Raw genomic sequence first — 455,310 nt, 5'->3', positions numbered from 1 at the left:
ACACCGAAATGAGCGGAGTAGTTGTACGTCTCGCCGGTGCGCGCCTGGTTGTTGACCACCGCTTGGAGCACCCGGTGGACGCCCAGTGTCTTGGTGCCGTCGATGGTGGGCGCCTCGACCGACTCCACCAACCCGCGCAGCGCGCTGCCCGTGAAGGTGACCTTGCGGCAGTCCGGTCCGGGTTCGGTCACCGGCACCGCCGAGTCGGTCTCGACGGCGATCACGATGAAGCGGTTGCCCTGGCCCTCGGCCGAGACGGCCGCCATGTTGCCCTGGGTGCCCTGCGGCACGAGCTGTCCGGTGGCGTACTTCGCACAGGACGGCGGATCGAAGGTCAGGCCGTCGGGCAGTTTCTGGCCGGCCAGCACCTGCGGGTCGATCCCGGTCTTGGCGACCTCGGAGACCGTGAAGTCCGGACCGAAGCTCGACTTCAGCGTCGTCACCTTGGCGATATCGGCCTTCGGCTCGGCGGGTGCGCCTGATGAACACGCCACCGCCAGTCCGGCGCACAGCACTGCGACGACCGCGCCGGGTTTCACCATCGTGGTCAATGTACCTGCCTCAGCCGCGCAGGGCAGCGACCGTCGCGACCAGCAGATCGCCGACGAAACGGGAATCCAGTGCCGGATGCGGTGATCCGGGGTCGGTGACCAGGGTGACGTAGACGACGTGGCCGTCGGCGTAGGCCTGCGCGGTCATGGCCTGGCCGTCGACCTGGGTGCCGGACTCGACGACTGTGCGGGTGGTGACCGTCATCGCGATGGTCAGCACACCGTCGATGCTGGGCGCTTCGGGCGGGGGCGCCAAGCTCACATCGCCGGTGGTGTGCGCGAATGTCATCGTCCACCGGGCGCAGTCGCCGACCACCGCGTCATTCGGCGGCGGTTGGGCGGGCACCGCGACGACGACATAGACGGTTCCGCCCGCGCCGGACGCCGAGTAGCCGCGGGCACCGGCATCGGCGGGCGCCGGGTCCGCCAGCGCCGCGCACTGTGGCGGGGACGCCGTCCACCCGGATCCGAAGCCCCACAAGCCCGCAGCGCTCACCGGCCCGGCCACGTCGGCGATTTCGTAGCCGGCCGGCAGCGACGGCCGGATGCGTTTGATGTTGGCCGGGTTGATCACACCGCCGCCGGGTGTCGATGCCGATGGGGACGACGATGGTGGCGGCGCCGAAGTGGGTTTCGCGCACGCCGGCAGACCGAGTCCCGTCGCCAGGCACAGTGTCGTCGTCAGGCAGACGATCAGCCGCCGCACGGGGCTTTGATACCACTTATCGTTCGGCCGATGCGCGCGCCTCGCGGGCTAACCTGTCAGCCATGTGCACTCGAGTGCTGTGGAACACCAACGACCTAGCGGTCCTCACCGGACGCTCGATGGACTGGCCGGAGTCGACGCAGCCGCTGATCGTCGGGTTTGCCCGCGGGCGGGACCGCGACGGCAGCAGGCCGACCGGAATCGTCGCCGACCCGAATCCGCTGCGCTGGACCAGCCGTTACGCCAGCCTGGTGACGACCGTCTACGGACTGGGCACCGTGGACGGCCTCAACGAGGCGGGCCTGGCGGGCCACGGGCTGTACCTGAACGAAACCGACTTCGGCCCGCGCGACCCGGCGAAACCCGGGGTGCAGGCCGGATTGTGGTTGCAGTATGTGCTGGACCAGGCGGACACGGTGGCCGAGGCGCTGCGGCTGATGGACGAGGTCCAGTTGGTGAAGGTGTCGGCGCATGGACGTGACGCCAACCTGCACCTCGCTCTCGAGGACGCCGGGGGCGACTCGGCGATCATCGAATTCGCCCAGGGCCGGGCGGTGGTCCACCACGGCCGCCAATTCACGTTGATGACCAACGACCCCACCTACGATGAGCAGCTGAATCTGCTTTCCCTGCAAGACTTTTCCCATCCGAGCCGGGAGATGCCGTTGCCCGGGAACGTCAACCCGGTCGATCGGTTCCAGCGCGCCGCCTACTACAGCGCCCTGCTGCCCACCCCGAATTCACAGCGCGAGGCGATCGCGAGCGTGATGGCGATCATGCGCAACGTGTCGGTTCCGTTCGGCGCACCCTACGGCGACTTCGGCGTGTACAACACCGAATACCGAACGGTGACCGACCTGACCAACCGGATGTACTTCTTCGAGTTGACCACCAGCCCCAACGTTGTGTGGGTCGACATGGACCGGTTGACGCTCGGCGACACGCCGGTCGCCGTCGACCCGTACGACGAATCGCTGATCGGCGACATCACCGACCGATTCGCACCGCGCGAGATGGCGTTCTAACGGTTGAGGCGCCAGATGTCGGTCGACATCAGCGTCGCGAACGAGCACCACAACGGGTAGGGCGCCAGCGCCGCTCCGAGCTTCGGGTCCACCGCTGCGGATCTGCGCGCCAAATCGGCACTGCTGATTGCGAGCGCGCCGGCCGCCACCGCTGACGGCCCGAGCTTGTGCGACTTGAAGAACAGCCAGCTCCACCCGGCATTGAGCACCAGGTTGGCGCCCAGCGCACCGATGTAGGCACGGGCCTTGGCGTCTTCGCCGTTGTCACGCAGCTTGTCGATCGTCGCCGCCGACGTCACGGCGATATCGGCGTACAACGTCGTCCACGCCACCGGGAACACGGCGTTCGGCGGGACATAGCGGGGTTTGCGGATCCGTGGGTACCAGGTCTCGACGCCAGCCTTGCTGGCGATGCTGCCGGTCACGGCGGCCGCGGCGGTGGCCAATGAGGTTGCGACGATGGACTTTCCCATGGCGCCAACTTACCCATGCGCAAGATCGGCAAACGCGTGCCCTCAACGGCCGTCACACAGTGGTCAGAACCGGGCTCGGTGGCGACCGACACCGGCGTGCGCCGCCGTGGCCTTCCCGGCCTTCGGTCGCTCCGATCGGGCCGGTGGCGTGCGGGGCTTGGGCCTTGCGGCACCGGGTGGCCGCGCCGTGGCGCGCCGCGTGCCGGGCACCGGATCGCTCGGCGCCGGCCCGCCGGGAAGCGTCGTTGGAAGCGTCATGGGAAGCGTTGTGCCGCCGACGCCGAACGGTCCCGCACGGGTCGTTCCGAGTGGGCGTCCCAACCCCGCCTCGTGCAGACCGTCGTCCAGTCCGACGGGGATCGCCGCGAGAAGATCGCGGACCATGGTCGCCGGGTTGTTCGGATTGCGCAGCGTCGCCGGTGTCGGCTCGCCCGGGCTGATGGCGCGGTCGTAGGCCCATTCGACGATCACCCGCAGTGGGGCGTCGAGGACATCGAGGATCGGTCCCGGTACGCCGAGTTGGGCGAGCGGCATGAGCAGCGGCAGGCGCCGAGTCGGAAGCAGGTAGTACGTGGTGTCGCCGACGGTGCCCTGATCGATCGCGCCGGCCGCGGACACGGTGTAGTGCTCGTGCAGGTAGGCGATGCCGGCCAATGCGTTGAGGTCGGCCAACAGGTTCAGCGGACGCCGCGGGAAATCGGCCCAGCCGTCGTACTGCTGTGCGATGTCGGCGGTGAGGAACCGGCAGTTGGTGCCGTCGGCAGCGCAGCTGTCAACGGGAGTCGCACCGTCGAAGGTGACTCCGAGGACGGGGATGTGGAGGCCCGCGAAGCGTTCGAGGAAGCCTCCGTTGGGCCGGTTCGGATTGCTGACGACCACGAACGAGACGGCCGGCGTCGCGCCAATGGAGGTGCGGTACTGCGCGATGAGGTCACGCTTGACGATCGACGCGATCCGCGCGCTCTGCGAATACCCGAATATCACGTAGTCCGATGCTGGGCCGTCAGCGCCGAGATGTGTTGCCTTACAGGAGTTCCGGCCGTGCAGGCAGTTGACCAGATTGTCGGCACCTGCCGCCACAGACGCGTCGAAATGGTCCGCACCGACCACCGGCCAGAACTGTTCGGGGGTGCCGACGGCGACCCGGTGGTAGGTGGCGGGATCCGATGAATCGGCCCGCACCGCGCCGGTGGGGGCGATGAAGAGATCGAGCGCGCCCTGCGTGTACTGCTCGGCGAAACCCGGGGACTCGCCCACCAGAGGGTGTCCGGTACCGCCCATTATCAGGGCGGTGGTAGCCGCCAGCTGAACGGTGACGGTCAGCGTCGCCGCCGCGACGACGCCCGACACGGCCAGGCACAGCAAGCGCACAACGGTGCCCACGGCGCCCCCCACACGCCAGACGCACCGCCCATGATGGCTTCACCCGACCCACCACCGCGACCACGCTGCGCCATTGCAATTTCGCGGCCTCAGTCCATGGTGCGCCTGTTTCTCCAGTGCCGTGGCAAAAGCGGTTTCACAAAGATTCATGTGGTTTCGCTGTGAAGGGCACTAAGCTGCTCAATCGAATTTGGTTGGTCGCTGGCGACGGCGCGCCACAACAAAAGGAGAACTCGTTCGATGAACAAGATGACGGCGGTAGCCACGGCGGGCCTGGCCGCCGTTTCCTTGAGTTTCGCGCTCGTCGGCTGCGGTTCTGACAGCAAGGACGACGCCAAGACGTCCACCTCCACGTCGACCTCGACATCCACCGAGACGTCGACGTCGAAATCGACTGAGACGTCGGCAAGCCCGGCACCGGCGGCCGGCACGAACAAGACCATCCAGGATTACCTGAAGGAGAACCAGATCACCGAGACGCCGGTCAAGCGTGGCGATCCCGGTTCTCCCAACATCGATCTGGCGATGCCGCCGGGGTGGTCCGACGCCGGCCAGCAGACGCCCGACTGGGCGTACGGGGCGATCGTCTTCGACAGCCCGCAGGACAAGAACGATCCGCCGAGCATCATCGCGATCGTCTCCAAGTTGACCGGCAACGTGGACCCCAAGAAGGTTCTCGAGTTCGCGCCGGGTGAGCTGCAGAACCTGCCCGGGTGGACGCCGCTCGGCGACGGCGCCAACAAGAGCACGCTGAGCGGTTTCGACGCCGTTCAGCTCGGTGGCAACTACACCAAAGACGGCAAGAAGCGGATCATCGCCCAGAAGACGGTGGTGATTCCCGGCCAGGACGGTCTGTACGTCCTGCAGATGAACGCCGACGCGCTGGACGGCCAGGAGGGCCCGCTGATGGACGCCACCAACATCATCGACGAGAAGACGACGATCACTCCCTGATCGGTGTCGTGAGGCGGCTGTCGGTGCGTGCGTAGTCGCGCGCCGGCAGCCGCTTTTTTCAGTTGGGGATTCGTATGACATCTGACCAACCGCAGGAAGCCGAAGAACCCGCGGCGTCTACGGGCCGGCGCATGGTCGCCTCGATGAGTCCGCGCACCGTCTGGTCGATGGCCGACGGACAGCCGGTGGTGCTCAAACAATTCGTCCAGTTCTGTCTCATCGTCGTGTATCCCGCGTGGATTGTCGGGGTGCTCTTTGCGGTGGCCTTCTATTACGCGGGCTACGCGGTGCTGTGGGTATTGTTTGCGCCAATTCGATTGTGGATGAAGAAGAATCGGCCGGACGAGTATGCGGCGGGCCAGCTGAAATAACCGGCGTTATCCACAGTTCTGCGTTCATTAACAGGTCGGCCTGAAGCATCCGGTTTTGTCAGTACTTCGAACTAGTGTTCGATGTGTGAGTTTGATCGACGGCGTGTTGGAGGCGCTCGACGATGTCGTCGAGGCGTTGGCCGCAGTCGATCTCGAGGGGTTGTCACCGCCGGATCGGTTCAGGGTTCTGCAGCGGTTGGAGACCGCGCGACGCCGGCAGGTCGCGGTGTCGCACGCGGTGGTGGGGCGGTTGGAGCAGGTCGAGGGCTGCCCGCCGGTACCGATCACCCTGGCCGATGTGTTGCGGATCAGTCCGCGGGAGGCCAAACGCCGCATGCGGGATGCCGAGCAGGTGGCGCCGCGGCGGGCGTTGACCGGTGAGCCTCTGCCGCCGCTGCTGCCCGAGACCTCTAAGGCCTGGCATGACGGGCAGTTGGATGGCGAGCATCTGCGGGTGATCCAGCGGTTCTTTCGTGACTTGCCCGATCATGTCCCGACGGTGGAGGTCGAGAGGGCCGAACGCACACTGGCCGAGCACGCCCAGACGATGCGGCCCGATCAGTTGGACAAGATCGCCCATCGGTTGGCGCTGCACCTCAACCCCGACGGGACGTTCTCCGATGACGACCGCGCCCGCAAACGCGGCTTCGTCTGGTGCGGTGGGCAACAAGTTGACGGCATGAGTGTGGGCCGGCTGATCGCCGATCCGCAGTTGCGGGCGCTGCTCGATGGGTGGTTCACCAAGTTCGCCGCACCCGGGGTGTGCAACCCCGCCGACCAGACCCCCACCCTCACACCATCCGAGGACGTGGCCGACCGCGACCTGCGCAGCCACGGCCAACGCCAACATGATGCGTTGACCGCACTGGTGCGCGGGCAGCTCGGGGACCCGAAACTCGGTCAGCACAACGGGTTACCCGTCACGGTGATCGTCTCGGCCACCCTGCAGGACCTGCAGGCCAAGACCGGGCATGCGGTCACCGCCACCGGAACCCTGCTACCCATCCCCGACGTCATCCGGATGGCCAGCCACGCCTACCACTACCTCGCCCTGTTCGACGGGGTGCGCGGGCAGGCCTTGTGGCTGGGCCGCACCAAACGGGTGGCCTCGGCTGATCAGCGGATCATGTTGCACAGCAAGGAACGTGGCTGCACCCGCCCTGGATGTGACGCACCCGGCTATCTCACCGAGGTCCACCACGTCGACGAATGGGCCCAGGGCGGGCTGACCAACATCGACACCCTCACCCTGGCCTGCCCGGCCGATCACCGACTCCTCGACCACGGCTGGAAAACCCGAAAACTCGCCAACGGCAACACCGAATGGATCCCCCCACCACAACTACCACTCGCCGCAGGCACCAACACCTACCACCACCCAGAACGGTTCCTCCCCAAAAGCGACGAGGGCGGCTAAGCCCGGGAGAATGCGGACGCCTCGGCGACCTGCTGCGGGGTGGGCCGAACTCCGGTGTACCGCTCGAACTGTTCGGCCGCCTGCAGCGCGATCACCTCGGCACCGGTGATGACCTGCTTGCCCGCTGCCCGCGCCGCGGCGATCAGTGGCGTCTCCGACGGCACAGCGACGACGTCGAAAACGGTACGCGCAGCGGCGATCACCGCGTCGGCGTAGGCGGGCTCGTTTTCCTCGGGGCCGTTGGCCATGCCGATCGGCGTCACGTTCACGATCACCGGAGCGCGCAGGTCACCAACCTCGCTGCGCCAGTCGTAGCCCAGCCGTTGCGCCAAGTCCGGACCGCTGTCGGAGTTCCTGGCCACAATGGTTCCGTCGCCGAACCCGCTGTCCCGGAACGCCGTTGCCACCGCACTCGCCATCCCGCCGCTGCCGCGGATCAACACCGCCGAGTCGGGGTCCAGGCCGTGTTCGGCGATCAACCGTTGCACAGCGGTGTAGTCAGTGTTCGCCGCGGTCAGCACGCCGTCGTCGTTGACGATCGTGTTCACCGCGTTGATCGCCCGGGCGGAGTCCTCTACATGATCGACCAGCGTCAGCACATCCTGCTTGAAGGGCATCGACACCGAACAGCCGCGAATTCCCAGCGCCCGCACGCCACCGATGGCGGCCGCGATATCGGTTGTGGTGAAAGCCTTGTAGATGAAATCCAGGCTCAGCTGCTGGTAAAGGTAGTTGTGGAACCGGGTACCGATGTTGCTGGGCCGCGCGGCCAGCGAGATGCACAACAGGGTGTCTTTGTTCAGCTCAGGCTTGGCCATATCACCCGATCGCCCGCAACACCTGGCGCGCCATGCTCTGGATCTCAGCGGCGAGCTCCGGATCAATCTGTGTCGCATTGTCTTTCGGGACGTCGAACTCCGTGGTCACCACTCCGGGCTCCTCGCGCTCCCAATGCGCGCCGAAACGGTCGAGGATCGTGCGCATCGGGAGGTTGTCGCCCAGCACCCGCGCCGTGAATCTCTTCACTCCCCCGACCCGCGCCGCGATGATCAACGCGTCCATCAAAAAGTTGCCGATACCACGGCCCTGATAGGCGTCGCCGACGATGAACGCGATCTCAGCCACCGACGGGTCGGCCTCATCGCGGACGAACCGTACGTCGGCGACCACCGGGCCATCCGCACCGTCGACGAGGACCCACACGAAGTGATCGACGTAGTCGACCTGGAACAGGTAGTTCATCAGCGCCATACTCGGTGCCCGCATCGACATGAACCGGCGATAGAGCGTCTCGGAGGAGAACTCCACAGGGCCGTTCGACGTCCGCGCGCTGTCACCGGGCAGCACCGGACGCAGCCACAGCTCGGTCCCGTCCTTGAGCATCACCGGGATCGGGGTGACGAAAGCGGCCAGCCGCTGCCGGGCCGTGCGAACCAGCCGCTCGCTGATCCCCGGCAACTCGGCCATGGTCTCGAACGCCGCGTGGTCGCCGATGTAACCGGTGAGTGGCTCGGTGGTGGTGACGGTCGCGGTGCGGGGCTTGTCACGCAGCAGTGCGATCTCGCCGACGATCACACCGGCGGAGACCGAGTCCAGGACGACCTCACCGTCCTCGCCGACGTGGCGCACCTCGGCTCGGCCTGTGTCGATGAGCAGGAACGACACCGCCTGCTCGCCTTGGCGCATCAGCACCCGCCCCGGCGGCGCCTGCAACGGCCGCAGCCGCTCTGCCAGCGGGCGCAGCAACTCGGGCCGGCACCCCGCGAACACCTCCATCTGCGCCAATCCCTCGGCGCGCACGGTGATCAACTCCGGTGCCGCCCCCAATGCCGACGCCAGGCCGCTCTCGCCGCCCTCCGCCGTCATGCGACCTCCCTAGCCATCGGCTTCGAGGCTACCGATGGCCCGCAACCCGGCGGACCGATTCGGCACACCGGTCGTGTCGGGTTGCTCAACTACACCCCGACGGCGCGGCCCCGCGCTAGTGTTTGCTGACACAGGGCGCAAACGTCGGGGGTGCTGCGTATGCCTGATCAATCCTGCCGCTTCACGGCGGCCAAGCGAGCCGCGACGATGGTGACGGCGGCGGCGCTCCTCGCGGCCACGCTCACCCCGGCTCCCACCGCGACGGGGCGGTCGCTCTCGCACGGGCCGATCCATCTGCCGGTGGTCCTGATGGCTGCGATCGACGAGTCGCCGACCACGCTGGGCATCGCCGATTCCAATCTGTACACCTTGTCCGAGGCGGATCTGAACAAGACCCTCGACGAACTTCAATCCCTCGGCGTCACCGATGTCCGGATCGCGGTGCCGTGGATTTTCGTGCAGCCCAACAGCTCTCAGAACTACGACTGGTCGAAGCTCGACATGGTGGTCAACGCAATCGCCGACCGCGACATGGGTGTGCTTGGTGTCATCAGCGCGACGCCGGCCTGGGCGGGCTTCCCGCTCAACGGCCACCCCAACCCCGCCACCTACGCCGCGTTCGCCTCGGCCGTCGCCACCCGCTACCAGGGCAAGATCTCGGCGTACGAAGTCTGGAACGAGCCGAACGGTGTGACCTTCTGGTCACCGGTCAGCGCGAAGGCCTACACCGACCTGCTCAAGGCCGCGTACCCCGCGATCAAGGCCGCCGACCCGAATGCCACCGTCATCGGCGGCGTGTTGGGGGCGGTGGGCAACATTCCGGGTGTGTCGACCAGCGCGGTCAAGTTCGTCACCCAGATGTATGCCGATGGGGCACATGGCTTTTTCGACGCGCTGTCCTTTCATCCGTACCATTATGTGACCCCGTTCTCCAAGGGGACCATGCCCGGTGAACCCATCGAACAGGTCGCGGCCATCCGCGCATTGATGGCCGCCAACGGCGACGCCGAGCTCAAACTGTGGGCCACCGAATACGGTCTGCCGACCAGCGTGGTGTCACAGGCCCAGCAAGCCGCCTACATCCACGATTTCGTGGTGGCATGGCAGCAGGTGACCGGCGCCGGGCCGATGTTCATCTACACCACGCGTGACACCGCGACCGGCGCCTTCGACGACGAGGCCAATTTCGGCATCTTCACGACCAAATGGACCCCCAAGCTGGCAGCCCAGACCATCAAGGCGTTGATCGCCGATCTGGCCGACGGCACCGCCGAACCCTTCGACGTGACGCCATACATGCCGGCCAACCCATTCCTCCAGGGCGTTCAGGTTTTCATCCGCCAGCTGATCAACCAGGCGCTCGTGGTGCCGAAATTCATTGTGCAGCTGGTCAGTAGCGCCATCAACGCGGTGGTGAAGTCCATCGCCGGGGCCTTGGGCATTCCGACCGCCGGGCGTGCCGCCGCGGCCAGGTCTTCGAGCTCGTCGGCGCAGACCGCCGCCATACCGAACCCGCGCAGAGCGGTGGCGACCAGCAAGCGGCAACCGGCCACCGCCACTCCCAGCCCCACCGGCGCGTCCGCACCGAGTGCGCAACGCCGCACCAAGCCCGCTCAGCAGCGCGCCGAGCGGGCAGCATCGGCCGGGGCCACCGGGCACGGCTCCACGGGGCACTCCGCGCGCTGAGAGCTACAGGTACTTGGAGCGGTTGACGAAACGGCCGGCGCGCGGCGAAAATAGCCACCCACCACCGGCTTTCGTCCCGCCGTCGACCGGAATGTTGTGGCCGGTGACGAAACCTGACAGCTCCGAGGCCAGAAACAACGCCACCCGGGCCTGATCCTCCGGCCACCCGACGCGACCGACCGGCGCCCACGACTGCCACAGGTGCTCGACGTCCTCATACCCGGTGAGATAGTCCACTTGCGGCGTCTGGGTGAGATCGGTACCGATGCCGTTCACGCGAATTCCGTGGCGGCCCAGATCGACCGCCAGGCACGTCGTGAAATGCGCGACAGCGGCTTTCATCGCGCCATAGACCGGATCACGCGGAAAGCCCCGCATGCCCTCCACCGAATGTACGTTGACGATGTTGCCGCTGCCCGCGTCGATCATCGCCCCGACGAACGCACGGGTCACCGCAAAGACATGGCGCAGGTTGACGTCGTACATCCGTTGCCAGGTCTGCGGTGTCGACTCCTCGAAGCCCACCAGCGGCCGGTAGTCGCCGACGTTGTTGACCACGACGTCGACCCGCCCGTGTGTCACAAGCACCGCATCGGCGAGGCGGGCGACATCGTCGTCGACGGTCACGTCCACGACGTGGCTGCGGATCACCCCACCGGCCGCCGTGACCTGGCGGCTGACCCGATCGGCGCGGACGGGGTCGATCTCGGCGACCTCGACGACGGCACCGTGCGCGGCGAACAGCGCCGAAATCGCCCCGCCGATACCGTCACCGCCACCGGTCACCACCGCAACGCGGCCCTCCAGCAGGCGATTCCAGTCTGGTATCTCCGGGATGTGGACGACACCGTGCGGGCCGTTGCTCATAGCGGCGCAGCCTACGCCGTCAGTAGGCGAGCAGATTCACGATCTTGCCGAATGCGCTCGGCAGCGCGGCCGCCGCAGGCACCACCGCCGAGCGGGTGGGACCGAACTCGACGGCCTGCAGCAGGCCCGCTGTCAGCAGCCGGTAGCGCCGCGACATCCGCCGCCACTGCCGGTCGTAGTCGCCCGGGCGTTGCGCCAGAACGCAATTCACCAACAGCTCCGCGCCGCCGAAGGCGATGCCCAGGCCCTCACCGGTCAAGGCGTCGACGTAGCCTGCGGCATCACCCACCAGTAGGACGCGGCCTGCTCGGCGCCCGGCCACCCGCTGCCGCAGCGGACCGGCGGCCCGCTCGGGCCCACGCGGGCATCCGTCCACGCGCTCGCGTAGGGCACCGAATTCGGCCAGCCTGCTCTCGAACGAGCCCTGCCGCGCGGTCAGGATCGCGATGCCGACGCAGTCGTCGTCCACCGGGGTGACATAGGCCTCGGCGCCGTCACCCCAGTACACCTCGACCCGGTCGCTCCACGGTGCGATGCGCACGTGCCGCCGCAAGCCCCACCGCCGCGGCCCGCCGCTGGGGCGGGACAGGCCCAGCGCCCGCCGGATCGGCGAGTGCAAGCCGTCGGCGGCGGCCAGGTAGCGGGCCTGAAAAGGCCCGCACTGCACCGAGTCCGCATCCTGGGTGATCGAGCCGATGTGAGCGTCCACCACGTCGACACCTGCGGCCTGCACCGCATCTGTCAACGCGGTGTGCAACGCGGTTCTGCGCACGCCCATACCCGGACCGGAGCGAAACGGGGCATCCACCCGTCGCGCCCCATCGAAATAGGTGATGCCCCGGAACGGCTTGCCGGGCAGAACTATTCCGAGTTTGTCGAGCTGCGCCACGGTGTAGGGCATCATTCCCTCGCCGCAGGCCTTGTCGATCGGTGCGCGGCGGCGTTCCACGACTGTGACGCGCAGCCCGGCACGGGCGGCATGCAATGCGGTGACCAGACCGGCCGGTCCACCGCCTGCCACCAGGAGATCGATCACGACAGGCTTGCCAGCGCGGCGTTCTCGGTACGGATGCGCGTGCGCAGCAGCGCCGCGTTGAGCACGGTGAAGACCAGCGCGGTGATCCACCCGGTGTGCACCAACGGCAGCGCGATACCTTCGGCGACGACGGCGACATAGTTGGGGTGGGAGAAGAACCGGTACGGACCGCCGTCGACGCGCGTAGCACCGGGGATGACGACGACCCGGGTGTTCCACTGCCGACCCAGCGTGGTGATGCACCACCACCGCAAGGCTTGCGCCCCAACCACTATCGCCAGCATCGGCCAGCCGAGGGCGGGCAGGAACGGCCGGTGCAGGCCGATCACCTCGACCAGCGCACCGGCGAGGAACCCGGTGTGCAGCACCACCATCAGCGGGTAGTGACTCGCCCCGAACTCGACACCGCCCTGCGCGCGGCTCCAGGCCAGATTGCGCTTCGCGACCACCAATTCGGCCAGGCGTTCGGCCGCCACCGCTGCGACCAGCAGCACATACCAGGTCATCAGTGCCAGCGCAGCAGCACCAGTTCCGAGCAGAAGCCCGGACCCATGGCCATCATCACACTCGGACCTGCTGACGGACGCTTGGCGATGGTGTCGCGCAGCACGTGCAACACCGACGACGACGAGATGTTGCCGATGTCGGCCAGTGAGCGCCAGGTGAGCTCGAGCGCCTCGTCGGGCAGTTTCAGGCTGTTGACGATCGCCTCGATGATCTTGGGGCCGCCGGGATGACAGACCCAGGTGCCGATGTCGTCGAGCTCGAGGTCATGTGCGCCAAGGAATTCGGTGACATCGTCGGGCAGGTAGCGCTCGATCACATCGGGCAGATCGGCGGACAGCACCAACTCCAGACCGTCCGGTCCGACGTCCCAGCCCATGGTGCGCAACGAATCCGGATACAGATGGCTGCGCGAGTCGATCACGTCGGGTCCGCTGGCGTTGATCTTCGCCGCACGGCGTTCACCGACAGCCACGACGGCCGCGGCCCCATCGGCGAACAGCGCGCTGCCGACCAGTCCGGGCAACGTCGGCTTGTTCGCCGTGTAGGTCATCGAGCACAACTCGACGGACACCAGCACCGCGACACCGTCGGGATCACCGCGCAGATAGTCGTGCAGCCTGGCGACGCCCGCCGCACCGGCCACGCACCCCAGACCGAACATCGGTACCCGACGGACGTCGGGGCGCATCCCGAGCCGGCCGGCGATCCGGGCCTCGATCGATGGGGCCGCGACTCCGGTCACGGTCGTCGACACGATCAGATCGACGTCCTCCGGTCGCAACCCGGCTTCCTCGAGGGCACCCGCGACCGCGGCCGAGCCGAGTTCGACGGCATTGGAGATGAACAGGTCGTTGGCTTCGCCGAAATCCTTCAGCGCGGGATACTGATCCAGCGGCAGGACGAAGTGTCGATTGTCGACTTTGGCACTGCGATGCAGCTTGCGAAGGATCTCTTCATACTCGCCGTAGCCGCCGATGGTGAGAAATGCCTCGGTGACTTCGGCTTGGGTGTACCGGTGCGGCGGCAACTCTCCGCGCACTCCGGCGATGACACTGATCGGACGCATGTCATTGACACGAACGTCGCCCGACGCCGGTTCACCGATATTTGCCCGCGGCCCCGTGTTCGACACGTCACCCAGTATGCCTCGCCGGGCCCCCCTCGCGAATGCCCACCCGTTGGTGCATCCAGGCCAGCGGCTTGGGTGCCCACCAGTTCCACCTGCCCATGACGTGCATGAACGCCGGAACCAGGACCAGGCGCACCAGGGTCGCGTCCGCCAGTACAGCCAGCGCCAGACCCAGACCGAACATCCGCATGAACGACACATGGGCCGCGGTCAGTGCCGCGAACGAGATTGCCATGATCAGCGCCGCGGCGGTGATGACGCGGCCGGTGTGGGCCACCCCGAGAGCGACGCTCTCGTCGTTGTCCGCGGCGCCGCCCTGCGGTGATGCCATCCAGAACTCCCGGATCCGCGACACCAGGAACACCTCGTAGTCCATCGAGAGGCCGAACGCGATGCAGAACAGCAGCACCGGGATGTTTGCCACCAGGGTGCCGGTCGAGGTGGTGCCCAGCGCGCCGAGATGACCGTCCTGAAAGATCCACACCATCGCGCCGAAGGCGGCCGTCAGCGACAGCACATTGAGCACCAGGGCCTTCAGCGGCAGCACGACACTGCCGGTCAGCAGGAACAGCAGCACCAGCATGATCACCGCGATCAGACCGAGCACGGCGGGCAGCCGCGAGGTGATCGCATCCACGCTGTCCCGATTGGTCTGTGCGGTGCCCGCGAACTCGACCGTCGTGTTCCCCGGCGTCGGAACGTCGTGCAGCCGGGCGAGTTGATCCTCCGAACGATCCGAGAACAACGGCGCGGCGCTCTCCACCGTGAGAAGTGCGCTGCCCGACGCTGATCCGGTCGCCGCTGTCGGCGGGCCGACGAGGTTCCCGCCGACGAACGCCCCCATGGGCGCTGACACCGACGGCACGTCCGCGACCCGCGACAGATCTGCCGCGTAGCGGGCGATCTGCGGCTCGGACAGACCGGACGCATCCGGGATGACCACCGGGATCGCGGTCTCGGAGTTGTTGGTGAACTCGCTGCGCAGCAGGTCGCCCACCTGATGCGCCGACGCCGAGGTGGGCAGCACCCGGTCGTCGGGGAATCCCGGTCGCACACCCAGGAACGGCGCGCCGAGGATCACCAGCACCACGACGCCGGCCAACCCGATGGGAACCGCGCGCTTCATCACGAACTTCGTTGAGCGATACCAGAACTGCTCTTCGACCGGCCGCTGGACAGGTTCGTCCCGGCCCAGTCCGCGCCGGACCAGGCGGCGCACATCGAGCGAGTCGAGCCGATCGCCCAGCAGGCTGATCGCGGCGGGAGTGATCACGATCGCGGCGACCGCGGCGAGCGCGACGGTGGCCACCCCGGCGTAGGCGAACGACTTCAGGAAATGCATCGGGAACAGCACCATGGCGCCCATGGACAGTGCGACGGTGGTTCCGGAGAACAGCACGGTGCGGCCCGCCGACTCCATGGTCCGCATCAACGCGGTCTCCCGATCCGCGCCCTCGGCCAGTTCGTCGCGGTATCGGCTGATCATCAGCAGCGTGTAGTCGATCGCCAGGGCGAGACCCATGGCGGTGGTCAGGTTCAGCGCGAAGATCGAGACGTCGGTGAAGAACGTCGTCACCCGGAGCACGGCCAGCGCACCCAGGATCGCCACCAGCCCCACGGCCACCGGCAGCGCGGCGGCGAACACGCCGCCGAAGACCCAGACCAGCACCACGAAGCTCAGCGGAATCGCGATGGACTCCATCAGCAGCAGATCGTGCTGCGACTGCTCGGTCACCTGCAGATTGACCATCGCCGCCCCACCGGTGCGGACCACGATGCCGTCGCGGTCCCGGCTGACCTGGGCGGACAGGTCTTTGGCATAGGTCTGCTGGTTGGCTTCACTTCCCGTGATGCCCGCGGTGATCAGGCCCGACTTCTGATCGCGGCTGACGAGCGCGGCCGCGGCCTGCGGAGGCGACGTCCAGGCCGACGAGATGCCGGTGACGTGGCCGGAGCGCTTCAGCTGGTCGATGACGTCGAGCGCGGCCGCCCGCACCGCCGGACTGTCGAAGCGGTCATTCGCGGTCACGACGACCAGGAACTGGACGTCGCCCTGGTCGAATTTGTCGGTGAGCAGCTGCGTGGCGCGCGACGACTGCGAGTTGGGGTCGGCGAAGCCGCTGGGCGAGAGGCTCTTGGCAACCGGTACGCCGAAGATGCCGATCGCCACCATGACGAGGATCGCTACGGCGACCACCTGACGCGGCGCTGCAATAGCTAGCCGGGCAATCGCTCGCAGCAATGGTCCGTCCTTAGGTTCAGCCCTGCCTTCTGCTGATACGTATACGACCAGCAGGAGGTTCACAACGCCTCCCCGAACGGCCTCGCAACCTACCTGGCCACGGTAACCAATAGGGCACTCCCCGCGCATAGTTGTCGAACTCGGCACCGAACACGCGACGGAAGCGAGCCTCCTTGAACAGCGGCCCTACCAGGCAATATGTGGTGAATACCAGGGCCAGAACCAGCTGATCGGGAGTCCAGGTCGGCACCGTCCAGACCGTCAGCGCGAACGCGACGTAGATCGGCTGTCTGGTGAGCCGGAAAAGACCGGTCGTGGGCATTTTCGGGAAGACCAGCTTGCGGTCCCGCAGTAGGGCGACCCAGCCCAGGCTGCCGGTTTGCAGTGACAGGCCGGCGTCGACCATCGACTTCCCCAGCAGGATCCAGGCGAACGCGTACAGCGCGACGACCATGGTCAACGCCGATCCGTGCGCCTGCCACCAGATCGTTCCGCTCGGCGTCCACAGCGCGAAGAGGGCGATCAGCTGGAGCGAGCCCGCGATGACATAGGTCGTCGGCGCCAGCGTGGCACCGGTGCCCCGCGGCGCCAGCTTGGCGAGGACTGTCCGGCCGCGGCCGGTGAGCAGCAGTGAGTGGATGACCGGGAATTGAAGAAGAAGGGCGGCGTTGGCGACCCAGCTCCATGGGGCCGGCACCCTGCCGAGCGAGCGGCTCATGCCGAAGTACATCGCGACGACCATCGAACCGACGGCCACGACAAACAGCGCATGACAAACGACGCCGTAGCTCACGGCCAGGACTGTCCGGCCGCCGCCTTTGCGGGCGACGGGCGACGATATTGCCCGCACACACACCTCTCGCAAGCGCGTCACTGGCACCCGCGAGCACAACGTAGCGTGAGTCCATGAATCTTCGCCAGCGTTTGCCACTGCTGCGATGGTCGGTGCTGCGCACCGGCATCGGAATCCGGAACTTCAACAGGACGGGCCAGATCGGCGACGGCCGGGAGGCCGCGGCGGCCGACTATGTCGAGGCCAACGCCCGTCGCGGCGACATCGACAGCGTGCTGGCCACCATCGACGAGTACGCCTACGCGAAGTCGTTTCTGGTCAACATCGGCGACGAGAAGGGCGCGCTGCTCGATGCCGCGGTGCGCCGTGCCGATCCCCGACTGGCGCTGGAATTGGGCACCTACTGCGGGTACGGCGCGTTGCGGATCGCGCGAGCAGCCCCGTCGGCGCGGGTGTACTCCGTCGAACTCGCAGCGGCGAATGCCGCAGTGGCCCGGCGAATCTGGGCGCACGCAGGTGTGGCAGACCGCGTCACCTGCGTGGTCGGAACGGTCGGCGATGGCGGTCGCACGCTCGACACGCTGCATGACGAGCACGGATTCGACTCAGGCACAGTCGATTTCCTGTTCATCGACCATGACAAGAACGCTTACCTGGCGGACTTGCTCAGCATCGTCGAGCGGGGCTGGCTACGCAGCGGGGCCGTCGTCGTCGCCGACAACGTGGGCTTCCCCGGCTCCCCGAAGTACCGGGCCTTCATGCACGACCACGAGGGCGACGGCTGGACCACGGTGGAACACCGCACGCACATGGAGTACCAGAAACTCGTGCCCGATCTGGTGCTCGAGTCGCAGTATCGCCGCTGAGCGCGAAACCGTCTGTCAGGCAGCCGCTTTGTGTGCGGACCGCCGGCTGGAGCCGGTGCCCTTCTTGGCTCCCCCGTCTGCCTTGCCACTGCCCGCGCCCTGGCCGGACGCAGTGGCCTTCGACGCGGCCTTGCGACTGGAACCGGCGTTGACCTTGCCCGGTTCCGCCTTGCCCGATTCCGCCGTGACAGCCGCCGCGGCGGGCGACTTCACCTTGGCGGCAAGAGGACTGACGACCGGGCTCGCCGAGGCGGGCAACGCCCCGCGGATCGCCTGCGCGATATCGGTGACGGAGTTCTTGACGAAGTCGACGCCTGCCTTGGCGACGAGGGCGACGCCGTCGCGCACGGCCGCCACCACCTTGCTGATATCGCCGGTCTTGACGGCCTGGACGACGTCGTAGACCGCCGTCTGCGGCGCCACGATCAGGCTGCGCGTATTGACGAACAGCTTGCCTGCGAGCGACGGATTCTGGCTGACGACAACACCATCCCAGCTCTGCAGCGTCCAGCCGTCCTCCGGGTTGCCGGTCACGACCACGACAGCGGTGTTGCCCAGCGGATGCGTGAGCATCAGCATGACGTCGGGATTGTCGACGTTCATCATCGTCCAGACCATGATCGTGGCACCGTGCGAGAAGATCACCGGCTTGGTGTCACCATTGGCGATCACCGAGGCGATCGCACCGTTGACCCGGGACTCGAAGCCGTTGCCGTTCTCGCCGAGCGGGATGGGCAGGCTCCGCAGGCCCAGGGTCCACGCCACCGGGATCAGGAAGTAGCCGATGCGGCCGAGCCCGCTGTCGATCGGCGATCCCTCGAAGATGCCGGCGCTGATCTCCCGGAAGCCACCCTCCTGGATCGGGGTGAGCCCGGTCTCCGTCGCGAGCGGGGCTGCCGTCTCGTGGGTCCGGATCATGTCGGAGACGTAGATGCTGTCGTAGCCGCCGTCTTTGAGCTGCTGGGCGATGGCTTCGGCCTGCTGTTCGCCGAGCTCGGTGAGATGCGGGCCGGGCACCTTGGTGTCGATACCGGCTCCGGCGACGTTGCCGTACGACTCGCCGTGCCGCACCCAGGTCAGGGTGATCGAGTCGGCGGCCCAGGCGGGCAGCGCCGACATCACGAAGAACGCGACCGCCGAGACGATCGTCGCCAGTGCTTTCAGTACCCGATGCCCAACGCCTGCCTGATTTCGCATCCCGAACTCCATCTGATCCCCGACAGTGATATGCGCTCGCACCCTACCGACTGTGCGCCCGGTCACAGTACACAATCGCGAATCTGTCTACAAGCAACCGTGCGGGTCTCGGCAAACTAACGATCGCGTGCCGAGTCGGCATCGGCGGTCGCCCGCCCCGCATCGGCATGGTGTCGTGGAAGTCGATGTCTTCTTCTGCGATCCGCGCCGCAGGCGCTGCGGCCGCTGCGGCATGCGCCGCTGCGCTGATGACCGCCCTGCCGCACGCCGCCGCCACCCCGGGCTTCGACACGTACGGCTACCTCGACTCGACGGCTCGCTGTCCAGGCGCCGCGGTGCTGTTCGGCAGTACGGACAGCTCCCGGGTGGCGATCTGCAAGACGACCGGCGGATACGAGTACCGCGGCGTGCGGGTCCGCGACGGCGCCAAGCTGGTCCTGTCCGCTTCCAGTTCCGGCGACGGCTCCTACAGCGCGGTGAACGACGGCATCACCTACACCGTGAATTCGAGTGCGCTGGTGGTCAGCTCAGGAACGACAGTGGTGCGCAAGGAATCGTGGGTGGACTTTCACGGCCCCCAGACATCGACTTCGACATCGACATCGGCCGCGCCGTCCACATCGTCGTCACCGACGACGTCGTCGACCCCCACCAGCAGCACACCCACGTCGACGACGCCGTTGCCGCCACCACTGCCCGCCGAGGTCGGCGGCAGCGGTCACCACTGACCCCGTAGCGCCGACGCCACACTCCGCACGCCCCGGTCCGCCGCTGTGACCACGCCGACCGCGTCCGCGGGCGCACGTACTACGGTTCGGGCGAGCAGACCTACGTCGAACAGTATGCGGCTGTGCAGCTTTGAGCTACCTGAAGGACAATTGGAGCTTCTCGAGACGCCGCACCAGAAGGCTCGGCAGCCACCGTCCGACCTCGGCGGCATCGACGGTCGCGGTGCGCTCCAGTAGCTCGCCGATGACGATCTGAGCCTCCAACCGAGCCAGGGCCGCGCCGACACAGAAGTGCGCGCCCTTGCCAAAGGTGATGTGCCCCTTGCCTGCCGGCCGATCGAGCCGGAACTCGGCGGGATCGTCGAAATGCGACGGGTCCCGGTTGGCGGCGCCCCACAACAGCAACAGTCGTGATCCCGCTTCGAGTTCGACGCCGAACAATTCTGTGTCGTGGACGACGTGGCGGTAGTGCCCGCGGAACGGCGGCTCGAAGCGGAGCACTTCCTCCAGGAACGCCCCGAGCTGGTCGGGACTATTGCGGAGCCGGCGCTGCACGTCCGGCCGGGTGGCGAGAAGGTAAGCGGCAGAGCCGATCAGCGACGCGGTGGATTCACCTCCGGCGCTGAACAGCGTGATCATCATCGCCAGCGCGGCAATGTCACCGAGGTCGCCGGCCGCACATTCGGCGGCCAGATCACCCAACAAGTTGCCACGGGGCTCGGCCGCAGCCTGGCCGAATTGGTCGGCGATATACGTACTGAGCTCCATCACGGCGACGCCGGCGGACTCCATCTGAGCGGGAGTGACCAGGCCTTCGACCACCTGGGTGGCCGAGTATCCCCACTGGATGATCCTGTCGATGTCCGCGTCGGGCACCCCGATGATCCGGCCGACGATCATCATCGGCAACCGATTGGCCATCGCGCTCATCCACTCGATGCCGTCGTCGTCGGCATTCGTCTCCCACAGCGTCCCTGCGGTGTCGACGATGAACGCTTCGGACGCGCGGATGCGTTTCGCGGCCAGTTGAGGTAGCAACAACTTTCGGTGCAGGGAATGCACTGGCTCGTCCGCGGTCGCCAATGCCTGCATGTCGCCGCCGAGTTCGCCGATCGGGAACGCGGTGACGGTGTGGGGAGGCTCGTACATCATCGTGGCGGTCAGGTTCGAGGAGAAGTCATCGGGACGAGTAACCGCCTCGTTGACGGCAGCCCAGCTGCTCACGGCGTAGAAGCCCGAGTCCCCGATCGGGTGGACGTCACCGGTCTGATGCATGCGTGCGTACAGCGGGTGCGGGTCCTGGATGTACTGATCCTCGAAGAGCGCCAGCCCGAGACCCGTGTCCGCCGATGTCATGCCTTCACGCTGAGCGGTGGGCAGCCGCCACGTCAATCGCGAGAGGACAAGTCGATACCGACCCTGCGCTCTGCGCGATACCAGCGTCTCAACACAACGGCTTGAACAGCGCTCATACCCGATTCGGGCAAGCATGTCGTCTCATAGCTGAGAAGATGTCTGCCATGTCTCGCAACGACTGGGTCCTGGGCGGCGACCGCGCCACGGCGGCGGCAGAGCGCATCTACACCGCCGCGACCGAGCTCGTCATCCGCGACGGGCTGGACGCGTTGGACATCGACACCGTGGCCGCGAGAGTGCACTGTTCGCGGGCCACGGTGTACCGCCACGCCGGCGGCAAGGCCCAGATCCGCGACGCGGTGTTGATGCGCCTGGCGGCGGGCATCATCGACACCGTTCGGAATTCCGTGGCGGAGCTCACCGGTGCGGAACGGGTGATCACCGCAATCACCGTGGCGCTCCAGCAGATTCGATCAGACCCGCTGCGGCGACTGATGTTCAGCGCCGGCAGTCCACCGGACCTGAGGGAGTTGCATTCCTCGCCCATGCTCGCCCATCTCGCCGCCGAACTCACCGGTATCACCGACGACGACCCGCAGGCCGCGCAGTGGATTGTGCGGGTTGTCGTGTCGTTGGCCTACTCGCCGATCGCGAGTGTGCGGCAGGAGCGTGCGGTGTTGGAGCGCTTCGTGGCACCGGCATTCGCGACGCGGTGATCGGTTCCACGCAACAAGCCGGGAGCCATCACTGTGTGGTGGTGAGAACCGAGACAACCTCGTACAGCGGGTCCGGCGATGTGGAGATGCCACCGATGAACGGATGGGAAAGCTCGAGGATGAGGAAGAGATTGGTCGCCACGATGAGGCCGACGATCGCCACCATCGGATAGTGCATCCCGGCCTTCTCCACCCCGTAGATGATCACAGTGCCGAGAACCATCGCGCTGGTGAGGAAGATGACCGCCCACAACGGCCACGGCGGACCGGTGTCTTCGCGTGCGGTGAGCAGGCGGACGGTGCGGGCCTGACTTACCTTGTCCAAGTTGGCGTATGAACTCGACAGGAGAGCCTTCTGACTGTCGGTCGTCGCGGTCACCTGATGGTAGGCCGCGGACACCTTCGCCAGAGCGGCGTCGGCCTCCGGCGACCGGGCGCTGCGGTCGCTGTTCCACTCCGCGATGGCGGCGTTCTCGTAGTCGAGCAGGCTCTGCCGGATCCGATCGGCGTCGGCTTTGTCGAAAACCCCTAGATCCCTGGCCATTTCGATAGCTGCAGAACCCTCGGCCCGGGCGTTGGCGTCGGCGGTGGAGATCTGTCCCCACATCGACGAGACGATGAAACCGATGAAGAACGCATAGATGAAGCCGATGAAGCTATAGGTGAACTTGGTGACGTCATTGTGCTCGTCACGGGTCAGGGCCGGGAACAGGCGTCGCACGCCCGCGGCGAGCAGCATCCCTCCCCCGCCGATCACGACGATCAGGAGGACAAGAAGCGGGCCCGGCGGGATGTGACTGACGATCCACCCACTCATCGGCAACTCCCCCACCGGTTGTGCAAGACAGGATCCTTCGACTCTAGGGCCTCGGTGCCACGGGTCAGCCGATCGGTGGACAGTCGCATCAGCCCGAATACAGCCCGATCAGCGGACTGCCGGAGTCGAGCCGGCACGGGATAGTGAGTTCACCCCGGATGGCGAAGGGCCGCCCGGACGAGACAGGGAGACATCCGATGAGCACCGTGAAAGCCACCACCGAGACCGTGTACGTCGGCCGGCTCACCGTCACCAGCGACCGCGGACGCGGCGCCGACAAGGCGGGCATCCGGGGCCGCGACGGCATGCTCTGCTTCGCCCGCGCCCGCTAGCCCCGTGACGCTCGACGCCCGGCTGCACCAGGCGTTGGCCTATCCCGCGCCTTTCGTGATCGAGCGACTGGTCAAGGATCGGGTCGCCGATACCGCCGAGGCGGCCGAACTGCTTTTCACCGAGGCCAAGAAGTACCTGGTGCTCTGTGAGGCAACTCCGGAGATGTCGTTCGGCATGCCGTCGGCGATGGTCGACCAGGCGTGGCACGCCTTCATCCTGTTCACGACCGAGTACACCGACTTCGGGCACCGGTTCTTCGGTCGCTATGTGCACCACTCGCCGGTGGTCGACTATGACCCGGCGGCGCAACCACAGTCGAACATCGGCTCCTTCAACGACTTCCAGGGCCGCTATCAGGAGTTGTTCGGTGAGCCGCTGCCGGCCATCTGGTACGACGACACCAGCGTCACCCCATCGCGACGCGTCCTGCGCGAGGACTTCCTGCACATCGACGCCGATGACGAGACGGTCGCCGTGATCGACGACAGCGGGGAGACGGTTCTGCAGGTCAACTCCCTGGCGAGGGAAGCTCTCGACTTCATCGCGGGCACCGGGGATTTCTATGTACGCGAACTGCCGGGCGGTCTGACCGACGAGGAGAAGGTGGGCCTGATCGAGGCGCTCGTACGGTCTCGCGTGCTACGGCTGGCTCCCTGAATTCTCGAGCAGGGTGCCGTAACTCGACTTGCGCACAGGCGTGTCGCCGAAGACGTCGAATCGCTCGCGTCCATCGGCGGTCCAGCCGGCCCGTTCGTAGAAGCGCCGCGCGTCGTCGTTCGCCGAAAGTACCCACAGGAACGCGCGTCGGTGCCCGGCGGTCCGCAAGCGGTCGCAGCCCGCGGCCAGCAGCGCACGGCCGATCCCGGCACCCCAGCTCTGCGGGTCGACGTAGAGCGCCCACACCTCACCGCTGTCGGGCATGTCGTCGTCGCGCGATCGTCCGATTGTGACGTGGCCGCATATCGCGCCGTGATCGACCGCCACCAGGGTGTAGGGACCGCGGAGCTCCATGGCATCCAGAGCGAACCGCTTCACCCGCTCCTCGGGGTCCAACGCGTCCAGGTAACTCTGCGCGACGAGACCCCGATAACCCGCACGCCAGGACCTCACATGGACCTGCGCGAGCTCCATCGCGTCATCGGGGACGGCTTCTCGGATTTCAGCCACCCCGGCAGTATCACTCAGCCTCCTCGCGGAGCGGGCTGGTCGCGCGAAAGACGTTACGCGCCAGGCCAACTCAGGCCGACACGTCGTCGTCGGCAGGTTCCACTTCGACCAGCAGCGCCATCCCGTGATGCGGAATCATCTCGACCGCGAAGCTGTGCAGATCGTCGACGACCGCAATCTGCGCCCCGGTGAACATGTCGCGCACGGTCGCGCCCGGCGGCAGAGTCTTGGATCGGACAGTGCCTGCGATGTCCTCGTTGGCGAAGTTCAACACGGTCAGCTGATACTGCTCGGGTGCGTCGAGCTGGTGCACCATCACCAGCATGCCGCGATGCGACACCTCGGGAATGTCGACCTGGCGGCTGGTCGCGATGCCATAGTGCGCCCGCACCCGCAGTATCGCCTGCAATTGGCGAAGGAAGCTGGTGTCGTCGGCGAGCTGGTCCGGAATCGATCCGTACAGGCTTCGGCCACGCGGCATTCCGGCGTTCGACTTCGTCGCTGCCGGGTTGACGCCCATCAGGTCGTGCGCCGCACGGTGGATCCAGCGGGTGTCACCACCGTGCATCAGGTCGGCGACCTGGGCTGACGGCAACGTGAGCATGCCGCAAAGGTCCCAGCCGGACAGCGCGAACACCCCGGGCTGAAGGGCGTTGAACATGGCCAGCAGCAGGTGCGCCCGGCGGATGCGGTCGATGTCGCCGTCGATGTCGTCGAGGTCGCGGTATCCCAGCGTCGCGGCGATCACTGTCGCTGTGGTGCAAGCGATTCCGTTCGTCGTGAATACGCGGTTGTACGGTGCGGCCGGTCCGGTGAGCGCCTCGGTGAGGTCGGCGCGCACCCGTTCGCCGAGCGCCTCGCCGGTGATCTCATGGCCTTTGTAGGTATAGATATCGTCCTTGTGGCCGTTGGACCAGTGCACCAGCTCGTAGGTCAGCTCGTCGTGGTTCTGCAGCGCGTGCACCAGCGATGCCGGGTCCACGCCGAGTTCGATGGCTGTCCGCAGCGTCAGGCGCAGAAACTCGGTGTCGGCGGTCGCCAGCGCGTGGTGGTACGCGGGCCGGTTGACGAAGTCGTAGGACAGATCGGCGCCGGTGCCGCTGGTCTCCTTGATGTCGTCGATGGTCAGGTTCAGTTCCTGGAAGGTGAAACCGCCCAGCTTGCGCACCATGCTTCCGATGAACTGATTGGCCGCCTGCGAAAGCGGGTGGCCTTCCGACCATCCCACGCCGTCGTCGCCGGAGGTCTTCTCGGCGCCGAGGAAGCCGTTGGCGTCGAGACGCAACCCACCGGAACCGAGATCGGTCAGTGAGTGCAGCGCGTCGCCGATGACGAGGCGCATCCCGGCGAACGACGGGTCGAGCCAGTTGATCGAGGGCTGACCCTCCTTGAAGTAGTGCAGATACACCCATCGCCGCTCGACGCCGTCGATGCCGACCACGGGGCGGGTGACGCTCCAGTTGGTCTCCTTGATGCCCTCGGCATAGAAGATCACGCGCTGCAGCCGCCCGATGATGTAGCCGGCCTTGTCGAGCCATTCCTCCGTCGCGGCGTCGACGTTGACCGAGTCCCGGCCGTGCGGAACGTCGGGCAGGTGCTCCCAGTCCAGCGGATCGATGTCGATCATGTGGTAGATGCCGGGATAGTCGGCGTACTTCATCTCGGCGAGCCGGAAATCCGCGCCCTTGCCGGTGTGTCCGGGCACGATGTCGTCGAGAATCGTGCCGCCGTACCAGTTCGCGGTGCCGCACATCTGGCGGAACTCGTCCTCGGTGCCGAACGCCGGGTCGATCTGGGTGCTGATCCGGTCGAAGTGGCCGTCGACGCTGGGTGTCAGCTGCCAGCCGGCGATGCCACCGGCGCGTTTGACGGGCCCGGTGTGGATTCCCTCGATGCCGATCTCGGCGAATGCCTTCCACATCGCTTCATCGGCCATGGCCTTGAGGAACGACTCCTCGGGCCGGGTGATGAGCGACAGCGGGTACGCGGTGAACCAGACCGACGCGGCGTCGACGGCACTGCGTGGGCTCGGCGTGGCATACGGGTTCTGCCACATCGAACCCTGGCCGGAGAATTGCTGGCTGATCTCATTGGCGTCGGCGAGCATCGACTGTGACAGCAGCCACGACACGTAGGCCTGATTGTCCGCGGTCGGCGAGCCGTCCTGGGCAATCGACCTGCGTACGAATGGGTTTCGCACCCGCGGACGGAACCGCAACGTTCGAGGTCGGGCGGGGTGCAGATGCTCGTCGTAGGTGATCTCGGCAGGCGCATTGCCGGTTTCACCCTCGTCGGGCGGTCCATCGTCGGGCATGGACTCCACCGTCTGCGACATGAGACTCCTGACTTTGTCTTGCTTCAACCTTGCCTGCCAAACCCGACGACGCGCCACTCGAGTATTGCCACCGGCGGTAGGGGTCGAAACGCTTCGCGGGTCATGCGCCTAGCCTCGACGGTATGGACGAACTCTCCGACGACGTGGCCGCGTTCCTGTCCGCGGGCACCCGAACGGCGAAACTGGCTTATGTCGCGGCAGACGGCAGGCCGCTCGTTGCCCCGGTGTGGTTCATCATCGACGGTGGCCAGCTCGTGTTCAACACCGGAAAGGCGACCGCCAAAGGCCGTGCGCTGAGCCGCGACCCGCGGGTCGCGATCTGCGTCGACGACCAGGGTCCGCCGTTCTCCTTCGTTCAGGTTCAAGGCACCGCGTCGCTCAGCGAGGATCCCGACGAACTGCTCGATCTCGCGACCCGTATCGCGGCCCGCTACATGGGCCCCGAGCGCGCCGAAGAATTCGGCAGGCGCAACGGCGTGCCCGGTGAATTGGTCGTCCGGGTGAACCCGACGAAGGTGATCAAGGCCTTCGACGTCGCCGACTGATCAGAAGAACGGATTGCTGTTCTTCTGGTGCTCGGCGTCCTGCGGGCGCGGACCGAATCGTGCGATGTAATCCTCTTCGATGCGCGCGTTCTTCTGCCGCTTGATCACGTCGACCAGGTTCGGGTCCAGGCCGTGCACGGCCAGCCGATGACGCCGCCAAACCTTGTTCAGCGCAAGCGAAATCGCCAGCGTCCACAGATAGAGCGGCACCGTCATCTCGGCGTGCACGTAGACAGAGTTGTTCTCCACCGGCAGCAGCCAGAACGGCGCCAGGAGGAAGAACGGCGGGATCGCCGCTTTGAGCATGAACCGCTTGACGGCGCCGGGGCCTGCGAGATCGTTCGCGACCCATTCCCGCATGGAATCGGGCAGGCGTCGGAACCCGTACGAGTACATGATGAGTTGGCCCAAATTGGGCCGATCGGCGGACGTGGCATCCTCCTCGGGTAGCGGTTTCCTACCCGCAGCCTACTCGCCGTCGCGCGCGACAATTTCGGTTGAGCTGAGGCGTTGATCACCCTGTCGGTGCCGTGCTTTGTGCCGGTACATGTCGACATCCGCGTCGCGGATGAGCTCGGCGGCGTCCGCGGTCCGGCTGCTTGCCCACCCCACCGATGCCGCGAGCGTCACCTCCCCGTCCTCGACCGGATACGTGCCGCTGACCGCAGCCCCCACGTCCTGCGCCAATTGCTCGACGACAGGCGCGCTGACGTCGTCGACGACCACGACGACGAACTCGTCGCCGCCGAGACGATAGACCGCATTGGGCGACACGACCGCCTCGGCAAGCCGTCGAGCGGCGGCTTCCAGGACGGCATCGCCCGCGGCGTGGCCGTGCGAATCGTTGACCGTCTTGAACCCGTCGAGGTCGATGAACAACACCGCCACCCAGTCGCCGGGATGAGCGGTGCGATGCTCGGCGATCCGAGCGACCAGCGAGTGCCGGTTCTGCAGACCGGTGAGCGGATCCGTCACGGCGCGGTGGGCCAGTTCGACTTCTATGCCCTTGCGGGCGGTGACGTCCTGAAGCTGGGCGATCACGACGTCGGCACCGCCGTGAGCGCCGGGGGCCAGCACCGCGGCGCGATGCACCCAGATGATGGCGCCGTCGCTGCGGACATAACGAACCTCGGTGGCGATCTGATCTGCCGCGCCGGATAGCAGCTCGCGCCAATCCTGTTCCGCCACAGCGAAATCGTCGGGGTGGACGCCGTCGTAGTAGTGCAGAGCTGCCGCATCGTGGGGCTGGATGCCGAGCAACTCGCGCAGGGCGGAGTTGATGTAGAGCGCCCGCCCGTCGGTGGTGAACACCGCTTTCCCGAACGGCGCGTTGTCCATGCTGATCTCGAACAACCGCTGAGCGTCGTCGCGGGACCGCTCGGCCTCGACCCGCGCGGTCACATCGGCCACCTGCACATACAACCCGCGCACCTGCCCGTCCACCAGATCCGGCAGGTAGGAGGCCTGGACATGGCGGGTGATGCCGTTGTGGTCGGTCAGCGTCTTCTCGAATATCTGGTCCTCGCCCGCCATCGCGGCGTAGACGTACGGCAGGCTCGCTTCGCCGAGATCCCCGACGAGCAAATCGGTGATGTGCATGCCCCGGATCTCGGCGGGAGTCAGACCGAAGAACTGCCGGTGGGCGTCGTTGGCGACCACATTGCGCAGATCGCCGTCCCAGTACCCCACCATGGCCGGAAGTTTGTCGATGAGCCGCCGCAGTCGATGCTCGTCACCGAGCGCACCGGCGTCCGACATGACCTATCCCTCCGGCAATCAACGCGCAATCCCAGCAAAGGATTCTTCGTCAGCGGTCCCCGACCTCAAACAGGCTACGGCCAACATCGGCGGAGGCGCGAGATTTCGGGGACTTCGGCATCGGAACCGTCTGTCGCCGGGCCGATCCCGCGCGTACCGACGTCGCAATTCGCGCCACTGCGGGCGGCCTCGGAAGGCCAGCCAGAGACTACGCCCTGAACTGGTCAAACTCTGTGGAGCTAAGGGGAATCGAACCCCTGACCTTCTCGATGCGAACGAGACGCGCTACCAACTGCGCTATAGCCCCTTGGTCGCTAGCAGGCTACCAGTCGCAGCCCGCCTAGTTGAAACCGGAGACCTACTGGCCTGCCGCCCGCGGCAGGTCGAAGTGCCGCGCGAACGCGACCTCGTCGAGGTGCTCGAAGATCGGATCCTCGTCGTCGATGTCCAGCACCGCGGCGCCGGGACGGCGCAACCGGGACGGCACGACGTCGAATTCGCGGTCCTGGGTGTTCTCGACTCCGAGCCGTGAGCGTGCCATCCGCTGCTGGCGACGCCGACGCACCTGCTCCTCGATCCTGGTCTGACGGCGCAGATAGCCGAGGTACAGCACCGTCACGGCAGCGGCCGCGCCGGTGACCCACCACAGATCCGAGCTGACGGTGAAGGACAGCACGGCTGTGACGACCATGACCGCAGCCATCGCCATCAGCATCCGCTTGCGGAAGCGGTACTTGCGGGCGCTGACCGCCGCGGCCGTCGTGGACTCCGACCGACGCGGCCGGCCCGCCCTCGGCGTCACGGTCGTCGCCGGCTCGTCCTCGGCTTCCAGACCGGACGTGTCCTCGACGTATTCGTATTCGTCCTCGGTGCCGTCCTGCGGCTGATCCTCGGTGACCGCCTGGAACTGATCGGTGTCGTCGCCGGCGGGCTCGGCGTCGGCCTGCTCATCCTGGGCTTCGTCGCTGGTCTCGTCGCTGGTCTCGTCGCTGGTCTCGTCGACCTCTGCCACGGGCTCGGCCACCACCGGCGCCGGGGCTTCGTCGAACAGGCTCGGCTGGACCTGGGCGCTGCGCGCGGTGCCTCCGACCGGCAGCGCGCCGGAATCCTCGTCGACCACGTCCACGTCGAGGTAATCCGACTCGGCCTCCTCGGCGACGGCGGCCACCACGACAACCGTGCGGGTCCGCGACGGCGTCACCTCGTCGTCGGAGTCCAGCTCGTCGAGCTGGTCCTCTTCGGGCTGCCAGTCCGGGTCGTGCCGATGACCGGCCGAGGGGCCGCTGCGCTTGAATCGGCGGGACTTCTCGGCACCGTTGAGCACCCGGGTGGCAAGCGCGACGTCGCTGGTCCGACGGACGTTGTCGCGCTTGCTGATGAGCATCGGGACCAACACGAACAACCACAGCACCACAAGCGAAATCCAGAGCAATGATTGGGGGATGCTTGGCATGTTGGCCTGCTCCTTTCGCGTCCAGGCTAGGTCCGTGACCCTGGCAACCCGGGACGGCGCGCCGGAGTCAATTACACACTTGTAATTTGCCCTTGACAAGCACCAACAGCCACAAATGTCACATTAGTAACAAGTCGCCTCAGCAATCACGCCCACTTCGCCAGCCCGCGGTGCACCAGCCGGCCCACCACCGAGCCCTCGACCTCTTCCACCGTCATCCCCACCAGCAGATGGTCGCGCCACGCGCCGTCGACATCGAGGTACCGCTCCAGCAGGCCCTCCTCACGGAAGCCGACCTTGGCCAACACCGCCCGGCTCGCCGCATTCTCCGGGCGCACGGTCGCCTCCACCCGATGCAGACCGACCGGCCCGAAACAGTGGTCGAGCCCCAGCGCAAGCGCACCCGTGGCCACCCCCGCGCCGGTGACGGCACTGGACACCCAGTAGCCGATCCAGGCTGAGCGCAACGCCCCGTGGGTCACGTTGCCGATCGTGAGCTGACCGCTGAACTGGCCGTCGAGTTCGATCACATACGGCAGCATCCGACCCTTGCGCGCCTCCGCCCGGAGGCCCGAACACACCGGCGGCCAGGACGAAACTGCATGTCGCACAGTCCAATCCACCTCGGCAGTCGGCTCCCACGGCTCGAGATAGCGTCGGTCCGCCAGGCGTATGCGGCTCCACATCGCGGCGTCGCGCATTCGCACCGGACGCAACCGGATGACCCCTGCGGTGACCCGCAACGGACCGACGGAAGCGGGCCAGCCCGGGTGCAGGGAACTGTTACGCCACAAATTCACTCATGCTCCGCGGTTCAGCCTCGTTGAGCAAGGAAGGCGACATCGACGACCTCGCCGGTTCTGACCTGATCCAGCTCGGTGGGCACCACGACCAAGCAGTTGGCCTCGGCCAGCGTCGCCAAGAGATGCGACGACGCACCCGGGGCGCCGCCGAGCGCCTGCACCAGATACTCACCGGTGTCCTGATCGCGCATCAGCTGTCCCCGAAGGAAGCCCTTCCGTCCGGGCACCGACGAAATCGGCGACAACGCCCGGGCCTGCACGACACGCCGGAGCGACTGCCGCTTGCCCAGCGAGAGCCGAATCAGCGGGCGGACCATGACCTCGAAAACCACCAGCGCGCTGACCGGGTTCGCCGGCAACAGGAACGTCGGGACCCGTTCGCGCCCCAGCTGACCGAAGCCCTGCACCGACCCGGGATGCATGGCGATTCGGGTGACCTCCATCTCGCCGAGCTTGGACAGCACCGCGCGCACACCTTCGGCCGCAGCCCCGCCGACCGCACCCGCGATCACGACCACCTCGGCTCGGTTGAGCTGACCCTCGACGGCCTCGCGCAGCGACTTCGGATCGGTGCTGACGATGCCGACCCGGTTCACCTCGGCGCCGGCATCGCGCGCCGCGGCGGCGATCGCATAGGAGTTGACGTCGTAGACCTGACCATTACCGGGCGTCCGGGAGATGTCGACCAACTCGCCGCCCACGCTCATCACGGTCACCCGGGGACGCGGATGCACCAGCACCCGTTCGCGGCCGACCGCGGCAAGCAATCCCACCTGCGCGGCGCCGATCGTCGCGCCGGCGCGCACCGCGACGTCACCGGGCTGCACGTCGTCACCCGCCCGCCGGACATAGGCGCCCGACCGGACCCCGCGCAGCACCCGCACTCGCGCCTGACCGCCGTCGGTCCAGCGCAACGGCAACACGGCATCGGCCAGCGTCGGCATCGGCGCACCGGTCTGCACCCGGGCGGCTTGTTTGGGCTGCAGCCGGCTCGGAGTGCGCGCACCCGCCTCGATCACGCCCATCACCGGCAGGCTGACCTCGGCGCCCTGCTCGTCATCGGAATCGGCGCCCAGACCCTGAACGTCCACACTGCGGACCGCATACCCGTCGATGGCGGCCTGGTCGAAGCCCGGCAAAGGATGTTCGGTGATCACTTCCTCGGCGCACATCAGGCCCTGCGCCTCGGCGATCGGCACGCGCACCGGGCGCGGGGCCACCGCAGCGGCCGCCACTCTGGCCTGCTGTTCCTCTACCGAACGCACCGCGCGCCTTTCTGCCTCGAGCTTGTCCTCGCGCGGGCCCGCCGGGGCTTCTACTGTTCGGTCTTGTCAGCCAGGCCCAGGCGTGCCGTCAACCATCGCCGCAAATCCGGGCCATAGTCGTCACGATCCAAGGCAAAGTCAACCGCAGCCTTCAGGTAGCCGCCGGGATTTCCCAAGTCGTGTCGAGAGCCGCGGTGCACCACGACATGCACCGGGTGCCCCTCCTTGATCAGCAACTCGATGGCGTCGGTCAGCTGGATCTCGCCGCCGACACCGCGGTCGACACGGCGCAGCGCGTCGAAGATGGCCCGGTCCAACAGATAGCGGCCGGCCGCGGCATACAGCGACGGCGCGTCCTCGGCCTTCGGCTTCTCCACCATGCCCTTGACCCGCATCACGTTCGGGTTTGCCGCATCGGGGACCGGCTCGACGTCGAACACGCCGTAGGCGCTGACCTCGTCCTCGGACACCTCGATGGCGCACAGGACCGTGCCGCCGCGCTTGGCCCGCACCTTCGCCATGGTCTCGAGCACACCCGTCGGCAGCACCAGGTCGTCGGGCAGCAGCACCGAGACCGCGTCCTCGTCCGGGGACAGCACCGCCTCCACACAGCCGACCGCGTGGCCAAGACCCAGCGGCTCGTGCTGCACCACCGACTCGACCTTGATCAGTGCCGGGGCGCGTCGCACCTTCTCCAGCATCGCCTTCTTGCCGCGAGCCTCCAGCGTGCCTTCCAGCACCAGATCCTCGACGAAGTGGGCGACCACGCTGTCTTTGCCTTCAGAGGTGACGATCACCAGCCGCTCGGCGCCCGCCTCCGCGGCCTCCTCGGCGACGAGTTCGATACCGGGCGTGTCGACGACAGGCAACAATTCCTTGGGCACAGTCTTGGTGGCGGGCAGGAATCGCGTTCCCAATCCGGCCGCGGGGACGATCGCTGTGCGTGGAATCGGGACCTCTGGCGGCCTCATCGTTCACACCCTAACGGCAACATGTTGGTCCTTCACTCTGGCGCAATGCAGTTGCGCGCTGACATGGTGGACGGCGTGCTCGCCGGTACTAAAGCCCAACACCGGGCTGCCCTGTTGGCGGCGCGCCGGGAAGTGCCCTACGAGGTGCGGGCGGCAGAGGCACTGGCGCTGTGTGCGCACCTCGAAGAGTTCGTCGGCCGGGACGACACGGTGTGCGCTTACCTCCCGGTGGGCACCGAGCCGGGTTCGCCGCAGCTGGTGGACCGGCTGCGCGAACTGTGCGCCCGAGTGCTGTTGCCGGTGACGCGCACCGGCGCCGGCGGCGAACCCTTGGCCCTGCTCTGGGGCGTCTACGTGCCCGGCGAGCTGGTCGCCGCGCGATACGGGCTGCGCGAGCCCGCCGGGCCGGTGCTGCCGAGCTCGGCCCTGGGCGAGGCGGACCTCGTTCTGGTGCCGGCTCTGGCGGTGGACCGCCGAGGGGTGCGGCTGGGTCGCGGCGGTGGCTTCTACGACCGCTCGCTGCCGTTGTGCCAACCCACCGCCAAGCTGGTCGCGGTGGTCCGCGACCTGGAGCTGGTGGACGAACTGCCCAGCGAACCTCATGACATTCGGATGACCCATGTCCTCACCCCCAAACACGGTCTTTCTGCGCTGGCCAACCCAGCGTGAGGCCACTCGGCATACCATGCACCCGGACGCTCCCCCTCGAAGGGTTTTTTCCCCATTTCGTCGCGGCGCACCCCCGGCGCGGCTTGGGGGAATGATACGTGCCACGTGGCGGTTCTAGCACTTGGCACGGTAGAGTGCTAACAGACCAAGTCTCGTTCCGGAGGTTCAAGTGCCGACCTACAGCTACGCGTGTACCGAGTGCGACAACCGCTTCGACGCGGTGCAGGCGTTCACTGATGACGCGCTGACCACCTGCCCCGAGTGCTCCGGTCGGCTGCGCAAGCTGTTCAACTCGGTGGGCGTGGTCTTCAAGGGCAGCGGCTTCTACCGCACGGACAGTCGCGAAGCAGGCAAGAGCAGCAAGTCGGAGTCGTCCTCATCCTCGTCGTCGTCTTCGGAGAAGTCGACGAGCTCCAGCGATTCCTCGAGTTCGTCCAGCTCGTCCAGTTCGTCGGCGTCCTCCGCGCCGGCCGCCGCGGCATCGAGCTGACACCGAGTTTCATTGCAGCGCGTCGGTTTTCGCGCGCTCAGGACGCCATCCCCGCCGAATTGGGGTTGTCCCCGAATTCGACTGTGAACCCGACCAATTCACTGCTCTCGTCCTTGACGGGCCGGATGTGAACCTGCCCCACCGACCCGTCGGCCGCCTTCTCGTCGAACGCCGGGAAGGGCTCGTCGAGCAGGTCCGAAGCGCGGAGTTCGGCCATGGTGTCCGGAGTGACCCCGATCAGATCCCAGATGTGACGTCCGGCGACGTCTCCCCCGTCGGAGTCCAACGTCTTGTCGAACGCCGTGCTGGATGCGACGACAGTGCCTGCCGGATCCATGAACGCGACGGCGACGTCCGGGGCGTAGCTCTCGGACAGCCGGTGGGCGCGCAATTCCAGGGACATCGGCACCGACAGATTCTTGGCGGCCTGCGCGGAAGCCATCTGCGCCAACGCATCTGGCACCTGCCTGGCCGGCATCGGTCGTCCGAACAGATAGCCCTGTGCCAGCTTGCAGCCCATGGTCCGCAACAGCTCGGCCTGCCCGGGCGTCTCGACCCCCTCCGCCACGACAGCCAGGCCCAAACTGTGACCCAGGCTCACCACCGCGTGCACGATCTTGCGGCTCTGGCGGTGTTCCTCCATCGCCGTCACGAAACTGGCGTCGATCTTCAACTTTGAGAACGGCAACGTGCTCAGCCACGTCAGACTCGAGTAGCCGGTGCCGAAGTCGTCCATCGCGATCATGCAGCCGAGGTTGATCAGGCGGTCGAGCGTGCGTCGGGGCTGGGTCAGATCGTCGATGAACCCCGACTCGGTCACTTCAATGTGCACGCGGCTCAACGGAAATGACGAATCCATCGCCGCTTTGGCGATTCTGGTCGCCAGCTCGGGGTTGCGCAGCTGGGTCGGCGAGACGTTGAAGCCGAGGAACAGATGGTGCGGCCAGTCCGCAGCGGCCGAAAATGCTGTGCGCATCTGCTGATCCAGCATGCGATCGAGCAGGCCGAACCGGTCCGCGATCGGAATGAACCGGTCGGGGGCGATGTAGCCCTCCTCCGGATCGTTCCATCGGGCGAGAACCTCGAATCCCAGGACATGGCCGTCGTCCAGGGCCACGATCGGTTGGAAGAACGGTTCCACTCCGCCGGCAGCAAGCGCCGCCAGGAGTCTGCGCGCGAGAAGCTGATCGCCGTTCACCACTGCGCCTCCTCTCCCCAGCACAGGCGCCGAACTCCAGCTGGATACGGTACAAGCAAACAACACTCAGGGCGTCCAGAAAGCACAAACACGTCCGCCTGCAAACAATGCTCCCCCCGCAGCGGAAGTTGTCAACAGGCCGGCGCGCGACGCGTAACCCTCATCGCTGCCCGCCCTTTACGGTTGCGCCATGGGCGAGTCGCTCAACCCCACACTGCCGAGCCGGATCCGGCACATGCTCCGCCCCGACTTCACCCGCACGGTCGTGGCGCGCCGGGCCGTGGCCGGTGCGCTGGTCGTTCTCGCCGGCCTTGCCGCGCTGCGGCCCGACCCCGACCATGATCGAACCGACGTGGTGGTCGCAGCGCATGACCTCAGCCCGGGGCTGACTTTGGACGCCGACGCTGTAAAGGTGGAGAAGCATTCTGCCGCAACGGTTCCCGATGGTTCCCTGACGAAAGTCGACGACGTGATCGGGGCAACCCTGGCCGGACCGGCGCGACGGGGCGAGGTGCTCACCGACGTCAGGGTGCTCGGCTCACGATTGACCGGTCTCAGCGCCGGGCCCGACGCCCGGGTGGTCCCGCTGCATCTTGCCGACGCGGCGGTGCTCGACGTGATCCGTCCTGGCGACGTTGTCGACGTCATGGGCGCCGCGGACGGGGGCGGCGACCCGAAGCCGACGCTTGCGGCCACCAACGCCGTCGTCGTGCTCGTGTCACCCAAGCAGAAGGCGGCCGGCGCCGGCGATGACCGGGTCGTGTTGGTGGCGTTGCCCGCGGCGGGCGCGCACGCCCTGGCGGCGGCAACGCTGGTTCAGACGGTCACGCTGACGATCCACTGAGCTACCCGACCGGCGGTGCGGGCACCGGGGTGGTCGGCGGCGGCTGCTGCTGGATCGCGTCCATCACCATGTCGGCGATTTCATCAGACGACGAGCCGCTCACCGGGCCGGGCGCCGGGGTGGGACTGGGCGCCGGGGTGGGACTGGGCGCCCCAGCAGCGATACCGCCGCCGAGCGCGAGCGCAGCGAACGACACCGCGACCGCCAGTGCGCGCATCCCCATGGCCTTCCCCTCCGAGTACGTCTGAAGCCAAGCTAACAGGACTCCATTTCCCCTGCCTGGCAGTACTACCCTTCGAGATCTCGGGGCAGAGAGTGAAAGGGGCAATACCGTGTTGAAGGGATTCAAGGAGTTTCTCTCCCGCGGCAACATCGTCGACCTGTCGATCGCGGTGGTGATCGGCACCGCGTTCACCGCGCTGGTCACCAAGTTCACCGAAAGCATCATCACGCCGCTGATCAGCCGGATCGGTGCCGACAAGGACACGAGCTACGGCCTCCTGCGCATCTCGATCGGCGGTGGGCAGGCCATCGACCTGAACATCCTGCTGTCGGCGTCGATCAACTTCGTCCTCGTGGCGGCCGTTGTGTATTTCTTCGTCGTCGTGCCCTACAACCGGCTCCGGAAGAAGGGCGAGGTCGAGCAGGCCGGCGATACCGAGTTGAGCCTGTTGACCGAGATTCGCGACCTGCTGGCCGACGCGAGCGGAACACCGAAGAAGACCACCGGCCCGGGCACCGGCCCGAGCCCCGACACCGCAGAGATGACGAGCGCCGACAAAGACTGACGGCGCGCGAACAAAATGGCCCCCGGCATGAGCCGGGGGCCATTTTGTTGACGTGCCAAGGAGTTAGTTCATGTTCCAGGGTTCGCCGTAGGTGGTGACGCTGTCACCGGCCTTGGAGATCAGGCGGGCGAAGGGGCGCAGCAGCACACCGCCGGCCGCGCCGGTGACGGTGCCGTGGGCGTTGGCCACCGCGACCGAGCCGTTGGGGCCCGAGACGTCGACGGAGAACGTGGCGACTTCCTGGATACCGGGGCCGTTGCCCAGGTCAGCCGAGATCGACACACCCGGGAACAGGTTCGGGGTGATCACCGAACCGAGCGGGTTGAAGCCCGTCGGGGAGATGTTGGCGTCGTCGAGCAGGATGTTGGGGGTGGTGTAGCTGAAGTTGATGCCCACGCCCAGCGACCAGGGGAAGCCCACCTGGTAGCCCAGCTCCAAGGTGCCCGCGAACTCATCGGCACCCGGGCCGACCACGCTGTAGACAGCCTTGCCGGAGTGGAACCACTCCCGAGTCAGCCGGTTGCGGTCCAACGGGAACACACCATTGAGGAAGGTGTCCCACTGCTGCACCGTCATCGTCCGGCCACCGCCGTCGACCAGACTCAGCTCATTATCCAAACCTGCGTGCGAGGTACCTGTCCCGACGAACAACGCCGCGACGGCAGCGATCATCGCCACCAGTACCCGACCGATTACCTTCATGTTCTCCCTAGCTATGTCGACGGCTGACCCGAGGGCTAACCGAGTGTATTTTCGTGCTCGGGTCACAGCATGCTGACACCGCCCACGGCGTACAGCAGTTCAATGAGAGTCCCTCACACACCGCTCTTACGCTCTGCTCATCGTTGACACGAGGAACATAACGGGATGACATCGGGGCGGCAACGCATAGCGTCGCCGTGCGCCGAACCGGTGTTTGCGCGGGGAAGTTTGCTGGAAAGAAAGCCGCGATTAACCGGGAACTGATTCCGTTGCGCGGAAACGGGCGCGAACCGGGCGCACCGGCCACCCCATCGGAACCGCCGGCCAACTTCGCGGCAGCCCCCGACCTGCCGATCACCACCTGCTGATCATCCGCCGTGGTGCGGCGGGACGTTATCCCGCAACCACTCGTCCCGGTCGTCGCGGTCGCGATCTGAGTCCGGGTCGCGCTCGTCAGAGGACTCCTGAGGCAACTCGGAACCGAAAATCTTGTTAACTGCGATTCGGTTCTCGCGCGGACTGCCCATCACAGGAACCGAAGATTGTGATAAAGATCACAATCTTGATATTTGTGCAGTTCACAGGGTGTTAACACAACGCCTCCGACCCGGGTGGCGATGCCGATAATTGACGTTACGCCGCGGTAATAGTTGTCCGCCGGCGCGCCGGGTGGAGCTTGCTTAGATCTCGAGGCTGGACAGCTCGCCGATGACATGGGTCGCCAGCGGGTTCAGCGTCGCCATACCGTCGCGGACCGCATACCGCGACCCGGCGATGTTGACGACCAGTGTGCTGCCGGAAATCCCGGCCAGACCGCGCGACAAGCCCGCGTCGGTGATTCCCGCGGACAGTCCGGAGGCGCGCAACGCCTCGGAGATGCCGAGCAGTTCACGGTCGAGGATCGTCCTGGTGGCCTCCGGCGTCACATCGCGCGGAGTCACGCCCGTACCGCCCACCGACACCACGAGGTCGACACCACCGATCACCGCGGTGTTGAGCGCGTTCCGGATCTCGACCTCGTCGGCGGACACCGCCACCACGCCGTCGACCACGAAGCCCGCCTCGGCGAGCAGCTCGGTGACCAACGGTCCGCTGTGGTCCTCCTCATCGCCGTGGGCCGTGCGGTCGTCGACGACGACGACGAGCGCGCGCCCCACCAGCTCCCCTGGCTGTTCCATGGATGTCACCGTATATCTGCCCTGCGACAGCGCGGCAGCCGCACCACCGGCTGTCATGGGATGTTCACCCACCACCCGGATCATTGGGCCGCCTTTCCGAGCGTGACCTGCACGGTGCGATCCGCGCCCGACGGGTCCTCATAGGTCAGAGTCACCTGATCGCCGGGCGCTCGTGACCGGACCGCGGCGACCAGAGCATCGGCGCTGCCGATCACCCGGTCGTCGACCTTGGTCACCACCACGCCGTTGGGCAGCCCGGCGGCCGCGGCGGCGCCGCCCTTGGTGACATCGACGATCTTCGCTCCGTGTGTCGTGGTGTCATTGCTGACCTGGACACCCAGCGACGCGTGGGTGGCCGTGCCGGTGCTGATCAGCTCGTCGGCGATCCGTTTGGCCTGGTCGACCGGGATCGCGAAGCCCAGTCCGATCGAACCGCTCTGGGCGTCGGGGGAATCGCCGCCCATCGTCGCGATCGCCGAGTTCACTCCCACGAGCTCGCCACTCATGTTCACCAGCGCACCACCGGAGTTACCCGGGTTGATCGCGGCATCGGTCTGAATGGCGTCGAGCACCGTGTTCTGGTTATTGGTGTCACCACCGGTGGCCACCGGGCGGTTCAGTGCGCTGACGATGCCGGTGGTGACCGTTCCCTCCAGGCCGAGCGGTGAACCGACCGCCACCACGTCCTGGCCGACGCGCAGGTTGGCCGACGAGCCCAGGCTGATCGGCGTCAGACCTGATATGCCTTGCGCCCGGACGACGGCGATGTCACTGGCCGGGTCGGTACCCACGACGGTGAAGGGCGCGGTGCGGCCGTCGGCGAACGTCACCGTGGTCGTCGGTGCCCCACCCGGACCCGCACTGGGGCCGCCGGACGGCGGAGCGCTCGGGCCACCGGGCGAGAGCGGGATCCCCGGCAGGCCGGGGATGGACGGCGCGCCCGGGACGGGCGCCGGCCCACCGCCCTTGGCTGCGGCGACGACGTGATTGTTGGTCAGGATGAGTCCGTCGGCGGACAGGATGATGCCCGACCCCTCCTCGGACTGACGGCCGAACTCGGTCTCCAGCTTGACGACGCTGGGAACCACCTTGGCCGCCACCTGCTCGACCGATCCCACCGGCAGGTTGGCCGCGGGCACATTGGTTCCCCCGATGGGCGAACCTCCGAGCCCGGAGCCCACCGCCTGATGGTCCGGATGTGCGAGCAGTACCACACCGCCGCCGATCCCGGCCGAGACGATCGCGATCGCGAGCGCGCCTGCCACCAATGCCCCTGCGCGCGAGCGAGGGCGCGGCGGAATCGGGGCGTAGCCCACCGCGGTCGGCGGGTTCCCTTGGCGCGCAGCCTGATACGGGTCATACGGTTGCCGGTATTGCTGCTGGTGCTGCTGGGTGGCGTAGCGCCAATCGTACGGCTGCTGATAACCGGCTGTCCTCGGCTGGGGTGAATACCCCGGCGCCGCAGGCTGATTCGACCCGGGGGGCCCGGGCTGCTGCGGCGAGGAGTACCTCGAGTGGTCGGTCATGTCGTCAGGTCGCTCTTCCTGTTCGCAAAATGCCTGAAACTGCTGACCACAGCTTGCCTTGCACTACTGAGAATCGACTGAGATAACACTCGGTGCACCGTTGGGTTTTTTCTCATGAAACCGGCGATCACCAGTGGTCCTGGCGATTGTGGTCGCGTTTTCGCTTTCGGCTGAATCGTCGGGGTAGGCGTCCGCGGAGATCGGCAGGCCCGGCAGCAGGACGAAGAACGACGTGCCCGGCGGCTGTCCGCCCGGGACGGTCTCTCCGATGCGGATCATGCCGCCATGCTTGACCACGACCTGTTTGACGATCGCCAGACCCAGCCCGGACCCCGGCATCGCCCGCGCGGACGCCGATCGGTAGAACCGCTCGAACACCAGCCCGCGTTCCTGCGGGGGGATTCCGGGCCCGTAATCGGACACCACGAGTTCGGCGTGCGCGGCGTCCACCTGGCGGAGCCGGACGCCGACGTGTGCGCCCGACGGGCTCCACTTCGCCGCATTGTCAAGCAGATTGACCACTGCCCGCGACAGTCCGGCCGGATCGCCGTAGACCTGCCATCCGACGACGTCGACGTCGAACTGAACATCGTTGCGGCGCCTGCGCGCCCGCTCCAGACTGCGGTCGACGATCTCGCTGAGGTCTACTGCCTCGTGGACGAGTCCGCCGGCGTCCTCGCGGGTCAGGTCGACGAGATCGCCTACCAGAGTGGACAATTCCTCGATCTGACCGATCACATCGGTGCGCAGGTCGGCCATCTCGCTCTCCGGCAACCGCGGGGCACCCGGCTTCATCGACGCCATCAGCAGCTCGACGTTGGTGCGCAGTGATGTCAGCGGTGTGCGCAACTCGTGCCCGGCGTCAGCGACCAGCCGGGCCTGCCGCTCCCGCGATTCGGTCAGCGCGCGCAGCATCGTGTTGAACGTCTCGGTGAGCCTGGCGAGTTCGTCACTACCGAAGACCGGGATGGGACGCAGGTCGTCGGTGCGCGCCACCCGCTCGGCAGCCTCGGTGAGCCGGGCCACCGGCCGCAGACCGGTCCGCGCGACCATCCCGCCGGCGATCGCCGCGACCACGACGCCGATTCCGCCCACCGCCAGCAGGACCCATTTCAGCTTGGTCATCACGGCGTTGGTGGGCGCCAGGCTCTTGGAGATCAGCAGTGATCGATTGTCGGGCAGGTGCACCGCCAGCACCCGCTGGTTGCCGACGGTGCGGCGGGACATCAGCAACTCGCCGCTGATGACGGATTTCTCCGGCTCGCCGACCGGTAGCTTCTGGCCTTGCTGATTCGCGGTGTAGGTCGAGCGGCCCGGGTTGACCAACATCGCGTTGACGTCGGAGTACGCGGTGCCCTCGATGGCCTTACCGGGGTCGGCGGCCAGCGAACCGCTGGCGATGAGCAGGCTCGCGCGGCTCTGGAGTTGGTTGTCGATGTCGGTGTAGAGCGCGGCGGACACCACCGCATACACCGCGACCGCCATCAGCACGACGACCATGGCCACCATGGACATGGCCAGCAGCATCACCCGCCATCGCAATGACAACGATGACGTCGGTTCTTCCGGCGCCCGCTCAGCCCGCGCGCGCCGCCTCAGTGGTGACATCAGGGCGGTGTCTCACGCAGCACATAGCCCACACCCCGCACGGTGTGGATCAGCCGCGGCTCTCCTTCCGCTTCAGTCTTTCGGCGTAGGTACCCGACGTATACCTCCAGCGCATTGCCCGAGGTCGGGAAGTCGAAACCCCACACCTCCTCGAGGATGCGGCTGCGGGTGAGCACCCGTCGCGGATTGGCGATCAGCATCTCCAGCAACGCGAACTCGGTCCGGGTCAGGCTGATGGCGCGTTTGCCGCGATGCACCTCGCGGGTCACCGGATCCAGCGTCAGATCGCCGAACGTCATCACAGCGGAATCGGACTGCTCCTCGGGGCCGGTCCTGCGCAGCAGCGCGCGCATCCGGGCCAGCAACTCTTCGAGGGCGAACGGCTTGGGCAGATAGTCATCGGCACCGGCGTCCAGGCCGGCCACCCGCTCGGACACCGAGTCGCGAGCGGTCAGAACCAGGATCGGGAGATCGTCACCCGTGCTGCGCAGCTGACGACACACTTCGAGGCCGTCCAACCGCGGCATCATCACATCGAGCACGAGCGCATCGGGCCGGTCATTGGCGATCGCGTCGAGAGCTTCGACCCCGTCCTGCGCCAGGTCTACCGAATATCCATTGAAGGAAAGTGACCGGCGCAACGACTCGCGCACAGCGCGATCATCATCAACGACAAGTATTCGCACAGCCACAGTCTCAACCCAACGCCTGAGATTGGCCTGAGAGGCACGCCGCGCGAGCAGGCAATTCGCGGCCGGCGAACGGCGTCAGCGCTTGTCTAGATCGATCAGTCCGAGGCGCGCAGCCTTGAGCAACCGACGGGGAACCTTGTGCTGGCGACCGCCGACGGAAACGTTGACCAGACCGGTGGCCTCGGCCTTCCACTGCGCGCGCCGACTGCGGGTGTTCGCGCGCGACATTCTGCGCTTGGGCACAGCCATGACGTGCTTCTCCTTGATCAGGGGTGTCGCCGCGCAGAGACTCTGACATGCCGGCGGCCAACAATTGCATCTCAGGATAGCCGCTCACCTGCGTCGGCTCCAAAACACCCGGGCCGAGTGACCGCAACCCTTGACGGGGAACCGGCGGTCCCAAGTAACCTACCGGTTGGTTGGCCAATGAAGGGAAGACAGCGCGCGTGGCAGATGCGGTGCGGATCGGTAACTGTTCGGGCTTCTATGGTGACCGCCTCGGCGCGATGCGCGAGATGCTCGCCGGCGGCGACCTCGACTACCTGACGGGCGACTATCTCGCCGAGCTCACGATGCTCATCCTGGGCCGGGACAAGATGAAAAACCCCGACCGTGGCTACGCCAAGACGTTCCTGACCCAGCTCGAGGAATGCCTCGGACTCGCCCACGAGCGCGGGGTCCGCATCGTCGCCAACGCCGGCGGGCTCAACCCGGCCGGGTTGGCCGATGCAGTTCGCGGGCTGGCCGAGCGGCTGGGCATTCCGGCAAAGGTCGCCCACGTCGAAGGCGACGACCTTCTCCCCCGCGCCTCGGACCTTGGACTGGGCTCACCGCTGACCGCCAACGCCTACCTGGGTGCGTGGGGCATCGCCGACTGCCTGACCGCCGGCGCCGACATCGTCGTCACCGGCCGGGTCACCGACGCGTCGGTGGTGGTCGGTCCGGCCGCTGCGCATTTCGGCTGGGAACGCTGCGACTACGACCGATTGGCAGGAGCGGTGGTGGCCGGCCACGTCATCGAGTGCGGAGCGCAGGCCACCGGCGGCAACTACTCCTTCTTCACCGAGATCGCCGACCTGGGCCATGCCGGCTTCCCGCTGGCCGAAGTCCACGCCGACGGCTCCTCGGTGATCACCAAACACTCCGGAACCGGCGGGCAGGTGAGCATCGGCACCGTCACCGCGCAACTGCTCTACGAGATCGGCGGCGCCCGCTACGCCAACCCCGACGTCACCGCCCGGTTCGACACGATCGCACTGTCCGACGACGGCCCCGACCGGGTGCGCATCAGCGGCGTACGCGGTGAGCCACCACCCCCCACACTGAAGGTCTCGCTGAACAGCATCGGCGGGTTCCGCAACGCGGTGACGTTCGTGCTCACCGGGCTGGACATCGAGGCCAAGGCCGCCTTGGTGCGTGGCCAACTGGAGTCGGCCCTGCGCGTGAAGCCCGCCGAGATGGGCTGGACGCTGGCCCGCACCGACCACGCCGACGCCGATACCGAAGAGGCGGCCAGCGCACTGCTGAGCTGTGTCGTGCGCGACCCGGATCCCAAGACCGTGGGTCGCCAATTCTCTTCGGCTGCAGTCGAACTCGCGCTCGCCTCCTACCCGGGTTTCACCTCGACCGCGCCGCCGGGCGACGGGCAGGTCTACGGCGTGTTCACCCCGGGCTACGTGCCCGCGAGCGAGGTCGAGCAGGTCGCGGTGCGACCGGACGGCAGCCGCGCCGAGATCGCACCCGCGGCAACGACCGTGGAACTCGCCGATGTCGAGCCGCCCGCGTTGCCCGAACCACTCGCGGGCGGCCCGGTGCGTCGCGCGCCGCTGGGCACGATCGCCGGGGCACGCAGCGGCGACAAGGGCGGCGCAGCCAATGTCGGTGTCTGGGTACGCACCGACGACCAGTGGCGCTGGCTGGCGCATGCGCTGACCGTGGACAAGTTGCGTGAATTACTTCCCGAGACAGCCGATCTCGCAATCACCCGGCATCTGCTGCCGAACCTGCGTGCGGTCAACTTCGTCATCGACGGCATCCTCGGACAGGGTGTCGCGTATCAAGCGCGGTTCGACCCGCAGGCCAAAGGTCTTGGCGAGTGGCTGCGAAGCCGGCACATCGACATCCCGGAAGAGCTTCTGTGAACATCTGGAACACCCCCGAACGCCAGCAGCTGCGCAAGACGGTGCGCAGCTTCGCCGAACGCGAGATCCTGCCGCACGTCGAGGAGTGGGAGCGCGCCGGCGAACTCCCCCGCGACCTGCACCGCCACGCCGCGTCCGCCGGCCTACTGGGCGCCGACCTCCCCGAGTCGGTCGGCGGCGGCGGTGGTGACGCCGCGGACTCGCTGATCATCTGCGAGGAATTGCACGAATCCGGCACGCCCGGCGGCGTTTTCGCCTCGCTGTTCACCTGCGGTATCGCGGTGCCACACATGGCCGCCAGCGGTGACGAACGGCTGATCGAGAAGTTCGTCCGGCCCACGCTGGCCGGCGAACTGATCGGCTCGCTGGCGATCACCGAGCCCGGCGGCGGCTCCGACGTCGGCCACTTGCGGACCACGGCCGTTCGGGACGGGGATGACTACGTCGTCAACGGGGCGAAGACCTACATCACCTCTGGGGTACGGGCTGACTACGTCGTCACCGCTGTACGCACCGGCGGCGCCGAATTACCCGGGGCGGCCGGGGTTTCGTTGCTCGTCGTCGAGAAGGGCACACCGGGCTTCGAGGTCACCCGGCGGCTGGACAAGATGGGCTGGCGCTCCTCCGACACCGCCGAGCTGTCCTATACCGACGCCCGAGTTCCCGCGGCCAACCTCGTCGGCGCCGAGAACACCGGCTTCGCTCAGATCGCGCAGGCCTTCGTCTCCGAACGCATCGGCCTTGCGGCTCAGGCGTATTCGTCGGCCCAGCGCTGCCTGGACCTGACTCTGCAATGGTGCCGGGACCGTGAGACGTTCGGACGGCCGCTGATCTCCCGGCAAGCTGTACAGAACACACTGGCCGAGATGGCTCGCCGCATCGACGTGGCGCGGGTGTATTCGCGCCATGTCGTAGAACGGCAACTATCGGGCGAGACCAATCTGATCGCCGAAGTGTGCTTCGCGAAGAACACCGCGGTGGAAGCCGGCGAATGGGTGGCGCACCAAGCCGTTCAGCTCTTCGGAGGGATGGGATACATGACCGAGTGCGAGGTCGAACGCCAATACCGGGACATGCGGATCCTGGGTATCGGCGGCGGAACCACCGAAATCCTCACCGGCCTGGCGGCCAAGGCACTTGGATACCAGGCATGACCGCGCTGAAGAGCACCCTCGACCCGAAGGCGCCGACCTATGTCGAGGCAGCCGAGGCGATGAGCGCCAAACTCGCCGAGATCGACGGCGAGCTGGCCAAGGCGCTGGCCGGCGGCGGCGCCAAGTACGTCGACCGGCATCACGCGCGCGGCAAGCTGACCGCCCGCGAACGCATCGAACTACTCGTCGACCCCGATTCGCCGTTCCTGGAACTGTGTCCGCTGGCCGCATACGGCAGCGACTTTCAGGTCGGCGCCAGCCTGGTGACGGGCATCGGCGTGGTGGAAGGTGTCGAGTGTCTGCTGGTCGCCAACGACCCCACCGTCAAAGGCGGCACCAGTAATCCCTGGACGCTGAAGAAGATTCTGCGGGCCAATCAGGTCGCATTCGAAAACCGGCTGCCGGTGATCTCACTGGTGGAGTCCGGCGGTGCCGATCTGCCGACGCAGAAAGAGATCTTCATCCCGGGCGGTCAGATGTTCCGCGACCTGACCCGGCTGTCCGCGGCGGGTATCCCGACGATCGCGCTGGTGTTCGGCAACTCCACCGCAGGTGGCGCCTACATCCCCGGCATGTCCGATCACGTGGTGATGATCAAGGAACGCTCGAAGGTGTTCCTGGCCGGGCCGCCGCTGGTCAAGATGGCGACCGGCGAGGAGTCCGACGACGAGTCGCTCGGCGGGGCTGAAATGCACGCGCGGGTATCGGGTTTGGGCGACTATCTGGCCGTCGACGAGGTCGATGCCATCCGGATCGGCCGGCGCATCGTGGCCCGGCTGAACTGGACCAAACAGGGTCCGGCGCCGCGCCCGGTCGTCCCGCCGCTTGCCGATCCCGACGAACTGCTGGGCATCGTGTCGGCCGATCTGCGCATCCCGTTCGATCCCCGAGAGGTGATCGCGCGCATCGTCGACGGCTCAGATTTCGACGAGTTCAAAGCCATGTACGGACCGTCCCTGGTGACCGGCTGGGCGAGCCTGCACGGCTACCCGGTGGGCATCCTGGCCAACGCCCGCGGGGTGCTGTTCAGCGAGGAGTCACAGAAAGCCACCCAGTTCATCCAGCTGGCCAATCGATCCAACACGCCACTGCTGTTCCTGCACAACACGACTGGCTATATGGTCGGTAAGGCGTACGAGGAAGGCGGGATGATCAAGCACGGCTCGATGATGATCAATGCCGTGTCCAATTCGCGCGTCCCGCACATCTCGCTGCTGATCGGCGCCTCCTACGGGGCAGGCCACTACGGCATGTGTGGGCGCGCCTACGATCCCCGCTTCCTGTTCGCCTGGCCGAGCGCCAAATCCGCGGTGATGGGCGGCGCGCAGCTGGCCGGCGTGCTGTCCATCGTCAATCGGGCGGCCACCGAAGCCCGCGGCGGGGTCGTGGACGAGCAGGCCGACGCAGCACTGCGCGCGGCAGTCGAGGCGCAGATCGAGGCCGAGTCGCTGCCGATGTTCCTGTCCGGCCGCATCTACGACGACGGGGTGATCGATCCCCGTGACACCCGCACCGTTTTGGGAATGTGTTTGTCCGCCATAGCCAATGCACCGATCGAGGGGACGTCGAACTTCGGCGTCTTCCGGATGTGAGTTCCTCGTGATCACTAAGGTTCTCGTCGCCAACCGTGGCGAAATCGCCCGCCGCGTGTTCGCCACGTGCCGCCGGCTCGGCATCGGCGCGGTGGCTGTCTACACCGACCCGGACGTCGACGCGCCCCACGTCGCCGAGGCCGACGCGCGGGTCCGACTCGAGGGCACCAACGCCTACCTCGATGCCGCCCAGATCATCGCCGCCGCGCAGGCCTCGGGTGCCGACGCGGTCCATCCCGGATACGGATTCCTCTCCGAGAATGCCGATTTCGCGAAGGCGGTGATCGACGCCGGGCTGACCTGGATCGGGCCGCCGGTAGCCGCCGTCGCGTCGATGGGCTCGAAGATCGAGGCGAAGAAGATGATGGCCGCCGCCGGGGTACCGGTCCTCGACGAGCTCGACCCCACCACGGTCACAGACGCTCAGCTGCCGGTTCTGGTGAAGGCGTCAGCAGGCGGCGGCGGCCGCGGTATGCGGGTGGTGTCCGACCTGGCCGAGCTGTCTGGCCAGGTCGATGCCGCACAGCGCGAAGCCCAGTCGGCGTTCGGCGATCCGACGGTGTTCTGCGAGCGGTATCTGCCCACCGGTCACCATGTCGAGGTCCAGGTCCTTGCCGATCAGCACGGCACGGTCTGGGCAGTCGGCGAGCGGGAATGCTCGATCCAACGCCGGCATCAAAAGATCATCGAAGAAGCGCCCTCTCCGCTCGTCGAGCGCGTTGCGGGCATGCGGGAGAGGCTGTTTGACGCCGCCCGGCTGGCGGCGGCCGCGATCGGCTACACCGGCGCCGGCACTGTCGAGTTCCTGGCCGACGACGAGGGCGAGTTCTACTTCCTGGAGATGAACACTCGGCTGCAGGTCGAGCATCCCGTCACCGAACTCACCACCGGCCTGGACCTCGTCGAGCTGCAGCTGGCGGTGGCCGACGGCGAGCGGCTCGGCCCACAGCCCCCGCTCGCCCGCGGCCACTCGATCGAGGCCCGCATCTATGCCGAGGACCCCGCCAAGAACTGGCAACCGCAGGCGGGGCGCCTTCATCAGTTCGAGGTACCAGGTGTGACAACCACTTTCGGCCTCATCTCCGACACCGGCATCCGGCTGGACTCCGGTATCGATGGCCAGGCGACAGTGTCGATCCACTACGACCCCATGTTGGCCAAGGTGATCTCCTACGCCCCCACCCGACGGCGTGCCGCCCAGGTGCTCGCCGCCGCATTGGCCGGTGCCCGGCTGCACGGCATCCGCACCAACCGCGATCTGCTCGTCAATGTCCTTCGCCACCAGGGCTTCCTGGACGGCGCCACCGACACCGCATTCTTCGATACCCACGGCTTGCCCGACTTGGCCCGCCCGCTGGCCGGTGACCGTGCGACGCGGCTCTCGGTTGTCGCCGCCGCTCTGGCCGACAGTGCCCACAATCGCGCCGGCGCACGGGTACTGGGCGAGATTCCCAGCGGCTGGCGCAACGTCGTGTCGGGGAATCAGGTCAAGAGCTACTCGGCCGGCGAGCAGGAACACCAGGTCAGCTACCGAGTCACCCGCGATGGGGTGGTCCTGCCCGACGATCCCGGTGTGACGGTGTTGTCGGCGCGGCCCGACCAGGTCGTACTGGCTGACACGGGGGTCGCCACCGCGTTCAGTGTGAGCCGTTACGGCACAGAGGTATTCGTCGACTCGCCGCTGGGCCCGGTTGCGTTGACCGTCGTGCCCAGATTCCCCGAACCGGGCTCGGCCGTCGAGAAGGGCTCGTTGCTGGCACCCATGCCGGGGGCGGTGATCCGGCTCGGTGCGGCCCTGGGTGACACTGTGACGCTCGGCCAGCCGCTGGTCTGGCTCGAGGCGATGAAGATGGAACACACGATCACCGCGCCCGCCGATGGCGTGGTGACCCAACTGGAGGTCAGCGTCGGCCAGCAGGTCGATGTGGGGACCGTCCTCGCCCGGGTGGAGAACCCGGACACCGGAGAGGGAGACACATGACGGACACCGGCTTCATCGAGAGCGCCGAACGCCAGGAACTGCGCAAGGCCGTCGGCGCGATGGCGGCGAGCTACGGCTCGGACTACTACCTGGCCAAGGCGCGTGCCGGTGAGCACACCGACGAATTATGGGCCGAGGCAGCCAAACTCGGATTCGTCGGGGTCAACCTTCCCGAGGAGTACGGCGGTGGTGGCGCAGGCATGTACGAGCTGTCCCTGGTGATGGAGGAGATGGCCGCCCACGGCTGCGCGTTGTTGATGCTGGTGGTCTCACCGGCGATCAACGGCACCATCATCAGCAAGTTCGGCACCGACGACCAGAAGAAGCGCTGGCTGCCCGGAATCGCCGACGGTTCGATCACCATGGCTTTCGCCATCACCGAACCCGACGCCGGCTCGAACTCGCACAAGATCACCACCACCGCGCGCCGCGACGGCAGTGACTGGGTTCTGTCCGGTCAGAAGGTGTACATCTCCGGCGTCGACCAGGCCCAGGCCGTACTGGTCGTCGGCAGAACCGAAGAAGCCAAGACCGGCAACCTCAAACCGGCGTTGTTCATCGTGCCGACCGACACCCCGGGCTTCAGCTTCACCAAGATCGATATGGAGATCGTCAGCCCGGAAAGCCAATTCCAGGTCTTCATCGACGATGTCCGGCTGCCCTCAGACGCGCTGGTCGGCTCGGAGGACGCCGCGATCGCGCAGTTGTTCGCCGGCCTGAACCCGGAACGAATCATGGGTGCGGCCAACGCGATCGGCGCGGGACGCCACGTGCTCGGCAAGGCGGCCGAGTACGTCAAGACGCGCCAGGTGTGGAGGACGCCGATCGGCGCGCACCAGGGCATCGCGCACCCGTTGGCACAGAACTACATCGAGATCGAACTCGCGAAGCTGATGATGCAGAAAGCTGCCGCGCTCTACGACGCCGGCGACGACTTCGGTGCAGCCGAGGCGGCCAACATGGCCAAGTACGCCGCCGGCGAGGCGTCGACCAAGGCGGTCGACCAGGCCGTGCAGTCCCTTGGCGGCAACGGGCTCACCAAGGAGTACGGCGTCGCGTCGATGCTCACCGCGTCCCGGCTGGCGCGCATCGCTCCGGTCAGCCGGGAGATGATCCTCAACTTCGTCGCTCAGACGTCGCTCGGCCTGCCCCGGTCGTACTGATGACAGCCGGCGGGCAGGAGCGAAGCGACATGGGGAATGGAAGCAGCCTCGTCACCTACGCCGTCGACGGCCACGTCGCCCGGCTGACACTCGACTCGCCGCACAACCGTAATGCGCTGTCCACCCGGCTGGTGGAGCAGTTGCACGCCGGATTGCGGGAGGCGGCCGCCGACCCGGCGGTGCGGACCGTGGTGCTGGGTCACACCGGCGGCACGTTCTGTGCCGGTGCCGACCTGAGCGAAGCGTCGGGCGGCGACCCCTTCGAGACCACCGCCGCGCGGGGCCGCGAGATGGCGGCGGTCCTGCGGGCGATCGTCGAAGCACCGATGCCGGTGGTGGCGGCCATCGACGGCCACGTCCGAGCCGGCGGACTGGGTCTGGTGGGTGCCTGTGACATCGCGGTCGCGGGCCCACGCAGCACGTTCGCGCTGACCGAGGCGCGCATCGGGGTGGCTCCTGCTGTCATTTCGCTGACCTTGCTGCCGAAGATGACGCCTCGCGCGGCCGCCCGCTACTACCTCACGGGTGAGACGTTCGCCGCACCAACCGCCGCCGAGATCGGTCTGATCACCCTGGCCGCCGACGACCTCGACACGGCGATCGCAGGCATCGTCGCCGACTTGGGCCGCGGCTCCCCGCAGGGGCTGGCGGCATCGAAAGCCTTGACCACCGCCGACGTTCTGGCCCGCTTCGACCGCGACGCCGAGAATCTGGCAACCGAATCGGCCCGGTTGTTCGTGTCCGAGGAAGCGCACGAAGGGATGCTCGCGTTTCTGCAGAAACGCGAGCCGCGCTGGCTGCGATAACACAGGCGTGAGAGAACAGCGAACACTCTTGCGGTTGCCGATCAGAGTCGTACCCTCGTAAGCGATGAGCAACTTGACACCGCGGGACGCATCGACGCGGGCTGCTGACACAGACCGTATTCAGGTTGCGCAATTGCTCACCGAGGCTGCCTCTCGGGGCCGTCTGGCGCTCAGTGAATACGAGCAACGGCTGGCGAAGGCGTACGCCGCGCAGACCTATGAGGAGCTCGATCGGCTCACCGAGGACTTGCCGGAGGCCGCCGACGCCTCGAATCGGCGCGGTGCGTCGAATCCAGCTCCCAAGACGCTTCTGCTGGCGATCCTCAGCGGGTTCGAGCGCCGCGGCCGCTGGAACGTTCCGGGCCGGATCACCACCTTCACCCTGTTCGGCGGTGGCGTTGTCGACCTGCGCTATGCCGACTTCACGTCGGCGAACGTCGAGATCCACGCGTATTCGATCATGGGTGGCCAGACCATCCTGCTGCCGCCGGAGATCAATGTGGAGGTCCACGGGGTCGGCGTGATGGGTGGCTTCGACCACGACGTCGACGGCCCGGGTACGCCCGGTGCGCCGAAGGTCACCATTCGGGGCTTCTCGTTGTGGGGCGGCGTCGGCGTCAAACGCAAGAACCGCAAGCCCAACGCTCCCGAGTCCCGCTGACCGGTCCGCACACAACGTCGACCAAACAACTTCGGCCCCTTCCTGATCGGAAGGGGCCGAAGTGTTGGTGCAGGTGGGTTACTTCGAGCTGTCGCCCGAGCCCGAGCTGCCCGAGCCCGAGCTGCTCGACGACGAGGACGAGGACGAGCTGGAATCGCTCGACGAGCTGGACGGCGACTTGGTCTTCTTGCCACCGCTGAGCGCGTCCGAGATCCGCTTGCCGATCTTGGCGAGCGGGTTCTGCGGCTTGGCCGGCTTGGTGGTGGGCTTGGTCGACGACGTCGGGGCCTTGGGGGACGCGGCGCCGGTCGACTTCGCGGGGGTGGTGGCACTGTCGTCGGTCGACGACGTGGTGCCGGTCGACGAGGTGTCGGTAGAGGTGTCGGTCGACGTGGTGTCGGTAGAGGTGCCGGTCGACGTGGTGTCGGTAGAAGTGTCGGTCGACGTGGTGTCGGTCGACGTGGTCTCCGACTCGGTCTTGACCTCGGCGGCAACCTTCTTCGACGCCGCGGACGATGCCGTGGTGGTGAGGCCGGCCGCGGACTTCACCGCGGTCTCGAGACCCTTGATGTCGTTCTGGATGGTCGTCGCGGCCGCACTGACCGCCCCGGCCAGTGCCGCGCCCGAGGGTGCGCCGGGCAGGTTGTCCGAGATGGACGTCGACACGTAGGCCAGGATCGCCGACAGGCCGTTGGTGCTGTAGCTGAAGCCGGTACCGGTGTCGGGGTCGTAGTCCGGGGTCTGTCCGTAGAAGAACAGGCTGGCCAGGATGCCGCCACCGAGCTTGACCGGGCCGATATCGAAGGTGGGGACCAACTGCGCGGCCGACGAGACGATCGAGTTGATGACGTTCGGGATGCCGTAGTAGAACGTCGCCTGCGCGGCCTGGAAGATCGGCGAGCTGGTGCCGAAGAGTTCACCGGCGCCCACGTAGGGAATCGAGGGAGCGCCGATCTCGAAGTAGTAGTTGTCGAGGTCGAAGCCCGGGAGGAACGTCTCGGCGGCATTGTCGACCAGGTAGTAGAGGACACCCGGCGCGCCACTGATGTAGACGTCGCTCACGCCCGGGTAGTAGGTGTTGTCGGACTGGATGTAGCCGCCCCAGCCGAACCAGTAGGCGTCGTTGATGCCCTGGATCGTGATGTCGGTGATCGCCGTCAGTTCGTACTTGGCCGTCGACAGCGGCAGCGGGGTGGAGGTACCCAGCGCGATGTCGTGAGTCGGAAGGTACGCCGGTGAGGCGGCGACGATGGCAGCAGCACTGGCCAGTGCCGCGCCGGTCATCAGGAAAGGCCGAGTCCTTGACGCCATTGCTAATTCCCCTTGTTGGTGCGGTTCGCCAGGGTCGTGACGAACTCGGTGCTTTGCTGATACGAATCTTAGAAGATCCTGATAGATACTAAGGGGCTGTTTGCCCCTCGGCAAGCGGTACCACGGAATTCGGGGACTTAAGTACTTCGCTTTTTTCACACCAATCACGCAGGACGAGCGGGCGTCCGGTAGCCAATTGACGGTGGAGAAACATTCGGGTTACCGACGTGTTGCACGTGTTCGCTAGCGTGCTGCCCCCGGGAACCTTGACGTCAATAACAAACTGGTTTGCCGAGGCCTTTGCTAACCACACCACCGACGCGGCTTCCACGCAGGGGTGCCCCAGATTTGCTGAATACCTGAGAGCTTCTCAGTTCAGCGCCGGCGCCGGCGCGACCGCAGGTAGTCGCCCACGACCGCCGCGCCCAGACCGTCCAGGTCGGGAACCACGACCCGACCCTCGACGCGACGAGCGACCTGATCGATGAATCTGGCCAGACCGGGATCGTTTCCGAGTCGGAAGATCGTCACCTGCGCACCCAGTCGGGCGACCTCGTCGAACCCGCGCACAGTGTGCGCGATGGTCCGCGGATGCGGCGGGTAGTCGAAAAACACCGACGACCCCTGGCCGTCGAAATCCTCCAGGTGGGCGGTGGGCTCACCATCGGTGACCACCAGCACCACCGGTTGGGCATTGGGATGGCGGCGCAGATGCCGGACCGCCAGCGCCAGCGCATGGTGCAGATTGGTGCCCTGTTCGTAGACGCCCTCGAGCCCGGTCAGCTCGGCCGCGGTGACGGTGCGGGCGTAGCGGCCGAACGCGATGATCTGCAGCGCATCCGAGCGGAACCTCGTGCTCACCAAGTGGTTGAGCGCCAGCGCGGTCTGCTTCATCGGCAGCCACCGGTTCTCCATCACCATCGAAAACGACGTGTCGACCAGCAGCGCCACCGCCGACTGCGTGCGAGTCTCCGTCTCCGACACCTCGACATCGTCGACGCTGATCCGCAGCGGCCCTTCGGTCGGTCCGCCGGCCCGCCGTAGGACCGCGTTGGTCAAGGTGCGGGTGACGTTCCAGGGCTCGGTGTCGCCGAACGCCCACGGCCGGGTGGCGCCGGTGAGTTCACCGGCGGCACCGGCACGACGGGTGTCCCGCTCACCGTGGCGACCCGAAAGCTGTTGGGCGACATCACGAAGCGCGGTCTGCCCGAGTTGGCGCATGGCCTTCGGCGACAGCCGCCACTGTCCGTCGGAGCCGCGGTCGAGGAAGCCCTGGTTCATCAGGGCACGCTCCAGTTCGGCCAGCGTCCGCGCATCGATGGCGGCCTGATCGCCGAGCTGGCGCGCCAAGGCGTCGAGGTCGACGTCGTCCATCGTGGCACCGGCATAGCTCTGCGACAGCTGCTCGGCGAGCTGTTCGAGTTCGGCGATATCGGCCATCGCCTGAGCGCCCTCCCCCATGCCGAGCGGGTTGTCGCCGGAGAATTCCGAGGATCCGGTCCAGTCCTCGCCCGGGCGCGCTGCCTGCAGGTGGGAGTCGAGCCGGTTCAGCGCGTTCATCAGTTGCGGCGAACCGAAAGCCTGCTGCGCCAACGCATCCAGCTCGGCACGCTGGTCCGGGGTGAGGCTGTTGCGGAAGCGCTGCGCGGCGGCAGCCCGCTGAGCCAGCGAATCGAGCAGTTCCTCGACGTTCTTCGGATTCTCCGGAAAGTACTGGCCGTGTTTGCGCATGAAATCGTCGAAGTCTTGCGCGCTGTCCTCGCCGCGAGAGTGCTTGTCCAGCAAGTCGTTCAGGTCGTCGAGCATCTCGTTGACCGCTTGCCGGTCCTCGTCGGTCGCGTTCTCCAGCGCCTGCTTCATGCCGGCGAACCGCTGATCGAGCATCTCCCGGCCGAGCAGATCCTTGATCTGCTCGTACTTCTGCCGCGCCTCGGGGCTGCGCCAGTTGTAATCCGACAACTCCTGCACCGCCTTGGCCGGCGACGGTGACAGCGACTCGATCTGCAGTTCTTGGAATCGGGCGTCATCGTCCAGCGCGCGCGCCAATTCCTTGCGCTCGGAGAGCACAGCGTCGTCGAGCAGCTTCTTGATCTCCTGCAGAGTGCCGTCAAGGTTGTTGCGATTCAACAATTCTCGACGCCGCCGGTTCACCTCCGCGGCGAGCCGGTCGGCACCCTTGGTGTTCTTGGTTCCGCGTCGCAACAGCTCGGACAAGGCGCGCCGTGGCGAGGTGCCCTCCATGACGTCCTGCCCGATCTGTTCGAGCGCGTCGCGCAGATCCACCGGCGGGGCGAGCGGATCAGGGCCCCCGGTATAGGCCGAATACCGGGAGTCATGTGAGTGTCCCCGATCCGCTTTAGCCATAGACGGTTTCGCCTTCTCCTGTCACCTTGTCGATCCGCTTGGCGAGATACAGCGCCTCCAGGGCCAATTCGAGCGCGGCGGCACGCTCACCTTCGGTCTCGGCTTCCAGCCGCTTGGCGATCTCGTCGATCACCGGCAGGTCCGGCAGCGCCGCGAGCACGTCCTTGGCCGCGACCTGCTCACCGGTGGTCACCGCCGAGCCGCCCTCGACGGCCGCAACCAGCGTGCCGACGTCGATGCCGCCCAGCACCCGCTGTGCGGTGTCGGCGGTGGCGCGCCGCAGCAGGTGCTCCAGCACCGCCTGCTCGCGCCCTTCCTCGCCGGACTCGAACTCGAGCTTGCCGCGCAGTACGTCGATGATCGTGCCGAGGTCGACCACGCGGGCCACCGGTTCTTCCTCGCCGAGTATCGCGCCGCGGTGGCGGGCCGATGCGGCGACGGTCTCGGCGGCGGCGATCGCGAAGCGCGCCGACACACCGGACCGCTGGTCGACCGAGCTGGACTCGCGCAGATAGCGCGCGAACCGGGCGATGATCTGCATCAGGTAGGTCGGAACCTGCGCCGACAGGTGCGCCTCCTGGGTGATCACGCCGACCTCGGCGTCCAGCTCCCGCGGGTAGTGGGTGCGGATCTCGGCGCCGAAACGGTCCTTCAGCGGGGTGATGATGCGACCGCGGTTGGTGTAGTCCTCGGGGTTCGCGCTGGCGACCACCAGCACGTCCAGCGGCAGTCGCAGCGTGTAGCCGCGCACCTGGATGTCGCGCTCCTCCATCACGTTGAGCATCGAGACCTGGATGCGCTCGGCCAGATCGGGCAGCTCGTTGACCGCGACGATGCCGCGATGCGCGCGCGGGATCAGGCCGTAGGCGATGGTTTCCGGGTCACCGAGACTGCGGCCCTCGGCGACCTTGATCGGGTCGATGTCACCGACCAGGTCCGCCACGCTGGTGTCCGGGGTGGCCAGCTTCTCGGTGTAGCGCTCGCTGCGGTGGCGCCACTGGATGGGCAGATCGTCACCCGATTCCCCTGCCCGCCGGATCGACTCGGGCGTGATCGGCGTGTAGGGATGCTCGCCGAGTTCAGATCCGGCGATCACCGGCGTCCACTCGTCGAGCAGATTCTGCAACGAGCGCAGCAGCCGGGTTTTGCCCTGCCCGCGCTCGCCGAGCAGGACGAAGTCGTGCCCGGCGATCAGCGCCCGTTCCAGCTGCGGCAAGACGGTGTCCTCGAAGCCGAAAATGCCAGGCCAGACCTCATCTCCTTCGGCCAGCGCGGTCAGCAGGTTCTCCCGGATCTCCTGCTTGACACTGCGTTCCCGGTGCCCGGAAGCGCGCAGTTCGCCAAGAGTGCGGGGGAGGTTGTCAGGTGAAGTCACCTCTCCACGCTACGACTGCCACGCCACCGGGGCATTACGCGGTCAGCGCAAAGTCATATTTGGCACCGCCGGAATACCCGCGGTCAGTGTGCGAAGTGCCTGGCCCCGGTGAGGTACAGCGTGATCCCGGCCTTCGCCGCGGCCTCGGTGACCAACTCGTCGCGCATCGATCCGCCCGGGTGTACGACGGCCTTGACCCCGGCCGCCGTCAGCGTCTCCAGGCCATCCGGGAACGGGAAGAACGCGTCGCTGGCCGCCACCGCACCGCGGACCCGCTCGCCGCCGCGCTCCACCGCCAGCCGCGCCGCGTCGACCCGGTTGACCTGGCCCATGCCCACCCCGACGGTGGCGCCGTCGGCGGCCACCACGATCGCGTTGGACTTCACCGCGCGGCAGGTGCGCCAGGCGAACCGCAGGTCGGCCAGCGTCGCCGCGTCCGCCGGGGTGCCGGTCGCCAGGGTCCAGTTCGCCGGGTCGTCGCCGGGTGCGTCGAGCGCGTCGCGCTCCTGGATCAGCAGACCTCCGCTGATCTGGCGCAACTCCGCTCCGCCGACCGGCGGCTGGGCGGCGACGAGTACGCGAATGTTCTTCTTACGGGCCAAGATCTCCACCGCACCGGGCTGATATGCCGGCGCGATGATGACCTCGGTGAAGATCTCCGAGACGAACTCGGCCATCTCCACCGTGACCTCCGTGTTGGCCGCGATCACCCCGCCGAATGCACTGAGCGGATCGCATTCGTGGGCCTTGCGGTGCGCATCGGCCACCGACACCGACGAGATCGCGATACCGCACGGGTTGGCGTGTTTGATGATGGCGACGCAGATCTCCTCGTGATCGAACGCTGCCCGCCACGCCGCATCGGCATCGGTGAAGTTGTTGTAGGACATCTCTTTTCCGTGCAGCTGCTCGGCCTGGGCCAGACCCGGCCAGCCGGACTCGTCGCTGTAGAGCGCAGCCTGCTGATGCGGGTTCTCCCCGTAGCGCAGCTGCGACGTCCGTTTCCAGGTGCGGCCGAACCACGGCGGCAGGAGTGTGCCCGCCTCTCCTTCTCGGCCCTCCTCGGGGGCCAGCACCGAGCCCATCCAGCCGGCCACCGCGACGTCGTATTCGGCGGTGTGCCGAAAAGCCAGTGCCGCCAACTTCTGTCGCTCGGCGAGCGTGAAACCACCGGACCGCACCGCGGCCAGAACGCCGTCGTATCCGAGCGGGTCGACGACGACGGCCACGCTGGCATGATTCTTGGCCGAGGCGCGCACCATCGACGGGCCGCCGATGTCGATCTGCTCGACGCACTCTTCTACCTCGGCGCCGGAATCGACCGTCTCGGTGAACGGGTAGAGGTTGACCACGACGAGGTCGAACGGCTCGATCTTCAGCTCACCGAGAGCCGCGAGGTGTTCCGGCTTGCGGGTGTCGGCGAGCAGGCCGGCGTGGATGTGCGGGTGCAGTGTCTTGACCCGGCCGTCGAGCACCTCGGGAAAGCCGGTGACGAACTCGACCGGGGTGACCGGAATGCCTTTGTCGGCAATGGTTTTGGCGGTCGAGCCGGTGGAGACGATGGCCACCCCCGCCTCGTGCAGACCCTGCGCGAGCGGGATCAGCCCGCTCTTGTCGTACACGCTGATCAGCGCGCGCCGGATCGGCCTCTTGCCTATAGTCCCCGCGGTCATCCTATGGTCGCCTTTCTGCCACTCCAGGTCACGCCGCGCTGAGCCAGCGCGGCCAGCACATCCACCAACAGCCGCCGTTCGGTGACCTTGATGCGTTCGTGCAACGTGTCTTCGTTGTCGTCGTCGAGAATCTCGATGGGTTCCTGAGCCAGGATCGGGCCGGTGTCCACGCCGGCGTCCACCAGATGCACGGTGCACCCGGTGACCTTGACCCCGTAGGCCAACGCGTCGGGCACCGCGTGAGCGCCCGGAAACGCCGGGAGCAGCGCCGGATGGGTGTTGACGACGCGACCCAGGAATCGTGAAAGAAATTCCGGCCCAAGTATTTTCATGAACCCGGCCGACACGATCAGGTCGGGGCGGTGTGCTTCGGTGGCGTCGGCGATCGCGGTGTCCCAGTCGGCCCGGCTCGGGTGGTCCTTCAGCCGCACGCAGAACGTGGGGATCGACGCGGCCTGCGCTATCTCGACGGCGCGGCAGTCCCGGTCCACCCCGACCGCGGCGACCCGCGCGGGATAGTCGCCGACGGCCGCGCTCAGCAGCGACTGCAGCAACGATCCGGTTCCCGAGGCCAGGACGACGAGCCGCGCCGGCGCACTCGGCGGGATGTGGATCGGATGCTGCACGGCGATGAGCCTAGTGGCACGTGCGATGGTTCAACGCTCGGGCGGCCCGGTCTCGATGTCGTCGTCGACGACCATCAGGTCCTCGACGTCCTCCAGGTCGGGCGCCGGCCGTACCGGCTGCGGCGGCGGAACCGGCTCGGGCTCGGGTTCCGGTTCATCCTCGGTGTCCGGGTCCGGCTCGGCCGCCATGTCCGGAATGGGCGTGGTGAGCGCCTCGTCGTCGGCGGCGAGCTCGCCGTCGAGGTCGTCGTCGACGAGCGGTTCCTCGACCGGTGCCGCCGGAGCCGGCGGCTTCACCCGCTTCGGGCGGCGCCGCACGCCGCCGGTCAGCACCACGGTGAGCGCTCCGATGGCGAAGAACCAGAAGAACACCGCCGGTCCGAAGGTGCCCTGGTCCACCCCGACATCGCCGAAATTGCCGAGCTGCCCACCGCCGGCGTAACCCAGGACGGCCATCGTGACGGCCGCCAGCAGTGATGCGACCGCCACTTTCGCCAGCGCCGTCGGCCAGGGCAGCGGTCTGCGGGCGCACTGCTGCCCGACCGCGACGCCGGATGCGGCACCGACGATCAGCAGCGCAACCCAGACCGGCCCGAGCGGTGGGGTCGGCACCGCGGCCAGGATCGGCACCGCGGGGATGTCACCGCCGAAGACGGTGAACGAGCTGAATGTGGCGAACCCGATGTGGGCGCTCGACCCGACCGCCATCGCCGACGTGCCGACGACCACGTTGGGCACATACAGCGCGGACAGCGCGGTGAGGCTGAGCTGGCCGAACAGCGAATCGGTGACCGCGTACAGCTCGTGCATGGTGCCCCAGTGCACGACCAGCGACACCGCGGTGACCGCGCCGGACAATCCCAGCAGCGCGAGCAGGCCCGCCGTGGCGGCCCGCACGGTGTCGCCGAGCCACAGCGGTAACCGCAGTGCGGTCAGCGCCCGCCAGCCCACCTGCGAACCGACCCCGATCAGCGCTCCGAGGCCGTGCACGGCCAGCACTCCGGAGAATGCGCGCAGCGCGCTGGGGGTCTGCAGTTCGGTGATCACCGACGAGGCGTCGTGGATGACGGCCAGCGCGATCGCAGCGAACAACAGCGGGCCGCCGATGGCCGACGCGACGATCCAGCGGGTCACGAACCAGGAGGCGCGCGGGGAGGTGGCGTGGGCGCAGGTGCGTGCGGTGCCCGCCACCATCAACAGCACCGGCAGCAGCGGCAACACCGCAAGCTGGTGTCCGGCGATCGAGATGGGCACCTGGTGCACGGCCAGCCACATGCTGGCGATCGCGCCCAGGGTGCCCGTCATGTCGCTGTTGGCGATGACGAGTTGCAGCAGGGTCACCGCAGCGATCACCACAAGTGCGACCACCGACGGGCCGAACGCAACCCGGACCAGGTCGCGCGCTTGGCGCGCGCCGACTGGCCGCTTCTCCTCCATCCGTGTCACTCGACGCGCCGGTCAGGCGTGGTGCGCGAAGAGCGCGCGGTTAGGACGGGCTCTGACCCGACGGCGACGATGACGGCGCCTGGGGCTGCTGCTGTTCCGGCTGTCCGGCGGGCTGCTGCTGGCCCGAACCACTCGACGGCGGCGGGCTGAAGCTCGGGAAACCGGTCGGCGGGGTGGGCGGACCGCTCTGGGCACCGCCGAAGTTCGACGGACCGGACGAGTAGCCGCCGCCGTACTGGGACGGGTAATTGGGCCGCGGCGGGATTCCCTGCGGCGGGCCCTGCGGCCCGGGCTGACCGTAGTAGCCACCGGGAGGCGGGCCGTACTGACCGAACTGTTCGTAGCGGGGCCGGGGCGCAGGCGCGGTGATGATGCCGGCCTCCAGCAGCAGGGCCGCCACCGCGGCGATGGCCTGCAGCAGGGTGAACGCGAGTAGCAGCCACAGTCCCCAGCCGACGGAGAAGCCGGTCGGCTTGCTGATCACCTGAGCGATCGCCATCAGCACCGAGATCACCGATGCGGTGGCGATGACGCCGCCGTAGTCCCGGGCCTTGGGCAGCAGGGCGGCCGCCGCGAGCAGCGCGGCAACCAAGGTCGCCACCACCGGGTAGCCGCCGCCACCGCCGGTGAGCTCGGCGCCACCGAAGGGGCCGAGGTCGGCCTTTACGGTGAGGATCGGGCCGAAGCTGGCCAGGTACGCGGCCAGGCCGAGCACGATGACGGCGACGTTCAGGTAATGCGGCAGCTTGCTCGGTCCGGCCTCGGCCGGCGCGAACGACGACGTGGGCGCGCCGTACGGGCCGGTCGGCTGCGACGGTTGGTAGCCCGGATTCGTGGGCGGGTAAGTCATGGCCTCTCCTTCAGCCTTGTCACGCCTCGCGTCCCCCGCGGCGCTGCGTCGGTTGTGGCTCGCAAACGGACCCGCAGGTCGCGTCCGCACACCACGCTATCGCACAGCGCCGTGGCCGCCACGACCATCGGCGTGTCACACGCCGCCGTTGGCAACCGGCAGTCACCGGTCAGGCGGAGGCCTGAAGTGGCGCGGCGATCGAATCGCTTTCGGCTGCCTCGATTTCTCGCACCAGCGGGAGCACCCGCGCGCCGAAGTACTCGATCTCCTCCTGAAAGTGCAGGAAGCCACCGAGGATGAGGTCTACACCGCGCTTGCGGTAGGCCGCAATCCGCTCGGCGATCTGCTCGGGGGTTCCGATCAACTGGGTGCGGAAGCCGTCGTTGTACTGGACGAGGTCCTCGTAGGTCGAGTCGGCCCACATCCCGCGGCTATCGGCGGTCGAGGCACCGGCTTGCTGCACGGCGGCGTGGAACCCTTCGACCGCCGGGCGGTTGGCCTTGGCGATGATCTCTCTCAGGGTTTCTTTCGCCTCCCGCTCTGTGTCCCTGGCGATGATGAAGCCGTTGAGTCCGAACTTGACCTCCCGGTTGGCGTCGCGGGCGTGGTCGCGAACCTCGACGAGTTGCTCGGTGACTCCGTCGAAATCCTTGCCGTTGGAGAAGTACCAGTCGGCGTAGTGGCCGCCGTTGCGCCGCGCGGCGGTGGAGTTACCGCCCTGGAAGATCTCCGGGTTGGGCCGTTGCGGGCTGTTGAGCGGCTTGGGTTTCAGGGTGAAGTCGTGGATGCGGTAGAAGTCACCGCGGAAATCCACCTCGTCTTCGGTCCATATCTTGCGCAACACCTGCAGGAACTCGGCGGTCCTGCGGTAACGCTCGTCGTGCTCGAGCCAGGGCTCACCGAGGTGGGTGAATTCGTCCTTGAACCAGCCGGACACCACGTTGACGGCGAAGCGGCCGCCCGACAGCTGGTCGGCGGTGGCGCCGAGCTTGGCCAGCACTCCCGGTTGCCACAGGCCGGGGTGGACGGCGGCGATGAGCTTGAGCCGCTGGGTGGCCAGCAACAGCGCCAGCGAGAAGCTGGTGGATTCGTGCTGGAATTCGGCGCCGTAGCTGGCCTCGTAGCGGACCTGCGACAACGCATATTCGAAGCCGTTGTTCTCTGCGGTCTGTGCGAGCTTGACGTTGTATTCGTAGCCCCAGTCGGTGCGTTGCTCGATGGTGCTGGTGACCAGGCCACCACTGACGTTGGGCACCCAGTAGGCGAATTTCACGTGCTCGGCGATACGTTCGGTCGTCATGGTTGCATGGTTGCGACGACCGCCGGCGGGGTCACCCCTTTTACTCGCCGAGAGTGCAGATGTCGCCCACTGAGACGCCGCCTTGCCCGGGGTTGGGCAACTCGTTCTAATGCAGCCCATGGATTACGGGCTCGTTCTGTTCACCAGTGACCGCGGCATCGCCCCGGCGGCGGCAGCCAAACTCGCCGATGACCACGGCTTCACGACGTTCTACGTGCCCGAGCACACGCACATCCCGGTCAAGCGCGAGGCCGCCCACCCCACCACCGGTGACGAGTCGCTGCCCGACGACCGCTACATGCGCACTCTGGATCCGTGGGTCAGCCTGGGCACCGCGGCCGCGGTGACCTCGAAGGTGCGGTTGTCCACCGCGGTGGCGCTGCCGGTCGAGCATGATCCGATCACGCTCGCGAAATCGATTGCCACCCTTGACCATCTGTCCGGTGGCCGGGTCAGCCTCGGCGTCGGCTTCGGCTGGAACACCGACGAGCTGGCCGACCACGGCGTGCCGGCCGGCCGCCGCCGCACATGTCTGCGCGAGTATCTGGAGGCGATGCGGGCGCTGTGGACGCAGGAAGAAGCCGAATATGACGGCGAATTCGTCAAGTTCGGCCCGAGCTGGGCGTGGCCCAAGCCGGTTCAGTCGCACATCCCGGTGCTCGTCGGCGCCGCAGGCACTGAGAAGAACTTCAAGTGGATCGCCCGCTCCGCTGACGGCTGGATCACCACGCCGCGCGACTTCGACATCGATGAGCCGGTGAAGCTTCTGCACGACACCTGGGCGGCCGCTGGTCGCGACGGTGCCCCGCAGATCGTGGCGCTCGACTTCAAGCCGGTGCCCGAGAAGTTGGCGCACTGGAAGGACATTGGCGTCACCGAGGTGCTGTTCGGGCTCCCCGACAAGCCGGCCGACGAGGTCGCCGCCTACGTGGAGCGATTGGCGGGCAAGCTCAGCGCACTGGAGCTCTAAGCCAGCGTCGCGCGGTTCTTGCCGTCCTCGCCCGCGGTGACGTTGATCGCGGCGCCCAGCGGATCGCCGTCGCTCATCAGCGCCACCAGGGCCGGATCAGTGGTGATGGCCATGAAGCGGCTGAGGTCGGCGTCGAGGCGACCGATGATGACCCCGGTGCGCTCGGGCCAGTCGTAGCGCACCGAGTACGTCTCGATCACGCCGCTGCCGTTGGCGTTGCGGGTGACCGGCACCTTCGGCAAGGCGGCGATGCCCTCCTGCAATTCCTTGCCGCGGTCAGGCGCCCACTCCACCGGGGTGGTGGAGTAGACCCCCACCGAGTACTTGCTCATCACACCGCCATTGGCGCCGACCAGCCCGAAAGCGCCTGGCCTGTCGCGCATCGCGGCGACGGTCTCGGCAATGCCGTGCAGTGAATAGCTGTTGCCCGGTCCGCCGAAGTACGGCAGGCCGCCGGTGAGGGTGAGCCCGCGCGGATCGTCGGCGGCCAGCCCGAAGTCGTCGCACACCGCGAAGACCGGAAACGGGAAGCAGCTGTAGAGATCGAAGGTGGCTACGTCGTCGATGCCGATGCCGGCCACCCGAAGCGCCTCTGTCACAGCCTGTTTCGACGAGTAACTGACGCCGACATCGGCCCGGTCAAGCAGGTCCTGCTCGCGTTGATCCGCGTGCCCGTGCAGGTACACCCACTTCTCCTCGGGAACACCGAGTTGGCGAGCGGCGGCCACCGACATCAGCAGCGCGGCGGCGCCCTGATTCACCGTGTCGCGGGCCACCATCAGCCGGGGATACGGGTCGCAGATCATCCGGTTCTCGGCGGTGACCGTAGCGATCTCGTCGACCGAGCGCTCGACCGGTGACGACGAAAACGGGTTCTTGGCAGCGACTTTCGAGAACGGCGAGAACAATTCGGCCATCTTGCGCCGGTAGGAGTCGACGTCGAGACCCAGCCGTGCGCGCCGCGCGTTGTCCAGCAGCCCGTACTGCACCGGGGCACCGGTCAATCCGTGGTTGGCGGTGTATTCGCTCATGTACTGCTCGAAGCCGTACCCGCGGTCCTCGAGCTGGCCGCCCACCGTTTCGCTGTGATCGGGTGCATCGGCCTTGCCCGCGAACGTCTTCAGCGTCGAGCCGTTCTCCGACCCGAGGATCAACGCCACCTCGATCTCGCCGGCCACAATGGCGCCGGCGAACTCGGTGACCAGCTTCTGCGGGCCGTTGCCGCCGATCGATTCCAGCACGGCGCGCTTCGGGTCGGCGCCGACGCGGCGGGCGACCGAGCGGATGTAGTTGTCCGAGCACCCCAGCGGCGCAGTCGCGTACGGCGTGCAGATCTCGAACTGCCGCAGGCCCGCGAACACCTCGATGGACTTGGCAACGGCAGCGACGTCCGCCCCGGTGTCGGCCAGCGCCGCGCGAACCGCTTCGGTGGCGAGTTCGACCGCCGACATACCGCGGTAGTCCGGGTCGTCGATGCGCTCGGTGAACTGCCCGACGCCGACGATGACGGGGGTACGCGGATCGACCATAGTTCGACAGGCTAACCGAAAACTAGAACGTGTTCCAAACACAAACGAGAGTGCGGCCAGATCGCGAAGCCCAGCGGATTCGCGATCTGACCGCACACTCGATGCAGAACTACAGCCCCGCCAGGATCTCCCGGGCCAGGTTGGCGGTCTCCGACGGCGTCTTGCCGACCTTGACCCCGGCGGCCTCGAGGGCCTCCTTCTTGCCCTGAGCGGTGCCTGCGCCGTCCGAGACGATCGCGCCGGCGTGGCCCATGGTCTTGCCCTCGGGCGCGGTGAACCCGGCGACGTACCCGACGACCGGCTTGGAGACGTTGGCCTTGATGTACGCGCCGGCCTTCTCCTCGGCGTCGCCGCCGATCTCGCCGATCATCACGATGAGCTTGGTCTCGGGATCGGACTCGAACGCCTCGATGGCGTCGATGTGAGTGGTACCGATGACCGGGTCGCCGCCGATGCCGATGGCGGTCGAGAAGCCGAGATCGCGCAGCTCGTACATCATCTGGTAGGTCAGCGTGCCGGACTTGGACACCAGGCCGATCGGGCCCTTGCCGGTGATGTTGTTCGGCGTGATGCCGACCAGCGCCTCACCGGGGGTGATGATGCCGGGGCAGTTCGGGCCGATGATGCGGGTCTTCTCGCCCTTTTCGACGTTATAGGCCCACGCATAGGCGCTGTCCTGCACCGGGATTCCCTCGGTGATGACCACCAGCAGCGGAATCTCGGCGTCGATCGCCTCGATGATGGCGTCCTTGGAGAACGCCGGCGGCACGAAGGCGATCGACACGTCGGCGCCGGTCTCCTTCATGGCCTCGGCCACCGAACCGAACACCGGCAGCTCGATGTCGTTGCCGTCTTTGTCCTTATGGGACACCGTGGTACCGGCCTTGCGCGCGTTGACACCACCGACCACCTGGGTGCCTGCCTTGAGCATCAGCGCGGTGTGCTTGGTGCCTTCGCCGCCGGTGATGCCCTGGACGATGACCTTGTTGTCTTTGTTCAGGAAAATAGACATTGGTTCTGAGTCCCTTACTTGTTGGCCAGCTCGGCGGCTTTGTCGGCGCCGGAGTCCATGGTCTCGGCCTGGATCACCAGCGGGTGGTTGGCCTCGGCCAGGATGCGGCGGCCCTCTTCGACGTTGTTGCCGTCAAGGCGAACGACGAGCGGCTTGTTGGCCTCGTCGCCCAGGATCTGCAGCGCCTTGACGATGCCGTTGGCCACCGCGTCGCACGAGGTGATGCCGCCGAACACGTTGACGAACACGCTCTTGACCTGGCTGTCGCCCAGGATGACGTCGAGACCGTTGGCCATCACCTCGGCCGAGGCGCCGCCGCCGATGTCGAGGAAGTTGGCGGGCTTGACGCCGCCGTGCTTCTCACCGGCGTATGCGACGACGTCGAGGGTCGACATGACCAGACCCGCGCCGTTGCCGATGATGCCGACCTCGCCGTCGAGCTTGACGTAGTTGAGGTCGTTCTCCTTCGCCTTCAGCTCGAGGGGATCGGTGGCGTCCTTGTCCTCGAACTCGGCGTGGCCAGGCTGGCGGAAGTCGGCGTTCGCGTCGAGGGTGACCTTGCCGTCCAGCGCCAGGATCTGATCATCGGGGGTGCGCACCAGCGGGTTGACCTCGACCAGGGTGGCGTCCTCGCCGGTGAAGACCTCCCACAGCTTCTGGATGGTCACCGCTGCGGCGTCGAGCACCTCGGCGGGCAGATGGCCCTTCTCGGCGATCTCGCGGGCGAAGGCCAGATCGACACCCTTGACGGCGTCGACGGGCACCTTGGCCAGCCGGTCCGGCTTGGTGGCGGCGACCTCTTCGATCTCCATGCCGCCCTCGACCGAGCACATGGCCAGGTAAGTGCGGTTGGACCGATCGAGCAGGAAGGAGATGTAGTACTCCTCGGCGATGTCACTGGCCTCGGCGACCAGCAGCTTCTTCACGACGTGGCCCTTGATGTCGAGGCCGAGGATGTTCTTGGCGTGGGTGTAGGCGTCGTCGGGGGTCGCGGCGTACTTGACGCCACCGGCCTTTCCGCGGCCGCCTACCTTCACCTGGGCCTTGACCATGACGGGCTTGCCGATTTCCTCGGCGATGGCCTTGGCGTCCTCCGGCGAGTCGGTGACCCGGCCCGGAGTGGTGGGAACGTTGTGCTTGGCGAACAGTTCTTTCGCCTGATATTCGAAAAGATCCATGAGCTCACTGTCTGGTCGGCGCTGACTGTTTTGTTGACGAAGTGGTGTTAAGGAAGTCGCTCCGGGGGGAACTGTATCTAGACCCTCCGAGGACTCCGTCCTCGCGTACCGCTCATGTGGTACATCTCACCGCGGAGTTGAAGTGATTCAACTCACAATCCTCCGCGGAATAACTCCTTGGGTTGCGACCCGTGTTGGATCTTCGTTAACGTCGTCGGGGTCTGAGATAACGCTTTGGTCACGACTAAGGGACATCGAGTTTTGACGCAGCATCGGCCGGCACCGACCCTCATCGGAGCTTCTTCGGCCTCGCAGCCTTTGACCAGGACTTTCGATCGCCAAGCGCCAGCCAAGCGAGCCCTGGATCCGGAGCGGCTCGACGTCACCGACATCATCCCGTTCAACGAATTCGGCGATCTCTGCGATATCGATTTCCGCGAGAGCACCGCTTTCGCCAGTCTTCAGGTGGCCCGCTGCCCCGAACTGGACGATCTGCACGACGCCGACGACGCCCAGCCGCTGCGGCTGGCGGTACCCACCCAGTTCGCCGCGCCGCGCGATGACCGCGCTGAGGTACCGCGCTTCATCAACACCGACAACACCGACGTGCTGCCGCGCACGCCGCAGCACCGCAGGCAGCCGACCGGCGCCGTCAAAGGCCGCGTGATGATCGCCGCGATGGCCGCGGGCGCCGCCGCCGCGGCCGCCTACACCGCGGTCAAGCCCGCCACGGATACCACCACCCAGACCGTGCTGGCCGCCGACAAGACCCCGATGGACGGCTCGGTCACCACCCCGCGCGGCGTGCAGTTGATCGCGGTGAAGCCGGTCGCCGACGCTGCGGTGCACGGCGAGGAACTGGCCAACGGACAGGCCTTCGCCCAGGAACGCGCAGAGCGCGAAGCCCGGTTGCAGCGGCCGCTGTTCGTCATGCCGACAAAGGGCGTCTTCACTTCCGGCTTCGGGTACCGCTGGGGTGCGCTGCACGGCGGCGTCGACCTGGCGGCACCGATCGGGACGCCCATCGTCGCCGCCTCCGACGGTGTCGTCGTCGACGCCGGGCCGACGGCCGGGTACGGCGCCTGGGTGAAGATCCGCCATTCCGACGGCACGGTCACCCTCTACGGCCACGTGAACACCTGGACGGTCCAGATCGGCCAGCGGGTATTCGCCGGCGATCAGATCGCGACCGTGGGCAACCGGGGCAACTCGACCGGCCCGCATCTGCATTTCGAAGTTCTGCTGGGCGGCACCAACCGGACCGATCCGGTGCCGTGGCTGGCGAAGCGGGGCCTCTCGGTCGGCCCCTACGTCGGCTGACCTGGTGTCTGAGCCGAACGACCCGCACACCCGCATCATCCGGCGCCAGCCGTCCGGACCGATTCCCCAATCCGAAGAGCCGCGCACCGGCATCATCCGACGCGCCCCCACCGGGCCGATCCCCGCGGTGCCCGATGATCGCACCGTCAACATTCCCCGCCCGCCTGCCGACGACGCGCCTACCGGACTGATCCGCCGCGCCGCCCCGGTAGCGGTTCCGGCCCGGCCGGGCGCGGTCGACGTCTCCACCGGGCGAACCGCGATCGCGGCCAGCGCCGTCAGCATCGTCAGCGGATGGGCCACCGGCGTCGTCGCCACCGACCTGATCACCGGATGGTGGGGCACCGATCGGCTGTTCTGCGTGGCCGTCGGATTCCTGACCCTGCTCTTCGCGGTCACCAGCATCACCGGGGTGATCGCGTTACTGCTGCGCCGCTCCGTCGGCCGCTACCTGATCGCGTTCGGCGCCGTCATCGCGCTGCTGACATTCGGCAGTGTCTTCGTCGCCGGAGCGCGAATCCCGTTGGCGGTGTACCTGATTCCGCTGTTGCCGCTGGCGAGTCTGATCCTGGCGCTGCACCCGTCAACCCGGCGCTGGTGCCGCGTCCGAAGCTAGAGCTTCTGGATGGGTGCGTGGTTGTGCATCAGCTTCACCCGGCCTGCGCTGCCGAAGTCGATCAGCGACATCGCCGACTCCCCCATCCCGGATACTTCCTCGACGCGTCCGAGACCGTACTTGTCGTGGTTCACCCGGTCACCGGGCGCGAGAACCACCAGCGCACGCTTACCGCCACCGGCGGGGCGCGCCGGTGACGGTCGCGGGGTGCCGAATCGGCCCGCACCGCTGACCGGCGCACTGTAGGACGGAGCGGGATCGGTACGGCGCCAGTCGAGCAGATGCTCCGGAATCTCCCGCAGGAACCGGGATTCGGGGTTCAGCATCGGCTGCCCCCACGACGAGCGCACCTTCGCACGACTGAGGTAAAGCCGTTGGCGCGCACGGGTTATGCCGACATAGGCCAGCCGGCGTTCTTCGGAGAGCTCGGCCGGATCCCCCAGCGCCCGCATGTGCGGGAACATGCCGTCCTCCCAGCCGGTGACGAAGACGACCGGGAACTCCAGGCCCTTGGCGGTGTGCAGCGTCATCATCGTGACCACCCCGGAGCCATGCTCGGGCAACTCGTCGGAATCGGCGACCAGCGACACCCGCTCCAGGAACTCGGCGAGTATGCCGGTCTGCGGCACGTCCTCATCGACGTCGGTGCCGGCGTCCCCCTGCTCCGCCGCCAGCGCGGCGGCATTGGCCCGATCGATGCTGAATTCGTGTGCGACGCTGACCAATTCGTTGAGGTTGTCCAGCCGGGCCAGATCCTGCGGATCGCTGGAGGATTCCAGCTCGTTGCGGTAGCCGGTGCGATCCAGCACCGCCTCGACCAAGTCCCCGAGCTCGTCGTCGAGCTTGCCGCGCAGATCGTCGAGCAGGTTGACGAAACTCGCGATCGCCTTCTCCGCGCGGGTGTTCAGCATCGGTACCTTGCCTGCGGCCGCGGCGGCCAGCGCGTCGGCGAAGGTGCTGCCGGTGTTCTCGGCGTACACCGCGACGCAGGCCTCGGCACGGTCGCCGATACCGCGGCGCGGAGTGTTGAGGATGCGCCGCAGGCTCACGGCGTCACCGGGGTTGTCCAGCACCCGCAGGTAGGCGACGATGTCGCGAATCTCCTTGCGCTCGTAGAATCGAACGCCGCCGACGACCTTGTACGGGATGCCGGCCCGGATGAACACCTCTTCCAGCGAGCGCGACGAGTTGTTGGTCCGGTAGAACACCGCGAAATCGTTGTAGGAGAACCCGCCGCGATCGGCGAGTGCATCGATCTCACTCGCGACGAACCTGGCCTCGTCGTGCTCGTTGTCGGCGACGTAACCGACGATCAGCTCGCCGTCACCCTCGTCGGTCCACAGTCGCTTCTCGCGGCGGTTTGCGTTGCGGGAGATGACGGAGTTGGCCGCCGTCAGGATGTTCTGGGTCGACCGGTAGTTCTGCTCGAGCAGGATCGTCGTGGCGTTGGGGAAGTCGCGCTCGAAGTCCTCGATGTTGCGGATCGTCGCGCCGCGGAACGCGTAGATCGACTGGTCGGCGTCGCCGACCACGCACAGCTCACTGGGCGGCACGGTGTCGGTATCGGGCGCGGTGACGCCGACGAGTTCGCGCACCAGCACGTACTGGGCGTGGTTGGTGTCCTGGTACTCGTCGACCAGGACGTGCCGGAACCGCCTGCGGTAGTACTGGGCGATCTGCGGGAAGTTCTGCAGGACGGCGACGGTCTCACCGATCAGGTCGTCGAAGTCCAGCGCGTTGGCCGCGCGCAGCCGTCGCTGGTATTCGCCGTAGACGCTGGCCACGGTGCGGGCCAGGTCGTCGGACCCGGGCTCGAGCGCGGCGACCGCATCCTCGGGCACGATCAGTTCGTTCTTCAGGTTCGAGATCGCGTTGGACAGCAGTCGCGGCGTGTACCGCTTGGTGTCCAGGCCCATGTCCTTGGCGATCATCAGCAGCAGGCGCCGCGAATCGTCGGCGTCGTAGATCGAGAAGTTCGAGTTCAGCCCCGGCAGCAGCGAGGCCTGGTTGCGCAGGATCCGCACACAGGTCGAGTGGAACGTCGACACCCACATGTTCCGCGCCCGCGGGCCCACCAGCGTGACCACCCGCTCACGCATCTCGGCGGCGGCCTTGTTGGTGAACGTGATGGCCAGGACCTGACCCGGCCCGACGTCGCGGGCGGCCAGCAGGTAGGCGATCCGCCGGGTGAGGACGGCAGTCTTGCCCGACCCGGCGCCGGCCACGATCAACAGCGGAGGCCCCTCATGCAGCACCGCCTGGCGCTGCTGGGGGTTGAGGCCCTCGAGGAGTTCGGCCGCGTCGGCCGGGGGTTTGAAATCTGTCACGTGCACAGTCATGTCTGACCCAACTTACCGCTGTATGGCGACAGTTTTTTTGCGAAGCCGGGCTTCGGAGTGGCACACTCGACAACGTGCTTTCTCCGCAGCGTCGATTTTTCTACGGGTACCGGTCCGCGGTGCCCGTGGGTATCTAGCTGCTCAACCCGAGAGCCCCGCGGTCCGCAACCGGATCCGGGGCTCGTCTCTTGTGTGAGGCCCGGGACCGGTTGAGACCAGACCCACACATGAGGAGAACGAAGCGATGACTCTGGAAATGGTTCCTGAAGCCGACAACGACATCGACAGCCTGCGCGGCGAGATCGACCAGCTCGATGCCACGATCCTGGCTGCGGTCAAACGCCGCACCGAGGTATCCCAGGCGATCGGCAAGGCCAGGATGGCCTCCGGCGGGACGCGCCTGGTGCACAGCCGCGAGATGAAGGTGATCGAGCGCTACAGCGAACTCGGCCAGGACGGCAAGGATCTGGCGATGCTGCTGCTGCGCATGGGCCGCGGCCGGCTCGGGCACTCCTAGGCGCAGCTAGCGCACGGCGTCCAGCAGCCACGGGGTCATCCACTTGACCGCGTTGGGTGTGGGGTGCACGCCGTCGATGCGGACCTGAACGCCGTTGATCTTGTTGGTGTAGGTGCCGTTCGGCGCGAGCTTCTTGTTCAGGTCGAGCACGGTCACGTTCTTGCGATCGGCTACCACCCTGCGCAGCAAGGCATTCCACTGGTCGACCCGGCTGGGCTGATCCTCGGGGTACAGGTTGCCGTTCGTCTGCTCGCCGTGCCGGCTGTAGGGCTCGGTCGCCACCACAACCAGCGCCCCGGTGGAGCCGAGGATGTCCAGCGCGTGCCGTAGTTCGCTCTCCAGGTACTTGTCGAATTCGGGCTGGCCGATGTGGGCCCAGTTGCCGTTCCACTTGCGGTCCACCACCTCCCAGCGCCCGATCATCATCAGCACCACATCGGGCCGGTCGTGGCCGATCCGCTGAGCCCAGCGTTCCGGCCAGGCGTCGCATTCGGGCTTTTGTTCCAGGCTCTGCCCGGAGTAGCGGTACGGCCCGCCTCGGACCAGGCCGCAGCCGATCGTGGTGCGGTCCAGGAAGCTGACGCCGGGGGTGGGCGGCAGATAGCGCATCATCGTCCACCCGATGGAGTCACCGAAGACCGACACGGTGTGCGGGCGCGGCCCGGCCTGCACCGGCGCGGCCAGGCGCACGGTCTCCACCGGCGAGACCAGCGCTGCCTGGGTGATATCGGGGCTCGCCGGATCGATGCGGGTTCCCACCGGCACGACGACGACTGCGACGGCGACGGCGGTGGCCATCGTCGCGGCCGCCAGCCGAAGCTGGGGAACGTGCACGGGTCGCCAGCGCCGGATGGGACGCTCGATCAGCCACCACGATCCGACCGCCGCGAGCAGCGTGATCGCGCAGCGGGCGGCGAACAGGGGGTAACCGGTCCACCCGGTCCGCTCCCCGGTGAGCACCAGGAACACCGGCCAGTGCCAGAGGTACACGCCGTAGGAGACGACGCCGAGCGCCACCAGCGGCGGGGTGGCCAGCACCCACGCCACCGGACCGTTCTGTTCGAGCGCGACGCCCGCGATCACCGCGACGGCGGCGACAGCGACGACGATCAGCAGGCCGTTGCGGAATTCGGCGGCGCTGCCGGTCGCAACGTGGGTGATCGCAGCCAAGACGGCCACCCCGGCCACCGGGACTCCCCCGGCCAGCCATCGGCCCCACCGCGACCGGATCAGCGGCCAGCCGGCCATCATCGCCGGCCAGTCCCGCACCAGCAGTGCGGCGGCCGCGGCGCCGATCAGCAGCGCCTGCGCGCGGGTGTCGGTGCCGAAGTAGACGCGGTTGAGCGAGTCGTCGTCGGCCATCAGGATCGCCTCGGTGGCCGACGCCGCCGTGCCGACGACGGCGAGGACCAACACGGCCCAGCGGACCGCGGTGATGGTCGGGGTCTTCGTGCGCCGGCGGGCGATCACGGCCAGTAGCACCGCCACAGCGGCGATGAGCACCGGCCAGATCAGGTAGTACTGCTCCTCGACGCCCAGCGACCAGGTGTGTTGCAGCGGCGAGGGCGGAGCGCCCTGGCTGAAGTAGTCGGTCTGGTGCGATACGAACGCCCAGTTCGCCATCCACAGGAACGCGGCGACCGCGTCATTGCGCAAACCGCTGACGGCGTCGGGCGGGAACAGCAGGCGTGCGGCGATCACCGCCAGCACCATCAGCAGCAGGGCAGGCAGCAGCCGGCGGGCACGTCGCACCCAGAACGCGCCGAGGTCGAGTCGTCCGGTGCGACCGATCTCGTCGAGCAGCAGCGAGGTGATCAAGAAGCCACTGAGCACGAAGAAGACATCGACACCGATGAATCCGCCTGCGACACCGGGGATTCCGCTGTGTCCGATCAGAACCAGGGCGACGGCGACGCCGCGGATCCCGTTCAGCGCAGGGATTCCCTCACCGCGTGGCCGTGGCCTGCGCAGTTGGCTCGGTTGCGAGACGGGATCAACCCAAGGACTTTGCGCAAAGAAGCGCGCCGTCACACCATGCCCTCCTAGTTCTTCAGTGCTGTGAAATCTAGTTCGCCACCACGGCTGATCAGCGCAGGCGCGCGGTCGTTTACGTCAATTCCTTGCCACGCCCGGCATACACTTCGGCCGGGGTGACCATGACCACCGGCATGTATCTGACCCAGGGTTTGCATCGGGCCCTGCGCGCCACGCCACACGACACGATGACTATCTGCGCCGGGCGCGTCCGCAGTGTCGCCGATGTGGCCGACCGGGTGGCCCGGCTGGCCGGCGCCTTTCAGTCGCTGGGGGTCGGCGAAGGTGATCGCGTGGCGATGCTGTCGCTGAATTCCGATCACTACTCGGAGTATCTGCTCGCGACGCCGTGGGCCGGTGCCGTGCTCAACCCGATCAACATCCGCTGGAGCGCGGCGGAGATCGCGTACAGCCTGCGCGATTCCGATACCCGCACACTGCTGATCGACGACACCTTCCTGCCGCTGCTTGCCGACTTACGTTCGCAGTCAACTGATGTGGTGAACGTCATCCACTGCGGCGACGGCGCCGCACCGGATGGACTGCTCAGCTATGAGGAGCTGGTGGCGGCCAATGACCCGGTGCCCGACGCGCATCGCTGTGGCTCGGATCTGGCGGGCCTGTTCTACACCGGCGGCACCAGCGGTCACCCGAAGGGCGTCATGCTGACCCACGACAACCTGATGACCTCGGCGCTCGGGTGTTTGGCGTCCGGGTTGTTCCTGACCTCGGGCGGCCCGCTGCTGCATGCCGCGCCGATGTTCCACCTCGCTGATCTGGCGATCTGGCTGGCCCAGGTCTGCCGGGGTGGCACCCACGTCTTCATCCCGGCATTCCGGCCGGACTGGGTGCTCGAGGCCGTACAGGCGCACCGGATCACCGACCTGCTGCTGGTGCCGACGATGGTGCAGATGCTGGTCGACGACCCCGCGGTGGCCGACCACGACACCAGCAGCCTGCAGGCGGTGCTCTACGGCGGATCGCCGATCTCGGCCGCGCTGCTCGAACGTGCCGCGGTGCGACTGCCCACCGCGTCGTTCGTGCAGGCCTACGGCATGACCGAGGTCTCGCCCGTCGCCACCCTGCTGGCGCCGCAGGACCACCACGACCCGACCCTGCGCCGGTCCGGTGGGCGTGCCGCACCGCACTCGGAGGTCCGCATCGTCGGCGAGGACGACACCGAGCTGCCCCCGGGCGAAGTCGGCGAGATCACGGTGCGCGGGGGCCACGTGATGGCCGGGTACTGGGGCAGGCCCGAGGAGACTGCTGCCGCCCTGAAGGGCGGTTGGATGCACACCGGCGACGCCGGCTACCTGGACGAACACGGCTACCTGTTCGTCGTCGACCGCATCAAGGACATGATCGTGTCCGGCGGGGAGAACGTGTACTCCGTCGAGGTGGAGAACGCGCTGGCGCGTCACCCCGCTGTCGCGACGTGCGCGGTCATCGGCGTCCCCGACGAACGGTGGGGTGAGCGGGTGCACGCCGTGGTGGTGCTGGTCGCCGGGGCGCAGGCCGAGCCGAGCGAACTGCGGGAGTTCTGCAAGACGCTCATCGGCGGCTACAAGGTCCCCCGCAGCATCGAGGTCGTCGACGCACTGCCGGTGTCGGCGGCGGGCAAAGTCCTCAAACGAGAACTGCGAGCCAAGTATTGGAACGCATCGGAACGCTCGGTCAGCTGAGCCTCAACAGCGCGTCAAGTCCCGGTCGACGATCTTGGGGCGATGCGGCGCCTCGGGCAGTAGCTGATCGACGGCCAGCATCAAGCCGGCGACCGCGCCGGACAGCTGCGCGGTGACGAGCTGAGACACCCCTTTGCGCACCGGAACCTGGGAACTGCTGATCTTCATGGCGCTTACATACCCCGTGCTTGCAATTGCAAGCGTGAAGCGCGCCACAGTTAGCACTACTTGGTCAGCGCGATGTACTTGGTGTCCAAGTATTCGTCGATGCCCTCGATGCCACCCTCACGACCGAAGCCGGATTCCTTGACGCCGCCGAACGGCGCGGCCGGATCGGAGATCACGCCCCGATTCACCCCGACCATGCCGGATTCGATCGCCTCGGCGACCCGTAGTGCCCGGTCCAGCGACTCGGTGTAGATATAGGCCGCCAGCCCGTATTCGGTGTTGTTGGCCGCGGCGACGCCATCCTCCTCGGAGTCGAAGCCGATGATCGGCGCGACGGGCCCGAACACCTCCTCGGTGAGGATGCGCGCGGTCGGCGGGATGTCGGTGAGGACGGTGGCCGGGTAGAAGTTGCCTGGGCCGCCGGGAGCCTCGCCGCCGAGGGCAACCTTGGCGCCCTTGTCCACGGCGTCGTTGACGAGTTCCTGAACCTTGTTCAGCTGCTTGGTGTTGATCAGCGGACCCAGCTTGCTCGACGGGTCCAGCCCGTTGCCCAGGGTGACCTCGGCCATCCGCTTGACGAACTTGTCGGTGAATTCGTCGATCACCGCGTTGGCGACGTGGATGCGATTGGCCGCCGTGCACGCCTCGCCGCCGTTGCGCATCTTGGCCAGCATCGCGCCCTCGACCGCGGCATCGACGTCGGCGTCGTCGAAGACGACGAACGGCGCGTTGCCGCCCAGCTCCATCGACGTGCGCAGCAGCTTGTCCGCCGACTGCGCGACCAGCGCCTTGCCGACGCCGGTGGAGCCGGTGAAGGTCAGCTTGCGCAGCCGACCGTCGTCGATAAGCGCCTTGGTGACCTCACCAGGCCGGCTCGTGGGCAGGATTGACAGCACACCCTTGGGCAGACCGGCTTCAGCCATCAGCTTGGCCAGCAGCAGCATGGTCAGCGGGGTCTCCTGGGCAGGCTTGATGATCATGGTGCAGCCGGCCGCGAACGCGGGCCCGATCTTGCGGGTTCCCATGGCCAGCGGGAAGTTCCACGGCGTGATCGCGTAGCACGGGCCGACGGGCTGCTTGGTGACGATGATCCGGCCGGTGCCGGCCGGCGACGGGGTGTAGCGGCCGCCGATGCGCACCGCCTCCTCGGCGAACCAGCGGAAGAACTCGGCGCCGTACTTGACCTCACCCATGCTCTCGGCGACGACCTTGCCCATCTCCAGGGTCATCAGCGCGGCGAGGTCGTCGGCGCGGTCGATGATCGTCTCGAACACCGAACGCAGGATCTCGCCACGATCCCGCGCCGGGGTGGCTGCCCACTGCGCCTGCACCGCGCAGGCGGCGTCGAGCGCGGCGACAGCGTCCTCGGCGGTGGCATCGGCCACCGTCGCGATGACTTCGTCGTTCGACGGGTCGAAGACCTCGAAGGTGGACGACCCCGGCCGCTCTTCTCCGCCGATCCACAAACCCGTGGGAACCGACGACAACAGCCGTTCAATGTCTGGGGTGCTCATACCACCATCATGTACACCTTTGGTCACCTCGTCACACTAGGGTCGAACGAATGACTGGAGACATTTCCGCTACACCGGAATGGAACGCGCTGAGTCGCCACCACGACCAGATCGCCGGGAAACACCTCCGCGAGTTTTTCGACGAAGATCCGGCCCGCGGCCGCGAGCTCACGCTGACCGTCGGCGACCTGTACATCGACTACAGCAAGCACCGCGTCACCCGGGAGACACTGTCGCTGCTGGTCGATCTGGCCCGCGCCGCGAACCTCGAAGAGCGCCGCGACGCCATGCTGGCCGGGCAGCACATCAACACCTCCGAGAACCGCGCGGTGCTGCACACCGCGCTTCGTCTGCCGCGTGACGCCACCCTGGAGGTCGACGGTCAGAACGTGGTCGCCGACGTGCACCAGGTGCTCGACGCGATGGGCGACTTCACCGACCGGCTGCGTAGCGGCGAATGGACCGGCGCCACCGGCGAGCGGATCAAGACCGTGGTCAACATCGGCATCGGCGGCTCGGATCTGGGCCCGGTGATGGTGTATCAGGCGTTGCGGCACTACGCCGACGCCGGCATCTCGGCCCGGTTCGTCTCCAACGTCGACCCGGCCGACCTGGTCGCCAAGCTCGACGGGCTCGACCCTGCCACAACGCTTTTCATCGTCGCATCCAAGACGTTCTCGACGCTGGAGACGTTGACCAATGCCACCGCCGCCCGGCGCTGGCTGACCGACGCCCTCGGCGACGCCGCGGTGTCGAAGCACTTCGTGGCTGTCTCCACGAACAAGAAGCTGGTGGACAACTTCGGCATCAACACCGCCAACATGTTCGGCTTCTGGGACTGGGTGGGCGGCCGCTACTCGGTCGATTCGGCGATCGGCCTGTCGGTGATGGCGGTGATCGGCCGGGAGGCGTTCGCCGACTTCCTGTCCGGTTTCCACATCGTCGACCGCCACTTCGCCACTGCGCCTTTGGAATCCAATGCGCCGGCACTGCTCGGGCTGATCGGCCTGTGGTATTCGGACTTCTTCGGCGCCGAGACCCGTGCGGTGCTGCCGTACTCGAATGACCTGTCCCGCTTCGCGGCGTACCTGCAGCAGCTGACGATGGAGTCCAACGGTAAGTCGGTGAAGGCCGACGGTTCCCCGGTGACGACGCCGACGGGTGAGATCTTCTGGGGCGAGCCGGGAACCAACGGCCAGCATGCGTTCTACCAACTGCTGCACCAGGGCACCCGGCTGGTTCCCGCGGACTTCATCGGGTTCTCCCAGCCCACGGACGACCTTCCGACCGCCGACGGGTCGGGCAGCATGCACGACCTGTTGATGAGCAACTTCTTCGCCCAGACCCAGGTGCTGGCGTTCGGCAAGACGGCCGAGGAGATCGCGGCCGAAGGAACCCCGGCCGATGTCGTTCCACACAAGGTGATGCCGGGCAACCGGCCCAGCACGTCGATCCTGGCGGACCGGTTGACCCCGTCGGTGGTGGGCCAGCTGATCGCGCTCTACGAACACCAGGTGTTCACCGAGGGCGTGATCTGGGGTATCGACTCGTTCGACCAGTGGGGCGTCGAGCTGGGCAAGACTCAGGCGAAGGCGCTGCTCGGAGTGATCACCAGCGACGGCTCGCCGCCCAAGCAGACCGACAGCTCGACCGACGAGCTGGTGCGGCGTTATCGCGAGGAGCGCGGCCGAGCTCGCTAGGCGAACAGCTTGGCGAACCGGGTCGGTACCACCTTCATCAGCGCCACCAGCGGAATCCACGGCCACCCGGGCACGACCGCGCGCCCGGGTTCCCGCTCGATGGCCGCGACGATCTGGCGCACGCCGGTGTCGGTGTCGACCATCAGCATGGTGGTCTTCGATTTCGCGGTCATCTCCGACTCGATGTAGCCGGGTTCGATGACGGTGACTCTGATTGGGCCAGAGGCATATTCGGCGCGCAAGGACTCACCCAGCGAGCTCAGCCCGGCCTTGCTCGCCGCGTAGGCGGCCTTGACGCCGGGAACGCCGCGGTTGCCCATCACACTCGACATCAGCACCAGATGCCCCGAGCCCGCCGCCCGCAACATCGCCAGCGCCGCCTCGATCTGCACCAGCGCCGAGACCAGGTTGGTCTCGATGGTGGCCTTGTTGGCCCACAACTTGCCGGAGCCGAGCGGGGCGCCCTTGCCGATCCCGGCGTTGACGATGACCCGGTCGATGCCGCCGAGTTGATCGGAGAGTTCGGCGAACACCTCGGGCACCCGGTCGTGGTCGTCGACGTCCAAAGCGGCGATGGCAACCGTGATGTTGGGGTGCCGCCTGGTCAGTTCGGCCTTCAACTCGTCGAGGCGGTCCAGACGGCGCGCGCACAACGCCAGATCGCGACCCTTCGCCGCGAACGCGCGGGCCATCCCGGCCCCGAGTCCGGAACTCGCCCCGGTGATGAGGATCTTCTTCCGGGTCACGGGGCGCAGTGTATCTACTTCAGCAGCTTCGACATCCGCCGGTCGGCCAGCACCTTGCCGCCGGTCTGACACGTCGGGCAGTACTGAAACGACTTGTCGACGAAGGAGACCTCGCGCACGGTGTCACCGCACACCGGGCAGGGCAAGCCGGTACGGGCATGGACCCGTAGTCCAGATCGCTTCTCCCCCTTCAGCGTTGCGGCCTGCTGCCCCACCGAACGCTGCACAGCGTCGGTCAGCACAGTGATCATCGCGTCGTGCAGGGCGCCGAGTTGCGCGGCGGTGAGCTTGTTGGCCGTCGCGAACGGCGACAGTTTCGCCACGTGCAGTATCTCGTCGCTGTAGGCGTTGCCGATTCCGGCGATCACCTTCTGATCGGTGATCACCGTCTTGATCCGTCCGCCATGCGGCTTGAGAATGTCGGCCAGCTGTTCGGGTCCGATCTCCAGAGCGTCGGGGCCCAGCGTTGCGATGCCGGGAACCTTGGCCGGGTCGTCGACGATCCACACCGCGAGCCGCTTCTGGGTGCCTGCCTCGGTCAGGTCGAAACCGGGTGCGTCGCCGGGCGTTCCGAGGTGCACCCGCAGTCCGATCGGGCCCTTACCCGGCTTGAGCGGCGCGGCCGCGAGCTTGTCGCTCCATTTCAGCCAGCCCGCCCTCGACAGGTGGGTGATCAGCCACAACCCCCCGGCCTGCATCCCGAGGTACTTGCCCCAGCGGGCCGCGCCCGTCACGGGTTGTCCGTGCAGCGCAGTCGGTGGCGGGTCGAACGTCTTCAGCACCGACAGCGCGGCGACATCGATGCGCCCGACCGTCTGGCCGACGGCATGCCGGCGCAGATGGTCGGCCAGGGCCTCGACTTCGGGCAGTTCGGGCATAGGTTCAGGTTAGCGGCGGTCGGCGTCACGCAGCGGTAGCGAGAACAGCCACCCCACGATCGACAGCGCGATCGCCGCCCAGATGGCGGTCCACCAGAACTGGTCGATCTGCAGTCCCCAGTGGGTGGTGTGGTCGGTGATCCAGGCCGTGATCCACAACATCAGCGCATTGATCACGACGTGAAACAGCCCGAGCGTGAGGATGTAGAGCGGTATCGACAAGATCTGCACGACGGGCTTGATGATCGCGTTCACCACGCCGAAGACGATGGCGACCACCAGAATGATGCCGGCTCGCTGCAGCGTGGTGTCACCACCCACGAAGCTGATGCCGGGCACGATCAACGTCACAACCCACAGCGCCAGCCCGGTCACCGCGGCGCGGAGGAGGAACTGTCCCATGCGGGAATTCTCCCAGAATGCGCCCGCCTAGGCCCGCAAGAGATAGATGTCCATGATCCAGCCGTGTTTCGCGCGAGCCTCGGCGCGCAGCGCGGCGATGCGCTCGCCCACCTCGCCGACGGTGCCCGACATCAACAGTTCGTCTCCGGTGCCGAGGTAGGCGCCCCACCAGATCCGGGTCTGCGGCGGGCAGCCGAGGAAGGCGCAGTCGCCGTCGAGCATCACCACGGCCGAGCCGGTCAGGCCGGTCTTGCGCAGTTTCCGCCCGGTGGTGATGAGCACGGGTTCGCCCACGTCATTGAGCGGGATCCGGTGCCGCGCGGTCAGCGCCTGGATTGCGGTGATGCCGGGGATGACGTCGTAGTCGAATTCGACGTGCCGGGCAACCTCGTCGAGGATCCGCAGGGTGCTGTCGTAGAGCGACGGGTCGCCCCACGCGAGGAAGGCGCCGACGCCATCGGGCCCGAGCTCGGTGTCGATGGCCTGGGCCCACAGCTCGGCGCGGGCGGAATGCCAGTCGGCGACGGCCTCGGTGTAGTCGCCGTCGGACGCGCGTTTCGGGTCGGGCAGTTCCACGAACCGGTAGCCGGGCTCGTCGATGAACCTCGCGCAGATCTCGCGGCGCAGGGCGACAAGGTCGCTTTTCGTCTCGCCCTTGTCCATCGCGAAGAACACGTCGGTGTCGCCCAGCGCGCGGATCGCCTGCGATGTCACGTAGTCGGGATCGCCGGCCCCGATACCGATGACGTGGATGGTGCGCACCGGGGCAGCCTAACGAAGGCGCCGCACTGCCGGCGGCACCAGCAACACAGTCGCAAAGCAGGCGCCGGCCGCGCCGGAGATCAGCAGGGGCAATCGGCCGTCGCCGCCCCACAGCAACCCGGCCCACAGCCCGGCGACCAGTACCGCGAATCCCGTTGCGCCCTGGAACACTCCCTGCGCACTGGCCTGCCGGTCACCGCCGACGAGCGAGGAGATCCAAGCCTTGCCGACGCCGTCGGTGCATGCGGTGAACATCCCGTACGACGCGATCAGCAGCCATGCGGCCGTGGAATCTGTGGTCAACCCGAGCCCGATGTAGCCGACGGCGAAGAAGACCAGCCCGAAGCCGAACACCGCCGAACGTGGCAACCGGTCGGCGAGCACGCCCGCGGGAAAGCTGCCCAGCGCATACACCAGGTTGTAGCCGACATAGGCAAGGATTACCTGCACAACTCCGAAGCCGATCTCGTTGAGCCGCAACAGCAGTAACGCGTCGGGAAAGTTGACCACGCCGAAGCCGACCAGCAGCGTGGTCACGCGCCAGTATCTGCGCGGCAGTTCCCGCAGCCCTGTGAAGATCGGCGCCCGCGCGACTCGGGGCTCGGCACGCCGGGGTTCGCGGACCAGCACGACCAACAGCACGGACAGCACCGCGGGCACGATCGCGATGTACAGCAGCGGCGCAATGTGGTGATCGAGCAACTCGTAGCCCGCCAGGCCAAGTAATGGCCCGACCACCGCACCGAGAGTGTCCATCGCACGGTGGAAGCCAAAAACCCTGCCGCGCAACGGTTTGTCGATCCCTTCGACCAGCAGTGCATCGCGCGGTGCGCCCCGGATCCCCTTACCGAGGCGGTCGACGACCCGGCCTGCGAGCACACCGGGCCAGGCGCCGGCCACGGCGATGATCACCTTCCCCAGCGCGGCCATGCCGTATCCCGTTGCGATCAAAGGCCGTTTGGCGAACCGGTCACCGAGCGGTCCCACTGCGAGCTTGGTCATCGAGGCCGCCCCCTCCGCGGCACCTTCGATTGCACCCACGACCGACGGCGGCGCACCCAGCACCGCGGTCAGGTAGATCGGAAGCAGCGGATAGAGCAGCTCGCTCGCGGCGTCCTGCAGAAACGACACCGCCGAGAGCACCCGCACATTGCGGGTCAGCCACGCAGTCATTACGGCCGATTATGTACCACCCGCGAAGTAGTATTCGCCCGTGTCGACGTTCAACGGCCTGCCTGCTCACGTCCTGTTCGTCCATTTCATCGTGGTTCTCGCGCCGCTGACCGCGGTCCTGGCCATCCTCTGTGCGGTATGGCCTGCGGCCCGACAGCGCCTGGTGTGGCTGGTGCTCGCGTTGTCGCTGGTGGTCACGGTGTTGACCCCGCTGACCACCGAGGCCGGCGAGTGGCTCGAGCACCAGGTCGGCCGGTCGCCGGTGGTGCACACTCACACCGAGCTGGGCGACACGATGATCTTCTTCTCGCTGGCGCTGCTGGTTGCGGCGGTGCTGTTGGCGGTTGTGCATGTCAGCGCCGCCCGTGGACGCTCGCTGTCGACGGTCTTCGCGGCCGTCATCACGGTGTTCGTGGTGGTGGTCGGTATCGCGACGATCGTTCAGGTCTACCGCATCGGCGACTCGGGCGCGCAGGCCACCTGGGGCCAAAAAGCCTGACTCGCAACCACTTCAGCGGCGCCGAGCGCCGGTCAGCCGTGCAGGGTGACGCTGGGCGACTCCCCGTACTCGGCGCGGTAGACCTGGCTGAACCGCCCGGTATGGGCGAAGCCCCAGCGGGTGGCGATAGCCGAGACGGTGTCGTGGGCCGGGTCCGCAGCCAGGAGATCCCGGTGCGCGCGGTCCAGGCGGACGCGGCGCAGATATGCCATCGGGGTGGTGTCGAGATGCCGCCGGAACATGTACTGCACGGCTCGGGGCGTGACGTTGATGGCGGCCGCGATATCGGCCATCGAGATATCCCGCGCGCAGTTGGCCTGGATGAAGTCGATCGCCTGGCGCACCAGCGGTGCGCAGACGTGTGGGTGCTCGACGTGTTTGGCGTCGGCGAAGGTGTTCGGAAAGACATGCAGCAGCGTCGATGCGAGCAATGAGACGGCACCACCGACCACCAGCGTGGCGTCCTCCGGGCACAGGACACTCGTCAGCGTCGACGTCACATAGTCGACGGTCGTTTCCCATTGCGCGGCCGCCACATCCGACCGCGGCCGGTTGGAGGTGAAGCGGACACCGGGTGAGTCGTCGGTCGCCTGGTCACCGGTGATCCGCTGCAGTGCCTCCGGCGACAGCGCTGTCAATGACACCTCGGCGTCTTCGGTGTTCGCCGAGCATGGTCGACCGGGGCGCACCGCGAGCACCACGTCACCGGAGGCGCATCGCTCGGCGCGGGCGGAGGCGCCGATCTGGACTGTGCCCGCCTTCACCTCGGTCACGAGATAGCAGGGCCATCCGTCGGTTTCGAAGTGCAGAGCCCCCGGAAACTCCGCCTCGGTGACGCTGGCGTGGCCGATCTCCAACCGGGCTATCCGGATCGGGTGACGGGGATCGAGGCCGTCGACGCGGCCCTGCGCGCGCCACGCGGTCGAGATGAACGCGGCGACCGCATCCGGACCGCCGGTGGTGCAGGTGGTGTGCTGCGGGAGCACAGCGATACGAGCGGTGATCGTTCTTCCTGACTTCCCATGAACGCATAGCCCCCGAGAACCGCAGTTCGCGTGGTGCGCGTTTTAGATGATCATGAATGAGCGTGGGCTCAGCTCGTGTGGTCGAGAGTACTCCGAGCAGGCGCGAAATCAGCGGCGTTCACTTCCCGACCATCAGGATCTCCGACCACAACAGGTAGAACACGTTCTACTATCGCCGCATGCGATTCACCTACGCCGAGGCGATGATCGATCCGTCCTTCTACATCCCGCTCGCCAAGGCCGTCGAGGCTGCCGGGTACGACGGGATGACGATTCCGGACAGCATCGCCTATCCGTACGAGTCGGACTCCACCTATCCGTACACCCCGGACGGCAACCGGGAGTTCCTGGACGGCAAGCCGTTCATCGAGACGTTCCTGCTCACCGCGGCACTGGGCGCCGTCACCGAACGACTCAAGTTCAACTTCTTCGTGCTCAAACTGCCGATCCGCCCGCCGGCCCTGGTGGCCAAGCAGGCCGGCTCACTGGCCGCGTTGATCGGAAACCGCGTCGGACTCGGGGTGGGGACGAGTCCATGGCCGGAGGACTACGAACTGATGGGGGTGCCGTTCGCCAAGCGCGGCAAACGGATGGACGAATGCATCGAGATCATTCGCGGGCTCACCAGCGGTGACTACTTCGAATTCCATGGCGAGTTCTACGACATCCCCAAGACCAAGATGACGCCGGCACCGTCCGAACCGCTGCCCATCCTGATCGGCGGCCATGCCGACGCTGCACTACGCCGGGCGGCACGCAACGACGGCTGGATGCACGGCGGCGGCACCGATGATCTCGACGACCTGCTGGTCAAGCTCAACCGGTATCGGGAAGAAGAAGGCACGACCGACCGGCCCTTCGAAATCCACGTGATCTCACTCGACGCGTTCACCGTCGACGGCGTGAAACGCTTGGAGGACAAGGGAATCACCGACGTGATGGTCGGGTTCCGGCTTCCCTACATCAAGGGACCCGATCTCGAGCCGCTGGACGACAAGATCCGCAATCTCGAGATGTTCGCCGAGCGAGTGATCGCAAAAGTCAACGGCTAGAGCGCATCCCAGTTCGGCGCCCGCTTCTCACGGTGTGCCATCGCGGCCTCGCGCGGGTTGTTGGTGAACCCGGTCAGGATTTGCGTCCGGTTCTCGATCTCCTTGGCGTGCCGCAGACTCGGCGCATCCAGGGCCGCGTTCAGACCGGTCTTGGTCTGCCAGACGCCGAAGGCGTTGTTGGCGGCGATGCTGCGCGCCATCGCCAGGGCCGCGTCGGCGAGCGCCTCCTCGGCGACCACCTCGTGCGCCAGACCGATCCGGTAGGCCTCGTCCGCGTCGATGATCCGTCCGGTCAGCATCATCTCCCGGGCGGCCCCCGCGCCGACGATCTTCGGCAACAGGTAACTGGTGCCCATGTCCAGCGACGAAAACCCGGCCTTGATGAACACCGAGCCGAAGCGAGCGGTCTGCGACGCGATCCGGATGTCGCAGTGCAGCGCGTAGGCCAGTCCCCCGCCCACGGCCACCCCGTTGACCGCCGCGACCACGGGGATGGGCAGCTCATAGAGCCGGGTCAGCTGGTCGGCGAGGCGCACCTGGGCGTCGTAAGTCGTCTTGAACTCCGCGGCGGCCGGCTCGGTCCACGGCTTCCCGGTGCCGCTGAGGTCGGCGCCCGCGCAGAAACCCCGGCCCGCCCCGGTCAGGATCGCAACCCGGTACTTCCACGAACTCAGCCGGTCCAGCGCGTCGTCCACCCCGTCCATCAGCGCACCGTCGATCGCGTTGAGCAGATTCGGCCGGTTCAGCGTGACCTGAGCAATTCCGTCGTCGAGCTCGTCGAATTCCACCGCAGACATGTGCAGCACGTTAGCGGTGCCGCAGGAGCGGGTACAGGCGGCCCATGGCGACTGTTGACGTATCCGTGCCCTCTGACGTGGCGCCGCAGCAGGCCTGGAAGCTGGCCTCGGATCTGAACCGCTTCGACGAGTGGATGACGATCTTCGCGGGCTGGCGCGGGTCGGTCCCGGAACAGATCGGCGAGGGCACCGAAGTCTCGTCACTGATCAAGGTGAAGGGGTTCCGCAACACCATCCACTGGCGGGTGACCAAGTACGACGAGCCGCACACGATCGAACTGCGCGGTACCGGCTGGCCCGCCGTCCGGATCTGCATCACCATGAACGTGGCCGAAGTCGATCAGCGCACCTGCTTTCACCTGATCGCCGACATCTCCGGCGGGGTGCTCAACGGGGCGGTCGGGCGTCTGGTGGCGCGCGTGCTGGAGTCCGACGTGCGCAAATCGGTGTCCAATCTGGCCGCGCTGGCCTGACGGTGTGCCGCTCGGCGCAGATGCCGGTGCGTTCGGCGACAAACCACTGATAGGTGACGGCTGCGTCACATGATCGCGCTACCGTGCTTACACCCAACGACGGGAGGAAGCCGGGATGGGCGGGTATCGCCAGTTGTTCGACGCCAGCGTGGCTGACGCGGGAGAGTTCTGGGCGCAGGCCGCGGGCGCGGTTACGTGGACTCGCGCGCCGCAGCGCATCCTCGACGACAGCAACCCGCCGTTCTACCGGTGGTTCCCGGACGCCGAGCTGAACACCTGCGCCAACGCGCTCGACCGGCACATCGAGGAGCGCGGCGACCAGGCCGCACTGATCTACGATTCGCCGGTCACCGGCAACCAGCGTGTCTACACCTACCGCGAATTGCTCGATGAGACAGCACGGTTCGCCGGAGTACTGCGCGAGCAGGGCGTGGGCAAGGGTGACCGCGTGGTGCTGTACATGCCGATGATCCCCGAAGCGGTGATCGCAATGCTGGCCTGCGCTCGTCTGGGTGCGGTGCACTCGGTGGTGTTCGGCGGGTTCGCCGCACACGAGCTGGCCACCCGCATCGACGACGCGCGGCCGACGGTCGTCGTCTCAGCGTCGTGCGGCATCGAACCGACCCGGGTGGTGCAGTACAAGCCGATGCTCGACCACGCGCTGGAGTTGGCGTCGCACAGGCCTGATGCCTGCGTGATCGTGCAGCGCGACAAGCACGCCTGCGATCTGGTCGATGGCCGCGACATCGACTGGTCTGACGCGATGGCGGCGGCTGTCCCCGCCGATCCCGTGCCGGTGGCGGCCACCGATCCGCTGTACGTGCTCTACACCTCCGGCACCACGGGCAAGCCCAAGGGCATCGTCCGCGACAACGGCGGTCACGCCGTCGCTCTGCTGTGGAGCATGCGGCACATCTACGACATCGACCCCGGCGACGTGTTCTGGGCGGCCTCCGATGTCGGGTGGGTGGTGGGCCACTCCTACATCGTGTACGGGCCCCTGCTGGCCGGCGCCACCACGGTGCTCTACGAGGGAAAGCCCATCGGCACACCGGATCCCGGCGCGTTCTGGCGGGTGGTGTCCGAGCACGGAGTCAAAGCGTTGTTCACCGCGCCGACCGCGATCCGCGCGATCCGCAAGGAGGATCCGCAGGCCTCGCATGCCGAGCGCTACGACCTGTCGTGCCTGAAGTATCTGTTCCAGGCCGGTGAGCGGCTGGACCCGGACACCTACGCCTGGGCGTCGGCGAAGCTCGGTGTGCCCGTTGTCGATCACTGGTGGCAGACCGAGACCGGCTGGGCGATCGCCGCCAATCCCATGGGGGTGGAACACCTTCCGCTCAAGCCGGGCTCACCCACGGTACCGATGCCGGGGTACGACGTGCAGATCCTGCGGGTGGACGGCAGCCGGTGCGAGCCGAACGAAGAGGGCGCGATCTGCATCAGCCTGCCGCTTCCGCCGGGAACACTGCCGACGTTGTGGGGTGACGACGCGCGGTACGAGGCGTCGTATCTGTGCGAACACCCGGGCTATTACCTGACCGGCGACGGCGGGTACCTCGACTCCGACGGCTACCTGTTCGTGATGGGCCGCATCGACGACGTGATAAACGTTGCGGGACATCGATTGTCAACAGGGTCGATCGAGGCGGTGTTGGCCGGGCATCCCGCGGTCGCCGAATGCGCGGTGATCGGGGTGGCCGACGAGATCAAGGGCCAGGTGCCGCGCGGCTTCGTGGTGTTGAAGGCGGGCGCGTCGGACGAGGGGCTGGCCGAGGAGTTGGTGGCCGCCGTCCGCGAGGAGATCGGTGCGGTGGCGTGCTTCCGGTTGGTCGATGTGGTCCCGGCGCTGCCGAAGACGCGTTCGGGCAAGATCCTGCGCAAGACGATGCGTGGCATCGCGCACGGCAAGGACGAGCCGGTGCCGTCGACCATCGAAGACCCGGCCGTGCTGGACACCTTGCGCCCGATCCTGCAGGGGTAGGGCGGTGGCCGTCACCATCGGCGAGATTCACGTCGGCGACTCCGCCTCCGCGTGGCGGGATGCCGGATTCAGTGTGGATTCGGATGCGGTTGCCCGAATCGGTGACGTGCGGGTACGCCTGGCCGGGCAGGGATCCGGCATCGTCGGCTGGACTTTGCGGGGCCTGCCGGTCGACGGTCACATCGACGGGATCCCGACGGCGTCATCCGTAACCGACGCCCCCGAGCCGGCCGCGCACCCGAATGGCGTGACCGAGATCGATCACGTCGTGCTGTTGTCTCCCAACCTTTCCCGGACCATCTCGTCGCTGTCTGCCATCGGGCTGCACCCACGTCGGGAACGCGACGCCGAACTCGGTGGTCAGCCGATGCGGCAGATCTTCTTCCGGCTGGGGCCCGTGATCCTCGAGGTCGTCGGCTCGCCCAGTGCGACCGCCGGCGGACCGTCGTCGCTGTGGGGCATCACGTACGTCGTCGAAGACATCGACGCGACGGCGGCGTTCTTCGGAGATCACGCGCTGCGGGTGAAAGATGCCGTGCAGCCGGGCCGCCGGATCACCACAGTGAAGCATCGCGATCTGGGCATGTCGGTGCGCACGGCGATGATCTCGCCGCCTATTCTCGGCGCATGAGCTCGGAGGAGACGGTTGTCATCCACACCGACGGGGGTTGCCGGCCCAACCCGGGCCCCGGCGGCTGGGGAGCGGTGCTGCGCATGCGCGAACACGTCCGCGAGATGTGCGGCGGCGAGCCCGGTGCGACGAGCAACAACCGGATGGAGCTGACCGCGCCGATCATGGCGCTGGAGGCGCTGACCCGGCCGGTGTCGGTGCACCTCTACACCGACAGCACGTACGTCCGGAACGGGATCACCAAGTGGGTCCTCGGCTGGGAGCGCAACGGCTGGATGACATCGGCGAAGCAGCCGGTGAAGAACGTCGACCTGTGGCAGCGGCTGCAGCTCGCCTGTGCGCAGCACCGTGTCGAGTGGTTCTGGGTGAAGGGCCATTCGGGCGTCGCCGACAACGAGCTGGCGGATCAGTTGGCGACGCGAGGTTTGGAAGAGGCGGTCGCCGCGGCGGCGATCTCGTTGCGTTGAGTGAGCGTTCACGTCTCAAGTTCGGCGCCTAATTGGCACGCCAGCGCTCAATGAAGGGTTAAATCGGCGACTCGAGCTCGACGTCGCCCGGCGCCTTGTCGGGCCGTAGGCCGCGCCAACTCGGGTGGCGCAATCGGCCGTCGGAGGTCCACTCGCCGAAGCGCACCTCACCGACCAGCTCGGGCCGCACATACGTGACCCCCTTGGCATCGAGTCTGGGAAGTGGTGTGGCGAAGGGTGATTCGTCGGTGTGCAGCGGCTCCAGGATCTTCTTGAGCCGCGACAGCTCCTTGTCGGAGAACCCGGTGCCCACCCGGCCGATGAACCGCAGGCCACCGTCATCGGGGATGCCCAGCAGCAGCGCGCCGATGCCGCTGGAACGCCCGCCATTGCCCTCGCGCCACCCGCCGATGACGGCCTCCTGCGTGTTCCAGTTCTTGTCCTTGATCCACGCCGCCGACCGCCGGCCCGGCTGATACGTCGAGTCCCACTTCTTGGCGACGACTCCCTCCCACTTCTTCGTGCGGGAGAACTCCAGCGCTTCCGGACCGTCACCGTCGAGCAATGGCGGCACGATGAGATCCGTTCCCTCGGCGAAGGTTTCGAGTATCTTGCGTCGATCGCGATACTTGGCCTTCAGCAGTGAACGTCCGTCGAGACGCAGAATGTCGAACGCCCAGAACTCGATCTGGCTGGCGCGCACCCGGTTCTGCATCTCACCGAAGTTCGGCACCCCGTCGGCGTCGAGTGCCACCACCTCGCCGTCGAGGATGACGTCATGATCGGCAAGATCGGCTGCCAGCGCACGCAACTGCGGGTAGTCGGCGGTCAGGTCCCGTCCACTGCGCGACTGCGCTCGCAGCTGTCCGTCGGAGACCTCGACCAGCAACCGGTACCCGTCGAACTTGCCCTCGAATGCGTACTGCGTCGCGGTCAGCTTCTCCACCGACCCCAGCGTGGCCAGCATCGGCGAATAGTCCTGCAACCGCGGAGCCGGCTGTTCCTTCATCCGGTGCGCCAGCCATTGGTCACCCTTGGTCTGAATCAGGGCGTACCGTCCCGAGATTCGCTGGCCGTGCAGGTCGACGATCACCTCGCCGCCCTTCTCCGCGCCGGAGTCTCGGAACTTCTCGGCCTCATACGTCCCGGAATCCCAGATGATCACCTTGCCGCCGCCGTACTCCCCCTTCGGGATCTCGCCCTCGAATGTCCCGTACTCCAGCGGGTGATCCTCGGTGTGGACGGCGAGGTGATTGACGGCCGGGGTGTCGGGCAGATTCTTCGGCACCGCCCACGACACCAGCACCCCGTCGTGCTCCAGCCGGAAGTCGTAGTGCAGCCGCCGCGCATGGTGTTCTTGGATGACGAACGTGTTGTTGTTGCCGACGGCAGGCGTCGCCTCGGGCACCGGCTCGGGTGTCTTGGTCGCGTCGCGCATGCTGCGATACGTGGTCAGGCGGTCATGCTTGGGCAGGTCATCGTCCAGCCCGGCCAGCAGATCGCCCTGCTCGGCGACCCGCGCCAGCACCTCGTGATACTGCAGGTGTCGCAGCTCGGGGTCGCCGATCTCCTCCCACGTCCGCGGGGCGGCCACCGTCGGAGTCTCGCGGCCGCGAAGCGAATACGGCGCGATCGTGGTCTTGGAGCCGTTGTTCTGACTCCAGTCCAGGAAGATCTTGCCGGCCCGCAGGCTCTTGGTCATCGTCGCGGTGACGAGCTTGGGCATGCTCTTCTCGAGCTGTTCGGCCACCCTGCGGGCCACCACCACCGCTCCACTGCTGCTGACCGGATCGGCCAGCGGTGCATACAGATGCAGCCCCTTGCTACCGCTGGTGAGCGGGTAGACCGTCAACCCGATGTCGTCCATCAGCTCGCGTACGGCGTTGGCCACCTCGCACAGCTGCGGCATGCTCACGCCTTCGCCCGGGTCGAGGTCGAACACCAAACGTGTTGCCGGACCTATCTTTCCGTCCGCGGTGAATCGCCATTGCGGCACATGGACTTCCAGCGACGCCTGCTGCGCAATCCACGCCAATCCCGTCGGGGTCTCGATGATCGGGTAGGTGGTGCTGCCCGACCGGTGATCCACCGTCGCGCGTTCGAGCCAGCCCGGCGCCGAACTGGCCAGCTGCTTTTCGAAGAACGCGGGTTCGTCGACGCCGTTGGGCCACCGTTTGCGGGTAACGGGCCGCCCGGCGATGTGCGGCAGCATCACGTCGGCGATCGTCGTGTAGTAGGAGAACACGTCGGCCTTGGTGGTCCCGGTGGCCGGGTACAGCACCTTGTCGGCGTTGGTGAGCACCACGCGCGGTCCTCGCGTCGCCCCCGGCGGCCACACGTCATTCACCATCTCACGGTATTACCCGCTGTTACCGTGGACTAGTGATCAAAAAGCTGGCGGCCGCGCTTCTGGTCTTGCCCGCGTTGATCGGTGTCCCGCAGGCGGCCGCCGATCCGGAGGATCACGTGCCGTATTGCTCGGGTGATCAGACCCCCACGAACAACAACTGCCAGTACGCGCCCGAGCAGGGCTACATGAGCGGCGCGCCGGGCGCCAACCCGGATACCCCGCTCGGGCTCAATCCGGGCGTCGAGGCTGCCATCTAGCCTCGGTAACTCCGATCGGCCCTGCATACTGGACAGATGCGTTCCATCTGGAAAGGCTCGATCGCATTCGGTCTGGTGAACGTCCCTGTCAAGGTGTACAGCGCCACCGAAGATCACGATCTGAAGTTCCATCAGGTGCACGCCAAGGACAACGGCCGCATCCGCTACAAGCGCGTCTGCGAAGTGTGCGGTGAGGTCGTCGAATACCGCGACATCGCCAAGGCCTTCGAATCCGACGACGGCCAGACCGTGGTGATCACCGACGAGGACATCGCCACACTGCCCGAAGAGCGCAGCCACGAGATCGAGGTGGTGGAGTTCGTGCCCGCCAGTGAGATCGACCCGTTGATGTACGACCGCAGTTATTTCCTGGAGCCGGACGGGAAATCGTCGAAGTCCTATGTGCTGCTGGCCAAAACGCTGGCCGACACCGACCGGGTCGCCATCGTGCATTTCGCCTTGCGCAGCAAGACACGGCTGGCGGCGCTGCGGGTCAAGGACTTCTCCAAACGCGACGTGATGGTCATCCACACGCTGCTGTGGCCCGACGAGATCCGCGACCCCGACTTCCCGGTGCTCGACAAGGAGGTTGAGATCAAACCGGCCGAGCTGAAGATGGCCGGCCAGGTCGTCGAGTCGATGGCCGACGACTTCCGCCCCGACGAATTCCGCGACACCTACCAGGAGCAGTTGCGGGAACTCGTCACCGCCAAGCTCGAAGGCGGAGAGGCGTTCACCACCGAAGACCAACCCGCCGAGCTCGACGAGACCGAGGACGTCTCCGATCTGCTCGCCAAGCTGGAGGCCAGCGTCAAACGTCGCCGTGGCGAGGCGGGAGACTCCGAGGACAAAGCGCCCGCGAAGAAGGCACCTGCCAAGAAGGCCGCCAAGAAAGCGCCGGCCAAAAAGGCCGCGAAGAAGGCACCGGCCAAGAAGTCCTGACCCGTTCGGGATGTGAATTTTCTGCCGATTCTTCGAACTCGGCACCAAAGTAGAACGTGTTTCAGTTACGTTCCGAAAGGAGCGTCATCAACCGCAGCGGTCTTGTTACGGTGTTCGCCGACAAGGGAAGAGAGACACGTGATACTCGACAAGTTCAGACTTGACGGTCAAGTTGCAGTGGTCACCGGCGCGGGCCGCGGCCTGGGAGCCGCGATCGCCGTCGCATTCGCCGAAGTCGGCGCCGATGTCGTCATCGGCTCGCGCACCCAGTCTGAGTTGGAGTCGGTGGCCAAGCAGATCGAGGCGGTGGGACGCCGCGCCCACATCGTCGTCGGCGACCTCTCGCACCCCGAGACCACCGCCGAGTTGGCGGGCAAGGCCGTCGAGGCGTTCGGCAAGCTCGACATCGTCGTCAACAACGTCGGCGGCACCATGCCCAACGCGCTGCTCAACACCAGCGTCAAAGACATGAAGGACGCGTTCACGTTCAACGTGCTCACCGCGCACGCGCTCACGCTGGCCGCCGTACCGCTGATGATCGAGCACTCCGGCGGCGGCAACATCATCAACATCACCTCGACGATGGGCCGGCTGGCCGGGCGCGGATTCGCGGCCTACAGCACGGCCAAAGCCGCCCTCGCGCACTACACCCGGCTCACGTCGCTGGACCTGTCGCCGAAGATCCGGGTCAACGCGATCGCACCGGGCTCCATCCTGACTTCGGCTCTGGAGATCGTCGCCTCCAACGAGGCATTGCGCGACCCGATGGAGAAGGCGACGCCGATGAAACGACTCGGCGATCCGCTCGACATCGCCGCGGCCGCGGTCTATCTCGCCTCGCCGGCCGCCAGTTACCTGACCGGCAAGATGATCGAGGTCGACGGCGGCCTCATCGTCCCGAACCTCGACCTCCCCATCCCAGACCTGTAAGTCCGTACCTCTGAGGAGCACCATGCCCATTCGCGTCGCACAAGTCGGCACCGGCAATGTCGGTGTCCACGCGCTCAAGGGATTGATCACCAATCCGGAGTTCGAACTCACCGGGGTCTGGGTGTCCTCGGACTCCAAGGCCGGCAAGGACGCCGCCGAGCTGGCCGGGCTGTCCGAAACCACCGGGATCACAGCCACCACCGATCTCGGCGAGATCCTGGCCGCGAAGCCGCAGTGCGTGGTCTACAACGCGCTGGCCGACAACCGGTTGCCCGAGGCGCTCGAGGACTACCGCCGCATCCTGGCGGCCGGTGTCAACGTCGTCGGCAGCGGCCCGGTGTTTCTGCAGTGGCCGTGGGAGGTGATTCCCGAGGAGATGATCAGCCCTCTGGAAGATGCTGCCCAGCAAGGCAATTCGAGCCTGTTCGTCAACGGAATCGACCCGGGCTTCGCCAACGACCTCCTTCCCCTGGCTCTGGCAGGGACCTGCCAGAGCATCGAGCAGATCCGGTGCATGGAGATCCTCGACTACGCCACCTACGACAGCGCCACCGTGATGTTCGACGTGATGGGCTTCGGCAAGCCACTCGACGACATCCCGATGCTGCTGCAGCCCGGTGTGCTGAGCCTGGCCTGGGGTTCGGTGATCCGCCAGATCGCTGCCGGGCTCGGACTCGAACTCGACGGCATCGAGGACATGTACGTGCGTGAGCCCGCACCGGAGGACATCGAGATCGCCGCGGGCACCATCGCGAAAGGCACCGCGGCGGGACTGCGTTTCGAAGTCATCGGCTTGGTCGGTGGCGCTCCGGTGATCGTCCTCGAACACGTCACCCGACTGCGCGAGGACCTCTACCCGGAGTGGCCGCAGCCGGCCCAGCCCGGCGGCAACTACCGCATCGAGATCACCGGCGAACCGTCGTACGCGGTGGACGTGTGCCTGGGATCGCCGAATGGCGACCACAACCACGCCGGACTGGTTGCCACCGCGATGCGACTCGTCAACGCCATTCCCGCGGTGGTGGCGGCACCGGCAGGCATCCGCACCACGATCGACTTGCCGCTCGTCACTGGCAAAGGGCTGTACGCTCCTAGTTAGGGAACTGCCAGGAAGGGAATGTCCATGCGGCAAAGGCTCCGCTATGTGTTTCCGATCATCATCGCGGCCGGTGCGGCCGCCGGCGTGCTCGCGCCGGTGGCGGGTGCCGACACGACGCTGATCAACCCGACGATTCCCAGCTGTGTCGACACCGGCGGCAGCACCGTCATCGGCGGCCAGACCACCGAATGCGCCACCCCCGGCAACGTCGAGCTCAACTCGACCCCGGAAGTCCCGGAGGATTTCGCCTACCCATGGGGTGACGAGTTCTACGGTCCTGCACTGATCTTCGGCGGCCCCGGCCCCGTCAACAACGGCGGCGGCGGAGGCCACGGCGGCGGAGGCCGCTGACAGATCGCCCGGCCACGAAGGAGGCCACCATGCGAACCAAGATCATTCTTGGCGCTCCCCTACTGATTGCAGTCGCGAGCGTGGTGCTGGCCGTCCCGGCGGCTGCCCGCCCGGCGCAGTGCACTGACACCGGCCCGAGCACGACGGTCTGTGAGACACCCGGGCATGCCGCGATCGTCACATCCCCCAACCCGGCTCTGCAGAATCCGCTGGCCGGCTGGGGTTACGGCGGCTTCGGCATCGGGCTGGGCGGGATCTTCATCGGTCTCTGAGCTTTCGGTTACCCTAACTTTTCAGTTTGAGTGACCGGATAGAAAGCTCGGCGGTTGGCACAGGTGACGCGGGCCCGCACTGCGGGCTGGTATCTGCTCGGCCCCGCCTTTGTCGCGGCGATCGCCTACGTCGATCCGGGCAATGTCGCGGCCAACATCAGCGCCGGAGCCCAGTTCGGATACCTGCTGGTGTGGGTGATCGTCATGGCCAACGTGATGGCCGGCCTGGTCCAGTACCTGTCGGCCAAACTCGGTCTGGTCACCGGGCGCACCCTGCCCGAGGCCGTTCGCGACCACACCCGCACACCGACCCGCATCGGGTACTGGCTGCAAGCCGAGCTGGTGGCGATCGCCACCGATGTCGCCGAGGTGGTCGGCGGCGCGATCGCGTTGCGACTGCTGTTCGGCTTGCCGTTACTGGTCGGCGGGGTGATCACCGGCGTCGTGTCGCTGGTTCTGCTGGCCGTGCAGGACCGCCGGGGCCAGCGGATGTTCGAGCGGGTGATCACCGGCCTGCTTCTGGTCATCGCGATCGGCTTCCTGTCCAGCCTCGTCGTCCGGACGCCGCCGGCCGCCGAGGTGGTGGGCGGCCTGCTGCCCCGCTTCGACGGTCCCGAGAGCGTGTTGCTGGCCACCGCGATGCTCGGCGCCACCGTGATGCCGCACGCGGTCTACCTGCATTCCGGCCTCGCCCGCGACCGCCACGGTCACCCCGATGCGGGTGCCCCGCGCACGCGGCTGCTGCGGATCACGCGGTGGGACGTCAGCATCGCCATGCTGGTCGCGGGTGCGGTCAACATGTCGATGCTGCTGATCGCGGCGACGAACCTGCAGGGCCGCGATGACACCGACTCGATCGAAGGGGCACACGCGGCCGTCCGAGACGCACTGGGGCCAGGAGTCGCATTGCTCTTCGCGATCGGGCTGCTGGCCTCGGGTCTGGCGTCGACGTCTGTCGGTGCCTACGCCGGGGCGATGATCATGCAGGGGTTGCTGCGCAAGACGTTCCCGTTGCTGGTGCGCAGGCTCGTCACACTGATCCCGGCGCTGGTGGTGCTGGGCACGGGCATCGATCCCAGCCGCGCGCTGGTCATCTCCCAGGTGGTGCTGTCGTTCGGGATCCCGTTCGCGCTGGTGCCGTTGATCCGGCTGACCAGCAAGTCCACGCTGATGGGGGCTGACGTGAACAGCCGGGTGACCACGGCATTCGGCTGGGCGGTCGCGGCGGTGATTACCCTGCTGAACGTGGTACTGATCTATCTGACCCTCGCGCACTGAAACTCAGCTCGATGTCGCCGACCCCCCGGCTCCGCCGACACCCGTACTTCGCCTACGGGTCCAATCTCTGCGTGCAGCAGATGGCCCGGCGCTGTCCCGACGCCACCGATCCCCGGCCTGCGACGTTGGCCGACCACGACTGGCTGATCAACGAGCGCGGCGTCGCGACCGTCGAACCTTTCGCGGGCAGCGAAGTCCACGGGGTGTTGTGGTGGCTGACCGACCACGACCTCGCCACCCTGGACAGCGCCGAGGGGGTGCCGGTGCGCTACCGCCGCGACCGGCTGACCGTGCACACCGCCGACGGGCCCGCACCGGCGTGGGTGTACATCGATCACCGCACCGAACCCGGCCCGCCCCGGCCGGGCTATCTGGAACGCATCATCGACGGCGCGCAGCATCACGGCCTGCCGCAGCGCTGGGTCGACTTCCTGCGCCGCTGGGACCCCGCCCACTGGCCGCGGCCGCTGGCATCGAACAAGACTGGACCACAATCGCTTTCGGAGCTGTTGGCCGATCCTTCGGTCGTCGAGGTGAGCCGGCTGCGGTCAAGGTTCGGGTTTCTGGCCATCCACGGCGGCGGGCTGGAGCAGATGACCGACGTCATCGCCGAACGAGCCGCCGACGCCGCCGGGGCTTCGCTGTATCTGCTGCGTCACCCGAAGGACTACCCGCATCACCTGCCCTCGGCGCGCTATCTCGGCGCCGAATCAACCCGTCTTGCTGCGTTTCTCGACCATGTCGAGGTCGCGGTCTCCCTGCACGGGTACGGGCGTATAGGCCGTAGCACCGAACTGCTGGCCGGTGGCGGCAATCGGGAACTGGCCAATCACCTGGCCGCCCACATCGAGCTGCCCGGCTACCGCATCGTCACCGACCTCGACGCGATCCCCGCCGAGCTGCGCGGCCTGCACCCGAACAACCCGGTCAACCGGGTCAGCGGCGGCGGCACACAGTTGGAACTGCCGACGCGGGTACGCGGCATCAGCCCGCGCAGCCAGCCGCCGAATGCCGACGGCCTGTCCCCCGCCACCTCGGCACTGGTGCAGGGACTGGCCACCGCAGCGCACGCCTGGACGCTCTAACCGTCCGGAATACGAACTCCAGCAGTCGAATCGGTGAACGACGAACCTGTCGGCCGCTTATCGACCCGGTGTTGCGACAGGATCCACCGTGTGGCCGACGTCGACTTCTCGCTGCTGCACCTGCCCCGCGAGGCCCCACCGCCTGATCCGGACGCATATCTGCGCGCGGCGATGGCCTGGCACTTCGGCGCCGACACCGGCTCGCCCTACTGGCTGCGCACCGCACGACGCCTGGACTTCGACCCGCTCACCGATGTCCGGACCTTCGCCGACCTGCGCCGGTTCCCGAACCTGGTCAACGAATTACGTGCTGTCCCGGCGCACGACCTGATCCCGCGCGGCTATGGCACGCCGGCGCCGGTCCCGCTGATCTTCGAATCCGGCGGCACGACAGGTGCGCCCAAACGGACTGCGCAGCTTCCCGACTGGGTGGCGCAGGTGGTCGACTGGCAGACCGATGATTTCTCCTCCGCCGGCTTCGTGCCCGGCGGCGACTTCCTGTGCCTCATGCCCAGCGGCCCGCACGGGGTGGGTCACTTCTCCAGGGCGGTGTCCGCCCGGCTCGGTTCGATCTGTCACACGGTCGATCTCGACCCGCGCTGGGTCAAGAAACTCGTCGCCCGCGCCGCCGCGACTGAAATGTCGGCCTACCTGCAACACCTGCTCGAACAAGCCGAGTACATTCTGCGAAGCCAGCGCGTCGTCAACCTGCACACCACTCCCCCACTGCTTGATGCGATCGCGCGTGACGACACTCTCACCCAGTTGGTCGGCGACACGGTTCGCTTCATCATGCTCAGCGGCGCGCATGTGGACCCCGACACCCTCGACGTGCTGCGCGATGTCTTCCCCGACGCCGTCATCGCGATGGTGTTCGGCAGCACGATGATCCTGTCGCAGGCCCAAACCCGCTCCAGTGGTGAGCAACTCGTGTTCGACCCGCGCAGCCCCTACGTCGTGTTCTGGGTGGTCGACCCACATACCGGCAAGCAGGTGGGCTACGGCGAACGCGGCCAGGTGGTGATGAACCACATCAGCAAGGGCATGTTCATTCCCAATAACCTCGAGCGAGACACGGCAGTCAGGCTCCCCGGCCCCGACGAGCACATCGGCGACTCGGTCGCCGAGGTCGCACCCGTCGCCACCCTGGACGGCGAGGCCGTGATCGAGGGCGTGTATTGACGTGATCGACCTGCCCGCCCTGGTACCCAACGGCGAATACCGTTCCCGCAGGCGCGAAGTCATCACCGACACCGCAGGCGTACCGGTGGCCGAGCTGAGCCTGGCGCCGCCGCTGTACATCGCGCGGACCATCGCCGCGCAGCGCAGGATCACGGCGCTGCCCGCCGATGAACGACATGCGGCACTGGCCAAAGCGGGCGCGGCATTCGTCGACTCGACGGCCGCCGGGCTGAACTTCGAATCGTATGTGCAACTGGCAAGCCGGGTTTCGGGGCTACCGATCGCTGTTGCGCGCGCCCAGGCCCTCGACGTCAGCGAGGCCGTCGTTGCCGCGTTCGACTCGGTGCAGCCCGCCCGGCCGGTCGGCGCAGTTCCGGATTGGGCTGCGATGCCACCCGGGCAGGCCGGGGCGATCTGGTCGCGGCGCGGCGCGGTGTTCGGGGTGCACGCGTCGGGCAATGCACCCGGCGTCCACGGGCTGTGGCCGCAGGCGCTCGCACTGGGGTACCGGGCGGCGATCCGGCCGTCGCGGCGTGAGCCGCTGACCGCGCACCGGCTCGTCATGGCGTTGCGGGAGGCCGGATTCCGCGACGACGACGTCACCTACCTACCCACCGATCACGCCGGGGCCGACGAGATCATCAGCTCGGCCGACCTCGCCCTGGTGTACGGGGGCGACGACGTGGTCGCCAAGTACGGCAGCGACCCGACAGTCTTCGTCAACGGTCCCGGGCGCACCAAGATCGTGCTGACTGCCGAGCAGGACTGGCGCGAGCACCTGGCCGTCATCGTGGACTCGATCGCCGGGCTGGGCGGCATGGCCTGTGTCAACACCACCGCCGTGCTGGTCGAGGGTGATGCGGCGGGGCTGGCCGAAGCGATCGCGCAGCGGCTGCACACCATCGAGGCGCTGCCCGCCGACGACGAGCGCGCAGTCCTGCCCACTCAGCCGCTGGCCAACGCCGAGGCCATCGCCAGACGCGTCGCCGCACGGGCGGCGGGCACTGTCCCCCTGCTCGGCGCCGACCAGATCGTGGCTGACCTCGGTGACGGCCGAGCCGCGCTGCGCCCGGCCGTGCACCTGCTCGCCGGCCCGGATCCCGAGAAGCTCGGCACCGAACTGCCGTTCCCCTGCGTCTGGGTCGCCCCATGGGAACGTACGGCCGGGATCGCGGCACTGCGCAATTCACTGGTGATCGGCGCATTCACCGAAGACGACGGCCTGATGACCGCACTGCTCGACGAGCCCACGATCGCCAACGTGTACCGCGGCCCGGTGCCGACCTACTACACGGCGAGCGGGCTGCCCCACGACGGCTTCCTTGCCGATTTCCTGATGCGGACGAAGGGGTTCGTCAGCCGCGGATGATCACCGGGGGTCGCACCCATCCAAGCGTTCGGGTGCTCCGAATACCGGATGTGGAACCGACAAGCACCCTCACAGGCCGCCCGACGACCGCGCTGTACCGGACCCGCATCACGCAATTGCACAGGTCACCGGTGCACCACCACACCGAGCGGTGCAGCTACAGCTGGTACGTCGACATCGACGACCTGCCGCGGCTGCCACGGTGGCTGCAGCCCTTCGCCCGCTTCGAGGGCGCCGACCACTTCCACGGGGCGCCCGACGACACCCTGCGTCAGCGGGTCGACGCTGTTCTGGCCGACCACGGCGTCCACCTGCCGGGCGGCCGGGTCACCGCGCTGCTCCTGCCGCGCGTGCTGGGCCGGACCTGCAACCCGCTGAGCCTGTTCTGGTGCCACGACGACCAGGGCGTGCTGCGCTGCGTGCTCGCCGAGATGCAGCACGGCGGGCGTCGGCATGCCTACCTGCTGCCACCGGGTGAGTACGCCTCCCCTTTCGGCGGGTCGGGCGGTCAGTACGTGATCCGCGCACCGTTGCCCGACGAGGAAGTGGACCTGCGGATGTCGCTGTTCCGCGACCACGATGCCGCCGTGATCGCCACCGTCCGTGGCACTCGTCGGCCCGCCACCGTCGCGCAGATCCTGCGAATGCAGGTGACGGTTCCGCTGGCTCCGCAGATGACCGCGCTGAGCATGCGGGTCCACGACTTCGTGCTGCGGCTGCGCGGCGTCCCGGCGCTGCCACGGCCGGCCGAGCAGCTGGAACGCTCGCCGCACACCGTGGCCATCCGGCCGGGTTGGGCCGCACAGAAATGTTCGTGGATGCCATCGTGACATATGCGGCCGGAGGGGCCGTTAGGCTACGCGACGATGCCAGCAACATGTGGATGGCGGCGTTGACGACCGCGGCTGCTGAACTCGACGCACTTCTGCGCCGAGTCGCTCAGCGCGACGCCGATGCCTTTGCCTCTTTTTACGACGCCACCCGCTCGCGGGTGTACGGACTGGTCACCCGCGTATTGCGGGACCAGGGATACAGCGAAGAGACGACCCAGGACGTCTACCTACAGGTATGGCGGACCGCGGAAAGCTACGACCCTGCCTCGGGCAGCGCGGTCGCATGGCTGTTGACACTGGCGCACCGCCGCGCCGTAGACCGGGTCCGTTCCGAGCAGGCCGCCACGCAGCGCGAGTCACGGTATGGCGCCGCCAGTGTCGAGCCGCCGCTGGACCACGTGGCCGACGCGGTGATCAGCGAGGACGAACGGCGACAGGTGACCGCCTGCCTGGACGGGCTCACCGAGGTACAGCGCGAGTGCATCGAGCTGGCCTATTACCAAGGAATGACTTACGTGCAGGTGTCGGAGCGGTTGGCCGCCAACCTGGCTACGGTGAAGTCCCGAATGCGCGATGCGCTTCGTGGCCTGCGTAATTGTTTGGGTGTGCGATGACTGAACCACACGAAACCGACTTGCTGGAGCTGGCGGTGCCGTATGCGCTGCATGCGGTGTCCGACGCTGAGCGTGATGAGATCGAGGACCGCCTGGCACAGCTGGCGCGGCCTGAAGCCGACGCCTTCTACGACGAGGTGCGGGCCGTCCGCGAGACGATGGCCGTCGTCTCGGCGGTCAGCGCCAGTGAACCGCCCGCCGATCTGCGGCGCCGGCTGCTGTCCGCGGTGGCCGATGACAACGTGCGCAGTCTGCCTGTGGCTCAACCTGATTCGACGGGCAATCGCTGGCGGGGCCCGGTGTTGGCGGTGGCGGCGGCGCTGGTGGTCGGCCTGGGCGCCGTCGGCGTCGGCATCGCTCTGCGCCCGGAGCCGGCGAAAGTGTCGACCGCTCAGCAGGTCTTCGGCGCGCCCGACGTGCACACCGTCTCCGGTGCGATCCCGGGTGGTGGCACCGCGACGGTGGTGTTCTCCCGCGAGAAGAACGCCGGCGTGCTGGTGATGAACGACGTGCCGAAACCGGCGCCGGGCACGGTGTATCAGATGTGGTTGGTCGGCAACAGCGGCGCCACGTCCGCCGGGACGATGGACGACAACGCGGTGACGCCGTCGACGACGGCGGTGCTGCCGGATCTCGGCAATTCGACAGCGCTGAAATTCACCGTCGAACCGGGAACCGGCTCCACCCAGCCCACCGGTGCCGTAGTCGCCGAACTGCCGCTGGCCTAATTTTCCATAGTGGCCGCCGCGGCGACGGCGATGACGTCGGCGACGTCGTGCCGTTGCCGCCACGCGGCGCGCTGCCGCATCGCCCCGTTGCCGTCCCGCAGCAGGCGGCCCATCTCGGCGTGCACCCACTCGCTGTCGCCGAGTTCGTCCAGTGCGGGCTGCAGCACGCCCAGCCACTCGCCCAGCACCCGTGACGTCGGGGCCGTCGCCCACCCCTCGATCACGTCGATGGTCTGACCGTCCAATCCGTCGTGCGCTGCCTTCCAGTAGGCGGCCCGCAGGACGTGGTCGTCGACCTTGGGGGCGTGCTCGCCCCCGCGGTCGGCCGCGAGCGCGGTCATCACCGCGGCCCGGCTGAGTGTCGCCAGCAGCACGGTCTCGGCCGCGGTGGCCGGGACATCGGCCACTCGGATCTCGACCGTCGGGAACTTCTCGGACGGCCGCACATCCCAATAGACCATCCCCTGGTCGAGCATGGCGCCCGAGTCGTTCATCAGCGCCACGATCGCGTCGTAGTGCTCGGCGGAATCGAAGTGCGGCGGCGGCCCTGCGCTGGGCCAGCGGCCCCACAGCACGCTGCGCCAACTCGCGTGGCCACTGTCGGCATTGCGGTAGATCGCCGAGTTGGCGGTCAGGGCCAGCAGCATCGGCAGCCACGGACGCAACCAGTTGCTGACGACGATTGCCGCGTCGCGGTCGGGCACCTCGACATGGACATGGCACCCGGAGATGCCTTGCTCGTGGGCGATCATGCCGAACCGCTCGGCGATCTCCCGGTAACGCGGTTTGTCGGTGATGGGAAAACTGTGCGGCACCGTGGGCGGCAGGCCGACCGCCAGCAGTCGCGCGCCCGCCTTCTCTGCGGACTCGGCCGCGACCGCTCGGAGCTCGTTGATCTGTTGGCGCAGTTGCGAACTCGTCTGCGCCACCTCGGTGGCTGTCTCGACCTGACACGACGTCAGCTCCAGTTGAAGGTCGACCCCGCGCTCGGCCGCGTACTCGGCGACCTCGGTGTTGCGGGCGACCGGTTCACCGGTGCTGGGATCGACGAGGAGGAATTCCTCCTCCACGCCGACGCTGGGTGGATTCACGAAGCACAGACATGCCCACGCCATGGGGTGGTCAAACCCCAATCGCAGGTCAGCCGTGCCACATACCGAGACCGACGCTGTCGATCGCTGTGAGCCCGGCCATAGCATGCCGGGATGGTCAAAGACTTTCGCTTCGGCATCGGTGTGCGGTCGGTCAAGTCTGCGCAGCGGCTGCGCGAGACCGTGCGCAGATTCGAAGATCTGGGCTTCGACGTCCTTCATGTCCCGGACCATCTGGGCCGGTTCGGGGTGCCCGCGCCGTTCCCCACGATGGTGGCCGCGGCCGAGGCCGCCAAGACCATGCGGGTGGGGACGTTCGTGATCAACGCGGCGTTCTACAAACCGGCGATACTGGCCCGTGACGCCGTCGCCGTCGACGTCCTCAGCGAGGGCCGGCTCGACCTCGGCTTGGGCACCGGCTACGTGCGGGAAGAGTTCGAGGCCGCCGAGATGCCGTATCCGAGCGCCGGTGAGCGGGTCGACCATCTGCGCCACACCACGAAATACCTCAAGCAGACCGCGCCGACGATCCCGATCCTGATCGCGGGTAACGGCGACCGGGTGCTGCGCATCGCCGCCCAGTACGCCGACATCATCGGCCTGACCGGGGGCGGGGTGCCGGAGTACCCGGGCCACGACCCGCTGGCCGAGCGCATCGAATTCGTGCGGGCCGCGGCCGGCGGCCGGTTCGGCGACCTCGAACTGAACATCGCGATCACCGGGGTGCCGACCGATTCGTCGGGTATCCCCGATTTGGCACTCACCCGCGGATACGCCCCGGACGCCACCGAGGAGCAACTGCTTGCCCTGCCGACGGTGCTGACGGGAACACCGCGCGACATCGCCGACACCTTGCGGGCGCGGCGCGACGACTACGGCATCACCTACTTCACCGTGCAGGACTACCACGCGGAGTACTTCGCGAAAGTCATAGCGGAACTGCGCTGAAGGGTTTGCGGGACCGTCAGACTGGCAATGGCTCCACGATTGGAGGCGTACAGCATGGCGGTTTTGCAGGGCGATTCGATGGAACACGACAGTTATGACGACGGCAGAATTCAGCAGTGCGCCGAGGGCGTGCTCGTGGGGTTGAGGCGCTGCTCGGTGGACGCGGCCTCCGGGGAGCTCGATCAGGTGTCGCAGCGACACCGGCTGGACGGTAGACGGGTGGCCCAGGCTCTGGTCCGGTTGGCCCAAGACGTGGAGCCCGAGGCGGACAGCAATGCGACGGCCGTTGCCCGCTTCGAGTGGGGTGCACTGCTGGCAGGAGGTCGACGATCATGATGCGCCGCTTCGTCGCATGGGTCCGTAAGGGCTACCCCAAGGCCGCGCCGGCGCACGGCCACAGCTACCTGCTTGCCCTGTATTCGCCGCGCGGTGCGGTGCGCTGACCCGCTGGAATGACGGGCGCGCTGCCGGCAGGCGGTAAGCTGCCAGCCGTTGCGCCCCCGTAGCTCAGGGGATAGAGCACGGCTCTCCTAAAGCCGGTGTCGCAGGTTCGAATCCTGCCGGGGGCACTTTCCAACTGTGTGACCTCGGTTGATTGTTGACGTTTTGTCTTCGGGTGATGGGCGACAGTGTTTCGGCTGATGCTTTACACCTACTTCGGTTGATCCTTGACACTCCCTAGATGAGGGAGTTGAGCGTGGCTGAGCAGCGGTATCAGGCTGTGTTGGCGGTGATCAGCGATGGGTTGTCGATTTCGCAGGTGGCATCGAAGGTTGGGGTGTCGCGCCAGACTTTTTTCTTGCACTAGGCGATCGACTGGTTGGCGTCCCCGTCGACATCCGGCCGACGCCGGTCGACCGGGTCGGTGTCCTGATGCCGGCACCCGTTGCCGCCGGCGCGCTTGGCGCGGTACATCGCCCAGTCGGCGTTGCTCACCAACCGGTCGAGCAGAACTTTGTGGTCTCCGTAGGTGTCGGACAACCGGACCGCGGTGGTGCCGATGCTCGCGGTGACACCGGCTGGTGACTCCGCGATGGCGGTGCAGATCCGTTGCGCCAGCTCGTTGCAGTCCGCACTGGGCAACGCGGCCGCGACCACGAACTCCTCACCTCCGCTGCGGGCGACCACCGCCTCGGCACCGGCGGCCTGCTCGATCGCGCGCGCAACATGCACCAGTGCCTCGTCACCGGCGGCGTGCCCGTAGCGGTCGTTGACCGACTTGAACTTGTCCAGGTCGACCAGGGCCACAGCGAGGTGAGCGCCGGCATGACGTCCCGACTCGATCAGTCCGAACGTCTGGCTGTGAAAGAGCCGTCGGTTGAGCAGACCGGTCAGTGGATCACGTTCGGCGCGAAGAAGATCGACGCCGAGAGCGTTCACCAGGATCTGGATGGCCAGGGGCAGCGCGATGTTGACCTGGATGATCAACCACCAGTCCACACCGGCGATGATCAACTGCCCGTCGGCGGCCATCCGCACCGCACCCCAGGTGGCCACGGTGGCGGCGACGGAGAAGTTGTACAGCACCAGAGCGGTGGTGTGGAAGAACGCGATGTAGGCGCCGATCGTCGCGAAGGAGATGCAGCCGACCAGGGTGTGCAGTGGACTCGGATTGGCCACGCAGGCCAATGTCATCGACGCGTTGGTGATGAACACGAACAGCACCGACTCACGCCGGGTCGGCCACTTGACGGTGAACAACGCGGCCCCGGCCACCCCGCCGACTATGGCCAGCCACGTCATCGCTCGGGGGACGGTCCCGATCGGCCCGTCCGGCGAATGCAGCATGCCCAGCAGACACGCGATCATGGAGACAGCGAGAAAAGCCATCAGCGCACGTGCCGGACCGCGCATACCGCGGTCAGCGAGATAGCCGCTCAACCACTCATAATGAGTGGACTGCTGCCACCAACGCCTGAGCGCATCCCTCACCATCGAGCGACCCCCACCAGCACCAGAAACTTCGGACCAACGATACCGCCGGTACGGGGACGCTCGTGCCGACTACGAGCCCCTGGTCGCGATTACCCGGTTCGCGATGTCGACCAACCTGGTGTTGGAGGTCTGCGACAACTCGCGCAACATCTCGAACGCGCGCATGGCATCGACGTTGAACCGTTCCATGATCACGCCCTTGGCCTGCCCGATGACATCGCGGGTATTCAGCGCGGACTCGAGTTGCTCACCGTGCCTGCTGGCCAGGATGGCCGACGCGGCGTGGGCGGCAAGCACCGAGCCGATCGCCTCCGACTGTCCATCGAAGGCATGCGGCCGCATACCGAACAGGTTCAGTGCGCCTGCGGTCGTTTTGCCGGTGTAGAGCTTGAACGACAAGCCGCTGCGCACTCCGAGTTCGGTGACCGCTGCGCTGTACTTCGGCCAGCGCCGCTCGGTGGTGAAGTCGTCGGTACGCACGATCAGCTCGTCGACGGCAGCCTGGATGCACGGACCTTCCCCGCAGGCCTCCTGCAGTGCGTCGAGTTGGTAGATCAATTCCGAGGTCCCGAACAGTGACTCGAACTTGCCGCCCTTGCCGATCAGCAGCACACCGCAAGTGTCGGTGCCGGGAATCATCTCCGTTGCCGCAGCGGTCACCCCGGCCAGTACCTCGTCGACATTGCGGGGTGGCGCCGTCGCTCGGGCCAACTCCGCCATCCGCAGCGCCAGATCGTGGTTGGGCACAGACATAGGGCAAGTCTTACTCACGATTGCCGGATTGACGAACGCGGCTCCTCGATCGTGACGTTTGCGGATTCTGTACGGGGGCATGCTGCGCTGCAAGCGAGCGTGGTGGTCGACACCCACGCCCGCGAGGTCCTGTCGGTTCAGACCGTGAGCCGACGGGGCCGCCCCTAAGTTGTCGTTGGCTCTGCGCAATCCGGCCCGGCACTCTCTTAGCTGTAGTAACTTCGGCGCTGTGGCGAGCAATGTCTGGATCCTCGGCGGCTATCAGACCGATTTCGCCCGCAACCTCACCCGCGAGAGCCGTGATTTCGCCGATCTCACCACCGAGGTCGTCGACCAGACGCTGCGCGAGGCGATGATCGACGCCGCCGACATCGACGTCGTGCATGTTGCCAACGCGTTCGGGGAGATGTTCGCCCGCCAGGGTCATCTGGGCGCGATGCCCGCCACGGTTCACGACGGTCTGTGGGACACCCCCGCGACCAGGCACGAGGCGGCGTGCGCTTCCGGCAGCGTGGCCGCGCTGGCGGCGATGGCCGACCTGCGGGCAGGCAACTACCGCACCGCACTGGTGGTCGGCGTCGAGTTGGAGAAGACGGTGTCCGGCGACACCGCGGCCGCCCATCTGGGCGCCGCGGCATGGACCGGCCACGAGGGCGCCGAGGCCACCTACCTGTGGCCGTCGATGTTCTCCCGGGTCGCCGACGAATACGACCGTCGCTTCGGTCTCGACGACGCCCACTTGCACGCGATCGCTGCACTGAATTTCGCCAACGCCAAACGCAACCCCAACGCCCAGACTCGCGACTGGGCCGTCCCCGATCTGGCCACCCATGGCAGCGACGACGCGGTCAACCCACCCACCGAGGGCCGGATCCGCCGCTATGACTGCAGCCAGATGACCGACGGCGGTGCGGGCGTCGTCCTGGTCAGCGACGACTTCCTGCGCGATCACCCGGGCGTGCGCCCGATCGGGCTGATCGAGGGCTGGGGACACCGCACCGTCGGTTTGGGGCTGCAGCAGAAGCTCGACCGCGACGCGGCCAATCCCTATGTGCTGCCCCATGTCCGGGCTGCCGTGTACGACGCGTTCGGCCGGGCCGGCGTGGGCCTCGACGATCTCGACGGCATCGAGGTGCACGACTGCTTCACCCCGAGTGAGTATCTCGCGATCGACCACATCGGGCTGACCGGGCCGGGCGAGTCATGGAAGGCGATCGAGAACGGGGAGATCGAGATCGGCGGCCGGCTTCCGATCAACCCAAGCGGCGGCCTGATCGGTGGCGGCCACCCGGTCGGCGCGTCCGGCATCCGGATGATGCTCGACGCCGCCAAACAGGTCAGCGATCTCGCCGGTGGCTATCAGGTCGACGGCGCGCACCGGTTCGGCACCCTCAATTTCGGCGGAAGTACCGCAACCACGGTAAGTTTCGTGATCAGATCGGCAGACGATGGACACTGAGATCGTCGGCAAGTTCCTGTCGACGCTACCCGAGGACGACGACCACCCCTACCGCACCGGCCCATGGCGGCCGCAGACCACGGAGTGGCGCGACGACGACCTCACCGTCGTCGACGGTGAGCTCCCCACCGATCTGGACGGGGTGTACCTGCGCAACACCGAGAACCCGCTGCACCCGGCACTGAAGGCGTATCACCCCTTCGACGGTGACGGGATGCTGCACATCGTCGGCTTCCGGGATGGAAAAGCGTTCTACCGCAACCGTTTCGTTCGCACCGACGGTTTCGAGGCGGAGAACGCCGCAGGCGGACCGCTGTGGCCCGGCCTGGCCGAACCGTTGTCGCTGGCGAAGGTGGACTACGGCTGGGGCGCACGCACTCTGATGAAGGACGCCTCCAGCACCGACGTCGTGGTGCATCGCGGCACCGCGCTGACGAGCTTCTATCAGTGCGGAGACCTGTACCGCGTCGACCCGTACTCCGCCGAGACACTCGGCAAGGAAACGTGGGGCGGGAGGTTCCCGGGCGACTGGGGCGTCTCGGCCCACCCGAAGGTCGACGACCGCACCGACGAAATGTTGTTCTTCAACTACTCCAAGAACGCGCCGTACATGCACTATGGCGTGGTGGACGCGAACAACGACCTGGTGCACTACACCGACGTGCCGCTGCCGGGTCCCCGGCTGCCGCACGACATGGCGTTCACCCGAAACTATGTGATTCTCAACGACTTCCCGCTGTTCTGGGATCCGGAGTTGTTGCAGCGCGACGTGCACATGGCGCGGTTCCACCGGGACATCCCGTCGCGGTTCGCGGTGCTGCCCCGACGCGGAACAAACAGTGACATCCAGTGGTTCGAGGCCGACCCGACGTTCGTACTGCACTTCGTCAATGCCTACGAGGACGGCGACGAGATCGTGCTGGACGGATTTTTCCAGGGCGATCCCGAGCCCACCGACAACGGCACCGGCACCAAGTGGCAGCGGGCGTTCCGGTTCCTCGCCCTGGATCGCATGCAAGCCCGGCTGCACCGCTGGCGGCTCAACCTCGTCACCGGCGGGCTCACCGAGGAACCGTTGTCGGACAGCATCACCGAGTTCGGCATGATCAACAGCGGCCATCTCGGCGAGCCGTATCGCTACACCTGGGCGGCCAGCGGCAAGCCGGGCTGGTTCCTGTTCGACGGCCTGGTCCGTCACGACGTGCGCACCGGCGCCGAGGAGCGCTACTCATTCGGCGACGGGGTCTACGGCAGCGAGACGGCGATGGCACCCCGGGTCGGCAGCCGGGCCGAAGACGACGGCTACCTGGTCACCCTGACCACCGACATGGCCGAAGACGCCTCGTTCTGCCTGGTGTTTGACGCGGCTCGGCTGTCCGACGGTCCGGTGTGCACACTCAAACTGCCCGAACGGATCTCGAGCGGCACCCACTCCACCTGGGTGGCCGGCTCCGCGTTGCGCCGCTGGCATACCGCCGACTCGGCGGCTGACGCGATCGGTCTGTAGTGACAGGAGTGCACTCCGCCGAGACGCCCACCGTCTTGGCGCCCGACAGTCCCAATGCCATCGGGCGGATGCTCGGGCTACTCGGCGACGAGTGGAACTTGTTGATCATCCAACAGGCGTTGCTCGGCGCCAGCCGCTACAGCCAGTTCATGTCGCGGCTGCCGATCTCGAATTCGGTGCTGACCAACCGGCTCCGCACACTGGTCGGCGACGGCCTGCTGACCCGCAAGGTGCATGCATCCACCCGCGCGCGCACCGAGTATCTGATCACCAGTCGCGGCCGCTCACTGTGGCCGACGATGCTCGCGATCTGGGAGTGGGAACGCAACTGGGTCACCGAGCATCGGGAGACGTTGCCTGCCATGCGTCACGTCGCATGCGGCTCGCATTTCGCACCGTTGTTGCGCTGCAACACCTGTCATGCCGCCGTCACCGGATCCGAGGTGGAGCTAGCCCTCGGACCGAGCGGCGACTGGGCCCGGTCGGCGCCGGCCGCCGCGACCCGGCGTCGCTCGGAGTCCGACACCAGCGCGCGGCAGGCCGGACTGTTCCCCGAGACGATGAGCGTGTTCGGCAATCGTTGGGCGGCGGCCCTTTTGGTGGCAGCATTCCTCGGCTCCACCCGTTTCACCGATTTCCAGTCCCAGCTCGGGGCGCCGCCGAGTCTGCTCGCCGAACGGCTGCAGACGTTTTGCACTCTTGGTGTGTTCACCACGTCGCCCGCGGAGCGGTCCGGTCCGGAGCGCGCCGCCTACCTGCTGACCGACAAGGGCCGGGCATTCTTCCCGGTGTTGACCGCAGCACTGCAGTGGGCGCAGTGGTGGTTTCAGGCGCCCGAGGGTCCTGCCGTGGTGATGACCCACCACGATTGCGGGACCGGCTTCACCGGTGAGCTGGCCTGCGATCAGTGCACCGAACGGCTGACCGGCGCCGAGGTCAGCACCGTCGCTATTTAGCCGGGACTATCTGGAATCCCTTGAGGATCGTCGCCGAATCGGCTGCGTACGTGGGGTTGTCGGGCTTGATGGTCTGCACCGTGAGTGTGCTGACCCAGTTCACGTCACCGTCGGTGAAGACCACCGCCAGGGAAGTCGCGCTGCGGGCCGGAATCTTGCCCATGGCCGGGGCGGTGTAGGACGTGGACTGGGCCGTCGACCCGCAGACCGTCGCCGAACTGGTCTTGAGGTCCGTCACCTTCAACCGCGCCACCAGCTGCTTGTTTTGGATGTCCAGGATCTGCTGGGCGTTGCCCTCCTTGGCGGCCACCTTCTGCAGGGTGACGACCGCATTGGGCGTGAAGCCCTCCTCGGCCAGCGCCGGGTTGCGAATGGCGTAGCGGATGGACTCGGAGTCCAGCTTGTCGGTGCGCTCCCAGCCCGGTGGCTGCGGCAGCCGAAGCCTCGGTTCCTGGTCGGTTCGGCTGGGGACGTCGACGAGCGGCGCCGACACCTCGTCGCACTTGGCCGCGACCGGCTTGTTGTCGTCGGAACAACCCGTGATCGTCACTGCCAGTGCGGCCGCCAACACGGCCGCCACGATTCCCGTCGCCTTGCGCACAGACATCCCTTCGAAAAGCCCGGCCCAGCCTACCCGGGGCGAAATAAAGCCGGTCAAAAAGTATTAGCACTCGCCACCATCGAGTGCTAATCTGGCCGTGCACAGTAAAGCTGCCCGCCAGGGTGGTGGGCTTGCGTTCAGCGATGCAGGAGGTGAGTACTGTGCTCCGCTTCGATCCGTTCAATGACATTGAAGCCATGACCCGGGGACTGCTGACCAGCCAAACCGGAACCGATCGCAGCCCCCGATTCATGCCGATGGACCTCTACAAGGTCGAGGACCACTACGTGCTGACCGCCGACCTTCCCGGCGTGGATCCCGGTTCGATCGACGTCAACGTCGACAACGGCACACTCACGCTGACAGCGCACCGCTCGGCCCGCTCCGAGGACTCGGTGCAATGGCTGACCAGCGAGCGGTTCTTCGGCACCTACCGTCGCCAGCTGGCACTCGGCGAAGGTATCGACACCGCCAAGATCTCGGCCACCTACGAGAACGGTGTCCTGACCGTGACGATCCCGCTCGCCGAGCGGGCCAAGCCGCGCCGCATCGAGGTCACCCGCTCCGGTGAGAGCAAGCCGATCGAGCCGACGACCGTCGAAGCGGGCTGAGGCCCAACCGATTCCGTGACGTTCCGTGCTCAGCCGCCATCTTCGGCGGCTGAGCACGGACACGTCGGCGGGCGCGGATCGCCTGCCCCACATCATGGTTCAGCCGACGAGGTCGACGACATCTGACGGCCTGCCGAGGTGGAACCCCTGGCCGTATTCGATGCCGAGACCGATCAGCGTCTTCAGTTGGCTGGGTGTCTCGATGGCCTCGGCCACCGTCTTCGCCCGCAGCTCGGCGGCAAGAGACTTCAGCGCCGTCGCCATTGCCCGCTTGACCGGGTCGTCGTCGATACCGGCGATCAACTCCCCGTCGATCTTGATGATGTCGGGGCGCAGCCGCAGCAGCTGGGTGAAGTTGGCATAGCCGGCGCCGGCGTCGTCGACCGCGATCGACACACCGCGATCCCGCAACGGCTGCAGACAGGAGCCGAGGTCGGCGGGAAATGGCTCGTGCTCGGTGATTTCGACGATCAGCGCTCGGTCCTGGGCGGCGAGCGCGTCGTGAATCGCGGGCTCCAGCGCCGCGCTCGGACTCAGGTTGACGGACACGGGGCGGTCACCGGGGATTGGCTGCGCCGCCCGCAAGATGGTGCGCAACGCGGCATATTCCAGATCGACGCCGCGGCCCAGTCGCCGGGCAGCAGTGAACCAATGCATCGGCGTCACGTCCGCTGATTCGGGGAACCTCATCAGGCCCTCGTAGGCGGCGGTGGTGCCGTCTTCCAGACGGACGATGGGCTGGAAGACCGCCCGGAGCGCGTCCGGCTGCGCGAGCAACACATCAAGTCGTTCTTGCAGACTCTCGGTCTCCATCGCTTCGGGGACCATCACCGAAGCGACGAATCGCGCCGTGAGTGCGCGTTGCCCCCGCTCGTCTCCATCGGTCATCACCTGGGTCAACAGCGCCGAGAGTTGCAACTGGGCGCCGACCAGCGCCGAGACGAACTCGCTGATCGCCAGTAGCGCGTCGACATCGGAGTCGGAGAACGCGCCGACGTTGGTGGCCGCCAGCAGCAGCGAACCGATCGGGTCGCCGTTGTATGTCAGCGGAATCACCGCCCACGACCGGGTGCCCCACTGCTTGTTGATCGCGCGAACACGTTCCGACAGCCGTTCGTCGCTCAGTGCATCGTGGATCAGCATCGGGCGCTTCTCCCGTGCCGCGAGGCCCTGGAAACTGGTGTCCCTCGGCACCACGAAGCCCGTCGTCGTCGCGATCACTCCGTGCGCGGACACCGTCACGTACGCGTTGTCGGGGCCTCGAAGCAACGTGACGGCCGCCCCGTCGGCGGCATGCATGAACGCACACACCTGTTCGGCTACGCGCGCGACCAACGATGCCGGGTCCATCGAGGCGGTCAATGCCCGAACCAGTCGCTCCACCGCACCCCCATCTCCGCGCCACTGCGGGTCGTGGCGCCGTGAGGCGTATTCCTCAATCCGTGCAAGACAGTACTGGGTGAATCCGTCGCACCGGTCAAGAATGGCGGCTGAGCCGAAACGCCAGGTTGTTGCGCACCGCAGGCCATTCGATGTCCAGGATGGAGTAGACCACGGTGTCCCGCCGGGACCCGTCGGGCAGCAGTTGGTGGCTTCGCAAAACGCCGTCGAGTTTGGCGCCGAGACGTTCGATCGCGGCCCTGCTGACCTGATTGAAGAAGTGGGTGCGGAATTCGACAGCTACGCAGCCCAGTTCGTCGAAGGCGTGGCTGAGCAGCACCAATTTCGCCTCGGTGTTGACCCCGGTTCGCCGCGCCGCGGCGGAGTGCCAGGTGTGGCCGATCTCGAGCCTGCGGTTGGCGGCGTCGACGTGGAACAGGCTCGATGAACCGACGACCACGCCGTCGGTGCGCCGGCGGATCACATAGGTCACGCCCTCGTCGGCGGCCTGCATCGCCTGCATCCGGCTCACCCACGCCGCGGCGGTGTCCGGCGTGGGTGCGCTGGTGAACCACAGCTCGCCCACGTCAGCCGCCGCGGCGGCGATCTCGGGAACGTGGGATTCTTCCAGCGGCTCGAGGGAAACCCATTGCGCGCCGGTCAAAGTGACCGGTTCGACAAATCGGCTCATCTACGGCGCACCATTGCGGAGATCAACGACCACACGGAGCAGACCACTGCGCCGGCCGCGCACACCGCCCCGATGTAGAACCCGTACGCCACCGACACCGATCCGCCGACGTTGAGGTGGTAGTACCAATAGGTGAGCACGCCGAGCAGCCCCGAGATCACCAGCGCCGTCGCGGCAGCCAGGCGCGGGGACAGATCGCGCGCCACCATCGCACCGGTGACGATCAGCGCCGAGGCCAGCAGCACGATCAACTGACCGACGCCGAACCGGGGCGGAAGCACGATGCTGCCGACGGTACCGCCGATGGCGCTGGCCCGGCCGCCGCCCGCGACCGACGTCGTCAACCACGGCAACCAGGCGCTGACGGCCAGGACCGCCGCGCAGAGCGCAACGAACCAGCCCGCGCGCAGGTGTGCCATGGTCCGACCCTAACCCGCCGCATCCAACACACCGGGGTGCCGCATCGACAACGTCCGGTCCAGATCCAGCCGGGACAGGAACTCGTCGTCGTGACTGACCACGATCACCGCGCCACGGTAGGCGCGCAGCGCGTCGACCAGCTGGTCCACGCTGGCCAGGTCGAGATTGTTGGTCGGTTCGTCGAGCACGACCAGCTGCGGCGGCGGATCCGCCAGCAGTAACCGCGCCAGCGCCACCCGGAAGCGCTCTCCGCCGGACAGGCCGGCCACCGGCCGGTACACCGCGTCACCGCGTAGCAGGAACCGGGCCAGCCGGGTGCGCACCACGGCGGTGTCGGCATCGGGTGCCGCGGCGCGCACGTTGTCCAGGACGGTTCCCTGCTCGTCCAGGCCGTCTACGCGTTGCGGCAGGTAGCCGACCCGGTCGGTCAGCAGGCGACCCGCCGTTCCGGCAATCAGATCGTCCAGAAGCCGGGTCTTGCCGACGCCGTTGCGCCCGACGATCGCAACGTGTTCAGGGCCCATCACCACCAATGGTCCACGCGCACCCGGCAATTCGGCGATCCTGCGGCTGGCAGGCACATCGGGGTCGGGCAGGTCGACGCGAATGTGCTCGTCGCTGCGCACCCTCGCTTCGGCGGCCTGCAGCGCGTCCGCGGCCTCGGCGGCCTGGGCATCGAGCCCAGTGCGCAGTTTGCCCGCCGCCACCTCGGCGGACGAGGCCCAGTTGTTCATCACGATCTTCGGCGCGCGTTTATTGGCGTAGTCCTTGCGCGCCTTGCGGTTACGGCGAGCCAGCTTGGTCTCGGCGGCAGCGCGCTGACGCTTCTGCGTCCGCACGCTCTGTTCGGCGGCGGACACCGCCTGCGCCGCCGCGGCCTGTTCACTGTCCAGGTGGGCGCGGAATTCGCGGTAGGGACCGCCGAACGAGGTGAGCCGGTGGTTGTGCAGCTCGGCGGTGTGGTCCATCCGGTTCAGCAGTGCGACATCGTGACTGACGATCACCAGCGTGCCCGGCCAGTCCGCAACAAGATCGAACAACCTGGCCTTGGCGTCGCGGTCGAGGTTGTTAGTCGGCTCGTCGAGCAGGGTGATCGCCGCGGACCGAAGCCGAAGGGCGGTGACCGCCAACAACATCGCCTCCCCGCCGGAGACCTGCCCGATCGTCCGGTCCAGGTCGTCGGGTCCCATGCCGATGACGCGCAGCGCCTCAGCGGCGCGGTCCGCGACGTCCCAGTCCTCGCCGATCACCTCGAAGTCGTGTTCGGTCGCCGAGCCGGCTTCGATCGCACGCAGCGCGGCCAGTTCGGCTCCGAGACCGAGCACGTCGGCGATCGACACACCGACGTCGAGTGTCAGGGTTTGCGGCAGGTAGGCGACGTCACCGCCGGTGCGGATCTGCCCCTGCGTCGGAGTCAGGTCCCCCGCGATCAGCCGTAGCAGGGTGGACTTGCCGCTGCCGTTGGCGCCGACCAGGCCGGTGCGGCCGGCAGGCAGAGTCGCGTTCAGTCCGTCAAGCGCGACGGTTCCGTCCGGCCAGGCGAAGTCGAGGTCGATCAGTGTGATGGCGAAGTCGGTAGGCATGGGTCTCCCAGTGGTGGTCGGCGAGCAGATGAGCTGCGCTGTGATCCACGACGGGGACCCTCCTCACCGGACTGGACGACTTCAACGGGCGCCACGCTAATGGCGCAACCCCGACCCGGGCAACTGATTTATCCCTACGCTGAGGCCATGACGGATCTCCCCGACTGGGTTCGCGAGCTGGCGATGGGACCCCATCCCGAAGGTGGCTTTTTCCGCGAGACCTGGCGCAGTGACCTGATTGTCGGCGAATCCGCCCTGCCGCCGGACTACAACGGCCCGCGCAACGCCGGCACCGCCATCTATTTCGTGCTACTGCCCGGCCAGCAGTCCGCCTGGCACACGGTGCGCAGCGCTGAATTGTGGCTCTATCACCGCGGCAGCCCGCTGCTGCTTGACATCGGCCCGGAAAAGGACAGCGCCACAACGGTTCTGCTGGGCCCCGATATCGTCGCAGGCGAACGACCGCAGGTGCTGGTGCCGCCCGGTCACTGGCAGCGCGCTCGTCCCCGCGACGACGAGCCGACGCTGGTCAGCTGCGTGGTGGTGCCGGGCTTCGACTTCGCCGACTTCGCCTTGGCCCCACCTACCGAGTGACGCTCCGGAGCACCTCGTACGCGGCGGCGACGAGTTCGGCGTTGCCCGGGGCAGGTGACCCGTCGGGCAGCAGCAGCGTGTCCTCCAGCCCGATGCGGGTTTGCACTCCGCGCAGCCCGGCGTGGGCCAGCAGTGGCCAGCAGCTGTCGTCCAGGCCGTGCAGCAGCACCGGCGCCGGTGACTCGGCCCTGCGGATCCGCGCCAGCAGGTCATCAGCGGTCGCGGTGTCTCCGTCGGGCTGCAGTTCGATCATCACCCGAAGGCAGTGCGGGGCCAGCGGTGAACTCGCCCAGGATTCGGCGGCTTCGGCGTGAAAGATGCCTGCCTCCACGCCGATGCCCCGGCTCAGCAGCAACTGAGCCAGATCCTGCGCGCCGGGCTCGTGCCAGTTGACGGAGGCGAAGTCGGGCAGCACGGTCCAGGACTCGACGGCGTGTAACCGCCGCTGTTCGTCGGGCAGCGCCCAGAATCCCGTGGTCACCCCCAGCGGCAGGCCCGGCACCGCGTGCCGGACGGCGCTGACCGCCGCCGCCACCGTGTCCGGTTCGAGGGAATCGACGCCGTCGGGGGTCTTGGGGTGCAGATGAACCGCCATGGCCCCGGCCGAGTGCGCCGCGACGGCGGCGCCGGCCAGCTGCTCCGGCGACACCGGGAGTCCGGCGTGCTGGTCGGGGGTGCGGGCGCCGTTGATGCAGGCTTTGACGTAGGGGGCGGTAGGCATAACTCATTCTGACCCGTCACGACGGGACTTTCCGAAGTAGCGTTCCCCCATGCGGGGCCACACCATCGTCTGCGGCGACGACGCGCTCGGGTTGCGGATCATCGAGGAACTCAACAACGCGGGGGTCAGTGTCGCGATCTCGCAGGCCCCGGAAGATCTCGAGGACGCCGGGATAGCCACCGCCGATGCGGTGATCTGTGCCGACGACGACGATGCGCTCAATCTGGAGATCGCACTGCTCGCCCGACAGGCCAACCCGAGGGCGCGCATCGTGGCTCGGCTGTCCAATGCGGTGTTGCGCGAGGCCATGGCCGACGGCAACGGGCCTGGCGCCATCCTCGACGTGGCGGACCTGGCGGCGCCATCTGTGGTGGAAGCACTGCTGAAACGGACCACCCACACCATCTCGGTGGCCGGAGTGGACTTCGTCGTGACCGGCGCCACCGCCCGGCGGGACGGCAGTCTGCGGGAGATCTTCGGCGACCTCGCCCCGGTCGCGGTGATCCGCGGCGAGAGCTCGGACAATCCCGGCGAGGTGATCGCGTGTCCTGGCCGCGACGTGCAGGTACACGCGGGTGACTGGACGGCGATGATCGGGACCGCCGACGAACTCGCCGAGCGGGGTATCGAAGTCGCCAAGCCGATACCGGCATCCCCGCGGGCGCGGCCGCTGTTCGTCCGGATCTCGGATGCGGTGCGCGCATTCGCCGACGACCTGAACCCGATGTTCTACCGTGCGCTGGCGGTGTCGGCCACGTTGCTGATCGGTTCGACGATCATGCTGCGATTCGCCTACCAGCAGCCGGGAATGGATTGGATCGACGCGCTCTACTTCTCCGCGGAGACCATCGCGACCGTCGGGTACGGCGACTTCAATTTCCTGGATCAGCCGGACTGGCTGCGGTTGTGGGGCGTCGTCATGATGTTCGCCGGGGTCGCCACCACCGCCATCGTGGTGGCGTTCGTAGCCGATGTGCTTCTCTCGCATCGGATTTCACAGGCCGCCAGCAAGCAGAAGGTTCGCCACCTCCAGCGCCACGTCGTGGTGGTGGGTCTCGGCTCGTTCGGGATCGGGGTGGCGGCTGTGCTCAAGGCAGCCGGGCACGACGTCGCCGTGATCGAACGCGACGAGGACAACCGCTACCTGTCGGCGGCGGCCGAACTGGGTGTCCCGGTGATCTTCGGTGACGCCACTCTGCGCCAGACGCTGGAGGCTGCCCGTATCGGCGATGCCCGTGCGGTCGCGGTGCTCACCCAGGACGATGTGGTCAACATCGAGACCGGCATCGTGGTGCGCGAGATGCTCGGTCCGCGAGCACTTCCCGAGATCCAACGCCCCGACGTTCCGATCGTGCTGCGCATCTACGACCGGGCGCTCGGATCGGCGGTCGGCACTCGATTCAAGTTCGAGTTCGTCCGCTCGACGGTCGACCTGGCCACGCCGTGGTTCATCGGCGAGGCGATGGGCCTCGATGTGCTGGGGACCTTCTCGGTCGGTCAGCGGTCGTTCATGGTCGGTGCGGTGCAGGTGCAGCCCGGCAGCGAACTGGACGGTATCCGGATGTTCCAGCTGTCGACCCAGACCCGGGTCATCTCCATCGCCCGGGCGGGGTCACCGCTGCGGCTGCATCCGCGCCGCGACACCCCGCTGATCGCCGGCGACACCGCTTACCTCGTCGGCCCGTACCGCGAACTGATCGCCACCCTGCGCAAGGGGCAACACCGACAGGTTGATCGCCTACCCTCTGCTCATGACGGAGTCGGGTGAACCGGTCGGCACCAGGCGGCGCCTCGAGGAGCGCTACCGCCGTCTGCAGGAGTCGCGGCGGCTGAAGCCGCTGACGGCGTGGGTCACGCGGTACAACGACATCGACGGCGGCACACAGGGAGCGCTGGTGTCCACCCAGCTGTTCACCACGGTCATCCCGCTGATGGTCATCGGCTTCAGCTACATGCAGGGCTTCGCCGACAACGCGAGCCCCGGCACGATCTTCACCCGTCAGTTCGGCCTCGAACACCCGCTGTCCGACCGGTTACGGGAAGCGTTCGGCAATTCGGCAGGACTGCGGGCGGACTGGACGCTGATCGGCGTCGCGAGCTTCCTGGTCTGGGGTATCCCCATGGCGTCCTCGGTCGCGACGATCTTCGCCAAGGCGTGGCGCCGAGAGCAGTACAGCCTGGTGACCCGATTGTTGCGCGGCACAGCATGGTTCGCGTTGTACCTCGTCAGCATCGCCGTGCGGGAGCGGATCATGTTCGGCCATCACCACCACGGTCTCCCCCGGGCGCTGCTGTTCGTCGTCGGCCTGCTGCCGGTGTGGCTGTTCTGGTCACTGACCCCGGTCCTGCTGGTCCGTGACGGCGGCCGAGGTGTCAGTCCGCTGGCCCTCGCGGGGCTGGCCGGCGTGGTGATCGACGGCATCGTGATCCCGCTGGGCTCCCGCCTGGTATTCCCCTCGCTGCTGCACGACTGGGACGGGTTCGGCCCGATCGGCGTGGCGATGGCGCTGCTGATCTGGTGCGGCGCGGTGGGCACCGGCTGGGTGCTGACGGCCTGCGCGGGCGCGGTGCTGTGGGAACGCAACGCACCGTCGGAGATGGTGGTCGACTCCCAGATCGCCTAGGCCAGTCGCAGCACACCCAGGGCGTTCTCCTTGAGGATCTTGCGCGCCACCACGGGATCGATGCCGAGCGCATCGAAGTCCTGCCGCCAGCGATCCAGCGCGATGTAGGGGTGATCGGTGCCGAACAGGGCCTTGGTGGCGAGCTGCCGCCTCAGGGCCGAAACGAGTTGTGGTGGGAAGTATTTGGGCGACCACCCGGACAGGTCGATGTAGACGTTGGCTTTGTGCGACGCGATCGCGATCTGCGAGTCGACCCAGGGCACCGCCGGGTGAGCCATCACGACGGTGAGATCCGGGAAGTCGGCGGCGACGTCGTCGAGCAACATCGGGTCGGAGTAGCGCAGCTTGATGCCATGCCCGCCGGGCAACGCCGACCCCAGTCCGGTCTGGCCGGTGTGGAACAGTGCGGGCACTCCGGCGGCGGCGATGGCCTCGTAGATCGGATAGAACCGGCGATCGTTGGGTTCGAAGCCCTGCAGGCTCGGGTGGAACTTGAAGCCCTTGACCCCGTAGTCGCCGCTCAGCTCGGCCACCCGTTGCACCGCGCCGGGATCCCACGGGTCGACGGACCCGAAGGGGATCAGCACGTCGTTGTTGCGCACCGTCCCGGCGATCAGCTCCTCGACCGAGTTGGGCCGGCGCCCGGACACCGTGTGGGCGTCGATGGTGAACACCACCGCGGCGGTGTTGTGCTGCCGGTAATGCGCGGCGAGGTCGTCGACGCGGGTGAAGTAGTCGGTACCGAGCTTGAAGTACCGTCCGGTGGCCTCGGCCAGCTCGTCGTCGTAGGCACAGTGGCCGCTCGCGTCGACCTCGACGTGGGTGTGGAAGTCGATGGCGTCGACCGCCGAGAGGTCGATCGCGGGTACGTACCTGACGGTCACCGACGCAGTCTAGGAGAGCTCGGAAGCGTCCTCCGCTGATTTCATGACCAAAGTCCCTACCGGCCGGTAATCGTCCCGGGCTTCACTGCTGTGTGCTCAAGGTGTTCCTGGTCGACGACCACGAAGTCGTGCGCCGCGGTCTGGCAGATCTTCTCAGCGCCGATCCCGAACTGACGGTGGTCGGCGAGGCGGCGACGGTGGCCGAAGCGCTGGCCCGGATCCCGGCCGCCGCACCCGACGTCGCGGTGCTCGACGTCCGGTTGCCCGACGGCAGCGGGATCGACCTGTGCCGGGATCTGCTGGCTGCCAACGACGACCTGCGGTGCCTCATCCTGACGGCGTTCACCGACGAACAGTCCATGCTCGACGCGATCCTTGCCGGTGCCAGCGGCTACGTGGTCAAGGATATCCGCGGGATGGCGCTGGCCGAGGCGATCAAGACCGTGGGAAGCGGAAAGTCGTTGTTGGACAACCGCGCCGCGGCCGCCCTGATGTCACGGCTGCGCAGGGACACCGAGCAGGACGAGCGGTTACGGGACTTGTCGTCCACCGAACGCACACTGCTGCAACTGTTGGGCGAGGGCCTGACCAATCGGGAGATCGGCCAGCGGATGTTCCTGGCCGAGAAGACCGTGAAGAACTACGTGTCGCGGCTGCTGCTCAAGCTCGGCTTCGCCGGGCGCACCCAGGCCGCGTTGTTCGCCGCCGAGAACCTGCGCCGCCATGAGAGCGGCCCGGTGGTGACGCCGTAGGTCAGACCGAGATCTCGACGGCGGGTTGCAGGACGAACGTCGCGCGGCAGGACCGTTCGACGAACAGCGGCACGAACTCCCGGATCCTGGCGTCGTCGAACCGGCGATAGGTGCTGTCCACCGTCTCGGTGATGATGTGGTCCGGCACGTACGGGAACGATTCGGTCAGGCGGCTGACCACCTGATCGATCTGGCGCTGCTCTTCAGCACGTTCCACGCCGGACATCATCGGACGAAATACGCGGTTTGCGCAACTATCGGCACGACGGCGGGTGACGGCCGGGTAGCGGGTTGATGAACAGCGAGCCATGAAAGCCGTGTCATTCCACCCGGTGCGCGCACAGTCATCGGGTCGGATACAGTTCGGCCGTGACCTCACCGAGCAATGTGGACGCAGGCGACCAGACGCCCGAATCCGCGAATCGCCTTCAGGCCGAACATCTCCGGGAGATGCTGCTGGCCCAGTGCGAGCAACTCGACGCCGACCTGGCCACCTACGGCGCGGCGCTCGAGCGCTACCAGCGGCGCGGTGAGCAAACTCAGGCCCGGCGCATTCGCGGCATGATCCGCGCCGCCGAACGCGAGCGTCGCTCGGTGCAGGATCTGATCGCCGGGCTGGAATGCCGGTTCCTGGTCACGGAGACCGCACGCAGCGAACAGGCCCGGCGCCTTCCCGGCCTGGCCGCCGCCCGCCAGAGCGCGCCTCGCGTGCACCCGTACCCGACCCCGCACCGGGTCATCAGGAATTAGCGCTCAGACGGACGCGAACGCTAGGACGGACTAAAGACCGCGACGAAGCGGTCCAGCGACTCCTTGATGTCGCCCTTCAGCGCGCCGGCCACGACCATGCCGATCGGGCCGAACAGTGCCGCGCCGCCCAGGTGGACATCCATGGTCACCACCGAGGTGTTGGCGTCCTTATCATTCGGCCGCACCTTGCCGATCAGCTTGACCTTGACCCCACCCACACCGGCGCCGTTGAGTGTCATGGCTTCCGGCGCCTTGAAGTGGACGATCTCCCACTTCACCCGGTTGGGCATGCCCTTGACCTCGACGATGGACTCCACGACGGTGCCCTTTTCGAGGGTCTCGGGCAGCTTGGAGCGCCACACCCGGTGGATGGTCAGCCAGTCCTTGTAGCGCGACAGGTCCGAGGCGTGCTGCCACGCCTGCTCGGGCGGTAATGGAACATCTACGGATACAGAGAGTTTCGCCATGGGTCAGCTTGGTTCGTCGCCTTTGTCGGTGCGGTTGGACTCGACGTAGTTGTTGGCGGCATCCTGCACCTTGTCTACGGTGCTGGAGTACTTGCCCTGCGTCTTTTGGTCGATGATGTCGCCGGCCTTGTCGATGGCCTGGCCCACTTTGTCGGCATTCTCACCCAAGACTTCCTTGGTCTTGCCGAGGGCTTTGTCGAGGAATCCCATCGGTCAATCTTGCACCGCGGGCTCGGTCCGCCACAACATCCGCGGTTCGCCGAGCACTCGGCCCTGCACCCACCAGGCCACCTCGACCAGACCGGCGGCGAGCAACCCCATCGCCAGACCGGTCGAGGTGATCTCCAGGTTCGAGGGATCGAGCATGAAGGCCTTACGCGCTGCCGGTATGGCGAAGATCACCACATAAGCCAGTCCCGACGCGGCCACCAGCGCCACCCGCCACCACTGGTAGGGCCGAGCGACCACCGCGAGCACCCAGACCGCCCCCATCAGCAGCGTGATCAGCGCCGCGGTCGAGGCCTGGGTTTGCTCGGTCACAGTCGCGTCGGTCTTGTGATTGGCGATCAGGTACGACGTGTAGGTCATCACGCCGATCACCACCCCGGACGGTAGTGCCGAGGTCATCACGCGCCGCACGAACCCGGTGTGGGCCCGCTCGTTGTTGGGCGCCAGCGACAGGATGAAGGCCGGGATGCCGATGGTGAACCACGCCGCGATCGTCACGTGGATCGGCTGAAACGGGTACAGCAGCGAGGGTGTACCGAACAGCTTGTGCGACAGCCCGGCCAGCCCCACCAGAAGGGCCAGCAGCACCGAGTAGACGGTCTTGGTGAGGAACAGGTTGGAGACCCGTTCGATGTTGCCGATCACGCGCCTGCCCTCGCCGACCACATAGGGCAGGGTGGCGAACTTGTTGTCCAGCAGCACGATTTGCGCGACCGCGCGCGACGCCGGGGAGCCTGAGCCCATCGCCACGCCGATGTCGGCGTCCTTGAGCGCCAGCACGTCGTTGACACCGTCACCGGTCATCGCGACGGTGTGGTCGCGCGACTGCAGGGCGTGCACCATGGCCCGTTTCTGGTCAGGACGCACCCGGCCGAACGTGGTGTAGGTGGCCATCGCATCGGCCAAGGCGTCGGCGTCCGTCGGCAGCTGGCGAGCGTCCAGGGTCTCGCCGTGCAAGCCCAGCGTCTCGGCCACCGCCCCGACCGACACCGCGTTGTCACCCGAGATCACCTTGACCGAGACATTCTGCGAGGCAAAGTATTCCAGCGTGTCTCGGGCGTCGGGCCGGACCCGCTGCTCGAGCACCACCAGCGCCACCGGGGTGACACGGCCCGGCGCATCCGGACTGTCTACGGGCAGATCACTGGCACCGAGCAGCAGCACCCGCATGCCGCGGGAACCGATCTCCTCGGCCTGCGCTGCGGTCGGCGAGTCGGGGTCCAGCAGGACGTCGGGGGCACCGATCAGCCAGTTCCCCTGCTCGCCGTAGGACACCCCGCTCCATTTCGTGGCGGACTTGAACGGTGCTGCGGCCGTTGCGGTCCAGCCCGGCGCGTGCGGATAGGCCTCGGCGATCGCCTGCATGCTGGCGTTGGGCTTGGGGTCGTCGGCGGCCAGTGAGGCCAGCACGTCGGCCACCCGATGGTCGTCCTCGCTCACCGAAGTGACGTCGGCCAGTCGCATGCCGTTCTCGGTGAGGGTGCCGGTCTTGTCGGCGCAGACCACATCGACGCGGGCCAACCCTTCGATGGCAGGCAGTTCCTGCACCAGACATTGCCTGCGCCCCAACCGGATCACTCCGACCGCGAACGCGATCGACGTCATCAGCACCAGGCCCTCGGGAACCATCGGCACCAGGGCCCCGACCATCCGCAGCACCGACTCGCGCCAGCCCACATCCGTCGTGAACAACTGGGTGTAGATGACCAGCAGCCCGGTGGGCCACAGCAAGTAGGTGATGAACTGCAGGATCTTGTTGATGCCGCTGCGGAGTTCGGATTTGACCAGGGTGAACTTGCTGGCCTCCTCGGCGAGCTTGGCGGCGTAGGCTTCCCGGCCCACTTTGGTGGCGCGATACGCCCCGGTGCCGGCAACCACGAAGCTGCCGGACATGACGGTGTCCCCGGTGTGCTTGGCGATCGGGTCGGCCTCGCCGGTGAGCAGCGACTCGTCGACCTCGAGATTGGCGGCCTCGAGCAGTTCGCCATCGACGACGATCTGGTCTCCCGGGCCGAGTTCGATGATGTCGTCGAGCACTACTTCGTTGGGCGGCAACGGTTTTGTGCCCGTCCGCCGGCGCACGGTGGGTCTGGCCTGCCCGACGATGGCGAGGTTGTCCAGCGTCTTCTTAGCACGCAGTTCCTGGATGATGCCGATACCGCTGTTGGCGATGATGAGCAGTCCGAACATGCCGTTGATCAGTGATCCGGTGGAGAGCACGATCAGCAGCAGCACCCCCAGGATGGCGTTGATGCGGGTGAAAACGTTGGCCCGCACCACCTCCGCGACACTGCGCGACGCGCGGGTGGGCACGTCGTTGGTCTGACCTGCGGCGATCCGGGCAGCGACGTCGTCGGTGGACAGGCCCGCCGCTACATCGAGACTCATCGGATGAAGGTCCCCATTCTGTCGTCGTCGTAGTACTCGAGCGTCAGCTTGTCGCCATCGAAGGTCGCGGTGGAAATGCTGCCGGGCGGGAAGTTCTCGGATGCGAACGTGAACGTGAAGACGTTGCCGTCCCAGTGGCTGAGTTCAAGGGTGTCCGGCCGCGGCCCCAACGACAGCGTGAGCGTGCCGTTCTTCTCGGCGACCACTGCCGCACCCCAGTAGTCGTTGCGGTAGGTGCCGGCATAGCTCGCGGCCGGTTGGGCCGGGGCCGGGTTGGCCGGCGGCGTCTTGCCCGCGAGCGTGCCGAACGGCTTGTCCATGTCGGCGAACGCGTGGGCGTAGAGCGCTCGCCAGTCCTGGCGCACCTCGCCGAACTGAACCAGGTCGGCGAATTCCGCGGTCAGCGTCTCCGGGATGCCGGTCGGGGTGGCGTTGGTCAGCGCGACGATCGCGACGTCGGCCGACGGGATGATCACGAAGTTGGTTGCGGCGCCGAGGTCGAAGGCCCCGGAATGGCTCAGCTGCACCCGGGCCGCGGATGTCGTGCCGACGTTGAACCCGTACCCGTAGAAGCCCGAGCGCATCGCCGGCTCCGTCGGCGGGTTCGACACGATCTGCGGGGACACCGCGGGCAGCAGCGCGGCGGGGTCGACGATCTGCCTGCCGTTGTACTGTCCGTCGGCCAGCATCATCGCCAGCCAATGGGTGAGGTCGTTCACCGAGGAACTCACCCCGCCCGCGGGCGCTTCGGGATCCGCGTCGCGCTTGTACAGCGGCTTATAGGCCCCGTCGATGCGGATGTGCCCGACCGCCTTGTCCGCCCTGGCCTCGTAGTCGGCGAACACCGAGCTGGTCGACGCCATGCCAAGCGGCCGGTACAGCACCTCGTCGCTGAGGTCCTCCCAGGACTTGCCTGCCGCCGCCGCCACCGCCTCGGCGGCTGCGGTCAGCCCGAAGTTTGTGTACGCGTAGGAGATTCGGAACGGCGCCAGCGGAAGCTGGCGCAGCCGTTCCAGGATGTACCGCCGGTCGTAGCCGAGGTCCTCGAGCTTATCCCCGGCGTGGTCGGGCAGTCCGGAGCGGTGCGAATAGAGGTCACCGACGGTGACCATCCTGGTGGCGGCCGGGTCCGACAGCGCGAACCAGGGCAACCTGTCGGTCACCGGGGTGTTCCAGCCGATGGCATTCTGGCTTACCTGATGGGCGACGACGGTGGCGCCGATCGGCTTGGATACCGACGCCAGCTGGAACACCGTGTCAGGATCGACCTTGTTGGTGGGGTCGTCGGCGGAGCGGGTGCCGTCCTTGACGCCAAAGCCCTTGGCGTACACCGTCTTACCGCCGTGCACCACCGCAACCGCCATCCCGGGGATGCCCGCGGACTTCATCAGGTCGGCAGCGATCCCATCGAGCTTGGCGACGGCGTTCTCAACGGCGTTGTCCGGCAGCGCCATGGCGGGCACCAGCGGCGGTGGCTGGTCGGACAGCGGCGGGCTTGCCCCGGGCTTGGATGCTGTGCCGCTACACGCGGTGAGCGCGGCGACCAGGGCGACGATCGCGGCACGTGCTGCCAGAGCGGTCATGGCTTGCACCGTAGTGGCTCACAGTTGCCACCACTTGTCTATTGCTCCGGCCGCGCCCGCCACGACCCGGCCACCCGGCCTGGGCACCGCCGCCTGCACGCCGGCCTCGTCGGCGGCCGCCAGCATCCGCTCGACCGGCTCGGCCCACGGATGGGGAGCCAGCCGGAACGTGCACCAGTGGATCGGTACCAGCAGCCCGGCATCGGTGACATCGCGGTGGGCGCGCACCGCCTCCTCCGGGTTCATGTGGATATCCGGCCAGGATTTGTTGTAGGCCCCGATCGGCATCAACGTCAGGTCGAAGGGGCCGTGCTCGGCGCCGATGTCAGCGAAGCTGCGGGTATACCCGGTGTCGCCGCCGAAGTAGGCGCGGTGCTGCGGGCCGACGATCGCCCACGACGCCCACAGCGTGGTGTTGCGGGACAGGAACCGGCCGGAGAAGTGCCGCGCGGGCGTGCACACCAGGGTGAGGTCCCCGATGCGGGCTTCGGCGTTCCAGTCGAGTTCGATGATGCGTTCCCGCGGGACACGCCACTGCCGCAGGTGAGCGCCGACGCCGAGCGGCACGACGAACGGCGCCCGCTGGGTGCGGACCAGCCCCAGCACGGTGTCCATGTCGAGATGGTCGTAGTGGTCGTGGCTGATCACGACCGCGTCCAGCGCGGGCAGCGCCTCCAGCGGGGCGGGCACCGGGTGCAACCGCTGCGGCCCGACGCTGCGCGACGGCGAGCAGCGCTCACTCCACACCGGGTCGGTGAGCACCCGGTAGCCGTCGATCTCCAGCAGCGCCGTCGAGTGGCCCAGCCAGCTGACCGCCAGCGGCTCGGACTTGGTGGCCGCCGGCGCGACCAGCGGCACGGTGCCCGCGGGGCGGCTGGCCGAGCGGGTGGAGAACATGTCGAACAGGACCAGGCGGCTTTCCTCGGAGTCCAGCCGCAAGGCACTGGCGGGCTCGAGGTTGTGGAACACCCCGTCGCGGTAGTTGGGCGAGGTGTCGGCCACCGGGCGGATGTCTCCGGGCCCGGCCCCGAGCGATGCTGGGGTGTCGTTGAGGGCGCGTAGCAGCCATCCGCCGCCGGCCAGCGACGCGGTCCCGGCGGCCAGCCGCACCGCGGCCCTCCCGGAGGGCAGGAGCGCAGCGACCCGGGAAAGGCCCGGCATGTCAGGCGCCCGTGAACTTGGCGGGGCGCTTCTCGATGCGCGCCACCTGGGCTTCGATGACATCCTGGCTGCCCCACGCCTTGTCGAACAGTTCCTTGTGGGTGGGCCCCTGCTCCTCGTACGCGCCGTCGTCGTTCAGCACCCGCTTGGACGCCTGCAGCGACAGCGGCGCCAGCCCGGCGATCTCCTGCGCCCACGCCTGCGCGTCGGCCAGGTCGCCGAGCCGGTTGGCCATCCCGGTCATCAACGCCGTGTCGGCGTCCAGGCGCTCGGCGCCCAGCAGCATGCCGCGGGCCCGCCCGTAACCGGCCAGCGAGGACAGCCGCCGGACACTCCAGTTGTCCAGCGCCAGACCGTATTTCGCGATCGGGAACTGGAAGTAGGCGCCGGGAGCAACCACTCGAAGGTCGCAGATCATCGCGAGCTGCACCCCGGCACCGATCGCGGGGCCGTTGATGGCGGCGATCACCGGCATCGGCGCGGCGTCGATCGACTTGTTCAGCGCGATGGCCTTGTCGGGGAAATCGGCGGCGAACACGTCTCCGGACAGATCCGCGCCCGCGCAGAACACGGTGCCCTGCCCGGTCAGCACGATTGCGCGGACATCGTCGGCTGCGGCCTTCTCCACGGCGTCGCGCAGCGTGTCGACAAGTTCGGAGTTGAGCGCGTTGCGTCGTTCCGGACGCTGCAGCTCGATGGTGGTCACATCCCCCACGCGGTTGATACCGATCATGGTTCGAGGGTACTGGCCGGATAATCTCGTCGCGTGAGCCGCATCGGGGCTGCCGAGCTACGCGACGCCGCGCTGGACCCTGGTTCCTTCCGGAGCTGGGACAGCGAACCGCTGGATGTCGGCGCCGACGCCGCCTACGCCGGTGAGCTCGAACGGGCCCGCGCCAAGACCGGCTTCGACGAGGCGGTGCTGACCGGCGAGGGCACCGTCCACGGCCGCCGGGTCGCCGTCGTCGCCTGCGAATTCGACTTCCTCGCCGGGTCCATCGGGGTGGCCGCCGCCGAACGTGTCACCGCGGCGATCGAACGTGCGACCGCCGAGAAGCTGCCACTGCTGGCGTCGCCGAGCTCGGGTGGCACCCGCATGCAGGAGGGCACCGTCGCGTTCCTGCAGATGGTGAAGATCGCCGCGGCCGTCACGCAGCACAAGCGGGCGCACCTGCCGTATCTGGTGTACCTGCGGCATCCGACGACCGGTGGGGTGTTCGCGTCCTGGGGCTCGTTGGGCCACATCACCGCCGCGCAGCCCGGTGCGCTGATCGGGTTCCTCGGGCCTCGGGTGTACGAGCAGCTCTACGGCGAACCGTTCCCGCCGGGCGTGCAGACCGCGGAGAACCTGTTGCGGCACGGTGTAATTGACGCGGTCGTTGGCATCGACTCATTGCGCGTGACGTTGGACCGGGCGCTGAGGGTCATCACCGACGCCCCGGGCCGTCCGCCGGCCGCACTGCCCGACGAGCCGATCCCGGACATCCCGGCGTGGGAGTCGGTCGTGGCATCGCGGCGTCCGGACCGGCCGGGGGTGAGCTGGCTACTGCGCGAAGGCGCAACGGACCGGGTGCCACTGTCCGGCACACACGGCGATGCGGCCACCACGGCGCTGGCCCTGGCCCGGTTCGGCGACCAGCCGGCCGTCGTCGTCGGTCAACAGCGTGTAGTGGGCGGGGTGGTAGGCCCCGCCGCCCTGCGGGAAGCCCGCCGCGGCATGGCCTTGGCCGCCGGGCTGAAGCTGCCGCTGGTGCTGGTGATCGACACCGCCGGGCCTGCACTGTCGGCGGAGGCCGAACAGGACGGCCTGGCCGGTGAGATCGCCCGCTGCCTGGCGGATCTGGTCATGCTGGACACCCCGACGGTGTCGGTGCTGCTCGGCCAGGGCAGCGGCGGCCCGGCGCTGGCGATGGTTCCGGCCGACCGGGTGCTGGCCGCCCAGCACGGCTGGCTGGCGCCGCTGCCACCAGAAGGCGCCAGCGCCATCGTGTTCCGCGACACCGACCACGCCCCGGAACTGGCTGCGGCACAGGGTGTCCGGTCACTCGACTTGTTGCACAACGGCATCGTCGACGCGATCGTGCCCGAGCATCCCGACGCCGCCGACGAGCCGGTGGAGTTCGCACGCCGGTTGTCTGTGGCGATCGCCCGCGAGATCCATGATCTGCGCGAGACCCCGTCCGAACAGAGGTACGCCGCCCGGCTGGCGCGTTACCGGCGAATCGGATTGCCCCACTAGGGGTTCGACACGCGCCGGAACAATTCCGCGGGCCTGCCGCCGGTCCGGGTGACCAGATGGCCGGTCGGGCATAGCAGGGGCTTCATCAGGCGCCGGAACCCGTCTCGCTGAAGGGGTCGGCCCGCCACCGCCTGGTGCACCCGGTGCAGCTCACCAAGGGTGAACTGGCGCCCCAGCAGGTGGTCGGGGTCGGGCCGATCGGCGTAGCGGTCCCGGACTTCCTGTGCCGCGCGGGCAATGATCTCGGCGTGCCCGAATCCCAGCCGGCCGGGGCGGGCCACTGGGACCAGCCGGGTGTCGCGCGGCCTGCGGGAGTCTAGCCGGCGGATCGGCACGACTTCGACATGGGCCACCGACAACACCCAGCCCCGACTGTCCCGGGCCGGGTCGTCGTACACCCGCAGTTGGCGCGGTCGCAGCCCGCGCACGTCGGCTTTGGTCCGCAGCGACCGTTCGACCGCGTCGGCCAGCCGCTCACCGGGGTGCAGGAAGGTGCCGGGCAGCGCCCAGCCCGGTCCATCGGTACGGCGCACCTGCAGAACCGACAACTCCGGGTCGGCCGGATCGAGGGTCAGCAGCGCGGTGTCGACCGCCACGTGCGGGCACGGATAGTCACTGAGCGGGTGTTGGGTTGAGTCGCTGATTAACTCATCATTGCGTAAAGCCCCGGGCCGCGCAGTCCAGCAGGGCGGTCACCTGCTCGTCGGAGGTCTGCCGGAAGTCGTCGTAGCCCTGCCCGACCGCACTGAAATACCGTGGCGCGCCGAGACATACCACCTCGTCGGCGTAGCAGCGCAGCTCGGCGATGGTGTCCGGGGCTCCGATCGGGGCGGCCAACACCACCTTCGCCGCGCCCCGCGCACGAGCCACCAGGCAGGCTGCGCGCGCGGTGGAACCGGTGGCGAAACCGTCGTCGACAATCAGCACTACCCGGCCGGTCAGCGGCTGCGGGGTGCGGTCGCCGCGGTAGCGCGCGACGCGGCGCGCAAGCTCGGTGCGCTGCTCGGCGTCCACCTCGGCGATCTCGGCGTCGCTGACCACCACGTGCCGCAACACCGCGTCGTTGATGACGCGCACGCCGTCCTCGCCGATCGCGCCGAAGGCCAGTTCGGGCTGCCCGGGTACCCCGAGCTTGCGTACGACGAGCACATCGAGCGGCGCGGCCAGAGCCTTGGCGACCTCGAAGGCCACCGGCACACCGCCGCGGGGCAGTCCGAGGACGAGGGCGTCACGCCCGCGGTAGGCCGTCAGCGACTCGGCGAGCCGCCGGCCCGCATCCGCCCGGTCGGCGAAGCGCTGCATACCGTCGAGTATCCGCCGAGCGGGAGTGATCAGCCTGGCATCAGAGATTGTTGCTGCGGAGCCAGGTACGAATGGCCTCGACGAGTTCGCCCTTGCATTCCACCGGCAGCCAGTGCCCGCCGGCCAGACCGGTCACCGTGAGGCGCGCACACGCCGCACGCATGGGCTCGCCCTGACGGTTGCCGGTGATGCTGCAGATGGGGTCCCACTCGCCGTTGACGAACAATACCGGTTGCGAAAGGCGACCGCCGTCGGGCGCCGTGCGCGCATAGGCGATGTTGGCATCGTCGTTCGTGTACCAGGCGCAGGCGCCTCGGAACCCTCCGGCCTCGAACGCCTCGACCAGTGCGCCGAAATCGGCCGACGGCCAGAGAGCCGGGTCGGGGGGCGTCGGCGGGGCGCGGTGCGCGGAGCCGAAGCGTCCCCCGTTATGCGTGACCACCGCGGTCGGCGAAACCTTTCCGACGGCGGCGGGGCTGCCACGCCGGTAGACCGTGGCCAGTGTCGCCGCGCGATCCGCGTCGAGATCGGCGACCGCAGCGTCGAAATGCGTTGTGTAATAGCGGTAGTAGTCCCATTGACCGTCGGGGTACCGGTCGGCCGGATAGATCTCCCGATCGACGAGCGAGGCGAGCGTGGTCAGACTGTTCGCGTCGGGGAAGTACGCCCACGATGTCAGCACGAGGCCGCGGCTCCGCAGGGGTTCGTGTGCGGTCAGGGCGCCGGCCACGATGCTTCCCCAATCGTGGCCGACCCAGATCGCGGATTCGCCGCCGAGGTGATCGTGAAGCTCCGTCATGTCGGCAACGATTTCTTCGATCGCGTAGGCGCCTTCGGCCGTCGGCACCGATGAACCGCCGTAGCCGCGCAGATCAGGGGCGACGCAGTGCCAGCCGTCGGCGGCGAAGGCCTCCATTTGGGCACGCCAGATCAGCCCGATACTCGGCCAGCCGTGCAGGAAGACCATCAACGGGCCATCGGTAGGCCCGCTTTCGAGGTAGTGCGTGGTATGCCGTGGCGTGCTGAATGTTCGGGCGATCACGCCAGCGATTCCAGCCAGGCGTGGTGCAACGCGGCGTAGCGGCCTTCCGCGTCGATCAGCTCACTGGGCGGTCCGTCCTCGACGATGCGCCCGTGCTCGAGCACCAGCACCCGGTCGGCGATTTCGACGGTCGACAACCGGTGGGCGATGATCAGGGCCGTCCGGTCGGCCAGCACCGTGCGCAGCGCGCGCTGGACCAGCCGCTCGCTGGGGATGTCCAGCGACGACGTCGCCTCGTCGAGGATCAGCACCGCGGGGTCGGCGAGGAACGCCCGTGCGAACGCGATCAGCTGCCGCTGCCCGGCCGATAGTCGGCCGCCACGGGTGGCGACGTCGGTGTCGTAGCCGTCGGGCAGTGCGTCGATGAACTCGTTCGCCCCGACCGCGACCGCGGCGGCGTGCACCTCGGCGTCGGACGCCGACGGGCGGCCGAACCGGATGTTGTCGGCCACGGTCCCGGAGAACAGGAAGTTCTCCTGGGTGACCATCACGACGTGGCGGCGCAGGTCGCTTTGCGCGAAGTCCCGCAGATCGACACCGTCGAGGGTGACCGCACCCGAGGTCGGGTCGTAGAACCGGGCGATCAGCTTGGCGATCGTGGTCTTACCCGCACCGGTGGTGCCGACCAGCGCGACGGTCTGCCCGGCCGGCACGACCAGCGACAGCCCGGGCAGCACCGGCCGAGCGGGCACATAGTTGAATTGCACGTCGCGGAAGGCGATTTCGCCGTTGATCCGGTCGAGGTGCACCGGTTCCGGCGGGTCGGCGATCGCCGGCTTCTCGGCCAGCACACCGGCGAGCTTCTCCAGCGCGCTGGATGCCGACTGGAAGGTGTTGAAGAACTGCGAGATCTCCTGCATCGGCTCGAAGAACATCCGCAGATACAGCAGGAACGCCGCCAGGGTGCCGATTGTCATCTCGCCGTGCAGCACCCGGTAGCCGCCGTACAGCAGCACGACGCCGGTGGTCAGGTTGCCGACCAGCTTGACCGCGGGCATGAAGATCGCCAGCAGCCGGAAGGTCCGTTCGTTGTCGAAGCGGTACCGGTCGGCGACGTCGTCGAAGATCTCCTGATTGCGCGGCCCGCGCCGGTAGGCCTGGACCGCTTTGATGCCCGTCATCGTCTCGACGAACTGCACGATCACCAGCGCGGCGCTCTCCCGCACGCGGCGGTAGGTCTTGGCCGACTCGGCCGAGAACCACCACACCAGCGCGACGAGGATCGGGAAGGCGGCCAGGCACATCAGGCCCAGCTTCACGTCGAGGGTCACGAGCAGGATCGCGGTGCCGAACAACGTCAACACCGCGGTGATCAGGCTGTCGAAGCCGGTCTCCAGCATGTCCTGGATGGCGTCGACATCGTTGGTCAGCCGGCTTACCACCCGACCGGAGGTGTAGCGGTCGTGGAAGGCCACGTCGAGGCGCTGGAAGTGCCGGAACACCCGGCGGCGCACCTCCAGCAGCACGCTCTGGCCGATGCGGCCGGAGCGCTTCAGGAACGTCATCCGGCTGATCGCCTGCACACAGACCACACCGCAGAGCGCCGCGACGACGATGATCAGTTCGCGCGCCGGACCACCGGCCAGCAGCGGCGGGATGGCGTGGTCGATACCGCGCTGGACCAGAAGCGGAACCGACAGCCGCGCAGCGTTTTCCACCACGACGACCAATGCCAACAGCGCGACCGTGGCCTTGAACGGCGCGAGCAGCGAGCCCAGCAGCGCGCGGGCCTCACGTTTGCGCGGCGTGGCTTCGTCGATCGGCAGGTCGTCGGGTTCTTCGTCGAGCCGGCCCCGCCATTCGGTGGCCGTCATCGTTGTCTGCCCTCCGTCGCGGCGTAGTCGGACGTGCGCCGGGCGGCACTGCGCTGCTCGCACGCCTCCTCATAGGCGTGATCCAGCCGCTGCCGCTCGTCGTCGTCCTCCCAGTCACACCGCACCTCGCATCCGTCGTCGAGCTCGTCGTCAGCAGCGAGCAGGAAGCGGTAGCGAGGGACCGTGGCCAGAAGCTCGGCATGGGTGCCGATGTGTGTGATCGTGCCCGCACCGTCGACGGTGTCGAGCAGCGCGACTTTGTCGGCCAGCAGAACCGTCGAGGCGCGGTGCGCGACGACAATGGCCGTGACCCCGGCCAGCACTCGCCCGAGGGCCTCGGTGACCACGGCCTCGGTGTGCACGTCGAGCGCGGACAGGGTGTCGTCGAGCACCAGGACCCGCGGCGCGGCCAGGATGGCGCGGGCCAGCGAAAGCCGTTGCCGCTGACCGCCGGACAGGCTCATGCCCTGTTCTCCGATTCGGGTCTGCAGGCCGTACGGCAGGTCGTAGACGAATTGTGCGGCGGCGACCTCGACAGCGCTGCGCAGGTCGTCCTCGGTGGCGTCCGGACGGCCGAGCCGCAGGTTCTCGGCGACCGACATGGAGAACAGCGTCGGGTCTTCGAACGCGGTGGCGACGGTGGTGCGCAGCGCGTCCAGGGACAGCTCGCGAATGTCGGTGCCGTCGATGCGGATCGCACCCTCGGTGACGTCGTAGAGCCGCGGCAGCAGGCCGGCCAGTACCGACTTGCCCGAGCCGGTGGCGCCCACCAGGGCGAGGGTCTCCCCCGGTTCGACGGTCACGCTGACGTGGCGCAGCGCGAACGTGTCCGAGTCAGGAAACGCGAACCCCACATCGTCGAGCTCCAGCCGACCGCCGCGCGGCGGATGAGTGCCGGGGCCGTCGGTGATCTCCCGGGGCGCGTCGAAGATCTCGGCGATCCGGTTGGCCGCCGTCATCGCCTCCTGAGTCATCGACAGCAGGAAGCCCAGCGAGGCGATCGGCCAGACCAGCGACAGCATCATTGTGATGAACGCGACCAGCGTGCCCATGGTGACCTGGCCGTGCCCGGCGGCATACGCGCCGAACCCGAGCACCACGATCAGCGTGAGGTTGGGAATCACCTCGAGCAGCGTCCAGAACTTCGCCGACACCGCGACTTTCTGAATCTGGGTGTCGTACAGCGTGCTTGCCTGGGCGTCGAAGCGGTCGTACACGTAGTCCTCGCGGCCGAAGGACTTCACCGCGCGCAGCCCCAGCGCCGACTCCTCGACGTGCGTGGCGACATGGCCCGCCTGGTCCTGGGCTTGCCGGGCCAGTTGGGTGAAGGTGCGCTCGAAGTGCAGCACTATCAGGGTGATCGGCACGATCGAGACCAGCACCACGACACCGAGCGGCCAGTACATCGCCAGCAGGATGATCGTGACGACGGTGATCTGCAGGATGTTGAGGATGAGGAACACCAGGCCGAACGACAGCAACCGCCGAATCACGCTGAGGTCGTTCATGATTCGCGACAGAAGCTGGCCCGATTGCCAGCGGCCGTGAAACGACATCGGCAGGATCTGCAGCCGGGCGTAGAGGTCTTTGCGGATGTCCGCCTCGACACCCATGGTGGCCCGGGATACCAGCCAGCGGCGGATGAACCACAGCACCGCCTCGGTGACGCCCACCGCCATCGCCGCGGCGCCGACCACCCACAGCCCCCGCTGGTCCTGGTGGCGGACCGGTCCGTCGATCACCGCCTTGGTCATCAGCGGGATCGCGACAGTGGCCGCCAGGCTGCTGATCGCGATCACCAGCATTGCGATCCACCGCGCGCGGTACGGCAGCAGATACGGCAACAACCGGAACAGATCGGAGGCGGCCCGCCCGGACGTGCGCGGTGCGGCGATGGCCGGTTCCGACACGACTTCGGAAGTCACCTCGTCCACCCCACCATTTCCCTCGTCACCGACACTGCTGAACCTATGCGTCCAGTCCGACATGACTCCCCTGCATTCGATGATCCCACGGGAGTGCAATCGGTTATCGGACGAGATTCTCAACGCTAGAACCTCAACAACGATTGAGGTCAAACCCTTCCGGCGCAGGTCACCGTGTCGCGTCGGCCTCCCACTGATACGGGCGTCGATCAGGCAAGATAGTGCCCATGGACAGTAGTTCGGCCGCACCCCGGGTTCTGGTGGTCGATGACGATCCCGACGTGCTCGCATCGCTGGACCGCGGGCTTCGGCTCTCCGGATTCGAAGTGGCCACCGCCGTCGACGGAGCCGAGGCCCTGCGCTCAGCTACCGAGACCAAGCCCGACGCGATCATCCTCGACATCAACATGCCGGTGCTGGACGGCGTCAGCGTGGTGACCGCGCTGCGGGCGATGGACAACGACGTGCCGGTCTGTGTGCTCTCGGCCCGCAGTTCGGTCGACGACCGGGTCGCAGGCCTGGAGGCCGGTGCCGACGACTACCTGGTCAAACCGTTCGTGCTTGCCGAGCTGGTGGCCCGGGTCAAGGCGCTGCTGCGCCGTCGGGGGTCGACGGCCACGTTCTCTTCGGAGACCATCCAGGTGGGGCCGCTGGAGGTCGACATCCCCGGCCGCCGGGCCAGGGTCAACGGCGTCGACGTCGACCTGACCAAGCGCGAGTTCGACCTGCTGGCCGTGCTCGCCGAGCACAAGACCGCAGTCCTGTCCCGTGCGCAGCTGCTCGAGCTGGTGTGGGGCTACGACTTCGCCGCCGACACCAACGTGGTCGACGTCTTCATCGGTTACCTGCGCCGCAAGCTCGAGGCGGGCGGCGCACCCCGACTGCTGCACACCGTGCGCGGCGTCGGTTTCGTGTTGCGCACCCAGTGACCGAGTTGTGACGCTGCCGCGCATCTTCCGCCGCACGCCATCGCTTCGCACCCGGGTGGCGTTCGCGACGGCAATCGGTGCGGCGATCGTCGTCACGATCGTCGGCGCCATCGTCTGGGTCGGCATCACCAACGACCGTCTCGAGCGACTCGACCGGCGATTGGACGAGGCCGCGGGCTTCGCCGTTCCGTTCGTACCCCGCGGTCTCGACCAGATCCCGCCGTCACCCAACGACCAGGACGTGGTGATCACCGTCCGCCGCGGCGATCAGGTCCGGTCGAACTCCGACGTCGTGCTGCCGCGACTGAACTCCGACTACGGCACCGCCGAAGTCGACGGGGTCCGGTACCGGGTGCGCACGGTCGAACTCTCCTACCCGGAGGCCACCAGCCTGGAGGTGGGCGCCACTTTCGACGACACCATCGCCGACACCAACAACCTGCACCGGCGCGTGCTGATCATCTGTGTGTTCGCCGTCTGCGCCGCCGCGCTGCTGGGCTGGGCACTGGCGACCTTCGCGGTGCGGCCGCTGCGGCGGCTCGCTGCCCAGACCCGGGAGATCCAGGCCGGCGACAAGGCGCCCGACGTCGAGATCGGCGGCGCCACCGAGGCAGTGGAGATCGGCGAAGCGATCAAAGGTCTGCTGGAGAGAATCTGGACCGAACAGGAGCGGACCCAGGCGGCGCTGGCCTCGGCGCGTGACTTCGCCGCGGTGTCGGCCCACGAGCTGCGGACACCGCTGACCGCGATGCGCACCAACCTCGAGGTGCTGGCCACCATGGACATGACCGACGAGCAGCGCGAGGAAGTGCTCAGCGACGTCGTGCGTACCCAAACCCGGATCGAGGCCACCCTCGGGGCGCTGGAACGCCTTGCCCAGGGCGAACTTTCAACCGAAGCAGACCAGGTTCCGGTCGACATCACCGAATTGCTCGACCGCGCCGCACACGACGCCATGCGCGTCTACCCCGACCTCGAGGTGACGCTGGTGCCGTCACCGACGTGCATCATCATCGGCCTGCCCGCCGGCCTTCGCCTGGCGGTGGACAACGCGATCGCCAATGCGGTCAAACACGGTGGCGCGACGCGGGTGCAGCTCTCCGCGGTCAGCTCGCGCGACGGCGTGGACATCGCGATCGACGACAACGGATCCGGCGTACCGGAGTCGGAGCGCACGGCGGTGTTCGAGCGCTTCGCCCGTGGGTCGACAGCGTCGCACTCCGGCTCCGGACTGGGCCTGGCTTTGGTCGCACAGCAGGCTGAAATCCATGGCGGCACAGCCATATTGGACGACAGTCCGCTCGGCGGTGCACGACTGATGCTGCGGTTGCCCGCGCCCTCCTAGGCGGCCGGGGTGGCCCCGCAGATCGCGTTGCCGCCGTCGATGATCAGGGTGGTGCCGGTGACATAGGAGGCTCCCGGAGTGGCCAGGAAGGCGACGCCGGCCGCCACCTCGTCGGCGGTGGCCGATCGTCCGATCGGGGTGGCGTTGCCGGCGGCCACCTCCGAGGGCAGTTGAGCGGCCGTCGCGATCCACCCGGGCAGCACGAGGTTCGCGGTGATGCCGTTCTTGGCGTAGTCGACGCTCATCGAACGCGTCATCCCCAGCATCGCCGCTTTGGCGGTGTGATAGCCGACGTCACCGGTGTAAGCGGTCAGCACCCCGGCCGTCGAACCGACATGGACCACCCTGCCGTAACCGCGTTCGACCATTCCGGGCAGTGCCGCCCGCGTGACGAAGAACGCGCTGTCGAGGTTGCGCCGCAGGGCAAGTGACCATTCCTCGTCGGTCATCACCATCAGCGAGTTGGGCTCCTCGGGGCTGTTCACCGAGGCCAGGCCGGCGTTGTTCACCAGGATGTCGAGCTTGCCGAACGCCACCTCGGCGGCCTCGACCAGGCCCTGCGCCGCGTCGCGGTCGAACAGGTCGGCGATGTGGGCCTGCGCCCGGATCCCGTCCGCCGCGAGCTCCTCGGCTCGCTGATACACCCGATCCGTGGTGCCGGTCACCATCACCGCAGCACCCAGTTGACCCAGCAGCCGCGCCGAGGCGAAGCCGATACCGAGCTCACTGCTCGATCCGGTGACCAGAGCCACCTGACCGCTCAGGTCAAACGCGCTTGGCGTAGCGGGCATTGCGCTTGCTCCCTTCGTTGTTCAGCTGTACGACGCCGACACTAGGTGCTCGCCGCACACCTTTCTAGGTCGAACGTCCAAAACTTGGACGTTCGTACAAGGTGGTAACCGTCATGTCACACAGTCGAAATCAGCCGACCTGAGACTTGCCCGATGAAACTCACGTCGGGAATCGCACCGCTGGCGCTCGTCGCGCTGCTGTTCGCCGGGACGGCTTGCTCGGGAAAGACCAACAGCCCCAACAACACTGCCGCCGAGGCGTCGACGGTGCGCACTCCGCTGATGTCGGACCCGCCGCCGCTGGACCCCGACACGTTCTACCAGCCCGAGGGCCTGCTGATCATGACCTCGACCTACCAGGGGCTACTGCAGTACGCGCCTGGGACGACGAAGATCGCACCCCTGCTGGCCACCAAGTGGGACGTCACCCCGGATGGACTGACCTACACGTTCACCCTGCGGGACGGTGTCAAGTTCGCCGACGGCACCCCGTTCGACTCGGCGGCCGCCAAGGCCAGCTTCCAGCGGCGGATCGACATGAACGGCGGTCCGGCCTACATGCTCGCCGACGTCAAGGACATGCAGACGCCGGACCCGAGCACCTTCGTGGTCACCCTCACCAAACCCGTTGCGCCCTTTCTGGATTACCTCGCATCCCCGTACGGACCGCTGATGACCAGCCCGACCGCAGTCGCACAGCACACCACCGGCGACGACCATGCCTCGGCGTGGCTTGCCTCGCACACCGCGGGGACCGGCCCCTACGAATTGACCGATGCGGTGCAGGCCAGCCACTACACGATGAGCGCGAACAAGAACTACTGGGGACCGGCTCCTCAGATCACATCGGTGCAGATGCCGGTGGTGACCGCCTCCGCGGTGCAGCGCCTCCAGCTCGGCAACGGTGAGCTCGACATGGTCCTGCACGGGCTGTCCAAAGGTGATTACGAGGCGCTGGCCAGCGGTCCCGACACCGAGGTACTGCAGCAGAACGCGCTGATCAAGGCCATGATCATGGTGAATCCGGCGTCGGCGGTCTTCGCCTCGAAGGACGCCCGCGCGGCGTTGTCCGCCGCACTCGATCAAAAGGCGCTGACCACACAGGTTTTCGGAGCGCAGGGGTCTCCCTCGACGCAGTTCTACCCGGTCGGGATGCTGCCGGACGGGGCGGTCCCCGACGTGCACACCTTTGATCCGTCGAAGCTCGCCGCGATCGGTCGCAGCGGCGGTGACGTCTCCATCGGCTACCCGTCCGGCGACAGCAGCCTTCAGGACCTGGCCAACCAGACCCAGGTGATCCTGCAGGCCGCGGGTTTCAAGGCGACGGTCCGCGACTTCCCGTCGGCACAGCTGTTCGCCCTGCCCCAAAACCCGGACCAGCGCCCTGACCTGTTCGCGGAGTCGTGGAATCCTGATGCTGCGCACCCCGATACCTTCTCGAGGATCTACCAGTACACCAACGCGCCGGTCAACATCCTGGGCTGCTCGGTGCCCGAGGCCGACAAGCTCCTGGACGCCGGCAGCGCCGAACCAGACCCGGCGAAGTCGCAGGCGCTGTATGTCGACGCGGGCAAGGCCTACCGCGACTCGTTCTGCTGGATCAACTTGTCGGACATATACAACACGGTTGCCGCCCGCAAGGGTTACTCCGGTTGGCAGAGCCAGCCGGCCTGGATGTGGGACACCGACTTCTCCACCCTCAAGCACCAGGGATGACGGCTGGCACCACCGCTCGCGGTGCGGCACGCCGAACCGAGATCATCGACGCCGCAATCGAAGTCATGGCGCAGGTCGGTCTGGCCGGACTCTCCATGCGCCTGGTGGCCAACCAGGCCCAGATACCGCTGGGTGCGCTGAGCTACTACTTCGACGACAAGTCCGATCTGATCGCGCAGTCGTTCGCGCAGCTGTCGGATCGCGAGATCGAACGGGTCGTCGCCACCGCGCAGCGGCTCGACCCGTCCATGCCGGCCGAGCAGCTCGCCGACCTGGTCGCCGACATGATCATCGACGGGTTCAGCTCTCCGCCGGGTGCGATCGTCACCCGCTACGAACTGGTCACCGAGGCCAGCCGGGACGAACGCCTCCGCCCGATGTTCGAAGCCTGGTACGCGGCAATGATTCCCGCGCTCAGCAGGCTGTTCCGCGACATCGGGTCGGGACAGCCCGAACTCGACTCGCGCACCGTGATGGCGGTGATGGCCGGCCTGGAGATCGACAACCTCTACCGGCCGCTGGGCCCAGTGGACAAGCGCCGGATCCGGGCGACCCTGCGCCACGTATTCACCGCAGTGATCGCACTGCACAAGACCTGAGCAACGAAAGGCAGCACACATGGCAGGCGTCCTGTTCGGTCCGGACATCACCTTTCTCGGTGTCCCCCGATGTGACCTCACCGACGAATCCAGTTATGCCGACGCCGATATCGTGATCCTCGGTGCCCCACTGGACGGCGGAACCAGCTACCGCTCCGGCGCCCGGTTCGGGCCGTCGGCGCTGCGGCAGGCGTGTTACCTGCCGCAGGACGGCTCCCGCCCCAGCCTCGCGCTGCGGGTCGACGGCCTCAAAGACCTGCGGGTCTACGACGCCGGTGACGTGATGCTCTACAGCGGCGACATCGAGCAGGCCGTGAAGATGATCGAGGAGGACGTCTACAAGATCACCGCCGCGGGCGCGATCCCCATCATTCTGGGCGGTGATCACACCATCGCCTGGCCCGACCACACCGGGGTCGCCCGCCACTACGGATTCGGAAATGTGTCGATGATCCATTTCGACGCTCACGCCGACACCGGCGACATCCTCAACGGCTCGCTCGTCGGCCACGGCACCCCGATGCGCAGGCTCATCGAATCCGGTGCTCTGCGGGGAGATCGGTTCCTGCAACTGGGATTGCGCGGATACTGGCCCGACGAGCCCGTCCTGCAGTGGATGGCCGCGAACGGCCTGCGGTCCTATGAGATGACCGAGATCGTCGCCCGGGGCCTGGAGCCCTGCCTGACCGAGGCGTTCGACATCGCCACCACCGATTGCGAGGGTGTGTTCATCTCCGTCGACATCGACGTGTGCGATCCCGGCCACGCACCCGGCACAGGAACACCGGAGCCGGGCGGTTTCTCGGCGCGCGAACTGCTCGACGCCGTGCGGCGCATCTGCTACGAGTTGCCGGTCGTCGGGGTGGACGTTGTCGAGGTTGCACCACCCTACGACCACGCCGACATCACCGCGCTGCTCGGCAATCGTGTTGTCCTGGAGGTCATCTCCGCGATCGCCCGCCGGCGCAAGGACAGGGCTGCCGGCACCACCTGGGATCCGATGCAACCGTTGCTCGCCGGACGCGAGGCGGACGAACAGCTCCGGCTGATCACCGAGGGCGAGCAAGCGCGCCGCCGCGGTGACGGCGGGGCCCGACCACACCACCACCACTGATGTCCGAGACACCCGTCGGCGCCACGCCGTCGACCCAGGTACCCCGCTACGCGGGAAAGGGCACCTTCGCGCGGATCGCCGACATCCATGAGGTGGCCGACTACGACATCGCGGTGGTCGGTCTGCCGTTCGACGGCGGCACCTCCTACCGTCCGGGCGCGCGGTTCGGCCCGATGGCGGTGCGCCAGGCGGCGCGTACCTTGCGTCCGGGCTATCACGTCGAATTCGGCGTCGCGCCACTGGAGCAGGTGCAGATCGTCGATGCCGGAGACGTGACCATCACGCCGTTCGACATCGCCGAGGCCTGCACGCAGATCGAGAACGGTATGCGGGACATCATCGGCCAGCGGGCGCGCAAAGTGGTCGCGATCGGCGGTGACCACACCGTCGCACTGCCGAATCTGCGCGCGCTGCATGCGTTCCACGGACCGTTGGCTCTCGTGCATTTCGACGCCCATCTCGACACCTGGGACACCTACTTCAAGGCGCCGGTCACCCACGGCACCCCGTTTCGCCGGGCGTTCGAGGAAGGCCTGCTCATCGAGGACCACTCGATCCACGTCGGCATCCGCGGCCCGATCTATGACCGGATGGACCTCGAGGACGATGCCCGGATGGGGTTTCAGATCATCCGGGCCGGCGACCTCGACGTCATGGGAGTGGAGGCGGCGGTCGACGTCGTCGCCCGCCGGGTCGACGACCTGCCCGTCTACCTCTCGATCGACATCGACGTCCTCGATCCCGCGTTCGCGCCCGGCACCGGAACACCCGAGTCCGGTGGGCTGACGTCCCGCGAACTCCTGCGAATGCTGCGCCGCCTCAACGGGATCAACGTTGTCGGGGCGGACGTCGTGGAAGTCGCACCCGCCTACGACCACGCCGAGATCACATCCATCGCCGCCGCGACAGTGGTCTTCGATCTCCTGAGTCTGATCGTCGCCAACAGCTGAGCCTCAGATCGAGTCGGGAACGTAAGTCCTTTGCGCCCATTGGAATACCTGCCAGGCCGCAACCTCGTCGAACATGTCGTGCACTCGCCGGGCGGCCTCGGCGCCGATCGGCTTGGCGTCGCGCGCCTTCACCTGGACCTCCGCGCTGCGCTCCATCATCAGGAAGTATCCGACCGCCGCGTCGACGCTGCCACCGACGGTCAGCAGCCCGTGGTTGCGCAGGATCGCTGCCCGCGCTGCGCCGAGGGTGGCCGCAATGCGCTTTCCGCCGTCGGTCGAGGAGATGTTGACCTCCTCGTCGTCGAAGATCTCCTGATCGCCGAAGAAGGCGCACGCCTCCTGCGATATCGGGGCCAGCGGAGTCACCATCGCCGAAAACGGTGTGCCGTAAGGGGTATGGCAATGTGCGGCGGCAACGACGTCGGGACGGGCCTCGTGCAGCGGGGCGTGGATGTAGTAGGCGGCCACATTGATATGACCTCGGTCGACCGTCCCGTCCGCATGCACCAGCACCAGATCGTCGGGGGTCATGAACCGGAACGGCACCCCATAGCGGCCGAGCCAGAAGCACTCGGGCTGCTCCGGATCGCGGGCCGAGATGTGCCCGTCGCCCAGCGAACCCCAGCCCATGGCGCCGAACACCCGGTACGCCAGCGCCAGACGCCGCTTGCGGTGCTCTCGCAGTTCGAGCGGATCGGTGATCGCCGGTTCGCCGGCGTACGGGTCGAGAAAATTGCTCGGCTCAGTCACGATGGTCCTATTCAATGGATTTCAAATACGATATCGAAATTGTTCGCCCACGTCGCGGCGAGCCGAACGGAGCAGAGTGTGTCGAGTCGTCCGCGGGTGCTGGTCATCGCCGAACCCGACCCCGAGCTGCCTGCACCGCCGCTTTCGCTGATCCCGCCCGACGTGGACGTCGTCGAGGTGCGCGGAACGCCCACCGGTGACCAGCTCGCCGGGGCCGAGGTGCTGTACGTCTGGGACCACCGGTTCACCGATCTTGCGCCGGTGCTGCGCAGCGCCGACCGGCTGCGCTGGGTGCACGCCGCGTCGGTGGGCGTCAACCGGCTGATCTGCCCGGAGCTCGTCAGCCGTCAGGTCACGCTGACCAACTCGCGCGGCGTCTTCGACGTCCCGATCGCCGAGTGGGTGCTCGCCGCTGTGCTCAGCTTCGTCAAAGGGTTTCCGCACACTCTCGCACTGCAACGCGAGCACACCTGGCTCTACCGCACGACCGGCCGGCTCGCCGGTAAGCGTGCCGCCGTCATCGGCACCGGTTCGATCGGGCGAGCCATCGCAGACCGGATGAGCAGGCTCGATGTGGAGGTAACGCTGGTCGGCCGCCAGGAATCCAATGCGATGACAGCCGTCGCCGCCGAGGTGGACATCCTCATCGCCGCCGCGCCGCTGACCGCGGCCACCACCGGGCTGATCGACGCGGACGTGCTCGCCGCACTGGGGCCGGGCGGCTTCGTGGTCAACGTCGGGCGGGGCCCCACGGTGGTCGAGGCCGACCTCGTCGAGGCACTGCGGACCGGCACCATCGCCGGGGCCGCGCTCGACGTGTTCGAGGTCGAGCCGCTGCCTGCGGACTCGCCGCTGTGGTCGATGCCGGGCGTCCTGGTGTCACCGCACATGTCCGGCGATTACGTCGGCTTCGAGGTCGACATGATCGGCGTGTTCGTCGACAACCTCGGGCGCTGGCTACGCGGCGAGCAGCTGCACAACATCGTCGATCCGGAGTGCGGATACGTGCGGTCCTGACGGTGTTTCGGATACGAGAACCAGCTGTTTCGATAATGTATCGAAAGCGCCGATATCGCGCTGTCGTGTTATCAATTGTTCGTCTCCGAATAAATAAAGGTGAGCGATGACCCACGACCTGATGAAACCTGCCATCGGCGCAGGCACCACCGAGTACGAGTGGATGACCTGGCCCGAGATCGCGGCCGCCGCAGCCGCCGACGCGCCGATCGTCATCGCGGTGGGGTCGACCGAGCAGCACGGGCCGCACCTGCCGGTGAGCGCCGACTGGGTGATCCCGCAGACGCTGTTGCGGCTGGCGGCGGCCAAACGCCCATTCGTGGTGGGTCCCGCGCTGCGGCTCGGCTATCGGTCGCGCCCGGCCAGCGGCGGCGGGCAGCAGTTCCCCGGCACCTTGTCGTTGCGCGCCACCACCTTCATCGCGATGATCGAGGACCTGCTCGACGAGTTGATCCGCACCGGATTCCGCCGAATTATGTTGTACAACTGGCACTTCGAGAACACCAATTTCGTCTACGAACCGGCCTACCTGGTGTCGGGGCGCTCCCCCGGAGTGAAGATCGTCGTCGTCGAGAACGCGATGCCCGAGTTCGGGGCGGCCGACCTGGGTGTGCTGTTCCCCGACGGCTTTCCCGGCCTCGCGCTCGAACACGCCGCGGTGATCGAGACGTCACTGTTCGAATACCTCCGACCCGCCACCGTGCGAATGGATCGCATCGTCGATGACGCACCGGCCCGGAACGTGCCGTGGGACGTCCTGCCGATCGACCCCTCGATGTCGACCGCCACCGGCGTGCTCGCATCGGCGACCCAGGCCACTGCGGCCAAAGGCGAGTTGCTGGCCACGCGGATCGTCGACCACATCGTGTCCATCCTCGACGCCGAGTTCGAGCCGATCGAGCGTGACGCGATGCTGCTGACCGCCGACCGGGACAGCTGACATGGCAGGCACAGCCCTGGTCACCGGCGGCGCCACCGGGATGGGCCGGGCCACCGCGTATCTGCTTGCCGCACGCGGTTACCGGGTCGCCATCGACCACCTCGGTTCCGGGGCGCAGGCCGAACAGGTCGCCCACGAAATCGGAGGTATCGCCTACGAGGCCGACGTCGCCGACATCGGGGCCGTCGACGCACTCGTCGGCGCCGTCGAGTCCGATCTCGGCCCGATCGACGTTGCGGTGGCCTGCGCGGGTTTCGACGTCGACGTCGCGCTGGCGGAGGTGACCGAGGACCTGTGGCATCGCAGCCTCGCGGTGATGCTGGGCGGCTGCGCCAATGTGATCGCGAGCGTCGGTCCCCGAATGCGGGCCCGACGCCGCGGCTCCATAGTCGGGATCTCCTCGGAGCTGGCCCTGCTCGGCGACGAGAACCATGTGCCGTACGTGACGGCGAAGTCGGCCATGATCGGGCTGGTTCGCTCGATCGCGCGCGAGTACGGCCCGGACCAGGTGCGCGTCAATATCGTGTGCCCGGGTCCGACCGACACCGCGATGCTCACGCAGCGATGGCGGGGCGAGGACTATCGGAACAGCATCGCGCTCAACCGGTTCGGCACACCCGATGAGCTGGCCCGCGCGATCGTCGACGTCGCCGAGTGGACCTGGCTGACCGGCCAGGTGATCTCGCCCAACGGCGGAGTGGTGATCCAGTGAGCGGACAGATCGCACTGGTGACCGGTGCCGCGGGCGGGATCGGCCGCGCGATCGTGGCCGCGCTGGCCGACGCTGGTTGGGCCGTGGTCGCCACGGACCTGCCCGATACCGGCGAGATCCCCTGTGCCACAACGATAATCGCCGCCGACCTGCGTGGTCGGAGCGCATGCCACGCGCTGGTGGATGCCGTCGTCGCCGACTTCGGCCGGCTCGACCTGCTGGTGAACAACGCCGCCACGATGACGGTCGTCGAACCGACTCCCGCCACCATGGAACTGTGGTGGCGCGATATCGACGTGAACCTGTCGTCACCGCTGTGGCTGACCCAGGCCGCGGCGCCGGCGCTGCGCGAGGCCGGCGGGCAGGTCGTCAACATGTGCAGCATCTCCGTGCTGCGCGGCGAGCCGGGTTTCAGCGCCTACGCGGCCAGTAAGGCCGGCCTGCTCGGGATGACCCGTTCACTGGCCCGCGAACTGGCCCCGGAGGTGCGGGTCAACGCGGTCGCTCCGGGCCCCACCGACACCGAACAACTCCACCGCGACGCCGAGTTTCGCGGGGTCAGCCTGCCGCAGATGCACCGCGAATACAGCGCTGACATGCCGATCGGACGGCTGATCCGGCCCGGCGAGGTGGCCGACGTGGTGCGCTTCCTGGCCGGCACGCGGTCGTTGACCGGCGAGTGCATCCAGATCAACGGCGGGATGCTGATGTCGTGAAAAGCGAATTCGACCGCCGCGGTGACATTCTCGTCGTCGCCGCCCGACTGTTCGCCGAGCGCGGATACCTCAACACCACGATGACCGAGATCGCCCGCACCTGCGGACTCGGGCAATCGTCGTTGTATTACTGGTTCCGGCAGAAGGAAGACATCCTGCTGGGTCTGCTCGCCCTCAACCGGGTATCGCTGGACTTCGCCCGGCAGATGGTGGCTGCGACGGGCTCACCCGCGGTGCGGCTGTTGCGCCTTTTGCGACTGGACATCGGCGAGCTGTGTTCGGCCGCGGTCGACATCTGCGAGGTCGAGGTACTCGCCGAAGCGCAGCCCGAGGTGTTCGCCGATTTCTGGGCCGACACCGCGGAGCTGCACCGGCAGATGGCCACCCTGATCAGCGAGGGCATCGCCTGCGGCGAATTCATCGACTGCGACCCCGAATTAGCCGCGCTCAACATCTGCGCCGCCGAAGAGGGTGTACAGCGCCGCTACCGGAACTCCGCGGCACACGCACCCGATGGCACCAGCCCGTTCCGGCATCCGACCTACTCGCGTGAGCACATCGCCGACGAACTGTCGGCCATGCTGGTGCGCGGCCTGCTGCGCGACCCGTCGACGCTTACCGCCGTTCGAGCCCGGGCCGGCGATGTGGCTAGCGAGTTGACAACAGGTCGATGACGAAAATGAGTGTCTTGCCAGACAATTGGTGTCCGCCGCCGGCCGGGCCGTAGGCCTGCTCGGGCGGGATCGTCAGCTGACGGCGGCCGCCCACCTTCATTCCGGGGATACCGTCCTGCCAGCCCTGGATCAGCCCGCGCAATGGGAAGGAAATGGACTCCCCGCGATTCCACGAACTGTCGAACTCGGCGCCGGTGTCGTACTCGACTCCCACATAGTGGACATCGACGACGGCACCGGGCTTGGCCTCATCGCCGTCGCCGACCACCAGATCCTTGATGACCAGTTCGGTGGGCGCCGGGCCGTCGGGGAATTCGATCTCGGGTTTGCTCGTCACCGCTCACACAGTAGTCGCTCACGCGCTGCTGACCGAGCGTTCCACCCGCCCGTCCGTACCGCGGCGCTCCCGCGCGGTGACCGTCGACGTCGTGGCCGTCAACCGCACCCGGTCGGCGCGGAACAGGTCGTAGGCGTACTCGAACGGCCGGTCGGAGGCGTCGCGCGTGATCCGGGTGATCGCCACGAGCGGTCGCCGGTGCGCGATGCCCAGCCAGTCGGCTTCCCGCGGGCTGGCGCTGACCACCTCGATGGTCTCGCTCGACGTCGCGGGCACCAGACCGTAGCGAACGGCGAACAACTCGTACAGCGAGCCCCCGAGCGGCTGCTCGAGGAGATCGATGGCATGCTCGGCGACGAAGCACGAGAAGTCCACCGACAGCGGAACCCCGTCGGCGAAGCGCAGCCGCCGGATCGCGAAAACGTCGTCGCCGAGCCCGATTTCCAGCGCGGCGGCCTCTGCGGGAGTAGGCGACCTGCGGTCGGTGGCCAGCACCCGGGTCGCACTGGTGTGCCCGCCGCTACGAAGCCGCGCCGGCAGTCCGGCCAACTCGGCGGCGTTACGTTCCACGACGTCGGCCCGCACGAACGTGCCCCCGTTGCGCCCGGTCCGCCGCTCCAGCACCCCGGCACGGCTCAGCGGCAGCAGCGCGCTGCGCAGCGTGGAGCGGGAGACCTCGAATCGATCGGCCATTTCACGTTCGGTGCCCAGCCGGGAGCCGGGCCGCAGGGTGCCCTGCGCGAGCATCGACAGGATGCGCCGTCGCACATCTTCGGCGATCGGGCCCCCATCCGACTCCTCCATCGGACTAGATATTCAGTGCATCCGGCGATTCGGGCAGCACCTGACCGCCGTCCACGGCGATCGCCTGACCGGTGATGTAACCGGCCTCGACGGTGGCCAGAAACGCGGCCAGATGGCCGATGTCCTCCGGCTTGCCCAAGGCTCCTGCCGGGATCGCCTTGGTCATCCCGGCGATGTAGTCCTCACCCATGTCCGCCAGGCCCTCGGTGAAGATATTGCCCGGCAGCACGGCGTTGACGGTGATCCCGTGTGGCGCCAATTCGATTGCGGCGGTGCGCATGAAGCCGAGCTGAGCGGCCTTCGACGCGCCGTAGTGCGACCACCCCGGAAAGCCGGTGATCGGTCCGGTGATCGACGAGGTGAGAATGACCCGGCCGCGCCCCGAGGCGATCAGGGCGTCCAGGCAAGCCTGGACGGTGAACACGTTGCCCTTGACATTGACGTCGAGGACCTCGGCGAGTTGGGCCGGTGTCATCGTGGCCAGCGGCGCCTCGGGAAAGATGCCGGCGTTGGCGCAGACGACGTCGATGCCGCCGAACGCATCGACGACCGAGGCGGCCAGTTCGGCGCACGCCACCGGATCGGTGACATCGGTCCGGATTCCCAATACCTTTCCGCTGCCCAGCGCATCCAGTTCCGCAACCGCCGAGTCCAGTTCGGTGGCCGAACGCGCGGCGATCGCGACATCGGCACCCGCAGTGGCGAACACCGAGGCGATGCCGCGCCCGATGCCCTTGGTGCCACCGGTGACCACCACAGACGTCGACTGCAGATCAAACACGCGTATCTCCTTGTATTAGTCGATGTTTCACACTCGGGAGCCGAAGATTGCATCCTGCAACCAGGAGCGGTCCTCCAGATACCGTTGCGCCAGCCGGGCGGTGTTGGGGGCGAAGTCTTCGCCGAGCTCCGCCGCCGCATCGGCATCGGCGTGCGAGGCGATCCAGGCCGTCAGGTTGATCCGGCGCAGCATCACGAACGACGGGACCAGCGCCAAGTGGTCGGCGGGGAGCGATCCGGCCTCGGAGTAACCCGTGAGCCACTCCGCGATGATGCGCTCGCCCGCCGGGGTGTCCTCGATGAACGACACCGCAGCGCCCAGATCGGCCAGGTACCACGACCACCCGCAGTCGTCGAAGTCGATCACGGTGATGCCTGCGGCCGCGTCGGCCGGGTCGACCATGAGGTTGGCCAACCGCAGATCGGCGTGGACCAATCCGAATCGGTCGGGCGCCGAACCGAACTCGGTGAGCTTTGCGGTGATGTCATCGGCGGCGCGCTGGATCACGGCCCGGTCATCGTCGGTGAGTCCGGGCGCCAGACGCCAATTACCCCAGCGGGCGTCCGGACCGAGGATGGTGTCGAGGTCCCAGCGGAAGCGGGTGAACGCGCGAGGGAACGTCCAGTTCCTGGCGTGCTCGTGCATGACAGCGGTGAGCCTGCCGAGTTGGTCGAAGCCGACGGCCTCGGGATCGTCTTCCGCGGTGCAGCCCGCGACGAAGGTCACGGCGTCGACGTGCAAGACATCGCCGTCGACCTCGGCGGCGACGACGTCGGTTCCGTCGCGGGCGGCGATCAGCTCCGGCGTGAGTACCGACGTCTCCCTGCGCAGGGCCTTCATCCACGCCAGCTCGGAGCGGATCGCCTCCAGCGAGTGATAGCCCGGCCGGTGCACCCGCAGGACGATCGGTTCGTCGTCCTCGACCAGGTAGGTGGCGTTCTCGGACAGGCTGAGCAGCCGCAACGGGGTGGTGTCTGCGCGACCGTACGCGGGCAGTGCTGCACGCGCGAAGAACTCATGAGTCGGCGGCAGTCCCGGCATGGCACCAGTGTGGACCATAACGAGGGGTCGAGCAGACCAAATCCGCATATTTAACGTCCTTGTTTCGTGGCAAGGTCTTGGGAAACACACCGGAAACATCACTTGCGTATTGCCCGTAAGTTCCTGTTGACCAGGGGATCTGGCGGGGGTAACAATGTCGTCGTCGCACCACAAAGCCGTGCCGACATCGTCATTGCCCCCCGGCCTCAGTTGTAACCGGGGAATACCAGACCAAATAATTGGCACGACCCCAGTCACAGTCGAGATGGGAATCCACACAATGAGCGACACCATCGATCCGCCGGCCCCGGCCGGCAACGCAGCCAAATCCGAAACCGTCCAACGGCTCAAGCCCAACGCGGTCGGTCTGATCGGCGTCCTGTTCATGGCCGTCGCGACCGCCGCGCCGATCACCGCCATGGTCGGCAACGTGCCGATCGCGGTCGGATTCGGTAACGGCGCCTACGCCCCGGCCGGCTACTTCGTCGCCACGATCGTGCTCACGCTGTTCGCGATCGGTTATGCCGCGATGAGCAAGCACATCACCGCAACCGGCGCCTTCTACGGGTACATCTCGCACGGGTTGGGCCGGATCGTCGGGTTGGGCGCAGGCTTCCTGACGGCCATGGCCTACATGGTGTTCGAGGCGTCGCTGATCGGTATCTTCGCCTTCTTCGGCAACGACACCTTCAACTCTCTGTTCCACCTGAACATCCCGTGGATCGTGTTCGCCATCGGCATGCTGGTGGTCAATCTGGTCCTGACCTACTTCGACATCAACGTCGCTGCCAGGGTGCTCGGGGTCTTCCTGATCACCGAGATCGTCATGCTGTCGCTGATGGCACTCTCGGTGCTGTTCACCGGTGGCGGCCCGCAGGGCTGGTCGTGGGGATCGCTCAACCCGCTCAACGCTTTTCAGAACCTGAGCGGCACAGTGGCCGGAGCCGACGGCAACATGATGACGGTGGTCGGGTCGGCAGGCATCGGCCTGTTCTTCGCGTTCTGGTCCTGGGTCGGCTTCGAGTCCAGTGCGATGTACGGCGAAGAGTCCAAGAACCCGAAGAAGATCATCCCGATCGCGGTGATCAGCTCGGTGGTCGGGATCGGCGTGTTCTACGTTCTCATCTCCTGGCTGGCGATCGTGGGCACCGGTCCGCAGAATGCCATTGCGCTGGCGCAGGATTCGGCGACGGCCGGTGACATCTTCTTCGGCCCGGTCGGTGCGCACCTGGGCACCTGGGCCGTCGACCTGTTCAAGATCCTGTTGATGACCGGTTCGTTCGCCTGCGGTATGGCATTCCACAACTGTGCTGCCCGCTACATCTACGCGATCGGCCGCGAGAACGTCATCCCGGGCATGCGCAAAACACTGGGCGCCACCCATCCCACGCACGGATCGCCGCACATCGCCGGGCTGGTCCAGACCATCTTCGCGACCGTCGTCGTGCTGTTCTTCGCACTCACCGGTCGTGACCCCTACACCGGTCTGTACGGGTTGATGGCTCTGCTCGGCACCACCGCGATCATGATCGTCCAGGCGCTGGCCGCCTTCGCCGTGATCGCCTACTTCCACGTCGGCAAGAACCATCCGGAAACGGCCAACTGGTTCCGGACCTTCCTGGCCCCCCTGCTCGGTGGCCTGGGCATGCTCTACGTGATCTACCTGCTGGCCAAAAACGCATCGTTCGCGGCAGGCACCGCTTCCAGCGACTGGGTCTTCGAGATCATCCCCTACGTGGTTGGCGTCGTCGGCATCGGCGGCATCGCGCTGGCGGTGGTACTGAAATACACGTCGCCGCAGCGCTATTCGGAGCTCGGCCGGACGGTGCTCGAAGAGGCGCACGAACGCCAGTGAGTGCAGTCACGGGCCGCGACAACGAGGACGTAGCGATATGAGCTTCTCCAACATCATGGATTCCAACAGCTACTCGGCGGATCACCCGGTCGATCCCGCCACCGAATCGTTGATCGCGGCCCGTGACCGCATCCTGGGCCCGGCGTACCGGCTGTTCTACCAACGGCCGGTGCACCTGGTCCGCGGCGAGGGCACCCGGCTCTACGACGCCGACGGCGCCTGCTACCTGGACGCCTACAACAACGTCGCCAGCGTCGGGCACTGCCACCCGCATGTGGTGGAGGCAGTGACCCGCCAGCTGTCAACGCTGAACACCCACACCCGCTATCTGCACGGCGGCATCGTCGACTACAGCCGGCGCCTGCTGGATACCCTGCGCTCTGAGGGGCCCGGCCAACTCGACCAGGTGATGTACGCCTGCACCGGCTCCGAGGTGAACGACCTGGCGCTGCGAGTGGCCGAAATGTACACCGGGGCAAAGGGTGTCATCGTGACCACCGACGCCTACCACGGCAACACCGCCGCGGTGACCGCGATCTCGCCGTCCATCGGCGGCGCCGCCGTGCTCGGTGAGCACGTCCGCACGATCCCGCCGCCGGACAGCTACCGCATACCCGCCGACGAACTCGCGGGCCGATTCACCGCCGACGTCGTCACCGCGATCGACAAGCTGGTCGACAGCGGCGCCGGCTTCTCCGCCCTGATCGTCGACACCATCTTCTCCTCCGACGGCATCTACCCCGACCCCTCGGTGCTGGCGCCCGCGGTGGACGCGGTACACCGCGCCGGCGGCGTGTTCATCGCCGACGAGGTGCAACCCGGCTTCGGCCGGACCGGCGACGCGATGTGGGGTTTCCTGCGCCACGGCGTCGTGCCCGACCTCGTCACGATGGGCAAGCCGATGGGCAACGGCATGCCGATCGCGGCGATGGCTGCCCGCTCGGAGATCCTCGACACCTTCGCCCGCGAGATCCCGTACTTCAACACCTTCGGCGGCAATCCCGTGACGGTGGCCGCCGCCGCGGCCGTCCTCGACGTCATCGAGGACGAAAAGCTGATGCGCAACGCCGCCGAGGTCGGTTCGCAACTACGCGACGAGATCACGCGACTCGGCGCCGACCATCCCCGCATCGGCGACGTCCGCGGGGCCGGCCTATACGTCGGGGTCGAGGTGATCGACGAGACCGGCGCACCGGACCGGGCCGGCGCCCGGGCACTGGTCAACACGATGCGCGAGCGCCGTGTGCTGATCTCGGTATGCGGCCGCGACGGCAACGTACTGAAGATCCGTCCGCCCTTGGTCTTCTCGAGCACCGACGTGGACTGGTTCTGCACGGAGTTCGCCGGCGCCCTCGCTTCTCAGTTCTGACGCGGCAACCTCAGGCACACTGGAACAGTGGCTGAAGACAACGAAACCCTTTCCCGGATCCACGACCTGGTCGCCCAAGAGCGCGAACTGCGTGAGCGGGTAGTTCACGGACAGATCGACCCGTCGGAGGAGCACACGCGCCTGCGGGCCATCGAAACCGAGCTCGACCAATGCTGGGACCTGCTTCGCCAGCGTCGCGCGCTGCGCGAAACCGGCGGCGACCCGAGCCAGGCCAGCGTCCGGCCCGCCGACGAAGTCGAGGGCTATCTCAGCTGATCACCCGGGCCAGGATCGTCCGCAACGCCTGAAGGTCCTGCTCGTCGAGTGCGGCCAGGCCCTCCGGCGCCGGGTCGTCGGTGTCATCGAGGACGGCGATGACGTCGCGGCCCGCGTCGGTCAGCGATACCAGCTTGCAGCGCCGGTTGTCCGGATGCGGTTGGCGGACCACCAGTCCCCGCGCCTCCAGATCGTTGACGGCGACGGTGGCGGCCGGCGCGTCGATGGTGGCCGCCTCGGCGACCTGCTTGACCGTCATCGGCTGCGACGCGAGCCGACGCAGAATACGAATCCTGCTGAACGGCAGTCCCGTTCGATCGACGACGGCGCGACGCCAGCCGTCTTTGTTGTCCAGGACCAGGCTCGACATCGACCGCCACACCTGATCGGCCACCGGATTACCCGACATGGGCCGGCTCACTTCGGGTGTCGTCGATCAGCGGAGCCAGCCGCTGCGCCGACAGCTTGGCCCGAGCCGAGGTGGACACGATAGCGAGCACCACGATCACCACGCCGAGGCCCAGGTTCATCCACCACAACGGTCTGGCGGCGGCGGTGAAGTCCGCTCCCGCGACCGCCAGCGCCGAGCCGGCGACCGAACCGCACAGTGCCACACCGATACTCACGCCGACCTGCCTGCTGGTGGAGGTCACCGCCGAGGCCGCGCCGGCTCGGTCCCGGGGCATCCCGCTGACCGCGGCATTGGTGATCGGCGCGTTGACCATGCCGAACCCGATGCCGTACACCGCGAAGATCACCAGCAGCGCCCACACCGGCGTCGTGGCGGTGAGGAACGTCAGCATCACCGACGCGGCGGTCATCAACACACCGGACACCAGCAGCGACGGGCGGGCGCCGAAGCGGCCCACCAGCCGGCCCGAGAGCGGCGAGAAGAACAGGGCGCCGATCGCGATCGGCAGATAGATCAGGCCGGTGTGGGCGGCCGAGTAACCACGCTCACCCTGCAGGTACAGCGACATCATGAACAGGAAGGCCCCCCAGGCGGCGAAGGCGCACACGGCGATGACCGTAGCCGACGAGAACGGCACGCTGCGGAAGAACCGCAGATCGATGAAGGGGTCGTGGCGGCGCGATTCGTATCGCAGGAAGGCCAGCAGGGCCACGGCGGCACCGGCGGCGATCGCGATGATGCGCGGGTTGGTCCACCCCATCCCCGGTCCTTCGATCAGGACGAAGACGATGCCGAACAAGGCCAGCACGGCCAGCAACTGCCCGACCGGATCGATGTCGCGCATGGTGGCCGACTTGGTCTCCGGCACGAAGATCGCGGTGAGGACGATGGCGGCCGCGCAGATGGGCAGGTTGATCCAGAACACCGCGCGCCAGCTGATCGCCTGAATCAGGAAGCCGCCGACGATCGGGCCCAACGCCATCGATATCCCGACCACCGCACCCCACAGACCCAGCGCGCGGGCGCGCTCCACCCGGCCGACGAAGACCTGCGAAATGATGGACAGCGCAACAGGATTCATCATCGATCCGCCGAATCCCTGAATGAGCCGGGCGCCGATCAGGGTGTCGATGTCGGGAGCCAGGCTGCACAGCAGTGAGCCCACCGCGAAGGTGGCCAGCCCGATCTGGAAGATGCGACGGCGCCCGAAGCGGTCGCCGGTGGCGCCGGAGAGCATCAGCAGCGACGCCAGCACCAGGGTGTAGATGTCGATGACCCACTGCATCTGCGACGAGGTGGCGTGCAGGTCGGCGCGGATCGCCGGGATCGCAACGTTGACGATCGTGGAGTCCATCGACACGATCAGCAGGCTCAGGCAGCAGGACGCCAGGATGATCGTCTTGCGCCGTGCGCTCAGCTCGCCAACAGTTGTAATCACACAATCATTGTGAAACTACAACCGTTGACGGGTCAAGGCGATACTGCGCCGAAATCGACGCAAATGATGAAGATCACTCGGACTTCTGCGCCCAAACGTCGGTGTGGGCGGGGAGAGAACTAGCCGCGGGTGTCGATCGTGGCGTAGTCGCGCTCGGTGTAACCGGTGTAGATCTGGCGCGGACGGCCGATCTTGCTGCTGCCCTCGTCGTGCATCTCCCGCCAGTGCGCGATCCAGCCCGGCAGCCGGCCCAGCGCGAACAGCACGGTGAACATCCGGGTCGGGAAGCCCATCGCGCGGTAGATCACGCCGGTGTAGTAGTCGACGTTCGGGTACAGCTTGCGCTCGATGAAGAAATCGTCGGTCAACGCGATCTCTTCGAGCTGCTTGGCGATCTCGAGCAGCTCGTCGTCACCGCCGAGCTTGCCAAGGATCTTGTCGGCCTGCTCCTTGACGATGCGCGCCCGCGGATCGTAGTTCTTGTAGACGCGGTGCCCGAAGCCCATCAGCTTCACCCCGTCTTCCTTGTTCTTGACCTTCTTGACGAAGGTCTGCACGTCGTCCTGGCCGACGCGGATCTTCTCCAGCATCTCCAGCACCGCCTGGTTGGCGCCGCCGTGCAGCGGGCCCCACAGCGCATTGATGCCGCCGGAGATCGAGGTGAACAGGTTGGCCTGCGAGGAGCCGACCAGGCGCACGGTCGAGGTCGAGCAGTTCTGCTCGTGGTCGGCGTGCAGGATCAAAAGCATGTCCAAGGCGCGAACAATTTCGGGGTCGACCTCGTAGGGCTCGGCCGGGAAGCCGAACGTCATCCGCAGGAAGTTCTCCACCAGTGTCAGCGAGTTGTCCGGGTACAGGAACGGCTGGCCCTCGGACTTCTTGTACGCATACGCCGCGATCGTCGGCAGCTTGGCCAGCAGCCGGATCGTGGACAGCTCGACCTGCTTCTTGTTCAGCGGGTCCAGCGAGTCGGGGTAGTAGGCGCTCAACGCGTTGACCGTGCTGGACAGCACCGGCATCGGGTGCGCATCGCGCGGGAATCCGTCGAAGAACCGCTTCAGGTCCTCGTGCAGCAGGGTGTGCCGCTGGATCTGGGTGGTGAACTTCTCCAGCTGCTCGGTGGTCGGCAGCTCACCGTAGATCAGCAGGTAGCTCACCTCGATGAAGGTGGACTTCTCGGCGAGCTGCTCGATCGGGTAGCCGCGATAGCGCAGGATGCCGGCGTCGCCGTCGATGTAGGTGATCGCGCTCTTGGTCGACGCCGTGTTCACAAATCCCTGGTCGAACGTCGTGTAGCCGGTCTTGGCCAGCAACGGGCCCAGCGCGATCCCGTCAGACCCCTCCGTCGCTTTGACGATGTCGAGATCCAACTCGCCGCCCGGATACTTCAGGGAGGCGGTCTCGTCGGTTGCGGCCACATGAACCCCTTCTGAGCTCGTCGACGCCTGCAAGGCGTCCGTATGTAGGTGAAGGTAGTCGCTATTCTGCCGATACGCCCGCGGGGGTGTGGCCCGGGGTCACCCACGGCGCCCAGAGCCGGGTGAAAAGCCCGTACACCGACTCGATTCGGCGGCACACCACATCCGGCTCGATCGGCGGACCGTCGCCGGTTCCGAGCCCGTTACAGGCCACCCCCATCACCACCGCCCAGGTGTCGAACAGGATGCGGACCGACGGGTGGTCAACCGCCACACCCATGCGCTGTGCCGCCACGTCCATCGCCCGGTGATGGAAGCCACCGGCGCGGAACATGAACGGCGCGAGCCCGAGCGCCGGGGCCGAATTCACGATCGTCAGCAACAGCCGCATCCGCTCGAACGACGCCGTCGATCCGTGCTGCTCGGTGCCGAACGTCTCGAGGTGCGCACGGGCCAGCGCGTCGTATTGGTTGATGTCGAGGGGCTGGCGCGCCAGGGCGGCGGCCACATCGCCGGCGACCTCGTCCAGGATGGCGACGAGCACCGCCTCCTTGTTCGAGAAGTAGCGGCTGAACGTGCGCGGGGCGACCTCAGCGGCGGCGGCGATCTGCTCGACGGTGGTGTTGTCGTAACCCTGGTCGATACACAGCGTGACGGCGGCGTCGATCAGCGTCGCCCTGGTGCGCTGCTTCTTGAGTTCACGCAGGCCGGGAACGGGAAGTTTCCCGACAACGGCCACGTCGCGCCTCCCCCCTCGCCGTCCCGGCGCCCCCCGAGGTCAAACCGTAGAGGGTAGCGCCGATCCCCCTTCCAGCGCGGCGATATCGGCGAATTCGGTGAAGGCGAGGTGCAGCCGGTCGGCCATGATGACCCCACAGTTGTCGTAGTCGCCCGGCCCGATCACCAACTGCCCCCACGCAGCGGCCGTGATCGCACCCCACACCGAGACGATCAGCGCCACCCGCTGGTCCCTCGGATCGGTGCCCATTCGTGCGGCCACCGCCACGACCAGTGGCTGCAACCGCGTCGCCGCCGCCGCCAGCCGCAGTGCACTCGACGACGAGATGACGTTGACCATCAACACCAGGCGGTGCGTGGTCAGCGGGGCCACCGCACCGGAGGTGACCCCGCGCAGCGCGATGGTGTGCGCGCGAGCCAGCGCAGTCAGCGGCGGGACTGCCGCGTCGATCGTGGCGAGGGCGGTGGCCGCGGCCTCGACGAGATCGTCGAGCACGGTCATCATCACCGCATCCTTGGTCGGGAAGTAACGACTGAATGTTCGCGGGGACACCTCGGCCGCGGCGGCGATCTGCTCGACGGTGGTGTTGTGATACCCGCGCTCGATGCAGAGCGCGACGGCCGCGTCCACGAGCATGGCGCGCGTGCGTTGCTTCTTCCGTTCGCGCAGTCCCGGAGGTGGCTGCGCGATCACGTCGCCCACTGTTCGATCGTAGCCGTACCGTGCCGATTTACGGGTTCGCCGCCGGCACCCGATAGCGAACGAAAATCGGGACGGCCGCGGCCGCGATGAGCACGCCGACCACCACCAGCGCTCCCCCACCGGCCGCGGCGATCGTGGTACCGACCACCGCGGCTGCCGCTCCGTGCAGGGCATCGGCCAGCCGGGGACCGCCCGCCACGACCACGGTGAACACCCCCTGCAGCCGGCCGCGCAGATCGTCGGACGCCACCTGCTGCAGGATCGTCGAGCGGAACGCCGCCGACACCATGTCCGCTGCGCCACCAATCGCCAAGAACACCAACGCAATCCATAGCATCGTGCCGGCATGGCCATGCGCGAGCCCACCGGCGACGCCGAACCCGACCATGGCCGCGCCCCACACCACGATCGAGATCACGACGGCCAGACCCTGACGCCGGATGCGAGGGAACCAGCCGGAGAACACCCCGCCCGCCACCGCGCCGACCGACATCGCAGCCGCCAGCAGCGCGATCGTGGTGCCACCCTCGATCGGAGCGCCGAAACTCTGATGCGCCATCTCCGGGAACAACGCCCGCGGCATGCCCAGGATCATCGCGATCAGGTCGACCACGAACGACATCAGCACGACTTTGTTGCCGGACAGGAAACGGAAGCCCTCGACGACCGAGCGCAGCGCGTCGAAGCCCATGCCCCTGCCGCCGACAGCAGGCGGGATCGGCGCGAGCCGAAAGGCCACCAGGACCGGCACCACGCAGGTGAGAGTGTCGATCAGGTAGAGGGTGGACAGGTCGACCCAGTGCAGCATCACGCCGGCCATCAGCGGGCCGACGATCGCGCCGAACTGGAACACCGTGAAGTTCAACGAGTTGGCGGCGGGCAACTGGTCGCCGGGCAGCATCCGCGGGATGGCGGCGGCGCGGGTCGGGCTGTCGATGGCGTAGAACACCTGCTGCACAGCCAGCAGGCACAGCACCGCCCACACATTGTTCAGGCCCAGGGCGGCCTGCAACCACAGCAGCAACGAGGACACCGTCAAACCGCTGGAGGTGATGATCAGCAACACCCGGCGATCCATCGCGTCGGCCCATGCCCCGCCGAGCAGACCGAAAACCACCAGCGGCACCAGAGCGAACACGCCGGACAGCCCGACGTACGCCGAGTTGTGGGTCAGTGCGTAGAGCTGGACGGGGACGGCGAAGATCGTGAGATTGGCCCCGATGACCGTGATGACGCCGGCCACCCACAGCCGGCGGAAGTCCGGCGTTCTCAGGGGGGTGGTGTCGGCAAAGAGCCGCGCCACCTACGGCTGCAGACGCTCGATGGAGCCGTTGCTCACACGAATTCGGTTGTGTACCCGGTTCTCCCGGCCCTGCCAGAACTCGACGACCTCGGGGGCGATCCGATAGCCACCCCAGTGCGGCGGCACCGGCACCTGCTCGTCGGCGGCGAACCGCTCGGTGACCTCGGCAAGCTGAGCGAGCAGCTCCGCGCGGGAGCCGATCGGGCGCGACTGCGCCGACGCCCACGCCCCCAGCTGGGATCCGCGCGGGCGTTTGGACCAGTACTCCTCGGTCTCCTGTGCGCTGACCTTGGTCACCGCGCCGCGGATGTGCACCTGCCGCCCCAGCGCGTACCAGGGGAACGTCACGGCGGCATACGGAGTCGCCGCCAGCTCATCACCCTTGGCCGAGTCGTAATTGGTGTAGAAGGTGATCCCGGTCTCGTCCACGCTCTTGCACAACACCGTGCGGCTCACCGGTCTTCCCGCGTCTCCTCCCGTGCCGATGGTGGCCAGCACCATGGCGTTCGGCTCGGCGATCCCGGCCGCTTCGGCGTCGGCGATCCACCTGTGCAACAGGGCAAGCCAGCCGTCGGCGAGCCAGTCGACATCGAGGTCGCTGCTGCCGTCCTTCTCCACCGAGCCGTACTCAACGCGCATCGCCGCGAGGCGATCGTCCCTGGGCGTCTCCACGGCCCAACGGTACGCCGCAAACATTCGGCTGCCGGTTACCGACCGGCAGCGACGAGCCGATGGCCGAGTGGGAGAATCCCCCCATGACGGTGGTACCCGACGACTTCGTGCCCGGCCTCGAAGGGGTGGTGGCCTTCACCACCGAGATCGCCGAACCTGATCGAGATGGCGGCGCACTGCGCTACCGCGGTGTGGACATCGAGGAACTGGTCGGCAATCGCGTGACGTTCGGCGACGTGTGGGCGCTGCTCGTCGACGGCAAGTTCGGCAACGGTCTGCGCCCCGCCGAGCCGTTCCCGCTACCCATCCACACCGGCGACGTCCGGGTCGACGTCCAGGCCGGCCTGGCGATGCTGGCGCCGATCTGGGGCTACGCACCGCTGCTGGACATCGACGGCGAAACTGCCCGCGATCATCTTGCGAGGGCGTCGGTGATGGCGCTGTCCTACGTCGCCCAATCCGCCCGCGGCATCTACCGGCCGGCGGTGCCGCAGCGCGTGATCGACGAATGCACCACTGTCACAGAACGTTTCATGACCCGCTGGCAGGGCGAGCCGGACCCGCGGCATGTGGAGGCCATCGACGCCTACTGGGTGTCGGCGGCCGAGCACGGGATGAACGCCTCCACGTTCACCGCGCGCGTGATCGCCTCGACCGGAGCAGATGTCGCGGCCGCGATGTCGGGCGCGATCGGCGCGATGAGCGGCCCGCTGCACGGCGGTGCGCCCGCGCGGGTGCTGCCGATGATCGAGGACGTCGAACGCACCGGTGACGCTCGCGCGGTGGTGAAAGGCGTCCTGGATCGCAACGAGAAGCTGATGGGCTTCGGCCACCGGGTCTACCGGGCCGAGGACCCGAGAGCACGGGTGCTGCGGGCGACCGCCAAGCGGCTGCAGGCGCCGCGGTACGAGGTGGCTGTCGCACTCGAGCAGGCGGCGCTGGCCGAGTTGCGGGAGCGGCGTCCGGACCGGGCGATCGAGACCAACGTGGAGTTCTGGGCCGCGGTCATCCTGGACTTCGCCCAGGTACCCGCCAAGATGATGCCCGCGATGTTCACCTGCGGTCGTACCGCCGGGTGGTGCGCCCACATCCTGGAGCAGAAGCAGCTCGGCAAGCTGGTCCGTCCGTCGGCGATCTACGTCGGTCCGGCACCCCGGCCGCCGGACGCGGTGCAGGGCTGGGACGAGATCGCGCACCGACCCGTCTAGTCAGGCCCGAAACGCCGAGCCCCGCTCCCGGTCCAGATACGTGTCGGCCTTGTTGCGCAGGAAGAACACGTACACCACCAGCGACACCGCGATGCAGACCGTGACATAGCCGATGAACAACGGTACGTGGCCCTGCTCCTTGGCAGCCTGGTAGATCAGCGGCGCCGTCCCGCCGAAGATCGAGTTCGCCAGCGCGTACCCGACACCCACCCCGAGCGCCCGCACCTGCGCCGGGAACAGCTCCGACTTCACCAGCGCGTTGATCGAGGTGTACCCGGTCAGGATCACGTAGCCGGTCGCGACCAACGCGAAAGATGCCAGCGGCGAACGCGTTTGGGGTAGGAACGTGATGAGGATATAGGTGTAGAGCACGCCCCCGACACCGAAGAACACCAGCATCGGCTTACGTCCGATCCGGTCGCTGATGATCCCACCCACCGGCTGTAGCAGCATCAGGAAGATCAGCCCGGTCAGATTGATCCACGTCGCCGTCATGCCCTCGCCTTTGTAGGCGGTCTTGACGATCGCCGGGGCGTTGACGCTGTAGGTGTAGAAGGCCACCGTGCCGCCCAGCGTGATGAGGAAGCACAGCAGCAGCGGCCGCCAGTACTGCGTGAAGAGCGCCCGCATGGATCCCGCACCGCGGTCCTCGCCCGCCTTGGCCGCCTCGATGACGTCCTCGGACAGCGACTCGTCCATCGTGCGCCGCAGCCAGAACACCACCACCGCGGCCACGCCGCCCACGGCGAACGCGATGCGCCAACCGAATTCGCGCAACTGGTCGTCGTTGAGCACCGACTGCAGGATCAGCAGCGTCAGCTGCGCCAGCACGTGGCCGCCGACCAGCGTCACGTACTGGAACGACGAGAAGAAACCGCGCCGCTCCCGCGTCGCCGCCTCCGACATGTACGTCGCCGACGTGCCGTACTCGCCACCGGTCGCGAAGCCCTGCACCAGCCGGGCCACGACCAGGATGATCGGCGCCGCCATCCCGATCAACGCCTGCGAGGGCACCAGCGAGATCATCAGCGAGCACAGCGCCATCAGCGACACGCTCACCGTGAGCGCCGCCCGCCGGCCTCGCCGGTCGGCGAACCGCCCGAAGAACCACGACCCGACGGGGCGCATCACGAATGTGATCGCGAATATCGCATAGACGTACACCGTCGAGTTCTTCTCGGACTCATCGAAGAACTGGCCCTCGAAATACGTTGCGAACACGGTGTAGACGTAGACGTCGTACCACTCGACCAAGTTGCCCGACGACCCTCGGATCGTGTTCCAGATCGCCCGCCGGGTCTGGGCGGCGCTCGACCGCGGCACTGTCGTGGTGGTCATCGTCGGCCTCCCTGTGTCAGCCCGAACCGTACTCCACCGCGGCTCGTTTCTGTCGGTCCACAGTGGTTGCCTGCGAGGCGGCCGATGAGTTTTCCCCGGCCGCGATGTCTACCCCGGTGGCGGACCGGCCGGCCGCACCACACCACAGGAGGCTTCCATGGCGATCGAGATCCAACCCGCACTGTCCCCGCACCTGGTCGTCGACGACGCTCCCGCGGCGATCGACTTCTACATCAAGGCGTTCGGCGCCACCGAGATCGGTCGGGTCCCCCGTCCCGACGGGAAACTGATCCACGCCGCGCTGCAGATCAACGGGGCCATGATCATGCTCAACGACGACTTCCCGGAGATGTCCGACGGCAAGTCGATGACGCCGCCTGCGCTGGGCGGGACGCCGGTGACCATCCATCTGACCGTCACCGACGTCGACCAGAAATTCCAGCAGGCGCTCGACGCGGGCGCCACCGTGGTGATGCCGCTCGACGACCAGTTCTGGGGCGACCGCTACGGCATGGTCCGGGATCCGTTCGGGCACCAGTGGTCGCTGGGGCAGCCGGTGCGCGAGGTGAGTTACGACGAGATCCAGCAGGCGATGAGCCAGGCATGATGTAGGCGTGACCCGGGATCACCGCAAGATCCTCTACATCGACCTCGACAACACGATGGTCGACTTCGGCCATCGGATCGAGGGCCTCGATCCGGTCGTGGTGGACAAGTACCGCGGCCGGATGGACGAGGCGCCGGGCATCTTCGCCTTGATGCGTTCGATGCCCGGCGCGATCGAGGCGTTCACCGAACTGTCCGCGCTGTTCGACACCTACCTGCTGTCCACCGCGCCGTGGCGCAACCCGTCGGGTTGGCAGCACAAGGTGGAATGGGTGCACGAACACCTTGGCGGCGAGGAGGATTCACCCGCGTACAAGCGGCTGATCCTGACTCACCACAAGGACCTCAACCGTGGTGACTTCCTCGTCGACGACCGGCCGAACAACGGCGCTGAGCGCTTCGAGGGCGAGTGGATTCACTTCGGCTCGGACCGGTTCCCGGACTGGGCCGCCGTGCTGAACTATCTGCGCGAGAGGGCTTAACGCAGCAGCCCGGCAAGCAGCCGCCGGGCCAGCGGCGGCTCGGGTGCCCGGGCCGCGACTGCGACCATCTCGGACACCTCGGTGAACTTCACCCGCGCCCGCCCCTGCGCTTCGCCGCGGGCCGTCTCGGCGGCGTCGATCGCACGCCAGCCGCGGGCGTCGACCACATCGGGCTGACGGGAGCGAACCAGCTTGTCCAGCAACGCCGATCGCGCGTCGGGGTCGCCCAGCAGTCCGGCGTTGAAGTCGTCCACCAGGTTCGACACGGTCTGCATCGAACAGGATTTGTTGGTGCCGATGAAGCCGGTCGGACCGCGCTTGATCCAGCCCGCCACGTAAGCGCCGGCGATGGGCTCGCCGGTGACCGGATCGATGACCCGCCCGTCCCGGTTGGGGACGACGGCGGCCGATTCGTCGAAGGGCAGACCGGCGATCGGGGCGACGCGGTATCCGATCGAGGTGAGCAACAAGCCGGCTTCGATGTGCACCGGGTCTTCGGTTCCGGTGCACCGGAATTCGACGCACGCGACCCGTTCGGTGCCGAGCACCCGGTGCGGCGTCAGCCGATAGACCAGCCTGATGCGCCTACGGTCGATGCGTTCGGACGCGACCGGCAGCTTGGCCAGGATCTCGAGTTTGGCGATCGTGACGGCATCGGTGGCGGTGGCCAGGTCCTCCTGCACGAGGGCGTGGTCGGCGGCGTCGAGGACGACGTCGGCCGTCGACGTCAGCCCGATCAGCTCGGGCAGGGTGAACGCCGAGTCGACAGGGCGGCGCCGCGCCGCGATCACGACCTCGCGCACGGCTGAGCCACGCAGGGCACTCAGCGCGGCGTCCGAGATGTCGGTTCGGGCCAAATCATCGGGGTCGGCGGTCAGGATCCGGGCGACGTCGAGGGCCACATTGCCGTTTCCGATCACCACCACCCGCTCGTGGCGCAGGTCGACGGGCAGCTCGGCGAAGTCCGGGTGGCCGTTGATCCAGGCCACCGTTTCGGTGGCCGTGCCTGCCCCGGGCAGCTCCATGCCTGCGATGTCGAGCCTGCGGTCGTGCGGCGCGCCGACGGTGTAGAGCACCGCGTGGTGGTGCTGCAGCAATTCGGCATGCGAAACATGCTGTCCCACTTCGACGTTGAGGTAGAACGTGAAGCGCGGATGCTTACTCATCTTCTCGAACAGCCGCGTGACTCCCTTGGTGTGCTGGTGATCGGGAGCGACACCGGCGCGGACCAGGCCGAACGGGGTGGGCAACTTGTCGAAGACATTGACCCGCACCCCCTTCTGCGTCAGCAGCTCGTCGGCGGCGTACATGCCCGCCGGCCCCGAACCCACCACAGCCACCGTGAGGTCGGTCCCACCGCGACGCAGCTGCGGTGCCGGCAGCACCGGTGCGAGCTTGGAGGTCGGCGGCAGTTTCACGCCGGCCGGCCGCTCGGGATAAAAGCCGGCGTTGAGTTCGATGAACGGCAGCTGCTTGTCGGTCAGTTTGCTGTCCGGCGCGATCGCACCGACCGGGCAGGCGCTGACGCACGCCCCGCAGTCCACACAGGCCACCGGGTCGATGTACAGCATCTCGGCGGTCGCGAAGCCTGGCTCGTCGGGGCTGGGGTGGATGCAGTTGACCGGGCAGGCGTAGACGCAGGACCCGTCGCTGCAGCACGACTGGGTGATCACATGGGGCACGGGCGTGAGTCCTTCGGGTTACGCGACAGCTACCACGTGCTGGCGGGCAGGCTCGCTGCGGAAGCGGCTCGGCGCCCCGTCGATCCGGCAGATCCGCCAGATCAGCTTCGCCAGCGGGTTCATCAGGCCGGTGTCGTGGCACAGCATCCGGACGTCACCGAACATGTCGCGCAACATCTGTCGCGACGAGGCCGAGGAGAAGAAGATGTCCTTGCGCACTGAGCGCGGGATGTCGAACTCCTTCCAGAACGCCTTCGGCGGCACGATGATCGCCGAGCACAGCACCCGCATCACCACCGGCACATAGAGCGACAGCCAGAACCGCTTGCGCCGTGGCAGGTGCGGCACCCGCTTGCGCAGGTACTCGTGCGCGAACGAGATGTGCCGGGCCTCTTCGGCGACGTGGATCGCCATCACCCGCTCCATGATCGGGTGCAGCGTCTTGCCTTCGCGCAGAACGTTTTTCTGGGTGTGGTCGATGGGTTCCTCACCGGCGAGGATGCCGAACCAGAAGGGGATCGGCAGCGGGCCGGCCACCAACGGGATCGCAGGCTGGACCCACTTGAGCAGGCGGGGCATGCCCGGCACGTCGGCGCCGATGTGGTTGACCATCTCCTGGAACATCATCGTGTGGTTGCACTCTTCGACCGCTTCGTGCAGGCAGTATCGGTACTCCGGCGAACCGTTGGGCGCCCAGAACGCGTACTCCATCAGGCCCCGGATGAGGATCGACTCGAAGTGCAGCCCGACCTTGGCGACGTTGGACTGGCGCCACATGCCGATCTCGATCTGCCGCTCTTTGGATTGCGACTGATACCAGGGGTGCTGCCCGATCGGGTCGGTCGCAGGCAGGATCCAGCGCTCGTCGTTCGGGACGACGGCGAACTCGGGCGAATCCCAGTCGATGTCGGTGTACGGGTTGAAGTTCCTGCGCACTGACCCTTCGGACAGCGTCATCAGCTTCTCTACGTATTCAGTGTCGTCCAGCACGTCCATGTTGCGGCGCCAGCGCTGGATGATCTTGGTTCTCGCCATGACAGTCTCCTCAACAGAGGTTTACATTTGGGCGGGTGATGTCCAAACAGTACCGCAGGTATCGCATACTGTCCATACCCCGAAAACAGGTTTGCTGAACGCCTCGGTGTAATACCCGCCTGCGTGGACTCCTAGGCTTGGGGCATGGCTGATTCGCTCACGATCCCCGCTGATCTCAAGCCCGCCGACGGCCGCTTCGGCTGCGGCCCCTCGAAGGTGCGTCCCGAGCAGCTGCAAGCCCTGCAGGCGTCGTCCGCCTTGTTCGGTACCTCGCACCGCCAGGCGCCGGTGAAGAACCTGGTCGGCCGGGTTCGCGACGGTCTGCGTGAGTTCTTCTCGGTCCCCGACGGCTACGAGGTCATCCTGGGCAACGGCGGCGCCACCGCATTCTGGGACGCTGCCGCGTTCGGGCTGATCGAGAAGCGCTCACTGCACCTCACCTACGGCGAGTTCTCCTCGAAGTTCGCCTCCGCCGCCACGGCCAACCCCTTCATCGACGACCCGATCGTGATCAAGGCGGACGCCGGTAGCGCGCCGGAGCCGCAATCCGACCCGTCCGTCGACGCGATCGCCTGGGCACACAACGAGACCTCAACCGGGGTGGCCGTGCCGGTTAGCCGGCCGGCGGGTTCGGAGAACGCCCTGATTCTGATCGACGCGACATCCGGGGCCGGTGGGCTGCCGGTCGACGTGACCGACGCCGACGCCTACTACTTCGCGCCGCAGAAGAACTTCGCCAGCGACGGCGGCCTGTGGCTGGCGATCGTCTCCCCCGCCGCGCTGGCCCGCATCGAGGCCATCGCCGGGTCCGGCCGCTGGGTGCCCGACTTCCTGTCACTGCCGATCGCGGTGGACAACAGCCTCAAGAACCAGACATACAACACGCCCGCGATCGGCACGCTGGTGCTGATGGCCGAGCAGGTCGACTGGATGAACGGCAACGGCGGGCTGGACTGGGCGGTCAAGCGCACCGCCGACTCCTCGCAGCGGCTGTACTCCTGGGCTGAGGCGTCTTCGTACGCCACTCCGTTCGTCAGCGATCCCGCACTGCGGTCACAGGTCGTCGGCACCATCGATTTCGCCGACGAAGTGGACGCCGCGGCAGTGGCCAAGGTGCTGCGGGCCAACGGCATCGTCGACACCGAGCCGTACCGCAAGCTGGGCCGCAACCAGCTGCGGATCGCGATGTTCCCGGCGATCGACCCCGACGATGTCTCGGCGCTGACCCAGTGCGTCGACTGGGTTGTCGAACATCTCGGCTGACTTGTTCGTCACCCCCGCGTGTCCTAACCGTAATCAACTCGGGGCTGGGTTAAAGTCCGGGCGAAGGAGGTCGACATGCGAGAACTCAGGGTGATCGGACTCGATGTCGACGGCAGGCACATCATTTGCGAAGGTCCCGACCCGGCCGACAAGTTCACCCTGCAGGTCGACGACCGACTGCGTGCCGCGGTTCGCGGTGACCGGTCGCTGGGCCAGACCCTGAGGGACAAAGAGGTCAAAGGCGTGTTGCGGCCAAGGGATATTCAGGCGCGCATCCGTGCGGGTGCGTCCGTCGAACAAGTTGCCGCGTCATCCGGCATGGACATCAGCAAGGTCGAGCGATTCGCCCACCCGGTGCTCTTGGAGCGCTCCCGGGCGGCCGAGCTGGCCGGCGCCGCGCATCCGGTGCTGGCCGACGGCCCGGCGGTGACCACGCTGCTGGACACCGTCACCACCGCCCTGGTGGCGCGTGGGCACAGCCTCGAGTCGACGTCATGGGACGCCTGGCGCGGCGAGGACGGCCGCTGGGTGGTGCAGATGTCGTGGCAGGCCGGACTCTCCGACAATGTCGCGCACTTCCGTTTCAGCCCCGGCGCGCACGGTGGCACGGTGTCGGCTCTGGACGACGCGGCCAGCGAGCTGATCGACCCGAGGTTCGAGCGTCCCCTGCGCCCGGTGGCCGTCGTCGCCCAGCTGGAGTTCGACGAGCAGCAGCCTCAGCCGGCGCCCGCCCCGGTTGAGGAGAAGCAGGCACCCGCTGCGGCCCCGGCTTCCGCCCCGGCGCCACGGGCCAAACGCGCCAAGGCCAAGCCGTCCGTACCCGGCTGGGAGGACGTGCTGCTCGGGGTGCGGTCCAGCGGCGAGCGCTGACCGACTACCGCGCGGCGGCCATCGCCAACAGGGTGATCCACCCGCCGGCGACGCCGATACCTGCACCGAGGACGAACCAGCGCCGTACCGGAATCCGCCGCCAGCCCCACAACGTCGGCGCCAGTCCGCCGACCGCGATCAGGTTCAGCACGATCGCCACCAGCGGATGCACCCGCAGCATGCCGAGGCTGAGCACCACGATCGCGGCACCCGTCACCGCGGCGACGAAGGCTGCCACGGTCAGCCCGGTTCCCCACGGCGTCGTCTCGTCGATCATGGGGCGAGCCTAGTCACCGCGCCCGTTCGTAGAACGCCAGCGCCGCCGCGGTGGCGACGTTGAGCGAATCGGTACCCCGCGACATCGGGATCCGGACCCGGACGTCGCTGGCCCGCATCACTGTCTCGGTCAGCCCGGGCCCCTCCGCGCCGACCAGCATCGCGACCTTGGCCCCGGCCAGCCCGGCCATCGCCTCGGCCAGGGTCTGTGCCGCCGGGTCGGGTGTCATGGCCAGCAGCCGGAATCCGCGCTCGCGCAGCTCGCCGAGATCGGCCGGCCAGTGCCCGGCACGCGCGAACGGCACCAGCAGAGCGTGGCCCATCGACACCCGCACGGCACGCCGGTACAGCGGGTCGGCGCACCCGGAACCGAAGATGACCGCGTCGACCCCGAGCCCGGCGGCGTTGCGGAAGATCGAGCCGAGGTTCTCGTGGTCGTTGACGCCTTCGAGCACCGCGACCGTGCTCGCACCGTCGAGCACCTCCGCCAGCGCGAGTTCGGGCGGACGGCGAGCCGCCGCCAGCACACCGCGATTGAGGTGGAAACCGACCACCTCGGCCATCACCTCGGCCGTGGCGCGATAGAACGGCGCCCGCACCCCGGACAGGTCGTCACCGAGTTCGGCCAGGCGGCGGTCGGTACCGAGGAAGGCGTGCGGGGTGAACCGCGAGGCGATCATCCGCTGGGCCACCAGCACGCCCTCGGCGATCACCAATCCCTTGCCGCTGGGAAGGTCCGGCCTGCGGTCGACACTGTTGAGGTCGCGGAAGTCGTCGACGCGGGGATCACCCGGGTCGGTGATATCGACGACTTCTATCGCGCCAAAAGTGTTGTCGCTCACGCGTCTTCGTCGACGAGGACGGTCATCAGGTCCGCGGCCCGCAGCAGGATGTCGCGTTCTTCGCTGTCCAGGGTGGCCAGCCGATTGCGCAGCCACTCCTGACTGGCTCGTCGTTCACTGTCGACCAGCGCCGCCCCGGCGTCGGAGACCGCCACCAGAACCTGGCGACCGTCGGAGGGATGGGAGGTGCGCACCACCAGACCGAGGTCGGCCAGCGATGCGATCACCCGGGTCATCGACGGCGGCCGGACCCGCTCCCGGACCGCCAGCGCACCCGGCGTCATCGCGCCGTCCTTGGCCAGGGTCGCCAGGGCGGACAGCTGCGACAGCGTGACCGGTGATTCGGGCCTGCGGAAGCGCAGTTGGCGCGCCAAACGCATGACGGCCAGCGACAAATCACTGGCCAATCGCAGGTCACCGTCTTTCACGACGCAAACAGTACGACACGACAACACCCGATCAATGATGAACGGGCCAACTCCGATAGCTGCATACCGGGCCATCTCACCCATCGGTTACCTTGGACGACAATGCCTTCCGATCAGCGCGAACCGAGCCGAGAGCCGGTGGCCGAGCCCGAGCCGCCTGCGCTGCCCGCAGCGTTGCTGGATCCATGGCCGGTGATCGTCGTCGGCGCCACGCTGTGGGCGCTGGTGACGATCGTGGCGTTCACCGTCGCGGCGTGCGAGGCCTGGCGGCCGATCGCGCTTGCCGGACTGGGCACCGGGGTCGTCGGCACCTCGGTATTCCTGTGGCAGCGCACCGCGGCGCGGCGCGGGGCGCGAGGCGCGCAGACCGGCCTCGAGCCGCACGGACAGTAATCAGTCACGACGAAGGGAAAACAATGGCAGCGCCGCTGTTGCAAGCAGAGATCGAGATCAACGCCCCGGTCGCCAAGGTGTGGACGTTGCTGTCGGACCTGGGCAACATGCCCAAGTGGAGCCCGCAGTGCCGGCTGATGAAGCCGCTCGGTGCGGTGAAGCCGGGCACCCGCACCTTCAATCTCAATCGGCGCAACAACCTGTTCTGGCCGACGACGTCGACGATCATCGAACTGGTTCCCGAGCGGAAGCTGGCGTTCCGGGTCAACGCCAACAACACCGTCTGGAGCTATGAGCTCTCCCCGACCGCCACCGGCACCCGGGTCGTGGAGACCCGCCATGCCGAGAACGGCGTCAAGGCCGTCTCCACGATGACGGTGAACGCGGTGATGGGCGGCGTACCCAACTTCGAGAAAGAGCTGGTCGACGGGATGAACCTGTCGCTGGCGCGGATCAAGGCCGCCGCCGAAGGTTAGTCCTGCTCGCCCGGTTCGGACGCGCCGGGACCGTCGGGCGCCTCCGGGGTTTCGGTGTCCGCGACTTCGGCGGTCTCCGAGACGTCGGGGCTTTCCGGGACTTCCGCGGTCGCCGGGACGTCGGGTGTCTGCGAGGCTTCTGAGTCGTCCGGCGCCGCGGTGGCGTCGGCGACGGTCGCGACCACCTCGACCACCTCGAGCACGCCGTCGTCGTATGGGTCGTACAGCGGCGATCCGGTTCCCGCGGGTTGCGGGGTGTCGGAGTGCGCACCGCAGCCGTATTCGAAGTCGACGACGTGGGAGTCGGCGGCCATCTCGTTGCAGCACACCCCGAACATGGCACCGAGCGCGCCGGCCAGCGGCACCATGAAACCGCAGTCGCGGCATACCCGTTTGGTCGCGCGGGCCATCGGCGAATCGGGACCATGATCACCGTCGTGCCAACGCTGCGCAGTTTCGTCGCGACCCAGCGCGCTGAGCACCTGACGACGGCCGAAGCCGACCTCGAAGGCGGTGTCGTCGATCAGCGGATCCCCGGTGGCGGTGTAGCCGGGCGCCAGCCGCGGGTCATCCTTGCCGGGAGCCAGCAGATCACCCGGGCTCAAGTCACCGGGCTTGATGCGCTCGTCCCACGGCACCCAGGCCGGCGCCAGCAGCGCGGTCGGGCCGGGCACCAGCACGACCTCGCTGACCGTCGCGTGATCAGCCCCCTCGTAGGCCGCGACCACCACGGCCCACTGCCAGCCCTGATAGCCGGGCATGTTCGCCAAGAAGCGATGCGTCGCCGCGGTCTCGTCCTCGAAGCTGACACCGAGGTAATCGCCCACCGTGTCGCCGCTGTGCTCGACGATGGCCTGCCGTGCCTGCTCCACCGCACCGCTCAGTACGGCGGCAACCGCGTCCGACGGCGCGGCTGCCTGAGCCGGTGCCGTGGCTTCTTTCGCGTCAAGGGTGCTGTCCATCGTCACCAATCTTGCCTCACGGTCTGTGTGTGCAGCCACACCGGCCACGTGCGCGCCCGGCATGCCGGGATAGGGGACAATCGTGAGGTGTCTGAGAGCCGGCGTGACGAACCCCGCGCGAATCCGGCGTTCGGCCCCGACCGCCGCTACTCGGCGGGCACATCCGGAGAACACCCGGGCATGGCCAACTACCCCAGCGACGGGGACGGCTACCGGCGCTCGGAAGCCACCCGCCGGTCCAGCCCCACGTCCAGCTCCAATCGCTACCTGCCGCCGTTGGGCGAGCAGCGCACCCAGAACATCGGCCCGCCGCCCGGTCCGCGCGGCGCCGACGAACAGGTGACTCGTGGCCGCGGCGCCGCCTACCGCAGCCGCGAGATGGGCACGAAGGTGTATTCGATGGTGCACCGCGCGGCCACGGCCGACGGCGCCGACAAGTCCGGTCTGACCGCGCTGACCTGGCCGGTGGTCGCCAACTTCGCGGTGGACTCGGCGATGGCCGTCGCACTGGCCAACACGCTGTTCTTCGCCGCCGCGTCCGGCGAGAGCAAGGGCAAGGTCGCGCTCTACCTACTGATCACGATCGCGCCGTTCGCGGTGATCGCACCGCTCATCGGGCCTGCGCTCGATCGCGTCCAGCACGGCAGGCGGGCGGCGCTGGCGATGTCGTTCGTCCTCCGCGCGGCACTCGCGTTCGTGCTGATCATGGACTACGACGGCGCCACCGGCAGCTATCCGTCGTGGGTTCTCTACCCCTGCGCGCTCGGAATGATGGTGCTGTCCAAGTCGTTCAGCGTGCTGCGCAGCGCGGTCACCCCCCGGGTCATGCCACCGACGATCGACCTGGTGCGGGTCAATTCGCGGCTGACGATGTTCGGTCTGATCGGGGGCACCATCGTCGGCGGCGGCATCGCGGCGGGGACGGAATACCTGCTCACCACCGTGTTCCGGCTACCGGGCGCGCTGTTCGTGGTCGTGTTCGTTGCCGTGGCGGGTGCCTCGCTGTCGATGCGGATCCCGCGCTGGGTGGAGGTCACCGAAGGTGAGGTACCGGCCACCTTGACCTACCACGGCGAAAGTGGGCCGCGCGGCTGGATCGACGAGCCGGCCGCGAAGACCGGCAGACCACGACAACCCCTGGGCCGCAACATCATCACCTCGTTGTGGGGCAACTGCACGATCAAGGCGATGGTCGGGTTCCTGTTCCTGTATCCGGCGTTCGTCGCCAAGGCACACCAGGCCAGCGGCTGGGTGCAGCTGGGCATGCTCGGCCTGCTCGGCGCGGCCGCGGGAATCGGCAACTTCGCGGGTAACTTCACCGCGGCCCGGATGCGACTGGGCAGGCCCGCGATGCTGGTGGTCCGGTGCACGGTCGCGGTGACCGTCATGGCGCTGGTGGCCGCGGTCACCGGCAACCTGATCGTCGCGGCAGTGGCCACGCTGGTCACCTCGGGCGCGACCGCGATCGCCAAAGCGTCTCTTGACGCGTCGCTGCAGGACGACCTGCCGGAGGAGTCGCGGGCGTCGGCGTTCGGCCGCTCGGAGTCGGTGCTGCAGCTGGCGTGGGTGATGGGCGGTGCGATCGGAGTGCTGGTGTACACCGAACTGTGGGTGGGCTTCACCGCGATCAGCGCGCTGCTGATCCTCGGCCTGGCCCAGACCATCGTCAGCTACCGCGGTGATTCACTGATCCCCGGCTTCGGCGGCAACCGGCCGGTGCTGGCCGAACCGGAGGGCGCATCGGCGGTGAGTTACCGGTGAGCCGCCTGACCCGATGGCTTTTGGCGATCGTCGTCGTGCTCGCGTCGGCCGGTGCCGGCGTCGGCGCCTGGGCACTGACCCGCGGCACGGAATCGGCCTTCCCCGAGATCAGCGCCTATTCCCACGGCCGCGCGGTGCGCGTCGGGCCGTACGTCTACTGCAATGTGGTGAACCTCAACGACTGCCAGAACCCGCAGACCCAGGGCCAGCTTTCGGTCTCCGAGCGCTACCCGGTTCAGCTCTCCGTTCCGACCGCGATCGGGCGCGCACCGTGGCAGCTGCTGCGCGTGTACGAAGACGAGCGCAACTCCACGACCACCATCTACCGACCCGATACCGAACTGGCAGTGACGATTCCGACGGTCGACCCGCAACGCGGCCGGCTCACCGGGGTGGTCGTGCAGTTGCTCACCCTGGTGCAGGATCAGAACGGCGAACTGCGCGACGCCCCGCACGCGGAATGGTCAGTCCGCCTGGCCTGGCCCTAGCGTCGACGACGACGGCTGCGAACACCAGTCCCGAATGGCGGCCGCGAATTGCTCGGGGGCATCGGATTGGACGAAATGACCTGCGCCGTCGGCGATCACGGTCCGATGATTGGGAAAGATCCGCTCCCAGCGCCGTAGATCGCTGCGCCTGAACGCGATGTCGGCATCACCCCAGATGATGAGGGTGGGGAGGTCTGCGATCGCCGGTTGTCCGGCTTCCACCTCGGCGAGGAACGCACGACTGGAGGTGAGCTCGCGGGGAAAGATGGCCGATGCATCGCGCCGCGCCGGGCTGTCGAGGGCCTTCTGATAGTGGGCCATCTCGTCCCGGCTGGGTTTGGCCAGCCGGTGTCCCGCAGGAATCATCAGGTTGACGAACAGATTGAACTGCCGGATCAGCAGACGGCCGAGCGGTCCGCCCATGACATGGGACATGATCTGCACGTGCGGGGCATCCGTCGGCCACGCCCACGTGTTGCCCACCACCAGCCGGTCGAATACTTCCGGGTGTTTCTCGATCACCGACAGTCCAATCGGGCCGCCCCAGTCGTGCACCACCAGCGTCACCTCGGTCAATCCGAGAGCGTCGATGAACGCGCCGACGACCCCGGCGTGCTCGCTGGGCAGATACCGGTAACCCGGCGCCGCCGTCGACAGTCCGAAGCCGGGGTAGTCGATTGCCACGCAACGGAATTCGCCTCGCAGCGCCGTGATGACGTCACGGTAGACGAATGACCAGGTCGGATTGCCGTGCAAGAACAGCAACGTGGTTCCCGCGCCTTCGTCGACATAGTGAACGGTATGGCCGTCGATGTCGACGAACCGGCTCACGAACGGAAACAACTCGTCGTCGACCCACCCGGGCCGCTGCGCCACCGCCATCTCGATCCCCTCCTAGAGTCACTTGATATAATCAAGCGCACATTACTTTTGCAACTGGAGCGTGATGAGTCGAGACTACGGCCAGTACTGCGGACTGGCCCGGGCGCTGGATGTGGTCGGCGACCGGTGGAATCTGCTGATCGTCCGTCAGCTCCTAGTCGCGCCCGCCCGCTACCGCGAGTTGCGCGACGGGCTGCCGGGTATCGCGACCAACCTGCTGACCGACCGCCTCCGCGAACTGGAGAGCGCGGGCGTCGTCGAGCGGCGGCTGGCCGAGGACGGCAACGCGATCACGTACGCCCTCACCGACTGGGGCGCACAACTTCGCGAACCCATCGAGGGACTCGTCCGCTGGTCCACACCGCTGATGATCCGTGGCGCCGAGGGCGATGAGTTCCGCATCGAGTGGCTACTGGTCGCGCTGCCCGCACTGTTCACCGGCCGGGCACCGACCCGATCGGCCACCGTGGGGATCGACATCGGCGGCGACACACTTCAGCTGCGCGCCAACCGATCCGGCGTGGCTGTGAGCGTGCCGGACGGGCGCTCGTTCGACGCCGTCCTGACAACCGAGGCACCGATCGTCCTCGGCCTCGCGACCGGGCTGCTGACCCTCGATGATGTTGCGGCACAGGTCGAGATCGACGGCGAGCGGACCGCCGTCGAGACCGTCTTCGCGCGCTAACCCGCGCCGTGCCCAGCGGGTACCCGCTCGGACTCGCGGGTCGGCCCCGGCGGCGTACCGTCACCAAAAGGTCTGCCGCCCAACGCTTCCCGTCCGTGCGGCGTCAACCAGTTCGACAGGTCCGGGCCCTTCGGCACGACACCGGTGGGATTGATGTCGGAATGAACGATGTAGTAGTGCTGTTTGATCTGGACGAAATCGCATGTGTCGCCGAATCCCGGAGTCTGGAACAGATCTCGGGCATAGGCCCACAGCACCGGCATCTCCGCCAGCTTGGACCGATTGCACTTGAAGTGGCCGTGGTAGACCGGGTCGAAGCGCGCCAACGTGGTGAACAGCCGCACGTCGGCCTCGGTGATGGTGTCCCCCACCAGATACCGCTGACCGGCGAGCCGCTCGGAGAGCCAGTCCAGCGCGGTGAACAACCGGTCGTAAGCCTTGTCATAGGACTCCTGCGAGCCGGCGAACCCGCAGCGGTACACGCCGTTGTTCACCTCGGTGTAGATCCGCTGGGCAACCTCGTCGATCTCGTCGCGCAGCGGCTCGGGGTACAGCTGCGGCGCACCTTCGCGGTGGTAGGCGGTCCATTCCGTGGAAAAGTCGAGCGTGATCTGGGCGAAGTCGTTGGTGACCACCTGACCGGTGGGCACGTCGACGATCGCCGGGACCGTGATGCCCTTCGGATAATCCGGGAACCTCGCGAAGTAGGCGTCCTGCAGCCGCGGGATCTTCAACACCGGGTCCACGCCACCGGGATCGAGATCAAAGGTCCAGCTGCGTTCGTCGTGTGTCGGCCCGCAGAACCCGATGGACAGCGCGTCCTCGAGGCCCAGCAGCCGCCGCACGATGATCGTCCGGTTCGCCCACGGGCAGGCCCGTGCCACGATCAGCCGGTAACGGTCGGGTTCGACGGGATATCCGTCAGCACCGTCGGCGGTGATCCTGGTGGTGATGTAGTTGGTATCGCGATTGAACTCGCCGCCTCCGGCGACATAGGCACCCACGACTCCAGTGTGCGCCAGTCAGGCGTCGAGCTCCCGGGCGACTGCCTTCACCACTTCGGAAACCCGCCGCGCGACCTTGCGATCCGGGTAGCGACCCTTGCGCAGCTCGGGCTGCACCGCGCCTTCGAGCAGCGTGATCATGTCCTCGACCATGCCGTGCAATTCGTCGGGCGTGTGCTTGCGCTCGACAGGTGTGGCCTCACGCCGGGTCCGGGTCAGGCTGGGCGGCGGGTCAATCAGCTTGACGCTCAATGCCTGTGGGCCGCGACGCCCGGATGCCAGCCCGAACTCGACCCGCTGGCCGGCCTTCAGACCTTCGACGCCCTCAGGCAGTGCCGACGCACGGACATAGACGTCCTCGCCTTCCTCCTGGGACAGGAAGCCGAATCCCTTCTCGGCGTCGTACCACTTCACCTTGCCGGTCGGCACTGGTCTCACCTGCTTGTCTGACGGGGTTCATGACAACATGACGAAGCGTCCCGCCGGTGCAGGACGCGTGCCGGTGATCCTACTCGGGAAGACCTACGGCCAGCACCAGAGTTTAGTTCGGTAGGCTGGGCAAACCGCTGGAGGAGACATGCGCCTGATCCTGAACGTCGTCTGGTTGCTGTTCGGCGGGCTCTGGCTTGCCCTGGGCTATCTGCTGGCCGCGCTGGTCAGCTTCGTTCTGATCATCACCATTCCGTTCGGCTTCGCCTCCCTGCGGATAGCCAATTACGCGCTGTGGCCGTTCGGGCGGACCATCGTCGACAAGCCGGGACCGCGGCCTGGCGCGCTGGTCGGCAACGTCATCTGGGTCGTGCTGTTCGGCGTGTGGCTCGCCATCGGCCACCTGGTGAGCGCGGTGGCGATGGCGATCACGATCATCGGGATCCCGCTGGCGCTGGCCAACCTCAAACTCATCCCGGTCTCCCTGATGCCGCTTGGCAAGGAAATCGTGCCCGCCGACCACGCCCGGGTGCCGGCATGACCGTTGTCGGGCTGGGAGTGCCTGCGATCCGCCGCGACGACGTGCCGCCGGCGGACATGCCGCGCAGCGGACCTTTGGTCGACACCTTCGGCCGGGTCGCCACCGATCTGCGGGTGTCGCTGACCGACCGGTGCAATCTGCGCTGTACCTATTGCATGCCCGCCGAGGGACTGGACTGGCTGCCCGGCGACGACCTGCTGACCCGCGACGAGCTGGTGCGGCTGCTCACTCTGGCGGTGAACCGGCTCGGCATCACCAGCGTGCGCTTCACCGGTGGTGAGCCACTGCTGTATCGCGGGCTCGAAGACGTGGTGGCGGCGGTGGCCGCGCTGCGCCCGCGTCCCGAGATCGCGCTGACCACCAACGGGGTGGGCCTGTCCCGTCGTGCCCGGGCACTGGCCGATGCGGGTCTGAATCGGGTCAACGTGTCGCTCGACAGCCTCGACGCCGGGCAGTTCGCCGCCATCACCCGGCGGGACCGCCTACCCGATGTCCTCGACGGTCTGTCCGCCGCGTCCGAGGCCGGTCTGGGGCCGGTCAAGGTCAACGCGGTCCTGGATGCGGTCACCGGGCTCGACGACGGCGTCGAACTGCTGGAGTACTGCCTGCGCTACGGCTATCAGTTGCGCATCATCGAGCAGATGCCGCTCGATGCGGGCCACCTGTGGCGTCGGGATGCCAACCTGAGTGCCGACGAGATCTACGCGGCACTGGCCGAGCGCTTCACCCTCACCACGGATCCGGCACCGCGCGGGTCGGCGCCGGCCCAGCTCTGGCAGGTCAACGGTGGCCCGGCGACGGTAGGGATCATCGCCTCGGTCTCGCATGCGTTCTGCGCGGCCTGCGACCGGACCCGCCTGACCGCAGACGGGCAGATCCGTAACTGCCTGTTCGCCGCCGAGGAAACCGATCTGCGGGCGCTGTTGCGCAATGGCGCCGACGATGCGGCGCTGGAGACGGCATGGCGTGGCGCGATGTGGCGCAAGGCGGCCGGCCACGGCATCAACGATCCGGATTTCGTCCAGCCCCATCGGCCGATGAGCGCGATCGGGGGCTGACGTGGCCGAATCGGTACAGGTGACTGTGCGTTTCTTCGCTGCGGCGCGCGCCGCCGCGGGTACCGAGTCTGATCAACTCACCGTGCGTCCCGGCGCGACCGTCGCCGATGTGGTGGACGAATTAGCTTGTCGCAACGCGGAATTAGCGCGGGTGTTACAGCGCTGTTCATATCTGCGCGACGGCATCGCGGTCCGAAACAAGGCGACGACCCTGCAATCCGGCCAGACGCTCGACGTGTTACCCCCGTTTGCCGGCGGGTGAGCGTGATTTACGTCACATCACGATCAGGTAACGAGATGGCCACGGTGCGGTTTAGTGGCGGAACTACCTGGGCGAACGTCAGGCTGTCTAGGGGCTTTAACCTTTTTTAAGGTTTGCCAGTACCAGAAACGCCCGGATTTGCAAAAGATGACGGGTCCCGCCGATCCCATTACCGTCTCTCGAAGGTCAGCCCCCTCAACCCGGGCAGACCCTCTTCGCTCTTAGCGCTGAGCTCCATCCAAGGAGCGGAGAGACCAACGAACACCATGGATGGAGGCGGGGGACCCACCGGTCCACCGATAGGACTCGGAGCCACAAAACTCCTTGGGGTGAAGCCAAAATCGTTTCCACCAGAGACGACGACGGCCGGGCGACCTCTCCAGCCCGAACCCGACAGCTGACCTCGCAGGCGCATTGAAGAGAGGAACACTTCGCCATATGAGTGGACGGCATCGCAAGCCCACTTCATCGTCAGTCAGCGTCGCAAAGATCGCGGTCACCGGTGCGGTCATCGGAGGCGGCAGCCTCGCCTTCGCCAGCCAGGCCCAAGCGGCCCCGGATGCCGAATGGGATCAGGTTGCCCGTTGTGAGTCCGGCGGAAACTGGGGCATCAACACCGGCAACGGTTACCAGGGTGGTCTCCAGTTCTCCCCCAGCACCTGGTCCGCACACGGTGGCGGCCAGTACGCCCCGGCCGCGAACATGGCCAGCAAGGACCAGCAGATCGCCATCGCCGAACGCGTCCTGGCGAGCCAGGGCCGCGGCGCCTGGCCGGTGTGCGGACGCGGCCTTTCGGGTGCGACCCCGCGCAATGTGGTGAACGAGCCCACTCCCGAAGACGCCCAGATTCAGCCCGCCGGTTTCGAGGCGCCCGCGCCGGACGCCCCGGCACCGGATGCCCCGGCAGATCTGCCTCCGGCGCCGCAGGACATGCCGCCGGCTCCGCAGGACATGCCCCCGGCCCCCCAGGATCTCCCGCCCGCTCCGCAGGACATGCCCCCGGCCCCCCAGGATCTCCCGCCCGCGCCGCAGGACATGCCCCCGGCCCCCGCCCCGCAGGACCTGCCGCCGGCACCGCAGGATCTCCCGCCTGCCCCGGCTCCGCAGGACATCCCCCCAGCCCCCCAGGATCTGCCCCCGGCGCCCGCCGACCTGCCGCCTGCTCCGCAGCCGGACGTCGTCCCGGTCGCTCAGGAAGTAGCCCCGCCGGCCGCTGAGCCGGTGGTCGACACCGCTCTGCAGATGCCTGCCCCCGAGGCACCCGCGAACCCTGACGAGCAGACCGTCACCGTCCAGGCGGCGTCGATTCACTTCGTTCCGCAGGCTCCCGCCGACCCAGCGGTCCCGCCGACCTTGCCGCCGGCTCCCGCTCCCGCGCCGGCCGATCCGGCCGCAGCGCCCGCGCCGGGCACCGACGTGGTCGCCGCCAGCCCGACAGAGCAGCTGCCTGACGGCATGCCGCACCTGACGAGCCCGGAGAATCTGCCGCCGGGTACCAGCGATCAGCCGGAAGGCCCCCAGGACGGCCCGAATGTCACGTACCTCAAGGAACTGTGGCATGCGATCCAGACGCAGCAGGTCAGCAAGGGTGACGCGCTCCTGGCCCTGACCCAGCGTCCGCTGAACACCCCGGTGACCAACGATCCCAGCATGGGCACCCCGCCCGGTGATCCAAACGCTCCGGCGCCGGCTCCGGCCGACCCGAACGCACCGCTGGTTCCGGCTGCCCCCGCACCGGCACCGGCTCCGGCTCAGTAAGCGATCACGCCGAGTTCACCCACTCGTCGGTTCCGTCGGCGAAAAACTGGTGCTTCCACACCGGTAGCCGCTCTTTGACGGTGTCGACGAGCAAGGCACACGCCTCGAACGCCGCCTGCCGGTGGTCGGCCGCCACGGCGGCCACCAGGGCGGCGGCCCCGATCTGCAGCACGCCGACCCGATGGCTGGCAGCGATCGCCCGCACACCGGTGGCTTTCCCGGCCACCTCGGCGACCGCCTCGAACAAGGTCTGCTCGGCCATCGGGTGCGCCGAATACTCCAGCCGCACCACGTCTCGGCCGCCATCGTGATTACGCACCATCCCGGAAAAGCCCACGACCGCGCCTGCGGCGTCGTCGGCGACCAACTCTTCGTGCTCGGTCAGCGAGATCGGGCCCTCGACGAGCGCGGCCCGCAGGATGCGTGTCATCAGCGGTGGTCCCCTCCGGACAGTTGGTCCAGCGCATGGTCGAGCACGTCGGCGAGCACCGACAGTCCGTCGCGCACCCCGCCCGTCGAGCCGGGCAGGTTGATCACCAGTGTGCGACCCGCGACGCCGCACACCCCTCGGGACAGCACCGCTGTCGGCACCGCAGGTAGACCGGACCGGCGGATGGCGTCGGCCAGGCCGGGGATCTGATAGTCGAGAACGCCGATGGTCGCCTCGGGGGTGGCGTCGGTCGGTGAAATTCCGGTGCCGCCGGAGGTGATGACGACGTCGGCGCGAGAGTCGATCGCCGCGCGCAGCGCGTCCCCGACGGCGTTGCCGTCCACCACCACGCTGGCGGCGGGTACGTCGAAGCCGCGCTCGGCGAGCCAGGCGACGACGATCGGGCCGGTCCGGTCCTCGTAGACACCGGTCGCCGCCCGGGTGGAGGCGATGACGACCCGTGCGGACCGCGTCATGGCTCGCGCACCCACAGGCCGGTCTTACCGCCCTCCTTACGCAGCACCCGGATGTCCTCGAGGCGCGCGGCAGGGTCGACGGCCTTGATCATGTCGTAGAGCGTCAGGGCGGCGACGCTCACGGCGGTCAACGCCTCCATCTCGACGCCGGTGCGGTCGGTGGTGCGCACCGAGGCGGTCACGCCGACGACGGCGTCACCGATCGCGAACTCGATGTCGACCCCGGTCAAGGCGAGGTGGTGGCACAGCGGAATCAGATCGGATGTGCGTTTGGCCGCCAGGATCCCGGCCACCCGCGCGGTCGCGAGTGCGTCACCCTTGGGCAGGCCGCCCGCCGTGATCAGCTCCACCACCTCGGCGGTGGTGTGAACAGAGCCGGCCGCCACCGCGGTGCGTGTGGTGGCGGCCTTGTCGGTGACATCGACCATGTGCGCCGCACCGTGCTCGTCGAGGTGCGAGAGGCGGCGCTGCGGTCCGTCGGTCACCGTCTACTTGTTGACGACGGTGACCGGGTGCAGGTACGGCAGGTCAGAGGCCGGCAACGGGAACGTGATGTCGCCGAACGGGGACAGCGCGCCGGTCCGATCGGCGGCCAGCTCGCTCACGGCGTGGTCGTCGGGGTCGCTGGTCGGCCAGCCATTGTCGACATACCTTGTCTTCTTCTCAGCCACGGCAACATTCTGTCATCTCACGGCCCGGCTTGTGCACACAGGCGGCTGTTTTACGCTGGTCAACAATGAGTGCACAGTCCGGGCGGCCGGCGGGCAGGAGCGAAGCGACCCGGGAAGACAGCCCTGGCGTGCCGCTGGGCGCCTGGCTGGCCGATCTGCCCGACGACCGGCTGATCCGCCTGCTGGAACTGCGGCCGGATCTTGCCCAGCCGGCCCCCGGCAGCATCGCCGCGCTGGCCGCCCGCGCGGTGGCACGGCAATCGGTCAAGGCCGCCACCGACGAGCTGGACTACCTGCGGCTTGCCGTTCTCGACGCCCTGATCGTGCTGCACGCCGAGACCGCGGCTACCCCGGTGACCAAGCTGGTCGCCCTCGTCGGCGAGCGGGCCGACGAGAAGTCGATCCTGTCCGCGCTCGACGACCTGCGTGAGCGCGCACTGGTCTGGGGCGAGCGCGAGCTGCGGGTGTCGGCCGAAGCGGCCGCAGGACTGCCCTGGTATCCCGGCCAGGCGATCGGGGAGGATTCGTCCCGCTCGGCAGCGGAGATCTCCGCCGCGATCGACGCCCTCGACGAACCCCAGCTCGAACTGCTGGACCGGCTGCTGATGGGGTCCCCGGTGGGCCGCACCCGTGACGCCGCGCCGGGCGCGCCCGCCGACCGGCCGGTGCCACGGCTGCTGGCGGCCGGACTGCTGCGCCAACTCGATGCCGAGACGGTGATCCTGCCGCGGCACGTCGGTCAGGTGCTGCGCGGCGAGGAGCCCGGCCCGGTGAGCCTGACCGCACCCGACCCGGTGTCTGGCACCACCACCATCGCCGACGTCGACTCCGCCGCGGCCGGTGCCGTCCTTGACCTGATCCGCGAGATCGAGCTGGTCATCGAAACCCTCTCTGCTACACCGGTTCCCGAGTTGCGCAGCGGCGGCCTCGGGGTGCGCGAAGCCAAGCGGCTGAGCAAGCTGACCGGAATCGACGAACAACGCCTCGGGCTGGTGCTCGAGATCAGCTCGGCGGCCGGCTTGATCGCCAGCGGCACACCCGACCCCGAACCCCAGGATGGCGCGAGCCCGTACTGGACGCCGACGGTGGCCGCGGACCGATTCATGGAAACGCCCACCGCCACCCGTTGGTATCTGCTGGCCGGCAGCTGGCTGGACTTGCCATCACGCCCAGGACTGATCGGTAGCCGCGGCCCCGATGGCAAACCCTATGCCGCACTGTCTGATTCGCTGTATTCGACGGCCGCACCGCTGGATCGGCGACTGCTGCTGGAGCTGCTCGCCGAGCTGCCGCCCGGCTCCGGCGTGGATGCGCAGCACGCTTCACGGGCCTTGATCTGGCGCCGACCGCGGTGGGCCGCCCGGTTGCAGCCCGAACCGATCGCGCACCTGCTCGACGAAGCCCACGCCGTGGGCCTGATCGGCCGCGGCGCGTTGAGCACACCGGCGCGGGTGCTGCTCGCCGGCGCCGAGGACGCCGCGATCGACGCGATGGGCAAGGCGCTACCCGCACCGATCGACCATTTCCTGGTACAGGCCGACCTGACCGTTGTGGTGCCCGGGCCGCTGCAGCGCGACCTTGCCGACGAACTGGCGGCGGTGGCCGCGGTGGAATCGGCCGGCGCCGCCATGGTGTACCGGGTCAGCGAATCCTCGATCCGGCACGCCCTGGATACCGGGCGCACCGCGGGCGGTCTTCATACCTTCTTCGAGCGGCACTCGAAAACACCTGTCCCCCAAGGCTTGACGTATCTGATCAACGATGTCGCCCGTCGGCATGGCCAGCTGCGGGTCGGGATGGCGTCGTCGTTCCTGCGCTGCGAGGACCCGACACTGCTCGCCCATGCGGTGGCCGCGCCGGCTTTGGAACATCTGGAGGTGCGGCTGCTGGCGCCCACGGTGGCGGTGTCACAGGCGCCGATCGGTGACGTGCTCGCGGCGTTGCGCACGGCGGGCTTCGCGCCGGCCGCCGAGGATTCCTCGGGAGCGATCGTCGATCTGCGGCAGCGCGGTGCACGGGTGTCCACACCCCAACACCGTCGGCCGTTCCGCGCGTTGCCCAAGCCGAGCACCGACACCCTGGCCTCGGTGGTGGCGGTGTTGCGGCGAGTGGATTCGACCACCCCGTTCGCCAACGTCCGCCTGGATCCGGCGGTCTCGATGGCCCTGTTGCAGCAGGCGGCCATGGAACAAAAAGACGTGGTGATCGGTTATGTCGACGCGGCCGGGGTCGCCACCCAGCGGGTAGTACGCCCGCTCACCGTCAGCGGGGGTCAGCTGATGGCCTGGGATCCCGCTCAGGGCCGCCCGCGGGAGTTCGCGGTGCATCGCGTGACGTCGGTGATGTCGGCCGACGCTGGATAATGGAGCGTTATGAGTTGTGAACGCATGGGCCTGACATGACTGAGGGCCCGTTGATCGTGCAGTCCGACAAGACCGTGCTGCTCGAAGTCGACCACGAGCTTGCCGGTGCCGCGCGCTCCGCGATCGCGCCGTTCGCGGAGCTCGAACGCGCCCCCGAACACATCCACACCTATCGCATCACCCCACTGGCGTTGTGGAACGCCCGCGCTGCCGGGCACGACGCCGAGCAGGTGGTCGACGCGCTGGTCAGCTTCTCGCGTTATGCCGTGCCGCAGCCGCTGCTGGTCGACATCGTCGACACGATGGCCCGGTATGGCCGGCTGCAGCTGGTGAAGCATCCGGCGCACGGCCTGACGTTGGTGAGCCTCGACCGGGCGGTGCTCGAAGAGGTGTTGCGCAACAAGAAGATCAATCCGATGCTCGGCGCGCGGATCGACGACGACACCGTGATCGTCCATCCCAGTGAGCGCGGCCGGATCAAGCAGATGTTGCTCAAGATCGGCTGGCCGGCCGAGGACCTGGCGGGCTACGTCGACGGCGAAGCCCATCCGATCGACCTCGCCCAGGACGGTTGGCAACTCCGCGACTACCAGCAGATGGCCGCCGATTCGTTCTGGGACGGCGGCTCGGGTGTGGTGGTCCTGCCGTGTGGCGCGGGCAAGACGCTGGTGGGCGCGGCGGCGATGGCCAAAGCGGGTGCGACGACTTTGATCCTGGTCACCAACACGGTTGCGGGCCGGCAGTGGAAGCGTGAGCTGATCGCGCGGACGTCGCTGACCGAGGAGGAGATCGGCGAGTACTCCGGTGAGCGCAAGGAGATCCGGCCCGTCACCATCGCCACGTATCAGGTGATCACCCGCCGCACCAAGGGCGAGTACAAGCATCTGGAGCTGTTCGACAGCCGGGACTGGGGCCTGATCATCTACGACGAGGTCCACCTGCTGCCGGCACCGGTGTTCCGGATGACGGCCGACCTGCAGTCCCGCCGCCGGCTGGGGCTGACGGCGACGTTGATCCGCGAGGACGGCCGCGAGGGCGACGTGTTCAGCCTGATCGGTCCCAAGCGTTACGACGCACCGTGGAAGGACATCGAAGCTCAGGGGTGGATCGCCCCGGCGGAGTGCATCGAGGTGCGCGTGACCATGACCGACAACGAGCGCATGCTCTACGCGGTCGCCGAGCCGGACGAGCGGTACAAGCTCTGCTCGACCGCGCACTCGAAGATCGCGGTGGTGAAGTCGATTCTCGCCAAGCATCCCAACGAGCCGACGCTGGTGATCGGCGCCTACCTGGATCAGCTCGACGAGCTCGGCACCGAGTTGGGCGCTCCGGTGATCCAGGGTTCGACGAAGAACGCCGAGCGCGAGGAGCTCTTCGACGCCTTCCGCCGAGGTGAGGTCAAGACGCTCGTGGTGTCCAAGGTCGCGAACTTCTCCATCGACCTGCCGGAAGCCTCGGTGGCGGTTCAGGTTTCGGGAACATTCGGCTCGCGCCAGGAAGAGGCACAGCGGCTCGGGCGGCTGCTTCGTCCCAAGCACGACGGTGGCGGAGCGGTGTTCTACTCCGTGGTCTCCCGCGACAGCCTCGACGCCGAGTACGCCGCCCACCGGCAGCGGTTCCTGGCCGAACAGGGCTACGGCTACATCATCAAAGACGCCGACGACTTGCTCGGCCCGGCACTCTGAGGTCGCTACACCAAACGTTGCCCGTCACACCCGACAGCAACAATTCGTTGTCCGTTGACCTGCGCGCTGCGTTCGCGAAACGAATGTGACAGCGAACCTCGCGGCAACAGGCTAGTCTTCGCCACGACACGTGGTCGGGTGACTAAAAGGGGTACAACGTGCGCGCAGCGGGCTTCATCGGTCGAGTTGGCGGGTTGGCGGTCGCGCTGGGAGTGGGTGCCGCGGCGTTCGGCGCCGCCACAGCGTGGGCCGACGACGACGGCGGCTCCTCGGCGCATGCCGGCTCGGCCCGGTCGGCATCGAGCCAGAACGCGGCCGCACCGGCAAAGCGCGGTGTTACCGCGGCCGCTTCGGGTCGCGCCCGTCCGGCCACAGCGGTGCGAGCACAGTCGATCACGTCGCGGGCAACCGCCAAGGCCGCCCCGGCAGCGACCGCCGAGCCGTCGGCGCCCGACGCGCCGCCCACCGATTCGCCACTGGAGTTGGCGGCGCTGGCCTACAGTCGTCGCGACACCGGCGTCTCGGCGCGCCCCGCGGCGGCCACGACGTTGGCGCCGGAGGGCCTGGTCCAGGCTGTCGCCGCCCAGAACACGGCGTTGATCATGGGCCCCAGCGGTGTGCCGATCCCCAAACCCACCTACATCCAGAACGTCTTCAATCTGTACATCGCACCGTCGTACCCGGGGTCCATCCCATTTCAGCTGGATACCCCGGAGGGGCTGTATCCGATCACCGGGGTGAAGAGCCTGCCACTGAATGTGTCAGTGCAACAGGGCATTCAGATTCTGGCCGCGTCGATCGCCGAACAGGTCGCGGCGGGCAACACCGCCACGGTGTTCGGTTACTCCCAGAGCGCGATCATCTCATCACTGATCATGAGTCAGCTGCCGCCGGGCACACCCGTCGACTTTGTGTTGGTCGGCAACGAGATGAACCCCAACGGCGGCATGTTGTCCCGCTTCCCGGGGTTGAACCTGCCCAGCCTGGGCCTGCCGTTTTATGGCGCTACCCCGGAAAACGCCTTCCCCACAACGAACTACACCTTGGAGTACGACGGGTTCGCCGACTTCCCGCGCTACCCGCTCAATGTCCTGTCGGTGCTCAACGCCGGGCTGGGCATCATCTTCGTGCACACCAAGTACGCGGACCTGACCTCCCAGCAGGTGAATTCGGCCATTGCGCTGCCGACCACCGATCCCACCCAGAAGTACTACATCATCCCCACCGAGAACCTGCCGCTGCTCGAACCGCTGCGCCTACTGCCCGTGATCGGCACCCCGGTGGCCGATCTGTTGCAGCCCGCGCTGAAGGTGATCGTGAACCTCGGATACGGTGATCCGCAATACGGTTGGTCCACCAACGGATTCGCCAATCAGCAGACCACCTTCGGCTTCATCCCCGATGTCAACTGGGGCCAGGTCGCCAACCTGTTCGTCGCCGGCATCGGGCAGGGGCTGCACGCCTTCGCCGCTGACGTCAGTCCGGGCGGGGTGATGTGGCAGGAGCTCGCGGCCCTGAAGCCGCCGAGCCTCGGACCGGCACCGGCGCTGCCCACCCCCGCGGGCGTCATCTCCACCCTGCAGACGGTGATCACCGACATCGCCTACACCATTTCCAATTCCGCTGCGGCACTGTATGCGGCGGCGCTACCGACGGCCGATATCGCCAACGCCATCGTCACGATGCTGCCCGCGTACGGAATCACCCTGTTCCTCGGCGGAATTCAGCAGGCGCTGTCCGGCGACGTGATCAACGGGCTGGTCAACGCGATCGGACTTCCGATCGCGGCCGCCACCGGGTTGGTCACCACAGCAGGCCTGATCGAGGTGCTCGTCCTGATCCAGGCCGTCCAGGGATTCCTGGGTCAGGAGACCAACGTCTAGAGCGAAAGTATTGTCGCCGAAGCGGTTCCGGGCGCACCGTACACCTGCGCCAAGCCCACCCGGGGGTTGCCCGGCACCTGACGTTCGCCGGCCTCGCCGCGCAGCTGTCGCACCAGCTCGTGCATCTGCCGCAGACCCGACGCACCGATCGGCTCACCGTTGGCGATCAGGCCACCATCGGTGTTGATCGGCAGCGAGCCACCGATCTCGGTGGCCCCGTCGGCCAGCAGCTTCTCCTGCTCGCCGTCGGCGCACAGACCGGTCTCGGCCATGTGGATGATCTCGGCACCGGCATCGGTGTCCTGCAGCTGCGCGATGTCGATGTCCTCGGGACCGATCCCGGCCTGCTCATAGGCCGCCTTGGCGGCGTAGACGGTCGGCGACACGTCCTCGTCGAGCGGGGCCGAGGTGCCGTGCACCTCGTAGGCGCCGAAGGTCCGGGTACGAATCTCGCTGGCGCGCACGTAGACCGGCTTGTCGGTGAAGCGGTGCGCGATGTCGGCGCGGCACATGACCACCGCGGCGGCACCCTCATCGGGAGCGCAGAACATGTACTGCCGCAGCGGGTAGTTCAGCACCGGCGAGGCCATGATCTCCTCAACGGAGATCTCCTTGCGGCGGAAGGCATTCGGATTCAGCACACCGTTGCGGAAGTTCTTGTTGGCCACCCGCGCCAGCGTCTCCTCGGAGATGCCGTGATCATGGATGTACCGGTTGGCCTTGATACCGAAGAACTTTGTGGTGACGAACTGCCCGTTCTCGGCATACCACTGCGGCAGCGCCAGCTTGGCCGGGTCGTCGGTGAACGCGCCGCGCGGGTGCTTGTCCAGGCCCACCGCGATGCCGATGTCGTACTTGCCGAGCCGGATCGTGTCCGCGGTCTGCTGGATCGCGCTCGCCGCGGTGGCGCAGGCATTGAAGACGTTGGTGAACGTGATGCCGGTCAGGCCGACCAGGCGCGTCACTGCGTCGGGGTTGGACACCTCATAGCTGCCGCCGAAACCGAACTGGATGTCCTTCCACTGCGCACCCGAATCCTGCAGTGCCAGCTCGATCGCCTCGGCACCCATCTGCATGGCGGTCTTGTCGAACCGGCCGAACGGATGCAGGCCGACGCCGATGATCGCAACGTCATTGCTCATGCCGCTCACGCCCCCACCGGTGCGAACGCGAACGTGACGACCTCATTGCCGTCGGCGTCGGTCGCGAACGGGATCATGGTGAGCTCGACGTCCATGCCCCACTTCAGCTTCTCCGGATCGTTCTCGGTGAGCCGGCCTTCGACGCGCACGACGGCTTCTTCCCCCAGGCCGAGCTGCACCAGGCCGACGCCGAACGGCACGAAATCCTTTCCGGTAGGGCCGATGTAGGGCGCTCCGGGCGGGAACCCCTGAGTGGTCCAGGCCACCAGGGTGCCACGCCGCGGCAGTGTTACCTCGTTCATGCCGCCCGCACTGCACCGCGGGCACCGGTCCTGACTCGGAAAGACCACAGCCGAACAGCTGGCACATTCACTGCCGATCAGCTGCGGGTTGTCAGCGGGCCAAGTGGAGATTTCGGGCGCCAGGGCCTTCTGCATAGCGGCATCCTTCGTAGTCCAAATCGGTAGCCGGATCGTACAACACTGTTGGCCACGAATGGAAACCTCATTCTCATCTGAATGCACGCCCTTCTCGGACAGTGCGAGCTCACATGAGCGCGGGCATCACCTCACGCTCGAACAGTTCGATGCCGGACCGGTCGTAGGCCGCCTCCGGGAAGTAGCAGATGACGTACTCGCAGCCCAGTTCTCGCAGCGCGGTCAGGCTCTCGATGACCTGCTCGGGCGTGCCCGCCGCCGACCCGGGCGCACTGACCGTCGTCATCATCGCGTCGGCGGCCGCATCACCGCAGATGCCGGCCAGCCGGTCGCGAACCCGCTTGATCCGCGCCGTGACATCGTCGGCCGACGTGCCGAGAATCGCGTTGACGTTGGCCGAGCGGACGATCGAGTCGAAATCCGTGCCCACCTCGCGGCAGTGCTCGGACAGCACCCGCGACTTGTGCGCGAAACCGTCCGGTTCGGAGGTGAAATTCGTGTACTGCGCGTACTTCGCCGCGATCTTGAGCGTCACCTTCTCGCCGCCACCGGCAATCCACATCGGAATTCCGTTCTCCTGCAACGGCTTCGGAGCGACAATCGCGCCGTCGAACTCATATTGCCTGCCCGTGAAGCTCACCTTCCCGTCGCGCCAGGCGTCCCGCATGATCTGGACACCCTCGTCGAGTCGGGCCAACCGCACTCCGGCGGAGGGGAAGCCGTACCCGTAGGCACGCCACTCGTGCTCGTACCAGCCGCCGCCGATGCCCATCTGCACACGCCCGCCGGAGATGATGTCGGTGGTGGCCGCCACCTTGGCCAGGTAGACGGGGTTGCGGTAGCTCATCGCCGTGCACATCTGGCCGAGCTTGATGCGGGAGGTCGTCGCCGCATAAGCCGCCATCAGCGTCCACGCCTCGTGGGTGGCCTCGTCGGTCGGGATCGGCACGGTATGGAAGTGGTCGTAGACCCAGAGCGAGTCCCAGGGGCCCGCGTCGGCATGATCAGCCAGATCACGCATTACCTGCCAGTGCTTTTCAGTGGGAATGCCGGCCAGATCCAGTCGCCAGCCCTGCGGGATGAACAGTCCGAAGCGCATGGCCCGACTCTACGGACGAGCGCCTCAGCCGACCAGCGTGCCATCCGAGCATCTCGGAGCGACCGCTGCCGGCCGCGAGGGCCACGCGTGAGGGGCGCAGCAACCCGGTCCGACCGGAAGAGTTAAGACCCCTGGACGGCAATCGGCCCCTCCCGTACGGGAGGGGCCAATGCTCCCCCTTTGCCTCCTCATTCCCCTGGCGTAATGCCCATCACACCGTAAAAACTAGCTGAGAGCAAGCTGAGACGATGTAATTCAGCAAAAAATCTTGATCACGCAGGCAAATGAAAGGCGAACACTCGCTCCGCTATCCACTTCGGACATACCGCCAGATCAGGCGCACAGTATGGAAACGGTGTTCGCGGCAAATGGTGCGCCAAGTGCCGTATAAGGCAATTCGCTCAGCAACCGAGGTCACAAGTCGGTATAGGGTCGAACGCACGGGTGTTTGCTCTTACGGGACAGCGCTGACATTTATGCCAGGTCACGCTGTTCTGAGAGTTCATGTAGCGGATTTGCGATTCTGCGTCGAGGCGCGGGCGTCGGGGGGCGCCCGGCGCGACCCGGGTCGGCACACTGTCATGCGTGCTGGCAATGCCGCGGATCGGGCCCCGCCTACTCCACGCCGGCGGAGTACATCGCGGCTATGTCACGAAGCGAAACCTTGAGCGATTGGTTACGCGGAAGCTCCGCGACCACAACCACCTCGACGGGCACGTAGTGCTTGGGCAGCGCATCGCGGACCAGGGCCACGAGGTCGGCCGGGTCGGGTGCTGCAGCGCCGGGAACCGTCTCCACCGCCGCGAACGGCACCTCGCCGAGCCGGGGATCGTGCACGCCGACGACGGCGGCGTCGCGCACCGACGGGTGGTCGACCAGGACTCGGCGAACGGTCTCCGGCAGGACCTTGAATCCGCCGCGATTGATCGCCCCGTCGGCGCGGCCGTGCAACATAACGAAGCCGTCGGCGTCGATGGAGGCGAGGTCGTTGGTACGGATCCAGTCCGGACTGATGGATGCGATCTTGGCCTCGAGCACACCCTGCTCGCCAGTCGGCACCTCGCCGGCGCCGTTCGGGTCGATGATGCGGACCTCGGTGTTGGGCATCGCCCGTCCGGAGCTGGCACGCTTGGCGGCACCGAACTCCCGATAGAGATCGGGTGTCCACGTGCACACCGAGCCGGCGAATTCGGTTGCGCCATAAGCCAACAGGACGGGCACTCGGTATCTCTGCTCGAACGCGTCACGGGTCTCGGGATCCAGCGGTCCCGCCGCGCTGATGACGTAGTCGAGCGACCCGAGGTCCTCGCTCGGCAGGTCGGCGTCCAGGAGCATGCGTACCGCCGCCGGCTGCAGACCGCAGCGCCGGATGCCGTAGGTCTTCACCACCCGGACCCACTCGGCGACACTGAACTTCTCCAGAAGTGCGATCCGCTTGCCGAGGTAGGCGCCGGTGATCAGCTGGCACACCCCGCCTATCCCGCCGAGTGGCCAGTACATCAGCTCGGGTGGCTCGTCGGCGGAGGCGCCGGTGATCGCCACGCTGGACACGGTGTGTTCGAGCACCGACGCCGGGATCGGGTGCCGCTTGGGCGGCCCGGTGGTGCCACTGGTGAGCACCTGCAGACCGGTCGAGCCGTCCCGGCTTGAGGAATTCAGCCGCGGTGCCACCCGCTCGATGCCGGCCACGAGTTCCACAGCGGGCGCTGTCAGTGACACCGCGATGCCGGCGGTGCCTGCGCGCTGAGCGGCGGAGATCACCGGCTCGGTCCAGTCCTGCCGGTCGGCGACGACTGCGGCAGGCTCCAGCTGTTCGATGTCGCGCCCGATCGCCTCGGCCGACTGGAATGAATAGATCATCGGCACCCGCCGGCCGCCGCCGAGCAACCCGATCACGGCCGCCGCGTGGGGTGGGCGGTTGCGGGCCACCACTGCCACGGTCGCGCCGGCAGCGACCCCGGCCCGCCCCAACGCATCGTCGATGGCACGGGCATAGGCGGCGATCTCGTCACCGGTGTACCAGCGGCCGTTGAACTCGATGCACGGCGCGCCGCCGTAGCCTGACAGGCTGGCGGCCAGTCTGCTGAGAATCGTTGCGGCGCTCTGGCTCACGCGTCTCACGCTAACGGTCGCGGGCCGAGCAGACGCAAAAGTCCCCGAAACACCAGGGTTTCGGGGACCTTTGCGCGTCGCGACGGGTCGGCTAGAGCAGCGACGCCGGCGGGTTGAACCGCTCGCCGTACTTCTCCGCCAGTTCCTTGGCCCGTGCCACGAACCCGGCCTTGCCGCCGTGCGGGTAGCCGACGATCAGCTGCGCGGCGCCCCCGGTCCACGGCGGGAAGCCGATGCCCATGATCGAGCCGATGTTGGCGTCGGCCGTCGTGGTGATGACACCTTCGTCGAAGCACTTCTGGGTTTCCAGCGCCTCGGCGAACAGCATGCGGTCGATCATGTCCTGCAGCGGCGGGGTCGACGTGCCCGAGGAGAAGGTCTCCCGCAGCCCCGGCCACAGCTGGGTGCGCTTGCCGTCGACGTATTCGTAGAAGCCGGCACCGGAAAGCCGTGAAGGACGGCCGAGTTCGATCATCTTCTCGACGACGGCCTCAGCCGGGTGCGGCTCATAGGTGCCACCGGCCTCTTCGACACCCTTGCGGGTGGCCAGGGCGATCTTGTGCATCAGCTCGAGGTTGAGCTCGTCGGACAGCTGCAGCGGCGGGGCCGGGTAGCCGGCCTGGGTGCCTGCGTGCTCGATCGACGCCGGCTCGACACCCTCGCCGAGCATCGCCAGCGCTTCGTTGACGAAGGTGCCGATGACCCGGCTGGTGTAGAAGCCGCGGCTGTCGTTGACCACGATCGGGGTCTTCCCGATGGCCAGCGTGTAGTCGAACACCCGAGCCAGCGCCTCGTCGGACGTCTTCTCGCCCTTGATGATCTCCACCAGCGGCATCTTGTCGACCGGAGAGAAGAAGTGAATGCCGATGAAGTCGTCCTGGCGCTTCACGCCGGTCGCGAGTTCGGTGATCGGCAGCGTCGAGGTATTCGAGCCCAGCAACGCGTTGGGCTCGACGATGTCCTCGATCTCGGCGAACACCTTGTGCTTCAGCTCGACCGACTCGAAGACCGCCTCGATGACGAAGTCGACGCCCTTGAAGTCGGCGGCGTCGGCCGTCGGGGTGATCCGGCCCAGCAGGGCGTCGGAGCGTTCCTTCGTGGTCTTGCCCCGCTCGAGGGCCTTGGCCTCCAACTTCTCGGAGTAGCCCTTGCCCTTCTGGGCCGCTTCGAGGGTGACGTCCTTGAGGACCACGTCGAAGCCGGCCTTGGCCGACACGTAGGCGATACCGGCGCCCATCATGCCCGCACCGAGCACGCCAATCTTGGTGATCGGGGTCTTGCCGATGCCCTCGGGCCGCGATCCACCGGAGTTGATGGCCTGCAGGTCGAAGAAGAACGCCTGGATCATGTTCTTGGCGATCGGCCCGGTGACCAGCTCGGTGAAGTAGCGGCTCTCGATGCGGCTGGCGGTGTCGAAGTCCACCTGCGCGCCCTCGACGGCGGCGGCCAGGATGGCCCGCGGTGCCGGCATCGGCGCGCCCTTGAGCTGCTTGCGCAGCAGCGACGGGAACGACGGCAGGATCGCCGCCAACGACGGGCTGGCCGGGGTGCCCCCGGGCATCTTGTAGCCCTTGGCATCCCACGGCTGGGTGTGCGACTCGGGGTTGGCCTTGATCCACTCCTTGGCGGCGGGCACCAATTCCTCGACGCTGGACACGAGTTCGTCGACCAGCCCGTTGTCCTTGGCGGCGGCCGGCTTGAACCGGGTGCCCTGGCTCAGCACGTTGACGAAGCCGTTCTGGATACCGAGCATGCGCGTCACGCGGGTGACGCCGCCGCCGCCGGGCAGCAGACCGAGGGTGACCTCGGGCAGGCCGATCTGAACACCCTTCACGTCGGCGACGATGCGGTGGTGACAGGCCAGCGCGATCTCCAGGCCACCGCCGAGGGCGGCGCCGTTGATCGCCGCGACGACCGGCTTGCCCAGGGTCTCCAGGGCGCGCAGGTCGCGCTTGATGTCCTCGACCTCGGCGAAGATCTCACCGGCGTTCTCCGGACCGGCGGTGATCATGCTCTTGAGGTCACCACCGGCGAAGAAGGTCTTCTTGCCGCTGGTGATCACCACACCGGTGACCGAATCCTTTTCTGCGACAAGGCGTTCTACGGCCTTGTGCATGGACTCTTTGTAGTGCTCGTTCATCACGTTGGCCGAACCGGTCGGGTCGTCCATCGTCAGCGTGACGATGCCGTCGGCATCCTTATCCCACGCAATCGTGTTCTCTGCCATGACTTTTCCTTAAACCCTCTCGATGATGGTGGCGACACCCATACCGCCGCCGATGCACAGCGTGATGAGCGCGCGCTTGGCGCCGCGGCGCTCGAGTTCGTCGACCATGGTGCCGGTGATCATGGCGCCGGTGGCGCCCAGCGGGTGACCCATCGCGATCGCGCCGCCGTTGACGTTGAGCTTCTCGCTCGGGATGTTCAGGTCCTTCTGGAACTTCAGCACCACCGACGCGAAAGCCTCGTTGAGCTCGAACAGGTCGATGTCGTCGACGGTCAGACCGGCGCGGTCGAGCACCTTGCGGGTGGCCGGCGTGGGGCCGGTCAGCATGATCGTCGCGTCCGCGCCGCTGGTGGCGGTGGCCACGATGCGCGCTCGCGGGGTCAGGCCCTGCGACTTGCCCGCGGCTTCGCTACCGATGAGCACCAGAGCGGCGCCGTCGACGATGCCGGAGCTGTTGCCGCCGGTGTGGACGTGGTTGATCTTCTCGACCCAGTGGTACTTCTGCAGCGCCACGTCGTCGAAGCCGGCCATCGCGGCCAGTCCCTCGAAGGCGGACTTGAGCTTGCCGAGGCTCTCCACGGTGGTGCCGGGACGCATGTGCTCGTCGTGGTCGAGGATCAGCAGACCGTTCTGGTCCTTGACCGGGACCACGGACTTGGCGAAGTAGCCGCCCGACCACGCCGCGGCGGCGCGCTCCTGGGACTGCGCGGCGTAGGCGTCGACGTCCTCCCGGGAGAAGCCTTCGATCGTGGCGATCAGGTCGGCGCCGATGCCCTGCGGCACGATGTAGTTGTCGAACACGGTGGCGGGGTCGGTGAACATCGCACCGCCGTCCGAGCCCATCGGGACGCGGCTCATCGACTCGACGCCACCGGCGAGCACCAGGTCGTCCCAGCCGGAGCGGACCTTCTGCGCTGCGGTGTTGACGGCCTCGAGGCCGGACGCGCAGAAGCGGTTCAGCTGGACGCCGCCGACGGTGTCGGGCATCCCGGCCGCGATCACCGCGGTGCGGGCGATGTCGGCGCCCTGGTCGCCGACCGGGGAGACGCAGCCCAGGATGACGTCGCTGATCAGGTTCTCGTCGAGGTCGGGGAAGCGCGAGCGCAGCTCCTCGATCAGCCCGACCACGAGGTTCAGCGGCTTGACTTCGTTGAGCGATCCGCCGCGCTGCTTACCGCGCGGGGTTCGGATGGCCTCGTAGATGAAGGCTTCTTCGGACATGTGTGTTTTCTCCAGGTCCTGTTCGGAATTGGGCGTGACGATCTACTCGAGTGTCGTCCTCTGCCCGCGAAGCCTACCAAGGCCGCCCAACCGGATGGTTGGGCAGTCGCTCAGATCAGGCCGCCGCCGTGACGATCGCGCCCACACCCGCGCGCACCAGTGAACCCATCGGCCGATGGCAATTGACGAAACCGCTGATAAGCGGCCCTGCGACTAAGCTCCGCGCTATGACGGGTCCCCATGTCGCCGGCCGTCCGGCTCCGGTCTCGAGGCTGCAGCCGTACGCGGTGACGATCTTCGCCGAGATGTCGGCGCTGGCCGCCCGGATCGGCGCGGTGAATCTCGGCCAGGGCTTCCCGGACGAGGACGGCCCCGCCGGAATGCTGGCGGCCGCGCAGCAAGCGATCGCCGAGGGTGTCAATCAATACCCGCCCGGATTGGGCATCGCCCCCCTGCGCGAGGCGATCGCCGCCCAGCGCAAACGGCAGTACGACGTCGACTACGACCCGGAGACCGAGGTGCTGGTCACCGTCGGCGCCACCGAGGCGATCGCGGCCGCCATCCTCGGTCTGGTCGAACCGGGCTCGGATGTGCTGTTGATCGAGCCGTTCTACGACTCCTACTCCCCTGTCATCGCGATGGCCGGCAGCAGGCGGGTGCCGGTGCCGCTGGTGCCCGACGGCCGCGGCTTCGCCCTCGACGTCGACGCCCTGCGTGCCGCGGTGACGCCGAACACCCGCGCGCTGATCGTGAACTCCCCGCACAACCCCACCGGCATGGTGCTCGCGGACCGCGACCTGCAGGCGCTGGCGGCACTCGCTGTCGACGCCGACCTGCTGGTGATCACCGATGAGGTCTACGAGCATCTGGTGTTCGACGACAAACGGCACCTGCCGCTGGCGGCCTACCCCGGGATGGCCGAGCGCACGCTGACGATCTCCAGTGCCGCCAAGATGTTCAACTGCACCGGTTGGAAGATCGGCTGGGTGTGCGGCAGGCCGGATCTGATTGCCGGGGTGCGGGCGGCCAAGCAGTACCTGAGCTATGTGGGTGGCGCACCGTTCCAGCCCGCGGTGGCCTACGCGCTGAATTCCGAAGAGGCCTGGGTGAGAGCTCTGCGAGACTCGTTGCAGGCCAAGCGGGATCGGCTGTCGACGGCGTTGACCGAGTTGGGCTTCGGCGTGCACGACAGTGCGGGTACGTACTTTGTGTGCGCCGATCCGCGGCCGCTGGGATATTCCGACAGCACTCAGTTCTGCGCCGAGTTGCCGACCAGAGCCGGGGTAGCCGCGATTCCGATGTCGGCGTTCTGCGATCCGCACTCTCCGCACATCGGCGAGTGGAATCACTTGGTGCGCTTCGCTTTCTGCAAGCGCGACGACACCCTTGATGAGGCGATCCGCCGGCTTGGCGCGCTAAAGGGCGGCCGCGACCTCCCATAGCGGCTGCGGAGGCGCATCCTGCGACCGCAGCGGGCTGAGCACCAGATCGGTTGCGCCGGCGTCGAGATAAGCCCGGAGCTGGCGCAGCACGGACCGGGCCGGGCCGACGGCCGCGAGTTCGGCGACGCTGTCCACACCTTCGCGAGCGATCACGTTCTGATACGACGGGATCGTGGTGTAAAAGTCGAGTTCCTCGGCCGCGATCGCACGGCCGGCACTGACGTCGTCGGTGACGAGAACCGGCACCGCGGCGATCACGCGCGGAGCAGGCCTGCCCGCGTCGGTGGCCGCCTTACCGATCGTCGGGACGATGAAGTCACCGATGGTGCGGGGACCCGCCAGGTACGGCAGGGTTCCGTCGGCCAGTTCACCGGTGACGGCCAGCGCCCTGGGACCCATCGCCGCCACGTACACCGGCACCGGTGCACCGCCGGGTACCCGGACATCCCACGCCGGGTCGGCGGACAGCGTGCGGCCGTGGAAATGCACTGCGCCGGTGTCGAATACGGACCGCAGCACGGTGAGATGCTCACGAAGCCGGGTGATGGTGTCGGGCCACGCCTGCCCGAAGGCCACCCGTTCGGGTTCGTGGGCCCCCAGCCCCAGACCGAGGCTGAAGTTGCCATGGCTGGCGGCCTGCGCGGTCTGCGCCAGCGAGGCGACGATCAGCGGGTGGCGCGGATTGAGTGGCACCACCGACGTTCCCACGCCAAGGCCTGGCACCGCGGCGCCGACCACTGCGGCCAGCGTGATCGCGTCGAGGTCGAACCGTTGGGCGAACCACACCTGGCGCACAACCACCGCGGACGCGGCTCGGGCCGCGGCGATGACATCGTCCACGGCGTTGGGGGCAGCGGGATTCGGCAGCAGTACTACACCGGTCGTCATGTCTGGCCCAACGCCACCACGACCGGCGGGCATTCCGATCTATTCGCGCTGAAGCGAACTCTTGCCGCTCAGTACGAAGCCACGCAGGCCTTCGGTCGCGGCGATCAGGACCGCTTTCTTCGCCCGCTTGACCAGAAAGAGCGGCAACGGGGTGGACGGTTCGAGGGTGAGGTCGAACCGGACCCGGGTGGCCTCACCCTCGGGACGCAAGGTGTACTCGCCGTGCTGGGCATGCTGTTGCGCGGTCCGGTCGGCGTCCCAGACCACCCAGTTTGGTCCCCAGTGGTATTCGACGACTTCGTGGTCGATGATCCCGAGCACCTTGACGGTGACCTGGACCCGCCGCGGCCGTCCGTCGGGATAGCGATCCACGACATGGACATGCTTGTGGACCGACGACCACGTCGGCGCCGCCTCGATATCGGCGATGGCATCGAGGATGACCTCCGGCGGGGCGTCGATCACGATCTCGCGCGATGCCCGTACCGCCACAATCAGCAAACGTAGTTACTCGGTGGGCTCGCTGTGTCGGCTTTGGCTCAGTTGAACCATTACCAATCTATGTCGGCCAGCGATGTGGTGGTTTGTGGCGGTTGCCCCACCGGCCCGGGGGCACTGCGGGAGAACCGCGGCGCCGGAGCCGCCTGGTCGGTGCCATCGACGTTAATAACGGTGCGGCGCGCCAGAAGATGCTCATTGTGCGCGGCCTCGGTCCAGCTCAGCACCGGCGTGACGCACGCGTCGGTGCCGGCGAAGATCGCGGTCCACTCCGCACGGGTCTTTCCGGCGAAGGTCGTCGCGAAGAGCTCCCGCATCTCGGGGTAACGGTCCCGCTCGAATTGGCCGGGCACCTTCTGCGCCGGCAACCCGAGCCCGGCCAGCAATTGGGCGAAGAACTGCGGCTCGATCGACCCAACCGCCATGTACCCGCCGTCGGCCGTTTGGTACGTGCGGTAGAACGGCGCTCCCCCGTCGAGCAGGAAGGACTCGCGCTGGTCCGCCAGCGAGCCGGTCGCCTTCATCGTCCACATCATCTGCGCCAGCACGCTGACCCCGTCGACCATCGCCGCGTCGATCACCTGCCCCTGGCCGGACTTCTCCCGTTCGTAGAGGGCGGCGACGATGCCGAGCAGCACCAGCATCGAGCCGCCGCCGAAGTCGGCGACGAGGTTCAGCGGTGCCACCGGCGGGCGGTCGCGGTATCCGATCGCGCTCAGTGCTCCGGTCTGTGACAGGTAGTTGATGTCATGGCCGGCGGTCGACGCCAGCGGCCCGTCCTGACCCCACCCGGTGATGCGGGCGAAGATCAGCCGCGGGTTGACCGCCGCGCAGTCGTCGGGCCCGATGCCGAGGCGCTCACAGGTGCCGGGCCGGAAACAGTCCAGCAGCACGTCGGCCTTCGCCGCCAGGTCGAGCAGAGCGTCAGGCTGGTTCTTAACGTCGAGGTCGACCACCCGCTTGCCGCGGTGCATGAGGTCGACGTTCTCGGCGGGCATCGTCAGTCCGCCCGGGCGTCGCACTCTGACCACGTCCGCACCCAAATCGGCCAGAATCATGCCGGCGTGCGGGCCCGGGCCTATCCCGCCGAGTTCGATCACTCTCACCCCGGCCAGGGGTCCGGTATTCGTCACGACTGAAAGGTAGCTCAGCCACCCTTCTTGGATTGCAGAACCTGCTTGCGCAGCCCGTCGGTCGCGGTCTGCATCAAACCTTTGGCGCCGCGCTTGATCACGAAGCCGGGCAGCGGAACCAGGGGGTCGACGGTCAGCTCGAACCGGACCCGCGTCGAATCGCCCTCGGGGGTCAGTGTGTATCGACCTTCTTGTGCGCGTTGCTGTTTGGAGCTGGCCAGGGTCCAGCTGACCCCGTCGGGATGCACGATGTAATCCAGCACCTGCTCATCGTTGATGCCGACGACCTTGACCGTCTGGCGCGACTTGCTCGGGTGACCCTCGGCATCTCGCTCGAGCACCTCGACCTTCTGGTGCGCCTGCGACCACGTCGGCAGCGACTCCAGGTCGAACAGCACGGCGAGGATCTCCTCGGGCGTCGCCTCGATGGTGACCTCGCGGGTTTCGGTGACTGCCATGTCCGCACCATTGCCAGCGAGAGCGGTTTCGAAACTAGCGCTTGTTGACCTTCAACACCTGCTTGCGCAGGCCGTCGGTGGCGGTCTCCATCGCACCCTTGATGGTGCGCTTGACCACAAAGCCGGGCAGCGGCACCGCCAGATCGATCGACAGGTCGAAACGCAGCTTGGTCTTGTCGCCGTCGGGCGTCAGCGTGTACTTGGCGTCCTGCGAACGCAATTGGCCGGCCTTGACCAGCGTCCAGCTCACCTCGTTGTCGGCCCAGGTGTACTCGACGATCTGCTCGTCGGTCAGACCGGCCGCCTTGATCTTCATCTTCACCTTGTGCGGCCTGCCGTCGTCGTAGGCCTCCAGCACCTCTGCGCTCTGGTACTGCGGCGACCAGGTGGGTGTCGATTCGACATCGGCGATGACATCGAGGATCGCTTCAGGACTGGCCTCGATCACGACTTCGCGGGAATCTTTGACTGCCATGGGCGTGACCATAGTTGGTACCGGCGATTTCCACGGGATTTCTCCCATGAGGGCCAACTGTTTTCGTGCTCGCTTCCCCTAAGCTCACACCCATGGCTGAAGCGGTAGATCCGTCGGTTCCACCGAGCGGCACCGGATGTGTTGAATGCGATGCCGCCGGCGGCTGGTGGGTGCACCTGCGGCGCTGCGCCGCCTGCGGGCACATCGGTTGTTGCGATGATTCGCTGATGCGGCACGCCGCCGCGCACTGGCGGACGAGCGGGCATCCGATCATCAGATCGTTCGAGCCGGGCGAGGACTGGTTCTGGGACTACCAGACCAACCAGTACTACGACGGTCCGGACCTCGCCCCGCCGGAGAGCCGGCCGTCCGAGGAAACCACCCCCGGTCCGCGCGGCCGGGTGCCGAGCGACTGGGTGGAGATCCTGCGCAACCGCGCCGACTGAGTCAGCGCCTCGACCCCGCCGCCGGACCGCACGCACACGGTCGCGTAGACGTCGTCGCGGGTGGCGAGTGCCTCGTCGTCGACGATGACACGCTTCTTGCGCAGCACCGAGCGGCCACACGCGACGAACGGAACCGGCGACGCGCGGGAGTCCGCGGACACCTGCACCGAGTCGGCGAATCGGGTGCCGAGCTCGCCCGCCTCGAAGTGCACGATGTAGCGGATGGTGAAAAGCCAAGTGCCGTCAGGACGCAATTCACCGCGGACGATCAGAGAGTCGTCGCCGATCCTCGCCATGCCCTAGATAGTGCGCCGTGGGCGCGGCGGATGTGCGGACCCACGCCGAGGGTTACGCCAATCCGGCGGCGGCCATTTCCTTTTCAAATTCCACGGCCATCAGTTCGGCGAATTTCGTGACGGCCTTCAGCGGACGCAGCATCACGGTGAACTCGTCGATCAGCCCGTCCTCGCGGACGTGGAGGAAGTCGCAGCCGTTGATCTCGAGGTCGCCCACCTTGGCGACGAACACCAGCGCGTGGTCGACCTGGCCGTCACCGCCGATCTCCTTCACGTAGGTGAGGTCGGCGAACACTCGCGAGACCGCCCGCAGGATCACACCGATCTGGTCGCGGCCCTGGTAGGGCTTGTGCGCGATCGGGCTGCGGAAGACCACGTCCTCGGCGCACAGAGCGGGCAGGGCATCGAAATCGCCGGCTTCGACGGCGGCTCGGAACGCATGCATGTGGTCAGCATGCCACGGGTACCCCAGCCGGGATGACGGCGACGGAGAACCTGCTCGGCGAAGACTCGGCCGATGCGACACAGGGCGAGAGCACGAAAACGGTGGCCATCGCGTTCGGCGCCAACCTGGTCGTCGCGGTGGCCAAAACGCTGGCGGGCGTGCTGTCCGGGTCGGTGTCGATGGCTGCCGAGGCCGCGCATTCCTGGGCGGACACCGGCAACCAGGCGTTTCTGATGATTGCCAATCGGCGCGGCAGCCGCGCCGCGGACCGCAAGCACCCCCTCGGCTACGGCCGGGAGGTGTACGTCTGGTCCCTGCTGGCGGCCGTCGGGTTGTTCGTGGTCGGCGGGACGGTGTCGGTGTGGCGGGGGGTCAATGAACTGCTCGACGACCGCCCGGCCGACGAGCACTACCTGGTGGCCTACATCGTGCTGGGGATCGCGCTCGTCATGGAGAGCATCTCGTGGGCGCAGGCGGTGCGTCAGCTGCGCAGCAATGCCCGCGCGATGGATCGCGAAGTGCTCGAGTACGCCATGCAGACCTCCGATCCCACGGTTCGCGCGGTGTTCGCAGAGGACACTGCCGCGCTGATCGGCATCGTGCTGGCCGGTGCCGGCATCAGTCTGCATCAGCTGACCGGGGTGGCGGCCTGGGACGCGGTCGGCTCGATTCTGGTGGGACTGCTGCTGGGTGTGGTGGCGGTGTTGCTGATCGACCGCAATCGCAGGTTCCTCACCGGAGAGCCGGGCACACCGCAGCTGCGCGACGCCGTGGTCGCGCGGATCGAGGCGCTCGACGAAGTGGCGTCGGTGCGCTTCGTGCGGCTCGAATTCGTCGGTCCCCGACAGCTTTTCGTGGTGGCGAGCGTGGACCTGGTGGGTGATCAGATCGAGTCGCGGATCGCGCACACCCTGCGCGACCTGGAACGCAGGCTCGAAGCCAACCCGCACATCGTCGATGCCGTGTTGACGATCGCCGAGCCGGCCGACCTGGACGACACCGTCACTCGTCGATGATGCCCTGGCGCAACGACTCCAGCGCGGTGCGGCACAGCCGGCCCAACTCGGCCAGCGACGTGTCCTCACCGATCATCCAGAGCTCCATTGCACCGAACACCGCGGCGGCGATGCAGCGGGCCGTCACGATCACCCGAAGGCGCTCGTCAGGTGTGTCGGCCGGGGCGCTCTGCGAAAGCTGGTCGGCGATCGCGTCGGCGAATTCGGCCTCGACCTGCCGCGTGTGGCGGACTATGCGGCCGGCATCGAGTTCCCTGGCCCGCAGCGCGGCGATCTGGGCGACAGCCTCCGGGTCGTAGGGCGAGGCGTCGATCGCCGACTGCACCGATTCGATGATCGACTCCCCGGGCGAGCGGGCCTGCAAGGCCGCCCGGAACCACTCCAGGCCGACGTCGTAGTCGGCGAACAGCAGATCGTGCTTGGACGTGAAATGCCGGTAGAACGTGCGCAGCGATACCCCGGCGTCGTCGGCGATCTGTTCAGCAGAGGTGTCCTCGACACCCTGGGCCAGAAAACGCACCAGCGCAGCACGGCGCAGTGCGTCGCGCGTGCGCTCGCTGCGCGCTGTCTGAGCAGGGCGAACCACGCAGGTAACCTACCTCAAAAAGAATTGTCAAAATTGACAAAACGGTTGCCGAACTTCACTACAGTTGCGAAGCCATGACGCTCCTCGTTCATGCAGTGCTGGCCGTCCTCGTCATCGCATGGATCATCGGATCCAATTCGGCGGTGTTCCGCCGGCCGGCCAGTGGACCCGCATTCAGTGCGCTTGAGATCCTGTACTACCTGGTCGGCATCGCGTCGGTGGCGCTGGGCTGGTACTTCAATATCCAATTCGTGCACCAGTACGCCGACGGCTCGGGCAATGTGTTCACCGGCGCGGGCAGCTGGTGGCAGTTCATCACGCTGGGCTACGACAACCCGGCAGCAGCGTCGGCCAGCCAGGACTACACGATCGGCAACGTGATCCTGCTGCCGTTGTTCACCGTCGTCGACGGGTACCGGCGCGGTATCCGCCGGCCGTGGCTGTTCTTCGTGTCGAGCCTGTTCACCAGCTTCGCGTTCGCGTGGGCGTTCTATCTGGCCACCGTCGAACGCCAGCGGCTACACGAGAAGTCAGCTCAGGCCGTCGGCGCCAGCGTCGGGTAGTCGACGTAACCCGCCGGGCCCGGCGAGTAGAACGTCGCCACGTCGGGCTCGGTCAGCTCGGCACCGGTGCGCAGCCGTTCGATGAGGTCGGGGTTCGCCAGGTAGGCACGGCCGACAGCAGCGGCACTGATGGCACCCCAGTCGGCAAGGTTCTCCAGTTCGCAAAAGCTGGTGTCGACTTCCCGGCCGGTGTTCAGGACGAACGGTCCGGACCACAGTGCCCGCACGATCCCGAATTCGGGAGAGTCCGGGTTGATCAGGACGTGCAGGTACGCCAGCCCCAGCGGCGAAATGCGTTCCAGCAGAGCCTCATAGGCCGAGACGGTGTCGACCTCGTTGACATCGCCTGCTCCGTTTCCGGGCGAGATGCGCAGACCAACCCGGTCGGCCCCGATCTCGGCGGCGACCCCTTCGACGACCTCCGCGGTCAGCCGGGCGCGGTTCTCCGCCGAACCGCCGTACCGGTCGGTGCGGGTGTTGGTGGCGTCGGCCAGGAACTGGTGCAGCAGATAGCCGTTGGCGGAATGGATTTCGACACCGTCGAGGCCGGCATCGACGGCCCGGCGCGCTGCGGCGCGGAATTGTGCGACCACTCCGGCGATTTCGTCGGTATCCAGAGCCCGCGGCACCGGCAGCGGCCTCTTGCCGCCGGGCGTGTGCGCCTGCATCTTTACCGCGATCGGCGACGGCGCCACCGACTCGGCGCCGTTGATGTCGGGGTGCGCCATCCGGCCGACATGCCAGATCTGCATGAACATCAACCCGTCCTGCGCGTGCACGGCCGACGCAACCTCGGCCCACTTCTCCTGGTGGCGGTCGGTGTAGATGCCCGGGGTATTGACGTAGGCCCCGTTGCCGACCTGCGAGACGGCGGTGGCTTCGGTGATGATCAGCCCAGCTGACGCGCGCTGAGCGTAGTACTCGACCTGCAGGTCGCTCGGCGTGCCGTCCGACTCGGCACGCGAGCGCGTCAGCGGCGCCATGAAGAGGCGATTCCGCGCGGTATTCGCCCCGATGGTGATCGGCTGAAGCAGGGCTGAGTCGTCGGTCAGCGTGAACGTCATGCTTGCCTACAAGCCTCGCGCGGCGCCATTCATTCCCTGGCCTCATGGATCGTCGTCTTTCGGCAGGAAACGCTCAGGGTGGTGGTAGGTGTTGACCCCGCCGATCAGCATCGGTAGGTGTGGCGGTGGGATCCATTCGGTGTCGCCGCTGGGAAGTTTGCGGGTGGTCCAGCCGCCGGTTTCGACGAGCTGATTATCCGGTGGGCAGGCGAAGGCCAATTCGTCGATGTCGGTGGCGCCGCCGTGTTTCCAGTCTTTGGCGGCGTGGTGCACTTGGGTCGCATATCCGGGCACCGTGCAACCCGGCTTGGTGCATCCGCGATCTCTGGCGTGCAACACAATTCGTTGATCGGCCGAGGCGATGCGTTTGGTGCGGCCCAGCCACAAGGCTTGGCCGGTGACGCCGTCGAAGATCGTCAGGTAGTGGTAGCTATGCCGGGCCATCCGGATGACGTCGGTGATCGGGATCAGGGTGCCGCCGCCGGTGATGCCGTGGCCGGTCGTGTTCTGCAGTTCCTGCAAGGTGGTCGACACGATCACGGTGACGGGTAGGCCGTTGTGCTGCCCGAGTTTCGGATCACCGAGGGTGCTGCGCAGCATCGCCATCAACGCATCATGCTGGCGCTGCCCGATCGTACGAGTGTCCGCCCGCACCTGCTCGGGAGCGGGTTCACCGTCGACCACCGCCGTCTGATCGGCAGGATTGCACATCCCCAGCGCCGCATACTTGGCGAACACCGCCTCGACGTAAGAAATCATCTCCGGGGTGGCATTGATACGGATCTCGGTCATCCCGTCGGGCTGTTGGCGGCCCACCACCGCGGAGCGTTTGCGGGCTCGGTCCTCATCGGAGAACCGGCCGTCCGGGTTGATCTCCAACGCCAACCGATGCGCCACCCGGCTCAACTGATCCGGACGCATCAGTGTCGCCTTCTCAGCCAGGAACAGCTCAGCCTCGTCGCGTACCTCCGCAGGAACATCAAACGGCAAGCCACCGAGGAACTTCTGAATGATCCGCACATGCTCGCCATCGAGCTTCCCATCGCGCCACGCGTGCGCCGTACCCGGTTGACGCGGCGCCAACGGCTCCCCGCTCAACGCGGTGCGCGCGCTTAGCGGCTCAACAACCTCGGCGCGACGCTTGGCCTCCGCCGGCGTGATCCGCAACCAATCGGCCAGCACCTTGCCCGGCTTACCGCCGATCTCGCTGACCTCACGCCGATGCAGCTCATGACTGAGGTCGTAGCGCACCACATCGTGATGGCGGGTCGCCTTCTCACACCGGGCGGCCAACTCCAGCACATCCATCACCGCAAGCCCCGCCATATCCACCTTCGACAACGTGGACAACGCGGCATCGATCGCGTCGAGCGCCTCACCCACCTCGATCGAAAGCATGTTCGAATTATATGCGCGGCCGCCGACAGAAACGCGAGGCCACAATCGACCTGGGGATGAAAACGGAACTGGGGATAACCCCAGAGCCACAACCGAACTCAGCTAGAACGCACCTCGTCGAGAAAGGCTCGCACGGTGTCCTCCGACGCCGACGGAGGCAACCCGATCATCACCCGATCGATGATCCCGTCGCAGCGCTCCCTCAAGGCCGCGGCCAGACCATCCAGCGGCGCGACGACGGCGAACGTCTCGAGAATCTCGTCCGAGATCAGCGTCGCCATCGTGTCCCACTGGCCGTCCAGCGACAGCCGGTGCAACTCGGTCTGCAACTCGCCCCACCCGTGCAGCTCCAATACCTTCCGATAGGCAGGCGTCGAGGCGTAGAAGGCGATCTGCTTGCGCGACGCCGCGGCGGCTGCCGCCATCTCGGCCTCATCCGTGCCGGTCACCACGAACACCGGTGCCATCACCTGGAACTCGCTGCGTGAGCGACCCGAGGCGGCCATCCCCCGCTCCAGCGCCGGAATGGTCACCTCGTCGAAATACCGCTTGGTGGTGAAGGCGTGAGCAATAAGGCCGTCGGCCACCTCGCCGCACATCTGCGTCATCAACTCACCGACGGCGGCGATCATCACTTTCGGCGACCCGTACGGATGCGACTCGGGCACGAACATCGGCGTCATGAGCCGGTGGGTGTAGAACTCGCCGTCGAAGCTCAGCTTGGTGCCGTCGCGCCAGCTGGCCCAAATCTCGTGCAGCGCAGTGACGAACTCGCCCATCCGCCGGACGGGATGGCTCCACGGCATGCCGAACCGCTTTTCGATATGCGGTTTGATCTGGGTTCCCAATCCGAGCAGGAGCCGGCCGCCCGAGTAGTCCTGCAGATCCCACCCGATGTTGGCCACGGTCATCGGATTGCGCGCGAAGGCCACCGCAATCGAGGTCCCCAATTCGATCGCAGTGGTGTGCTCGGCCGCCAGCGTCAGGGGTAGGAAAGGGTCGTGGTTGATCTCGGCCGTCCAGCACCCGTCATAACCGAGTCGCTCGACCTCGCGGGCCCCCTCGGCGACCCCGGCAAGCCTGCTGATGACGCCGCGGTCGACTTTGAGACCGCCGACCTCGCCCATGTCGGCAGACGCTACAGTAAGCAATTCAGTATGGTCAACGCCGCCACGGTAAGGACACGTCGATGAGCAATGCGCAGGACTGGCAGGACACGCTCCACGACCTGAGTCGACGCCGTCAGCACGCGCACTCCATGGGCGGCGAGGAGCGCCTGGCCAAGCACCACGGCAAGGGAAAGCTCGATGCCCGCGCGCGAATCGAGCACCTCCTCGACTCGGGGACCTTCCAAGAGTTCGGCACCCTGGTCGGCGGCGAGATCGCGGCGGACGGATTGGTGGCGGGTGCGGGCCGCATCGACGGGACGCCGGTCATGGTGGGCGCCGAGGACTTCACCACACTGGCCGGCAGTATCGGTCCCGGCGGTAATGCCAAGCGCTATCGGCTCGCCGAGCTCGCGCTGCGCAACAAGATTCCGTTGGTGATGTTGTTGGAAGGGGCGGGTTTCCGCGCCGCGGGTGGCGAACACTACGGGCGCACCCCGACCGACCTGATCGCGCAGGCTCGATGCTCCGGCAAGGTTCCGACCATCTCCGCTGTGCTCGGTCCGTCGGCGGGCCACGGCGCACTCGTGGCCCCGGTCTGCGACTTCTCGATCATGAGCGATCAGGGCGCGATCTTCACCGCAGGCCCTCCGGTCGTCAAAGAGGCCACCGGTGAGGACATTTCGAAAGAGGAGCTTGGCGGGCCCACGGTCGCGTTGCCCAGTGGTGTCATCCACAATGTCGCCGACAGCGACGAAGCGGTGCTCGACGACATCCGACGCTACCTGTCCTACTTCCCGTCCAGCGCATGGTCGTATCCCCCGACCCGGTTGTATGACGAGGAGGCCGGCCTTCGCCCCACTCCCGAACTCCTCGACATCATCTCTCGTGACAACCGCAACATCTATGACATGCGCACCGTCCTCGACGTCGTCTTCGACGAGCCGGACTGGTTCGAGATCCAGCCGAAGTTCGGCAAGGCGATCATCTGCGCACTGGCGCACCTCGGTGGCTATCCCGTTGCGGTCGTTGCCAATCAGCCGACCGAGCTGGCCGGGTCCATCGACTCCGACGCAGCCGACAAAGCCGCGCATTTCATCATGGTCGCCGACTCGTTCCACCTGCCGATCGTGTTCCTGGCCGACAACCCCGGCATGCTGCCGGGTAGCCAGTCCGAGCGCAACGGCGTACTGCGAAGCGGAGCAAGGATGTTCGCCGCGCAGACCGCGGCGACGACATTGAAGCTTCACGTCACCCTGCGCAAGGCGTTCGGGTTCGGTTCGATGGTGATGTCGCTGCTGGGCTTCGACAATCAGGTGGCGACCTTCGCCTACCCCGGAGCCACGATGGGCGCGATGAGCGCGGCCGCGTTGAGCCGCGCCTCACACGCCGATGAGGATGTCACCGAGATCCTCAAGAGCATGGAACTCGAGGCCTCCTACCGTTCGGCGGGCAGCCTCGGCTTCGATGAACTGATCTCGCCGGAGGAGACCCGCAACGCATTGGTTCTCGCCCTGCAGCGCGGCATCTTCAGCCGTCAGGAAGTCGCCCAGCCGGTCAGCCGGACGGTCATCACCCCCTAGGCGCGCTCAGAGGGCGAACGCTTGCGGCGGCCCGGCCAGCGTTGCTTTGGCCTGCAGCCCGATCGCGTCGGCGATCTCGATATCGCCGGCCTCCAGCCCGTCGAGGGCCAACTCGACGAGTGCGGCGGGATCGGTGACCGAGCCGTCGGGAAACTCGATCCCGGCGCTGCGGGCGAAGTCGAACAGTGTCTCGGTACCAATGAGTCCCGGCATCAGGCCGACGACTTGTGTTCCCTGACTGGCCAATTCGACGCGTACACCGTTGGTGAGACCCCATTCGGCCGACTTGGCCGCAGCGTAGGCGGTGTTGCCGGCCACAGTGAGCCACGCGGCGGCCGACAGCACGTTCACGATGGCACCACCGCCGTTGCGTGCGAGAACCGGCGCGAACGCCCGGATGACGTTCAATGTGCCGAAGTAATTGGACTCCATCACCCGCCGGACCGCCTCCAGTTCGCCGGTCACCAGGTTCCCGCCCGCGGTGTCGGCGGCGTTGTTGATCAGGATCTCGACGTCGCCGGCGATCTCAGCCGCCGAACGCACCGAGTCCGGGTCGAGGATGTCCAGGCGCAGCACCTCGACACCCGGGATATCGACGAGCTCGGGCCTGCGGGCCGTGGCGTATACCTTGGCCCCGCGGCGGAGCAGGTCGGTCGCGAACTGCTCGCCGATACCGCGATTGGATCCGGTGACCAAGGCTGTAGAACCTGCCAGTCTCATCTGTTCTGTCCTCCACGTGATTCGGGGTCGAGGATAAGTTGACCGCGCGGTCATGTTGACTCGGCAACCGTAAGCGAAAGGTGACCGCACGGTCAACTTGCTAGCATGCGAGCGTGACCGCATCCGCTCGCGCCTTACGTTCCGACGCCGCGCGTAACCGCGAGTCGCTACTGGCCGCCGCCGAGGAGGTGTTCGCCGAACGCGGCGTGGAGGCTTCGGTCGCCGATATCGCGCGTCGGGCAGGGGTGGCCAAAGGCACGGTGTTCCGGCACTTCGCCTCCAAGGAGGATCTGATCGCGTCCCTGGTCTGCGACCACCTGATCACCCTCACCGACGCCGCGCACCGACTGGCGGATGCCGGTGATCCCGGCGCAGCCCTGCTGGAATTCCTCACCATCGCAGCCGACCAACGACGCCAGCACGATCTGACGTACCTGCTGACATACAGCGCGAATGATGCCAGGGTGACGACGATCCGCGATGAGGTCCATGCCGGCGTCGAGACGCTTGTGGCCAATGCCCGCGCGGCAGGCGCGATCCGCCCCGATGTCACCGGAACCGATGTCTTCCTGCTGATGTGCGCACCGGTGCACGTGATGGACGGACTTTCAGATCCGCCGCCCGACTTGTGGCGGCGCTACCTGGCGATCATCTTCGACGGCTTACGCCCTCAAGGCGCGACCGCGTTGCCGCTGCCTGCACCCGAATTATCCTGAGGCGGAACGCCTTCGGCTACCCCACCGCTTGCCGGTAGGCCGCGACCACCGGCTCCAACTCGTCGGGTGTGGCACCGTGCATGATCACCGCGTCGGCGCCGTAATCGAATTCCTTGCGGATGCGGTCCACACACTGTTCCGCCGACCCGGTGGCAGACGGTTCCAGCCACTCATCGGGAATCAGTGTCGCGATGTGCTCGATCTGCTCGGCCGTCGCTTTGTGGTCGATCCCCCCGCCCACCGACTGCACCACCGAGTCCGCGCGGAAGCGTTCCAGCACAGCGGGATCCCAGTTGTTCGTGGTGACCATCAGATCGCCGTAGCCCTGCAGGTATGTGGCCAGCCGTGCGACGGTCTTCTTCAGTCGCAGTTCCTCGGGCAGGTGATCGCCGACGGTGGCGAAGCACGACCACACCCGCACGCCGGCCGGATCACGACCGGCCTGCTCGGCGGCGTCCTTGACGGTCTTGACGCAGCGGGTCAAGGTCTCCGGGGTGAAGTAGGTGTGCAGGATGACGTCGTCGAATTCCCGGCCGCCGAGCTTCAGCGTCTCCGGGCCGAACGCCACCAAAGCCAGCCGGATGTCCTCATCGAAGTCCGGATCCAGGAAGAGAACCGGGTACTTCCCCAACGGCCCGTCGTGGTTGAAGATCAGTTCGCCGTGCCACAGCCGGCGCATCACCTTGGCGAAGTCTTCCATCTGCGCGGTGGTCACCGGCGGGATGCCGAACGCGCCGTAGAGCGCCGCTATGCCGCGGCCGATGCCGAGCGTGAAGCGACCACCCGATAGCCGGTGCATGGTGGTCGCCCACGATCCGGTGATCAGGGGGTGGCGGGTGTTGTGATTGGTTGCCGCCGTGGCGATCTGCATCCGGCTGGTCACCGCACACGCCGCGCCCACCAGCGAGGACGCCTCCTTGACGTTCCAGCGCTCGGAGATGAAGCCGGTACCGAAGCCCAGCTCCTCGCCGCGGCGGGCTTCGTCCATCAGCGTCGCCGGTCCCTCGCCACCGGCACCGGCCAGCAGGTAAAAGCCGAGCTCGTCCAAGACCCGTTCGCTCACGCCCAGACTCCTTGTTTGTAGCCGCAATTCCACACTTCGGTGATCCGACCGTCGACGACGCGGAAGATCTCCATACTTCCCACGTCGACCCGCGTGCCGTCCTTGAGCGTCATCGGCGACTGGTAGACGATCGCGACGTGCTCGCCGTCGTCCCCGGCCACCACCAGGTTCAGGTCGAAGCGAATCTCGTCGAACATCTCCAAGTGGTCGACGACGCGCTGGACTGCCTCGGCGTGGGTGAGAACGACTGCCTCGCCGACTTCGTGCCGAATCACGCTGTCGCCCAGCAGTTCCTCGGCGAGCGCGACATCCCGGTCGTTCCACACCACCAGGTTGTACAGCTCGACGACCTCGCGTGCGGTGCGGCTCATCCGAACACCTCGAGCGCGTCGATGTCGGCGATCGTCGCCACCGCCCGATCGGTCAGCGTCAGGCAGAGGTCGCGCGAGCGCTGCGGCAACGCATCCCAGCCGAGCAACGTGATGACGGGGAGCACCATCAGGAATCCGGTCGCCAGCCGGTAGTGTCGCCACGCCTCGTCGAATGAGTAGCCGATGTCGCCCAGGTCCTGGAGGTAGCCGCGCACCAGTGCCTCGTCCCGGCCGCGCCGGATCTCGGTGGGCAATCCCTGGCTGACCAGGTAGGCGATGTCGGCCGCACCCGCACCGACGCAGGCGAACTGGAAGTCCACCACCTTCATCTCCTCGCCCGAGAAGAACATGTTGTCGGCGCGGATGTCGCCGTGCAGCAGCATCGACCGTTCGGTCAAACCGTCGAGCGCTGTCGCGGCGTGCGCGGTGAACCGCTCTGCAAATCGGGCGACCGACTCGGGCACGGGTGCCGCCGAGTGCGTCCGGTATACCTCCCAGCCGGGCCCGAAGGCAGGCACCAGGAGATCCCGCACGGCGGGCATGTCAAAGCTTGGAAAGACCTGCAGCGCATCAGCATTGGACGACTCGACCGACCAGGAGTGCAATCCCGCCAACTGCTGGATGCACATCCGTGCGCGTTCCATCGACAACCCGGCCAGGTGGTCGGCGTTGTCCCAATCCCGCAGGTCCTCCATCACCAGCACGAAATCGGCGGAGTCGTCGGCCATCCGGGCCGCGTAGACGTGCGGCGTGCCCAGCGGTGCCCGGCCCGCGATATCGCGATAGAAGGCCAGCTCCCGCCGGTAGCCGCCGAGCAGCTCCATCGCGCCCCGGGCCTCCGATTGTGCGGCCAGCTTGGCGATCACCGTCGGCGGAACACCCTCGCCGGTGAGGTGCAGCCGATACAGCAACGACGAGAATCCGCTGTCCTGGGCGATCTGCTCGGCGACGACATCGGTCACGGTCGCGTCCAATGCCTCGGTGAGCCACGCCGGGTCGACGGCGTCGATGCCTGACGGCACCCGTGCCGTCGCTGAAGTCACCCTCGCAAGATAGTTGTGAGGTGTTTAATATGCAAGGGTGCCCTCCCCTGCACGCGGTTTGACGCAGCCCGAGCGAGTCGAGACGTCCCGGCGCCGCCTGATGGAAGCCGCCGCCGAGCTGATCGTCGAGAAAGGCTGGGAGGCAACCACTGCCGCCGAGATCGGGCGCCGAGCCGGCTACAGCCGCACGATGGTGCACGCCCGCTTCGGCGGCAAGGAGGCGATCCTCGAGGACTTCCTGCAGGAGTACGTCGGCCGGCTCAACCCGGATCTCGTTCCGTACCCGACCGGCATGGACCAGGTGCTTGCCCACATCGACCGAATCCGCGACCTGTACGCCGTTGACCGGGACGTGTTGCGCGCGATGTTCGTCTCCACCTTCGAGGCGATGAAGACCACCTCACCGCTTCGCGAACGGGTCCAGAAGCAATTGATCGCGGGTGTCGCGAACGTGGCAGACGGACTGCGGAAAGGGCAGCGGGACAAGTCTGTTCGCACCGGCATCGATCTCGACCGGGCGGTCAGCGATATCACCGCCGCGTTCTTCGGCCTCGCCTTCCAGTGGGTCGCGCTTCCGTCCGGGTTCGACCTGGACGCCGAGTTGGCGCACGCGCGGGAGCGGATCCTCCGAGACTACGGCGCCTGAGTCAACGCCCGCAGGAACTGCTCGGTCCGAGCCTGGACAGCACCCGAGAACAGATGTCCGACATGTCCGCCGTCGTGCCAGTACAGCTGCCCGCCCCAGCGGTCGTGCAGGGCAAGCGCAGACTGCCGGTAGGCCATCTGGTCATGCCACGCCCCCACGATCAGCCGCCGGTCCGGCGGCGGCAACGGGTCGAGCGCAAGCGGATCGATCACCGAGGTCAAGTCGGACACGATGTCGGATGCCATTGCGGCTCCGACGATATCGGCCGACGACCCCCACCGGTGCAGATGCCGGGCGATCATCCCGTTCAGTCCGAGGATCGGCGTGTAGAGCGCGACGGCGCGCACCCGGTCGTCCAGGCCTGCGACCAGAGCTGCGACCGCACTCCCCAGCGACAACCCGGAAACCGCGATCGTAATCGAGTCGGGCTCGATCCACCCGATCACCGCGCGCACCTCCGAGACCGCCCGGACCATTCCCGCGACATTCGCGACCGGGTCGGTGCCGGGATACGCCGGCCAGCGGTCGCGCCGTGGACCATGTCCGGGCTGGACGGGCAGCGCGACATTGAAGCCGAGCTCCCGGTGGATGCGCCCGACCCTGGCAACCAGGATGTCGGACATGCCGCCCTGGCCTGCGCCGTGCACCCACACCAGCCAGGGTCGAGGTCCATCGTCATGGCGGAACAGCACGACCTCGGCACCGGCCGGGCCGTCGTGACCTTCGGCGGCCAGCGCCGAGACCAGCTGCGGGTCGTGGTCGTAGCTCATCCGCTCATAGGACAGCACTCCGGCGCTGACCGGGCGAATGCCCGTGACTTCCAAGGGGTCCGGCGCTCGATGCGCTCCGGTCACCCCGAGCGCGGCCAACTCGCCCGCCACGGCGGCATAGTCCTCGACCGGCCGGTCCAGCCGCGGCGGTGACGACATCAGTGTCATCCCGGTGACCACCAGCTCGTCGAGGGCGACCTCAGCGACCTGCCGTATGCCGCGCCCCGACAGCGGGCTCCAGTCCTGCGATCGGTGCAACGCAGCCAGTGACCTCGGCAGCACGCCGCCCAGCTGGGTTGCCAGCCGGTGTGCGCTACTCAGCCCCATCCTGCTCACGCCAGCAGGAAGCCGACGTAACCCGCGCCGGCGATCTCGTCGCAACGGCGCCGGTACTCGGGCATACCTGCCGTGTAACCCATGTACATCCGTTTCTTGCCGGGAACGTTGGCGCCGTTGTACCACGAATTGCAGCTCGGGTGGACCAGAACCGTTTCCGCCACAAGGGATGTAGCGTGTTCGATCCACTCGTGCTGCGCTTCAGGCGTCGCCTCGATGGTTCGGTGACCGTTGTCCCTGAGGTAGGCGATGCAGTCGCCGATCCATTCGACGTGCTGTTCGAGCGCGGTGACGAAGTTCGTCGCCGCCGACGGGCTGCCCGGCCCCTGAACGGTGAACAGGTTGGGGAACCCGGCGACCGCCAGCCCGAGGTAGGACACCGGGCCCTGGTCGGCCCAGACGTCCCGCAACAGCGCGCCGCCCCGGCCGCGAACGTCGATGCGGGTGAGTGCACCTGTCATCGCGTCGAATCCAGTGGCGTAGATGATCACGTCGAGGTCGTAGTGCCCGGCCGCGGTGTCGATACCCTCCGCGGTGATCGTGCGGATCGGATTCTTGCGCAGGTCCACCAGCGTGACGTTGTCGCGGTTGTAGGTCTGGTAGTACCCCTGGTCGATGATCGGCCGTTTACAGCCGAACGGGTGACTCGGCACCAGCGCCGCCGCCGTCTCGGGGTCATCGACGATGCGGGCGATCGCCTCGCCGTACAACGCGGTCGCCATCCGGTTGGCCTCGATATCGAAGAAGATGTCCCCCCAGTTGAGCGCGCCCATCACGCCGCGCTCGTCGACGGCACGCACCTGCTCCTCGCGGGAGGCCGTCCTGATCGGTGGGCTGACGAGCATGTCGATCAGCACCGAGAACGCCGAGAGCCGTGCCGCACCGACCGGGTGCTCACGCTGCGCTTGCCGGATCTCGCCGTAGTTCGCCTTCATCTCGTCGAGTTCGCCGGCCGCGAACTGTCGCACCTCCCACGGCAGCGTGAACGCCGGGGACCGCTGAAAGACGAAGAGCTGCTCCACTTCCCGCGCGATCACCGGAATCATCTGCACTGCCGTCGAACCGGTCCCGATCACGCCGACCCGCTTACCGGACAGGCCGACGCCGCCTTCGGGCCACCGGCTGGTGAACAGCGAGTCGCCGGCGAAGATATCCATGCCGGGGATGTCGGGTTCCAGCGGGACCGACAGGATGCCCGAGGCGGCGACGACGAAAGGTGCCACGAACGTCTCGCCGGTGGCGGTCTGCAGGATCCATGTCGCGCCGGCTTCGTCGAACGCCATGGCGGTGACGTCGGCGTTGAGCCGGATGTCGCGGCGCAGGTCAAGGCGGTCGGCGACGAAGTTGAGGTACGCCTCGATCTCCGGCTGTGCGGGCATGGTCTCGGTCCACACCCATTCCTGTTGGATCTCTTCGGAGAAGCTGTAGGAGTACTCGATGCTCTCGATGTCGCAGCGCGCACCGGGATAGCGGTTGAACAGCCAAGTGCCACCGATTCTTTCGGCCTTCTCCAGCACCTGCGTCCGTAACCCGAGCTGCCGTAACCGGTGCAGCATGTAGAGACCGGAGAAACCGGCCCCGATCACGAGCACGTCTGCACTTTCCATCATCCGACCCTTCGCCGCACCGCACAGCGGATGCTACTGTAATGATTACAGTATTGGAACCGGCCCGATCGCGGTTCCCCGAAACCCTCAGGTGGGCGATGCGGTACACACTGGAGTATCCGAGTGAGCTCCCTACCGCGCCCGAGGATTTCCTCTCCCCCGACGTGATCCGAGCCGTCGTGTCGAGAGCCGAAGCGGCGGGCTTCGCCGCTGTCGCGCTGTCCGAACATCCGGCGCCATCGCTGAAATGGCGCCGCAACGGCGGGCACAACACCCTCGACCCCGTCGCGGCGCTCAGCTTCATGGCCGCAGTGACCAGCCGGATCAGATTGATGACCAACCTGTTCGTGCTGCCCTTCCGCAACCCGTATCTGTCCGCCAAGGCCCTCGGCAGCCTGGACATCCTGTCCGGCGGCCGGCTCATCGCCGGTGTGGGGGCCGGCTACCTGCGCTCGGAGTTCGCGGCGCTCGGCATCGAGGTCGATGACCGCGCCGCGCTCCTCGACGAAGCCCTGGCCGCCCTGCGATCGATCTGGACCGACCCCGAAACACCGGTCAGTGGCCGGGGATTCACGGCAACCGGTCCGATGTGGTTGCAGCCGCCCGTGCAGCGCCCGCATCCACCGATCTGGGTCGGCGGCAACACGGCGGCCGCCGCGCGCCGTGTCGTCGAGTACGGCAGCGGGTGGATGCCACTCATCGTGCCCGCGAGCATGGCGTCGGCAATCGGCACGGATGCGCTGGAGGACGCGGCCGCGTTCGGCGCCCGGCTCGGCCGGCTGCGTCAGGACCTGGCCGATGCCGGCCGGGACCCGGATGTACTCGACGTGCAAGTCATCTGCCCCTGGATCGACCTCGACGACAGCACCTCGCTGCGCCACGCGCAGGACGCCCTTGGCGAGCTCGCCGCGTACGGCGCGAACTGGGCGGTCGCTCGCGTCGAGGCTCCAACCCCGGCGGCGGCGCTCGACTACATCGACGCGTTCGGCGAGGCGGTCATCGCAGGCGATTTGGTCAGTACACCGGTTCAGGGAGGTTCCGCATGAAGGTTCCATTCACTTGGAAGGTCACCGGCTGGTTCATGATCGGCTGGTCGGCGGAGTACGCCGTCGGTGACGTCCGGCCGCTCCGCTACTTCGGCGAAGACCTGGTGATCTATCGCGACTCCGCCGGCGCGCTGCACGTGCTCGAGGGCCACTGCAAGCACCTCGGCGCGCACATCGGGCATGGCGGCACCGTCGTCGGCGACTGCGTCGAGTGCCCGTTCCACGGCTGGCGCTGGGGGCCCGACGGCGCCAACACCTACATCCCCTACCAGCCGGATCGGCCCAATAAGGGGCTGCGCCTTCGGACCTACCCCGTCGAGGAGCAACACGGCTGCATCTTCCTGTGGCACCACCCGGACGGGGAGCCACCCCGGTGGGAGCTACCCGACATGTTCGCCAAGTTCCCGCAGTTCACCGCCACCCCCGACGAGTACTACCGCCCGTACCCGGAGTTCTCCCGCTTCGCCGAGAACGAACCGGTGCATCCGCAGATCGTGGCCGAAAACGGCCCGGACAGTTCTCATTTCCACTACGTACACCACGCGACGGTCACGCCGGTCTGCCTGGAGTGGGAGGCAGCCGGTGAAGAGTGGCGCTTCGTCACCGGTTGGCCCGATGCCCGCAGCGGCGACCCGAAGGCCATGGCCTTGCGTATCCACAGCCACTTTTCCGGGCTGGGCTTCGCCATCAGCGCGTTCGAGGGCTCGTCGAACCACCGCCTGATCTTCGCCTGCACGCCCGTCGACGACGAGGTGTCCAACATGTTCTATTCGATCTGGTGGCCGCGAAAAGCCGGCGACACCAGTGACATTCCGCCCGACGACGTTCGCGAGCGGGTGGAGAAGCAGTACCTGGGCACGGTGTGGGACGACCTCGAGATCTGGCGTTATCAGAAGTACGTCGAACACCCGGCACTGGCGAAGGTCGACGCGAAACCCTATATGGCAATGCGCAAGTGGGCACAGCAGTTCTACGACGTTTCGGCGGCGGCTCAGGTATGAATGCCGAGCTCGTCGACCCGGGCCATACCGTCGTCGTCACCCAGGAGTTGCAGGGTGCGGTCGTCGGACCGGATGCAGGACTGGCGGCGCTGGCCCGCGAAGCGGAGCGTGCGGCGCTACCCAACATCGCGCGCGTGTTGCCTGCCGCGCGGGCTGCCGGGGTGACGGTGGTGCACTGCCTTGTGCAGCGCAGGCCCGACGGACTTGGCTCCAACCACAACGCCACGCTGTTCTCGATCGGCGCCAGCGGAGTCGACATCACGCCCGGCAGCCCCGGCGCGACGCTGCTGCCGCAATTCGGGCCGGAGTCAACCGATCTCGTGCTCAGTCGCTGGCATGGTCTTGGCCCGATGGGCGGTACCGATCTGGACGCGATCCTGCGCAACCTCGGTGCGACCACCGTCGTCGCCGTCGGCGTGTCGCTGAACGTGGCGATTCCCAATCTTGTGATGGACGCCGTCAACGCCGGCTACCGCGTGGTGCTGCCGCGCGATGCGGTCGCCGGGGTACCCACCGAGTACGGCACCGCCGTAATCGACAACACCCTGGCCCTGCTGGCCACCATCACCACCACCGACGAGCTGATCGCGGCGTGGGAGAGGTAATGGACACCGCCGTGCCGCAATTGCCCGCAGACTATCTACGCGATCCGTATCCGTTCTTTGCCGAGATGCGCCGCGGCCCTGGTGTTTTCCGCGGCACGGTGATGGACTACTCCAAGACACCGGAGTCGCTGCGCCCGAAACGGGAGTATGCCGCGGTGTCTTTTGACGCGGTGAACACGGTGCTGCGCGACGGTCGGGTCTTCAACTCCGCGATCTACGACTCCACCATCGGGTTGTTCATCGGGCCGTCGCTGCTGGCGATGGAAGGCAAGGTCCACTGGGATCACCGCAATCTGGTCTCCGCGGCGTTCAAGTCGAAGTCGTTGGCGCGCTGGGAGCCTGAGGTGGTCCGTCCCATCGTCAACGGATTGATCGACGAATTCATCAGCGACGGGCACACCGACCTCGTCCGGGCATTCACGTTCGAATTCCCCACCCGCGTCATTACCCGGCTGCTGGGTCTACCCGAGGAAGACCTACCCACCTTCCGTCGCCGCGCGGTCCAACTGATCAGCTACGCCGTCGACTACCGAAAGGCATTCGAGGCCTCAGCTGCGCTCAAGGACTACTTCCTGGAGCAGATCGACAAACGTCGGTCGACGCCGACCGACGACATCATCGGCGATCTGGTGAGTGCGGACATCAACGGGGAGAAGCTGACCGACGAGGCGATCTACTCATTCCTTCGGCTGCTTCTCCCGGCCGGGCTGGAAACCACCTACCGGTCGTCGGGCAATCTGCTCTATCTGTTGCTCACCCACCCCGAGCAGTTCGCGGCGGTGCAAGCCAACCGTGAACTCCTGGCGCCGGCCATCGAGGAAGGGCTGCGGTACGAGACTCCGCTGACCACCGTGCAGCGGCTCGCCACCGAGGACAGCGAACTGGAAGGTGTTGCGATACCGGCCGGTTCGGTGATCGACGTGTGCATGGGCTCAGCCAACCGCGATGCGAACCGCTGGCCGGACCCCGAGCGATTCGACATCTTCCGCAAGCACACCCCGCACATCACGTTCGCCGCGGGCGAGCACACCTGTATGGGTCTGCACCTGGCCCGGATGGAGACCCGCGTGGCGTTGGAGTCCTTGCTGGATCGGCTGGGCGACATCACGCTGATCACCGACGACGATCCGCATATCCACGGTCAGCCGTTCCGGTCACCGACATCGTTGCCGGTGACCTTCGAGGTCGTCTAGCCCTTCCAGGGCTTGGTCTTGACGTATCCCCCCGCGTCGATGCGCAGCTGCGTTCCGGTGATGTAGCGAGCGTCGTCACTGGCCAGGAAGACGACCGCGGCCGACACATCGTGCGGCTCGATGTAGGGCACCGGCATCGCCTGCATGGCGGGGAACGACAACTCGGCCTCGTCGCGGGTGGGCGACGCCAGATCGGGCCGGAACACCCGGTACATGCCCTCGTTGTGCAACATGTCGGTGTTGACATTGGTGGGGTGCACTGCGTTGACCCGAATCATCCTCCTGGCCAACTGGACTGACAGATCGTTGACGTAGTGGGCGACCATCTGTTTGGCCAGGCTGTAGGCCGATCCACCCGGGCCCTGGTTGGTGGCGCTGCCCAGCTGCGCCGCCAGTGAGCCGGTCGCGATCACCGATGCGCCATCGTTGAGGTGCGGCATACTGGCCTGGATCACGTTGAACACGCCGACCAGGTCGGTGTCGATGGTGTCCGACCATGACTGCAGCGTCTGGCGCTTGCCCATCGGGCAGATACCGGCGTTGGCGACCACGATGTCGAGGTGCCCCATCTCATCGACGGCATCGGCGATCGTCTGCCACACCGCACCGCGCTCCCGGACGTCACAGATCGCGGAGAAGCACCGCGCGCCTTCCCTTTCCACCAACAACACGGTCTCGTCGAGGTCCTCGGGCCGCGACAGCGGATAAGTGTTGCCTTCGAGGTCGGCGCAGATGTCCAGCACGACGACGTCCGCACCCTCGGCGGCCAGTGCGATCGCGTGTGAACGGCCCTGTCCTCGCGCAGCCCCCGAGACGACGGCAACCTTGTTGTCCAGCTTGCCCATTGGGCTTCCTCCTATCGCAGGCGTGGGGCGCGGAACGCGAGGGTCTTGGTCTCCAGGTACTGCTCGAATCCCTCGATACCGCACTGGCGTCCGACGCCGCTGTTCTTGTAACCCCCAAACGGGGCGTCGGCGCCGTAGAACATTCCCCCGTTGACACCGATCGAGCCGGTACGGATCCGGCGCGCGAGGGCGGTGCCCCGCTCCACGGACCCCGACAGCACCGCGCCGGCCAAACCGTAGGCGCTGTCGTTGGCGATGCGGATCGCCTCCTCGTCGTCGCGGAACGGCAACACCACGAGGACGGGCCCGAAGATCTCCTGCTGGGCGATCGCCGACCGGGGGTCGGCACCGATGATCACGGTGGGTGCGACGAAATGCCCACCGGCGAGATAGTCCGGCAGGCCGTCGAAACTGCCTCCGCCGACCACGATTTCAGCACCGTCACGACGGGCCTGGTCGCATGCGTCGAGCACCCGCTGCTTCTGCTTGGCACTGACGAGGGGGCCGACGAACGTGCTCGGCAGCGCCGGGTCGCCGACCGGCACCGACTGGAAGGCGGCGGTGATCGCAGCCAGTGCCTCGGGGTAGAGCGATTCGTGGATCACCAACCGCGTGGTGAGCGCGCAGGCCTGCCCGGCATGCACACAGACGCCGACCGCACCGGGAATGATGTGCGCCGGGTTGGCGTCGTCGAGCACGATCAGCGCCGACTTGCCGCCCAGTTCCAGGAATGTGCGCTTCATGGTGTCGGCGCCGGCGCGCATCAACTGCTTGCCGACGGCGGTGGATCCGGTGAACGACACCATGTCCACCCGCGGATCGGTGGCCAGCAGCCCGGCGACCTCGTTGTCCGGGGTGGGCACCACGCCCAGGACACCGGGCGGGATGTCGGTGTGCTCGGCGACCAGCCGGCCGACGCGGGTGGCGCTCCACGGGGTGTTGGGATCAGGCTTGAGAACCACGGTGTTGCCGGTGGCCAGCGCCGGACCGAGCTTGTTGAGGATGACCTCGATCGGGTAGTTCGACGGGGTGATCGCCGCAACCACGCCGACCGGCTCCTTGACGACGGTGCGGACGTTGCGATAGCCGAACAGCCCGCCGCCGTCCAGCGTTCGCTCCCAGTCGAATTCGTCGATCAGCCGGGACGGGTAGCGCAGCGAATCGGCCAGCGGCCACTCCAGTTGAGCGTCGCCGGTCGACATCAGCGGGCAGCCGACCTCCGCGACCAGCTCCTCACGCAGGTCTTCCTTCTCGGACTCCAGCGCAGCCTGAAGCTGGGCCAGGCACCGCGTGCGCAGCGCGCGATTGGTGGACCAGTCGGTGTCGTCGAAGGCCCGCCGGGCCGCGGCGATAGCGCGATCCATATCGGCGGCACCGGCGGCGGCGGTCACCCCCAACACCCGGCCGGTGGCCGGACTGACGTTGTCGAACTCGGCGCCGTCGGCGCCCGCAGCAAGTTTCCCGTCGATGAGCATCCGGGGTTCGGCCCGCTGTGCCGCACGCAAGCCCAGTTCGACGCTCGCACCCTGCTCGCCCACCGATGCACCACCTTCTGTTCCCGGACGGTCAACGGTAAACGTTACAGTAATTACCTGCAGGAGGGTTCGTCCGATTCCTCGACCCGCAGCGTCCGGGGTGTGAGAATGTGGTTACCACCGCCGGACGAAGGGGATTGATCGTGATCAAGGTGATGGACGGCATCCGGGTACTGGAGGTCGCGCAGTTCACGTTCGTGCCGGCGGCCGGCGCCATCCTGGCCGATTGGGGCGCCGACGTCATCAAGGTAGAGCACCCGGTCCGCGGCGACACTCAGCGCGGCTTCATCAACATGGGCGGTTTTCAACTCGACCCGAACCGGCACCCGCTGATCGAGCATCCCAACCGCGGCAAGCGCAGCGTCGGCATCGATGTCTCCACACCCGACGGTCAGGCGGTCCTGTACGAGATCGCGAAGACGGCCGACGTCTTTTTGACCAACTACATGCCGCAGGCCCGGCAGAAGAACAAGTTCGACGTCGAGCACATCCGCGCGGTGAACCCGAACATCATCTACGCCCGCGGCAGCGCCTACGGCGACAAGGGACCCGAGCGCCTGGTCGGCGGCTTCGACGGGACCGCGTTCTGGACGCGCAGCGGCGTCGGTCATGCGCTCACCCCTGAGGAGCTCGGAGGTGCTCTGCCGCAGGGCATTCCGGCGTTCGGCGATTCGATCGGCGGGATGAACATCGCGGGCGGCATCTCCGCGGCGCTGTTCCATCGGGAGCGGACGGGCGAGGCGGTGGAGATCGACGTGTCGCTGCTGAGCACCGCGTGGTGGGCAGCCGGCGCCAGCGTCACCCAGGGTATGGAGACCGGGGAGACCATGCGGTCGCTGATGCCGGGTACCACGACATCGGTCAACCCGTTCATGGCCAACTACCTGACCTCCGACGGCGGCACGATCAACCTGTGCATCGTCAGCCCGACCGGCTACATCCGCGACACCTGGGAACACCTCGGATTGCCCGAACTCGCCGACGACCCCCGGTTCGCCGATGTGATGCCGCTGATCCAGAACGCCGAAGAGGGTGTCCGACTGATCACCGCGGCGATCGCCGCCAAGCCGTTCGAGTACTGGCGTCAGCACCTCAAGACGATGAAGGGTCAGTGGGCGCCGTTCCAGAGTCTGGTGGACTTGGCCTCCGACGACCAGGCGATCGCCAACGACATGATCGTCGAGGTGGAGGCCGCTGACGGTGGGGAGCCGTTCAAGGTAGTTCGCGGGCCGGTGCAGTTCAATCACGAACCGCTGGAGACCACCCGCGCACCGCAGGCCAGCGAGCACACCGAGATCGTGCTGATGGAGATCGGCGTCGACTGGGACCGCATCGAGGCGCTCAAGGAGTCGGGCGCGATCGCCTGACTCAGGCCGGGTTGGCTGCGACCCCTTCGGAGATGCGCTCAACGCGAACCGGGACGCCGGTCAGCCAGGCCATCCCGGACAGCGACTCGACGTCTTCGGGCTCGCTCGAGGTCAACCGGTTGACGTTGGACCCGCCTGCGCGATTGGCCAGTTTCCACGTCCCGGTGCCGGTGTGCCCCCACCCGTGCGGGACGGCGATCACGCCGGCCATCAGGTCCTTGGTCGTCATCACCTCGACGGTGATCTCGCCGTACGGCGACGACACCCGCACCACATCACCGTCAGCGATGCCCGATTCGGCTGCGTCGTCGACTCCGATGAGCGCGCGGTGACCCCGCTCCCCCCGCATCAGCAGCGGCGAATTGTGCATCCACGAGTTCTCCGAACGCGGCTCGCGCATACCGATCATCCGCAACGGATAGCCCTCGGGATGACCACTGCTGCCGAGCTTCTCGACCTCAGCGGCGATACCGGGATGATTCAGCCGAACCCGGCGGGACAGATAGGCCACCGAATTGCGCAGCGCCCCGGTGCGGATATGAGGTGCCACCACCACGCCGTGCGGATGTTCCTCGGTCAACCGGCGATGCGTCAGGCCGCCGCGACGCAGTCCGAACAGGTCACCGCCCTGCGACATCCGGATCAGCGCGTCGATCATCATCAGCGGCTGGAGGTCAACCCCGAAGCGCCCCAGTGCTTTACGTGCGGTGGCGAACACCCTGAAGGTCGGTATTGCGGGCGCCAGCCGGGCCATCAGATCGGCAACGATGTCCCATTCTGTCCGGGCCTGTCCCGCCGGGGCGACCACGGCCTCGGTGGCCTGCCGGAACGGCGTGGCCTGGAAGGCCTGGAACGTGTACGGGAAATCGTCGCGTTCGTACATCGTGGTCACCGGCAGGATGTAGTCACACCTGCCGGTCGTCTCGGTGACGTAGAAGTCAAGGGCTACCGACAATTCCAGCGACTCGAACGCCGCCTCGAGTTCGTCGCCGTTGGGCACCGACAGCACCGGGTTGCCCGCGGAGACGAACATCGCCCTGATCTGCCGGTCGCCCGGCGTCGTGATCTCTTTGGCCATCAGCGCGGCCGGTTCCATCGCGACGGCAATGGGGATCCCGCCGATCCGCGACCGGTTGCGGTATGAGCGGCGCATCGCGAGACCCATCATCGTGGCCTGCCAGCGCCCTCCGACGGTCTCCATCGAGCTGAACACCGATCCGCCGGGTGCATCGAGGTTTCCCGCAACGAGATTCACCGCATCGATCAGGTAGGTGGTGAGTGTGCCGTACCGGCCGACGCAGGTACCGAGCCTGCCGTAGACGGCCGCCCGGGGCTCGCGCACCAGATCCCGGGCGAGCGACCGAACACTGTCGGCGTCGATGCCGGTACTCGTCGCGGTCGACTCCGGGGTGAACGGCGCACACAGCGACTGCAGCCAGTCGAGGCCGTCGGCTTGTGCGTTCACCCGTGCGGTGTCGACGAGGCGCTCGGCGAACATCACCTGCAGAAGCGACAGCAGCAGGAAGGAATCGGCGTCGGGCACGATGGGCAGCCACTCGAAGGCCGCCGCCGTCTCGGTGCGGCGCGGGTCGACGACGACGACGCGTCCACCCCGCTTGACGATGTCGTGCATGCGGTCCTTGATCCGCGGCGCGGTCAGGAAGCTGCCATGGGAGACAACGGGATTCGCGCCCATCATGACCAGCAGGTCGGTGCGGGTCAGATCCGGGATCGGCACCGACGTCGGGGCCCCGTACAGCATCTGGCTGGCGATCAGCCTGCTGTTGGTGTCCTGCGACGACGCCGTGAAGTAGTGGCCGCCGCGGCCGAGGCCCTTGATGAAGCCCAGGGCCGCGAAGGTGTGCGCATAACTGAAGGCACCGGGGTTGCCCATGTACCAGCCGACCGCGCCCGCCCCGCGGGCGTTCAGGATCTGCGTCAGCCGGGCGGCGATATCGGAGAGCGCCTCGTCCCAGCTCACGGTTTCGTAGCCATCCGGGCCTTTGCGAAGCGGTGTGGTCACCCGGTCCGGATCGTTCTGCACCTCGGTGAACGCGATGCCCTTCTGGCAGGCGAAACCGGCCGAGAGGGGATGGTCCTTGTCCGGGCGCAGGGCTGTCAGACGGCCGTCCTCGACGGTGGCCACCATGCCGCACAGCGGCTCGCAGATGCGGCAGAACGTGGTCTTGTGCTCGATCGTGGACGCCACGTAGGTCACGATACTGTGCGTCTTACAGTCGTCCGTTCGTTTCGGACCGACGCGCGGTGGGCGCACATGGGACGCGACCTGACCGGCTGAGATCCCACGCGGTACCTCTTCGGGGATACAAACAGTCCTCCCTCGGGTCTGACCCGGAATCTCCATCCGATGGTTGCATCGTGATCACCGCAACAGCCGAGACCGAAAGCGACTGAGACCATGGGCTTTTTCACCGATCAGGCAGAACTCGACAAGTACATCGGCGGCGTGTTCCGTGATGCGGGCCAACACCCGGAATCGGGTCCCAAGCTCAGGGGCGCCAACATCGTCATGCGGGTCATCTACACCGACCCGGACTGTGAGATGACGATGGCGTTCCGAGACGACTACCAAGTCATTCCCGGCCCCACCGACGTCAAGCCGGACGTCACGCTGCTGATGCGCGGGGACACCGCAGACCAGTTCTGGCGCGGTGACTACAACCTCGCGATCGGTCTGGCGAAGGGCCAGGTCAAGGCGAAGGGACCGGTCAACAAGATTCTGAAGCTCGTTCCGCTGACCAAGCCGCTGTTCCCGATGTACCGCACCAAGATCGCCGAGAAGGATGCGGCCACCAATGCCTGACGTCATGCGGGCCGCGGTGCTGCGCGCACCGCATGTCGTGGAGGTGGCCGAGGTCCCGGTGCCGACGATCGCAAATCCCACCGACGTCATCATTCGCGTGGAGCGGACCGCGATCTGTGGGACCGACCTGCACCCGTACGAAGGCCGACTGGAGGTCGAGCCCGACATCGTGCTCGGCCACGAGTTCCTGGGCACAGTCGTTGCCACCGGGGATGCGGTAGGACAGTTCTCTGACGGTGACCGCGTGGTGAGTTCGTGTGTGGTCAGCTGCGGATCCTGTTATCAGTGCAGACGACATCAACCCGGAAACTGCGCGGGCTCAAGAATTTTCGGCCTGGGTCTGGCACTGGGCGATCTGGCGGGCGGGCAAGCGGAGTACGTCGTGGTGCCCAACGCCGATTTGACCGCGCGCCGCATTCCCGATGCGGGAACTGCCGACGATGCGCGGTTCGACGAGGACATCCTGTTCGCGGGCGACATCATGACGACCGGGTACGAGGCGGTGGCGAGGAGCATGCGGCCCGGTGACACCGTGGCTGTTGTGGGCGCCGGTCCCGTCGGTCTGTGCGCGGCGATGACGGCAAGCGCCCTGGGAGCCGGCCAGGTGATCGTGGTGGACAGGGTCGACACTCGCCTGAAAGAGGCCGAGAACCAGGGCGCCATCACCGTGAACGCCGATCAGGTCGAGCCGGCCGACGCCGTGCTGGACCTGACCGACTGGCGCGGCGCCGATGTCGTCGTCGACGCCGTCGGCCACGAATCGGCCCTGCTGTCGGCCATCTCGCTGGTGCGCGCCGGCGGCACCCTGTCCATCCCCGGGGTGTACACCGAGGACGCGATCACCATTCCGTTCGGTGAGCTCTACCTCAAGGGAATCAAGGTGGAGATGGGGGTTTCGCACATCACCGAGTACATGGACGAGGTGATCGCGTTGACGGTTGCCGGCCGGCTGCGGCCCAGTTCGATCATCACACATCGGATGGGCCTGTCGGAGGCGGCCGAAGCCTACCGGATGTTCGAAGCCTGCGAGGCAACCAAGATCATCCTTGATCCGGGGAGATGACATGACAACCGTTGAACTACAGCATCATTCAATGCGAATCGGCGGACAGGAAGTCGACTCGGACCGGCTGATGACCATCGTCGATCCCAGTACCGGCGCACCGATCGCCACCGTCGCGCGCGGTGACGCGGGGCATATCGACGCCGCCGTGGCCGCCGCGAGAGACACCTTCGAGTCCGGGGTGTGGCGGACCAAGACCCCGCAGGAACGCGCCGCGATCATGCGACGGATCGTGGCTGCCGCGACGGACGTCGCCGACGAACTCGTCGAACTCGAACTCAGCGCCAACGGTGCCACCGTGCGGCAGGCCACCGGATTCCACATTGGTTACGCACTGGCACATTTCAGCTACTTCGCCGACCTGGCCGAAACCTACGCCTGGCAACGCCCCGCCCCGATCGCCAGCTTCCCGGCCTTGAGCCAGTCGGTCGTGCATCGCGAGCCGATCGGCGTTGTCGGGGCGATCGCACCATGGAACTTCCCTCTGCTGCTGACACTGTGGAAGGTCGGGCCGGCACTGGCCGCAGGCAACAGTGTGGTGGTCAAACCCGACGAGCACACACCGCTGTCCATCTTGGCGTTCGCCCGGATCGCCGAGCAGAACGGATTACCGCCCGGCGTGCTCAATGTGGTTCCCGGCGACGGCCGCGACGCCGGCGCCCGGCTTGCAAGCCACCCCGATGTCGGCAAGATCGCCTTCACCGGATCGACCGCCGTCGGTCGCGAGATCATGAGTCTGGCGTCCGGCACCGTCAAACACGTCACCCTCGAACTCGGCGGCAAGGGTCCCTCGATCGTGCTCGATGACGCCGACCTCGACATGGCCGTCGACGGCGTGCTCTACGGCTGCTTCGTCTACTCCGGTCAGGTATGCGAATCCGGCACCCGCGCACTGGTACCCGAACATCTGCACGACGAATTCGTCCGGCGGTTGGTCGACCGGGCGCAGACCATCGTCATCGGTCCTACGCGCGATTGGGATACCGATATGGGCCCGGTGATCGACGCCAAACAACAGCAGCGCATCCTCGACTACGTTCGGGGCGCAGTCGCCGAAGGCGCGACCGTGGCACTCGGCGGCGAGGCATTGGACCGGGACGGCTTCTGGTTCCAGCCGACGATCCTGACGGGAGTCCGCAACGTCATGCGGATCGCACAGGAGGAGGTCTTCGGCCCCGTCCTGGTCGTGATTCCCTACACCGACAGCGACCACGCCGTGCGGATCGCCAACGACTCCGAATACGGCCTGGCAGCCAGCATCTGGAGCTCCGACAATGCCCGCGCGCTCGACATCGCCGGACGTATCCAGGCCGGCAGCGTGTGGATCAACGATGCGCACCAGATCAACTGCCACGTGCCGTTCGGCGGCTACAAGCAGAGCGGCCTCGGCCGTGAACTCGGTCCGGACGCGTTGGACGCCTACACCGAGATCAAGACCGTCCACCTCGATCTGTCAGGAGGTCGCGACGCCAAACCCTACGACCTGCTGCTCAGCCACGCCGACCAAGGAGCCTCGCGATGACCAGTACCGAGAACGAACTCTTCTGCGCCGACCTGTCGTTCGACGACGAGGACGACGACGTCGACTTGCCGCCGACCAACGACGTCGCCGCCACCCGGCGCCACGACCCGCTGAACGTGTCCTCGGATGCCTTCTGGGATCTGGATCTCCCTGAGCGCGAGCCGATCTTCGCCGAACTGCGGCGCGACCGGCCGGTCAGCTGGCAACCACCTATCGAGACCGCCGTGTCCCCGGACCCCGACGATCCAGGTTATTGGGCGGTGGTGCGGCACCAGGACATCCTCGAGATCAGCCAGAACTCCGAGGTTTTCGTCTCCCGCTACGGCGTGATGTTCGACATGCTGCCGCCGGTGTTCCTGGAGATGGCCATGTCATTCCTGGCGATGGACAACCCCCAGCACCACAAGGTGCGCCGACTCGTCTCGTCGGTGTTCACGCCCCGCCAGATCCGTCGCATCGAATCCGATATCGCCGAGCGGGCACAGCGGATCGTCGCCGCGGCGGTGGACAAGGCACGTGCCGGCGCGGAGGTGGATTTCGTCGACGATGTCGCCCGCCACCTGCCCACCGAGATGTTCGGTTACATGTTCGGCTTCCCCGAGGAGCTGCGCGCGACGGTGGTCCACGCCGCCGACGAGACGCAGGCGTGGGCCGACCCGGTGCTGCTGGCCGGCCGGGACCCTGCTGAAGTACAGGTGGAGGCCGCCCTGCGGATCCACGAGATCACCGAGGAACTCATCGAACTGCGCCGCAACGAACCGGCAGAGGATCTGCTGACCGCTTTGGTGCACGCCGAAATCGACGGCGAGAAGCTCTCCGACTTCGAGATCGGCGCCACCATGGTGCTGTTCTCGGTGGCCGCAAACGACACCACACGGCACACCACCAGTCTGGCGGCCAAGGCCCTCAACGATTTTCCCGATCAACGGCAATGGCTGTGGGACGATTTCGACGTGCGGATCGGGTTGGCGACCGAGGAATTCCTGCGCTGGGGATCGGTCGTGCAGAACTTCCGCCGTACGTGCGTGGCCCCCTACGAGTTGGCCGGACAGCAGATCCTGCCCGGCGACAAGGTGGTCATGATGTACGCCTCCGGCAATCGTGACGAGACGGTGTTCACCGATCCGAATGCATTCCAACTGCAACGCAATCCGAATCCGCACATGGCATTCGGCGGCGGCGGCATCCACTACTGCCTCGGGAGCCAGCTGGCCAAGGTGATGCTACGTTCCCTGTTCCGGGAACTGCGGGACCAGACTCCGAATTTCGTCACCGGCGAGCCGGAGCTGGTTCGTACCAACTTCATTCGCGGCGTGCTGAGTATGCCGTTCGATCCGGGAGTCGGCCGATGAGCCGATGCCGGGTGACGATCGACATCGCCCGGTGCGCCGGCATCGGGATGTGCGAAGGGTTGGCTCCTGATCTGTTCGAAGTCGATGACGACGACGGCCGTGCACACCTGCACGGTGATCTGGTGGATGCATCGCGCTTGGCCGAGCTCGATGCGGTCGTCGCGGCCTGTCCCACTCGGTCGGTGACCGTCGAACTGCTGGGGTGAGCGCGTCAGGCGTGGTCCGACTGGTAGAGCAACGACACCGCCTCGACCCGATTCTCGGCGCCGACCTTGCGCAGAATGTGCTTCACGTGCTGCTTGACCGTGCCCTCGGTGATGAACAACTTGGCGGCGATCGCGGCATTGGTCCGGCCTTGGGCCATCTGTTCGAGAATCTCGGTCTCTCGCGGCGTCAGGACGGAACGGACCGAATTCAGGACCCGGCGAACAACTCTCGGTGCCGACGGCATTTCGGTCCGGGTCCGCACGTCGTCGTCCAGGGTGAACTCGTGCGCCCCGGCGACCGCCTCGTCGCAGTCGTTGGCGGCCAACCGGAGCGCAGATCCCAAAGCGTCGAGTTGTTCCACCGCCCGGGCGCGACTGAGCGCCAGCGCCAGCGCGTTGGCATAATCCGCCAGCAATTCGACGTCTATGCCGTCGATGTCGCGGTCCTGCTTGTAGCAGTCACCGTGGAGCAGTCCGACAACCCGGCCGCCGGACATCACCGGTGCCGCAGCGTAGGACCGCGACCTCGACGCATCCGCGATCGGACGGTGCACTCGACGATCGTGTTGGACGTCGGTGACGATCCGCGCTTCGCGCCGGCGTACGACTTCGGTTTCATGCAGACCGGGCACCAGCGGTTGCGGCTGCTCCTGACCGACCTTGTTGATCTCGGCGGCCCATTGCGGATCGTCAGGGATGCACACCGACTGCGACACCCAGACGTGATCCACGATGCGAGAAAAGATCGCCCGGTCGAAACCGAGGTCGACGACGAGTTGCGGAGCGACGGCGGTCAGCCCGGCGATCGTGCACGGCGCTGCCTCCAGTCGAGCCAGCACAGATCCCAGCCGGCGCGACCTCTCCTGTTCGGCCCGCAACGATTCGTCGGTGTTGCGCAGCGTCAGCAACGCGGCCATCACCATCTCGGCGGTCGGCGCCTCCGACAGTGCCTCAGCCAGCAATGACCACGCGTCAGAGACCGCGTCGCGCGCATCACGCGTATTCGGGGCGGTCAGCGACCGCAAGCCGGCCAACAGGGCCCGCGCTTGCTCGTCCGACAGTGACGACGCGAGTGACACGCCGTCGTTGTGATCCACGCCATAAGAATAGAGGAAGGACATCTCGGTGTATCCAGGAGTTCACGCCCATATCGATCCCGACAAACCGGCCGCGATCATCGTCGACGAAGGTCAGCGGCTGACCTACCGGCAGCTGGAAGAACGGTCGACGCGCCTGGCCGATGCCCTGCGCAAGGCCGGCCTGGGACGCGGTGACGTCGTCGCGCTGCTCTCCAGCAACGACGTGGAGATGTTCGTCGTGTACTGGGCGTGCCTGCGCTCGGGGCTGTACCTGACCCCGGTCAACACGCACCTGACCGCGGCCGAGGCGGGCTACATCATCGACGACTGCGGGGCCGGCGTGCTCATCGTCTCGGCGGACCTGGCCGATCTCGCCGCGGGAGCCGTTACACCCGCCCCGGCCTTGCGACTGCTCCTCGCCTACGGCGGCCAGGTGCCGGGCTTCGACTCGTACGAGGCGTTCACCGCCGCGGGCTCACCGATCCCACCGGCCGACCAACCTCGCGGCGCCGACATGATCTACAGCTCGGGCACCACCGGCAGACCGAAGGGGATCAAACCGGCACTGCCGAACCGGCAGGTCGGTGACCCCGGCGACCCCTACGTCGCCACGTTCGGCGGCGCCTACGCGATGTCGCCGGCCACCGTGTACTTCTCCCCAGCGCCGCTGTACCACGCAGCTCCGCTGCGCTTCGGCATGATCGTGCAGTCGCTCGGGGGAACCGTGCTGGCCGCACGCAGGTTCGACCCCGAGACAGCCCTGCGCACGATCGGCGAGTACCGCGTCACCCACAGTCAGTGGGTACCAACTCACTTCGTACGCATGCTGCGACTGCCCGAGGACGTGCGAGCCCGGTACGACGTGCGGTCGCAGACCTGCGTCATCCATGCCGCCGCGCCGTGCCCTACCGAAGTCAAAGAAAAGATGCTGTCCTGGTTCGGCCCGGTGCTGCACGAGTACTACTCGTCCACCGAGGCCAGTGGGATCACGATGATCGGACCCGACGAGTGGCGGAACAAGCCCGGGTCGGTTGGCCGCGCGAAGCTCGGCACGATTCACATCTGCGACGACGCGGGAAATGAACTCCCCTGCGGTGAAACAGGTCTGGTGTACTTCGAACGGGAGACGATGCCATTTGCCTATCATCGCGACCCGGTAAAGACCGCCGCCGCAAGTCTTGCCGACCATCCGACATGGTCCACCTGTGGCGACATCGGCTACCTGGACGCCGATGGGTACCTGTTCTTGAGGGACCGCCAGGCATTCACCATCATCTCGGGCGGAGTCAACATCTACCCGCAGGAGATCGAAGACGCACTGACCCTGCACCCGGACGTCCACGACGTGGCGGTACTCGGGGTACCCGATGACGAATACGGCGAGCTGGTGACAGCAGTCCTCGCGCTGCGCGCCGGACTGGTACCCAGCCAAGCCCTGGTGGACCGTCTGACCAGGGATCTGCGCGATCGTATCGCCGGATACAAGGTGCCTCGTCGCTTCGAGTTCGTCGACGAATTGCCGCGCACGCCCACGGGCAAGCTCGTGAAGGGAAACCTGCGTCGCCTGCTCGCCGAATCGGGGTAGCCCGAGGGTTCGAGTTGCGAACCGAGCAATGAACTGCAGCGCCTACTGTAAGAATTACAGTTCATATATGCTCGTGCCGGCCTGCAGAGAGGACCCGCGCACATGAACGATGTCGCCATCATCGGCGTCGGCCTGCACCCGTTCGGACGATTCGACGGCAAATCCGCAATGGCGATGGGCGTCGACGCGATCTTCGCAGCCGTCGCCGACGCCGGCATCGAATGGAAGGACATCCAGTTCGCCACCGGCGGCAGCTGGACGGTCGCCAACCCCGACGCCATCGTCGGCATGGTGGGGCTGACCGGGATCCCGTTCACCAACGTGTTCAATGCCTGCGCGACGGCGGCCAGCGCCGCCAAGGCGTGTGCCGACGGGATCCGGCTGGGCGACTACGACATCGGTATCGCGATCGGGCTGGACAAGCATCCGCGCGGTGCCTTCACCGAGGACCCGGCCCTGGTCGGGATGCCGCGCTGGTACGCCGAGAACGGCCAGTACCTCACCACGCAGTTCTTCGGCATGAAAGCCAACCGCTACCTGCACGACCATGGCATCTCCGAGGAGACACTGGCGCGGGTGGCCAACAAGAACTTCCGCAATGGTGTGCTGAACCCGAATGCATTCCGCCGCAAGGAGATTTCGATCGAGGAGATCATGGCCTCGCCGGTGCTGAACTACCCGCTGCGGCAGTACATGTTCTGCGCGCCCGACGAGGGTGCCGCTGCGGTCATCATGTGCCGCGGCGACATCGCGCATCGGTACACATCCAAGCCGGTCTACCTCAAGGCGGTCGAAGTCCGCACCCGCCGCTACGGCGCCTACGAGGTCAACACCACCTTCGGCCCCGTCGACGAGGACGTCGCACCGACTGTGCACGCGGCCCGCGCCGCGTTCGACAAGGCGGGTGTGTCACCGCAAGACGTCGACGTGATCCAACTGCAGGACACCGACGCCGGCGCAGAAATCATCCACATGGCCGAATGCGGGTTCTGCGCAGACGGCGACCAGGAGCGGCTGCTGGCCGACGGCGAGACCGAGATCAACGGGTCCATGCCGATCAACACCGACGGTGGGCTGATCGCCAACGGAGAGCCGATCGGCGCGTCCGGCCTGCGACAGATCCACGAGATCGTCCGGCAGTTGCGCGGCGAGGCCGGCGACCGCCAGATTCCCGGCGAGCCGAAGGTCGGTTTCACCCAGCTCTACGGCGCGCCGGGTACCGCCGCGGCGACGATCCTGACGCGGTAGACACATGGGCGTTCTCGACGGGGTGCGGGTCCTGGACTACGGCCGGTTCATCGCCGCGCCCTGGTGCAGTGCGCTCCTCTCCGATATGGGGGCCGACGTCCTGCGCATCGAGAAGCGCGAAGGCGGCGAAGACCGTTGGGTGCAGTCGGTCACGAGCGGCGGTGAGGGCGGCACCTTCCTGCAGTGCAACCGCAACAAGCGCTCCCTGACCCTCGATTCGACGACGCCGCGAGGCGCCGACATCACCCGCAGGTTGGTGGCCCGCTCCGACATCGTGATCGCCAACATGCCGGCCGCCGGGATGCGGGCCAGCGGGCTCGACTACGAGTCGCTGCGCGCGGTGAAACCCGACATCATCCTGGCCAGCGCCACCGCCTACGGCGAGGGTGGCCCCTACAGCGACCGGATCGGATTCGACGGGGCCGGGCAGGTGATGTCCGGCGCCGTCTACCGCCAGGGTCTACCGGAACTCCCGATCCGCACGGTGGTCCCGCAGGCCGACTTCGGGACGGCGCTCACGCTGACCATCGGCGTGATGATGGCTCTGTATCATCGACTCCAGACCGGGCAGGGCCAGCACGTCGAAGGTGCTTTACTGCCAACGGCATTGATGCTGTCCAACGCCTTCCTCATCGAGCGCGAGCTGCTCGGGGTCGACAAGCCGAGGGCGGCCAACCGCGGCACCTCGGTCGCGCCGTGCGACCTGTACGAAGTCGCCGACGGCTGGGTCCTGCTCCAGATCGCCGGCCAGCCGATGTTCAAGCGGTGGTGCCGGCTGATCGGGCGGGAGGATCTGCTCGACGATCCACGCTTCGCCGACGACGATTCACGCTGGCAGAACGGCGATGTCCTCAACGATCTGATGCAGCAGTGGTGTGCGGGCAAGACCAAAGCCGAGGTGATCGCCGACTTGGAATCGGCGAAACTTCCTGCTGCTCCGGTAAATTCCCCGCAGGACGTTCTCGACGACCCGCACGTGGAAGCCATGGGATATCTCAAGCGGGTGCCGTTTCCCGGCGCATCGCGACCCGTGCCGCTCATCGAGACACCGTTTCGCCTGTCGGCCACGCCCGGCTCCATCCGGCGACGCGCTCCCTTGCTCGGTGAGCACACCGATGAGGTGTTGGCCGAAATCGGTTACAGCACAGCTGAGATCGCGGTTCTGCGCCGCGACGGAATCGTCTAGTCAGCTCAGCACCCTCACCGGCACGGTGCTCCAACCCGCGACGTTCTGCATGTTGACCCGCTTGCAGCCGTCGAAGTCCACCTCGAACCGGGGCATGAAGTCCAGCATCTTGTCCAGCGCGATGGCGCTTTCCAGCCGGGCCAGGGCCGCGCCCAGGCAGCTGTGGATTCCGTAGCCCAGCCCGAGATTCTGCGCTTGGGTACGGTCCCGGTCGATATGGAATCGGTCGGGGTCGGTCCACGCCCGCGGGTCACGGTTGGCTGATCCGCCGACCAGGAACACCGGCTTGCCGGCCGGAATGGTGACACCGTGCAGGGTGACCTCGCGCAGCGAGCAGCGCACGTTGTATTGGGCCGGGGCCTCGTAGCGAAGGAGCTCCTCGACGGCGAGCGGGATCTTGCTGCGGTCTCGCCGTAGCAGCTCCCACTGGTCGGGGTTCTGCGCGAAGACCACCGCGGCGTTGCCGATCAGCTTCGTCACGGTCTCGGCGCCCGCACCACCCAACAGCGTTGCGAATTCGGTGATCTCGATATTGTCCAGTGGTTCCATCCGGCCGTCGTCGCGTTCGATCTCGGCGCAGATCAGCTTGCTCAGCAGGTCGTCGCCGAGACCGTCACGGCGCTTCTTGATCAGCCGGAAGTAGTAGACCGCCATGTCGACGGCGGCCTTCTGACCGGCCTCGGTCATCTCGACATCACCGCTCTCGCGGTGCAGCAGTTCGTCGATCCAGAGCCGGATCTGCTGACGGTCCTCAGCGGGCACACCCTGCATGGTGGTCATGACGTCGACCGGGAACAGCGCCGAGAAGTCCTGGACGACGTCGAACCCGGCCGGGTCGACGGCAGCGAGATGTTTGTCGACCAATTCGGTGACCAGGGCTCGCTGCGCTTCGATCGCCCGAGGGGTGAAGACCTTGTTGAGCAGGCTGCGCATCCGCCGGTGGGCGGGCGGATCCATCGCGATGATCGAGCCGTGCTTGGTCACCTCGCCCTTGCGGACCTGGCCGAGATCGACACCGTATGCCGACGAATAGGTCTCGTAATCCTTGAACGCCGCGGCGACGTCATCGTGTCGGGTCAGCGCATAAAAGTCGTATTCCTGGCTGTAGTAGACCGGGGCGTCGTCGCGCATCCGGCGATACGTCTCGTACGGGCTGACGAAGAAGTCTTCCGAGAACGGGTCGAAGACAACCGATGTCGTCGTCATCGTGGCGGCGAATAGTTGGGCTTGCCGAGCCCGAGCACGTGCTGGGCGATCATGTTGCGGAACACCTCGAGTGTGCCGCCGTAGATCCCGAACAGCGGCGCGAACCGGAAAGCGTATTCGGATGCCCCATTGTCGGCCGCCCCATCGGTGTCCACCGGCAATACCGAGGCGGCACCGGCGAGATCCATCAGGTCCGGCGCGATGTCGCGCATCGTCTGGGCTTGCGCCACCCGCCCGAAAATGCTTGGCGTGGAAAGGGATGCCTCGAGCCGCGCCGCACTGCGGCCGAGCCGGTAGGCGACGGCGCCGTCGTCCACCATCCGTCGTCCGGCGGCGTCGGCGTGCCCGACCAAGGCGGCGACGGCATCGACGGCAGCGGCCATCACCCCGGCCTGGTGCGCCATGATCGACACGTCGGAGAGCCCGTCTGCTTCCGTCGGCGCGGCCCCGTGCTCGGCGTCGAGCGGTCCGCGCAGCACCGTCCAGCCGTTGTTGGCCTCGCCGAGCAGATACTTCTCGTCGACCCGCACGTCGGTGTAGTACACGATGTTCGTGCGGTCGCCGTCGACGGTACGGATGCCCTGGATCTCGATACCCGGGGTGTCCAGCGGCACCAGAAACATGCTCAGGCTCTTGTGTTTCGGCGCATCGGGGTCGGAATTGGTCAGCAGGAACACGTATCGGCAGTTGTGTGCGCCCGTGGTGAACATCTTCGAACCGTTGATCACCCACTGGTCGCCGTCCCGTACGGCGCGGGTCTTGCAGGTGGCCACGTCCGAACCACCCTCAGGCTCGGTGTAACCCAGACACATTCGTGCCGTGCCGTCGAAGACCCGCGGCAGCACCTCGTCAACCAGCTCGGGCTTGCCGAACGCGGCGACCGCCTTGGCCACCATCACGGTGGTCCCCCATGTCACCCACGGCACATGCGCCCGGCGACGCTCGAGATCCCAGATGCGGCGTTGAATGCGGGTGAAGCCGCCATCCGATCCCGTCCTGTATTCCTTTTCGAGGAAGCCCCTGGCACCGAGGGCCAGGTGCACCCCCTCGTCGAAGTTGTCACCAGTCTGCCGGTCCCGCAGACGCACCTCCGCGGTCACCAGACCGCCCAGAAACGCACGCAGGTCGCGCTGGAAGGCCGCGTCGTCGGCGCTCAGCTCGACTTCGGTGAAATCCATGACAGTTCCTTCGCTAGGACGGCACCGCAAATTCCGGTGGCTTGAGCGCGGCGGGGTCGGGGTTGGCCAGCGGCAGCCCCATGAACCGGCGGGCGTTGTCGCCCATGAAGTCGTAGGTTCGGCGTTCGTCCATGCCTTCGGCGTACTTCCAGAATCCGCGCGGTTCGGCCAGCCCCTCCGGGTGCGGATAGTCCGACCCGAACAGCACCTTGTCCCAGCCGACGGTGTTCACCACATCAGAGACGCTGCCCTCCCAGAACGGGCTGACCCAGATGTTGCGCCGGAACACCTCGTGCGGGTGCTCGGGGAAGTTCTGCGGCATCTTCTTGTACAGCTCGTCGAAGTCGTTGAAGAGCTGGCCTATCCATGAGCTGCCGTTCTCGACGCTGGCGATCCGCAGTCGTGGGAATCGCGTCAGAGTGCCGTGGCAGATCAGACTGGTGATCATGTCGGCGATTTCGCGGTGGCCCAGCACCATCCACCGGAATGCGCTCATCGCCATGAAGTTCTGGGTGCGTGGCGGCTCCCACGTGTTGACGTACGAGTCGAGCGGCGGATAGCTGGCGTGCAACACGATGGGTAGGCCGGCGGCTTCGACATCGCGCCAGAACGGATCGAATTCCGGCAGAGCCGGCGAGCGCCAGCCGTGCACGCCACGGACCGGGCCCGGTTTGATCAGCGCCACCCTGGCGCCTTGGGACAGGATGTAGTCGAGTTCGGCTTGCGCACCGTCGACTTCGGACAGGTTGATGATCGGGGTGGAGAACAGCCGGTCGTCGTAGACGTAGGACCAGTGCTCGGCCATCCATTGATTGAGGGCGTGGATGATCGCCAGTGTGAGCTCCGGATCGTCGGCCGACGAGTGCTCGACGAGGCTGGCCAGCGTCGGATAGTTCAGCGCCTCAACGACACCCTGGCGGTCGAGCTCGGCGATCCGGTCCACCGGGTTTCTGGTGGCGGCCGGCGCTTCGATTGCGGGACCTTGCATTTCGCGCAGCGTCAGGCCTTCGGCGTTCTCGCCTGCGAAGAACTTCTCGTGCGCACCGGGGGCGGCGACCCGTTCGAACGTCGGGTTCGGGATGAAGTCGCTGACGCGAGAGTTGATCACCAGCCTGGTCTGCTTGCCCATCTGCGCGTACTGCACCGCATAGCGATAGCGCTCAGGGAGGTACCGGGTGAGCGCCTCGGGTGTCTCGTACATGTGCTGATCGGCGTCGAAGATCGGTACGTCGCGCCGCTGGGCGCCGGTCATGACACCTTCTTGGGTTGAGGTGCGTACGCGGGCTTGCCCAGCCCCAGCACGTATTGGCCGATCATGTTGCGGAAGACCTCCAGTGTGCCGCCATAGATCCCGGACAACGGCGCGAATCGGTACATGTACTCCGACGCCCCGTCGTCGGCAGCGCCGTCCGTGTCCACCGGAAGCGTTGCCGCAGCGCCGAGAATGTCCATCAGGTCAGGGGAGATATCCCGCATCGCCTGGGCGATCGCCACCCGGCCGTAGAGACTCGGCGAACTCAGGGCGGCCTCCATCCGGGCCGCGCTACGCCCCAGTCGGTACGACACCGCACCGTCATCGACCGCACGCCGACCGTTCGGACCGGACCGGCCGACGGCGGCGGCGACCTTGTCGACCGCGGTGGCCATGAAGTTGGCCTGGTGCATCATGATCGACACATCGGCCAGCCCGTCGGCAGCGGCGGCCACCGCACCGTGCTCGACGTTGAGCGGTTCACGTAAGACGGTCCAGCCACCGTTGACCTCGCCGAGCCGATACTTGTCGTCGACGCGGACATCGCTGTAATACACGATGTTCGTCCGGTCACCGTCGACGGTGCGCAGACCCTGGATCTCGATGCCGGGCAGGTGCAATGGGACGAGAAACATGGTGAGACTCTTGTGCTTCTGCGCATCTGGATCGGTGTTGGTGATCAGGAAGACGTATTGACAGTTGTGCGCCCCGGTGGTGAACATCTTGGAGCCATTAATCACCCACGTTGATCCATCCTTCACGGCGCGGGTTTTGCAGGTGGCGACATCCGAGCCGCCCTCGGGCTCGGTATAGCCGAGACACAGCCGGACGTGCCCGCTGAGAACCCCGGGGAGCACCTCGGCTTTGAGTTCCTCGGAACCGAAGGTGTCCACCGAGCGCGCCACCATCGCCGTGGTCCCCCAGGTGACCCACGGGACGTGAAACCGTCGCTTCTCCAGCTCCCAGATCCGCCTACGAACCCGGGTGAACCCACCCTCGGATTCCGGCTTCCACTCGGCCTCGAGGTAGCCGGCCGCACCGAGCGCCAGGTGGACACCCTCGTGGAAGTTGTCGCCGGTCTCCCGGTCGTGCCGGATCACCTCGTCGGTGATGTGCGTCGTCAGGAAGTGGCGGACCTCGTCGAGGAACCGCTGGTCCTCGTCGGTCAGCTCTACGCGTGAGAAATCCATGTCAGTCCTGGACTGTTTCGCGGTCTGCCAGGATGCGCCCGATCTGCTTGGCGCTCGCGCCGGGATCACCGCCGGCCAGCGGCCAGCCTCTGGCCCGCACCAGGTAGGCCGTCGCGGCAGCCTCCGACGACACCCCGAGGCCACCTTGGATGTGCACGGCCATCGTCGCCGCCTTGGACGCCTCTTCGGCCATGAACACGAACGCCGACGGCGCCAGCTCGGCACGCGCGAGCGGCTCGTTGTCGAGGAACCACGCAGCGCGCCGCGCCAGGTTGCGTCCACCTTCGACAGTGATCACCATGTTGGCCAACGGATGCGAGATGGCCTGCAGCGTGGCGATGGGTACGCCGAGCGTGTAGCGGGACTTGGCGAACTCGGCAGCGATCGTCATGGTCTCCTCGACCAAGCCGACAAGTGCTGACGCGGTCAGCAGCCGCCATTCATCCAGCGCCCGAGCATATTCGGCGAGCGCATCCGGCCCGCTGCCCAGCACCGTGCGGCTGTCGGCGGCCGCCGGGTCGACCCAGGCCATCGGGAGCCTGCCGATGTTGTCGACCTTGACCGGACGCGTGCCGAACGAGAGGAGAACGACGTCTTCACCTTGTGCGCCGTCCCGGATGATGATGTGGTCGGCGATCGACCCGGTCGGGATGAGCCGCACCCCCGAGGCACTGTCCAGCGAGGGGTCCAGGCCGACGATCTGGTTGCCGCTCATCACCTCATCGGTGAGCGCACCCAAACCGGCCAGCAGACGGGCAGCGCAGACGTGGTCGATCCACGGCACCGGCGCGATGTATCGCCCGAGCTCCTCGGCCACCAACGTCAGGTCCACCAGCGTGGCGCCGTCGCCACCGGCCGACTCCGGGACGGCCATGGTCGTTGCGCCCATGGCGCACAACCGTTCCCACAGACTCTTGTCGAAGCCGGTGGCCTCGGCGGCCCGCACGGTCTCGATCGTGCTGTGGGTTTTGAAGAACTGCCGGTAGGCGGTCTGCAGATCGGTGTGGTCCTCGGAGAGGCTGTAGTCGAGCCTGCGCAGTTCGTAGCGGTCCATTCAGCGCTCCCTGAAGAAGAAATCGTTGGCGTTGTTGTACAGATAGTTGTCGAGGACTTCCGGCGGCAACTCCAGCGCCTCGGCTTCCGGTACCACGCGGTGCATTCTGAGCACCGGCCAGTCGGAGCCGAACATCACCTTGTTCGGTCCGCGGGTGCGCATGTAATGAAGCAGGCTGTCCGGCAATCGTTTCGGTGACCACGCGGACGTCATCATCCGCAGGTTCTCGTACTTGATCATCAACCGGATTGCGACATCCCACCAGGGGTCGGCGCCGTGGATCATGCACAGCCGCAGTTCCGGGAACCGCACGCACACCCGGTCCAGATGGATCGGATTCTGCACCTCACCGGGAATCGGCGGGCCGGGCAGCCCGGTGTTCAGACACAGCGGCAACTCCAGCTCCGCGCACTTGGTGTACAGCGGGTAGTAGACGGCGTCGCTGGGCGGATACTGCGCGTCACCCCAGAAGCTCGGCCCCACAGCGGCATACACAACAGGCAGGTCGGCGACGACCGCGGTCAGCTCCCGCAAGGTGGGCATCGGCCTGAGCAGGTTGAGACCCCCCATCGCCAGTGCGAACCGGTCCGGGCGCGTTTCGGCGAACTTCCGCGCGGTGACGGAGGGCTTGACGATGTTGTCCATCAGGACGGCCTTCTGCACACCCTGGGTATCCATCTCGTCGAGCAGCTCGGCCATGTCCACCGGAGCGAACATCGACTGCGGTCCCTTGAAATAGTCGTCGCGGACCTTGAGCATCCAGCCCGGCTGCTGCTCGACCTCACCGAAGTGGACGTTGACCAGACCGTCTATCACCTTGCGTGTCATGACAGCGAAACCTTGCTGTTGGCAGTCTCTTTGGCCCATCGATAATCGGCCTTGCCGTTGCCGAGCCGCCTGACCTGGTCCACGACAATGAACTCCTTCGGCGCCTTGTAGCGCGCGAGCTGCGATGTGCAGTGCTCGTGCAGTGCGTCGTGGGCTACCTCGGCACGCAGCGCCACCAGCGCGACGAGCTCCTGACCCCACCGCTCGCTGGGTCGTCCCACCACCAGGGCATCGGCGACCTCGGGGTGCGCCCGCAGCACCTCTTCGACCTCCTCGACGAACACTTTCTCCCCGCCGGTGTTGACCACCAGTGAGTCCCTGCCGAACAGCCGCAGCGTTCCGTCCGCTGCCAGCGAGCCGCGGTCACCGGAGATCACCACCCGCGCTCCGTCGACCTCGGGGAATGTCTTGCGGGTGGCCTCGGCGTCGTCGAAGTAACCCAGCGGGATCCGGCCCGCGCGGGCCACCCAACCGACCTGGTCCTCACCAGCGCGGAGGAAGCGGCTGTAGTCCTCGGCGAGAACCAGTGCGCCGTCTCGCAATTCGAAGGTGTCCTTGTGGTCGCCGCGCATGCTGCGCCCGAACCCGACATTTCCGGTCTCCGACGATCCGTATCCGTTGATCAGGATGATGTCGGGCAGCAGATCCAGCAGTGCCTGCTGGTGCTTGAGATTGGTCGCCGCTCCACCGGTCGCCAACGCGAACAACGAGGACAGGTCGTAGTCACCCCTGCGCAGCTCCTCGACCAGCGGGGCGGCGTATGCGTCGCCGACCATCGTCATCATGCCGACCTTGTGCCGCTGAGCCTTCGACAGCACCCGTTGCGGATCGAACTTCGGGGAGTCGTAGAGCACCACGGTCTGACCGTTCAGCACGCCGGCGAACGCCGTCCACATCCCGGCCGCGTGCATCAATGGGGACACGGCGAACCACGGCGCACCGGGCGTGCCGAGCTTGTCGTGGATTTCGCCGACCGACTCGTGATCGGCGCCGTTCATCGAGATGGCATAGGTGTCGGCTTGGCGCCACATCACCCCTTTCGGCCGGCCCGTCGTCCCGCCCGTGCAGATCATCAGCACGTCATCGGGGGACGGGGTGATGTCGGCGTCCTGATCCCCCTGCGCCAGAGCGTCATTCAGATCGACCACGCCAGGCAACTCCCGGGCATCGCTGCCGTCGTCGATCGAGATGAGCAGCTCGGCGCTGTCCGGTGGCAACACGTCGGCGAACTTGGCGCCCAGTGAGCGGTGGTAGACCACCGCGCGCGGCCGGACGTATGCGAGCAGTTCGGCGACTTCGCGTGGTGTGTAGTGGTGGTTGACATTGACGGGTACGACCCGGCCCTTGAGACAGCCGATGACCATGTCCGGGTAGAGGTCGTTGTGCATGATCAGCGCGACCCGGTCCTGGCCGCACTCCCAGTTCTGCAGGTCGGACCGTTCGCGGTGCGCGCCGAATCCCCTGCCTGCCAGGAAGTTCGCCAGGCGGCGCGTGCGGTCGGCCGACTCGGCGAAGGTGCTGGTGCGTTCACCGCAGATCGTCATCGGCCGGTCGGGGATGACCTCGGCGATGGCGTCGAGCACCGCGCCGATCGTCCATTCGGGCACGACTCAGACCGCCGACGACACGGAGACACCGAGCAGGTCTAGTGCGTTGTCCCGCATCACCTTCCGAGTGTCTTCGGCACTGAACTCCGGGAACTGCGGGATGTCGGCGGTGAAGCTCATCGGATCAGCCAGTCCTTCGCCGTGCGGCCAGTCCGAGCCGAAGAGGATCTTCTCGACGCCGATCGTCTCGGCCAGCAACAACACGTCGTCCTCGTAGTACGGGGCGATCCAGACGTTGTTCGTCAGCTGCGCGACCGGGTCCTCGGTGAAGTGGTAGGGCGCGGTGTTGGCAGCCTTCTTCAGGCGCTTGATCAGCCGGTAGACGAAGTAGGAGCCGTTCTCGATGCTTGCCACCTTGAGCTTGGGATGCCGGGTGAAGACCTGGTGCACGATCATCGACGCCATCGAGTCGTGAATCGCGCGGTCGTCGAGCAGCACGTTGTCGAGCGGGTCCCGCTTCCCGAAGCCTTCGAAGGTCCCGGTGCCGCCCCACAGCGCCGAGATCGCCAGGTAGCCACTGTCGGACAGATGGAAGACCACCGGCACGCCCGCTTCGGCCAGCCGGGCCCATACCGGATCGTGCACCGGATCTCCCAGTGAGCGCGGCTTCACCCGTCCCGGCACCGGCGCCGGCCGCACGCAGACGATCCTGGCGCCGCGACTCAGTACGAACTCGACCTCGGCCACCGCCGCGTCCGGGTCGGCCAGCGAGATGATCGGTGCCGAGAGGATCCGGTGATCGGGGCGGTCGAAACCCCAGTCCTCGTCGAGCCACAGGTTGAAGGCGTGCACCGAGGCCATCGTCGCCTCGATGTCGCGTTTGAGCGCCTCCTCGACCCCGCACGCGAACGTCGGCAACATGAAGACGGTTTCGAGATTCTGCTTGTCCAGGATCTTCACCCGCGCATCCCGGTTCTGATATTCGGGGTGCTCGGCCAACCGGTCGACCTTCATCAGCGACGCCGGGTCGACGCCGTCGGGTATCTCGCCACGGAACAACAAGTCCAGACAGCCCGGCTCGATGATCGGGTCGAACGTCGGGTTGGGGATGAATTGGTTGACGACGCCGCCCATCACGGCGAAGGTGCGCTTGCCCTCGGTGAGCATCTGCACGCCACGGCGCTTGAACTCCTTGGGCAGATGCCTGGTGAACGAATCGATCGGCTCGTAATAGTGGTTGTCGACGTCAATCGCCCGGTAATCCAAGGTCATCGGTGTCGTCCTCTCACGTCAGGGGCGGGAAGTTCGGGGTGCGCTTCTCGAAGAACGCGGTGATGCCCTCGATGAAGTCGGGGCGTTGCATGGATTCGTGCATCAGCGACTCGGCCCGCCCGCTGGCGTCGGCGGCCTCGCGCAGCGCGTCGCCGTAGACCTGACGCTTGATGACGGCCAGTGAACTCGGCGCACAGTTGGCGGCGATGTCTTGCGCGTATTCGATTGCGCGGCCGAGCAACTCGTCCGGTGCGACGACTTCTTTGACCATGCCGAGTTCGAAAGCCTCCTCGGCGTAGAACACCCGGCCGCTCATCAGAAGATCCAGCGCCGCTCCCCAGCCGACCACCTTGGGCAGGATCCACGAGATCCCGTACTCGGCGATCAGGCCGCGGCGGACGAACGACGTGGTGAACTTCGCCCCGGCGGCGGCGAATCGGATATCGCACATCAGCGCCTGGGTCAGCCCGATACCGGCGCAGGCACCGTTGATCGCGGCGATGACCGGCTTGCGCACGGTCGTGACGAACAGCGGGTGCCGCTCCCCCACCATCTTGGTCAGGTCGGCTTCGCGGGCGGTGTCGACGCTGGCCGAACTGATCGACGACAGGTCGCCCATGTCCGCCCCGGCGCAGAACGCCCGCCCGCTACCGGTGACGACGATCGCGCGAACATCCGGGTCGGCGTCGGCGGCGTCCATGCCCGCGTAGAACCCGGCGGCCAGCCCACCACCCCAGCCGTTCATCCGCTCCGGGCGGTTGAACGTCAGGACCGCGACCCCGTTGTCGAGAACCTCGTACAGAACCGGCTTGGCCGCATCGGGATTCGCGGTGAGATCGGCGTGGGTGTCGGTCACCTAGCGGGTACCTCCAGGAATGGCGCGCCAACATGCGAATACGTCCATACTGTACACCTATCGGTATTGCCTTCCGCAATTGATGTTCAGGCAGGCCGACCCGCCGGTAGGCCCGCCCGATCTGACCCTTTCCAGCGTCGGGCAATGCGGCCTGCGGCGGGCGCGAATGCGGATAGTCGCCGATCGGCAACTTTTACGTGAAATCGCTTCCGCCATCGACGTTGACGTTGGCGCCGGTCATGTACGAGTTGCGTCTCGACGCCAAAAAGGCGACCACGGGCCCGATCTCGTCGGGCAGCCCGGCGCGCGGCAGATGTGCCGGGTGGCCGAAGTGTTCGTCGATGGCGGCCATCAGCGCATAGGGGTCGGAGCCGTCGACGCCGACGGATTCGGCCCAGCCGGTGAGCGCCTCGGACGCGATACTGCCCGGCGAGACAACGTTGACCAGGATCTCGTCGGGCGCCAGCGACAGCGACAGATTCTTCGAGACGCTGGTGACCATCGCCTTGGCCGCGGTGTAGGCCGCCAGCCGCGGGCTCTGCCGTTGAGTGGACTGGGCCGCGAAGTTGACGATGCGCGCCCAGTCCGCGGCCCGAAGCAGGGGCAGCGCCGCGCGCACGCAGCGCACCATGCCCATCGCGCCCTCGTCGATCGCGGTGCGCCACTGCGCGTCGGTCAGATGGTCGAAAGTGCCTTGCACACTTGGCCCTACAGCATTGATCAATATGTTGAGCCGTCCGCCCCAGCGTTCACCGATGTGAGCGAAAGCGCGCTGAACCTGCGCGTCGTCGCCGGTGTCGGCCACCACAGCCAACGCATCCGGGCTGCCCCGTCCGCTCAGCTCGTCGGCCGCGGCGTCGAGCACCGCCACGGTGCGGCCGATCAGGGCGATCCGCGAACCGTCGTCGGCCAGACACCGCGCGGCGGCCAATCCCATTCCGCGCCCGCCGCCGACCACGACGGCGGTGGCGTCATCGAGCCCGAGATCCACGGCCTGCCAGATTCACCGCATTGCGGGCCTCGGACCCGTTGCCCCTCACGACCAGTAGCCGGCCTTCGCGTTCCCGCAGAACTGCGTCCGACACCCGCGGCTCCTCAATGGTGGTTCGCTGGTATCGGTAAAACCTACTATAGGCTTTACAGTAACGGGAGGAGACCGACGGATCCGCCGCGCGGACGGGGCTTCACACACCACTTTCGGGGTAAGGTTTCCACCCGCTGATTCTCGAACGGAAGGGTGGACCTGCAGTGGCCAAGCCAGCGACCGCCGCCAAGCGGCCCCGGCGCGAGCGTGGGTCGATCAATCCCGATGACATCATCGCGGGCGCTTTCGAACTCGCCGAGCAGGTGTCGATCGACAACTTGAGCATGCCGCTGCTGGGCAAGCACCTCGGCGTCGGAGTCACCAGCATCTACTGGTACTTCCGCAAGAAGGACGACCTGCTCAATGCGATGACCGACCGCGCACTGGGCCAGTACGTGTTCGCCACGCCCTATGTCGAGGCCGCCGACTGGCGCGAGACCCTGGCCAACCATGCGCGTGCGATGCGAAAGACGTTCATGGGCAACCCGATCCTGTGCGATCTGATCCTGATCCGCTCGGCGCTGAGTCCCCGCGCGGTCCGGGCCGGCGAGCAAGAGGTTGAAAAAGCGATCACCAGCCTGGTCGAGGCGGGCCTGTCGGCGGAAGACGCGTTCGACACCTACTCCGCGGTGTCGGTGCATGTCCGGGGTTCGGTTGTGCTGCACCGGCTTTCCGAGAAGAACCGGGCCGCCGACGAGCAGGCGCACGGGCTCGAGGATTCGATCATCGGCAACGCAGAGAGCACGCCGCTGCTGGCGAAGGTCAGTGCCGAGGGACACCGGATCGGCGGTGCCGACGAGCGCAACTTCGAGTTCGGCCTCGAATGCATCCTCGACCACGCGGCCGCACTGATCGAGGAGGGCAAAAAATCCTCCGCGCCGAAGTCTCGCCGAAAGGGCTAGGCCCCGCGAGCTAGACCTCGACGATGACGGCGCCGCCCTGGCCACCGCCTGCGCACATCGCCGCGACACCGATGCCGCCGCCGCGACGGCGCAGTTCGTAGATCAGAGTGGTGATCATCCGGGCGCCGGACGCCGCGATCGGGTGGCCGAGGCTGCACCCGCTACCGGAGAAGTTCACCAATTCCTCGTCGATGCCGTACTCCTTGCAGGCCGCGATCGGCACCGAGGCGAAGGCCTCGTTGATCTCCCACAGCGCGATGTCCGACGGCGTGAGGCCGGCCCGGGCGAGCACCTTGCCGATCGCCGCGACCGCACCGAGGCCGGTGTCGCGCGCGGGCACGCCCGCGGCTGCCCACGCCTTCACCGTGGCCATGACGTCGAGCCCGTTGGCGCTCGCGTAGTCGCGGTCGGTCAGGGTGACGGCGGCAGCCGCGTCGTTGGTGCCACTGCTGTTGCCTGCGGTGATCGAGAATCCCTCGATCTCCGGGTGCAGTACCTTCAGACCGGCCAGCTTCTCGACGGTGGTGTCACGCCGCGGATGCTCGTCGACGGAGAACTCGGTGACCGAGCCGTCGAACTGCTCCACCTTCAGCGGGATGATCTCGTCGGCGAACTTGCCGGCATCCTGGGCGGCGACGGCACGCTGATGACTGCGCGCGGCCCATTCGTCGAGTTGCTCGCGGCTGATGCCGTAGGACTGCGCGGTGTTCCAGCCGACGGTGATCGACATGTCGCGAGCCGGTGCGTCGGGGGTCTCGACGTGGATCGGCGGCAGCCAGCGCTCCTCGAACTTCAGCTCCGGGCCGGGGATGCGCTGGTTCATCAGCGGCGTCATCGACAGGGACTGCACACCACCGGCGACGAGCACCCGCTCCATCCCGGAACCGATCTGCGCAGAGGCGTTGCCGATGGCGGTCAGGCTGCCCGCGCAGTGCCGGTTGACGGCCTGGCCCGGTGCGTTTTCGAAGCCCGCGACGAGCGCGGCGTAACGGGCGAGATCGCCTCCGCCATAGTGTGATTCGGCGATGATGATGTCATCGATGGCGTTCGGGTCGACGCCTGCGCGGCGGACCACCTCGGGGAGCACCGCTCCGAGCAAGACGTCGGGTGGGGTATTGACCAGGGTCCCCTTGAACGAACGTCCGATCGCGGTACGGACGGCACCAACGATGACTGGTTCGGGCATGTTCTCCACCTCGGGATCGGCAGCTCTACGGCGTTACAAAAGTAGCAGATAATGTATCGGTATCGGGAGGGGGTCCGTCGCTCACGGCTCCGGCACGTAGAAGTGTTCGTCACGCAGCCGGAACGCCTCTTTGGTGCCGACCTGGGCGCGGGTCTTGACGAAGTTGAACTCCCCCGGCGCAAATTGCAGGTTCGTCCCATACGCGTGGAACAGATAGCTCGCCACTTCCTCACCCTGATAGACCTGGCTCTGCTCGACCAGCCGGAAGGCTTCCTTGGCGATGACCACACCATCGGCAGGCATCTTGGCCGCCTTCTCGGCCCAGTAGCGGGCCCGCGCCGTCACCGAGCCGGCGTCGCACGTGTCGGTGAACACGCCGAGATGCTCGACGTCGGCGGCGGTGATCGTGTCACCGGTCAGTAACAGCCGCCGGGCCAGCACCGGGCCGAGCCGGTGGAAGAACATGTGCAGGCTGCCGAGCGCGGGGCCGAGAAACCGGGTGGCCGGCATCCCGATCTTGGTGTCACGGGCGATGACGGAGATGTCGGTCATCAACGCCATCTCGAAACCGCCGCCGAGCGCGTACCCGCTGATCTCGCCGACCGTGACCTTCGGAAAGCCCATCAGGTTGTGGTAGAAGCCGAATGATTTGCGGTCCACCGTGAGTCGGCGACGCTGACTGGGGCGGCGCCCGGAGGAGGACGTCTGCTCCTCCGCCTTGTCGCCGTACCAACCGTAGGCATTGTTCATGTTCGCACCCGTCGAGAACACACCTTCGGCACCGCGCAACAGCACGACCGTGATGTCGTCGTCCTCAGCGACGGCATCCAGGCAGCGGCCGACTCCTTCGCGCATCGCGGCGTCGTAGGAGTTGCGCTGGGCCGGGTTGTTCAGCGTGATGGTGGCGATGCGCGTCTCGCGATCCACCTCGAACAGCACGCGGTCGTCGTCGGTCATGGTCGATTCCTCATCTGGAGTCCGGATTCGAAATGAGCTTGGCCTCAATGGTTCTGTCCCGGCCGAAGGCCAGGGTGTTGCGGCGCGCGGCGGCCAGATGATCCTGGGCAAGCCGCACCGCCCGATCGGCGTTGCCGTCGCGGATCGCGGTCAGCATCTTCTGATGGTCGCCAAGCGCGGCCCGCATGGTCTTGTGCCGCATCGGGTCCGGTTCGTCGCTCCACACCGAGGACTCGTGGGCCGACCAGATCAGCTCGAGCGATCCGATCAGCAGAATCATCGGCTCATTGCCGCATCGGGACACCAGCGCCTCGTGGAAACGGCGTGCATTGGGAACGTACTGCGAGGTGTCCTCGAATTGTTCTTCCTGACGGTCGATTTCGGCCTGCAGAAACGGAACGACCTCGCTCAAGCGGTCTTCCCGGGCGGCACACATCCCCGCGCAGATCGGCTCCAGATGCATCAGCGCACCGCTGACGTCGGCCGGCGTGGACGACCGTGACTGCAGCACCATGCTGATCATGTGGGCGGTGCGGTCGGCAGACGGCAGATGCACCACGGCACCGCCTACGTTGCCCCGCCGCACCGACACCAGACCGTCGACCTCGAGGATATGGATCGCCTCGCGCAGCGCGGGCGGGCTGACGCCGAACTCGGTGAACAGGCTTTCCTGGGACGGCAGGACGTCACCTTCCCGCAGCCGGCCGGAGAGAATGTCATCGCGCAGCCGCGACGCGACGATCTCGGCGACGCGAGGCTGGCGAATACGCGGAACGGCTGCCATCGACTCCCCTCGCCATGCCATCCTTGCTATCTTCTACAAGATAGCACTACTGTTGGGCTATCCGTAAAGTCGCGAAGGGCGGAGTTTTCGGTGGGTGACGAGGCCCGATCGGCCGACGGAATAGTGACCGCATCACGCGACGGCGCGGTGCTGCACATCCTGCTCGATCGACCAGGGCGCCGTAATTCCCTGAGCCCCAGCATGATCGACTCCCTGAACAACGCACTGGTCGCCGCCGCCAGTGACGACGAGTTGCGCGCGGTGCATCTGAGCGGTGCCGGGCCGGACTTCTGTGCGGGAGTGGACTGGGTCGGCTCCAACACCGGCGGGCGGCGCCCACGGACCGGCGACCTCGTCCGCCGCATCCCGCACACCGCGCACCGCGCGATCGAACTCATCCACACATTGCACCTGCCCGTCGTGTGCACGGTCCGCGGCTGGGCTGCAGGCATGGGCTGCAACCTGGCGCTGGCGGCCGACTTCACCGTGGCGGCCGCCGATGCCGTGTTCTGGGAACCGTTCGTGGCTCGCGGCTTCAGTCCGGACTCCGGCGCGACGTGGCTGTTGCCGCGGCTGGTGGGTGTCGCCCGCGCCAAGGAGATGCTGCTGCTCGGTGAGAAGGTCGAGGCCGCGACAGCCGCGCAGTGGGGCCTGATCCACCGCAGCGTCGACGGGTCCGACCTCGACGCCACAGTGGCCGACCTGCTGGACCGGCTGGCATCCGGCCCGACGGTCGCGATCGGTCTGGCCAAGCAGGCCATCAACCACAGCCAGCATTCAACGCTCAACCAGGCCATGACCCAGGAGTTGTTCAACCTCGAACTATCCTGCCGGACATCGGATTTCAAAGAGGGTCTGGCGGCATTTCGGGACAAGCGCGCACCCGGCTTCACCGGGCGATGAGAGATGAGGAAGCACTGATGTCGGCACAGTCGTATGCCACCATCGGCTACGAGGTCACCGGCCACACGGCAACGATCACGTTGAACCGGCCCGAGGCGCTCAATGCGCTGAGCCCACACATGATCACCGAACTGCGCAGCGCCTACGACCGGGCGGAGAACGACGACAAGGTCTGGTTGTCGATCGTGACCGGCACCGGGCGCGCGTTCTGTACCGGAGCCGACGTCAAGGAGATTCCCGAAGACGGCAAGGTAATCGACGAGCGGCCCTATCTGTCCACCTACGACCAGTGGGAGGCACCGCAGGAAGGCACCCCGCCGTTCCGGCGGATGGCCAAGCCGGTGATCGTGGCGATCAACGGGATCTGTTGTGGCGCAGGCCTGGACTGGGTGACCACCGGTGACATCGTGATCGCCTCGGACAGGGCGACATTCTTCGACCCGCACGTGTCGATCGGTCTGGTGGCGGGCCGCGAGATGGTCCGGCTGTCCCGGGTGTTGCCCCGCACGGTGGCGTTGCGGATGGCGATGATGGGTAAGCATGAGCGCATGGACGCTGCCCGTGCCTACGAGCTCGGACTGATCACCGAGATCGTCCAACATGACCGGCTTGTCGAACGGGCTCACGAAATCGCCGAGATCGTGACACGTAATGCACCGCTGGCGGTTCGCGGCACCCGCTTGGCGATCATCAAGGGACGGGAGATCCCGATGCACGAGGCCGAGATGCTCGCCGAAGCCTTCCGGGAACGGAACCTGCACACCGAGGACTCGCTCGAAGGACCCAGGGCCTTCGTCGAGAAACGCGAACCCGAATGGCAATGCCGATGACCGCCGCGTTCGAGACCATCCTGCTCGACTTCGACCGGATCGACCACGTCGCCACCATCACGCTGAACCGACCCGACCAGCTCAATGCGTTCAACCGCACCATGTGCGAAGAAGTCGCCGCCGCATGGCGAATCGTGAAGAACGACAACGCCATCAACGCGGTGGTCCTGCGCGCCGCCGGCGAACGCGCCTTCAGCGCCGGATTGGACATCAAGACTCCGTACGGCCAGCCGCAGAATGTGTGGAATCACGAGGATCCGGGCGAACTGCTCAGCCCGAAGTGGCAGAAGATGTGGAAGCCCGTCGTGTGTGCGGTGCACGGCATGTGCACCGCGGGGGCGTTCTACTTCGTCAACGAGTCCGACGTGGTGATCTGCTCGCAGGATGCGACATTCTTCGACTCCCATGTCAGCGCGGGCCTGGTGTGTGCGCTCGAGCCGATCGGCCTGATGCGCAAGATCGGGCTCGGTGAGTCACTTCGAATCGCACTGATGGGCAATGACGAACGGGTCAGCGCCGACACCGCACTGCGCATCGGTCTGGTGTCAGAGGTCGTCAAGCCCGACGATCTCTGGTCGCGGGCCCACGAGATCGCCGCCACCATCGCCGCCAAGCCACCGTCGGCCACCCAGGGGACGGTCAAGGCGATCTGGGAGTCACTGGACAAGCCGTATCGCGCGGCCATGGAGCAGAACCTGATCTACACCCGGCTGGGCAATCCATTGGGTCAGGCCGAGCTGGCCGAGCAGGAGAAGACCCGGATCGTTCCGAAGGTGCGGTAATGCACGCGCTGAGCCGCCGGATCAGCGACGTCCTGGGGCTGGACCCCGAGGCCCGCGCGATCGAATACGACGGCCACTGGTACACCTGGCGGCAGCTCGCGGACGCGAGTGGGCGAATCGCCTCGGTCGTGCGACCCGGCACCGACGTGGGAATCCTGCTGCGCAACAGCCCCGCTCATGTGGCCGCACTGCTCGGGGTGCTCGCGGCCGGCGGCTGCGTCGTCGTCATCAACCCGTCGCGTGGCGACGAGCGGATCAGGGCCGATATCGCCACGTTGACCCTGCCGGTGATCGTCGGCACCGACGACGACATCACGCTGCTGGTACAACCGGCCGATACCACCACGGTGGTGTCGATCGGCAATGGCGACGCCGCTCCGCGGATCCGGCCCGGAGCGCCCACCGATCCCGGCTCGGGACAGGTGGCGGTCCGAATGCTGACCAGCGGCACCACCGGACCACCCAAACGCGTGGACCTCACCTACGACATGCTGGCGGTCTCGGTGATCGGCACGGACTTCACCACCACTCCCGCACCGACGGCGGTTTCCGGCAGCGTCGCGATCGTCAATGCGCCGCTGGTGCACATCGGCGGGGTGTATCGGGTGCTGCAATGTATCTGCGAGGCGCGGCCGTTCGTTTTGCTGCCACGCTTCGAACTGGCTTCCTGGGCCGCCGCGGTGCGCCGCTACTCACCCAAAGCGGTGTCGCTGGTGCCTGCGGCGCTACGGATGGTGCTGCAGTCCGACCTCGGTCCCGGCGACCTCGCCGGGGTGCGCGCGGTCACGTCCGGGACGGCACCGTTGTCGGCCGAGGACGCTGACGCCTTCTTCGAGAAGTTCGGCATCCCGGTGCTGACGTCCTATGCGGCAACCGAATTCGGTGGTGGTGTGGCCGGCTGGACGCTGGCCGATCACCGGAAGTACTGGGAGTCCAAGCGCGGCAGCGTCGGCCGGGCCAGCCTGGGCGCCGAGCTGCGGGTGGTGTCCGATGACGGGGTAGCGCTGGGCTCGGGCCAGGCCGGACTGTTGGAGGTCAAGCCCGGGCAATTCGGCCGCGACGCCCCGTGGGTGCGCACCACCGACCTGGCGCGCATCGACGCCGACGGGTTCCTGTGGATCCTGGGCAGGGCCGATCAGGCCATCATCCGAGGCGGCTTCAAGGTGCTGCCCGACGACGTCCGCGCGGCACTGGAGACCCACCCCGCCGTACTCGGCGCATCGGTGGTGGGCAGGGCCGACGAACGTCTCGGTGAGACACCGGTCGCGATGATCGAGCTGCGCAACGGAGAGTCGGTCACCGATGCGGAGCTGGTCGAGTACCTGCGGAACCGGCTGGCGCCCTACGAAATCCCGTCGGAGATCGCGATAGTCGAGGCGATCCCGCGTACACCGTCGGGCAAGGCGGATCTGAGTGCGGTTCGGCAACACTTCGCCGGCCGTGACCACTGACACCGTCGGACGGCTGCTGCGCCATCAGGCCGCCGCACGCGGCGACCATCTGCTGCTGGTGTGCGATGCCGAGCGGCTCACCTACCGCGAGGCCGAGCAACGCTCCGCCGGGCTGGCCCGCGGATTGGTTGCCCTGGGCGCGGGCAAGGGCAGCCACGTCGGAGTGCTGTATCCCAACGGCGCGCAGTTCGTGGTCGCGATGCTCGCCGCAGCGCGGATCGGCTGCGTCGTCGTGCCGTTCTCCACCTTCTCGACCGGTGCCGAACTCCAAACCCAGCTGGTCCACAGCGACACCGAGATCCTACTCACCGCAGCTTCTTTCCGCGGCCACGACTACGCCGCCCGGCTCCGGGACGTGACCGCGCCGCTGCTGCGGCATGTCGTGTTCGGCACTGACATCACCGCGGTGGCCGAGCAGACAGCCGACGACGGAGACGTCGACGGCTGCGACCCGCTGGTGATCGTCTACACATCGGGATCCACCGGAGCCGCGAAGGGTGTGGTGCACACCCACGAGGCGCTGCTGGGACATCAGCGCAACCTCAACGAGATTCGCGGTCTGACCGCGCAGGACGTCCTGTTCTGCAACTCACCGTTCTTCTGGATCGGAGGTTTCGGCTTCGGTCTGCTGGCGACGATGGTCGCGGGTGCGACGCTGGTGTGTTCCAACGCCACCGATGCCGGCGACGTTCTCGATCTGCTCGAGGATGTGCGGCCAACGATCACCAACGGATTCGTGGCCGGCATCGCGCATCTGGCGCGTCATGAGAGCTTTGCGCGGCGAGATCTGTCGTCGATGCGGCGTGGCAACCTTTATCCGATCATGGCTGCCGATGTCCGGCCCCGCGATCCGGAACCGCGGCACAACATGCTGGGCCTGAGCGAGGCCGGCAGTGTGCTGTTGCTCAGCGCGGACGAGACCGATCAGCCCGAACACCGCCGCGGGTCGTTCGGTAAACCCGCACCCGGTTTCGAAACCACGATCGTCGACGGCGAGCTGTGGATCCGCGGCCGGTATCTCATGCAGGGCTACTACAAGCGCAGCCGCGACGAGTGCTTCGACCCCGACGGATGGTTTCACACCGGCGATCTGGTGCGCACCGACGCCGATGGCTTCTTCTACTTCCTGGGCAGGCGCGGATCGATGATCAAAACCGCTGGCGCCAATGTCTTTCCGGCCGAGGTGGAGAAGGCGATCGCCCACGTGACCGGCGGCCTGCTCGCCCACGTGATCGGCGTCGCCGATCCGGCACGCGGCCAGATCGTCGCCGCCGCGGTGGTCACCGCGGATGCCGGCGCTTTTGACGCCGATGCGCTGCGCGACAGTCTCAAGACCGAACTGTCGTCGTACAAGATCCCGCGACGCATCGTGGCACTGACTCCCGACCAGCTGCCACTGATGTCCAGCGGCAAGATCGACGTGCACCGCCTGCGTGAGCTGCTGAGCTGACAGGCGTAACTTCTAGGTCCATGACGCTGCAGGCGCATGTCGAGACGTTCCGCCGGGCCGGTGACCACGCCGTGTTGGTGGCCGAGCAGATCAGGCCCGACCAATGGGATTCGCCCGCGCTCGGAACCTGGAGCGTCCGAACACTGGTCGGCCACATCGGCCGATCGTTCACCACCGTCATCGACTATTCGTCGCGGCCGGCTGACCGGGTGGAGGTCGCCGACGCGGCTCAGTACTACCTGGTGATCGCCCCGATGCTGACCGACCCCTCGCAGATCGATGCGCGCGCCGTGCAGGCCGGGCTGGCGCTCGGCGAGCGTCCACTGGACACGCTGCGCGAACTGCAGGACCGGGCGACCGCGGTGCTCGCCACCGACGATCGGATCATCGACACCATCGCAGGCGGGATGCGATTCTCGGACTATCTACCGACGAGAATCTTCGAACTCGGGGTGCACAGCATCGATCTGGCCCGCGCCATCGGCGCGCACGAGGCTCTGCCGCCCGAGGTCGCCGCCAGTATCGTTGCCCTCTCGGTCGCCGTCGCCCAGCGGCGTGGCGACAGCCAGGCGCTGCTGTGCGCGCTCACCGGACGCGGCCCCCTCAGCCCGGACTATTCCATAGTCTGAAATCGCTGCGCCACACCCTGTTTGACGAGATGCTCGATCAGCGGTCCCGCTCCCGCCGCCAGGTGGTCCGACATCGCGGTGCGGGCCAGCTCCTCGTCGTGGGCCTTGAGTGCGGCGAGTATGCGCTCGTGGTCGGCCACTGACTTCGCCGGCCAGCCGTCGATGGTGGGGAACACCGATTCCGGTGCGTACCGGGTGATCTGAGACATCAACTGGGCAAGCTTGGGCGACTGCGCCGCGACGTTGATGGCGCGATGGAACTCATGGTTGAGCCGAACGGCGCGGGAATCGTCGGCGGCATAGGCGGCGACCAGCTCGTCGTGGATCGCCGACAACACCGCGAGTTGGTCCTCGGTGATGTTCACCGCAGCCCGCGCGGCCAGTTCACCGCCGACGTAGGCCTGCAGGTTCGAGACATCGGTGATGTCGCGGTCGGTGAACGGCAGCACGACGAAGCCGCGCCGCGGCAACTGATCCAGCAGACCTTCGCCGCGCAGCTCGAAGAGGGCTTCCCGGACCGGCGTGACGCTGATACCGAGCTCGGCGGCAAGCTGGTCCAGCCGGATGTACTCGCCGGCAGGATAGGTGCCGTTGAATATCCGGGTCCGGACGAAGCGCGCGACGTCCTCGGCCAGCTGCGGGCGCGGCACGAAATCCGGTGCGCTCATCTCAGATCCGGTAGTCGGCGAGCAGCCGCTTGCTGATGATGTTTTTCTGGATTTCGCTGGTGCCCTCGCCGATGAGCAGGAACGGTGCGTCACGCATCAGCCGCTCGATCTCGTACTCCTTGGAGTACCCGTAGCCGCCGTGGATGCGGAAGCTCTGCTGAGTGACCTCCGCGCAGAACTCGCTGGCGAGATACTTGGCCATCCCGGCCGCGACGTCGTTGCGCTCTCCGGAATCCTTCAGCCGCGCGGCGTTCACCATCATCAGATGTGCGGCCTCGACTTTGGTGGCCATCTCGGCCAGCTGGAACGCGATGGCCTGATGCTCGGCGATCGGCTTGCCGAACGTGCTGCGCTGCTGGGCATACCGGACGGCCAACTCGAAAGCGCGAATACCGACACCGCAGGCGCGGGCCGACACGTTGACCCGGCCGACCTCGACACCGTCCATCATCTGGAAGAAGCCCTGCCCGGGCTTGGCGCCCAGAACGTCATCAGCGCTGGCGAGGTAACCGTCGAAGATCAGTTCGGTGGTGTCGATGCCCTTGTAGCCGAGCTTGTCGAGCTTGCCGGGGATCGTCAGGCCCGGTGCGACTTCACCGAAACCGGAGGGCTTTTCGATCAAGAACGCAGTCAGGTTACGGTGCGGCTTGTCGGCTCCCTCGTCGGTGCGCACCAGCGCCGCCACCAGCGTCGAGCTGCCGCCGTTGGTCAGCCACATCTTCTGGCCGTCGATGGTGTACGTGCCGTCGCCGTTGTTCTTGGCCTTGGTTCGGATCGCGGCGACATCGGAGCCCAACTCCGGCTCCGACATCGAGAACGCGCCGCGGATCTCGCCGGTGGCCATCCTCGGCAGGAAACGCTGCTTCTGCTCATCGGTGCCGTGCTGGCGGATCATGTAGGCCACGATGAAGTGGGTGTTGATCACCCCGGACACACTCATCCAGCCGCGAGCCAGCTCCTCGACGCACAGCGCGTAGGTGAGCAACGACTCCCCCAGCCCGCCGTACTCCTCCGGGATCATCAGCCCGAACAGACCCATCTCCCGCATCTGATCGACGATGGCCTGCGGGTAGGTGTCGGCGTGCTCGAGCTCCTGGGCGTTCGGAATTATCTCCTTGTCGACGAATTGCCGGACCGTGGAGATGATTTCGGCCTGGACCTCAGTCAGGCCGAGGGTCTGCGCGATGCGAGTCATGCTCCCACCCTTTCGAACAGCGCGGCCAGGCCCTGCCCGCCGCCGATGCACATCGTCTCCAGCCCGTAGCGGGCTCCGCGGCGATGCAGTTCGCGGGCCAGGGTGGCCAACATCCGCCCGCCGGTGGCGCCGACCGGGTGGCCGAGCGAGATCCCCGAGCCGTGGACGTTGGTGCGCTCGTAATCGGAAGCGGTGAAATTCCAGGCCTTCATGCACGCCAACGCCTGGGCGGCAAACGCCTCGTTGAGTTCGATGAGGTCGACGTCGCCCATCCTCAGACCGGCCTTGGCCAACGCCACTTCGGTGGCCGGCACCGGGCCGATGCCCATCACCTCGGGACCCACCCCCGCCGACGCCCACGACACCAGCCGCACCAGCGGCGTCAGGCCCAGTTCGGTGGCCTTTTCCGGCGTGGTCACGATGCACATCGACGCGGCGTCGTTCTGCCCACTGGAGTTGCCCGCGGTGACGGTGGCCTCCGGATCCTGCTTCAGCAGAACCGGTTTGAGTTTGCTCAACGATTCGATAGTCGTGTCAGCGCGAGGATGCTCGTCGGTGTCGATCACGTCCTCGCCGCGGCGGCTGGTGACCGTGACGGGAATGATCTCCTCGGCCGAGATGCCGTCCCTCTGCGCGGCGACCGCCCGTTGATGGGACGCCACCGCCAGCTCGTCCTGCTCCTGGCGGGAGATGCGGTACTCCCGGCGCAGGTTCTCGGCTGTCTCGAGCATGCCGCCCGGCACCGGGTGGTGCTTGCCACCGGCGGTCGTGCGCCCGCGGGCCAGACCGTCGTGCACCTGCACACCGGTCCGGCCGCCGCCCCAGCGCATGTCGGTCGAGTAGAAGGCGACGTTGCTCATGCTCTCCGCGCCGCCGGCCACGACGAGATCGTTGTCCCCCGAGGCGACTTGCAGGCACGCCTGGATGACGGCCTGCAGACCCGAGCCGCAGCGCCGATCCACCTGCATGCCGGGCACGGTCACCGGCAGACCCGCGTCGAGGGCGACGACACGGCCGATCGCGGGCGCCTCGCTGTTGGGATAACAGTGCCCGAGGATCACGTCCTCGACGGCGCCCGGCGCAATCCCGGTGCGCTGCAGCAGACCCGTGAGCGCGGCCACCCCGAGATCCACGGCCGTCAGCGAGGCGAACATGCCGCCGTAGCGGCCGATCGGCGTGCGGACCGGCTCACAGATGACGGACGTGCGTGTCACAGGTGCCGTCCGCCGGTGACCTCGAGGACCGTTCCGGTCATGTACGACGACAGGTCAGACGCCAGGAACAGCGCCACCTTGGCGACCTCGGACGGCTCACCCGCACGGCCCATCGGCACCTCGGCTACCTTGGAATCCCAAATACGTTGCGGCATGGCCTCGGTCATCGCCGATCGGATCAGACCCGGCTGGATGGCGTTGACCCGAACGCCGAGATGGGCCAGTTCCTTTGAGGCCGCTTTGGTCATGCCGACGATGCCGGCCTTGGCTGCCGAGTAGTTGGTCTGCCCGATCATTCCGACCTTGCCGGAGATCGACGACATGTTCACTATCGCGCCGCTCTTCTGCTCACGCATCACCGTCGACGCCTTCTTCAGGCCGTTCCAGGTGCCCTTCAGATGCACCGAGATGACCTGATCGAACTCGTCCTCGGTCATCTTGCGCAGCGTCGCGTCGCGGGTGATGCCGGCATTGTTCACCATGATGTCGAAGCGGCCGAACTGTTCGATGGCGGAATCGACGAGTGCGTCGACGTCGGCATAGGAGGTGACGTTGCACTGCACCGCACGGGCGACGTCGGCACCACCGAGCTTGGTCACCGCCTCCTCGGTGGCGTCGAGATTGAGGTCACCGAGCACGACGCGGGCGCCCTCAGCGATGAACTGCTCCGCAATCGCAAAGCCGAGGCCCTGCGCTCCACCGGTGATGACCGCGGTCTGGCCGGCCAGCAGCGACATGTGAACTCCTAAGTTCCTCGAACGGACCCCCGAATTCGCAACATCATATTTCATATATGATCGCGCCAGGCAGCGCCCCCGACCCAAGGAGCCTGATGACCGGCCCGACGACCGACGTCAGCGACGACGACTTCCGCGAGATCCTGGCTCAGACCCGTCAGTTCGTGCGAACCGCCGTGGTCCCGCGCGAGGCGGAGATCCTCGCCGCGGACAAGGTGCCCGACGACCTGCGTGACCAGGCCAAAGCGATGGGCCTATTCGGCTACGCCATCCCGCAGGACTGGGGTGGCCTCGGCCTGAACATCGCCCAGGATGTCGAGCTGGCCATGGAACTGGGCTACACCAGCCTGGCGCTGCGGTCGATGTTCGGCACCAACAACGGCATCGCCGGGCAGGTCCTGGTCGGGTTCGGCACCGACGAGCAGAAGTCACGCTGGCTGGAGCCGATCGCCTCCGGCGAGGTGGTCGCGTCGTTCGCGCTGACCGAGCCGGGCGCCGGGTCCAACCCGTCCGGCCTGAAGACGAAAGCCGTTCGGGATGGCGACAATTGGGTGATCAACGGCAGCAAGCAGTACATCACCAACGCCCCGGTGGCGAACCTGTTCATCGTGTTCGCCCGGACCCGGCCCGCCGATGAGAAGGGCGCCGGGATCGCGGTCTTCCTGGTCCCCGCCGATACGCCGGGCGTCGAGATCGGGGTCAAGGACGCGAAGATGGGTCAGGAGGGTGCCTGGACCTCCGATGTGAACTTCACCGACGTACGCGTGGGTGACGACACCCTGATCGGCGGCAGCGAGGACATCGGGTACCGCGCCGCGATGACCTCATTGGCCCGCGGCCGTATCCATATCGCCGCGCTGGCAGTCGGTTCCGCCCAGCGCGCGCTCGACGAGTCCGTCAGCTATGCGGCCACGGCGACCCAGGGCGGCACGGCGATCGGCAGTTTCCAACTGGTGCAGGCGATGCTGGCCGATCAGCAGACCGGCGTGATGGCCGGACGCGCACTGGTGCGGGACGCGGCGCGCAAGTGGCTGGAGGACGAAGACCGCAGGATCGCGCCATCTGTGGCCAAGCTCTTCTGTACCGAGATGGCCGGCACGGTAGCCGATCTCGCGGTCCAGGTACACGGCGGCGCCGGGTACATGCGCGGTGTTCCCGTCGAGCGGATCTACCGCGAGGTCCGGCTGTTACGGCTGTACGAGGGCACCAGCGAGATTCAGCGCCTCATCATCGGCGGCGGACTTGTCAAGGAAGCGCAGCGCAAAGCATGACCGGAAAGCTCAGCGGCAAGGTCGCATTCGTCACCGGAGCAGCCCGCGGGCAGGGCCGTGCCCACGCGGTCAAGATGGCCGGTGAGGGCGCTGACATCATCGCCGTCGACATCGCGGGCAAGCTGCCCGATTGCGTTCCGTACAACCCGGCCACGCCGGAGGACCTGGCCGAGACGGTGCGCCTGGTGGAGGCCACGGGTCAGCGGATCGTGTCTGCGGTGGTGGATACCCGCGATCTCGATGGGCTCAAGGACACCGTGCGACACGGCGTGGCCGAGCTGGGCCGGCTCGACATCATCGTCGCGAACGCGGGCATCACCTCGCCCGCAGCGTGGGACCAGATCACCCCGGAAGCGTTCCGGGATGTCATGGACGTCAACGTGACCGGTACGTGGAACACCGTGATGGCCGGCGCACCGACGATGGTCGAGGCCGGTCGCGGCGGGTCGATCATCCTGATCAGCTCGGCGGCCGGGATCAAGCTGCAGCCGTTCATGGTGCACTACACCGCCAGCAAGCACGCTGTCACCGGGATGGCCAGGGCGTTCGCCGCCGAGCTCGGCAAGCACAACATCAGGGTCAACAGTGTTCACCCGGGACCGGTGAACACCGACATGGGGACCGGCGACATGGTGGCCGAATTGGGCAAGGCGATGGAGACCAACCCGGCGCTACAGAACATGATGCTGCCGTTCCTGCCCGTCTATATCGCCGAGCCGGAGGACATCGCCGATACGGTCTGCTTCCTGGCCAGCGATGACGCGAAACTGATTACTGCTGAGGCGATTTCCGTCGATCAGGGATCGACGAAGTACTGAGGGTACGGGTCAGGAAGGCCACCTGGTCGCCGACGGCCTTCTCGAACCAGTCGTGACCGGGCCATACGTCGAAGTGATCGCAGGGATAGTGATGCACCTGTCCCCGGCCGAGAACCGCGGTCTTCACCACCGATTCGGCAGGGACGTAGCGGTCGAAATCGGCGACCTGAACCAGCAGTGGGCAGCGTAATCGCTTGGCGGCGTCCGCCGTTCGAATCGAGGCGATCTGCAGGCCCACCGCCGAGTCGACCTCGTTGCGCCAGGTCGGTCCGGCCATCGCGGTGTAGCTCTCGTAGGCGCCGTCCAAGGCCAGCGCTCCCGGCTCACCGGGACGGCCGACCAGGGGCATCAGCGTCGGACGGCGGCCGCGTGATACGTCGATTCGGCTCTTGAGGCCCACCGCAGTCCATTTCAGCGCCTGCCCGACATCCCGGTGTTCGACGGCCGCCCGGCTGACAGCCACGCCGCTGGTCAGAGGCGTCATCGCGATCACGCCCGCGACGTCGCTGTGGTCGGCGGCCACCCGGATCACGTGCCCACCGGACATCGAGGATCCCCACAGCACGACGCGGCTCGGATCGACGCCGGATAGCCGTTTGGCCGCGGCGATCGCTGCCTCGAAGTCCGCGATCTGTCCGACAACTGAAACCGTTTGCCGTGGTTCGCCTTCCGACGCCCCGAAGCCTCGGTAGTCGAAAGCCAGTACGTCCACGCCTGCGGAACTGATCCGCTCGGCGAACGGCTCCAGGCCGGAGTCCTTGGTTCCCCCGAAGCCATGGCCCATGACCACCACCGGGCGCCCGGCCGGGCCGGCGAAAGAGTCACCCTGGCCGGGGAAATGCCATGCGCTGCAGCGCACGCCGGACGACTCGAAGGCGACGTCGGCGCGGCTCATACGGCAACCCTTCGGCGACGCGCCAGTTCGGCACGCTTCATGCCCGCAGGTAGTTCCCTGGTGCGGATGTCGTGGTCGTAGTGGAAGTAGTCGACCTGCTGGGTGTGCCGCGGGCGGTCGGTGCAATGCCCCACGTAGAGCTTCTGATCGGCGTCGATCACCCGTTCCATCTCGGCGGCCGGTGGCAGCGCATAGCGCCCCACCGCGTAGGCGGCCAGCAGCTTCGCCTGGCACTCGATGAACGGAAACAGCGTCGGCACCGCCTGAGCGAAGCCGATGAACACCAGATTGTCCATGCCTGGGGCGAACATTCGCTTGTAGAGCCGGATGGCGTTGTCCGGTGCGCTGATGAACTCAGGATCGAAGAACGGGAAGGTGATGTTGTAGCCGGTGGCGTAGACGATCACGTCGAACACCCCGCTGGTGCCGTCGTCGAAGTGGACGGTGTCGCCGTCGAGTCGGCTCACGTTGGGCTTCGGGACCACGTCCCCGGACCCCAGCCGCAGCGGTAGCTCCACCGATTGCGTGGGATGCGCCTCGAACAGCTTGTGGTTCGGCGCGGGCAGGCCGTACAACTCAGGGTTGATGCCCATCGCGGGCGCCAGCAGCTGAACGGCCTTGCGCTGCCAGGACAACGGGATGTACGGCGAGGTCTGCCACACGCTGTCACCGGGGCGCCCGGCGATGTACTTGGGCACGATCCAGGCACTCGACCGGGTCGAGAGCGTCACCGTGTTCTGCAGGGTCCGAGACGACAACTCGACCGTGATGTCGGCGGCGCTGTTGCCGATGCCGACCACCAGGATTCGTTTGCCGGTCAGATTCAGCGGGGTCTGCGGATCGATGTAGTGGTGGGAATGGATTGTCTCGCCGGTGAATTCACCGGGGAAGTCCGGGTAGCGCGCGTCCCAGTGGTGACCGTTGCCGACGACCAGCAGATCGAACTCCCGCGTCTGGCCCTTCTGGTCGGTGATGTCCCAGCGGCCGTCGGAGTTCAGGCCGGCATGCGCGACGCCGTTGTTGAACTCGATGTTCTCCGCCAGACCGAAGGTCTCGGCGTAGGAGTCCAGATACTTCTTGATGTCGCTGTGGTGCGGGAACGACGGGAAGTGTTCGGGAATCGGAAAGTCCCGGAACGACAACCGCTGTTTGGAGGTGTCGATGTGCAGCGACCGGTAGGCGCTGCTCAATCCGTTGGGGTTGGCGAATGCCCAGTTGCCGCCGATGCGGTCGGACAGTTCGAAGGTGGTGTAGGGCACGCCATAGTCCTTGAGCATTTTGCCCGAGGTCAGCCCGCTGACGCCCGCGCCGATGATGGCGGTGCGCGGCATGGATTCGCCCAACGTGTACTCCTAGCTTGTGACCAGCTCTAGTGTGCCCAGGTCGCGGATGGCCGCGCAGCCCCGCCGCAGCATCGCGGCCATCATGTCGTCGCCGCGTTCGGTTTCGACCGCGAACGCACACCCCAGCGCGGAGATCAGCGGAACCTGGATCATGCCCAGAAGATAGTCATGCCAGCAGGCGGCCGCGTCGTAGTCGGCGACCCCGGTATCGAGCAGGGCCCGGTGGTACTCGGCGACGAGCTCCTTCTCGGCCTCGGCCCGCAGCGCCGGCTCCAGGCTGGTCCCGGTGAAGTACGCCAAGTCGCGGCCCGCGAGCCCGACACCGAGGGTCTGCCAGTCGACCACGCTCACCCGGTCGCCGTCGAAGAGCAGGTTGTCCAACCGGTAGTCACCGTGCAGCAGCGCGAACCGGTCCGGCGCGTTGAGCAGCCATGGCGTCACCAGATCCATTGCCGCCACCAATGTTTCGGCGTCCTGCGCGTCCAGCCTGGACCCGAGTTTGTCGATGGTGATGCCGGCCGCCATCTTCGAGACGTCGCCGAGCCCCCGGATGGCGTCGTCTCCGACCACCGACATCGCCAGGCCGGGGAAGGTCTGCCAACGTTCGTCACACCAGGTCGGTCCGTGCAGACCGGCCAGGGCCCGCACCGCCAGCCGGGCCTCAGGCACACCGCAGCCGGTGATCTGATCACCCTGGACCGCCGGGGCCTGATCGGCCAGCAACAGGGCGTAACTGGCTCCGTCGTCGGCGATCTCGACGTGGTAGCACTGCGGGATCGGGATGGTCACCAGCTCGGCGACGGACTGATAGAACGCGCATTCGCTGCGGTAGCCCAGCGTCACCCGGTCCCGTACGGCGTCGTCGTTGGCAGGCAGCTTCAGGATGAAGCTGCCCGGCAGGTCGTCCGGGTTGTCGGCGTAGGTGGCCGTGACGCGGAATGTCGCGCCCGTCTGACCGGTGCCCACCGGCGTCACCTCAACGGCATCGACGTCGGCCGCCGACCCGGAACTGCGCAGAACGCCGGCCAGCCACTCGCTGGTGACGTCGGTGGGATAGCGAGGGATCGCGGTCGCGGCGCTCATGGTGTGGGCTGCCTTCCGTCGGAGCGTTGTCGGTCCACGAAGCGCACAGCCATCCGGTTGAGCAAGCCGGGTGCCAGACGCGCGAAAAGCCATGCCGCGCGGGCCTGACGAGGTGCGACCAGGAGGGCCTTGTTGCCTTCGATGGCCCGCAGCGTATCGGCGGCCAACCGGTCGGGGCTATAGAAAGTCTCATTGCGCTGGCCCATCCGGTAGAACTCGCGGCCGTTGAAGTCGCCGAGCCAGCCTTTGTCGAGGATCGGGGTGTCCACCGCGGTCGGGCAGATGGCCAGCACACCGACCCCGTGGCCCACAGCCTCGGTGCGCAGTGCCAACGACAGGCCGACGACGGCGTGTTTTGTCATCACGTAGCTGGTGATCCTGCCTGCGGCGGCCAGACCCGCCATCGATGCGGTGTTGATGATGTGGCCGCCCTGCTGGCGGACCATCTGCGGGTAGGCCGCGTGCACCCCGTGCACGACACCGCGAATGTTCACGTCGATGATGCTGTTCCACTGATCCAGGGTGAGCAGTTCGGTATCGCCGCCCCAGGTGATGCCTGCGTTGTTGAACAGCAGATCGATTCGGCCCGCGCGCTCGACGACACCATCGACCACCCGCTGGACGGCGGCGGCGTCGGTCACGTCGAGCTGCAGCGCGGTCCCCCGCTTGCTCAACGACGCGGCGGTGCGCTCAGCGGCGGCGCCGTCGATGTCGGTGCACAGCACGTCCGCGCCGGCATCGGCCAGCGCCCGGCACAGTGCCGCGCCGATTCCCGAGCCGGCGCCGGTGACGATCGCCTGCTTGCCGACGAAGCGCGTCACGCCGAGGCCATCCGATCGACGTGGGCGAGCACGTCGGGATAGCGCTGCTTGCGGCATGCCGCCTCCTGACAACGCTCGGCCGGTTCGCTCAAGTCGCGTCTACTGTAAGACATACGGCAAGCGCCGCGGTAGAGCGGCTCGTCAGGGCGGTGAGTGAAACAGCCCAGAAACGGGCCCAAGAAGACTGAGTGGCCAGGGCCGGGATCGAACCGGCGACCTTCCGCTTTTCAGGCGGACGCTCGTACCAACTGAGCTACCTGGCCGGAAGGCACTGTGCCAATCCAATGCCTCACCACATGCATGGCGACCCTGACGGGACTCGAACCCGCGACCTCCGCCGTGACAGGGCGGCGCGCTAACCAACTGCGCCACAGGGCCTTACTCGTACTGCTTGCATCCGACGATACCGTCGTCACGCGTACCCCCAACGGGATTCGAACCCGTGCTACCGCCGTGAAAGGGCGGCGTCCTAGGCCACTAGACGATGGGGGCCAGAACCGAATCACTTCGGGGTACTCACAACGAGTGCACGTTAGAGCGTCGTTAGCTTAGGGCACCACAGCCGCAATCCCAAAACCGAGTGCCATCTCCGGAGGCAGTATTGTGTGCGACGCGCCCCTATAGCTCAGTCGGTAGAGCTACGGACTTTTAATCCGCAGGTCCCAGGTTCGAGCCCTGGTGGGGGCACGACGGGGGCATGAACGGTTCTCCGCGGAACGCGGACCTTTCTGAGATCGCCCCTGGGCGTCGGGGGTGACTTATCGTGAGGGACATGAGTGACGGGGCCTCTCAGTCGGGGGGCGGCGCTGGGGCCGGTCCTCGGCACGGCGTTGACCGGCAGACCGGCCGGCATGTGATCGCGCGTCTGGTCGGTCCTGAACACGACCAGACCGTCCAAGCGGTCGTCGACCAGCTTTCCGGTGAGCAGAGCGCGGTCGACGCGATCGTCGACGACGCCGTGTCGGACCCCGAGCGCCTCGAGACGCTGGAGCGACTCGGCAACCACGACGACTACCGCAGCGCGACCCTGGACCGGGTGGCGGCTCTGACCGCCGAGGCGCTGGGCACGACGATGGCCGCGGTGTCCATCGTCTACCCCGACCGGCAGGTGCTGGCCGGGACCAACGCGAGTGACGAAACGCTGCCCCGGGTGCGACCGATCGAGATGTCGATCTGCAAGTTCACCGTCGCCAGCCGTGAGCCGCTGGTGGTCGACGACACCCGAGCGCATCCCCTACTGGCGGACCATCCAGCGGTCAAGGAAGGGGTGCTGGCCTACGCCGGAATTCCGCTGATCGACGGCAACGGTCACGTCGCGGGGACGCTCTGCACGTGGGACACTCGCCCGCGGCACTGGTCCAGCGGCCAGGTACAGATCCTCAACGATCTCGCCGCCGTCGCGCGCCAACGGCTTCTCGCCGAGCCACACGACAAGTGATCTTTGCCAAAAGGCGCCACACGGGGGGATATGTGACTCGACGGGCAGTGTTATCGGGTAGCGTCCCGCCTGTGGTTCGGCGGGTGAAGTGAGCGGTCATGGCGACACGAACTCTTCAGGTCGAGAATTCGCCGACCACTGCGACTCGTGACAGCAAACGAGCTCCAGGGAAGAAAACATTTGCCGAGCGGGTTCGCACCGATCCGTTGAGCACCATCATCACCGTCGCGATCGACGTTCTGTCGGTGAGCGTCGCGAGCGCACTGGGCACATGGTGGGCGATTTCCACCGGCGAATACCCCCCGGGCCAATGGTGGGTGGTTCTGTTCGTGCCGGTGGTGATCGCCATGCTCGCCGTGCGCGGGGTCTACCGGCGTCGACTGAACCGGGAGTTCCTCGACGAACTCGGTCCCATTGAAGCGACCGTGGCCATCTCGACGATGTTCCTGCTCGGCGCCATGCTGATCCACAACGAAACCGGCCGACCCGGCGCGACCGTGGTCAAGATCTGGATCTGCGCCGCGGTCCTCATGCCGTTCGGCCGGCTGGTCAGGGTGATCATCCAGCGCAGTCTGCGGCGACACCATCACCTCGTGGCACCGACCCTCATCGTCGGCAACGGCCGCGTCGCCGGCCACATCATCAACCGCCTCGAAGAGTTCCCGGAATACGGCCTCGGGCCGGTCGGCATCATCGACGCCGAACCGTGGTTCGGCCAGGCGGGCGACCCGCGGCCCGACATCCCGTATCTGGGTCCTCCGGAAGACATCGACAAAGCGATCAAGGAGACCGGCGCGCAGAACGTCGTCATCGCGTTCTCCCGGACCCAAGATCAGGTACTGACCCATGTGGTCCGGGCCGCCCACCGGAACGGCCTTCGGGTCTGGGTGGTGCCGCGGATGTTCGACACGATCGGCGAGCGGGCCCGCATCGAGCACATCGGCGGGACCCCCCTGCTGGCGCTGCCCCACACCAACCCGCGCGGCTGGCAGTTCACCGTCAAGCACGTCTTCGACCGGGTGATGTCTTTCCTTCTGCTGCTGGTTATCTCGCCGGTCTTCCTCACCCTGGTGCTCCTCGTGAAGTTGAGCTCGCCGGGGCCGATCTTCTTCCGCCAGCCGCGGGTGGGCCGCGACGGACGCGTCTTCGACTGCCTGAAATTCCGCACCATGCGGGCACCCTCCGCCGCCGATGCGGCGTTCCAGCTCAAGACCGGCGCCGCGCCCGGTGGCGTGGAAGGTGTCGACCGCCGCACGAAGATCGGCAAAATTCTGCGCGCCACGTCGCTCGACGAGCTGCCGCAGTTCCTCAACGTGCTCAAGGGCGAGATGAGCCTGGTGGGTCCCCGGCCCGAACGGCCGGAGTTCGTCGAGCTGTTCGAGGCACAGATCCAGCGATACGGCGAGCGTCACCGCGTTCGAGCCGGCGTCACCGGATGGGCTCAGGTACACGGACTACGTGGGCAGACGTCCATCGCCGACCGGGCCGAGTGGGACAACTACTACATCGAGAACTTCTCGATCGCCCTCGACCTGAAAATCCTGGCGCTGACGATTCCGGCGGTCCTGCGCCGCGCGGAGTAAAGCTTCGATAACGGCGCGGTCGGCTGGCGTGTGAAAGATACCCGGACCGGGTAACTCCCAGTTAACGCATCGGGAGCGGGGCAGTCCTGTTTCACGCGCGCCTCAGGAGTTAACATGAGTCACCCACTGCTCACGTCGACCGACGTAATCCGCCACGCGATCGCCGACCAAGTCCGGCGCCTGGGCGGCAATGACGAGAACATCGACGACATCGCCTTCGCCGCGTCCTATGCCGTTATGTGCTGGGGTTTGGCTGCCGCCGAAAGCAATTGACGGTCACGTCCGTCGGACCCGCGCACTTCGCTTGGGCCCCGGTTTTGTCGGCGAACCGTCAGGACGCCACGTTTTTCGCCGGGCATCGGTCGCCGAGGTAATGAATTCCGTTGTCGCGCTCCCCTACCGGCGGCAGATTGCGAGCCGGGGTGTGGATCAGCGGCGCGTCGAGAGGAATCCGGCCGGTGGCGCGATCCCAGCCCGCACGCGCACGCGGGTGCATCCGACGACGGGCAGGCAAGGCCTTGAACACCAGATTGACCGTGCGGCCAAACAACCTGTGCAGCCGTGCATCTCGCTTCGACCACCGGTAGCCCATCAGGTCGCGGACCGGCTGGTCGTAGAGCCCGACAGTGATCCACACCGCCAATGGACCGAGCACCTTCAGGTACGCGGACCATAGGAAGTCCGGAATCCATTGCAGTGAAGGATGTTTGGGCATCGTGGACAGGTCGAGAACCTCGCGGGTCGCCCAGTTGTTCTCGAGGACGTTGCGGCACATGTGATCCCAGTAGGCCTGAAACTCTTCCCAACTTGCCGGCACCGGGCGCATGCTCATGCCGTACATCCGGTACCAGGTGACGTGCTCGTCGAACAGTTGGCGCTTCTGGTCCTCGGTCAGACCGTCGCCGAAGTGCTCAGCCGTCAGGACCGTGCCCATGAAAAACGTTGCGTGGGCCCAGTAGAAGACATCCGGGTTGAGTGCGCTGTAGCGGCGCCCCTGGGCGTCCACACCCTTGATCGGAATGTGGTAGTCACGGACTTCCGCACCGGTGGCCGGCGACCGATCGCCGTCGAACACCACACCCCCGATGGGGTATAGCGATCGCAGCAGACGGGGCAGCCGCTCCATGAAAAAGATCGAATGCTGCTCGACGGCGGCGCCGAGCTGAGGATGCATGTTCTGCATCGAGCCGGCCCATGGCCCCTGCAGCAGTCCGCGCCAGTCACCGAAGTATTTCCACGTCAGCGATTCGGGGCCGAGAACGGCTGGCGGGCTGTCATATCCTCCGTCGGTCACCGGACAGCCGGACGCCACCTGCGCGCCTTCGCTGGTGACGGGGCACGATTCGGAAGTATCTTGACTCAACTGGTGACCTTCCCGAGGAAGTCTGGCACTTTTGACTACATGCGTTGTCACCAAGAGCTTAGGAGCGATGTGACGTCGGGTCAACGACGGGGCCGCTGGTCGGGCGTCCCACTGCCGGACCGACAGGTGCTGCGTCGCGACGAACTGATCGGCGCCGGCGTCACACTGCTCGGCAGTCCCGGCGGCCCGGCGCTGACGGTGCGTGCGGTCTGCCGCCACGCCGGCCTCACCGAGCGGTACTTCTACGAAAGCTTCTCCGACCGCGACGAGTTCGTCCGGGCCGTCTACGACGACGTATGCAATCGCGCCATGACAGCGCTGCGGTCGGCGGCGACGCCGCGGGCGGCGGTCGAACAGTTCGTGAGTCTGATGGTGGACGATCCGGTCAGGGGCCGCGTGCTGCTGCTGGCGCCGCAGGTCGAAGCCGTGCTGATCCACTCCGGCGCCGAGTGGATGCCCAGCTTCATCGAACTGCTGCAGAGCAAGCTGACCGCGATCAGCGATCCGGTAGTGCAGAAAATGATGGCGACCGGGCTGATCGGGGCATTGACCGCACTGTTCACGGCCTACCTCGACGGTCGCCTCGAGGCGTCGCGCGAGCAGTTCATCGACTACTGCGTCGACCTGCTGCTCGCTCGCACGGCGAGCTATCCGCCCGCGACCTGACCTGCCTCGCCCGGAACATTGCCTGTCTGATCCAACTCGCTCGACTCGCTCTGCTGCGCCTCGGCCTGCGCCTTGGCGAGCTGCTCCTCATAGTCGGAGCGGGCCGCACGTCCTTCGGGGCTGCCGATGGAGTTACCCGGCACGCCGGCCGTCGCAAAGGTGTTGTTGCAGTTCAAGTACAGCAACACACGGTTGCCGGGGTTGGTACCACTGGAGTCGAGGAAGTCCGCGCTGCGCGATCCGGTGACCATGCACTGCTCGGTCGGCAGGAAGCTGCCGACCCGGGTGGCGATGGTCGCCGACTGGCCCGCGTCGCTGATCGCCTGCGCCGCATCGGCGTACGTCTGACCCGCGTACTCGTTGATCGCCGAGGCGGTCCCGGACCCGAACATCGCGACCGATGCCACCGCTGCACCGAGCGCACCAACGCCGAGGACCAAATAGTTCTTCATCGCGACCTCCGAGATGTGCATTGCCTGTGCATTTGCGTACCAAACGCTGGTTGCCTGTGGTGCGCAAATGATACGCCGGGTGACCGGAGTGTGCAGCACAGCCAGAGACGCGACGAGCCGTTACCAACATGCCGCAGGGGGAACTTGAATGTCACCGAGATACACAGATATATTGAGTGCAACCACTAGGAACAGATAACTGGAGGGCTCATGTCGAAAGACCTGACCGACCTCGATCTCCTGCACGAGCTGGAACCGGTGGCGGAGAAACTCATCAACCGCCACATGACGATGATGAAGGACTGGAACCCGCACGACTACATCCCGTGGTCGGACGGCAAGAACTACTACGCCCTCGGCGGCCAGGACTGGGATCCCGAGCAGTCGAAGCTCTCCGAAGTCGCCCGCACAGCGATGGTGCAGAACCTCCTGACCGAGGACAACCTGCCCGCATATCACCGCGAGATCGCGATGAACTTCTCGATGGACGGCCCGTGGGGCTACTGGGTCAACCGGTGGACCGCCGAGGAGAACCGGCACGGCATCTCGATCCGCGATTACCTCGTGGTCACCCGCAACTGCGATCCCGTCGAGCTCGAAGAACTCCGGATGGAGCAGATGACCCGCGGCTTCTCACCGGGCCAGAACCAGCAGGGCGATCTGTTCGCCGAGAGTCTGTTCGACTCGGTCATGTACGTCAGCTTCCAGGAACTGGCCACCCGGGTGTCGCATCGCAACACCGGCAAGGCCTGCAACGACCCCGTCGCCGAGCAGCTCCTGGCCAGGATCTCCAACGACGAGAACCTGCACATGATCTTCTACCGCGACGTCAGCGAGGCCGGCTTCGACGTGGCCCCCAACCAGGCGATGAAGTCGCTGCACCGGGTGCTGCGCAACTTCAAGATGCCCGGATACACCGTGCCGGACTTCCGGCGCAAGGCGGTCATCATCGCCATGGGCGGCGTATACGACCTGCGTATCCACCTCGACGACGTGGTGATGCCGGTGCTCAAGAAGTGGCGCATCTTCGAGCGCGACGACTTCACCGGCGAAGCCGCGGCAATGCGCGACGATCTGGCGAACCTGATCACGGAAATCGAAGAGGCCGCCGACAAGTTCGAAGAGTCCAAGGCTCGCAAACTCGAGCGGGACGCGCGTCTCGCCGAGAAGCGCAGCGCCAAGGCATTGGCAGGGGCGGCAACATAGCAGACATCGCACCAGCGGCCACCGGGCTGCGGATCGGGCCCTTCGCCCTCCGCAGCCCGGTTGTCTTGGCGCCCATGGCCGGCGTCACCAACGTCGCGTTCCGCACCCTGTGCCGGGAGCTCGAGGAGGCACGGGCCGGAACCGTGTCCGGCCTCTATGTCTGTGAGATGGTGACCGCCCGAGCGCTCGTCGAACGCCACCCGGTCACCATGCACATGACGACGTTCGCTCCACAGGAGTCGCCGCGTTCGTTGCAGCTCTACACGGTCGATCCGGCGACCACCTATGCGGCCGCCCGGATGATCGTCACCGAGGATCTCGCCGACCACATCGACATGAACTTCGGCTGCCCGGTACCCAAGGTCACCCGTCGCGGCGGCGGTGCCGCACTGCCCTACAAGCGACGGCTCTTCGGCCAAATAGTGGCCGCCGCTGTCCGCGCCACCGAAGGCACCTCGGTGCCGGTGACCGTCAAATTCCGGATCGGCATCGACGACGATCACCGCACCCACCTCGATGCGGGCCGGATCGCCGAGCAGGAGGGTGCCGCCGCGGTAGCGCTGCACGCGCGCACCGCGGCCCAGCGCTACTCCGGAACCGCCGACTGGGACGAGATCGCCCGACTCAAAGAAGCGGTGACGACGATCCCGGTGCTCGGCAACGGCGACATCTTCGAGGCCAACGACGCCCTGGCGATGATGGCGTCGACCGGATGTGACGGAGTCGTCATCGGCCGCGGTTGCCTTGGCAGGCCCTGGCTGTTCGCCGAGCTCTCAGCGGCGTTCACCGGCTCGCCGACGCCGACCCCGCCGACGCTCGGTGAAGTCACCGACATCATCCGCCGCCACGGCGAGCTGCTCGCCGATCACTTCGGCGAGGACAAGGGCATGCGCGATATCCGCAAGCACGTCGCCTGGTATCTGCACGGCTTTCCCGCGGGTGCCGACATACGGCGAGCGTTGGCGCTGGTCAAGACCCTGGCGGAGCTGGACAGCCTGCTCGACCGCCTCGATCGCGACATCCCGTTTCCGGACGCCGCGACAGGACCGCGAGGACGTCAGGGGTCGGCATCGTCGGTCACTCTGCCGGAGGGCTGGCTCGACGACCCCGACGACTGCACGGTGCCCGCGGGGGCTGATGTGATGAACTCCGGAGGCTGAACCGAGACGGTCCCGACACCTGTGCGAGCTGGCGGGTCGACGGCTTGTCTCAGTACGATGGTGATCTTGTCTTGTCGTGGGGCCCTGGAGTGGCGGACAGCCACCGACTGCTGCTACAAGACATAGGACAGTTGAGACGGCCGCGCATCGATGCCGGCCGAGGTGTCGGTACAACCGGACCATCAATGTGCACGCGCGTCGATGCGCACGACCTAGAGTCGGAGGCGACTGGAACATGAGTGACGGCGGCAACGCCACTCCTGGCCAGCACGGCGCCTCCGACGAGGGCGAGCGGGTGACCAGGACGCCTCGTGCAGCGGCCCGCGCCGCGCCCTGGGAACGGGTCACAGCACCCGCTCCCCCGAGCGGCAATCACACCCAAGGCGTCACCGTCGCCGACCTGATCGCGAAGGTGTCCGGCTCCCGCCCCGCGACCGAGCCCACCCGGCACCGGGCCGAGGACGACGACGAGCGTGCCGACGACGCCACCGGCGTCGCCGGCCTGACCGACCTCACCGAACCCATTCCGGTCGTCACCGCCGCCTACGCCGACGAAGTGCCCGACCTCGAGGCGATCCGACGCGCGCGCGGTCCGCTGGCCGCCGACCCCGATGCGGCGCCGTCGAGCACAGAAAAGAAGAAACCCAAGTCGCGCCGCAAGCCCGTGCTGCTGGCCGGACGATCCGCGGCAGCGCTGTTCGCGGTGTCCGCCCTGGTGCTGACCGGCGGCGCCTGGCAGTGGCAGTCCACCAAGAACGATCTGCTGCGCAATGTCGCGGCGCTGGACACCAATTCGCGCGACATCATCGATCCGAACGCACAATTCGGCGACGAGAACTTCCTGATCGTCGGCGTCGACAGCCGCACCGGCGCCAACGGCGAGATCGGGGCAGGCACCACCGAAGACGCCGGCGGCGCCCGGTCGGACACCGTGATGCTGGTCAACGTCCCCGCCGACCGCAAGCGCGTCGTCGTGGTGTCGTTCCCCCGGGACCTGGCCATCACTCCCGCCTACTGTCAGGCCTGGGACCCCGACACCGGCAAGTACGGCCCGGTCGCTGACAAGGCCACCGGCGAGATGAGCGACGACTACCGCTACACCGAGACGAAGCTGAACTCCGCATACGCCTATGGCGGGCCGAAATGCCTGGTCAAGGTCATCCAGAAGATGTCGGGGCTGTCGATCAACCGGTTCATGGCCGTCGACTTCGCGGGCTTCTCCAAGATGGTCGACGCGGTCGGCGGCGTCGAGGTGTGCAGCACCACCCCGCTGAAGGACTACGAGCTGGGCACCGTGCTGGAGAACGCGGGCCGCCAGACGCTCGACGGGCACACCGCGCTGAACTACGTCCGCGCCCGCCAGGTCACCACCGAGCTCAACGGCGATTACGGCCGGATCAAGCGCCAGCAGCTGTTCCTGTCCTCACTGCTGCGCTCGATCATCTCCAAGGACACGTTGTTCAGCCTCACCAAGCTGAACAACGTGGTCAACGAATTCATCGACGACACCTACGTCGACAACGTCCGGACCAAGGACCTGGTCGACCTCGGCCAGTCGCTGCAGGGCGTCAACGCCGGCCGGATCACCTTCGTCACCGTGCCCACCACCGGAATCACCGACGCCGACGGCAACGAACCGCCCCGCACCCAGGACATCCGCGCGCTGTTCGACGCGATCATCAACGACGATCCGCTGCCCGGCGAGAACGACACCAACGCGACGACGAGCCCGATGACGGCCTCGCAGAATGCCATTCAGGCCGCCAAACCCAGCCCGGTCGAGCAATCGGGACAAACGCCCCAGACTGAATTGGTCAACGCCGTCACCACCGACCCGCAGGACATCACGGTGCAGGTGTCGAACTCCACCGGCCAGGACGGGCTGGGCTCCACCGCCGCCACCGCGCTCAGACAACACGGCTTCCACGTGCTGGCTCCGGACGATTACACCGGCACCGTCACCGCGACCACGGTGATGTTCTCCGCGGGCAACGAGCAGGCGGCCGCCACCGTCGCAGCGGCGTTCCCGGCCGCGCAGATGGAGCGCATGGACGGCCTTGGCGAGACCGTCCAGGTTGTGCTCGGACCTGACTTCAGCAGTGTTGCCGCCCCGCCGCCAAGCGGATCGGCGGTCAGCGTGCAGGTCAGCCACAATTCCAAGAGCACTCCCACCGAGCTGCCAGAAGATCTCACAGTCACCAACGCCGCCGACGTCACCTGCGAATAAGCAGGGCCGAGCATGACGGGTGTTTGCGTTCATTCACCCGTCGTTCACTCCACCTCGGCATACTGGGTGCACTGGCAGAAAGTAGGGTGGACGCCATGCGGACCGCATACCACGAGCAGCTTGATGCGCTGACCAACCAGCTGGCCGAGATGTGCCGGATGGCCGGAGTCGCGATGGAACGAGCCACCCAGTCACTGCTTCAAGCCGACCTGGTGCTGGCCGAACAGGTCATCACCGACCACGAGCAGATCTCGGCGGCCAGTGCGCGCGCCGAGGAGGCGGCCTTTGTGCTGCTGGCGTTGCAGGCGCCGGTCGCCGGCGATCTGCGGGCGATCGTCAGCTCCATTCAGATCGTCGCCGACGTCGACCGGATGGGAGCGCTGGCGCTGCACGTCGCCAAGATCGCCCGTCGCCGGCATCCCCAGCACACGCTGCCCGAGGAAGTCAACGGCTACTTCGCCGAAATGGGCCGTGTTGCAGTCGATTTGGGCAACAGTGCGCGTGAGGTACTGCTGTCCCGGGATCCGGAGAAGGCGCGTCGCATCCGCGAAGAAGACGACGCGATGGACGACCTGCACCGGCATTTGTTCACCGTGCTGATGGACCGCGAGTGGAAGCACGGCGTGGCCGCCGCGGTCGACGTGACGCTGCTGGGCCGCTTCTACGAGCGTTTCGCCGACCATGCCGTCGAGATCTCCCGGCGAGTGATCTTCCAGGTCACCGGCCGGCTGCCCGAAGAAGAGGAAATCGCCGCGACCTGAGCCGCGGCCCCAAGGCACCAAGGCACCAAAAATCCGGTATCGCTTGGCGATACCGGATTTTTGTCGGTTTCGGAGGCCTACCCGAACCGGCCCGAGATGTAGTCCTCGGTGGCCTTCTGGCTCGGGTTGGAGAAGATCTTCTCGGTGTCGTCGATCTCGACGAGCTTGCCGGGCTTGCCGGTGGCCTCCAGGTTGAAGAAGGCGGTCTGGTCGCTGACGCGGGCAGCCTGCTGCATGTTGTGCGTGACGATCACGATCGTGAATTCCTGCTTGAGCTCACCGATCAGATCCTCGATGGCCAGCGTGGAGATCGGGTCCAGCGCCGAACACGGCTCGTCCATCAGCAGCACGTCGGGCTGCACGGCGATGGCGCGGGCAATGCACAGCCGCTGCTGCTGACCGCCGGACAGGCCGCCGCCGGGCTTCTCGAGCCGGTCCTTGACCTCGTTCCACAGGTTGGCGCCCTTGAGGGACCGCTCGGCGGTCTCGTCGAGCATCTTCTTGTTGCGGACGCCCTGCAGCTTCAGGCCGGCCACCACGTTGTCGCGAATCGACATGGTGGGGAACGGATTCGGCCGCTGGAAGACCATCCCGATGGTCTTGCGCACACCGACCGGGTCGACGCCGGATCCGTAGATGTTCTCGCCGTCGAGGAGCACCGAACCCTCGACGCGAGCGCCGGGAATGACCTCGTGCATGCGGTTGAGCGTGCGGAGCACCGTGGACTTGCCGCAACCCGACGGACCGATGAAGGCGGTCACGTTGCGCGGCGGCACCGCCAGCGATACGTCGGCGACAGCGTGGAATGCGCCGTAATAGATGTTGACGTCTTTGAGATCCAGCCGCTTGGCCATCGGAGGCTCCTAAACCTTTTTCGGGGCAAAGAATTTGGCGATGAAGCGCGCACCGACGTTGAGGATCGCGATCAGCACGATCAGTGTCAGTGCGGCGCCCCACAGTCGGTCGGTGGGGACGGGGTTGGCACCCGCACCGGCTGATGTCTGGTCGTACATCATGCCGGGCAGCGAGCCCATGAATCCGTTGAACATGTCGAAGTTCATCGCCTGCGAGTAGCCGACCAGGATCAGCAGCGGCGCGGTCTCGCCCATGACGCGGGCCAGCGCCAGCATCACGCCCGTGACGATGCCCGACAGCGCAGTCGGAATGACAATGCGCGCAATGGTTTTCCACTTCGGCACACCGAGCGCATAGCTGGCCTCGCGCAGATCCATCGGAACGATGCGCAACATCTCCTCGGTGGACCGCACGATCACCGGGATCATCAGCAACACCAGGGCCAGCGACACCGCGAAGCCGGAACGCTGAAAGCCCAACGTGGCCACCCAGAGTGCGTAAATGAACAGCGCGGCGACGATCGACGGTACGCCGGTCAGAATGTCCACCATGAATGTGGTGAGCTTGCCCAGCCGGGTTCCGCCGCCGTACTCCACCAGATAGATGCCGACGAAAACGCCGACCGGAATGGAGATCACCGCGCAGAACAAGCCCTGCAGCAGCGTTCCCACCAATGCGTGGTAGACACCTCCGCCGGGCATGAACGCGGTCATACCGGACTGCGAATGCGTCCACCAGCCGCTGTCGAGGACGATCTTCAAACCCTTGCTGATCACCGAGTACAGCACCCAGATCAGCGGCACCACAGCGACGAACACCGACAGCGTCACCAGAACGGTGGCGGTGTTGTTGGTCAGCTTGCGCCGCAGGCTGACCGCCTGGAAGGTCGGCGCCTTGACCGGCTGGTCGAGGGTCGAGGTCATCGGGCACCCCTTCCGGCCACCGCGGCGCGGGCCGCCGAGTTGACCACAAACGTCAGGATGAACAGGACCAGGCCGGCGGCGATGTAGGCCCCCGCCTTGTACTGGTCATTGAATTCCGAAGCCGCCGAAGCGATCTTGCTGGCAAAGGTGTACCCGGCGTCGAACAGCGACCACCCGAACGCCTTCTGCGTGCCGCGCAGGATGATCAGCAGCGCGATCGTCTCGCCAAGGGCGCGGCCGAGACCGAGCATCGCGCCGCTGATGTAGCCGGAGAGACCGAACGGCAAGACCGTCGTCCGGACAACCTCCCAGCGGGTCGCGCCGAGCGCCAGGGCGGCCTCGATCTGTCCTCGTGGCGTCTGGACGAACACCTCGCGGCTGACGGCGGTGATGATCGGAAGGATCATCACCGCCAACACGATGCCGGCGGTGAAGATGGTGCCACCGCCGGCCACCGACGCATTCCCGGTGTCGAACAAGAACAGCCAGCTGAGGTTGCCGTTGAGCCACATCGCCAGCGGTTTGAGCACCGGGGCCAGCACGTACAGGCCCCAGACGCCGTAGATGATCGACGGCACGGCCGCCAGCAGGTCCACCATGTAGCCCAACGGCCCGGACACCCGGCGCGGGGCGTACTGCGTCAAGAAGATCGCGATACCGAGCGCCACCGGCATGGCCAGGACCAAGGCGAACAGCGAGACGAACACCGTCACCTGCAGCAGATCCAGGATGCCGAACTTCATGTGGGCGGTGTCGGTGGTGAGCCAGTTTCCGCCGTAGGTGAAGAAGTTGGCGTCGTTTCGGCCCAGCGCCGGTACCGCACGCCAGACGAGGAACAGGCCGATCGCGGCGATCAGCGCGATGACGAGAATGCCGGAACCTTCGGACAACCCCCGGAAAATCCGGTCGCCCAGGCGCACCTTGGCTGTTCCGGACGGGTTCGTCGGGATCGAAGGCTTCTCGGGGAAGGGCTCGGCCACGACCTCGCCCGCGCCAGACTCAGCTGGATTGGGCCCGGGCATGTCTTGGGTCACATCCACCCCATCGCTCACTGATCTCTCCATCGTCACCGCAATCGACCTGCCTCGCCAGCGCTGTTAGGAAATTGCTTTGACGGAGGTGAGCAGTCGCTGCTTGAAGGCATCGGGCAGCGGAACATAGCCCGCAGCCGGCAGGCCCGACTGACCGTCGTTGGCCGCCACCGTCAGGAACGACTTGACCGCCGCGGCGGTGTCGGCGTCGTAGCCCTTGGAGCAGACGATCTCGTAGGTCGCCAGCATCAGCGGGTAGGCACCGGCCGCCTTGGTGGAGTACAGCGAGTTGAGGTCCAGCACCAGGTCGTTGCCGTCGGCCGCGAACTTCGCGGAGTCGATGGCGGCCTTGGCCGAGTCATCGGTGAGTTCGACGGGGCCGCTGCCGGTGTCGATCTGAGCCATGCTCAGCTTGGCCTGATCGGCGAAGCCCTTCTCGACGTAGCCGATCGCACCCGGGGTGGCCTGCACGGCCTGCACGACGCCGGCCGTCTTCTGGGCACCCTCGCCGGCACCACCCTGGAACTCCTTACCTGCACCCTTGGTCCAGGTCTGCGGCGCGGCGGCGGTCAGGTACTTCTGGAAGTTGTCGGTGGTACCCGAGGAGTCGGAACGATAGATCGGGGTGATCTTCTGGTCGGGAAGCGAGGCACCGCTGTTGAGTGCCGCGATCGCCGGGTCGTTCCAGTTGGTGATGGCGCCGGTGAAGATCTTGGCCAGCACATCGGCGTTGACGACGAGCTTGTCGACGCCGGGCAGGTTGTATCCCAGGGCGACCGGGCCGAACACCATCGGCAGGTTCCACGCCGGGTTGCCGCCGCAGCGCTTGGCGGCCGGGTCGACCTGATCCTTGGACAGCGGCGAGTCGGAGCCGGCGAAGTCGACCTGACCGGCGATGAACTGGGTGACACCTGCGCCGGATCCGGTCGGGTTGTACGAGAGGTTCTTGCCCGGGCACTTCTGGCCCCACACCTGGTTGAACACCGCCACGGCGTTCTGCTGCGCGGTCGAGCCCTCGGCGGTCACGGCGTTCTTGCCACCGCAGTCGGCAGAAGCGCTCGACGAGCCGGACGCGTTGGTCGAGGACGACGTCCCGGCGTTGTTGTCGCTTCCGCAGGCGGTGAGCGTCAGGCCGGTGATGGCCGTTGCTGACGCAGTCACGAGGAACGCCTTGCCAAACCTGTTCAGATTCACCTATCCCACTTTCTCCAGTGTTGCCCTGTTCGCCCCGGTAGGGGCACATGCACCACCCCGGAAGTTAGGCGTTGGTAGTGGACGGAACCCACCCGGAATATGAACGGAAGGTGAACAGGTTGATGAACGACGCATTGCGGGCAGCCGCGAACTAGCTGTGACTACCGCCACGGTCAATATTTGCTGTTCTCACCGCTCGGTAGGCGGTGTCCACGTTGGAGACAGCAAATCCAAGCCGCTGGTAGGTGTTGACCGCGGCGGTGTTGTCGGCTTCGACGTAGAGCAGGACCTCCGGAGGGCCGGAGCGAACCGCCCCGGGAGTGTTATCGGGCTCTACGTGTGAGCCCAGCACATTCGCCAGGTGCTCGATGCCGACCAGCGTGAGCAGCCGGCCCAGGCCGCGGCCCTGCGCGGCGGGGTCCACCCCGACCACGTAGACCTCACCCAGCCCGGGACTGTCGGAGTGCACTTTGGTCCAGTGGAAACCGAGCAGCCCGCCGGTGTCGTCGTCGACGGCGAGGAACAGACCGGCGGGGTCGAACCAGGATTCACGACGCCGTTCGTCGAGGTCGGCTGGACCCCAGCCGCCTTGTTCGGGATGCCAGGAGAAGGCGGCGTTGTTCACCCGCAGCAGTTCGGCGTCATCGCTCGGGCCGGCGTAGGTGCGGATCCGAATACCTTCGGGCACAACAACTTCGGGGATGTCGCGCAGCGTGCGGCGCATCTGCATCAGTTCCCGGACCGCGGTCATGCCGAGCGCGTCGGCCACCGCTTTGGCCGCGGGCAGGGTGCCGTGCGCCCAGAACCGGACCGCACCGCCGGTGGCGTCGACGGCCGACGCGAGCAGCGCTGAGCCGATACCGCGACGGCGGGCCTGCGGTGCGACGACGAGCTCACCCATCGCCTCGGCGCCGTCGCGTCCCGGCGTCAGATTGAGGTATCCGACCACGCCGTCATCCGCACCGGCGACCAGGTGCTGAGTCCGGGACTGCGGCAATTCCCGCAGTACCTGCTCGCCCACCGGCGCGACCCCGTCGGTTCGGGTGGCGGCCTCGATCACGGCGCGCACCTGCTCCTGCTCGTTCGGGCTCAGGGCAGTACGCCAAAGCGGGGCGCTCACTGAGTGCGCAGCGGCTGCGAGACCGGGCCGGACCGCACACCCATCGAATCCGAGATGTCCTCGCCGTCGTCGAACACGTCCTCGTCGTCGTCTTCGGTGAAGTCCGACTCGGCGGGCGCCGGACGCCCCCTGGCCGGACGGACCGCTTTGTAGCCCACGTTGCGGACCGTTCCGATCAGCGATTCGTATTCGGGTCCGAGTTTGGCGCGCAGACGACGCACGTGGACGTCCACGGTGCGGGTGCCGCCGAAGAAGTCGTAGCCCCACACCTCCTGAAGCAACTGCGCACGGGTGAACACCCGGCCGGCGTGCTGAGCCAGGTATTTCAGGAGTTCGAATTCCTTATAGGTCAGGTCCAGCGGGCGGCCGCGCAACCGGGCCGTGTAGGTGCCTTCGTCGATGACCAGTTCCCCGAGGCTCACCTTGCCCGCGCTCTCCTGGGTGGCCACGCCGCCGCGGCGGCCGACCAGCAGGCGCAGCCGGGCATCGATCTCCGCGGGGCCGGTGCTGGGCAGCAGGATCTCGTCCAGACCCCAGTCCATGTTGACGGCGACCAGGCCGCCCTCGTTGACGACGGCCACCACCGGCACCGACGTGCCGGTGGTCCCGAGCAGACGACACAGGCCACGGGCGGCCGCCAGGTCCGTGCGCGCGTCGACGATCGCGATGTCCGCCGAGCCCGCCTCCAGCAGCGACGAGACTTCGGTGGGCGCCGAGCGCACGTTGTGCGCGAGCAACGCCAGCGACGGCAGCACCGATTCTGGGTGCGGGTCGACGGTGAGAAGTAGCAGGTCCAACAAACTCTCCAATGCCCCGGATACTCATCGTCGACAGCGCCGTCGCGGTGACCCACCAGACTCATGGGCGACATATGGCCGTTACCCGGCCACGGGTCATCTAACTTTAACCCGCTACCTGCTATTTAGCTGATTTGAACGACTCCACCTGCCGTCGAGGGGGTGCGCGACGGTGGTTGCGCACCGGTTGTACGCCAGAATGTGCAGGTGCGAAAGCTGCTGATCACTCTCGGAGCGACGCTGCTCGCCGTGGTCGTCGGGGCGGTCGGCGTCGATTTCGGGGCGACGATCTACGCCGAGTACCGGCTCGCGCGCACCGTGCGCAACGCAGCCGGGCTGTCGTTCGACCCGTCGGTGGCGATCCTGGGCTTTCCGTTCATCCGTCAGGCGATGCAGCAGCACTTCGACGAGATCGAGATCAAGGCCAACGGAGTGCGCCACCCCGTGATCGGCAAGGCCTCACTGGAGGCGACCATGCACAACATCGACCTCACGCAGGCATCGTGGCTGATCAGACCCGATGCGAACCTGCCGGTCGGCAAGCTCGAGAGCCGGATCATCATCGACTCGCTCCACCTCGGCCGGTTCGTCGGCATGACCGACCTGATGGTCGAGGCCCCGTCGAAGGAGACCAACGACGCCACCGGCGGGACCACCGAGTCGGGTATCTCCGGCAGCAAGGGCCTGGTCTTCACCGGGACGCCGAAGAAGGCCGACTTCGACAAACCGGTCAGCGTTGCCGTCGACCTGTCGGTGGCAGGCCCGGAGCAGACCACGCTGGTTTTCACCGCGACGGATGTGCAAACCGGTCCCGGCACCGCTGACCAGCCGGTACCCGACGACAAGAAGGCGGCGGTGCTGGCGGCGTTCAGCGGCAGCCTGCCCGGTCAGAAGTTGCCGTTCGGGGTGCGCCCGACCACCGAGGGTGCCCGCGGCTCGGACATCATCATCGAAGGCATCGCCGAGGGAGTAACCATCCGGCTCGACGGGTTCACACAGTCATGAGCCCCGCATTGATCACCGCGATCGTCGCGATCGCCGCCGCGCTGGGCGTGGCGATCGTCGCAGGCGCGCTGCACAACCGGCGGTCCGGAGTGGTACGGGAAGCCGAATCGCAGGACGTCGACGTCAGCGACCTGGGTTTATCCCGGACCGGTCCAACCGTCGTGCATTTCAGCGCAGTGTGGTGCGGACCCTGCAGCGGCGTCCGGCGGGTGGTCAACCAGGTCTGTGCCGAGCTTCGTGACGTCGCCCACGTCGAGATCGACATGGATGCCGATCCGGCTGCCGCACGCAAGCTTTCGGTGCTGTCGTTGCCGACGACGTTCATCTTCGATGCCGACGGCCGGCAGCGGTACCGGACGGCGGGGGTCCCCAAGGCCGCTGACCTGCGCGCAGCCCTCGAACCTCTGTTGGCCTGAGGGCCCTCTCATTGGGTACCATGACTGCCGTGTCGACCCGCCTCGAGCTCGCGCTCACCAAGCGCCGCGCAGTTGATCTGTGCCGCGTAGCGGGTTGTTGCTGTTGTTGCTGTAGCTGCTGAGTCGCCGCGCCTTTCGTTCGCGCCGCCACTCTGGAGCGGCCGTCTGCGGCCCGTCTCCGCCCAGCCCGATCAGCAACAGGAAAGAAAATCATGCCAACAAGCATCACCACCACCCCGGCCGTCGCCCAGGTGGATGTCCGCGGGCCGCGCTTTGCGGCCTGGGTCACCACGGCCGTTCTGGTCGCGGTCCTCGTCGTCTCGGGATTCAGCACCATTGCGGCAGCTGTGCTCCTTGGGCTGCAGGCCCTGGTGTTCGCGGTCGGGGCGCTACGCGGCCCGCGTCAGCACCCCTACGGATTGATCTTCGCCAACGTCATCGCACCGCGGCTGAGCCCCGTCTCCGAGCGGGAACCCGTGCCGCCGTTGAAGTTCGCCCAGTTGGTGGGCTTCGTGTTCGCCATCGCCGGCACCGCCGGCTTCGCTCTGGGTGCGCCGCTGCTCGGCACCGTCGCCACCGCGTTCGCCCTGTTCGCCGCTTTCCTCAACGCCGCCTTCGGCATCTGCCTGGGCTGCCAGCTCTACCCTCTCGTGGCCAGGCTGCGCACGCCGGCCACCACCTGAGCTTTCCCAGACACGCAACCGAAAGGAACTACTTCATGGCACGCTCCGACGTCCTGGTCTCCACCGACTGGGCCGAGAGCAATCTCGATGCGCCGAACGTCGTCTTCGTCGAGGTCGACGAGGACACCTCGGCTTACGAAGACGGCCACATCGCCGGCGCCATCCGGCTGGACTGGAAGACCGAACTGCAGGACCAGGTCAAGCGTGACTTCGTCGATCAGGAGCAATTCTCGAAGCTGTTGTCCGACAAGGGAATCAGCAATGACGACACCGTGATCCTGTACGGCGGCAACAACAACTGGTTCGCCGCCTACGCCTACTGGTACTTCAAGCTCTACGGCCACGAGAACGTCAAGCTGCTCGACGGCGGCCGCAAGAAGTGGGAACTCGACGGACGCCCGCTGGTGACCGAGGTGCCCGACCGGCCCGCCACGTCGTACGCCGCGAAGGCCCCCGACAACACCATCCGTGCGTTCCGCGACGAGGTGATCGCCGCGATCAACGCCAAGAACCTGGTGGATGTGCGGTCCCCCGACGAGTTCTCCGGCAAGATCCTCGCGCCGGCTCACCTGCCGCAGGAGCAGAGCCAGCGCCCCGGGCATATCCCCGGCGCCATCAACGTTCCGTGGAGCAGGGCTGCGAACGAGGACGGCACTTTCAAGTCCGACGAGGACCTGGCCAAGCTCTACGCCGCGGCCGGCCTGGACGGCGAGAAGGAGACGATCGCGTACTGCCGGATCGGCGAGCGGTCGTCGCACACCTGGTTCGTGCTACAGGAACTGTTGGGGCACAAGAACGTCAAGAACTACGACGGTAGTTGGACCGAATATGGCTCCCTGGTGGGGGCCCCGATCGAGTTGGGAAGTTGATCATGTGCTCTGCACCTAAACAAGGACAGACTCTGCCCGCCGGTGTCGACCTCGAGAAGGAGACCGTGATCACGGGCCGCGTGGTGGACGACTCGGGTCAGACGGTGGGTGGCGCCTTCGTTCGTCTGCTGGACTCGAGCGACGAGTTCACCGCCGAGGTGGTGGCCTCGGCGACCGGTGACTTCCGGTTCTTCGCGGCTCCGGGCACCTGGACGGTGCGTGCGCTGTCCAAGGTGGGCAACGGCGACGCCACCGTCGCGCCGACCGGTGCCGGGATCCACGAAGTCGACATCAAGGTCGCTTGATCGAGGGCGGCTCGGGCGGGACCTTCGCCCGGGCCCCAGATAGACTGTCACCGTGGTTCTTTTCTACGAGATCCTGCTGGTTGCGACAGTCGTGTTGATCACCTGGTTCGCGTTGTACGCGCTGTATCGACTGATCACCGACGAGTCGTGAGTTCTCCAGACATCTCCGGTAGCGGCGATCGCGCCGTGGCGGCTGCGGTCGAGCGGGCGAAGGAAACGGCGGTCCGCAACATCCCGGTTTTCGACGACCTGCCGGTTCCCGCCGACACCGCCAATTTGCGTCTGGGCGCCAACCTCAACGACGCACTGCTGGCGTTGCTGCCGCTGGTCGGGGTCTGGCGCGGCGAGGGCGAAGGCCGCGGCGCGCACGGCGACTACCACTTCGGGCAGCAGATCGTCGTTTCTCACGACGGCGGCGACTATCTGAACTGGGAGTCCCGGTCCTGGCGCCTCGACGAGGGTGGCGACTATCACTCCCCCGGACTGCGCGAGACCGGTTTCTGGCGGTTCGTCACAGATCCTGCCGACCCGGACGAATCGCAGGCCATCGAGCTGCTGCTGGCCCACTCCGCCGGGTATGTCGAGTTGTTCTACGGCCATCCGCGCAACCAGTCGTCCTGGGAGCTGGTGACCGATGCACTGGCGCGCAGCAAGTCCGGTGTGCTGGTCGGCGGGGCCAAGCGGCTCTACGGAATCGTCGAGGGCGACCTGGCCTACGTCGAGGAGCGGGTCGACGCCGACGGCGGACTGGTTCCGCACCTGTCCGCGCGGCTCACGCGACACGTCGGCTGATGCGCCGCGTTGCCCTCGGGGTCGCCACGGCGGCCACCGCGCTCCTCGCCGGGTGCGTCCCGGCCCCGTCCCCGTCGCAGCCGACCGCGATCAGCCCGGCGCCGAGCACCACCAGTCCCCTGCCTGACACCACATCCCCGGGCAGCACGACACCCGGGCCGGCCGAGCACGGTTCGCTGGCACGCTGCCTGCACGAGCACGGTGTCCCCGACTCGGCCGGTACCGCGGTGTTGGGTCCGCCGCCGGGTGTCGACCCAAGCATCTGGGATCAAGCGATGAAAGCGTGCTCGCCGCTGGAGCCGGGCCCGGCGGGCTGACGCCCGAACCGCTGGGCCGACAACGGATTGTCTCGACGTCCGCCCCCGCGATCACTCACAGCCCTCGCACAGCCGGGAGCTAATCAGTGCCTACGCGCCGTGCATACGGTCGGTCTTCCCCTACAGATGGAGACGACGAGATGACTCTGCGACTGTTGCATGCCGCAGCCATGGGCACCATCAGCGCGGGCCTGATCGGCGCGGTGGTGGCGTGTGCGCCCTCGAGCGACGCCGCGCCGGGCAACCCGCCCGGGCCGAATGACCCGTTCGCGACGTGTATGACCGACAACGGTGTGCCCGCACCGCCTCAGGGCGGTCCCGGCGCACCGGGCGGCCAGCCGAGCGGGCCCCCGCCACAAGGCGGTCCAGGCGGGCAGCCCAACCCCGGCGCGGCGGGCGGGCCGCCGCCGGCGCCGCCGGGTGTCGATCAATCGGTGTGGGACAAGGGTCTTCAGGCGTGCGCGTCATTGGCGCCCGCGCCGCCTCAGCAGCGCTGAGGGGCCGTCAGAAAAGGGGCGGCCCCCGAGCCGTTGTTCCCTGGTCGGACTAACCAAGAGCTCGGGGGCCGGGTAGCTGCCTGGAATTCGCCAGCGCGCTCAGAGCGCAGGTGAAATCCCGGCACCTGGTGCTGCTAGCGGGCAGCCACCTCACATGTCCTAGAAGCTATCAATTTTCCGGACCACCTCCCTTCTTGTGTACCGACGAAAGTACCCGCGTCAGAAAGGTTGTGCCAACACATTTTCGCGATCAGCGATCACAGACGATCGCGGCGTCGACCAGCGCGGCCACCTCGGCGGCCAACCGGGTGGGCGGCAGCGCCTGCCCGTCGAGAGTGTGCACCCGAGCCGCGAGCGTCATGCTGGACACCAGCCAAACCCCTTGTGCGGCATACAAGTCGGACGGTCTCAGCGCACGAAAGTCGCAGTCGTAGCCCTTATCACGGGCGACCTCGAACAGCGCCTGCTGCGTGGTGCCGCGCAGGATCGGGTACCACGGCGGCGGGCTGAGCAAGGTCGTGCCCGTCCCCTCGTCGGTGGCGATCACCACCGTCGAGCGAGGACCCTCGAGCAGGTACCCGTCGGAGCTGACGAAGATCACGTCACCGGCGCCTTTGTCGGCGGCGTGCCGCAGCGCGGCCATGTTCACCGCGTACGACAGCGTCTTGGCGCCCGCCACCAGCCACGGCATGGCATCCACTCCGCTGGACGGCAGCCCGCGATCGAGCAGCACCGCGGCGATACCGTCGCGGCGGGTGGCGACGACGCGGTCCGGCACGGGATTGACCGTCAGGTAGGCGGTCGGCGCCGAGCCACTTTCCCGACCGCGGCTGTACACCAGCCGCAGCGCGCCCTCGGCCGCCGTCGACGACGTCCACTGCCCCACCGCGACGCCGATGGCCCGCCGCCAGGCCGACAGGTCCGGTTCCGGAAGGTCCATCATCTTGGCCGACTGGGTAAGCCGGCGCAGATGCGCGTCCACCAGGCACGCGCGTCCGTCGCGCACCAACAGGGTCTCGAACACGCCGTCGCCCCGGACAGCCGCGAGGTCGTCGGCGAACAACAGCGGCTGCGCCGGGTCGCGCACCTCGCCGTCGAGAGTGACGAGCACCGAGGGGCGGCCGGGCATTCCAAGCATGGAGCATGAGCGTAGTGGCAGCCCCGTAGAGTTGATGTGTGTCAGCAGTCCCCGCACCTGACAGTTCCCCCGATGCCGGCGCGATCTGGCACTATGGCGATCCGTTCGGTGAGCAGCGCAGCGCCGAGCAGGATGCCGTCGTCGTCGATCGCTCGCACCGCGCGGTCATCACACTCACCGGGCCCGACCGGCGCAGCTGGCTGCACTCGATCTCCTCGCAGCACGTCAGTGAGCTGTCCGACGGCGCCTCCACCGAGAACCTGAGCCTCGACGGCCAAGGCCGTGTCGAAGACCACTGGGTGCAGACCGAGTTGGGTGACGTCACCTATCTCGACACCGAACGCGAGCGCGGTGAACCGCTGCTGGCCTACCTGCGCAAGATGGTGTTCTGGGCCGATGTCGCTCCGGAGGCCGCTGACCTGGCTGTTCTCTCCCTGCTCGGGCCGCGCCTCGCCGACGCGGCGGTGCTCGGCGCGCTGGGCCTCGACGAGCTGCCCGCGGAGTCGGCGGCCGTTTCCCTCGCCGGCGGTGGTTTCCTGCGTCGGATGCCCGCCCGGCTCGGTCAGATCGAACTCGACCTGGTGATTCCCCGCGCCGATGTGACGACCTGGCTGGGCAGGCTGGACGCGGCAGGGGTGCGCCGTGCCGGGGTGTGGGCGTACGAGGCGCTGCGGGTCGCGGCGCAGCGCCCAAGGCTGGGCGTGGATACCGACGAGCGGACGATCCCGCACGAGGTCGGATGGATCGGCGGCCCCGGGCAAGGAGCCGTGCACCTGGACAAGGGTTGCTATCGCGGCCAGGAGACGGTCGCGCGGGTTCACAACTTGGGAAAGCCGCCCCGGATGCTGGTCCTGGTGCATCTCGACGGATCGGGTGAGCGGCCGGTCACCGGTGATCCGCTGCTGGCCGGTGGGCGTGTCGTGGGCCGGCTCGGCACCGTCGTCGACCATGTCGATCTCGGGCCGATCGCCTTGGCTCTGGTCAAGCGGGGTATTCCGGCCGATACGGCTCTGACCACGGGCGGAGAGCATGCGGTGGCCGCCGAGATCGACCCGGAATCGCTGCCGCCGACCGATGCCGTGGGAGCCGGGCGGCTCGCGGTTGAGCGTTTGCGTCGCGGCGCGAACTGACGTTCTCCCACGGCCGAACGGGCCTGCCAGCACATCGCACCGGGGCACGGTAAGGTGTGGACAGGACAATAACGAACACACAGATCGGAGCCGCCTGCATCCCGGGCCGCTCCGTTATTGCGCGAGGGGGTTCCCCCATGGGCCGCGGCCGGGCAAAGGCAAAGCAGACCAAGGTTGCTCGGGAGTTGAAATACAGCTCCCCACAGACCGATTTCAGTCGGCTCCAACAGGAGCTGTCGGGGTCGGAGTCTGAGTCGGATGAGCCTGACACCGTAGACAACGGGTTCGGCGAGGACCCGTGGGCCGACGAGGGTAGCTGGCGGCGCTGAGCCGCCGCCCCTCCTCACATGCGCTGGGCCTCGATCCGCTAAAGCGAGGATCTAGAAGCGAGGATGTAGTCCTACCAGCTTCGCTCTCGGGCCATCCTTGCCCTTGGTCACAGTGCCCAGTGTCCAGCAGTTCAGATGGCGTGCAGTCAGAATCGCCAGCGCGCGGTCGGTGTCCTCCGGCGCGACGACGGCGACCATCCCGACGCCCATGTTGAACGTCTTCTCCATCTCCGGGCGGTCGATGCGGCCACGCTGCGCGATCATCGCGAACACCGGTGCGGGCGTCCACGTCCCGCGATCCAGTTCGGCGACCAGACCGTGCGGGATGACGCGCTCGAGATTGGCGGCAAGCCCACCACCGGTGACATGGCAGAACGTGCGCACCTGCGTCTCGGCAGCCAGCGCCAGGCAGTCCTTGGCGTAGATCCGGGTGGGCTCGAGCAATTCCTCCCCGAGCGTGCGGCCGAACTCTTCGACGTGCCCGGCGAGGTTCATCCGGTCGATCTCGAGCAGGACCTTGCGGGCCAGCGAGTAGCCGTTGGAATGCAGACCGGACGATCCCATCGCGATGATCACGTCACCGGGGCGCACCCGGTCGGGCCCCAGCACGTCGTCGGCCTCGACGACGCCCACGCCGGTGGCGGAGATGTCGTAATGGTCGGGTTCCATCAGCCCGGGATGTTCTGCCGTCTCCCCGCCCAACAACGCGCATCCGGCGATCACACAGCCCTCGGCGATACCCGAGACGATCGCGGCGACACGCTCCGGAACCGTACGTCCGACGGCGATGTAGTCCTGCAGGAACAACGGCTCGGCGCCACACACCACGAGGTCGTCGACCACCATCGCGACCAGGTCCAAGCCGACGGTGTCGTGCTTGTCCATCGCCTGCGCCACCGCGAGCTTGGTGCCGACCCCGTCGGTCGACGCGGCCAGCAGCGGCTCCCGGTAGTCCCCGCGCAGCGCGAACAGCCCGGCGAAGCCGCCAAGCCCGCCCCGCACCTCGGGCCTGGTGGCCCGCTTCGCAAGCGGCTTGAACAGCTCGACCGCGCGGTCACCGGCCTCGATATCCACCCCGGCCGATGCGTAGGAAATCTGGTTGTCTTCCTCGCGATCCGTCATCGGGCATAAGGCTACCGGTCGACGTCCGCGGGAGAAACGTAGCAGTCGTCAGCCGACGTGCCGGGCCAGCCAGTCGCGCAACGGCGCCCCGGCGCGCAACGTGGTGACCACGCGGTCCTTGGCCTTCGCCGTACCCAGCCAGGCGCCGACCGGCCAGGTCTTCATCATCGCGATGCCTTTATGGCGCAGTAGGTCGATGCGCGGATGATCCTTCGGGTAGCCCCTCGGCGCGGTCTTGAGGACGTCATGGGCCATCGTCTCGTAGCCGCCCGCGCGCAGCGCGTCGACGATGCCGGCCAGCTCGGCGCCGGACTTCTCGGCGTCGACCGCCGCCCGGTACCGGGCCAGCGCCGCGGCGTCGGGCATGTACAGACCACTGCCCACCGACAGGCCGTCGGCCGAGAACGACACGTAGCCCGAGCCGAGCCTGGCTGCGCAGTTGGTTTTGTACGGGGATTTGTCGGCGCTGAACCGCACGTCACGGTGCGGCCGGAACAGCGTGCCCTCGCCGAACTCGCCGGCCAGCTCGGCGAGCAGCTCCTCCATCGGGGCTTTCACCTGGCGGTCGTAGACACCGCGATGCGCGGTCCAATAGACCTTGGAGTTGTCAGCCTCCAGCCCCTCGTAGAACTCCACAGCCTCGATCGGCCAGCCCCGAAACGCCATTGCGACATTGTGTGACACTCTGGTGCGCGATGAAACCAGTGCGGTGTTTCCCTGCGGCGTTGACCATCGCGATCACCGGTGCGGTGTTGTTCCCCGCATCGGCTGCGGCGACGCCCAACTCGGGCATCGAGGCGGACACCTTGGTGCAGTCCACTCTGGACGGCAGGGACTTCGTGACCCGGGAGCTCACCATCGCCCCCGGCGGCACCACCGGCTGGCACTACCACCCGGGCCAGGTGTTCGGGGTGATCAAGCAGGGCACCTTGACCCACTACAAGGGCGACTGCTCGGTCGACGGTGTGTACAACGCGGGCGACTCGATCAGCGAGGGCAGCGGCACCGGTTATATCCACGAGGGCCGCAATGAGGGCCCGGTCCCGGTGGTGATGTGGGTGCTCTACATCAAGCCCGCGGGCAGCCCGCTGGCAGTCGATGCGCCGAATCCGGGTTGCCCGTTCGAATAAGTGGCAATCCAACCGGTCCTCGGCTCCGAATTACGGGGGCGACGAACGGAGGATCCATGTCGGCGAAGCAGATCCGATGCTTGGTGACCGGTGCCACCGGTTACGTCGGCGGCCGCCTGGTGCCGCGACTGCTGGAGGACGGTTTCGCCGTGCGGGCGCTGGCGCGAAACCCGGACAAACTCGCGAACGTGCCGTGGCGCGACCAGATCGAGATCGCTCGCGGTGACCTCACCGACGCCGACTCGCTCGCCGAGGCTTTCACCGACATCGACGTCGTCTACTACCTGGTGCACTCCATGGGCACGTCGGCGGATTTCGCCGCCGACGAGCGGCGCGCGGCCCAGAACGTCGTCACCGCCGCCCGAAGCGCGGGCGTGAAGCGCATCGTCTACCTCAGCGGCCTGCACCCGGAGGGCGCCGAGCTGTCCACGCACCTGGCGTCGCGCACCACGGTCGGTGAGATCCTCATCGCATCGGGCATCGAGACGGTGGTGTTGCAGGCCGGGGTGGTGGTGGGCTCGGGATCGGCGTCGTTCGAGATGATCCGTCACCTCACCGACCGCCTGCCGGTGATGACGACACCGAAGTGGGTGCACAACAAGATTCAGCCGATCGCGATCCGCGACGTGTTGCACTATCTCGCCGCCGCGGCCACCGCCGACGTGCCGAAGTCGCGGGCCTGGGACATCGGTGGGCCGGACGTCCTCGAGTACGGCGACATGATGCAGATCTACGCCGAGGTCGCCGGGCTGAGCCAACGCCGCATCATCGTGCTGCCGGTGCTGACCCCGCGGATCGCCGCACTGTGGGTGGGATTCGTGACGCCCATCCCGTCCGGTCTGGCCCGCCCGCTGGTCGAATCCCTGCATTGCGATGCCGTCATGAACAACCACGACATCGACACCGTCATCGACCGGCCGGCCGCCGGCCTCACCCCCTACCGGCGGGCGGTCTCGCTCGCCTTGGCCCGGATCGCCCGCGGCGAGGTGGAGACCACGTGGGACACCGGCACCGCCGCGCCGCTGCCGAACGACCCGGACTGGGCCGGCGCCATCGTTTACACCGACACCCGGTCGTTGCGCACGACGGCAAGCCCGGAGCGGCTGTGGGAGGCGGTCGAGCATTCCGTTCCGCCGCGCTGGCACGTGGAGAGCCGCGACGAGGGTGCGCTGCTACGGCTGCGGGCCGACGACCGCAGCCCGGGGGTGCGTTGGCTGGAGATGCGGGTCGCACCCGACCAGGGCGGCAGCCGATATGACCAGCAGGCGATCTTCTATCCGCGCGGGCTGCTGGGCCGGTTGTACTGGCTGGCCGGACGCCCATTGCATTCGGCCACGCTGGGCGCGCAGATGCGCAAGGTCAGCGAGGCCGCCGGGTAGCCTCAGGGCCTGCTGAGCGCCGAGACGTTGTCGTTGTCGACTGACACCGGCTGGATCGGAAGCCCGGTGCGGGCGGCGGTGGCCAGCATGTGCTCGACGACGTTCTTGCCGAGCGCGGTCTCGCCGGGCAGTTCGATCGGGTAGGTGCCGTCGAAGCAGGCGCAGCACAGCCGCGTGGCGGGCTGTTCGGTCGCCGCGATCATGCCCTGCTTGGAGATGTAACCCAGGGTGTCGGCGCCGATCGCATGCCGCACCGCTTCGAGCATCTCGCCCTCTTTGTCCACCGCGTTGGCGATCAGCTCGGCCGGGGTGGCGAAGTCGATGCCGTAGAAGCACGGCCACTTCACCGGTGGCGACGCGATGCGCACGTGTACCTCGACCGCACCCGCCTCACGCAGCATGCGCACCAGCGCGCGCTGGGTGTTGCCGCGCACGATCGAGTCGTCGACGACGATGAGCCGCTTGCCGCGGATCACTTCCTTGAGCGGATTGAGCTTGAGCCGGATGCCGAGCTGACGGATGGTCTGCGACGGCTGGATGAACGTGCGCCCGACGTAGGCGTTCTTCATCAGGCCCTGGCCGAACGGGATGCCGGACCCTTGGGCGTATCCGACCGCGGCGGGTGTTCCCGATTCCGGAACGCCGATGACCAGGTCGGCGTCGACGGGCTGCTCGGCGGCGAGCCGGCGGCCGATGTCGACGCGGGTGGCGTGCACGGACCGGCCGCCGATGACGCTGTCGGGCCGGGCGAGATAGACGTACTCGAACACGCAACCCTTGGGGGTCGGGTTTGCGAACCGGGTGGAACGCACGCCGTCGGCGTCGATGGCCAGCAGTTCACCGGGCTCGATGTCGCGGACGAACGAGGCGCCGACGATGTCGAGGGCGGCGGTCTCGGAGGCCACCACCCAGCCGCGGTCGAGCCGGCCCAGCGACAGCGGGCGCACGCCGTACGGGTCGCGCGCGGCGTAGAGCGTGTTCTCGTCCATGAAGGTCAGGCAGAACGCCCCGCGCACGCTGGGCAGCAATTCCAGGGCTGCTTGCTCGATGCTGGAGTCGGCCGCGCCGTGGGCCAGCAGAGCGCCGAGGATGTCGGAGTCGGTGGTCGCCGCACCCGGCATGTTCGGGTTGATCAGCCCGGCATCCCGGGCGCGGGCGGCCAGATCGGTGGTGTTGACCAGGTTTCCGTTGTGTCCCAACGCGATTCCGGTGCCCGCCGCGGTGTTACGGAACACCGGTTGGGCATTTTCCCAGGTCGTGGACCCGGTGGTCGAGTACCGGCAGTGACCGATGGCGACGTGGCCGGGCATGGCGGCCAGCGTCTGCTCGTCGAATACCTGGCTGACCAGACCCAGATCCTTGAAAACCAGGACCTGCGATCCGTCGGCGACGGCGATGCCTGCGGCTTCCTGACCCCTGTGCTGCAGGGCATAGAGACCGTAATAAGTGAGTTTGGCTACATCCTCGCCTGGAGCCCATACGCCGAAGACGCCGCACTCTTCCCGAGGGTCGTTCTCCACGTGTTCGGTCACGATATGGGCTGCTCCCTGGCGCAGGTTGGTGACGTAAGCCAGTTTACGGGCATCGGCTCCAAACACGGAACCCAACGCCGAGTGTCGGGGCCTCAGTCGGTCAGTGTCACGACGGGGAGCCAGGACTCCACCTCGCCCGCCCGGGATCCCGACAGCCGCAGCCCCCCGCCCCGGGAGGCCTCGTCGACGCCCAGCAGGCCGGTCGCCAGCCGCAGCCAGGTCCGCGGATCGGCCTCCACCACATTGGGGGGTGTACCGCGGGTGTGGCGGGGCCCGGAGATGCATTGGACCGCAACAAAAGGTGGCACGCGCACCTCCACGCTCGCGCCTGGCGCGACCGCGGCCAGGGTGCGGGCGGTCAACCGGACGGCCGCGGCGATCGCCGGTCGGTCAGGGGCGGGTGCGGTGTCGTCGCGGAGCCAGTCCGAGACGGCCCGAACCGCGGCGACGGTGGCTTCGGGGTCGGCGCTGCTGCGGGCGGGCACCAGTCGAGTATGCGGTATTGACGTCAACCGAAGTTGAGGTCCTACCGTGACGTGATGGCGTTCAAACCGCACGAAATCGAATACCTGAAGTCGGCGGATCTCGGCAGGCTGGCCACCATCGCACCGGACGGCACGCTGCAGAACAGTCCGGTCGGCTTCACCTACAACGACGCACTGGGCACCCTCGACGTCGTCGGCTACAACATGGCCAAGAGCCGCAAGTTCCGCAACCTGGCCACCAACAACACCGTTGCGTTCGTCGTCGACGACATCGCCTCGCGCAGCCCGTGGCGGGTGCGATGTCTGGAGATCCGCGGCACCGCCGAACAGGCCGAGGCGCCCGACGGGGATGCGATCATCCGGATCACGCCCAAACGGATCATCAGCTTCGGCATCGACGACACCGAGACCGAACCGCACGAACTGGTGCCGGACAGCCGGGACGTGCCGACGACGGGCGACTAGCGCCGCTGCAGCACGATCGCGGCCACCGCGGCGGACTCGTTGAACGCCGTGTGCGCCAGCACCGGTGCCAGCACGCTGCCCGACCGTCTGGCGAGCCAGCCGAACACCCAGCCGGCCACCCCGGTCACCACCACGGTGCCCAGCACCGGGTCGCCGACCCGGCGCGCGTCGGGGATGTGCCAGAGCCCGAAGGCGGCCGCTTGCGCCAGCGGGCCGAATGTCGGCCCGAGCGCCCGAACCGCGACGGTCTGAAACAGGCCCCGAAACAGCATCTCTTCCGTCCACGCCGTCGCAATCGGAATGTCCAGCGCCAGCCACCGGACGGGATTCGGCGGGACCGTGCGGTCGACCATCCCCTGGCGCACCCGCGGCACTCTGGTCAGCGCCGCGACGGTCAGCACCACAAACCCGCCCGCGACCCCTCCGGTTCGCAGGCCCGACCATAGCCGTGGCGGCCACAATCCCAGCGGCGCACCGACGGCCGCCGCCAACCCGGTGCTGACGATCGCACGTACGGCCGGTGCACCGGAATCCTTGGTGATCATTGGAATTCGGGTCCGCCTGCCGCGATGAGCTTGTCGAGGGAACGCCGGACCCGGTCGGTGTCGGCGGGTGTCCAGCCGTCGGGTGCGGCGACCGCGACCCAGCCGTCGAGCGGGCTGTCGCCGTAGTTGTGGCCGTGCCCGTTCGGCGCCGCCTGTGAGCTGGTGACGTTACCCGCCATATCGGCACTGACCTGCCAGAACGTGACGATGGGATACCACTGCATGGCGGGGCTGCGGTCGAAGCCCGGCGGCTCCCGCAGCCAGTCGGGCCGGGTGAACAACAGCCGCGGTGACCACCACACCACCGGGTCCGACGGGTGCTGCAGGTAGAGCACCCGGGTGCCCTTCCAGGTCGGGGATGCCGCGATCCCGGCGATCTGTTCGGGCCCGGCGGCCTGCGCGAACCGCACGGTGCGCCCGCCGTCGTAGCGCGGTTGGTATTCCGGGCTGCCCGGATCACGCCGCACGGTCAGTGCCTTCCACAACACGCTGGCGTTGGGTGGCCCGACCCACAGCACCGACGAGAACCCCTTGTCGACGACGTCGGGAAGGTATCCGAACGCGCCCTGACCGGCCAGCGACCCCAGGCTTTCGCCGTAGAGCATCAGCTTGGGGCGGCCGGCCTCCGGCCACTGCAGCCATCGGCGCTGGATGCCGTTGATCATCGCCCGGCCCGCCTCCACCGACTTGTCGCGGTCGGCAAGGAACGAGATCCAGCTCGGCAGGTAGGAGTACTGCATGGCGACCAGCGCAGTGTCGCCGTTGTACATCGACTCGATGGCCCTGGCCGCCACCGGGTCGACCCAGCCGGTGCCGGTGGTGGGGATGATGACCAGAATTTTGCGCTCAAAAGCCTTGGTGCGCTGCAACTCCGAGAGCAGGACGGCCACCCGGCCCTCGGTGGTGTCCGCCGTTTCCAGGCCGGCGTAGATCCGGATCGGCTCCTTCGCGGGCCGCCCGTTGAGCTCGGTGAGCTCGGTGGCGTCCGGCCCGGTGCCGACAAAGTTGCGCCCCTGGAACCCCAGGGTGTCCCACGGGGCGAATGATGCCGAGCTGCCCGATCTTTCGGGCCGGACAGGTTGTTCGACGCCGGGACGGGTGGTGTCGTTCTGGGGCTGGAACACCGCACTGGCACCGGCGATGAAGCCTCGGTAGAGCACCCCGTTGACGAGGGTGATGATCAGCACCACGACGATCGCGGTGCCGATGAACATCGCGACTTCGTCGTTGATGTGCCACCGCCGGATCATCAGCCGCGCCAAGAACTTGATGGCGTCCTTGATCACCCGCGCGGCACCGACGAACAGTCCGCCGGCGACCAGCGCGACGGCCAGCGTGCGCAGGTAGATCAGCGTGGAGGGACCTTCGATACCCATGACGGCCGCGATCTCGCGCTGCCAGGCGGCGGCAGGCACGAGCATCAGCACGCTGGCACCGATCGACAGCACCACGGTCGCAGCCTTGAGACGGAAGGCAATCCGCCCGCTCGGCGGCCACCACGGCTGGTGGTCGAGGAAGAGCCGGCGAACCGCCTTGCCCGCCAACACCCCGATGCCGTACCCGATGGCGGCGTTGATCCCGCCGATCACACCGGCCAGCACCCAGTCGCGCGGAACCAGCGACGGCGTCAGGGACAGGCAGAAGAACAGCGCACCGACCGCCACCCCGACGAAGTCCAGCCGGACCAGGCTCCACGTCCACTCGATCAGCGACTCGCGGCGACGCTGTGTCCCGGTCGGGGACTGAGCCTCACCGGTGACATCGTCGACCGCACTGGTCATCCGAACAGCCCGGGCAGCACTTTCTCGGAGGTGGCGCGCAGCTCCGCCAGCGTCACGGTGAACAAGCCTTGCACCTCAACGGAATCCGAGCCGGGGTCCGACACCCCGATCCGGGTGACCGGCAGCCCGCGGGCCTCGCACATCGACACCAACCGGCTCTCTTCGGTCCGCGGCACGGCGACCAGGGCACGGCCTGCGGACTCGGAGAACAGCGTGACGAACGGGTCAGCCTGCTCGGGAAGCACGATGCGGCAACCGGTTTCACCGGCCAGCGCCGCTTCGATGACGGCCTGGATGAGTCCGCCTTCGCTCAGGTCGTGGGCTGCCGAGGCAAGCCCGTCGCGGGACGCGGCGACCAGCACCTCGGCCAGCAGCTTCTCCCGCTCCAGGTCCACCTGCGGCGGCACGCCACCGAGATGGTCACCGGTGACCTGAGCCCAGATCGAGCCGTCGAACTCGTCGCGGGTGTCACCCAGCAGCAGAAGGCTCTCCCCCGGCTCGTTTCCGAGACCGGTGGGCAGCCGGCGCGTCACGTCGTCGAGGACGCCGAGCACACCCACTACCGGGGTCGGCAGGATAGGCGTCGCCCCGGTCTGGTTGTAGAAGCTGACGTTGCCGCCGGTGACCGGAATGCCAAGGGCTGCACAGCCATCCGCCAATCCGCGGACGGCCTGCGAGAACTGCCACATCACCCCGGGGTCTTCGGGTGAGCCGAAGTTGAGGCAATTGGTCACCGCGACGGGCGTCGCACCGGTGACGGCGACATTGCGGTAGGCCTCGGCCAGCGCCAGCTGTGCGCCGGTGTACGGATCGAGTTGGGTATAGCGGCCTGACGCGTCGGTGGACAATGCGATTCCGCGGCCGGTGGCTTCGTCGATGCGCAGCACGCCGCCGTCGGCATGTTCGGCCAGCACGGTATTACCGCGCACGTAGCGGTCGTACTGCTCGGTGATGAACGCGCGGCTGCACAGATGCGGACTGCCAACCAGCGCAAGCACAGTCGCGCGCAGTTCGGCACCGGTCTGCGGGCGCGGCAGCTTGGCCGACGTGTCGGCGATCAGCGCGTCCTGGGTGTCGGGCCGTTGCACCGGCCGTTCGTAGACCGGCCCCTCGTGGGCCACGGTCCGCGGCGGCACGTCGACGACGGTCTCGCCCTGCCAGGTGATCTGCAGGCGGTCGCCGTCGGTGACCTCGCCGATGACGGTGGCCAGCACATCCCATTTGCGGCACACCGCCAGGAACGCGTCGACGTTGTCCGGGGTAACCACCGCGCACATGCGTTCCTGCGACTCGCTGGAGAGCACCTCGGCCGGGGTCATGTCTTTCGCCCGCAGCGGCACCCGGTCCAGCTCGATGCGCATGCCGCCATCGCCGGCGGACGCGAGTTCGGATGTCGCACAGGACAATCCGGCCCCGCCGAGGTCCTGGATCCCGACCACCAGGCCGGCGGCGTACAGCTCCAGGCAGCATTCGATGAGCACCTTCTCGGTGAAGGGGTCCCCGACCTGAACGCTCGGCAGCTTCTTGCGGCCCGCACCGGACTCGTCGCCGGAGAAGGTGTCCGAAGCCAGCACCGACACCCCGCCGATGCCGTCGAGGCCGGTGCGCGCGCCGAACAGGATGATCTTGTTGCCGGTTCCGGAGGCGAACGCCAGGTGCAGGTCCTCCTTGCGCAGCACACCCACGCACAGCGCGTTCACCAGGGGGTTGCCGGCGTAGGAGGCGTCGAACACCGTCTCGCCGCCGATATTCGGCAGGCCGAGGGAGTTGCCGTAGCCGCCGATGCCGCGGACCACACCGTCGAGCACCCGGCGGGTGTCGGGGGCGTCGGCCGCACCGAACCGCAGCTGGTCCATCACCGCCACCGGGCGCGCACCCATGGCCATGATGTCGCGCACGATGCCGCCCACACCGGTGGCCGCGCCCTGGTAGGGCTCGACGTAGGACGGGTGGTTGTGCGACTCGACCTTGAACGTGACCGCCCAGCCGTCGCCGATGTCCACCACGCCGGCGTTCTCGCCGATACCGGCCAGCATCGAGGACCGCATGGCCTCCGTCGTGGTCTCACCGAAGTAGCGCAGGTGCACCTTGGAGGACTTGTACGAGCAGTGTTCGCTCCACATGACCGAGTACATGGCGAGCTCGGCGTCAGTGGGCCTGCGGCCGAGGATGTCCCGGATCCGCTGATATTCGTCGTCTTTGAGCCCGAGTTCGCGATACGGCTGCGGGTGCTCGGGGGTGGTTGACGCGTGGTCGACGGTATCGACTGCTCCAGAGAGCCCAGATGTCACGCCAGACAGTCTAGTGGCGCAGCTGCGTGATGCCGCGTCCTTGTACCTGCAGGCGTAAACGCCGACGCTGCGCTACCTCATCAGCACCACGGTCACCACCCGTGCCCGCTGTGCGGACCGGTCCACCTCGGCGCCCGTCGAGCGTCACCGCAACGGCCCGGCTGATGGGCCCAGCACCGCGGCTGTCCGCCTGTGCCACGCTATGTGCGTTACGCGCAGCAACTTTGGGGAAGGCTGAGTATGAAGGTTCGCCTCGTCGCAATTGTGGTAGTCCTCATCGGCGCGTACATCGCGACAATCTCGCTGTATGCGGGGACCGGTCTGGGCGAGCCGTCGCGGCTCGTTCAGGGAACCGCCACGACGGACGGGACCACCGTGACCGCCGACCTTGTCGAGGTTCATTCCGCCAGGGGCGAATTGGTCGTCAACGTGACGGTGGTCCCGGGTCCCAAACTGGTGGATCCGGTGACGCATGGGCTCGTCGAAGATCTCGGCCTCACAGTTGACTCGGGGATCACACCGACCATCAGGACATGGACCAAGGGCTCGACACCGGGCACCGTGCCGGTGACGCTGGCGATGACAGGCGACCCCGGCACCTATCCCTTCGATCGTTACCAAGCAGGCCCGCTGACCATCGAGGTCACGGTGGGTGACAGTCACGCGGTAACCCGGGTGTCGCCGTCGATCTACGACCGGACTCCCGGCTGGCAGTTCCGGGCTCAGCCGAGTGAGGAGGGCAGCCGGCCGAGCGCCTACCTAGTGGACCTCCACCGGTCGCCCAGCACTGCCGCGGTGGTGGCGATGCTGCTGGCGGCGCTGGTCACGATCGCGGTGTTGGGCATCACGGTGGCGGTGCAGACGGTGCGCGATCGGCGCAAGTTCCAGCCGCCGATGACAACCTGGTTCGCGGCGATGCTGTTCGCCGTGGTGCCGCTGCGCAACGCGCTTCCCGACGCACCGACGATCGGAACATGGATCGACGTGACCGTGATCTTGTGGGTCGTCGTGGCGTTGGTGGCGTCGATGGCGCTCTACATCGTGTGCTGGTGGCGCCACCTCGACCCGGCGTACAACAAGCTGTGAGCTTTACTGCGGCGCCAGAAACGCTTGCAGCGCAGCGGCATACGCGATGATGTCGGCCGCGCCCATCAGTTCGCGGGCGGAGTGCATGGCCAGCTGGGCCGCTCCGACGTCGACGGTGGGGATGCCGGTCCGCGCCGATGTCATCGGCCCGATCGTCGAGCCGCACGGCAGGTCGGCACGATGCTCGTACCGTTGCAGCGGCACGCCCGCCTGCCGGCAGGCCAGTTCGAACGCGGCCGCGGTCCGGCCGTCGGTGGCGTAGCGCAGGTTCGGTTGCACCTTGAGCACCGGGCCGCCATCGACGGCGATCAGGTGCCCGGGTTCGTGGCGGTCGGGATAGTTGGGATGCGTGGCATGCGCCATGTCGCCGGAGGCCACCATCGACCCGGTGAGCCGGCGCAGGAAATCCTCGCGGTCGCCGCCGGCTGCCAGCACGATGCGCTCCAGCGTGGTCAGCAGCAGATCAGACTGGGCGCCGTGATCCGACGTCGAACCGACCTCCTCGTGGTCGAACAGGGCCAGCACCGGCAGGTAGCCGCTGGGCTCCGCGGCCAGGAACGCTTCCAGCCCGGCGTAGCAGGTGCCCTGGTTGTCCAGCCTGGGTGCGCTGACGAACTCGCCGGCCACACCGATCAGCGCCGACGGGGTCAGATCGTGGGTCATCAGATCCGCTGACAACAGGTCGGCCGGGTTCACGCCGGCGTGCTCGGCGACGTAGGCCAGGAACGACCGCGGCGTGTCCCCCAGACCCCACACCGCGTTCACATGGCGCTGCGGGTCGAGTTTCACCGCCGCGCGGTCTTCGGCCAGGTGGATGGCCAGCTGCGGCACCCGCAGGATCGGGTCGTCGATGCGTACCAGCCGGTGCGACACCCCGCCGTCGGCGCCGCGGTCCCGAACCGACAGACGGCCGCTGATCCCGAGGTCGCGGTCCAGCCAGGAGTTGAGCCACGCCCCGCCGTACGGCTCCAGGGCCACCACCTGCCAGCCGGCCACCACCCGGTCCGGATGCTGCTTGACGCGCAGATTCGGGCTGTCGGTGTGGCCGCCGACGATGCGGAACGGCCGGCCCGGATCCCCGCCCGAATGCTGGGGACTTTTCCACGCCACCAGCGAGCCGGCCCGCACGGTGAAGTACCGTCCGCCCACCTCGGGCCATCGATCGGTCTCGGCCAGTTCGGTGTAGCCCGCGTCGCGTAGCCGCTGCGCCGCCGTCTGGCAGACGTGGAAGGGCGACGGCGACGCGTCGATGAATTCGCACAATCCCCGCGCGCTGGCAGCTGTGGACATGATCACCATCATCGCCGACGTCATTTTCGTTAGGGTCAGACGGTGCCCACCCCGCTACCGCAACCGGTACTGGCTCCCCTGACCCCTGCCGCCATCTTCTTGGTGGCCACGATCAACGACGGCGGCGAAGCCGCGGTGCACGACGCGCTGCCCGACCTGGCCGGGCTGGTCCGGGCGATCGGCTTTCGCGATCCGTCCAAGCACCTCTCGATGGTGACGTCGATCGGATCCGACGCATGGGATCGCCTGTTCTCCGGGCCGCGCCCGAAGGATCTGCATCCGTTCGTCGAGCTGCACGGTGCCCGCCACCACGCCCCGTCCACTCCGGGTGACTTGTTGTTCCACATCCGCGCCGAGGTGCTCGACGTCTGCTTCGAGCTGGCTGGGCGGGTCGCCAAGGCGATGGCCGGCGCGATCACGATCGTCGACGAGGTGCACGGCTTCAAGTTCTTCGACAACCGCGATCTGCTCGGCTTCGTCGACGGCACCGAGAATCCGGACGGCCCACTTGCGGTGAGCGCCAGCCAAATCGGGGACGAGGACCCGGATTTCGCCGGCGGCTGCTACGTGCACGTGCAGAAGTACCTGCATGATATGACGTCGTGGGAGTCGCTGTCGGTGACCGAACAGGAGCGCGTCATCGGCCGTACCAAGCTCGAGGACATCGAGATGCCCGACGACGTGAAGCCGTCGAATTCCCACATCGCCCTCAACGTGATCGAAGACGCCGACGGCAACGAGCTCAAGATCCTGCGGCACAACATGCCGTTCGGGGAGATCGGCAAGGACGAGTTCGGCACGTACTACATCGGCTACTCGCGCTCCCCGGCCGTCACCGAGAAGATGCTGGAGAACATGTTCATCGGCGACCCGCCCGGGAACACCGACCGGATCCTGGATTTCTCCACCGCCGTCACAGGCACCCTGTTCTTCACCCCGATCACCGATTTCCTCAACGATCCGCCGCCGAGGCCGGGCTTCGGCGACGTCGACGCAGCTCCCCCGGCACCCGCCCCCACTTCCGACGGCTCATTGGCGATCGGCAGCCTGAAAGGACAGTCCTGATGAACAACCTCTACCGCGAGCTCGCTCCTATCACCGAATCGGCTTGGAGCGAAATCGAATTGGAGGCCAGCCGGACGTTCAAGCGGCATATCGCCGGCCGTCGCGTCGTCGACGTCAGCGAGCCGGGCGGTCCGGTGACGGCCGGGGTGAGCACTGGTCATCTGCGCGACGTGGCGGCACCGGCCGACGGTGTGCTGGCACACCTTCGAGAATCCAAGCCGCTGGTTCGGCTGCGGGTGCCGTTCACGGTGTCGCGCACCGCAATCGACGACGTGGAGCGCGGCGCGCAGGACTCGGACTGGGATCCGGTCAAGGCCGCGGCCAAGAAGCTGGCGTTCATCGAGGACCGCGCGATCTTCGAGGGCTACAAGGAGGCGTCGATCGACGGCATCCGGATGTGCAGCTCCAACCCGGCGCTGGCGTTGCCGGAGGACGCCCGCGAGTATCCCGACGTGTTCGCCCAGGCGCTGTCGGAGCTGCGGCTGGCCGGTGTCGACGGTCCCTACTCGGTGCTGCTGTCCGCCGACGCCTACACCAAGGTCAGCGAGACCACCGAGCACGGCTATCCGATCCGCGAGCACCTCAACCGGCTGGTGGACGGCGAGATCATCTGGGCGCCCGCGATCGACGGTGCGTTCCTGCTGAGCACCCGCGGCGGCGACTTCGACCTGCAGCTGGGCACCGACGTGGCGATCGGCTACCTGAGCCACGACGCGGAGACGGTGCAGCTGTATCTGGAGGAGACGCTGACGTTCCTGTGCTACACCGCTGAGGCATCGGTCGCGCTGACCGCCTGACGATTTATCAGGCGGCGAGGACCGCGTCCAGCGCGGAGTAGAAGATGCCGAGCCCGTCGTCGGACGGGCCGGTCAGCGCTTCGGTGGCGTGTTCGGGATGCGGCATCAGCCCGACCACCCGGCCATTGGCGGAGCTGATCCCGGCGATGTCGCGCATCGAGCCGTTGAGGTTCTCGGCGTAGCGGAACACCACCCGGCCTTCGCCTTCGAGTTCGTCGAGCACGGCCTCGCTGGCCACGTAGCGGCCTTCGCCGGACTTCAGCGGCACCAGCAGTTCGGCGCCGGATTCGTACCGCGACGTCCATGCGCTGGTGATCGAGTCCACCCGCAGCCAGACGTCGCGGCAGATGAAGTGCAGCCCGGCGTTGCGGGTCAGCGCACCGGGCAGCAGACCGGCCTCGCAGAGCACCTGGAAGCCGTTGCAGATGCCCAGTACGGGCAGACCAGCCTTGGCGGCGGTGATCACCTCGCCCATCACCGGCGCGAACTTCGCGATCGCACCGCAGCGCAGGTAGTCGCCGTAGGAGAAGCCGCCCGGCACCACCACGGCGTCGACGCCCTTGAGATCGGCGTCGCCGTGCCAGAGATTGACCGCCTCCGCGCCGGCGAGCCGGACCGCGCGGGCGGCGTCGACGTCGTCGAGCGTGCCGGGGAAGGTGATGACCCCGATCCGGGCGCTCACTGCTGCTCCCGGGTGACCGACCAGTCCTCGATCACCGTGTTCGCCAGCAGGGATTCGGCGATTTCGGCGAGCGCCGAGTCGCTGATCGAATCGTCGACCTCGAGCTCGAATCGCTTGCCCTGTCGGACATCCGAGATACCGGTGTGTCCCAGACGGCCCAGTGCACCGACGATCGCCTGACCTTGCGGGTCGAGGATCTCGGCTTTGGGCATCACGTTGACCACTACTCGGGCCACAGGCGCTCCTGCTGACGTCGGGGAATGTTGCGGTGTAACTCTACCGGCGGCTCATCAGCAGGACCCGATGTAGGCCGTGCACAGCGGCGCGCCGAGCGCGTCGAGCAGGTTGTCGTCGCTGGCCATCGGCCACGGCGTCTGCGGCGGTGCGGTTGACCACATCGCCAGCTCGGTCACCGTGCTGTTGGCCGGATTGGCCACCACGTACTGGCGCAGGATCACCGGACCGCTGATCACCGCGGCCATCCGGTCCGGCTCGTTGACGGTCAGCGACGGCGAGGCTGTCACGTTGGTGCGTTGGCAGGAGCGCAACGCCGCCACCGCGGCGTGGAAGACGTCCTGCGCCAGTTGGCCGCCGCGCCAGGTCTCTCCGCGCCAGTGCATGACCTGTGCCTGCAACTGCCACTGCCCGTCGGGGTTGACGACGGTGGCGCGTTCGGCGACGGCGTAGGCCCGTGGATCCTGGGCCACCGGCGGGGTGCCGCACAGCTCCTCGAACCGGAACCGGGGTGCGACGGCGGTGACCGCCACCCCGGCCAGCCGGGGCCAGGCGTAGCGCGCGTTCAGCGGTATCGCCCAGGGGGCCACCCACGCCGCGTCGGGAATGCGGTCGCAGTTGGGCGGGCAGGTGTCCGGGTCGGCGGCAGCGCGCGGCGGTACGGCGAGCCCGCAGGCCACCAGCATCACCGCGATGACCAACCGCATGTATTCGACGCCTTCCAGTGCGCGCACAATCGTAAGCATGGAGCTGACGCATTTCGGGCATTCATGTCTTCTCGCCGAGTTCGACGGCGCCACCTTGCTGTTCGATCCGGGTAATTTCTCGCACGGCTTCGAGGGCGTGACCGGCCTGTCGGCGATCCTGATCACCCACCAGCATCCCGACCACGCCGACCGCGAACGGCTGCCCGCGCTGGTGGAGGCCAACCCGAACGCGGTGCTCTACGCCGATCCGGCCACCGCGGCCGAGCTCGGCGAACCCTGGCGCGCCGTGCACGTCGGCGACGAACTGAGTGTGGCCGGCCTGTGCATCCGCGGGGTCGGCGGCCGCCACGCCGTCATCCATCCGGAGATTCCGGTCATCGACAACATCTCGTATCTGGTGGGCGACGCCGAGCACCCGGCCCGGCTGATGCACCCCGGTGACGCGCTGTTCGTACCCGGCGAGCCGGTGGATGTACTGGCCACCCCGGCGGCCGCGCCGTGGATGAAGATCTCCGAGGCGGTGGATTATCTGCGGGCGGTCGCACCGGAGCACGCCGTGCCGATCCATCAGGGGGTGGTGGCCCCGGAGGCGCGCGGCATCTATTACGGTCGGCTCACCGAGATGACCGACACGGATTTCCGGGTGCTGCCGGAGGAGAGTTCGTTCCGGTTCTGAAACCGCTTGCCGTAAAGGATGTTCCATGAGTGAAGCCGACCTGACCAGGCTGTTCGGACTGTCCGGCAAGACCGCGCTGGTCACCGGCGGCAGCAGCGGCATCGGGGTGATGATCTCCCGCGGCCTGCTGCAGGCCGGCGCCGAGGTGATCATCAGTTCCCGCAAGGCCGACAAGTGCGATCAGGTTGTCGCCGAGTTGTCGCAGTTCGGCACCATCCGTGCCATCCCGGCCGATCTGTCCCGTCAAGACGAATGCAAGCGGCTGGCCGCCGAGGTCCTGGCCGGCACCGACAAGCTCGACATCCTGGTCAACAACGCCGGGGCGACGTGGGGCGAACCGCTGGAATCGTTTCCGACCTCGGCCTGGGACAAGGTGCTCGACCTCAATGTGAAGTCGCCGTTCTGGCTGGTGCAGGAACTGGTCGGCGCGTTGCGCAATGCCGCGACCGCTGACGATCCAGCACGGGTGATCAACATCGGCAGCATCGACGGGATCCAGGTGCCGGTAATGAACACCTACTCGTACTCGGCCAGCAAGGCGGCTGTGCACCAGTTGACTCGTGTGCTGGCCAAAGAGCTTGGCCCTCAACACATCACGGTGAATGCGGTGGCGCCGGGCCCGTTCCAGTCGAAGATGATGGCCGCCACGCTGGACGCGTTCGGAGACGCCATCGCGGCCTCGTCGCCGCTGGGGCGGATCGGCCGCGACGACGACATGGCCGGTATCGCGGTGTTCCTGGCCAGCCGGGCCGGGTCCTATGTGAACGGGGCGATCATCCCGGTCGACGGCGGGATGGCGACGACGGCGAGCGGGTCCAGCTCACGCAGCTAGTCAGGCGGCGGATGTCGCGGGGACCTGCGGGTCCCAGCGGTACACCGTCGGCGTGCAGCCGTGCAACAGGGCCAGATCGATCGCGTCGAGCATGGCCTGACGGGGCCCGACCTTGCGCAATTGCTTTGCGGTGACGGCCAATCGGACCATCCCGCCACGGCGCGCGGTGCGTTCCGCGGACAGCACCAGCGTGCGGCACCACCACGGTTCGGTGACGAATCCTTCGCCGATTCCGACCACCCGTGAGCGCGTTGTCGTGCCGGTGACCAGATCGGTGATGCCATGCAGGTCGACGAGCAGACGGAAGCCGTTGCGCGGCAACGCCAGTGCCGTTCCGGCCGAAACCGTCCAGCCCGGCGCAGCGAACAGCCGACTCCGCAGACCGACGTGTTCGAGGACCCGATCGGCGCCCATGAGCCGCAGGTTCGCCTCGTGCGCGGGCAGCGCACCGAACTCGCCGCGGCGCTTCTTGGTGGCGGCGGCGTCGAATCCGTGCAGCACCACCGCATCACCGCCGGATCGCCGGTCCGCCAGCCAGCCGATGGTGCGGGAGTCGGATTCCAGCCGGTACCCGTCCTTCAGTCGAGGGGCGACGAGCAGCGACAGCGGAACCGCGCGACTGTCGAGCGCGGCACAGAACTCGTCGACGTCGCCGCGCGTTCGATCGCTGATCCCGGACACCGACACGATGAGTTGTCCAGCCACCCTCGCAGTCTGGCAACTCCAGGTGTCCAGACGGTGTCTGCCACCTTGAGGTCAGGCGACCATTGAGGTCAGCCCGGCAGGACCGCCTCGATCGCGGCTATCACTTCAGGGGCGTCGGGCTCGGTCTGCGGCCGGAACCGGTTCACCACCGTCCCGCCAGGCGCGATCACGAACTTCTCGAAGTTCCACGCGATGTCGCCGGCCTTGCCGTCACCGTCGGCGAAGGTGGTGAGCTCGGCGTACAGCGGGTGCCGGTCGTCGCCGTTGACGTCGGTCTTCGCCAACAGCGGAAACGTCACCCCGTAGGTGGTGGAGCAGAACGTCTGGATCTCCTCCGCGGTCCCCGGCTCCTGACCCATGAACTGGTTGCAGGGCACCCCGATCACGGTCAGGCCGCGGTCACCGTAATCGCGGGCCAGCTTTTCCAGCGCCCCGTACTGCGGGGTGAGCCCGCATTTGGACGCGACGTTGACCAGCAGGATCGCCCGGTCGGCGTAGTCGGCCAGCGAGGTGGCTTTGCCGTCGAGGGTGGTGAGCGGGATGTCGGTCAGACTCATGCCGGTGAGGTTACCTCGTGCTGCTCGGCGCCTGCGGTGGCCAGCAGCCAGGCGTACTGGAACGCCGCTTCCTTCCACCGCTCGTAGCGGCCGCTGATGCCACCGTGGCCCGCGGCCATCTGTGTCTTCAGCAGCACCGGATGCTCGTCGGTCTTGGTGTGCCGAAGTGCGGCAACCCACTTCGCGGGTTCGACGTAGAGAACGCGGGTGTCGTTCAGCGATGTCATCGCCAGGATCGCCGGGTACTCCTTGGCTTCGACGTTCTCGTACGGCGAATAGGACTTCATGTAGAAGTAGACGTCCTTGTTCTCCAACGGGTTTCCCCACTCGTCCCATTCGGTCACCGTCAGTGGCAGCGACGGGTCGAGGATCGAGGTGAGCGGGTCCACGAACGGCACCTGAGCCAGGATGCCGGCGAACAGGTGCGGCGCCAGGTTCGCCACCGCACCCATCAACAGGCCGCCCGCACTGCCGCCGAGTGCCACCAGATTCTGCGGCCGGGTCAGCCCGGTGTCGACCAGATGTTGTGCGACCGCGATGAAGTCGGTGAACGTGTTGCGCTTCTGCAGCAGCTTGCCGTCCTCGTACCAGAGCCGGCCCATCTCGCCGCCACCCCGAATGTGCGCGACCGCGAAGACCATTCCCCGGTCGAGTAGCGACAAGCGCGCCACCGAGAATCGCGGATCTTCCGAAGACTCGTACGCGCCGTACCCGTACAACACTGTGGGAGCAGGGAATTCGATGCCCGCTTTGTGGACGATCGAGATCGGGACCCTGGTGCCGTCTTCGGCGACCGCCCAGTCGCGGCGCTCCACGTAGTCCTCGCTGCGGTAGCCCCCCAGCACCGGCTGCTCGCGCAGCAGGGTGCGCTCCCCGGTGGCGAGATCGAGATCGTAGATGCGCAGCGGAGTCACGAACGAAGTGGTGCCGACCCGCAGTTTGGCTGTCGCCCAGTTGGGGTTGCCTGCCAGACCCGCTGAGGCCAGCTCGGAGTCGAACGCGATCTCCTCCGGCGCTCCGTAGCCGTCGGCGCCGATGGGCCACAACTGAATCCGCGGCAACGCCTCTCGCCGGTAGCTGACCACCAGATGGTCGGCGAAGGCGTCCACCCCGTCCAGGCGGACGTCGTCGCGTGCGGCGATCAGGGTGCGCTGGTCGGTGGGGTCGCTGACCGGGGCCTCCACCAGGGTGAAGTTGACCGCACCGTCGTTGTGCAGGATCAGGAAGCGGTCCTCGCCCCCGATCACGGCGTGCTCCACCGAGTACTCGATACCGTCGCGGCGCGGCAGTACCGAGGTGAACTCCGCGTTCGGATCGGCGGCGTCGCCCACCCACACCTGTGAGGTGATCGCCGACCCGGCCGCGATGATCACGTACTTATTGCTGCGGGTGCGGCCCATGCCGACCCAGAACCGTTCGTCCGGTTCGTGGAACACCTGCTCGTCGGGCTGGCCTGAGCCGAGCCGGTGCCGCCAGACGGTGTCGGGCCGCCACGCCTCGTCAACGGTGGTGTAGTACACCGTGGCGTTGTCGGCCGCCCAGGTCACCCCGGACGAGATCCCGGCGATCTCGTCGGCGTACAACTCACCGGTCCGTAAGTCCTTGAACCGCAGTGTGTATCGCTCATCGCCGACGGTGTCGACCGAATAGGCCAGCAGGTGGCCGTCGAGGCTCACGCTGCTGGCACCGAGGGAGAAGAACTCGTGCCCGTCGGCTTCGGCGTTCTCGTCGAGCAGTACCTGCTCGCCGGGGACGGCGGTGTCCTCGTCGAACACCGGCGGATCCCAGTCGTCCGGACCGGCGACCGGGCAGCGGCAGTGCGCCCCGTACTGCTTGCCTTCGAAGCTGCGGCCGTAGTACCACCAGTCACCGCGGCGGGTCGGAATCGACATGTCGGTTTCTTTGGTCCGCGCCTTGATCTCGTCGAAGATCTTCTGCCGCAGTGGTTCCAGGTGAGCGGTGGCCTGATCGGCGTAGGCGTTCTCCGCTTCGAGGTGGGCGATGACCTCCGGATCGGCCTTCTCACGCAACCATTCGTAGGGGTCGACGAAGACGTCGTCGTGGAAGACGCGCCGGGTGTCGACCCTCTTCGCGACGGGTGGGTTCATGCGCCTGCTCCGATCCAGTCGTCGAACGACAGTCCCGAAATGCGTTCGTATGCCTCAATGTAACGGGCGCGGGTGGCCTCGACGATCTCGTCGGGCAGAGGTGGCGGCGGTGCCGAACCGTAGCGGTCCCAACCTGATTCGGGCCCGGTGAGCCAGTTGCGGACGAACTGCTTGTCGAAGCTGGGCTGCACCACACCCGCCTGGTAGGTGTCGGCGGGCCAGTACCGCGACGAGTCCGGGGTGAAGACCTCGTCGGCCAGCACCACCCGGTCGTCGGCGTCCACACCGAACTCGAATTTGGTGTCAGCGATGATGATGCCCTTCGTCAGCGCGTGGTCGGCGGCCTGGAGATAGATCTGCAGCGTGCGCTCGCGAAGCTGGTTGGCGCGCACCGGACCGACCAGCTCGATGGCCCGGTCGAACGAGATGTTCTCGTCATGCTCGCCGAGTTCAGCCTTGGTCGCCGGGGTGAACAGCGGCTCGTCGAACCTGCTCGCCTCGACCAGGCCCGGTGGCAACGCGATGCCGCAGACCTTTCCGTGGCGCTGGTAATCCAGCAGGCCGGAGCCGGTCAGGTAGCCGCGGGCCACGCATTCGATGGGCACCATCTCGAGCTTGCGCACCACCAACGCGCGGCCCAGGACCTCCTCCGGGATCCTTGGGTCGTCGGGCGGGCCGGCCAGATGGTTGGGCGCGTCAATGAAATCGAAGAAGAACACGCTCATCGCGGTGAGGATGCGGCCCTTGTCGGGAATCAGGCTGTCCAGGATGTGGTCGTAGGCCGAGATCCGGTCGCTGGCGACAAACAACAGGTGTTCGTCGTCGACGGAAAAGATCTCGCGGACCTTGCCGCTGGCCAGGTGTTGATAGTCGCTCAGAGCGGGGCGGGACATCGCGTCAGCCTAACGGCCGCTGACTTGGCTCGACTGTGCTGGGATCGAGCCATGAGATCGCGGTTCCTGCCATACGCCACCACCCCGGGCCGGCTGCTGGCGCAGTTGGTCAGCGACTTGCTGGTCGCCTCGTGGATCACCGTGTGGGTCGTGGTCGGGCTGGCGGTGCACACCGCGGTCACGACGATCGCCGACGTCGGTCGTCAGGTCAAAGACGGCGCCACCGGGATCTCGGACAATCTGCATTCCGCCGGTGACAGCGCGCACAAGATCCCGCTGGTCGGCGACACCGTCGCCAAGCCGCTGCGGGCTGCCAGCGAGGCCGCCCTCGATGTCGCGGGTGCAGGCCACAACCTGGACACCACGGCCAGCTGGCTGGCGGTGGTGCTGGCATTCGCGGTGGCGGCACCACCGATCCTGGCGGTCGGCATGCCGTGGCTGTTCCTGCGGATCCGTTTCTTCCGCCGCAAGTGGACGGTCATCGCGCTGGCCCGCACCCCCGCCGGGGAGCAGTTGCTGGCGCTGCGCGCCCTGGCCAACCGGCCGCTGCGCAAGCTCACCGAAGTGAGCTTCGACCCGGTCGGTGCCTGGCGGCGTGAGGACCCGTATGCAATCCGCGGGCTGGCCACCCTCGAAATGCGCTCGGCAGGTATCGCCGCCCCGCGCTATTGGCGGAATCCGGCGCGATAACCGGGGCCCTACCCCGGAAACCGCGCCGGATTCGCGAGGGAACCGGCGTGCAGCTGCCTGCGTCCGATCTGATGTGCTCGAAGATCACCTTCGCCGCCAGGACGGGGTCGTCACGCTGGCGCAAGCACGTCGCTCAGGGCTCAGCGAGGATGCGGTACGACACCGGGTCAGCGCCGGGTTATGGCGACGTTGCGGTCCCGCGGTGTACTTCGCCGACGATCGGCCGTTCACGCCGGCGGCCAGAATTCGCGCAGCGGTATGGAGTCGCGGGCACCGCGCCACGGCGAGTGGGCTGGCCGCCGCGTGGTGGTTGGGGCTGACTGCGACAGCCCCCGACGTCGTGGAGATCACCGTGCCGCGCAACAGCCACGGTCGCGCGGCCCCGGGAACTCGGGTGCGCCGGCGGGATCTCGCCGAGGTCGATGTCGTCGAGCACCGGTCGCTGCGGGTCACCGCACCCGAGCTGACCGTGATCGAAGCGGCCGTATCGCGCGGCGGCGGACCGGCCATCATGGACACCGCCCTGCAACGGCGCGTCGAACTGCCCGCCCTCGAACGCGCACACGCCCGTAACCGCGGCCGCCGCGGATCCACCGCGTGCAGGCGCCTGCTGGACGCGGCCGCTGGCGGCGCGCGCTCCGAGGCCGAGCGCCTGATCATTCGGCTGCTCGATCAGGCGAATATCACCGGCTGGCGGGCCAACTTCCCGGTCGGCAATACGTTGTGGACATTGCCTTTCCGGCTCATCGCGTGGCCATCGAGATCGATGGCTGGGCATTCCACAGCGATCAGGCCGCCTTCCAGAACGACCGTGCGCGACAGAACCGGCTCGCACTGCAGGGCTGGCAGGTGTTGCGATTCACCTGGCTGGACCTGACGCAGTATCCGGATCAGGTGCTGGCTCAGGTGCGGGCCGCCATCTCGGCGCGATAACCGGGGCTGCATCCCGGAAACCGCGCCAACTCTGCACTAGTAATCAATCAAACGATTGATTACTATCGCCAGCAGGCCAAGAGAGGGGTTCATCGATGACGTCTACAGCCCTGCCCGGCGAATGGGTCGACCACGCTCCCGGACTCGACGATCTGGCGGGCAGCTTCGCATCTCGGGTCTCCACGGACCGCTACCGGTCGCGGGAGTACGCCGAACGCGAGCGTGCGGCGATCTGGATGAAAACGTGGCAGATCGCCGGCCGGGTGGACGACCTTCCCAGAGTCGGCGACTGGATGGAATACAAGATCTACGACCAGTCCTTCCTCATCGTGCGGGGCAAGGACGAGAAACTACGCGGTTTCGTCAACGCCTGCCGGCATCGCGGAAATGCCATCTGCCAGGGCCGCACCGGCAACGCCAAGCGCGGCTTTCTGTGCCAATACCACCTCTGGTCTTACGACCCCGACGGGCGGCTCAAGGGACTGCTGCGGGAACAGAGCGGCGGCATCGACAAGAACGACAACTCGCTGATCACGGTTCCGGTGGACACCTTCGGCGGCTTCATCTTCATCAACCCCGATCCCGGCGCCCAGCCGCTTGGGGAGTGGATCGGTGCGGAGGCGATGGCGACTCTGCAGCCGTATCACCTCGAACTGATGTCGACGGTGATGAACGTCCGAGAAGCGCTGGATTGCAACTGGAAGGTCGTGATGGACGCCTTCAACGAGGGCTATCACGTCAATGGAGTCCACCCACAACTGCTGGCAGTGCTCAACATTGCGCCCGAGACCACGCGCTACAAGTTCTTCGAGAACCACACCATCGCGATGGCCCCGTTCGACGTCGTGGGGGCCACCCCCGAAAAACAGGTCGAGGGCACGCTCTCGCTGCCCGAGACCTTCCCAGGCACGGTTGCGGTGATCCCTCGATTCCAAGAACTCGTCAAGGAGTACACCGCGGACGACGGCTCCATCGACTTCCCCGACGGTGTCACGGCGCGCACGCTGCTGCAGAAGGCGACCCGTGCGCACCTCACCGAGATGGGCTTGGACGTCAGCGGCCTGACCGACGCCCAGATGAGCGACAACCACGGCTGGTTCCTCTTCCCCAACTTCATGATGACCATCAGGGCCGGCGAGTGCCACGTGATCGTAGCGAGGCCGCACCCCGACGGGGACCCCAACCGGTGCATCTGGCAAGTCGCGAGCTACATGTATCTGCCCAAGGAGATAGCCGACCAGTTCTCGGTGGACCTGACCGAGGTCGACGAACCAGGCAGCTACAAGTATTTCGAAGCGCTGCAACAGGATTATGAGCAGATGCAGCGTCAGCAGGCAGGGCTGCGCAACGACAGCCTCGATCACCTGATGCTGGTGAACGAGGAGATCGTCGTCGCAAAGTTTCACGACACCATGGATCGATGGATGGCAGGAAAGGCCGCACAGTGAACCTCGAAGACCGCATCTCGCTGCACAATCGGATGGCCCGGGCCTACGGCGACGCCTACCTGCGCCAGGGTGTGCAGGACGGCGAACAGTTCGTCGACGTCTGGAAATTCCACCCGGACTGCATGTATGCCTCGCCGTACTTCACCGGCGACGAGGCTTTCAAGCTCAGCGAGTTTCCGGAGGAGTCCGCTCGTGCCTCGACCATGGAGGCCAAGGTCTACTCACTGCGGTTCCCGGACTGGAAGCCCGTCGACTTCAAGCACTGGCCGGCCGACAACGGATTCGTGATGAAGACCCGCTGGCAGGGCACCAACAAAGACACCGGTGCCGTAATGGGTTTCTACTCTTACAGTTTCATTGACACCGACGACAACGGTGACGTGGTGCGCTGGGAGACCCACGTCAACAGCGAGTACAGCGACTTCCTGGATGTCGCGATCGGTGTGCACGGACCGTTCCACGGAACCCACGAATACACCGACGCCTTGGATCGCCGGCTGGCCGAGGAGGGATTGACCGTCTGATGACGTTGTCGCAGACCGTACTGGACTACAGCGCCCTGATGAAGCGTCTGGTCGACGAGGCCAAACAGCCGGGCTTCAGCACCGAGAGCTGGGCGCCGCTGGCCGAGCTCATCGACACGCAGAACTTCGTGCGGGTCGGCAATTTCAAAGAGGTGATGAACTGGGACACCTACATCGCGTTCCTGACCAACTGGGCGACATCGTCGGAGTGGGAGTCGGAATTCAAGCGGGTCACCGAGGCCGGCGACGTCGTGTTCCTCGAACTCGAGGAGCGCAGCAGAATCGGCGACTTCAGCAACTCGGTCAACTCGGTGTCGGTCTATGAGTTCGACCAGAGCGGAAAGATCACCCGTATCGACGTATACCTCCAGATGGCGCTGCCCGATCCCGATATGCTCGCGAGCTATCAAGGTGTCGAGATCTGACGGATAGGGAACCGATGAAGGCTTCGGTGGATCCCGACCGCTGCGCCGGGCACGGCGACTGCGTGTCGACGTGCCCGGACGTGTTCGCGTGGACCGCCGACGGCTACGCCGAGGTGGTGCTCGACGAGATACCGCACCAGTACCAGGATCTCGTCGCCGAGGCCGTGCAGGACTGCCCAGAACACGCGATCAGCGCACAAGGCTAGTGGCCGCATTCGACTACGTCGTCATCGGCGCAGGGTCGGCGGGCTGTGCTGTGGCCGCGCGCGTGGCAGAAGGACATTCGCGCGTCCTGCTGCTGGAAGCCGGCGGTTCGGACCGGCGCCTGACGGTGCGGGCGCCGCTGGCCTTCGCCGCGCAGATGGGTAGCGCAACCGACTGGGACTACCGCACGGCACCCGAACCGGCGTGCGACGGCCGGACCATCCCGCAACCCCGGGGTCGCGTGCTCGGCGGGACCAGCTCGATGAACGCGATGGTGTGGATCCGCGGTACCCGACTCGACTACGACGGCTGGGACCTGCCCGGCTGGGGGTGGTCCGATGTCGAGCCGGTGTTCCGCCGTATCGAGTCGCACCATCTGGGCGGCCCGTCGCACGGCACCACCGGGCCGGTCCGAATCACCCGGCTGGCCGAGCCCGACGTGACCTCCGTCCGATGGGTGGACGCCGCCCGGGCCGCCGGTGTCAGCGCCAACGAGGACATCGGCGGGCCTGATCTCGACGGGTCGTCCATTGCTCCGGTGACGATCTGGAAGGGGCAGCGCTGGAACACTGCTCGGGCGTATCTTCCTGCGGTGCGGCGTCGTTCGAACTTCCGTGTCGTGACGGGAGCCCTGGTGCACCGGGTGGTGATCCGGGACGGGCGCGCGGTGGCCGTGGAGTACGAACGCAATGGACGCCGGCACATCGTCTCCGCCGCCCGCGAGATCGTCCTGTCGGCCGGGGCATACGGAACGCCACAGCTGCTACAGCTCTCCGGCATCGGCGCGGCCGACCACCTCAGCGCGGCGGGGATCACGCCGGTCGTCGAAAGCCCCCGGGTGGGAACCAACCTCACCGATCACCCCGCGGCGGCGATGAGCTGGGACGTACACCCCGGCTTCGTCGGCCTCTCGGATGCTCAGAAGCCACAATGGTTGCTCCGCTGGTTGTTTCGCCGCACCGGAAAACTCACCAGCAATGCGATGGAGGCGATCGCGCAGGTCCGGTCGCACCCCGACCTGCCTGCCCCGGACTTCCAGCTGATCCACTCCCCCAGCTACGTCAACCTGATCGCGATGGAGCAAGAACTTCGCCGCGCCTCGTCGGTGCTGCAGTCCTACTGGACCCCGAAAAGCCGCGGTACCGTGCTGGCGCAGTCCGCCGATCCTCGTGTGCCGCCGGAGATTCGGCTCAACACACTGGCCCACCCGGACGACGTGCAGGCGTTCATCCGTATCGTGCGACGCACCCGGGAGATCGTCAGCACCGAGCCGTTCTCCTCGGTGATCTCCACCGAATTGCACCCCGGCTCGGACACCGTCACCGACGCCCAGATCGAGGCGTGGCTGCGTAGTTCGATCGCCACGACCGGGCACCCCGCCTGCTCGGCGGCGATGGGCACCGACGCCGGCAGCGTACTGGACGAGAAGCTGAATGTGCGTGGCGTCACCGGCCTGCGCGTGGCCGACGCGTCGGTGTTCCCCCGTATCCCGCGGGCCAACACCAACGCGCCGGCGATCCTGGTCGGTGAGCGGTGCGCCGACTTCATCAAGGCGGACCGATGACCGTCTTTGATGCGCATTTTCACATCATCGATCCCCGGTTTCCGCTGGTACCCAACAACGGCTACCTGCCGGAAGCATTCACCGTCGCCGACTACCGCATGCGCGTCGATCCGCTCGACATCACCGGTGGTGCCGTGGTCAGCGGATCCTTCCAGGCTTTCGACCAGAGTTACCTCAAAGATGCTCTGGCACAACTCGGTCCGGGATTCGTCGGCGTCACCCAGATCCGCGGTGACTGCACCGACGACAAAATCCTGACGCTGGACCGCTTCGGCGTGCGCGCCGTCCGGTTCAACCTGTACCGCGGCGGATCGGCGACACTCGACGACGTCGACAGCCTCGCCCGCCGGGTGCACGAGGTCGCCGGCTGGCATTGCGAGTTCTACCTCGACGCCGCTGATCTCACCGAGCTGGAGCCCATCCTGGCCGCCCTGCCCCAGATCAGCATCGACCACCTGGCCATGTCGGACGACACCGGCGGAGCGCTGCTGCGGCTGGTCGAGTCCGGCGCCGTGGTGAAGGCCACCGGCTTCGGCCGGATCACCGTCACCGATCCCGACGCCCTGATGCGCGACATCGTGACCGCGAATCCCGCAGCGCTCGTCTTCGGCAGTGACCTGCCCTCAACCCGGGCGCCAATTCCGTTCCAGGACAGCGATATCACGCGGATAGTCGATGCGGTCGGCGCCGACCACGTCGATGCGGTGCTGGCGGCGAACGCGCGGAACCTCTACCGGCTCTGACCGAAGAGCTGGCCCCGCAGCAGCTGTTTGAGTGCAGCCACCGTCGCGTGGTACTCCTCGGGCGGCGGTGTGCTGGCGGCGTATTCGTTCAGACCCCGGAAGATCATGTACACCGCGTTGGCCGCGCTCTCCACGTCCACCCCGCGGCTCAACACCTTCTCCCGGGCACCCTGGGAGAGGATGTCGCGGATCAGGTTGCGCAGCGCGACGAATCGGGTGTCGCTGTTCTCGGCGAGGTGCAGGTGCTGCGGGCTCTCGGCGCGGATGGCCCGGTCGAAGGCGACGGCGAGCGGGTAGTCCTGCATCACCCGAACGCTTTCGTCGAGCACCGCCATCAGTTTGTCCAGGGTGGCGGCGTTGTCTTCGGCGGCCTGCTCCAGCCGCGGTACGGCGATGGTCGCGACCTCGTCGAAGGTGGCCTTGACGAGTTCGGCCTTGTTCGGAAAGTAGTGATAGAGACTGCCGCTGGTCATGTTCGCCTCGCGGGCGATCTCGCGGATCGTCGTCCGCGAGTAGCCAACCGCCGCGACACAGCGCATGGTCGCCTCGAGGATGCGCTGCCTCGTCTCCTCGCTGTTGGCGCCCACCGGCCGGCCGAGGAGCGAGGAATTGGCCGACGCTGCACCTTTGGGTTTCGCCATCGCTGTCAGAAGCTTCTCACAGTCGCGAGCCGATCGGTTAGAGTCCGCGTCGTGGGAGACCTCAACGACACCGTCGCAGTCGTCACCGGCGCTGCCCGCGGGCAGGGCCGCAGTCACGCCGTCGCCCTGGCCGCCGAGGGGGCCGACATCATCGCGATCGATCGCTGTGCGGACATCGACTCGATCCCCTACCCGCTGGCCACCAAGGACGACCTCGACGAGACCGTCCGCCTCGTGGAGGCCCAGGGCAGGCGCATCGTTCCGGTCGTCGCCGATGTGCGCGACCTCGACGCCGTGGCGGCCGGGGTGCGCGGCGGGGTGGACGCGCTCGGAGAGATCGACATCGTGGTGGCCAACGCAGGGGTGGTGGCGATCGGTCGCAAGGACCCGCTCGACACCGAGGTGTACCGCGACATCGTCGAGACCAACCTCACCGGGGTGTGGCACACCATCGTTGCGACCGTGCCCTCGATCATCCGCAAGGGCCGCGGCGGCTCGATCATCTTGACGAGTTCGGCGCAGGGTCTGGTCGGCAAGGGCGGTGACGGCAGCGCGGCGATGTTCGCCTATGCCGCGGCCAAGCACGGCGTCGTCGGACTGATGCGCTCCGCGGCCAATGCCTATGCCCAGCACAACATCCGGGTCAACACGGTCCACCCCAGCGGCGTCGGCACCCCGATGATCCTCAACGATCACACGCTCAAGACGTTCCAGGAGAACCCGAACGGCGCCGCGCTGTCGGCCAACCTGTTGCCGGTCCCGTTCGTCGATGCCGAGGACGTCACCAACGTGGTGGTTTTCCTGGCCGGCCCCAAGGCCCGCTATATCACCGGCGTCGCGCTACCGGTCGATGCCGGTCACGCGGTGATGTGACCGCAGATAGAGCAGCCCGCCCGCGGCCACAATGACCCACGCGGCCAACGCCACCCAGAAGAACACCAGCGAGACGGTGTGCAGTCCGCGCCACCTCGTTTCGGCAGCCATCGCGAACGTTGCCGCCGAGTACATGCCGAGCGGGAACACCATCGCCCACCACACTGCCCGAAACCCCCACGCTGCGGGAAGACTGAGTCGCCGGATCGCGAAGTAGGCCAGCACCGGAATCCACAGTGTCGCAAGCACCCAGGTGAGCACGGTGACCGCGACGGCGGCGTCCGACGGCCAGATGCGGTGGATCCGATCGCCGGCCAGGGTCGCGATCGCCAGGGCGCCCATCAGGATCCAGCCGTCGGGTTCGAACCCACCCGGGGTGAACCGCTCGTGGAAGGCCCGCCAGAGGATCAGCGCGGTCATCGCAACGTACGCCGCCAGCGCCAGCGCCCAGAACAACAGCGCACCGAACAGCCAGTCCAGATCCGCCGACAGGATGGCCAGCCCCGAGGTGGCCACACTGGCCAGCTCCCACGCGCCATGCGAACGGTCGCGCAACCCGATCCAGCGGATCCGCCACATCCGCCGGACCACCAGCGGCGTCAGCGTGAGCCAGAACTGCAATGACAGACCGGCCAGGATCCACAGCACAGTGCGGTATTCGGCCAGTCGCGCACCCAGTACCGCGCACGCCGCGACGTAGGTGAACAGCCGCAGCAGCACGTCGGGGTCGCCGAATTCCGGCGCCGACCGCCGCCACGACGACGCGCAAGCCACGACGAGCACCGGCAACGCAGCCACGGCGATCACGGCCAGCGCCACGCTGAGCCGGCGATACCCGTGGTCGGCGGCAGCGATCGACACGATGCCGGTGGCCATCACCGCCGCGAACACGTCGGGCGGCGGCCGCATGTCAGCCAAGCTCGACGTACAGGTGCCGAATGCCGGTGTGCCGGTTGCTGCGAGCCCACTCGACCGGCTTGACCACGTTGATCTCCGCGAAGCGGGTCAGCAGTTCCTCGTAGAGCACGCGCAGCTCCAGTCGGGCCAGGTTGGCGCCCAGGCAGTAGTGCACACCTTGACCGAAACCCAAGTGCGGGTTGCGCTTACGCCCAACGTCGAAAGAGTCGGGGTCGTCGAACACCGAGCCGTCGCGGTTGGCCGAGCCCTCCCACACCAATACCTTGTCGCCCGCCCGGATCGAGCACCCTCCGAGCTCGGTGTCCCGGGTTGCGGTGCGCCGCTTGGACGGTGACGGCGAGGTCCACCGGACGATCTCCTCCACCGCCGTCGGCAACAGCGCGGGATCCGCCCGCAGTCGCGCGCGCTGGTCGGGGTGCTGCGCCAGCGCCAGCAGCCCACCGGCGACCGCGTTGCGGGTGGTTTCCGCACCCGCGCTGAACAACAGGTTGAAGAACAGGTAGAGCTCGATGTCGCTGAGCGACGGCGCATCCGGATCGTCGACGGTGGCGTTGGCCACCACCGACAGCATGTCGTCACCGGGCTCGGCACGTTTCTTCGCGATGAGCTCAGAGCCGTAGGCGTAGATCCGTGATCCCGCCTCTTCGATCGACATGGTGCCGATCTCACCCTTGCGGGAATCCCCGAAGTCGAAGCTCGGTTCGATGGCACGGAACAGCCAATGCCGTTCGCTCTCCGGCACTCCCAGCAGGATGCAGATCATCTGCATGGGTAGTTCGGCGGCCACCTCAACCAGGAAATCGAAGGGCACCCCGGGCTGAACCGCGTCCAGCAGCACCCGGGTGCGCTGGCGCAGGTCGTCCTCGACCCGGCCGATCATCCGCGGGGTCAGGCCCGAGCTGACCAGGCGCCTGATGCGGGTGTGCCGCGGGTCGTCCATCATGTTGAGCACCTGACCGGCGATCGACAGATCCTGCAGCAGCGTGCCACCGAACGGGCGGTCACCGCCGGTCACCGACGAGTAGGTGTCCTGATCTCGCAGCACGGCAAGGGTTTCCGGATGGGTGGCCACCGACCAGAACCCTTCGCCGTCCGGCGTGTTGTCAGTCGGTGAGTGCCAGTACACCGGCGCGTCGCGGCGGTGAATCGCGAACAAGTGGTGCGGAAAACCCTCGGCGAAGTTGTCGAGGTCGGTGAAGTCGATGTCGCGCAGCAACATTGGTCTACAGAATCGCGCCGGGCGAGTATCTGGCGGCGTCGGGATAGTCGCTGACCACGCGGTCCACCGCGACGATCACCTGGTCGACCTGACTTCCCGCCGCCCCGGTGAACGCCGCCTTGTCGGCCAGCGCGGCGTCCAGTGCTGCCCGGTCCAGCGGCAGTCGCTCGTCGGCGGCCAACCGATCCAGCAGGTCGGGTTCGGCACCCTTCTCCCGCATCGCCAGCGCGACCGCCACCGCGTGTTCCTTGATGACCTCGTGCGCGGTCTCGCGGCCCACACCGGCCCGCACCGCCGCGATCAGCACCTTGGTGGTGGCCAGGAACGGCAGGTAGCGATCCAGCTCCCGCTGGATCACCGCGGGATAGGCACCGAACTCATCGAGCACAGTCAGGAACGTCTCGATCTGCCCGTCGATGGCGAAGAACGCGTCCGGCAGCGCCACCCGGCGCACCACCGAACAGAAGACGTCGCCCTCATTCCATTGCGCGCCTGCCAGTTCCGCGGCCATCGACGCGTAGCCGCGCAGCACCACCTGCAGCCCGTTGACCCGCTCACAGCTGCGGGTGTTCATCTTGTGCGGCATCGCCGACGAGCCGACCTGTCCGGGCGCGAAGCCCTCGGTGACCAACTCGTGTCCGGCCATCAACCGCACGGTGTGCGCGAACGACGACGGGCCGGCACCCAGCTGAACCAGCGCCGAGACCACATCGTGGTCCAGCGACCGCGGGTAGACCTGGCCGACGCTGGTGAAAACGGCGTTGAAGCCCAGGAATTCGGCGACTCGGCGTTCCAGTTCGGCCAGCCGGACGGCGTCGCCGTCGAACAGGTCGAGCATGTCCTGCGCGGTGCCCATCGGGCCTTTGATGCCACGCAGCGGATAGCGGTCGATCAGCTCACGAACCCGTTCCAGAGCGATCAGGGTTTCCTCGGCGGCCGACGCGAACCGCTTGCCCAGCGTGGTGGCCTGCGCGGCGACGTTGTGGCTGCGGCCGGCCATCACCACATCGCGGTAGAGCACCGCGCGCTCGGCCAGGCGTGCCGCCACGGCAACCCCGTGGGCATGCACCAGTTCCAGCGAGCGGCGGATCTGCAACTGCTCGACGTTCTCGGTGAGGTCACGGCTGGTCATGCCCTTGTGCACGTGCTCATGTCCGGCCAGGGCATTGAATTCCTCGATGCGGGCCTTCACGTCGTGGCGGGTGACCCGTTCACGCGCCGCGATCGACGCGAGGTCGACCTGATCGAGCACCCGCTCGTAGTCCTCGACCACGCCTTCGGGCACGTCCACACCGAGTTCGGACTGGGCGCGCAGCACCGCCAGCCACAGCCGGCGCTCGGCGACGATCTTGGCTTCGGGCGACCAGATCGCCACCATGTCCGCGCTGGCGTACCGGCCGGCCAGCACATTGGGGATTGTCACAACGCATTAGCTTACGGTCGTCGGGCAAGCTGGCCTGCGTGTACTTCGCCGGCGTCGACCTAGCCTGGGGTGACCGCAATCCGACCGGGGTTGCCGTCGTCGACGCAGGAGGGTCGCTGCGGCACGTTGCGGCGGCCGGCGACGACGCCGACATCCTGGCCCAGCTGGCGCCCTTCACCGCCGGTCCGTGCGTGGTCGCCGTCGACGCCCCGCTGGTGGTGACGAATCCGACCGGCACGCGGCCGGGCGAGACACAGTTGAACCGGGACTTCCGCCGCTTCGAGGCCGGCGCCTATCCGGCGAACACCGGGCTGGCCTGGTTCGCCGACGGCGGGCGCGGTGCGCGACTGTGCCGGGCATTGGACCTGGATCTCGACCCTCGCTCGTCCTCGCCGCGAAAGGCGTTGGAGGTGTTCCCGCATGCGGCGGGCGTGGTGTTGTTCGGACTGGAACGCACGCTGAAGTACAAGCACAAGCCGGGCCGCGATTTCACGCAGTTGCAGGCAGAGCTTCACCGGCTGGTCGGCTTCATCGAAAGCCTGCACGACGCCAGCCCGCCGCTGATGGTCCGCGACGACGACGGTTGGCTCCGCCTCGCCGAGTCGGTGCGCACCGCCACCCGCAAGTCCGAGTTGCGCCGGGCCGAGGACCCGATCGATGCCGTGGTGTGCGCCTATGTCGCGCTGTTCTTCTCGACCCGACCGGGCGACGCCACGATCTACGGCGATCCGGACACCGGTTGCATCGTCACGCCCACGCCGCCGTCGAATTAGGTCCCTGCGGAACGCTTCTCAGGCCCGCAGGCCGGTCCACTCGTCCGGCGTCCCGGTCAGCCTGCTCACCTGTTCCAGCAGGCGCCGCACCGTCACCGGGTTTTCGTGGCGTTGCCAGCCGAATGTGGTCGGCCGCTGGCGGCGGTCATGCCAGAAATGCCCGGGCTTGGACTCCGGCCGGGTGGCGACCAGCCAGACCGCGGTGTCGGCGCCGTCGGCCACGTCGCGCAGCAGCGGCCGGGTGAGGACCCGAAACCGCGGCAGGTACTCGGCCACACCTGGGGTGTCCACCCAGCCGGGATGCATGCTCTCCACCCGGATGTCGGTGCCTGCCAGCCGGCGCGCCCACGAGTCGGCAAGCACCACTTGCATTTTCTTGGTCCGCGCGTACGCCCGCACCCCGTTGTAGCCGCGCCGGAACTCCAGATCGTCGACCACCAGCGGCGAGCTGTACATGCCGCCCGAGGACACCCACACCACCGACGCCCCGCCTGCCGCCCGCAGCAGCGGCAGCAGCCGCTCGGTCATCAGATGCGGACCGAGCACGTGCGTGGCCAGCTGCACCTCATGGCCCTCACGCGTGAGGACGCGGTCCTTGGGCATGAGGCCGGCGTTGTGGACCAGGCCGTTGAGCGCAGGGACCCGGTTGGCGAAGTCGGTTGTCCAGTCCCGCACCGCATCGAGGTCCGAGACGTCGCACACCTCGCCGACCACGTGGGCGCCTGCCACCGATTCCCGGATCGCGGCGCACGACGTCTCCACCTTCTCGGGATTGCGGCCCAGCAGGTGGACCGTCGCACCCAGCGCGGCGAACGAGCGCGCCATCGCCAGACCGATTCCTGCCGTCGCGCCTGCGACCACCACCCGTTTGCCCAGCAGAGCCTGCGGGTCGGCATCCGCAGCCCACCAGTGCCTTCGCAGGCCCGAGCCGATCTTGGTGTAACCCACGACCAGCGCCCGGTCCATCACGCCGTCGAGCAGTTCGGTAGCCGGCCGGGCAAGCCCGGAGAGATCCATGTCTTCGAACGTAATCGCTCAGACCCGGACGGTGCGCTCGTCGATCGGGACCAACACGTCGATCACGTCCATGACCGTGGCCCTGGCCACCTCTCGCGGACCGTCGCCGTCGCTGACCAGAGCCGAGACCACCGACCCGTCGACCGCGTTGACCAGAGCGGTCACCAGATCGGTCCGCACATTGCGGCCCGAGCGTGCCATGGCCGACAGCACGGCGTCGACCCGCTGCCGAGCCAGCCGGTGCTGGATTTCGCGCAGTTCCGGGTGCCGGGCGCAGGCAATGTAGCGCTCGTATCGCGAGATCAGTTTTTCGCTGCTCGCCTCCCCGTCGGGATCGCCGACCAGCAGGTCGACCAACACGTCGGCAATCGCCTCCGCACCGCGCCGCCGACGTGGGAGCGCGTCCACCCGGGCCCGCAGCTGCGCGGTTTCCACCGCACAGATGTATTCGACGGCTTTGAGCACGAGGTCGTCCAGCGAGGAGAAGTAGTAGGTGGTGGACGCCAGCGGCAACCCTGCCCGACGCGCCACCGAACGATGGCGCACCGCTTCGAATCCGCCCTCGCGAAGCAGCTCGGCGGCAGCGCTGATCAGCGCATACCGTCGCCGCTCGCCTTTGGGCGTCATCGCTGCCGTCACGTTCAGCAATGCTGCCAGCAGCGTCAACGGGACATCGCTCTTTGGAGAAGAATCATCACCTGGCATCGCGGTGCCATTAGGCTCGATCGCCCACTCCATGGCGCGATGGCAAGATGGCCCGCATGGCGAACCTGAGCCGTCGCGCAGTTCTGCGACTCGGCGCCGGAGCCGTTGCGGGTGCCGCGGGTGCCTTCGCTGCCGGCCGTGCCCTGGATCCCGCGACTGCGCTCGTACGGCCGGACGTCGCGATGACCGGCGTCGGCGCTCCCCTGGCACCGCCCGCCCCGCTGGAGCCGCCCGCGGCGGGCGCCGCCGCCCCCACGATGGTCACCGGGTCGTTCGTCTCGGCCGCGCGCGGCGGGGTCAACACCAACTGGGCGATCGCCCGCCCGCCCGGGCAGACCACGCCGTTGCGGCCGGTCATCGCGTTGCACGGCAAGGGGCAGGACGCCGCCGGGGTGATGGCCGGTGGCGTCGAACAGGGCCTGGCGCAAGCAGTTCAGGCTGGGTTGCCGCCGTTCGCGGTGGTCGCCGTCGACGGTGGCGGCAGCTACTGGCACCAACGGGCCTCGGGTGAGGATTCCGGGAAAATGGTGCTCGACGAGCTGATCCCGATGCTCGGCAGCCAAGGCCTGGACACCTCTCGGGTGGCGTTTCTTGGCTGGTCGATGGGCGGCTACGGGGCCCTGCTGCTGGGGGCGCGCCTCGGTCCGGCCCGCACGGCCGCGATCACCGCGGTCAGCCCGGCCCTGTGGCTGTCGTCGGGCGCGGCGGCACCCGGTGCGTTCGACGGTCCCGACGACTTCGCCGCCAACACCGTGTTCGGCCTGCCGGCACTGGCGTCGATCCCGATCCGGATCGACTGCGGCAACAGCGATCCGTTTTATTCAGCAACCAAGCAGTTCATCGCCCAGCTGCCCAACCCGCCTGCCGGCGGGTTCTCGCCCGGCGGCCACGACGGCGGTTACTGGAGTTCGCAGCTGCCCGGCGAAATCGCCTGGATGGCGCCGCTGCTCACGGCCTGAGCCACGGCAGGCCGAGATCGACGTTACGGCGCCCGGCACTCGCACTTTCGCGGCGATGTGTCGGTTTCGGCGCACTGCCCGCGGTTGATTGTCTCCCGTTGTGGAATTGTCTACAGTCGCAGTTACTGTCAACCATTCGATAAGTCTCTCGACAGCCCCGGCGAGGAGATCATGACCGTCGAAAGCCCACCGCTGTCCCCGCGGCCGTACCACCCGCTCGACATCTCCGCGCCGGACTTCTGGACCGCCGACTTCGCCACCCGGGACCGCACGTTCGCGCAGCTGCGAGCTGCCGACGGGCTGTCGTGGCATCCGCCGGTGTCCTCGGTGTTCCCCCATTCGGAGACCGGGTACTGGGCGATCACCCGCCACGCCGACATCAAGTACGTCAGCCAGCACACCGACATCTTCAGCTCGGCGCTGGGCATGAGCGTCGACCCGCTGCCCGCCGAGGTTCAACAGGCCACCAGCTTCTTCCTGGCCATGGATCCGCCGGAGCACACCCTGTATCGGCGGTTGATCAGTGGGACGTTCACTCCCAAGCAGGTCCGCCGCATCGAGGCCCAGATCCAGGCCAACGCCGCCGAGATCGTCGACCGGCTGATCGAACGGCTGCGCGACGGCGGGGAAATCGACTTCGTCGCCGAATGCTCGGCGAAGCTGCCGATGCGCACGGTCTCGGACATGATCGGCATCGCCCCCGAAGACCAGCAGGCGGTGGCCTACGCGGCCGAAAGCCTGTTCAGCGCCACCGATGACGACTACGCCTCATTCGAAGAACGCGCCACGCATGCGCTGACCCAGATCGGGATCCTCACCAGTTCGGGAATCGAGCTGGCCCAGCTGCGCCGCCGCGAGCCGCACGACGACCTGATGACCAACATCGTCAACGCCGAGGTCGACGGCCACCAGCTCACCGATGTCCAGATCGGGTCGTTCATGGTGCTGCTGGCCTCCGCAGGAAACGACACCACCAAGCAGACCACCTCACATGCGTTCAAGGCGCTGGCCGACAACCCCGACCAAAAGTCCTGGCTGATAAAGGATTTCGACGCTCGCATCGCCCCGGCGGTCGAGGAGTTCATCCGCTGGGCCACCCCGGTGCTGAACTTCGCCCGCCATGCCACCGCCGACACCGAGCTGGCAGGCACCCAGATCAAGGCCGGCGAGAAGATCGCGCTGTTCTATTGTTCGGCCAACCGCGACGACGCGGTGTTCGACCGGCCCGGCGAATTCGACATGTCCCGATCGCCGAACCCGCACTTCGGTTTCGGTGGCGGCGGGCCGCACTTCTGCCTTGGCGCGAACCTCGCGAGAACCGAGCTGCGCCAGCTGTTCCACCAGCTGCTCACCCGGCTACCGGACGTTCAGGTCGGCGAGCCGGAGTACCTGCACAGCAACGTGATTCACGGCGTGAAGCGGCTACCGGTCAAGCTAGTGTAATGCGCCCCTCGGCGGCCGCCAGCCCGATGTCACTGCGGAAGTGGCTGCCCGGCAACCGGATCGAGGACACGATCTGGTAGGCCTCCTCGCGGGCGGCCGCCAGGTCGGCTCCGGTGCCGACGATCGAGAGCACCCGCCCGCCGGAGGACACGATGGTTCCGTCGTCGCGCCGGGCGGTGCCGGCATGCAGAACGCCGTCGGCCTCCGACCCGGTGATCACATCGCCGACCCGAGGACGGCCGGGGTAGTTCTCGGCGGCCACCACCACGGTGACCGCGTATCCGTCGTGCCATTCGAGCGGGCCTGCGTCGGCCAGCGTTCCGGTGGCGGTGGCATGCAACAGCTGCCCCAGCGGCGATTCCAGCAGCGCCAACACCGCTTGGGTCTCGGGATCGCCAAAGCGGCAATTGAATTCGATGACGGCAGGGCCGGTCGAGGTGATCGCCAGCCCCGCATACAGCAGCCCGGAGAACGGACAGCCACGGCGGACCAGTTCGGCGGCAACGGGTTCGACGACACCGCTGACGATCGCCGACAGCACGTCGGACGGCAGCCACGGCAGTGGCGAATAAGCGCCCATCCCGCCGGTATTGGGCCCGGCGTCGTCGTCGCCGACCCGCTTGAAGTCCTGGGCGGGCAGCAGCGGGACCACCGTTTCACCGTCGACCAGACAGAACAGCGACACCTCGGGTCCGTCGAGGAAGGACTCCAGCAGCACCGGGTGGCCCGAGTCGAGTAGCGAGGCGGCGTGCGCGCGGGCCACGTCGCGGTCGTCGGTGACCACCACACCCTTGCCCGCGGCCAGCCCGTCATCCTTGACCACCCAGGCGGGCTGGGCTGCAGCGGGACCGAAGCGATCCAGCGCGGCATCAAGGTGGGCCGGGTTGTCGACGGTCTCGCTGCCCGCGGTACGGACGCCGGCGGCCGCCATCACGTCTTTGGCGAACGCCTTGGAACCCTCGATCCGGGCGGCGTCCTTCGACGGGCCGAAGCAGGCGATCCCCGCAGCCCGCACCGCATCGGCGACGCCGAGAACCAGCGGCACCTCGGGCCCGATGATCACCAGGTCCACCGCGAGCTTGCGAGCAAGGGCGGTGACGGCTTCGGCTGAGGTGACGTCCACCTCGTGCTGTTCGGCAACGGCCGCTGTGCCGGCGTTGCCCGGCGCGACGGCCAGGAAGTCCACACTGGGGTCTCTGCGCAGGCCCAACAACAGGGCGTGTTCGCGGGCACCGGATCCGATCACGAGGACGCGCACAGGTTCACACCCTATCGCCCTGCCCCACTACCAGGTGTCGACGAACCGCCTCGGTGGCGGGAGTTCGCCGCGCGCAGCGGCGGCGGCCAGGGTCGCGACGATCAGGCCGCGGGTCTCCGCCGGGTCTATGACGTCGTCGACTTCGAAGATCTGGGCGGCGTTGAGCGCTTTGGCGTTCTCCTCCATCGCCGCGGTCGCCTCGGCGACCCGCTGTTCCCGCTCGGGGTCGTCGGAGATGGCTTCCAGCTCCTTGCGCATTCCCAGGCGCACCGCGCCCTCCAGACCCATCGGCCCGAGGTGCGCGCTCGACCAGGCCACGGTCAGCAGGGGCTCGTGCAGGCTGCCGCCGGTCATCGCCTGCGCGCCCAGCCCGTAGCCGCGGCGCAGCACGACCGCCACCAACGGCACCCGCAGAGCCGCGCCGGCGACCAGCATCCGCGACGCCCGCCGCACCAATGCCTCTGCCTCGGCGGCCGGCCCGACCATGTAGCCCGGGCAGTCGATCAGCGAGACGACCGGCAAGCCGAAGGTGTCGCACAGTTGCAGGAAGCGCGCGGCTTTGTCGGCCGCCGCGGCGGTGATCGCCCCGGCCATCACCATGGTGTTGTTGGCGATCACACCGACGGGGCGGCCGTCGACCCGCGCCAGCGCGGTGACCATCTCCGCGGCGAACTTCTCCCGCAGGAACGTCACCGAACCTTGGTCGGCGATGGTTTCGATGACCGGCTTGATCGGGTAGGCGCGCCGGGCGCGTTCGGGAATGACTGTGCGCAAAGTGTTTTGGTCGGCGACGGCCCCCGGCTCGGCGACACCCTGAAAGTAGCCGAGGAGCCGTTTGGCGACCGCGACGGCCTCGGCCTCGTCGGCCACGACGACGTCGACGACACCGTTGGGCGCCTGTACCGAAATCGGGCCGACGGCGTCGGATTCGACCTCGCCCAGTCCGCCGCCGGCGATCATCGCCGGGCCGCCCATCCCGATCGAGGTGTCGGCGGTGGCGACGATGAGGTCCGAACAGCCGGCGATCACGGCGTTGCCCGCGAAGCAGCGGCCTTTGACGATTGCGATGCGCGGCACCACTCCTGAGAGCGCCGCCCACAGTTTGAAGGCCCGAGTCTCGAGCTGTGAGACCGCCGGGTAATCGGTATCGCCGGGCCGGCCGCCGCCGCCCTCGGCGAAGAAGATCGTGGGCAGCCGCATCCGCTCGATGAGCTCGAAGAGCCGGTCTTTCTTGCGATGCCCGACGTAGCCCTGGGTGCCGGCCAGCACCGTGTAGTCGTAGGACAACACCGCGCACGGTTTGCCGTTGACCTGTGCGGTGCCGGCGATCAGCCCGTCGGCGGGGGTGCGGGCGATCAGGTCGTCGAGATCGCGGCGGCGGCGCTGCGCGGCGATCGCGAACCGCCCGTACTCCACGAACGAATCGGCGTCCACCAGGTCGTCGATGTTCTCGCGGGCGGTCCGGCCGCCGGCGGCGTGGCGGCGCTCGACCGCGTCGGGGCGGGCTGCGTCTTCGGTCAGCGCTCGCCGACGCAGCAACTCCGCGAGGTCTGGACGATCCGTCATCGATCGAACCTAACGGGCATACACTCAGCCTCGCGGTGTATGGTCATTGCACAGGTGCGCTACATCACAACTACAGCGAGGTAGACCATGACCGCCGCCAGCGTGTGTCCGTTCGGAGCGGGCTTCGACTTCACCGATCCGGACCTGATCAAAGAGGGCATGCCCGTCGCCCAGTTCGCGCAATTGCGCCAGACCGCCCCGGTCTGGTGGAACGAGCAGCCGCTCGGCGGCACGGTCTTCGACGACGGCGGGTACTGGGTGATCAGCAAGCACCGCGACATCCGGGATATCTCCCGCGACGGCGACCTGTGGTCGACCAACCAGAAGGGCGTCGTCATGCGTTTCGCCGACGACATGACCGCAGACCAGGTGGAGATCACCAAAGCGCTGCTGATCAATCACGACGCACCCGAGCACACCCGGCTGCGCAAGCTGGTCTCGCGACTGTTCACCCCGCGCGCGGTGGCCAAGCTGGAGGAGAAGCTGGCCGACGCCGCACGTGACATCGTGGCCGCGGCCGCCGCGAAAAACACCGGCGATTTCGTCGACGACATCGCGATGCAGCTTCCGCTGCTGGCGATCGCCGATCTGCTCGGCGTTCCGGAAGACGATCGACAGAAGCTCTTCCACTGGACCAACAGCATCATGAACACCGACGATCCGGAATTCAACGACGTCGACCCGATCGAGGCGAACGCCGAGCTGATGGGCTACGCGTACTCGATGGCCGAGCAGCGCAGGCAGTGCCCGGCCGACGATATCGTCACCCGCCTGGTGGAGGCGGACTTGGATGGCGAGTCACTCTCCGAGGTCGAGTTCGCGTTCTTCGTGATCCTGCTCGCGGTGGCCGGCAACGAGACCACCCGTAACGCCATGACCCACGGTATGAACGCGTTCTTCGAAAACCCGGACCAGTGGGAGCTTTTCAAGCGGGAACGCCCGGAGACGACGGCCGACGAGATCGTTCGGTGGGCCACCCCGGTGCACTGCTTCCAGCGCACCGCCACCGCCGACGTCGAACTCGGCGGCGTGACGATCCGCAAGGGCCAGCGGGCCGGCCTGTTCTACAGCTCGGCCAACTATGACGAGGAAGTCTTCGACAACCCGTTCGGATTCAACATTTTGCGTGACCCGAACCCCCACCTCGGTTTCGGCGGCAACGGCGCGCACTTCTGCATCGGCGCCAACCTCGCGCGGATGGAGATCAAGCTGATCTTCAACGAGATCGCCAACCAGATCCCGGACATCAGCAAGCTCGGCGACCCGGAGCGACTCCGGTCGGGCTGGCTCAACGGCGTCAAGCATTTGCCGGTCGCCTATCGCTAGCGCGATAGCATCCCGGGTCATGGGCTACCCGGGCTATCCGCCCCACCCGGCATATCCGGCATATCCGGTACTTCCGGCCAAACCGCCACGGTCAGCGGCCGACCTGACGATCTCGATCATCTTCATGGTCCTGACGGTGGTGGTCGGCGCCGGCGCGGCTTTTCTCGGCCTGTTCTCGCTGGCCTTCCTGGACTACTGCCCGCCGGCGACATGCAGTGTCGAGGGTGCGGTGACCGCGGTGATGACCTCGGTGGCGGTTGCCGCGGCGCTCGGTGTGGTCGGAATCGTCGTCGCGATCGTCCAGCTCGCTCGACGCAAACCAGCGTGGCCCTTCGCCGTTGGGACGTTGGTGCTGTGCTTGACCGTTCTGCTCTTCGGCGGCGTCGCCTACTACTCCGCGGTGGGCGGCTGACATGCGGACACACGGATGGTCAGGAGCCGCGCCCGCCACCGACGAGGAAGCCGTCGCCAGAATCCTGGCGGCGGCCAACAAGGCCATCGACTCACACGGTGCCGACCTCAGCATCGCCGACGTCGCTCGCACGCTGGGTGTCACCCGCCAGACCGTCTATCGCTACTTCCCCAGCACCGACGCGCTGTTGCAGGCCTCGGCCATGGTGGCGGCGACCGGGTTCCTCGACCGGCTGGCCGATCACCTGGCCGGCATCACCGACCCGGCCGACGCGGTGACCGAAGGCATAGCCGCGGCGGTGGAATGGTTGCCTCACGACAAGCACATGGGGTTGCTGCTAGGACCCGAGCGCTCGAGCACGTTCAGCGCCGAGGTCACCTCGGATGTCGCGCTGACGTTCGCGGGTTCGATGCTGCGCCGCTTCGACGTCGATTGGGGCGCAGCGGGTTTCAGTGACAGTGATCTCGACGAGCTCGGCGAACACCTGCTGCGGATCATCCAGTCGTTCGTGCTCGATCCGGGCCGGCCGCCGCGACAGGGTGACGACTTGCGCCAGTATCTGCGCCGCTGGGTCGGCGCGGCATTGCACGCGCCGGCTAGGGAGCCGGTGCGCTCTCCTGCACCAGGGCGTTGACCGGCGCGGAGGTCGCCGCGTGGCCCACCATCTCGCTCGGATCATGTGCAGGCCACACCACGGCGGCGAAGATCGCGCACACCGACACCACCGGCGGGCAGAGCACCGTCACGGTCGTGTCGATGACGCCGGCCCACTTGGATGCCTGACGAACGACCCTGCCGCGCTTGGTCAGCGGCTCCGTCCACAGGCTCAGCATGGTCGGGGCCGTCCACGACTGGTCGTACATCGTCATAGAAGTCACGGCCACTCCTCCCATCCCTCATCGAGGCCCGCGGCGCTCGATTTCACTTCGGTAACACTGGTGCACAAATGTCACATTTGTGACACGGCGCGATAACCGTTTGCGATCTGCGCGTTTCCTTATCGTTGTCTTACCGACCTCTTTGTTATGCGATTGCCCCGCCGCATTCGGCAATCCGACGGCGCAGAAACGCCTTGCCCGGTTCGGAGCCGTTGAGATCGATCGCGTCGCGATACCAGCGCACCGCATCCGCGCGCCTTCCCGCTCGGCGCAACAAGTCGGCCCGCACCGTGGGTACGAGCGCGGATCGGGCCAATCGCGGATCGTGCGCCACCTGGTCCAGAGCCGCCAACCCGGCATCCGGTCCGTCGCGCAGCCCGATCGCGAGCGCCCGGTTCGCCCGCACCACCGGTGAGTCCGTCTGACGCAGCAGCTGGTCATACGCCCGGCAGATGGTCCGCCAGTCGGTCTGCTCCCAGCTCGGCGCGGTCGCGTGCGCGGCGGCGATCACCGCCTGCGGAAGGTAGGGCCCGCTCGCACCTTCCGCACGGCGTAGCCGGTCGAGCCCGCGGGAGATCCGGCCGCGATCCCACCGGGACCGGTCCTGCTCCTCGAGCGGCACCAGCGCACCGTCGGCGTCGACGCGCGTCGATCGTCGCGAATCATGCAGCAGAACAAGCGCATACAACGCGCGGGCGTCCGGTTCGGCAGGCATCAACAGGCACAGCTCGCCGGCCAGCCGGACACCTTCGTCGCACAGCTCGTCACGGATCGCAGACGGTCCGGCGGTGGACCAGTACCCCTCGGTGAACACCGAGTAGATACACGACAGCACGTGCGGGGTGCGTTCAGCCAACAGCTCGGGCGGGGGCACCCGTAGCGGGATGTTGGCGTGCCGGATCTTGCTCTTGGCGCGGGTGATGCGCTGTCCCACAGCAGTTTCGCTGAGCAGAAGCGCGCGGGCGATCTCCGGCACCGTCAGACCCGATATCAGCCGCAAGGTCAGCGCGAGTTGTGACGCCCGTTCGAGGGCGGGATGCGCGCAGGTGAACATCATCCGAAGCTCGTCGTCGCGCACACCGTGCACAACCCGGTCATCGGCGCGTCCATCACCCTGCACGGCCAGCAATTCCTTTCCCGGGCGCACCAATTCGCGACGCAGGCGATCCCTGGCCCGATTACGGCCGACGGTGACCAGCCACGCGCCGGGATTGTCGGGTATCCCGTCGCGAGGCCAGCTCCGCAGTGCCTCCGCGCAGGCTTCCTGGACGGCGTCCTCGGCGATGTCCAGATCACCGGACCACCGCGCGAGCGCGGCCACCGCGGGACCCCACTCCCGCCGGAAGACACCATCCAGCGAACCCATTTACAGCCCAGACACTCCTGCCAGCCGGCGCAGTTCGACGACCGACGCCGGGATCATCGACGCGATCTTCGTCGCCTCGTCACGGTCGGCGGCCGACAGCACGTAGAACCCGTTGGCGACTTCGGCGGCCTCCGCGTAGGGACCGTCGGTCAACACCACGTCACCGTCCCGCACGCGCACCGTCGTCGCCGTCGTCGGCGGGTGCAGCGGCGCCCCGCCGAGGATGTGCGATCCCGCCGCGGCCCCGAACTCGGCGTGCTGAGCCAACCCTCGATCCCATTCGGGCGTGCCGGGCACGTTCACCTCATCGGCGGGTTCGAGAAGCAGTGCCAGCCAATCGGAATCGGTCGTCGGCCGCCCCACCGCATTCCAGTGCACCACCGGCCACACCTCGATCGCTCCGTATTGCGCCGCTGGAATCTGCCGGGCCAGCTGCAGTGCCTCGTCGAGGTTGTCGGCCTCGAACATGTAGTAACCACCGGCCACCTCGGCGCCCTCGGCGTACGGACCGTCGGTGATCACCGGCGCATCCGGTCCGCCGGTGATCCGGACCGCCTCGGCGGCCGGACCCAACGCATCACCCTCACGGATCGCCGCCGACTCGCGGGCGTGGAACTCGGCATAAGCCTGCATTTCCCGGCCTGCGTCATCGGCGCTGAGGGTGCGCTCAGGGGTTTGCAGCAGTGCGAAGTAGTACATGACGACGTCCTCCCAGAGTAGGGCGTGAAACCCTGCTGGTCTCACTCTCTACCTCTACGACGAACAACGCTCCGGGAATCCGACACTCGGTCGGGCATACCCTGGTGATCGTGCAACCAGCGGGTCCAGCCTTGTACCGACCGGGGCCTCCGCTGTGCGACTACATCGACTACATCGGCTACTGGCAGCACGGCGGCGACGTGCCGCATCGCAGCACCGCCCTACCCCGGGGCGCGGTGACGATCGTGATCGAGCTCGGTGAACGGGACCTGGTGGATTTCGCCGCCGTCGGCGCGCCGCCTGGACAGGTTCCTGCAGCGTTCATCACCGGTGCGGGCACCACGTCCTACGTCACCCAGATCGAGCCCGGCCAGACCGTGATGACGGTGCACTTCCGTCCGGGAGGGGCGCGCCCGTTCCTCGGGATCCCGCTGGGTGAGTTGCAGGACCGGTGCGTCGGTATCGAGGACATCTGGGGCACAGCTGCACGGACATTGCGTGAGAGCCTGACTGGAACATCCTCGGCAGCCGATCGCATCACGCTTCTGGAAGGGTTTCTGCTGGGCTGCATCCGTGTTCACGACGATCCGTTGCGGGGCCTGCTGCCGCTTCTCGATGCGGAGCCGTCGATCACCGTTTCCGAAGTCGCTGCGCTGACCGAACTTTCACCGAAGCGGCTGGCCAGTCTGTTCAGTTCACAGGTGGGCCTCGGCCCGAAACCATATCTACGGGTGCGGCGACTGCAGGCCGCGTTGCGCCACCTGGACGTTGGAACGCAGCGCGGTGCGCAGATCGCCGCCGATCTCGGCTACTGCGACCAAGCCCACTTCGTCCGCGACTTCCGCGCCCTGACCGCCATCACCCCGAGCCAGTATCCGAGTCGCCGGTCGAGCCTGCCCAGCCATCTGGACCTAGTCACCTAGGGCGCAAAAGTACAAGCCCCGCCGACATCACAGCTGACACCATCGACGGATGGAAACCAGACCAGATTCGGTCGCCGACACCGGACTGCTGGTGGCCGCGATCCGTGCCCGCGAATCGGTGCGTGATGATCGGCTATTCACCGATCCGTTCGCCGACAAGCTCGCCGCAGAGGCCGGCCACCGAATGCTCGACGCGGCCCTGGCCACCTCAGGTGAGCGCACCACTCTGCAGATCGTGGTGCGCACCCGGTTCTGGGACGATGCACTACTCGATGCCGCCTCATCGTGCCGGCAGGTCGTCCTGGTCGCCGCGGGCATGGACGCTAGGGCGTACCGCCTGACGTGGCCGGCGGGCACCAGCGTTTTCGAACTGGACCAGCCGCCCGTCATCGCGGCGAAGAATGCCGTCCTCGCTGACGACGTCCCGCAGTGCGCTCGCGCACCGATCGGAATGGACCTCGCCGACAACTGGCCGAAGGCACTGCGCAGCGCGGGTTTCGACGCCACCACGCCGACGGCATGGCTGATCGAGGGCCTTCTCCAGTACCTCGACGAAGACGCGGTGCACCGGCTCGTCGAACGCATCGATGCCCTGTCGGTACCAGGGTCGGTGCTCTGTTACGACGTCGTCGGCAAGTCGCTGCTGGCGGCTCCGTTCATGGCCGGGCTGCTGAAATCCATGGCGGACAACGGCGCTCCATGGTTGTTCGGAACCGATGATCCTGCGGAGTTGGTGCGGCCGTACGGGTGGTCGGCGACGGTCACCGATATCGCCGAGCCAGGAAACCAGTGGGGCCGCTGGTACGCACCAGTAACGCCGAACGAAAGCGAAACCGCCCGAGGATATTTCGTCGTGGCCACCAAACGGCGCGCCTGATTCACGCCACAGATTCTCTGCGACGCCGCGTCAGGCGGCGTCGTTGCCCGCATCGTTGGACGGCGGGCCGCTGTCGCCCTCGAGTAACCGCTCGGGGTGGTGGTAGTCGTTGACCCCGCCGCGCAGCATGGGCAGCCCCGGGGGTGGGATCCATTCGGTGCTGCCATCGGGGAGTTGCCGGGTGGTCCAGCCGCCGGTTTCGACGAGTTGGTTATCCGGTGGGCAGGCCAGAGTGAGGTCGTCGACGTCGGTGGTGCCACCGCTCTTCCAGTCTTGGGCGGCGTGGTGCACGCCGCTGTGGTAGCCGGGGGCGTCGCAGCCTGGTCGGGTGCAGCCACGACACTTGGCATGCAACATGATTCGCTGGTCTGCCGTGGCGATGCGTTTGGTGCGGCCCAGCCACAACCCGCGTCCGTCGACGCCGTCGAACAGGGCCAGGTAGTGGTAGGCATGGCTGGCCATCCGGATCAGGTCGGGGATCGGCAGCAGTGTTCCACTCGCGGTGACTGCGTGCCCGGCCTGCGCTTGAAGGTCCTGCACCGTGGCCGTTGCAATCACCGTGACGGGTAAGCCGTTGTGCTGACCGAATTTCGGATCACCGAGCTGTCCGCGCACCAGGGCCTTGAGCGCATCATGCTGACGCTGGGCATAACTGCGGGCATCCCGTTCAGCGACCTGCTCGCTGGGAGTCGTCGTAGGACTGTCCTCGGCCGGGTTGCACATCCCGGGGGCAGCGAACTTCGCCATCCAGGCATCGACGAGCGACCGTAGCTCCGGATCGGCGACCAGCCGCCCCACACTCATTCCATCGACACCCTGCCCACCGCACCACACGAATCCGCGCTTGCGAGCCCGGTCCTCATCAGAGAACGTGCCGTCGGGATTGAGATGCAACGCGAGCCGATGGGCGACCTTGTCCAACTGGTCCGGCCGCAACGCCGTGGCCTTCTGCGCCAAGGTGCGTTCGGCCTTCTCGCGCTCGATCGGCGGCACATGCCCGGGCAGATCGCGGAAGAACTTCTGGATCACCCGCAGATGCTCACCATCCAACTCACCGGCATGCCAGGCCTTCGACGTCTCAGGCAGCACCGGCGGCAACGGCTCACCCGTCAACGCTCGCCGCGGCGCCATCTGCTCGGCGTCCCGGATCCGCCGCCTCGCCTCACGCGAGCTGATGCGCAGCACATCCGCCAGCGTGATCGGCACTGGCGGGCAGCCCTCGAACCGCTCCAGCCGCGCGACGAGCGTATGGGACACCGCGACCTGACGCCGCCGTACGGTCTCCAACCTCTCCAACACTGCGAACCGTTCCGGCGCGTCGAGCATCTCGAGATCGACCGCGGCCAAGGCCTCGACAGCATCGTCGAGAACCCCCAATACCACGTCTATCGAACCCATGTTCGAAACACTACGTCCCCACACTGACAAAAAATCCGAACGCGCGGCTAGTCCGGGCGATGGCGCTGATAGTGCCGAGCCACCCGTGTTCGGTTTGCACAGATGTTCTGGGTGCAGAACTTGCGACGGGCATCGGAGGCGACGAAAAGCATGCTGCACGCCGGGTTTTGACATCTCCGCAGTCGGTCCTGGGCGGGCCCGGTGAGCACATCGATGAGGCTTTCGGCGACTGCGGCGAGCGACAGCCGGTAGGGCCGGTCGGCAGGGGCGTGGCGTGTGGTGATGGCGGCCCATCCGGCCGAGGTCTGCACAAGCGACCGGGTCGAGGGCGCGCAGGCGGCGGCGTCATTGACACGCCCGATCGCAGCTTCGTCGGGCATCACCCCCGCCAGTCGTGCATCCAGGATGTGCCGAATCGCCTGGCGCAGTTCGACGGTGGGCTCGAGCGGTGGGAGCGGACCGCCGGCCAGCCGGTCCTGCTGCAGGCTCCACCACAGCCGATTGGCCTTCTCGTCCGCGAGAAGGTCGACAGCCGGTTCGCGGATGGTGATGAGAGTGTCCGCCAGGTCAACAGCCAGCGGCTCTCCGGCCACGACGAACCCCGCCGCCTGCGCCCTGTGCAGCAGAGACCCTGACTCCATCCGGCTAATGCTAGCAGCGTGTTGACAGCGTTAGGGTGGACGACGTAGAAATACTAACGTCAATATCAATACATAACCGTTAGAAATGAGGAACTGCCGATGGATCCGCTGGACGTGCTGCGTCGCGCCGATCGCCGCCTGGTTGACCTGGTCACCACCCTCGACACCACTGATCTGGGCCTGCCCACCCCGTGTACCGGCTGGGATGTTCGCTCCCTGCTGAGCCATACCATCGCCTCGATCGATGCCTTCGCCGCTGCCGTGGACGGCGGCGAGGGCCCCACCGAAGAGGAGTTGTTCAGCGGCGCCGACATCCTCGGCTCCGATCCCCTGGCCGTGGCGCGCCGTTCCATCGAGCGATCACAGCGGGCCTGGGCGACGATCACCGACTGGCAGCGTCCGGTCACATCGGTGCTCGGTGAGATGCCTGCCGCACAGGCGATCGGAATCGTCACCTACTCGACGCTCATCCACAGCTGGGATCTGGCCGTCGCAATCAACCGGGCCGTCGAATTCGACGAGGCCGAGGCGGCCCTCGCCGAGCAGGTGGGGTCGACGCTCGTGCCGGCTTTGCGACCCCAGGATCTCTTCGGCCCCGAGGTACACACGAATGGCGCGGCCACGCCGACCCAGCGGGTCGTCGCCTTCGCCGGGCGTCACCCCCTCTGACGGGCATGAGGCGTACCTATGACGCATGAAGAGCGGCTCGCCGCTGTGGGATTCCACAGCGGCGAGCTGGCCGTCCAAAGCCGAGCGGGCGTCCGTGCGCGGGCGGCGCGACTCGCACCCATGGCGAGTCGCGGCCGGCTCGGCGCCGGAACCGCCACCTTCCTGGCTTCGGCACGGCTGGCCGTCCTCACCGCGCGCGACCCCGACGGGCAGCTGTGGATTTCGCCGTTGTCGGGCGAACCCGGGTTCCTCGCAGCCGTAACACCGACGCGACTTCACATCGACGTCGAGCTTCCCGATGTGGATCCACTGGCTGCTGCACCGACCGATCAGCCTGCGGGATTGCTGGTCATCGATTTTGCGGCCCGCCGCCGATATCGCATCAACGGACAACTGACGCAACGGGATTCTCTCGGCTTCGCCATCGACGTGGACCAGGCCTATGGCAACTGCCCCAAGTACATCCACCCAGCCGCCCAGCCCATGGCAGACCCCCGCCAGACCGATCGCAGACGGGTCTTCACGGGCGCCGCGTTACGGCCCGAGGATCGCGGACTGATCCGGCGCTCCGCGACGTTCTTCCTCGGCACAACACATCCCACGTCGGGCAACGACGCCTCGCACCGCGGTGGACCCGCCGGATTCGTCCACCCGGAGGCCGGCAGTCTGTGGTGGCCGGATTACCCCGGCAACGACATGTTCAACAGCTTCGGCAATCTGGCCGTGGACCCGAGCGCTGCGCTGTTGTTCGTCGACGGAGGAACCACTCTGCAAGTGTCCGGTACCGCAGAGCTGGATTGGGACGTCGAGCAATCCGACGACAGCCTTCGGACCGGACGTCGGGTGGTCTTCGCCACCCAGCGGGTCATCGCCACGCTCCGCTAGTCGTCGAGCTTCGTGCCGCTGTGCATCTTGAGGGCGTCGTTGACGTTGGCCTTCTTATCCTCGCCTTGACCGGCCTCGGCGGCCTTCTTGCGCTTGGACACGACTTTCGTGACGACTCCGTCCAGCTTCGAGCCCAGCGGGAACCCCAGGTAGTGGGTCAGGAAGATCGCCATCTCCTTGAGCTCCTCGGGGGTGAGCTCCTCGTTGTGCAGGGCGGCGTTGGCCTGGATCTCGGCCAGATCGGAAATCCCGAGCGCGGTGACGACGGTCAGCGTCATGATCCGCTTGTCGCGCATGGACAGTCCCGGCCGCGACCAGATGGTGCCGAAGAGGTGGTCGGCGGTGAGCGCGAAGTAGTCGCCCGGCGAGTCCGGCATCTCCCAGCCGTAGACCTCGTTCATCTTGTCCAGGCCCTTGCGGCGCAGTTCGTCCATCGTCACTCCTTCGTGTATGGGACGCCCAGCCCGGCGGCCAGGTCCCGTAATGCGATCTCAGCCAGAGGCAGTTCCACACCCATTGCCTCGCCGAGGCCGAGCGCCAACTTCAAATCCTTCTCGGCCAGCCCACGAGTGTGCATGAACATGTTGTAGATGAAGTGATCGGGCGCAAGCGGTTTGGTGTCGTCGCGGACCATGATCGCGCCCGGTCCGCCAGTCTGCGCGTCGCTGTGCCGCACCACCCGCCCCAGCTTCTGCAGGTCGATTCCCGCCGCCTCGGCAAGCCGCGACGCCTCGGTCGCGGCGGTGAAGCCGATGTACGTCAACATGTTCCGCGCGACCTTCATCCGGGTACCCGCACCCGGCTCGCCGGCCCGGACCACCAAGGAGGCCCACTGCTTGAACACGGGCTTGACCAGTTCGTACGCCTCGTCGTCGGCACCGACCATCACGGCCAGCTCGCCTTTGTCCGCCGCACCGGCTCCCCCGCTGACCGGCGCGTCGACAACGTGAATTCCCTTGGGGCGCAGCTGCTCGGCCAGCTCGGGCGCCGTGTTCGGATCGATCGTGGAATGGATCGCGATCACGGTACCCGGCTTCGCGTGTTCGGCGAGCTCGGCTACGACATCACGCACCTGCTCGTCGTTGAGCACGGTCACTTCGATGACGTCGGCCACCGCGACGTCGGCGACGCTGTCAGCCAGCGTGGCACCGAGTTCGGCGAGGGGTGTCATGGCGTCGGTCCGGACGTCGAAGACGATCAGCCCGCCGGGCCATTCGACGAGCCGCTTGGCCATCGGTGCACCCTGGTTGCCCAGGCCGATGTAGCCGACCTTGATGTCAGCCGGTGCACTCATGACCGGAAGATCTGTCCGCCGTCGACGTTGAAGATCTGACCGGTGATCCACTTGGCCTGATCGGACAGCAGGAACAGGCACATCCCCACCAGGTCGTCGACTTCACCCATGCGCGACAACGGAATTCCCTTGACGATGTCGGCGACCATTTCCTGCGGGGTGGTGGTGCGGTTGGCCTCGGTGTTGATCGGGCCTGGCGCGATCGCGTTGATCCGGATGTTCTGGCCGCCGAGTTCGGTGGCCAGCTGCTGGGTGAGGCTGTTGACCCCGGCCTTGGCCAGTCCGTAGAAGTTCGAGTACAGCCATGCCGCGGTGGACGATTGGTTGATGATCGCTCCGCCGCCGCGCTTGGCCATCTTCTTGTACACCGCCCTGGTGCACACCAGCGCACCGTCGAGGTTCACACTCATGAATTTCTTGTAGTAGTCCCAGTCGACGGTGATCAGGAAGTCCAGCTTCATCCCGCCGAAGATCGCGGCGTTGTTGACCAGATAGTCGATGCCGCCGAACTCGGCAAGCGTCTGATCGGCCATCGCCTTGGCCGACACCGGATCACTGACGTCCACCGGCAGCGCCAGCGCGGTGCCGCCCTCACCTTTGATACCGTCGGCGACCTTCTGTGCGCCATCGGTGTTGATGTCGGCGACCACCACAGCGGCACCTTCTCGGGCGAGCGCCTCGGCATACGCCTGACCGATGCCGCCGCCTGCGCCGGTGACGATGGCCACCTTGTTGTCGAACTGTCCCATATGAATTCCTCTCTAGTCTGTGGTGCGGTCAGACCGCTGTGGCAATGACTTTCAGCTCGAGGTATTCCTCGAAGCCGGCCAGACCCATCTCCCTGCCGACGCCGGACTGCTTGTAGCCGCCGAAGGGCACGTCCGCGGAGTACCACACGCCGCCGTTGACGTTGACGGTGCCGACCCGCAGCCGATCCGCGACACCCTGCGCACGCTCGGGATCGCTGCTGAACACGCTGCCCGAGAGGCCGTACGGCGAATCGTTGGCGATGTTGATCGCATCGTCGTCCCCGTCGTGGGCGATCACCGTCAGCACCGGGCCGAAGATCTCTTCACGCGCCACCCGCGCGGAATTATCCAGGCCCGCAATGACGGTCGGTGAGATGAAGTAGCCGGTGTCGCGGTCGGCCGGCCGCCCGCCGCCGCACGCGAACCGGCCGCCTTCGGTGATCGCGAGGTCGAGGTAGGACTGCACCCGGTCGCGCTGACGCTCGGAGATGACCGGCCCGCAGATGGTTCCGGGGTTGGTCGGGTCGCCCGCCTTGATGCCGCCCATCGTCGCCGCGGCCGCCTCGACCGCTTCGTCGTAGCGGGCGCGCGGCACCACGAGGCGAGTGGTGATCGCGCATCCCTGCCCGGCGTGCATCGACGCGGTGAACGCCGCCATCGAGCAGGCACCGGCCAGGTCGGCATCGTCGAGCACCAGGAATGCGGACTTGCCGCCGAGTTCCAGAAAGACCTTCTTGATGGTCACGGCGCCGGCGGCCATCACCGCGCGCCCGGTATTCGTCGAGCCGGTGAACGAGACCATGTCGATGCGCGGATCGCTGGACAGCATCGCGCCCACCGAATGGTCGTTCGAGGTGACGATGTTGACCACACCCGGCGGGATGTCGGTGTGCTCGGCGATCAGCTCACCGAGAACCGCGGCACACCAGGGAGTGTCGGGGGCGGGCTTGAGCACGATGGTGTTGCCCGCCGCCAGGGCCGGGCCGAGCTTGGCAAGGTTGATCTGGTGCGGGAAGTTCCACGGCGTGATGGCACCGACCACGCCGACCGCCTCGCGGACGATGGTCCGCTGAGTCTTGATCCCCATCGGCGCCGCGACGCCGAGATCCTGGCGCCACGAATAGTTCTCGGCGGTGTCGGCGGAAAACGAGAGGTCCTCGACGGGTCCTTCCAGTTGGGCGGCCGCGGTCAGCATGCGTGGAGCACCCACCTCCGCCATCGTCATCTCGCGCAGTTCCTCGACGTGCTCCTTCATCGCGTCGCGCAGCTGGCGAATGCCGCGTACCCGGAGTTCGGTATTGGTGGACCAGTCGGTGGTGTCGAAGGCACGGCGCGCGGCGTCGATGGCCCGGCTCATGTCCTCGGCATTGCCGTCCGCCGCGGTACCCAGGACCTCTTCGGTGGCCGGGTTGATCGTCGGGTATCGGCCATTACCGCCCGGCACCAGCTCCCCGTTGATGAAGAGATCGCTGTTCCTGTCCGCCGCAATCGTCATCCCGATTCCCGTCTGCTTCGTTGGACACGTGTCCGAGATTTCGTCTTTCGCACCATAGCGGCAGACGCGGGCGCGGTGCAAGGGTATCTCCTGGGACCACACAAAGAACGCCATGAACAGGTAATTCATTACCGCCTCTTGCCTTGCCAGACACACTTCCGATAACTTGGACATGTGTCCAGCGATGCCGCCACGGCTGTCAGCCCCAACGGGGATGACGTGCCGCGCAATCGCCGCCAGGAAGAAACCTTCCGCAAGGTGCTTCGGGCCGGCATGGAGATGCTGCGGGAGTCGTCCTACGCCGACCTCACCGTCCGCGCCGTCGCCGCGCGCGCGAAGGTCGCACCGGCCACCGCCTACACCTACTTCTCGTCGAAGAACCACCTGATCGCCGAGGTGTACCTCGACCGCGTCCTCGAGGTGCCCTACTTCACCGACGTCAACGAACCCCGTCTGCACCGCGTTCAGCAGTCGCTGCGCAGCCTCGCGCTGGTGATCGCCGACGAGCCGGAGTTCGCCGCGGCCTGCACCACCGCGGTACTGAGCAACGACGCCGGCGTGGTCCGGGTGCGCGACCGGATCGGCGCCGAGATCCACAAGCGCATCAAGTCGGCGTTGGGACCGGACGCCGATCCGAAGATCGTGTCCGCACTGGAGATGACGTACTTCGGCGCGCTCGTGCATGCCGGCAGCGGCACCCTGAGCTACCGCGAGGTCGCCGACCGAATGGAATACGTCGTGAGTCTTATCTTGGGAGAGAACCAATGAGCGTGCAGAGTCCGGATATTCTGCTCGACCCGTACAACTACGACTTCCACGAAGATCCCTACCCGTACTACAAGCGGCTGCGCGATGAGGCTCCGCTGTACTACAACGAGGAACTGAAGTTCTGGGCGCTGTCCCGCCACTCCGACGTCCTGCAGGGATTCCGCAACAGCACGACGCTGTCCAACAAGTTCGGTGTCTCGCTGGATCCGGCGTCACGCGGCCCGCATGCCTCCAAGACCATGTCGTTCCTGGCGATGGACGATCCGGCCCACCTGCGGCTGCGGACCCTGGTCTCGAAAGGCTTCACCCCGAGGCGGATTCGCGAACTCGAGCCTCGGGTGACCGAGATCGCCACCAAACATCTCGACGTGCTGATGGAGAAGGCGGCCACCGGGGAGACGGTGGACTACGTCGACGAGTTCGCGGGCAAGCTGCCGATGGACGTCATCTCCGAACTGATGGGCGTACCGGAAGCCGACCGCGTTCAGGTACGGGCCTGGGCCGACGGCGTGATGCACCGCGACGAGGGTGTCACCGACGTTCCTCCAGAGGCGGTCGAGGCGTCGCTGAACCTGATCGTCTACTACCAGGCGATGGTCGAGGAGCGGCGCACGAGTCCCACCGAGGACCTGACCTCAGCCCTGCTGGAAGCGGAGATCGACGGCGACCGCCTCACCGACGACGAAGTGCTGGGCTTCATGTTCCTGATGGTCATCGCCGGCAACGAGACCACCACCAAACTGCTTGCCAATGCCGCATTCTGGGGTCACAAGAACCCCGACCAGCTGGCCGAGGTCTACACCGACCTGTCCCGCGTACCGCTGTGGGTCGAGGAGACCCTGCGCTATGACACGTCCAGCCAGATCCTGGCCCGCACGGTCGCCGGCGATCTGACGCTCTACGACACCGTCATCCCCGACGGCGACGTCGTCCTGCTGCTGCCGGGATCGGCCCACCGTGACGAGCGCGCCTTCGAGCGTCCCGACGATTACCTGATCGGTCGCGACATCGGCGCCAAGCTGCAGAGTTTCGGCAGCGGCGCACACTTCTGCCTCGGTGCGCACCTGGCCCGGATGGAGGCGCGGGTTGCGTTGGAGGAGTTGTTCAAACGTATCCGCGGCTATGAGGTCGACGAAGCGAATTCGGTGCGCGTCCACTCCAGCAATGTCCGCGGTTTCGCCCATCTGCCCATCACAGTGCAGCCCCGCTAAAGGACGCCCGAAAGGTTCCCGAATGCCCCGTTTCGACCCTCTTCCCGACCGCAGGCCCGCGCTGGTCGCCGGTGCCTCGTCCGGTATCGGTGAAGCCACCGCGATCAAGCTGGCCGCCAACGGTTTTCCCGTCGCTCTGGGTGCCCGTCGGGTGGACAAGCTGCAGGAGATCGTGGACAAGATCCGTGCCGACGGTGGCGAGGCCATCGCAGTGCACTTGGACGTCACCGACCCCGACTCGGTAAAGGCCGCCGTAGAGCAGACCACCGCCGAACTCGGCGAGATCGAGGTACTGGTGGCCGGTGCGGGTGACACCTACTTCGGCAAGCTCGACTCGATCAGCGTCGACGAGTTCGAGTCCCAGATCCAGATCCATCTGGTCGGCGCCTACCGCGTCGCCTCCGCAGTCCTGCCAGGCATGCTCGAACGGCAGCGTGGCGACCTGATCTTCGTGGGATCTGATGTGTCGCTGCGGCCACGGCCCCACATGGGCGCCTACGGTGCGGCCAAGGCCGCCCTGGTGTCGATGGTGACCAACTACCAGATGGAACTGGAAGGCACCGGGGTGCGCGCCTCGATCGTCCATCCCGGCCCGACCAAGACCTCGATGGGCTGGAGCCTGCCGGCCGAACTCATCGGACCGGCACTGGAGGACTGGGCCAAGTGGGGACAGGCCCGACACGACTACTTCATGCGCGCCGCCGACCTCGCCCGCGCCATCACGTTCGTCGCGGAGACCCCCCGCGGCAGCTTCATCGCCACTATGGAGCTCCAGCCCGAAGCGCCGTTGGCCGACAACAAAGACCGCCAGAAGCTCGCCCTCGGCGAGGAAGGGATGCCATCGTGACCATCACGAAAGAGGTTCAGCGAGTCTCCGGTGGCGAGGAGGAACACGGCCACCTGGAGGAGTTCCGCACCGACCCGATCGGGCTGATGCAGCGCATCCGCGAGGAGTGTGGTGATCTCGGCTGGTTCCAGCTCGCCGACAAGCAGGTCATCCTGCTGACCGGCTCCGAGGCCAACGAGTTCTTCTTCCGCTCCCCCGACGCCGACCTGAACCAAGCCGAGGCCTACCCGTTCATGACGCCGATCTTCGGCGAGGGCGTGGTGTTCGACGCGGACCCGGAGCGTCGGGCGGAGATGCTGCACAACACCGCGCTGCGCGGCGAGCAGATGAAGGGCCACGCGGCGACCATCGAGAACGAAGTGCGCCGGATGATCGAAAACTGGGGCGACGAAGGCGAAATCGATCTGCTGGAGTTCTTCGCCGAGCTCACCATCTACACCTCGACCGCATGCCTGATCGGACTGAAGTTCCGCAACCAGCTCGACTCGCGATTCGCGAACTACTACCACCTGCTCGAGCGCGGCACCGACCCGCTCTGCTACGTCGACCCCTACCTTCCGATCGAGAGCTTCCGGATCCGTGACGAAGCCAGGGCCAGCCTGGTGGAGCTGGTGCAGGAGGTCATGACCGGCCGAATCGCCAACCCGCCCACCGACAAGAGCGATCGCGACCTGCTCGACGTCCTGGTGTCCATCAAGGACGAAGAGGGCAATCCGCGCTTCTCGGCCAACGAGGTCACCGGCATGTTCATCTCACTGATGTTCGCCGGGCACCACACCAGCTCGGGCACCTCGTCGTGGACGCTGATCGAGCTGCTGCGCAACCCCGACTACTACGCCAAGGTGCAGCAGGAGCTCGACGACCTCTACGCCGACGGCCAGGAGGTGAGTTTCCATGCGCTGCGCCAGATCCCGAACATCGACAACGCGCTGAAGGAGACGCTGCGACTGCACCCGCCGCTGATCATCCTGATGCGGGTGGCCCAGGACGAGTTCGAGGTGCAGGGTTATCCGATCCACAAGGGCCAGATGGTGGCCGCCTCACCGGCGATCTCCAACCGGATCCCCGAGGACTTCCCCAACCCGGATGCCTTCGACCCGGATCGCTATGAGAAGCCCCGGCAGGAAGACATCGTCAACCGCTGGACCTGGATCCCCTTCGGCGCCGGGCGACACCGGTGCGTCGGTGCCGCGTTCGCCCAGATGCAGATCAAGGCGATCTTCTCGGTTCTGTTGCGGGAGTATGAGTTCGAGATGGCACAGCCGCCGGAGAGCTATCAGAACGACCACTCCAAGATGGTGGTGCAGCTGGCCCGGCCGGCGAAGGTCCGCTACCGCAAGCGAGTGAAGGCGTGAGGGCCTGAAATGGGCTGCTACCGCATCGAACTCGACGAGGACCTATGCCAGGGGCACGCCATGTGCGAACTGGAGGCGCCCGACGTCTTCCGGGTTCCCAAACGCGGTGCCGTCGAGATTCTCGACAGCGAACCCCCCGACGAGATGCGCGACGACGTCGAGCGCGCCGTAGAGATGTGTCCCACCCGAGCTCTATCCATCATCGAAAAATAGAAGGCGGAACAATGACTTCATCTTCCAAACGAGAAGCACTCGACGACTGGGTCCAGCGCTGGCTGCAGGCCAACAAAGACTCCGAGGCGGCCGGCGACTGGAAGAACCTCGCGGAGTTCTACACCGACGACGCCACCTACGGCTGGAACATCGGGCCCAAGGAAGACGTGATGTGCGTCGGCAAAGACGAGATCCGCGATGTCGCACTCGGCATGGAGATGGAAGGCCTGGAGAACTGGGTCTACGAGTACCAGAAGGTCCTTGTCGACGAGAAGCAGAACGAGATCGTCGGGTTCTGGAAGCAGATCGCCAACAAGTCCGACGGCACCCGCGACGAGATTTACGGCATCGGCGGCAGCTGGTTCCGGCTCAACGACGATCTGCTGATCGAGTGGCAGCGCGACTTCTTCGACTTCGGCCACGTGCAGAAGGCCTTCGTCAAGCTGATCTCGTCGGGCGATCTGACCCCCACCATGCAGAAGCGCATCGAGCGCAGCGTCGCCGGTGAGAAGCTGCCCGGTTACTACCCCCTCGGTGAGGCTCCGGTACCGATCTGGTGAATACTCGACAGGCGTCAAGTAATCGGCCCCCGGCAGTGACTTGGAAAGTGACGGAGGTCATAATGGTCAGCAGGACAGGAACACGTTCTAATTCTTGCCTAGATTGACCATCCGGCACGGCCGGCCGCCCTGGAAAACCCCGGGGTCGGGTTTTGCGAGTGGAGGTTCGCTGTGAAGACAAAAGGTGCTCTCATCTGGGAGTTCAACCAACCGTGGTCGATCGAGGAAATCGAGATCGGCGACCCGGTCAAAGATGAAGTCAAAATCCAGATGGAAGCTTCGGGCATGTGCCACAGCGACCACCATCTGGTCACCGGCGACATCCCGATGGCCGGTTTCCCGGTTCTGGGCGGTCACGAGGGCGCCGGAATCGTCACCGAGGTAGGCCCGGGCGTCGAGCACCTGGCCCCCGGCGATCACGTGGTGCTCTCGTTCATCCCGTCGTGTGGTGAGTGTCCGGCCTGCCAGGAAGGGCTGCGCAACCTGTGCGACCTGGGCGCTGGCCTGCTGGCCGGCACCGCGGTGTCCGACGGCACCCACCGCATCCACGCCGTGAAGAACGGCCAGCCGGTCATCCCGATGACGCTGCTGGGCACCTTCAGCCCGTACATGGTGGTGCACAAGAGCTCGGTGGTGAAGATCGACCCGACCATCCCGTTCGAGGTGGCCTGCCTGGTCGGCTGCGGCGTGACCACCGGCTACGGCTCGGCCGTCCGCAGCGGTGACGTCCGCCCCGGCGACGACGTGGTGATCGTCGGCGTCGGCGGCGTCGGAACCGGTGCCCTGCAGGGCGCGCTGAACGCCGGCGCGCGCAACATCTTCGCCGTCGACCCGGTCGAGTTCAAGCGGGACAACGCACTGAAGTTCGGTGCCACCCACGCCTACCCCGACATCTTCAGCGCGATGGCCGGCGTTGCCGAAGTCACCCAGGGACGGATGGCGCACAAGACCATCGTCACCGTGGGCGAGCTCAAGGGCGAGGACATCGACCACTACATGAACATCACCGCCAAGGGCGGCACCGTGGTCGCCACCGCCGTGGCGAACATGGCCGACAGCAATGTCACGCTGAACCTGGCGATGCTGACCCTGATGCAGAAGCGCTTGCAGGGCACCATCTTCGGTGGCGGCAACCCGCACTACGACATCCCGCAGCTGCTGTCGATGTACAAGGCGGGCCGGCTGAACCTCGACGACATGGTGACCCGGCAGTACCGCCTCGAGCAGGTCAACGAGGGCTACGCGGACATGCTGGAGGGTCGCAACATCCGCGGCGTCATCCGCTACACCGACGAGGACCGCTGACCTGCGCGTGTCCCTGATGGACCTTCCGGGCCGTGCCCGCCTTGCCGAAAGGCGCGGGCACGGCCCGGAATTCATGGTGCAGCGCCCATGAGCACCTTCCCGAACCTGTTGTGTGAAGGCCGCATCGGCTCGATGACGGTGCGCAACAGGCTCGTGATGTCTCCGATGGAGACCATGTACGGCACGCCCGACGGTCTGCCGTCGCAGCGCACCCGCGACTACTTCGCCGCCCGCGCCGAAGGCGGCGTCGGGTTGATCACCGTGGGCGCCACCGGCATCGACCACCTGCAGCCCGAGACTCCGGGCGGGCTGCACCTCGGCACCGACGAGTCAGTGAGCGCCCACCGTGCACTGGTCGAGGCCGTGCACGAGCATGGCGCGAAGATCCAGCCGCAGATCGTGCACGCCGGCCCCGACGGGCTCGGACCCGAGATGCACGGCGTCACATCGCTCGGCCCGTCGGTGATCCCGTCCTATCTGACCGGACGTCCCTCGGCCGAGGTGACCGAGGCCCAGTTGACCGGGATCATCGACCTGTTCAAAGCCGCCGTGCGCCGCGCGGCCGAGGCCGGCTATGACGGCATCGAACTCCACGCTGCCCACGGATACATGTTCCTGGGCTCTTTCCTTGCACCCCAACGCAACCGGCGCATCGACGACTACCGCGGCGACACGGCCGGTGGCCGCATCCGGGTGGTGTTGCAGACGCTGGCGGCCATCCGATCAGAGATCGGCGACGCCTTGCCGATCACGCTGCGCATCTCCGGCTACGAACGGGTGGCCGGCGGCCGCCCGAGCTACGAGACGGCGCAGATGGCACCGCAACTGGTGGCGGCCGGCGTCGATGCCTTCCACGTCAGCGGTGGGGTGATCGACCGCCTGGTCACCGGGATGGTGAATGCCGCCGACGACGGCGACGCACTCAACGTGGGTGCCGCGGCCGCGGTGAAGCAGGTGGTCGATGTGCCGGTGATCGCGGTGGGCCGCATCCACGACCCGGCGCGCGCCGAGCAGATCCTCGCCGACGGCCGCGCGGACTTCATCGCGATGGGCCGGCCGATGCTGGCAGATCCGAACCTGGCCGCCAAACTTCACGCCGGCCAATCGGATCGGGTTCGCCGATGCATCTCGTGCGAGAACTGCATCGACGCCATGGAGCAGCGATTCTCGGTCGACTGCGCGGTGAACCCCCGCACCGGTAAGGAACGTGAACTCGCGGCGCACCCGGTCGCGGAGCCCAAGCACGTCGTCGTCGTCGGCGGCGGGCCAGGCGGTCTGGAGGCCGCCCGGGTGGCCGCCGAACGGGGGCACCAGGTCACGTTGTTCGAGCGCAACGCCGAATTGGGCGGCGCTCTGGTGTGGGCGTCGATCGTGCATCCGGAGAACGAACCGTTCCTGCGGTACCTGCGCGGTGAGATCGCCGCCAGCACCGTGACGCTGGAGATGTCACACGCGGTCGGCGTCGACGAGGTCGCCGCACTGGAGCCAGATGCGGTGATCGTCGCGACCGGCGCGGAGATCGCGGTACCCGACATCGACGGGGCCCGCCATTCCCGGGTGATCAGCGGTCATGGGGTGCGCGACTTGCTGGTGAACCCTGCCGCGCTCCCGGCTGGTCGCCGAGTCGTGATCGTCGGCGGCAGCCTCGCAGCAATCCAGCTCGCCGAATATCTCTGCGCCCAAGACAGATTCGTCACTGTGCTGGAATCCGGCCGGACCATCGCCGCCGAAGTGGGCCTCAAGCGTCGCACCGAACACATGGACCGGCTCGACCGCCTGGGGGTGCCGCTGCACGTGCGCGCCGACGTGCACCAGATCACGGACGACAGCGTGGTGTTCACTCCGCACGGCGGCACCCGCCGCGAACTCGCGGCCGACGCCGTGATCATCACCGGCCGTCTCGAGGCGGACACCGCCCTGTTCGACGCCCTCACCGACCGGTTGCCCGGCGCCAAGGTTCATGCCGTTGGCGACTGCACCGGTCTGGGACTGATCCGTAAAGCCACCGACGATGGCGCTCGCGCCGCCTGCAGTATCTGACAAACCCCCGGTATCTGACAGCATAAGGAGAATCTGATGTCCACCACCACCGAACAAACTCCCGCACTGGCCGCATCGCAGGCATCCTGGCGCGCCGTGATGTCCCACGACCGCGAGGGCTGGTTGGCCCTGATGGCCGACGATGTCGTGATCGAGGACCCGATCGGGCAGGCCATCACCAACCCCGACGGCAACGGCGTGCGGGGCAAGGCGGCCGTCGCCGACTTCTACGACGCCAACATCGCCGTCAACAACCTTCGCGTCACCTGCGAGGAGACGTTCCCATCGAGCTCGGCCAACGAGGTTGCGCACATCCTGGTGCTGCGCAGCCAGTTCGAGGGCGGAATGACCAGCACGGTGCGCGGTGTGTTCACCTACTCCGTCAACGACGCCGGCCTGATCACCAACATGCGGGGCTACTGGAACATGGACGGCATGCAGTTCGGCCAGGCGGTTCAGTGAGTCTGGCCGGAGTTGGCGCGCCAGCGCCGGCGGAGGTTGGGCGAAGCTGGGACCGCCTCATCTACTCAGCTCCCGCTGACGGTGAGTGAGCGCCCGCTCGAGGGCTTCGGTGCCGTCGTCGTCGGCGGCTCACGGGGTATCGGGGCCGCCGTCTCGGCGCTGCTGGCCGAGTGCGGGGCGGGTGTTGTGGTCAACGGCCGCGATGCAGCGGCCGCTGAGGCGACGGTCGCCACCATCGTCGACGCCGGTGGCCGCGCCATCGCACACGCCGGCTCGGCCGCGGACGAAGCGATCGCCGAGCAATTGGTCGGCCTGTGCGAGAGCGAATTCGGTGCTGTCGACGCCCTGGTGAACTGCGCCGGCGCACCTGAGCCGCCCGGTTCGTCGATACTGTCCGTCACAGCTGCCGAGTTCCGCGCGCTCCTCGACATCCATGTCGGAACCACGTTCGCGACCTGCCGGGCGGCCGCCCCCAGAATGGTGGCCCGCGGCCGAGGCGCGATCGTCAACACCAGTTCCTTTGCCTTCCTTGGCGATTACGGCGGAACCGGCTATCCGGCAGGCAAAGGTGCGGTCAACGGCTTGACGATGGCGATCGCGGCCGAGCTGGCCGAGCACGGTGTGCGCGCCAACGTGGTGTGCCCGGGTGCCAAGACCCGGCTGTCCAGTGGGTCGGACTTCGAGGCACAGATCGAATCGTTGCGGCAACGCGGCATCCTCGACGACGTCAGCGCCCACGGTGCGCTCGACGCCGCGCCCCCGGAGTACGTCGCCCCGATGTACGCCTACCTGGTCAGTGACCTTGCCAGCACGATCACCGGCCAGATCTTTATCGCCGCAGGCGGTTTCGTGGGGCGGTTCGACAAGCCCTCGCCAAAGTTCATCACTTACCGGGATCATCACGACTGCCCGCCGTGGACAGTCGGCGAGATCGCGACGATGCTCACCTGACCTACGCCGTGAGGTCGTAGATCAGGACTCTGCCGACCCGCACCGGGGTGAAGTTGCGCTGAACCCATTGCTGGATAAGCGCATTGGTGTCCAGATGTCCCCACTTGTCCTCGTGGACCGGGTTGGTGACGATGAAGTAGTGGATACGCTTGGACAGCGCCATCCGCAGAAACTCGTCGGGTGCCGGGGAAGGATCAGTGCCGTTGAATCCACCGACCGGCATCACCGGGTGACCGCTGGCCAGTTGATACCCGGCCGCGCACATCGATCCGATGGTCGCGGCCACCCAGGTGTATCGCTGCGCATCGGCGTCGAGCAGGCCGACCAGCTGCCGGTCGGGCACGCCGGAGTCCAGCAGGCTGCAGCCGACCAGATGCGGTCCGGTGGTGGACGATCCCGGGGGCAGCAGGAATCCGGGCCCGCTGACCGACGTGATCTCGGCGCGCTGGGCCGGCGCGACACCCTTGGTCATTGCCGTCACAACGCGTGGAACGGGTCCGGTGATCGGCAGTGCGCCGGAATTGCCGCGTTCGACGGTCGTGACGCTGTAGGCCACGGGTCCGCCGAACGCGACCAGTACGCCTGCCGCGATGATCACCGGCATCGGGATGGCGGTGACGATCAGCCCGGCCAGCACCAGGACGGCGGCCAGCGGGACCGCCCACCGCAGCCACGGGTAGAAGCCAGGAACGTGCCGCAGCACGATCACCGCGGTGGCGGCCGTCAGCACCACCGCGACCGCCAGCGCCACCCTGACCCACAGCCGTTGTCGCTCTTGCCAACTCACTGCAATGCCGATGCCGGTCAGCGCGGCGATCGGCGGCGCGAGGGCCACGGTGTAGTACGGGTGAAAGATTCCGGCCATGTAGCTGAACACCCATGTCGTGACCAGCAGCCAGAGCACCAACACTCCGATGGCGGCGCGGCGCAGATCCCGGCGCGCGGCTCGGCCCCGCCACACCAGCAAGGCGACCGCGAACACCAGTGCGGCGGGCAGTAGCCAGCCGATGCCACCGATCTGCTCCGGCTCGAACATCCTGCCGATGCCGGGCTGACCCCAGGGGTGCGGCGATGTCCGGCCACCGGTATGGACCGGCGAGATGAAGCCGGGCGAGGCGATGCTGCCCGGCTCGTCGCCGTTGAGCCTGCCGAAGCCGTTGTAGCGCAGCGTCAGTTCGAGGATCGAATTGGTCTGCGTCCCACCGATCCACGGCCGCGAGCCAGCCGGCCACAGCTGCACCAGCAGCACCCACCACCCCGCTGCGGCCACGGCGGCGGCCAGCGCCGTCACGAGTTGCCCCAGCCGGGTGAGCAGCGATCGCGGACCGGCCACCAGGTACGGGATCGCCAGCGCGGGCAGCACCAACGCCACTTCGAGCTGCTTGGTCAGATACCCCAGTCCCACACAGCATCCCGACACCAACAGCCAGCGCAGTCGACCGTCGTCGATCGCCCTCAGCAGGGCCCACACCGCGGCGATCATCAACAGGACCAGAAGCGCGTCGGGGTTGTTGTAGCGGAAGATCGTCACGGCCACCGGGGTCAGCGCCAGGACCGTGCCCGCCATCAGTGCGGCTCCTTCACCGAACGGCCGGCGGACGGCATCCCAGAGCAGTGCGACAGAGGCCACTCCGATGATCGCCTGGGGAGCCAGGATGCTCCACGAGTTGAGGCCGAACAGGCGGATGGCCAGGGCCGGGAGCCACAGCGACAGAGGCGGTTTGTCGACGGTGATCGAGTTGGCAGCGTCGGACGATCCGAACAACAACGCCTTCCACGACTGCGAGCCGGCCTGCTCGGCAGCGGAATAGAACGCGTTGGCCCACCCCGAGCGGTCCAGGGCCCACAGGTAGAGAACGGCGGTCGCGGTCAATAAGACGACCAGCGCCCACCGCTTCGGCGATATTCGGGTGTGTCGGGTAACCGATTGTGCTACGCCGACTTCCGGTGACTCGACGGTGATCGTCATATCAGCGGGTGGGGGCGCCGAACACCCGTCGCAACGCCACGAATCGCACGAGGGTGGCGACCAGGTTGGCCGCGACCAGAACGGACAGTTCGACGCCCTTGCCGACGGTCGGGTCGTAGCGGTGCAGCAGATACAGCGAGCCGCTGGTGATGGCCAGCCCGAATGCGAAGATCAGCAGGCCGTGGACGTGGTGGCGGGCGACACCGGCGCGGCCGCGGATGCCGAAGGTGAAGGCTCGGTTGGCGGCGGTGTTGGCCAGCGCGGTGAGCAGCAGGGCGGTCAGGTTGGCCGCCTGCGCGCCGAGCGCGGGATGCAGCGAAAGATACAGCAGCGCAAAGGCAATGGTGCTGGCGATGCCGATCAGGCCGAAGCGGACCATCTGGCCGACCATGCCGCGGGGCACGCCGGGCACCAGCGGCTCGCGGCCCAGCGCGGCCTGCAGGTCGCGCAGCGGCAGCGCTCCGGTGGTCAGCGCGCGGCCGACTCGCCAGCAGCCTTTGAGGTCTTCGATCGCGGTGGCGAGGATGTCGACGCGGGAGTCAGGGTCGTCGATCCAGTCGACCGGTACCTCGTGGATGCGCAAGCCGGCCTTCTCGGCGAGCACCAGCAGTTCGGTGTCGAAGAACCATCCGGTGTCGGCGACCAGCGGCAACAGCTGGCGGGCGACGTCAGCGCGCAGCGCCTTGAAGCCGCACTGGGCGTCGGAGAACCTCGCGCCGAGCAGGCCGCGCAGCAGCAAGTTGTAACCGCGGGACACCAATTCGCGCTTGATGCCACGCACCACCCGCGACGAGGCGGCCAGCCGCGAACCGATGGCGATGTCGGAATGCCCGGACACCAGCGGCGCGACCAGAGGCATGAGCGCTGAAAGATCGGTCGAGAGGTCGACATCCATGTAGGCGACGACGTCGGCCGGCGACGACGCCCACGCTGCGGCGAGCGCGCCGCCGCGGCCCTTGGCGTCGAGGTGGATCACGTCGACGTCGGACAGTTCCTCGGCGAGCTCCCGCGCCACCGACAAGGTGTGGTCGGTACTGGCGTTGTCGGCCACGATGATTCGGGCCCGGTAGGGCACCTCGTCGAGCAGGAACTGGTGGAGCCGTCGCACGCAGGCCGCGACGTCGCGCTCCTCGTTGTACACGGGGATGACGATGTCGAGAACGTAGCGACCCCCGACGCCGATCGCAGCGGTGTGCTGCTCGGCCGGCAGGGTGTCGGTCATACCGATGATCCTCGCGTCCCAAGCTGCTGCGGCACTGGGCCGGATCTGAGGGGTTGCTGTGAGCCAGCTTCATGATCGGCCCCGGGCGGCTACTCATATGCTTGGCCCATGGCCTCCGTCTTCACCAAGATCATCAACCGCGAACTGCCGGGACGATTCGTCTACGAAGACGACGAGGTCGTCGCGTTCCTGACCATCGAGCCGATGACCCCCGGGCACACGCTGGTGGTTCCGCGGGCCGAGGTCGACAACTGGCAGGACGTCGAGCCGGCCGTGTTCAACAAGGTGATGGCGGTGTCCCAGCGGATCGGCAAGGCCGTGTGTGCGGCGTTCGGCGCGCAGCGGTCCGGGCTGATCATCGCCGGGCTCGAAGTGCCGCACCTGCACGTGCATGTTTTCCCCGCGCGGAACCTGTCCGACTTCGGTTTCGCCAACGTCGACCGCAATCCCTCCTCCGCGTCGCTCGACGAGGCGCAGGCCAAGATCAAGGCCGCGCTTGCCGAACTCGGCTAGATCGCTGGGGCCACCGGGGTTGCGACATCGGCGATGCGCGGCAGGCTGACCCGAAAGCAGCAGCCCTGGCCCGGCGCGGTAGACACCGTGACGCGGCCACCGTGGGCGTAGACCAGCGAGTCGACGATCGACAACCCCAGCCCGGTGCCACCACTGGCGCGGGCGCGGGAGGAGTCGGTGCGATAGAACCGCTCGAACACCCGCCGGGCGTCCTCGGGAGTCATGCCGGGCCCTTCGTCGGCGACCTCGAGCACCGCGTCGTCGGACGACGTGCCCACCCGCACACTGATTCGGGCGGTCTCCGGGGTGTGCTGCAGGGCGTTGGCCACCAGATTGCCCAGCACCTGACGCAATCGGGCCTCGTCGCCGATGACCTCGGGGGTGCCGGGACCGTCGAAGACCTCCATGGTGATGGTCCGCTTGGGGGCGATCGACTGGGCGTCGTGCACGGCGTCGGTGGCCAGGGTGAGCAGGTCGACGCGGCGCTGTTCGAGCGGGCGCTGCGCGTCGAGGCGGGCCAGCAGCAGCAGATCGTCGACCAGTAAGCCCATCCGCCGCGACTCGCTTTCGATGCGGGACATCAGCATCTCGACGTCGCGGGCCGCGCCCTGCCGGTAGAGCTCGGCGAAGCCGCGAATGGTGGTCAACGGGGTGCGCAATTCGTGGCTGGCGTCGGTGATGAAGCGCCGCATGCGCTCTTCGGAGGTGCGGGCCTGCTCGGCGGAGTCCTCCGATGACGCCATCGCGGTCTGGATCTGGGCGAGCATGCCGTTGAGCGCCAACGACAATCGGCCAACTTCGGTGCGTGGATCACGTTCGGGCACACGGCGATCCAGCTGTCCGGCGGCGATCGCGGCGGCGGTCTTCTCGACTTCGACGAGCGGCCGAAGGCTGCGGTGCACCACCCAGTAGCCGGCGACCCCGAGGATGATCAGCACAGCGATGCCTATCGCGAATTGCGACCACGCCAGACTGCGGACCGTGGACTGGATGTCGGACATGTCGATCGCCACCGTGGTCAGCTCGCCGCTGGGCCCGCGCACCGACACCGCACGCCACTCGACCGGCGAGTGCTCCAGTGAGCCGACGGTCACCGGCACCGGCCCGACGTCGTTGTCGTCGGGCAGCGCGGGTTCGGCGTCCCGGTCGTTGACGGCCATCCAGATGTGACCGTCGGCGTCGACGCCGCGGACGTAGAAGTTGGACGGCGGACGGGCCGGGTTGGGCTCCTCGTCGGGCGGAGGCATCCGGCGCGGAGCCTGGGCCCAGCCCCGGGAGGCGTCCAGCAGGGTCTGGTCGGCGCGGTTGATGAGGTCATGCTGCAGGGTCGAGGTGACCGCGATCCCGGAGGCCAGCAGGCCGCATCCCACGAGCAGCAGCATGGCGGCCACCAGGCCGACCCGCAGCGGCAACGCTCGGTGGTAGGGCCTGGGCATCTCTCTATTGTTCGCGCCGATCGGCGCGATGCGCCGGATTACCGCGGCTCCCGCAGCACGTATCCGACACCGCGAAGGGTGTGCAGGAGGCGCTTTTCACCGGTGTCGATCTTCCGGCGCAGGTAGGATACGTAGGACTCAACGACATTGACGTCGCCGCCGAAGTCGTAGCGCCAGACGTGGTCCAGGATCTTGGGCTTGCTGAGCACGGTGCCGGCATTGATGACGAAGTAACGCAGCAAGGTGAATTCGGTCGGCGAGAGCGAGACCGGCTCTCCGGCCTTCCACACCTCGTGGGTGTCCTCGTCGAGCTCGATATCGGCGAAGCTCAGCCGCGAATTGCGCGGCTCCTCCACACCCTTGCCTGCGCGACGCAGGATCACCCGCAACCGGGCGACGACCTCTTCGAGGCTGAACGGCTTGGTGACGTAGTCGTCGCCGCCCAGGGTGAGTCCGGCGATCTTGTCCTGGAGGCTGTCGCGCGCGGTCAGGAACAGCGCAGGCGCGTCGATGCCGTCGGCGCGCAGCCTGCGCAACACACCGAAACCGTCCATGCCGGGCATCATGACGTCGAGGATCACGGCGTCGGGCCGGACCTCCCGAGCGCGGTCGAGGGCCGCCGGGCCGCTGGACGCGGTGTGGACCTCGAAGCCCTGGAACTTCAGGCTTACCGACAGGAGTTCCACGATGTTGGTCTCGTCGTCCACGACGAGGACACGTGCCTCGGGTTTGGTTTCGGGTGTAACAGGTGCGGCCATGCTGACAATTTCCTCTCACATTGGTGAACTCACGCTGCCTAGGCGCTGTGAGATTCCTGTGAGTTGGTTTTCTCGCTGTTTAGCCGATACCTCCGGTTACAAACTTTTTCCGCTCCTACACTTGTGAAATGGACCTGGCGAAGACGCTCGTTGGCCTTGCCAGCGCACCGGTACGGGCGGGCCTGGCCGCAGCCGAGGTCGGTCTCGACGTCGCCAAAGTGGGCATTGACCTGACCAAACAAGCGCTGGGTGAGGCGGGGGTAGCAGCATCACCGAGTTCGATGGCGCAGGTGTTCGGCTTGGAGGACACCATCTCGCGGGCGAACAAGCTCGCCCAATTGCTCGACGATGACGCCCCCTTGGGGCGGGCCCTGGCACCGGACGGACCGCTGGACCGTCTCATGCGGCCGGGCGGTCTGATCGACCGGATGACCGCGCCGGACGGTGTTCTGGATCGGTTGACCGCCGAGGGCGGCGGACTTGACCGGTCGCTCGCGCCGGGCGGTCTGGTGGACCAGCTTCTCGACGAGGACGGCCTGATCGAGCGGATCCTCGGCGAGGAAGGGCTGGCCGACCGGCTGATGGCCGAGGGCGGCCTGGTGGAGAAGCTGACCGCGCGCAACGGCCCGCTGGAGCAGCTGGCCGACGTCGCCGACACGCTGAACCGGCTGGCGCCCGGGCTGGAAGCGCTGGCGCCGACGATCGAGACGCTGCGCGAGGCGGTCACCACACTGAGCCTGGTGGTCAACCCGCTCAGCAATATCGCCGACCGCATCCCGATCCCGGGCCGCCGGCGCAGCTACACGCCGCCGCGCCCGGTCGGCACCGAGCGGGTGCGCAGCGAGCGGTTGGTCATCGACGACGACGAGCAGTGAGTTCGCTAGTCTGTTAGACGTGTCGGGTCATTTTGCGCCGACCAATGCCTCCTTAGCTCAGTGGTAGAGCAACATACTTGTAATATGTAGGCCATCGGTTCGATCCCGATAGGGGGCTCCATATTTGGAGCATATGTCCAGCTAGTTGATCTTTCGTCGTACTCGGCATTCATGCCAAGACCGTTTTCCCCGGACGCCATCCGACGCTCCAGCAAACATCTCAGAACGAGAGGCCGTCGGCGTATCGCTGCCGCCGGTAGTAGCGCCCCCTCCCGCGATTTTTAGCCTTGAACGTCGGCAGCTGGCTGTCGCAGTTGCCGACGTACAAGGACCGCAACCGTGGCAACGGCCGCCACTACCGTCGGCAGCGGTATGCCAACGGTCAGACGTACTAGCTGTCGCCCGACGCCATGACGACCCGATTCCGCCCGCTCTGCTTGGCTTGGTAGAGCGCGCCATCCGCGGCCTGTAGGAGATCTTGCGGTGAAGTGATGCCGGCGTCGGTGGCCGCGACGCCGATGCTGATCGAGATCGGGCGCTTGGGCCACGGCGCACGCTGCACGGCGCGGCGGAACCGCTCGCCGAGCACGAACGCACCCTTGCAGGTGGTTTCGGGGAGCACGACCGCGAACTCCTCGCCGCCGTAGCGGAACAGCGAATCGGAGACCCGGAGTTCGGATTGCAGCAGACGGGCAACCCCACGCAGCACCTCGTCACCGGCCGGGTGTCCGTGGATGTCGTTGAATGCCTTGAACAGGTCGACGTCAATCATGATCAGTGACAAGGTGGTGCCGCGGGTTTGCGCCCGCATGCACTCCTCGTCGAGAGTCATGTCGAATGAGCGGCGGTTCTTCACTCCGGTCAACACATCGGTTACCGATTGAGACTCCAGGTGCACCCGCACCTTTTCGATGTCGCGCTGATACTCCTGCAGCAGTTCCACGTACTTTTCCTGGTCAAGCACCGCCTGCTCCAGAGTCTCGATGCTGCGGCGTAGCTCGAGCTGCACGATGATCTCGCGGGACAGAATCGCCAGCGCCTCCCGCTGTGTCTCGCTGAGAGTTCGCGGCTGACGGTCGATCACGCAAATGGTGCCCAGCGCCTCACCGGTCGGCGCCACCAGCGGCGCGCCGGCGTAGAAGCGGATGTGCGGGTCGCCGGTCACAAGGGGATTGGTCGCGAAGCGTTCGTCGGCGGTGGCATCCTCCACGGTCATCACGTCGTCGGGATTCATGATCGCGTGAGCGCAGAACGCCTGCGAACGCGGAGTTTCGCTGACCCCGAGACCGAAGTCGGCTTTGAACCATTGCCGATCCTCGTCCAACAACGAGATGAGCGCGATGGGCGTGCCGCAGATAGCCGACGCCAACTTGACGAAGTCGTCATAGGCCTGCTCCGGCAGCGAGTCCATGATGTTGTAATCCGCAAGGACATTCAGTCGCTCACGCTCGTTGGCTGGTATCGGAAAAGCGGCCTCTGACATGTGCTCCCCCATAGTTCCTTGACACCAGTCACTGATATCTCACAGCTACCCCCGCCAGCAGGATCCTAACTCGATAGTGGAACGTAGTCGGTGACAACGCCACTACCCACGGTGTACAACCCATAGGTGGCGACCGACTTCGATGTCCCGCGGTTCACCGCGTGGCTGGCCGAGGTCACCGGCGAGCCTGCCGACGTCGAGGTGACGCCGATCCGCGGCGGCGGCAGTTGCGAGATGTTTCGCGTCGACCGGCTCGGCGAACCGTGGGTGGTGCGCCGCGCTCCCGTCGCGGCGGTGTCCGCCACCGCGCATCAGGTGATCCGCGAAGCGCGCATCATGGAAATCCTGGAATCACAGGGCATTCCAGTGCCGAAAGTTCTGGCCCGCTCCGAAGACCCCGCCGTCCTCGGCGCACCCTTCTTCGTGATGTCTTTCGTCGACGGCGACGTCATCCGCCGCGAGGGCCTGCCCGAGGCACTACGACAAGACCCGCGGTCGCAGGACACGATCGGCGAGCAACTCGTCGACACCCTGGCGCAATTGCACGCCGTCGATTGGGCATCGACCGCACTGGCCGAGATGTCTCACCCGGACGGCTTTCTCGGGAGGCAGGTGGATCGCTGGCTCGGCCAACTCGACAGTTACCGGGTCCGGGACCTACCCGACGTCGGTGAGCTGGCAAAGTGGCTCAGAGAGCACCTCCCACAGCACGGCGATCTGACCGTCATGCACGGTGATTACAAGGTGGACAACGTCATCTGGGCACCGGCAGCACCGCCGCGCATCGCCTGCGTGGTGGACTTCGAGATGACCACCGTCGGTGATCCGCTCATCGACCTCGCCTGGGCGATGATCTTCTGGCCTGAGGAGGGCAACCCCATCGCGCTTGCCGCCCCCGGCACGCCCAATGGCATCCATCCCGACTACTGCCAATCACCGGAACAGCTCGTCGACCGATACGCAGCCAACACCGGTCGCGACATGTCCACCTTCGACTGGTATCAGGTGTTCAGCGCGTGGAAGCTCGCCATCGTCCTGGAAGGCTCCTACGCCAAACATGTTCGCGGCCAATCCCGCAACCCGGTTCACGAAGTCTTCGGCGGGATCGCCGACAGCCTGCTGATCCGCGCCAGGAGGTTCGCCCGATGACCGACCCGCTGTTCGACGTCTCCGGCCGCGTTGTGCTGATCACCGGCGGCAGCCGCGGACTCGGCGCCGCCATGAGCGTCGGCCTCGCCGAGCGCGGCGCGAAGGTCGTGATCGCCAGCCGCAAGCTGGCCTCCTGCGAAGCACTGGCCGATCACATCACCAGCCACGGTGGCGAGGCGTTCCCGCTGCAGTGCCATGTCGGCGACTGGGAAGATCTGGGAGCCGTCGTCGACGCAGCCACCGAGCGCTGGGGTCGGCTCGACGGGTTGGTCAACAACGCCGGGATGAGCCCGCTGGCCCCGTCATTGCTCGAAACGTCGGAGACGTTGTTCGACAAGGTCATTGGTGTCAACCTCAAAGGCCCTACCCACCTGACTGCCCTGGCCGCGAACGCCATGGCGAATACCGGGGGCGGGTCGATCGTCAACATCAGCTCGCTCGCATCGGTGAAGCCGACCCCCGTCGCGCCGGTCTACGGCGCCGCCAAGGCCGGCCTCAACGCGCTCACCAAAGCGACAGCACTCGAGTTCGCCTCCGACGGTGTGCGGGTCAACTGCATCATCTGCGGAACATTCGACACCGACGCCGCAGCGGGCTTCGTCCGCAACCCGGACACCCTGCCCGACGTCGTCAAGCCGATCGCACTGGGGCGGGTCGGCCGACCCGAGGAGGTCGTCGGCGCCGTGGTCTACCTGCTGTCCGACGCGTCCAGCTACACCACCGGATCACTGATGACGATCGACGGTGGCGTCACCGGGTAGTCAGCTGTCGCGGCGGATGCCCTCGATCAGGTAATCGATGTGCAGCGAGAACAACTCGTCGATCTCGCCTGCGGTCACGCCATCGGGATGACTACCCGCCAATCGATTACGGCCGACCGGCACCTCCAGCGGCGGGTGGTCCATCGCGACGAAGCCCACCGTCGCCCACGTCAGCAGCCGGCAGGCCCGCACCGCTTGGTCACGCGACATCCCGTCGCGACGCATGCACTTCAGCAGCGGCCGGGACGCCTCCAGATATGCGGGTCGCTTCACCTGGAGGAAGAGCCTGCTGTCGGCTGCTTCGCTAAGCCGTTGCCGCAGTTGCGAAGTCCAGCGCCGCGCATAGTCCGGCCACAACTCCCCATCGAAGGGCTCCGGAGCCAAGTCGGCCAAGAAGTGGTCAGCGACGGCAGCCAACAGCGCGTTCTTATTGCCGATACGGGCATACACCGGCGGCGGGGTCACCCCGAGCCGGCCGGCCACACTGCGCATGCTGACCGCGTCGAGGCCGCCCTCACGGAGGATGTCCACTGCGGCGGCCACGATTTGTTCAGGCCGCAAATCGATCTCACCGGTCATGAGATCCTCAGCGCGATCTTGCCGACATGCTCGCCGGCCTGCAACACGCGGACGGCTTCGCCCACCTCGGTCCAGTCGAAGACATGACTGATGTGCGGCTTGATGCCGGCGGTGGAGATCAACTCACACAGCTCAACGAAGCTCAGCACACTGCCGACGGTGATGCCGATGACCCGAATGTTGTTGAGCATCAACTCGGCAACGGGTATCGGCGCGGCATCGAACCCCGTGAGCACACCGATCACTGCGACGGTGCCCCCCATCCGGGCGGCACGCACCGAGTGGGCCAGCGTCTGTGGGCCACCCAGGTCGACCACCAGATCGGCGCCACGTCCGCCGGTGATGCGCTTGACCTCGTTCTCCCAGTCCGGCGTGGCGCGGTAGTTGATGAGGTGCGCCGCCCCCAAGCCAGATCCGATGTCAAGCTTCTCGTCAGACGATGAGGTCAGGATGACCTCCGCACCGAGCGCGTGCGCGAACTGGACGGCGAACAACGACACGCCGCCGGTGCCCTGCGTGACGACGACGTCGCCAGGCCCGATTCCGGCCTCCAGCAATGCATTCCACGCGGTGACTCCCGCGCATGGCAGCGTCGCCGCCTCGATATCACTCAAATGCGTTGGCGTCGCGACCAGCCCGTCGCTTGCCGCGATGCGGTACTGCTGCAACCAGCCGTCCCCGCTGTCGCCGGGCAGTTCGGCCTTGGCCTGCGGGGTGGGCGGACCGTCCTGCCAACCCGGGTGGAAAGCGCTCATCACGCGGTCGCCCACCGAGAAGTCGGTGACGTCAGACCCGATCGCCACGACCTCCCCCGCGCCGTCGCTCATCGGGACACGAGGCCACTCACCCCAGATCAGGCCGGCCAGATTCACCATGTCGTGATAGTTGACGCTCGACGCGTTGACCTTCACCAGTACTTCACCCGCGCCGGGATGTGGCACCGGCCGCTGCTCCGGTTCCGGCGCTGCCCCTTGCGCCGTCATCACCATCGCCGTGTAGGTGCTCATGCGATTCCCGCTTCCTGCCTCAGCTGTTGCCACTTCTGTTGCGCCGCAGGGCGGCGCGACGGCAGATGTTCGGTCGGCCACCCGTCGACGGGTTGGTACTTCTTGAGCACATGCCGGGCCAGCACCGACTTGTGCAGCTCGTCGGGGCCGTCGCCGATCGACCCGAACCGGGTGATTCGGTACCACTGCTCGACGGGCAGGTCACCGGAGTACCCCAGCGCTCCACACACCTGAATCGTGCGGTCGAGCACCGCGAGCACGACCTTCGACACGTGCGCCTTGACCATGCCCAGGTCGGCACGCACCGCACTGGCCCCCAGCCGATCCATCTTCCAGGCGGTGTGGAACGTCAACAACCTAGCGGCCTGAATTTCGGTGTGCGACAACGCGATGTAGTCCTGAACCATCTGATGCTCACCGAGGAGGCGGCCGTGCGATTGCCGCGATACGGCACGCTCCCCCATGATGTCCAGTGCGCGTTGCGCCTGCCCGAGCCAGCGCATGGCATGGTGAATCCGTCCGCCACCGAGGCGCTGCTGGGCCAGCAGGAAACCCGCGCCCCGCTGCCCGATCAGATGATCCGCCGGCACCCGGCAGTCCCGGAACATCACCTCGGCATGGTTACCGCGCCGGCCGTACTCCGGGTCGGAGTGCGCCATCGTGGGAATCTCCCGGACGATCTCGAGTCCGGGCGTATCGGTCGGCACCACGAAGATCGATGCGTGCCGGTGCGGCCGCTTGTCGGGGTCGGTCTCGGCAACCACCAGAATGATGTCGGCGCACGACGCGTTGGTGGTGAACCACTTGTGGCCGTTGATGATCCAACTGTCGCCGTCCGCGACTGCCGTCGTGGCGATGACGGTCGGATCGGCGCCGGCCAGGAACGGCTCGGTCAGGGCGAAGGCACTCGAGATCTCACCGCGCAGATTCGGGAACAGCCAGCGTTGTTTCTGCGCCTCGTCGGCGCCGTGGGCGAGCAACTCCATATTGCCGCTGTCCGGGGCCTGCACACCGAACAGTTCCATCGAGACCATGGCGCGGCCGATGATCTCCGACATCAGCGCCAGTTTGAGTTGTCCGCCGCCGGTACCGCCGAGGCTGGGATCGAGGAACATGCCCCAGAGTCCCTGCGCCTTGACCCGTTCCTGAAGATGACGCTTGACCGCCTGCCATTCCTCGGCCGGCAGCTCGGACAGGATCGGCTCCAGCGGGATCACGTCGGCGTCGATGAACTCGCGCATCCACGCCAGCTGCTCGGCGAACTCGGGGTCGGTTTCGAAATCCCACGCCATGCCAGCCCTTCCGCCTAGTCAAATCACAGTGTAATCATGGTGTGATCGTCGAGCGCAACGCCGCGGAGGTCGGACCGATGAGAGCGTGGCAGGTGCAGGGCCCCGGCGAGCCCGAGGCCGTCTTGAGGTTGGTGGAGCGCGAGGTGCCCGCCCCTGGGCCCGGTCAGGTTCGGGTCCGCGTCGCGGCGGCCGGAATCGGGCTACCGGACGTCCTGATGTGCCGCGGCACCTACCCACTCACCCCTGCCGTTCCCTTCACCCCCGGGCAGGAGCTGGCGGGCACGGTAACCGCGGTCGGTCCCGGAGTCGAGGTCCCGATCGGCACCCGGGTCATGGGCGTCAGCGATTTCATGAACGGCAACGGCGCGTTCGCCGAGGAAGCGCTCGCGCCGGCGACGTCGCTCCTCCCGGCACCCGCCGCGCTCGACGATTGCGCCGCCGCCGGCTTCTGGATCCCCAATGTCACCGCGTGGACCGGCCTGGTCGATCGCGGGCAGCTACGCCCCGGGCAGCGTCTGGCGGTGCTCGGCGCGGCCGGCGGCAGCGGCATCGCCGCCGTCCAACTCGGTAAGGCATTGGGAGCCACAGTGATTGCGGTGGTCGGCGAGCAGAGCCGTGCCGAGTTCTGCCGATCGTTCGGCGCTGACCACGTCGTGGTGGCCAGAGACGACGCAGCCGACGACGGGCGTCCCCTGGCCCAGGCCCTGCGCGAGATCACCGACTGGCAGGGCGTCGACATGATCTTCGACCCGGTCGGCGGCGCTCAGGGCAGCACCGCGATGGGCGCACTGGCCCGCCACGGCCGGCACCTCGCCGTCGGTTTCGCCAGCGGCAGCTGGCCCACGGTCGACGTCCAGATGATGGCGGTCACCAACACCTCACTGGTGGGCGTGCTCGCCGCACCGCAATCGCGCGAACACACCGAGTACGTGCTGCGCGGCCTCACCGACCTCCTGGACCGCGGCGCCATCGGCGACACCGTCCGCAACAGGTGGGCATTCGACGACGCTCCCGTCGCGCTCGCGCGGGTAGCCGACCGCAGCCAGCTGGGCAAATGCGTCCTTGACCTGTGAGCTCAGCGGTCAGGCCAGGGCAGCTCGCTCGACATCGAGCAACTGTTCGCCGCGCCGTTCGTCGTCATAGGCCTGTCGGCCACCGCGCAGGCCGAACAGCCGCTTGGACACCACCAGATAGATCACCGCGGCCACGTTGATGACGAATGCTCCTCCGCGGGTGAATGTGACCCCCTTGACCAGGAGGTCATAGACCTCCAACGGCAGGAAGATCGACGTCGCGACCACGGCGAAGTATTCGCCCCAGCGCGACAGCAGCCACAACCCGATGCCCTCGATCATCTCGAGCAGCGCGTAGACGAGCAGCGCGACGAACACCAGCATCAGCGTGCTGGGCTTGGTGGCCAGCGCCTTCTCCAACTCGTGCACCGCGGTCATCTGGTCGACTTTGATTCCCGAGGCCCGGAGCAGGGGCAGGTCGCGTTCGACGGCGGCCTGGATCGAGCCCCGCGCGCCGCGGAACTGCCACACCGCCCACGCGGCGAGCGCGATCAACAGCGCCCGGACCCACCGCTCCACCGCCAGCGCCCGCACGATGATCGCCTGCCGCAACGCGCTGCCGCGAAGGATCAGCGGGGCGTGGTCTGCTGGGCCGCGACCATGTGGAGGTCCGACGACGAACTCCCCGCACCGCAGGCACCGCCATACTTCGCCCAGACCGGTCGTCCCGCTCAGCCGCCCGGCAAGAGCGGCATCGTCGGGCGCGTAGGTGACGTGTCCCCGGCGCGCACAGGTGAACAGTTCCCAGCGGTTCATGCCGCGGGGCGAGTTCGCCGCCGTGCGCTGCTCCTTCGATATCGCCATCGACCCATCATGTCGCTTCCCGATGTCAACTAGCTGGGGCTGTCACAGTCGGGGCGACGTTCGCGCGTAACCGCTCCCCAAAGCCGGCGACTTAGCTTAATATTCGCTGAGAAAGCAAACGGGTACACGGCCGCACCTGCGGTTTGGCACCCACACCGGGGGGTTTGCCTGAAGTCCGCCGACTTCACCGGCAACAGATGACACGAAGGCGGTTCTTCCATGGCAAATGTCCAGCGTGGCGCACGAGCTGGTGCGGCCGCCGTCGCATTGGGCCTGTCTCTGGCGTGGCCGACCGTCGCCATTGCCAGCGCCGACAGCCCCGACAAGGATTCCTCCTCGGTATCGGCAGGTCCGGCAAAGGCGAGTAGCGGGACCGCGAAATCGGCCCGCACCGCCAGGGCCGGCCAGGACAGTGCCGCATCGTCGTCGTCGAAGACGCCGTCTGCTGCCGGCAGCAGCACCCGCAAGCCCACCTCAGCGGCGCGCGTCCACGCCAGCACCCCCAGCGCGACCACCGTCGAGAAGCCGAAGGCGCAGTCCAGCCGCTCGGTCTCCGATGCCTCGGCCGTCGCGAGCTCCGACACCGAGAGCACGCCGGCGCAGACGACCGACAACCAGCAGCCGGCCACGAGCTCGGCGACCCAGTCGGCGACAGCCACACCGGTCGCCGCCGCCACGACGACGTCGACGGTCACCGCCTTCCGCGTGCCGTCGGCCAGCGCCTCGCCCACCGATGTGCTGACCGGTCTGGTCGGCTCGGTGCAGGGGCTCTTCGAGGGTGCAGCCCTGTTGGTGCGCCGCACGTTCTTCAACGAGGCACCCAAGGTCACCCCGGTTCAACTCACCGGTGAAGTCACCGGACCCATCACCGGCAAGATCGGCGCAACCGACCCTGAAGGCGATCGCCTCGTCTACAAGGTGACCCAGCAAGGCCACTACGGCACCGTCAGCGTCGACGCCGCGGGCAACTACACCTACACCCCGAACGATCCGGGCTCCAACATCGTCGACTCCTTCGTCGTCTCGGCCACCGATACCGGGACGCACATCAACCTGCTCAACTGGTTCCGGACCTCCAGCACCTACGCGGCCGGCTCGATCTACCAGGAACCCGCGGGCACCCCGCGGATCACCTACACCTTCACCTACGGCAACGGCTCGCAGTTCTGGTCCAGCGCTGCTCGCGCGGAGCTCGCGGCGACAGCCATCTACCTGTCGAGCTATTTCGTGCCGGAGCACAACGTCACCCTCACGTATGCGGTCACCGGCCAGTACTCGCTGGCGGGCGCAACACTGGCATCGGCAGGCAGCGACCTGGTCAGCGACCAGGGCTTCTCGAATACCGTTGTGCAGCAGAAGATTCTCACCGGCGTGGACCCCAACGGGTCGGCGGCCGACGGCACGATCGACTGGAACTTCGGCTATGGCTGGGGCTATTTCTCGACGGTGCCCGGGGGAAGCTACGACTTCCAGTCCACCGCAATGCACGAACTGCTGCACACCTACGGCTTCCTGTCGGTCGTGGACAAGGCCGGCAACAACACCGTCGAGAACTGGACCGACTTCGACAGGTTCATGGTGGACAAGAACGGCAACTCGGTGTTCACCGGCACGACGTTCAACACCGCCTACAACTCGAACCTGACCGGCGGCGTCAGCAACGGCATGTACTTCGGTGGCGCCAACGCGATGGCGGCCAATGGCGGTAACCCGGTGCCGCTGTACAGCCCGAGCCCGTGGGAGTCCGGCAGCTCGATGTCGCACCTGAACGACGACTACTACACGGGCGCCAACGAGAAGCTGATGAACGCCTCGTCGGACACCGGGCTGGGCGTCCGGACGCTGAGCACCATCGAGATCGGCATCATGAAGGATCTCGGTTACACGATGGTGTCGGCGTCCCCGACCGTCGCGGTGCTGTTCATCGGCCTGATGCTCGTCCGCCGCCGCAGGCGGTAGTCACCCGCAGGCTCAGTTGCTGCCTGGGCAGGAGATCGTGAGATAGACGGTCGTGTTGGCAGGCGGGTGATCCCCCTGCAGGCCGTCGACATCCGTGATCTTGCACTCCGACAACGGGCGGTCACTGCCGCTGCCGGCGGAGAAGTTGTACTGGACGTTGTAGCCCTGACTCTGCAGCGCCAGCATTCCATCCGCAGCGTTCTGATTTTGGTTGAAGGCGCGCGGCGGCATCTGGATGACCCCCTTCTCGGTGGGCGACGGTGCCGGCTTGCTGGTCGAGGCGCTACTCGAGGTGGTGGACGACGGGTTCTCCTTGGAGGACTGGCCGCAGCCCGCTGAAAGACCGGCTACCGCAATGATTGCCAGAAAGCCGCCGGCCACCGTGAGCTGACGAGACATCGTGACCGACCCGTTAATGCCGTGCTTAACCATGTCGCAAAACCTATCTGCCTGCGCAGAGCCGTCAAACCCCATCAGCCCATTCCCGCGGCCGCGTCAGAAGATGTTCGCCCGCAGGCAACCTGCCCGACATCACCATCCAATCGCGCCGCCGCTGATAGTCTCCCGACAAAATCGGGGGTGCGGCGACGATGCCCATGGGGTCAATCCGAAGACGAAGCGCCAGTCGGGTGACGCGTATCTCGCTGATCGCTGTCGCCGCGCTCCTTGTCGGCCTTGTCTATTCGGTCGCCCCGCCGGACCGGACACCAGCTCCGCCCGGCGCTATCAGAGGTCCGTACGCGTCGCTGTTGTCGGCATCCACCGACCTGGGCCCATCCGGCGCAGTTGCGGTCCAGCTGGTTGCCGGACTTCGAGACCAATCCCGACCCGACACACTGATCGGCTGGGCACAGCAGCACGGGCTGTCGGTGCGCTGGCGCCCCGGCGACCACTGGGCCACGGTGACCGGTGCGGCTCCCGCGGTCGGCCTCGCATTCGCTGTCGCCGTGCACGACTTTCGCGGCCGGACCGGTCAGGTCTTCTACGCCTCGCCGCAGCAGCCGGTCGTTCCCATGCCCATCGTCGACGAGGTAACCGAGCTCGGCCGGATCCTCGGCTACGTCCCGCACAACGAGTCGGTGCCGGTCATCGTGCCGCTGGACGTGCCCGATCAGGGCCTGGGGCCGGCCGGGTTGCTGCGCACCTACAACGCTGCCCCGCTGCGTGAAAGCGGATATACCGGTCAGGGTTCGACGGTGTTGGTGTTCGCCTTCGACGGGTTCGACCAAGAGGACCTCGACATGTTCGCGTCCGCTTTCGACTTGCCCAAGTTCACTCCAGAACTGATGGGCGACATGCCATCTCAGCGCAGCGGAGAAGCGACCATGGATCTGGAAGCCATCCATGCGGTGGCCCCCGACGCCAAGACGGTATTGGTCAACGCCCGGGGCACCGTGTCCGGCGACGGCACGTATCAGAAGATCGGCGCCTTGATGGAGGAGGCGGATCGTCGCTATCCCGGTGCGATATGGAGCTTTTCGATCGGCTGGGGTTGCGACAAGATCGCGACCGCGGCAGATCTGATTCCGGTCCGTTCCGCGCTACGGGCGGCGCTGCGGCGCGGCACCACCGCGTTCAACGCCAGCGGCGACCTCGCCGGGCTGGAGTGCAAAGGCGGCCACAACTGGTCAGCTCCGCCGTCGCCCGACGACGTCGGCCTGGATTCGGTTGCCTCCCTGCCGGAGATGACCGATGTCGGCGGTACGACGCTGTCGACCGACGCCGACGGGCGTTGGCTGGCCGAACAGTCGTGGTTTGCACCCGCGATCTCCCACGGCACGGGCGGCGGGGTGTCCAATCTGTTCGAGCGACCGCCATGGCAGTCGGAGCTACGGGTAGCAGCCCCGCCCGGACGGCGGCTCACCCCGGACATCGCCGCCGTTGCCGACCCGTACACCGGTGTCCGCATCGTCTTTCGGCGCCAGCACGTTATGGGCGGCGGCACCTCCCTCGCCGCGCCGATCTGGGCCGGGATGACGGCCCTGATGAACGACTTCCTTCGGCGCAACGGAGGTGGCCCCATCGGCGAGCTGAACCCGCTGTTGTACGAGATTGCCCAAGGGGCACGGCTTCCCGCCTTTCGTGACGTCATTCTCGGCGGCAATGCGGTCGACGACGCCGGCCCCGGCTACGACCTCGTGACCGGCTTGGGGACTCCGGATCTCGACCACCTGGCCCGCGACATTCTGGCGCTGCAGAAATGTGGTGTCGGATGCGGGTGAGCATGACGTGCCCGGAGTGCGGCACCGAGGTTCCCGCCGGGGTGTTCTGCGGATCCTGCGGCGCACACCTGAATCCGCAGCCCGGGGATGGCCCGCAGTGGTTGCGCCCGCGCGCGTTCTGCGCCGCCCCCGACGAGCACGTGCTGCGTCCGGCGATTGCCAGTTCGTTGTTTCCCCATCTGAGCCAATTCTCGCGAGCACCGTTCAATCTGGGGCTGATCCTCATCGTCGTGGCGATGGCGGTCGCGATCCAGTTGGCTCTGCCTGGCGCACTGGTGACGGTCTGCGCTCTCGGCCTGCCGCTGCTGTTCGCGATCTACCGGCACCAGTCCGGGATCTACCGCGACATTCCGCGCAGTTCGCTTGCGATCACCGTCGCCCTGGGCATCGCGATGGGCGTCGGCTGGGTCTTTCTCACCGGCGATCTGGTGACCCGGGAAACGGGTGCGCCATTCGATGCCGGGATCGCCGGGAATCGGGTGCTGCGCGACGGCCTCGGGGTCGCCGAGGGCGGGGCCCTGCTGATGATGATTCCTGCCGTTGTCGTGCGCCTGCTGCGGCCGGGAGCACGGGAATCGTTGAACGGCTTCGTGATAGGTGTTCTCTCGGCTCTGAGCTTCACCTCGGCGGCGACCTTCACCCGGCTCGCACCGCAATTCGCGGCGGCAACCGTCGCGAAGAACCGGCCCGTCGAGTGGCTACTCGTGGAGGCCGGCATCCGCGGGCTGGCCATCCCGCTCACCGCGGCCTGCGCCGGCGGATTGATCGGTGCCGCACTGTGGTTCAAGCGCCCGGCCGGTGCCGTCAGGTTACGGCGGTCGCTGGTGGTTGGCGCGCTGACGGCCTTCGGGGCCATCGTGTTGGGGGTCTACGCGATCGTCGGCGTCACCGACGTCGCGGGCCTGGCGCAGGAGAAGATGCTCGCCCTGCACATCGCGATGGCGTTGGTCGCACTGGTCGCACTGCGACTGGGTCTGCAGCTCACCCTCCTGTACGAGCAGCCCGACCCGGTCCGCGGCACATCGCTGCTGTGTCTGCACTGCCGGAACGTGGTGCCCGAGATGGCATTCTGTCCGTCCTGCGGCGCGGCCAACCACGCGTCATCGGCCAAGTCACGAGCCGAACGGCGCGCGGTCATCCCGCAGGCAGGAGCGCAGGAGGATGCGTCAGCCGACGTTTGGCCGGGTTACTCGATGGATGCACAGACCTACACGTCACCGCCGTTGTCGCGCACGTCGAGTGCGCGCGTCCTGAGCTCGTGGCTGGTGGTGATCGTGGTGATCACCGCGCCGCTGATCGCACTGTCCGCGAGCATTTCCGAGCCCGCCGTTGTCTATAACTGCCCCCCGGACTGCGGTCGCCCACCGACCGGAACGCCGGTCGCAGCGCTGCCCAGGTTCACCGCTCCCGACGGACGGTTCTCGGTGTCGTACCCCGCACCCGGCTCGGCCTACGATCTCTCCTTCGCCGACGACGGCGTGACGGCACGCTTCACCGGCGGCGATGGCGGCACGATGAAGCTGTGGGGAATACCCGCCGGCGGAAAGTCGGCCAGGGAGGTCGCCGAGACGTTCCTGGCGGCGCGCTATCCGGACGCCCGAACGGCCTACGAGATTCCGAACGCGATGGTCGGCTACCAGTTCGGCTACGGCGAGGTCGCCGACATCTGGCCGCAGGACGGCGACGCAAGTTACCGGCATCTGCGGCTGGTCATCCTCGTCGCGGTCAAGCACGACCTGGCGCTGGTCGCCGGCGCCATCGGTCCCTACCGCGAGTTCGGCCCGAACTTCGGCCCGGGCCGGCCGGCCAGCGCGAACCTGGAATTGGCCATGGACTTGGACAAGTACGTCAACAGCTTCTCCTGGCAGGGCGATCCGCCGCGTTGACGACCGGCACCTGAGACGTCGGCGGGATCCCGGTCAGCGGCCGAACGCCCCGGTGACCAGCAGCACCGCGCCGATGACCACCAGCGCGACCGCGCTGATCTCGGCCTGGCGGCGCTGTATCCAGGCCCGCAACCGTTCCAGCGATCGGTCGAATCGCTTGGCCGCCACCGCGTGGGCCAGTACCGGCAGGAGCGTTCCCGAGCCCGCCACCACGACGAAGTACCCCACCGCGACAGCCTGGGCGGCAGGCCCGAGCGTGGCCGCGTCGATCGCCAAACCCGCTGCGGCACAAGCGACGATGATCTTCGGGTTGAGAATTCCGAACGCCACCCCGATCGACGCGGTGCGGGCCGGGGACCACCTGCCGAGGGCGTCGAGCCAGTGCGACGATCGCACCGCTTTCTTCCGCCGCAACCACAGCCACCCGCCGGTCACGATCAGTGCGGCGCCGCCGACCAGCCGCAGTCGCAACTGCCACACCGACGACGTCTCGGCCGAGCCGCCGAGGAGCCTGGGGATGTTGAGGAACAGCACCGTCAACACCGTCAGCCCGGTCACCCAGCCGGCCGCGAACGCCAGTCCCGCGGCGCGGGGCCGCGCCGAATACAGCACCAGCAGCAGCGCGGGCAGTATCGAGATCGGGGAGAGAGCCACCACCAACGCCAGCGGAATCAGCTCGGCGGACACCGCCGCCCAGTCACCCGACACCCATCACCTCCGGTCAGCAGCGCCAAGGTACGCAGTCCGGGCCGCCGACGACAGCCTTGGGCGCAGCGTAATTCGAGGGCGGTCAGTCCTCGTCGGCGGTGTCGGATCGCGGCCTCGGGTCTCCGAACAGCGGGCGCCGCAGCGGCTGATGCCCGTGAACGCCCTCGGCGTACGCGGTTTCGGCGTGCTGGGTGAAGTCCACCCCGGCGGTCTCGTCTTCGGGGCTGAGCCGGAAGCCGATCGTCCGATCGATGAGCTTGGCGAGCGCGAACGACATGATGAACGCGTACGCCGCCACCACCACCATCGCGACCGCCTGTTTACCCAACTGAGCCAGGCCGCCGCCATAGAGGAGGCCCTGCGGGCCGCCGGTCATGACCGCAGTCGCCAGGAAGCCGATCAACAGCACGCCGACCACACCGCCGACGAAGTGCACACCGACCACGTCGAGCGAGTCGTCATAGCCGAACCGGAATTTCAGGCCGATCGCGAACGAACACACGACGCCCGCCGCCACTCCGACGATCGCAGCGCCGAGGGTGTTCACGGTGCCGCACGAGGGTGTGATCGCGACCAGCCCCGCAACGACGCCGGAGGCCGCACCGAACGTCGTCGGCCGGCCGTCGCGGATCTGCTCGACCGACAACCAGCCGAGCATGCCCAGGCAACCGGCCACCAAAGTGTTGAGGAAGATGGCTGCCGCCGTGCCGTTGGCAGCGAGCGCGGATCCGGCGTTGAAGCCGAACCAGCCGAACCACAGCAGTCCGACGCCCAGCAGAACGAAGGGCAGGTTGTGCGGACGCATCGCGTCGACCTTGAACCCGATGCGCGGACCCAACACCAGGGCCAGGGCCAGCGCTGAGGCGCCGGAGACGATCTCGACGACCAGGCCGCCGGCGTAGTCGAGCACCCCGAGCTTGAACAGCCAGCCACCGGGAGCCCAGACCCAGTGCGCGACAACGGCGTACACCACGATGGACCAGACCGGCACGAATATCATCCAGGCGGCGAACTTGGCCCGGTCGGCGATCGCGCCGCTGATCAGCGCTGCGGTGATGATCGCGAAACTGAGCTGGAACGTGGAGAAGAGCAGTTCGGGAACCTGGCCGTGCACCGTCTCGGGGCCGATTCCGGCCATCCCGATGTGCGACAGGTCGCCGAGCACCCCGCCGAGGCTGGTTCCGGAGAACGCCAGCGTGTAGCCGAACAGCAGCCAGGCCACCGTGACGAGGGGAATGGCGATAAAGCTCATCATGATCATGTTGAGCACACCGGTAGTGCGGACCATGCCGCCGTAAAAGATGGCCAGTCCCGGCGTCATCAACAGGACGAGCGCTGTGCTGGCCAGCAGCCACGCGGTGGCGGCAGGATCGATCGCTTGCAAAGTCCGGCTCCTTCGACGGTCCCGACGAGAATGTCGGCGCGAAGTTTCGGCGGTGCGGCGATCATGTTTCAGGCGTGTTTCGCCCGCGCGCGAACCTCACCACCCCATCGAGCCGGGGATTCCCTTGAACGGACCGACCACCCGGCTGGTGATCCAGCCGCCGTAGAACCCGCCCGGTTGGGGCACGACCGTCTCGCCGTCCACGGTGCACCGGTCGACCATGCTGGCCATCACCGCGATGGCACCGGCTATCTCGGCGAACGGAGGCGTCGGACGGGGATACGTCCACGCCACCCTGGACGCCACCGCGTCGCCGCTCACCAGGTCGTAGTAGCGCGCCTGACCTTTCCATTCACACATCGACGCCCCCGGCGCATCGCGCAGGACACCGTCGGAGAAGGCATCGCGGGGCAGGTAGTAGGTCGGCGGATGACTGGTCTCGAGCACTCGCCAGCTGCGGGTGGTGGACGCGATCACCCGACCGCCGAGTTCGACGGTGATCGTGCCCGCGAACGGCTCCAGGCGCGGCGGACGCGGGTAATCCCACACTGATTCCTGGCCCGGGCCTGGCAGTTCCGGTGTCGGCCATCGGTTCATCCTTCGACGATACGAAGATGGACGGTGTGATGGGCGACTGGTGGCTGATTCCGGTCTCGGTCGCCACCGCCCTGGTCGTGGCGTGGCTGGTCCTGGCGGTCACCCTGTGGGTGACCAAACCCGACCAGGTCGGTATCGCCGATCTGCTTCGGCTGCTTCCCGACACGATCCGGTTGCTCAGACGCCTGGCCGCCGACCGGCAGCTGCCGCGCCGCATCCGCGTCGTTCTCGTCGGCGTGCTGATTTTCCTGGCCTCCCCCATCGATCTGATTCCCGACTTCATTCCGGTGCTCGGCTACGCCGACGACGTGATCGTCACCGCACTCGCGCTGCGCTGGGTCACCCGCACGGCGGGACCGGAGGCGCTGGCCAAGCACTGGCCGGGCACACCAGACGGGCTGGCCGCACTGCGCCGAGTGTGCCGGTTACCCGAGCCGGTATGACCAACCGTTGATGACGACCGGCACCTCCTTGGGTACGCTCTGCTGAGCGACTGCTTAGCGCTGTCGCGATCCGGCTCGCCGACGACGCATTGGAGCGAAACGCCATGGCCGCACCAGTCACCCGTTACGCGGGAACCCGTGTCCCGCGGGTCGAGGACACCCGCTTGCTGACCGGGCACGGCACGTATGTCGACGACGTTGTCCGGCCCGGCATGTTGCACGCCTGCTTCGTGCGCAGCCCGTTCGCGCATGCCCGGATCAACAGCATCGATGCCACGGCGGCCCTTGCCATGCCCGGTGTCCATGCCGTCCTCACGGCGGCTGATCTGAACGTTGACGTCCACGAGGCGTGGCACGCGGTGGCGGGCAAGGATGTCGCCGACACCCCCCGCCCGCCGCTGGCCGAGGGTGAGGTGAAGTTCGTCGGAGATCCCATTGCGATCGTGGTCGCCGAGAACCGCTACCTCGCCGAAGACGCCCTCGAACTGATCGACGTCGAGTACGACCCGCTGCCCGCGATCGCAGATTTCACCAAGGCCGTGGGGCACGACGCGGTGGTTCACCAGGCCTACCCCGACAATGTGGCAGGCGGCCTGGCCGGAGCGCCGCCCGACGAAGAGGCGTTCGCCGCGGCCGCCTATGTCGCCGACGAACGGATCTACCAGCAGACCCATGTGCCGGTGCCGATCGAGACCCGCGGCCTGGTCGTCGAATGGATCGCCGCGACACAGGAACTCACCGTGTGGGCCTCCACCCAGACCCCGCACGAATTGCGCGCCTTCGCCGCACGACTGCTCGGCATCCCGGCTCAGGGCGTGCGGGTGATCGCGCGGGACACCGGCGGTGGCTTCGGCCAGAAGGTCGTCCCGATGCGCGAGGACATGTGCATCCTGCTGGCGGCCCGCAAGGTGTCCGCACCATTGAAGTGGATCGAGGATCGCCGGGAGAACCTTATGTCCGCCGGGCAGGCCCGCCACGTCGACGGCCGCGCGCGGATGGCATTCGACGCCGACGGCGCGATCACGGCCGTCGACATCGATTTCCTCCAGGACATCGGTGCCTACCCCACCCCATACCCGGTGCTGACTACCGCCGCGATCGGAATGTTCTTCCCCGGGCCCTACCGGGTGCCGAAGTCGAGCTTCAATTACAAGACGGTGTTCACCAACACCAGCGGCCTGGCCGCCTACCGCGGGCCCTGGCAATACGAAACCCTCACGCGGGAAATACTTCTCGACATCGCAGCCCGCAAGATGGGTATCGATCCGGTCGAGTTGCGCCGCAAGAATCTGCTGCGCCGCGACGAGATGCCGTTCTTCAACCCCAACGGCATGCCGTATGACCACGTCGCGCCGATGGAGACCTTCGAGCAGGCCGTCAAGATCCTCGACCACGAAGGCTTCCGCAAGGAGCAGGCCGAGGCATTGGCCCAGGGCCGCTACCTCGGTCTCGGATTCTCCGCTTACATCGAGCCGACCGGTGCGGCGACGGGACACCTGGCCACCGAGGGCTGCACCATCCGGATGGAGCCGACCGGCAAGATCAACGTGTACGTCAACGGTGGCTCCAGCGGTAACAGCATCGAGACCACCGTGGTGCAGCTGACCGCCGACGCGCTGGGCGCCGACATCGCCGACGTGTCGACGATTCAGGGTGATACCGCGGTGACGCCGTATGGCGCAGGCACCCAGGGCAGCCGCAGCGGACCGATGACCGCAGGCGCGGTCAGCGAGGCGGGCACGATCCTGCGTGGCCAGCTGGTGGCGATGGCGGCGCATGTGCTCGGTGTAGATGAGTCCGATATCGAGCTTGCGAACTCGCGGGCCGCGTCGCGCGAAGACCCTTCCAAGAGCGTCAGTTTCGCTGATCTGGCCTATCGGTCCTACTACGAGCCCCAACAGCTCGCACCCGGAATGGCGGCCACGCTGGAGGCCACCGCGCGATTCACCTCGCAGACGATGATCCACTGGGCCAACGCCACTCACGCCTGCACGTGCGAGGTGGACGTCACCACCGGCCGGGTAACTCTGACCCGCTACATCGTCAGCGAGGACGTCGGTCCGATGATCAACCCCAATATCGTCGAGGGGCAGATCGCCGGCGGCACCGTGCAGGGCATCGGCGGGGCATTGTTGGAGAACCTGGTGTACGACGACGAGGGAAACCCGTTGTCCACCACGTTCGTCGACTACCTGCTGCCGACCGCGACCGAGGTACCGCCGATCGAATACGGGCATGTCGAGGTGCCCAGCCCGGGCGTCGGCGGTTACAAGGGATGCGGCGAGGGCGGTGCCATCGGCTCGACCCCGGCGGTGATCAACGCGATCAACGATGCCCTGGCCCCGCTCGGGGTGACGGTTACGACGCTGCCTGCCACGCCCTCACAGATCGTCGCGCTGATCGAGGCGGCCGCAACCGATTAGGTTGCGGCCGCGCCACTTTCCGCTGCTTGGTGCACCGCGTTGACGATGCCCTGATAGCCGGTGCAGCGACAGAAGTTGCCGGACAGGCCCTCGCGGATCTCCTCATCGGTGGGATGAGGGTTGTCTCGCAGCAGCGCGGTGATCGACATGACGAATCCCGGTGTGCAAAAACCACATTGCAGCCCGTGACAGTCACGCAGGGCGGCCTGTACCGGTGACAGCTCACCGTCGGCCGAGGCCACCCCTTCGACGGTGGAGACCTCAGAGTCCTCGGCCTGCACCGCGAACACCAGGCACGACCGCACCGCGGCCCCGTCGAGCAACACCGTGCAGGCGCCGCACGAGCCGTGCTCGCATCCCAGGTGTGTTCCGGTCAGGCCGCAGCGCTCGCGCAGGAAGTCGGCCAAGGTCAGCCGCGGCTCGACGGTTGCCTCATACGAAGTTCCGTTGACGGACAACCGGATCGGACGTTCATGCATCGAAAGCCTCCTTGACCGCCGCGCGCCAGGCTTGTGCGGCCATCGACGCCCCGACTTTTCGCCGGTAGTTCGCCGAACCCTGCAGGTCGGCCGGGATGTCGTCGAGCCCACTCATCGCGAGCTCACCGATCTCTTCCGCGGTGATGTCGCCGACCGGGCGGCCGGTGATCGCCGCCTCGGCGGCCGACGCCCGCCTCGGTGTGGCGGACAGTCCCAGCAGCCCGATGGCGCTGCGCCGGACCTTGTCGTCGTGGTCGAGTTCGACCGCGGCCACGGCACCGGCGATCGCGAAATCGCCATGGCGGCGGGCGAATTCCTCCACCGCGAAGCCGCACCGGCCGGACCAGACCGGGAATCGCAGACCAACCAGCACCTCGTCGGCCTCCATCGCGGTCTCCCACACACCGGCGAAGAATTCGCCGGCCGGGATCTCGCGCCGCCCGGATGCCGACACCACCTCGACCGTGGCATCGAGTGCGAGGGCGACGGCGCCGTACTCGGCGGCCGGGTCGGCGTGGGCGATCGACCCACCGATGGTGCCCCGGCTGCGAATCTGGAAGTGCCCGATCAGCGGCGTGGCCCTGGTCAGCAGCGGCACGCGTGTGCGCACCCGCTCGTCGGACCCGACCACGGCGTGGGTGGTGCCACCGCCGATCCACAGGGAGTCGCCCTCGGCCCTGACGCCCTTCATCTCGTCGAGGCGGGAGATGTCGATCAGGTGGTCGAAGAACGCCAGGCGCATCGACAGCATCGGAACCAGGCTCTGTCCGCCACCGAGGAGTTTGGCGTCGTCGCCGAATTCGCTGAGCATCTGCGTCGCCGCGGCGACGCTGTCGGGCCGGTGATAGTCGAAGGGCGCCGGCTTCATCGGCGGCCGCCACAGCTGGTCATGCTAAGCATGTGCTCAGCATAGCGGGCAGTGCAAGGCCTGCGACTTCGGCGCGGTGTCGTTCGCTCAGCGACGATGTGCGCGCCGAAATCGCAGTGGACGGGACCGTGCCGGCCGCCCTGGGCCACTCGGCCTAGCTGGGGCCTCGCCAGCAATTGCCCGCATACTGTCGATCATGGATCCGTCGCCGCCCTCACGAGCGGCCGCCGCGGGCAACCGCCGCGGCCGTCATCGAGAGCGGTCCAACACCGGCCGGCGGACACTGCGCATCCTCACCCGAACCGTGATCGGACTGGCATCGGTGGTGGTGGTGACGCTCACCGGGCTGGCGTACTCGCAAGCACACGGACTGCTCAGCGGGATAACGGTGTCGCAGGCGCTCGGCTCCGACGAGCCGCGGTCCAGTGGTGGCGCGATGAACATCCTGCTGATCGGGCTGGATTCGCGAAAAGACCAGGACGGCAACGAGCTGCCCGACGAGGTGCTCGACAAACTCCACGCCGGCGACTCCGACTCGGGCGGCTACAACACCAACACCCTGATCCTGGTCCATATCAGCGCCGACGACCATGTCGTCGCGTTCTCCATCCCCCGAGACGACTACGTCGCCGTCAGCGGGATCAAGGGCTACAGCCACATCAAGATCAAGGAGGCCTACGGGCTCACGAAGTTCCAGACCGAGCAGAAGCTGGCCGACGAGGGCATCGGCGACCGCAAGGAACTCGAGCGCGCCGGGCGGGAAGCCGGCCGCAAGGCGACCATCCGCGCCGTGCGCAATCTCACCGGCCAGCCCATCGACTACTTCGCCGAGGTCAACCTCGCGAGCTTCTACCACCTGGCGGACAGCCTCGGCGGCGTGGACGTCTGCCTCAATCACGCCGTACACGACGACTACTCCGGCGCCAATTTCCCGGCGGGCCCGCAGCGACTCAATGCAGAGCAGGCACTGGCGTTCGTGCGGCAGCGACACGGGCTGGAAAACGGCGATCTCGACCGCACCCATCGCCAGCAGGCCTTCCTCCTGTCGGTCTCGCACGAGCTGCAACAGTCGGGCTCGTTCACCGATCTGGACAAGTTCAAGCGCCTGATGGACGTCGCACGCCAGGACATCGTGTTGTCGCAGGGATGGGGTGAGGACCAGTTCCGCAGGATGGCGGCACTGGCCGGGGGCGACGTCGAGTTCCGAACTCTGCCGGTGGTGCGCTACGACAACATCAACGGCCAGGACGTCAACATCGTCGACCCGGCGAAGATCCGCGCCGAGATCGCCAAAGCCATCGGCGGCGATTCGGCGTCGGCGACCACTACCGCCGCGCCACAACCACTTCCGCCGCCCAATCCGCACACCGTCGTCAGCATCGTCAACGCGAGCGACACCTCTGGGCTGGCCTCGCAGGCGGCAAGCCTGCTCGGCAAGCACGAGTTCACGATCAGCGAGGTCCGGGACCGCGAGTCAGGCGAGCCCATCGACACGGTGATCACCTACGGCGCCGGCGCTCAGACCGATGCCCAGTCGGTGGCCACGCTGCTCGGTGTGGACAACGCCCCGCAGGCCACGGGAGCGGTGGCCGCCGACCACATCCGGGTCGTTCTCGGCCAGGGCTACGACCTACCCCTGGAGCAGCCGCAGACCGAGGACACCGTCGCAACCTCGACGACCCACAGCTGGTCGGAGATGACGATCACGCCTACTCCGGACCAGGGCGCACCGATCGACGGTGGCAAGGTGCCCTGCGTGAATTGAGACCCGTCCCGAGTCAACTAACTTGGGTGCTATGCGCATCGGAGTCATCGGGCTGGGAAACATGGGCGCCGGCATGGCCGCGAATCTGATCAAGGCCGGCCACGACGTGACCGTCTACAACCGATCCCGAGCGAAGGTGGACGAGTTGGCGGCGGTCGGGGCCCGACCCGCCGAGCGCGTGTCCGACGCGTGCCGCGGCGAGGTCGTGCTGACGATGCTCGCCCATGACGACGCGGTGACTGCGGTGACATTCGGCGACGACGGCATCATCGGCTCGGCCGGACCGGACACCGTGCACATCTCTTCCAGCACGATCAGCGTCGCCCTGTCGAAACGCCTCACCGAAGCCCACGCCGCCGCCGGCCAGAAATTCGTCTCGGCTCCGGTATTCGGCCGTCCGGAGGCTGCCGCGGCGGCGGCGCTGTTCGTCGTCGCCGCGGGCCCATCCGACACCGTGACCGCGGCGACGCCCGTCTTCGATGCGATCGGCCAGCGCACGTTCGTGGTGTCGGAGGACCCGTCGGCCGCCAACCTGGTGAAGCTCAGCGGCAATTTCCTGATCGGCTCGGTGATCGAGTCCCTCGGGGAGGCCATGGCACTGGTGGACCGCGGCGGGGTCGACAAGCATCAGTATCTGGAGATCCTGACCTCGACGTTGTTCTCGGCGCCGGTGTACAAAACCTACGGCGGACTCATCGCCAGCGAGCAGTTCGAGCCCGCCGGATTCGCTGCGCCGTTGGGGCACAAGGACATCGGATTGGTTCTGGCCGCCGCCGAGGAGCTGCGGGTGCCGTTGCCGATCGCCAGCCTGCTGCGCGACCGGTTCCTGCGTCTACTGGCCGCCGGGGGCGATCACCTGGATTGGTCTGCGGTCGGCAGCCTCGCGGCGCGCGACGCAGCAGCCTCAGACCACTCCGCGTAGCCCGTCGGCGCCGAAGGCCGGCTCGAGCATCGCCGAGTAGTCCGGCCCGCGGCGCAGGTTCTGCCCGCCGTCGACGCCGATGATCTGTCCGGTAATCCACTGGGCGGCGTCGCTGAGCAGGAACAGTGTCGCGTTCGCGACGTCGGAGACCTCACCGGGGCGCGGCAGCGGCGTGCATTCGGCGTAGTCCCCGCTGATTTCGGGTGAATCGAGCACCATCTGCACCAGTTCGGTCCGGATCAGGCCGGGCCGAATGCCGTTGACGCGCACCCAGGACGCCCCCAGTTCGTCGGCGGCCAGCTGGATCAGGTGGTCCAGACCCGACTTGGTGACGCCGTACGGCCCGAACCACCGATGGGTGTTACTGGACGCGATCGACGAGATTCCGACGAAGGACCCGCCGCCGCCGCGCACCATCTGCCGAGCCGAATGCTTGAGCACGTACATCGAACCGTTGATGTTGAGGTCCACCGTGGCGCGCCAGGCTTCGGAGTCCATCTGGGTGATGGGGCCGATGGTCTGCGACCCACCGGCACAGTGCACCGCGCCGTGCAGTCGGCCGTTCCACGCCGTGGCGGCATCCACCACCGCGGCGATCTGGTCCTCGTTGGTGACGTCGGCGGGCTCGTAGCGGACACTGCCGTTCGGCGCGGCGGCGTTGATCTCCTCGGCGGTTGCGGCCAGCCGATCGGCTCCGCGGCCAACGATCATGACGTTGGCGCCGGCCTTGGCCAGCTCTTCCGCCACACCCTTGCCGATACCACTGCCACCACCGGTGACCAGGTACGTCCGATCCTCGAACGAGAGCTGCACGCCGACTCCTCACACAAAACTGAAACAGGTTCTACGTATAGAACCACGGCGGCACGTCACGGCATAGAGGCCGTCCCACCATCGCCTCCAGCGAACATCCGCACACGCCCTGCCCGGCCTTCCGCGGAACCCGACAGGCCGGCGAAAATCCACGGGCAATGCCTGTCGGAACGCAAACTCGGGTCCGCCGGCCCGGCCTCCCGATATTCCGGAACTCACATTTCCCCCGACCGTCATCGCATGGGTTGATCAGCGCTTGAGCCGGACCGGAATTCTTCGCCTCCGAATATTGACCCCGGTGTAACAGCCCGGCATTCGGTTTCGATAAAACGGCCGAACAACTGCGGGACCCAGGTGGCAGCCATACACTGCCCCACACGGTCACTCAGCAAACCGAACAGAAGGCACACTCATGGCTAATTTGAAGAATGCGACTCGGCGCCTGGCCCTCGCGGGCGGCTTCGCACTCGCGGTGACGGCAGCCCCCGCGCTGACCGTCGTCGCCGTTCCGTCCATCGCTCCGCTGGCCGCGTGTCCCGCCGGTCAGGCCGTCAATCCGGCGACCGGCGGATGTGAGGTCGCGCCCAACGCCGGCCCGCAGGGCGGCCTTCCCGAGGTCCAGGGCATCCCTTGCACAGGCGCAAACACCGGTCAGTGCATAGGATTGCAGCAAGAGCAGCAGGCTCCTGCGGTTCAACCCCGCTCGACCGTCAGTCCGTAAAAACGGAGGGCCGACTTCGGAACTCCGTCAACTTCTCAAGAAAGCGTGAAGTATGGCGATTTCCTCCTCAGTCGGCCGCCGCATCCTCCTCGCCGGCGGGTTCAGCATCACCATCGCGGCCGCGCCCGCGGTTGCGTTCTTCGCTGCGCCGTCGGGCGCTCCGATGGGTCCGGTGATGGCATGCCCTGCCGGCGAGTCCGAGGATCTCTACACCGACCAGTGCATTCCGGAGCTTGTGCCCAACCAGCCGGGCGGCAATTACCCCACGCCCTCCAGCGGCGGCGGTAACGTCACGTACTCGACGCCGGGCGACTCCAGCAGCCTCCCCGAGGTCCAGGGGATCCCGTGCACCGGCGCCAACACCGGCCAGTGCATCGGGCTGCAGGAGAACCAGGTTCCGGCCGTGTCTCCGCACTCGAGCATTTCGTCCAGCCCGTAGTCAGGGAGCAGATCAGAGAGGGCAACGATGCCGATCCACTTCACCTGGGTGACAAAGCTGCTCACCGCGAGCGTTTTCGCGCTCGCGGTGGCCACAGCTCCACTGGCGCAGGCGGAAGGCGAGGGTGGGATTCCCGGGCCGCAGCCGGTGCCGGTGCCCCAGCCGGTGGATACCCAACCGGGCGGTTCGGCGGGTTGCCAATCGGGCGAGTCGCTGGACCCGTCGACCGGGAACTGCACACCCACCATGACCCCGGTCGCGACCACCAACGGTGATCAGGCGTTCGACGATCTCCAGCCGCGCACTACCCAGGACGTGACGTCGACCTACGACACCGGGATCGGCGCCGACCTTGTCCCCAACATCAACGGCACGCCGTGCACCGGCTACTGGGAGTCGGCGGCCTGCTACGAGACCAGCCAGGACGAAGTCGCCGTCCAGCCCAGGTCGACCATTTCCTCGAGCCCGTAGCGGCTCAAAGCCCCTTCGCTAAGGTTGAGCAATGCCTGCAAAAACAAATCCCACGGATATCGACGATGTCGAGCCGCTGGCCGACAGCACGGCGCGCCAGGCCCGTCGCGTCGTCGCGGCCTATGCGAATGACGCCGACGAGTGCCGGGTCTTCCTGTCGATGCTCGGCATTGGACCCTCAAAGCTCGAGGCGTAACCGGTGGCCGGGGGCAAGGACGCCGCCCGCTCCGGAGATTCTGATTTCGTGGTGGTCGCCAACCGGCTGCCGATCGACATGGAGCGGCTGCCCGACGGCAGCGTGACGTGGAAGCGCAGCCCGGGCGGTCTGGTCACCGCGATGGAGCCATTGCTGCGTCGTCAGCGCGGCGCGTGGATCGGCTGGCCGGGCATCGTCGACGGGCCCGAGGAACCCATCGTCGAGGATGACATGCAGCTCGTCCCGGTGCGTCTGTCTGCCGAGGACGTCGCCGAGTATTACGAGGGTTTCTCCAACGCCACGCTGTGGCCGCTGTATCACGATGTGATCGTCAAGCCGATCTACCACCGCGAGTGGTGGGATCGTTATGTCGAGGTCAACCGGCGCTTCGCCGAGGCCACGTCGCGGGCCGCCGCCGAAGGCGCCACGGTGTGGGTTCAGGACTACCAGCTTCAACTGGTCCCCAAGATGCTGCGCACGCTGCGTCCCGATCTGACCATCGGGTTCTTCCTGCACATTCCGTTCCCGCCGGTGGAACTGTTCATGCAGATGCCGTGGCGCACCGAGATCATCGAAGGTCTGCTCGGCGCCGACCTCGTCGGATTCCACCTCCCCGGTGGCGCCCAGAATTTCCTGTTTCTGTCGCGAAGGCTGGTCGGCGCCAACACCTCTCGCGCATCGGTGGGAGTGCGGTCCCGATTCGGCGAAGTGCAGTTGGGCTTCCGCACGGTGAAGGTCGGCGCCTTTCCCATCTCGATCGATTCCGCCGACCTGGACAGCAAGGCCCGTAACCGCGACGTCCGCAAGCGGGCGAAGGAACTGCGCGCCGAGCTCGGCAACCCGCGCAAGATCCTGCTCGGCGTGGATCGGCTGGACTACACCAAGGGCATCGACGTTCGCCTCAAAGCGTTCTCCGAGCTGCTCGCGGAGGGCCGCGCGAAGCGCGACGACACCGTTCTCGTGCAACTGGCCACCCCCAGCCGCGAGCGGGTGGAGAGTTACCGGGTGCTGCGCAACGAGATCGAGCAGCAGGTCGGCCACATCAACGGCGAATACGGCGAAGTCGGCCACCCGGTCGTGCACTACATCCATCGGCCGGTACCGCGCGAGGAATTGATCGCGTTCTTCGTGGCGTCCGATGTCATGTTGGTGACGCCGCTGCGCGACGGCATGAACCTGGTCGCCAAAGAGTACGTCGCTTGCCGCAGCGATCTCGGAGGCGCCCTGGTCTTGAGTGAATTCACCGGCGCCGCAGCGGAACTCCGTCAGGCTTACCTGACCAACCCACACGATCTCGAGGGCGTCAAGGACACCATCGAAGCCGCGCTCAACCAGACCGCCGAGGAGGGCCGGCGGCGGATGCGGGCACTACGACGCCAGGTGCTGGCCCACGACGTCGATCGTTGGGCCCGGTCCTTCCTCGACGCGCTGGCCGGCAAACCCGTCACCGGTGAGGCCGAGTAGTCCGGTCAGGCCGATCAGTCGCGCAGCAGGCCCATCACGCCGAACGTGCGCTCCGGGTCGCGGTCAGCAAAGTAGGCCCCCATGGCGGCGCCCAGCGTTGTCGGATCCCACGCGGAGCCGTCGGCATCGAACTGCTGCTCGGTGGTCGGTGCGGCCACCAACGCGACCGACGGGCCGTAGACGACGAACACCTGTCCGTTGACCTTGTCCGAGGCCGGCGAGGCCAAGAAACGTACGAGCGTGACCACATGTTCGGGCGACAGCGGATCGACCTCACCGTCGGCAAGATCAGGAGCCTCGCCGAACACGTCGGCGGTCATCGCGGTGCGCGCCCGGGGAGCGATCGCGTTGGCCCGCACACCGTAGCGCCCGAGTGCGCGGGACGCCGTCAGCGTCAGCGCCGTGATACCGGCCTTGGCGGCACCGTAGTTGGCCTGGCCGATCGGTCCGGACAGCCCGGCTTCCGACGTGGTGTTGATGATCCGGCCGTAAACCGAGCCACCATTCTCCTTGGCCTGGTTGCGCCAGTACGTTGCCGCGTTGCGGGTCAGCAGGAAGTGCCCGCGCAGGTGCACCGCGATGACCGCGTCCCAGTCCTCGTCGGACATGTTGAACAGCATGCGGTCCCGGGTGATGCCGGCGTTGTTCACGACGATGCTCAGCCCACCGAGGGAGTCGGCGCAGGAGACCAGCTCATCGGCCGTCGAGCGCTGGCTGATGTCGCCGGCCACCGCGACGCCCTTGGAGCCTGCGGCACTGATCTCATCGAGCACATCGGATTCGTCGAGGGCCTTGGCCATGTCATTGACGACGACCGTCGCGCCGGAGCGGGCCAGCCCGATGGCCTCGGCGCGGCCGAGGCCCGAGGCTGCGCCGGTCACCACGGCGACGCGTCCGGTCAGATCGGTGGCGTCGCCGGTCACTTCTGCAGTCAACTTACTAATACCTCTAGTCTTTGCGGGTCAGTGCGGCGCGAGGGCATTCGGCGATGGACTGCTCGGCCAGCGCCTCCTGGTCGGCGGGGATCGGATCCTTGGTCACGATCACGTAGTCCTCGTCGTCCAGTTCGAACAGGTCTGGCGCGATTCCCACACAGACAGCGTTACCTTCACAACGATCACGGTCGACTTCGACTCGCATGACAACCTCCTTGGCTGACAGACCCCGACGCCCGGGCGTTCGCAGCACCACGATACGACCAGAACGATCCATATCCCGGCCTAACGGGCGCTGGACCACAAGACTAGAACGTGTTACAACCAGGAGTGTCGGCGGGTCGTCGACAGCTTGCAACTTTCAGCGGAGGATCGAGTCGATGCGGATCAGTTACACCCCCGAACAAGAGGAGCTGCGGCGCGAGCTGCGCTCGTACTTCGGCAAGCTGATGACGCCGGAACGCCTGGAAGCATTGACGTCGACCTCGGGCGGCGAGATCGGCACCGGCAACATCTACCGCGAGACCGTTTCCCAGATGGGTAAGGACGGCTGGCTCACGCTGAACTGGCCCGAGGAGTACGGCGGTCAGAACCGCGACCCGATGGATTCCCTGATCTTCACCGACGAAGCGGCCATCGCCGGCGCGCCGGTGCCGTTCCTGACGATCAACAGCGTCGCGCCCACGATCATGGCGTTCGGCACCGAGGAGCAGAAGAAGTTCTACCTGCCGAAGATCGCCTCGGGTGATCTGCACTTCGCGATCGGCTACTCCGAGCCCGGCGCAGGCACCGACCTGGCGGCGTTGCGCACCACCGCGGTGCGCGACGGCGACGACTACGTGGTCAACGGCCAGAAGATGTGGACCAGCCTGATCCAGTACGCCGACTACGTCTGGCTGGCGGTGCGCACCAACCCCGAGGCGAAGAAGCACCGCGGCATCTCGGTGCTGATCGTGCCGACCACCGCCGACGGTTTCTCCTGGACCCCGGTGCACACGATGGCCGGCGTCGGCACCAGCGCCACCTATTACCAGGATGTCCGCGTGCCGGTGAGCAGCCGGGTGGGCGAGGAGAACGGCGGCTGGAAGCTGGTCACCAATCAGCTCAACCACGAGCGGGTCGCACTGGTGTCGGCCCAGCCGATCTTCCTGGCGCTCAACCAGGTTCGGGAGTGGGCACAGAACACCAAGGACGCCCACGGCAACCGCCTCATCGATTCCGAATGGGTTCAGCTCAACCTCGCGCGGGTGCTGGCCAAGGGCGAGTACCTCAAGCTGATCAACTGGGAGCTGGCATCCGCCAAGAGCGGGACGTTGAGCCCCGCCGATGCGTCTGCGGCCAAGGTCTTCGGTACCGAACTGGCCACCGAGGCCTACCGGTTGCTGATGGAGATCCTCGGCCCCTCAGCCACCCTGCGCCAAGATTCGCCCGGCGCCCTGCTCCGCGGCCGGATCGAGCGGATGCACCGCGCGGCCCTGATCCTCACCTTCGGTGGCGGTACCAACGAGATCCAGCGCGACATCATCGGCATGGTCGCCCTGGGCCTGCCCCGAGTCAACCGCTGACACGACCCGAGAAGACTTAGGACCAACATGGATTTCACCAGAACAGAAGCAGCACAAGATCTTTCGGGTCTCGTCGGCACCATCGTCGATGCCGTCTGCACCCCGCAGCACCAGCGTGAGCTGGACAGCCTCGAGCAGCGCTTCGACACCGAACTGTGGCGCAAGCTGATCGACGCGGACATCCTGTCCACCGCCGCACCGGAGTCGGTGGGCGGCGCGGGGTTCGGCGTGCTGGAGCAGACGGCGATCCTGGCGGCGCTGGGCCGTCAGCTTGCCGCGGTGCCCTACCTGGAGTCGGTCGTCCTCGGCGCAGGAGCTCTCGGCCGGGTCGGAACACCGGAACTGCGCGAGCAGTGGGCAGCCCCGGCGGTGGCCGGCGAGAAAATCCTGACCGTCGCCCTCGACGGCGAATTCGGCCAGGGGCCCGTGCAGGCCGCCGCCACCGGTGGCGGGTTCCGGCTGACCGGCACCCGTACCCAGGTCCCGTTCGGTCCGGTCGCCGACGCGTTCCTGGTTCCCGCTGAAACCGATTCCGGCACAAAGGTCTTCCTGGTGGCCAAGGACGACGCCGGAGTGTCGGTGACGTCGCTGCTCACCACCGGTCTGAACAGCTCGGGTGAGCTCGACCTCGCCGGCGTCGAGGTCGGCGCCGACCGGGTCGTCGGTGACGCCGAGGTGCTCGCGTGGTTGTCCACCCACAAGACGTTGGGGTACACCGCCTTCCAGCTCGGCGTGTTGGAGCGCGCGCTGGAGTTGACGGCCGAGTATGCCCGGACCCGCGAACAGTTCGACCGGCCGATCGGCAGCTTCCAGGCGGTCTCCGCCCGGCTTGCCGACGACTACATCGACATCAAGGGCCTCGGGCTGGCGCTGGTGCAGGCCTCCTGGCGTCTATCGGAGGACCTGCCTGCCGACCCCGAAGTGGCCACCGCCGCGTTCTGGGCTGCCGAGGCGGGACACCGGGTCGCCCACACCACCGTGCACGTCCATGGTGGCGTCGGGATCGATGTCGATCATCAGGTGCATCGTTACTTCCTCACTGCCAAGCAGATCGAGTTCGCGCTGGGCGGTGCGACCGCGCAGCTGCGACAGATCGGCCGTGAGCTGGCCGACACGCCGGCTTGACCGGATCGCTGAGCCAGCCGACCGTCACCGACCTGCTGGAGCGGCTGGCTGACGTCGACGATCGCGGCATCCACGCCGACGACGGCTCGTATTCGACCTGGCGCCAACATATTCAGGACGCCGCGGACCTTGCTGCGGCGTGCACGGCGCGGCTCGATCCGGCCAAGCCCCCGCACGTCGGCGTGCTGCTGGGCAACACGCCGTTCTTCTCGTCGCTGCTGGTGGCGGCCGCGATGGCCGGACTGGTCCCGGTCGGACTGAACCCCACCCGCCGCGGTGAGGCACTGGCGCGGGACATCGCGACCGCCGACTGTCAGCTGGTCCTCGCCGATGGGGACGGGGTAGGTCCGCAGACCTACGGCGCCGGCTTCGCACCGGAGGGTATGGCCGTCATCGACGTCGGTTCGCCGGAGTGGGCCGATGAGCTCGCCCGGTTCCGCGGATCCCCGGTCTCGTTCGCGCCCAGGGCGTTCGACGATCTGTTCATGCTGATCTTCACCTCGGGCACCAGCGGCGACCCCAAGGCGGTGCGGTGCACCCACGAGAAGGTGGCCGTCCCGGGTGTGATGCTGTCCGAACGATTCGGCCTCGGACCCGCCGACACCTGCTACCTGTCGATGCCGTTGTTCCACTCCAACGCGGTGATGGCGGGCTGGGCTGTCGCGGTGGCGGCGGGAGCCTCGATTGCGTTGCGCCGCAAGTTCTCCGCTTCCCAGTTCATCCCGGATGCGCGTCGGTTCAACGCGACCTACGCGAATTACGTCGGTAAACCGATGTCCTACATCCTGGCCACCCCGGCGCGCCCCGACGATGCCGACAACCCGCTGCGGATCGTCTACGGCAACGAAGCCGCGCCACGCGACATCGACCGGTTCGCCAAGCGTTTCGGAGTGACGGTGGTCGACGGATTCGGATCCACCGAGGGCGGCGTCAACATCGCCCGTACCCCGGACACCCCCGAGGGCGCGCTGGGCCCGCTGCCCGAGGGTCTGGAGATCGTCGATGTCGACACCGGCGAGCCGTGCCCGCCCGGGGTCATCGGCGAACTGGTGAACCTCACCGGGCCGGGCAACTTCCGCGGCTACTACAACGCGCCGGACGCCGAGTCGGAGCGCATGACGGGCGGGGTTTACCACAGCGGCGATCTGGCCTACCGCGACGACGCCGGCTACGTGCACTTCGCGGGCCGGCTGGGCGACTGGATGCGGGTCGACGGCGAGAACCTGGGCACCGCGCCGATCGAGCGGGTGCTGATGCGCTATCCCGACGTGACCGAGGCGGCGGTGTACGCCATCCCCGACCCCGCGGTCGGTGACCGGGTGATGGCCGCGCTGGTCATGCCCGAGGACGCGACGTTCGATGTGGACAAATTCCGGGAGTTCCTGACCGCCCAAGCCGATCTCGGACCCAAGCAGTGGCCGTCATTCGTGCGGGTCAGCACGTCTTTGCCGCGCACCGAGACGTTCAAGATCATCAAGCGCAGGCTGTCGGCGCAGGCACTCGAGTGCGACGACCCGGTGTTTGAGATACCGCGCTGACCGGGAACCGTTCCGGGAATGAAGTGTGTCAACCTCGCTGTCGCGCTGATCGCGGCCGCCGGGGGCCTCGTGGTTTCGCCGGTCTCGCACGCCGCGGCGTGTCCTGACGTCCAGGTGGTCTTCGCGCGTGGAACCACCGAAGCGCCGGGCATCGGGCGAACCGGGCAGGCATTCGTCGACGCACTGCGAGACGAGCTCGGCACGAAGACCGTTGACGTGTCCGCGGTGGACTATCCGGCCAGCACCGACTTCCCCACGGGCGTCCAAGGTGTGGTGGACGGCAGCACGCAGGTTGCCACCGTGGCCGCGAACTGTCCGAACACCAAGCTCGTGCTGGGCGGCTACTCCCAGGGCGCGGCCGTGGTCGGTTTCGTCACCGCGGACGCGATACCCGGCGGCTACACCATCCCACCCGGCACGCCCCTACCGTTGCCGGGCGGGGTCGCCGACCACGTCGCCGCGGTCGCGCTGTTCGGCAAACCGTCGCCGAAGTTCATGGCCGCGATCGGCCAACCGTCGGTTCCGATCGGCCCTGCCTACGTCGGCAAGACGATCGACCTGTGTGCCGGCGGCGACCCGATCTGCTCACTGGAGGGCGGCAACAGCGCCGCGCACTCGATGTATGCCCGCAACGGCATGGTCGCGCAGGCGGCGGACTTCGTGGCCAAGCGGCTCTAGCCGGTGATCGACGGCATGACCGCCTCGATCAGGTGGGGGCCCGGCTCGTCGAAAGCCCACCGCAGCGCGTCGGCGAATTCCTCGGCGGTGCCGACCCGGCGAGCCGGAACCCCCATACCTTTGGAGATGCGAACGAAATCCAATGTCGGACTGGTCAAGTCGAGGAGTGACTCCGCTTTGGGACCCGGCCGCTGCCCCGCCGCCTCGGCACCGACCCGCTGCAGCTCGATGCGAAGGATGTCGTAGGCGCGATTGGCGTAGACGACGGTCGTGACGTCGAGCTGTTCGCGGGCTTGGGTCCACAATGCCGAGATTGTGTACATCGCCGATCCGTCGGACTCCAGACAGACCACCGGGCGATCCGGTGCGGCGACGGCGGCACCGACCGACACCGGCAGCGCATAGCCGATCGCGCCTCCGGTGAGAGTCAGCCAGTCGTGCGCCGGGGCACCGGACGTCGCTTGCGCCAGAAGGACTCCCGACGTGTTCGACTCGTCGACGACGATGGCGCGCTCGGGCAGCAGCGCGCCGATCACGTCGGCTGAGGTCATGACGTTGAGCGGACCGCTCGGCAGCGCCGGCCGCGACAGTTCGGCGGTGGCGGCGGTCTCGGCCGGCGCGATCCGGTCGGCGAGCGCGCTCAGTGCGGCCCTGGCGCCGACCGGCCCGGCCAACGTGTGGACCGCACAGCCCTCGGACACCAGGTCACTCGGCTTGCCGGGATAGGCGAAGAACGACACCGGGTGCGGCGCGCCCGCCAGCACCAGATGTCGGGCCCCGGCGAGCTGGGCGGTCGCCGCTTCGGCGAAGTAGGCGAGCCGTTCGACAGCAGGCAGACCGGCCCCGCGCTCCAGGCGCGTCGGGAACGTCTCGCACAACACCTGCGATCCGCACGCCTGGGCGAGTCTGACCGCCGCAGACAGGCCGTCGGCCCCGGTGGCGTCACCACCGACCATGATCACCGTCGGCTCACCCGAGCGTAGCGCCGACTCGATCTGCTCGGCCTCGTGAAGGACCGCGGCCGGCTGTGCCGCAACCTCTTTCACGCCTGATGCGCCCTCATCCCACGAGACATCCGCGGGCAGGATCAGTGTGGCGATGTGCCGGTGGGCGCGCGCGGATGCGATGGCCGCCGCGGTATCGGCGGCTACGTCGGCGACCGCCATGGTTCGGTGCACCCAGCCCGACACGGTCTTGGCCACCGAATCGATGTCGGACTCCAGCGGCGCGTCGTATTTCTTGTGATAGGTGGCGTGGTCACCGACGACCACGACCGCTGGGACATGCGCCCGTCGTGCGTTGTGCAGGTTGGCCAGGCCGTTGCCCAGGCCCGGGCCCAGGTGCAGCAAGACCGCGGCGGGCTCGTCGGCGATGCGGGCGTATCCGTCGGCGGCGCCGGTGGCGACGCCTTCGAAAAGGGTTAACACACCGCGCATCTGCGGCACGGTGTCCAACGCGGCGACGAAGTGCATCTCCGATGTACCGGGGTTGGCGAAGCACACCCGCACACCGTGGTCGACCAGGGTTGAGATCAGTGCCTGTGCGCCGTTCATGCGGCGAGATTCCCGATCTTGGCGAAAACCCGCGCGGCGTTGTCGTGCAGATACGCTGAGCAGGACGATTCGGGCAGCTCGAGTTCGTCGAGGCCGTCCAGCGCGTGAGCGTGCCCGATCATCGGATAGTTGGTGCCGAACAACACTTTCCGCGCGCCGGTGCCTGTCTTCATAAAGGTCACGAGCTCCTTCGGTAAGCGCCGGGAGGTGTAGGCCGAGGTATCGATGTAGACATTCTCGTGCTTGCGGCAGACCGCGACCATCTCCTCGGTCCAGGGATACCCGACGTGTCCGCAGACGATGGTGAGTTCGGGGAAGTCCAGGGCTATCTCATCGATGTAAGGAATCGGCCGCCCCGTTTCCGAGGGACGCAATGGACCGGTGTGGCCCACCTGGGTACAGAACGGCACGCCGAGTTCGACGCATTCGGCGAACAGTGGGTAATAGCGACGATCCGTCGGCGGTGCGCCCCATAGCCACGGCACCACTCGCAGGCCCACGAAACCCTCGTCCCGCACCCGTCGGCGTAGTTCGCGGACCGCGGTCATCGGTCGGTCGAGATCCACGGCGGCCAGCCCCGCGAACCGCGTCGGATGCCGGCGAACCCACTCGGCGACCTCGTCGTTGGACACCAGGTCCTGGCCGTGGGGGCCGCGCCAGGCGCTCAACAGGCCGATGTCGACACCGGCAACGTCCATCGATTCAAGAGTCGACTCGATGGGCAGTTCGCCCTCGGGAATCTGCCCGCCGGTCCAGCGGCGCAGCGACGCAAGGAACTCGCTGGCCAGAAACCGCGCAGTGGGATGCTGCATCCACACGTCGATCGTCATCGCGTTCGACTGTAGACGCGCACCCGGCTCAGCTGTCGCGGATCGTGTCCAGTTTCCGGGTCGCCGACTCGAAGCCCGTGACCAGTTCGGCGATGATGTCGGCGACCGGACGGATCTCGTTCATCCGGCCCACGATCTGACCGACCGGCATCGCGACGGTGGTCGGATCCGCCGACGCGCTCATCCGCTGATGCGCCTCGCTGACGAGGACGTTCTGCAGCGGCATCGGCAGCGGGTCGGGTGCGCCCTCGGCGTCCCAGGCGTCGGTCCACCGGCTCTTGAGCAGCCGGGCTGGCTTGCCGGAGTAGATCCGCCGGCGCACGGTGTCGGCGGACGTCGCCCCCAGCAGCGCCTGCTGGATCACCGACGGTCCCTCGCCGCTGCGCACGCCGAGGTCGTACTCCTCGGCGGTCAGGAACGCCGATCCCATCCAAACACCCTGTGCGCCAAGAGCCAGCGCCGCCGCCACCTGCCTGCCGGTGCCGATTCCGCCGGCGGCGAGCACGGCAGTTTGAGGCGAAACCGCGGCTAATTCTTCCACGATCTCCGGCCACAGCACCATCGAGCCGATCTCGCCGGTGTGTCCACCCGCCTCGTGCCCCTGTGCGATGACGATGTCGACACCGTTGTCGGCATGGCGTTGCGCGTGCTTGGCCGAACCGGCCAGGGCCGCCACCGGAACGCCGGCGGCGTGTGCTTCGTCGATGACGTCCTTGGGCGGCGATCCCAGCGCGTTGGCGATCAGCTTGATCGGATGCCGCAGCGCAACCTCGACGTGACTGCGCGCGATGGAGTGCAGCCAGCCCAGGGTCCCCTGGCTACGAGCGGCGTCGTCGGGAAGTGGCGGCACACCGAGGTCGGCCAGCGTCTTGGCGACGAAGTCCCGATGCGCCTCGGGCACCAGCTTGTCGATGTCCACAGCGGTGCCTTCGGTGGGCACCTTCGCCGGCATCACCACGTCGACGCCGTACGGTTTGCCGTCGGTATTGGCGTCCATCCATTGCAGGACGGCTTCGAGGTCGTCGGGGTCGTTGAACCGCACGCACCCCAGGACTCCCATGCCGCCGGCCCGGGTGACCGCGGCGGCCACTTTCTCCGACGGGGTGAAGACGAATATCGGGTATTGGATGCCGAAGCGATCGCAGAGCTCGGTGTGCATCAGCTCGCGGCTCCCGCGTGCTTGGCGTGAACCTCGTCGGCCGGGCGAAGCTCGGTCTGATCCTTGGCCCACTTGTAGTCCGGCTTGCCGGCCGGGGAACGCTTGACCTCGTCGACGATCCACAGGCTGCGCGGCACCTTGTAGCCGGCAATCTCCTTGCGCACGAACACATCCAGATCGGCCAGCGACGGGCGGGCTCCCTTGCGCGGAGCGACGACGGCGGCGACATGGTTGCCGAAGCGCGGGTCGGGCACACCGACCACCAGGGCGTCGAAAACATCCGGATGGCCCTTGAGCGCGGCCTCTACCTCTTCGGGGTAGATCTTTTCGCCGCCGCTGTTGATCGACACCGAGCCGCGGCCCAGCATCGTCACCGAGCCGTCCGCCTCGACCTCGGCATAGTCGCCGGGGATCGCGTAGCGCACGCCGTTGTAGGTCTTGAACGTCTCGGCAGTCTTCTTCTCGTCCTTGTAGTAGCCGACCGGGATGTTGCCCTTCTTGGCGATAACGCCTCGCACGCCGGATCCGGGCTTGACCTCGTTGCCGTCCTCGTCGAGCACGACGGTCCGATGGTCGATGGTGACCCGCGGACCACCGTTGTGGTGCTCACCCTTGGCCACGATGCTGGTGCCACCGAAGCCGGTCTCCGAGGAACCGATCGAATCGGTGATGACCCGGTTGGGCAACAGTTCGAGCAGCTTCTCCTTGAGGCTGGTCGAGAACAGCGCTGCGGTGCTGGCCAGCAGGAACAGCGACGAGAGGTCGTATTCCCGGCCGCTGTCCAGGGCGGCCTGCAGCGCATCGAGCAACGGCCGCGCCATGGCGTCCCCGGTGAAGAACAGCAGGTTCACCTTGTGCTCGTGGATGGTGCGCCACACTTCGTCGGCGTCGAATTCCGGTGCCAGCACTGTGGTTTGGCCCGAGAAGATGGACATCCAGGTCGCCGACTGGGTGGCGCCGTGAATCATCGGCGGGATCGCATAGCGCACCATCGGCGGGTTCTCCCCGGCCGCCCGGGACAGGTCGTATTCGTCCTTGACGAACTCACCGGTGGCAAAGTCGGTGCCGCCGAACAGAACTCGATAGATGTCCTCGTGGCGCCACATCACGCCCTTGGGGAAGCCGGTGGTCCCACCGGTGTAGAGCAGGTAGATGTCATCCTCGCTGCGCTCACCGAAGTCCCGCTCCGGCGAGCTCTCCGCGATGCCCTGGTAGAACTCGACGCCGCCGTAGCGCTGGTAGTCGAGGTCGGAACCGTCTTCGACCACCAGGATCGTCTTGACGTTCGGCGTCTCGGGCAGCACGTTGGCGACCCGGTCGGCGTACTGCCGTTCGTGCACCAGCGCGACCATGTCGGAGTTCTCGAACAGGTACCGCAGTTCGCCCTCGACATAGCGGAAGTTGACGTTGACCAGGATTGCGCCCGCCTTGATGGTGCCCAGCATCGCGATGACGATCTCGATGCGGTTGCGGCAGTACAACCCGACCTTGTCGTCTTTCTTGACGCCATGGTCGAGGAGGTAGTGCGCGAAGCGGTTCGCCTTCTCCTCCAACTCCGCGAAGGTGATTTTGTCGTCACCACAAATGAAGGCGACGCGGTCTGGCACGGCGTCGATGGCGTGCTCGGCTAGATCAGCTATGTTCAGGGCCACGGACCCAAATTAGAACGTGTTACATTTCCTGACAAGTCTGTGGCAGTGACGCTGGAAGGCAGGTACCCGTGAGCGAGTCCGAAAAAAGCCCCGACGCCCTCATTGAGCAGCGCGGACACACTCTCATCGTCACGCTGAACCGGCCCGAGGCTCGCAACGCACTTTCCACCGAGATGCTCTCGATCATGGTGGAGGCTTGGGACCGCGTCGACAACGATCCGGAGATCCGCACCTGCATCCTGACGGGCGCCGGCGGCTACTTCTGCGCGGGCATGGACCTCAAGGGCGCAACCAAGGCCCCTCCCGGTGATTCGTTCAAGAGCGGCGCCTTCGATCCGACGAAGATCGAGGGTCTGCTGAAGGGCCGCAGGCTCACCAAGCCGCTGATCGCGGCCGTCGAAGGCCCCGCCATCGCGGGCGGCACCGAGATCCTTCAGGGCACCGACATCCGGGTTGCCGGCGAGAGTGCGAAGTTCGGCATCTCCGAGGCCAAGTGGAGCCTGTACCCGATGGGTGGCTCGGCTGTGCGTCTGCCGCGGCAGATCCCGTACACCATCGCCTGCGACCTGCTGCTCACCGGCAGGCACATCACCGCCGCGGAGGCGCTGTCCTACGGGCTGATCGGGTACGTGGTGCCCGACGGCACGGCGCTGGACAAGGCCCTGGAGATCGCCGAGGTCATCAACAACAACGGCCCACTCGCCGTGCAGGCGATCCTCAAGACCATCCGCGAGGCCGAGGGCATGCACGAACTCGACGCGTTCAAGCCCGACACCGCCAACGGCATCCCGGTGTTCCTGTCCGACGACGCCAAGGAAGGCCCGCTGGCCTTCAAGGAGAAGCGGGCCCCTCAGTTCAAGATGCGTTAGTGGCCGCCGGCCCCGTCGCCGCGGCCACCCTGTCTGCGGCGAAAGTGGCTGCCTGAGCGGTCATCCCGTTCACTGCATAGGCCTGATGTGCGCCGTTGTCACCGCCGGTCGGCGAGCAGATGGGGTCTTCGGGGACACATTGGTCGATTGTCTTGGCCGCATAGAGACTGCCCACCGTGATGGGCGGTGCGGTGCGGTCGACCATGTTCAGGAACCCGTTGGACGGCTTGCCGAACAATGCGACAGCGGCGACGTGCTTGGCGATCTCCGGCGCCATGGGGCCGGTGATGCCGTTGGGCGGGATGTATCCGTCCGGGATCTTGTCGGCGGTGACGTAACCGGCCACGGCCGCACCCTGCGAATAGCCGCCCAGCACCATCTTGGTGCCCGGGCACCGATTCGCCATGTCGCGGACCCGGTTGCTGGCGTCGATCACCCCGTCCGCGGCGGCCGGAAAGTTCAGTGAGGCAGGGTAATTGACCGCGTATATATCGACGGACTTCCCGGCCAGCTTCGGCTGGGCCCTGAGCTCGTCGACGAACGCCTGGCCGATGCCTCCGACACCAGGCGGCTCGAACGTGCCGCGGGCGAAGATCACTTCGACGTCGGGACATCCCTCGTCCGCCGACGCGACCGGGAGTCCGGTCGGCCCGGTCGCCAGCGTCGCGGTGGTCAGCATCGCGGCGACACAGAAACGCCGCAGGTAATGGGAATGGTGAGATTCGGTAGCACTCATGTCGCCCCACAGCTAGTAACGGTGTTGCCCCGGCTCGGCAAGCAGCACCGCTTGCCGCGAGGTGGGGTCGTGGTTCCCAAAAGTGGAAATGCTCAAACACCCGCGAACCCGGCGAACGTCAGCCTGGCGTCACGCTGGACGCCGCGCGTGACTCAGGTGTGACAGTCGGCGGCGGGCGCCTACGCCAGCACCGGCCGCGACGGGGTGAACACCACCGGCATCTCCTCGAGGCCGCTGACGAAGTTGGCCGGCCGCAGCGGCAGCGCGGACTCGTCGGCCAGCCGCAGGTCCGGCAGACGTTCGAGAACCTTGCGCACCATGGTGCTCAACTCCAGGCGGGCCAGCTGATTACCGAGGCAGAAGTGGGTTCCGAAGCCGAAGGCCAAATGGCTGTTCGGATTCCGGTCGATGCGGAAATTCTCCGGATCGCCGAACACCGATTCGTCGAAGTTGGCGGCTTCGAACATCAAGAGCATCTTCTCGCCCTCGCGCAGCTGCGTGCCGTGGAAGTCCACATCGCGCATGGCGGTACGGGCCATGTTCTTCACCGGCGAGGTCCAGCGCAGCATCTCCTCGATGGCGCCCGGAATCAGGCTCGGGTCCGCGACCAGGCGCTGCCACTGATCCCGATGGCGCACAAGCTGTTCGGTGCCGCCCGACAACGTATGCCGGGTGGTCTCGTCGCCGCCGATGAGAATCAGCAGCGTCTCGAAGATGATCTCGTCGTCCGCCATGCGCTGGCCTTCGACCTCGGAGTTCACCAGGATCGAGAACAGATCGTCGGTCGGCTCCGCCCGGCGTTTGGCGATGGTCTCGGTGGCGTACGCGGAATAGCCGGCGAACGCATCCATCACCGCCTGCAGCGTTTCGGCATCGGCCGCCGAGTTCAACCCGCAGACCAGGTCGTCGGACCATTTCAACAGCGTCGAGCGTTCCTCGGGCAGCACACCGAGCATGTCGCCGATCACGGCCATCGGCAGCGGCGCCGCGATGTCGCGGACGAAGTCGCACTCCCCCCGCTCACACACCGCGTCGATCAAGGTGTCGCACAACGTGTCGATCCCGGCGACCTTGTCCATCACCCGCTTACGGGTGAAGCCCGCGTTGACGAGCTTGCGCCGCAACAGATGTCCGGGATCGTCCATGTCGATCATGTAGGGCATGCCCGGGTTGTCGGGCCGGATGCCGCCGGTGTTGGAGAAGGTCTCGGGATCGCGCTCGGCGTCGATGACGGCCTGGTAAGTCGTCGCGGCGGCGAGACCGTTGCGGTCGCGAAACACCGGCTCGTTGGCCCGCATCCAGCGATACGCGTCGCGTGCCGCACCGTCGGCGTAGAAATTGCCGTCCGTCAGATCAACATTCGGCTTGGCCGGCGCCAGAGTGCCTGTCATTCCGTTCCCTCCACTACTTTTCGTTCACGCTGGATGTCAAAGCGGTTTACAGTGACCGCATGTCTGATTCGCAGCACACGATCGCCGGCACGGTGCTCACCATGCCGGTACGGGTTCGCAAGGCCGACGTCCACACGGCTATGTTCTCGGTTCCGGCCGATGCCGCGCAGCGACTTGTCGATTACAGCGGACTGAAGGTCTGCGAGTTCCGCCCCGGCCGCGCGGTGGTCAACCTGATGCTGGCCCGCTACATCGACGGCGACCTGGGCAAGTACAACGAGTTCGGAACTTGCGTGATGGTCAATCCGCCGGGCTCGAATGCCCGGGGGCTCAAGGCACTCGGCGATGCCGCGGCGTTCATCCACCACCTGCCCGTTGACCAGTCCTTCACACTGGAGGCCGGCCGCACCATCTGGGGCTTCCCCAAGATCATGGCCGACTTCAACGTGCGCGAGGCCAACCCGTTCACCTTCGACGTCAGTGAGAACGGATCGCTGATCGCCGGAATCGAGTTCCGCCGAGGTCTGCCGATCCCGTCGCTGCGCCCGCGCACCCAGGTGCTCAAGACCTACACCTTCGCCGACGGCACCACTCGCGAGGTGCCCTGGGAGATGAAGAATTCCGGTGTCCGCTTCCGGCCGGGCGGCGCCACGCTGCGACTCGGCGACCACCCGTACGCCAAGGAGCTGGCAACGCTGGGGCTGCCGAAGCGCGCGATAGTGTCGGGCTCGGTCGCGCACGTCGACATGACGTTCGGCGACGCCCACGTGCTGAGCTGAGCCGAGCGTCATCCGGTCAATGTAAAGCCCCGACTAGACAACTCGCAAGAAGTGTCTACAACAGGGCCGCGGCCTCGTGGATCTGTTCGGGCGTCCGCGCGCCGATGACCATCATCGTCACCCCGGCGGCTTCCCACGCGACGATCTGTTTGCGCACGTAATCGATGTCGCCCACGATCGCCGAGTCGTCGACGAGTTCGTCCGGAACGGCCTTGGCCGCGTCGTCCTTACGGTCGCTGCGGAACAGTCGGGTGACCTCGTCGACGACCTCGGAGTAGCCCATCCGCCGGTAGACGTCGGCGTGGAAGTTGGTGTCCTCTGCACCCATTCCGCCCATGTAGAGCGCCAGGTGCGGCTTGATCAGGTCCATGATCGAGGCCCGGTCGTCGGTGACGACCACCTGCGCGGTCGCGCAGATCTCGAAGTCTTCGCGGCTGCGGCGCGCGCCCGGACGGGCGAAGCCTTCGTCGAGCCACTCGTTGTACATCGGCGCCAGCCGCGGCGAGTAGAAGATCGGCAGCCATCCGTCGCAGATCTCGGCAGCCAGCGCGACGTTCTTCGGGCCTTCGGCACCCAGCATGATCGGGATGTCGGCCCGCAGCGGGTGCACGATTGGCTTGAGCGGCTTGCCCAACCCGGTGGTGCCCTCACCGGACAACGGCAGCGGGTAGTGCGGACCGGCGCTGGTGACCGGCGCTTCACGCGCCCAGACCTGCCGGATGATGTCGATGTACTCGCGGGTGCGCGCCAACGGCTTCGGGAACTTCTGCCCGTACCAGCCCTCGACGACCTGGGGTCCGGAGACACCCAGCCCCAGGATGTGCCGGCCCCCGGAAAGATGGTCCAGCGTCAGCGATGCCATCGCACACGCGGTCGGGGTCCGCGCCGACAGTTGCACCACCGAGGTGCCCAGCCGCATCCGGGTGGTCTCTCGGCCCCACCACGCCAACGGGGTGAACGCGTCCGAGCCCCACGCCTCGGCGGTGAACACGGTGTCGAACCCGGCCTCCTCGGCCACGGCCACCAGCTCCGCATGGTTTGTCGGGGGTTGTGCGCTCCAGTATCCGAGTTGCAGACCCAGCTTCATCGGTGCCGCCTTTCTGGCCGGGACACGGTCCTTGCCACGATTCTTAGAACCTGTTCTACTCGATGATGTGACCACCAGCCAAAGCAGCCCGGTGCAGATCGACGCGCATCAGAAGCCCCTTTCGGCACCGCTGAAGCTGTCATTCGACTACACCCGTTCAGTCGGACCACTCCTCGGCCAGTTCTTCACCGCATTGCGTGAGCGACGCATCCTCGGTGTCCGCGGCTCGGACGGGCGAGTGCTCGTACCACCCGCTGAGTATGACCCGGTGACTTACGCGCCGTTGACGGAGGTGGTGCCGGTCGCCGGCGTCGGGACCGTCGAGTCGTGGACCTGGCAGTCCCACCCGCTGGAGGGCCAGCCACTGGACAAGCCGTTCGCCTGGGCGTTGATCAAGCTCGACGGCGCGGACACGACCTTGCTGCACGCGGTCGCCGCGGATTCGCCCGACGCGATCAGCACGGGCACGCGGGTCCACGCGCACTGGATCGACGAGCCCGTCGGCGCGATCACCGATATCGCGTACTTCGCGCTCGGTGACACCGAAGAGTCCGTGGAGCCGTCCTCCGACGACCGCGAGCCGGTGACCATCCTGGTGTCTCCGAGCAGCATCGAAATCCAGCACACCGCATCGCTTCCGGAGAGCGCTTTCCTGCGCGGGCTGGAAGACGGCAAGCTGCTTGGCGCCCGTACCGGCAGCGAGGGCAAGGTCTATTTCCCGCCGAAGGAGGCCGACCCGGCCACCGGCCTCGAGCTGGACAACTTCGTCGAGCTGCCGGACAAGGGCACGGTGACGACGTTCGCCATCATCAACATCCCGTTCGCCGGGCAGCGCATCAAGCCGCCGTACGTCGCGGCCTACGTGTTGCTCGACGGCGCCGACATCCCGTTCCTGCACCTGATTCAGGAGATCGAGGTCGCTGACGTGCGGATGGGCATGCGAGTTCAGGCGGTGTGGAAGCCCCGCGAGGAGTGGGGTCTGGGCATCGACAACATCGAATACTTCAAACCGACCGGCGAACCCGACGCCGACTACGACACCTACAAGCACCACCTCTAAAGGGACTCGCCACATGACTTTTCGCGATGTAGCGGTCGTCGGCTTCGCGCATGCTCCGCATGTCCGGCGCACCAACGGCACCACCAACGGCGTCGAGATGCTGATGCCGTGCTTCAAATCGCTCTACGACGAGCTCGGCCTTAAGCAGACCGACATCGGCTTCTGGTGCTCCGGTTCGTCGGATTATCTTGCCGGCCGCGCATTTTCGTTCATCTCGGCGATCGACTCGATCGGTGCAGTGCCGCCGATCAACGAATCGCACGTCGAGATGGACGCCGCCTGGGCGCTGTACGAGGCCTACATCAAGATTCTCACCGGCGAGGTCGAGACCGCGCTGGTGTACGGCTTCGGCAAGTCCTCGGCGGGCACGCTGCGCCGGGTACTCGCACTGCAGACCGACCCGTACACCGTCGCGCCGTTGTGGCCCGATTCGGTGTCGATGGCAGGCCTGCAGGCACGGTTCGGCCTGGACTCCGGCAAGTGGACCGAAGAGCAGATGGCTCAGGTCGCTCTCGACGCGTTCGCCGCGGGCGGCCGCACCGACAACGTGGCACCGACCGGATCCATCAGTGAACTGCTGGCTGAGCCATACTTCGCCGATCCGTTGCGGCGCCATGACATCGCTCCGATCACCGACGGCGCGTCGGCCATCGTCCTGGCGGCCGGCGACAAGGCCCGCGAACTGCGCGAGAACCCGGCGTGGATCACCGGTTTCGAGCACCGCATCGAAACACCGGTGCTGGGCGCACGCGACCTGACCACCTCGCCGTCGACCGCCGCGTCGGCCAAGGCGGCCACCGGCGGAGACACCAGCTCCATCGAGATCGCAGAGCTGTACGCGCCCTTCAGCCACCAACAGCTGATCCTGACCGAGGCGATCGGCCTGCCGGAGTCGACGAAGATCAACCCGTCGGGCGGCGCGTTGGCCGCCAACCCGATGTTCTCGGCCGGCCTCGAGCGGATCGGGTTCGCAGCCCAGCACATCTTCGATGGCTCGGCGGGACGCGTCCTGGCCCATGCCACCAGCGGCCCTGCGCTGCAACAGAATCTGGTCGCCGTGCTGGAGGGGAAGTAGTCATGGCCAAGAAGCTCGCCGCAGTTCTCGGAACGGGACAGACGAAGTACGTCGCCAAGCGCAAAGACGTCTCGATGAACGGTCTGGTTCGCGAGGCGATCGACCGGGCGCTGGAGGACTCGGGGTCGACCTTCGACGACATCGACGCCGTCGTCGTCGGCAAGGCTCCCGACTTCTTCGAGGGCGTCATGATGCCCGAGCTGTTCATGGCTGACGCCGTGGGCGCCACCGGCAAGCCGCTGATCCGCGTGCACACCGCGGGTTCGGTGGGCGGGTCGACGGCCATCGTCGCCGCCAGCTTGGTGCAGTCGGGCAAGTACAAGCGCGTGCTGACCATGGCATGGGAGAAGCAGTCCGAGTCGAATGCCATGTGGGCGTTGAGCATTCCGGTGCCGTTCACCAAGCCCGTCGGCGCGGGCGCTGGTGGCTACTTCGCTCCGCACGTGCGGGCCTACATCCGCCGCTCCGGCGCGCCGCTGAACATCGGCGCGATCGTCGCGGTCAAGGACCGGCACAACGGCGCCAAAAACCCACTGGCACACCTGCATCAGCCCGACATCACCGTCGAGAAGGTGATGGAGTCCCCGATGCTGTGGGATCCCATCCGCTACGACGAGACCTGCCCGTCCTCGGACGGCGCGGCGGCGATGGTGATCGGTGACGAGGAAGCCGCCGACGCCCGGGTTGCCGACGGGCATCCCGTCGCCTGGGTGCACGCGACCGCGCTGCGCACCGAGCCACTGGCCTATGCCGGCCGCGACCAGGTCAATCCGCAGGCCAGCCGTGATGCGGCTGCCGCTCTGTGGAAGGCGGCGGGGATCACCAGCCCGATCGACGAGATCGACGTGGCCGAAGTGTACGTGCCGTTCTCCTGGTACGAGCCGATGTGGCTGGAAAGCCTGGGCTTCGCGCCTGAAGGCGGCGGCTGGAAGCTCACCGAGGCCGGCGAGACGGCGATCGGCGGCAAGATCCCGTTCAATCCTTCCGGTGGGGTGCTGAGCTCCAATCCCATTGGTGCGTCAGGCATGATCCGGTTCGCCGAGTCGGCGATCCAGGTGATGGGCAAGGCCGGCGCGCACCAGGTCGAGGGTGCCCGCAAGGCGTTGGGCCACGCGTACGGCGGTGGCGCGCAGTACTACTCGATGTGGGTGGTCAGCTCGGATAAGCCTGCCGCGAAATGACGCGCATGCAGTACACGGTCAGCATCGCGTTCAGCCCGCTGGACCAGCTCATCGAAATCGCCAAGGCGGCAGAGGATCTCGGCTTCGACAACATCGCGCTGCCGGACTCGATCTTCTACTTCGAGAAGCAGTCCGTCGACTATCCCTACACCGCCGACGGCAAGCGGATGTTCGACGAGCACTCGCCCTGGGTCGACCCGTTGATCCTCGCGGGCGCATTGGGAGCGGTGACCTCCAAGCTGCGTTTCTACACCAACGTGATGAAGCTCGGCTCGCGCAACCCGCTGCTGCTGGCCCGGCAGGTCGGTTCCGTGGCGAACCTGACCAACAACCGCTTCGGCTTCGGCGTCGGGATCGGTTGGGCACCTGAGGAATTCGAATGGTGCGGGGTGCCGTATGCCAAGCGCGGCAAGCGCGTCGACGAGATGATCGACGTCATCAAGCTGGTACTCGCCGGCGGCATGGTCGAGCACCACGGCGAGTTCTACGATTTCGACCGGCTGCAGATGAGCCCGGCGCCGTCGGTGCCGGTGCCGTTCTACGTCGGCGGTCACACCGATGTGGCGCTCAAGCGTGCGGTCCGGATCGGCGACGGCTGGACCAGCGCGATGATGACCTGCGACGAGCTGGCCGAAACGATCTCCACGCTCAAGAAACTGCTGGCCGAGGCCGGTCGCGCCGACGACCCCTTCGAGTACCAGGCGGTCTGCATCGACAAATTCGGCGTCGACGGTCACCGCGATCTGGTCAAGGCGGGCGTCACCGACTACATCGGGATCCCGTGGGTGTTCGAGGGGTTGCCCTTCGACGCGCCGGTCGATAAGAAAATCGACTCGATGAAGCGGTTCGCCGAGACGTACATCCACTCGGGCTGGCAAGACCGATGAGCTCGCCTGCCCACGAGGCGGGACGGCGATCCCGCGAGGCGGCCATGGCTCGGGACAAGCAGGCGTGGCTTGCGGTGTTCGCCGACGATGCGATCGTCGAAGATCCCATCGGGCCATCGCATTTCGACCCCGAGGGCAAGGGCCACCGCGGCAAGGAAGCGATCGCGAAGTTCTACGACATGGCGATCGCGCCCAGCGTGCTGACGTTCAACTTCGAAAAGACATATCAGTGCGGCAACGAGGAAGCCAACGTCGGCCACATCGTGATCGAGTCCAGCGGCTACCGGGTGATCGCCGAGGGCGTCTTCACCTATCGCGTCGACGATGACGGCAAGATCGTCGCGCTGCGCGCGTATTGGGAACTGGACAAAGCGACCGCCAGCGCACAGAAGATCTAGGCGGTCACAACTCGAGTCCTACGCGGCGGGGGCGGTCACGTCGACGTAAGCCGTGGGCCATTGCGCTGGTGCCGGTGCGGCCAACGAACAGGCCGCGCACACGGCTGCTCCGATGGTGGGATAGCCACACGCCGGGCAGATATCGAGTGCCATCCTCAGTCCTCCACACGCTTCGCCTTGTCAGGTAGCCGGGACATACCCTGCGCCGAAATCTGCCAAACGCCTCGGAGACGGGGATCTCAGACTTCTTCGAAGCCCGTCAGATAGCGCTGCGCCAGATCTTGGTACGCCTTGGGGTTGATGTTCACCCACACCTCGGCCCGGGTTCCGGCAATCGGACCCTTGACCTTCGCCGGTGATCCGGTGACCAGTACCTCGTCCGGGATGTGGGTGCCGCCGACCACCAGTGAATGCGCAGCGATCATGCTGCGGGCGCCGATCACCGCGCCGTCGAGGACTGTGCAGTGATTGGCGATCAGCGCCTCGGCCCCGACGTGCACTCCGTGGATGGTGCACATGTGGGCAATCGTCGCCCCGGGACCGATGTCCACCGGGATGCCGGGCGGGGCGTGCAGCACCGAGCCGTCCTGCACATTGGCGCCCTCCCGGATCACGATCGGCGCGTAGTCTCCCCGCAATACCGTGTTGAACCACACCGATGCGCCGGCCTCCACGGTCACGTCCCCGATGAGCACCGCGGTGGGCGCAACGAATGCGGTCGGATCCACCCGCGGTGAACGCCCTTCGAACGAATACATCGGCATCGTCCAGATATACCGCACTTCAGATGGGTAATCCGCAGCTAGTACTGCTCTCATTGCGCGATGAGTCGGAAAAACTGTAACGTGTTCTAGTTAGAACCTACGAGTTGGAGGGGCGCGAGGGTGACAAGCGGCATTCGCGAGATCGACACTGGAACCCTGCCGGACCGGTACGCCCGGGGCTGGCACTGCCTGGGCCCGGTCACTGACTACACCGACGGCAAGCCCCACCCGATCAACGCGTTCGGGACCAAACTGGTGGTTTTCGCCGATTCCAACAACGATGTGCACGTCCTGGACGCCTACTGCCGGCACCTCGGCGGTGACCTGTCGCAGGGCACCGTCAAGGACGACGCCCTGGCCTGCCCGTTCCACGACTGGCGCTGGGGCGGCGACGGTCGTTGCCGCCTGGTCCCCTACGCCAAGCGGACCCCGCGACTGGCCCGCACCCGATCCTGGGAGACCGACGTACGAAGCGGCCTGTTGTTCGTCTGGCACGACCACGAGGGCAACCCACCGCAGCCCGAGGTCCGGATCCCGGAGATCCCCGAGTACTCCGGCGGGGAGTGGACCGAATGGAAGTGGAACTCGATGCTGATCGAGGGCTCCAACTGCCGCGAGATCGTCGACAACGTCACCGACATGGCGCACTTCTTCTACATCCACTTCGGATTGCCGACGTACTTCAAGAACGTCTTCGAGGGCCACATCGCGTCGCAGTACCTGCACAACGTCGGCAGGCCCGACGTCACGCTCGGCGGCTCCGCCTACACCGAGTCACACCTGGATTCCGAGGCGTCGTACTTCGGCCCGTCGTTCATGATCAACTGGCTGCACAACAACTACGGCGGCTTCAAGGCCGAGTCGATCCTGATCAACTGCCACTACCCGGTGACGCAGGACTCGTTCATGCTGCAGTGGGGCGTGATTGTCGAGAAGCCCAAGGGCATGGACGACGCCATGAGCGACAAGCTGTCGGATGCCATGGTCGTCGGCGTCAGCAAGGGCTTCCTGCAGGACGTCGAGATCTGGAAGCACAAGACCCGCATCGACAATCCGCTGCTCGTCGAAGAAGACGGCGCCGTCTACCAGATGCGCCGTTGGTATCAGCAGTTCTACGTCGATGTCGCCGACGTGACGCCCGACATGACCGACCGCTTCGAGCTCGAAGTGGATACCGCCCCGGCCAACGAAAAGTGGCAGGTCGAGGTTCAGGAGAACCTCAAGAAGCAGGCCGAAGCCGATTCTGAAGGACAGCCGACTCAGGTGTGACTATGACCCCCGAGGATCCACCGCCCGACGTCGACGATCTGGCGCGGTCCATGCTCGAGCTTCTCGGCGTGCACGAGCACGACGAGCCGCACGAGCACAGCGACGATGCGTCCGGATCATGGTCCAAGGCACCAGGTTTCGCCGCGGACCCGCAGCGGTTGGCTGCTGTCCAGGAGGCGACCCGGCAAGACCGGGAACGGTACCTGTCGGCCGGCCTGGTCGAGATCGACTGCCGGTTCTGCCACATCGCCGTGAAGGTCAAGAAGCTCGGAGCCGCCCACACCGCGGTGCAGTGGAGCAGCGAAGCACAACAGCGGTGCGCCTACTTCGCCGAGATCCGGGAAGCGGGCGGCAGCAGCGCCCGTACCCGGTCCTGCCCGAAGTTGTCCGACAGCATCAGACATGCTGTGGCAGAGGGATGTCTGGAGGAGTACTCCAGCGCACCCGCCCCCGGCGACGGCTGAGTTACAGCCCTTTGAAGCGCTCCTTGACCTGTTCCTCGGTCAGCCCGTAGTCGGCCAGCGAGTAGGTGTGCTTGGGCGCCCGCGGGCCCTGCTTGCTTTCCTCGTCCGTCCGCTGGATCGCCGCGCGGGCTTCGTCGGTCAGCTCGATACCGAAGTGTGAGTAGATCTTTTCCACGGTATTGATCGGTTCACGGATGAGCTCGAAGTAGTCGACATCGTAGAACTGCGCCGGATTGTGCTTGGCGCGTTCGGTGTTGAACAACTCCAGCCCGCGCGACCAGGTCTCCAGTGAGTCGGCGCCGATGACTTCGCCGGTGAACGTGTTCGACCAGCCCTCGGTGGTGTGCTGGGCCAGCGAGCACATCGAGGCCATGATCGTCTCGGCCGGGCGGTGGCACTGCAGGATCAGCGCATCCGGGTAGACGGCGAACACCGCGTCCAGGGCGAACAGATGGCTGGGATTCTTGAGAACCCAACGCTTCTCGGGATCGTTCAGTCCGATCAGCTGCAGATTCTTGCGATGCCGCGCGTACGACTTGGTCCAGTCCTGTCGCGCAAGCCATTGCGCATAGGTGGGCACGTGCGCGAGCGTCTCGTAGGACACCGAATGCACGGACTGGCGCAACAGCTGCCAGCATTCCTCCACCTCGTCGGCGGTCATGTAGTGCAGGCCCGTGTAATCCGGGTTCTCCTCATGAGCCTTGGTGAACTGCGCGTCGATCTGCTGGAAGACCGGGTTGTCCTTCCAGGATTCCCGCGGCGGCCGGGGTTGCGGGAACTCTGCGAGCCACAACTCCAGCCCCTGGTGCCGCGGATCCCCGCACAGCAGCCGGTGCAACGCGGTGGTGCCGGTGCGCGGCAGTCCGGTGACGAAGATGGGACGTTCGATCGGCACGTCGACGTGCTCCGGATACTGCTTGAAGGCAGCCTCGGAAACAAGCCTGGCCACCAACGCATTTCGCACGAAGAACCGGTGCATCTTGCTGCCGAGCTCGGTCAGGTCCGCATCGTTGCGAAACGACTCGAGCAGCACGCTCAGCGCTTCTTGATAGTTGTCGTCGTCGACGCCGAAGTCGTCCATACCGGAGGCTTTGACCGCCGAGGCCTTCAGACTTTCAACGGTGAGAAAGTCGCTCATCAGTTGTGATACTCCCCGCAGTTGACGTCCAGCGTCTGGCCGGTGATCCCGTTGGACAGATCGCTGGCCATGAACAGGATCGCCGAGGCCACTTCGTCCTCCGTGGGCAGCCGCTTGAGATCGCTGTTGACCGCGGCGGCCTTGTAGATCTCATCGACGGTCGTGCCGTACTTGCCGGCCTGGTGCTCGAAATAGCCCTGCAGCGTGCCGCCCCAGATATAACCGGGCAGAACGGAATTCACGCGGATGCCCTGGGGCCCGAGTTCACTGGCCAGGGACTGGGACATCGACAGCAGCGCCGCTTTGGCCAGCTTGTAGGCACCCTGCTTGGGGTCTGAGTGCCGCAGCACCATCGAGTTGACGTTGACCACCGAGCCCTTGGCCTCGACCAGAGCCGGGGTGAATCCCTGGATCAGCCGCAGCGCGCCGAGCACCGTGAGCTCCACGGTCTCGCGGATGTGGTCGAAAGAGGTGTTGGCGAAGGGCTTCATCGACGGCACCTTGAACGCGTTGTTGATCAACACGTCGACCTTGCCGTAGGCGGCCAGGGTCTCCTTGACCAGGTTGTCGACCTGGGCCTCATCGGTGATGTCGGTGCCCACCGACAGTGCGCGGCGGCCGAGGTCGGTGACCTGCTTGGCCACATCGTCCAGACGCCCGACCGTCCGCGCCGCCAACACCAGGTCGGCGCCTTCCTCGGCACATCGGCGCGCCAGCGTGGTGCCCAGCGCGGGACCGACGCCACTGATCACGACGACCTTGTTCTCAAGCAAGCCGGCCATGTTTCTACCCCACCATCCTGTAGCCGATTAGTTTCTGACGCAGTGCGATTCGCTCACGCCAATCGTCTTCGGAGATCTTGTTCTGCTCGTAGTAGGGCAGCTTGCCCGCAACCTCGTCGAGATCGACGATCTCCATCGTCGGGCCGTCGGCCTCGGTCAACGCACGCGACACGCGCTGCCAGCGGAACTGCAGATAGCCCCTGCCATGCCCGAGCGTCTCGACCCAGTTGGTCACCCCGGGGCTCTTGTCGGAGACCACGATCCGGATCTTGCCGTCCGGATCAGCCTGCGCCTGAGTGCCGTTGAGCGACGTCTGGTGGTTGATGTAGTCCAGCGAGATGTACCAGAGGCTGCCGAGCTGGAAGCCGAGGTACGGGGCGTCGGTGACCGGCAACGTGATCACGATCGCCTGGTCGGGGCTGATGTCGTAGTGCCCGACCGATGAGTATTGGGTGGCCAGCCCGCCCGGGGTGAGCCGCGGCGCGGTCAGCGTGTTGACGGGCAGGCTGTCGTAGAACCACTTCGGGAACTGCAGCCACGTCTTGACCCGTTGCACGAGCTGCTTACCCGCTGTCGCCCAGCGCCTTTCGATCAGCTCCTTGGTCAATGCCGGCGGCGCGGTCCCTGCGGTGTCGGTGCGCGCGATCGCGAAGCTGCCCCGCTGTGCCGACCAGTCGTTGTAGACCTCCCGAATGACCAGCTGCGCATTGCTATCCGGGGTGAATCGCCACTCGAAGGTGCCGTCGGCGGCGATGTCGAGCTTGCGGTCGTCGAACGCGGTCTCGCTGTCCGGAACCACTTCGTCGGTGTACTCGCCGCCGAGCAGCTGGAAGCTGACGTCGGTGGTGGTCCCGCGCTTACCGGTGACGACGTACTCGTTGCCGGCAACCACCCTGGTGCCGAAGTACATGGTGTCGGGATTGTCCAGCCCCATCTTGGTGAACGGCCCGGTGCCCGAATGCAGGAAAGGATGGTCGCGGTCGTAGTCGAAGGCGACGTGCGTGCAGGCCGCGACACAGCCGGCCAGGTACTGCAGGCCCTCGAGCAGATCCGCCTCACTGTCGATGAAGTCGGCTTCCTTCACCAGACGTTCGGACTCGGCAATGGCGTCCACCAAGGGCTGTGTGTACATGACCGCCTCGCGTTTCAAAATTGGACCGCACTGGTACGTTGTTGGCACTGAGACTAGAACGTGTTCTAATCTCCGTCAACCAACATGTGTTCCATATATGGAACACAGAGGTAGGATTTTGCAATGCCGAACGGCTCCGTCTCTGGTCGATCATCGCCCCCCACGCAGCGCGTGGTGGCGGTTCTGGATTTCCTGGCCAAGCACCCACAAGACAAGTTCGGCCTGTCGGAACTCTCCCGGCGATTGCAGCTGGCCAAGCCGACCTGCCTGGGCATCGTCACGACGCTGACCGAGTCGGGCTACCTGGTTCGCGACGCGGCCGACAAGACCTACCGGCTGGGGCCGAGCCTGATCACGCTCGGTCACCTCGCCCAGGAGTCGTTGCGGGTCAATCCGGCGGCGCGCGCAGAACTCAGCAGGCTGTCGAAGACTTTCGAGACCACCGCCGCGCTCGCCGGGGTTGTGGATGACCGGATCACACTGCTCGAGTTGGTCGGACCACCCGGTTCCGATGTCGGGGTGCGCGTCGGGGAGAGCTACCCGTTCGCCCCACCGGTGGGCTTGATGTTCGTGCTGTGGGACGACGAGGCGCTGCGCGGCTGGCTCGGTCGCGCGCCGACGATTCCGCTGCGCACGGAGACAGAGCGGCTGGACCGCGTCATCGCCGAGTGCCGGACCGCGGGATACCTCGTCGAACGCCTCACCCCCGGCGGCCGGCGGCTGTACGCGCTGATGGCGGGCATGTCCACCTCGATGCCCGACGAACTGCGGGCCCTGTTGGGCGAGTTGATCTCCGATATCGGTGAGCGGGTGTACCTGCGAAGCGAAGCCGAGGGGCCGGGGTCACGCCAGCGGCACGACGTCAGCGTCATCTCCGCACCCGTCTACGACCACCACCATCGGCAGGCGATGGTGGTATCGCTCCAGATCGGCCGGGCACTCACCGACGCCGAGATCGCAAAGCACGCAAAGGGTTTGATGGCGACTGCCGATTCGCTCACCACACAGCTCGGCGGCGCCAAACCGCAGTGGTGATCTCGCGGGGCCCAGCCCCGACGGCGGCGATCTCGCGGGGCCCAGCCCCGACGGCGGCGACTACAACTCGCCGATGACGACCAGCGCCTCCGCGGGCTCCACCTGCAGACCGCACCGGTTCTGGAAATCAACCAGCGGCGCCTTGATGGCCCGAATGTCGTTGGCCTGGTCCGGGTGATCGTTGAAGTAGGTGTTGAAGGCGCCGATCGCGCTGAAGGCCGACTGCCGGGTGGCATCGAGCAGCGCCTGGTTCGCGTCGGGGTGCACGGCGAAGTAGTCGGACAGGTTCTTGGTGACCGAGCTGATCGTGGACGACAGACCCGCCGCCGAGCACTCGGTTGCCGCAGGGGCAGGGGCAGGCGCGGGCGTGGGATCGGCGACAGCGGACGGCATGGACACAACCGCGCCGGCCGCGCCTGCGGCCAGCGCTGCCACAACGGCACGACGAATGAACATTGGGTTCTCCCTTCACGGCGCGCAGCAATCCGGCCGCACAGCCACTGACAGGAACGTCGCGCCGGTGCCGCACCGTGTTACCGGCTGCGTTGCGTAGTCCGATCCTGGGGAGCGGAAAAAGCAGTAGTGCGCTACTGCACGCGCCCGGCCGCGGGCGACCGACGATTCCCCTGCACAACAAGCCTGGGGGGCAGTTGTATGGGATCGCACGGATACGCGCAGTATGTCGGCCGGTTGGGGACCTTGGCCGTAGCCCTGGGAATCGGCGTGGGGTTGGGCTATGGCGCGCCCAGCGCCTGGGCCGACGACTCAACGTCGAGTTCACCGTCGCGAGCGGACAGCGGAACAGGGCACAGCGCGGGCAGCGCGCGCTCCCACGGCACCGGCTCGGCCCGCCGCGGGCAGGGGCACCCCGCCACGTCCGCCGGCGTGGTGCCGCCGCGCGTGCGCACCAGCCAGACAGCCTCGGCGGCAACGACTCCGCGGCGGACATCGCCCAGCACGATGCCGGCGGCCGGCAAGACCGGCGAACCCGGCGCCGCCTCGTTGGTGTTCGGGCCCGGACTGGACGACACCGGACACAGCGGAAAGCCGACGTCGACGACGCCGTCACCGGGCAACCCCGTGACCAATCTGCTTCAGCCGATCAAGGTTTGCGCGTGCAAGCTCGTCATGCGGGTGCTGGAGACCATCGGCAAAGCCGTCGGGGGCGAGCAGAGTGGCGGTGGTCCGGCACTACCGCCGATCGACAATCCGGTGTTGGCGGCCGTCGCCGAGTTCACCCGCCGCGGCATCAATCAGATTCTGGCTATTCCGCCGATCGCCCACGCTGTTGAGGTGGTCAACAAGCAGCTCGCACTCGCGCTCGATCGGCTCACCTTCGCCTCGCAGGACCTGATTCGATGCGCCAACCCCGTTCAATCCCAGCCTCTTCCAGCCGATCTCGACCGCACGACGATCACCGCCGGGCTGGATCAACCGACTGATTTCCAGTTCCTTCCGGACGGGCGCATCCTGATTCTCCAGCGGGACGGCTCACTCAAGATCGCCCCCAACGCCGACGGTGCAACCGCGGTCAAGATCGGCCAGCTCCAGCCGTCGGACGCGTTCGAGCTGGACCCGGATTTCGCACACAACGGTTACCTCTACACCGCCTACAACTCGACCGACTCCCACGCCCGGCTGTCACGGTTCACCATGGTCAACGACACCGTCGATCCGAAATCCGAAAAGGTGCTGATCGATTCGGTGCAAACCGGCTCGATGCATCAGGGCAACACCATGGCGTTCGGCCCCGACGGCAAGATCTATTTCGCGATGGGCGATGACAGCCTCAACACCAACAGCCAGGACCTGTCGACCATCTTCGGCAAGATTCTTCGGATCAATCCCGATGGCACCATCCCGCAGGACAATCCGTTCTACAACACCCCCGGGGCGCGCCAGGAGATCTACGCATTGGGCATGCGCAATCCGTTCCGGATGACATTCACCGAAACCGGTCAGCTGTTGGTGGGCGACGTCGGTGACGAATCCTGGGAGGAGCTCAACAACGTCGTCGCGGGCGGCAACTACGGCTGGCCGGTTCAGGAAGGGCCGTGCACGAGTTGCGCCTACGACAATCCGGTCTACGCCTATCCGCACACTCCCCCGCCGGGTCGCGCGGGATCGATCACCTCGGTGATCGTGTACACCGGCACCGCGTTGCCGGCGGAGTACCAGAACAAGGTGTTCATCGCCGACTACACGCTGCACTGGCTCAAGGCGCTGAGCTTCGACTCCACCTACACCAATGTGATCGGCGAGCAGCTCCTGGACACCGACGCAGGCACGACGGTGCAGATGCGGCAGGGTCCGGACGGCAATCTGTACCAGCTCAACATCTATCCCGGCGAGCTGTACCGGATTGCGGCGTCCGGTGGAAACCGCGCTCCCACAGCTGTTCTGACGGCGACGCCGACCAACGGATACTCGCCGTTGAGCGTTCAGTTCTCCTCCGCCGGCTCCACCGATCCGGATCCGGGGACCACCCTGAGTTACAGCTGGGACTTCGGTGACGGCGGTACTTCGGCGGCCGCGAACCCGTTGCGCACCTACACCACCGACGGCACCTACACCGTCACGCTCACCGTCAGCGACGGGCAGCGGACCAACACCGCAAGCCGCGACGTCGTCGTGGGCAGCACACCGCCGGATGTGCAGATCCTGACCCCGATCAACGACTCGCACTACAACGCCGGCGACGTCATCAGCTTCAGCGCCACAGCCACCGACGCCGAGGACGGCGCCCTGCCCGACAGCGCCTACAACTGGCGGGTGATCTTCCATCACGCCGACCACATCCACCCCTACGTGGACAGCGTCGTCGGCCCCAGCGGCACCGTCTCGCTCGCCACCAACGAACACAACGTGGCCACCACCTGGTACGAGATCAGCCTCACCGTCACCGACAGCAGTGGACTGTCGACCACCAAGACGGTGAACATCAAGCCCAACCTCGTGACGCTGACGTTCACCAGCAACGACCCGGACGCGGTGTACACCGTCGACGGCGTTCCGCACACCGGTACCTTCAGCCAGCAGGCGGTCGTCGGGGTGGTGCGACACCTGGACGCAGGCTCGCCGCAGACCGTCGCCGACGGACAACTGGTCTTCAACCGGTGGTCGGATGGCCTCAATCGGCAGCACGAGATCGCCACGCCAGGAGACGATTCCACCTACACGGTGTTCTTCGACAAAACACCCAGCAGTGTTTAACTGACGCCCGCAAGCGCGAACGGCAGTACCTCCGATACGCCGGCCCTACGCAGGCAGCGCGCGGCGGTGGTGAGCGTCCAGCCGGTATCGGTGAGGTCGTCGACCAGAAGCACAGTCCGCGGAACTTGCTGCAGCGCAGTGAAGTCCGGCTCCTGCCAGGTGTCGTGCAGTGCCGCGACGCGATAGGCCGAGTTCGCGGCCGTGACCGGCCGCCGCGTCGGGCGGTAGTGAAGCGTTCCCAAGTTCGTCAGCCGGCCCGCCTCCCCGAGACGGTCGACGACGGAACGGATCAGGATCGGATGCGCCGACGAGTCGAGCCCCATGACGGCCTCGGGCCGCGTCTCCCACGGCCAGTCCGCCAGCACCGCGAACGCGGCGCGGACGAACTCGTCGGGGACCGGGGCGTCCGGCGCATCCAGCAGCCGGCGCAACCGGGCCCCCCAGCCCAAGTCCGTGAGCCGCCCAATCGCGCGGCCCGCCAGCGGCCCGTCGTCGATGCGTCCGCTCAGGTCGACCCCGAGCTTGGCCATGCCCGTCGGCCATATCCGCCGTGGCGCCACCTCGACACCGCACTGCTGCAGCCGGTCGTTGGTCGCATCGAGCGCACGCTCGTCGACCTCGGCGGTGAAGCGGGATCCGGCACAGTTGTCGCACCGGCCGCAGCGATCCTGTGCTGACAGTTCCGGATCGTCCAGTTGCGCACGGAGAAACGCCATCCGGCAGCTGGTCGAGTTCTGATAGTCGAGCATCGCCTGCTGTTCGCGGCGGCGGGCCGCGTCCAGCGTGCGATAGCGCTCTTCGTCGTAGGTCCACGGCTGGCCGGTACCGATCCAGCCGCCCTTCACCCGCTGCACCGCGCCGTCGACGTCAAGTACCTTGAGTACCATCTCCAGCCGGTTGCGGCCCAGGTCGACGAGCGGTTCCAGCGCTGGAGTCGACAGCGGGCGGTCCGTCTCCAGCGCGCTGATCACTTTGCGCACCAATGCTTCCGGCGGGAACGCGACCGAGGCGAAGTAGCTCCATATCTCGGCGTCCTCATGCCCCGGCAGCAGGATCACCTCGGCGCGGTCGGTGGCGCGGCCTGCGCGTCCCACCTGCTGGTAGTACGCGATCGGTGACTGTGGGGCCCCGAGGTGGATGACGAAACCCAGATCGGGCTTGTCGAATCCCATCCCGAGCGCGGAGGTGGCCACCAGGGCCTTGACCCGGTTGTCGAGCAGATCGAGCTCCATCTGTTCCCGCTCGGCGGGGTCGGAGGCCCCGGTGTAGGCGGCGACCTGATGGCCCTGTTCTCGCAGGATCGCCGCCAGATCACGGGCGGCAGCAACGGTCAGGGTGTAGATGATGCCGGATCCCTGCAGCGAATTGAGCTGCGCCGCAATCCAGGCCGCGCGCCCGGCAGCAGTGGGGACCTTGACGACCGACAGATGAAGCGACTCGCGATCCAGGCCACCGCGCAAGACCAAAGTATCGCCGCCACCCACGCCGAGTTGAGCCGCCACGTCGCCGACCACCCGGTCATTGGCCGTCGCTGTGGTTGCCAACACCGGTACCCCGGAACCCAATTCGGCGATCAATGTTCGGATGCGCCGGTAGTCCGGCCGGAAATCATGTCCCCAGTCCGAGACACAGTGCGCCTCGTCCACCACGACCAGGCCGGCGTCGGCCGCCAACGACGGAAGCACCTGAACGCGGAACTCCGGATTGTTCAACCGTTCCGGGCTGACCAGGAGTACGTCGAGATCACCGTCCCCGACCTGGCGATGAATGTCATCCCACTCCGTGACGTTGCCGGAGTTGATGGTCGCCGCACGCACCCCTGCGCGCTGCGCGGCGCTCACCTGATTGCGCATCAGAGCCAGCAACGGTGACACGATCACCGTCGGCCCGCGGCCCTGCTCACGCAGCAGCTTGGCGGCGACGAAGTAGACGGCCGACTTGCCCCAGCCGGTTCGTTGTACGACCAGAGCCCGCCGCCGGTGCACCACCAACGCCTCGATGGCCGTCCACTGGTCATCGCGCAGGACCGCCTGTGGGCCGGCCAGCTGCTCGAGGATCTTCTGTGCGTCAGCTCGGGTCGCGGTCATGGACCCATCGTGCCCGCAGCCGATGACAACCTAGGAAGCCGAGGCAGCCTCTTGCTCGCGCTTGATCTCCAGCGCGATGTCGATCAGCTGATCCTCCTGGCCACCGATGAGCTTGCGCTGTCCGGCCCGGTGCAGCAGCTGGTGGGCCGGCACGCCGTAGCGCTCGGACTGGCGGATGGCGTGCTTGAGGAAGCTCGAGTACACCCCGGAGTAGCCCATGATCAGCGCGTTGCGGTCCAGCAGGCATTCGGCCGGCATGGCCGGTGCGACGACCTCCTCAGCGGCGTCGGCGATGTCGAAGAAGTCGATGCCGGTCTTGACGCCGATCTTGTCGAACACCCCGATCAGCGCCTCGACCGGAGCGTTGCCCGCGCCGGCGCCGAACCGGCGGCACGACCCGTCGATCTGCTTGGCTCCCGCCCGGACGGCTTCGATCGAGTTGGCCACACCCAGGCCCAGGTTCTCGTGGCCGTGAAAGCCCACCTGGGCGTCGTCACCCAGTTCGGCGACCAACGCGCTCACCCGGTCGGCCACGCCCTCGAGCACCAGCGCACCCGCCGAGTCGACGACGTAGACGCACTGGCAGCCGGCGTCGGCCATGATCCGGGCTTGCTTGGCAAGCTTCTCCGGGCTGATCGTGTGGCTCATCATCAGGAAGCCGACGGTCTCCAGCCCGAGTTCGCGGGCCAGCCCGAAGTGCTGGATCGAGACATCGGCCTCGGTGCAGTGGGTGGCGATCCGGCAGATCGAGCCGCCGTTGTTCTGCGCCTCTTTGATGTCCTCCTTGGTGCCCACGCCGGGCAGCATGAGGAAGGCGATCTTGGATTCCTTGGCCGTCTCGGCGGCCAGCTTGATCAGCTCCTGCTCGGGGGTCTTGGAGAACCCGTAATTGAAGCTCGAGCCGCCCAGCCCGTCACCGTGGGTCACCTCGATCACCGGGACACCGGCGGTGTCCAGCGCAGCGACGATGGCGCCGACCTCTTCCTTGGTGAACTGGTGGCGCTTGTGGTGGCTGCCGTCGCGCAGCGACGTGTCCGTCATCCGGACGTCCCACATGGGGTTGAAGTAGATGTCGCTCATGCTTGAGCTCCCGTTCCTGCAGAGGCGCGTTCCTTGGCGATCTCCTCGCCCACCTTGGTGGCCGCGGCGGTCATGATGTCCAGATTTCCCGCGTAGGGCGGCAGATAGTCGCCCGCACCCTCGACCTCCACGAACGTGGTGACGAGGTGATTGCCGCCGTTGTACACCGTCGGCTCGTCGAACTGCGGCTCGTTGAGCAGGCGGTAGCCCGGCACATAGGTCTGCACCTCGGCGACGACGTCCTTGATGGACTGCGTGATCGCGTCGTGGTCGGCGTCCTCGGGGATCGCGCAGAAGATGGTGTCGCGCATGATCATTGGCGGATCAGCCGGATTCAGGATGATGATCGCCTTACCCCGCTTCGCGCCGCCGATCACCTCCACGCCGGCACTGGTGGTCTTGGTGAACTCGTCGATGTTGGCCCGGGTTCCGGGGCCGGCCGACGCCGACGACACCGACGCGACGATCTCGGCGTAGGGCACGTCGACGACGCGGCTCACCGCATAGACCATCGGGATCGTGGCCTGGCCACCGCAGGTGACCATGTTGACGTTCGGAGCGTCCAGGTGCGCACGCAGGTTGGCCGGCGGGATCACGCCGGGGCCGACGGCGGCCGGCGTCAGGTCGATCGCGCGGATGCCGGCCTCTTCGTAACGGGGCGCGGCGGCCCGGTGGACGTAGGCGCTGGTGGCTTCGAACACCAGGTCCGGCTTCTCCGACTGCGCCAGCAGCCAGTCCACCCCCTCGTGGCTGGTCTCCAGTCCGAGCTTGCGTGCCCGGGCCAGACCCTCGCTCTCGGGATCGATGCCGATCATCCAGCGCGGCTCGAGCCACTCCGAACGGAGGAGCTTGTACAGCAGGTCGGTGCTGATGTTGCCCGACCCGACGATGGCGACAGAACTCTTCTGGGGCATGTAGAGCCTCCTCTTATTCGAATGACAGCCGGACCGAACCCAGACCGGCGAAGTCTGCGACGAACTCGTCGCCTGGGTGGCAGTCGATGGCCCTGGTGCACGAGCCCGGCAGGACGATGTCGCCCGCCTTCAGTCGCACCCCGAAGCTCTCGACCTTGCGGGCCAGCCACGCCACTGCCGTGACCGGATTGCCGAGAACGGCGTCACTGCGGCCCTCGGCCACCACCTCGCCGTTGCGGGTCAAGACGGCCGGGATGGCTTGGATATCTATGTCTTTGGGCGATACCCGCTCCTTGCCGAGCACATAGCCCGCCGACGACGCGTTGTCGGCGATGGTGTCGCACAGCGCGATCTTCCAGTCCTTGATCCGGGTGTCGATGAGTTCGATCGCCGGGGCGAACGCCGCGGTGGCCGCCAGCACGTCGTCCTCCGTGCAGCCGGCGCCGGGCAGGTCGTCGGCGAGGATGAATCCGACCTCGACCTCCACGCGCGGGAACAGGAAGCGCCCTGCGGGAACCGGCTTGTCCTCGAACACCTCCATGTCGGCCAGTAGATGGCCGTAGTCGGGCTCGTCGACACCCATCATCTTCTGCATGGCCTCCGATGACAGGCCGACCTTGTGACCGACCACCCGCGCGCCTTCGGCGATCCGCTGCCGGATGTTGATCAGCTGGATTTCGTAGGCGTCGACAACGTCGATATCGGGGTATTTGGCCGTCAGCGGCGTCATCGGGACGCGACTGCGTTCCGCCTCGGCAAGGTCGGCGGCAAGCTCTTCGCGCGTCGAAACGCTCAGCATTCCCGGGAGTCCCATCGTCGGTGTGACCGGGGCGAACGGCGCCCGGTGCGGGCAATTCTAGTGTTGTCCGCGGCGCCGTGGGGTAAGCGTTCCGCTGATCGGAAAGGAGGGGTCAGTAGCGCCCGGACGGGGCAATTCTATAACGTGTTCTAGTATGACAGCTCAGGAGTTCGACGTCGTCGTCGTCGGAAGCGGTGCTGCCGGCATGGTTGCCGCACTTACCGCCGCTCACCAGGGACTATCGACAGTCGTCGTCGAGAAGGCCGCGCACTTCGGCGGCTCGACCGCCCGCTCGGGCGGCGGCGTGTGGATCCCCAACAACGAGATCCTCAAGCGTGACGGAGTCACCGACACCAAAGAAGCCGCGCGTACCTATCTGCACACGATCATCGGCGACGTGGTGGAGCCGGAACGAATCGACACCTACCTCGAGCGCGGGCCGGAGATGCTGTCGTTCGTGCTCAAGCACACTCCGCTGAAGCTGTGCTGGGTGCCCGGGTACTCCGACTACTACCCGGAGGCGCCGGGAGGCCGCCCCGGTGGACGCTCGGTCGAGCCCAAGCCGTTCGACGCCAAGAAGCTCGGCCCCGACGAGAAGTTCCTGGAGCCGGCGTACGGCAAGGTCCCGCTCAATGTCGTTGTGATGCAGCAGGATTACATGCGTCTCAATCAGCTCAAGCGCCACCCTCGCGGCGTGTTGAGGAGCTTGAAGGTCGGCGCTCGCACGGTGTGGGCCAACGCTCGTGGCAAGAATTTGGTGGGCATGGGGCGGGCGCTGATCGCCCCGATGCGGATCGGCCTTCGCGAGGCCGGTGTTCCGGTGCTGCTCAACACCGCGCTGACCGATCTGTACGTCGAGGACGGCGTGGTGCGCGGCATCTATGTCCGCGACACCACCGGACCGGAAGCGGCTGACCCGCAATTGATCCGCGCACGCCGGGGCGTCATCCTGGGTAGCGGCGGGTTCGAGCACAACGAGCAGATGCGGGTCAAGTATCAGCGCGCCCCGATCACCACCGAGTGGACCGTGGGGGCCGCAGCCAACACCGGTGACGGCATCGTGGCCGCCGAAAAACTCGGCGCGGCACTGGAATTGATGGAGGACGCCTGGTGGGGTCCGACCGTCCCGCTGGTCGGCGCACCATGGTTCGCGCTGTCGGAGCGCAACTCCCCCGGCTCGATCATCGTCAACCTGTCCGGCAAGCGCTTCATGAACGAGTCGATGCCTTACGTCGAGGCCTGCCACCACATGTACGGCGGCCAGTACGGTCAGGGCGCCGGTCCCGGCGAGAACGTGCCGGCATGGCTGGTGTTCGACCAGCAGTACCGTGACCGCTACATCTTTGCCGGACTGCAACCGGGACAACGCATTCCGAAGAAGTGGATGGAGTCCGGCGTCATCGTCAAGGCCGACACCCTCGAGGAGCTGGCCAAGGTCACCGGGCTGCCTGCCGATGCGTTCCTGGAAACCGTCCAGCGGTTCAACGGCTTTGCACGTGCAGGCAAGGACGAGGACTTCCACCGCGGTGAAAGCGCTTACGACCGCTACTACGGCGATCCGACCAACAAGCCCAACCCCAACCTCGGCGAGATCAAGAACGGGCCGTTCTACGCCGCCAAGATGGTGCCCGGCGATCTGGGCACCAAGGGTGGCGTCCGCACCGACGTCAACGGGCGGGCTCTGCGCGACGACGGTTCGGTGATCGAAGGCCTGTACGCGGCCGGTAATGTCAGCGCGCCGGTGATGGGCCACACCTATCCCGGTCCGGGCGGCACCATCGGCCCCGCGATGGCGTTCGGCTACCTGGCGGCGTTGCACATTGCAGGAAAGGCCTGACATGCCGATCGATCTGTCCGTCGCGCTCGGCGCCGAACTGGAGCCCGTCGAGTTCTCGTGGACGAGCAGCGATGTGCAGCTCTATCAGCTCGGCCTCGGCGCGGGCGCGGATCCGATGGATCCCAAAGAACTGCGCTACCTGGTGGACCGCACCCCGCAGGTGCTGCCCACCTTCGGCAACGTGGCCGCCAGCTTCCACATGACCGAACCGCCCGAGGTGAAGTTCCCCGGCATCGAGATCGAGCTGAGCAAGGTGCTGCACGCCAGCGAGGCGGTCACGGTGCCCGCGCCGCTGCCGCCCAGCGGCACCGCGCGGTCGGTGCAGCGGTTCACCGAGATCTGGGACAAGGGCAAGGCCGCCGTCATCGTCAGCGAGACCACGGTGACCGACCCGGACGGCACCCTGCTGTGGACCACCAAGCGGTCGATCTTCGCCCGCGGTGAGGGTGGTTTCGGCGGCGAGCGCGGCCCGTCGACATCAGTTGCCGCGCCGGACCGCGCGCCGGACTACGAGATCTCCGTTCCGGTACTGCCGCAGCAAGCGCTGCTCTACCGGCTCTGCGGTGACCGCAACCCGCTGCATTCCGATCCCGAATTCGCTGCGGCAGCCGGCTTTCCGAAGCCGATCCTGCACGGACTGTGCACCTACGGCATGACGTGCAAGGCACTGGTCGACACGCTGCTCGATTCCGACGCTTCGGCCGTGAAGACCTACGGCGCGCGGTTCGCCGGGGTCTGCTATCCGGGTGAAACCATCAAGGTCAGCGCATGGAAGGACGGCGACGGCTACGTCGGCGTCGTCACCGCTCCGGGCCGCGACGATGCCGTCATCCTCTCCGACGTGGAGTTCATCCCGGTCTGAGTTTCGGTCCGGGTCTTCCCATCCTCCAGATTACGAAGTCGTGTGATCTGGTCGTCAAATTTGCCGATAGGTCAAATTTTCAGCGCTCTTCAGGGTAGGAACTTAGGCAAAGCAAACTTTGGTGCTTTCGCGAAAGGACTTCCCTATGAAGATTGCCCCCGCCAAGACCGTCGGTCTCGTCGGCGCCGCCCTGCTCGTGGGCGCCGCCGCAGTCGGCTGCGGTAGCGACGACAAGGGGTCCGAGTCGTCATCGTCATCGTCGTCATCGTCGTCATCGGCCGCGTCGAGCTCCTCGTCCGCCGCTTCGGAGACGTCCAGCGCCGCCGCCGCCGCCCCGGCCGGCGACTACAGCAAACTGCTGCTGAAGGCCTCCGATATCGATCCGAGCTTCGTGGCCAGCGATCCGCAGATCAACCCCAATGGTGTGAACGGCGTCGTCCAGTCGATGACGAACCCCGGTAAGAACGAAACCATCGTCTTCGCGATCGTCGTGAGCGAGGACGCCGCCGGAGCGCTCAAGGCTCTGGACTCTGCCAAGGCAGAACTGCCCAAGGAAGTTGACGGCGCGCCCCAGCCTGCCGATGTCGGCGACGGCGGCAACGGCATCATCGCCACCGGCAAGTCGCCCGACGGTACCAAGGCGATCACCGAGGTGTACTTCACCCAGGGCAAGTCGCTGGTGAACATCGAATTCTCCAGTGAGCCCAACGATCCGGTGCAGAACGAGACCGCCCTGGCCATTGCGAAGATGCAGGACACCCAGGTCAAGAACAACCTGTCCTGAAGTTTGGCCGCTCGACAGTAACGCCACGGCGCGGAATCCCCGGATTTTCCGCCGTGGCGTTACTGTCGGCGCGCCAAAGCCGCTGCCACTCGGCGCTTGACGGTGCCCGCAGTGTCCTCAGACGTGAAACGCACGACGACCCAGCCGAGTTCGGCGAGGTCTTCGAATCGCCGAATGTCTCTGTCACGTTGTCGACGATCAATGCGGTGGTGGGCGCCTTCGTATTCGAACGCGATTTTGCGGTCCTCGTAGCCCATGTCGAGTTCAGCGATCAGCACTCCGTATTCGTTGTAGACCGGAATCTGTGTCTGCGGTCGCGGGAAACCCGCCCGGACGATCACCAGCCGCAGCCATGTCTCCTTCGGTGACTCCGAGCCCGGGTCGACAAGATTGAGCGCGGCCCGCGCTCGGACGATCCCTCGCCGGCCTTGATGCCGTTCAGCCAACAGCTCGACGTCGGCGACCTTCAAGCGCGTCGCGCGCGCCAACGCATCCACTGCCGTGATCGCCACATCCGTCGGATACCAGCACAGAAGATCGAGGGCGGTACGCGCGGGAGTGGTGACGGCCATCCCGGCCTTGAGGCACATCTCGTCGGATTCGATACCGCAGGCACGGGCGATCACGGCCGGTGTCGGCCGACGATTGGAATCGCTGATCTCTGCGGCGCGACGGATGTCGATCCACCTTGCGCCGTGGACAGCTGAAGCCGAAAAGCCGACCAGTACGCCGCGCCGGCGTGATCGCAACCAGCACGCCGTGGCCCTTAGTACTGGACTGAGCTCAGCCCCGGCCGGGATGTAGACGTCCCGATGGACCGCGCGGAACTTGGTTCGCAGATCGTGGCGCGTCAGGCGGCCGGCCGACAACGCCTCGCTCCCGATGAATGGCTCGTCCTCCATGGCGGAAGTGTGCCGTCGCCCACCGACAAGCGAACGACAGTAACGCCATGGCGGCGAATCGCGTGATTCTGCGCCGTGGCGTTACTGTCGGCGGAACAGCTAGCCCAGGATCAGGCCGGAGGTCGGGACGCCGGTGCCGGCGGTGACGAGCACATGCTCGACGTTGTCCACCTGGTTCACCGAGGTGCCGCGCAGCTGGCGCACGCCTTCGGCGATGCCGTTCATGCCGTGAATGTAGGCCTCGCCGAGCTGGCCACCGTGGGTGTTGATCGGCAGCCGTCCGCCGATCTCCAACGCGCCGTCCTTGACGAAGTCCTTCGCGTCACCCGGCTCGCAGAACCCCAACTCCTCCAACTGAATCAGCGTGAAAGGAGTGAAGTGGTCATAGAGGATCGCGGTCTGGATGTCGGCCGGCGTGAGACCCGACTGCGCCCACATCTGCTTACCCACCAAACCCATCTCGGGCAGCCCGAGTTCGGGCCGGTAGTAGCTCGTCATCGAGTACTGGTTAGGGCTCGAGCCCTGCGCCGCCGCCTCGATGATGGCTGGCCGGTGCTTGAGGTCCTTGGCACGCTCGGCCGAGACGATCACCAGGGCGACACCGCCGTCGGTCTCCTGGCAGCAGTCCAGCAGCCGCAGCGGCTCGGCGATCCACCGTGAGTTCTGGTGGTCCTCGATGGTGATCGGCTTCTCGTAGAAGTACGCCTTCGGATTGTTGGCAGCGTGCCTACGATCCGCTACCGATACCGCACCGAAATCACGGCTGGTCGCACCGGAGTAGTGCATGTAGCGCTGGGCGATCATCGCGACCTGCGCGGCCGGCGTCGACAATCCGTGCGGGTACGAGAACGAATTGTCCACGCCGGTGGAGTCCGCGTTTTCGACCAGCCGCATCTGCACCTGACCGAAACGCATGCCGGAGCGCTCGTTGAAAGCCCGGTATGCCACAACGCAATCCGCGACACCGGTGGCCACCGCGATCGCGGCCTGCTGAACGGTGGCGCAGGCTGCACCGCCGCCGTGGTGGATCTTGGAGAAGAACTTCAGATCGCCGATGCCGGTGGCCCGCGCGATCGCGACCTCGGTGTTGGAGTCCATCGTGAACGTGGTCATGCCGTCGACGTCGGCGGGCGTCAGGCCCGCGTCGTCGAGGGCGTCCAGCACGGCCTCCGAGGCCAGCCGCAACTCGCTACGACCGGAGTTCTTCGAGAAGTCGGTGGCGCCGATGCCGACGATAGCGGCCTTGCCGCTCAGCTCGCCCGGCATCACGCGGCACCGATCGTCAGCGTGGCGGTGGCGATCACGTGATCGCCAAGACTGTTGCTGCCCACGATTTTCAGCGTGATCAATCCGTCCTCCACTGCAGTGACCTCACCGGAGAACGTCACGGTGTCGTAGGCATACCAGGGCACGCCCAGGCGCAGACCGATCGACTTGATGACCGCTGTCGGGCCGGCCCAGTCGGTGATGAACCGCTGCACCAGACCGGTGTCGGTGAGGATGTTGACGAAGATGTCCTTGGAACCCTTGGCCTGCGCCTTGTCCCGGTCGTGGTGGACATCCTGGTAGTCCCGGGTGGCGATCGCCGTCGAGACGATGAACGTCGGGTCTCCGTAGATCTTCAGCTCCGGCAGCTTGGTGCCGACTTCGATTGCAGGCGCGCTCATTTGGCCGGCTCCCACGCGTAGTTGGTCCACGCCGGGCCGACGTCGTTGGCCGGGAAATCGATATACATTGCGCGGACGGGCATTCCGATCTTCACGGTAGAGGGATCGACGTTGCGCAGCTCACCGAGCATCCGCACGCCTTCGGAGAGTTCGACGAGCGCGATCACGAACGGCAGGGTCCGGCCGGGCACCTTCGGCGCATGGTGCACCACGAAGCTGAAGACGGTCCCGTTGCCGCTGGCAACGACGTAATCGGTCTCCTGCTCCTTGTCGAGCCACAGCGCCGGCACCGGCGGATGAACCAGCGTGCCGTCGTCGCGCTTCTGGATGCGCAGCTCGTGCGCGTTGACGCCGTCCCAGAAGAACTTAGTGTCCTTCGACGACGCCGGGCGCATAGCGGAATCGGCATCGAGATCATCCGGCACCGACGAGGGGGCTGCCTCAGATTTATCGGCAGGGATGAACTTCATGATGCGCCACATCATCTCGGCGACATCCTCGTCACCGACCGACCAGGTGATGGTCTGGGTGATGAAGAACGCCTCGCCCAACGCGGTCCGCTTGGGGCCGACGACGTCGGTCAGCTCGGCGGCGACACTGACTTCTTCGCCTGGCCGCAGATAGCGGTGATAAGTCTGCTCGCAGTTGGTCGCGACGACGCCGATATAGCCTGCCTCGTCGAACAATTCGAGGATCTTGCCCAGCGGGTCGTCGTCGGGGCGAACACCGCCCAGACCCATCATCGTCCAGACCTGGATCATCGCCGGCGGAGCGACCAGGCCGGGATGCCCGGCCGCCTTGGCGGCATCGGAGTCGACGTAGATCGGGTTCTTGTCGCCGATCGCGTCGAGCCAGTGGTCGACCATCGGCTGGTTGACCGGATGCCGCCCGACCCGAGGCTTGCTCTTGCCTTCGGCCTTGACCCGCTCGGCCGCGGCCTTGATGTCGTCGACTACGCTGGGCTGCTCTTCGCGCGAGCGCTCATCGCCGCTCACCGCGGAACCCTCGGCACTTTCAGACCGGCAGCCGCGATCATCTCTCGCATGACCTCGTTCACTCCGCCGCCGAATGTGATCACCAAGTTGCGCTTCGTCTGGCTGTCCAACCAGTCCATCAGCTCGGCGGTCTCCGCATCGGCCGGATTACCGTGTGCAGCAACAATTTCCTCGGCGAGGCGGCCCGCATACTGGATGCGCTCGGTGCCGAAGACCTTGGTGGCGGCCGCATCCGCGATGTCGATCTCCTCGCCCGACGCCGCGACCTGCCAGTTGAGCAGCTCGTTGATGCGCCACATGGCCTTGAGCTCACCCAGCGAGCGCTTGACGTCGGCGTGATCGAGTGGGGTGTCCCCGTTGCTGCCCGGCTTGGAGGCCCACGCATGAACCTTGTCGTAAAGCGCCGCGAACCGTCCGGCCGGTCCGAGCATGACCCGCTCGTTGTTGAGCTGGGTGGTGATCAGCCGCCATCCGCCGTTTTCTTCACCGACGAGCATGTCGGCGGGCACCCGCACGTCGTTGTAGTAGGTGGCATTGGTGTGGTGGGCGCCGTCGGACAGGATGACCGGCGTCCAGGAGTAGCCCGGATCCTTGGTGTCGACGATCAGGATCGAAATACCCTTGTGCTTAACGGCTTCCGGATCGGTTCGGCAGGCCAGCCAGACGTAGTCGGCATCGTGCCCGCCGGTGGTCCACATCTTCTGGCCGTTGACGATGTACTCGTCACCCTGCTTGACCGCCGAGGTCCGCAGCGAGGCCAGGTCGGTACCGGCCTCCGGTTCGCTGTAGCCGATGGCGAAGTGCACCTCACCGGCCAGGATCGCCGGCAGGAATTTCTTCTTCTGCGCTTCGGTTCCGTACTGCTGCAACGTCGGTCCGACGGTCTGCAGCGTCACCGCAGGCAGCGGCACGTCGGCGCGCTGGGCCTCGTTGACGAAGATCGACTGCTCGATGGGCCCATAGCCCAGGCCGCCGTACTCTTTGGGCCAACCGGCTCCCAGTTTGCCGTCGGAACCCATCCGCTTGATGATCGCGCGGTAGGCCTCGTTGTGCCGGTCGGACTCCATCGCCTGGGCTTCCTCAGGCGAGATGAGATTCGAAAAGTATTCCCGCAGTTCAGCTTGCAGCTGCTTCTGCTCGGGGGTCAGCTCGATGAACATTTACGCTCCCACCAGTTCCAGACGGTGTGCCTTGCCACCCAACAGCCGGGTGAGATCTTTGATCGACGAGTAGTAGCGGTGCATCGGGTAGGTGATGTCCATACCCATGCCGCCGTGCAGATGGTGGCACAGTTGCATGACCGGTGGCGCCTGCGAAGTCACCCAGTAGCCGAGGATGTCGATGTCTTCGGTCGCATCGCGCCCCTCGGACAGCGCCCAGGACACCGCCGTCGACGCCAACGTGATGGTTCGCGAGGCGATGTAGATCTCGGCGAGCTGCGCGGCGACCGTTTGGAAGGTCGACAGCGGCTTGCCGAACTGGTGCCGGTTGGCGACGTAGTCGGCGGTGAGCCGTAGCGCGCCTGCCACCAAGCCGGACGCGTAGGCGCCGACAGCGGCCACCACCAGCTGATTGATCCGTCGCACGGAATCGCTGCCGCCCAACACATCTGAGCTGTCGACGGGGGTGTCGGCAAAGGTGACGACGTACTCGTCGGCGTGCGTCGCCGACGGGGTCTTCGTCAGGCTCACGCCGGGCGCCGTGGGCGACACGACCACCACCCCGCTGTCGGTGCTCACGACGATCCAATCCGCCTGCTCGGCGAAGGGAACGCCGATCTTGGTGCCGTTCAGCTTGCCGTCCGTCAGCCGCGTCTCGGGCCGCTCAGGCAGCGAACGGCCCGGCTCGTTGAGCGCCGCGGTCAGCACCGCACCCTTGGCGACTCCGGCCAGGTAGCGATCCTGCTGCGAGTCCGACGCCAAGTCCAGCAGCGGAAGCAGACCCAGACCGAGGGTCGCGAACGCCGGACTGATGGTGCCGAACCTGCCGATCTGGGTGAGCGCCGCGGTGATCTCGGCCAGGCCGAGGCCGTCACCGCCGAGGCGCTCCGGGACACCGAATGCCACGACGCCACCGGAAACCAGCGCGTCCCAGCTGTTGTCCCGCTCGAGTGCTGAGGTCACCACGTCGGTGACTGCCTGCTGCCCTTCGTCCGGACTGAAGTCCACGAAGAATCCTCCTTGATTCTCAGGCGATAAACGTTTTAGGCCGATGCTCCGGTGTAGTCGACCTGCCAGTGCTTGATGGCGTTGAGCCACCCCGAACGTAGCCGCTCGGGGGTGCCCGCCGAGGTGAGATCGGGCATGTGGTCAGCAACTGCGTTGAAGATCAGGTTGATCGTCATCTTGGCCAGGTTGGCGCCAACGCAGTAGTGCACGCCGGTGCCGCCGAAGCCCACATGCGGGTTCGGGTTGCGCAGGATGTTGAAGGTGTACGGGTCCTCGAAGACGTCCTCGTCGAAGTTGGCCGAGCGGTAGAACATTACGACCCGCTGGTCCTTCTTGATCTGCACACCGGCCAGCTCGACGTCCTCGGCGGCAGTGCGCTGGAACGCGGTGACCGGGGTGGCCCAGCGGACGATCTCGTCGGCCGCGGTCTCCGGGCGCTCCTTCTTGTAGAGCTCCCACTGCTCGGGGTTGTTCGCGAACGCGATCATGCCGTGGGTGATCGAGTTGCGGGTGGTCTCGTTGCCGGCCACGGCCAGCATCATCACGAAGAAGCCGAACTCGTCGTCGGAGAGCTTCTCGCCGTCGATGTCGGCGTTGATCAGGGCGGTGACGATGTCGTTGCCGGGGTTCTTACCCTTCACCTCGGCCATGTGCATGGCGTAGGCCAGCACCTCCATCGACGACTGCTTGGGGTCGACGTCGAACTCCTCGTCACCGTTGCCGGTCATCTCGTTCGACCAGCGGAACAGCTTCGCCCGGTCGTCCTGGGGCACACCCAGCAAATCGGCGATCGCCTGCAGCGGCAGCTCGCAGGCCACCTGCTCGACGAAGTCTCCGCTGCCGTTGGCGGCGGCCTCCTTGGCGATGATCTGGGCGCGCCGGTCGAGTTCGTCGCGCAGAGCGCCGATGGCACGCGGGGTGAACCCTTTGGAGATGATCCGGCGCAACCGGTCGTGGTACTCGCCGTCCATGTTGAGCATGACGACCTTCTGCAGGTCGATATCCTCCCGCGCCATCTCGTCGGGGAACTGCGGGATGGCGGTGTTGGGCGAGCTCAGGAAAACGTCATTGCGGCGGGAGACCTCTTTGACGTCCTTGTGCTTGGTGACGACCCAATAACCGCCGTCGTTGAAGCCGCCCTTGCCGATAGCCTGTTCGCACCACCAGATGGGCGCGACCCGGCGCAGTTCGGCGAGCTCCTCCACCGGCAGCCGCTGCACATGCAGGTCCGGATCCAGAAAGTCGAAACCGGCCGGGATGTTGGGGGTTGGCATGATCATGCGCTCCTCAATATGACGTGTTCTAGTGCCAGTAAAACATGGCTTCACCGCAGACAAAAGGCGCAAAAGCATCCTCGCTTGTCAGAGTAATGAAACGTGTTCTAGCCTGACCTCATGGGTAATCCTGTCATCGTCGAAGCCACGCGTAGCCCCATCGGAAAGCGGGGCGGCTGGCTGTCCGGTCTACATGCGACCGAATTGTTGGGGGCTGTCCAGAGGGCCGTGGTCGAGAAGGCCGGCATCGACGCCGATGAGGTCGAGCAGGTCATCGGTGGCTGCGTCACCCAATACGGCGAGCAGTCGAACAACATCACCCGGGTGGCGTGGCTGACCGCCGGCCTGCCCGAGCAGATCGGTGCCACCACCGTCGACTGCCAGTGCGGCAGCGCCCAGCAGGCCAACCACCTGATCGCCGGGCTGATCGCGACCGGCGCGATCGACGTCGGCATCGCCTGCGGTATCGAGGCCATGAGCCGCGTCGGGCTCGGCGCCAACGCCGGCCCGGACCGCTCGCTGATCCGCGCCGCCTCGTGGGACATCGACATGCCCGATCAGTTCACCGCCGCCGAGCGGATTGCCAAACGCCGCGGCATCACTCGCGAGGATCTCGACCACCTCGGGTTCCTGTCCCAGCAACGGGCCAAGCGGGCCTGGGACGAGCACCGCTTCGACCGCGAGATCTCCCCGATCGAGGCGCCGATTCTCGACGAGAACAAGCGACCCACCGACGAGCGCCACATGGTCAGCCGTGACCAGGGCCTGCGCGACACCACCATGGAGGGCCTGGCCGGGCTCAAGCCGGTGATGGAAGGCGCCATGCACACCGCGGGCACCTCGTCGCAGATCTCCGACGGCGCCGCCGCAGTGCTGTGGATGGACGAAGACAAGGCGCGCGCGCTGGGGCTCAAGCCGCGGGCGCGCATCATCAGCCAGGCCCTCGTCGGTTCGGAGACCTACTACCACCTCGACGGCCCGGTGCAGTCCACCGCGCGGGTGCTCGAGAAGGCCGGCATGAAGCTCGGCGACATCGACCTCGTGGAGATCAACGAGGCGTTCGCCTCGGTGGTGCTCAGCTGGGCGCAGGTCCACGAGGCCGACATGGACAAGGTGAACGTCAACGGTGGCGCGATCGCACTGGGTCACCCGGTCGGCAGCACCGGCAGCCGGTTGATCACCACCGCGCTGCACGAACTGGAGCGCACCGATCAGAGCACCGCACTGATCACCATGTGTGCCGGTGGCGCGTTGTCGACCGGAACCATCATCGAGCGGATTTAAGTGGCCGGCGGGCAGGAGCGAAGCGACCCGGGGAAGGGTCCGGTCAGCGACGAAGAGCGAATCGCGGCGGCACGGGCATACATCGAGGCCCTCGCCAGTCACAAGGCTGACGACGTGCCGTTCGCGCCGGGCTGCACCCGCATCGAGTTCGGCGTCAAAACCGGATTCTCCGGAGATCAATTGCGCCGCAGCCTCAATCGCGGTCCGCAGTACCTCGTCATCAAGTCGGTCAGCGAGCCGGAGTTCAGCGTGAACGGCGATGAGGTGCACGCCCGATTCGAACTGCTCACCAAGCCGGTGCTGGCGGGACGACGGGTCGCCGCACGTATCGACGAGACGTTCCTGATCCCGGCCGCCGATGGCAAGATCCATCACATCCGGGCGATCGTCCGTCCGTTCATCACGAGCTAGCCGAGGAGTTCTTCTTGCCCAAGCCGCGCCCCAAAGGCCTCGACACACCGATGACCAAGTTCATCATCAAGTGGATGTCCAAGGGGCAGACTGCGATCTACAAGGCCAGTAAGGGCAAGATCGGCGGCAGTTTCCTCGAAGGTGCGCCGGTGGCGCTGCTGACGACGATCGGGCGCAAGAGCGGCGAGCCACGCGTCGCACCGCTGCTCTTCCTCCGCGAGGGCAACCGGGTGGTGCTGGTGGCGTCCCAGGGCGGCAGCGACAAGCATCCGCTGTGGTACCTCAACCTCAAGGCGAACCCGAAGGTGAAGGTTCAGATCAAGGACGAGGTCCTCGAGCTGACCGCGCGCGATGCCACCGAGGCCGAGCGTGCCGAGTACTGGCCCAAGATGACCGCGTTCTACACCGGCTTCGAGGACTACAAGTCCTGGACCGACCGGGTGATCCCGATCGTGATTTGCGATCCGTAAAGCTACGCCCGGGATCTGAGCGACCAGAGCGCACCCGCGGCGACTTCCGCGGCTTCGATGCCCGCGCCGAGATCCACCGTCACCACGAGTAGATCGGCACCGTCGGTGTCCCCGACCCGTGGCGCCTGAGCCACGATGGACCCGTCCGGTGCGATGATCCGGCTCTTGCCCAGCAGGTCGCCCCCGCATTGGTTGGCCATGATCCACCACTGGCCGTTGGCCAGCGCATTGGCGGGATACAAGATGTCCCACCAGGATTCGGTAGCGACTTCGTAGGCACATGGCGCGACCACCACCCGGGCGCCGGCGTCATGCAGTGCGCGCGCATAGGCGGGATGATCACCGTCGAAACACGTGCTCAGTCCCACTGGGCCGAGACCGTCGACCTCGACGACGGTGGCTCGCTCCCCTGCGGTGAACGCCTTGTGCTCGTTCAGTGGGGTGTACAGATGGACTTTGCGATGTGCGCCCACGAGCTGGCCATCGGGTCTGTAACACGGTGCGGTGTTGTAGATCCGGCCTGCGGCCAGCTCCGGCACTGTCCCCGCGAACAGCCACACCCCGTGGCTGCGCGCGGCATCTGCCAGTGCTCGGCCACGCGAACCGTCCAGCGGTTCGGCCGCCGTGCGCGCATCGTCGGCCACCGTCGCGGGACCGTATCCGCAAGGCCACAACTCCGGCAGCACAATCAGTTCGCAGCCACGGTCCACGAGATCGGCGATATGCCGCAGTGCGTCGTCGAGATTGCGCTCCGGCTCAGCACATTGCGCCAGCCATTGCGCGATACCGACGGTCAGAGTGTTCGTCATCAGCTGTTCCCGCGCTGCGGTCCGGTCAGATTCTGTGGCGTCAGGATCGCCTCCAGCTCCGAGGCCGTCAGCAGCCCGCGACCGAGAACGAGCGAGGCGATGTCGGAGTCGGAACTCAGCGCGTCGGCGGCGAGCCGGGTCGCCGCCTCGTAGCCGATGTACGGGTTGAGCGCCGTCACCAGTCCGATGGACTGGTCGACCGTGGCACGCATACGGTCCACGTTCGCAGTGATTCCGGCGACGCACCGTGTCCGCAAGGTGTCGCACGCCGCAGTCAGATGGGCCAGCGATTCGAACAGACTGTGCGCGATGATCGGCTCGAAGGCGTTGAGCTGCAACTGGCCACCCTCGGCAGCCATGCTGATGGTGACGTCGTTGCCGACCACCTCGAACGCGACCTGATTGACGACTTCGGGAATCACCGGATTGACCTTACCGGGCATGATGCTCGAACCTGCCTGCACCGCAGGAAGATTGATCTCCCCCAGACCAGCCCGAGGACCGGATGACAGCAGCCGTAGATCGTTGCAGATCTTCGACAGCTTGACGGCGGTGCGCTTGAGCACCCCGGACAGTTGGACGAACGAACCGACGTCCTGGGTGGCCTCCACGAGATTCGAAGCGGTCACCAGCGGCAGTTCAGTTGCGGCGCAGAGCTGTTCGCAGACCGCTTCGGCATAATCCCGATGCGTGTTAAGACCCGTACCGATCGCGGTTCCACCGAGGTTGATCTCACAGATGAGTGTGGCAGCCTCCCTCAACCGGTCACTGTCCTCTCCGACCATGACCGCGTAGCTGCCGAACTCCTGCCCGAGGGTCATCGGCACCGCGTCCTGTAGCTGGGTGCGCCCCATCTTCAGGTGGCCGCCGAACTCGACAGCCTTGTCGGCGAAGGTCGCGACGAGTTCAGCCATCGCGAGTTGCAGCCGATGGACCGCGAACTGGAGCGCGATCTTCAACGCCGTGGGGTAGACATCGTTGGTGCTTTGCCCGAGATTGACGTGCTCGAGTGGATGAAGGTAACGGTACTCGCCGCGCCGGTGTCCTAGTAGCTCCAGACCGCGGTTGGCGATCACCTCGTTGGCGTTCATGTTGGTCGACGTTCCGGCACCGCCCTGGATGACATCGACGACGAACTGGTCGTGCAGCAAGCCTGACTTGAGTTCCACGCATGCCGAGACGATGGCGTCGGCGCGCTCGGCACTGAGTAGTCCCAGTCGTTTATTGGCCAGCGCAGCTGCCATTTTCACGCAGGCGAGCGCAACAATGAGCTCCGGATAGCGTGAGATCTGCGTGCCCGTGATCGGGAAGTTCGCCACCGCTCGGGCGGTATGGACGCCGTAGTACGCCGCGTCGGGGACTTCGTGATCGCCGAGCAGGTCGTGTTCGACACGAACGCTCATCGAGCATCTCCTTCGGCTGCTGCCATCAAGCGTTGGCGAGTGCCGGTATCAAGCGCCGCATCCAGCAGCGTAAGTGCCAGCGCCAGCGCACCATCGGTGGCGGCCCGGTCAGCGGCCGGCGAAATCGCAGCAGCGGCGAACTCCAGCTGGTGGTTGACCGCAGGCAGCGAGTCGATCCCGATGTAGGGGTGGATGGCCGGAATACGCTGGGAGACATTGCCCATGTCGGTCGATGCGCGATTCATCAACGAATCGGAGCCGGAGGTGAACCGCCGGCCAAGTTCCTCGGCGCGGCGTACGTATCCGGTAAGTAGTCCCTCGTCGGTACGGAACTCCGCATAAGGCTTGCTCTCGGGAGTGATGGTCAGGTCGCAGCCCGTCGCGTGCGCGCCGGCCTCGAAACACCGGTTGACGCGCTCCTCCAGGCCCGCGAGCTCGGCCAGTGTGCCGGCTCGGACATACCAACGGCCCTCGGTGCGTTGCGGGATGGCGTTCGGCGCCTCACCGCCATTGGTCATCACGCCGTGCACCCGCACTCCGCTGGGCAGCTGTTGGCGCAGTAGACCGATCGCCACCTGCGCGATGGTGAAGGCATCCGCAGCATTCACCCCCCGATCCGGATACGCCGCAGCGTGTGCGGCTTTTCCGTCGTACTGAATGTGACTGTGCGACACGGCGTATGGTTCGGCCCTGGCCACGTCGACCGGACCGGGGTGGACCATCGCGGCCGCATGCACGCCGGCGAATCCACCGCGTTCGAGTATCTCGATCTTTCCGCCACCACCCTCCTCGGCAGGTGTCCCGAATACCGAGAGCGTGATGCCCAGATCGTCGACGTAGGGCGCCAACGCAACTGCCGCGCCGGTCGAGATCGCGGCGATCACATTGTGGCCGCATGCGTGTCCCATCCCCGGGAGCGCGTCGTACTCGGCGCACACCGCCAGATGAAGCGGCCCGGAGCCGCGGCGGGCCAGGAAAGCGGTCGGCAGACCGGTGAAGTTCGCCTCGACCTCGAATCCGGAGTCCGCAAGGTCGCCGGCCACGCGTGCGCAGGACCGGACCTCTTCCCAGGCGATCTCAGGGTGCGCGTGTAGGTCGTGGGACAGCGCAAGCACGCGACCGGTCGCGTGATCGACCGCAGACCGGACGGCGTCGTCGAGTGCGGCGGTCACAGATCCCCCGGCACACCGTACGAGGGCGCGGCGGTGGGATCGATTCCGCGCGTGCGATAGTCGGCCTTCTGGGGTTCCCACACCGCCCACAGCCGAGTGAGTTCGCCGATCGGATCATCGTGCCAGTCGACCCGCAGATCGGTGACCGGCCACGGTACGTCCTCGACCACCTGAAGGCCCGCGGAATGTACCGGTCCCGCTTCGCCGCCGGCCGCCAGCGCGGCGCGGAGGCCGTCCAGTAGCCGCTGTTCGGTCTGCAGTGCAGTGGAATTGAGGTAGCCGTCGATCAATGCGTCGATCACCGCCGGTTCGGCGAGCATATTGCCCGCGGCGGCGGCATTCTCGGCCTGCCGCTCGTGGCGGGTGCCAAGCGCCTTGGCGCCGGTGTGGATCGCCGTGCCTCCTGAGGAATCCACGACGATCAGCTGGCGATAATCAGCGAAGGGCTCCCCCGAGACGGTCTTCTCAAGTGCCGAGGACGCATTGGCCCCTGCCGCAAGCGCATCCAGGGCCAGCGCGCCAAGGTTCGGGTTCGTGACGTTCTGACTGGCCACCGCTCCCACACCCGCGCGCAGGTGCACACACCGGGATGCGACCGCGGGACTCGACGAGCACACCACCATGCCGAACGCCGCGCCGTTGCGCACCACGAGCGAGAACGTCACGACCGATCTCCACTGAGCACTGCGGTGGCGTCGATCTCCACCAGCCATTCGGGGCGGGCCAGCGCGTCGACGACCAGCCCGGTGGAGACCGGGTAGACGCCTTTCAGCCAGCGCCCCATGACGCGGTAAACCGCTTCGCGGTAGCGGATGTCGACGAGGTAGACCGTGACCTTGACGATGTCCCTCAGACCGCTGCCCGCCTCGTCGAGCAGCATCGCGATGTTGGCCATGGCCTTCTCGGCCTGCGCCTCGACGTCGCCGACACCCACCGACTCCCGGGTGTCGAGGTCTTGTCCGATCTGCCCGCGCAGATAGACAACCCCCCCTGCCACCACCGCTTGGCAGAGATCGTTGTCGAGGTTCTGCTCGGGGTAGGTGTCCTTGGTGTTGAACGGCCGGATTCGCCTGTGGGTCGCGCCGGCCGGCGTCGTATCGCTCATCGTCAGTGGTCCTCTCGGGTGTGGGCGCGGTCAGTGATCGGCGAGCACAGGCGCCTGGTAGGCGAGGTAGCTGCGTTGGATCGCGATCTGATCGGCGAGGTACTTGGCGTCGTGCCAGACTCCCCAGATGAAGCTCGACCCTCGGCGGGACTGCCACGGCAGACCGAGGAAGTAGACACCGGGTTCGCTGGACACACCGCGCTGATGACGGGGACGGCCGCTGTCGTCGAAGGTGTCGACTTGAAGCCAACCGAAGTCGAACGCGAAGCCGACGGCCCAGATGATCGACGTGATGCCAGCCGCCGCAAGGTCGAGCGAGCCGATCGGGTTTCTCACGCACTCCGGATCGGGGGCGAATACCCGGGCCTGGGGCTCCTCGGGCAGGTCCAGTCCGTTGCGGGCGATATAGGCATCTGCCTCGTCGAGCATCGAGAGGTAGTTCCTATCACCGCTTTCGATGTTGGCGCGCAGATCCGGAGCGAATTTCATCACGCCGTTCTCGTAAGGCCCGGCCATCCCGAGCAAGGTGATTCCACGTGCCGCCAGATCGCGGAAATCGACGGTGTGCCCGCCGTGTGCCCCGCTGACCGCGATCGTCACGTGCTCGGCGCCGCGCGGCGGTGCGGCCATGTCCCACTTGCCGAGAACGCCCAGCCACCAACAGAAGTCGCGGCCACGGTAGCTGCGGGGCGGTCGGTCGTGCGGGCCGACGGCGAGATAGACACTGCGCCCGGACTGACGCAGTTCGTCGGCGATCTGCACTCCTGACGAGCCCGCACCGATCACCAGTACGGCACCGCCGGGTAGCTGCTCGGGGTTGTGATACGAGCTGGAGTGCAGCTGATGAAGGTCCGCGCTCTCGGGGACCACCGGCGGGATGATCGGCTTCTGGAACGCGCCGGTGGCAGCCACGACGTATCGCGCATCGATGGTCCCTGCAGACGTCTCAGCCCGGAAGCCGCTGCGTCCCTGAAGCTTTCGAACGGAGTCGACGGTGACACCGGTACGGATCGGCGCGTCGATCTTGTCCGCGTACGCGACGAGGTAATCGGCGACCTCCTCCTTGCCGGCGAAGGCGTCGGGGGCGATGTCGAACTCCAGCCCGGGGAACCGGTCGTGCCAGGCCGGGCCGTTGGCGACCAATGAGTCCCAGCGCCATGACCGCCACCGTTCGGCGATGCGGTCGCGCTCCACGACCAGATGCGGTACGCCGTGCGCACTGAGGTGCTCACTCATCGCGATCCCCGCCTGTCCCGCCCCGACAACGAGAACCTCGACCTCTTCGATCGCCAACTTGACCTCCACAGACTCGGCGTTCCTGCTCGCCCTCCATGGTTCAAGCCGCATTTGCATCTGTACAGCGCGTAGATCCGATGTACGGCATCGATGAAAACGATCCACGCAGGCCGCAGCGTCAGATACTGGGCGGGTTCGCGAACAGGTTGCGGCACAGGTCGGCCACCACGCTGGCCCGGCGGGTGGGACGGGCGGCGACAGCGTCGAGCAGCACGACCGTCAGGCTCGGCGGGCCACCACTGATCGGAACGGCCGCGACAGCATGACCGTCGAGAGCGGTCGGGACCGCGGCTCGCAGGTTCAGCACGCAGTAGGCCAGCCCGCGCCCGACCAGGGCTCGGCAGGTCTCGACCGTCGTCGAGCGATACCGGATGTTCGGCGTGACGCCGGCGGCCCGGAACACGCTCTGGAAGTAGTCGCGGCTATGCGGCAGGTCCAGCAACACCATCGGTTCGTCGGCCAGCTCTGCGAGGTCGACGCTGTCCCGCGTCGCGAAGCGGTGCTCTCCGGACACCAGGACGTAGGGCGGCAGCGTGTACAACGGCCACCGCTTCAACCGCGGATCGTCGACGAGGTCGTAGCCGATGCCCAGTTCGAACGTCCCGTTCGCGACGCCCTCGGCCAGATCGGCCAGATCGACCTCGGTGGTCAACAGGTCGAGTTTGGGAAGTTTCTCAGCCGCGGTGGCCAACAGCTCCGGCAGCAGGTAGGGCGCCACGACCTGGAAACAGCCGATCGACAGGGTGCCGCTCAGCGAGGTGCCCAATCCCTGTGCGACCGCGCGAAGGTCGCCCGCCGATGCCAGCAGCTGGCGGCTGGCAACCAGAAGTTCCTTGCCCGCGGGCGTCAGGCTGATGCCCCGCGCGTGGTGCCGTACCAGCAACTGGACCGACAGCGCGTTCTCCAGGTCGGCCAGCGCGGCCGACATCGCCGACTGCGATAGGTGGACAGCTGCCGCCGCCCGCGTGACACTGCCCGCCTCGGCCACGGCGACGAAGTACTCGAGTTGCCGCAGCGTGTAATCCGACATGTCGGCACCTCCCGCATCAGGAAAATCGATCCTAGGGTTCGGAAACACCTGCTGTACAGGTTCATGTCGTCGGTGCAGGGTGGAACGGTGACCCTCACCGCAGATGCCCCTCCCGAGAATCTGGCCGGCTGGACCCGGCGCGCGGCCGAGGTCGAGCCCCGCGCCGGCGTCTTCATCGACGGCACCTTCCGACCGGCCGAATCGGGGGCTACGTTCGACTCGGTCAACCCGGCCACCGGCGACGTCATCGCGGCGGTGGCCTCAGCCCAGGATGTCGATGTCGATCTCGCCGTACGGTCCGCCCGCCGCGCGTTCGACGGCGGCCAGTGGTCACGTTCCTCGATCTCCGAGCGCAAGCGGGTGCTGCTGCGGCTGGCGCACTTGATCACCGAACACAGCGTCGAACTGGCGTTGCTGGACTCGATGGACATGGGCAAGCTCGTCACTGAGGCCCACACTGTCGATGTCCCCTCGGCCGCCGGCCTGGTCGCCTACTACGGCGAGGCACTGGACAAGATCAACGGCGAGATCGCCCCCACCGAACCCGGCAATCTCGCGCTGGTCACCCGGGAGCCGCTGGGCGTCGTCGGCGCCGTGACGCCGTGGAACTTCCCGCTCGACCTCGCCGTGTGGAAGGTCGCCCCCGCACTGGCTGCCGGAAACTCCGTGGTGCTCAAGCCTTCCGAGCGCGCTCCGCTGTCCTCGCTGCGGCTGGCAGAGCTGGCCGTCGCAGCGGGCGTGCCCGAAGGGGTCTTCAACGTCGTCCCCGGTCTCGGTCAGACCGCGGGTGCCGCACTAGGTCTGCATCCCGATGTCGACGTCCTCGCCTTCACCGGCTCGACCGCCACCGGAAAGGCGTTCCTGAGGTACGCCGCCGACTCCAATCTCAAACAGGTCTGGCTCGAATGCGGCGGCAAGAGTCCGAATCTGGTGTTCGCGGACGCCGATCTGGAGCAGGCCATCGAGAAGGCACTGTTCGGCGCCTTCTACAACCAGGGCGCGGTGTGCTCGTCGAATTCGCGCCTGCTGGTTCAGAAATCGATCGCCGAAGAGTTCGTCGCCGAGTTGGTAGACCGCGCGGCGCAGATGCAGCCGGGCAATCCGCTGGATCCGGCGGCGGCGCAGGGCGCCATCGTCGACGCCGCCCACACCGACCACGTCCTGGGCTTTGTGGACCGGGCACGCGAGCACGGTGACATCCGAGTCGGCGGCAGACGTCTCGAGGGCGGCTGTTTCATCGAACCGACCGTCGTGACGGGCCTCGGCCCCGCCGACGAACTGATCACCGATGAGGTGTTCGGTCCCGTTCTCGCCGTGCAGACATTCGAGGATCAGGACGAGGCGATCCGGATGGCGAACGACACCGTCTACGGCTTGGCCGCATCGGTGTGGACCAACGACCTGCGCCGCGCCCACACGGTCTCCGCCGCCTTGCGGGCAGGCACGGTGTCGGTCAACACCGTCGATGCACTCAGCGCTCAGACGCCCTTCGGCGGTTTCAAGCAGTCGGGGTTCGGCCGGGATCTGTCCCTGCACGCACTCGACAAGTACACCGGTCTGAAGACCACGTGGATCGCACTCTAGGAGCGCATGATTCGCGGCGCCCTCGGTGCTGACCAGATGGGTGCCGAGCCCGCTGCGGTTGGTGTGCCTCGTGGGCGGCCAGTGGCTGTTCGGCACCGGGGAGGCGATGATTGTCGCGGCGCACCTCGGTAATTCGCCGTGGACGGTGTTCGCGCAGGGCACCGCGGTGCGCACCGGGTTGTCCATCGGATCGATGACGAATCTCATCGGCGCGCTGGTGCTGCTGTTGTGGATTCCCCTGCGGCAGAGGCCCGGTCTCGGCACCGTGGCCAATGTGCTCCTCGTCGGAACCGCATTGGACCTCGCGCTGCACTGGTTGCCCGATCTCACCGCCCTCCCGTGGCGAATAGCGCTGTGCATAGGTGGAATCCTGGTCGTCGCGCTGGGTAGTGGCATCTACCTGACGACGGGGCTCGGACCCGGCCCACGCGACGGCCTGATGACCGGGATCGCACGGGTCTCGGGGTGGCCACTGGGGGCGGCACGAGCCGCCGTCGAGGCGACCGTCCTGATCGCCGGCTGGCTGCTGGGCGGCGTCGCGGGGATCGGCACCCTGCTGTTCGCGGTCTTCATCGGACCCTGCGTCCACCTCGCGGTGCGGCTGGTGGGGCGCATCCCGGACGACGAACTCTGACATCGGGCACCGCGGCCGCGCTCGGACACTTGGTCCGCCACGCGGCCGCGACGTCAGCGGCTTTACTGCAGGGCGGGTTCGCTCTCCACAGCCACGTCCGTGTCGGCGGCCGTACGACGTTGGATCCGAAGCGGTTTCGCCGTCAGGTAGCCGACGAGGCCCAGCGCGGTCAGGGTGGCCAGCGTGCCGAGCGTGAACGTCTCGAATACACCCGCGCTCACGCCCCAGGTCTCCTCGAAGTCGTAATCCAAACCGAAGAGGCGGTCCAACGTGCCCGGGAAGACGGCCACCCAGCTCCCCAGCGCCACCCAGGCGAAGCACAGCGCACCCATCGCGCGAAACACTCTGTCCGACACTGGGACTCTGAACGGACGGATGACATCGGGGAACGCTGTGCGCAGCCGCACCGCCGCCGGAATCGAGATCAGATAGCTCAGCAGGAAGGTCGACACCGAGATCGACAGCACGACCCCGAACACCGCAGCCGCTGAACCACTCAGCGCCATCGCGGCCAGCATGAAGACGGTACCGACGACACCGGAGAGCAGATTGACCCGTACGGGCGTGCCCAGCTTGGGGTGGAAGTGGCCGAAGAACCCGCGGAAGAAGGCGCCGTCGGCCGCGGCCATCGCCTGCATCCGGTCACTGATTATCATCCAGGCGGATCCCTGCGTCATCAGAACCAGGGCGAACACGACGCCGGTCACGGTCAGCATGGTCGGTGCCGCGGACCCGTAGACGCTGTAGACGGTGGCGACGGCTTCCATGAGACCCCCGATACCGGTGATCTGTTCGGCAGGCACGACGAGCAAAATGGCAGCGATCGGCAGCAGGTAGGCGGCCGCGGCGATGGCCGACGAGCGCGCGATGGCGATCGGGACGTCGCGGGCGGGCTTCTTCATCTCTTCGGCCGCGCTGTTGCCCGACTCGAATCCGAGATAGGAGAACAACAGCAGCGGCGTGACGCCGAGAAGACCAGCCAGTGTCGGGGAGAAGTCGCTCGAGGTCAGTCCGGCGAAACCGTTGCGGGCGGCGTAGATTCCCGCGGTCACGAGGAATCCCACCAGGAATCCGATCTTGAGGATGGCACCGAGGTTCGGGATCCACTTGCCGTGCCGGAGGCTGACCACGGCGGCGAGCACGGTCATCCAGATGAAGATCGTTTTGAACAGATAGTCGGCCCATGAGCCGTGTCCGAATGGCATGACGTACTGACTCCACACCTCGGCGGCGATGAACGTGCACGAACCACCAACCCACACCGGCTGCGTCACCCACGTCAGCAACGAGGCAATGGCCGCCATCGGCCGGCCGAATGCCCTTCGCACCCATACGTACACGCCGCCCTCGTCGGTGAAAGTGCTGCCGATCTCAGCGAAGATCAGGCCGTAGGGCACCAGGAACAACACCGCGAGCACTAGTGCCCAGGTGAATGTCTGGCCACCGAAGCTGGACACCTGCCCCAGCACCTCGATGGAGACCACCGCCGCCACGATGAGAAAAATGATGTCGAGCCGGCCGAGCGACTTCTGGAGATGTCTGGTCTGACTGGCCGCCAAGGCGGTCTGCTGCTCTGCCGATACCTCGGATGGCTTGCCTGGGCCCATTTATCGCGCCTTTACTTGAGTCGTCAGCGATGGGATACCGCTGCTGTGAGATATGACACTGCGGCCTGCGGGACCACCTGTAAAGCGCTCTTTTCCTGCTTAAGGAATCGCATAAATCGATGTAGTACAACACATTTCGCGATCGCCAAAGCGCCCGAAGCCGATGACTCCAGGCGCCTTGGGCGAGCGGCTACCGCACGGACGCGGCAAGTTCGTCGAGGAGCCGGCGCATCCGCGCAACCAGCTCGTCGATGTCCGCCCGGTCGAACACCAGCGGTGGGGAGAACTGGATCAACGGTGCGCCCTCGTGGTCCACCGCGGCGCGGCAGAGGATTCCAGCCTTCAGCAGTGCCGGCTGGAGCATGTCGTAGACGAAGTCGTTGGCCGCTGTCTCGGCGGCCCACGTCCGCCGCTGTTTGTCGGTCACCAATTCCAATGAGTAGTGGTAGCCGAGGCCTCGAACGTCGCCGACGAGCTGCTGGTCGCGCAGCGAGTCCAGCTGCGCGCTGAAGTAGTCCTCATTGCGCCGGACGTTTCCGAGTACGTCCTCACGCTCCATCACCGCGATATTCGCCAGTCCGGCCGCACAGGCGGCGGGATGACCGCCGAACGTCAAGCCGTGCAGATACATTCCGTCCGGGCCGTTGTTGACCGCATCCAAGATCTCACTCTTGGTGATCATT

General features: G+C 67.0%; 457 protein-coding genes, 7 tRNA genes, 7 pseudogenes and 1 riboswitch (2 of these 472 cut by a window edge). Of the genes and pseudogenes, 221 read left to right on the top strand and 250 right to left on the bottom strand.

The annotated features are described in order from the left end of the window. Positions 1-542: the 5' portion of a DUF5642 family protein gene (locus G6N32_RS05025; protein ID WP_115316993.1), read on the bottom strand. 118 nt of this gene lie to the left of the window's left edge; only the first 542 of its 660 coding nucleotides appear in the window; the start codon lies at positions 540-542; its stop codon lies off the left edge, out of view. Positions 543-561: 19 nt separating this feature from the next. Next, positions 562-1,257: a DUF5642 family protein gene (locus tag G6N32_RS05020; RefSeq protein ID WP_232077498.1), complete on the bottom strand. Its 696-nt coding sequence runs from the start codon at positions 1,255-1,257 to the stop codon at positions 562-564. A gap of 62 nt (positions 1,258-1,319) precedes the next feature. Between G6N32_RS05020 and G6N32_RS05015 the strand changes: the two genes are divergently transcribed. After that, complete coding sequence (locus tag G6N32_RS05015) at positions 1,320-2,282, top strand: bile salt hydrolase (protein ID WP_115316995.1); 963 nt, start codon at positions 1,320-1,322, stop codon at positions 2,280-2,282. On the opposite strand, the gene G6N32_RS05010 is transcribed toward G6N32_RS05015, so the two are convergent. Then, on the bottom strand, positions 2,279-2,755 hold the full coding sequence (locus G6N32_RS05010; protein WP_115316997.1) for a TspO/MBR family protein: 477 nt from the start codon (positions 2,753-2,755) through the stop codon (positions 2,279-2,281). The genes G6N32_RS05015 and G6N32_RS05010 overlap by 4 nt on opposite strands. Positions 2,756-2,818: 63 nt before the next feature. Beyond that, entirely contained in the window at positions 2,819-4,138 is a 1,320-nt protein-coding gene (locus G6N32_RS05005) for a PE-PPE domain-containing protein (RefSeq protein WP_147291950.1), read from the bottom strand. Between the two features lie 240 nt (positions 4,139-4,378). Between G6N32_RS05005 and lpqN the strand changes: the two genes are divergently transcribed. From lpqN to G6N32_RS04990, 3 genes are all read left to right on the top strand, one after another. After that, on the top strand, positions 4,379-5,092 hold the full coding sequence (gene lpqN / locus G6N32_RS05000) for an envelope biogenesis lipoprotein LpqN (RefSeq protein WP_115317001.1): 714 nt from the start codon (positions 4,379-4,381) through the stop codon (positions 5,090-5,092). A 143-nt stretch (positions 5,093-5,235) separates the two neighbouring features. Continuing rightward, the gene (locus tag G6N32_RS04995; RefSeq protein ID WP_232077496.1) at positions 5,236-5,463 is read left to right on the top strand and encodes a hypothetical protein; all 228 of its coding nucleotides are present in this window, start codon (positions 5,236-5,238) and stop codon (positions 5,461-5,463) included. An 85-nt stretch (positions 5,464-5,548) separates the two neighbouring features. Beyond that, a complete protein-coding gene (locus tag G6N32_RS04990; protein ID WP_115317004.1) occupies positions 5,549-6,880 on the top strand; it encodes an HNH endonuclease signature motif containing protein in 1,332 nt (443 codons plus the stop codon). Here G6N32_RS04990 and G6N32_RS04985 read toward each other — a convergent pair. Together G6N32_RS04985 and G6N32_RS04980 are read right to left on the bottom strand one after the other, a co-directional pair. After that, entirely contained in the window at positions 6,877-7,698 is an 822-nt protein-coding gene (locus tag G6N32_RS04985) for a shikimate 5-dehydrogenase (RefSeq protein WP_115317006.1), read from the bottom strand. The genes G6N32_RS04990 and G6N32_RS04985 overlap by 4 nt on opposite strands. 1 nt (position 7,699) lies before the next feature. Continuing rightward, positions 7,700-8,746: an acetyltransferase Pat gene (locus tag G6N32_RS04980; protein ID WP_115317008.1), complete on the bottom strand. Its 1,047-nt coding sequence runs from the start codon at positions 8,744-8,746 to the stop codon at positions 7,700-7,702. 159 nt (positions 8,747-8,905) lie between these two features. On the opposite strand from G6N32_RS04980, the gene G6N32_RS04975 reads away from it, so the two are divergent. Continuing rightward, positions 8,906-10,432 (top strand): cellulase family glycosylhydrolase, encoded by a 1,527-nt coding sequence (locus tag G6N32_RS04975; RefSeq protein ID WP_115317010.1) that lies wholly within the window; start codon positions 8,906-8,908, stop codon positions 10,430-10,432. Positions 10,433-10,435: 3 nt separating this feature from the next. On the opposite strand, the gene G6N32_RS04970 is transcribed toward G6N32_RS04975, so the two are convergent. The 6 genes from G6N32_RS04970 to G6N32_RS04945 form a co-directional block, all read right to left on the bottom strand. After that, complete coding sequence (locus G6N32_RS04970) at positions 10,436-11,299, bottom strand: SDR family NAD(P)-dependent oxidoreductase (RefSeq protein ID WP_115317013.1); 864 nt, start codon at positions 11,297-11,299, stop codon at positions 10,436-10,438. 19 nt (positions 11,300-11,318) lie between these two features. Beyond that, entirely contained in the window at positions 11,319-12,335 is a 1,017-nt protein-coding gene (locus G6N32_RS04965; RefSeq protein WP_115317015.1) for an NAD(P)/FAD-dependent oxidoreductase, read from the bottom strand. After that, on the bottom strand, positions 12,332-12,841 hold the full coding sequence (locus G6N32_RS04960; RefSeq protein WP_115317017.1) for an isoprenylcysteine carboxyl methyltransferase family protein: 510 nt from the start codon (positions 12,839-12,841) through the stop codon (positions 12,332-12,334). Before G6N32_RS04960 ends, G6N32_RS04965 begins: the two co-directional genes overlap by 4 nt. Further along, the gene (locus tag G6N32_RS04955; protein ID WP_178059253.1) at positions 12,841-13,899 is read right to left on the bottom strand and encodes a type III polyketide synthase; all 1,059 of its coding nucleotides are present in this window, start codon (positions 13,897-13,899) and stop codon (positions 12,841-12,843) included. Before G6N32_RS04955 ends, G6N32_RS04960 begins: the two co-directional genes overlap by 1 nt. A gap of 76 nt (positions 13,900-13,975) precedes the next feature. Further along, positions 13,976-16,213 carry an MMPL family transporter gene (locus G6N32_RS04950; protein ID WP_115317019.1) on the bottom strand — a complete coding sequence of 746 codons (2,238 nt, stop codon included), beginning with the start codon at positions 16,211-16,213 and terminating at the stop codon, positions 13,976-13,978. 16 nt (positions 16,214-16,229) lie between these two features. Next, positions 16,230-17,006 carry a methyltransferase family protein gene (locus tag G6N32_RS04945; RefSeq protein WP_232077494.1) on the bottom strand — a complete coding sequence of 259 codons (777 nt, stop codon included), beginning with the start codon at positions 17,004-17,006 and terminating at the stop codon, positions 16,230-16,232. 113 nt (positions 17,007-17,119) lie between these two features. Between G6N32_RS04945 and G6N32_RS04940 the strand changes: the two genes are divergently transcribed. Further along, positions 17,120-17,872, top strand: a complete 753-nt coding sequence (locus G6N32_RS04940) for an O-methyltransferase (RefSeq protein WP_115317023.1) — start codon at positions 17,120-17,122, stop codon at positions 17,870-17,872. A 15-nt stretch (positions 17,873-17,887) separates the two neighbouring features. Here the strand turns inward: G6N32_RS04940 and G6N32_RS04935 are convergent, their stop codons facing one another. Further along, positions 17,888-19,069 carry a histidine phosphatase family protein gene (locus G6N32_RS04935; RefSeq protein WP_163789128.1) on the bottom strand — a complete coding sequence of 394 codons (1,182 nt, stop codon included), beginning with the start codon at positions 19,067-19,069 and terminating at the stop codon, positions 17,888-17,890. A gap of 185 nt (positions 19,070-19,254) precedes the next feature. Between G6N32_RS04935 and G6N32_RS04930 the strand changes: the two genes are divergently transcribed. Further along, on the top strand, positions 19,255-19,797 hold the full coding sequence (locus tag G6N32_RS04930; protein WP_115318825.1) for a hypothetical protein: 543 nt from the start codon (positions 19,255-19,257) through the stop codon (positions 19,795-19,797). A 135-nt stretch (positions 19,798-19,932) separates the two neighbouring features. Here G6N32_RS04930 and G6N32_RS04925 read toward each other — a convergent pair whose 3' ends face one another. Further along, entirely contained in the window at positions 19,933-21,153 is a 1,221-nt protein-coding gene (locus G6N32_RS04925) for a cytochrome P450 (RefSeq protein WP_115317027.1), read from the bottom strand. Positions 21,154-21,317: 164 nt separating this feature from the next. Between G6N32_RS04925 and G6N32_RS04920 the strand changes: the two genes are divergently transcribed. Continuing rightward, the gene (locus G6N32_RS04920; protein ID WP_115317028.1) at positions 21,318-21,869 is read left to right on the top strand and encodes a TetR/AcrR family transcriptional regulator; all 552 of its coding nucleotides are present in this window, start codon (positions 21,318-21,320) and stop codon (positions 21,867-21,869) included. Positions 21,870-21,897: 28 nt separating this feature from the next. Here G6N32_RS04920 and G6N32_RS04915 read toward each other — a convergent pair whose 3' ends face one another. Beyond that, the gene (locus G6N32_RS04915; protein WP_115318826.1) at positions 21,898-22,686 is read right to left on the bottom strand and encodes a bestrophin-like domain; all 789 of its coding nucleotides are present in this window, start codon (positions 22,684-22,686) and stop codon (positions 21,898-21,900) included. 197 nt (positions 22,687-22,883) lie between these two features. Between G6N32_RS04915 and G6N32_RS29085 the strand changes: the two genes are divergently transcribed. Next, entirely contained in the window at positions 22,884-23,018 is a 135-nt protein-coding gene (locus G6N32_RS29085) for a hypothetical protein (RefSeq protein WP_264028800.1), read from the top strand. Between the two features lie 4 nt (positions 23,019-23,022). Further along, positions 23,023-23,676 carry a glycine-rich domain-containing protein gene (locus G6N32_RS04910; RefSeq protein WP_115317030.1) on the top strand — a complete coding sequence of 218 codons (654 nt, stop codon included), beginning with the start codon at positions 23,023-23,025 and terminating at the stop codon, positions 23,674-23,676. Here G6N32_RS04910 and G6N32_RS04905 read toward each other — a convergent pair. Beyond that, a complete protein-coding gene (locus G6N32_RS04905) occupies positions 23,659-24,186 on the bottom strand; it encodes a GNAT family N-acetyltransferase (RefSeq protein ID WP_115317032.1) in 528 nt (175 codons plus the stop codon). The two genes, G6N32_RS04910 and G6N32_RS04905, sit on opposite strands and share 18 nt — an antisense overlap. A 70-nt stretch (positions 24,187-24,256) precedes the next feature. Then, on the bottom strand, positions 24,257-26,521 hold the full coding sequence (treS, locus tag G6N32_RS04900) for a maltose alpha-D-glucosyltransferase (RefSeq protein ID WP_115317034.1): 2,265 nt from the start codon (positions 26,519-26,521) through the stop codon (positions 24,257-24,259). 122 nt (positions 26,522-26,643) lie between these two features. Between treS and G6N32_RS04895 the strand changes: the two genes are divergently transcribed. Further along, on the top strand, positions 26,644-27,066 hold the full coding sequence (locus G6N32_RS04895) for a PPOX class F420-dependent oxidoreductase (protein WP_115317036.1): 423 nt from the start codon (positions 26,644-26,646) through the stop codon (positions 27,064-27,066). On the opposite strand, the gene G6N32_RS04890 is transcribed toward G6N32_RS04895, so the two are convergent. The 7 genes from G6N32_RS04890 to G6N32_RS04860 form a co-directional block, all read right to left on the bottom strand. Further along, positions 27,067-27,477 (bottom strand): DUF5313 domain-containing protein, encoded by a 411-nt coding sequence (locus G6N32_RS04890; protein WP_264028799.1) that lies wholly within the window; start codon positions 27,475-27,477, stop codon positions 27,067-27,069. It lies immediately after the preceding gene. 57 nt (positions 27,478-27,534) lie between these two features. Next, positions 27,535-28,824 carry a sensor domain-containing diguanylate cyclase gene (locus G6N32_RS04885; protein WP_115317040.1) on the bottom strand — a complete coding sequence of 430 codons (1,290 nt, stop codon included), beginning with the start codon at positions 28,822-28,824 and terminating at the stop codon, positions 27,535-27,537. Between the two features lie 234 nt (positions 28,825-29,058). Beyond that, positions 29,059-29,131, bottom strand: a tRNA-Ala gene (locus G6N32_RS04880). 51 nt (positions 29,132-29,182) lie between these two features. Then, on the bottom strand, positions 29,183-30,277 hold the full coding sequence (sepX, locus tag G6N32_RS04875; protein WP_115317042.1) for a divisome protein SepX/GlpR: 1,095 nt from the start codon (positions 30,275-30,277) through the stop codon (positions 29,183-29,185). 146 nt (positions 30,278-30,423) lie between these two features. Then, the gene (locus tag G6N32_RS04870) at positions 30,424-31,077 is read right to left on the bottom strand and encodes a GNAT family N-acetyltransferase (protein WP_115317044.1); all 654 of its coding nucleotides are present in this window, start codon (positions 31,075-31,077) and stop codon (positions 30,424-30,426) included. Between the two features lie 14 nt (positions 31,078-31,091). Beyond that, positions 31,092-32,345 (bottom strand): molybdotransferase-like divisome protein Glp, encoded by a 1,254-nt coding sequence (gene glp, locus G6N32_RS04865; protein ID WP_115317046.1) that lies wholly within the window; start codon positions 32,343-32,345, stop codon positions 31,092-31,094. A 50-nt stretch (positions 32,346-32,395) separates the two neighbouring features. After that, positions 32,396-33,316 (bottom strand): UTP--glucose-1-phosphate uridylyltransferase, encoded by a 921-nt coding sequence (locus G6N32_RS04860; RefSeq protein ID WP_115317048.1) that lies wholly within the window; start codon positions 33,314-33,316, stop codon positions 32,396-32,398. A gap of 45 nt (positions 33,317-33,361) precedes the next feature. On the opposite strand from G6N32_RS04860, the gene G6N32_RS04855 reads away from it, so the two are divergent. Next, on the top strand, positions 33,362-33,985 hold the full coding sequence (locus G6N32_RS04855; protein ID WP_232077492.1) for a 5-formyltetrahydrofolate cyclo-ligase: 624 nt from the start codon (positions 33,362-33,364) through the stop codon (positions 33,983-33,985). Positions 33,986-34,154: 169 nt separating this feature from the next. Further along, positions 34,155-34,475 carry an FmdB family zinc ribbon protein gene (locus G6N32_RS04850; RefSeq protein ID WP_115317051.1) on the top strand — a complete coding sequence of 107 codons (321 nt, stop codon included), beginning with the start codon at positions 34,155-34,157 and terminating at the stop codon, positions 34,473-34,475. A 37-nt stretch (positions 34,476-34,512) separates the two neighbouring features. Here the strand turns inward: G6N32_RS04850 and G6N32_RS04845 are convergent, their stop codons facing one another. Next, complete coding sequence (locus G6N32_RS04845) at positions 34,513-35,676, bottom strand: sensor domain-containing phosphodiesterase (RefSeq protein ID WP_163789126.1); 1,164 nt, start codon at positions 35,674-35,676, stop codon at positions 34,513-34,515. A 187-nt stretch (positions 35,677-35,863) separates the two neighbouring features. Here G6N32_RS04845 and G6N32_RS04840 point away from each other — a divergent pair, with 187 nt between their 5' ends. Beyond that, positions 35,864-36,517, top strand: a complete 654-nt coding sequence (locus tag G6N32_RS04840; RefSeq protein WP_115317055.1) for an SAF domain-containing protein — start codon at positions 35,864-35,866, stop codon at positions 36,515-36,517. Position 36,518: 1 nt separating this feature from the next. Here G6N32_RS04840 and G6N32_RS04835 read toward each other — a convergent pair whose 3' ends face one another. After that, on the bottom strand, positions 36,519-36,740 hold the full coding sequence (locus G6N32_RS04835; RefSeq protein WP_115317057.1) for a hypothetical protein: 222 nt from the start codon (positions 36,738-36,740) through the stop codon (positions 36,519-36,521). A 109-nt stretch (positions 36,741-36,849) separates the two neighbouring features. Between G6N32_RS04835 and mscL the strand changes: the two genes are divergently transcribed. Beyond that, positions 36,850-37,305: a large-conductance mechanosensitive channel protein MscL gene (gene mscL / locus G6N32_RS04830; protein WP_115317059.1), complete on the top strand. Its 456-nt coding sequence runs from the start codon at positions 36,850-36,852 to the stop codon at positions 37,303-37,305. Between the two features lie 63 nt (positions 37,306-37,368). Here mscL and G6N32_RS04825 read toward each other — a convergent pair whose 3' ends face one another. The 6 genes from G6N32_RS04825 to rpmF form a co-directional block, all read right to left on the bottom strand. Continuing rightward, positions 37,369-38,007 (bottom strand): porin MspA, encoded by a 639-nt coding sequence (locus tag G6N32_RS04825; protein WP_036341019.1) that lies wholly within the window; start codon positions 38,005-38,007, stop codon positions 37,369-37,371. A gap of 680 nt (positions 38,008-38,687) precedes the next feature. Further along, complete coding sequence (locus G6N32_RS04820) at positions 38,688-39,242, bottom strand: MogA/MoaB family molybdenum cofactor biosynthesis protein (protein WP_115318827.1); 555 nt, start codon at positions 39,240-39,242, stop codon at positions 38,688-38,690. A gap of 23 nt (positions 39,243-39,265) precedes the next feature. Continuing rightward, complete coding sequence (locus tag G6N32_RS04815; protein ID WP_115317061.1) at positions 39,266-40,711, bottom strand: S1C family serine protease; 1,446 nt, start codon at positions 40,709-40,711, stop codon at positions 39,266-39,268. Between the two features lie 63 nt (positions 40,712-40,774). After that, positions 40,775-42,319, bottom strand: coding sequence for a HAMP domain-containing sensor histidine kinase (locus G6N32_RS04810; RefSeq protein WP_115317063.1), 1,545 nt, complete (start codon positions 42,317-42,319; stop codon positions 40,775-40,777). Further along, positions 42,319-43,005, bottom strand: coding sequence for a response regulator transcription factor (locus tag G6N32_RS04805; protein ID WP_036346178.1), 687 nt, complete (start codon positions 43,003-43,005; stop codon positions 42,319-42,321). Before G6N32_RS04805 ends, G6N32_RS04810 begins: the two co-directional genes overlap by 1 nt. Before the next feature lie 81 nt (positions 43,006-43,086). Continuing rightward, positions 43,087-43,260 (bottom strand): 50S ribosomal protein L32, encoded by a 174-nt coding sequence (gene rpmF, locus G6N32_RS04800; protein WP_005139771.1) that lies wholly within the window; start codon positions 43,258-43,260, stop codon positions 43,087-43,089. A gap of 209 nt (positions 43,261-43,469) precedes the next feature. Here rpmF and G6N32_RS04795 point away from each other — a divergent pair, with 209 nt between their 5' ends. The 7 genes from G6N32_RS04795 to G6N32_RS04765 all read left to right on the top strand — a co-directional run bounded on the left by G6N32_RS04795 (position 43,470) and on the right by G6N32_RS04765 (position 52,509). After that, positions 43,470-45,152, top strand: a complete 1,683-nt coding sequence (locus tag G6N32_RS04795) for an acyclic terpene utilization AtuA family protein (RefSeq protein WP_115318828.1) — start codon at positions 43,470-43,472, stop codon at positions 45,150-45,152. Continuing rightward, on the top strand, positions 45,149-46,306 hold the full coding sequence (locus G6N32_RS04790) for an acyl-CoA dehydrogenase family protein (RefSeq protein ID WP_115317065.1): 1,158 nt from the start codon (positions 45,149-45,151) through the stop codon (positions 46,304-46,306). Before G6N32_RS04795 ends, G6N32_RS04790 begins: the two co-directional genes overlap by 4 nt. Next, entirely contained in the window at positions 46,303-47,898 is a 1,596-nt protein-coding gene (locus tag G6N32_RS04785) for an acyl-CoA carboxylase subunit beta (protein WP_115317067.1), read from the top strand. Before G6N32_RS04790 ends, G6N32_RS04785 begins: the two co-directional genes overlap by 4 nt. Continuing rightward, positions 47,852-49,879, top strand: a complete 2,028-nt coding sequence (locus G6N32_RS04780; RefSeq protein ID WP_172507208.1) for an acetyl/propionyl/methylcrotonyl-CoA carboxylase subunit alpha — start codon at positions 47,852-47,854, stop codon at positions 49,877-49,879. Before G6N32_RS04785 ends, G6N32_RS04780 begins: the two co-directional genes overlap by 47 nt. Beyond that, on the top strand, positions 49,876-51,042 hold the full coding sequence (locus G6N32_RS04775) for an acyl-CoA dehydrogenase family protein (RefSeq protein WP_115317070.1): 1,167 nt from the start codon (positions 49,876-49,878) through the stop codon (positions 51,040-51,042). Before G6N32_RS04780 ends, G6N32_RS04775 begins: the two co-directional genes overlap by 4 nt. 29 nt (positions 51,043-51,071) lie before the next feature. Continuing rightward, positions 51,072-51,848 (top strand): enoyl-CoA hydratase family protein, encoded by a 777-nt coding sequence (locus G6N32_RS04770; RefSeq protein ID WP_115318829.1) that lies wholly within the window; start codon positions 51,072-51,074, stop codon positions 51,846-51,848. Positions 51,849-51,912: 64 nt separating this feature from the next. Next, positions 51,913-52,509: a DUF1707 SHOCT-like domain-containing protein gene (locus G6N32_RS04765; protein ID WP_115317072.1), complete on the top strand. Its 597-nt coding sequence runs from the start codon at positions 51,913-51,915 to the stop codon at positions 52,507-52,509. Positions 52,510-52,587: 78 nt separating this feature from the next. Here the strand turns inward: G6N32_RS04765 and G6N32_RS04760 are convergent, their stop codons facing one another. The 8 genes from G6N32_RS04760 to sfnG form a co-directional block, all read right to left on the bottom strand. Next, positions 52,588-53,793 carry a hypothetical protein gene (locus tag G6N32_RS04760; protein ID WP_115317074.1) on the bottom strand — a complete coding sequence of 402 codons (1,206 nt, stop codon included), beginning with the start codon at positions 53,791-53,793 and terminating at the stop codon, positions 52,588-52,590. Between the two features lie 402 nt (positions 53,794-54,195). Continuing rightward, positions 54,196-56,184 (bottom strand): vWA domain-containing protein, encoded by a 1,989-nt coding sequence (locus G6N32_RS04755; RefSeq protein ID WP_115317076.1) that lies wholly within the window; start codon positions 56,182-56,184, stop codon positions 54,196-54,198. Next, complete coding sequence (locus tag G6N32_RS04750; RefSeq protein ID WP_115317078.1) at positions 56,177-57,559, bottom strand: sigma 54-interacting transcriptional regulator; 1,383 nt, start codon at positions 57,557-57,559, stop codon at positions 56,177-56,179. The genes G6N32_RS04755 and G6N32_RS04750 overlap by 8 nt, the downstream gene beginning before the upstream one ends. Positions 57,560-57,642: 83 nt before the next feature. After that, positions 57,643-59,232: a bifunctional phosphoribosylaminoimidazolecarboxamide formyltransferase/IMP cyclohydrolase gene (gene purH / locus G6N32_RS04745; RefSeq protein WP_115317080.1), complete on the bottom strand. Its 1,590-nt coding sequence runs from the start codon at positions 59,230-59,232 to the stop codon at positions 57,643-57,645. Continuing rightward, entirely contained in the window at positions 59,229-59,858 is a 630-nt protein-coding gene (gene purN, locus G6N32_RS04740) for a phosphoribosylglycinamide formyltransferase (protein ID WP_115317082.1), read from the bottom strand. Before purN ends, purH begins: the two co-directional genes overlap by 4 nt. A gap of 30 nt (positions 59,859-59,888) precedes the next feature. After that, positions 59,889-61,295, bottom strand: coding sequence for a cell division protein PerM (locus G6N32_RS04735; protein WP_115317084.1), 1,407 nt, complete (start codon positions 61,293-61,295; stop codon positions 59,889-59,891). Between the two features lie 49 nt (positions 61,296-61,344). Continuing rightward, positions 61,345-62,154, bottom strand: a complete 810-nt coding sequence (locus G6N32_RS04730; RefSeq protein WP_115317086.1) for a DUF5336 domain-containing protein — start codon at positions 62,152-62,154, stop codon at positions 61,345-61,347. Between the two features lie 169 nt (positions 62,155-62,323). Next, positions 62,324-63,454, bottom strand: coding sequence for a dimethylsulfone monooxygenase SfnG (gene sfnG, locus G6N32_RS04725; protein WP_115317088.1), 1,131 nt, complete (start codon positions 63,452-63,454; stop codon positions 62,324-62,326). A 118-nt stretch (positions 63,455-63,572) separates the two neighbouring features. Between sfnG and G6N32_RS04720 the strand changes: the two genes are divergently transcribed. Next, positions 63,573-64,424 (top strand): LLM class F420-dependent oxidoreductase, encoded by an 852-nt coding sequence (locus G6N32_RS04720; protein WP_115317090.1) that lies wholly within the window; start codon positions 63,573-63,575, stop codon positions 64,422-64,424. Here G6N32_RS04720 and G6N32_RS04715 read toward each other — a convergent pair. The 3 genes from G6N32_RS04715 to sucC form a co-directional block, all read right to left on the bottom strand. Then, positions 64,421-65,953, bottom strand: a complete 1,533-nt coding sequence (locus G6N32_RS04715; protein WP_115317092.1) for an acetyl-CoA acetyltransferase — start codon at positions 65,951-65,953, stop codon at positions 64,421-64,423. The two genes, G6N32_RS04720 and G6N32_RS04715, sit on opposite strands and share 4 nt — an antisense overlap. 109 nt (positions 65,954-66,062) lie before the next feature. After that, positions 66,063-66,965 (bottom strand): succinate--CoA ligase subunit alpha, encoded by a 903-nt coding sequence (gene sucD, locus G6N32_RS04710; protein ID WP_115317094.1) that lies wholly within the window; start codon positions 66,963-66,965, stop codon positions 66,063-66,065. A gap of 14 nt (positions 66,966-66,979) precedes the next feature. Beyond that, on the bottom strand, positions 66,980-68,143 hold the full coding sequence (gene sucC, locus G6N32_RS04705) for an ADP-forming succinate--CoA ligase subunit beta (RefSeq protein WP_115317096.1): 1,164 nt from the start codon (positions 68,141-68,143) through the stop codon (positions 66,980-66,982). A gap of 261 nt (positions 68,144-68,404) precedes the next feature. On the opposite strand from sucC, the gene G6N32_RS04700 reads away from it, so the two are divergent. Together G6N32_RS04700 and G6N32_RS04695 are read left to right on the top strand one after the other, a co-directional pair. After that, the gene (locus G6N32_RS04700; RefSeq protein WP_115317098.1) at positions 68,405-69,463 is read left to right on the top strand and encodes a M23 family metallopeptidase; all 1,059 of its coding nucleotides are present in this window, start codon (positions 68,405-68,407) and stop codon (positions 69,461-69,463) included. A gap of 4 nt (positions 69,464-69,467) precedes the next feature. Continuing rightward, positions 69,468-70,079 carry a hypothetical protein gene (locus tag G6N32_RS04695; RefSeq protein ID WP_410432957.1) on the top strand — a complete coding sequence of 204 codons (612 nt, stop codon included), beginning with the start codon at positions 69,468-69,470 and terminating at the stop codon, positions 70,077-70,079. Here G6N32_RS04695 and pcrA read toward each other — a convergent pair. Further along, a complete protein-coding gene (gene pcrA, locus G6N32_RS04690; RefSeq protein WP_115317102.1) occupies positions 70,076-72,418 on the bottom strand; it encodes a DNA helicase PcrA in 2,343 nt (780 codons plus the stop codon). The two genes, G6N32_RS04695 and pcrA, sit on opposite strands and share 4 nt — an antisense overlap. A 220-nt stretch (positions 72,419-72,638) precedes the next feature. On the opposite strand from pcrA, the pseudogene G6N32_RS04685 reads away from it, so the two are divergent. After that, positions 72,639-72,935 (top strand): annotated as a pseudogene (locus G6N32_RS04685) (chorismate mutase); the annotation flags it as partial. 6 nt (positions 72,936-72,941) lie between these two features. Here the strand turns inward: G6N32_RS04685 and G6N32_RS04680 are convergent. Further along, positions 72,942-74,966, bottom strand: coding sequence for an acyltransferase family protein (locus G6N32_RS04680; RefSeq protein WP_115317106.1), 2,025 nt, complete (start codon positions 74,964-74,966; stop codon positions 72,942-72,944). Between the two features lie 125 nt (positions 74,967-75,091). Between G6N32_RS04680 and G6N32_RS04675 the strand changes: the two genes are divergently transcribed. Beyond that, a complete protein-coding gene (locus G6N32_RS04675) occupies positions 75,092-76,651 on the top strand; it encodes a long-chain-fatty-acid--CoA ligase (protein ID WP_115318830.1) in 1,560 nt (519 codons plus the stop codon). Between the two features lie 3 nt (positions 76,652-76,654). Here the strand turns inward: G6N32_RS04675 and G6N32_RS04670 are convergent, their stop codons facing one another. Together G6N32_RS04670 and G6N32_RS04665 are read right to left on the bottom strand one after the other, a co-directional pair. Then, on the bottom strand, positions 76,655-76,819 hold the full coding sequence (locus G6N32_RS04670) for a hypothetical protein (protein WP_163789124.1): 165 nt from the start codon (positions 76,817-76,819) through the stop codon (positions 76,655-76,657). 56 nt (positions 76,820-76,875) lie between these two features. Next, on the bottom strand, positions 76,876-78,333 hold the full coding sequence (locus G6N32_RS04665; RefSeq protein ID WP_115317107.1) for an NAD-dependent succinate-semialdehyde dehydrogenase: 1,458 nt from the start codon (positions 78,331-78,333) through the stop codon (positions 76,876-76,878). Between the two features lie 50 nt (positions 78,334-78,383). On the opposite strand from G6N32_RS04665, the gene pgi reads away from it, so the two are divergent. Then, positions 78,384-80,033, top strand: coding sequence for a glucose-6-phosphate isomerase (pgi, locus tag G6N32_RS04660; protein WP_115317109.1), 1,650 nt, complete (start codon positions 78,384-78,386; stop codon positions 80,031-80,033). Here the strand turns inward: pgi and G6N32_RS04655 are convergent. The 5 genes from G6N32_RS04655 to G6N32_RS04635 are packed head-to-tail and all read right to left on the bottom strand — an operon-like array spanning position 80,030 to position 83,994. Next, positions 80,030-80,779 carry an SDR family oxidoreductase gene (locus tag G6N32_RS04655; protein WP_115317111.1) on the bottom strand — a complete coding sequence of 250 codons (750 nt, stop codon included), beginning with the start codon at positions 80,777-80,779 and terminating at the stop codon, positions 80,030-80,032. The two genes, pgi and G6N32_RS04655, sit on opposite strands and share 4 nt — an antisense overlap. Before the next feature lie 14 nt (positions 80,780-80,793). Next, entirely contained in the window at positions 80,794-81,657 is an 864-nt protein-coding gene (locus tag G6N32_RS04650; RefSeq protein ID WP_115317113.1) for an Fpg/Nei family DNA glycosylase, read from the bottom strand. Positions 81,658-81,666: 9 nt separating this feature from the next. After that, entirely contained in the window at positions 81,667-82,059 is a 393-nt protein-coding gene (locus G6N32_RS04645) for a phage holin family protein (protein WP_115317115.1), read from the bottom strand. Between the two features lie 27 nt (positions 82,060-82,086). After that, the gene (gene cobF, locus G6N32_RS04640; protein ID WP_115317117.1) at positions 82,087-82,821 is read right to left on the bottom strand and encodes a precorrin-6A synthase (deacetylating); all 735 of its coding nucleotides are present in this window, start codon (positions 82,819-82,821) and stop codon (positions 82,087-82,089) included. Positions 82,822-82,830: 9 nt separating this feature from the next. Continuing rightward, complete coding sequence (locus G6N32_RS04635; RefSeq protein WP_115317119.1) at positions 82,831-83,994, bottom strand: MFS transporter; 1,164 nt, start codon at positions 83,992-83,994, stop codon at positions 82,831-82,833. 40 nt (positions 83,995-84,034) lie between these two features. Here G6N32_RS04635 and G6N32_RS04630 point away from each other — a divergent pair, with 40 nt between their 5' ends. After that, on the top strand, positions 84,035-84,493 hold the full coding sequence (locus tag G6N32_RS04630) for a DUF2231 domain-containing protein (protein WP_115317121.1): 459 nt from the start codon (positions 84,035-84,037) through the stop codon (positions 84,491-84,493). A gap of 32 nt (positions 84,494-84,525) precedes the next feature. Here G6N32_RS04630 and G6N32_RS28610 read toward each other — a convergent pair whose 3' ends face one another. Beyond that, a complete protein-coding gene (locus tag G6N32_RS28610; protein WP_197935808.1) occupies positions 84,526-85,479 on the bottom strand; it encodes a helix-turn-helix transcriptional regulator in 954 nt (317 codons plus the stop codon). A 218-nt stretch (positions 85,480-85,697) separates the two neighbouring features. Between G6N32_RS28610 and G6N32_RS04620 the strand changes: the two genes are divergently transcribed. Beyond that, positions 85,698-86,570, top strand: a complete 873-nt coding sequence (locus tag G6N32_RS04620) for an LLM class flavin-dependent oxidoreductase (RefSeq protein WP_115317123.1) — start codon at positions 85,698-85,700, stop codon at positions 86,568-86,570. Here the strand turns inward: G6N32_RS04620 and G6N32_RS04615 are convergent. Further along, a complete protein-coding gene (locus G6N32_RS04615; RefSeq protein ID WP_115318832.1) occupies positions 86,567-87,367 on the bottom strand; it encodes an enoyl-CoA hydratase/isomerase family protein in 801 nt (266 codons plus the stop codon). The two genes, G6N32_RS04620 and G6N32_RS04615, sit on opposite strands and share 4 nt — an antisense overlap. 44 nt (positions 87,368-87,411) lie before the next feature. Here G6N32_RS04615 and G6N32_RS04610 point away from each other — a divergent pair, with 44 nt between their 5' ends. From G6N32_RS04610 to rnhA, 4 genes are all read left to right on the top strand, one after another. Beyond that, entirely contained in the window at positions 87,412-87,840 is a 429-nt protein-coding gene (locus G6N32_RS04610) for a type II toxin-antitoxin system Rv0910 family toxin (protein WP_115317125.1), read from the top strand. Positions 87,841-87,955: 115 nt separating this feature from the next. Continuing rightward, positions 87,956-89,824 carry a propionyl-CoA synthetase gene (locus G6N32_RS04605; RefSeq protein WP_115317127.1) on the top strand — a complete coding sequence of 623 codons (1,869 nt, stop codon included), beginning with the start codon at positions 87,956-87,958 and terminating at the stop codon, positions 89,822-89,824. Positions 89,825-89,828: 4 nt separating this feature from the next. After that, positions 89,829-90,455: a VOC family protein gene (locus tag G6N32_RS04600; protein WP_115317129.1), complete on the top strand. Its 627-nt coding sequence runs from the start codon at positions 89,829-89,831 to the stop codon at positions 90,453-90,455. Next, entirely contained in the window at positions 90,452-90,922 is a 471-nt protein-coding gene (rnhA, locus tag G6N32_RS04595) for a ribonuclease HI (protein WP_115317131.1), read from the top strand. Before G6N32_RS04600 ends, rnhA begins: the two co-directional genes overlap by 4 nt. A gap of 58 nt (positions 90,923-90,980) precedes the next feature. Here the strand turns inward: rnhA and G6N32_RS04590 are convergent, their stop codons facing one another. Continuing rightward, positions 90,981-93,269 (bottom strand): ATP-dependent DNA ligase, encoded by a 2,289-nt coding sequence (locus tag G6N32_RS04590; protein WP_410432952.1) that lies wholly within the window; start codon positions 93,267-93,269, stop codon positions 90,981-90,983. Between the two features lie 35 nt (positions 93,270-93,304). On the opposite strand from G6N32_RS04590, the gene G6N32_RS04585 reads away from it, so the two are divergent. From G6N32_RS04585 to G6N32_RS04525, 13 genes are all read left to right on the top strand, one after another. Beyond that, entirely contained in the window at positions 93,305-93,529 is a 225-nt protein-coding gene (locus G6N32_RS04585) for a hypothetical protein (RefSeq protein ID WP_115317135.1), read from the top strand. 36 nt (positions 93,530-93,565) lie between these two features. Continuing rightward, entirely contained in the window at positions 93,566-94,471 is a 906-nt protein-coding gene (gene ku / locus G6N32_RS04580; RefSeq protein WP_115317137.1) for a non-homologous end joining protein Ku, read from the top strand. Between the two features lie 138 nt (positions 94,472-94,609). Next, a complete protein-coding gene (locus tag G6N32_RS04575) occupies positions 94,610-95,401 on the top strand; it encodes an SDR family oxidoreductase (protein WP_115317139.1) in 792 nt (263 codons plus the stop codon). 22 nt (positions 95,402-95,423) lie between these two features. Beyond that, on the top strand, positions 95,424-96,500 hold the full coding sequence (locus G6N32_RS04570; protein WP_115317141.1) for an NAD(P)H-dependent amine dehydrogenase family protein: 1,077 nt from the start codon (positions 95,424-95,426) through the stop codon (positions 96,498-96,500). A 24-nt stretch (positions 96,501-96,524) separates the two neighbouring features. Beyond that, the gene (locus G6N32_RS04565) at positions 96,525-96,851 is read left to right on the top strand and encodes a hypothetical protein (RefSeq protein ID WP_147291952.1); all 327 of its coding nucleotides are present in this window, start codon (positions 96,525-96,527) and stop codon (positions 96,849-96,851) included. Between the two features lie 29 nt (positions 96,852-96,880). Continuing rightward, the gene (locus G6N32_RS04560; RefSeq protein WP_102809124.1) at positions 96,881-97,123 is read left to right on the top strand and encodes a hypothetical protein; all 243 of its coding nucleotides are present in this window, start codon (positions 96,881-96,883) and stop codon (positions 97,121-97,123) included. Positions 97,124-97,177: 54 nt separating this feature from the next. Beyond that, positions 97,178-98,401: an Nramp family divalent metal transporter gene (locus tag G6N32_RS04555; RefSeq protein ID WP_115317145.1), complete on the top strand. Its 1,224-nt coding sequence runs from the start codon at positions 97,178-97,180 to the stop codon at positions 98,399-98,401. A gap of 11 nt (positions 98,402-98,412) precedes the next feature. Beyond that, complete coding sequence (locus G6N32_RS04550; protein WP_115317147.1) at positions 98,413-99,486, top strand: poly-gamma-glutamate hydrolase family protein; 1,074 nt, start codon at positions 98,413-98,415, stop codon at positions 99,484-99,486. 90 nt (positions 99,487-99,576) lie between these two features. After that, on the top strand, positions 99,577-100,668 hold the full coding sequence (locus G6N32_RS04545) for an acyl-CoA synthetase family protein (protein WP_115317149.1): 1,092 nt from the start codon (positions 99,577-99,579) through the stop codon (positions 100,666-100,668). Position 100,669: 1 nt separating this feature from the next. Next, positions 100,670-102,037, top strand: a complete 1,368-nt coding sequence (locus G6N32_RS04540; RefSeq protein WP_115317150.1) for an aldehyde dehydrogenase family protein — start codon at positions 100,670-100,672, stop codon at positions 102,035-102,037. A 41-nt stretch (positions 102,038-102,078) separates the two neighbouring features. Next, positions 102,079-102,867 carry a DUF1365 family protein gene (locus G6N32_RS04535; protein WP_410432983.1) on the top strand — a complete coding sequence of 263 codons (789 nt, stop codon included), beginning with the start codon at positions 102,079-102,081 and terminating at the stop codon, positions 102,865-102,867. Between the two features lie 47 nt (positions 102,868-102,914). Next, positions 102,915-103,484 (top strand): sigma-70 family RNA polymerase sigma factor, encoded by a 570-nt coding sequence (locus G6N32_RS04530; RefSeq protein WP_115318833.1) that lies wholly within the window; start codon positions 102,915-102,917, stop codon positions 103,482-103,484. After that, a complete protein-coding gene (locus G6N32_RS04525; protein WP_115317154.1) occupies positions 103,481-104,212 on the top strand; it encodes an anti-sigma factor in 732 nt (243 codons plus the stop codon). The genes G6N32_RS04530 and G6N32_RS04525 overlap by 4 nt, the downstream gene beginning before the upstream one ends. On the opposite strand, the gene G6N32_RS04520 is transcribed toward G6N32_RS04525, so the two are convergent. Then, on the bottom strand, positions 104,209-105,303 hold the full coding sequence (locus G6N32_RS04520) for a glutamate--cysteine ligase 2 (protein ID WP_232077488.1): 1,095 nt from the start codon (positions 105,301-105,303) through the stop codon (positions 104,209-104,211). The genes G6N32_RS04525 and G6N32_RS04520 overlap by 4 nt on opposite strands. A gap of 114 nt (positions 105,304-105,417) precedes the next feature. Between G6N32_RS04520 and G6N32_RS04515 the strand changes: the two genes are divergently transcribed. The 5 genes and pseudogenes from G6N32_RS04515 to G6N32_RS04495 all read left to right on the top strand — a co-directional run. Then, positions 105,418-106,251 (top strand): LLM class F420-dependent oxidoreductase, encoded by an 834-nt coding sequence (locus G6N32_RS04515; protein WP_115317158.1) that lies wholly within the window; start codon positions 105,418-105,420, stop codon positions 106,249-106,251. A 54-nt stretch (positions 106,252-106,305) separates the two neighbouring features. Next, the gene (locus tag G6N32_RS04510; RefSeq protein ID WP_163789122.1) at positions 106,306-106,587 is read left to right on the top strand and encodes an ANTAR domain-containing protein; all 282 of its coding nucleotides are present in this window, start codon (positions 106,306-106,308) and stop codon (positions 106,585-106,587) included. Then, positions 106,584-106,694, top strand: coding sequence for a DUF3349 domain-containing protein (locus G6N32_RS04505; RefSeq protein ID WP_115317162.1), 111 nt, complete (start codon positions 106,584-106,586; stop codon positions 106,692-106,694). The genes G6N32_RS04510 and G6N32_RS04505 overlap by 4 nt, the downstream gene beginning before the upstream one ends. A gap of 53 nt (positions 106,695-106,747) precedes the next feature. Next, positions 106,748-106,820: transfer RNA gene (locus G6N32_RS04500), tRNA-Arg, on the top strand. A gap of 113 nt (positions 106,821-106,933) precedes the next feature. Then, positions 106,934-107,044, top strand: a pseudogene (locus tag G6N32_RS04495) (helix-turn-helix domain-containing protein); the annotation flags it as partial. 11 nt (positions 107,045-107,055) lie between these two features. Here G6N32_RS04495 and G6N32_RS04490 read toward each other — a convergent pair. Continuing rightward, a complete protein-coding gene (locus G6N32_RS04490; protein ID WP_232077487.1) occupies positions 107,056-108,081 on the bottom strand; it encodes a GGDEF domain-containing protein in 1,026 nt (341 codons plus the stop codon). A gap of 174 nt (positions 108,082-108,255) precedes the next feature. Next, positions 108,256-108,939: a GAF and ANTAR domain-containing protein gene (locus tag G6N32_RS04485; RefSeq protein ID WP_115317166.1), complete on the bottom strand. Its 684-nt coding sequence runs from the start codon at positions 108,937-108,939 to the stop codon at positions 108,256-108,258. Between the two features lie 229 nt (positions 108,940-109,168). Here G6N32_RS04485 and G6N32_RS04480 point away from each other — a divergent pair, with 229 nt between their 5' ends. The 3 genes from G6N32_RS04480 to G6N32_RS04470 all read left to right on the top strand — a co-directional run bounded on the left by G6N32_RS04480 (position 109,169) and on the right by G6N32_RS04470 (position 112,861). Further along, positions 109,169-110,398 carry an acetyl-CoA acetyltransferase gene (locus G6N32_RS04480; protein WP_115317168.1) on the top strand — a complete coding sequence of 410 codons (1,230 nt, stop codon included), beginning with the start codon at positions 109,169-109,171 and terminating at the stop codon, positions 110,396-110,398. After that, on the top strand, positions 110,388-111,905 hold the full coding sequence (locus G6N32_RS04475; RefSeq protein WP_115317170.1) for a carotenoid oxygenase family protein: 1,518 nt from the start codon (positions 110,388-110,390) through the stop codon (positions 111,903-111,905). The genes G6N32_RS04480 and G6N32_RS04475 overlap by 11 nt, the downstream gene beginning before the upstream one ends. 68 nt (positions 111,906-111,973) lie before the next feature. Then, positions 111,974-112,861 (top strand): winged helix-turn-helix transcriptional regulator, encoded by an 888-nt coding sequence (locus G6N32_RS04470; RefSeq protein ID WP_115318834.1) that lies wholly within the window; start codon positions 111,974-111,976, stop codon positions 112,859-112,861. Here G6N32_RS04470 and G6N32_RS04465 read toward each other — a convergent pair. Beyond that, positions 112,854-113,462: an LpqN/LpqT family lipoprotein gene (locus tag G6N32_RS04465; RefSeq protein ID WP_163789120.1), complete on the bottom strand. Its 609-nt coding sequence runs from the start codon at positions 113,460-113,462 to the stop codon at positions 112,854-112,856. The genes G6N32_RS04470 and G6N32_RS04465 overlap by 8 nt on opposite strands. Before the next feature lie 161 nt (positions 113,463-113,623). Between G6N32_RS04465 and G6N32_RS04460 the strand changes: the two genes are divergently transcribed. Then, positions 113,624-114,073 (top strand): Hsp20/alpha crystallin family protein, encoded by a 450-nt coding sequence (locus G6N32_RS04460; protein WP_115318835.1) that lies wholly within the window; start codon positions 113,624-113,626, stop codon positions 114,071-114,073. Positions 114,074-114,172: 99 nt separating this feature from the next. Here the strand turns inward: G6N32_RS04460 and G6N32_RS04455 are convergent, their stop codons facing one another. The 4 genes from G6N32_RS04455 to G6N32_RS04440 all read right to left on the bottom strand — a co-directional run bounded on the left by G6N32_RS04455 (position 114,173) and on the right by G6N32_RS04440 (position 118,147). Next, on the bottom strand, positions 114,173-115,456 hold the full coding sequence (locus G6N32_RS04455; RefSeq protein ID WP_147291953.1) for a sensor domain-containing phosphodiesterase: 1,284 nt from the start codon (positions 115,454-115,456) through the stop codon (positions 114,173-114,175). Between the two features lie 94 nt (positions 115,457-115,550). After that, positions 115,551-116,144 (bottom strand): GNAT family N-acetyltransferase, encoded by a 594-nt coding sequence (locus tag G6N32_RS04450; protein WP_115317174.1) that lies wholly within the window; start codon positions 116,142-116,144, stop codon positions 115,551-115,553. Continuing rightward, on the bottom strand, positions 116,141-116,563 hold the full coding sequence (locus tag G6N32_RS04445; protein ID WP_115317175.1) for a hypothetical protein: 423 nt from the start codon (positions 116,561-116,563) through the stop codon (positions 116,141-116,143). The genes G6N32_RS04450 and G6N32_RS04445 overlap by 4 nt, the downstream gene beginning before the upstream one ends. A gap of 9 nt (positions 116,564-116,572) precedes the next feature. Then, positions 116,573-118,147 (bottom strand): ABC-F family ATP-binding cassette domain-containing protein, encoded by a 1,575-nt coding sequence (locus G6N32_RS04440; protein WP_115317176.1) that lies wholly within the window; start codon positions 118,145-118,147, stop codon positions 116,573-116,575. Positions 118,148-118,294: 147 nt separating this feature from the next. On the opposite strand from G6N32_RS04440, the gene G6N32_RS04435 reads away from it, so the two are divergent. Further along, complete coding sequence (locus G6N32_RS04435) at positions 118,295-118,741, top strand: cupin domain-containing protein (RefSeq protein WP_115317177.1); 447 nt, start codon at positions 118,295-118,297, stop codon at positions 118,739-118,741. On the opposite strand, the gene G6N32_RS04430 is transcribed toward G6N32_RS04435, so the two are convergent. Then, on the bottom strand, positions 118,731-119,462 hold the full coding sequence (locus tag G6N32_RS04430; RefSeq protein WP_115317178.1) for a 3-keto-5-aminohexanoate cleavage protein: 732 nt from the start codon (positions 119,460-119,462) through the stop codon (positions 118,731-118,733). The two genes, G6N32_RS04435 and G6N32_RS04430, sit on opposite strands and share 11 nt — an antisense overlap. A 49-nt stretch (positions 119,463-119,511) precedes the next feature. Here G6N32_RS04430 and G6N32_RS04425 point away from each other — a divergent pair, with 49 nt between their 5' ends. Then, positions 119,512-121,230, top strand: coding sequence for an NAD-binding protein (locus G6N32_RS04425; protein ID WP_115317179.1), 1,719 nt, complete (start codon positions 119,512-119,514; stop codon positions 121,228-121,230). Further along, positions 121,214-122,086 (top strand): hypothetical protein, encoded by an 873-nt coding sequence (locus tag G6N32_RS04420; protein WP_115317181.1) that lies wholly within the window; start codon positions 121,214-121,216, stop codon positions 122,084-122,086. The genes G6N32_RS04425 and G6N32_RS04420 overlap by 17 nt, the downstream gene beginning before the upstream one ends. Here G6N32_RS04420 and G6N32_RS04415 read toward each other — a convergent pair. Next, positions 122,083-122,970 carry an amidohydrolase family protein gene (locus G6N32_RS04415; protein ID WP_115317183.1) on the bottom strand — a complete coding sequence of 296 codons (888 nt, stop codon included), beginning with the start codon at positions 122,968-122,970 and terminating at the stop codon, positions 122,083-122,085. The genes G6N32_RS04420 and G6N32_RS04415 overlap by 4 nt on opposite strands. Before the next feature lie 92 nt (positions 122,971-123,062). On the opposite strand from G6N32_RS04415, the gene G6N32_RS04410 reads away from it, so the two are divergent. Continuing rightward, entirely contained in the window at positions 123,063-123,722 is a 660-nt protein-coding gene (locus tag G6N32_RS04410; protein ID WP_115317185.1) for a response regulator, read from the top strand. A 1-nt stretch (position 123,723) separates the two neighbouring features. Here the strand turns inward: G6N32_RS04410 and G6N32_RS04405 are convergent, their stop codons facing one another. Continuing rightward, positions 123,724-123,948 carry a three-helix bundle dimerization domain-containing protein gene (locus G6N32_RS04405; RefSeq protein ID WP_232077486.1) on the bottom strand — a complete coding sequence of 75 codons (225 nt, stop codon included), beginning with the start codon at positions 123,946-123,948 and terminating at the stop codon, positions 123,724-123,726. Between the two features lie 143 nt (positions 123,949-124,091). Here G6N32_RS04405 and G6N32_RS04400 point away from each other — a divergent pair, with 143 nt between their 5' ends. Then, entirely contained in the window at positions 124,092-124,472 is a 381-nt protein-coding gene (locus G6N32_RS04400; protein ID WP_115317187.1) for a hypothetical protein, read from the top strand. 20 nt (positions 124,473-124,492) lie between these two features. Here G6N32_RS04400 and G6N32_RS04395 read toward each other — a convergent pair whose 3' ends face one another. Genes G6N32_RS04395 through G6N32_RS04370 form a run of 6 tightly spaced genes read right to left on the bottom strand, consistent with a single transcriptional unit; the run spans position 124,493 to position 131,032 of the window. Continuing rightward, on the bottom strand, positions 124,493-124,939 hold the full coding sequence (locus G6N32_RS04395) for a type II toxin-antitoxin system Rv0910 family toxin (RefSeq protein ID WP_115317189.1): 447 nt from the start codon (positions 124,937-124,939) through the stop codon (positions 124,493-124,495). Between the two features lie 3 nt (positions 124,940-124,942). Further along, positions 124,943-125,149 carry an antitoxin gene (locus tag G6N32_RS04390; RefSeq protein ID WP_115317191.1) on the bottom strand — a complete coding sequence of 69 codons (207 nt, stop codon included), beginning with the start codon at positions 125,147-125,149 and terminating at the stop codon, positions 124,943-124,945. A gap of 3 nt (positions 125,150-125,152) precedes the next feature. Further along, on the bottom strand, positions 125,153-127,555 hold the full coding sequence (locus G6N32_RS04385; RefSeq protein ID WP_115317192.1) for an HAD-IC family P-type ATPase: 2,403 nt from the start codon (positions 127,553-127,555) through the stop codon (positions 125,153-125,155). Next, entirely contained in the window at positions 127,552-129,138 is a 1,587-nt protein-coding gene (locus G6N32_RS04380; RefSeq protein WP_115317194.1) for a serine hydrolase, read from the bottom strand. The genes G6N32_RS04385 and G6N32_RS04380 overlap by 4 nt, the downstream gene beginning before the upstream one ends. An 18-nt stretch (positions 129,139-129,156) precedes the next feature. After that, positions 129,157-130,299, bottom strand: a complete 1,143-nt coding sequence (locus tag G6N32_RS04375) for an MBL fold metallo-hydrolase (protein WP_115317196.1) — start codon at positions 130,297-130,299, stop codon at positions 129,157-129,159. A 1-nt stretch (position 130,300) separates the two neighbouring features. Continuing rightward, entirely contained in the window at positions 130,301-131,032 is a 732-nt protein-coding gene (locus tag G6N32_RS04370) for an enoyl-CoA hydratase (protein ID WP_115317197.1), read from the bottom strand. Between the two features lie 33 nt (positions 131,033-131,065). Between G6N32_RS04370 and G6N32_RS04365 the strand changes: the two genes are divergently transcribed. Continuing rightward, positions 131,066-132,538 carry a carboxyl transferase domain-containing protein gene (locus G6N32_RS04365; protein ID WP_115317199.1) on the top strand — a complete coding sequence of 491 codons (1,473 nt, stop codon included), beginning with the start codon at positions 131,066-131,068 and terminating at the stop codon, positions 132,536-132,538. Here the strand turns inward: G6N32_RS04365 and G6N32_RS04360 are convergent. The 5 genes and pseudogenes from G6N32_RS04360 to G6N32_RS04340 form a co-directional block, all read right to left on the bottom strand. Continuing rightward, on the bottom strand, positions 132,535-133,134 hold the full coding sequence (locus tag G6N32_RS04360; RefSeq protein ID WP_172507209.1) for an NUDIX hydrolase: 600 nt from the start codon (positions 133,132-133,134) through the stop codon (positions 132,535-132,537). The two genes, G6N32_RS04365 and G6N32_RS04360, sit on opposite strands and share 4 nt — an antisense overlap. A 58-nt stretch (positions 133,135-133,192) precedes the next feature. Beyond that, positions 133,193-133,840 (bottom strand): annotated as a pseudogene (locus G6N32_RS04355) (phosphoribosyltransferase); the annotation flags it as partial. Between the two features lie 40 nt (positions 133,841-133,880). Further along, on the bottom strand, positions 133,881-134,882 hold the full coding sequence (locus G6N32_RS04350; protein ID WP_197935806.1) for an alpha/beta fold hydrolase: 1,002 nt from the start codon (positions 134,880-134,882) through the stop codon (positions 133,881-133,883). After that, positions 134,879-136,696: an ABC transporter ATP-binding protein gene (locus G6N32_RS04345; RefSeq protein ID WP_115317207.1), complete on the bottom strand. Its 1,818-nt coding sequence runs from the start codon at positions 136,694-136,696 to the stop codon at positions 134,879-134,881. Before G6N32_RS04345 ends, G6N32_RS04350 begins: the two co-directional genes overlap by 4 nt. Next, positions 136,693-138,630, bottom strand: a complete 1,938-nt coding sequence (locus tag G6N32_RS04340; RefSeq protein WP_410432941.1) for an ABC transporter ATP-binding protein — start codon at positions 138,628-138,630, stop codon at positions 136,693-136,695. Before G6N32_RS04340 ends, G6N32_RS04345 begins: the two co-directional genes overlap by 4 nt. Before the next feature lie 218 nt (positions 138,631-138,848). Here G6N32_RS04340 and G6N32_RS04335 point away from each other — a divergent pair, with 218 nt between their 5' ends. Continuing rightward, on the top strand, positions 138,849-139,550 hold the full coding sequence (locus tag G6N32_RS04335; protein WP_083118490.1) for a response regulator transcription factor: 702 nt from the start codon (positions 138,849-138,851) through the stop codon (positions 139,548-139,550). Positions 139,551-139,557: 7 nt separating this feature from the next. After that, complete coding sequence (locus tag G6N32_RS04330; RefSeq protein WP_115317210.1) at positions 139,558-140,895, top strand: HAMP domain-containing sensor histidine kinase; 1,338 nt, start codon at positions 139,558-139,560, stop codon at positions 140,893-140,895. Here the strand turns inward: G6N32_RS04330 and G6N32_RS04325 are convergent. Then, on the bottom strand, positions 140,892-141,686 hold the full coding sequence (locus tag G6N32_RS04325) for an SDR family NAD(P)-dependent oxidoreductase (RefSeq protein ID WP_115317211.1): 795 nt from the start codon (positions 141,684-141,686) through the stop codon (positions 140,892-140,894). The two genes, G6N32_RS04330 and G6N32_RS04325, sit on opposite strands and share 4 nt — an antisense overlap. A gap of 153 nt (positions 141,687-141,839) precedes the next feature. On the opposite strand from G6N32_RS04325, the gene G6N32_RS04320 reads away from it, so the two are divergent. The 4 genes from G6N32_RS04320 to speB (G6N32_RS04305) are packed head-to-tail and all read left to right on the top strand — an operon-like array spanning position 141,840 to position 146,065. After that, a complete protein-coding gene (locus G6N32_RS04320) occupies positions 141,840-143,402 on the top strand; it encodes an ABC transporter substrate-binding protein (RefSeq protein ID WP_115317212.1) in 1,563 nt (520 codons plus the stop codon). Continuing rightward, positions 143,399-144,001 (top strand): TetR/AcrR family transcriptional regulator, encoded by a 603-nt coding sequence (locus tag G6N32_RS04315; protein ID WP_115317213.1) that lies wholly within the window; start codon positions 143,399-143,401, stop codon positions 143,999-144,001. Before G6N32_RS04320 ends, G6N32_RS04315 begins: the two co-directional genes overlap by 4 nt. 19 nt (positions 144,002-144,020) lie before the next feature. Beyond that, complete coding sequence (speB, locus tag G6N32_RS04310) at positions 144,021-145,115, top strand: agmatinase (RefSeq protein ID WP_115317214.1); 1,095 nt, start codon at positions 144,021-144,023, stop codon at positions 145,113-145,115. Beyond that, on the top strand, positions 145,115-146,065 hold the full coding sequence (gene speB, locus G6N32_RS04305; protein ID WP_115317215.1) for an agmatinase: 951 nt from the start codon (positions 145,115-145,117) through the stop codon (positions 146,063-146,065). The genes speB (G6N32_RS04310) and speB (G6N32_RS04305) overlap by 1 nt, the downstream gene beginning before the upstream one ends. A gap of 3 nt (positions 146,066-146,068) precedes the next feature. On the opposite strand, the gene G6N32_RS04300 is transcribed toward speB (G6N32_RS04305), so the two are convergent. Continuing rightward, positions 146,069-146,815, bottom strand: a complete 747-nt coding sequence (locus G6N32_RS04300; protein ID WP_232077481.1) for a class II aldolase/adducin family protein — start codon at positions 146,813-146,815, stop codon at positions 146,069-146,071. Positions 146,816-146,893: 78 nt separating this feature from the next. Between G6N32_RS04300 and G6N32_RS04295 the strand changes: the two genes are divergently transcribed. The 5 genes from G6N32_RS04295 to G6N32_RS04275 all read left to right on the top strand — a co-directional run bounded on the left by G6N32_RS04295 (position 146,894) and on the right by G6N32_RS04275 (position 150,874). Further along, entirely contained in the window at positions 146,894-147,832 is a 939-nt protein-coding gene (locus G6N32_RS04295) for a D-2-hydroxyacid dehydrogenase (RefSeq protein WP_197935804.1), read from the top strand. A 106-nt stretch (positions 147,833-147,938) separates the two neighbouring features. Beyond that, positions 147,939-148,772 carry a creatininase gene (locus tag G6N32_RS04290; protein WP_232077479.1) on the top strand — a complete coding sequence of 278 codons (834 nt, stop codon included), beginning with the start codon at positions 147,939-147,941 and terminating at the stop codon, positions 148,770-148,772. A 1-nt stretch (position 148,773) separates the two neighbouring features. Further along, a complete protein-coding gene (locus tag G6N32_RS04285) occupies positions 148,774-149,484 on the top strand; it encodes an SDR family NAD(P)-dependent oxidoreductase (RefSeq protein WP_115317216.1) in 711 nt (236 codons plus the stop codon). Further along, positions 149,481-150,200, top strand: a complete 720-nt coding sequence (locus G6N32_RS04280) for an SDR family NAD(P)-dependent oxidoreductase (RefSeq protein ID WP_163789118.1) — start codon at positions 149,481-149,483, stop codon at positions 150,198-150,200. The genes G6N32_RS04285 and G6N32_RS04280 overlap by 4 nt, the downstream gene beginning before the upstream one ends. Then, on the top strand, positions 150,197-150,874 hold the full coding sequence (locus tag G6N32_RS04275) for a TetR/AcrR family transcriptional regulator (protein ID WP_163789116.1): 678 nt from the start codon (positions 150,197-150,199) through the stop codon (positions 150,872-150,874). The genes G6N32_RS04280 and G6N32_RS04275 overlap by 4 nt, the downstream gene beginning before the upstream one ends. Here G6N32_RS04275 and G6N32_RS04270 read toward each other — a convergent pair. From G6N32_RS04270 to G6N32_RS04255, 4 genes are read right to left on the bottom strand one after another with little or no spacing between them, the layout of a single operon-like run. Then, positions 150,849-151,211: an FKBP-type peptidyl-prolyl cis-trans isomerase gene (locus G6N32_RS04270; protein ID WP_115317219.1), complete on the bottom strand. Its 363-nt coding sequence runs from the start codon at positions 151,209-151,211 to the stop codon at positions 150,849-150,851. The two genes, G6N32_RS04275 and G6N32_RS04270, sit on opposite strands and share 26 nt — an antisense overlap. 18 nt (positions 151,212-151,229) lie before the next feature. Then, complete coding sequence (locus G6N32_RS04265) at positions 151,230-152,015, bottom strand: GntR family transcriptional regulator (protein WP_115317220.1); 786 nt, start codon at positions 152,013-152,015, stop codon at positions 151,230-151,232. 4 nt (positions 152,016-152,019) lie between these two features. After that, complete coding sequence (gene fabG, locus G6N32_RS04260; protein ID WP_115317221.1) at positions 152,020-152,796, bottom strand: 3-oxoacyl-ACP reductase FabG; 777 nt, start codon at positions 152,794-152,796, stop codon at positions 152,020-152,022. A gap of 27 nt (positions 152,797-152,823) precedes the next feature. Continuing rightward, positions 152,824-153,837 (bottom strand): phosphotransferase enzyme family protein, encoded by a 1,014-nt coding sequence (locus tag G6N32_RS04255; RefSeq protein ID WP_115318839.1) that lies wholly within the window; start codon positions 153,835-153,837, stop codon positions 152,824-152,826. Between the two features lie 280 nt (positions 153,838-154,117). On the opposite strand from G6N32_RS04255, the gene G6N32_RS04250 reads away from it, so the two are divergent. Genes G6N32_RS04250 through G6N32_RS04240 form a run of 3 tightly spaced genes read left to right on the top strand, consistent with a single transcriptional unit; the run spans position 154,118 to position 157,337 of the window. Next, positions 154,118-155,692, top strand: a complete 1,575-nt coding sequence (locus tag G6N32_RS04250) for an APC family permease (protein ID WP_115318840.1) — start codon at positions 154,118-154,120, stop codon at positions 155,690-155,692. A 37-nt stretch (positions 155,693-155,729) separates the two neighbouring features. After that, positions 155,730-157,061: an aspartate aminotransferase family protein gene (locus tag G6N32_RS04245; protein WP_115317222.1), complete on the top strand. Its 1,332-nt coding sequence runs from the start codon at positions 155,730-155,732 to the stop codon at positions 157,059-157,061. Positions 157,062-157,088: 27 nt separating this feature from the next. Then, positions 157,089-157,337, top strand: a complete 249-nt coding sequence (locus G6N32_RS04240) for a DUF2630 family protein (protein WP_115317223.1) — start codon at positions 157,089-157,091, stop codon at positions 157,335-157,337. On the opposite strand, the gene G6N32_RS04235 is transcribed toward G6N32_RS04240, so the two are convergent. The 7 genes from G6N32_RS04235 to pdxH all read right to left on the bottom strand — a co-directional run bounded on the left by G6N32_RS04235 (position 157,330) and on the right by pdxH (position 163,988). After that, positions 157,330-157,746: a MarR family winged helix-turn-helix transcriptional regulator gene (locus G6N32_RS04235; RefSeq protein WP_115317224.1), complete on the bottom strand. Its 417-nt coding sequence runs from the start codon at positions 157,744-157,746 to the stop codon at positions 157,330-157,332. The two genes, G6N32_RS04240 and G6N32_RS04235, sit on opposite strands and share 8 nt — an antisense overlap. Beyond that, positions 157,736-159,187: an MFS transporter gene (locus G6N32_RS04230; RefSeq protein WP_115317225.1), complete on the bottom strand. Its 1,452-nt coding sequence runs from the start codon at positions 159,185-159,187 to the stop codon at positions 157,736-157,738. Before G6N32_RS04230 ends, G6N32_RS04235 begins: the two co-directional genes overlap by 11 nt. 119 nt (positions 159,188-159,306) lie before the next feature. Next, a complete protein-coding gene (locus G6N32_RS04225) occupies positions 159,307-160,605 on the bottom strand; it encodes a citrate synthase (RefSeq protein WP_115317226.1) in 1,299 nt (432 codons plus the stop codon). A 61-nt stretch (positions 160,606-160,666) separates the two neighbouring features. Beyond that, complete coding sequence (locus G6N32_RS04220; RefSeq protein ID WP_115317227.1) at positions 160,667-161,344, bottom strand: TetR/AcrR family transcriptional regulator; 678 nt, start codon at positions 161,342-161,344, stop codon at positions 160,667-160,669. 39 nt (positions 161,345-161,383) lie between these two features. Then, positions 161,384-162,046 (bottom strand): TetR/AcrR family transcriptional regulator, encoded by a 663-nt coding sequence (locus G6N32_RS04215; RefSeq protein ID WP_115317228.1) that lies wholly within the window; start codon positions 162,044-162,046, stop codon positions 161,384-161,386. Positions 162,047-162,074: 28 nt separating this feature from the next. After that, positions 162,075-163,349 (bottom strand): MFS transporter, encoded by a 1,275-nt coding sequence (locus G6N32_RS04210; RefSeq protein WP_115317229.1) that lies wholly within the window; start codon positions 163,347-163,349, stop codon positions 162,075-162,077. Next, positions 163,350-163,988 (bottom strand): pyridoxamine 5'-phosphate oxidase, encoded by a 639-nt coding sequence (gene pdxH, locus G6N32_RS04205; protein ID WP_115318841.1) that lies wholly within the window; start codon positions 163,986-163,988, stop codon positions 163,350-163,352. A 116-nt stretch (positions 163,989-164,104) separates the two neighbouring features. Between pdxH and G6N32_RS04200 the strand changes: the two genes are divergently transcribed. Continuing rightward, positions 164,105-165,229: a citrate synthase 2 gene (locus G6N32_RS04200; RefSeq protein WP_115318842.1), complete on the top strand. Its 1,125-nt coding sequence runs from the start codon at positions 164,105-164,107 to the stop codon at positions 165,227-165,229. Here the strand turns inward: G6N32_RS04200 and G6N32_RS04195 are convergent, their stop codons facing one another. Then, a complete protein-coding gene (locus G6N32_RS04195; RefSeq protein ID WP_115317230.1) occupies positions 165,230-166,567 on the bottom strand; it encodes an MFS transporter in 1,338 nt (445 codons plus the stop codon). Between the two features lie 157 nt (positions 166,568-166,724). On the opposite strand from G6N32_RS04195, the gene G6N32_RS04190 reads away from it, so the two are divergent. Next, the gene (locus G6N32_RS04190) at positions 166,725-167,174 is read left to right on the top strand and encodes a VOC family protein (protein ID WP_115317231.1); all 450 of its coding nucleotides are present in this window, start codon (positions 166,725-166,727) and stop codon (positions 167,172-167,174) included. 7 nt (positions 167,175-167,181) lie between these two features. Then, positions 167,182-167,655 (top strand): 5' nucleotidase, NT5C type, encoded by a 474-nt coding sequence (locus G6N32_RS04185; protein ID WP_232077477.1) that lies wholly within the window; start codon positions 167,182-167,184, stop codon positions 167,653-167,655. Here the strand turns inward: G6N32_RS04185 and G6N32_RS04180 are convergent. Beyond that, positions 167,652-169,337, bottom strand: a complete 1,686-nt coding sequence (locus tag G6N32_RS04180; protein ID WP_115317232.1) for an FAD-dependent oxidoreductase — start codon at positions 169,335-169,337, stop codon at positions 167,652-167,654. The two genes, G6N32_RS04185 and G6N32_RS04180, sit on opposite strands and share 4 nt — an antisense overlap. Positions 169,338-169,355: 18 nt before the next feature. After that, entirely contained in the window at positions 169,356-170,372 is a 1,017-nt protein-coding gene (locus G6N32_RS04175) for an AurF N-oxygenase family protein (RefSeq protein WP_115317233.1), read from the bottom strand. A gap of 144 nt (positions 170,373-170,516) precedes the next feature. Between G6N32_RS04175 and serC the strand changes: the two genes are divergently transcribed. Together serC and sepH are read left to right on the top strand one after the other, a co-directional pair. Further along, a complete protein-coding gene (serC, locus tag G6N32_RS04170; RefSeq protein WP_115317234.1) occupies positions 170,517-171,635 on the top strand; it encodes a phosphoserine transaminase in 1,119 nt (372 codons plus the stop codon). 75 nt (positions 171,636-171,710) lie between these two features. Beyond that, positions 171,711-172,505: a septation protein SepH gene (sepH, locus tag G6N32_RS04165; protein ID WP_115317235.1), complete on the top strand. Its 795-nt coding sequence runs from the start codon at positions 171,711-171,713 to the stop codon at positions 172,503-172,505. A gap of 4 nt (positions 172,506-172,509) precedes the next feature. On the opposite strand, the gene G6N32_RS04160 is transcribed toward sepH, so the two are convergent. The 3 genes from G6N32_RS04160 to G6N32_RS04150 are packed head-to-tail and all read right to left on the bottom strand — an operon-like array spanning position 172,510 to position 174,051. Then, a complete protein-coding gene (locus G6N32_RS04160; RefSeq protein ID WP_115317236.1) occupies positions 172,510-172,782 on the bottom strand; it encodes a DUF2537 domain-containing protein in 273 nt (90 codons plus the stop codon). A gap of 13 nt (positions 172,783-172,795) precedes the next feature. After that, positions 172,796-173,623 (bottom strand): TrmH family RNA methyltransferase, encoded by an 828-nt coding sequence (locus tag G6N32_RS04155; protein ID WP_115317237.1) that lies wholly within the window; start codon positions 173,621-173,623, stop codon positions 172,796-172,798. After that, positions 173,620-174,051 carry an Rv0880 family HTH-type transcriptional regulator gene (locus tag G6N32_RS04150; protein WP_115317238.1) on the bottom strand — a complete coding sequence of 144 codons (432 nt, stop codon included), beginning with the start codon at positions 174,049-174,051 and terminating at the stop codon, positions 173,620-173,622. The genes G6N32_RS04155 and G6N32_RS04150 overlap by 4 nt, the downstream gene beginning before the upstream one ends. 102 nt (positions 174,052-174,153) lie before the next feature. On the opposite strand from G6N32_RS04150, the gene G6N32_RS04145 reads away from it, so the two are divergent. Next, positions 174,154-174,444, top strand: a complete 291-nt coding sequence (locus G6N32_RS04145; protein WP_115317239.1) for a DUF2530 domain-containing protein — start codon at positions 174,154-174,156, stop codon at positions 174,442-174,444. Between the two features lie 23 nt (positions 174,445-174,467). Continuing rightward, a complete protein-coding gene (locus G6N32_RS04140) occupies positions 174,468-174,920 on the top strand; it encodes an SRPBCC family protein (RefSeq protein ID WP_115317240.1) in 453 nt (150 codons plus the stop codon). Here G6N32_RS04140 and G6N32_RS04135 read toward each other — a convergent pair. Beyond that, entirely contained in the window at positions 174,917-175,882 is a 966-nt protein-coding gene (locus G6N32_RS04135; RefSeq protein WP_232077475.1) for a DUF3027 domain-containing protein, read from the bottom strand. The genes G6N32_RS04140 and G6N32_RS04135 overlap by 4 nt on opposite strands. Before the next feature lie 180 nt (positions 175,883-176,062). Between G6N32_RS04135 and G6N32_RS04130 the strand changes: the two genes are divergently transcribed. Further along, positions 176,063-177,643, top strand: a complete 1,581-nt coding sequence (locus tag G6N32_RS04130; protein WP_115317242.1) for an MFS transporter — start codon at positions 176,063-176,065, stop codon at positions 177,641-177,643. Between the two features lie 5 nt (positions 177,644-177,648). Continuing rightward, positions 177,649-178,131, top strand: a complete 483-nt coding sequence (locus G6N32_RS04125; protein WP_115318844.1) for a DUF2771 domain-containing protein — start codon at positions 177,649-177,651, stop codon at positions 178,129-178,131. Here the strand turns inward: G6N32_RS04125 and G6N32_RS04120 are convergent. After that, the gene (locus G6N32_RS04120) at positions 178,108-179,013 is read right to left on the bottom strand and encodes an alpha/beta fold hydrolase (RefSeq protein ID WP_115317243.1); all 906 of its coding nucleotides are present in this window, start codon (positions 179,011-179,013) and stop codon (positions 178,108-178,110) included. The two genes, G6N32_RS04125 and G6N32_RS04120, sit on opposite strands and share 24 nt — an antisense overlap. Positions 179,014-179,077: 64 nt before the next feature. Here G6N32_RS04120 and G6N32_RS04115 point away from each other — a divergent pair, with 64 nt between their 5' ends. Continuing rightward, a complete protein-coding gene (locus G6N32_RS04115) occupies positions 179,078-179,698 on the top strand; it encodes a winged helix-turn-helix transcriptional regulator (protein WP_115317244.1) in 621 nt (206 codons plus the stop codon). Here the strand turns inward: G6N32_RS04115 and G6N32_RS04110 are convergent. Both G6N32_RS04110 and G6N32_RS04105 read right to left on the bottom strand, forming a co-directional pair. After that, positions 179,695-180,702 carry a glutathione S-transferase family protein gene (locus tag G6N32_RS04110; protein ID WP_163789114.1) on the bottom strand — a complete coding sequence of 336 codons (1,008 nt, stop codon included), beginning with the start codon at positions 180,700-180,702 and terminating at the stop codon, positions 179,695-179,697. The two genes, G6N32_RS04115 and G6N32_RS04110, sit on opposite strands and share 4 nt — an antisense overlap. Before the next feature lie 18 nt (positions 180,703-180,720). Then, positions 180,721-181,131 (bottom strand): cold-shock protein, encoded by a 411-nt coding sequence (locus G6N32_RS04105; RefSeq protein ID WP_036341333.1) that lies wholly within the window; start codon positions 181,129-181,131, stop codon positions 180,721-180,723. Positions 181,132-181,279: 148 nt separating this feature from the next. On the opposite strand from G6N32_RS04105, the gene G6N32_RS04100 reads away from it, so the two are divergent. The 4 genes from G6N32_RS04100 (at position 181,280) to G6N32_RS04085 (ending at position 184,750) form a co-directional block, all read left to right on the top strand. Then, the gene (locus G6N32_RS04100; RefSeq protein WP_115317246.1) at positions 181,280-181,672 is read left to right on the top strand and encodes a YccF domain-containing protein; all 393 of its coding nucleotides are present in this window, start codon (positions 181,280-181,282) and stop codon (positions 181,670-181,672) included. After that, positions 181,669-182,730: a GTP 3',8-cyclase MoaA gene (moaA, locus tag G6N32_RS04095; protein ID WP_115317247.1), complete on the top strand. Its 1,062-nt coding sequence runs from the start codon at positions 181,669-181,671 to the stop codon at positions 182,728-182,730. Before G6N32_RS04100 ends, moaA begins: the two co-directional genes overlap by 4 nt. A 1-nt stretch (position 182,731) precedes the next feature. Beyond that, positions 182,732-182,992 (top strand): MoaD/ThiS family protein, encoded by a 261-nt coding sequence (locus tag G6N32_RS04090; protein ID WP_115317248.1) that lies wholly within the window; start codon positions 182,732-182,734, stop codon positions 182,990-182,992. 245 nt (positions 182,993-183,237) lie between these two features. Continuing rightward, a riboswitch (cyclic di-AMP (ydaO/yuaA leader) is annotated at positions 183,238-183,419 on the top strand. A gap of 11 nt (positions 183,420-183,430) precedes the next feature. Then, positions 183,431-184,750, top strand: a complete 1,320-nt coding sequence (locus G6N32_RS04085) for a transglycosylase family protein (RefSeq protein ID WP_115317249.1) — start codon at positions 183,431-183,433, stop codon at positions 184,748-184,750. A gap of 4 nt (positions 184,751-184,754) precedes the next feature. Here the strand turns inward: G6N32_RS04085 and G6N32_RS04080 are convergent, their stop codons facing one another. The 4 genes from G6N32_RS04080 to G6N32_RS04065 are packed head-to-tail and all read right to left on the bottom strand — an operon-like array spanning position 184,755 to position 186,327. Continuing rightward, the gene (locus tag G6N32_RS04080; protein WP_115317250.1) at positions 184,755-185,180 is read right to left on the bottom strand and encodes a molybdenum cofactor biosynthesis protein MoaE; all 426 of its coding nucleotides are present in this window, start codon (positions 185,178-185,180) and stop codon (positions 184,755-184,757) included. Continuing rightward, positions 185,180-185,656, bottom strand: a complete 477-nt coding sequence (locus G6N32_RS04075; RefSeq protein WP_115317251.1) for a MogA/MoaB family molybdenum cofactor biosynthesis protein — start codon at positions 185,654-185,656, stop codon at positions 185,180-185,182. Before G6N32_RS04075 ends, G6N32_RS04080 begins: the two co-directional genes overlap by 1 nt. Next, positions 185,653-186,141, bottom strand: a complete 489-nt coding sequence (gene moaC, locus G6N32_RS04070; RefSeq protein WP_115317252.1) for a cyclic pyranopterin monophosphate synthase MoaC — start codon at positions 186,139-186,141, stop codon at positions 185,653-185,655. Before moaC ends, G6N32_RS04075 begins: the two co-directional genes overlap by 4 nt. 3 nt (positions 186,142-186,144) lie before the next feature. After that, positions 186,145-186,327 carry a hypothetical protein gene (locus G6N32_RS04065; protein WP_036341358.1) on the bottom strand — a complete coding sequence of 61 codons (183 nt, stop codon included), beginning with the start codon at positions 186,325-186,327 and terminating at the stop codon, positions 186,145-186,147. A gap of 65 nt (positions 186,328-186,392) precedes the next feature. Between G6N32_RS04065 and G6N32_RS04060 the strand changes: the two genes are divergently transcribed. From G6N32_RS04060 to G6N32_RS04050, 3 genes are all read left to right on the top strand, one after another. After that, a complete protein-coding gene (locus G6N32_RS04060; protein WP_115317253.1) occupies positions 186,393-188,690 on the top strand; it encodes a helicase-associated domain-containing protein in 2,298 nt (765 codons plus the stop codon). 35 nt (positions 188,691-188,725) lie between these two features. Further along, on the top strand, positions 188,726-190,375 hold the full coding sequence (locus G6N32_RS04055; RefSeq protein ID WP_115317254.1) for a DNA repair helicase XPB: 1,650 nt from the start codon (positions 188,726-188,728) through the stop codon (positions 190,373-190,375). 158 nt (positions 190,376-190,533) lie between these two features. Then, positions 190,534-192,258: a PE-PPE domain-containing protein gene (locus G6N32_RS04050; RefSeq protein WP_147291954.1), complete on the top strand. Its 1,725-nt coding sequence runs from the start codon at positions 190,534-190,536 to the stop codon at positions 192,256-192,258. Here the strand turns inward: G6N32_RS04050 and G6N32_RS04045 are convergent. From G6N32_RS04045 to G6N32_RS04020, 6 genes are all read right to left on the bottom strand, one after another. After that, on the bottom strand, positions 192,255-193,400 hold the full coding sequence (locus tag G6N32_RS04045; RefSeq protein WP_115318845.1) for a thiolase family protein: 1,146 nt from the start codon (positions 193,398-193,400) through the stop codon (positions 192,255-192,257). The genes G6N32_RS04050 and G6N32_RS04045 overlap by 4 nt on opposite strands. Before the next feature lie 5 nt (positions 193,401-193,405). Then, positions 193,406-193,837, bottom strand: coding sequence for a Zn-ribbon domain-containing OB-fold protein (locus G6N32_RS04040; protein ID WP_115317256.1), 432 nt, complete (start codon positions 193,835-193,837; stop codon positions 193,406-193,408). A gap of 109 nt (positions 193,838-193,946) precedes the next feature. Next, positions 193,947-194,936, bottom strand: a complete 990-nt coding sequence (locus tag G6N32_RS04035; protein ID WP_115317257.1) for an LLM class F420-dependent oxidoreductase — start codon at positions 194,934-194,936, stop codon at positions 193,947-193,949. Between the two features lie 615 nt (positions 194,937-195,551). Then, complete coding sequence (locus G6N32_RS04030) at positions 195,552-197,048, bottom strand: ANL family adenylate-forming protein (RefSeq protein WP_115317258.1); 1,497 nt, start codon at positions 197,046-197,048, stop codon at positions 195,552-195,554. A 91-nt stretch (positions 197,049-197,139) separates the two neighbouring features. Continuing rightward, the gene (locus G6N32_RS04025) at positions 197,140-199,275 is read right to left on the bottom strand and encodes a 3-hydroxyacyl-CoA dehydrogenase NAD-binding domain-containing protein (protein ID WP_115317259.1); all 2,136 of its coding nucleotides are present in this window, start codon (positions 199,273-199,275) and stop codon (positions 197,140-197,142) included. A gap of 9 nt (positions 199,276-199,284) precedes the next feature. Next, a complete protein-coding gene (locus tag G6N32_RS04020; RefSeq protein WP_036341378.1) occupies positions 199,285-200,496 on the bottom strand; it encodes an acetyl-CoA C-acetyltransferase in 1,212 nt (403 codons plus the stop codon). 227 nt (positions 200,497-200,723) lie between these two features. Here G6N32_RS04020 and G6N32_RS04015 point away from each other — a divergent pair, with 227 nt between their 5' ends. Continuing rightward, the gene (locus G6N32_RS04015) at positions 200,724-201,938 is read left to right on the top strand and encodes a pyridoxal phosphate-dependent aminotransferase (protein WP_115317260.1); all 1,215 of its coding nucleotides are present in this window, start codon (positions 200,724-200,726) and stop codon (positions 201,936-201,938) included. Here the strand turns inward: G6N32_RS04015 and G6N32_RS04010 are convergent. From G6N32_RS04010 to G6N32_RS03990, 5 genes are read right to left on the bottom strand one after another with little or no spacing between them, the layout of a single operon-like run. Continuing rightward, entirely contained in the window at positions 201,912-202,826 is a 915-nt protein-coding gene (locus tag G6N32_RS04010) for an LLM class F420-dependent oxidoreductase (RefSeq protein ID WP_115317261.1), read from the bottom strand. The genes G6N32_RS04015 and G6N32_RS04010 overlap by 27 nt on opposite strands. A gap of 39 nt (positions 202,827-202,865) precedes the next feature. Then, the gene (locus tag G6N32_RS04005) at positions 202,866-203,318 is read right to left on the bottom strand and encodes an SRPBCC family protein (protein ID WP_115317262.1); all 453 of its coding nucleotides are present in this window, start codon (positions 203,316-203,318) and stop codon (positions 202,866-202,868) included. Positions 203,319-203,377: 59 nt separating this feature from the next. Then, a complete protein-coding gene (locus G6N32_RS04000) occupies positions 203,378-204,457 on the bottom strand; it encodes a CaiB/BaiF CoA transferase family protein (protein WP_115317263.1) in 1,080 nt (359 codons plus the stop codon). A 14-nt stretch (positions 204,458-204,471) separates the two neighbouring features. Beyond that, positions 204,472-204,915: an SRPBCC family protein gene (locus G6N32_RS03995; RefSeq protein WP_115317264.1), complete on the bottom strand. Its 444-nt coding sequence runs from the start codon at positions 204,913-204,915 to the stop codon at positions 204,472-204,474. A 34-nt stretch (positions 204,916-204,949) separates the two neighbouring features. Beyond that, positions 204,950-205,390: an SRPBCC family protein gene (locus G6N32_RS03990; RefSeq protein WP_115318846.1), complete on the bottom strand. Its 441-nt coding sequence runs from the start codon at positions 205,388-205,390 to the stop codon at positions 204,950-204,952. Positions 205,391-205,482: 92 nt separating this feature from the next. Between G6N32_RS03990 and G6N32_RS03985 the strand changes: the two genes are divergently transcribed. Then, entirely contained in the window at positions 205,483-205,836 is a 354-nt protein-coding gene (locus G6N32_RS03985; RefSeq protein WP_115317265.1) for a UBP-type zinc finger domain-containing protein, read from the top strand. Here the strand turns inward: G6N32_RS03985 and G6N32_RS03980 are convergent. Both G6N32_RS03980 and G6N32_RS03975 read right to left on the bottom strand, forming a co-directional pair. Next, complete coding sequence (locus tag G6N32_RS03980; protein WP_147291955.1) at positions 205,719-206,132, bottom strand: hypothetical protein; 414 nt, start codon at positions 206,130-206,132, stop codon at positions 205,719-205,721. The two genes, G6N32_RS03985 and G6N32_RS03980, sit on opposite strands and share 118 nt — an antisense overlap. Before the next feature lie 52 nt (positions 206,133-206,184). Then, positions 206,185-206,577 carry a nuclear transport factor 2 family protein gene (locus G6N32_RS03975; RefSeq protein WP_115317266.1) on the bottom strand — a complete coding sequence of 131 codons (393 nt, stop codon included), beginning with the start codon at positions 206,575-206,577 and terminating at the stop codon, positions 206,185-206,187. A 32-nt stretch (positions 206,578-206,609) separates the two neighbouring features. Here G6N32_RS03975 and G6N32_RS03970 point away from each other — a divergent pair, with 32 nt between their 5' ends. Further along, positions 206,610-207,593, top strand: a complete 984-nt coding sequence (locus tag G6N32_RS03970) for a cation diffusion facilitator family transporter (protein ID WP_115317267.1) — start codon at positions 206,610-206,612, stop codon at positions 207,591-207,593. Here the strand turns inward: G6N32_RS03970 and G6N32_RS03965 are convergent. Next, positions 207,580-208,179, bottom strand: coding sequence for a TetR/AcrR family transcriptional regulator (locus tag G6N32_RS03965; RefSeq protein ID WP_115317268.1), 600 nt, complete (start codon positions 208,177-208,179; stop codon positions 207,580-207,582). The two genes, G6N32_RS03970 and G6N32_RS03965, sit on opposite strands and share 14 nt — an antisense overlap. 74 nt (positions 208,180-208,253) lie before the next feature. Here G6N32_RS03965 and G6N32_RS03960 point away from each other — a divergent pair, with 74 nt between their 5' ends. Continuing rightward, on the top strand, positions 208,254-208,742 hold the full coding sequence (locus G6N32_RS03960) for a DUF2834 domain-containing protein (protein WP_115317269.1): 489 nt from the start codon (positions 208,254-208,256) through the stop codon (positions 208,740-208,742). Here G6N32_RS03960 and G6N32_RS03955 read toward each other — a convergent pair. The 3 genes from G6N32_RS03955 to G6N32_RS03945 all read right to left on the bottom strand — a co-directional run bounded on the left by G6N32_RS03955 (position 208,715) and on the right by G6N32_RS03945 (position 212,331). Continuing rightward, entirely contained in the window at positions 208,715-209,806 is a 1,092-nt protein-coding gene (locus G6N32_RS03955) for an alkene reductase (protein ID WP_115317270.1), read from the bottom strand. The genes G6N32_RS03960 and G6N32_RS03955 overlap by 28 nt on opposite strands. Before the next feature lie 42 nt (positions 209,807-209,848). Beyond that, the gene (locus G6N32_RS03950; protein WP_115317271.1) at positions 209,849-211,204 is read right to left on the bottom strand and encodes an HNH endonuclease signature motif containing protein; all 1,356 of its coding nucleotides are present in this window, start codon (positions 211,202-211,204) and stop codon (positions 209,849-209,851) included. Between the two features lie 98 nt (positions 211,205-211,302). After that, positions 211,303-212,331, bottom strand: coding sequence for an LLM class F420-dependent oxidoreductase (locus tag G6N32_RS03945; protein ID WP_115317272.1), 1,029 nt, complete (start codon positions 212,329-212,331; stop codon positions 211,303-211,305). Between the two features lie 62 nt (positions 212,332-212,393). Between G6N32_RS03945 and G6N32_RS03940 the strand changes: the two genes are divergently transcribed. Next, entirely contained in the window at positions 212,394-213,893 is a 1,500-nt protein-coding gene (locus G6N32_RS03940; protein ID WP_115317273.1) for an acyl-CoA carboxylase subunit beta, read from the top strand. A gap of 6 nt (positions 213,894-213,899) precedes the next feature. On the opposite strand, the gene G6N32_RS03935 is transcribed toward G6N32_RS03940, so the two are convergent. Beyond that, a complete protein-coding gene (locus tag G6N32_RS03935; RefSeq protein WP_115317274.1) occupies positions 213,900-214,613 on the bottom strand; it encodes an SDR family NAD(P)-dependent oxidoreductase in 714 nt (237 codons plus the stop codon). A gap of 113 nt (positions 214,614-214,726) precedes the next feature. On the opposite strand from G6N32_RS03935, the gene G6N32_RS03930 reads away from it, so the two are divergent. Continuing rightward, on the top strand, positions 214,727-215,329 hold the full coding sequence (locus G6N32_RS03930) for a TetR/AcrR family transcriptional regulator (protein WP_115317275.1): 603 nt from the start codon (positions 214,727-214,729) through the stop codon (positions 215,327-215,329). A gap of 16 nt (positions 215,330-215,345) precedes the next feature. Here G6N32_RS03930 and G6N32_RS03925 read toward each other — a convergent pair whose 3' ends face one another. The 3 genes from G6N32_RS03925 to G6N32_RS03915 are packed head-to-tail and all read right to left on the bottom strand — an operon-like array spanning position 215,346 to position 217,806. Beyond that, the gene (locus G6N32_RS03925; RefSeq protein ID WP_115317276.1) at positions 215,346-216,392 is read right to left on the bottom strand and encodes a TIGR03857 family LLM class F420-dependent oxidoreductase; all 1,047 of its coding nucleotides are present in this window, start codon (positions 216,390-216,392) and stop codon (positions 215,346-215,348) included. Then, entirely contained in the window at positions 216,389-216,763 is a 375-nt protein-coding gene (locus G6N32_RS03920; protein WP_115317277.1) for a nuclear transport factor 2 family protein, read from the bottom strand. Before G6N32_RS03920 ends, G6N32_RS03925 begins: the two co-directional genes overlap by 4 nt. After that, the gene (locus tag G6N32_RS03915; RefSeq protein ID WP_115317278.1) at positions 216,760-217,806 is read right to left on the bottom strand and encodes a phosphotransferase; all 1,047 of its coding nucleotides are present in this window, start codon (positions 217,804-217,806) and stop codon (positions 216,760-216,762) included. The genes G6N32_RS03920 and G6N32_RS03915 overlap by 4 nt, the downstream gene beginning before the upstream one ends. Before the next feature lie 37 nt (positions 217,807-217,843). Between G6N32_RS03915 and G6N32_RS03910 the strand changes: the two genes are divergently transcribed. Continuing rightward, positions 217,844-218,452, top strand: a complete 609-nt coding sequence (locus G6N32_RS03910; RefSeq protein ID WP_170310579.1) for a TetR/AcrR family transcriptional regulator — start codon at positions 217,844-217,846, stop codon at positions 218,450-218,452. On the opposite strand, the gene G6N32_RS03905 is transcribed toward G6N32_RS03910, so the two are convergent. Both G6N32_RS03905 and G6N32_RS03900 read right to left on the bottom strand, forming a co-directional pair. After that, positions 218,440-219,549, bottom strand: a complete 1,110-nt coding sequence (locus G6N32_RS03905; RefSeq protein WP_115317280.1) for an alpha/beta hydrolase family protein — start codon at positions 219,547-219,549, stop codon at positions 218,440-218,442. The two genes, G6N32_RS03910 and G6N32_RS03905, sit on opposite strands and share 13 nt — an antisense overlap. Positions 219,550-219,554: 5 nt before the next feature. Then, a complete protein-coding gene (locus tag G6N32_RS03900; RefSeq protein WP_115317281.1) occupies positions 219,555-221,165 on the bottom strand; it encodes a flavin-containing monooxygenase in 1,611 nt (536 codons plus the stop codon). 98 nt (positions 221,166-221,263) lie between these two features. Between G6N32_RS03900 and G6N32_RS03895 the strand changes: the two genes are divergently transcribed. From G6N32_RS03895 to G6N32_RS03880, 4 genes are read left to right on the top strand one after another with little or no spacing between them, the layout of a single operon-like run. Next, complete coding sequence (locus tag G6N32_RS03895) at positions 221,264-222,211, top strand: TIGR03619 family F420-dependent LLM class oxidoreductase (RefSeq protein WP_115317282.1); 948 nt, start codon at positions 221,264-221,266, stop codon at positions 222,209-222,211. Further along, the gene (locus G6N32_RS03890; RefSeq protein WP_115317283.1) at positions 222,208-223,212 is read left to right on the top strand and encodes an aromatic ring-hydroxylating oxygenase subunit alpha; all 1,005 of its coding nucleotides are present in this window, start codon (positions 222,208-222,210) and stop codon (positions 223,210-223,212) included. Before G6N32_RS03895 ends, G6N32_RS03890 begins: the two co-directional genes overlap by 4 nt. Next, the gene (locus tag G6N32_RS03885; RefSeq protein ID WP_115317284.1) at positions 223,209-223,817 is read left to right on the top strand and encodes a cysteine hydrolase family protein; all 609 of its coding nucleotides are present in this window, start codon (positions 223,209-223,211) and stop codon (positions 223,815-223,817) included. The genes G6N32_RS03890 and G6N32_RS03885 overlap by 4 nt, the downstream gene beginning before the upstream one ends. Next, positions 223,817-225,010, top strand: a complete 1,194-nt coding sequence (locus tag G6N32_RS03880; RefSeq protein WP_115317285.1) for a cytochrome P450 — start codon at positions 223,817-223,819, stop codon at positions 225,008-225,010. Before G6N32_RS03885 ends, G6N32_RS03880 begins: the two co-directional genes overlap by 1 nt. On the opposite strand, the gene G6N32_RS03875 is transcribed toward G6N32_RS03880, so the two are convergent. Continuing rightward, positions 225,007-225,855, bottom strand: coding sequence for a mycofactocin-coupled SDR family oxidoreductase (locus G6N32_RS03875; RefSeq protein ID WP_115317286.1), 849 nt, complete (start codon positions 225,853-225,855; stop codon positions 225,007-225,009). The two genes, G6N32_RS03880 and G6N32_RS03875, sit on opposite strands and share 4 nt — an antisense overlap. 11 nt (positions 225,856-225,866) lie before the next feature. Beyond that, on the bottom strand, positions 225,867-227,330 hold the full coding sequence (locus G6N32_RS03870) for an aldehyde dehydrogenase family protein (protein ID WP_115318847.1): 1,464 nt from the start codon (positions 227,328-227,330) through the stop codon (positions 225,867-225,869). Positions 227,331-227,545: 215 nt separating this feature from the next. On the opposite strand from G6N32_RS03870, the gene G6N32_RS03865 reads away from it, so the two are divergent. Further along, positions 227,546-228,757, top strand: a complete 1,212-nt coding sequence (locus G6N32_RS03865) for a CaiB/BaiF CoA transferase family protein (protein ID WP_115318848.1) — start codon at positions 227,546-227,548, stop codon at positions 228,755-228,757. Position 228,758: 1 nt separating this feature from the next. Here G6N32_RS03865 and G6N32_RS03860 read toward each other — a convergent pair whose 3' ends face one another. Next, positions 228,759-230,966 carry a molybdopterin-containing oxidoreductase family protein gene (locus tag G6N32_RS03860; protein WP_232077473.1) on the bottom strand — a complete coding sequence of 736 codons (2,208 nt, stop codon included), beginning with the start codon at positions 230,964-230,966 and terminating at the stop codon, positions 228,759-228,761. Between the two features lie 210 nt (positions 230,967-231,176). Between G6N32_RS03860 and G6N32_RS03855 the strand changes: the two genes are divergently transcribed. From G6N32_RS03855 to G6N32_RS03835, 5 genes are read left to right on the top strand one after another with little or no spacing between them, the layout of a single operon-like run. Beyond that, positions 231,177-231,581: an SCP2 sterol-binding domain-containing protein gene (locus G6N32_RS03855; protein ID WP_115317288.1), complete on the top strand. Its 405-nt coding sequence runs from the start codon at positions 231,177-231,179 to the stop codon at positions 231,579-231,581. Further along, positions 231,574-232,644, top strand: coding sequence for an alcohol dehydrogenase catalytic domain-containing protein (locus G6N32_RS03850; RefSeq protein ID WP_115317289.1), 1,071 nt, complete (start codon positions 231,574-231,576; stop codon positions 232,642-232,644). The genes G6N32_RS03855 and G6N32_RS03850 overlap by 8 nt, the downstream gene beginning before the upstream one ends. Position 232,645: 1 nt before the next feature. Further along, positions 232,646-234,166 carry an aldehyde dehydrogenase family protein gene (locus G6N32_RS03845; protein ID WP_115317290.1) on the top strand — a complete coding sequence of 507 codons (1,521 nt, stop codon included), beginning with the start codon at positions 232,646-232,648 and terminating at the stop codon, positions 234,164-234,166. Beyond that, positions 234,163-235,518 (top strand): cytochrome P450, encoded by a 1,356-nt coding sequence (locus tag G6N32_RS03840; protein ID WP_115317291.1) that lies wholly within the window; start codon positions 234,163-234,165, stop codon positions 235,516-235,518. Before G6N32_RS03845 ends, G6N32_RS03840 begins: the two co-directional genes overlap by 4 nt. Beyond that, entirely contained in the window at positions 235,515-235,724 is a 210-nt protein-coding gene (locus G6N32_RS03835; protein WP_115317292.1) for a ferredoxin, read from the top strand. Before G6N32_RS03840 ends, G6N32_RS03835 begins: the two co-directional genes overlap by 4 nt. Before the next feature lie 5 nt (positions 235,725-235,729). Here G6N32_RS03835 and G6N32_RS03830 read toward each other — a convergent pair whose 3' ends face one another. Next, positions 235,730-236,821, bottom strand: coding sequence for a LuxR C-terminal-related transcriptional regulator (locus G6N32_RS03830; protein ID WP_163789111.1), 1,092 nt, complete (start codon positions 236,819-236,821; stop codon positions 235,730-235,732). 28 nt (positions 236,822-236,849) lie between these two features. Here G6N32_RS03830 and G6N32_RS03825 point away from each other — a divergent pair, with 28 nt between their 5' ends. The 3 genes from G6N32_RS03825 to G6N32_RS03815 all read left to right on the top strand — a co-directional run bounded on the left by G6N32_RS03825 (position 236,850) and on the right by G6N32_RS03815 (position 240,822). Then, positions 236,850-238,388 carry an acyl-CoA synthetase gene (locus G6N32_RS03825; protein ID WP_115317294.1) on the top strand — a complete coding sequence of 513 codons (1,539 nt, stop codon included), beginning with the start codon at positions 236,850-236,852 and terminating at the stop codon, positions 238,386-238,388. A gap of 102 nt (positions 238,389-238,490) precedes the next feature. After that, positions 238,491-239,636, top strand: a complete 1,146-nt coding sequence (locus tag G6N32_RS03820) for a thiolase family protein (RefSeq protein ID WP_115317295.1) — start codon at positions 238,491-238,493, stop codon at positions 239,634-239,636. A gap of 4 nt (positions 239,637-239,640) precedes the next feature. Then, positions 239,641-240,822 (top strand): CaiB/BaiF CoA transferase family protein, encoded by a 1,182-nt coding sequence (locus tag G6N32_RS03815; RefSeq protein WP_115317296.1) that lies wholly within the window; start codon positions 239,641-239,643, stop codon positions 240,820-240,822. Here the strand turns inward: G6N32_RS03815 and G6N32_RS03810 are convergent, their stop codons facing one another. From G6N32_RS03810 to G6N32_RS03765, 11 genes and pseudogenes are all read right to left on the bottom strand, one after another. Continuing rightward, positions 240,823-242,028, bottom strand: a complete 1,206-nt coding sequence (locus G6N32_RS03810; RefSeq protein WP_115317297.1) for a cytochrome P450 — start codon at positions 242,026-242,028, stop codon at positions 240,823-240,825. Next, entirely contained in the window at positions 242,025-243,206 is a 1,182-nt protein-coding gene (locus G6N32_RS03805) for an acyl-CoA dehydrogenase family protein (RefSeq protein ID WP_115317298.1), read from the bottom strand. Before G6N32_RS03805 ends, G6N32_RS03810 begins: the two co-directional genes overlap by 4 nt. Positions 243,207-243,219: 13 nt before the next feature. After that, positions 243,220-244,458: an amidohydrolase family protein gene (locus G6N32_RS03800; RefSeq protein ID WP_115317299.1), complete on the bottom strand. Its 1,239-nt coding sequence runs from the start codon at positions 244,456-244,458 to the stop codon at positions 243,220-243,222. After that, a complete protein-coding gene (locus tag G6N32_RS03795) occupies positions 244,455-245,648 on the bottom strand; it encodes an acyl-CoA dehydrogenase family protein (RefSeq protein ID WP_115317300.1) in 1,194 nt (397 codons plus the stop codon). The genes G6N32_RS03800 and G6N32_RS03795 overlap by 4 nt, the downstream gene beginning before the upstream one ends. Before the next feature lies 1 nt (position 245,649). Further along, complete coding sequence (locus G6N32_RS03790; protein WP_115317301.1) at positions 245,650-246,702, bottom strand: acyl-CoA dehydrogenase family protein; 1,053 nt, start codon at positions 246,700-246,702, stop codon at positions 245,650-245,652. Beyond that, a complete protein-coding gene (locus G6N32_RS03785) occupies positions 246,703-247,530 on the bottom strand; it encodes an amidohydrolase family protein (protein ID WP_115317302.1) in 828 nt (275 codons plus the stop codon). It abuts the gene before it with no gap. Continuing rightward, positions 247,527-249,137, bottom strand: a complete 1,611-nt coding sequence (locus G6N32_RS03780) for an acyl-CoA synthetase (protein WP_115317303.1) — start codon at positions 249,135-249,137, stop codon at positions 247,527-247,529. The genes G6N32_RS03785 and G6N32_RS03780 overlap by 4 nt, the downstream gene beginning before the upstream one ends. Positions 249,138-249,140: 3 nt before the next feature. Beyond that, positions 249,141-250,349, bottom strand: coding sequence for an amidohydrolase family protein (locus G6N32_RS03775; protein WP_115317304.1), 1,209 nt, complete (start codon positions 250,347-250,349; stop codon positions 249,141-249,143). Positions 250,350-250,362: 13 nt separating this feature from the next. Further along, on the bottom strand, positions 250,363-251,205 hold the full coding sequence (locus G6N32_RS03770) for an enoyl-CoA hydratase (protein ID WP_115317305.1): 843 nt from the start codon (positions 251,203-251,205) through the stop codon (positions 250,363-250,365). 91 nt (positions 251,206-251,296) lie between these two features. Beyond that, positions 251,297-251,395 (bottom strand): annotated as a pseudogene (locus tag G6N32_RS28725) (dihydrodipicolinate synthase family protein); the annotation flags it as partial. Between the two features lie 3 nt (positions 251,396-251,398). Beyond that, the gene (locus G6N32_RS03765; RefSeq protein WP_115317306.1) at positions 251,399-252,196 is read right to left on the bottom strand and encodes an SDR family NAD(P)-dependent oxidoreductase; all 798 of its coding nucleotides are present in this window, start codon (positions 252,194-252,196) and stop codon (positions 251,399-251,401) included. A gap of 257 nt (positions 252,197-252,453) precedes the next feature. Here G6N32_RS03765 and G6N32_RS03760 point away from each other — a divergent pair, with 257 nt between their 5' ends. Further along, the gene (locus G6N32_RS03760) at positions 252,454-253,191 is read left to right on the top strand and encodes a TetR/AcrR family transcriptional regulator (RefSeq protein ID WP_115317307.1); all 738 of its coding nucleotides are present in this window, start codon (positions 252,454-252,456) and stop codon (positions 253,189-253,191) included. Between the two features lie 10 nt (positions 253,192-253,201). Here G6N32_RS03760 and G6N32_RS03755 read toward each other — a convergent pair whose 3' ends face one another. The 3 genes from G6N32_RS03755 to G6N32_RS03745 form a co-directional block, all read right to left on the bottom strand. After that, the gene (locus G6N32_RS03755; RefSeq protein ID WP_115318849.1) at positions 253,202-254,377 is read right to left on the bottom strand and encodes a thiolase family protein; all 1,176 of its coding nucleotides are present in this window, start codon (positions 254,375-254,377) and stop codon (positions 253,202-253,204) included. A gap of 81 nt (positions 254,378-254,458) precedes the next feature. Continuing rightward, positions 254,459-255,334 (bottom strand): enoyl-CoA hydratase/isomerase family protein, encoded by an 876-nt coding sequence (locus G6N32_RS03750; protein WP_115317308.1) that lies wholly within the window; start codon positions 255,332-255,334, stop codon positions 254,459-254,461. Positions 255,335-255,344: 10 nt separating this feature from the next. Next, a complete protein-coding gene (locus G6N32_RS03745; protein WP_115317309.1) occupies positions 255,345-256,118 on the bottom strand; it encodes a FadR/GntR family transcriptional regulator in 774 nt (257 codons plus the stop codon). 90 nt (positions 256,119-256,208) lie between these two features. On the opposite strand from G6N32_RS03745, the gene G6N32_RS03740 reads away from it, so the two are divergent. From G6N32_RS03740 to G6N32_RS03715, 6 genes are read left to right on the top strand one after another with little or no spacing between them, the layout of a single operon-like run. Next, positions 256,209-257,021, top strand: coding sequence for an enoyl-CoA hydratase/isomerase family protein (locus G6N32_RS03740; RefSeq protein WP_115317310.1), 813 nt, complete (start codon positions 256,209-256,211; stop codon positions 257,019-257,021). Positions 257,022-257,038: 17 nt separating this feature from the next. Then, complete coding sequence (locus G6N32_RS03735; protein ID WP_115317311.1) at positions 257,039-257,851, top strand: enoyl-CoA hydratase/isomerase family protein; 813 nt, start codon at positions 257,039-257,041, stop codon at positions 257,849-257,851. Continuing rightward, positions 257,842-258,633, top strand: a complete 792-nt coding sequence (locus G6N32_RS03730) for an enoyl-CoA hydratase/isomerase family protein (protein WP_115317312.1) — start codon at positions 257,842-257,844, stop codon at positions 258,631-258,633. The genes G6N32_RS03735 and G6N32_RS03730 overlap by 10 nt, the downstream gene beginning before the upstream one ends. After that, complete coding sequence (locus G6N32_RS03725) at positions 258,633-260,084, top strand: class I adenylate-forming enzyme family protein (protein WP_115317313.1); 1,452 nt, start codon at positions 258,633-258,635, stop codon at positions 260,082-260,084. Before G6N32_RS03730 ends, G6N32_RS03725 begins: the two co-directional genes overlap by 1 nt. Further along, the gene (locus G6N32_RS03720; RefSeq protein WP_115318850.1) at positions 260,074-261,534 is read left to right on the top strand and encodes a class I adenylate-forming enzyme family protein; all 1,461 of its coding nucleotides are present in this window, start codon (positions 260,074-260,076) and stop codon (positions 261,532-261,534) included. Before G6N32_RS03725 ends, G6N32_RS03720 begins: the two co-directional genes overlap by 11 nt. 20 nt (positions 261,535-261,554) lie before the next feature. Then, positions 261,555-262,163: a maleylpyruvate isomerase N-terminal domain-containing protein gene (locus tag G6N32_RS03715; RefSeq protein ID WP_115317314.1), complete on the top strand. Its 609-nt coding sequence runs from the start codon at positions 261,555-261,557 to the stop codon at positions 262,161-262,163. Here the strand turns inward: G6N32_RS03715 and G6N32_RS03710 are convergent. The 4 genes from G6N32_RS03710 to fabG (G6N32_RS03695) are packed head-to-tail and all read right to left on the bottom strand — an operon-like array spanning position 262,148 to position 265,977. After that, positions 262,148-262,831: a GntR family transcriptional regulator gene (locus G6N32_RS03710; RefSeq protein ID WP_115317315.1), complete on the bottom strand. Its 684-nt coding sequence runs from the start codon at positions 262,829-262,831 to the stop codon at positions 262,148-262,150. The two genes, G6N32_RS03715 and G6N32_RS03710, sit on opposite strands and share 16 nt — an antisense overlap. A gap of 1 nt (position 262,832) precedes the next feature. Continuing rightward, positions 262,833-264,026, bottom strand: coding sequence for an acyl-CoA dehydrogenase family protein (locus G6N32_RS03705; protein ID WP_115317316.1), 1,194 nt, complete (start codon positions 264,024-264,026; stop codon positions 262,833-262,835). Continuing rightward, entirely contained in the window at positions 264,023-265,240 is a 1,218-nt protein-coding gene (locus G6N32_RS03700; RefSeq protein WP_115317317.1) for an acetyl-CoA C-acetyltransferase, read from the bottom strand. The genes G6N32_RS03705 and G6N32_RS03700 overlap by 4 nt, the downstream gene beginning before the upstream one ends. Further along, positions 265,237-265,977 carry a 3-oxoacyl-ACP reductase FabG gene (gene fabG / locus G6N32_RS03695; RefSeq protein WP_115317318.1) on the bottom strand — a complete coding sequence of 247 codons (741 nt, stop codon included), beginning with the start codon at positions 265,975-265,977 and terminating at the stop codon, positions 265,237-265,239. The genes G6N32_RS03700 and fabG (G6N32_RS03695) overlap by 4 nt, the downstream gene beginning before the upstream one ends. A gap of 95 nt (positions 265,978-266,072) precedes the next feature. Here fabG (G6N32_RS03695) and G6N32_RS03690 point away from each other — a divergent pair, with 95 nt between their 5' ends. Then, positions 266,073-267,248, top strand: a complete 1,176-nt coding sequence (locus G6N32_RS03690) for an acyl-CoA dehydrogenase family protein (RefSeq protein ID WP_115317319.1) — start codon at positions 266,073-266,075, stop codon at positions 267,246-267,248. Further along, a complete protein-coding gene (locus tag G6N32_RS03685; RefSeq protein ID WP_115317320.1) occupies positions 267,245-268,066 on the top strand; it encodes a mycofactocin-coupled SDR family oxidoreductase in 822 nt (273 codons plus the stop codon). The genes G6N32_RS03690 and G6N32_RS03685 overlap by 4 nt, the downstream gene beginning before the upstream one ends. On the opposite strand, the gene G6N32_RS03680 is transcribed toward G6N32_RS03685, so the two are convergent. From G6N32_RS03680 to G6N32_RS03650, 7 genes are all read right to left on the bottom strand, one after another. Next, positions 268,020-268,961: an alpha/beta hydrolase gene (locus G6N32_RS03680; protein ID WP_115317321.1), complete on the bottom strand. Its 942-nt coding sequence runs from the start codon at positions 268,959-268,961 to the stop codon at positions 268,020-268,022. The genes G6N32_RS03685 and G6N32_RS03680 overlap by 47 nt on opposite strands. Continuing rightward, positions 268,958-270,292, bottom strand: a complete 1,335-nt coding sequence (locus G6N32_RS03675) for a flavin-containing monooxygenase (protein ID WP_410432980.1) — start codon at positions 270,290-270,292, stop codon at positions 268,958-268,960. Before G6N32_RS03675 ends, G6N32_RS03680 begins: the two co-directional genes overlap by 4 nt. 21 nt (positions 270,293-270,313) lie before the next feature. Then, entirely contained in the window at positions 270,314-271,387 is a 1,074-nt protein-coding gene (locus tag G6N32_RS03670; RefSeq protein WP_115317323.1) for a phosphotransferase family protein, read from the bottom strand. Further along, positions 271,384-272,208, bottom strand: a complete 825-nt coding sequence (locus G6N32_RS03665; RefSeq protein ID WP_115317324.1) for an SDR family NAD(P)-dependent oxidoreductase — start codon at positions 272,206-272,208, stop codon at positions 271,384-271,386. Before G6N32_RS03665 ends, G6N32_RS03670 begins: the two co-directional genes overlap by 4 nt. Before the next feature lie 189 nt (positions 272,209-272,397). Continuing rightward, positions 272,398-272,471: transfer RNA gene (locus tag G6N32_RS03660), tRNA-Phe, on the bottom strand. Between the two features lie 38 nt (positions 272,472-272,509). Continuing rightward, positions 272,510-272,586 (bottom strand) — tRNA-Asp (locus G6N32_RS03655). A gap of 41 nt (positions 272,587-272,627) precedes the next feature. After that, a tRNA-Glu gene (locus tag G6N32_RS03650) sits at positions 272,628-272,700 on the bottom strand. 122 nt (positions 272,701-272,822) lie between these two features. Here G6N32_RS03650 and G6N32_RS03645 point away from each other — a divergent pair. The 4 genes from G6N32_RS03645 to G6N32_RS28435 all read left to right on the top strand — a co-directional run bounded on the left by G6N32_RS03645 (position 272,823) and on the right by G6N32_RS28435 (position 275,502). Next, a tRNA-Lys gene (locus G6N32_RS03645) sits at positions 272,823-272,895 on the top strand. A gap of 85 nt (positions 272,896-272,980) precedes the next feature. Further along, positions 272,981-273,646: a GAF domain-containing protein gene (locus G6N32_RS03640; RefSeq protein WP_115317325.1), complete on the top strand. Its 666-nt coding sequence runs from the start codon at positions 272,981-272,983 to the stop codon at positions 273,644-273,646. Between the two features lie 98 nt (positions 273,647-273,744). Next, entirely contained in the window at positions 273,745-275,229 is a 1,485-nt protein-coding gene (locus tag G6N32_RS03635; protein WP_115317326.1) for a sugar transferase, read from the top strand. A 114-nt stretch (positions 275,230-275,343) separates the two neighbouring features. Then, complete coding sequence (locus tag G6N32_RS28435) at positions 275,344-275,502, top strand: hypothetical protein (protein WP_165760831.1); 159 nt, start codon at positions 275,344-275,346, stop codon at positions 275,500-275,502. Positions 275,503-275,560: 58 nt separating this feature from the next. On the opposite strand, the gene G6N32_RS03630 is transcribed toward G6N32_RS28435, so the two are convergent. Further along, positions 275,561-276,592 carry an oxygenase MpaB family protein gene (locus G6N32_RS03630; RefSeq protein WP_115317327.1) on the bottom strand — a complete coding sequence of 344 codons (1,032 nt, stop codon included), beginning with the start codon at positions 276,590-276,592 and terminating at the stop codon, positions 275,561-275,563. A 69-nt stretch (positions 276,593-276,661) separates the two neighbouring features. On the opposite strand from G6N32_RS03630, the gene G6N32_RS03625 reads away from it, so the two are divergent. After that, positions 276,662-277,258 (top strand): TetR/AcrR family transcriptional regulator, encoded by a 597-nt coding sequence (locus G6N32_RS03625; RefSeq protein ID WP_115317328.1) that lies wholly within the window; start codon positions 276,662-276,664, stop codon positions 277,256-277,258. Here G6N32_RS03625 and G6N32_RS03620 read toward each other — a convergent pair. Continuing rightward, complete coding sequence (locus G6N32_RS03620) at positions 277,240-277,731, bottom strand: hypothetical protein (protein WP_232077470.1); 492 nt, start codon at positions 277,729-277,731, stop codon at positions 277,240-277,242. The two genes, G6N32_RS03625 and G6N32_RS03620, sit on opposite strands and share 19 nt — an antisense overlap. A gap of 189 nt (positions 277,732-277,920) precedes the next feature. On the opposite strand from G6N32_RS03620, the gene G6N32_RS03615 reads away from it, so the two are divergent. The 4 genes from G6N32_RS03615 to phoU all read left to right on the top strand — a co-directional run bounded on the left by G6N32_RS03615 (position 277,921) and on the right by phoU (position 283,064). Continuing rightward, a complete protein-coding gene (locus G6N32_RS03615; protein WP_102808218.1) occupies positions 277,921-278,916 on the top strand; it encodes an acyl-ACP desaturase in 996 nt (331 codons plus the stop codon). 26 nt (positions 278,917-278,942) lie between these two features. Beyond that, a complete protein-coding gene (gene dusB / locus G6N32_RS03610; protein WP_115318852.1) occupies positions 278,943-280,076 on the top strand; it encodes a tRNA dihydrouridine synthase DusB in 1,134 nt (377 codons plus the stop codon). 235 nt (positions 280,077-280,311) lie between these two features. Next, positions 280,312-282,303 carry an LCP family protein gene (locus G6N32_RS03605; RefSeq protein WP_115317329.1) on the top strand — a complete coding sequence of 664 codons (1,992 nt, stop codon included), beginning with the start codon at positions 280,312-280,314 and terminating at the stop codon, positions 282,301-282,303. Between the two features lie 95 nt (positions 282,304-282,398). Further along, positions 282,399-283,064, top strand: a complete 666-nt coding sequence (gene phoU, locus G6N32_RS03600; RefSeq protein WP_115317330.1) for a phosphate signaling complex protein PhoU — start codon at positions 282,399-282,401, stop codon at positions 283,062-283,064. 77 nt (positions 283,065-283,141) lie between these two features. On the opposite strand, the gene pstB is transcribed toward phoU, so the two are convergent. The 6 genes from pstB to G6N32_RS03570 all read right to left on the bottom strand — a co-directional run bounded on the left by pstB (position 283,142) and on the right by G6N32_RS03570 (position 288,984). Further along, positions 283,142-283,918 (bottom strand): phosphate ABC transporter ATP-binding protein PstB, encoded by a 777-nt coding sequence (pstB, locus tag G6N32_RS03595; RefSeq protein WP_115317331.1) that lies wholly within the window; start codon positions 283,916-283,918, stop codon positions 283,142-283,144. A 9-nt stretch (positions 283,919-283,927) separates the two neighbouring features. Next, positions 283,928-284,842 carry a phosphate ABC transporter permease PstA gene (gene pstA / locus G6N32_RS03590; RefSeq protein WP_115317332.1) on the bottom strand — a complete coding sequence of 305 codons (915 nt, stop codon included), beginning with the start codon at positions 284,840-284,842 and terminating at the stop codon, positions 283,928-283,930. Then, positions 284,839-285,864 carry a phosphate ABC transporter permease subunit PstC gene (gene pstC / locus G6N32_RS03585; protein WP_115318853.1) on the bottom strand — a complete coding sequence of 342 codons (1,026 nt, stop codon included), beginning with the start codon at positions 285,862-285,864 and terminating at the stop codon, positions 284,839-284,841. Before pstC ends, pstA begins: the two co-directional genes overlap by 4 nt. Before the next feature lie 75 nt (positions 285,865-285,939). Beyond that, entirely contained in the window at positions 285,940-287,067 is a 1,128-nt protein-coding gene (gene pstS, locus G6N32_RS03580; RefSeq protein WP_179964170.1) for a phosphate ABC transporter substrate-binding protein PstS, read from the bottom strand. 151 nt (positions 287,068-287,218) lie between these two features. Further along, the gene (gene mshD, locus G6N32_RS03575) at positions 287,219-288,187 is read right to left on the bottom strand and encodes a mycothiol synthase (protein ID WP_115317333.1); all 969 of its coding nucleotides are present in this window, start codon (positions 288,185-288,187) and stop codon (positions 287,219-287,221) included. Then, positions 288,184-288,984 (bottom strand): winged helix-turn-helix transcriptional regulator, encoded by an 801-nt coding sequence (locus G6N32_RS03570; RefSeq protein WP_115317334.1) that lies wholly within the window; start codon positions 288,982-288,984, stop codon positions 288,184-288,186. Before G6N32_RS03570 ends, mshD begins: the two co-directional genes overlap by 4 nt. Before the next feature lie 207 nt (positions 288,985-289,191). Here G6N32_RS03570 and lmeA point away from each other — a divergent pair, with 207 nt between their 5' ends. From lmeA to G6N32_RS03530, 9 genes are all read left to right on the top strand, one after another. Further along, the gene (gene lmeA, locus G6N32_RS03565; protein ID WP_115318855.1) at positions 289,192-289,989 is read left to right on the top strand and encodes a mannan chain length control protein LmeA; all 798 of its coding nucleotides are present in this window, start codon (positions 289,192-289,194) and stop codon (positions 289,987-289,989) included. Beyond that, the gene (locus G6N32_RS03560) at positions 289,986-290,405 is read left to right on the top strand and encodes a TlpA family protein disulfide reductase (protein ID WP_115317335.1); all 420 of its coding nucleotides are present in this window, start codon (positions 289,986-289,988) and stop codon (positions 290,403-290,405) included. Before lmeA ends, G6N32_RS03560 begins: the two co-directional genes overlap by 4 nt. A 20-nt stretch (positions 290,406-290,425) precedes the next feature. Next, positions 290,426-290,527 carry an Ms5788A family Cys-rich leader peptide gene (locus G6N32_RS29270; RefSeq protein WP_410432906.1) on the top strand — a complete coding sequence of 34 codons (102 nt, stop codon included), beginning with the start codon at positions 290,426-290,428 and terminating at the stop codon, positions 290,525-290,527. Positions 290,528-290,617: 90 nt separating this feature from the next. After that, on the top strand, positions 290,618-291,088 hold the full coding sequence (locus G6N32_RS03555; RefSeq protein ID WP_115317336.1) for a DUF4395 domain-containing protein: 471 nt from the start codon (positions 290,618-290,620) through the stop codon (positions 291,086-291,088). Positions 291,089-291,123: 35 nt separating this feature from the next. Then, the gene (locus G6N32_RS03550) at positions 291,124-291,957 is read left to right on the top strand and encodes a sulfurtransferase (protein WP_115317337.1); all 834 of its coding nucleotides are present in this window, start codon (positions 291,124-291,126) and stop codon (positions 291,955-291,957) included. A 2-nt stretch (positions 291,958-291,959) separates the two neighbouring features. Beyond that, entirely contained in the window at positions 291,960-292,262 is a 303-nt protein-coding gene (locus G6N32_RS03545) for a DUF1416 domain-containing protein (RefSeq protein ID WP_083118612.1), read from the top strand. Positions 292,263-292,409: 147 nt separating this feature from the next. After that, positions 292,410-293,054 carry a heme-binding beta-barrel domain-containing protein gene (locus G6N32_RS03540; protein ID WP_115317338.1) on the top strand — a complete coding sequence of 215 codons (645 nt, stop codon included), beginning with the start codon at positions 292,410-292,412 and terminating at the stop codon, positions 293,052-293,054. Then, on the top strand, positions 293,054-293,371 hold the full coding sequence (locus tag G6N32_RS03535; RefSeq protein ID WP_115317339.1) for a hypothetical protein: 318 nt from the start codon (positions 293,054-293,056) through the stop codon (positions 293,369-293,371). The genes G6N32_RS03540 and G6N32_RS03535 overlap by 1 nt, the downstream gene beginning before the upstream one ends. Before the next feature lie 140 nt (positions 293,372-293,511). Further along, positions 293,512-293,868, top strand: a complete 357-nt coding sequence (locus tag G6N32_RS03530) for a hypothetical protein (protein ID WP_115317340.1) — start codon at positions 293,512-293,514, stop codon at positions 293,866-293,868. Positions 293,869-294,118: 250 nt separating this feature from the next. Here the strand turns inward: G6N32_RS03530 and G6N32_RS03525 are convergent, their stop codons facing one another. Then, positions 294,119-294,979: an aminodeoxychorismate lyase gene (locus G6N32_RS03525; protein ID WP_115318856.1), complete on the bottom strand. Its 861-nt coding sequence runs from the start codon at positions 294,977-294,979 to the stop codon at positions 294,119-294,121. Between the two features lie 65 nt (positions 294,980-295,044). On the opposite strand from G6N32_RS03525, the gene ygfZ reads away from it, so the two are divergent. Continuing rightward, positions 295,045-296,136, top strand: a complete 1,092-nt coding sequence (ygfZ, locus tag G6N32_RS03520; RefSeq protein ID WP_115317341.1) for a CAF17-like 4Fe-4S cluster assembly/insertion protein YgfZ — start codon at positions 295,045-295,047, stop codon at positions 296,134-296,136. A gap of 137 nt (positions 296,137-296,273) precedes the next feature. After that, positions 296,274-296,465, top strand: a complete 192-nt coding sequence (locus G6N32_RS03515; RefSeq protein ID WP_102808205.1) for a DUF3073 domain-containing protein — start codon at positions 296,274-296,276, stop codon at positions 296,463-296,465. Positions 296,466-296,516: 51 nt separating this feature from the next. Here G6N32_RS03515 and purM read toward each other — a convergent pair whose 3' ends face one another. Both purM and G6N32_RS03505 read right to left on the bottom strand, forming a co-directional pair. Beyond that, positions 296,517-297,587, bottom strand: coding sequence for a phosphoribosylformylglycinamidine cyclo-ligase (gene purM / locus G6N32_RS03510; RefSeq protein ID WP_115317342.1), 1,071 nt, complete (start codon positions 297,585-297,587; stop codon positions 296,517-296,519). Between the two features lie 48 nt (positions 297,588-297,635). Further along, entirely contained in the window at positions 297,636-298,253 is a 618-nt protein-coding gene (locus G6N32_RS03505; protein WP_115317343.1) for a DUF2461 domain-containing protein, read from the bottom strand. Positions 298,254-298,282: 29 nt separating this feature from the next. Here G6N32_RS03505 and G6N32_RS03500 point away from each other — a divergent pair, with 29 nt between their 5' ends. Next, complete coding sequence (locus G6N32_RS03500) at positions 298,283-298,717, top strand: cupin domain-containing protein (protein WP_115317344.1); 435 nt, start codon at positions 298,283-298,285, stop codon at positions 298,715-298,717. Positions 298,718-298,773: 56 nt separating this feature from the next. Then, positions 298,774-300,096 carry a DUF2867 domain-containing protein gene (locus tag G6N32_RS03495; RefSeq protein WP_115317345.1) on the top strand — a complete coding sequence of 441 codons (1,323 nt, stop codon included), beginning with the start codon at positions 298,774-298,776 and terminating at the stop codon, positions 300,094-300,096. A 2-nt stretch (positions 300,097-300,098) separates the two neighbouring features. On the opposite strand, the gene purF is transcribed toward G6N32_RS03495, so the two are convergent. After that, complete coding sequence (purF, locus tag G6N32_RS03490; RefSeq protein WP_410432903.1) at positions 300,099-301,628, bottom strand: amidophosphoribosyltransferase; 1,530 nt, start codon at positions 301,626-301,628, stop codon at positions 300,099-300,101. A 92-nt stretch (positions 301,629-301,720) separates the two neighbouring features. Beyond that, positions 301,721-302,113, bottom strand: coding sequence for a sterol carrier family protein (locus G6N32_RS03485; RefSeq protein WP_115317346.1), 393 nt, complete (start codon positions 302,111-302,113; stop codon positions 301,721-301,723). A gap of 54 nt (positions 302,114-302,167) precedes the next feature. Here G6N32_RS03485 and G6N32_RS03480 point away from each other — a divergent pair, with 54 nt between their 5' ends. Further along, on the top strand, positions 302,168-302,578 hold the full coding sequence (locus tag G6N32_RS03480) for a PPOX class F420-dependent oxidoreductase (RefSeq protein ID WP_115317347.1): 411 nt from the start codon (positions 302,168-302,170) through the stop codon (positions 302,576-302,578). On the opposite strand, the gene G6N32_RS03475 is transcribed toward G6N32_RS03480, so the two are convergent. Genes G6N32_RS03475 through purL form a run of 3 tightly spaced genes read right to left on the bottom strand, consistent with a single transcriptional unit; the run spans position 302,575 to position 307,195 of the window. After that, positions 302,575-303,123: an Rv0804 family intramembrane glutamic endopeptidase gene (locus G6N32_RS03475; protein ID WP_115317348.1), complete on the bottom strand. Its 549-nt coding sequence runs from the start codon at positions 303,121-303,123 to the stop codon at positions 302,575-302,577. The two genes, G6N32_RS03480 and G6N32_RS03475, sit on opposite strands and share 4 nt — an antisense overlap. After that, on the bottom strand, positions 303,120-304,904 hold the full coding sequence (locus G6N32_RS03470) for an alpha/beta hydrolase (protein WP_115317349.1): 1,785 nt from the start codon (positions 304,902-304,904) through the stop codon (positions 303,120-303,122). The genes G6N32_RS03475 and G6N32_RS03470 overlap by 4 nt, the downstream gene beginning before the upstream one ends. After that, positions 304,901-307,195 carry a phosphoribosylformylglycinamidine synthase subunit PurL gene (gene purL, locus G6N32_RS03465; RefSeq protein ID WP_115317350.1) on the bottom strand — a complete coding sequence of 765 codons (2,295 nt, stop codon included), beginning with the start codon at positions 307,193-307,195 and terminating at the stop codon, positions 304,901-304,903. The genes G6N32_RS03470 and purL overlap by 4 nt, the downstream gene beginning before the upstream one ends. Before the next feature lie 240 nt (positions 307,196-307,435). Between purL and G6N32_RS03460 the strand changes: the two genes are divergently transcribed. After that, the gene (locus tag G6N32_RS03460; protein WP_115317351.1) at positions 307,436-308,281 is read left to right on the top strand and encodes a DUF4436 domain-containing protein; all 846 of its coding nucleotides are present in this window, start codon (positions 307,436-307,438) and stop codon (positions 308,279-308,281) included. 3 nt (positions 308,282-308,284) lie between these two features. On the opposite strand, the gene G6N32_RS03455 is transcribed toward G6N32_RS03460, so the two are convergent. Next, positions 308,285-309,595, bottom strand: coding sequence for a M18 family aminopeptidase (locus tag G6N32_RS03455; protein ID WP_172507211.1), 1,311 nt, complete (start codon positions 309,593-309,595; stop codon positions 308,285-308,287). Positions 309,596-309,613: 18 nt separating this feature from the next. Between G6N32_RS03455 and G6N32_RS03450 the strand changes: the two genes are divergently transcribed. Continuing rightward, complete coding sequence (locus G6N32_RS03450) at positions 309,614-310,636, top strand: Dyp-type peroxidase (protein WP_115317352.1); 1,023 nt, start codon at positions 309,614-309,616, stop codon at positions 310,634-310,636. Continuing rightward, a complete protein-coding gene (locus G6N32_RS03445; protein WP_115317353.1) occupies positions 310,636-311,433 on the top strand; it encodes a family 1 encapsulin nanocompartment shell protein in 798 nt (265 codons plus the stop codon). Before G6N32_RS03450 ends, G6N32_RS03445 begins: the two co-directional genes overlap by 1 nt. Positions 311,434-311,440: 7 nt before the next feature. On the opposite strand, the gene purQ is transcribed toward G6N32_RS03445, so the two are convergent. The 3 genes from purQ to G6N32_RS03430 are packed head-to-tail and all read right to left on the bottom strand — an operon-like array spanning position 311,441 to position 313,083. Then, complete coding sequence (purQ, locus tag G6N32_RS03440) at positions 311,441-312,115, bottom strand: phosphoribosylformylglycinamidine synthase subunit PurQ (protein WP_115317354.1); 675 nt, start codon at positions 312,113-312,115, stop codon at positions 311,441-311,443. After that, a complete protein-coding gene (purS, locus tag G6N32_RS03435; RefSeq protein ID WP_115317355.1) occupies positions 312,112-312,351 on the bottom strand; it encodes a phosphoribosylformylglycinamidine synthase subunit PurS in 240 nt (79 codons plus the stop codon). The genes purQ and purS overlap by 4 nt, the downstream gene beginning before the upstream one ends. Before the next feature lie 54 nt (positions 312,352-312,405). Next, positions 312,406-313,083, bottom strand: coding sequence for an ATPase (locus G6N32_RS03430; RefSeq protein ID WP_232077464.1), 678 nt, complete (start codon positions 313,081-313,083; stop codon positions 312,406-312,408). 10 nt (positions 313,084-313,093) lie between these two features. On the opposite strand from G6N32_RS03430, the gene G6N32_RS03425 reads away from it, so the two are divergent. Both G6N32_RS03425 and G6N32_RS03420 read left to right on the top strand, forming a co-directional pair. After that, a complete protein-coding gene (locus G6N32_RS03425; protein WP_163789109.1) occupies positions 313,094-313,732 on the top strand; it encodes an MBL fold metallo-hydrolase in 639 nt (212 codons plus the stop codon). 25 nt (positions 313,733-313,757) lie between these two features. Next, the gene (locus tag G6N32_RS03420; protein ID WP_115317357.1) at positions 313,758-314,564 is read left to right on the top strand and encodes an SDR family oxidoreductase; all 807 of its coding nucleotides are present in this window, start codon (positions 313,758-313,760) and stop codon (positions 314,562-314,564) included. Here the strand turns inward: G6N32_RS03420 and G6N32_RS03415 are convergent, their stop codons facing one another. The 4 genes from G6N32_RS03415 to G6N32_RS03400 all read right to left on the bottom strand — a co-directional run bounded on the left by G6N32_RS03415 (position 314,565) and on the right by G6N32_RS03400 (position 318,827). Next, entirely contained in the window at positions 314,565-315,269 is a 705-nt protein-coding gene (locus G6N32_RS03415; protein ID WP_115317358.1) for a DUF2334 domain-containing protein, read from the bottom strand. It lies immediately after the preceding gene. A 68-nt stretch (positions 315,270-315,337) separates the two neighbouring features. Next, entirely contained in the window at positions 315,338-315,826 is a 489-nt protein-coding gene (locus G6N32_RS03410) for a glutathione peroxidase (protein ID WP_115317359.1), read from the bottom strand. Next, entirely contained in the window at positions 315,823-317,934 is a 2,112-nt protein-coding gene (locus G6N32_RS03405) for a S9 family peptidase (protein WP_115317360.1), read from the bottom strand. Before G6N32_RS03405 ends, G6N32_RS03410 begins: the two co-directional genes overlap by 4 nt. Beyond that, positions 317,931-318,827, bottom strand: a complete 897-nt coding sequence (locus tag G6N32_RS03400) for a phosphoribosylaminoimidazolesuccinocarboxamide synthase (RefSeq protein WP_115317361.1) — start codon at positions 318,825-318,827, stop codon at positions 317,931-317,933. Before G6N32_RS03400 ends, G6N32_RS03405 begins: the two co-directional genes overlap by 4 nt. Positions 318,828-318,878: 51 nt before the next feature. On the opposite strand from G6N32_RS03400, the gene G6N32_RS03395 reads away from it, so the two are divergent. The 8 genes and pseudogenes from G6N32_RS03395 to G6N32_RS03360 all read left to right on the top strand — a co-directional run bounded on the left by G6N32_RS03395 (position 318,879) and on the right by G6N32_RS03360 (position 325,358). Further along, the gene (locus tag G6N32_RS03395) at positions 318,879-319,517 is read left to right on the top strand and encodes a hypothetical protein (RefSeq protein WP_115317362.1); all 639 of its coding nucleotides are present in this window, start codon (positions 318,879-318,881) and stop codon (positions 319,515-319,517) included. A gap of 73 nt (positions 319,518-319,590) precedes the next feature. Further along, positions 319,591-320,450 (top strand): annotated as a pseudogene (locus tag G6N32_RS03390) (DUF559 domain-containing protein). 95 nt (positions 320,451-320,545) lie between these two features. After that, positions 320,546-321,898, top strand: a complete 1,353-nt coding sequence (locus G6N32_RS03385) for an aromatic ring-hydroxylating oxygenase subunit alpha (RefSeq protein WP_115317363.1) — start codon at positions 320,546-320,548, stop codon at positions 321,896-321,898. Beyond that, entirely contained in the window at positions 321,895-322,422 is a 528-nt protein-coding gene (locus G6N32_RS03380; protein ID WP_115317364.1) for a hypothetical protein, read from the top strand. Before G6N32_RS03385 ends, G6N32_RS03380 begins: the two co-directional genes overlap by 4 nt. After that, positions 322,422-322,847 carry a hypothetical protein gene (locus G6N32_RS03375; protein ID WP_115317365.1) on the top strand — a complete coding sequence of 142 codons (426 nt, stop codon included), beginning with the start codon at positions 322,422-322,424 and terminating at the stop codon, positions 322,845-322,847. The genes G6N32_RS03380 and G6N32_RS03375 overlap by 1 nt, the downstream gene beginning before the upstream one ends. A 14-nt stretch (positions 322,848-322,861) precedes the next feature. After that, positions 322,862-323,053 carry a ferredoxin gene (locus tag G6N32_RS03370; protein ID WP_115317366.1) on the top strand — a complete coding sequence of 64 codons (192 nt, stop codon included), beginning with the start codon at positions 322,862-322,864 and terminating at the stop codon, positions 323,051-323,053. Continuing rightward, positions 323,053-324,615: a GMC family oxidoreductase gene (locus G6N32_RS03365; protein ID WP_115317367.1), complete on the top strand. Its 1,563-nt coding sequence runs from the start codon at positions 323,053-323,055 to the stop codon at positions 324,613-324,615. Before G6N32_RS03370 ends, G6N32_RS03365 begins: the two co-directional genes overlap by 1 nt. Beyond that, positions 324,612-325,358, top strand: a complete 747-nt coding sequence (locus G6N32_RS03360; RefSeq protein WP_115317368.1) for an amidohydrolase family protein — start codon at positions 324,612-324,614, stop codon at positions 325,356-325,358. Before G6N32_RS03365 ends, G6N32_RS03360 begins: the two co-directional genes overlap by 4 nt. On the opposite strand, the gene G6N32_RS03355 is transcribed toward G6N32_RS03360, so the two are convergent. After that, positions 325,346-325,999: a TetR/AcrR family transcriptional regulator gene (locus G6N32_RS03355; protein ID WP_115317369.1), complete on the bottom strand. Its 654-nt coding sequence runs from the start codon at positions 325,997-325,999 to the stop codon at positions 325,346-325,348. The two genes, G6N32_RS03360 and G6N32_RS03355, sit on opposite strands and share 13 nt — an antisense overlap. Positions 326,000-326,050: 51 nt before the next feature. Between G6N32_RS03355 and G6N32_RS03350 the strand changes: the two genes are divergently transcribed. Next, positions 326,051-326,872: a mycofactocin-coupled SDR family oxidoreductase gene (locus G6N32_RS03350; RefSeq protein ID WP_115317370.1), complete on the top strand. Its 822-nt coding sequence runs from the start codon at positions 326,051-326,053 to the stop codon at positions 326,870-326,872. Here the strand turns inward: G6N32_RS03350 and G6N32_RS03345 are convergent. Genes G6N32_RS03345 through purB form a run of 3 tightly spaced genes read right to left on the bottom strand, consistent with a single transcriptional unit; the run spans position 326,840 to position 330,432 of the window. Next, entirely contained in the window at positions 326,840-327,781 is a 942-nt protein-coding gene (locus G6N32_RS03345; RefSeq protein WP_115317371.1) for a tellurite resistance/C4-dicarboxylate transporter family protein, read from the bottom strand. The two genes, G6N32_RS03350 and G6N32_RS03345, sit on opposite strands and share 33 nt — an antisense overlap. 1 nt (position 327,782) lies before the next feature. Further along, positions 327,783-329,009, bottom strand: coding sequence for a cytochrome P450 (locus tag G6N32_RS03340; protein WP_115317372.1), 1,227 nt, complete (start codon positions 329,007-329,009; stop codon positions 327,783-327,785). 4 nt (positions 329,010-329,013) lie between these two features. Then, on the bottom strand, positions 329,014-330,432 hold the full coding sequence (purB, locus tag G6N32_RS03335; RefSeq protein ID WP_115317373.1) for an adenylosuccinate lyase: 1,419 nt from the start codon (positions 330,430-330,432) through the stop codon (positions 329,014-329,016). 38 nt (positions 330,433-330,470) lie between these two features. On the opposite strand from purB, the gene G6N32_RS03330 reads away from it, so the two are divergent. Then, positions 330,471-331,205, top strand: coding sequence for a DUF429 domain-containing protein (locus G6N32_RS03330; RefSeq protein WP_115317374.1), 735 nt, complete (start codon positions 330,471-330,473; stop codon positions 331,203-331,205). An 18-nt stretch (positions 331,206-331,223) separates the two neighbouring features. Here G6N32_RS03330 and G6N32_RS03325 read toward each other — a convergent pair whose 3' ends face one another. Together G6N32_RS03325 and G6N32_RS03320 are read right to left on the bottom strand one after the other, a co-directional pair. Continuing rightward, entirely contained in the window at positions 331,224-332,222 is a 999-nt protein-coding gene (locus tag G6N32_RS03325; RefSeq protein WP_115317375.1) for an SDR family NAD(P)-dependent oxidoreductase, read from the bottom strand. A gap of 18 nt (positions 332,223-332,240) precedes the next feature. Next, entirely contained in the window at positions 332,241-332,870 is a 630-nt protein-coding gene (locus G6N32_RS03320; protein ID WP_163789522.1) for a TetR/AcrR family transcriptional regulator, read from the bottom strand. A gap of 104 nt (positions 332,871-332,974) precedes the next feature. On the opposite strand from G6N32_RS03320, the gene G6N32_RS03315 reads away from it, so the two are divergent. Both G6N32_RS03315 and G6N32_RS03310 read left to right on the top strand, forming a co-directional pair. Beyond that, on the top strand, positions 332,975-333,886 hold the full coding sequence (locus G6N32_RS03315; protein ID WP_115317376.1) for an alpha/beta hydrolase: 912 nt from the start codon (positions 332,975-332,977) through the stop codon (positions 333,884-333,886). 171 nt (positions 333,887-334,057) lie between these two features. Next, a complete protein-coding gene (locus tag G6N32_RS03310; protein ID WP_115317377.1) occupies positions 334,058-335,329 on the top strand; it encodes a cytochrome P450 in 1,272 nt (423 codons plus the stop codon). Here the strand turns inward: G6N32_RS03310 and purD are convergent. After that, positions 335,316-336,587 (bottom strand): phosphoribosylamine--glycine ligase, encoded by a 1,272-nt coding sequence (gene purD, locus G6N32_RS03305; protein WP_115317378.1) that lies wholly within the window; start codon positions 336,585-336,587, stop codon positions 335,316-335,318. The genes G6N32_RS03310 and purD overlap by 14 nt on opposite strands. Before the next feature lie 27 nt (positions 336,588-336,614). Next, positions 336,615-338,153, bottom strand: coding sequence for an acyl-CoA carboxylase subunit beta (locus G6N32_RS03300; RefSeq protein ID WP_115317379.1), 1,539 nt, complete (start codon positions 338,151-338,153; stop codon positions 336,615-336,617). Positions 338,154-338,240: 87 nt separating this feature from the next. On the opposite strand from G6N32_RS03300, the gene G6N32_RS03295 reads away from it, so the two are divergent. Genes G6N32_RS03295 through G6N32_RS03285 form a run of 3 tightly spaced genes read left to right on the top strand, consistent with a single transcriptional unit; the run spans position 338,241 to position 340,525 of the window. After that, positions 338,241-339,479 carry a cytochrome P450 gene (locus tag G6N32_RS03295; protein ID WP_115317380.1) on the top strand — a complete coding sequence of 413 codons (1,239 nt, stop codon included), beginning with the start codon at positions 338,241-338,243 and terminating at the stop codon, positions 339,477-339,479. Between the two features lie 19 nt (positions 339,480-339,498). After that, positions 339,499-339,891, top strand: coding sequence for a hypothetical protein (locus G6N32_RS03290; protein WP_172507212.1), 393 nt, complete (start codon positions 339,499-339,501; stop codon positions 339,889-339,891). Position 339,892: 1 nt separating this feature from the next. Next, positions 339,893-340,525: a TetR/AcrR family transcriptional regulator gene (locus tag G6N32_RS03285; protein ID WP_115317381.1), complete on the top strand. Its 633-nt coding sequence runs from the start codon at positions 339,893-339,895 to the stop codon at positions 340,523-340,525. Here the strand turns inward: G6N32_RS03285 and G6N32_RS03280 are convergent. The 3 genes from G6N32_RS03280 to G6N32_RS03270 form a co-directional block, all read right to left on the bottom strand. Further along, the gene (locus G6N32_RS03280) at positions 340,488-340,769 is read right to left on the bottom strand and encodes a hypothetical protein (protein ID WP_147291956.1); all 282 of its coding nucleotides are present in this window, start codon (positions 340,767-340,769) and stop codon (positions 340,488-340,490) included. The genes G6N32_RS03285 and G6N32_RS03280 overlap by 38 nt on opposite strands. A 145-nt stretch (positions 340,770-340,914) precedes the next feature. After that, positions 340,915-342,135 (bottom strand): RNA polymerase sigma factor, encoded by a 1,221-nt coding sequence (locus G6N32_RS03275; RefSeq protein ID WP_115317383.1) that lies wholly within the window; start codon positions 342,133-342,135, stop codon positions 340,915-340,917. Next, the gene (locus tag G6N32_RS03270; RefSeq protein WP_115317384.1) at positions 342,136-342,834 is read right to left on the bottom strand and encodes a YciI family protein; all 699 of its coding nucleotides are present in this window, start codon (positions 342,832-342,834) and stop codon (positions 342,136-342,138) included. A 110-nt stretch (positions 342,835-342,944) separates the two neighbouring features. Here G6N32_RS03270 and G6N32_RS03265 point away from each other — a divergent pair, with 110 nt between their 5' ends. Both G6N32_RS03265 and G6N32_RS03260 read left to right on the top strand, forming a co-directional pair. Further along, positions 342,945-343,757: a helix-turn-helix transcriptional regulator gene (locus G6N32_RS03265; protein ID WP_232077462.1), complete on the top strand. Its 813-nt coding sequence runs from the start codon at positions 342,945-342,947 to the stop codon at positions 343,755-343,757. Positions 343,758-343,806: 49 nt separating this feature from the next. Next, the gene (locus G6N32_RS03260; RefSeq protein WP_115317385.1) at positions 343,807-344,634 is read left to right on the top strand and encodes an SAM-dependent methyltransferase; all 828 of its coding nucleotides are present in this window, start codon (positions 343,807-343,809) and stop codon (positions 344,632-344,634) included. 30 nt (positions 344,635-344,664) lie between these two features. Here the strand turns inward: G6N32_RS03260 and G6N32_RS03255 are convergent, their stop codons facing one another. Together G6N32_RS03255 and G6N32_RS03250 are read right to left on the bottom strand one after the other, a co-directional pair. Continuing rightward, positions 344,665-346,032 (bottom strand): HNH endonuclease signature motif containing protein, encoded by a 1,368-nt coding sequence (locus G6N32_RS03255; protein WP_115317386.1) that lies wholly within the window; start codon positions 346,030-346,032, stop codon positions 344,665-344,667. 47 nt (positions 346,033-346,079) lie between these two features. After that, entirely contained in the window at positions 346,080-346,673 is a 594-nt protein-coding gene (locus G6N32_RS03250) for a CGNR zinc finger domain-containing protein (protein ID WP_115317387.1), read from the bottom strand. A 99-nt stretch (positions 346,674-346,772) separates the two neighbouring features. On the opposite strand from G6N32_RS03250, the gene G6N32_RS03245 reads away from it, so the two are divergent. Then, positions 346,773-347,342, top strand: coding sequence for a TIGR03086 family metal-binding protein (locus G6N32_RS03245; protein WP_115317388.1), 570 nt, complete (start codon positions 346,773-346,775; stop codon positions 347,340-347,342). Positions 347,343-347,360: 18 nt separating this feature from the next. Further along, complete coding sequence (locus G6N32_RS03240; RefSeq protein WP_115317389.1) at positions 347,361-348,227, top strand: pyridoxamine 5'-phosphate oxidase family protein; 867 nt, start codon at positions 347,361-347,363, stop codon at positions 348,225-348,227. On the opposite strand, the gene G6N32_RS03235 is transcribed toward G6N32_RS03240, so the two are convergent. Genes G6N32_RS03235 through G6N32_RS03220 form a run of 4 tightly spaced genes read right to left on the bottom strand, consistent with a single transcriptional unit; the run spans position 348,224 to position 351,765 of the window. Further along, the gene (locus G6N32_RS03235; protein WP_083118667.1) at positions 348,224-348,661 is read right to left on the bottom strand and encodes a carboxymuconolactone decarboxylase family protein; all 438 of its coding nucleotides are present in this window, start codon (positions 348,659-348,661) and stop codon (positions 348,224-348,226) included. The genes G6N32_RS03240 and G6N32_RS03235 overlap by 4 nt on opposite strands. A 2-nt stretch (positions 348,662-348,663) precedes the next feature. After that, on the bottom strand, positions 348,664-349,521 hold the full coding sequence (locus G6N32_RS03230) for an NAD(P)-dependent oxidoreductase (RefSeq protein ID WP_115317390.1): 858 nt from the start codon (positions 349,519-349,521) through the stop codon (positions 348,664-348,666). Next, positions 349,518-350,270: an SDR family oxidoreductase gene (locus G6N32_RS03225; RefSeq protein WP_115317391.1), complete on the bottom strand. Its 753-nt coding sequence runs from the start codon at positions 350,268-350,270 to the stop codon at positions 349,518-349,520. Before G6N32_RS03225 ends, G6N32_RS03230 begins: the two co-directional genes overlap by 4 nt. Positions 350,271-350,298: 28 nt before the next feature. Continuing rightward, a complete protein-coding gene (locus G6N32_RS03220; RefSeq protein WP_115318863.1) occupies positions 350,299-351,765 on the bottom strand; it encodes an aldehyde dehydrogenase in 1,467 nt (488 codons plus the stop codon). A gap of 174 nt (positions 351,766-351,939) precedes the next feature. On the opposite strand from G6N32_RS03220, the gene G6N32_RS03215 reads away from it, so the two are divergent. The 10 genes from G6N32_RS03215 to G6N32_RS03170 all read left to right on the top strand — a co-directional run bounded on the left by G6N32_RS03215 (position 351,940) and on the right by G6N32_RS03170 (position 361,477). Further along, positions 351,940-352,533, top strand: coding sequence for a TetR family transcriptional regulator (locus G6N32_RS03215; protein WP_115317392.1), 594 nt, complete (start codon positions 351,940-351,942; stop codon positions 352,531-352,533). Further along, a complete protein-coding gene (locus tag G6N32_RS03210) occupies positions 352,530-353,744 on the top strand; it encodes a cytochrome P450 (RefSeq protein WP_115317393.1) in 1,215 nt (404 codons plus the stop codon). The genes G6N32_RS03215 and G6N32_RS03210 overlap by 4 nt, the downstream gene beginning before the upstream one ends. A gap of 22 nt (positions 353,745-353,766) precedes the next feature. Beyond that, the gene (locus tag G6N32_RS03205; protein ID WP_115317394.1) at positions 353,767-354,591 is read left to right on the top strand and encodes an SDR family oxidoreductase; all 825 of its coding nucleotides are present in this window, start codon (positions 353,767-353,769) and stop codon (positions 354,589-354,591) included. Beyond that, positions 354,588-355,946: a lanosterol 14-alpha demethylase gene (locus G6N32_RS03200; protein WP_036341667.1), complete on the top strand. Its 1,359-nt coding sequence runs from the start codon at positions 354,588-354,590 to the stop codon at positions 355,944-355,946. Before G6N32_RS03205 ends, G6N32_RS03200 begins: the two co-directional genes overlap by 4 nt. A 9-nt stretch (positions 355,947-355,955) precedes the next feature. Continuing rightward, on the top strand, positions 355,956-356,159 hold the full coding sequence (locus G6N32_RS03195) for a ferredoxin Fdx (protein ID WP_102807214.1): 204 nt from the start codon (positions 355,956-355,958) through the stop codon (positions 356,157-356,159). Between the two features lie 11 nt (positions 356,160-356,170). Next, positions 356,171-356,719 carry a nuclear transport factor 2 family protein gene (locus G6N32_RS03190; RefSeq protein WP_036341669.1) on the top strand — a complete coding sequence of 183 codons (549 nt, stop codon included), beginning with the start codon at positions 356,171-356,173 and terminating at the stop codon, positions 356,717-356,719. 171 nt (positions 356,720-356,890) lie between these two features. Further along, positions 356,891-358,024: an NDMA-dependent alcohol dehydrogenase gene (locus G6N32_RS03185; RefSeq protein ID WP_036341670.1), complete on the top strand. Its 1,134-nt coding sequence runs from the start codon at positions 356,891-356,893 to the stop codon at positions 358,022-358,024. 87 nt (positions 358,025-358,111) lie between these two features. Next, the gene (locus tag G6N32_RS03180) at positions 358,112-360,064 is read left to right on the top strand and encodes an oxidoreductase (protein ID WP_115317395.1); all 1,953 of its coding nucleotides are present in this window, start codon (positions 358,112-358,114) and stop codon (positions 360,062-360,064) included. A 36-nt stretch (positions 360,065-360,100) separates the two neighbouring features. Continuing rightward, on the top strand, positions 360,101-360,526 hold the full coding sequence (locus tag G6N32_RS03175; RefSeq protein ID WP_115317396.1) for a nuclear transport factor 2 family protein: 426 nt from the start codon (positions 360,101-360,103) through the stop codon (positions 360,524-360,526). Between the two features lie 81 nt (positions 360,527-360,607). Continuing rightward, positions 360,608-361,477, top strand: coding sequence for an SDR family NAD(P)-dependent oxidoreductase (locus G6N32_RS03170; protein ID WP_115317397.1), 870 nt, complete (start codon positions 360,608-360,610; stop codon positions 361,475-361,477). Position 361,478: 1 nt separating this feature from the next. Here G6N32_RS03170 and G6N32_RS03165 read toward each other — a convergent pair whose 3' ends face one another. Together G6N32_RS03165 and G6N32_RS03160 are read right to left on the bottom strand one after the other, a co-directional pair. Continuing rightward, positions 361,479-363,350: a glycosyltransferase family 39 protein gene (locus G6N32_RS03165; protein ID WP_232077460.1), complete on the bottom strand. Its 1,872-nt coding sequence runs from the start codon at positions 363,348-363,350 to the stop codon at positions 361,479-361,481. A gap of 97 nt (positions 363,351-363,447) precedes the next feature. Then, the gene (locus G6N32_RS03160) at positions 363,448-364,668 is read right to left on the bottom strand and encodes a bifunctional glycosyltransferase family 2/GtrA family protein (RefSeq protein WP_115317399.1); all 1,221 of its coding nucleotides are present in this window, start codon (positions 364,666-364,668) and stop codon (positions 363,448-363,450) included. 108 nt (positions 364,669-364,776) lie between these two features. Between G6N32_RS03160 and G6N32_RS03155 the strand changes: the two genes are divergently transcribed. Next, positions 364,777-365,181 (top strand): HIT family protein, encoded by a 405-nt coding sequence (locus tag G6N32_RS03155; protein WP_115317400.1) that lies wholly within the window; start codon positions 364,777-364,779, stop codon positions 365,179-365,181. On the opposite strand, the gene G6N32_RS03150 is transcribed toward G6N32_RS03155, so the two are convergent. After that, positions 365,178-366,617 carry a sensor histidine kinase gene (locus G6N32_RS03150; RefSeq protein WP_115317401.1) on the bottom strand — a complete coding sequence of 480 codons (1,440 nt, stop codon included), beginning with the start codon at positions 366,615-366,617 and terminating at the stop codon, positions 365,178-365,180. The two genes, G6N32_RS03155 and G6N32_RS03150, sit on opposite strands and share 4 nt — an antisense overlap. A 38-nt stretch (positions 366,618-366,655) precedes the next feature. Continuing rightward, entirely contained in the window at positions 366,656-367,375 is a 720-nt protein-coding gene (locus G6N32_RS03145) for a response regulator transcription factor (protein WP_102807223.1), read from the bottom strand. A gap of 128 nt (positions 367,376-367,503) precedes the next feature. Here G6N32_RS03145 and G6N32_RS03140 point away from each other — a divergent pair, with 128 nt between their 5' ends. After that, on the top strand, positions 367,504-368,250 hold the full coding sequence (locus G6N32_RS03140; RefSeq protein WP_115317402.1) for a hypothetical protein: 747 nt from the start codon (positions 367,504-367,506) through the stop codon (positions 368,248-368,250). Positions 368,251-368,296: 46 nt separating this feature from the next. Then, positions 368,297-368,371: transfer RNA gene (locus G6N32_RS03135), tRNA-Thr, on the top strand. A 99-nt stretch (positions 368,372-368,470) separates the two neighbouring features. Here the strand turns inward: G6N32_RS03135 and G6N32_RS28720 are convergent. After that, positions 368,471-368,566 (bottom strand): annotated as a pseudogene (locus tag G6N32_RS28720) (HNH endonuclease); the annotation flags it as partial. Here G6N32_RS28720 and G6N32_RS28715 point away from each other — a divergent pair. Further along, a pseudogene (locus G6N32_RS28715) lies at positions 368,559-368,645 on the top strand (HNH endonuclease); the annotation flags it as partial. The pseudogenes G6N32_RS28720 and G6N32_RS28715 sit on opposite strands and share 8 nt — an antisense overlap. On the opposite strand, the gene G6N32_RS03120 reads toward G6N32_RS28715, so the two are convergent. Then, positions 368,642-369,733 carry a GGDEF domain-containing protein gene (locus tag G6N32_RS03120; RefSeq protein ID WP_115317403.1) on the bottom strand — a complete coding sequence of 364 codons (1,092 nt, stop codon included), beginning with the start codon at positions 369,731-369,733 and terminating at the stop codon, positions 368,642-368,644. The pseudogene G6N32_RS28715 and the gene G6N32_RS03120 overlap by 4 nt on opposite strands. 126 nt (positions 369,734-369,859) lie before the next feature. On the opposite strand from G6N32_RS03120, the gene G6N32_RS03115 reads away from it, so the two are divergent. Next, a complete protein-coding gene (locus G6N32_RS03115) occupies positions 369,860-370,882 on the top strand; it encodes a phosphotransferase family protein (protein WP_115317404.1) in 1,023 nt (340 codons plus the stop codon). Beyond that, on the top strand, positions 370,879-371,643 hold the full coding sequence (locus G6N32_RS03110; protein ID WP_115317405.1) for an SDR family NAD(P)-dependent oxidoreductase: 765 nt from the start codon (positions 370,879-370,881) through the stop codon (positions 371,641-371,643). Before G6N32_RS03115 ends, G6N32_RS03110 begins: the two co-directional genes overlap by 4 nt. On the opposite strand, the gene G6N32_RS03105 is transcribed toward G6N32_RS03110, so the two are convergent. Genes G6N32_RS03105 through G6N32_RS03095 form a run of 3 tightly spaced genes read right to left on the bottom strand, consistent with a single transcriptional unit; the run spans position 371,644 to position 374,521 of the window. Continuing rightward, complete coding sequence (locus G6N32_RS03105) at positions 371,644-372,222, bottom strand: TetR family transcriptional regulator (RefSeq protein WP_115317406.1); 579 nt, start codon at positions 372,220-372,222, stop codon at positions 371,644-371,646. Further along, positions 372,219-373,229, bottom strand: a complete 1,011-nt coding sequence (locus G6N32_RS03100) for a zinc-dependent alcohol dehydrogenase family protein (RefSeq protein ID WP_115317407.1) — start codon at positions 373,227-373,229, stop codon at positions 372,219-372,221. The genes G6N32_RS03105 and G6N32_RS03100 overlap by 4 nt, the downstream gene beginning before the upstream one ends. Beyond that, positions 373,226-374,521 carry an acyl-CoA dehydrogenase family protein gene (locus tag G6N32_RS03095; RefSeq protein WP_115317408.1) on the bottom strand — a complete coding sequence of 432 codons (1,296 nt, stop codon included), beginning with the start codon at positions 374,519-374,521 and terminating at the stop codon, positions 373,226-373,228. Before G6N32_RS03095 ends, G6N32_RS03100 begins: the two co-directional genes overlap by 4 nt. Positions 374,522-374,562: 41 nt before the next feature. Between G6N32_RS03095 and G6N32_RS03090 the strand changes: the two genes are divergently transcribed. Further along, a complete protein-coding gene (locus G6N32_RS03090; protein WP_115317409.1) occupies positions 374,563-375,594 on the top strand; it encodes an NADPH:quinone oxidoreductase family protein in 1,032 nt (343 codons plus the stop codon). A gap of 9 nt (positions 375,595-375,603) precedes the next feature. Here G6N32_RS03090 and G6N32_RS03085 read toward each other — a convergent pair whose 3' ends face one another. Then, positions 375,604-376,398 (bottom strand): DUF2127 domain-containing protein, encoded by a 795-nt coding sequence (locus G6N32_RS03085; RefSeq protein ID WP_115317410.1) that lies wholly within the window; start codon positions 376,396-376,398, stop codon positions 375,604-375,606. A gap of 219 nt (positions 376,399-376,617) precedes the next feature. Between G6N32_RS03085 and G6N32_RS03080 the strand changes: the two genes are divergently transcribed. After that, positions 376,618-378,357, top strand: coding sequence for an Ig-like domain-containing protein (locus tag G6N32_RS03080; protein WP_115317411.1), 1,740 nt, complete (start codon positions 376,618-376,620; stop codon positions 378,355-378,357). 12 nt (positions 378,358-378,369) lie between these two features. Here the strand turns inward: G6N32_RS03080 and G6N32_RS03075 are convergent, their stop codons facing one another. Then, positions 378,370-378,831: a hypothetical protein gene (locus G6N32_RS03075; protein ID WP_147291958.1), complete on the bottom strand. Its 462-nt coding sequence runs from the start codon at positions 378,829-378,831 to the stop codon at positions 378,370-378,372. Between the two features lie 122 nt (positions 378,832-378,953). Between G6N32_RS03075 and G6N32_RS03070 the strand changes: the two genes are divergently transcribed. Both G6N32_RS03070 and G6N32_RS03065 read left to right on the top strand, forming a co-directional pair. Then, entirely contained in the window at positions 378,954-380,579 is a 1,626-nt protein-coding gene (locus tag G6N32_RS03070) for a S53 family peptidase (RefSeq protein ID WP_115317413.1), read from the top strand. Then, positions 380,570-382,465, top strand: coding sequence for a zinc ribbon domain-containing protein (locus tag G6N32_RS03065; RefSeq protein ID WP_115317414.1), 1,896 nt, complete (start codon positions 380,570-380,572; stop codon positions 382,463-382,465). The genes G6N32_RS03070 and G6N32_RS03065 overlap by 10 nt, the downstream gene beginning before the upstream one ends. Before the next feature lie 33 nt (positions 382,466-382,498). Here G6N32_RS03065 and G6N32_RS03060 read toward each other — a convergent pair whose 3' ends face one another. The 3 genes from G6N32_RS03060 to G6N32_RS03050 form a co-directional block, all read right to left on the bottom strand. After that, positions 382,499-383,173, bottom strand: coding sequence for a GAP family protein (locus tag G6N32_RS03060; RefSeq protein WP_115317415.1), 675 nt, complete (start codon positions 383,171-383,173; stop codon positions 382,499-382,501). Positions 383,174-383,255: 82 nt separating this feature from the next. Next, positions 383,256-384,557: an ammonium transporter gene (locus G6N32_RS03055; RefSeq protein WP_115317416.1), complete on the bottom strand. Its 1,302-nt coding sequence runs from the start codon at positions 384,555-384,557 to the stop codon at positions 383,256-383,258. A 96-nt stretch (positions 384,558-384,653) separates the two neighbouring features. Then, a complete protein-coding gene (locus G6N32_RS03050) occupies positions 384,654-385,154 on the bottom strand; it encodes a DUF427 domain-containing protein (RefSeq protein ID WP_115317417.1) in 501 nt (166 codons plus the stop codon). A gap of 17 nt (positions 385,155-385,171) precedes the next feature. Here G6N32_RS03050 and G6N32_RS03045 point away from each other — a divergent pair, with 17 nt between their 5' ends. Both G6N32_RS03045 and G6N32_RS03040 read left to right on the top strand, forming a co-directional pair. Then, the gene (locus tag G6N32_RS03045) at positions 385,172-385,597 is read left to right on the top strand and encodes a YkvA family protein (RefSeq protein WP_163789107.1); all 426 of its coding nucleotides are present in this window, start codon (positions 385,172-385,174) and stop codon (positions 385,595-385,597) included. Positions 385,598-385,701: 104 nt separating this feature from the next. Continuing rightward, entirely contained in the window at positions 385,702-388,020 is a 2,319-nt protein-coding gene (locus tag G6N32_RS03040; RefSeq protein WP_115317418.1) for a xanthine dehydrogenase family protein molybdopterin-binding subunit, read from the top strand. Here the strand turns inward: G6N32_RS03040 and G6N32_RS03035 are convergent. Both G6N32_RS03035 and G6N32_RS03030 read right to left on the bottom strand, forming a co-directional pair. Then, on the bottom strand, positions 388,017-388,499 hold the full coding sequence (locus G6N32_RS03035; protein ID WP_115317419.1) for a (2Fe-2S)-binding protein: 483 nt from the start codon (positions 388,497-388,499) through the stop codon (positions 388,017-388,019). The genes G6N32_RS03040 and G6N32_RS03035 overlap by 4 nt on opposite strands. Continuing rightward, entirely contained in the window at positions 388,492-389,367 is an 876-nt protein-coding gene (locus G6N32_RS03030; protein ID WP_115317420.1) for an FAD binding domain-containing protein, read from the bottom strand. Before G6N32_RS03030 ends, G6N32_RS03035 begins: the two co-directional genes overlap by 8 nt. 196 nt (positions 389,368-389,563) lie before the next feature. On the opposite strand from G6N32_RS03030, the gene G6N32_RS03025 reads away from it, so the two are divergent. Further along, positions 389,564-391,132 (top strand): LCP family protein, encoded by a 1,569-nt coding sequence (locus tag G6N32_RS03025; protein ID WP_115317421.1) that lies wholly within the window; start codon positions 389,564-389,566, stop codon positions 391,130-391,132. Between the two features lie 31 nt (positions 391,133-391,163). Further along, positions 391,164-392,054, top strand: a complete 891-nt coding sequence (locus G6N32_RS03020) for an NAD(P)-dependent oxidoreductase (RefSeq protein WP_115317422.1) — start codon at positions 391,164-391,166, stop codon at positions 392,052-392,054. Here G6N32_RS03020 and G6N32_RS03015 read toward each other — a convergent pair. Next, on the bottom strand, positions 392,037-392,867 hold the full coding sequence (locus G6N32_RS03015) for an SDR family oxidoreductase (RefSeq protein ID WP_115317423.1): 831 nt from the start codon (positions 392,865-392,867) through the stop codon (positions 392,037-392,039). The genes G6N32_RS03020 and G6N32_RS03015 overlap by 18 nt on opposite strands. Positions 392,868-393,279: 412 nt before the next feature. On the opposite strand from G6N32_RS03015, the gene G6N32_RS03010 reads away from it, so the two are divergent. The 5 genes from G6N32_RS03010 to G6N32_RS02995 are packed head-to-tail and all read left to right on the top strand — an operon-like array spanning position 393,280 to position 396,158. Continuing rightward, a complete protein-coding gene (locus tag G6N32_RS03010; RefSeq protein ID WP_115317424.1) occupies positions 393,280-393,588 on the top strand; it encodes an intersectin-EH binding protein Ibp1 in 309 nt (102 codons plus the stop codon). A gap of 52 nt (positions 393,589-393,640) precedes the next feature. Further along, on the top strand, positions 393,641-394,027 hold the full coding sequence (locus G6N32_RS03005) for an intersectin-EH binding protein Ibp1 (protein ID WP_115317425.1): 387 nt from the start codon (positions 393,641-393,643) through the stop codon (positions 394,025-394,027). 27 nt (positions 394,028-394,054) lie between these two features. Then, positions 394,055-394,498: a hypothetical protein gene (locus tag G6N32_RS03000; protein WP_115317426.1), complete on the top strand. Its 444-nt coding sequence runs from the start codon at positions 394,055-394,057 to the stop codon at positions 394,496-394,498. A 31-nt stretch (positions 394,499-394,529) separates the two neighbouring features. After that, positions 394,530-394,694: a hypothetical protein gene (locus tag G6N32_RS28430; protein WP_109751046.1), complete on the top strand. Its 165-nt coding sequence runs from the start codon at positions 394,530-394,532 to the stop codon at positions 394,692-394,694. A gap of 3 nt (positions 394,695-394,697) precedes the next feature. After that, positions 394,698-396,158 carry an alpha,alpha-trehalose-phosphate synthase (UDP-forming) gene (locus G6N32_RS02995; protein ID WP_115317427.1) on the top strand — a complete coding sequence of 487 codons (1,461 nt, stop codon included), beginning with the start codon at positions 394,698-394,700 and terminating at the stop codon, positions 396,156-396,158. Positions 396,159-396,172: 14 nt separating this feature from the next. Here G6N32_RS02995 and G6N32_RS02990 read toward each other — a convergent pair whose 3' ends face one another. After that, positions 396,173-397,081 carry a 3-oxoacyl-ACP reductase gene (locus G6N32_RS02990; protein ID WP_115317428.1) on the bottom strand — a complete coding sequence of 303 codons (909 nt, stop codon included), beginning with the start codon at positions 397,079-397,081 and terminating at the stop codon, positions 396,173-396,175. Between the two features lie 25 nt (positions 397,082-397,106). Beyond that, complete coding sequence (locus tag G6N32_RS02985) at positions 397,107-397,298, bottom strand: ferredoxin (RefSeq protein ID WP_036346341.1); 192 nt, start codon at positions 397,296-397,298, stop codon at positions 397,107-397,109. Positions 397,299-397,473: 175 nt separating this feature from the next. On the opposite strand from G6N32_RS02985, the gene G6N32_RS02980 reads away from it, so the two are divergent. From G6N32_RS02980 to G6N32_RS02965, 4 genes are read left to right on the top strand one after another with little or no spacing between them, the layout of a single operon-like run. Further along, entirely contained in the window at positions 397,474-398,658 is a 1,185-nt protein-coding gene (locus G6N32_RS02980) for an acyl-CoA dehydrogenase (RefSeq protein ID WP_115317429.1), read from the top strand. Between the two features lie 27 nt (positions 398,659-398,685). Beyond that, a complete protein-coding gene (locus G6N32_RS02975) occupies positions 398,686-399,783 on the top strand; it encodes an acyl-CoA dehydrogenase family protein (RefSeq protein WP_115317430.1) in 1,098 nt (365 codons plus the stop codon). Beyond that, positions 399,780-401,321 (top strand): long-chain-fatty-acid--CoA ligase FadD17, encoded by a 1,542-nt coding sequence (gene fadD17, locus G6N32_RS02970; RefSeq protein ID WP_232077458.1) that lies wholly within the window; start codon positions 399,780-399,782, stop codon positions 401,319-401,321. Before G6N32_RS02975 ends, fadD17 begins: the two co-directional genes overlap by 4 nt. A gap of 18 nt (positions 401,322-401,339) precedes the next feature. Beyond that, positions 401,340-401,999, top strand: a complete 660-nt coding sequence (locus G6N32_RS02965) for a cutinase family protein (protein WP_115317431.1) — start codon at positions 401,340-401,342, stop codon at positions 401,997-401,999. On the opposite strand, the gene G6N32_RS02960 is transcribed toward G6N32_RS02965, so the two are convergent. From G6N32_RS02960 to G6N32_RS02945, 4 genes are read right to left on the bottom strand one after another with little or no spacing between them, the layout of a single operon-like run. Then, entirely contained in the window at positions 401,996-403,552 is a 1,557-nt protein-coding gene (locus G6N32_RS02960; protein ID WP_115317432.1) for an acetolactate synthase large subunit, read from the bottom strand. The two genes, G6N32_RS02965 and G6N32_RS02960, sit on opposite strands and share 4 nt — an antisense overlap. After that, positions 403,549-404,382, bottom strand: coding sequence for an amidohydrolase family protein (locus tag G6N32_RS02955; RefSeq protein ID WP_115317433.1), 834 nt, complete (start codon positions 404,380-404,382; stop codon positions 403,549-403,551). Before G6N32_RS02955 ends, G6N32_RS02960 begins: the two co-directional genes overlap by 4 nt. A gap of 28 nt (positions 404,383-404,410) precedes the next feature. Continuing rightward, complete coding sequence (locus tag G6N32_RS02950; RefSeq protein WP_115317434.1) at positions 404,411-405,541, bottom strand: NAD(P)H-dependent flavin oxidoreductase; 1,131 nt, start codon at positions 405,539-405,541, stop codon at positions 404,411-404,413. Next, positions 405,541-407,193, bottom strand: a complete 1,653-nt coding sequence (locus tag G6N32_RS02945; protein WP_115317435.1) for a medium/long-chain-fatty-acid--CoA/3-oxocholest-4-en-26-oate--CoA ligase — start codon at positions 407,191-407,193, stop codon at positions 405,541-405,543. Before G6N32_RS02945 ends, G6N32_RS02950 begins: the two co-directional genes overlap by 1 nt. 68 nt (positions 407,194-407,261) lie before the next feature. Between G6N32_RS02945 and G6N32_RS02940 the strand changes: the two genes are divergently transcribed. Continuing rightward, positions 407,262-408,062, top strand: coding sequence for a crotonase/enoyl-CoA hydratase family protein (locus tag G6N32_RS02940; protein WP_102807258.1), 801 nt, complete (start codon positions 407,262-407,264; stop codon positions 408,060-408,062). Here G6N32_RS02940 and G6N32_RS02935 read toward each other — a convergent pair. Together G6N32_RS02935 and G6N32_RS02930 are read right to left on the bottom strand one after the other, a co-directional pair. After that, on the bottom strand, positions 408,049-408,741 hold the full coding sequence (locus tag G6N32_RS02935; protein ID WP_170310618.1) for a cutinase family protein: 693 nt from the start codon (positions 408,739-408,741) through the stop codon (positions 408,049-408,051). The genes G6N32_RS02940 and G6N32_RS02935 overlap by 14 nt on opposite strands. A 236-nt stretch (positions 408,742-408,977) precedes the next feature. Further along, entirely contained in the window at positions 408,978-410,189 is a 1,212-nt protein-coding gene (locus G6N32_RS02930; protein ID WP_115317437.1) for a cytochrome P450, read from the bottom strand. Between the two features lie 59 nt (positions 410,190-410,248). Here G6N32_RS02930 and G6N32_RS02925 point away from each other — a divergent pair, with 59 nt between their 5' ends. Beyond that, positions 410,249-410,968, top strand: a complete 720-nt coding sequence (locus G6N32_RS02925) for an acetoacetate decarboxylase family protein (RefSeq protein WP_197935801.1) — start codon at positions 410,249-410,251, stop codon at positions 410,966-410,968. Positions 410,969-411,023: 55 nt separating this feature from the next. Here the strand turns inward: G6N32_RS02925 and G6N32_RS02920 are convergent, their stop codons facing one another. Then, positions 411,024-412,055: an LLM class F420-dependent oxidoreductase gene (locus tag G6N32_RS02920; protein WP_115317438.1), complete on the bottom strand. Its 1,032-nt coding sequence runs from the start codon at positions 412,053-412,055 to the stop codon at positions 411,024-411,026. A 67-nt stretch (positions 412,056-412,122) separates the two neighbouring features. On the opposite strand from G6N32_RS02920, the gene G6N32_RS02915 reads away from it, so the two are divergent. Genes G6N32_RS02915 through G6N32_RS02895 form a run of 5 tightly spaced genes read left to right on the top strand, consistent with a single transcriptional unit; the run spans position 412,123 to position 416,656 of the window. Beyond that, positions 412,123-413,115, top strand: coding sequence for a Zn-ribbon domain-containing OB-fold protein (locus G6N32_RS02915; protein WP_172507213.1), 993 nt, complete (start codon positions 412,123-412,125; stop codon positions 413,113-413,115). 13 nt (positions 413,116-413,128) lie between these two features. Continuing rightward, positions 413,129-414,190, top strand: coding sequence for a thiolase family protein (locus G6N32_RS02910; RefSeq protein WP_115317439.1), 1,062 nt, complete (start codon positions 413,129-413,131; stop codon positions 414,188-414,190). Between the two features lie 2 nt (positions 414,191-414,192). Then, positions 414,193-415,371: a thiolase family protein gene (locus tag G6N32_RS02905; RefSeq protein WP_115317440.1), complete on the top strand. Its 1,179-nt coding sequence runs from the start codon at positions 414,193-414,195 to the stop codon at positions 415,369-415,371. Between the two features lie 5 nt (positions 415,372-415,376). Beyond that, the gene (locus G6N32_RS02900; RefSeq protein ID WP_115318868.1) at positions 415,377-416,258 is read left to right on the top strand and encodes a TIGR03619 family F420-dependent LLM class oxidoreductase; all 882 of its coding nucleotides are present in this window, start codon (positions 415,377-415,379) and stop codon (positions 416,256-416,258) included. Beyond that, on the top strand, positions 416,255-416,656 hold the full coding sequence (locus G6N32_RS02895) for a nuclear transport factor 2 family protein (protein ID WP_115317441.1): 402 nt from the start codon (positions 416,255-416,257) through the stop codon (positions 416,654-416,656). Before G6N32_RS02900 ends, G6N32_RS02895 begins: the two co-directional genes overlap by 4 nt. Positions 416,657-416,674: 18 nt before the next feature. Here G6N32_RS02895 and G6N32_RS29080 read toward each other — a convergent pair whose 3' ends face one another. Together G6N32_RS29080 and G6N32_RS02890 are read right to left on the bottom strand one after the other, a co-directional pair. Beyond that, on the bottom strand, positions 416,675-416,809 hold the full coding sequence (locus G6N32_RS29080; protein ID WP_264028849.1) for a hypothetical protein: 135 nt from the start codon (positions 416,807-416,809) through the stop codon (positions 416,675-416,677). Positions 416,810-416,895: 86 nt separating this feature from the next. Continuing rightward, the gene (locus tag G6N32_RS02890; protein ID WP_115317442.1) at positions 416,896-417,420 is read right to left on the bottom strand and encodes a gamma carbonic anhydrase family protein; all 525 of its coding nucleotides are present in this window, start codon (positions 417,418-417,420) and stop codon (positions 416,896-416,898) included. A gap of 120 nt (positions 417,421-417,540) precedes the next feature. Here G6N32_RS02890 and G6N32_RS02885 point away from each other — a divergent pair, with 120 nt between their 5' ends. Together G6N32_RS02885 and G6N32_RS02880 are read left to right on the top strand one after the other, a co-directional pair. Continuing rightward, entirely contained in the window at positions 417,541-418,689 is a 1,149-nt protein-coding gene (locus tag G6N32_RS02885; RefSeq protein WP_115317443.1) for a 3-ketosteroid-9-alpha-monooxygenase, oxygenase component, read from the top strand. Between the two features lie 2 nt (positions 418,690-418,691). Beyond that, on the top strand, positions 418,692-419,153 hold the full coding sequence (locus tag G6N32_RS02880; protein ID WP_115317444.1) for a hypothetical protein: 462 nt from the start codon (positions 418,692-418,694) through the stop codon (positions 419,151-419,153). Between the two features lies 1 nt (position 419,154). On the opposite strand, the gene G6N32_RS02875 is transcribed toward G6N32_RS02880, so the two are convergent. The 3 genes from G6N32_RS02875 to G6N32_RS02865 are packed head-to-tail and all read right to left on the bottom strand — an operon-like array spanning position 419,155 to position 422,205. Further along, positions 419,155-420,291 (bottom strand): sulfotransferase family protein, encoded by a 1,137-nt coding sequence (locus G6N32_RS02875; protein ID WP_115317445.1) that lies wholly within the window; start codon positions 420,289-420,291, stop codon positions 419,155-419,157. Then, complete coding sequence (locus G6N32_RS02870; RefSeq protein ID WP_102807268.1) at positions 420,291-421,073, bottom strand: SDR family oxidoreductase; 783 nt, start codon at positions 421,071-421,073, stop codon at positions 420,291-420,293. The genes G6N32_RS02875 and G6N32_RS02870 overlap by 1 nt, the downstream gene beginning before the upstream one ends. 4 nt (positions 421,074-421,077) lie before the next feature. Then, complete coding sequence (locus G6N32_RS02865; RefSeq protein WP_115317446.1) at positions 421,078-422,205, bottom strand: hypothetical protein; 1,128 nt, start codon at positions 422,203-422,205, stop codon at positions 421,078-421,080. Positions 422,206-422,328: 123 nt separating this feature from the next. Between G6N32_RS02865 and G6N32_RS02860 the strand changes: the two genes are divergently transcribed. Next, positions 422,329-423,240 carry an IclR family transcriptional regulator gene (locus tag G6N32_RS02860; RefSeq protein WP_115317447.1) on the top strand — a complete coding sequence of 304 codons (912 nt, stop codon included), beginning with the start codon at positions 422,329-422,331 and terminating at the stop codon, positions 423,238-423,240. Between the two features lie 60 nt (positions 423,241-423,300). Here the strand turns inward: G6N32_RS02860 and G6N32_RS02855 are convergent, their stop codons facing one another. Next, positions 423,301-423,696, bottom strand: a complete 396-nt coding sequence (locus G6N32_RS02855) for a hemophore-related protein (protein WP_115317448.1) — start codon at positions 423,694-423,696, stop codon at positions 423,301-423,303. 278 nt (positions 423,697-423,974) lie between these two features. Further along, positions 423,975-424,328: a hypothetical protein gene (locus G6N32_RS02850; RefSeq protein WP_163789105.1), complete on the bottom strand. Its 354-nt coding sequence runs from the start codon at positions 424,326-424,328 to the stop codon at positions 423,975-423,977. On the opposite strand from G6N32_RS02850, the gene G6N32_RS02845 reads away from it, so the two are divergent. Continuing rightward, a complete protein-coding gene (locus G6N32_RS02845) occupies positions 424,321-426,453 on the top strand; it encodes a PQQ-dependent sugar dehydrogenase (RefSeq protein ID WP_163789103.1) in 2,133 nt (710 codons plus the stop codon). The two genes, G6N32_RS02850 and G6N32_RS02845, sit on opposite strands and share 8 nt — an antisense overlap. On the opposite strand, the gene G6N32_RS02840 is transcribed toward G6N32_RS02845, so the two are convergent. The 4 genes from G6N32_RS02840 to G6N32_RS02825 are packed head-to-tail and all read right to left on the bottom strand — an operon-like array spanning position 426,450 to position 431,333. Beyond that, positions 426,450-428,540, bottom strand: a complete 2,091-nt coding sequence (locus G6N32_RS02840; protein WP_115317450.1) for a RecQ family ATP-dependent DNA helicase — start codon at positions 428,538-428,540, stop codon at positions 426,450-426,452. The genes G6N32_RS02845 and G6N32_RS02840 overlap by 4 nt on opposite strands. A 30-nt stretch (positions 428,541-428,570) precedes the next feature. Beyond that, the gene (gene dmpG, locus G6N32_RS02835; protein ID WP_083118731.1) at positions 428,571-429,620 is read right to left on the bottom strand and encodes a 4-hydroxy-2-oxovalerate aldolase; all 1,050 of its coding nucleotides are present in this window, start codon (positions 429,618-429,620) and stop codon (positions 428,571-428,573) included. After that, the gene (locus tag G6N32_RS02830; RefSeq protein WP_071948993.1) at positions 429,617-430,534 is read right to left on the bottom strand and encodes an acetaldehyde dehydrogenase (acetylating); all 918 of its coding nucleotides are present in this window, start codon (positions 430,532-430,534) and stop codon (positions 429,617-429,619) included. Before G6N32_RS02830 ends, dmpG begins: the two co-directional genes overlap by 4 nt. A gap of 13 nt (positions 430,535-430,547) precedes the next feature. Continuing rightward, positions 430,548-431,333, bottom strand: coding sequence for a 2-keto-4-pentenoate hydratase (locus G6N32_RS02825; RefSeq protein ID WP_115317451.1), 786 nt, complete (start codon positions 431,331-431,333; stop codon positions 430,548-430,550). Between the two features lie 154 nt (positions 431,334-431,487). On the opposite strand from G6N32_RS02825, the gene kstD reads away from it, so the two are divergent. The 3 genes from kstD to G6N32_RS02810 all read left to right on the top strand — a co-directional run bounded on the left by kstD (position 431,488) and on the right by G6N32_RS02810 (position 434,816). Further along, positions 431,488-433,170, top strand: a complete 1,683-nt coding sequence (gene kstD / locus G6N32_RS02820) for a 3-oxosteroid 1-dehydrogenase (RefSeq protein WP_115317452.1) — start codon at positions 431,488-431,490, stop codon at positions 433,168-433,170. 1 nt (position 433,171) lies between these two features. After that, complete coding sequence (locus G6N32_RS02815) at positions 433,172-434,032, top strand: enoyl-CoA hydratase ChsH3 (protein ID WP_115317453.1); 861 nt, start codon at positions 433,172-433,174, stop codon at positions 434,030-434,032. 145 nt (positions 434,033-434,177) lie between these two features. After that, positions 434,178-434,816: a hypothetical protein gene (locus G6N32_RS02810; RefSeq protein WP_163789101.1), complete on the top strand. Its 639-nt coding sequence runs from the start codon at positions 434,178-434,180 to the stop codon at positions 434,814-434,816. A gap of 59 nt (positions 434,817-434,875) precedes the next feature. Here G6N32_RS02810 and G6N32_RS02805 read toward each other — a convergent pair whose 3' ends face one another. From G6N32_RS02805 to G6N32_RS02775, 7 genes are all read right to left on the bottom strand, one after another. Then, positions 434,876-435,718 carry a type IV toxin-antitoxin system AbiEi family antitoxin gene (locus tag G6N32_RS02805; protein WP_115317456.1) on the bottom strand — a complete coding sequence of 281 codons (843 nt, stop codon included), beginning with the start codon at positions 435,716-435,718 and terminating at the stop codon, positions 434,876-434,878. Positions 435,719-435,817: 99 nt separating this feature from the next. Beyond that, a complete protein-coding gene (locus G6N32_RS02800) occupies positions 435,818-436,984 on the bottom strand; it encodes a 17-hydroxy-3-oxo-4-pregnene-20-carboxyl-CoA lyase (protein WP_115317457.1) in 1,167 nt (388 codons plus the stop codon). Continuing rightward, entirely contained in the window at positions 436,984-437,385 is a 402-nt protein-coding gene (locus tag G6N32_RS02795) for a MaoC family dehydratase (RefSeq protein ID WP_115317458.1), read from the bottom strand. The genes G6N32_RS02800 and G6N32_RS02795 overlap by 1 nt, the downstream gene beginning before the upstream one ends. Beyond that, complete coding sequence (locus G6N32_RS02790; protein ID WP_410432977.1) at positions 437,382-438,329, bottom strand: bifunctional MaoC family dehydratase N-terminal/OB-fold nucleic acid binding domain-containing protein; 948 nt, start codon at positions 438,327-438,329, stop codon at positions 437,382-437,384. The genes G6N32_RS02795 and G6N32_RS02790 overlap by 4 nt, the downstream gene beginning before the upstream one ends. A gap of 47 nt (positions 438,330-438,376) precedes the next feature. After that, positions 438,377-439,540, bottom strand: a complete 1,164-nt coding sequence (gene fadE29 / locus G6N32_RS02785) for an acyl-CoA dehydrogenase FadE29 (RefSeq protein WP_115317460.1) — start codon at positions 439,538-439,540, stop codon at positions 438,377-438,379. Beyond that, positions 439,541-440,548 carry an acyl-CoA dehydrogenase family protein gene (locus G6N32_RS02780; protein ID WP_115317461.1) on the bottom strand — a complete coding sequence of 336 codons (1,008 nt, stop codon included), beginning with the start codon at positions 440,546-440,548 and terminating at the stop codon, positions 439,541-439,543. 35 nt (positions 440,549-440,583) lie between these two features. Further along, positions 440,584-441,822, bottom strand: a complete 1,239-nt coding sequence (locus G6N32_RS02775; protein WP_115318869.1) for a cytochrome P450 — start codon at positions 441,820-441,822, stop codon at positions 440,584-440,586. Between the two features lie 120 nt (positions 441,823-441,942). Between G6N32_RS02775 and G6N32_RS02770 the strand changes: the two genes are divergently transcribed. The 3 genes from G6N32_RS02770 to G6N32_RS02760 are packed head-to-tail and all read left to right on the top strand — an operon-like array spanning position 441,943 to position 443,987. Beyond that, entirely contained in the window at positions 441,943-443,106 is a 1,164-nt protein-coding gene (locus tag G6N32_RS02770; RefSeq protein ID WP_083118743.1) for a steroid 3-ketoacyl-CoA thiolase, read from the top strand. Further along, the gene (locus G6N32_RS02765) at positions 443,107-443,517 is read left to right on the top strand and encodes a DUF8021 domain-containing protein (RefSeq protein ID WP_115317462.1); all 411 of its coding nucleotides are present in this window, start codon (positions 443,107-443,109) and stop codon (positions 443,515-443,517) included. It abuts the gene before it with no gap. Positions 443,518-443,531: 14 nt separating this feature from the next. Next, on the top strand, positions 443,532-443,987 hold the full coding sequence (locus G6N32_RS02760; RefSeq protein ID WP_115317463.1) for a nitroreductase family deazaflavin-dependent oxidoreductase: 456 nt from the start codon (positions 443,532-443,534) through the stop codon (positions 443,985-443,987). A gap of 2 nt (positions 443,988-443,989) precedes the next feature. Here G6N32_RS02760 and G6N32_RS02755 read toward each other — a convergent pair whose 3' ends face one another. From G6N32_RS02755 to G6N32_RS02725, 7 genes are all read right to left on the bottom strand, one after another. Then, positions 443,990-444,796: a carbon-nitrogen hydrolase family protein gene (locus G6N32_RS02755; RefSeq protein ID WP_115317464.1), complete on the bottom strand. Its 807-nt coding sequence runs from the start codon at positions 444,794-444,796 to the stop codon at positions 443,990-443,992. Beyond that, positions 444,796-446,199, bottom strand: coding sequence for an aspartate ammonia-lyase (locus G6N32_RS02750; RefSeq protein WP_115317465.1), 1,404 nt, complete (start codon positions 446,197-446,199; stop codon positions 444,796-444,798). The genes G6N32_RS02755 and G6N32_RS02750 overlap by 1 nt, the downstream gene beginning before the upstream one ends. Then, positions 446,196-447,371 carry a M20 family metallopeptidase gene (locus tag G6N32_RS02745; protein WP_115317466.1) on the bottom strand — a complete coding sequence of 392 codons (1,176 nt, stop codon included), beginning with the start codon at positions 447,369-447,371 and terminating at the stop codon, positions 446,196-446,198. Before G6N32_RS02745 ends, G6N32_RS02750 begins: the two co-directional genes overlap by 4 nt. Beyond that, positions 447,368-448,036 carry a DUF1028 domain-containing protein gene (locus G6N32_RS02740; protein ID WP_115317467.1) on the bottom strand — a complete coding sequence of 223 codons (669 nt, stop codon included), beginning with the start codon at positions 448,034-448,036 and terminating at the stop codon, positions 447,368-447,370. The genes G6N32_RS02745 and G6N32_RS02740 overlap by 4 nt, the downstream gene beginning before the upstream one ends. Continuing rightward, entirely contained in the window at positions 448,033-448,476 is a 444-nt protein-coding gene (locus tag G6N32_RS02735) for a RidA family protein (protein WP_163789099.1), read from the bottom strand. The genes G6N32_RS02740 and G6N32_RS02735 overlap by 4 nt, the downstream gene beginning before the upstream one ends. Before the next feature lie 30 nt (positions 448,477-448,506). Then, positions 448,507-449,769: a flavin-containing monooxygenase gene (locus G6N32_RS02730; protein WP_115318870.1), complete on the bottom strand. Its 1,263-nt coding sequence runs from the start codon at positions 449,767-449,769 to the stop codon at positions 448,507-448,509. Positions 449,770-449,890: 121 nt separating this feature from the next. Further along, positions 449,891-450,802: a LysR family transcriptional regulator gene (locus tag G6N32_RS02725; protein WP_115317469.1), complete on the bottom strand. Its 912-nt coding sequence runs from the start codon at positions 450,800-450,802 to the stop codon at positions 449,891-449,893. 87 nt (positions 450,803-450,889) lie between these two features. On the opposite strand from G6N32_RS02725, the gene G6N32_RS02720 reads away from it, so the two are divergent. Beyond that, complete coding sequence (locus tag G6N32_RS02720; protein WP_232077455.1) at positions 450,890-452,386, top strand: aldehyde dehydrogenase; 1,497 nt, start codon at positions 450,890-450,892, stop codon at positions 452,384-452,386. Positions 452,387-452,411: 25 nt separating this feature from the next. Continuing rightward, the gene (gene yczE / locus G6N32_RS02715) at positions 452,412-453,020 is read left to right on the top strand and encodes a membrane protein YczE (RefSeq protein ID WP_115317471.1); all 609 of its coding nucleotides are present in this window, start codon (positions 452,412-452,414) and stop codon (positions 453,018-453,020) included. Positions 453,021-453,082: 62 nt separating this feature from the next. On the opposite strand, the gene G6N32_RS02710 is transcribed toward yczE, so the two are convergent. Both G6N32_RS02710 and G6N32_RS02705 read right to left on the bottom strand, forming a co-directional pair. Continuing rightward, a complete protein-coding gene (locus G6N32_RS02710) occupies positions 453,083-454,627 on the bottom strand; it encodes an APC family permease (protein WP_115317472.1) in 1,545 nt (514 codons plus the stop codon). Positions 454,628-454,817: 190 nt separating this feature from the next. Next, positions 454,818-455,310, bottom strand: the final stretch of a protein-coding gene (locus G6N32_RS02705; protein ID WP_115317473.1) for an aspartate aminotransferase family protein. It continues 926 nt past the right edge of the window; the window shows 493 of its 1,419 coding nt (coding positions 927-1,419); its start codon lies beyond the right edge, outside the window — the gene reads right to left on this strand; it ends in the stop codon at positions 454,818-454,820.

The sequence above is a fragment of the Mycolicibacterium aichiense genome (assembly GCF_010726245.1).
Lineage (GTDB): Bacteria > Actinomycetota > Actinomycetes > Mycobacteriales > Mycobacteriaceae > Mycobacterium > Mycobacterium aichiense.
This window is presented reverse-complemented; position numbering and strand designations above follow the sequence as displayed.

Coding starts and splice junctions, on each gene's coding strand:
- G6N32_RS04505 (WP_115317162.1), top strand. CDS start 106,584: ATGATGCGCCGCTTCGTCGCATGGGTCCGTAAGGGCTACCCCAAGGCC.
- G6N32_RS03025 (WP_115317421.1), top strand. CDS start 389,564: ATGGATCCGTCGCCGCCCTCACGAGCGGCCGCCGCGGGCAACCGCCGC.
- G6N32_RS03075 (WP_147291958.1), bottom strand. CDS start 378,831: ATGGGGTTTGACGGCTCTGCGCAGGCAGATAGGTTTTGCGACATGGTT.
- G6N32_RS04040 (WP_115317256.1), bottom strand. CDS start 193,837: ATGCAGAAGGCCCTGGCGCCCGAAATCTCCACTTGGCCCGCTGACAAC.
- G6N32_RS02895 (WP_115317441.1), top strand. CDS start 416,255: ATGAGCTCGCCTGCCCACGAGGCGGGACGGCGATCCCGCGAGGCGGCC.
- G6N32_RS03455 (WP_172507211.1), bottom strand. CDS start 309,595: ATGACGTCGGCGATGATGGTGATCATGTCCACAGCTGCCAGCGCGCGG.
- G6N32_RS04570 (WP_115317141.1), top strand. CDS start 95,424: ATGCCCATTCGCGTCGCACAAGTCGGCACCGGCAATGTCGGTGTCCAC.
- G6N32_RS03100 (WP_115317407.1), bottom strand. CDS start 373,229: ATGAGCACCTACACGGCGATGGTGATGACGGCGCAAGGGGCAGCGCCG.
- G6N32_RS04200 (WP_115318842.1), top strand. CDS start 164,105: ATGACGGTGGTACCCGACGACTTCGTGCCCGGCCTCGAAGGGGTGGTG.
- G6N32_RS02935 (WP_170310618.1), bottom strand. CDS start 408,741: ATGCTGACCACCGCGACGCTGGCGACCGGGCCGACCGGACTCCCGGTC.
- G6N32_RS03685 (WP_115317320.1), top strand. CDS start 267,245: ATGACCGGAAAGCTCAGCGGCAAGGTCGCATTCGTCACCGGAGCAGCC.
- G6N32_RS04735 (WP_115317084.1), bottom strand. CDS start 61,295: ATGGAGGAGAAGCGGCCAGTCGGCGCGCGCCAAGCGCGCGACCTGGTC.
- G6N32_RS02725 (WP_115317469.1), bottom strand. CDS start 450,802: ATGTCGGATTACACGCTGCGGCAACTCGAGTACTTCGTCGCCGTGGCC.
- G6N32_RS04530 (WP_115318833.1), top strand. CDS start 102,915: ATGTGGATGGCGGCGTTGACGACCGCGGCTGCTGAACTCGACGCACTT.
- G6N32_RS04510 (WP_163789122.1), top strand. CDS start 106,306: ATGGCGGTTTTGCAGGGCGATTCGATGGAACACGACAGTTATGACGAC.
- G6N32_RS03495 (WP_115317345.1), top strand. CDS start 298,774: ATGTCGGCGAAGCAGATCCGATGCTTGGTGACCGGTGCCACCGGTTAC.
- G6N32_RS04420 (WP_115317181.1), top strand. CDS start 121,214: ATGACGGAGTCGGGTGAACCGGTCGGCACCAGGCGGCGCCTCGAGGAG.
- G6N32_RS03230 (WP_115317390.1), bottom strand. CDS start 349,521: ATGAGTGCACCGGCTGACATCAAGGTCGGCTACATCGGCCTGGGCAAC.
- G6N32_RS03505 (WP_115317343.1), bottom strand. CDS start 298,253: ATGGCGTTTCGGGGCTGGCCGATCGAGGCTGTGGAGTTCTACGAGGGG.
- G6N32_RS04380 (WP_115317194.1), bottom strand. CDS start 129,138: ATGACCGCTCTGGCAGCACGTGCCGCGATCGTCGCCCTGGTCGCCGCG.
- G6N32_RS04145 (WP_115317239.1), top strand. CDS start 174,154: ATGCCTTCCGATCAGCGCGAACCGAGCCGAGAGCCGGTGGCCGAGCCC.
- treS (WP_115317034.1), bottom strand. CDS start 26,521: ATGTCGCAGACGGTGGAGTCCATGCCCGACGATGGACCGCCCGACGAG.
- G6N32_RS03210 (WP_115317393.1), top strand. CDS start 352,530: ATGAGCGTGCAGAGTCCGGATATTCTGCTCGACCCGTACAACTACGAC.
- G6N32_RS04255 (WP_115318839.1), bottom strand. CDS start 153,837: ATGCCGGGACTGCCGCCGACTCATGAGTTCTTCGCGCGTGCAGCACTG.
- G6N32_RS03745 (WP_115317309.1), bottom strand. CDS start 256,118: ATGGCAGCCGTTCCGCGTATTCGCCAGCCTCGCGTCGCCGAGATCGTC.
- G6N32_RS03155 (WP_115317400.1), top strand. CDS start 364,777: ATGGCCTCCGTCTTCACCAAGATCATCAACCGCGAACTGCCGGGACGA.
- pstC (WP_115318853.1), bottom strand. CDS start 285,864: ATGCCCGGGCCCAATCCAGCTGAGTCTGGCGCGGGCGAGGTCGTGGCC.
- G6N32_RS04975 (WP_115317010.1), top strand. CDS start 8,906: ATGCCTGATCAATCCTGCCGCTTCACGGCGGCCAAGCGAGCCGCGACG.
- pgi (WP_115317109.1), top strand. CDS start 78,384: ATGACTGGAGACATTTCCGCTACACCGGAATGGAACGCGCTGAGTCGC.
- G6N32_RS02900 (WP_115318868.1), top strand. CDS start 415,377: ATGCAGTACACGGTCAGCATCGCGTTCAGCCCGCTGGACCAGCTCATC.
- G6N32_RS03040 (WP_115317418.1), top strand. CDS start 385,702: ATGGCCGCACCAGTCACCCGTTACGCGGGAACCCGTGTCCCGCGGGTC.
- G6N32_RS04775 (WP_115317070.1), top strand. CDS start 49,876: ATGACGGACACCGGCTTCATCGAGAGCGCCGAACGCCAGGAACTGCGC.
- G6N32_RS04490 (WP_232077487.1), bottom strand. CDS start 108,081: ATGGCTTTTCTCGCTGTCTCCATGATCGCGTGTCTGCTGGGCATGCTG.
- G6N32_RS04855 (WP_232077492.1), top strand. CDS start 33,362: ATGCAGTTGCGCGCTGACATGGTGGACGGCGTGCTCGCCGGTACTAAA.
- G6N32_RS05015 (WP_115316995.1), top strand. CDS start 1,320: ATGTGCACTCGAGTGCTGTGGAACACCAACGACCTAGCGGTCCTCACC.
- G6N32_RS03710 (WP_115317315.1), bottom strand. CDS start 262,831: ATGAGCGCACCGGATTTCGTGCCGCGCCCGCAGCTGGCCGAGGACGTC.
- G6N32_RS03785 (WP_115317302.1), bottom strand. CDS start 247,530: ATGACACGCAAGGTGATAGACGGTCTGGTCAACGTCCACTTCGGTGAG.
- G6N32_RS03190 (WP_036341669.1), top strand. CDS start 356,171: ATGACTTCATCTTCCAAACGAGAAGCACTCGACGACTGGGTCCAGCGC.
- G6N32_RS03120 (WP_115317403.1), bottom strand. CDS start 369,733: ATGTCAGAGGCCGCTTTTCCGATACCAGCCAACGAGCGTGAGCGACTG.
- G6N32_RS02710 (WP_115317472.1), bottom strand. CDS start 454,627: ATGGGCCCAGGCAAGCCATCCGAGGTATCGGCAGAGCAGCAGACCGCC.
- G6N32_RS04615 (WP_115318832.1), bottom strand. CDS start 87,367: ATGTCTGCGGTGGAATTCGACGAGCTCGACGACGGAATTGCTCAGGTC.
- G6N32_RS02800 (WP_115317457.1), bottom strand. CDS start 436,984: ATGCCGGGCGAGCTGAGCGGCAAGGCCGCTATCGTCGGCATCGGCGCC.
- G6N32_RS03195 (WP_102807214.1), top strand. CDS start 355,956: ATGGGCTGCTACCGCATCGAACTCGACGAGGACCTATGCCAGGGGCAC.
- G6N32_RS03845 (WP_115317290.1), top strand. CDS start 232,646: ATGACAACCGTTGAACTACAGCATCATTCAATGCGAATCGGCGGACAG.
- G6N32_RS03810 (WP_115317297.1), bottom strand. CDS start 242,028: ATGACGACGACATCGGTTGTCTTCGACCCGTTCTCGGAAGACTTCTTC.
- G6N32_RS04820 (WP_115318827.1), bottom strand. CDS start 39,242: ATGACAGCCGGTGGTGCGGCTGCCGCGCTGTCGCAGGGCAGATATACG.
- G6N32_RS03880 (WP_115317285.1), top strand. CDS start 223,817: ATGGACACCGCCGTGCCGCAATTGCCCGCAGACTATCTACGCGATCCG.
- G6N32_RS04920 (WP_115317028.1), top strand. CDS start 21,318: ATGTCTCGCAACGACTGGGTCCTGGGCGGCGACCGCGCCACGGCGGCG.
- G6N32_RS03775 (WP_115317304.1), bottom strand. CDS start 250,349: ATGACCTTGGATTACCGGGCGATTGACGTCGACAACCACTATTACGAG.
- G6N32_RS04475 (WP_115317170.1), top strand. CDS start 110,388: ATGGACACTGAGATCGTCGGCAAGTTCCTGTCGACGCTACCCGAGGAC.
- G6N32_RS04015 (WP_115317260.1), top strand. CDS start 200,724: ATGACGGGTCCCCATGTCGCCGGCCGTCCGGCTCCGGTCTCGAGGCTG.
- G6N32_RS04160 (WP_115317236.1), bottom strand. CDS start 172,782: ATGATCGACGAGACGACGCCGTGGGGAACCGGGCTGACCGTGGCAGCC.
- G6N32_RS02775 (WP_115318869.1), bottom strand. CDS start 441,822: ATGCCAACCCCCAACATCCCGGCCGGTTTCGACTTTCTGGATCCGGAC.
- G6N32_RS03410 (WP_115317359.1), bottom strand. CDS start 315,826: ATGAGTCTGACCGACATCCCGCTCACCACCCTCGACGGCAAAGCCACC.
- G6N32_RS04445 (WP_115317175.1), bottom strand. CDS start 116,563: ATGGCACACCTGCGCGCGGGCTGGTTCGTTGCGCTCTGCGCGGCGGTC.
- G6N32_RS28430 (WP_109751046.1), top strand. CDS start 394,530: ATGCCTGCAAAAACAAATCCCACGGATATCGACGATGTCGAGCCGCTG.
- G6N32_RS02925 (WP_197935801.1), top strand. CDS start 410,249: ATGTCTGATTCGCAGCACACGATCGCCGGCACGGTGCTCACCATGCCG.
- rpmF (WP_005139771.1), bottom strand. CDS start 43,260: ATGGCTGTGCCCAAGCGCAGAATGTCGCGCGCGAACACCCGCAGTCGG.
- G6N32_RS04425 (WP_115317179.1), top strand. CDS start 119,512: ATGCGGGGCCACACCATCGTCTGCGGCGACGACGCGCTCGGGTTGCGG.
- G6N32_RS02795 (WP_115317458.1), bottom strand. CDS start 437,385: ATGAGCGCGCCTGCAATCGAAGTCGGCACCAAGCTGCCGGAGCTGAAG.
- G6N32_RS04025 (WP_115317259.1), bottom strand. CDS start 199,275: ATGGCAGAGAACACGATTGCGTGGGATAAGGATGCCGACGGCATCGTC.
- G6N32_RS03005 (WP_115317425.1), top strand. CDS start 393,641: ATGGCGATTTCCTCCTCAGTCGGCCGCCGCATCCTCCTCGCCGGCGGG.
- G6N32_RS02870 (WP_102807268.1), bottom strand. CDS start 421,073: ATGGCCGGCTTGCTTGAGAACAAGGTCGTCGTGATCAGTGGCGTCGGT.
- G6N32_RS04315 (WP_115317213.1), top strand. CDS start 143,399: ATGACGGCTGGCACCACCGCTCGCGGTGCGGCACGCCGAACCGAGATC.
- G6N32_RS04100 (WP_115317246.1), top strand. CDS start 181,280: ATGCGCCTGATCCTGAACGTCGTCTGGTTGCTGTTCGGCGGGCTCTGG.
- G6N32_RS04560 (WP_102809124.1), top strand. CDS start 96,881: ATGCGAACCAAGATCATTCTTGGCGCTCCCCTACTGATTGCAGTCGCG.
- G6N32_RS03360 (WP_115317368.1), top strand. CDS start 324,612: ATGACCGTCTTTGATGCGCATTTTCACATCATCGATCCCCGGTTTCCG.
- G6N32_RS02920 (WP_115317438.1), bottom strand. CDS start 412,055: ATGAAGCTGGGTCTGCAACTCGGATACTGGAGCGCACAACCCCCGACA.
- G6N32_RS03425 (WP_163789109.1), top strand. CDS start 313,094: ATGGAGCTGACGCATTTCGGGCATTCATGTCTTCTCGCCGAGTTCGAC.
- G6N32_RS04675 (WP_115318830.1), top strand. CDS start 75,092: ATGACCACCGGCATGTATCTGACCCAGGGTTTGCATCGGGCCCTGCGC.
- speB (WP_115317215.1), top strand. CDS start 145,115: ATGTCCGAGACACCCGTCGGCGCCACGCCGTCGACCCAGGTACCCCGC.
- G6N32_RS04075 (WP_115317251.1), bottom strand. CDS start 185,656: ATGACGCGGTCCGCACGGGTCGTCATCGCCTCCACCCGGGCGGCGACC.
- G6N32_RS03150 (WP_115317401.1), bottom strand. CDS start 366,617: ATGCCCAGGCCCTACCACCGAGCGTTGCCGCTGCGGGTCGGCCTGGTG.
- G6N32_RS04375 (WP_115317196.1), bottom strand. CDS start 130,299: ATGCCGGGCCTTTCCCGGGTCGCTGCGCTCCTGCCCTCCGGGAGGGCC.
- G6N32_RS04755 (WP_115317076.1), bottom strand. CDS start 56,184: ATGGCTAAAGCGGATCGGGGACACTCACATGACTCCCGGTATTCGGCC.
- G6N32_RS04265 (WP_115317220.1), bottom strand. CDS start 152,015: ATGGAGGAGTCGGATGGGGGCCCGATCGCCGAAGATGTGCGACGGCGC.
- G6N32_RS03605 (WP_115317329.1), top strand. CDS start 280,312: ATGAGTGACGGCGGCAACGCCACTCCTGGCCAGCACGGCGCCTCCGAC.
- pstB (WP_115317331.1), bottom strand. CDS start 283,918: ATGGCCAAGCGGCTGGATCTCAAAGACGTCAACATCTATTACGGCGCA.
- G6N32_RS04405 (WP_232077486.1), bottom strand. CDS start 123,948: ATGTCCGGCGTGGAACGTGCTGAAGAGCAGCGCCAGATCGATCAGGTG.
- G6N32_RS03635 (WP_115317326.1), top strand. CDS start 273,745: ATGGCGACACGAACTCTTCAGGTCGAGAATTCGCCGACCACTGCGACT.
- G6N32_RS03870 (WP_115318847.1), bottom strand. CDS start 227,330: ATGCTCATCGACGGGAAACTTGCTGCGGGCGCCGACGGCGCCGAGTTC.
- G6N32_RS29080 (WP_264028849.1), bottom strand. CDS start 416,809: ATGGCACTCGATATCTGCCCGGCGTGTGGCTATCCCACCATCGGAGCA.
- G6N32_RS04430 (WP_115317178.1), bottom strand. CDS start 119,462: ATGCCTACCGCCCCCTACGTCAAAGCCTGCATCAACGGCGCCCGCACC.
- G6N32_RS03045 (WP_163789107.1), top strand. CDS start 385,172: ATGGACGGTGTGATGGGCGACTGGTGGCTGATTCCGGTCTCGGTCGCC.
- G6N32_RS03010 (WP_115317424.1), top strand. CDS start 393,280: ATGGCTAATTTGAAGAATGCGACTCGGCGCCTGGCCCTCGCGGGCGGC.
- G6N32_RS03680 (WP_115317321.1), bottom strand. CDS start 268,961: ATGAGCCGCGCCGACGTCGCCTTCGAGTCGTCCGGCGTGCGCTGCAGC.
- pstA (WP_115317332.1), bottom strand. CDS start 284,842: ATGACCTCGACCCTCGACCAGCCGGTCAAGGCGCCGACCTTCCAGGCG.
- G6N32_RS02880 (WP_115317444.1), top strand. CDS start 418,692: ATGACCCCCGAGGATCCACCGCCCGACGTCGACGATCTGGCGCGGTCC.
- G6N32_RS04825 (WP_036341019.1), bottom strand. CDS start 38,007: ATGAAGGTAATCGGTCGGGTACTGGTGGCGATGATCGCTGCCGTCGCG.
- G6N32_RS03085 (WP_115317410.1), bottom strand. CDS start 376,398: ATGGCGATATCGAAGGAGCAGCGCACGGCGGCGAACTCGCCCCGCGGC.
- kstD (WP_115317452.1), top strand. CDS start 431,488: ATGACAGCTCAGGAGTTCGACGTCGTCGTCGTCGGAAGCGGTGCTGCC.
- G6N32_RS03460 (WP_115317351.1), top strand. CDS start 307,436: ATGAAGGTTCGCCTCGTCGCAATTGTGGTAGTCCTCATCGGCGCGTAC.
- G6N32_RS02815 (WP_115317453.1), top strand. CDS start 433,172: ATGCCGATCGATCTGTCCGTCGCGCTCGGCGCCGAACTGGAGCCCGTC.
- purM (WP_115317342.1), bottom strand. CDS start 297,587: ATGACGGATCGCGAGGAAGACAACCAGATTTCCTACGCATCGGCCGGG.
- G6N32_RS03105 (WP_115317406.1), bottom strand. CDS start 372,222: ATGACCGGTGAGATCGATTTGCGGCCTGAACAAATCGTGGCCGCCGCA.
- G6N32_RS03290 (WP_172507212.1), top strand. CDS start 339,499: ATGGGCTACCCGGGCTATCCGCCCCACCCGGCATATCCGGCATATCCG.
- G6N32_RS04550 (WP_115317147.1), top strand. CDS start 98,413: ATGTCGCCGACCCCCCGGCTCCGCCGACACCCGTACTTCGCCTACGGG.
- G6N32_RS02930 (WP_115317437.1), bottom strand. CDS start 410,189: ATGACAGGCACTCTGGCGCCGGCCAAGCCGAATGTTGATCTGACGGAC.
- G6N32_RS03325 (WP_115317375.1), bottom strand. CDS start 332,222: ATGGATCTCTCCGGGCTTGCCCGGCCGGCTACCGAACTGCTCGACGGC.
- G6N32_RS03835 (WP_115317292.1), top strand. CDS start 235,515: ATGAGCCGATGCCGGGTGACGATCGACATCGCCCGGTGCGCCGGCATC.
- G6N32_RS03820 (WP_115317295.1), top strand. CDS start 238,491: ATGAACGATGTCGCCATCATCGGCGTCGGCCTGCACCCGTTCGGACGA.
- G6N32_RS04440 (WP_115317176.1), bottom strand. CDS start 118,147: ATGCCTACCGACTTCGCCATCACACTGATCGACCTCGACTTCGCCTGG.
- G6N32_RS02825 (WP_115317451.1), bottom strand. CDS start 431,333: ATGCTGAGCGTTTCGACGCGCGAAGAGCTTGCCGCCGACCTTGCCGAG.
- G6N32_RS03065 (WP_115317414.1), top strand. CDS start 380,570: ATGCGGGTGAGCATGACGTGCCCGGAGTGCGGCACCGAGGTTCCCGCC.
- G6N32_RS03340 (WP_115317372.1), bottom strand. CDS start 329,009: ATGTTGCTGCGCGACATCGACTTCACCGACCTCGACAACTTCGCCGAG.
- G6N32_RS04345 (WP_115317207.1), bottom strand. CDS start 136,696: ATGACGGCCACCGAATGGCGGGGCCGGCTCGACGAAGAACCCGACGAC.
- G6N32_RS03315 (WP_115317376.1), top strand. CDS start 332,975: ATGGCCCGCATGGCGAACCTGAGCCGTCGCGCAGTTCTGCGACTCGGC.
- G6N32_RS04190 (WP_115317231.1), top strand. CDS start 166,725: ATGGCGATCGAGATCCAACCCGCACTGTCCCCGCACCTGGTCGTCGAC.
- G6N32_RS04130 (WP_115317242.1), top strand. CDS start 176,063: ATGGCCAACTACCCCAGCGACGGGGACGGCTACCGGCGCTCGGAAGCC.
- G6N32_RS03375 (WP_115317365.1), top strand. CDS start 322,422: ATGACGTTGTCGCAGACCGTACTGGACTACAGCGCCCTGATGAAGCGT.
- serC (WP_115317234.1), top strand. CDS start 170,517: ATGGCTGATTCGCTCACGATCCCCGCTGATCTCAAGCCCGCCGACGGC.
- G6N32_RS04320 (WP_115317212.1), top strand. CDS start 141,840: ATGAAACTCACGTCGGGAATCGCACCGCTGGCGCTCGTCGCGCTGCTG.
- G6N32_RS03975 (WP_115317266.1), bottom strand. CDS start 206,577: ATGCATGCGTTCCGAGCCGCCGTCGAAGCCGGCGATTTCGATGCCCTG.
- G6N32_RS03385 (WP_115317363.1), top strand. CDS start 320,546: ATGACGTCTACAGCCCTGCCCGGCGAATGGGTCGACCACGCTCCCGGA.
- G6N32_RS29085 (WP_264028800.1), top strand. CDS start 22,884: ATGAGCACCGTGAAAGCCACCACCGAGACCGTGTACGTCGGCCGGCTC.
- G6N32_RS03480 (WP_115317347.1), top strand. CDS start 302,168: ATGGCGTTCAAACCGCACGAAATCGAATACCTGAAGTCGGCGGATCTC.
- G6N32_RS03270 (WP_115317384.1), bottom strand. CDS start 342,834: ATGTACTACTTCGCACTGCTGCAAACCCCTGAGCGCACCCTCAGCGCC.
- G6N32_RS03080 (WP_115317411.1), top strand. CDS start 376,618: ATGGCAAATGTCCAGCGTGGCGCACGAGCTGGTGCGGCCGCCGTCGCA.
- G6N32_RS04045 (WP_115318845.1), bottom strand. CDS start 193,400: ATGAGCAATGACGTTGCGATCATCGGCGTCGGCCTGCATCCGTTCGGC.
- G6N32_RS04925 (WP_115317027.1), bottom strand. CDS start 21,153: ATGACATCGGCGGACACGGGTCTCGGGCTGGCGCTCTTCGAGGATCAG.
- G6N32_RS03110 (WP_115317405.1), top strand. CDS start 370,879: ATGACCGACCCGCTGTTCGACGTCTCCGGCCGCGTTGTGCTGATCACC.
- pdxH (WP_115318841.1), bottom strand. CDS start 163,988: ATGCGCGTTGAGTACGGCTCGGTGGAGAAGGACGGCAGCAGCGACCTC.
- G6N32_RS04935 (WP_163789128.1), bottom strand. CDS start 19,069: ATGCGAAATCAGGCAGGCGTTGGGCATCGGGTACTGAAAGCACTGGCG.
- G6N32_RS02890 (WP_115317442.1), bottom strand. CDS start 417,420: ATGCCGATGTATTCGTTCGAAGGGCGTTCACCGCGGGTGGATCCGACC.
- G6N32_RS03555 (WP_115317336.1), top strand. CDS start 290,618: ATGCCAACAAGCATCACCACCACCCCGGCCGTCGCCCAGGTGGATGTC.
- fabG (WP_115317318.1), bottom strand. CDS start 265,977: ATGTCGCTGCTGGCCGGCCAGACCGCGGTCATCACCGGTGGAGCGCAG.
- G6N32_RS03095 (WP_115317408.1), bottom strand. CDS start 374,521: ATGGCGTGGGATTTCGAAACCGACCCCGAGTTCGCCGAGCAGCTGGCG.
- G6N32_RS03795 (WP_115317300.1), bottom strand. CDS start 245,648: ATGGATTTCTCACGCGTAGAGCTGACCGACGAGGACCAGCGGTTCCTC.
- G6N32_RS04450 (WP_115317174.1), bottom strand. CDS start 116,144: ATGAGCCGATTTGTCGAACCGGTCACTTTGACCGGCGCGCAATGGGTT.
- G6N32_RS04115 (WP_115317244.1), top strand. CDS start 179,078: ATGAGTCGAGACTACGGCCAGTACTGCGGACTGGCCCGGGCGCTGGAT.
- G6N32_RS03705 (WP_115317316.1), bottom strand. CDS start 264,026: ATGACTCGCATCGCGCAGACCCTCGGCCTGACTGAGGTCCAGGCCGAA.
- G6N32_RS03285 (WP_115317381.1), top strand. CDS start 339,893: ATGCGGACACACGGATGGTCAGGAGCCGCGCCCGCCACCGACGAGGAA.
- G6N32_RS02910 (WP_115317439.1), top strand. CDS start 413,129: ATGACTTTTCGCGATGTAGCGGTCGTCGGCTTCGCGCATGCTCCGCAT.
- G6N32_RS03750 (WP_115317308.1), bottom strand. CDS start 255,334: ATGACCGACGACGACCGCGTGCTGTTCGAGGTGGATCGCGAGACGCGC.
- G6N32_RS02840 (WP_115317450.1), bottom strand. CDS start 428,540: ATGACCGCGACCCGAGCTGACGCACAGAAGATCCTCGAGCAGCTGGCC.
- G6N32_RS04645 (WP_115317115.1), bottom strand. CDS start 82,059: ATGGGACAGTTCCTCCTCCGCGCCGCGGTGACCGGGCTGGCGCTGTGG.
- G6N32_RS03940 (WP_115317273.1), top strand. CDS start 212,394: ATGAGCAATGCGCAGGACTGGCAGGACACGCTCCACGACCTGAGTCGA.
- G6N32_RS04785 (WP_115317067.1), top strand. CDS start 46,303: ATGACCGCGCTGAAGAGCACCCTCGACCCGAAGGCGCCGACCTATGTC.
- G6N32_RS04715 (WP_115317092.1), bottom strand. CDS start 65,953: ATGGTCGATCCGCGTACCCCCGTCATCGTCGGCGTCGGGCAGTTCACC.
- G6N32_RS02855 (WP_115317448.1), bottom strand. CDS start 423,696: ATGTTCATTCGTCGTGCCGTTGTGGCAGCGCTGGCCGCAGGCGCGGCC.
- G6N32_RS03395 (WP_115317362.1), top strand. CDS start 318,879: ATGAGATCGCGGTTCCTGCCATACGCCACCACCCCGGGCCGGCTGCTG.
- speB (WP_115317214.1), top strand. CDS start 144,021: ATGGCAGGCGTCCTGTTCGGTCCGGACATCACCTTTCTCGGTGTCCCC.
- fadE29 (WP_115317460.1), bottom strand. CDS start 439,540: ATGTTCATCGAGCTGACCCCCGAGCAGAAGCAGCTGCAAGCTGAACTG.
- G6N32_RS04390 (WP_115317191.1), bottom strand. CDS start 125,149: ATGGGATTCCTCGACAAAGCCCTCGGCAAGACCAAGGAAGTCTTGGGT.
- purH (WP_115317080.1), bottom strand. CDS start 59,232: ATGACCGCGGGGACTATAGGCAAGAGGCCGATCCGGCGCGCGCTGATC.
- G6N32_RS02865 (WP_115317446.1), bottom strand. CDS start 422,205: ATGTACACACAGCCCTTGGTGGACGCCATTGCCGAGTCCGAACGTCTG.
- G6N32_RS03950 (WP_115317271.1), bottom strand. CDS start 211,204: ATGCTTTCGATCGAGGTGGGTGAGGCGCTCGACGCGATCGATGCCGCG.
- G6N32_RS02905 (WP_115317440.1), top strand. CDS start 414,193: ATGGCCAAGAAGCTCGCCGCAGTTCTCGGAACGGGACAGACGAAGTAC.
- G6N32_RS28435 (WP_165760831.1), top strand. CDS start 275,344: ATGAGTCACCCACTGCTCACGTCGACCGACGTAATCCGCCACGCGATC.
- moaA (WP_115317247.1), top strand. CDS start 181,669: ATGACCGTTGTCGGGCTGGGAGTGCCTGCGATCCGCCGCGACGACGTG.
- sucD (WP_115317094.1), bottom strand. CDS start 66,965: ATGTCTATTTTCCTGAACAAAGACAACAAGGTCATCGTCCAGGGCATC.
- G6N32_RS04195 (WP_115317230.1), bottom strand. CDS start 166,567: ATGACCACCACGACAGTGCCGCGGTCGAGCGCCGCCCAGACCCGGCGG.
- G6N32_RS02750 (WP_115317465.1), bottom strand. CDS start 446,199: ATGAGCGTTCGTGTCGAACACGACCTGCTCGGCGATCACGAAGTCCCC.
- G6N32_RS04780 (WP_172507208.1), top strand. CDS start 47,852: ATGCACCGATCGAGGGGACGTCGAACTTCGGCGTCTTCCGGATGTGAG.
- G6N32_RS03735 (WP_115317311.1), top strand. CDS start 257,039: ATGTCGGCACAGTCGTATGCCACCATCGGCTACGAGGTCACCGGCCAC.
- G6N32_RS03205 (WP_115317394.1), top strand. CDS start 353,767: ATGCCCCGTTTCGACCCTCTTCCCGACCGCAGGCCCGCGCTGGTCGCC.
- G6N32_RS03030 (WP_115317420.1), bottom strand. CDS start 389,367: ATGAAGCCGGCGCCCTTCGACTATCACCGGCCCGACAGCGTCGCCGCG.
- G6N32_RS03755 (WP_115318849.1), bottom strand. CDS start 254,377: ATGCCCGAACCAGTCATCGTTGGTGCCGTCCGTACCGCGATCGGACGT.
- G6N32_RS04620 (WP_115317123.1), top strand. CDS start 85,698: ATGCGATTCACCTACGCCGAGGCGATGATCGATCCGTCCTTCTACATC.
- G6N32_RS03000 (WP_115317426.1), top strand. CDS start 394,055: ATGCCGATCCACTTCACCTGGGTGACAAAGCTGCTCACCGCGAGCGTT.
- G6N32_RS03180 (WP_115317395.1), top strand. CDS start 358,112: ATGAGCACCTTCCCGAACCTGTTGTGTGAAGGCCGCATCGGCTCGATG.
- G6N32_RS03990 (WP_115318846.1), bottom strand. CDS start 205,390: ATGGCAGTCAAAGATTCCCGCGAAGTCGTGATCGAGGCCAGTCCTGAA.
- G6N32_RS04960 (WP_115317017.1), bottom strand. CDS start 12,841: ATGACCTGGTATGTGCTGCTGGTCGCAGCGGTGGCGGCCGAACGCCTG.
- G6N32_RS04175 (WP_115317233.1), bottom strand. CDS start 170,372: ATGGCGAGAACCAAGATCATCCAGCGCTGGCGCCGCAACATGGACGTG.
- G6N32_RS03715 (WP_115317314.1), top strand. CDS start 261,555: ATGACGCTGCAGGCGCATGTCGAGACGTTCCGCCGGGCCGGTGACCAC.
- G6N32_RS03800 (WP_115317299.1), bottom strand. CDS start 244,458: ATGACCGGCGCCCAGCGGCGCGACGTACCGATCTTCGACGCCGATCAG.
- G6N32_RS04940 (WP_115317023.1), top strand. CDS start 17,120: ATGAATCTTCGCCAGCGTTTGCCACTGCTGCGATGGTCGGTGCTGCGC.
- G6N32_RS03240 (WP_115317389.1), top strand. CDS start 347,361: ATGACGCATGAAGAGCGGCTCGCCGCTGTGGGATTCCACAGCGGCGAG.
- G6N32_RS04895 (WP_115317036.1), top strand. CDS start 26,644: ATGGACGAACTCTCCGACGACGTGGCCGCGTTCCTGTCCGCGGGCACC.
- G6N32_RS03345 (WP_115317371.1), bottom strand. CDS start 327,781: ATGCGGCCGCCGCCCGACGTGTTCGCGGCGGTGATGGCCACCGGCATC.
- G6N32_RS03640 (WP_115317325.1), top strand. CDS start 272,981: ATGAGTGACGGGGCCTCTCAGTCGGGGGGCGGCGCTGGGGCCGGTCCT.
- G6N32_RS04730 (WP_115317086.1), bottom strand. CDS start 62,154: ATGACTTACCCGCCCACGAATCCGGGCTACCAACCGTCGCAGCCGACC.
- G6N32_RS04135 (WP_232077475.1), bottom strand. CDS start 175,882: ATGGACAGCACCCTTGACGCGAAAGAAGCCACGGCACCGGCTCAGGCA.
- G6N32_RS02975 (WP_115317430.1), top strand. CDS start 398,686: ATGGATTTCACCAGAACAGAAGCAGCACAAGATCTTTCGGGTCTCGTC.
- G6N32_RS03275 (WP_115317383.1), bottom strand. CDS start 342,135: ATGGGTTCGCTGGATGGTGTCTTCCGGCGGGAGTGGGGTCCCGCGGTG.
- G6N32_RS03985 (WP_115317265.1), top strand. CDS start 205,483: ATGGCTGAAGCGGTAGATCCGTCGGTTCCACCGAGCGGCACCGGATGT.
- ku (WP_115317137.1), top strand. CDS start 93,566: ATGCGTTCCATCTGGAAAGGCTCGATCGCATTCGGTCTGGTGAACGTC.
- G6N32_RS03850 (WP_115317289.1), top strand. CDS start 231,574: ATGCCTGACGTCATGCGGGCCGCGGTGCTGCGCGCACCGCATGTCGTG.
- G6N32_RS03865 (WP_115318848.1), top strand. CDS start 227,546: ATGGACGGCATCCGGGTACTGGAGGTCGCGCAGTTCACGTTCGTGCCG.
- G6N32_RS04980 (WP_115317008.1), bottom strand. CDS start 8,746: ATGACGGCGGAGGGCGGCGAGAGCGGCCTGGCGTCGGCATTGGGGGCG.
- sucC (WP_115317096.1), bottom strand. CDS start 68,143: ATGGATCTTTTCGAATATCAGGCGAAAGAACTGTTCGCCAAGCACAAC.
- G6N32_RS02950 (WP_115317434.1), bottom strand. CDS start 405,541: ATGCACACCGAGCTCTGCGATCGCTTCGGCATCCAATACCCGATATTC.
- G6N32_RS29270 (WP_410432906.1), top strand. CDS start 290,426: ATGACTGCCGTGTCGACCCGCCTCGAGCTCGCGCTCACCAAGCGCCGC.
- G6N32_RS04605 (WP_115317127.1), top strand. CDS start 87,956: ATGGGCGGGTATCGCCAGTTGTTCGACGCCAGCGTGGCTGACGCGGGA.
- G6N32_RS03370 (WP_115317366.1), top strand. CDS start 322,862: ATGAAGGCTTCGGTGGATCCCGACCGCTGCGCCGGGCACGGCGACTGC.
- G6N32_RS03550 (WP_115317337.1), top strand. CDS start 291,124: ATGGCACGCTCCGACGTCCTGGTCTCCACCGACTGGGCCGAGAGCAAT.
- G6N32_RS02965 (WP_115317431.1), top strand. CDS start 401,340: ATGAAGTGTGTCAACCTCGCTGTCGCGCTGATCGCGGCCGCCGGGGGC.
- G6N32_RS03920 (WP_115317277.1), bottom strand. CDS start 216,763: ATGAGCCGCACCGCACGCGAGGTCGTCGAGCTGTACAACCTGGTGGTG.
- G6N32_RS04665 (WP_115317107.1), bottom strand. CDS start 78,333: ATGAGCACCCCAGACATTGAACGGCTGTTGTCGTCGGTTCCCACGGGT.
- G6N32_RS02860 (WP_115317447.1), top strand. CDS start 422,329: ATGCCGAACGGCTCCGTCTCTGGTCGATCATCGCCCCCCACGCAGCGC.
- G6N32_RS03160 (WP_115317399.1), bottom strand. CDS start 364,668: ATGACCGACACCCTGCCGGCCGAGCAGCACACCGCTGCGATCGGCGTC.
- G6N32_RS04860 (WP_115317048.1), bottom strand. CDS start 33,316: ATGAGGCCGCCAGAGGTCCCGATTCCACGCACAGCGATCGTCCCCGCG.
- G6N32_RS03905 (WP_115317280.1), bottom strand. CDS start 219,549: ATGGGGCTGAGTAGCGCACACCGGCTGGCAACCCAGCTGGGCGGCGTG.
- G6N32_RS03225 (WP_115317391.1), bottom strand. CDS start 350,270: ATGGGACAGTTCGACAACAAGGTGGCCATCGTCACCGGCGCAGGCGGC.
- G6N32_RS04995 (WP_232077496.1), top strand. CDS start 5,236: ATGAGTCCGCGCACCGTCTGGTCGATGGCCGACGGACAGCCGGTGGTG.
- G6N32_RS04565 (WP_147291952.1), top strand. CDS start 96,525: ATGCGGCAAAGGCTCCGCTATGTGTTTCCGATCATCATCGCGGCCGGT.
- G6N32_RS03500 (WP_115317344.1), top strand. CDS start 298,283: ATGAAACCAGTGCGGTGTTTCCCTGCGGCGTTGACCATCGCGATCACC.
- G6N32_RS03515 (WP_102808205.1), top strand. CDS start 296,274: ATGGGCCGCGGCCGGGCAAAGGCAAAGCAGACCAAGGTTGCTCGGGAG.
- G6N32_RS03805 (WP_115317298.1), bottom strand. CDS start 243,206: ATGGATTTCACCGAAGTCGAGCTGAGCGCCGACGACGCGGCCTTCCAG.
- G6N32_RS03995 (WP_115317264.1), bottom strand. CDS start 204,915: ATGGCAGTCACCGAAACCCGCGAGGTCACCATCGAGGCGACGCCCGAG.
- G6N32_RS04060 (WP_115317253.1), top strand. CDS start 186,393: ATGAGTGCACAGTCCGGGCGGCCGGCGGGCAGGAGCGAAGCGACCCGG.
- G6N32_RS04815 (WP_115317061.1), bottom strand. CDS start 40,711: ATGACCGACCACTCGAGGTACTCCTCGCCGCAGCAGCCCGGGCCCCCC.
- G6N32_RS03545 (WP_083118612.1), top strand. CDS start 291,960: ATGTGCTCTGCACCTAAACAAGGACAGACTCTGCCCGCCGGTGTCGAC.
- sepX (WP_115317042.1), bottom strand. CDS start 30,277: ATGCCAAGCATCCCCCAATCATTGCTCTGGATTTCGCTTGTGGTGCTG.
- G6N32_RS04290 (WP_232077479.1), top strand. CDS start 147,939: ATGACCCACGACCTGATGAAACCTGCCATCGGCGCAGGCACCACCGAG.
- G6N32_RS04435 (WP_115317177.1), top strand. CDS start 118,295: ATGACGGATCTCCCCGACTGGGTTCGCGAGCTGGCGATGGGACCCCAT.
- G6N32_RS03725 (WP_115317313.1), top strand. CDS start 258,633: ATGCACGCGCTGAGCCGCCGGATCAGCGACGTCCTGGGGCTGGACCCC.
- G6N32_RS02955 (WP_115317433.1), bottom strand. CDS start 404,382: ATGACGATCGACGTGTGGATGCAGCATCCCACTGCGCGGTTTCTGGCC.
- G6N32_RS03295 (WP_115317380.1), top strand. CDS start 338,241: ATGACCGCCGCCAGCGTGTGTCCGTTCGGAGCGGGCTTCGACTTCACC.
- G6N32_RS03405 (WP_115317360.1), bottom strand. CDS start 317,934: ATGAACCCACCCGTCGCGAAGAGGGTCGACACCCGGCGCGTCTTCCAC.
- G6N32_RS04930 (WP_115318825.1), top strand. CDS start 19,255: ATGTCTTCTTCTGCGATCCGCGCCGCAGGCGCTGCGGCCGCTGCGGCA.
- G6N32_RS03675 (WP_410432980.1), bottom strand. CDS start 270,292: ATGCCGCGCACCGCCATCATCGGCGCGGGCGTCAGCGGGCTGACCTCG.
- G6N32_RS04385 (WP_115317192.1), bottom strand. CDS start 127,555: ATGAGTCTCGATGTAGCGGCGGGCCTGTCCACCGACGACGTCGCTGCC.
- G6N32_RS03445 (WP_115317353.1), top strand. CDS start 310,636: ATGAACAACCTCTACCGCGAGCTCGCTCCTATCACCGAATCGGCTTGG.
- G6N32_RS04485 (WP_115317166.1), bottom strand. CDS start 108,939: ATGTCTGTGCCCAACCACGATCTGGCGCTGCGGATGGCGGAGTTGGCC.
- G6N32_RS02980 (WP_115317429.1), top strand. CDS start 397,474: ATGCGGATCAGTTACACCCCCGAACAAGAGGAGCTGCGGCGCGAGCTG.
- G6N32_RS03890 (WP_115317283.1), top strand. CDS start 222,208: ATGAAGGTTCCATTCACTTGGAAGGTCACCGGCTGGTTCATGATCGGC.
- G6N32_RS02810 (WP_163789101.1), top strand. CDS start 434,178: ATGAAGATTGCCCCCGCCAAGACCGTCGGTCTCGTCGGCGCCGCCCTG.
- G6N32_RS04760 (WP_115317074.1), bottom strand. CDS start 53,793: ATGACCGGCGCGGCACTGGCCAGTGCTGCTGCCATCGTCGCCGCCTCA.
- G6N32_RS03145 (WP_102807223.1), bottom strand. CDS start 367,375: ATGGCCGCACCTGTTACACCCGAAACCAAACCCGAGGCACGTGTCCTC.
- G6N32_RS03960 (WP_115317269.1), top strand. CDS start 208,254: ATGACGCTCCTCGTTCATGCAGTGCTGGCCGTCCTCGTCATCGCATGG.
- G6N32_RS03420 (WP_115317357.1), top strand. CDS start 313,758: ATGAGTGAAGCCGACCTGACCAGGCTGTTCGGACTGTCCGGCAAGACC.
- G6N32_RS04285 (WP_115317216.1), top strand. CDS start 148,774: ATGGCAGGCACAGCCCTGGTCACCGGCGGCGCCACCGGGATGGGCCGG.
- G6N32_RS04055 (WP_115317254.1), top strand. CDS start 188,726: ATGACTGAGGGCCCGTTGATCGTGCAGTCCGACAAGACCGTGCTGCTC.
- G6N32_RS03035 (WP_115317419.1), bottom strand. CDS start 388,499: ATGCATGAACGTCCGATCCGGTTGTCCGTCAACGGAACTTCGTATGAG.
- G6N32_RS03945 (WP_115317272.1), bottom strand. CDS start 212,331: ATGGGCGAGGTCGGCGGTCTCAAAGTCGACCGCGGCGTCATCAGCAGG.
- G6N32_RS03955 (WP_115317270.1), bottom strand. CDS start 209,806: ATGACGTTCACGCTGACCGACGACTCAGCCCTGCTTCAGCCGATCACC.
- G6N32_RS04515 (WP_115317158.1), top strand. CDS start 105,418: ATGGTCAAAGACTTTCGCTTCGGCATCGGTGTGCGGTCGGTCAAGTCT.
- G6N32_RS04835 (WP_115317057.1), bottom strand. CDS start 36,740: ATGGGGATGCGCGCACTGGCGGTCGCGGTGTCGTTCGCTGCGCTCGCG.
- G6N32_RS04325 (WP_115317211.1), bottom strand. CDS start 141,686: ATGCCCGCTACGCCAAGCGCGTTTGACCTGAGCGGTCAGGTGGCTCTG.
- G6N32_RS02960 (WP_115317432.1), bottom strand. CDS start 403,552: ATGAACGGCGCACAGGCACTGATCTCAACCCTGGTCGACCACGGTGTG.
- G6N32_RS05010 (WP_115316997.1), bottom strand. CDS start 2,755: ATGGGAAAGTCCATCGTCGCAACCTCATTGGCCACCGCCGCGGCCGCC.
- G6N32_RS03900 (WP_115317281.1), bottom strand. CDS start 221,165: ATGGAAAGTGCAGACGTGCTCGTGATCGGGGCCGGTTTCTCCGGTCTC.
- G6N32_RS04840 (WP_115317055.1), top strand. CDS start 35,864: ATGGGCGAGTCGCTCAACCCCACACTGCCGAGCCGGATCCGGCACATG.
- G6N32_RS04335 (WP_083118490.1), top strand. CDS start 138,849: ATGGACAGTAGTTCGGCCGCACCCCGGGTTCTGGTGGTCGATGACGAT.
- G6N32_RS03255 (WP_115317386.1), bottom strand. CDS start 346,032: ATGGGTTCGATAGACGTGGTATTGGGGGTTCTCGACGATGCTGTCGAG.
- G6N32_RS04635 (WP_115317119.1), bottom strand. CDS start 83,994: ATGACTGCGTGGCTGACCCGCAATGTGCGGGTGCTCTCGGCGGTGTCG.
- G6N32_RS03050 (WP_115317417.1), bottom strand. CDS start 385,154: ATGAACCGATGGCCGACACCGGAACTGCCAGGCCCGGGCCAGGAATCA.
- G6N32_RS03245 (WP_115317388.1), top strand. CDS start 346,773: ATGGATCCGCTGGACGTGCTGCGTCGCGCCGATCGCCGCCTGGTTGAC.
- G6N32_RS04720 (WP_115317090.1), top strand. CDS start 63,573: ATGGATTACGGGCTCGTTCTGTTCACCAGTGACCGCGGCATCGCCCCG.
- phoU (WP_115317330.1), top strand. CDS start 282,399: ATGCGGACCGCATACCACGAGCAGCTTGATGCGCTGACCAACCAGCTG.
- G6N32_RS02830 (WP_071948993.1), bottom strand. CDS start 430,534: ATGCCCCAGAAGAGTTCTGTCGCCATCGTCGGGTCGGGCAACATCAGC.
- G6N32_RS04525 (WP_115317154.1), top strand. CDS start 103,481: ATGACTGAACCACACGAAACCGACTTGCTGGAGCTGGCGGTGCCGTAT.
- G6N32_RS03475 (WP_115317348.1), bottom strand. CDS start 303,123: ATGATCACCAAGGATTCCGGTGCACCGGCCGTACGTGCGATCGTCAGC.
- G6N32_RS03310 (WP_115317377.1), top strand. CDS start 334,058: ATGACCGTCGAAAGCCCACCGCTGTCCCCGCGGCCGTACCACCCGCTC.
- G6N32_RS03140 (WP_115317402.1), top strand. CDS start 367,504: ATGGACCTGGCGAAGACGCTCGTTGGCCTTGCCAGCGCACCGGTACGG.
- G6N32_RS03235 (WP_083118667.1), bottom strand. CDS start 348,661: ATGGACGAACTGCGCCGCAAGGGCCTGGACAAGATGAACGAGGTCTAC.
- G6N32_RS03220 (WP_115318863.1), bottom strand. CDS start 351,765: ATGACGATTGCGGCGGACAGGAACAGCGATCTCTTCATCAACGGGGAG.
- G6N32_RS02875 (WP_115317445.1), bottom strand. CDS start 420,291: ATGAGCGACTTTCTCACCGTTGAAAGTCTGAAGGCCTCGGCGGTCAAA.
- G6N32_RS04080 (WP_115317250.1), bottom strand. CDS start 185,180: ATGACACGCATCCTGCGGGCCGCGCTCGTCGAGGGCCCGATCTCGCTG.
- G6N32_RS03895 (WP_115317282.1), top strand. CDS start 221,264: ATGCGGTACACACTGGAGTATCCGAGTGAGCTCCCTACCGCGCCCGAG.
- G6N32_RS03840 (WP_115317291.1), top strand. CDS start 234,163: ATGACCAGTACCGAGAACGAACTCTTCTGCGCCGACCTGTCGTTCGAC.
- G6N32_RS02735 (WP_163789099.1), bottom strand. CDS start 448,476: ATGAGCGATACGACGCCGGCCGGCGCGACCCACAGGCGAATCCGGCCG.
- G6N32_RS03070 (WP_115317413.1), top strand. CDS start 378,954: ATGGGGTCAATCCGAAGACGAAGCGCCAGTCGGGTGACGCGTATCTCG.
- G6N32_RS04970 (WP_115317013.1), bottom strand. CDS start 11,299: ATGAGCAACGGCCCGCACGGTGTCGTCCACATCCCGGAGATACCAGAC.
- G6N32_RS03970 (WP_115317267.1), top strand. CDS start 206,610: ATGACGGCGACGGAGAACCTGCTCGGCGAAGACTCGGCCGATGCGACA.
- G6N32_RS02805 (WP_115317456.1), bottom strand. CDS start 435,718: ATGGAGGACGAGCCATTCATCGGGAGCGAGGCGTTGTCGGCCGGCCGC.
- G6N32_RS03855 (WP_115317288.1), top strand. CDS start 231,177: ATGGGCTTTTTCACCGATCAGGCAGAACTCGACAAGTACATCGGCGGC.
- G6N32_RS03980 (WP_147291955.1), bottom strand. CDS start 206,132: ATGGCGAGGATCGGCGACGACTCTCTGATCGTCCGCGGTGAATTGCGT.
- G6N32_RS03250 (WP_115317387.1), bottom strand. CDS start 346,673: ATGGAGTCAGGGTCTCTGCTGCACAGGGCGCAGGCGGCGGGGTTCGTC.
- G6N32_RS03875 (WP_115317286.1), bottom strand. CDS start 225,855: ATGGGCAAGCTGGACAACAAGGTTGCCGTCGTCTCGGGGGCTGCGCGA.
- G6N32_RS03020 (WP_115317422.1), top strand. CDS start 391,164: ATGCGCATCGGAGTCATCGGGCTGGGAAACATGGGCGCCGGCATGGCC.
- G6N32_RS04650 (WP_115317113.1), bottom strand. CDS start 81,657: ATGCCCGAACTGCCCGAAGTCGAGGCCCTGGCCGACCATCTGCGCCGG.
- G6N32_RS04085 (WP_115317249.1), top strand. CDS start 183,431: ATGAGTGGACGGCATCGCAAGCCCACTTCATCGTCAGTCAGCGTCGCA.
- G6N32_RS03620 (WP_232077470.1), bottom strand. CDS start 277,731: ATGCACATCTCGGAGGTCGCGATGAAGAACTATTTGGTCCTCGGCGTT.
- G6N32_RS04035 (WP_115317257.1), bottom strand. CDS start 194,936: ATGCGCTTCGGACTGTTCATCCCGCAGGGCTGGCGACTGGATCTGGCC.
- dmpG (WP_083118731.1), bottom strand. CDS start 429,620: ATGAGCGACATCTACTTCAACCCCATGTGGGACGTCCGGATGACGGAC.
- G6N32_RS03815 (WP_115317296.1), top strand. CDS start 239,641: ATGGGCGTTCTCGACGGGGTGCGGGTCCTGGACTACGGCCGGTTCATC.
- G6N32_RS04235 (WP_115317224.1), bottom strand. CDS start 157,746: ATGTCGGGTAATCCGGTGGCCGATCAGGTGTGGCGGTCGATGTCGAGC.
- G6N32_RS03560 (WP_115317335.1), top strand. CDS start 289,986: ATGAGCCCCGCATTGATCACCGCGATCGTCGCGATCGCCGCCGCGCTG.
- G6N32_RS03300 (WP_115317379.1), bottom strand. CDS start 338,153: ATGACGGATCGTCCAGACCTCGCGGAGTTGCTGCGTCGGCGAGCGCTG.
- rnhA (WP_115317131.1), top strand. CDS start 90,452: ATGAGCTCGGAGGAGACGGTTGTCATCCACACCGACGGGGGTTGCCGG.
- sepH (WP_115317235.1), top strand. CDS start 171,711: ATGCGAGAACTCAGGGTGATCGGACTCGATGTCGACGGCAGGCACATC.
- G6N32_RS04020 (WP_036341378.1), bottom strand. CDS start 200,496: ATGTCCGAAGAAGCCTTCATCTACGAGGCCATCCGAACCCCGCGCGGT.
- G6N32_RS02770 (WP_083118743.1), top strand. CDS start 441,943: ATGGGTAATCCTGTCATCGTCGAAGCCACGCGTAGCCCCATCGGAAAG.
- G6N32_RS04915 (WP_115318826.1), bottom strand. CDS start 22,686: ATGAGTGGGTGGATCGTCAGTCACATCCCGCCGGGCCCGCTTCTTGTC.
- G6N32_RS03470 (WP_115317349.1), bottom strand. CDS start 304,904: ATGACCAGTGCGGTCGACGATGTCACCGGTGAGGCTCAGTCCCCGACC.
- G6N32_RS03935 (WP_115317274.1), bottom strand. CDS start 214,613: ATGAGACTGGCAGGTTCTACAGCCTTGGTCACCGGATCCAATCGCGGT.
- G6N32_RS03690 (WP_115317319.1), top strand. CDS start 266,073: ATGACCGGCCCGACGACCGACGTCAGCGACGACGACTTCCGCGAGATC.
- G6N32_RS04120 (WP_115317243.1), bottom strand. CDS start 179,013: ATGGCGGTGGCGCAGCGGCCCGGGTGGGTCGACGACGAGTTGTTTCCG.
- sfnG (WP_115317088.1), bottom strand. CDS start 63,454: ATGACGACCGAACGTATCGCCGAGCACGTGAAATTCGCCTACTGGGTG.
- G6N32_RS02985 (WP_036346341.1), bottom strand. CDS start 397,298: ATGCGAGTCGAAGTCGACCGTGATCGTTGTGAAGGTAACGCTGTCTGT.
- G6N32_RS04770 (WP_115318829.1), top strand. CDS start 51,072: ATGGGGAATGGAAGCAGCCTCGTCACCTACGCCGTCGACGGCCACGTC.
- G6N32_RS04250 (WP_115318840.1), top strand. CDS start 154,118: ATGAGCGACACCATCGATCCGCCGGCCCCGGCCGGCAACGCAGCCAAA.
- G6N32_RS04245 (WP_115317222.1), top strand. CDS start 155,730: ATGAGCTTCTCCAACATCATGGATTCCAACAGCTACTCGGCGGATCAC.
- G6N32_RS03885 (WP_115317284.1), top strand. CDS start 223,209: ATGAATGCCGAGCTCGTCGACCCGGGCCATACCGTCGTCGTCACCCAG.
- G6N32_RS03355 (WP_115317369.1), bottom strand. CDS start 325,999: ATGGCGAAACCCAAAGGTGCAGCGTCGGCCAATTCCTCGCTCCTCGGC.
- G6N32_RS03260 (WP_115317385.1), top strand. CDS start 343,807: ATGGAAACCAGACCAGATTCGGTCGCCGACACCGGACTGCTGGTGGCC.
- G6N32_RS04010 (WP_115317261.1), bottom strand. CDS start 202,826: ATGACGACCGGTGTAGTACTGCTGCCGAATCCCGCTGCCCCCAACGCC.
- G6N32_RS03400 (WP_115317361.1), bottom strand. CDS start 318,827: ATGTCCCGCCCCGCTCTGAGCGACTATCAACACCTGGCCAGCGGCAAG.
- G6N32_RS03790 (WP_115317301.1), bottom strand. CDS start 246,702: ATGGACCGCTACGAACTGCGCAGGCTCGACTACAGCCTCTCCGAGGAC.
- G6N32_RS04765 (WP_115317072.1), top strand. CDS start 51,913: ATGAGCAACTTGACACCGCGGGACGCATCGACGCGGGCTGCTGACACA.
- lpqN (WP_115317001.1), top strand. CDS start 4,379: ATGAACAAGATGACGGCGGTAGCCACGGCGGGCCTGGCCGCCGTTTCC.
- G6N32_RS03670 (WP_115317323.1), bottom strand. CDS start 271,387: ATGAGCGCCGCGACCGCGATCCCTCGCTATCCCACCGACGTCACCAGC.
- G6N32_RS03615 (WP_102808218.1), top strand. CDS start 277,921: ATGTCGAAAGACCTGACCGACCTCGATCTCCTGCACGAGCTGGAACCG.
- G6N32_RS04395 (WP_115317189.1), bottom strand. CDS start 124,939: ATGGCGAAACTCTCTGTATCCGTAGATGTTCCATTACCGCCCGAGCAG.
- G6N32_RS03175 (WP_115317396.1), top strand. CDS start 360,101: ATGTCCACCACCACCGAACAAACTCCCGCACTGGCCGCATCGCAGGCA.
- G6N32_RS04885 (WP_115317040.1), bottom strand. CDS start 28,824: ATGTCGGACGCCGGTGCGCTCGGTGACGAGCATCGACTGCGGCGGCTC.
- G6N32_RS02755 (WP_115317464.1), bottom strand. CDS start 444,796: ATGACGAACACTCTGACCGTCGGTATCGCGCAATGGCTGGCGCAATGT.
- G6N32_RS03530 (WP_115317340.1), top strand. CDS start 293,512: ATGACTCTGCGACTGTTGCATGCCGCAGCCATGGGCACCATCAGCGCG.
- G6N32_RS03730 (WP_115317312.1), top strand. CDS start 257,842: ATGCCGATGACCGCCGCGTTCGAGACCATCCTGCTCGACTTCGACCGG.
- G6N32_RS04370 (WP_115317197.1), bottom strand. CDS start 131,032: ATGATCGGTATCAACCGCGTGGGGGATGTGACCACCATCGAGCTGCAG.
- G6N32_RS03535 (WP_115317339.1), top strand. CDS start 293,054: ATGCGCCGCGTTGCCCTCGGGGTCGCCACGGCGGCCACCGCGCTCCTC.
- G6N32_RS04670 (WP_163789124.1), bottom strand. CDS start 76,819: ATGAAGATCAGCAGTTCCCAGGTTCCGGTGCGCAAAGGGGTGTCTCAG.
- G6N32_RS04140 (WP_115317240.1), top strand. CDS start 174,468: ATGGCAGCGCCGCTGTTGCAAGCAGAGATCGAGATCAACGCCCCGGTC.
- G6N32_RS04470 (WP_115318834.1), top strand. CDS start 111,974: ATGCTCGGGCTACTCGGCGACGAGTGGAACTTGTTGATCATCCAACAG.
- G6N32_RS04810 (WP_115317063.1), bottom strand. CDS start 42,319: ATGTCACCACTGAGGCGGCGCGCGCGGGCTGAGCGGGCGCCGGAAGAA.
- pcrA (WP_115317102.1), bottom strand. CDS start 72,418: ATGACTGTGCACGTGACAGATTTCAAACCCCCGGCCGACGCGGCCGAA.
- G6N32_RS04610 (WP_115317125.1), top strand. CDS start 87,412: ATGGCGACTGTTGACGTATCCGTGCCCTCTGACGTGGCGCCGCAGCAG.
- G6N32_RS04985 (WP_115317006.1), bottom strand. CDS start 7,698: ATGGCCAAGCCTGAGCTGAACAAAGACACCCTGTTGTGCATCTCGCTG.